346 protein-coding genes, 7 tRNA genes, 2 rRNA genes and 12 pseudogenes (2 of these 367 only partly in view) are annotated in these 415,535 nt (G+C 41.5%); 203 read left to right on the top strand and 164 right to left on the bottom strand.

Features of this window, described 5'->3' with window-relative positions; all coding sequences use genetic code 11:
* The 4 genes from NLP_RS29830 to NLP_RS29815 form a co-directional block, all read right to left on the bottom strand.
* Window positions 1-848: ribosomal RNA gene (locus NLP_RS29830) — 23S ribosomal RNA — on the bottom strand (it extends 2,047 nt beyond the left edge of the window).
* A 249-nt stretch (window positions 849-1,097) separates the two neighbouring features.
* A tRNA-Ala gene (locus NLP_RS29825) sits at window positions 1,098-1,170 on the bottom strand.
* Window positions 1,171-1,253: 83 nt separating this feature from the next.
* Window positions 1,254-1,327, bottom strand: a tRNA-Ile gene (locus NLP_RS29820).
* Between the two features lie 135 nt (window positions 1,328-1,462).
* A 16S ribosomal RNA gene (locus NLP_RS29815) occupies window positions 1,463-2,951 on the bottom strand.
* The 16S and 23S rRNA genes sit together here with 2 tRNA genes alongside, the layout of an rRNA operon.
* Window positions 2,952-3,265: 314 nt before the next feature.
* Here NLP_RS29815 and glyQ point away from each other — a divergent pair.
* The 4 genes and pseudogenes from glyQ to NLP_RS29795 form a co-directional block, all read left to right on the top strand.
* A pseudogene (glyQ, locus tag NLP_RS29810) lies at window positions 3,266-4,135 on the top strand (glycine--tRNA ligase subunit alpha); the annotation flags it as partial.
* Window positions 4,136-4,831: 696 nt separating this feature from the next.
* Window positions 4,832-7,186: a ComEC/Rec2 family competence protein gene (locus tag NLP_RS29805; protein ID WP_104909472.1), complete on the top strand. Its 2,355-nt coding sequence runs from the start codon at window positions 4,832-4,834 to the stop codon at window positions 7,184-7,186.
* A 45-nt stretch (window positions 7,187-7,231) separates the two neighbouring features.
* Window positions 7,232-7,702 (top strand): NADAR family protein, encoded by a 471-nt coding sequence (locus tag NLP_RS29800; RefSeq protein ID WP_104909471.1) that lies wholly within the window; start codon window positions 7,232-7,234, stop codon window positions 7,700-7,702.
* Between the two features lie 313 nt (window positions 7,703-8,015).
* A complete protein-coding gene (locus NLP_RS29795) occupies window positions 8,016-9,065 on the top strand; it encodes a tetratricopeptide repeat protein (protein WP_234017117.1) in 1,050 nt (349 codons plus the stop codon).
* 45 nt (window positions 9,066-9,110) lie between these two features.
* On the opposite strand, the gene NLP_RS29790 is transcribed toward NLP_RS29795, so the two are convergent.
* A complete protein-coding gene (locus NLP_RS29790) occupies window positions 9,111-9,791 on the bottom strand; it encodes a phosphoribosyltransferase (protein ID WP_104910095.1) in 681 nt (226 codons plus the stop codon).
* 191 nt (window positions 9,792-9,982) lie between these two features.
* On the opposite strand from NLP_RS29790, the gene NLP_RS29785 reads away from it, so the two are divergent.
* A complete protein-coding gene (locus NLP_RS29785) occupies window positions 9,983-10,663 on the top strand; it encodes a uracil-DNA glycosylase (RefSeq protein WP_104910094.1) in 681 nt (226 codons plus the stop codon).
* Between the two features lie 356 nt (window positions 10,664-11,019).
* Here NLP_RS29785 and NLP_RS29780 read toward each other — a convergent pair whose 3' ends face one another.
* The 5 genes from NLP_RS29780 to rpsT form a co-directional block, all read right to left on the bottom strand.
* Window positions 11,020-15,066, bottom strand: coding sequence for a DNA-directed RNA polymerase subunit beta'' (locus NLP_RS29780; RefSeq protein WP_104909470.1), 4,047 nt, complete (start codon window positions 15,064-15,066; stop codon window positions 11,020-11,022).
* A 134-nt stretch (window positions 15,067-15,200) separates the two neighbouring features.
* A complete protein-coding gene (locus tag NLP_RS29775; protein WP_104909469.1) occupies window positions 15,201-17,078 on the bottom strand; it encodes a DNA-directed RNA polymerase subunit gamma in 1,878 nt (625 codons plus the stop codon).
* A 144-nt stretch (window positions 17,079-17,222) separates the two neighbouring features.
* Entirely contained in the window at window positions 17,223-20,522 is a 3,300-nt protein-coding gene (rpoB, locus tag NLP_RS29770; protein WP_104909468.1) for a DNA-directed RNA polymerase subunit beta, read from the bottom strand.
* 897 nt (window positions 20,523-21,419) lie between these two features.
* A complete protein-coding gene (locus tag NLP_RS29765) occupies window positions 21,420-22,217 on the bottom strand; it encodes a TatD family hydrolase (RefSeq protein WP_104909467.1) in 798 nt (265 codons plus the stop codon).
* 84 nt (window positions 22,218-22,301) lie between these two features.
* Window positions 22,302-22,598, bottom strand: coding sequence for a 30S ribosomal protein S20 (rpsT, locus tag NLP_RS29760; protein WP_104909466.1), 297 nt, complete (start codon window positions 22,596-22,598; stop codon window positions 22,302-22,304).
* A 719-nt stretch (window positions 22,599-23,317) separates the two neighbouring features.
* Here rpsT and hisD point away from each other — a divergent pair.
* Together hisD and NLP_RS29750 are read left to right on the top strand one after the other, a co-directional pair.
* A complete protein-coding gene (hisD, locus tag NLP_RS29755; protein ID WP_104909465.1) occupies window positions 23,318-24,616 on the top strand; it encodes a histidinol dehydrogenase in 1,299 nt (432 codons plus the stop codon).
* Between the two features lie 365 nt (window positions 24,617-24,981).
* On the top strand, window positions 24,982-25,407 hold the full coding sequence (locus tag NLP_RS29750) for a universal stress protein (RefSeq protein WP_104909464.1): 426 nt from the start codon (window positions 24,982-24,984) through the stop codon (window positions 25,405-25,407).
* 371 nt (window positions 25,408-25,778) lie between these two features.
* Here the strand turns inward: NLP_RS29750 and NLP_RS29740 are convergent, their stop codons facing one another.
* Window positions 25,779-26,165, bottom strand: coding sequence for a hypothetical protein (locus NLP_RS29740; RefSeq protein WP_104909462.1), 387 nt, complete (start codon window positions 26,163-26,165; stop codon window positions 25,779-25,781).
* 141 nt (window positions 26,166-26,306) lie between these two features.
* Between NLP_RS29740 and hslO the strand changes: the two genes are divergently transcribed.
* Window positions 26,307-27,206 carry an Hsp33 family molecular chaperone HslO gene (gene hslO, locus NLP_RS29735; protein ID WP_104909461.1) on the top strand — a complete coding sequence of 300 codons (900 nt, stop codon included), beginning with the start codon at window positions 26,307-26,309 and terminating at the stop codon, window positions 27,204-27,206.
* 160 nt (window positions 27,207-27,366) lie between these two features.
* Window positions 27,367-29,454, top strand: a complete 2,088-nt coding sequence (locus tag NLP_RS29730; RefSeq protein WP_104909460.1) for a chromosome segregation ATPase — start codon at window positions 27,367-27,369, stop codon at window positions 29,452-29,454.
* 193 nt (window positions 29,455-29,647) lie between these two features.
* Here NLP_RS29730 and NLP_RS29725 read toward each other — a convergent pair whose 3' ends face one another.
* The 6 genes and pseudogenes from NLP_RS29725 to NLP_RS29695 all read right to left on the bottom strand — a co-directional run bounded on the left by NLP_RS29725 (window position 29,648) and on the right by NLP_RS29695 (window position 39,767).
* Window positions 29,648-30,526, bottom strand: a complete 879-nt coding sequence (locus tag NLP_RS29725; RefSeq protein ID WP_104909459.1) for an NAD(P)-dependent oxidoreductase — start codon at window positions 30,524-30,526, stop codon at window positions 29,648-29,650.
* Window positions 30,527-30,994: 468 nt separating this feature from the next.
* Complete coding sequence (locus tag NLP_RS29720; protein WP_104909458.1) at window positions 30,995-32,239, bottom strand: class I SAM-dependent methyltransferase; 1,245 nt, start codon at window positions 32,237-32,239, stop codon at window positions 30,995-30,997.
* A 218-nt stretch (window positions 32,240-32,457) separates the two neighbouring features.
* Window positions 32,458-34,194, bottom strand: a complete 1,737-nt coding sequence (locus NLP_RS29715) for a Dyp-type peroxidase (RefSeq protein WP_104909457.1) — start codon at window positions 34,192-34,194, stop codon at window positions 32,458-32,460.
* A gap of 1,057 nt (window positions 34,195-35,251) precedes the next feature.
* A complete protein-coding gene (locus NLP_RS29705; RefSeq protein ID WP_104909455.1) occupies window positions 35,252-35,641 on the bottom strand; it encodes a VOC family protein in 390 nt (129 codons plus the stop codon).
* Between the two features lie 83 nt (window positions 35,642-35,724).
* Window positions 35,725-35,976 (bottom strand): annotated as a pseudogene (locus NLP_RS29700) (GAF domain-containing protein); the annotation flags it as partial.
* Between the two features lie 311 nt (window positions 35,977-36,287).
* Window positions 36,288-39,767, bottom strand: coding sequence for an Eco57I restriction-modification methylase domain-containing protein (locus tag NLP_RS29695; RefSeq protein WP_104909454.1), 3,480 nt, complete (start codon window positions 39,765-39,767; stop codon window positions 36,288-36,290).
* Window positions 39,768-40,533: 766 nt separating this feature from the next.
* On the opposite strand from NLP_RS29695, the pseudogene NLP_RS29685 reads away from it, so the two are divergent.
* A pseudogene (locus tag NLP_RS29685) lies at window positions 40,534-41,094 on the top strand (DUF4351 domain-containing protein); the annotation flags it as partial.
* A gap of 139 nt (window positions 41,095-41,233) precedes the next feature.
* Here the strand turns inward: NLP_RS29685 and NLP_RS29680 are convergent.
* Window positions 41,234-44,731, bottom strand: coding sequence for a helicase-related protein (locus NLP_RS29680; RefSeq protein WP_104909452.1), 3,498 nt, complete (start codon window positions 44,729-44,731; stop codon window positions 41,234-41,236).
* 503 nt (window positions 44,732-45,234) lie between these two features.
* Window positions 45,235-46,128, bottom strand: coding sequence for an alpha/beta fold hydrolase (locus tag NLP_RS29675; RefSeq protein ID WP_104909451.1), 894 nt, complete (start codon window positions 46,126-46,128; stop codon window positions 45,235-45,237).
* Between the two features lie 187 nt (window positions 46,129-46,315).
* Between NLP_RS29675 and NLP_RS29670 the strand changes: the two genes are divergently transcribed.
* The 8 genes from NLP_RS29670 to NLP_RS33785 all read left to right on the top strand — a co-directional run bounded on the left by NLP_RS29670 (window position 46,316) and on the right by NLP_RS33785 (window position 53,543).
* Window positions 46,316-47,059: a Uma2 family endonuclease gene (locus NLP_RS29670; protein WP_104909450.1), complete on the top strand. Its 744-nt coding sequence runs from the start codon at window positions 46,316-46,318 to the stop codon at window positions 47,057-47,059.
* Window positions 47,060-47,199: 140 nt separating this feature from the next.
* Window positions 47,200-47,979, top strand: coding sequence for an MBL fold metallo-hydrolase (locus NLP_RS29665; RefSeq protein WP_104909449.1), 780 nt, complete (start codon window positions 47,200-47,202; stop codon window positions 47,977-47,979).
* A gap of 488 nt (window positions 47,980-48,467) precedes the next feature.
* Window positions 48,468-48,866, top strand: coding sequence for a CVNH domain-containing protein (locus tag NLP_RS29660; RefSeq protein ID WP_104909448.1), 399 nt, complete (start codon window positions 48,468-48,470; stop codon window positions 48,864-48,866).
* 264 nt (window positions 48,867-49,130) lie between these two features.
* Window positions 49,131-50,183 carry a metal ABC transporter substrate-binding protein gene (locus NLP_RS29655; protein ID WP_104909447.1) on the top strand — a complete coding sequence of 351 codons (1,053 nt, stop codon included), beginning with the start codon at window positions 49,131-49,133 and terminating at the stop codon, window positions 50,181-50,183.
* A 165-nt stretch (window positions 50,184-50,348) separates the two neighbouring features.
* Window positions 50,349-51,167: a metal ABC transporter ATP-binding protein gene (locus tag NLP_RS29650; RefSeq protein ID WP_104909446.1), complete on the top strand. Its 819-nt coding sequence runs from the start codon at window positions 50,349-50,351 to the stop codon at window positions 51,165-51,167.
* A 260-nt stretch (window positions 51,168-51,427) separates the two neighbouring features.
* Window positions 51,428-52,177: an SDR family NAD(P)-dependent oxidoreductase gene (locus tag NLP_RS29645; RefSeq protein ID WP_234017116.1), complete on the top strand. Its 750-nt coding sequence runs from the start codon at window positions 51,428-51,430 to the stop codon at window positions 52,175-52,177.
* A 171-nt stretch (window positions 52,178-52,348) separates the two neighbouring features.
* Window positions 52,349-53,203 (top strand): metal ABC transporter permease, encoded by an 855-nt coding sequence (locus tag NLP_RS29640; RefSeq protein ID WP_104909444.1) that lies wholly within the window; start codon window positions 52,349-52,351, stop codon window positions 53,201-53,203.
* Window positions 53,204-53,234: 31 nt separating this feature from the next.
* Window positions 53,235-53,543: a hypothetical protein gene (locus NLP_RS33785; protein WP_158680584.1), complete on the top strand. Its 309-nt coding sequence runs from the start codon at window positions 53,235-53,237 to the stop codon at window positions 53,541-53,543.
* On the opposite strand, the gene NLP_RS29635 is transcribed toward NLP_RS33785, so the two are convergent.
* Complete coding sequence (locus tag NLP_RS29635; protein WP_104909443.1) at window positions 53,485-54,522, bottom strand: mechanosensitive ion channel family protein; 1,038 nt, start codon at window positions 54,520-54,522, stop codon at window positions 53,485-53,487. The genes NLP_RS33785 and NLP_RS29635 overlap by 59 nt on opposite strands.
* A 111-nt stretch (window positions 54,523-54,633) precedes the next feature.
* Between NLP_RS29635 and NLP_RS29630 the strand changes: the two genes are divergently transcribed.
* Together NLP_RS29630 and NLP_RS29625 are read left to right on the top strand one after the other, a co-directional pair.
* The gene (locus NLP_RS29630; RefSeq protein ID WP_104909442.1) at window positions 54,634-55,551 is read left to right on the top strand and encodes a histone deacetylase family protein; all 918 of its coding nucleotides are present in this window, start codon (window positions 54,634-54,636) and stop codon (window positions 55,549-55,551) included.
* A 202-nt stretch (window positions 55,552-55,753) separates the two neighbouring features.
* Window positions 55,754-60,232, top strand: a complete 4,479-nt coding sequence (locus NLP_RS29625) for a translation initiation factor IF-2 N-terminal domain-containing protein (protein ID WP_104909441.1) — start codon at window positions 55,754-55,756, stop codon at window positions 60,230-60,232.
* A 220-nt stretch (window positions 60,233-60,452) separates the two neighbouring features.
* Here NLP_RS29625 and NLP_RS29620 read toward each other — a convergent pair whose 3' ends face one another.
* From NLP_RS29620 to NLP_RS29605, 3 genes are all read right to left on the bottom strand, one after another.
* Window positions 60,453-60,659 (bottom strand): glycogen debranching protein, encoded by a 207-nt coding sequence (locus NLP_RS29620; protein ID WP_104909440.1) that lies wholly within the window; start codon window positions 60,657-60,659, stop codon window positions 60,453-60,455.
* 373 nt (window positions 60,660-61,032) lie between these two features.
* On the bottom strand, window positions 61,033-61,917 hold the full coding sequence (gene rsmH / locus NLP_RS29610; protein WP_104909439.1) for a 16S rRNA (cytosine(1402)-N(4))-methyltransferase RsmH: 885 nt from the start codon (window positions 61,915-61,917) through the stop codon (window positions 61,033-61,035).
* 171 nt (window positions 61,918-62,088) lie between these two features.
* On the bottom strand, window positions 62,089-63,999 hold the full coding sequence (locus NLP_RS29605) for a M48 family metallopeptidase (RefSeq protein WP_104909438.1): 1,911 nt from the start codon (window positions 63,997-63,999) through the stop codon (window positions 62,089-62,091).
* Between the two features lie 334 nt (window positions 64,000-64,333).
* Here NLP_RS29605 and NLP_RS29600 point away from each other — a divergent pair, with 334 nt between their 5' ends.
* Window positions 64,334-65,518: an NAD(P)H-quinone oxidoreductase subunit H gene (locus NLP_RS29600; RefSeq protein ID WP_104909437.1), complete on the top strand. Its 1,185-nt coding sequence runs from the start codon at window positions 64,334-64,336 to the stop codon at window positions 65,516-65,518.
* Between the two features lie 254 nt (window positions 65,519-65,772).
* Here NLP_RS29600 and NLP_RS36275 read toward each other — a convergent pair whose 3' ends face one another.
* The 3 genes from NLP_RS36275 to NLP_RS29585 all read right to left on the bottom strand — a co-directional run bounded on the left by NLP_RS36275 (window position 65,773) and on the right by NLP_RS29585 (window position 69,116).
* Window positions 65,773-65,838: a YqiA/YcfP family alpha/beta fold hydrolase gene (locus NLP_RS36275; RefSeq protein ID WP_104910093.1), complete on the bottom strand. Its 66-nt coding sequence runs from the start codon at window positions 65,836-65,838 to the stop codon at window positions 65,773-65,775.
* Window positions 65,839-65,950: 112 nt separating this feature from the next.
* Window positions 65,951-67,327: a glutathione-disulfide reductase gene (gor, locus tag NLP_RS29590; protein ID WP_104909436.1), complete on the bottom strand. Its 1,377-nt coding sequence runs from the start codon at window positions 67,325-67,327 to the stop codon at window positions 65,951-65,953.
* Between the two features lie 343 nt (window positions 67,328-67,670).
* Window positions 67,671-69,116 carry a FecR domain-containing protein gene (locus NLP_RS29585; RefSeq protein ID WP_104909435.1) on the bottom strand — a complete coding sequence of 482 codons (1,446 nt, stop codon included), beginning with the start codon at window positions 69,114-69,116 and terminating at the stop codon, window positions 67,671-67,673.
* Between the two features lie 672 nt (window positions 69,117-69,788).
* Between NLP_RS29585 and NLP_RS29580 the strand changes: the two genes are divergently transcribed.
* Window positions 69,789-71,096 carry a hypothetical protein gene (locus NLP_RS29580; RefSeq protein ID WP_104910092.1) on the top strand — a complete coding sequence of 436 codons (1,308 nt, stop codon included), beginning with the start codon at window positions 69,789-69,791 and terminating at the stop codon, window positions 71,094-71,096.
* A 289-nt stretch (window positions 71,097-71,385) separates the two neighbouring features.
* On the opposite strand, the gene NLP_RS29575 is transcribed toward NLP_RS29580, so the two are convergent.
* The 4 genes and pseudogenes from NLP_RS29575 to NLP_RS29565 all read right to left on the bottom strand — a co-directional run bounded on the left by NLP_RS29575 (window position 71,386) and on the right by NLP_RS29565 (window position 75,554).
* Window positions 71,386-71,580 (bottom strand): hypothetical protein, encoded by a 195-nt coding sequence (locus NLP_RS29575; protein ID WP_158680582.1) that lies wholly within the window; start codon window positions 71,578-71,580, stop codon window positions 71,386-71,388.
* Window positions 71,577-73,589: pseudogene (locus tag NLP_RS35875) on the bottom strand (TonB-dependent siderophore receptor). Before NLP_RS35875 ends, NLP_RS29575 begins: the two are co-directional and overlap by 4 nt.
* A gap of 312 nt (window positions 73,590-73,901) precedes the next feature.
* Complete coding sequence (locus NLP_RS35305) at window positions 73,902-74,279, bottom strand: AMIN domain-containing protein (protein WP_234017114.1); 378 nt, start codon at window positions 74,277-74,279, stop codon at window positions 73,902-73,904.
* A gap of 453 nt (window positions 74,280-74,732) precedes the next feature.
* Window positions 74,733-75,554, bottom strand: coding sequence for a sulfurtransferase (locus NLP_RS29565; RefSeq protein ID WP_104909433.1), 822 nt, complete (start codon window positions 75,552-75,554; stop codon window positions 74,733-74,735).
* Between the two features lie 109 nt (window positions 75,555-75,663).
* Between NLP_RS29565 and NLP_RS29560 the strand changes: the two genes are divergently transcribed.
* The 4 genes and pseudogenes from NLP_RS29560 (at window position 75,664) to NLP_RS29540 (ending at window position 80,548) form a co-directional block, all read left to right on the top strand.
* Complete coding sequence (locus NLP_RS29560; protein ID WP_104909432.1) at window positions 75,664-76,587, top strand: tRNA (5-methylaminomethyl-2-thiouridine)(34)-methyltransferase MnmD; 924 nt, start codon at window positions 75,664-75,666, stop codon at window positions 76,585-76,587.
* A 497-nt stretch (window positions 76,588-77,084) separates the two neighbouring features.
* Window positions 77,085-78,329, top strand: a complete 1,245-nt coding sequence (locus NLP_RS29555; protein WP_104909431.1) for a response regulator — start codon at window positions 77,085-77,087, stop codon at window positions 78,327-78,329.
* Window positions 78,330-78,531: 202 nt separating this feature from the next.
* The gene (gene glmU, locus NLP_RS29550; RefSeq protein ID WP_104909430.1) at window positions 78,532-79,881 is read left to right on the top strand and encodes a bifunctional UDP-N-acetylglucosamine diphosphorylase/glucosamine-1-phosphate N-acetyltransferase GlmU; all 1,350 of its coding nucleotides are present in this window, start codon (window positions 78,532-78,534) and stop codon (window positions 79,879-79,881) included.
* A gap of 243 nt (window positions 79,882-80,124) precedes the next feature.
* Window positions 80,125-80,548, top strand: a pseudogene (locus NLP_RS29540) (DUF29 family protein).
* Here the strand turns inward: NLP_RS29540 and NLP_RS29535 are convergent.
* Window positions 80,539-81,492 carry an isoaspartyl peptidase/L-asparaginase gene (locus NLP_RS29535; protein WP_104909429.1) on the bottom strand — a complete coding sequence of 318 codons (954 nt, stop codon included), beginning with the start codon at window positions 81,490-81,492 and terminating at the stop codon, window positions 80,539-80,541. The pseudogene NLP_RS29540 and the gene NLP_RS29535 overlap by 10 nt on opposite strands.
* Window positions 81,492-81,686: a DUF2256 domain-containing protein gene (locus tag NLP_RS29530; protein WP_094350216.1), complete on the bottom strand. Its 195-nt coding sequence runs from the start codon at window positions 81,684-81,686 to the stop codon at window positions 81,492-81,494. The genes NLP_RS29535 and NLP_RS29530 overlap by 1 nt, the downstream gene beginning before the upstream one ends.
* A 956-nt stretch (window positions 81,687-82,642) precedes the next feature.
* On the opposite strand from NLP_RS29530, the gene NLP_RS29525 reads away from it, so the two are divergent.
* Both NLP_RS29525 and NLP_RS29520 read left to right on the top strand, forming a co-directional pair.
* Complete coding sequence (locus NLP_RS29525; RefSeq protein WP_104909428.1) at window positions 82,643-82,849, top strand: hypothetical protein; 207 nt, start codon at window positions 82,643-82,645, stop codon at window positions 82,847-82,849.
* A gap of 107 nt (window positions 82,850-82,956) precedes the next feature.
* On the top strand, window positions 82,957-83,205 hold the full coding sequence (locus NLP_RS29520) for a hypothetical protein (protein ID WP_104909427.1): 249 nt from the start codon (window positions 82,957-82,959) through the stop codon (window positions 83,203-83,205).
* 1,266 nt (window positions 83,206-84,471) lie between these two features.
* Here NLP_RS29520 and NLP_RS29510 read toward each other — a convergent pair.
* The 5 genes from NLP_RS29510 to NLP_RS29485 form a co-directional block, all read right to left on the bottom strand.
* Window positions 84,472-85,329: a PEP-CTERM sorting domain-containing protein gene (locus NLP_RS29510; RefSeq protein WP_104909426.1), complete on the bottom strand. Its 858-nt coding sequence runs from the start codon at window positions 85,327-85,329 to the stop codon at window positions 84,472-84,474.
* Window positions 85,330-86,317: 988 nt separating this feature from the next.
* Entirely contained in the window at window positions 86,318-89,374 is a 3,057-nt protein-coding gene (locus tag NLP_RS29505; RefSeq protein ID WP_104909425.1) for a hypothetical protein, read from the bottom strand.
* A gap of 30 nt (window positions 89,375-89,404) precedes the next feature.
* Window positions 89,405-92,152, bottom strand: a complete 2,748-nt coding sequence (locus NLP_RS29500; protein ID WP_104909424.1) for a tubulin-like doman-containing protein — start codon at window positions 92,150-92,152, stop codon at window positions 89,405-89,407.
* Between the two features lie 20 nt (window positions 92,153-92,172).
* Window positions 92,173-94,005, bottom strand: a complete 1,833-nt coding sequence (locus NLP_RS29495; RefSeq protein WP_104909423.1) for a vWA domain-containing protein — start codon at window positions 94,003-94,005, stop codon at window positions 92,173-92,175.
* Window positions 94,006-94,818: 813 nt separating this feature from the next.
* Window positions 94,819-97,740, bottom strand: coding sequence for a GAF domain-containing protein (locus tag NLP_RS29485; protein ID WP_104909421.1), 2,922 nt, complete (start codon window positions 97,738-97,740; stop codon window positions 94,819-94,821).
* Window positions 97,741-97,873: 133 nt separating this feature from the next.
* Between NLP_RS29485 and NLP_RS29480 the strand changes: the two genes are divergently transcribed.
* Together NLP_RS29480 and NLP_RS29475 are read left to right on the top strand one after the other, a co-directional pair.
* Window positions 97,874-98,128, top strand: coding sequence for a hypothetical protein (locus tag NLP_RS29480; RefSeq protein ID WP_104909420.1), 255 nt, complete (start codon window positions 97,874-97,876; stop codon window positions 98,126-98,128).
* Between the two features lie 113 nt (window positions 98,129-98,241).
* Window positions 98,242-99,402, top strand: coding sequence for a quinone-dependent dihydroorotate dehydrogenase (locus tag NLP_RS29475; RefSeq protein WP_104909419.1), 1,161 nt, complete (start codon window positions 98,242-98,244; stop codon window positions 99,400-99,402).
* Between the two features lie 144 nt (window positions 99,403-99,546).
* Here the strand turns inward: NLP_RS29475 and NLP_RS29470 are convergent, their stop codons facing one another.
* Complete coding sequence (locus NLP_RS29470; RefSeq protein WP_104909418.1) at window positions 99,547-100,272, bottom strand: hypothetical protein; 726 nt, start codon at window positions 100,270-100,272, stop codon at window positions 99,547-99,549.
* Between the two features lie 110 nt (window positions 100,273-100,382).
* On the bottom strand, window positions 100,383-100,586 hold the full coding sequence (locus NLP_RS29465; RefSeq protein WP_104909417.1) for a hypothetical protein: 204 nt from the start codon (window positions 100,584-100,586) through the stop codon (window positions 100,383-100,385).
* Window positions 100,587-100,672: 86 nt separating this feature from the next.
* Between NLP_RS29465 and NLP_RS33780 the strand changes: the two genes are divergently transcribed.
* The 6 genes from NLP_RS33780 (at window position 100,673) to NLP_RS29460 (ending at window position 103,318) form a co-directional block, all read left to right on the top strand.
* Window positions 100,673-100,806 (top strand) — tRNA-OTHER (locus tag NLP_RS33780).
* Window positions 100,807-100,834: 28 nt separating this feature from the next.
* Window positions 100,835-100,951, top strand: a tRNA-OTHER gene (locus NLP_RS33775).
* Window positions 100,952-101,000: 49 nt separating this feature from the next.
* Window positions 101,001-101,130, top strand: a tRNA-OTHER gene (locus NLP_RS33770).
* Window positions 101,131-101,220: 90 nt separating this feature from the next.
* A tRNA-OTHER gene (locus NLP_RS33765) sits at window positions 101,221-101,345 on the top strand.
* A 208-nt stretch (window positions 101,346-101,553) separates the two neighbouring features.
* Window positions 101,554-101,679: transfer RNA gene (locus NLP_RS33760), tRNA-OTHER, on the top strand.
* Between the two features lie 37 nt (window positions 101,680-101,716).
* On the top strand, window positions 101,717-103,318 hold the full coding sequence (locus tag NLP_RS29460; RefSeq protein WP_104909416.1) for a TROVE domain-containing protein: 1,602 nt from the start codon (window positions 101,717-101,719) through the stop codon (window positions 103,316-103,318).
* A gap of 321 nt (window positions 103,319-103,639) precedes the next feature.
* Here NLP_RS29460 and NLP_RS29455 read toward each other — a convergent pair whose 3' ends face one another.
* A complete protein-coding gene (locus tag NLP_RS29455; protein ID WP_104909415.1) occupies window positions 103,640-105,712 on the bottom strand; it encodes a hypothetical protein in 2,073 nt (690 codons plus the stop codon).
* 130 nt (window positions 105,713-105,842) lie between these two features.
* On the opposite strand from NLP_RS29455, the gene NLP_RS35295 reads away from it, so the two are divergent.
* The 3 genes from NLP_RS35295 (at window position 105,843) to gorA (ending at window position 108,514) form a co-directional block, all read left to right on the top strand.
* On the top strand, window positions 105,843-106,505 hold the full coding sequence (locus NLP_RS35295) for an exonuclease (protein WP_234017113.1): 663 nt from the start codon (window positions 105,843-105,845) through the stop codon (window positions 106,503-106,505).
* A gap of 23 nt (window positions 106,506-106,528) precedes the next feature.
* The gene (locus NLP_RS29450) at window positions 106,529-106,840 is read left to right on the top strand and encodes a tetratricopeptide repeat protein (RefSeq protein WP_234017112.1); all 312 of its coding nucleotides are present in this window, start codon (window positions 106,529-106,531) and stop codon (window positions 106,838-106,840) included.
* Between the two features lie 330 nt (window positions 106,841-107,170).
* Entirely contained in the window at window positions 107,171-108,514 is a 1,344-nt protein-coding gene (gorA, locus tag NLP_RS29445; RefSeq protein ID WP_104909414.1) for a glutathione-disulfide reductase, read from the top strand.
* A gap of 310 nt (window positions 108,515-108,824) precedes the next feature.
* Here gorA and NLP_RS29440 read toward each other — a convergent pair whose 3' ends face one another.
* Complete coding sequence (locus NLP_RS29440; protein ID WP_104909413.1) at window positions 108,825-111,206, bottom strand: CHASE2 domain-containing serine/threonine-protein kinase; 2,382 nt, start codon at window positions 111,204-111,206, stop codon at window positions 108,825-108,827.
* Between the two features lie 736 nt (window positions 111,207-111,942).
* Here NLP_RS29440 and NLP_RS29435 point away from each other — a divergent pair.
* The 3 genes from NLP_RS29435 to NLP_RS33755 all read left to right on the top strand — a co-directional run bounded on the left by NLP_RS29435 (window position 111,943) and on the right by NLP_RS33755 (window position 114,584).
* Window positions 111,943-112,464 carry a LabA-like NYN domain-containing protein gene (locus tag NLP_RS29435; protein ID WP_041565194.1) on the top strand — a complete coding sequence of 174 codons (522 nt, stop codon included), beginning with the start codon at window positions 111,943-111,945 and terminating at the stop codon, window positions 112,462-112,464.
* A gap of 102 nt (window positions 112,465-112,566) precedes the next feature.
* On the top strand, window positions 112,567-114,171 hold the full coding sequence (locus NLP_RS29430; RefSeq protein ID WP_104909412.1) for a 2-isopropylmalate synthase: 1,605 nt from the start codon (window positions 112,567-112,569) through the stop codon (window positions 114,169-114,171).
* A gap of 74 nt (window positions 114,172-114,245) precedes the next feature.
* Entirely contained in the window at window positions 114,246-114,584 is a 339-nt protein-coding gene (locus NLP_RS33755; RefSeq protein ID WP_158680580.1) for a hypothetical protein, read from the top strand.
* Here the strand turns inward: NLP_RS33755 and NLP_RS29425 are convergent.
* Window positions 114,558-114,995: a GNAT family N-acetyltransferase gene (locus NLP_RS29425; RefSeq protein WP_104909411.1), complete on the bottom strand. Its 438-nt coding sequence runs from the start codon at window positions 114,993-114,995 to the stop codon at window positions 114,558-114,560. The two genes, NLP_RS33755 and NLP_RS29425, sit on opposite strands and share 27 nt — an antisense overlap.
* Before the next feature lie 153 nt (window positions 114,996-115,148).
* On the opposite strand from NLP_RS29425, the gene NLP_RS29420 reads away from it, so the two are divergent.
* From NLP_RS29420 to NLP_RS29410, 3 genes are all read left to right on the top strand, one after another.
* The gene (locus NLP_RS29420) at window positions 115,149-116,594 is read left to right on the top strand and encodes a RecQ family ATP-dependent DNA helicase (RefSeq protein ID WP_104909410.1); all 1,446 of its coding nucleotides are present in this window, start codon (window positions 115,149-115,151) and stop codon (window positions 116,592-116,594) included.
* Window positions 116,566-116,919, top strand: coding sequence for a hypothetical protein (locus tag NLP_RS29415; protein ID WP_234017111.1), 354 nt, complete (start codon window positions 116,566-116,568; stop codon window positions 116,917-116,919). Before NLP_RS29420 ends, NLP_RS29415 begins: the two co-directional genes overlap by 29 nt.
* Window positions 116,920-117,200: 281 nt before the next feature.
* A complete protein-coding gene (locus NLP_RS29410; RefSeq protein ID WP_104909409.1) occupies window positions 117,201-119,087 on the top strand; it encodes a S9 family peptidase in 1,887 nt (628 codons plus the stop codon).
* A 63-nt stretch (window positions 119,088-119,150) separates the two neighbouring features.
* On the opposite strand, the gene NLP_RS29405 is transcribed toward NLP_RS29410, so the two are convergent.
* The 5 genes from NLP_RS29405 to pheS form a co-directional block, all read right to left on the bottom strand.
* Entirely contained in the window at window positions 119,151-119,495 is a 345-nt protein-coding gene (locus tag NLP_RS29405) for a DUF5615 family PIN-like protein (protein WP_104909408.1), read from the bottom strand.
* Window positions 119,492-119,785: a DUF433 domain-containing protein gene (locus NLP_RS29400; RefSeq protein ID WP_104909407.1), complete on the bottom strand. Its 294-nt coding sequence runs from the start codon at window positions 119,783-119,785 to the stop codon at window positions 119,492-119,494. The genes NLP_RS29405 and NLP_RS29400 overlap by 4 nt, the downstream gene beginning before the upstream one ends.
* 165 nt (window positions 119,786-119,950) lie before the next feature.
* Window positions 119,951-121,504, bottom strand: coding sequence for an RNA-directed DNA polymerase (locus NLP_RS29395; protein WP_104909406.1), 1,554 nt, complete (start codon window positions 121,502-121,504; stop codon window positions 119,951-119,953).
* A 214-nt stretch (window positions 121,505-121,718) separates the two neighbouring features.
* Entirely contained in the window at window positions 121,719-122,294 is a 576-nt protein-coding gene (locus NLP_RS29390) for a Uma2 family endonuclease (RefSeq protein WP_104909405.1), read from the bottom strand.
* A gap of 169 nt (window positions 122,295-122,463) precedes the next feature.
* Window positions 122,464-123,456: a phenylalanine--tRNA ligase subunit alpha gene (gene pheS, locus NLP_RS29385; RefSeq protein WP_104909404.1), complete on the bottom strand. Its 993-nt coding sequence runs from the start codon at window positions 123,454-123,456 to the stop codon at window positions 122,464-122,466.
* A gap of 343 nt (window positions 123,457-123,799) precedes the next feature.
* Between pheS and surE the strand changes: the two genes are divergently transcribed.
* The 9 genes from surE to NLP_RS29330 all read left to right on the top strand — a co-directional run bounded on the left by surE (window position 123,800) and on the right by NLP_RS29330 (window position 136,430).
* Entirely contained in the window at window positions 123,800-124,606 is an 807-nt protein-coding gene (gene surE / locus NLP_RS29380; protein WP_104909403.1) for a 5'/3'-nucleotidase SurE, read from the top strand.
* A 276-nt stretch (window positions 124,607-124,882) separates the two neighbouring features.
* Window positions 124,883-125,779, top strand: a complete 897-nt coding sequence (locus tag NLP_RS29375) for an MBL fold metallo-hydrolase (RefSeq protein ID WP_104909402.1) — start codon at window positions 124,883-124,885, stop codon at window positions 125,777-125,779.
* 513 nt (window positions 125,780-126,292) lie between these two features.
* Window positions 126,293-127,357 carry a bifunctional riboflavin kinase/FAD synthetase gene (locus NLP_RS29370; protein WP_104909401.1) on the top strand — a complete coding sequence of 355 codons (1,065 nt, stop codon included), beginning with the start codon at window positions 126,293-126,295 and terminating at the stop codon, window positions 127,355-127,357.
* Window positions 127,358-127,480: 123 nt separating this feature from the next.
* The gene (locus NLP_RS29365; protein WP_104909400.1) at window positions 127,481-128,389 is read left to right on the top strand and encodes an AAA family ATPase; all 909 of its coding nucleotides are present in this window, start codon (window positions 127,481-127,483) and stop codon (window positions 128,387-128,389) included.
* Between the two features lie 528 nt (window positions 128,390-128,917).
* Window positions 128,918-129,520, top strand: a complete 603-nt coding sequence (locus tag NLP_RS29355) for a cytochrome C (protein WP_104909399.1) — start codon at window positions 128,918-128,920, stop codon at window positions 129,518-129,520.
* A gap of 283 nt (window positions 129,521-129,803) precedes the next feature.
* A complete protein-coding gene (secA, locus tag NLP_RS29350) occupies window positions 129,804-132,596 on the top strand; it encodes a preprotein translocase subunit SecA (RefSeq protein WP_104909398.1) in 2,793 nt (930 codons plus the stop codon).
* Window positions 132,597-132,700: 104 nt separating this feature from the next.
* Window positions 132,701-133,159 (top strand): aspartyl protease family protein, encoded by a 459-nt coding sequence (locus NLP_RS29345; protein ID WP_104910091.1) that lies wholly within the window; start codon window positions 132,701-132,703, stop codon window positions 133,157-133,159.
* Between the two features lie 382 nt (window positions 133,160-133,541).
* Window positions 133,542-134,225, top strand: a complete 684-nt coding sequence (locus NLP_RS29335; RefSeq protein ID WP_104909397.1) for a class I SAM-dependent methyltransferase — start codon at window positions 133,542-133,544, stop codon at window positions 134,223-134,225.
* A 525-nt stretch (window positions 134,226-134,750) separates the two neighbouring features.
* Entirely contained in the window at window positions 134,751-136,430 is a 1,680-nt protein-coding gene (locus NLP_RS29330; RefSeq protein WP_104909396.1) for a flavin monoamine oxidase family protein, read from the top strand.
* Between the two features lie 128 nt (window positions 136,431-136,558).
* On the opposite strand, the gene NLP_RS29325 is transcribed toward NLP_RS29330, so the two are convergent.
* From NLP_RS29325 to NLP_RS29315, 3 genes and pseudogenes are all read right to left on the bottom strand, one after another.
* Window positions 136,559-136,852 carry a hypothetical protein gene (locus NLP_RS29325; protein WP_442946677.1) on the bottom strand — a complete coding sequence of 98 codons (294 nt, stop codon included), beginning with the start codon at window positions 136,850-136,852 and terminating at the stop codon, window positions 136,559-136,561.
* 28 nt (window positions 136,853-136,880) lie between these two features.
* A pseudogene (locus tag NLP_RS29320) lies at window positions 136,881-137,117 on the bottom strand (penicillin acylase family protein); the annotation flags it as partial.
* Window positions 137,060-137,968, bottom strand: coding sequence for an ABC transporter ATP-binding protein (locus tag NLP_RS29315; RefSeq protein ID WP_104909395.1), 909 nt, complete (start codon window positions 137,966-137,968; stop codon window positions 137,060-137,062). The pseudogene NLP_RS29320 and the gene NLP_RS29315, both read right to left, overlap by 58 nt.
* Before the next feature lie 137 nt (window positions 137,969-138,105).
* On the opposite strand from NLP_RS29315, the gene NLP_RS29310 reads away from it, so the two are divergent.
* From NLP_RS29310 to NLP_RS29300, 3 genes are all read left to right on the top strand, one after another.
* Window positions 138,106-138,993, top strand: a complete 888-nt coding sequence (locus tag NLP_RS29310) for a VOC family protein (RefSeq protein WP_104909394.1) — start codon at window positions 138,106-138,108, stop codon at window positions 138,991-138,993.
* Between the two features lie 419 nt (window positions 138,994-139,412).
* Window positions 139,413-140,153 carry an RNA methyltransferase gene (locus NLP_RS29305; RefSeq protein WP_104909393.1) on the top strand — a complete coding sequence of 247 codons (741 nt, stop codon included), beginning with the start codon at window positions 139,413-139,415 and terminating at the stop codon, window positions 140,151-140,153.
* A 174-nt stretch (window positions 140,154-140,327) separates the two neighbouring features.
* Window positions 140,328-141,893 (top strand): serine hydrolase, encoded by a 1,566-nt coding sequence (locus tag NLP_RS29300; protein WP_199784719.1) that lies wholly within the window; start codon window positions 140,328-140,330, stop codon window positions 141,891-141,893.
* Window positions 141,894-141,919: 26 nt separating this feature from the next.
* Here NLP_RS29300 and dprA read toward each other — a convergent pair whose 3' ends face one another.
* Window positions 141,920-143,035 (bottom strand): DNA-processing protein DprA, encoded by a 1,116-nt coding sequence (dprA, locus tag NLP_RS29295; RefSeq protein ID WP_104909391.1) that lies wholly within the window; start codon window positions 143,033-143,035, stop codon window positions 141,920-141,922.
* A gap of 243 nt (window positions 143,036-143,278) precedes the next feature.
* Between dprA and NLP_RS29290 the strand changes: the two genes are divergently transcribed.
* Window positions 143,279-144,415 (top strand): alpha/beta hydrolase, encoded by a 1,137-nt coding sequence (locus tag NLP_RS29290; protein WP_104909390.1) that lies wholly within the window; start codon window positions 143,279-143,281, stop codon window positions 144,413-144,415.
* Between the two features lie 99 nt (window positions 144,416-144,514).
* On the opposite strand, the gene NLP_RS29285 is transcribed toward NLP_RS29290, so the two are convergent.
* The 3 genes from NLP_RS29285 to NLP_RS29275 form a co-directional block, all read right to left on the bottom strand.
* Window positions 144,515-145,204, bottom strand: coding sequence for an ElyC/SanA/YdcF family protein (locus tag NLP_RS29285; protein ID WP_104909389.1), 690 nt, complete (start codon window positions 145,202-145,204; stop codon window positions 144,515-144,517).
* Window positions 145,204-145,860 (bottom strand): DUF2301 domain-containing membrane protein, encoded by a 657-nt coding sequence (locus NLP_RS29280; RefSeq protein ID WP_104909388.1) that lies wholly within the window; start codon window positions 145,858-145,860, stop codon window positions 145,204-145,206. Before NLP_RS29280 ends, NLP_RS29285 begins: the two co-directional genes overlap by 1 nt.
* Before the next feature lie 331 nt (window positions 145,861-146,191).
* Window positions 146,192-146,995 (bottom strand): SAM hydrolase/SAM-dependent halogenase family protein, encoded by an 804-nt coding sequence (locus NLP_RS29275; RefSeq protein ID WP_104909387.1) that lies wholly within the window; start codon window positions 146,993-146,995, stop codon window positions 146,192-146,194.
* Between the two features lie 109 nt (window positions 146,996-147,104).
* Here NLP_RS29275 and pirA point away from each other — a divergent pair, with 109 nt between their 5' ends.
* The 5 genes from pirA (at window position 147,105) to NLP_RS29250 (ending at window position 153,865) form a co-directional block, all read left to right on the top strand.
* Window positions 147,105-147,260 (top strand): arginine synthesis PII-interacting regulator PirA, encoded by a 156-nt coding sequence (gene pirA / locus NLP_RS34430; protein ID WP_199784718.1) that lies wholly within the window; start codon window positions 147,105-147,107, stop codon window positions 147,258-147,260.
* A gap of 941 nt (window positions 147,261-148,201) precedes the next feature.
* Window positions 148,202-150,316: a pentapeptide repeat-containing protein gene (locus NLP_RS29265; protein ID WP_104909385.1), complete on the top strand. Its 2,115-nt coding sequence runs from the start codon at window positions 148,202-148,204 to the stop codon at window positions 150,314-150,316.
* A 190-nt stretch (window positions 150,317-150,506) separates the two neighbouring features.
* Window positions 150,507-152,021 carry a C-3',4' desaturase CrtD gene (gene crtD, locus NLP_RS29260; protein WP_104909384.1) on the top strand — a complete coding sequence of 505 codons (1,515 nt, stop codon included), beginning with the start codon at window positions 150,507-150,509 and terminating at the stop codon, window positions 152,019-152,021.
* 115 nt (window positions 152,022-152,136) lie between these two features.
* Window positions 152,137-153,243 carry a saccharopine dehydrogenase family protein gene (locus NLP_RS29255; protein ID WP_104909383.1) on the top strand — a complete coding sequence of 369 codons (1,107 nt, stop codon included), beginning with the start codon at window positions 152,137-152,139 and terminating at the stop codon, window positions 153,241-153,243.
* Window positions 153,244-153,400: 157 nt separating this feature from the next.
* On the top strand, window positions 153,401-153,865 hold the full coding sequence (locus NLP_RS29250) for a hypothetical protein (protein ID WP_158680578.1): 465 nt from the start codon (window positions 153,401-153,403) through the stop codon (window positions 153,863-153,865).
* Between the two features lie 186 nt (window positions 153,866-154,051).
* Here the strand turns inward: NLP_RS29250 and NLP_RS29245 are convergent, their stop codons facing one another.
* On the bottom strand, window positions 154,052-155,350 hold the full coding sequence (locus NLP_RS29245) for a cation:proton antiporter (RefSeq protein ID WP_104909381.1): 1,299 nt from the start codon (window positions 155,348-155,350) through the stop codon (window positions 154,052-154,054).
* A gap of 605 nt (window positions 155,351-155,955) precedes the next feature.
* On the opposite strand from NLP_RS29245, the gene NLP_RS29240 reads away from it, so the two are divergent.
* Together NLP_RS29240 and NLP_RS29235 are read left to right on the top strand one after the other, a co-directional pair.
* Window positions 155,956-156,225 (top strand): hypothetical protein, encoded by a 270-nt coding sequence (locus NLP_RS29240; protein ID WP_100900343.1) that lies wholly within the window; start codon window positions 155,956-155,958, stop codon window positions 156,223-156,225.
* A 190-nt stretch (window positions 156,226-156,415) separates the two neighbouring features.
* The gene (locus tag NLP_RS29235; protein WP_104909380.1) at window positions 156,416-156,787 is read left to right on the top strand and encodes a hypothetical protein; all 372 of its coding nucleotides are present in this window, start codon (window positions 156,416-156,418) and stop codon (window positions 156,785-156,787) included.
* Window positions 156,788-156,860: 73 nt separating this feature from the next.
* On the opposite strand, the gene NLP_RS29230 is transcribed toward NLP_RS29235, so the two are convergent.
* Window positions 156,861-158,000 carry a glycosyltransferase family 4 protein gene (locus NLP_RS29230; protein WP_104909379.1) on the bottom strand — a complete coding sequence of 380 codons (1,140 nt, stop codon included), beginning with the start codon at window positions 157,998-158,000 and terminating at the stop codon, window positions 156,861-156,863.
* 62 nt (window positions 158,001-158,062) lie between these two features.
* Complete coding sequence (locus NLP_RS29225; protein WP_104909378.1) at window positions 158,063-159,235, bottom strand: glycosyltransferase family 4 protein; 1,173 nt, start codon at window positions 159,233-159,235, stop codon at window positions 158,063-158,065.
* Between the two features lie 536 nt (window positions 159,236-159,771).
* On the opposite strand from NLP_RS29225, the gene NLP_RS29220 reads away from it, so the two are divergent.
* Window positions 159,772-162,150: a hypothetical protein gene (locus NLP_RS29220; RefSeq protein WP_104909377.1), complete on the top strand. Its 2,379-nt coding sequence runs from the start codon at window positions 159,772-159,774 to the stop codon at window positions 162,148-162,150.
* Between the two features lie 460 nt (window positions 162,151-162,610).
* Here the strand turns inward: NLP_RS29220 and NLP_RS29215 are convergent, their stop codons facing one another.
* Window positions 162,611-162,895 (bottom strand): DUF2470 domain-containing protein, encoded by a 285-nt coding sequence (locus tag NLP_RS29215; protein ID WP_104909376.1) that lies wholly within the window; start codon window positions 162,893-162,895, stop codon window positions 162,611-162,613.
* 270 nt (window positions 162,896-163,165) lie between these two features.
* Between NLP_RS29215 and NLP_RS29210 the strand changes: the two genes are divergently transcribed.
* Window positions 163,166-163,921 carry a metallophosphoesterase family protein gene (locus tag NLP_RS29210; protein ID WP_104909375.1) on the top strand — a complete coding sequence of 252 codons (756 nt, stop codon included), beginning with the start codon at window positions 163,166-163,168 and terminating at the stop codon, window positions 163,919-163,921.
* A gap of 92 nt (window positions 163,922-164,013) precedes the next feature.
* On the opposite strand, the gene NLP_RS29205 is transcribed toward NLP_RS29210, so the two are convergent.
* Window positions 164,014-164,877 carry a M48 family metallopeptidase gene (locus tag NLP_RS29205; RefSeq protein WP_104909374.1) on the bottom strand — a complete coding sequence of 288 codons (864 nt, stop codon included), beginning with the start codon at window positions 164,875-164,877 and terminating at the stop codon, window positions 164,014-164,016.
* 392 nt (window positions 164,878-165,269) lie between these two features.
* Here NLP_RS29205 and NLP_RS29200 point away from each other — a divergent pair, with 392 nt between their 5' ends.
* Window positions 165,270-165,803, top strand: a complete 534-nt coding sequence (locus NLP_RS29200) for a DUF4330 domain-containing protein (protein WP_104909373.1) — start codon at window positions 165,270-165,272, stop codon at window positions 165,801-165,803.
* Between the two features lie 126 nt (window positions 165,804-165,929).
* Here NLP_RS29200 and NLP_RS29195 read toward each other — a convergent pair whose 3' ends face one another.
* On the bottom strand, window positions 165,930-166,826 hold the full coding sequence (locus NLP_RS29195) for an alpha/beta fold hydrolase (RefSeq protein ID WP_104909372.1): 897 nt from the start codon (window positions 166,824-166,826) through the stop codon (window positions 165,930-165,932).
* Window positions 166,827-167,523: 697 nt separating this feature from the next.
* Here NLP_RS29195 and NLP_RS29190 point away from each other — a divergent pair.
* Window positions 167,524-168,108: a hypothetical protein gene (locus NLP_RS29190; RefSeq protein ID WP_104909371.1), complete on the top strand. Its 585-nt coding sequence runs from the start codon at window positions 167,524-167,526 to the stop codon at window positions 168,106-168,108.
* Window positions 168,109-168,514: 406 nt separating this feature from the next.
* Complete coding sequence (locus NLP_RS29185; RefSeq protein WP_104909370.1) at window positions 168,515-169,288, top strand: armadillo-type fold-containing protein; 774 nt, start codon at window positions 168,515-168,517, stop codon at window positions 169,286-169,288.
* 57 nt (window positions 169,289-169,345) lie between these two features.
* Here NLP_RS29185 and ftsE read toward each other — a convergent pair whose 3' ends face one another.
* Window positions 169,346-170,092 carry a cell division ATP-binding protein FtsE gene (gene ftsE / locus NLP_RS29180; protein ID WP_104910090.1) on the bottom strand — a complete coding sequence of 249 codons (747 nt, stop codon included), beginning with the start codon at window positions 170,090-170,092 and terminating at the stop codon, window positions 169,346-169,348.
* A 202-nt stretch (window positions 170,093-170,294) separates the two neighbouring features.
* A complete protein-coding gene (locus NLP_RS29175) occupies window positions 170,295-171,050 on the bottom strand; it encodes a WecB/TagA/CpsF family glycosyltransferase (RefSeq protein ID WP_104909369.1) in 756 nt (251 codons plus the stop codon).
* 423 nt (window positions 171,051-171,473) lie between these two features.
* Between NLP_RS29175 and NLP_RS29170 the strand changes: the two genes are divergently transcribed.
* From NLP_RS29170 to NLP_RS29160, 3 genes are all read left to right on the top strand, one after another.
* Window positions 171,474-172,193, top strand: coding sequence for a response regulator transcription factor (locus NLP_RS29170; protein ID WP_104909368.1), 720 nt, complete (start codon window positions 171,474-171,476; stop codon window positions 172,191-172,193).
* A 163-nt stretch (window positions 172,194-172,356) separates the two neighbouring features.
* A complete protein-coding gene (locus tag NLP_RS29165) occupies window positions 172,357-174,030 on the top strand; it encodes a SpoIIE family protein phosphatase (RefSeq protein ID WP_104909367.1) in 1,674 nt (557 codons plus the stop codon).
* A 3-nt stretch (window positions 174,031-174,033) separates the two neighbouring features.
* Window positions 174,034-174,459, top strand: coding sequence for an ATP-binding protein (locus NLP_RS29160; protein WP_094351551.1), 426 nt, complete (start codon window positions 174,034-174,036; stop codon window positions 174,457-174,459).
* Between the two features lie 145 nt (window positions 174,460-174,604).
* Here NLP_RS29160 and NLP_RS29155 read toward each other — a convergent pair whose 3' ends face one another.
* On the bottom strand, window positions 174,605-175,033 hold the full coding sequence (locus tag NLP_RS29155; RefSeq protein WP_104909366.1) for a ketosteroid isomerase family protein: 429 nt from the start codon (window positions 175,031-175,033) through the stop codon (window positions 174,605-174,607).
* A 238-nt stretch (window positions 175,034-175,271) separates the two neighbouring features.
* On the opposite strand from NLP_RS29155, the gene queG reads away from it, so the two are divergent.
* Window positions 175,272-176,246, top strand: coding sequence for a tRNA epoxyqueuosine(34) reductase QueG (gene queG, locus NLP_RS29150; protein ID WP_104909365.1), 975 nt, complete (start codon window positions 175,272-175,274; stop codon window positions 176,244-176,246).
* Entirely contained in the window at window positions 176,221-176,856 is a 636-nt protein-coding gene (locus NLP_RS29145) for an HAD-IA family hydrolase (RefSeq protein ID WP_104909364.1), read from the top strand. Before queG ends, NLP_RS29145 begins: the two co-directional genes overlap by 26 nt.
* 148 nt (window positions 176,857-177,004) lie before the next feature.
* On the opposite strand, the gene NLP_RS29140 is transcribed toward NLP_RS29145, so the two are convergent.
* The gene (locus tag NLP_RS29140) at window positions 177,005-177,382 is read right to left on the bottom strand and encodes a hypothetical protein (RefSeq protein WP_104909363.1); all 378 of its coding nucleotides are present in this window, start codon (window positions 177,380-177,382) and stop codon (window positions 177,005-177,007) included.
* 218 nt (window positions 177,383-177,600) lie between these two features.
* Here NLP_RS29140 and NLP_RS29135 point away from each other — a divergent pair, with 218 nt between their 5' ends.
* Complete coding sequence (locus NLP_RS29135) at window positions 177,601-178,131, top strand: orange carotenoid protein N-terminal domain-containing protein (protein ID WP_104909362.1); 531 nt, start codon at window positions 177,601-177,603, stop codon at window positions 178,129-178,131.
* A gap of 65 nt (window positions 178,132-178,196) precedes the next feature.
* Here the strand turns inward: NLP_RS29135 and NLP_RS29130 are convergent, their stop codons facing one another.
* The 4 genes from NLP_RS29130 to NLP_RS29110 all read right to left on the bottom strand — a co-directional run bounded on the left by NLP_RS29130 (window position 178,197) and on the right by NLP_RS29110 (window position 181,760).
* Window positions 178,197-178,961 (bottom strand): ABC transporter ATP-binding protein, encoded by a 765-nt coding sequence (locus NLP_RS29130; RefSeq protein WP_104909361.1) that lies wholly within the window; start codon window positions 178,959-178,961, stop codon window positions 178,197-178,199.
* 361 nt (window positions 178,962-179,322) lie between these two features.
* Window positions 179,323-180,345 carry a zinc-dependent alcohol dehydrogenase gene (locus NLP_RS29120; RefSeq protein WP_104909359.1) on the bottom strand — a complete coding sequence of 341 codons (1,023 nt, stop codon included), beginning with the start codon at window positions 180,343-180,345 and terminating at the stop codon, window positions 179,323-179,325.
* A gap of 103 nt (window positions 180,346-180,448) precedes the next feature.
* Window positions 180,449-180,634, bottom strand: a complete 186-nt coding sequence (locus tag NLP_RS29115) for a hypothetical protein (protein WP_104909358.1) — start codon at window positions 180,632-180,634, stop codon at window positions 180,449-180,451.
* A 55-nt stretch (window positions 180,635-180,689) separates the two neighbouring features.
* Complete coding sequence (locus NLP_RS29110; protein WP_104909357.1) at window positions 180,690-181,760, bottom strand: glycosyltransferase family 4 protein; 1,071 nt, start codon at window positions 181,758-181,760, stop codon at window positions 180,690-180,692.
* A gap of 459 nt (window positions 181,761-182,219) precedes the next feature.
* Here NLP_RS29110 and xth point away from each other — a divergent pair, with 459 nt between their 5' ends.
* Window positions 182,220-183,002: an exodeoxyribonuclease III gene (xth, locus tag NLP_RS29105; protein WP_104909356.1), complete on the top strand. Its 783-nt coding sequence runs from the start codon at window positions 182,220-182,222 to the stop codon at window positions 183,000-183,002.
* A gap of 103 nt (window positions 183,003-183,105) precedes the next feature.
* Here the strand turns inward: xth and NLP_RS29100 are convergent, their stop codons facing one another.
* From NLP_RS29100 to NLP_RS29090, 3 genes are all read right to left on the bottom strand, one after another.
* On the bottom strand, window positions 183,106-184,194 hold the full coding sequence (locus NLP_RS29100; protein WP_104909355.1) for a T3SS effector HopA1 family protein: 1,089 nt from the start codon (window positions 184,192-184,194) through the stop codon (window positions 183,106-183,108).
* Window positions 184,195-184,298: 104 nt separating this feature from the next.
* Complete coding sequence (locus NLP_RS29095) at window positions 184,299-185,558, bottom strand: phosphotransferase family protein (protein WP_104909354.1); 1,260 nt, start codon at window positions 185,556-185,558, stop codon at window positions 184,299-184,301.
* A gap of 1,116 nt (window positions 185,559-186,674) precedes the next feature.
* Complete coding sequence (locus tag NLP_RS29090; protein WP_104909353.1) at window positions 186,675-186,995, bottom strand: TMEM14 family protein; 321 nt, start codon at window positions 186,993-186,995, stop codon at window positions 186,675-186,677.
* A gap of 87 nt (window positions 186,996-187,082) precedes the next feature.
* Between NLP_RS29090 and NLP_RS29085 the strand changes: the two genes are divergently transcribed.
* The 3 genes from NLP_RS29085 (at window position 187,083) to NLP_RS29075 (ending at window position 191,391) form a co-directional block, all read left to right on the top strand.
* Window positions 187,083-188,432 carry an ATP-binding protein gene (locus NLP_RS29085; RefSeq protein WP_104909352.1) on the top strand — a complete coding sequence of 450 codons (1,350 nt, stop codon included), beginning with the start codon at window positions 187,083-187,085 and terminating at the stop codon, window positions 188,430-188,432.
* 246 nt (window positions 188,433-188,678) lie between these two features.
* On the top strand, window positions 188,679-189,968 hold the full coding sequence (locus tag NLP_RS29080; RefSeq protein WP_104910089.1) for a tellurite resistance TerB C-terminal domain-containing protein: 1,290 nt from the start codon (window positions 188,679-188,681) through the stop codon (window positions 189,966-189,968).
* 94 nt (window positions 189,969-190,062) lie between these two features.
* A complete protein-coding gene (locus NLP_RS29075; RefSeq protein WP_104909351.1) occupies window positions 190,063-191,391 on the top strand; it encodes an ATP-binding protein in 1,329 nt (442 codons plus the stop codon).
* A 266-nt stretch (window positions 191,392-191,657) separates the two neighbouring features.
* Here NLP_RS29075 and NLP_RS29070 read toward each other — a convergent pair whose 3' ends face one another.
* From NLP_RS29070 to NLP_RS29060, 4 genes are all read right to left on the bottom strand, one after another.
* Window positions 191,658-192,140 carry a cupin domain-containing protein gene (locus NLP_RS29070; protein ID WP_104909350.1) on the bottom strand — a complete coding sequence of 161 codons (483 nt, stop codon included), beginning with the start codon at window positions 192,138-192,140 and terminating at the stop codon, window positions 191,658-191,660.
* Between the two features lie 116 nt (window positions 192,141-192,256).
* On the bottom strand, window positions 192,257-192,844 hold the full coding sequence (locus tag NLP_RS29065) for a Uma2 family endonuclease (protein ID WP_104910088.1): 588 nt from the start codon (window positions 192,842-192,844) through the stop codon (window positions 192,257-192,259).
* 96 nt (window positions 192,845-192,940) lie between these two features.
* Window positions 192,941-193,168, bottom strand: a complete 228-nt coding sequence (locus NLP_RS33745; RefSeq protein WP_158680573.1) for a hypothetical protein — start codon at window positions 193,166-193,168, stop codon at window positions 192,941-192,943.
* Between the two features lie 41 nt (window positions 193,169-193,209).
* Complete coding sequence (locus NLP_RS29060; protein WP_104909349.1) at window positions 193,210-194,412, bottom strand: AGE family epimerase/isomerase; 1,203 nt, start codon at window positions 194,410-194,412, stop codon at window positions 193,210-193,212.
* 200 nt (window positions 194,413-194,612) lie between these two features.
* Between NLP_RS29060 and NLP_RS29055 the strand changes: the two genes are divergently transcribed.
* The gene (locus NLP_RS29055) at window positions 194,613-195,512 is read left to right on the top strand and encodes an aspartoacylase (protein WP_104909348.1); all 900 of its coding nucleotides are present in this window, start codon (window positions 194,613-194,615) and stop codon (window positions 195,510-195,512) included.
* A 336-nt stretch (window positions 195,513-195,848) separates the two neighbouring features.
* On the opposite strand, the gene NLP_RS29045 is transcribed toward NLP_RS29055, so the two are convergent.
* The 6 genes from NLP_RS29045 to NLP_RS29020 form a co-directional block, all read right to left on the bottom strand.
* Window positions 195,849-196,643: a Tab2/Atab2 family RNA-binding protein gene (locus tag NLP_RS29045; RefSeq protein WP_199784717.1), complete on the bottom strand. Its 795-nt coding sequence runs from the start codon at window positions 196,641-196,643 to the stop codon at window positions 195,849-195,851.
* Window positions 196,624-196,995 (bottom strand): hypothetical protein, encoded by a 372-nt coding sequence (locus tag NLP_RS29040; protein ID WP_158680571.1) that lies wholly within the window; start codon window positions 196,993-196,995, stop codon window positions 196,624-196,626. The genes NLP_RS29045 and NLP_RS29040 overlap by 20 nt, the downstream gene beginning before the upstream one ends.
* A 42-nt stretch (window positions 196,996-197,037) precedes the next feature.
* Complete coding sequence (locus tag NLP_RS29035; RefSeq protein WP_104909347.1) at window positions 197,038-197,307, bottom strand: YciI family protein; 270 nt, start codon at window positions 197,305-197,307, stop codon at window positions 197,038-197,040.
* Between the two features lie 15 nt (window positions 197,308-197,322).
* Window positions 197,323-197,718 carry a hypothetical protein gene (locus NLP_RS29030; RefSeq protein WP_104909346.1) on the bottom strand — a complete coding sequence of 132 codons (396 nt, stop codon included), beginning with the start codon at window positions 197,716-197,718 and terminating at the stop codon, window positions 197,323-197,325.
* A 121-nt stretch (window positions 197,719-197,839) separates the two neighbouring features.
* Window positions 197,840-200,290: a phenylalanine--tRNA ligase subunit beta gene (pheT, locus tag NLP_RS29025; protein WP_104909345.1), complete on the bottom strand. Its 2,451-nt coding sequence runs from the start codon at window positions 200,288-200,290 to the stop codon at window positions 197,840-197,842.
* Window positions 200,291-200,613: 323 nt separating this feature from the next.
* Window positions 200,614-201,111 (bottom strand): hypothetical protein, encoded by a 498-nt coding sequence (locus NLP_RS29020; RefSeq protein WP_104909344.1) that lies wholly within the window; start codon window positions 201,109-201,111, stop codon window positions 200,614-200,616.
* Between the two features lie 1,024 nt (window positions 201,112-202,135).
* On the opposite strand from NLP_RS29020, the gene NLP_RS29015 reads away from it, so the two are divergent.
* Window positions 202,136-203,083: a hypothetical protein gene (locus NLP_RS29015; RefSeq protein WP_104909343.1), complete on the top strand. Its 948-nt coding sequence runs from the start codon at window positions 202,136-202,138 to the stop codon at window positions 203,081-203,083.
* 60 nt (window positions 203,084-203,143) lie between these two features.
* Here the strand turns inward: NLP_RS29015 and NLP_RS29010 are convergent, their stop codons facing one another.
* Both NLP_RS29010 and NLP_RS29005 read right to left on the bottom strand, forming a co-directional pair.
* Entirely contained in the window at window positions 203,144-203,314 is a 171-nt protein-coding gene (locus NLP_RS29010) for a response regulator (protein WP_234017109.1), read from the bottom strand.
* A gap of 43 nt (window positions 203,315-203,357) precedes the next feature.
* Window positions 203,358-204,743: a response regulator gene (locus NLP_RS29005; RefSeq protein ID WP_104909342.1), complete on the bottom strand. Its 1,386-nt coding sequence runs from the start codon at window positions 204,741-204,743 to the stop codon at window positions 203,358-203,360.
* 756 nt (window positions 204,744-205,499) lie between these two features.
* Between NLP_RS29005 and NLP_RS29000 the strand changes: the two genes are divergently transcribed.
* The 23 genes from NLP_RS29000 (at window position 205,500) to NLP_RS28890 (ending at window position 235,599) form a co-directional block, all read left to right on the top strand.
* The gene (locus NLP_RS29000; protein WP_104909341.1) at window positions 205,500-206,174 is read left to right on the top strand and encodes a vWA domain-containing protein; all 675 of its coding nucleotides are present in this window, start codon (window positions 205,500-205,502) and stop codon (window positions 206,172-206,174) included.
* A 50-nt stretch (window positions 206,175-206,224) separates the two neighbouring features.
* Complete coding sequence (locus NLP_RS28995; RefSeq protein WP_104909340.1) at window positions 206,225-207,007, top strand: PP2C family serine/threonine-protein phosphatase; 783 nt, start codon at window positions 206,225-206,227, stop codon at window positions 207,005-207,007.
* A gap of 57 nt (window positions 207,008-207,064) precedes the next feature.
* Window positions 207,065-209,233, top strand: coding sequence for a tetratricopeptide repeat protein (locus NLP_RS28990; RefSeq protein WP_104909339.1), 2,169 nt, complete (start codon window positions 207,065-207,067; stop codon window positions 209,231-209,233).
* A 331-nt stretch (window positions 209,234-209,564) separates the two neighbouring features.
* Window positions 209,565-210,338 carry a glucose-1-phosphate cytidylyltransferase gene (gene rfbF / locus NLP_RS28985; RefSeq protein ID WP_104909338.1) on the top strand — a complete coding sequence of 258 codons (774 nt, stop codon included), beginning with the start codon at window positions 209,565-209,567 and terminating at the stop codon, window positions 210,336-210,338.
* Between the two features lie 166 nt (window positions 210,339-210,504).
* Window positions 210,505-211,719 (top strand): L-2-hydroxyglutarate oxidase, encoded by a 1,215-nt coding sequence (gene lhgO, locus NLP_RS28980; protein ID WP_104909337.1) that lies wholly within the window; start codon window positions 210,505-210,507, stop codon window positions 211,717-211,719.
* 431 nt (window positions 211,720-212,150) lie between these two features.
* On the top strand, window positions 212,151-213,179 hold the full coding sequence (locus NLP_RS28975) for an NAD-dependent epimerase/dehydratase family protein (protein ID WP_104910086.1): 1,029 nt from the start codon (window positions 212,151-212,153) through the stop codon (window positions 213,177-213,179).
* Window positions 213,180-213,280: 101 nt separating this feature from the next.
* Complete coding sequence (locus tag NLP_RS28970) at window positions 213,281-214,234, top strand: glycosyltransferase family 2 protein (protein ID WP_104909336.1); 954 nt, start codon at window positions 213,281-213,283, stop codon at window positions 214,232-214,234.
* A gap of 38 nt (window positions 214,235-214,272) precedes the next feature.
* Window positions 214,273-215,274: a glycosyltransferase family 2 protein gene (locus tag NLP_RS28965; protein ID WP_104909335.1), complete on the top strand. Its 1,002-nt coding sequence runs from the start codon at window positions 214,273-214,275 to the stop codon at window positions 215,272-215,274.
* A gap of 50 nt (window positions 215,275-215,324) precedes the next feature.
* Window positions 215,325-216,167 carry a phytanoyl-CoA dioxygenase gene (locus NLP_RS28960; protein WP_104909334.1) on the top strand — a complete coding sequence of 281 codons (843 nt, stop codon included), beginning with the start codon at window positions 215,325-215,327 and terminating at the stop codon, window positions 216,165-216,167.
* A gap of 21 nt (window positions 216,168-216,188) precedes the next feature.
* Entirely contained in the window at window positions 216,189-217,034 is an 846-nt protein-coding gene (locus NLP_RS28955) for a phytanoyl-CoA dioxygenase (RefSeq protein WP_104909333.1), read from the top strand.
* Window positions 217,035-217,166: 132 nt separating this feature from the next.
* Window positions 217,167-217,724, top strand: coding sequence for a dTDP-4-dehydrorhamnose 3,5-epimerase (gene rfbC, locus NLP_RS28950; RefSeq protein WP_104909332.1), 558 nt, complete (start codon window positions 217,167-217,169; stop codon window positions 217,722-217,724).
* Window positions 217,725-217,987: 263 nt separating this feature from the next.
* The gene (locus tag NLP_RS28945) at window positions 217,988-219,301 is read left to right on the top strand and encodes an NAD(P)H-dependent oxidoreductase (RefSeq protein WP_104909331.1); all 1,314 of its coding nucleotides are present in this window, start codon (window positions 217,988-217,990) and stop codon (window positions 219,299-219,301) included.
* A 188-nt stretch (window positions 219,302-219,489) separates the two neighbouring features.
* Window positions 219,490-220,590, top strand: a complete 1,101-nt coding sequence (locus tag NLP_RS28940; RefSeq protein ID WP_104909330.1) for a glycosyltransferase — start codon at window positions 219,490-219,492, stop codon at window positions 220,588-220,590.
* A gap of 125 nt (window positions 220,591-220,715) precedes the next feature.
* Window positions 220,716-222,947, top strand: a complete 2,232-nt coding sequence (locus NLP_RS28935; RefSeq protein WP_104909329.1) for a GumC family protein — start codon at window positions 220,716-220,718, stop codon at window positions 222,945-222,947.
* An 818-nt stretch (window positions 222,948-223,765) separates the two neighbouring features.
* Window positions 223,766-224,485 (top strand): heterocyst development glycosyltransferase HepC, encoded by a 720-nt coding sequence (hepC, locus tag NLP_RS28930; protein WP_104909328.1) that lies wholly within the window; start codon window positions 223,766-223,768, stop codon window positions 224,483-224,485.
* A 212-nt stretch (window positions 224,486-224,697) separates the two neighbouring features.
* Window positions 224,698-226,548 (top strand): heterocyst formation ABC transporter subunit HepA, encoded by a 1,851-nt coding sequence (hepA, locus tag NLP_RS28925; RefSeq protein ID WP_104909327.1) that lies wholly within the window; start codon window positions 224,698-224,700, stop codon window positions 226,546-226,548.
* A 184-nt stretch (window positions 226,549-226,732) separates the two neighbouring features.
* A complete protein-coding gene (locus NLP_RS28920; protein WP_104909326.1) occupies window positions 226,733-227,893 on the top strand; it encodes a glycosyltransferase family 4 protein in 1,161 nt (386 codons plus the stop codon).
* A gap of 64 nt (window positions 227,894-227,957) precedes the next feature.
* Window positions 227,958-228,950: a glycosyltransferase family 2 protein gene (locus tag NLP_RS28915; protein WP_104909325.1), complete on the top strand. Its 993-nt coding sequence runs from the start codon at window positions 227,958-227,960 to the stop codon at window positions 228,948-228,950.
* 138 nt (window positions 228,951-229,088) lie between these two features.
* On the top strand, window positions 229,089-230,291 hold the full coding sequence (locus tag NLP_RS28910) for a glycosyltransferase family 4 protein (RefSeq protein ID WP_104909324.1): 1,203 nt from the start codon (window positions 229,089-229,091) through the stop codon (window positions 230,289-230,291).
* A complete protein-coding gene (locus NLP_RS28905; protein ID WP_104909323.1) occupies window positions 230,209-231,135 on the top strand; it encodes a glycosyltransferase family 2 protein in 927 nt (308 codons plus the stop codon). Before NLP_RS28910 ends, NLP_RS28905 begins: the two co-directional genes overlap by 83 nt.
* 62 nt (window positions 231,136-231,197) lie before the next feature.
* Window positions 231,198-232,667 carry a glucose-6-phosphate isomerase gene (locus NLP_RS28900; RefSeq protein WP_104909322.1) on the top strand — a complete coding sequence of 490 codons (1,470 nt, stop codon included), beginning with the start codon at window positions 231,198-231,200 and terminating at the stop codon, window positions 232,665-232,667.
* Between the two features lie 32 nt (window positions 232,668-232,699).
* Window positions 232,700-233,830, top strand: coding sequence for a glycosyltransferase family 4 protein (locus NLP_RS28895; protein ID WP_104909321.1), 1,131 nt, complete (start codon window positions 232,700-232,702; stop codon window positions 233,828-233,830).
* A 119-nt stretch (window positions 233,831-233,949) separates the two neighbouring features.
* Window positions 233,950-235,599 carry a GMC oxidoreductase gene (locus NLP_RS28890; protein ID WP_104909320.1) on the top strand — a complete coding sequence of 550 codons (1,650 nt, stop codon included), beginning with the start codon at window positions 233,950-233,952 and terminating at the stop codon, window positions 235,597-235,599.
* Between the two features lie 79 nt (window positions 235,600-235,678).
* Here NLP_RS28890 and NLP_RS28885 read toward each other — a convergent pair whose 3' ends face one another.
* The 7 genes and pseudogenes from NLP_RS28885 to NLP_RS28855 all read right to left on the bottom strand — a co-directional run bounded on the left by NLP_RS28885 (window position 235,679) and on the right by NLP_RS28855 (window position 243,487).
* On the bottom strand, window positions 235,679-236,866 hold the full coding sequence (locus NLP_RS28885; RefSeq protein WP_104909319.1) for an MFS transporter: 1,188 nt from the start codon (window positions 236,864-236,866) through the stop codon (window positions 235,679-235,681).
* A 461-nt stretch (window positions 236,867-237,327) separates the two neighbouring features.
* Window positions 237,328-238,332 carry an SDR family oxidoreductase gene (locus NLP_RS28880; protein WP_104909318.1) on the bottom strand — a complete coding sequence of 335 codons (1,005 nt, stop codon included), beginning with the start codon at window positions 238,330-238,332 and terminating at the stop codon, window positions 237,328-237,330.
* Window positions 238,333-238,655: 323 nt separating this feature from the next.
* A pseudogene (locus NLP_RS28875) lies at window positions 238,656-238,934 on the bottom strand (NAD(P)-binding protein); the annotation flags it as partial.
* Between the two features lie 490 nt (window positions 238,935-239,424).
* Window positions 239,425-240,696: an ATP-grasp domain-containing protein gene (locus NLP_RS28870; protein WP_104909317.1), complete on the bottom strand. Its 1,272-nt coding sequence runs from the start codon at window positions 240,694-240,696 to the stop codon at window positions 239,425-239,427.
* Between the two features lie 166 nt (window positions 240,697-240,862).
* Window positions 240,863-241,687, bottom strand: coding sequence for an NYN domain-containing protein (locus NLP_RS28865; protein WP_104909316.1), 825 nt, complete (start codon window positions 241,685-241,687; stop codon window positions 240,863-240,865).
* Between the two features lie 127 nt (window positions 241,688-241,814).
* Window positions 241,815-242,372, bottom strand: coding sequence for a DOMON-like domain-containing protein (locus tag NLP_RS28860; RefSeq protein ID WP_104909315.1), 558 nt, complete (start codon window positions 242,370-242,372; stop codon window positions 241,815-241,817).
* Window positions 242,369-243,487 carry a phosphotransferase enzyme family protein gene (locus NLP_RS28855; protein WP_104909314.1) on the bottom strand — a complete coding sequence of 373 codons (1,119 nt, stop codon included), beginning with the start codon at window positions 243,485-243,487 and terminating at the stop codon, window positions 242,369-242,371. Before NLP_RS28855 ends, NLP_RS28860 begins: the two co-directional genes overlap by 4 nt.
* Window positions 243,488-244,331: 844 nt before the next feature.
* On the opposite strand from NLP_RS28855, the gene NLP_RS28845 reads away from it, so the two are divergent.
* Window positions 244,332-245,954, top strand: coding sequence for a tetratricopeptide repeat protein (locus NLP_RS28845; RefSeq protein ID WP_104909313.1), 1,623 nt, complete (start codon window positions 244,332-244,334; stop codon window positions 245,952-245,954).
* Between the two features lie 240 nt (window positions 245,955-246,194).
* On the opposite strand, the gene NLP_RS28840 is transcribed toward NLP_RS28845, so the two are convergent.
* Entirely contained in the window at window positions 246,195-246,995 is an 801-nt protein-coding gene (locus NLP_RS28840; protein WP_104909312.1) for an RMD1 family protein, read from the bottom strand.
* A gap of 187 nt (window positions 246,996-247,182) precedes the next feature.
* Between NLP_RS28840 and NLP_RS28835 the strand changes: the two genes are divergently transcribed.
* The 3 genes and pseudogenes from NLP_RS28835 (at window position 247,183) to NLP_RS28825 (ending at window position 249,753) form a co-directional block, all read left to right on the top strand.
* On the top strand, window positions 247,183-247,650 hold the full coding sequence (locus NLP_RS28835; protein WP_104909311.1) for a GNAT family N-acetyltransferase: 468 nt from the start codon (window positions 247,183-247,185) through the stop codon (window positions 247,648-247,650).
* 189 nt (window positions 247,651-247,839) lie between these two features.
* A complete protein-coding gene (locus tag NLP_RS28830) occupies window positions 247,840-249,327 on the top strand; it encodes a CIA30 family protein (RefSeq protein ID WP_104909310.1) in 1,488 nt (495 codons plus the stop codon).
* A gap of 79 nt (window positions 249,328-249,406) precedes the next feature.
* A pseudogene (locus NLP_RS28825) lies at window positions 249,407-249,753 on the top strand (hypothetical protein).
* Window positions 249,754-249,897: 144 nt separating this feature from the next.
* Here the strand turns inward: NLP_RS28825 and NLP_RS28820 are convergent.
* The 4 genes from NLP_RS28820 to NLP_RS28805 form a co-directional block, all read right to left on the bottom strand.
* On the bottom strand, window positions 249,898-251,412 hold the full coding sequence (locus tag NLP_RS28820) for a GH3 family domain-containing protein (RefSeq protein ID WP_104909309.1): 1,515 nt from the start codon (window positions 251,410-251,412) through the stop codon (window positions 249,898-249,900).
* Window positions 251,412-252,020 carry a DapH/DapD/GlmU-related protein gene (locus tag NLP_RS28815; protein WP_104909308.1) on the bottom strand — a complete coding sequence of 203 codons (609 nt, stop codon included), beginning with the start codon at window positions 252,018-252,020 and terminating at the stop codon, window positions 251,412-251,414. The genes NLP_RS28820 and NLP_RS28815 overlap by 1 nt, the downstream gene beginning before the upstream one ends.
* Entirely contained in the window at window positions 252,020-252,769 is a 750-nt protein-coding gene (locus tag NLP_RS28810) for a sterol desaturase family protein (protein ID WP_104909307.1), read from the bottom strand. Before NLP_RS28810 ends, NLP_RS28815 begins: the two co-directional genes overlap by 1 nt.
* Window positions 252,770-253,214: 445 nt before the next feature.
* Window positions 253,215-253,904 carry a glutathione S-transferase family protein gene (locus tag NLP_RS28805; RefSeq protein WP_234017108.1) on the bottom strand — a complete coding sequence of 230 codons (690 nt, stop codon included), beginning with the start codon at window positions 253,902-253,904 and terminating at the stop codon, window positions 253,215-253,217.
* Between the two features lie 181 nt (window positions 253,905-254,085).
* Here NLP_RS28805 and NLP_RS28800 point away from each other — a divergent pair, with 181 nt between their 5' ends.
* Window positions 254,086-255,498 (top strand): cobyrinate a,c-diamide synthase, encoded by a 1,413-nt coding sequence (locus NLP_RS28800; RefSeq protein ID WP_104909306.1) that lies wholly within the window; start codon window positions 254,086-254,088, stop codon window positions 255,496-255,498.
* A gap of 218 nt (window positions 255,499-255,716) precedes the next feature.
* On the opposite strand, the gene NLP_RS28795 is transcribed toward NLP_RS28800, so the two are convergent.
* Window positions 255,717-255,956, bottom strand: coding sequence for a hypothetical protein (locus tag NLP_RS28795; RefSeq protein ID WP_234017107.1), 240 nt, complete (start codon window positions 255,954-255,956; stop codon window positions 255,717-255,719).
* Between the two features lie 354 nt (window positions 255,957-256,310).
* On the opposite strand from NLP_RS28795, the gene NLP_RS28790 reads away from it, so the two are divergent.
* Window positions 256,311-257,009 carry an aquaporin gene (locus tag NLP_RS28790; protein ID WP_104909304.1) on the top strand — a complete coding sequence of 233 codons (699 nt, stop codon included), beginning with the start codon at window positions 256,311-256,313 and terminating at the stop codon, window positions 257,007-257,009.
* 442 nt (window positions 257,010-257,451) lie between these two features.
* On the opposite strand, the gene NLP_RS28785 is transcribed toward NLP_RS28790, so the two are convergent.
* From NLP_RS28785 to petN, 7 genes are all read right to left on the bottom strand, one after another.
* Window positions 257,452-257,874 carry a tellurite resistance TerB family protein gene (locus NLP_RS28785; protein ID WP_104909303.1) on the bottom strand — a complete coding sequence of 141 codons (423 nt, stop codon included), beginning with the start codon at window positions 257,872-257,874 and terminating at the stop codon, window positions 257,452-257,454.
* A gap of 57 nt (window positions 257,875-257,931) precedes the next feature.
* Window positions 257,932-259,374 carry a 16S rRNA (cytosine(967)-C(5))-methyltransferase gene (locus NLP_RS28780; RefSeq protein WP_104909302.1) on the bottom strand — a complete coding sequence of 481 codons (1,443 nt, stop codon included), beginning with the start codon at window positions 259,372-259,374 and terminating at the stop codon, window positions 257,932-257,934.
* A 68-nt stretch (window positions 259,375-259,442) separates the two neighbouring features.
* Window positions 259,443-260,894, bottom strand: coding sequence for a glycoside hydrolase 100 family protein (locus NLP_RS28775; RefSeq protein WP_104909301.1), 1,452 nt, complete (start codon window positions 260,892-260,894; stop codon window positions 259,443-259,445).
* Window positions 260,895-262,312: 1,418 nt separating this feature from the next.
* Window positions 262,313-263,068, bottom strand: a complete 756-nt coding sequence (locus NLP_RS28770; protein ID WP_104909300.1) for a hypothetical protein — start codon at window positions 263,066-263,068, stop codon at window positions 262,313-262,315.
* A 339-nt stretch (window positions 263,069-263,407) separates the two neighbouring features.
* Entirely contained in the window at window positions 263,408-266,548 is a 3,141-nt protein-coding gene (locus NLP_RS28765) for a GAF domain-containing sensor histidine kinase (RefSeq protein WP_104909299.1), read from the bottom strand.
* A 154-nt stretch (window positions 266,549-266,702) separates the two neighbouring features.
* Window positions 266,703-266,864: a hypothetical protein gene (locus tag NLP_RS34425; RefSeq protein WP_094350864.1), complete on the bottom strand. Its 162-nt coding sequence runs from the start codon at window positions 266,862-266,864 to the stop codon at window positions 266,703-266,705.
* Between the two features lie 7 nt (window positions 266,865-266,871).
* The gene (gene petN, locus NLP_RS28760) at window positions 266,872-266,961 is read right to left on the bottom strand and encodes a cytochrome b6-f complex subunit PetN (RefSeq protein WP_017322509.1); all 90 of its coding nucleotides are present in this window, start codon (window positions 266,959-266,961) and stop codon (window positions 266,872-266,874) included.
* Between the two features lie 351 nt (window positions 266,962-267,312).
* Here petN and NLP_RS28755 point away from each other — a divergent pair, with 351 nt between their 5' ends.
* The 5 genes from NLP_RS28755 (at window position 267,313) to NLP_RS28735 (ending at window position 272,747) form a co-directional block, all read left to right on the top strand.
* Window positions 267,313-269,199 carry an ATP-binding protein gene (locus NLP_RS28755; protein ID WP_104909298.1) on the top strand — a complete coding sequence of 629 codons (1,887 nt, stop codon included), beginning with the start codon at window positions 267,313-267,315 and terminating at the stop codon, window positions 269,197-269,199.
* Window positions 269,200-269,229: 30 nt separating this feature from the next.
* Entirely contained in the window at window positions 269,230-270,492 is a 1,263-nt protein-coding gene (locus NLP_RS28750; protein WP_104909297.1) for a sensor histidine kinase, read from the top strand.
* Window positions 270,493-270,617: 125 nt separating this feature from the next.
* Window positions 270,618-271,052, top strand: coding sequence for a hypothetical protein (locus NLP_RS28745; protein WP_104910084.1), 435 nt, complete (start codon window positions 270,618-270,620; stop codon window positions 271,050-271,052).
* Between the two features lies 1 nt (window position 271,053).
* On the top strand, window positions 271,054-271,620 hold the full coding sequence (locus NLP_RS28740) for a 3'-5' exonuclease (protein ID WP_104909296.1): 567 nt from the start codon (window positions 271,054-271,056) through the stop codon (window positions 271,618-271,620).
* A gap of 329 nt (window positions 271,621-271,949) precedes the next feature.
* Window positions 271,950-272,747: a superoxide dismutase gene (locus NLP_RS28735; RefSeq protein WP_104909295.1), complete on the top strand. Its 798-nt coding sequence runs from the start codon at window positions 271,950-271,952 to the stop codon at window positions 272,745-272,747.
* Between the two features lie 37 nt (window positions 272,748-272,784).
* On the opposite strand, the gene NLP_RS28730 is transcribed toward NLP_RS28735, so the two are convergent.
* Window positions 272,785-273,504: an ABC transporter ATP-binding protein gene (locus tag NLP_RS28730; protein ID WP_325034704.1), complete on the bottom strand. Its 720-nt coding sequence runs from the start codon at window positions 273,502-273,504 to the stop codon at window positions 272,785-272,787.
* Between the two features lie 28 nt (window positions 273,505-273,532).
* Window positions 273,533-273,691: pseudogene (locus NLP_RS35285) on the bottom strand (ABC transporter permease); the annotation flags it as partial.
* Window positions 273,692-273,751: 60 nt separating this feature from the next.
* Here NLP_RS35285 and NLP_RS28720 point away from each other — a divergent pair.
* Window positions 273,752-274,648, top strand: a complete 897-nt coding sequence (locus tag NLP_RS28720) for a hypothetical protein (RefSeq protein ID WP_158680361.1) — start codon at window positions 273,752-273,754, stop codon at window positions 274,646-274,648.
* Between the two features lie 728 nt (window positions 274,649-275,376).
* Here NLP_RS28720 and NLP_RS28715 read toward each other — a convergent pair.
* The 8 genes from NLP_RS28715 to NLP_RS28680 all read right to left on the bottom strand — a co-directional run bounded on the left by NLP_RS28715 (window position 275,377) and on the right by NLP_RS28680 (window position 283,920).
* On the bottom strand, window positions 275,377-276,585 hold the full coding sequence (locus tag NLP_RS28715) for an ABC transporter permease (RefSeq protein WP_442946676.1): 1,209 nt from the start codon (window positions 276,583-276,585) through the stop codon (window positions 275,377-275,379).
* A gap of 159 nt (window positions 276,586-276,744) precedes the next feature.
* Window positions 276,745-277,113, bottom strand: coding sequence for a hypothetical protein (locus tag NLP_RS28710; protein ID WP_104909293.1), 369 nt, complete (start codon window positions 277,111-277,113; stop codon window positions 276,745-276,747).
* Window positions 277,114-277,161: 48 nt separating this feature from the next.
* Window positions 277,162-278,691, bottom strand: coding sequence for an efflux RND transporter periplasmic adaptor subunit (locus NLP_RS28705; protein WP_104909292.1), 1,530 nt, complete (start codon window positions 278,689-278,691; stop codon window positions 277,162-277,164).
* 68 nt (window positions 278,692-278,759) lie between these two features.
* The gene (locus NLP_RS28700) at window positions 278,760-279,110 is read right to left on the bottom strand and encodes a hypothetical protein (RefSeq protein WP_104909291.1); all 351 of its coding nucleotides are present in this window, start codon (window positions 279,108-279,110) and stop codon (window positions 278,760-278,762) included.
* A 284-nt stretch (window positions 279,111-279,394) separates the two neighbouring features.
* The gene (locus NLP_RS28695; RefSeq protein WP_104909290.1) at window positions 279,395-280,708 is read right to left on the bottom strand and encodes a hypothetical protein; all 1,314 of its coding nucleotides are present in this window, start codon (window positions 280,706-280,708) and stop codon (window positions 279,395-279,397) included.
* 144 nt (window positions 280,709-280,852) lie between these two features.
* Window positions 280,853-281,566, bottom strand: a complete 714-nt coding sequence (locus NLP_RS28690) for a hypothetical protein (RefSeq protein ID WP_104909289.1) — start codon at window positions 281,564-281,566, stop codon at window positions 280,853-280,855.
* Between the two features lie 1,170 nt (window positions 281,567-282,736).
* Window positions 282,737-283,009, bottom strand: a complete 273-nt coding sequence (locus NLP_RS28685) for a GlsB/YeaQ/YmgE family stress response membrane protein (RefSeq protein ID WP_104909288.1) — start codon at window positions 283,007-283,009, stop codon at window positions 282,737-282,739.
* 431 nt (window positions 283,010-283,440) lie between these two features.
* Window positions 283,441-283,920, bottom strand: coding sequence for a DUF4174 domain-containing protein (locus NLP_RS28680; protein WP_199784716.1), 480 nt, complete (start codon window positions 283,918-283,920; stop codon window positions 283,441-283,443).
* 55 nt (window positions 283,921-283,975) lie between these two features.
* Between NLP_RS28680 and NLP_RS28675 the strand changes: the two genes are divergently transcribed.
* Complete coding sequence (locus tag NLP_RS28675; protein WP_104909286.1) at window positions 283,976-284,173, top strand: hypothetical protein; 198 nt, start codon at window positions 283,976-283,978, stop codon at window positions 284,171-284,173.
* 140 nt (window positions 284,174-284,313) lie between these two features.
* Here NLP_RS28675 and NLP_RS28670 read toward each other — a convergent pair whose 3' ends face one another.
* Window positions 284,314-285,294: an aldo/keto reductase gene (locus NLP_RS28670; protein WP_104909285.1), complete on the bottom strand. Its 981-nt coding sequence runs from the start codon at window positions 285,292-285,294 to the stop codon at window positions 284,314-284,316.
* Window positions 285,295-285,908: 614 nt separating this feature from the next.
* Between NLP_RS28670 and NLP_RS28665 the strand changes: the two genes are divergently transcribed.
* Window positions 285,909-286,091, top strand: coding sequence for a hypothetical protein (locus tag NLP_RS28665; protein WP_104909284.1), 183 nt, complete (start codon window positions 285,909-285,911; stop codon window positions 286,089-286,091).
* Window positions 286,092-286,368: 277 nt separating this feature from the next.
* Here NLP_RS28665 and NLP_RS28660 read toward each other — a convergent pair whose 3' ends face one another.
* From NLP_RS28660 to NLP_RS28625, 8 genes are all read right to left on the bottom strand, one after another.
* A complete protein-coding gene (locus NLP_RS28660) occupies window positions 286,369-286,557 on the bottom strand; it encodes a hypothetical protein (protein ID WP_104909283.1) in 189 nt (62 codons plus the stop codon).
* A 142-nt stretch (window positions 286,558-286,699) separates the two neighbouring features.
* Window positions 286,700-287,017, bottom strand: a complete 318-nt coding sequence (locus tag NLP_RS28655) for a hypothetical protein (RefSeq protein ID WP_104909282.1) — start codon at window positions 287,015-287,017, stop codon at window positions 286,700-286,702.
* A complete protein-coding gene (locus NLP_RS28650) occupies window positions 287,014-288,402 on the bottom strand; it encodes an IS110 family transposase (RefSeq protein ID WP_104910082.1) in 1,389 nt (462 codons plus the stop codon). Before NLP_RS28650 ends, NLP_RS28655 begins: the two co-directional genes overlap by 4 nt.
* Before the next feature lie 296 nt (window positions 288,403-288,698).
* Window positions 288,699-288,953, bottom strand: a complete 255-nt coding sequence (locus NLP_RS28645) for a hypothetical protein (RefSeq protein ID WP_104909281.1) — start codon at window positions 288,951-288,953, stop codon at window positions 288,699-288,701.
* A 32-nt stretch (window positions 288,954-288,985) separates the two neighbouring features.
* Window positions 288,986-289,321 (bottom strand): hypothetical protein, encoded by a 336-nt coding sequence (locus NLP_RS28640; RefSeq protein ID WP_104909280.1) that lies wholly within the window; start codon window positions 289,319-289,321, stop codon window positions 288,986-288,988.
* 107 nt (window positions 289,322-289,428) lie between these two features.
* Window positions 289,429-289,620 carry a hypothetical protein gene (locus NLP_RS28635; protein WP_104909279.1) on the bottom strand — a complete coding sequence of 64 codons (192 nt, stop codon included), beginning with the start codon at window positions 289,618-289,620 and terminating at the stop codon, window positions 289,429-289,431.
* A 100-nt stretch (window positions 289,621-289,720) separates the two neighbouring features.
* Window positions 289,721-290,035 carry a hypothetical protein gene (locus tag NLP_RS28630; protein WP_158680568.1) on the bottom strand — a complete coding sequence of 105 codons (315 nt, stop codon included), beginning with the start codon at window positions 290,033-290,035 and terminating at the stop codon, window positions 289,721-289,723.
* 82 nt (window positions 290,036-290,117) lie between these two features.
* Window positions 290,118-290,525 (bottom strand): hypothetical protein, encoded by a 408-nt coding sequence (locus tag NLP_RS28625; protein ID WP_158680567.1) that lies wholly within the window; start codon window positions 290,523-290,525, stop codon window positions 290,118-290,120.
* A 50-nt stretch (window positions 290,526-290,575) separates the two neighbouring features.
* On the opposite strand from NLP_RS28625, the gene NLP_RS35280 reads away from it, so the two are divergent.
* The 4 genes from NLP_RS35280 to NLP_RS35275 all read left to right on the top strand — a co-directional run bounded on the left by NLP_RS35280 (window position 290,576) and on the right by NLP_RS35275 (window position 292,878).
* A complete protein-coding gene (locus NLP_RS35280) occupies window positions 290,576-290,938 on the top strand; it encodes a hypothetical protein (protein WP_234017106.1) in 363 nt (120 codons plus the stop codon).
* Window positions 290,939-291,034: 96 nt separating this feature from the next.
* A complete protein-coding gene (locus NLP_RS28615; RefSeq protein WP_104909275.1) occupies window positions 291,035-291,241 on the top strand; it encodes a hypothetical protein in 207 nt (68 codons plus the stop codon).
* A gap of 197 nt (window positions 291,242-291,438) precedes the next feature.
* The gene (locus NLP_RS28610) at window positions 291,439-292,179 is read left to right on the top strand and encodes a hypothetical protein (RefSeq protein WP_104909274.1); all 741 of its coding nucleotides are present in this window, start codon (window positions 291,439-291,441) and stop codon (window positions 292,177-292,179) included.
* A 63-nt stretch (window positions 292,180-292,242) separates the two neighbouring features.
* Window positions 292,243-292,878 (top strand): DUF4102 domain-containing protein, encoded by a 636-nt coding sequence (locus NLP_RS35275; RefSeq protein ID WP_234017105.1) that lies wholly within the window; start codon window positions 292,243-292,245, stop codon window positions 292,876-292,878.
* A 319-nt stretch (window positions 292,879-293,197) separates the two neighbouring features.
* On the opposite strand, the gene NLP_RS28600 is transcribed toward NLP_RS35275, so the two are convergent.
* From NLP_RS28600 to NLP_RS28595, 3 genes are all read right to left on the bottom strand, one after another.
* Entirely contained in the window at window positions 293,198-293,383 is a 186-nt protein-coding gene (locus NLP_RS28600; protein ID WP_104909273.1) for a hypothetical protein, read from the bottom strand.
* A 112-nt stretch (window positions 293,384-293,495) separates the two neighbouring features.
* On the bottom strand, window positions 293,496-293,648 hold the full coding sequence (locus NLP_RS34420) for a hypothetical protein (protein WP_199784715.1): 153 nt from the start codon (window positions 293,646-293,648) through the stop codon (window positions 293,496-293,498).
* On the bottom strand, window positions 293,645-294,247 hold the full coding sequence (locus NLP_RS28595; protein ID WP_104909272.1) for a tyrosine-type recombinase/integrase: 603 nt from the start codon (window positions 294,245-294,247) through the stop codon (window positions 293,645-293,647). The genes NLP_RS34420 and NLP_RS28595 overlap by 4 nt, the downstream gene beginning before the upstream one ends.
* A 217-nt stretch (window positions 294,248-294,464) precedes the next feature.
* Between NLP_RS28595 and NLP_RS28590 the strand changes: the two genes are divergently transcribed.
* From NLP_RS28590 to NLP_RS28555, 8 genes are all read left to right on the top strand, one after another.
* Window positions 294,465-294,779 carry a hypothetical protein gene (locus NLP_RS28590; RefSeq protein ID WP_104909271.1) on the top strand — a complete coding sequence of 105 codons (315 nt, stop codon included), beginning with the start codon at window positions 294,465-294,467 and terminating at the stop codon, window positions 294,777-294,779.
* 30 nt (window positions 294,780-294,809) lie between these two features.
* Complete coding sequence (locus tag NLP_RS28585; protein WP_104909270.1) at window positions 294,810-295,268, top strand: hypothetical protein; 459 nt, start codon at window positions 294,810-294,812, stop codon at window positions 295,266-295,268.
* A complete protein-coding gene (locus NLP_RS28580) occupies window positions 295,268-296,272 on the top strand; it encodes a hypothetical protein (protein WP_104909269.1) in 1,005 nt (334 codons plus the stop codon). The genes NLP_RS28585 and NLP_RS28580 overlap by 1 nt, the downstream gene beginning before the upstream one ends.
* A 24-nt stretch (window positions 296,273-296,296) precedes the next feature.
* Complete coding sequence (locus NLP_RS28575; RefSeq protein WP_104909268.1) at window positions 296,297-297,460, top strand: hypothetical protein; 1,164 nt, start codon at window positions 296,297-296,299, stop codon at window positions 297,458-297,460.
* 104 nt (window positions 297,461-297,564) lie between these two features.
* Window positions 297,565-297,894: a hypothetical protein gene (locus tag NLP_RS28570; RefSeq protein WP_104909267.1), complete on the top strand. Its 330-nt coding sequence runs from the start codon at window positions 297,565-297,567 to the stop codon at window positions 297,892-297,894.
* A gap of 3 nt (window positions 297,895-297,897) precedes the next feature.
* Entirely contained in the window at window positions 297,898-298,275 is a 378-nt protein-coding gene (locus NLP_RS28565) for a hypothetical protein (RefSeq protein WP_104909266.1), read from the top strand.
* 57 nt (window positions 298,276-298,332) lie between these two features.
* The gene (locus NLP_RS28560; protein ID WP_104909265.1) at window positions 298,333-298,794 is read left to right on the top strand and encodes a hypothetical protein; all 462 of its coding nucleotides are present in this window, start codon (window positions 298,333-298,335) and stop codon (window positions 298,792-298,794) included.
* A gap of 794 nt (window positions 298,795-299,588) precedes the next feature.
* Entirely contained in the window at window positions 299,589-299,825 is a 237-nt protein-coding gene (locus tag NLP_RS28555; protein ID WP_199784714.1) for an alpha/beta fold hydrolase, read from the top strand.
* Window positions 299,826-299,953: 128 nt separating this feature from the next.
* On the opposite strand, the gene NLP_RS28550 is transcribed toward NLP_RS28555, so the two are convergent.
* Complete coding sequence (locus NLP_RS28550) at window positions 299,954-301,486, bottom strand: glycosyltransferase (protein ID WP_104909264.1); 1,533 nt, start codon at window positions 301,484-301,486, stop codon at window positions 299,954-299,956.
* Between the two features lie 540 nt (window positions 301,487-302,026).
* Between NLP_RS28550 and NLP_RS28540 the strand changes: the two genes are divergently transcribed.
* Window positions 302,027-302,293 carry a Precorrin-3B methylase gene (locus NLP_RS28540; protein ID WP_104909262.1) on the top strand — a complete coding sequence of 89 codons (267 nt, stop codon included), beginning with the start codon at window positions 302,027-302,029 and terminating at the stop codon, window positions 302,291-302,293.
* A gap of 148 nt (window positions 302,294-302,441) precedes the next feature.
* Here NLP_RS28540 and NLP_RS28535 read toward each other — a convergent pair whose 3' ends face one another.
* On the bottom strand, window positions 302,442-302,867 hold the full coding sequence (locus tag NLP_RS28535; RefSeq protein WP_104909261.1) for a DUF3592 domain-containing protein: 426 nt from the start codon (window positions 302,865-302,867) through the stop codon (window positions 302,442-302,444).
* A 206-nt stretch (window positions 302,868-303,073) separates the two neighbouring features.
* Between NLP_RS28535 and NLP_RS28530 the strand changes: the two genes are divergently transcribed.
* Entirely contained in the window at window positions 303,074-305,335 is a 2,262-nt protein-coding gene (locus NLP_RS28530; RefSeq protein ID WP_104909260.1) for a glycoside hydrolase family 10 protein, read from the top strand.
* 51 nt (window positions 305,336-305,386) lie between these two features.
* Here the strand turns inward: NLP_RS28530 and NLP_RS33725 are convergent, their stop codons facing one another.
* Entirely contained in the window at window positions 305,387-305,548 is a 162-nt protein-coding gene (locus NLP_RS33725; RefSeq protein ID WP_158680564.1) for a hypothetical protein, read from the bottom strand.
* 84 nt (window positions 305,549-305,632) lie between these two features.
* Between NLP_RS33725 and NLP_RS28525 the strand changes: the two genes are divergently transcribed.
* From NLP_RS28525 to NLP_RS28495, 8 genes are all read left to right on the top strand, one after another.
* The gene (locus NLP_RS28525; RefSeq protein WP_104909259.1) at window positions 305,633-306,826 is read left to right on the top strand and encodes an NAD(P)/FAD-dependent oxidoreductase; all 1,194 of its coding nucleotides are present in this window, start codon (window positions 305,633-305,635) and stop codon (window positions 306,824-306,826) included.
* 156 nt (window positions 306,827-306,982) lie between these two features.
* Window positions 306,983-307,627, top strand: a complete 645-nt coding sequence (locus NLP_RS28520) for an HAD-IA family hydrolase (RefSeq protein WP_104910081.1) — start codon at window positions 306,983-306,985, stop codon at window positions 307,625-307,627.
* Between the two features lie 292 nt (window positions 307,628-307,919).
* Entirely contained in the window at window positions 307,920-308,102 is a 183-nt protein-coding gene (locus NLP_RS36270; RefSeq protein WP_158680563.1) for a DUF6888 family protein, read from the top strand.
* Complete coding sequence (locus NLP_RS28515) at window positions 308,099-308,293, top strand: DUF6887 family protein (RefSeq protein WP_104909258.1); 195 nt, start codon at window positions 308,099-308,101, stop codon at window positions 308,291-308,293. Before NLP_RS36270 ends, NLP_RS28515 begins: the two co-directional genes overlap by 4 nt.
* Window positions 308,294-309,168: 875 nt before the next feature.
* Entirely contained in the window at window positions 309,169-310,029 is an 861-nt protein-coding gene (locus tag NLP_RS28510; protein WP_104909257.1) for a Tab2/Atab2 family RNA-binding protein, read from the top strand.
* Between the two features lie 326 nt (window positions 310,030-310,355).
* Window positions 310,356-311,669: a TldD/PmbA family protein gene (locus NLP_RS28505; RefSeq protein WP_104909256.1), complete on the top strand. Its 1,314-nt coding sequence runs from the start codon at window positions 310,356-310,358 to the stop codon at window positions 311,667-311,669.
* 492 nt (window positions 311,670-312,161) lie between these two features.
* Window positions 312,162-312,437 (top strand): tyrosine-type recombinase/integrase, encoded by a 276-nt coding sequence (locus NLP_RS28500; protein WP_234017104.1) that lies wholly within the window; start codon window positions 312,162-312,164, stop codon window positions 312,435-312,437.
* Between the two features lie 88 nt (window positions 312,438-312,525).
* A complete protein-coding gene (locus tag NLP_RS28495; RefSeq protein WP_199784713.1) occupies window positions 312,526-313,374 on the top strand; it encodes a GNAT family N-acetyltransferase in 849 nt (282 codons plus the stop codon).
* Window positions 313,375-313,627: 253 nt separating this feature from the next.
* Here the strand turns inward: NLP_RS28495 and NLP_RS28490 are convergent, their stop codons facing one another.
* From NLP_RS28490 to NLP_RS28475, 4 genes are all read right to left on the bottom strand, one after another.
* Complete coding sequence (locus NLP_RS28490) at window positions 313,628-313,819, bottom strand: hypothetical protein (RefSeq protein ID WP_104909255.1); 192 nt, start codon at window positions 313,817-313,819, stop codon at window positions 313,628-313,630.
* Window positions 313,820-313,846: 27 nt separating this feature from the next.
* A complete protein-coding gene (locus NLP_RS28485) occupies window positions 313,847-314,992 on the bottom strand; it encodes a glycosyltransferase family 4 protein (RefSeq protein ID WP_104909254.1) in 1,146 nt (381 codons plus the stop codon).
* 15 nt (window positions 314,993-315,007) lie between these two features.
* Window positions 315,008-316,261 (bottom strand): O-antigen ligase family protein, encoded by a 1,254-nt coding sequence (locus tag NLP_RS28480; protein WP_104909253.1) that lies wholly within the window; start codon window positions 316,259-316,261, stop codon window positions 315,008-315,010.
* A 253-nt stretch (window positions 316,262-316,514) separates the two neighbouring features.
* Window positions 316,515-318,575 (bottom strand): serine/threonine-protein kinase, encoded by a 2,061-nt coding sequence (locus NLP_RS28475; protein WP_104909252.1) that lies wholly within the window; start codon window positions 318,573-318,575, stop codon window positions 316,515-316,517.
* 546 nt (window positions 318,576-319,121) lie between these two features.
* On the opposite strand from NLP_RS28475, the gene NLP_RS28470 reads away from it, so the two are divergent.
* Window positions 319,122-320,357 (top strand): pre-peptidase C-terminal domain-containing protein, encoded by a 1,236-nt coding sequence (locus tag NLP_RS28470; protein WP_104909251.1) that lies wholly within the window; start codon window positions 319,122-319,124, stop codon window positions 320,355-320,357.
* Window positions 320,358-320,450: 93 nt separating this feature from the next.
* Here NLP_RS28470 and NLP_RS28465 read toward each other — a convergent pair whose 3' ends face one another.
* From NLP_RS28465 to NLP_RS28440, 6 genes and pseudogenes are all read right to left on the bottom strand, one after another.
* Window positions 320,451-322,475 (bottom strand): serine/threonine-protein kinase, encoded by a 2,025-nt coding sequence (locus NLP_RS28465; protein WP_104909250.1) that lies wholly within the window; start codon window positions 322,473-322,475, stop codon window positions 320,451-320,453.
* A gap of 437 nt (window positions 322,476-322,912) precedes the next feature.
* Entirely contained in the window at window positions 322,913-324,007 is a 1,095-nt protein-coding gene (locus NLP_RS28460; RefSeq protein WP_199784892.1) for a serine/threonine-protein kinase, read from the bottom strand.
* Between the two features lie 372 nt (window positions 324,008-324,379).
* Complete coding sequence (locus NLP_RS28455; RefSeq protein ID WP_104909248.1) at window positions 324,380-324,940, bottom strand: hypothetical protein; 561 nt, start codon at window positions 324,938-324,940, stop codon at window positions 324,380-324,382.
* A 145-nt stretch (window positions 324,941-325,085) separates the two neighbouring features.
* Window positions 325,086-326,309: a type II secretion system F family protein gene (locus tag NLP_RS28450; protein WP_104909247.1), complete on the bottom strand. Its 1,224-nt coding sequence runs from the start codon at window positions 326,307-326,309 to the stop codon at window positions 325,086-325,088.
* Window positions 326,310-326,388: 79 nt separating this feature from the next.
* Window positions 326,389-327,519: pseudogene (locus NLP_RS28445) on the bottom strand (type IV pilus twitching motility protein PilT); the annotation flags it as partial.
* A 104-nt stretch (window positions 327,520-327,623) separates the two neighbouring features.
* Window positions 327,624-329,630 (bottom strand): GspE/PulE family protein, encoded by a 2,007-nt coding sequence (locus NLP_RS28440; protein ID WP_104909245.1) that lies wholly within the window; start codon window positions 329,628-329,630, stop codon window positions 327,624-327,626.
* Window positions 329,631-329,999: 369 nt separating this feature from the next.
* Between NLP_RS28440 and grpE the strand changes: the two genes are divergently transcribed.
* The 8 genes and pseudogenes from grpE to NLP_RS36265 all read left to right on the top strand — a co-directional run.
* Complete coding sequence (grpE, locus tag NLP_RS28435) at window positions 330,000-330,746, top strand: nucleotide exchange factor GrpE (RefSeq protein ID WP_104909244.1); 747 nt, start codon at window positions 330,000-330,002, stop codon at window positions 330,744-330,746.
* A gap of 228 nt (window positions 330,747-330,974) precedes the next feature.
* Window positions 330,975-332,933, top strand: coding sequence for a molecular chaperone DnaK (dnaK, locus tag NLP_RS28430; RefSeq protein WP_104909243.1), 1,959 nt, complete (start codon window positions 330,975-330,977; stop codon window positions 332,931-332,933).
* A gap of 664 nt (window positions 332,934-333,597) precedes the next feature.
* Complete coding sequence (gene dnaJ / locus NLP_RS28420) at window positions 333,598-334,728, top strand: molecular chaperone DnaJ (RefSeq protein ID WP_104909241.1); 1,131 nt, start codon at window positions 333,598-333,600, stop codon at window positions 334,726-334,728.
* Window positions 334,728-334,985, top strand: coding sequence for a sulfurtransferase TusA family protein (locus NLP_RS28415; protein ID WP_104909240.1), 258 nt, complete (start codon window positions 334,728-334,730; stop codon window positions 334,983-334,985). Before dnaJ ends, NLP_RS28415 begins: the two co-directional genes overlap by 1 nt.
* Window positions 334,982-336,103, top strand: a complete 1,122-nt coding sequence (rsgA, locus tag NLP_RS28410; RefSeq protein ID WP_104909239.1) for a small ribosomal subunit biogenesis GTPase RsgA — start codon at window positions 334,982-334,984, stop codon at window positions 336,101-336,103. The genes NLP_RS28415 and rsgA overlap by 4 nt, the downstream gene beginning before the upstream one ends.
* A 92-nt stretch (window positions 336,104-336,195) precedes the next feature.
* Complete coding sequence (locus NLP_RS28405) at window positions 336,196-336,915, top strand: Uma2 family endonuclease (RefSeq protein ID WP_104909238.1); 720 nt, start codon at window positions 336,196-336,198, stop codon at window positions 336,913-336,915.
* A gap of 763 nt (window positions 336,916-337,678) precedes the next feature.
* Window positions 337,679-339,268, top strand: coding sequence for a glycoside hydrolase family 57 protein (locus NLP_RS28400; RefSeq protein ID WP_104909237.1), 1,590 nt, complete (start codon window positions 337,679-337,681; stop codon window positions 339,266-339,268).
* 87 nt (window positions 339,269-339,355) lie between these two features.
* A pseudogene (locus NLP_RS36265) lies at window positions 339,356-339,475 on the top strand (DUF6888 family protein); the annotation flags it as partial.
* 263 nt (window positions 339,476-339,738) lie between these two features.
* Here the strand turns inward: NLP_RS36265 and NLP_RS33710 are convergent.
* The 3 genes from NLP_RS33710 to petC all read right to left on the bottom strand — a co-directional run bounded on the left by NLP_RS33710 (window position 339,739) and on the right by petC (window position 341,750).
* Window positions 339,739-339,909, bottom strand: coding sequence for a hypothetical protein (locus tag NLP_RS33710; RefSeq protein WP_158680562.1), 171 nt, complete (start codon window positions 339,907-339,909; stop codon window positions 339,739-339,741).
* Between the two features lie 113 nt (window positions 339,910-340,022).
* A complete protein-coding gene (gene petA, locus NLP_RS28390; protein ID WP_104910079.1) occupies window positions 340,023-341,024 on the bottom strand; it encodes a cytochrome f in 1,002 nt (333 codons plus the stop codon).
* A gap of 186 nt (window positions 341,025-341,210) precedes the next feature.
* Complete coding sequence (gene petC, locus NLP_RS28385) at window positions 341,211-341,750, bottom strand: cytochrome b6-f complex iron-sulfur subunit (protein WP_104909236.1); 540 nt, start codon at window positions 341,748-341,750, stop codon at window positions 341,211-341,213.
* Between the two features lie 229 nt (window positions 341,751-341,979).
* Between petC and NLP_RS28380 the strand changes: the two genes are divergently transcribed.
* Both NLP_RS28380 and NLP_RS28375 read left to right on the top strand, forming a co-directional pair.
* A complete protein-coding gene (locus NLP_RS28380; protein ID WP_104909235.1) occupies window positions 341,980-342,288 on the top strand; it encodes a DUF3067 family protein in 309 nt (102 codons plus the stop codon).
* 99 nt (window positions 342,289-342,387) lie between these two features.
* Complete coding sequence (locus NLP_RS28375; protein ID WP_104909234.1) at window positions 342,388-343,002, top strand: hypothetical protein; 615 nt, start codon at window positions 342,388-342,390, stop codon at window positions 343,000-343,002.
* Between the two features lie 22 nt (window positions 343,003-343,024).
* On the opposite strand, the gene tatC is transcribed toward NLP_RS28375, so the two are convergent.
* Window positions 343,025-343,819: a twin-arginine translocase subunit TatC gene (tatC, locus tag NLP_RS28370; RefSeq protein ID WP_104909233.1), complete on the bottom strand. Its 795-nt coding sequence runs from the start codon at window positions 343,817-343,819 to the stop codon at window positions 343,025-343,027.
* A gap of 406 nt (window positions 343,820-344,225) precedes the next feature.
* Here tatC and NLP_RS28365 point away from each other — a divergent pair, with 406 nt between their 5' ends.
* Together NLP_RS28365 and NLP_RS28360 are read left to right on the top strand one after the other, a co-directional pair.
* Window positions 344,226-344,456 (top strand): hypothetical protein, encoded by a 231-nt coding sequence (locus NLP_RS28365; protein ID WP_104909232.1) that lies wholly within the window; start codon window positions 344,226-344,228, stop codon window positions 344,454-344,456.
* A gap of 242 nt (window positions 344,457-344,698) precedes the next feature.
* Window positions 344,699-345,556, top strand: coding sequence for an SDR family NAD(P)-dependent oxidoreductase (locus NLP_RS28360; protein ID WP_104909231.1), 858 nt, complete (start codon window positions 344,699-344,701; stop codon window positions 345,554-345,556).
* 166 nt (window positions 345,557-345,722) lie between these two features.
* On the opposite strand, the gene NLP_RS28355 is transcribed toward NLP_RS28360, so the two are convergent.
* Window positions 345,723-346,376: a PEP-CTERM sorting domain-containing protein gene (locus NLP_RS28355; protein ID WP_158680561.1), complete on the bottom strand. Its 654-nt coding sequence runs from the start codon at window positions 346,374-346,376 to the stop codon at window positions 345,723-345,725.
* 819 nt (window positions 346,377-347,195) lie between these two features.
* Between NLP_RS28355 and NLP_RS28350 the strand changes: the two genes are divergently transcribed.
* The 3 genes from NLP_RS28350 (at window position 347,196) to NLP_RS28340 (ending at window position 354,608) form a co-directional block, all read left to right on the top strand.
* Window positions 347,196-348,527 (top strand): P-loop NTPase fold protein, encoded by a 1,332-nt coding sequence (locus NLP_RS28350; RefSeq protein ID WP_104909230.1) that lies wholly within the window; start codon window positions 347,196-347,198, stop codon window positions 348,525-348,527.
* Entirely contained in the window at window positions 348,503-353,644 is a 5,142-nt protein-coding gene (locus NLP_RS28345; RefSeq protein WP_104909229.1) for an nSTAND1 domain-containing NTPase, read from the top strand. The genes NLP_RS28350 and NLP_RS28345 overlap by 25 nt, the downstream gene beginning before the upstream one ends.
* Before the next feature lie 175 nt (window positions 353,645-353,819).
* A complete protein-coding gene (locus NLP_RS28340; RefSeq protein WP_104909228.1) occupies window positions 353,820-354,608 on the top strand; it encodes a Uma2 family endonuclease in 789 nt (262 codons plus the stop codon).
* Window positions 354,609-354,678: 70 nt separating this feature from the next.
* On the opposite strand, the gene NLP_RS28335 is transcribed toward NLP_RS28340, so the two are convergent.
* Both NLP_RS28335 and NLP_RS28330 read right to left on the bottom strand, forming a co-directional pair.
* Complete coding sequence (locus NLP_RS28335) at window positions 354,679-355,014, bottom strand: hypothetical protein (RefSeq protein ID WP_234017103.1); 336 nt, start codon at window positions 355,012-355,014, stop codon at window positions 354,679-354,681.
* A 48-nt stretch (window positions 355,015-355,062) separates the two neighbouring features.
* On the bottom strand, window positions 355,063-355,557 hold the full coding sequence (locus tag NLP_RS28330) for a hypothetical protein (protein ID WP_104909227.1): 495 nt from the start codon (window positions 355,555-355,557) through the stop codon (window positions 355,063-355,065).
* 526 nt (window positions 355,558-356,083) lie between these two features.
* Here NLP_RS28330 and NLP_RS28325 point away from each other — a divergent pair.
* From NLP_RS28325 to psb35, 4 genes are all read left to right on the top strand, one after another.
* Complete coding sequence (locus NLP_RS28325; RefSeq protein ID WP_104909226.1) at window positions 356,084-357,244, top strand: KamA family radical SAM protein; 1,161 nt, start codon at window positions 356,084-356,086, stop codon at window positions 357,242-357,244.
* 334 nt (window positions 357,245-357,578) lie between these two features.
* Window positions 357,579-357,965 carry an SET domain-containing protein gene (locus NLP_RS28320; protein WP_104909225.1) on the top strand — a complete coding sequence of 129 codons (387 nt, stop codon included), beginning with the start codon at window positions 357,579-357,581 and terminating at the stop codon, window positions 357,963-357,965.
* Between the two features lie 182 nt (window positions 357,966-358,147).
* Window positions 358,148-359,137 (top strand): D-alanine--D-alanine ligase family protein, encoded by a 990-nt coding sequence (locus tag NLP_RS28315; RefSeq protein ID WP_104909224.1) that lies wholly within the window; start codon window positions 358,148-358,150, stop codon window positions 359,135-359,137.
* 194 nt (window positions 359,138-359,331) lie between these two features.
* Window positions 359,332-359,559, top strand: a complete 228-nt coding sequence (gene psb35, locus NLP_RS28310; protein WP_104909223.1) for a photosystem II assembly protein Psb35 — start codon at window positions 359,332-359,334, stop codon at window positions 359,557-359,559.
* A 126-nt stretch (window positions 359,560-359,685) separates the two neighbouring features.
* On the opposite strand, the gene NLP_RS28305 is transcribed toward psb35, so the two are convergent.
* Window positions 359,686-360,126 carry a Crp/Fnr family transcriptional regulator gene (locus NLP_RS28305; protein ID WP_104909222.1) on the bottom strand — a complete coding sequence of 147 codons (441 nt, stop codon included), beginning with the start codon at window positions 360,124-360,126 and terminating at the stop codon, window positions 359,686-359,688.
* Between the two features lie 607 nt (window positions 360,127-360,733).
* On the opposite strand from NLP_RS28305, the gene NLP_RS28300 reads away from it, so the two are divergent.
* Together NLP_RS28300 and NLP_RS28295 are read left to right on the top strand one after the other, a co-directional pair.
* Entirely contained in the window at window positions 360,734-361,405 is a 672-nt protein-coding gene (locus NLP_RS28300) for a cadmium resistance transporter (RefSeq protein WP_104909221.1), read from the top strand.
* Window positions 361,406-361,628: 223 nt separating this feature from the next.
* Window positions 361,629-362,255 (top strand): pentapeptide repeat-containing protein, encoded by a 627-nt coding sequence (locus NLP_RS28295; RefSeq protein ID WP_104909220.1) that lies wholly within the window; start codon window positions 361,629-361,631, stop codon window positions 362,253-362,255.
* A 242-nt stretch (window positions 362,256-362,497) separates the two neighbouring features.
* On the opposite strand, the gene NLP_RS28290 is transcribed toward NLP_RS28295, so the two are convergent.
* Complete coding sequence (locus NLP_RS28290) at window positions 362,498-364,183, bottom strand: SulP family inorganic anion transporter (protein ID WP_104909219.1); 1,686 nt, start codon at window positions 364,181-364,183, stop codon at window positions 362,498-362,500.
* Between the two features lie 589 nt (window positions 364,184-364,772).
* Between NLP_RS28290 and NLP_RS28285 the strand changes: the two genes are divergently transcribed.
* From NLP_RS28285 to NLP_RS28270, 5 genes are all read left to right on the top strand, one after another.
* On the top strand, window positions 364,773-365,009 hold the full coding sequence (locus NLP_RS28285; RefSeq protein ID WP_104909218.1) for a hypothetical protein: 237 nt from the start codon (window positions 364,773-364,775) through the stop codon (window positions 365,007-365,009).
* A gap of 23 nt (window positions 365,010-365,032) precedes the next feature.
* On the top strand, window positions 365,033-365,386 hold the full coding sequence (locus NLP_RS28280; RefSeq protein ID WP_104909217.1) for a type II toxin-antitoxin system PemK/MazF family toxin: 354 nt from the start codon (window positions 365,033-365,035) through the stop codon (window positions 365,384-365,386).
* 28 nt (window positions 365,387-365,414) lie between these two features.
* Window positions 365,415-365,552: a hypothetical protein gene (locus NLP_RS33705; protein ID WP_158680560.1), complete on the top strand. Its 138-nt coding sequence runs from the start codon at window positions 365,415-365,417 to the stop codon at window positions 365,550-365,552.
* Between the two features lie 174 nt (window positions 365,553-365,726).
* Complete coding sequence (locus tag NLP_RS28275) at window positions 365,727-365,924, top strand: hypothetical protein (RefSeq protein WP_104909216.1); 198 nt, start codon at window positions 365,727-365,729, stop codon at window positions 365,922-365,924.
* 30 nt (window positions 365,925-365,954) lie between these two features.
* On the top strand, window positions 365,955-366,770 hold the full coding sequence (locus NLP_RS28270; RefSeq protein ID WP_104909215.1) for a hypothetical protein: 816 nt from the start codon (window positions 365,955-365,957) through the stop codon (window positions 366,768-366,770).
* A gap of 144 nt (window positions 366,771-366,914) precedes the next feature.
* Here the strand turns inward: NLP_RS28270 and NLP_RS28265 are convergent, their stop codons facing one another.
* Genes NLP_RS28265 through NLP_RS28255 form a run of 3 tightly spaced genes read right to left on the bottom strand, consistent with a single transcriptional unit; the run spans window position 366,915 to window position 369,809 of the window.
* Window positions 366,915-368,321: an NAD(P)(+) transhydrogenase (Re/Si-specific) subunit beta gene (locus NLP_RS28265; RefSeq protein WP_104909214.1), complete on the bottom strand. Its 1,407-nt coding sequence runs from the start codon at window positions 368,319-368,321 to the stop codon at window positions 366,915-366,917.
* Window positions 368,318-368,611 carry an NAD(P) transhydrogenase subunit alpha gene (locus NLP_RS28260; protein ID WP_104909213.1) on the bottom strand — a complete coding sequence of 98 codons (294 nt, stop codon included), beginning with the start codon at window positions 368,609-368,611 and terminating at the stop codon, window positions 368,318-368,320. The genes NLP_RS28265 and NLP_RS28260 overlap by 4 nt, the downstream gene beginning before the upstream one ends.
* Before the next feature lie 31 nt (window positions 368,612-368,642).
* The gene (locus tag NLP_RS28255) at window positions 368,643-369,809 is read right to left on the bottom strand and encodes a Re/Si-specific NAD(P)(+) transhydrogenase subunit alpha (RefSeq protein ID WP_104909212.1); all 1,167 of its coding nucleotides are present in this window, start codon (window positions 369,807-369,809) and stop codon (window positions 368,643-368,645) included.
* Window positions 369,810-370,569: 760 nt separating this feature from the next.
* Here NLP_RS28255 and NLP_RS28250 point away from each other — a divergent pair.
* The 8 genes from NLP_RS28250 (at window position 370,570) to NLP_RS28220 (ending at window position 374,731) form a co-directional block, all read left to right on the top strand.
* Window positions 370,570-371,082 (top strand): DUF2808 domain-containing protein, encoded by a 513-nt coding sequence (locus tag NLP_RS28250; RefSeq protein WP_104910078.1) that lies wholly within the window; start codon window positions 370,570-370,572, stop codon window positions 371,080-371,082.
* Between the two features lie 112 nt (window positions 371,083-371,194).
* Window positions 371,195-371,329, top strand: a complete 135-nt coding sequence (gene rpmH, locus NLP_RS28245; RefSeq protein ID WP_099102484.1) for a 50S ribosomal protein L34 — start codon at window positions 371,195-371,197, stop codon at window positions 371,327-371,329.
* A 26-nt stretch (window positions 371,330-371,355) separates the two neighbouring features.
* A complete protein-coding gene (gene rnpA / locus NLP_RS28240; protein ID WP_104909211.1) occupies window positions 371,356-371,778 on the top strand; it encodes a ribonuclease P protein component in 423 nt (140 codons plus the stop codon).
* On the top strand, window positions 371,765-372,157 hold the full coding sequence (locus NLP_RS28235; protein ID WP_104909210.1) for a PH domain-containing protein: 393 nt from the start codon (window positions 371,765-371,767) through the stop codon (window positions 372,155-372,157). The genes rnpA and NLP_RS28235 overlap by 14 nt, the downstream gene beginning before the upstream one ends.
* A gap of 48 nt (window positions 372,158-372,205) precedes the next feature.
* Window positions 372,206-372,331, top strand: coding sequence for a hypothetical protein (locus NLP_RS35690; protein WP_267894897.1), 126 nt, complete (start codon window positions 372,206-372,208; stop codon window positions 372,329-372,331).
* A gap of 45 nt (window positions 372,332-372,376) precedes the next feature.
* On the top strand, window positions 372,377-373,528 hold the full coding sequence (yidC, locus tag NLP_RS28230; protein ID WP_104909209.1) for a membrane protein insertase YidC: 1,152 nt from the start codon (window positions 372,377-372,379) through the stop codon (window positions 373,526-373,528).
* A complete protein-coding gene (locus NLP_RS28225; protein ID WP_199784712.1) occupies window positions 373,525-374,055 on the top strand; it encodes a Jag family protein in 531 nt (176 codons plus the stop codon). Before yidC ends, NLP_RS28225 begins: the two co-directional genes overlap by 4 nt.
* Window positions 374,056-374,212: 157 nt before the next feature.
* Window positions 374,213-374,731, top strand: a complete 519-nt coding sequence (locus NLP_RS28220; protein WP_104909207.1) for a YceD family protein — start codon at window positions 374,213-374,215, stop codon at window positions 374,729-374,731.
* Window positions 374,732-375,007: 276 nt separating this feature from the next.
* Here NLP_RS28220 and NLP_RS28215 read toward each other — a convergent pair whose 3' ends face one another.
* Complete coding sequence (locus NLP_RS28215) at window positions 375,008-377,194, bottom strand: NACHT domain-containing protein (RefSeq protein WP_104909206.1); 2,187 nt, start codon at window positions 377,192-377,194, stop codon at window positions 375,008-375,010.
* Between the two features lie 9 nt (window positions 377,195-377,203).
* Entirely contained in the window at window positions 377,204-377,656 is a 453-nt protein-coding gene (locus NLP_RS28210; protein ID WP_234017102.1) for a hypothetical protein, read from the bottom strand.
* Window positions 377,657-377,966: 310 nt separating this feature from the next.
* Between NLP_RS28210 and NLP_RS28205 the strand changes: the two genes are divergently transcribed.
* Together NLP_RS28205 and NLP_RS28200 are read left to right on the top strand one after the other, a co-directional pair.
* Entirely contained in the window at window positions 377,967-379,478 is a 1,512-nt protein-coding gene (locus NLP_RS28205) for an AAA family ATPase (protein WP_104909205.1), read from the top strand.
* A gap of 367 nt (window positions 379,479-379,845) precedes the next feature.
* On the top strand, window positions 379,846-380,355 hold the full coding sequence (locus NLP_RS28200; RefSeq protein ID WP_104909204.1) for an SH3 domain-containing protein: 510 nt from the start codon (window positions 379,846-379,848) through the stop codon (window positions 380,353-380,355).
* Window positions 380,356-380,431: 76 nt separating this feature from the next.
* Here the strand turns inward: NLP_RS28200 and NLP_RS28195 are convergent, their stop codons facing one another.
* Both NLP_RS28195 and NLP_RS28190 read right to left on the bottom strand, forming a co-directional pair.
* Window positions 380,432-381,679: a sensor histidine kinase gene (locus NLP_RS28195; RefSeq protein WP_234017101.1), complete on the bottom strand. Its 1,248-nt coding sequence runs from the start codon at window positions 381,677-381,679 to the stop codon at window positions 380,432-380,434.
* A 96-nt stretch (window positions 381,680-381,775) separates the two neighbouring features.
* On the bottom strand, window positions 381,776-382,219 hold the full coding sequence (locus NLP_RS28190) for an MHYT domain-containing protein (RefSeq protein WP_104909202.1): 444 nt from the start codon (window positions 382,217-382,219) through the stop codon (window positions 381,776-381,778).
* Window positions 382,220-382,487: 268 nt separating this feature from the next.
* Here NLP_RS28190 and NLP_RS28185 point away from each other — a divergent pair, with 268 nt between their 5' ends.
* Window positions 382,488-383,909: a peptidoglycan-binding protein gene (locus NLP_RS28185; RefSeq protein ID WP_234017100.1), complete on the top strand. Its 1,422-nt coding sequence runs from the start codon at window positions 382,488-382,490 to the stop codon at window positions 383,907-383,909.
* Here the strand turns inward: NLP_RS28185 and sbcC are convergent.
* Together sbcC and NLP_RS33700 are read right to left on the bottom strand one after the other, a co-directional pair.
* Window positions 383,906-386,932 (bottom strand): exonuclease subunit SbcC, encoded by a 3,027-nt coding sequence (sbcC, locus tag NLP_RS28180; protein WP_104909201.1) that lies wholly within the window; start codon window positions 386,930-386,932, stop codon window positions 383,906-383,908. The two genes, NLP_RS28185 and sbcC, sit on opposite strands and share 4 nt — an antisense overlap.
* A gap of 268 nt (window positions 386,933-387,200) precedes the next feature.
* Complete coding sequence (locus NLP_RS33700) at window positions 387,201-387,362, bottom strand: hypothetical protein (protein ID WP_158680559.1); 162 nt, start codon at window positions 387,360-387,362, stop codon at window positions 387,201-387,203.
* Between the two features lie 512 nt (window positions 387,363-387,874).
* Between NLP_RS33700 and NLP_RS28175 the strand changes: the two genes are divergently transcribed.
* Window positions 387,875-388,219: a hypothetical protein gene (locus tag NLP_RS28175; RefSeq protein WP_104909200.1), complete on the top strand. Its 345-nt coding sequence runs from the start codon at window positions 387,875-387,877 to the stop codon at window positions 388,217-388,219.
* 55 nt (window positions 388,220-388,274) lie between these two features.
* Here NLP_RS28175 and NLP_RS28170 read toward each other — a convergent pair whose 3' ends face one another.
* Complete coding sequence (locus tag NLP_RS28170) at window positions 388,275-388,607, bottom strand: hypothetical protein (RefSeq protein WP_104909199.1); 333 nt, start codon at window positions 388,605-388,607, stop codon at window positions 388,275-388,277.
* 2 nt (window positions 388,608-388,609) lie between these two features.
* On the opposite strand from NLP_RS28170, the gene NLP_RS28165 reads away from it, so the two are divergent.
* From NLP_RS28165 to NLP_RS28135, 7 genes and pseudogenes are all read left to right on the top strand, one after another.
* The gene (locus NLP_RS28165; protein ID WP_104909198.1) at window positions 388,610-388,951 is read left to right on the top strand and encodes a DUF4288 domain-containing protein; all 342 of its coding nucleotides are present in this window, start codon (window positions 388,610-388,612) and stop codon (window positions 388,949-388,951) included.
* Between the two features lie 165 nt (window positions 388,952-389,116).
* Complete coding sequence (locus NLP_RS35265) at window positions 389,117-389,260, top strand: hypothetical protein (RefSeq protein ID WP_234017099.1); 144 nt, start codon at window positions 389,117-389,119, stop codon at window positions 389,258-389,260.
* A 338-nt stretch (window positions 389,261-389,598) separates the two neighbouring features.
* Entirely contained in the window at window positions 389,599-390,312 is a 714-nt protein-coding gene (locus tag NLP_RS28155; protein WP_104909197.1) for a conjugal transfer protein TrbI, read from the top strand.
* A gap of 1,646 nt (window positions 390,313-391,958) precedes the next feature.
* A pseudogene (locus NLP_RS34415) lies at window positions 391,959-392,588 on the top strand (S-layer homology domain-containing protein); the annotation flags it as partial.
* A gap of 415 nt (window positions 392,589-393,003) precedes the next feature.
* Complete coding sequence (locus NLP_RS28145) at window positions 393,004-394,245, top strand: S-layer homology domain-containing protein (protein ID WP_104909196.1); 1,242 nt, start codon at window positions 393,004-393,006, stop codon at window positions 394,243-394,245.
* Window positions 394,246-395,248: 1,003 nt separating this feature from the next.
* Window positions 395,249-395,983 (top strand): hypothetical protein, encoded by a 735-nt coding sequence (locus NLP_RS28140; protein ID WP_104909195.1) that lies wholly within the window; start codon window positions 395,249-395,251, stop codon window positions 395,981-395,983.
* A gap of 6 nt (window positions 395,984-395,989) precedes the next feature.
* Window positions 395,990-398,716 (top strand): protein kinase domain-containing protein, encoded by a 2,727-nt coding sequence (locus tag NLP_RS28135; RefSeq protein ID WP_104909194.1) that lies wholly within the window; start codon window positions 395,990-395,992, stop codon window positions 398,714-398,716.
* Between the two features lie 120 nt (window positions 398,717-398,836).
* Here NLP_RS28135 and NLP_RS28130 read toward each other — a convergent pair whose 3' ends face one another.
* Window positions 398,837-400,192 (bottom strand): GAF domain-containing sensor histidine kinase, encoded by a 1,356-nt coding sequence (locus NLP_RS28130; RefSeq protein ID WP_104909193.1) that lies wholly within the window; start codon window positions 400,190-400,192, stop codon window positions 398,837-398,839.
* A gap of 286 nt (window positions 400,193-400,478) precedes the next feature.
* On the opposite strand from NLP_RS28130, the gene NLP_RS28125 reads away from it, so the two are divergent.
* Window positions 400,479-400,796, top strand: a complete 318-nt coding sequence (locus tag NLP_RS28125) for a DUF3155 domain-containing protein (RefSeq protein ID WP_041566316.1) — start codon at window positions 400,479-400,481, stop codon at window positions 400,794-400,796.
* Window positions 400,797-401,246: 450 nt separating this feature from the next.
* Here the strand turns inward: NLP_RS28125 and NLP_RS28120 are convergent, their stop codons facing one another.
* Together NLP_RS28120 and NLP_RS28115 are read right to left on the bottom strand one after the other, a co-directional pair.
* On the bottom strand, window positions 401,247-401,777 hold the full coding sequence (locus NLP_RS28120; RefSeq protein ID WP_104909192.1) for a cofactor assembly of complex C subunit B: 531 nt from the start codon (window positions 401,775-401,777) through the stop codon (window positions 401,247-401,249).
* 52 nt (window positions 401,778-401,829) lie between these two features.
* On the bottom strand, window positions 401,830-402,177 hold the full coding sequence (locus NLP_RS28115) for a PadR family transcriptional regulator (RefSeq protein ID WP_104909191.1): 348 nt from the start codon (window positions 402,175-402,177) through the stop codon (window positions 401,830-401,832).
* A 656-nt stretch (window positions 402,178-402,833) separates the two neighbouring features.
* On the opposite strand from NLP_RS28115, the gene NLP_RS28110 reads away from it, so the two are divergent.
* The 6 genes from NLP_RS28110 (at window position 402,834) to rpsN (ending at window position 407,774) form a co-directional block, all read left to right on the top strand.
* Complete coding sequence (locus NLP_RS28110; protein ID WP_104909190.1) at window positions 402,834-403,412, top strand: DUF3611 family protein; 579 nt, start codon at window positions 402,834-402,836, stop codon at window positions 403,410-403,412.
* A gap of 317 nt (window positions 403,413-403,729) precedes the next feature.
* Window positions 403,730-404,050, top strand: a complete 321-nt coding sequence (locus NLP_RS28105; RefSeq protein WP_104909189.1) for a hypothetical protein — start codon at window positions 403,730-403,732, stop codon at window positions 404,048-404,050.
* 193 nt (window positions 404,051-404,243) lie between these two features.
* Window positions 404,244-405,524: a serine--tRNA ligase gene (gene serS / locus NLP_RS28100; RefSeq protein ID WP_104909188.1), complete on the top strand. Its 1,281-nt coding sequence runs from the start codon at window positions 404,244-404,246 to the stop codon at window positions 405,522-405,524.
* Window positions 405,525-405,629: 105 nt separating this feature from the next.
* Window positions 405,630-406,730: an RIP metalloprotease RseP gene (gene rseP / locus NLP_RS28095; RefSeq protein ID WP_104909187.1), complete on the top strand. Its 1,101-nt coding sequence runs from the start codon at window positions 405,630-405,632 to the stop codon at window positions 406,728-406,730.
* Window positions 406,706-407,434 (top strand): endonuclease III, encoded by a 729-nt coding sequence (nth, locus tag NLP_RS28090; RefSeq protein ID WP_104909186.1) that lies wholly within the window; start codon window positions 406,706-406,708, stop codon window positions 407,432-407,434. Before rseP ends, nth begins: the two co-directional genes overlap by 25 nt.
* Before the next feature lie 37 nt (window positions 407,435-407,471).
* Window positions 407,472-407,774: a 30S ribosomal protein S14 gene (rpsN, locus tag NLP_RS28085; protein WP_104909185.1), complete on the top strand. Its 303-nt coding sequence runs from the start codon at window positions 407,472-407,474 to the stop codon at window positions 407,772-407,774.
* A gap of 68 nt (window positions 407,775-407,842) precedes the next feature.
* Here the strand turns inward: rpsN and NLP_RS28080 are convergent, their stop codons facing one another.
* Window positions 407,843-408,172: a hypothetical protein gene (locus NLP_RS28080; RefSeq protein ID WP_012410384.1), complete on the bottom strand. Its 330-nt coding sequence runs from the start codon at window positions 408,170-408,172 to the stop codon at window positions 407,843-407,845.
* Window positions 408,173-408,275: 103 nt separating this feature from the next.
* On the opposite strand from NLP_RS28080, the gene aat reads away from it, so the two are divergent.
* Window positions 408,276-408,851 carry a leucyl/phenylalanyl-tRNA--protein transferase gene (aat, locus tag NLP_RS28075; RefSeq protein WP_104909184.1) on the top strand — a complete coding sequence of 192 codons (576 nt, stop codon included), beginning with the start codon at window positions 408,276-408,278 and terminating at the stop codon, window positions 408,849-408,851.
* 76 nt (window positions 408,852-408,927) lie between these two features.
* Here the strand turns inward: aat and NLP_RS28070 are convergent, their stop codons facing one another.
* Complete coding sequence (locus tag NLP_RS28070) at window positions 408,928-409,467, bottom strand: diguanylate cyclase (protein WP_442946635.1); 540 nt, start codon at window positions 409,465-409,467, stop codon at window positions 408,928-408,930.
* Between the two features lie 227 nt (window positions 409,468-409,694).
* Between NLP_RS28070 and NLP_RS28065 the strand changes: the two genes are divergently transcribed.
* The 5 genes from NLP_RS28065 (at window position 409,695) to NLP_RS28045 (ending at window position 411,593) form a co-directional block, all read left to right on the top strand.
* On the top strand, window positions 409,695-409,880 hold the full coding sequence (locus tag NLP_RS28065) for a hypothetical protein (protein WP_104909183.1): 186 nt from the start codon (window positions 409,695-409,697) through the stop codon (window positions 409,878-409,880).
* Between the two features lie 47 nt (window positions 409,881-409,927).
* Window positions 409,928-410,098 (top strand): hypothetical protein, encoded by a 171-nt coding sequence (locus tag NLP_RS36260; protein WP_442946681.1) that lies wholly within the window; start codon window positions 409,928-409,930, stop codon window positions 410,096-410,098.
* A gap of 67 nt (window positions 410,099-410,165) precedes the next feature.
* Complete coding sequence (locus NLP_RS28055) at window positions 410,166-410,696, top strand: hypothetical protein (protein WP_199784711.1); 531 nt, start codon at window positions 410,166-410,168, stop codon at window positions 410,694-410,696.
* A gap of 224 nt (window positions 410,697-410,920) precedes the next feature.
* Window positions 410,921-411,235 carry a hypothetical protein gene (locus tag NLP_RS28050; protein ID WP_199784890.1) on the top strand — a complete coding sequence of 105 codons (315 nt, stop codon included), beginning with the start codon at window positions 410,921-410,923 and terminating at the stop codon, window positions 411,233-411,235.
* Entirely contained in the window at window positions 411,225-411,593 is a 369-nt protein-coding gene (locus NLP_RS28045; protein WP_104909182.1) for a pentapeptide repeat-containing protein, read from the top strand. Before NLP_RS28050 ends, NLP_RS28045 begins: the two co-directional genes overlap by 11 nt.
* Window positions 411,594-411,680: 87 nt before the next feature.
* Here NLP_RS28045 and NLP_RS28040 read toward each other — a convergent pair whose 3' ends face one another.
* Window positions 411,681-412,664, bottom strand: a complete 984-nt coding sequence (locus NLP_RS28040; RefSeq protein WP_104909181.1) for a LysR substrate-binding domain-containing protein — start codon at window positions 412,662-412,664, stop codon at window positions 411,681-411,683.
* A gap of 225 nt (window positions 412,665-412,889) precedes the next feature.
* Between NLP_RS28040 and NLP_RS28035 the strand changes: the two genes are divergently transcribed.
* From NLP_RS28035 to NLP_RS28025, 3 genes are all read left to right on the top strand, one after another.
* Entirely contained in the window at window positions 412,890-413,600 is a 711-nt protein-coding gene (locus NLP_RS28035) for a cadmium resistance transporter (protein ID WP_104909180.1), read from the top strand.
* 13 nt (window positions 413,601-413,613) lie between these two features.
* Window positions 413,614-414,318: a hypothetical protein gene (locus NLP_RS28030; RefSeq protein ID WP_325034701.1), complete on the top strand. Its 705-nt coding sequence runs from the start codon at window positions 413,614-413,616 to the stop codon at window positions 414,316-414,318.
* 374 nt (window positions 414,319-414,692) lie between these two features.
* The gene (locus NLP_RS28025) at window positions 414,693-415,250 is read left to right on the top strand and encodes a YidH family protein (RefSeq protein WP_325034700.1); all 558 of its coding nucleotides are present in this window, start codon (window positions 414,693-414,695) and stop codon (window positions 415,248-415,250) included.
* 8 nt (window positions 415,251-415,258) lie between these two features.
* Here the strand turns inward: NLP_RS28025 and NLP_RS28020 are convergent, their stop codons facing one another.
* Window positions 415,259-415,535 carry the 3' end of a class I SAM-dependent methyltransferase gene (locus tag NLP_RS28020; RefSeq protein ID WP_104909178.1) on the bottom strand. The gene runs 446 nt beyond the window's last position, so the window shows 277 of its 723 coding nt (coding positions 447-723); its start codon lies beyond the right edge, outside the window — the gene reads right to left on this strand; the stop codon is at window positions 415,259-415,261.

Below are 415,535 nucleotides of genomic sequence, written 5' to 3'. Positions count from 1 at the left end.
CATTTCGGGGAGAACCAGCTAGCTCCTGGTTCGATTGGCATTTCACCCCTAACCACAACTCATCCGCTGATTTTTCAACATCAGTCGGTGCGGACCTCCACTTGGTGTTACCCAAGCTTCATCCTGGCCATGGTTAGATCACCAGGGTTCGGGTCTATAAACACTGATAAAATTCGCCCTTTTCAGACTCGGTTTCCCTTTGGCTCCAGCATTCTCGCTTTAACCTACCAGTGCCTATAAGTCGCCGGCTCATTCTTCAACAGGCACGCGGTCAGACTTTAAATAGTCCTCCCACTGCTTGTAAGCTAACGGTTTCATGTTCTATTTCACTCCCCTTCCGGGGTTCTTTTCACCTTTCCCTCGCGGTACTGGTTCACTATCGGTCACACAGTAGTATTTAGCCTTACGAGGTGGTCCTCGCTGATTCACATGGGATTCCTCGTGCCCCATGCTACTCGGGATTCAGCTACTATCCTTGAGTTTTCAACTACAGGACTTTCACCTTCTTTGGTGCAGTATTTAGCTGCTTCGTTTAACCGCTAGATTCGATCTCGCTGTCCCACTACCCCAATCGGTAAACCAATTGGTTTAGGCTCTTCCCCTTTCGCTCACCACTACTTAGGGAATCTCTGATTTGATTTCTCTTCCTCCAGCTACTAAGATGTTTCAATTCGCTGGGTTGGCTCTCTCCTGCCTATATATTCAGCAGGTAGTATATAGGGTTGCCCCATTCGGAAATCTCCGGCTCAATGTTTGCTTCCAACTCCCCGGAGCATATCGTCGGTAACCACGTCCTTCGTCGCCTCTGTGTGCCTAGGTATCCACCGTTAGCCCTTATTCGCTTGACCACTCAAATATTTGGTCTTTCAACTTTTGCATTCACAAGAGCAAATAGTTAGTTCTGCTTACCTCGCCACTTCGCACTGATTTTACTCAGCACTCAGCACTCGGCACTCAGCACTAAAAATGTCTGTGTCTGCCTGCTTTTTTCGCGTTACTATGCAGTTTTCAAGGTTCTGGCTGAGACTAAACTCAGCAGTCTGACTCTATTAACTTAAGTCATGTTGCTGATTTCTCACTTGCTTTTCGCCATCAGGTGGAGGTTAGCGGACTCGAACCGCTGACATCCTGCTTGCAAAGCAGGCGCTCTACCAACTGAGCTAAACCCCCAAATCATAATTCGTAATTCGCAATTTTTAATTCGCAGTTAATTACGACGAATCACCAATTAGCAATTACTAATTACTTTCAGGTGGGCCATCCTGGACTCGAACCAGGGACCTCACCCTTATCAGGGGTGCGCTCTAACCACCTGAGCTAATAGCCCATATCGAACCAAATCATAGTTTGAAAGCTTTTTACATTTTGCATTGCAAATGTCTGCGACCGACCTAGGTTAGACCAACTCAAAATCTATATAACTGTGTGTTTTTTGATTTCTGAGGGGTGTAGGTCTCCCTAAAAAGGAGGTGATCCAGCCACACCTTCCGGTACGGCTACCTTGTTACGACTTCACCCCAGTCACCAGTCCTGCCTTAGGCATCCTCCCCCGCGAACGGTTTGAGTAATGACTTCGGGCACTACCAGCTTCCATGGTGTGACGGGCGGTGTGTACAAGGCCCGGGAACGAATTCACTGCAGTATGCTGACCTGCAATTACTAGCGATTCCTCCTTCACGCAGGCGAGTTGCAGCCTGCGATCTGAACTGAGCTCCGGTTTGCGGGATTTGCTTGCACTCGCGTGGTAGCTGCCCTCTGTCCGGAGCATTGTAGTACGTGTGTAGCCCAAGGCGTAAGGGGCATGCTGACTTGACGTCATCCCCACCTTCCTCCGGTTTGTCACCGGCAGTCTCTCTAGAGTGCCCAACTTAATGCTGGCAACTAAAAACGAGGGTTGCGCTCGTTGCGGGACTTAACCCAACATCTCACGACACGAGCTGACGACAGCCATGCACCACCTGTGTTCGCGCTCCCGAAGGCACTCCCAGCTTTCACCAGGATTCGCGACATGTCAAGCCTTGGTAAGGTTCTTCGCGTTGCATCGAATTAAACCACATACTCCACCGCTTGTGCGGGCCCCCGTCAATTCCTTTGAGTTTCACCGTTGCCGGCGTACTCCCCAGGCGGGATACTTAACGCGTTAGCTACGGCACGGCTCGGGTCGATACAAGCCACGCCTAGTATCCATCGTTTACGGCTAGGACTACTGGGGTATCTAATCCCATTCGCTCCCCTAGCTTTCGTCCCTCAGTGTCAGTTACGGCCTAGCAGAGCGCCTTCGCCACTGGTGTTCTTCCTGATCTCTACGCATTTCACCGCTACACCAGGAATTCCCTCTGCCCCGAACGTACTCTAGCTATGTAGTTTCCACTGCTTGTATCTAGTTGAGCTAGACTCTTTAACAGCAGACTTACATTGCCACCTGCGGACGCTTTACGCCCAATCATTCCGGATAACGCTTGCATCCTCCGTATTACCGCGGCTGCTGGCACGGAGTTAGCCGATGCTTATTCCTCAGGTACCGTCATTGTGTTCTTCCCTGAGAAAAGAGGTTTACGACCCAAGAGCCTTCCTCCCTCACGCGGTATTGCTCCGTCAGGCTTTCGCCCATTGCGGAAAATTCCCCACTGCTGCCTCCCGTAGGAGTCTGGGCCGTGTCTCAGTCCCAGTGTGGCTGATCGTCCTCTCAGACCAGCTACTGATCGTCGCCTTGGTAGGCTCTTACTCTACCAACTAGCTAATCAGACGCGAGCTCATCTTCTGGCAGTTAACCTTTCACCTTACGGCACATCCGGTATTAGCCACCGTTTCCAGTGGTTGTCCCAGACCAGAAGCCAGATTCTCACGCGTTACTCACCCGTCCGCCACTAACTCCGAAGAGTTCGTTCGACTTGCATGTGTTAAGCATACCGCCAGCGTTCATCCTGAGCCAGGATCAAACTCTCCGTTTTGAATTGGAAAGCTTTTTAGCTCTATAGCTGCTCTTTTTTAACTTCAGCTTAGTTATTTTTTATTTGCTTGACGCAATCCACTTGCTGTATAATCGCTTTCAAACTATAATATTTTCAAGGTTCGGTGTCCTTTAAGCGTCGCTTTTTCGCGCTCCGCTTCCAGCACTTATTCAATATAGCGAACCTCCTTAAGCTTGTCAACTATTTTTCCAAAAATTCTTTTGGACTGTTTTTCAGTCCCTTGAAACTGCCCACAGTGCCGGGTTGTAGGCAACAATGGTTTATGCACTGTGCTGAGTAAGGAAGGGTGAAGCGTGAATTTTCAGTCGGTAATAGGTTTATTGCATGAGTTTTGGGGCAATCGCGGTTGTCTCATAGCCCAGCCCTACGATATAGAGAAGGGGGCTGGTACTAAGAATCCGCAGACATTTTTAAGAGCATTGGGGCCGGAACCGTGGGCTGTTGCTTACGTTGAACCTTGTCGTCGCCCTACAGATGGGCGGTACGGGGAAAACCCTAACCGTTTCCAACACTATTATCAGTACCAAGTTCTGATTAAGCCTTCGCCAGACAATGTTCAGGAGATTTATCTTGATTCGTTAAGGGTTTTAGGTATTCGTCCTGAAGACCACGATATTCGGTTTGTAGAGGATAACTGGGAAGATGCAACGGTGGGAGCTTGGGGGACTGGGTGGGAAGTATGGTTAGATGGAATGGAAATTACTCAATTTACCTACTTCCAACAGTGTGGGGGTATTGATTGCCGTCCGGTATCGATTGAGATTACATACGGGTTAGAGCGGCTGACAATGTATCTCCAGCAAGTAGAGGCAATTACTAAAATTCATTGGACGGACAACATTACTTATGGTGATGTTTACCTCCAGGGAGAGATTGAGCAGTGTACCTACAACTTTGAAGCGTCAAATCCTGAGTTGCTACTGACACTATTTAATTTGTATGAGCAGGAAGCAACGCAATTGGCGGAACGAGGATTGGTCTTGCCTAGCTTAGATTATGTAATGAAGTGTTCGCACACGTTCAATCTGCTGGATGCTAGAGGTGTGATTTCGGTGACGGAGAGAACTCGCTATATTGCCAGGATTCGGTATTTGGCTAGGAAAATAGCTCATTTATATGTTGAGCAAAGAGAGAAGCTGGGTTTTCCGTTGCTCAAAAATTTAAAACCAGTCATACAACCACCTGTTTTACAGCCAGCTGTGCAGCAAATTGTTTCACAGCCAGTCTTAGTACAAGCTGTTTCAGAGTCTACAGTTAAATCTCGTTATCAATATATTATTGATTGGCTGTTTTTGATTCCAATTATCTCTTATGTTCTTTGGGTAATACTTTCATTGTTTCGGTAGAAAAGTTTATGTATCAAACAATATAGACCATCCAGGTACTTATTATCTAGTAAAATGAGGTTAATCAAGTATAAATTTTTACTAGTTTGGACGATTATAAGTCGCGGCTACACAAACAAAACCTGCCTCCGCAGGTTAGGAAACCCTTGATTTTGCATTCTCTAAGCTAAGTATATCTTGATGATGTGGCTATTGTTAAAGATCAGAAATACCATTAAATCTTGAGTCTAGAACATTAAAGCTACAACGATAAGGCCCGCCTGTGCGGGCTTTGTTTGTATAAAGTTGATGGACTATATTTCACCACAAGGATAAAAATTTTTCACTGTTGCTGATTAAAGAGATGAAAAACTCACGCATAGGCGCTCCAAGCGCAGATAATAAGAGTTTGGAATATTTTATTTTTGAATTTCATAGCCAAATTCAGCAATGCCGATTTTTCTCTATTGCTGCCCTAGCTATTTTTAAGTCGGCTGCAAATTCGGGGTGTCAGGTGCTTTTATAAAAAATCTTATGATTCAAACCAGTGGTGTAATTATTTGTCTTGGCTACATTTTTGGGTTGCTGTTTACAGTAGTTCCTTGGGGTGGTGTATGGATTTTAGTTTTGGGGATAGTGGGAGCAATTGTTTTTAGAAGACGCACCAGTTCACAGCAACTTGCTCAGAAACTAGAAAATGCTGGAAGCAAAAATAAGGCAGTGCTTAATACTTGGCAAATTACTCCTCATCCTCGAATATGGATAGCTGCTGGCTTAGTAGGATTATTGGCAACTCTATATTTTCAATGGCGAGTGCCGCAACCAGGTGCAAAAGATATTAGTCAGTTCGTTCCGCCTGGAAATAGCAATAACCAAGAGCAACTTGTGATTGTTCGTGGAGAAGTGGCGAGTAATCCTCGCTTAACTCGCAGTCAGCGAGGACAATTTTGGCTGGAAGCGACTCAGATAGATGAGGTCAAAAATGAAAAAGGTTCAGCAGGTGTCCCAAAAGGGGTGACAGGCAAATTGTATGTAACAGTGCCTATACTTCAGGCTACTGGGTTATACCCTAGTCAACAAATTGCTGTGACTGGGATTTTATACAAACCAAAGGCGGCTTCCAATCCTGGTGGTTTCGACTTTCAGAAGTTTCTCAAGCAGGAAGGAACGTTTGCTGGTTTGATTGGGCGACAAATAAATGTTTTGGATCAGGAACGTAAATGGGGATGGTGGCAAATTCGGGAGCGAATTGTGCGCTCGCAAGTTCGCTGGTTGGGTATCCCTGAAGGGCCTCTTGTGAGTGCAATGGTTTTAGGTAGCAAAGCTGTAGATTTACCCTACGAGATCCGCGACTTGTTTGTACAAGCAGGATTAGCTCATGCTTTAGCAGCCTCCGGGTTTCAAACTTCTTTGATTTTGAGTGTGATATTACAGTTAACTAGGCGGGCAAAAAAAGCAACGCAATTTACCCTTGGCTTTTTGGCTCTAATTATTTTTCTGAGTTTAACAGGTTTTCAACCTGCGGTTCTCAGAGCCGTAATTATGGGTTTTGCAGCATTAGTTGGGCTGCTATTAAAAAGGAAGGTGAAACAGTTCGGATCGTTACTATTAGCAGCAACTCTGTTATTAGTGTTTAATCCTCTATGGATTTGGGATTTAGGCTTTCAATTAAGTTTTTTAGCAACGCTGGGATTAATCGTAACAGTACCTGCATTAGTCAACCGCCTAGCATGGCTACCACCTGCGATCGCAGCTTTGATTGCCGTTCCCCTAGCTGCCACTATTTGGACTTTACCTGTGCAACTTTTTGTCTTCGGAGTTGTACCATCTTATAGCCTGTTGCTGAATGTAGTTAGTACTCCATTAATTTCGATCATTAGTATAGGTGGAATCATCAGTGCGTTAGTAGGTTTAGTTTGGACTGAAGCAGGAAGCTTCCTAGCTGGGGTATTACATTACCCTACTGATTGGCTAATTAAACTAGTGGAATTTTTTAGCAAGTTGCCCGGAAATTCTGTTGCTGTGGGCAGCATATCTACTTGGCAGCTTTTGGCAATTTATATACTAATTATATTAGTCTGGCTAGTACGTTGGTGGCAAAAGCGGTGGTGGTTTGCTAATATTATTGCGATTGGTTTAGTATTTATCCCCCTTTGGCATTCTCAAAATACATTGTTTAGGATAACAGTCTTAGAATCTGGTACGGAACCAATTTTAGTTGTTCAAGATCGAGGGAATGTAACTGTAATTAATAGTGGTGATGAAGGTACAGGACGTTTTACAATTCTACCATTTTTACAACAGCAGGGTGTAAATCAAATAAATTGGGCGATCGCAACTGATTTTCAAGGTAATGAAAGTAATGCTTGGTTTGAATTAATGCAACGTTTACCAATTAATAATTTTTATGAATATTCAATCCGAACAGATAATTCTATTACAACTCAGGCAATTCAACAAGAACTACAAAAACATCAAGGAATTTATCAAACTTTGGCAGTTGGTCAAGCTGTGAAAGCTGGTTCGATAGTAGCGCAATTAATCAACGACCAATTACCTATCTTACAATTGCAAATTTTAGATCAAAATTGGTTATTAGTAGGTAATGTTAAATCTAAAGAGGTACAACAACTAGTTAAAAATGGCAGTTTGTCTCGCCCGCAAGTGTTGTGGTGTGCCCCTGAGTCATTGAAAGATTTAGTTATTGCTTTGCAACCACAAGTAGCGATCGCTTCTTCTGCCAACTTTGATCCAAAAACTTTATCTGAACTGAATCAAAGCCAAACTAAACTGTTCTTTACAGGACGAGATGGCGCTATTCAATGGACTCCTAATGGTCAGTTTGAGGCGTTTATTGAATCAACAGAAAATAAATCATCTGTTTTATAAAAAATTCACAAATTTCAGTAAATTTAAAAACTTGGATCAAATTCTATGACAATCTATTTTTATAGTACTCGTGAAGAATATGGCTGTTTCTCTAACTTTTCGTTCCACGGCTTTGAATTAGATGGATTGTATTGGTCAACTAGCGAACACTACTTTCAAGCGCAAAAGTTTGTGGGTACACCTCATGTAGAACAAATCCGCCTAGTTAAAACACCTAAAGATGCGGCAAGAATGGGGCGCGAGAGAACCCGTCCCCTACGTCAAGATTGGGAACAAGTTAAAGACGATATAATGCGGCAAGCTGTGCTATGTAAATTTCAAACTCATACAGATATTAGGGATATCTTACTTTCCACAGGCAAGGCAGAAATTGTCGAAAACTCACCTATCGATTTTTACTGGGGTTGCGGAGCCGATGGCAGTGGTAAAAATATGCTAGGAAAAATTTTAATGCAGGTGCGGAATATCCTGCACCATACATATAGGGCAAATATTAATAATAAAACTGTTAAATAATCTTGTAGAAAATAGTTTTTTAATCGAACTATTTCAGACGTAGAGAACACGAATAAATAATAAATACAGACGTTTGCAAACGCTCTAAGACTGTTATATAGTTATTACTCTTCATGAGGGTAAATCTGAAAGCCTCGATTAACGATCGCTATATAAATTCTCACCTCTTTTAAATTTACGCTGTGGTAAACCAGAGTGATGAAAGATGCATCCTGGTTTTGGGAACACTAGATTTAGCACCAGACTTCACAGGAAGGAGTTGATGTCTAAAGGCGAATGGAATAACAGATCGAAACATATAGTTCCCTTGTAATTGCCCATAACATACCTAAAACCAGTGAAGCGTAATACAATTACCCATGAATTTGACTCTGGTTCACAAGCAGAAATAATACCCCCACAAGAAAGTGATGACCGTTTGTCGGAAGCGTCTAAGCTACTAGGGCAAGGAATTCAACAGCAGCAATCTGGCGAATTAATAGCGGCTATGAAGTCTTTACAGCAGTCCTTAGTACTGTTTCAGGCAGTTGGCGATTTAGAAAAACAGGCACAGGTACTTTCTTTTTTAGGATTGGTAACTTACAGTGCTGGAGACTATAAAGGTGCTATATCTTACTCCCAACAGTGTCTGTCTTTGCTCAATAACACCTCAGATTTAGGATTGCAAATGCAAGCACTTTCCCATTTAGGCAATGCATACCGTCATCTGAATGACCATAAAAAGGCTATTGAGTTTCTAGAAAAATGTTTGAAAATAACGCAGCAACTGCAAGATAAACGCAGTCAGGTGGCAGCACTGAATAATTTGGGATTGGTATATAAAGCTTTAGGCAACTTTACACAGGCTATTGAGTATCAGCAGCAAAGTCTAGAGATTGTGCGGGAACTCAAAGATAATTGGGGCGAGGAACAGGTACTCAAGAATTTGGGTAATGCTTGGTATGCTTTGAACAATTACCCAAAAGCGATCGCTTATTATGAGCAGTGTGTAGTCCTATCACGCTCCTTAAAAAATGTTCGCAGTGCTTCTCAGGTGCTAAAGAATCTGGGCAATGCTTGTTATGCTTTAGGTGATTATACCAAAGCCATTAAGTATTATGAAGATCGGTTGCAATTAGCCAAAGAAATTCAAGACAAGCGTAGTGAGGAACAGTCTTTAAGTAGTTTAGGAGTTGCTTGTGAAGCTTTGGGTGACTATAACAAAGCAATTACATATTATGAAGAACGTTTGCTGTTAGCTAAAAATATCAAAGATCGTCGCAGTGAAGAACAAGCTCTTGCCAGTCTGAAAGTCGCTTGCTACGCCTTGGGTGATTATGCCAAAGCTATGCAATATCAGCAGGGAACATCTTCAAATAGTTAAAAAGTAAGATTGGAAAACAATTCCAAATTACTCGCACAGATCAATTCATCCCATTGTCTTTTGTTGTTGGAGATATACAAGAACTTCTAATGTATCTACTTGGGGAAATTCTGCGTAAAAATTACTCACACTCCAGAAGGGTTCGGGTGTTTCCAAGACTATTGTGCGATCGCCCCACTGTTCTAACCAAGGTAGCAATTTTTGTGGCGCTAATGGAGTACATAACCAAATTGCTGCTGGAGAAAGCGATCTCATGGCAGTTGCTGCTACCGCTATCGTCATACCTGTAGCAATGCCATCATCAACTAAAATGAGCGTAGCATTCTCTGCATTCACCTGCGGACAAGCAGGAATTAATTGAGCCTCAAGAGACTTAGCTTGGTTGATCGCTTTATTTAAAGCCACTTCTCGCCACCGCACATCATCTTTAGAGCGAAATAGCTTTTGATCGGTCCAAAGAACATTTCCAGAAGTAGTCACTGCACCAATTGCTAACTCTGGATTTTCTGGATGGCTAATCTTTTTTGCTACAACAATTGTCAACGGACAATCCAAAAGACGTGCTATTGGTGCTGCTACTGGTACACCTCCTCTTGGCAAAGCATAAACAATTGGTACAGGCTTTACCCCAGAATCAATAGTTTGCTGAGTCAAAATATCATGAATTACTTGCGCCAATAACTCACCTGCATGGGTACGATCGGCGAAAAGTGGGGTATGTGACATGGTTTCCCCCAGCATCTTAAGACAGCACTGCTTTTATCATGACTGAATTTTGTCTCAAATTAACTGATACAATAAGATTTGTATAAATAATTAAGTATTCAGCAAAAGTTTATTATTCCGATCAATATCCAGCCAGAGGGCTATTTAAATCAGATATGATAGCTGGCGCTGATGCCAAAATCCTGACTTTCATGAGCAGCGAAACCCAACTCAGCCTCTTCGACGACTCAACTTTTAATCAACAAGAACTGATTCCTACAGATGCCAAAATTCCGATCGCTCCTGGAACTTATTCTGGCATAACGGAGTTGACACAGCATTGCGATCGCTGCCACCGTTGTGCATTGGGAGACACTCGCACTCATGCTGTTGTCGGACGTGGCAATCTCAAAGCACCAATTATGGTTGTGGGAGAAGCGCCAGGTCAAAATGAAGATGAAACGGGTTTACCATTTGTAGGCAGATCGGGGCAATTGCTGGAGAAAATTTTGGCATCAGTGAATCTGACTACTGATCGTGATGTATATATTGCCAATATCAATAAATGTCGCCCACCAGATAATAGAGTTCCCACTCCTGTAGAAGTGGCAGCTTGTCTACCCTACCTACTAGAACAAATTCGCTTAGTTGACCCCAAAATAATTCTGTTAACGGGTGCGACTGCTGTCAAAGGTATTACTGGGGATAAGCGGGGAATTACGAAAATTCGCGGACAGTGGCTAGAGTGGGAAGGGCGTTTATGTATGCCAATCTTTCATCCTTCCTACTTGCTGCGTAACCCTTCTAAAGAAAGAGGTGCGCCGAAATGGTTGATGTGGCAGGATATCCAGGCAGTGCGTGCCAAGTTAGACGAAATCCAAAATAACAGCTAATGCTTAATTCCGTCTTTTTTAAGGCTTGTCACTACCAACATCTTTTCAATTACTTATTTCATTGCTATCCCGGTTGGGAATAAATTCTAAAGCTAATAGCTAAAATCTTCTCAAAAGGCCTAAGTATAAGATTTTAAGCGATTTAGATGACTAGACTCTGTGAAAGAGAAAATTTCACTTTACTAATTGCGATCGCTTATTTTAATTGAATATGATGACTTGCTCGCTAGAGGTAAAACTAAAGCTAGCGTGCCCCTTGGCAAGGGGCACGCTAGCACAGGTGAGGTACTTTGGTTATTGGTAATTGAGCAGACTCGATATGACCTTTTACCTTTTAGACGGGAAATTTCAAGTATCTATTCGTCGTCGAAATCATCCTCGTCGTCTTCCTCTTCTTCCTCTAAATCGTCGTCGTCTACTACTTCATCGGCGATTAATTCATCTTCCTCATCTAGAATTGACCTTTCTGCACGTCTGCTACCAAAACCAGATTCGCCAAGAGTCGGAGAATCTAAATTATAGGCGCGAGCTGTGCGGTCATCTAATACCATATCGAGGGGATCGTCAACTTCATCTAAGACACTACTGCTAATTTCAGCAGCATAATCTTCGATCGCACCAGGTTCTTCATAGGTATTGTACCCAGTACCAGCCGGAATCAATCGCCCGATAATCACGTTTTCCTTTAACCCACGCAGCCAGTCAGATTTACCTTCGATAGCTGCTTCAGTAAGTACCCGTGTTGTCTCTTGGAATGATGCGGCGGAAATAAAGCTGTCGGTGTTCAACGATGCTTTGGTGATCCCCAACAATACTGGGGTATACTGTGCCCTCGCACCACCTGTAATTGCCATAGCTTCGTTCACCTGCTCAACTTGGCGCAGTTCCACCAATTCGCCGGGAAGCATAGTGGTGTCCCCACCATCATCAATCCTGACTTTATTGGTCATCTGGCGAACAATCACTTCAATGTGCTTATCAGAAATATCAATCCCTTGAGATTGATACACCATTTGCACTTCATTCACTAAGAATGTCTGTACCTTCTGCAAGGCAAGGCTAGCACAAGCATAGATTCCGTCTTCAGAACCCAAGCTAAAGAAGATTTCCAGAATTTCGTGGGGATTGGATGGCCCATCAGTCAACGGTTGTCCCGCTAATACCATTGATCCATCTGGCACAATCAAGTTTTGTCCAGGCCCCAAAGGATAATCTGTCACCACGCCATTTGATTCTACGACCTTGATGGCGATCGCTTCATCACCATCACCGTAAACTACCTTAACTTCACCCGCCCGGCGACATAAAATGCACGCTTCTTTGGGTTTACGAGCTTCAAGTAGTTCTTCAATCCGAGGTAAACCTTGAATGATATCTCCAGTTTTGGCGCGTTCAAAGACCAACAACACCAAGTTATCACCCCGTTGTACCAAATCGCCGTCTTCTATCTGCAACACAGCACCAGGGCTGACTCGATAAGGGCGACCGATACGGCTAGTAATAGCGTAGTTTTTAGTACTCAAAGCTGAGTCACTACCAGGTGCAGCAGGAGCATTTTTGATATCCACTACTTGCCCTGATTCTTGGGCAAAAACTCCAGGAGCAATTTCTGTGCCTTCTACTAGCAAGTCACCCACTTTTACTTTGGGCTGAGTACTAGTATTCGTGATGATCCTGTCAACGTCGCGCAACACCAAACAGCGACGCACGTTTTCGCTTCCTTTTTGGACACCCCGCACTTCCCCCCCTTCTTTACACAAGATTTGGGTACGTGCTACCACAGCTCCAGGGGCGATGGAAAGCCCATCGTGTACCTCAAGTGTCGTCTCGGTGCTACCTTGGGTGGCATCGGCGGTAATATCTCGACGAATTACCAAGGACTCCAAAATCACCAGTTGCAAGCGCTGAACTTCTGAGTCTTCAGTATCCTGTACCAATTCAATATCTGCTGCTAGGGGCGAAGCATTATGGTCTTGTTCCCCTTCTTGCTCAATTTCCAGTACTAGCTGGGTTCGCAGCAGTTCTACACCTTCAACAGATTTGACACGTTCCGAATCTTTATAAGGGAGTCGTTGCACAGCCCGTAACTGAATCGATCGCCCGGTTTGTTGACTCACCGATGTCGTTGATGGCACATCTGGATTATCCGGTACGGCAAACTCAACTACTGGACGACTCAATAGGGCGGGACCTTCTGGTGTCTCCACATACTGGATATAGCGCAATTCCGTAGCGACATTGCCTTGGAATTCCTCACCTGGTTGGATGAAGGTGTTATCTCGCCCGATGACTGATTCTGGATCGTCCACCATCAGTAGTTCCCCTGGCTTCACCACCACTTCCCGCAGGATGTCGTTTTTCTGGGTCACTTCTACCACACCACTGTTTTGGCAGAAGATATCTTTCACTACTTCAGTGCCAGCTTCTACAAACTGACCGTCTTCCACCAACAGCAAGGAGATATCTTTATTGACTTCGTGGCTCTCTTCAGGAATCCACAACAGGGTACCGCCCTGCACAACTTCATAACCCAGCTTGGCTTTGCCTTTTTTCTGGACTTCGACACCCGCGAATTTCAGAAATCCGCCAGTGGTTGTGCGATAGCGGTCATCAATTAACTCAGCAACTACTTGACCATTTTGCACTTTTGTGCCTGGTGTAGCGCGGAGGTTAAATACCTGGTTGTTGCCCGTGGAGACTAAGTAGTTATTGCGACCTTGAGAACTTTGGACTGTCACCGTTGCTTGGTCTAAGACCACAGAAGCAGTGATAATTTCAATTTCCCTGGTACTCTTACCTGGGGTAGCTTCAGGTAAGCGCACCACACCGCCGTGCAAACTGCTTAACTTGGTTTCTGCTAAAACTCCATTAGAAGCGATCGCATCACCATTTTTCACCACCAATTCTGCACCAGGCGGCAAGTTGTAAACTTCCCCAGACAAAATCCAAATCAAGCCACCCCGTGCGGCTGTGGTTGTGGTATTACCTTGACGGTCAGTTTTTTGTTCTGGAACAACTTCGGCAAATTGCACTTCCCCTGCTAAGTCAGAAGCAACATCTTTAACTGCTTTTTCTGTATTAGTCCGAGTTGTGCGTCCACCAAGAGCAACCTCTGCCAACAACTGACCTTGTTTTACCTTATTTCCATCAAATACATATAGTGTTGAACCTTGGGTAAGATGAACCTCTTGGTTGTCTGGAGTAACATCACCTACTTTTGTTGGCTCCAAAAGCAGAATACCATTAGCCTCAACATAGAGGGCATCTTCCCCGTGGCGGGTACGATACGTTCTGGTCTTCAGTTTGCGGGGAAGCTTAACAGTCCCATCGATTTTAGAACGAACTTGTTGTGCCACTTCCCCAGTAAACACCCCACCAGTATGGAATGTCCGCATGGTTAACTGAGTACCAGGTTCACCGATACTTTGGGCGGCAATAATCCCCACAGCTTCGCCCAAGTCCACCATTTTGGCGTGGGCCAAACTCCAGCCGTAGCAGTGTTGACAGACAGAACGTGCAGCTTCACAAGTTAGGGGACTCCGCACCACAACTTCTGCCACCCCAGATTTTTCAATTTTCTTCGCCAATTCTTCAGGAATTGGCGAATTGCGTGCTGCAATTACTTCTTTTGTTACCGGATGCACCACATCTTCGCCAATTACCCGTCCCATCAAGCGGGTTCCTAAAGGAATTAAGGTTTTGGCACCTTCTGTCATTGGTCGAATCGTCAGACCTCTGGTAGTGCCACAGTCAAATTCCCGAATAATTACATCCTGGGAAACGTCCACCAACCGGCGGGTGAGATAACCAGAGTCAGCCGTCCGCAAGGCAGTATCCACCAACCCTTTTCTGGCACCGTAAGACGAAATAATGTATTCCGTCACAGTCAGTCCTTCACGGAAGTTGGTTTTAATGGGCAAATCGATAATTTCCCCTTGAGGATCTGCCATCAGTCCCCGCATCCCCACCAATTGCCGGACTTGGGAGATGTTACCCCGTGCCCCGGAGAATGCCATCATGTATACGGAGTTTAGGGGATCAGTCTTCTTGAAGTGAAGGACAACTTCATCTTTCAAGGCTTCACTGGTGCCGTTCCAGGTATCAATTACCTTTTGGAAGCGTTCTACTTCAGTAATTTCTCCCCGTTGATAACGGGTTTCAGTGGCACGAATTTCTTCTTCGGCTGCTTCTAAAAGCAATCGCTTAGTTGGTGGCACCATCAAGTCATCTACACTGATGGAAACCCCTGCTTTGGTAGCGTAGCGAAATCCCAAATCTTTGAGTTTGTCCGCCATCACTGCGGTTCGCGCCGTACCATAATGCGTAAAGGCCCAAGAAATTAAATTTCTCAGTTGACCCTTATCAACCACCCGATTGCGAAAAATCATTTTTTCGTTAGTCATTAGTCATTAATCCTGAGTCTTTAATAATTAATAATTCGTAATACTCGCTGGAGGCGAGAAGCAAGCTACATAATTCGTAATCCGTAATTGAAGAATTAATTACGAATTACAAATTAGAAATTAGAAATTACGAATTAACTAGCAAGTGCTTCCTGAATGGCGTTATTGTAAATAACTCGACCAGGCGTTGTGTATATATACTGAGAAAGTACATTACCCTTAGCGTCTTGTCTGACTCGGCGGAACTTATAGAGTAATGTCCGGCTACCATCCTCGTTTTCCGTCACTTTCACGGGTTCCGTATCTGGCTGGTCTGATTCTATTTCACCGTCAAACCGCACGTAAATATAGGCGTGCAAGTCAATTTGCTCTTGCTGGAAAGCCATAATTACATCCTCTAGCGAAGAAAAGTACTTTCCTGCGCCTTTAGTTGCACCGGGATTTTCTGCGGTTAAGTAATACGCTCCCAACACCATATCTTGGCTAGGCGTGATGATGGGTTTACCTGTGGCTGGCGACAAAATATTGTTAGAAGCCAACATCAACAATCGCGCCTCAGCCTGACTTTCTAACGACAGTGGGACGTGTACCGCCATTTGGTCGCCGTCAAAGTCAGCATTAAATGCCGGACACACCAGAGGATGCAGTTGAATCGCTCTACCTTCTACTAAAATCGGTTCAAAAGACTGAATACCTAAACGGTGCAACGTTGGTGCCCGATTTAGCATCACCGGGTGTCCTTCAATCACCTCTTCCAGCACATCCCAAACACTGGGATCATTGCGGGATATCAGCTTTTTCGCAGCTTTGATGTTATTTACCATGCCGCTACGAATCAGGCGGTTAATCACAAATGGTTGAAATAGCTCAATTGCCATTTCTCTAGGTAAACCGCACTGGTGAATTTTCAGCTTTGGCCCGACCACAATTACCGAACGTCCAGAGTAGTCAACTCGTTTACCTAACAAGTTTTGTCGGAAACGTCCTTGTTTACCCTCAATAATGTCAGACAAAGATTTCAGGGGTCGGTTATTTGCCCCTACCACAGTGCGTCCCCGACGACCATTGTCAATCAAAGCATCCACTGCTTCTTGCAGCATCCGCTTTTCGTTCCGCACAATAATCTCTGGTGCCAAAATTTCTTGCAAGCGTGCCAAACGATTGTTGCGGTTAATTACTCGCCGATACAAATCATTTAAATCGCTGGTGGCAAAGCGTCCGCCATCTAGCTGCACCATTGGGCGCAAGTCAGGAGGAATCACGGGAATGACTGCCATTACCATCCACTCTGGTTTGGAACCAGTGGCGATGAAGTTGTCAATCACTCGCAGTCGCTTAATTAACTTCGCCCGCTTTTGTCCCTTGGCGTTGCCAATTTCTTCCCGCAGGCTTTCTGCTTCTTGTTCTAAATTGATATCGGCAAGCAAGCGCAGCAATGCTTCAGCACCAATACCTACCTCTACGCCTTGCAGTACAGAATCTTCGCTATAAATTTGGTCTTCTATTTCCAACCACTGGTCTTCACTCAGTAGTTGTTTGTAAGTTAAAGTTTCGGCATTACCAGCACTCAGAACAACATAAGAGTTGAAATAGACAATCTGCTCGACATCCCGCAAGGGCATGTCTAACAGGATGGAAATATAGCTAGGAATGCCTTTGAGATACCAAACGTGAGCTACTGGTGCAGCGAGTTTAATGTAGCCCATGCGGTGACGACGCACCCGTGATTCGGTGACTTCTACCCCACATCGCTCACAGACAATACCTCTGTGACGGACTCTTTTATACTTACCACAATGGCATTCCCAATCTTTTGCGGGGCCAAAGATGCGCTCACAAAATAAGCCATCCATCTCTGGCTTGAGAGTTCGGTAGTTAATTGTTTCTGGCTTGGTAACTTCACCGACTACTTGACCATTGGGCAATGTTCTCTCGCCCCACTGCCGAATGCGTTCGGGGGAAGCCAAGCCGATTTTTACGTAGTCAAACTGATTAGTTTGGGCAGGTCTCATACTTAAATGCTGAGTTCCGAATTATGAGTTATGAGTTTTGAGTATATTTAGTTTTACAACATTGGGAACGGGATATTGGGCATTGGGCATTTTTCGCATTCCCTATGCGCTATGCCCCATGCCCTATTCCCTAATCCCTAATCTCTATTCGTCATCATCCAGCGATTCGCGGGAAAGAGATTCATAAGTAGGTCGAGGAGGTGTGCGACGGGCTGATTGGTCTGCCATCAAATCGACTTCCACATCTAGGGAACTGCCGTCTGCTTGGGTTTCTACCTTGTGTACAGCAATATCTAACCCCAATGATTGCAACTCGCGCATTAGCACCTTAAAGGATTCTGGAGTTCCAGGTCTAGGAATTGCCTTACCTTTAACGATCGCATTTAACGCTTCATTCCGTCCTTGCATATCGTCAGATTTAACTGTGAGCAATTCCTGTAAGGTGTAAGCTGCACCAAAGGCTTCCAATGCCCACACTTCCATTTCTCCAAACCGTTGACCACCTTGTTGTGCTTTACCACCCAAGGGTTGCTGAGTCACCAGTGAGTATGGACCTGTAGAACGGGCGTGGATTTTATCATCCACCAAATGTACCAGCTTCAGCATATAAGCCACACCGATGGTAATTGCTCGGTCAAAGGGTTCACCTGTACGACCGTCATACACCATGATTTTGCCAGGGTTATCTGGGTTATATACCCAGTCTTTGCCTGTTTCATCACGTGCTTCTTGCAATTTGCCATGCACGATTCGGCGGGATGACTCTTCACCGTACATTTCATCAAAGGGAGTAATCTTAAATCGTACTCCCAAGGTCTGACCAGCCCAACCCAAGAGGCATTCAAATACTTGTCCGACGTTCATCCGACTGGGTACACCCAAGGGGTTAAGTACAATGTCCACTGGTGAACCATCGGGCAAATAAGGCATATCTTCTGCTGGTAATATCCGAGAAATAATCCCTTTATTACCGTGCCGTCCTGCCATTTTGTCGCCAACTTGGATTTTGCGTTTTTGGGCAACGTAGACCCGGACTACCATATTGGCTCCCGGTGGTAGTTCATCGCCTTGTTCACGAGTAAACAAGCGCACATCAACTACGCGACCTTTTTCACCGTTGGGGACTCGCAAGGAATTGTCCCGCACATCCCGCGCTTTTTCACCGAAAATCGCCCGCAATAGTTTTTCTTCTGGCGGTTGGTCAGATTCACCTTTAGGTGTTACCTTACCCACCAAGATATCCCCAGCTTCTACCCATGCCCCAATGCGGATGATTCCCTGTTCATCCAACTGGCGCAAGGCATCTTCCCCGACGTTGGGAATTTCTCTGGTAATTTCTTCTGGTCCCAGTTTTGTTTGTCTAGCTTCAATTTCATATTTTTCAATGTGAATTGAGGTGTAGACATCATCCTGCACCAGTCTTTCAGAGATTAAAATCGCGTCTTCGTAGTTGTAGCCTTCCCAAGGCATGTAGGCAACGACGATATTTTGTCCTAGCGCCAATTCACCGCCTTCGGTTGAGGAGCCATCAGCCAGCACCTGACCAGCAACAACTCGCTCACCAATACGGACGAGAGGTTTCTGATTTAAACAAGTGTCTTGGTTAGAACGTTGGTACTTGGAAAGGGTGTATTTAATTTCTGAAGTGTTAGGTTTAGGACGCACACGAATTTCCGTGGCATCCACATAAGTGACATCGCCATCGGTACGCGATACAACCACCATCCCGGAGTCTCTGGCTCCTTGTGCTTCCAAACCAGTACCCACCAAAGGACGTTCTGGCTTGAGCAGGGGTACTGCTTGCCGTTGCATGTTCGATCCCATCAGCGCTCGGTTAGCGTCATCATGCTCCAAGAAGGGAATCATGCTGGTTGCTACCGATACAATCTGTACAGGAGATACTGCTACGTAGTCCACCTGTTCTGGTGTTGTGGTAGAAAATTCTTGGCGATAACGCACTGGCACTTGGGGCCCAATAATGTGCCCAGTTTCATCTACAGGAATATCTCCAGGAGCAACCCGTAGATCATCTTCTTCATCGGCTGTCATGTAGGCTGGAGGCAGATCAAATCTGACTCGCCCATTTTCCACAGGTCTAAATGGAGTTTCTAAGAATCCGTACAGGTTAACCCGCGCATGGGTTGCTAAGGAGCCAATCAATCCGGCGTTGGGGCCTTCTGGTGTCTCAATGGGGCAAATCCGTCCATAGTGACTAGGATGAATATCCCGTACAGCAAACCCAGCGCGTTCGCGGGTTAAACCACCAGGGCCAAGGGCACTCAGTCGGCGTTTGTGGGTCAGTTCTGCCAGGGGATTGGTTTGATCCATGAACTGACTTAACTGGCTAGAACCAAAGAATTCTTTAATTGCTGCTACCAGTGGTTTGGGGTTCACCAAGGAAGCGGGGGTTAGTACTTCAGCATCGGATACGGTCATCCGTTCCCGAATAATTCTCTCTAAACGGTTTAAGCCCACCCGCACTTGGTTTTGCAGCAATTCACCGACGCTTCTCACCCGGCGGTTGCCTAAGTGGTCGATGTCATCGATATTACCAATGTCATATTCTAGGTTGATCAGGTAATCTACGGCTGCCAAAATATCGCCAGCAGTCAAGACCCGCATGGTGTCGGGGACAGAAAGGCGCAATTTCTTGTTGAGTTTGTAGCGTCCAACCCGACCAAGGTCATAACGTTTCGGGTCAAAGAATCGGGAGTCTAGGAGTTGTTGTCCACCTAATACTGTGGGTGGTTCACCAGGCCGCAGTTTGCGATATAACTCCATCAGGGCTTCTTCTTCAGAAAATTGCCCTTCTTTTTCGATTGTTTTTTGGAAATATTCGGGGTGGCGTAAAGCGTCAAATATCTCGTTGTCTGATAACCCTAAAGCTTTTAGTAGTACTTGCGCTGAGAGTTTACGGGTTTTGTCGATGCGTACCCACACCAAATCGTTACGGTCTGTTTCAAATTTCAGCCATGCTCCCCGGTTGGGAATTAAGCTAGCTGAATAAGTACGTCGCCCGTTTTTGTCGATTTCTGATTTGTAGTAGACTCCTGGCGATCGCACTATTTGATTGACAATTACCCGCTCGGCTCCGTTAATAATAAACGTGCCGCGATCAGTCATCAAAGGCAAATCCCCAATGAATACCTCTTGCTCTTTGATTTCCCCGGTTTCTTTGTTAATTAGACGTGTGGGAACATACATTTGGACAGCATAAGTACTATCGCGCCGTTTAGCTTCTTCGACACTGTACTTTGGCTCCTTGAGTTTGTAGTTATGACCCAAAAAGTGCAGTTCTAATTTACCCGTATAATCTGTAATAGGACTAAAGGAGTTAAGTTCTTCTATCAGCCCTTCTTCTAAAAACCAGCGAAAGCTTGATCGCTGGATTTCAATCAAGTCGGGTAACAGAAAGGCGGGTTCCATATATGTTTCTTTAGTCATGCCTCTTCCTTTGTCAACCTGGTAAAATTTTCCCTTGGACACTGCTGTTTGACGCTTCCCACTGCTAGCCAGTGCCCTTGGCTGTTTGGGAACTTTTTCTTACACACTGGTGATTTGCATCTGTGGACAAACGCAGCGATTAAATCTGGCTGGAATGAGCAATTTTCACAAGGAAAATTGCCCTTAATAGGGACTAAGTAATGGGTACTGGGTACTGGGCACTAGGGGAGCATGGTAAAAGTTGCTGAAAGTCTTTCCCCTGTGCATCTCATGCCCAATGGAGCCATTTACTTTTCCTGTCAAACACGCTACGCATAGCTTGCTTAAGAGTAGGGTCAAAAGTCGCCAAAGCCGCCCAACACGCTGGCTCCCCAATGCCCATTTCAAATAGAATATCCAGTTAAAATATTCCTGAATTTGATTTCCTTTTTTCACTTCCCCTCCAAAAAGCGCGTTAAGTCGCTGACGCAGCTCCACACAGTGTGTTTTAAATTCACCCCGCTGTTGATACTCTCAGTGATATTTTAGATATCCTAAGACTGAGGGAATGATCCGCACCTTGTCGATTTTGAATCAGAATCACTTCATTTTGCTGGATTGTACTCACAAGGCAATTTTTGTTTAACGATTTTGAATAGGTTCGATACAAACTAAACCGATGTTGTGCAAAAGTCTAACTCAATTTAGGTTGGCACAGTTAGTCACGTGGGGAGAGCATCCGCTTGTAGAGATTTTGAGGATGGCTAAGCCATAACAGCATGGAAAATCAGGATGAGAAATTTTATGTTCTTTCCTTTATCATTATGGCGCAAGCAAAATGTTTTTGAGGGAATAATACTAGCATATTTTTGTCCCTCTATTAAGTTTATTCTTTTTTACACAACTTAACAAAAGATACTAGGACACACTTGATATTGACAGACCGAATAATTCACAGGCATTTTGGGTGGTTTGATGGGCGATTGCCTCAACCGTTTCATGACGCAGTTTAGCTACTTGCTCGGCTACATAAAGTACGTAGGCAGGCTCGTTGCGCCTCTCGCCCCGTTTTGGAACTGGAGACAGAAATGGGCAGTCTGTTTCAATCAGTAGGCGATCGCTACTTACCATTGCAGCGGAGGATTGGATTGCTTTGGCATTTTTGAACGTTACCGTCCCGCTAAAGCTTATATAAAAGCCTAAATCGAGAAACCATTGAGTTTCTTCAGGTGTTCCTCCCCAGCAATGCATCACACCCCGCACTGCTTCTCCCTTAAGTTTGCGCCATTTTTGCAAGACTTCTCTGGTTGCCACAGCAGCATCGCGGCAGTGGATAATTACTGGTAAGTTGAGAACAGAAGCGATCGCCAACTGGGACTCGAACACCATATACTGTTGCTCATAGTTATCAGCTTTATAAAAATCCAGCCCCATTTCCCCAATTGCTACTACATTTGAGTCAGAACTCGCTAAAGTTTTGATTTTCTCGGCTGTCTCGCTATTCCATTTATCAGCATCTAAAGGATGTAATCCTACAGCAAAACTAATTTCGGGAAACTCTTGGGCTATGGATTGAATACTGGAAAACTCCTTTGGGTGAACACACGAATGCACTAAACGCACTACGCCTGCTTCTTGCCACCGCGATCGCACTGCTGCTAAATCCGGCTGGAAACTATCAAAGTTAAGATGTACATGCGTGTCTATCAGTTGCATCTTTTGCCCTTTGTTGTTTGTCCTTCATCATTTGTCGTTTGTTTTGTTACCAATAACTAATGACTAAGGACAAATGGCCAATGACTACTCAGCTGGTTGTGTGAGGGGTTTTAATCTGTGAGCCAATCTTGACTTTTTCCTTGCCCCATTGTTTGGGTGAAGAACACCTCGTTTGATTGCCTTATCAATTTTGCCGTAAGCCTCGGATAACCGAGCCTGCGCTTCTTGTTTTAATTCTGGGGTAGGATTAGCTGTATAAGCAGCTACGACATTGAGGTATTTCTTCATCAGCGTCTTGACTGCTGATTTGTAAGATTTATTACGCAGTCGATTACGTTCTGCGATTTGGGCACGCTTGAGAGCAGACTTTGTATTCGCCACAGTCAATTCCAAAAATACGATTATTAATTATTTAAACACACTACTAGACTTACTAATATAGCATCCAAATTGCCAATGTTATAATTTACTAAAAAAATTATGGGATTAGGTATTGGGCATGAATAAAAATCAATAGTCTCTACTAGCCAATTCAATAATTTCCTCGATTTTAGGAAATGCGTTAAAATAAAATACATTAAAATAACTGTCACCCTAACTCATCACAACCTGATTAAGCAATGTGATTGCCAATAAATATAATTTGTCCGTAAACCAGATGTATTATTTAGAGGCATGAACTGTAAAGAGCTAAATCTCAGGGATTGTCAAGTATAGAACCGATATATCGTGCCTGTACACACATTAACTAATAAAAGTTAGGGGAATAAGTAAAAATCATACTCAGACCCTAACCACCGTAAATTCAGGGGATTGGATATGTAAACATACCATTTGCACCCTACAAGGATTGAGGGAAAGGGTGTAAGGGGAGTGGGAAATGGCACACCTGCTTCCTGCCGCTAGCCAGTCAAGGCATGTCGGATTGAGCAATTAAGTCGCCTTCTCAAGCAAACTATACGCTGGTAGCCTTGAGAGTATCAAAAAAATCCAGGTTAAGCTAGAGAAGAGAATTAGAGTCAGCTTGCACACCCCAGTGGGTCAAGAGCAATACTAAATCTCAGGTGGCAATATTATAATTTTGGCATTGTCCTTACTCCATGCTGCGAATTATTACTCAGCAGGCAGACGTTAGAGCAGAACTACAACGGATCTGCGAGCGCACCCATGACGAACAGGTACTTCACAAAGAAGCAACGGTGCGAGAAATTTTGCAAGCAGTGAAGCGCCAAGGCGACAAAGCTGTATTGCATTACACGGACGAATTTGACAAACAAACGCTCAAAGCAGAAGAACTCCGAGTTACAGGCTCGGAACTGGATGCAGCCTATCAGCAGGTATCAAAGGAGTTGTTGAGCGCAGTTCGGCTAGCTTGCCGTCAAATTGAAGCGTTTCATCGTCAGCGAGTACCAAAAAGCTGGGTACACTTTGGTGACGATGAAGTAGTACTGGGCAAACGCTATACCCCTGTAGACCGAGCTGGGTTGTATGTGCCTGGTGGCCGTGCCGCCTATCCCAGTACAGTGCTAATGAATGCAATTCCGGCTCATGTTGCTGCTGTACCCCACGTGGTGATGGTAACACCACCAGGACCAGGGGGTGCTATTAACCCAGCAGTCTTGGTAGCTGCCCAAGAAGCAGGGGTGCAAGAAATTTATCGGATTGGGGGCGCACAAGCGATCGGCGCTTTAGCTTATGGTACAGAAACGATTCCGAAAGTGAATGTGATTACTGGGCCTGGTAACATTTATGTCACCCTAGCGAAAAAACTTGTCTATGGCACCGTCGGTATTGATTCTTTGGCAGGCCCCAGCGAAGTGCTGGTGATTGCCGATGAAACCGCAAATCCAGTACATGTAGCTGCTGACTTGCTGGCCCAAGCCGAACACGATCCAATGGCGGCAGCGATTTTGCTGACCACAGATGCTGCTTTGGCGAAAAACGTACAATTAGCTTTGGAAAGACAGCTAGTGGATCATCCACGGCGAATAGACACAGAAAAAGCGATCGCTCACTACGGCTTGATTATCGTTGTGGAATCGCTCCAAGCCGCAGCAGAACTCTCAAATGAATTTGCCCCCGAACACCTGGAATTAGAAGTCAAAGACCCTTGGGCACTCCTACCACAGATTCGCCACGCTGGGGCAATCTTTTTGGGTTACTCAACACCAGAAGCTGTAGGAGATTATTTGGCAGGTCCTAATCATACCTTGCCAACTTCTGGTGCTGCCCGCTATGCTTCGGCATTGGGTGTTGAAACTTTCCTTAAACACTCCAGTATTATTCAATACTCCCAAACTGCACTGCAAAATGTGGCTGGTGCCATAGATGTGCTAGCAACAGCAGAAGGTTTACCTTCCCATGCTGATTCAGTCCGACGCCGAATTCAGCAAGAATAGTGATTTGGAATGCTTAATTTTTTCTGATAACTCAAAATTTGGATAGCGATACTTACGGTAAGCTATGCTAAAGTACGCCATTTGCTATCCTAACTTCAATCACCTTTTAAGCGTTCACAAGTCGGGCATTGGCGAGTGTAGTTTCTGGGAGAAGGTTTTCTTCTCCCAAAAACTTGTGAAAAGCTTCTCCAGAAAAGTTGCTACAACCCGTTTGCATGAAAGTGGCGTAAAACTAGCTGACCTATGGCCTAGCCTTAAATATATAAACTAAGTTGTCAGATAAAAAATTAGTTTAGTGTCATTGCCGACTAATTTTGCTAGATACTTATGTATGTAAGGGGTCTACTCTTTAGGAGACGAGAGCAGTGCTAAATAGTGTTTTGGTAGCTCTGGACGGTTCGGATATTTCAGAACGAGTAATTCAAGCTTTAGATTATTTGGTGTTTTCAAAAGACGCCAAGGTTATTCTCTGTCATGTGTTTCTCACACCAGAGTCAGAAATGGAACTACCTGCCGATCGCCCTCAGCCAGAGTCCCCAACGTTTTCTTATTTTCATATTGAAAAGCAACTGCAATTATATCAGGAAAAGTTATCAGCCAGAAGTGAGTTAGAGTTAGTAACTGGCGATCCCGCTGAAGAAATTATTCGTCTTGCCAATATTTATAAAATTGACTTGATCGTAATTGGCAGTCGGGGCTTGATCGGGATGAAACGAATTGTTCAGGGTTCTGTTAGCAGTCAAGTTGTAGAAGAGGCTAATTGTTCAGTGTTGGTCGTCAAACCAAGGTAAAGATTTGCAAGGGGAAGCAAGGGCTATAATCACCTCAAAACTAATCTTTGAAGAATACCTGAAATATGATGATGGCACTGATACCCGCTACGAATTGGTCAACAAAAAACTAATTCCCATGAGTCTAGAAAGTCGACAACATGGTGCAAAATGTCGGTTTAAGGATTTTAACCTATCTGTGTTCTTTAGTCTGGAGTGGTTGGAGAAATTACTTTTAAACCGCAGAGGCACAGAGGAGGACACTTGCATGAGCGGGTTTCCCTACTTCAGCAAAGTGTCCGTGGCGTAGAGAGAAAAAAGAGATTTTTCGAGTCACCTTGAAAGAGCTAGCCATAGAGACAAGAAAAATTCCCTTTCTACGTTCAGTCAATTCAACGTTCTGGAGTTGCTAAAAACTGACGCAAGCTCAACAAACTGAGTGTTTGACCCAAATTCAAGGGCAAAATTGAAATTCCTTCCAAGCGGGACTGTACCCAACCTTCTCCCCAGTACCATTCGTGGAACCCGTCAATGCCTCCGCTGAGTACTAAGCGGAGGCAATTGGATTTGACAACATTTACTTGATGATGAATCGCGACTGGCCCAGTCCAGGTTGTAAACTGAAATCCGGGAAGCAGTTCTTCTGGCATTCCGGGCGCAAAACGTTGCCCTAAAAGCCATTTTTTTAGTTGCACTGGATGCAATAGACTGTCACGAATTGCATCTGTTGATGCTTCGATTTCGATCCGCAGTTGGCTTTGTTGAAAATTACCCAGCATTTTTCTCGGATTACCTAAAGATTAAGACATCGCTATTTCTAATATTGCAAATACAATCACTGATTATGACTAGGTGACTTTTCTCGCAGCAGAGAACTTAGAATAGAAAAAGTGAACTTGTTAAGAAATGTAAGGTTATTCATGGCGGATCAGTTAATTCGTGCAACAGCAGCCGAAGGTGGAATTCGTGCCGTAGGTGCGATCGCCACACGTTTAACAGAAGAAGCACGGCAGCGTCATCAGCTTTCTTATGTGGCAACGGCAGCACTGGGTCGGACTATGACGGCAGGCTTGTTAATGGCTTCTAGTATGAAGCGGACTGGATCGAGGGTCAATGTCCGAGTAAAGGGCGATGGGCCTTTGGGTGGCATATTAGTAGATGCAGGGTTAGATGGAACGGTACGCGGATATGTCGGGAATCCATCTGTAGAATTGCCTCCCAATGCCAAAGGTAAGTTAGATGTTGGTGGTGCTGTGGGTGGCGGCTACCTTTACGTAGTGCGAGATATCGGTCACGGTTATCCCTACTCTAGTACGGTAGAACTAGTTTCTGGCGAAATTGGTGATGATGTCGCTCATTATCTGGTGAATTCCGAACAAACTCCTTCGGCTTTAGTTTTAGGTGTATTCGTGGGAGTAGCAGGAGTAACTGCTGCTGGAGGATTACTGTTACAAGTATTGCCTAAAGCCGCCAGAGACGAAGCCCTAATAGAAACGTTGGAATCACGCGTTGCTGGTCTAGCAGGATTTACGCCGTTGTTGCAAGCTGGGAAGACCTTACCTGAAATCTTTGGTGACTTATTGGGAGACATGGGATTGGAAATCTTTTCCGAACGCCAAATGTTGCGCTTCCACTGTGGTTGCTCTTTTGATCGCGTTTTGGGGGCACTGAAGATTTTGGGAGAAGCTGAACTGCAAGATATGATTATTAAGGATGATGGTGCTGAAGCAACTTGTGACTTTTGCGGCAACGTCTACCAAGCAAGTAGCGAGCAGTTAGCTCAACTAATTTCCGATTTGCAAGCCGAATCTGCTGTTTGAGGATAAAGTATAAAATAGCACTGATTTTTGAGATTGATCATGGTACTCTGTGGAGAGAAATAATCAAAAAAGTAGCTTTTTAATGACGAGAAAGTTACTATGTCAACAATGGAATTATCAACCTAAGACAGAGCGCTATTCAATTATTTTGGTGTGAGAGATGACAGAGCGGGATATTCCAGACAGTTGGTCTTCAGCCAGTGGAAGAAAGCCAGATCAAAGCCAAAGATTATCCCGAACAGAACAATTCGGTGAAACTCAGCCATTTGATGTCCCAGCTACTGGTTCTACCTCCAAGTCAGTGAAGCGGCGAAAAAAAAACCATAGGGAAGGATTAACTATAAATAGTCATTCAGAAGAAACTGCCCAACTCAGTAGTACTTCTGGGACATGGCCACGCTGGATGAAAAGCTGGACATTGTGGCTAGTACTACTAATGTTGATTCCCGGCAGTGTAGGATTTTTGGCAATGGCAATGCTGTTCAAGTTGCCTGCTGCCCCTAATTGCCCCTCGATTTTCTGGCCGCTAGCTAGTGCTTCTGTACGGCTACACTGTGCCCAGTTGGCGGCTTCTAAACAAACAGTGAACGACCTATTGCAAGCGATCGCTCTGGTGAAGCAACTACCACAAAATCACCCGTTGCATGGAGAAATCGATCGTTTCATCGAAGAATGGTCGCGGGATATTTTGAAGCTAGCCGATCAAAGTTTCCAAACAGGGAATTTAGAGGAAGCGATCGCAACTGCTCGTAAGATACCCGAAGATGTAGCAGCTTATAAATTAGTCGATCAACAAGTTGACAAATGGCAGTCAATTTGGTCAAAGGCTGAAGCCACATACAACGGTGCGATCGCCGAAGTAAAGGAACGGCGCTGGCAATCAGCGTTCATGTTATCCGCTAAAATGCTGCGTGTAGACAATCAGTACTGGGCGGGTACTAAATACGACCAATTGAATCGTCTCATTGCCACAGCACGGGAAGATGGCGATAAGTTAGGAAAAGCCGAAAGTTTAGCAAACAGCAAAGTAGTCGATAACATACTAGAAGCGGTCAAGTTAGCCGAGTCGATTGGGCAGGAAAGTTACATTTACCAAAAAGCTCAGGAAGCGATTCCGGCATTTGGACGCAAAATGCTGGAATTAGCACAGGCGAAACTAGATAAGCAGGATGCGGATGAAGCGCTGAATATTGCTAGGGAAATACCGGAAAGTGCGAAACTGCAAGGCGAAACTGATGACTTTATTGCCATAGCTGACGCGAAAAGGAGTGCTTGGATCGGTAATGTTTCTGGTTTAGAGGCAGCGATCGCTCAAGCACAACAAATCGATCCTACTAGACCAGTGTATAACGAAGCACAGCAACTAATTGCTCGTTGGCAGTTGGAAATTGAAGATGTTGCCCATCTGGAAAAAGCAAGAATATTGGCTAGCCAGGGAACAGTCCCTAATTTAACCGCAGCGATCGCCCAAGTACAGCTTATTCCTGCTAGTAACCCTAGAGGCGCAGAAGCTAGACAAGAGATCGGTCGCTGGAATGCCCAAGTGGAGACAATTGAAGACCAACCTTACTTAGACCGCGCCGAACAGATCGCAATATTCGAGGATATTAACTCCTTACAAGCAGCGATCGCCCAGGCTAGCGAAATTCGTAGAGGTCGTGCATTGTATCCAGAAGCACGGAAAAAAATTCGTACTTGGGTAGGAAAGATTGAGCGAATTCAAGACCAACCTTACTTGGATCAAGCACAAGAACTAGCCCAAAGTGGAAATCTCACCGCCGCCATTAGCACAGCTCAACAAATTGCCTCATCGGGAAGGGCGCTTTCACAAGAAGCACAAGCTGCGATAAATGACTGGGAAGGGCAAATCCGCACCAGAGAAAACTGGAAAAAAGCCCAGGAAGTGGGGGCGACTGGCACTCCAGAAGCCTTGGTTGAAGCAATACGACTGGCGGATCGAGTTTCAAACAATAGCATCTTACGTATGGATGCGAATCAGGCTATTGACCAATGGAGTCAGCAATTGTTAGAAATAGCACGAACTCAAGGTCAGTCTGATATTGCTAGAGGCATTGATATTGCCAAATCGATTCCACGCGGTAGTGCTGCTTACAGTGCAGCGCAAGAGCAAATAAAGACTTGGCAGGAATTTCTCAATCCTCAACCTGAACCTCAGCCTCCGTCTCAACCTCAGCCTCAGACTGAATCTTTGCCATTTTCCCCATCAACTACTATTAATGGCCAGTAATATCCTTTTAACGATTACGATTCAGTTAATACCTTTTGATTGAGCATTTTCAAAGACATATCAGGAATGCCGGGGTGTAAGAAAAACCGAATTTAGAAAATTTTTCAAGTGTCAACTTACAGACAGGGCGGTTATCAACCGCCCTTTTAACGTTAAGTTGACACCAATCTATATTTGTAGACCCTACAAAAATTTATTCTCCCATCGCTTCTCCCCATTCCTTAATGACTGAAAATAGTGATGAGTAATCATCATCAGCAAATGACATTTTTACGGCTGTTTGTAAGATTTGCCGTACTCCTTTAATACTGCTAAGATCCAAACTCCGAGATTTCGCTTCTGAAATAAATAATTCCGTATCTTTAAGCAAGTGTTTTGTGGGGAAATTGGGATCGGCATAATTGCCATCTAACATCCGTTGTAGCTTTTTGTCAAAGGTAGGGGCGTAGAGTGGACTGTCGCGCAAGATTTGCATAAACACATCGACATCGACACCTTGGCGCTGGACAAAAGCTAGACTCAAAGCAAAGCTAGTTGTTAGAGAAGCTATTAGTTGATTTAGTGCCAATTTAAGCGCCGCCGCAGATCCCACTGGCCCGATAAGTAAAGGTTCTGTCCCAAAATTTTGGAGTAACTTCAAGTGGCGTTCGTATTGTTCTGGCTCCGCCCCTACCATAACACTCAACTTGCCAGCTTTTGCTTCTGGAATACTCCCTAATACAGGTGCTTCTAAATACTCACCCCCACCAGCAACAACTGCATCTCTAATTTCCTGGCTTTCTGTGGGCGTAATTGTTCCCATTTGGATAATTGTGCGTCCTTCCAGAGTTTGCCAAGCAGTATCTGAAAGCAACACATTATAAATGGCCGGGGCATTAGTCAGCATGAGAATTACGCACTCAGCAGCACGAATGGCGTGGCGGGGATGTGTAGCAATTTCAGCCCCAGATGCTTGTAGTGGTGCTAATTTTTCTGGGGTGCGATTGTAGGCAACTAGCTGTATATCTGCGGCTAATAACCTTTGAGCCATTGGTAGTCCCATCAGTCCAGTTCCCAGAAATGCCACCTTCATTTTTTACGTTCCTTTAATACAGCATCACCGATAGCGTTCGCGTAGCGTCTCTAAGATTTGCGTAAAGCTTTGTGGCATAGCAACTCTTAAAGAGGCTGCGCCAACGCTTAGAGCGAGTCTTGTCTGCGACACGCTGCGCGAACGAGCGTCATAGCCCATCACGAACATCGCATTGTTTGATTCAAATTCGGTTGGAAAGTAATAATTTGAAATTTAAAATACAATCCTAAATCCCAGTTTTCTTACTCCCTAACTCTGGCAATCAACCACCGGCAGCAAAAGTCAACATTATTATCACTGAAAGTAATATACCAGGGGTAAGTAGTGTTACTAGCATTAACAGGTCATGAGTGGACATAATTATTACTTTGGTAGTGTGTTTAAATTTACAGTAATCACTGTTATGCTAGTCCAAATAAGACTGATAGTGCATTCTTAAATAGAGTTTTAACTTTTCTTTCTTTACGCTTACTCTGGCAGAGTCAATCCTTTTAATGGTTGAGAGATTTCTGTCTTGTCCAGACCTTTGCTTTGAATTAAGACTCCAAAACCGCCGAGTCCTGTGGGATCTAGAAGTTGGTGTAGTGCGTCCCGATGCTGTAGTAACTGCGAGAGAGGTTGCTTTTGATAAGAAAGGGCTGCAATCCGATCGCCTAACCCCAACGCCATCAAAAATAATCCCTGCTGGATAAAACCAACATTCTTTAAGTTATACTTCTCACCCCAGCATTCCAAAGCTGTAAAGTCAACATGGGCAGTGATATCTTGTCGCCCAATATTAATATAGGGGTTGTCATGAAAACGATGATGGTAATAACACTGTAGCGTTCCCTGCGATCGCCTGGGATTATAGTAACGACTGGCGGGGTAGCCATAATCAATTGTTAACACATAGCCGCGCTGCAAGCGGTCTGCTACTATACTCAACCAGTCTAGAGCAGCTAAATTAATTTCACTACGGTAGCCATCTGGATATGTACTTTGGGTTAAGTTTATTTCCAGTAAATCCAAATGTTCAGCTAGTTGGGGCGTTGAAGGTTCCCCTGTGACTTCCACAAATGCAAAATTTGACCTCTCCCCCAACCCCTGCCCTATGAGGGGAGGGGAGAAAGACTTACTTTCTAGGGAAGGGGGTTGGAGGGTTAGGTTAACTGAAGTTGTCACATAAATTTCTCGGAGTTCTCCTGTTTCTAGAATGAATTGATGCACGGGGAAAGCATCAACTAACTCGTTAGAAAAAAAGCAGCCTGCGATCGCATTTGGTGGTATATCCTCAAATTTGCACCAACGCACAGGCAAATCTTGCAAGCGTTGCTGCTGTTCTTGTCTTAAAGTTGGAGACTTTTCAACAATGATGTACTCCAGCGCGGTAAAAAAATCTGGGTAGTGCTGTTGATGATATTTAAGGATATGCAAAGCTAGCAATCCTTGGCCTGCTCCCATTTCTACTAGAGAAAAGGGTACAGGTTTTCCTAGAATCTCCCACATTTGCAAAAATTGTTCTGCTAGTAACTCGCCAAAGTCAGAGCAGAGGTTGGGAGAAGTGAAAAAATCACCACCTTTAAAGCCAATTTTTAGTGCATCGCTGGAATAGTAGCCGTATTCAGGGTGGTATAATGCCATCTCCATGAATTCGGCGAAAGTAATTCGTTGCTGGGGACTGGTGGTAATGTAATTGGCGATCGCAGCACACAATGCTGGATTTGAATCCATAAAATTTGAGGTTTTAGATTGGGGAATAGAGAAAATAAATGAATTATGAATGATGCAAAACAAAATTCATAATTCATAATTTCCCTAACGGTCTACAAACCCCATGATATCGACCACTGTGGCATAAGCGCTGGTATTCATTGACAGACAAAACTTGGAAAGTTTGCAGTTCGGTGCGATCGCCACCAAATGGTTCTGCCCCTAATTACCTAAAATCCTTATTTTGTCAATACTTCCTTCAAAGCAGAAATCGAGGGTGCAAAGAAGTAGCCGCCACCAGTAGGGATTACCCAGTCTTCAGGTGCAGTCAACTCCTTAGTTTGAGGTTGATTTTGGTCATCCTCAAGGTGGATAAAGAACTTGCGTGTGCGATCGCCATCTGGTTTGTTATTTTCACTTTGACCAATAATTGGATCGTGACCAAGAGTTAATTTACCTTCAAACTCGTGACCTTTAGCCGCCTCCTCACTAAAGTTTGGATTGTTAGCCCAGAACTTAGTGACAAACTCAAACTGGTCTACAATCGAAGTCTGATAAGCCAAAAAGTGGAGACCGCGATCAACAAAGTTCGGGTCTTGTAGCGGATTGTTCGGCGTGGAAGGAGACACCAGGCCATAAGGAATGCCGCGACGGAGCAAGCGGTGTGTTTGAGTGGTCACTTCACTGCGGTCAATCTCTTCTGGCCCTGGGCCTCCACCTCCTGGTGTTTTGTCATTGCGTGGATAAGTCTTGCGGGTATGGGCAATAAACGGACAGCGCAGACCCGTTGCATCTTTGGAAGGTGGAACTACGTCGTTTTTGAAGAATTTTCCATCTGGTGGATCGTCACCGTTGAATTCAAAATCATTGTTGGCATTGTCATCATCACCTAATTTTGGGGCGTCTTCTTCCGGCGTACGGACAGTGGGAGCACCACTGGGCCAGCGACCAATCAGCTTTGCGCTCACCTTTCGAGCGTCAGTGTCTAAGTCAGCAGCAGTGTCATTCAAGAACTTGTGAAACTTATACACATCTTGACGCAATCGCCGGAATACAAGGTAAGAGCCATCATTCGCCCAGTGTAGTCCTGCCGACACAACCTGACCTTTGCTATGTTCCAACTTTTTAGCATCATTGTCCTGACCCTCATAGCCAAAAACGAATTCTCCTGGCCACAGCAGATCCTGTCCTGGTTTGCCCTGGTTTTTATTATCTGGGTTTTGCCGAGGAGTCAGAAGTTCTTTAGGATTATCAGCAACCCGGCCACGAATACCAGGTTGTGATATTCCATCCAAATTGCCGAAATGCTCATGTCCAGTCAGGGGTGCGGGTAAGTTAGCTCCCTCTTCCAAGAAGGTAATTCTGGCTCCGCTGCTCTTAGCGTTGCCTTTGCCATCTGTAAATGCCACAATGCTTTCTAAAATCCGCGAGATTTCTGCTAATAAGTCCGCGCGTTCGTCGCTGGCAATGATCAAAACCACATCAACTTTGCCATTATCTGGCCCACCCACAACCCAGCCAATAGGCTTACCATCTTTGTCTACTGGGTCGTTCAGATCGGTTGCGCGTGCTGCTAGTCCAGCTTTAAAGGATTCATCCGTAAATGAGTCGGCATCATTGGTTAGTTTCTTCAGCCCCTCAAAGGAAAAAGCTATATTCACCCAGGTTGCCTTAACAGTACCTTCGCGGCCTCGCCGTTGTCTGGCTGATTTAAATAAGCGGTTGAAGGCAATCACTTCTGAGGCGGTGGCAATGAAATTGATCTGTGACTTCAGCCAATTCTTGAAAGCATTTGGATTTTCAATTTCAAGGAATAAGAGGGCTTGGTAGTCTTTATTGAACCCACCTAGAATGTTGCCTTGAATATTGTTGACATTGAGAATAGGCTCATTAGGCGCGGGTACGTAAAATGCGTTTGCCTGTTGACCTTCTAACGGTTCAGGAGCAGGCGCTTCACGAATTATTTGTTGTGTCATGATCAAAGTCCTGTTGATTGTAAAACCTATTGACTATTCCAGAATGGAAATATCAAATCAGGTATCTCTAATGGGAACCTGTGTTAACTTATCGGACTTAGGTAAGAAATTTATGCAGCAATTCTATCCATATTTCATCTTTAGGAAGATTGCGTTGTATAAACAAACTATACGTATTTTAAATAGGATCATAAATTATAGTAAGGAGCAAGATATAGCAATAGTTTTGTATTTGTGCTCCACTCTGTTACACGCAAAATTCAATAAAAATAATTTTAATTCTAATAGTAAGTTCAATATATAACGATTATTAATTGCCAGTAATCGGCTCTCGCTTGTGACTTTAGCGATTTATTATTACTAGGACTTACGCACTGTACAAATTAATCATGGTATGTGTTCACGAAAATAGGTCGTTTCAGGCCTTTATTAATTTTTCTTGGATAATCGGTAAACCCGCACTGTAGGGGCACAGCAATGCTCATTGGTGTCAACTTAAGCCGAAAACTATATCAGACAGGCGTTTTGCAAATCCCTCACGCCCTCATCCCCTAACCCCTTCTCCCAAGGGAGAAGGGGAATTGAATGTCTAGCTCCCCTCTCACGGATGGGAGAGGGGCTGGGGGTGAGGGCAAAACGTTGTCACCAAGCTGGTTTCACGTTAAATTGACACCTATGAGCAATGCTGTGCCCCTACGACAGATGTGGTTTTTCAAGCTCTGCATACTTTGTGTTTTGCGTCAATGCGTAAGTTCTAATTACGTAATTTTACTTTTGTATAAAATAAATGTGCTGTTTTTCTGGCTATTTTAACTCTCGATAATTTCAAATAAACCAGACTTCTTCAAAACACCTTTTATATTTCGTCCTATTTTTTTATGTCACGAAAAACATAATTAAAGTGCCTAACACACCGTTATAGAAAACGGTGCATTAGGCTAAAGTCATAACACACGCTACTGAAGATTTATTTTATAAATAGTATTTTAGGTGTTGATTTTAACTCTAGCGATCGCAATCTACAACTCAATAAATCGCGTCCAAGGCAATTTGCTATCTAACCACTCACCAACGACACTAGCACACCATTGGGATCGCGGACACGAGCAATAGTTTTACCCCCAGGCTGGGTTTTCGGGGCATCTAGTGTTTTTGCACCAGCGCCGATCGCTCTCATGTAAGCGCTGCCAACATCAGGTGTGATAAATGATATCTGAATCAATGTCGGTGGTTGTGTGGCGTCGTTGGCATGGAAGCCTCCAGGAAATAATTTCTCTGCTTCGCTACTAGAAGAGAAAGCCAATGTGGTGTTTCCGGTTTCGATTTCGGCCCAGATAGATTGTCCTTTATCCTGGAGAGTGCGGCGAACTAGACCAAAGGCTTTTTCGTAAAACTCAACTGTTTTAACTACATCGTCTACCCAAATGACCGTGTGACCAAATTTCACAGTTTTTTCTCCTTATCTAGAAATAATCAGTGCTGGCGAGGATTTCTGCTACTTAACTGTATGCGATTTGAATACACAGTGACTTAACTCTCCAGAATATTACGATCTGTTGCTATTTGTGCCCCTATTTGGATCATTTCTATCTCTGATGGCGACCAATAATCAGGCTCTTGACAGTGATGTGCTGCTAGCAATCCCCATAATCCTCTAGGTATCAAAATTGGTACAACCAGGTTGGCGCGAACCTGCATATTGCGGAGAAAATCTCGGTGACAAGGTTGGATTTGCTCTAATTCAATATCAGCGATCGCCTTTACCCGTCCTGCTAAGTATATAGGACTTACGCACTGTACAAATTAATCATAGTATGTTTTACGAAAATAGGTCGTTTCAGCCTTTATTAATTGTTCTTTGATGATCAGTAAACCCGCGCTGTAGGGGCACAGCATTGCTGTGCCCCTACGACAGATGTGGTTTTTCAAGCCATACATACTATGTATATTGTGTCAATGCGTAAGTCCTAGTATAAAGCAGCATACTCGCTGTTAAAACAATTATCTGCGCCAGTGGAACCAAGTATTGAGAGTTCTTTAAGTCATTTGTAAACCAACATAATTAAAAACCTTCATGGTTTAGCCATTAGTATTCAAAATGCTACTTGTGAGTCTCCAAATATTGGAGCAAAGGTACGGTAAGCTTCTAATGCTGCTTCTTTTACGGTTGCATTCACAATCGGAAATGTAGTCAGGATGTAGCTAAATTCATCTTCGGTTAAGCCGTAAAGGTGTGCTACCATCCCATCGAGTTCTGCGCGGAGTTTGGCGCGTTCTGTTTCGTCGGTAACACCTTGTTGATGAGAACCTAAACCGACTTCTTGCGCGAGTTCGTCAAATTCTGGTGTAGTGCAGATGAGTTTGGCAGCGCGTTGTACAATATCGTTGAAGTTGCGATCGTTTTTTGTTAAACGTGGGACAGGTAGTTGGTAGACATAGAACATATTGAGAGTGGTAGTTACTTTTTGACGTAAAAGCCAATCTAATATAAATGCATTACAGATTGCACAAAGAAAAATCATTTCAATATTAGAAATTCCAGATTTATTTAAATCTATAGTCGTACTATTATTATCACAAAACACTTTACGGGGAGCAATTGTAGTAATTAGAGTTCTTGAATCTGTGTTACGCGCAATACGACGATGTACCCAACGATAACGCTGATAGTCAAGAATTTGATTATTGTCTTTCTTATTACCAAGTAATATTGCTCTACCAATTGACTCTTTAATCCAGTATGGTGATGATTCTTCTGTAAGATTAAACTGATGAAACATTTTTCCTACAAAAAGTGGTAAAGTTTCTCCTGTTTTTTGTAGTTGGAAAAGGTTATTATCATTACCTCTATCAAATTCACGAGTAAGTACAAAGTTCCACTTACCATCAATTTTTTCACCCAGCAAAGGGAAGTGAAGCATTTTTTCAGAAATACGGATATCTACCTCATTCTTAAACTCCATCACAGATAGCGAATCAGGTGAGAGTTTACGAACCATATCAATATTAATCTGCAAGCTATCATCACTAGGAAACATTTGAAGTTCTTGCACATCATGACGCATAAATGCAGATGGAAATTCTGTTGTTGTACTACCTTTTGCAAAAGTAAGGACAACAAACTTAAAACGACTATCAACTTCTTCAAAAATAGTTTTGCGGTTTTCAAAACAAAAAAGTCCAGTAACTTTAGTTTGACTAAACAACATCTCCCGCAATTGCTTAGTCCCCAAATCAGTGTAAATACCACTAGGAATTACAATTCCGCACTCACCGCCTGAACGCAAAAGATTAAAACACTGTTCTGTAAACAGCTTATAGAGATTAATATCCGTACCTGCTTTTTTACCATTCACTACAGAAATCTGATTTTTATATTGTTCAGATGAACGATAATAAGCGCTGACATAAGGATATTGACTTTGATATTCTAACCAAGTACTTGCAATTATTGGATTTTGTAATAGTTTATTCTGCTCTTTCTCAAAATCCTTAATATCCATCTTGTTCTTTGTCACCAGTTCATTATGCTGTGCGAAGAACTCTTTAGCCTGTGGTTTAAATATTTCCCACGGTGGGTTAGTGATAATTGCATCAAACCCACCGCGTTCTAAAACTTTGTCAAAATGATAACCCCAGTGAAACGGCTTCAAGGCTGCAATATCCTCAACCTTCAAAACACGCTTCTGTGATTTTCCAGTTAACTGAACTTCCTCGTATTTAATACCGAGCTTTTGACTAAACTCATCCAACAATAAAAGATTTAACTTTTTTTGTGATTCTTTATTAAGGTTGTCAATAGATTTACGTAAGTTCAACAACCTTGCATCTTGATGCGTTCCCACTTCTCCACCAGGAAGTTTTTCCTCACCAGGAATAAAAGCGTGTTTTTTATAAAGTTCAATAGATTTATTCTTTTCTTCTAAAATAGCCTTGTAATTATCTGCTGTGAGACGCTGTAATAAATTACCTTGTTTAGTATTTCCTACTGTATCAAAAGCAGTATCATCTACCTTAATCAGTCCAATCAACGAATTACCCGCCATAATATTAAAATCAATATTAGGCAATGGCTCTAATTCTTCCACATCATGAGCAGAAGAAACCAACGCTAAAAAAAGACGCAGTTTAGCAATTTCCGTTGCTTCCTCCATGATGTCTATACCATAGAGGTTATCTTTAAGAATGCGCTTTCTGATAAAATATTCTATGGAAAGATGCTCAGTTTTTTCAGTTTTTAACCAGTCCTTTAATTTCTGACCTCCCTGTAATTCAATTGTCCCAATTACCGCACTATAAACTTGGATAAGCGTCTTCATCGCCGCTACAAGAAAAGCACCAGAACCGCAAGCTGGGTCAAGAATTGATAAATTAGGAAGAATATCTTCCATTAGGGAACGACAAATATTTGTATCCAGCTTGATGAGAAGTTCGTTGATATCCTCAAATGGCTTATACTTATCAGATAACGCATCATTTACGCGGTCTACAATTAATTTGTGAATAGTTCTATCACAAAGATATTCTGTAATCTGTGGTCTAGTATAATACGCCCCAAAAGCCTTTTGATTAATGTATTTTTCAAATATATAACCCAAAACATCAGGGTTAATTTCATCGTCTTTTCCTTCCGGCGTATCATCCAGATTCCAAGAATAACGCCCAAATAAATCTAGAACTTGCTCAAACGCCTCATCAACTATAGAAATTTGATATTTCTCTTCAATATGATGTTTAAGAAATAATCCACCATTCAGGTATTTAACCTTTCCTACCAATTTTTGTACAGATAAATCGCGTTCACTCTCAGGTTTTGCAAAGCTTTCAAAAAACAAAGCCTTGAGAAATTCACCATAAAAATGATTTTCACCTTTTTGCTGGCTTTGCTCAAGCTTATTTTGCAGATAATTTAAATCTTTATTATCAATAAAACCCTTGCGCTGAAGAAAATAAACAAACATCAGGCGATTGAGAATTACCGATGTATACCAACGTCTATCTATCTCATTATCAATTCCTTTCACAAATAGCAAAAACTTCTGGTGTTGCTCTTGAAATTCCTTATAAAACTTTTTGGTTACTGGCTCAACATCAAACCCATGTTGTAGTTTATAAGCAATTTCGACAACAGTCGGTTCGCCATGTTCTAATTCAGTAATATCAATGACTAAAGAACCAAGCTTGCTTAAAAACAAGTCTCCTGGTTGACCTTTCACATATAAATGGTCACGAACAGAGGTTTTAGTTCCTTCTCGTTTCACCCAATACCAAAGACTACGCGTGCGTTCTGCGGTAATAAAAATTAGGAGATTTTCAGCTATCAGTTTATTAATTTCTTTGTAAATATCATTTCTAACTTTAGCCTCTGGTATTTTCCCATCTGCTGCGGTGACTTCAAAGATTGCAACACCTGAGAGTTCAGCAATTTTCTGGTATTGATACGTCTTATTCTCAATCTTTAAGGTTTCAGGTTTTTGTCTTGAGGGTTTAGACCAACCTAATTCCTCGATAAATAAATCACTAAATTTGAACTGAGAGAGTAAATCACGTGTTCGTTGAAAATTAAGCGACATAATTTATCATGCTTGAAGAACAAAAAAAGAGCATGGTAAATTTGCCACTCAGAAAATAAATCTGTGGCTATAAAAATTAAGTCTGCGCTAGCGGACTTTAAGAAATCCTCTTTATACGAGTTAAATTTTTACCCATGCTTTTTATACTTTATAAGTCCTTTATATTTAATTAGGCTGAGAAATTATACGGAAAAGTTATCAATTTGTCTAAATGTTGGCTTAATTTGTACGTCCGTGATTTTAAATTATCAGGTAGATTTGCTGATTACTTTACCAAAATACCCAATTGCTTTATAAAAATGCCCGTTTGCTTTCTCAAAATACTGAAATACTTCCTCAAAATGAGCTTTAACTTACTCAAAAGAAGCTTTTGCTTTCTCATTTTGGTGTTTTCCGCAAGTAAAATCAGCTTTTACTTATTCAAACTCCAGTTTACTTTCTCATTTTGGTGTTTTCCGCAAGTAAAATCAACTTTTGCTTTCTCAAACCCCAGTTTGCTTTCTTATTTCAGTATTTTCCGCAAGTCAAATCAGCTTTTGCTTTCTCAAACCTCAGTTTGCTTTCTTATTTCAGTATTTTCCACAAGCAAAAGTCAACTTAGAGCCAAAGCAAATAGAATTTGCAGTTATACAAAGCAAGTCTACTTTTCCTGCGGAACGCTAGGCGAACGTAGACTAAAGAAAAATTGAGGGTTTGAAACCCACCTCCGTAGGTTTTGTCTGTGTAAACGCCGTTTTTAACCGCCCTTTAGAGGTTGTTTGAAAATAGTTATAATTATCCCAATACTAGGCTTAACTTTGAATTTGGAACTGTCAAGCTGCTAGATTATCAAAATCATTGGACGGAATTAGAAGCCAGCGACAATCCATTTGCAACTGTAGTAATGGCGCATTTGAAGACGCAGCAAACAAGTAAAAAGCCAGGAGAACGTAAAGCTTGGAAATTTAGCTTGATTCGCCGATTGTATGAATTAGGATTGCAAGAAAAAGATATTCGTAACCTTTATCGATTTATTGATTGGGTTATGATTTTACCAAAAGCCTTGGAAGCAGAATTTTGGCAAGAGTTTAAGCAATTTGAGCAGGAGCGGACTATGAGCTATATTACCACAGGCGAGCGCATTGGTTACGAGCGGGGAAAACAAGAACAAGGACAAACACTCGTGTTACGGTTACTACAAAAACGGGTAGGAGAGTTACCACAAGAGGTTCGGGGGCGCATTCAAACTCTTTCCCTAGAGCAATTAGAAGCACTTGGCGAGGCTTTATTGGATTTTTCAGCCATTGAGGATTTACTTAACTGGTTAGAAGCAAATCAAACAGTGTAGAATATTTATCTCTAACGATCGCGATCAATCGCCTGTTTACAAAAGTCAGTTTTGTAGGTTGTGTTATCGCGTAACGTAACGCACCCTACTCCTTTAATTACAAATTACGAATTACGAATTACGAATTACGAATTACGAATTACGAATTACAAAATAATCCTAAAGAACAAATAATCTGAGGTTCTCGCTTCTCCAGTTCTTCAGTTACAATACACAAACGGTCATCCATTCGTAGCGCCACAACTAACTCAGCCAACTGCTGATTATTAATACCGCTTCTCAGTTGACGGTTGAGAGTATCAATGGCTGACTGTCGCAAAGGATAACGGTAAATCTCATCAATTGCTTTTAAAAGTTCTTCACTAACAAATAGCGTTCCCTTCATTTCTTGAACATAACTTTTCAGTCGTTCATAAGTGCGGAACCTTGCACCTGATGGTCGTCCTAATTGACCTCCTGCATTTTTCTCATCTTCAGCAATCAATTCAGCACCCTTGTTTACTAACTCGTGATGCTGTTTATCTCTGGGTATCGCTGCGGTAGATTCTTCACACGCCGCCACCCGAAGAACTGCTAATTGTGATTGAGTAACGCTATTTCCATTGCGGTCAACATAAATTAAAGAATCATTTCCCTCGGTGGTTTTCATATAAAGCAATACTCCCTCCGGTTGCACAGGTTGGGGAGTATGGGCGCGAGTAGAATAAACTACATTTTCCATTTCCTCAATCGTTTTTTTCAAACCGGGATTACCATCAGTGGCTTTTTTCCAAATTTGAAATGCTTCTGATGTCAAATCAACTTCTGTATCTTCTTCACCATCTAAAATTCCAGATTTTTCATTGTAGAGGTCAAGAATTACCCGTGCATCATCATCTTCAAAAAAAGCTTCATCAGTTCCCACCACTTCAGCATTTTCTTGCAGTCGTTTGCGGAGTCGTTCTCGCAAATTAATAATCCGTTCTACTCCCTCGGCTGGTAAAAAAGAATAACAGAGAATTTTATCAGCATTTTGTCCAATACGGTCTACTCTTCCGGCGCGTTGAATTAAACGAATAATCGCCCAAGGTAAATCCCAATTGACGATAATTGCACAATCTTGTAAATTATGACCTTCACTCAACACATCGGTGGCGATTAAAATACGCAACTCATCTGATGATGAAATTTGCTCCCGTTTCCCATTACTCACAGGGCTAAATCTTCCCGTCATTAATGTCGGGTCTTTAGATTGACCTGTTACCCCAGCGACATTAGTAATATGACTGGACTGCAAATTATCTGCAAGGTAGCGGACTGTATCGGCAAATTGTGTGAAAATTAGCACTTTATCATTAGGGTGAGTTTTTGTTAGCAATTTGATTAAAGCAGCAAGTTTTTCATCTTTTTGAGGATTCCACTCGCCACATTGCAGCACATTAATCAGTGCTTTGGCATCTTCTAACAAATCTCGTTTCAGTTTTTTAATATCAAAAAGTGTAGACCGCAACCATTTAAATCTTCGTTGATATCGAGTTGTATATTCTTGGTAAATTGATTCTGCTCTTTGACGAAAAAATTTTTCCTGACTTTTCACGGAATCTGGAAAACCTCTCTCCAAACCTCTCTCCTGCAAGGAGAGAGGCTTTGAATTCTCCCCCTTCCCTTGTATAGAAGGGGGTTGAGGGGTTAGGTTTTGCGTTAGATTTTCGACATGACCGGAATTGTCAAAATCATCTTCTTCCGTTTCTGTATCAAACAAAGCTGCTACTACAGAATCGGTATCTTCATCATTATTACTTGTATCTAACAATTCAGCTTCTTGAGTTCCTATAGGGATATCAAGACCTTGCTCTAGGGCAGATAAATAAATGAAATTCCGTAATATATGGCGTTCAATTGATTTGATAAAAGCAACGCCACTACTTTCTAAACGTTTAAATAAATTAGTGCGCGAAAAACCCATTAACCTCCTACCGCCACGAAAGAAGCTATTAATCAAACGTTGTTCGGTATCTGTAGGCGGCTGTTTGGGTTTAGCAATAATGTAATTCCCAAGCCCATAACGAGGTAAGTTAAGTTGATTAATAACTTCTACTACCGATTCAGAGTAAAGACGAGCATAAAAGTCTGTGTTAGAAGCTTCTAAAGGAAACTTGATACTACGAGGTAAACGTTGGGGAAAATAAGAATGTCTTCCATCAGAAAATTCTAAATATTTCTGCCCGGTTTCATCTGTGTGGGCATAATTATCTTTAATAAAAGAGCGAGTGCGTCGCACCATGTAACGCTTCATCAATTCTCGCCAGTCATCAGGGTGTTCGCTTTTCTCAAAAGCCGCTAAAGAACGTACAGAACACTGATGCTTTCTAATAAATTCTAATTCTCCTACAGAACTGCCACCAAGTTCATTAATTAAAGCTTCTGGTCTTAAGCCCAAATCTTGGTCTTCTGGCACAAATAGCCGCAGTTGGGCGGAAAGGTCAAGATAACTTTTATTGTAAGGAGTTGCAGATAATAAAATACATTTACTTTCGTTAGCTGCAATATATTCTGTAATTGCTCGATAACGTTTACCTTCGCGGTTACGTAAATTGTGACTTTCATCAATCAAGACAACTCGATAACGCCGGAGTTTTGGTAATTTATTTTGTACTTGACTAATCGGCATAACCTCGGCAAGTAACCGATAATTATTTACATATTCTTGCCACATTTGCACCAAGTTTTTCGGGCAAATAATCAGTGTTTCTAAAAAACAATCTTCTTGTAATATTTTGGCAAGGGCGGTTCCAACTAAAGTTTTACCCAAACCGACCACATCGCCCACTAATACACCGCCACGCCTAGTTACATGACGTGCTGCTAGCTGTACGGCGGCTTTCTGGAAATCAAATAAGTTATTAAATTCGCGGGGGATGCGAAATTCTGAAAGTCCAGCGATCGCTTCATGGGATAAGTGGTAAGCTATCTTCAGGTAGATGTAGTAAGGTGAGACTAAATCTTGCCTAGCCCAACTCTGATCAATAATTTCAGCTAATTCTTGGGAAATATCTACACAACCGTAATCTTGCCAGCGATCGCTAAACCACGTTTGCAGTTTATTACAAGCATCGTGGTCTAAAATATCAACATTCAACTCCCCTTGTTTCGCCAGTCCGGGAAGGGTTAAATTACTACTACCTAAGAATCCCACTGCGGGAGTGTTGGGGTCATGGCGATGCACAAGATATAACTTGGCGTGGAGAGAATGACGGAGAAACAGTTTAATAATTAGTTTCTGAGTTTTTAGCTGATGACTTAACCGCCGCAACCCCGCTTCATCTTGATTAGTCGGCGCACCGATAGTCAACTGCTGGCGAAATTCTGCCGCCATGCGTTTTTTAAATCGCACAATGCTACTGTTGTCAATCCGTCCATCACTACTACTAAGGGAAAATGCTGCATGAACTTCATCACTAGGCAAGCTTTGCATCCCAATTAGTAAACGACAACAAGCATTTTCACTACCAACATACTGTTCAATTAAATCATCAATTCTTCGCCAACCTCTGAGGTTGAAGTAGCCAACGCAAAAATCTGCCCGATAAGAGATTTTGAGGGTTTCTCGTAAAATCGGTAGCAGTTGTAAGTCAATGTTGTCAAAAATGCGGGGCATTATTTAAAACGTTTAAAAAGAGATCATTTATGTTATATGAGTAAAAAATTTTTCCAGCCATAAAACCGTGGTTCATTAGTGAAGGATGCGATCGCCACGTACTAGACTTGATATATAGCGCTTCTGGATTTTCTAAGGAGACTGCTGCTTTTCTGTCGGTATCTGAAATAGTTCCGTTAGCAAATTACTGATACTGCATTACCGTTAACGAGTATTTGAACTGGATTCATCCACCTCTGAACTCCGTTGACGAGTATTTGATACTCATGCAAATTCCAGCAATTTTCACAAGCAGCGTGGAATATACATAATTGTAGGGGCACAATATATTGTGCCCCTACGCGTGTTGTCTATTCAATTGAAAATCGCTGTAATCCTTAGCCAGATGCAACCTAATTAATCTTAATTTCCGATTTTTTCTTGGCAATCTGAGCTTAAATCAAAACGTTGACATTCTCTAGCTTCTGACAATTGCCTAACTGTTCGGCAGAAAGGCGAAATTATTACCTTTGCGCTAGCCAATCGACAATCTGGGCATTGACAACATCTGGAACCTCATCGTGAGGACAATGACCGGCATTGGGAATGGGAACAATTTTGATATCTTTGCCATTCTCCCGCGCCTTTTCGTAAATCTTGGCCCCGGTAATTGGTGTCCAGGGATCGTCAGCACCCCAAATTACTAATAAAGGACGTTCGACTTTCGGCAAAAGTTCCTCTGGACTGGGGCCAGGAGGGGCTGTGAGAATTGAGGCGAAGACTTGTTGCGCTCCTGGATCGCAAGAGGGAGTATAAAGTAAATCAACTAATTCATCGGTGACGGCTTCACGGTTTCGGTAAACTTGGTAGAGGGTGCGGCGAATTTGAGCTTTTTGGCGGATGCGGTTAAAGACCAATTTACCTGTAATTGGCGATCGCACAAACCGATTAAAAGTTGCCATCACCATCCGTAGCGGTGGGTTCAGTTCGTGGGGACGATGGCTCAAACCACCCGCAGAGTTAATTAAAATACCGCCAGCAGCAATTTCTGGATATTCTACCAGGACAATCAAGCTCAAAAGTGCGCCAATGGAGTTGCCAATAAATACAGCAGGTTCCTGGATGTGTGCTGTGCAAAAATCTTTCAGCAGTTCCACCCAAACTTCCACAGTGTAATCAATGGGCGCTTTATCAGAACCGCCAAAACCTAAAAGGTCTATGGCAAATACTTGGTAGCCAGCATCAGCTAAAACTGGGATATTTTTGCGCCAGTGTCCAATGGAAGCGCCAAAGCCGTGAACCAATACCAAAGGGCGTCCTGTACCCATGACAGTGTACTGAATTTTGTAGCCCTGCCAAGTCCAAATGAATTTTTCAAAGGCGTCTTGGGTTGTAAGCTGTTGTGTAGTTACAGTCATTATTAAGATTAATAAAGTCTTTCTTCAAATATACTAATGTTCTCTGACCTAAAATGAAGTCTGAACAAAATGCTATTTTGAAACCAGTCCCAGTTGAGTTAAAGTCTTTGCGCTATAACCTATTTTGAATTGGAGCGTACCCCTTTGGGGAAGCAAGCTACGCGTAGCGTCTCGGAGAGAAGCGACCATGACCCTTTCTGCTAACCAACTCAAGACCGAAATTATTTACCCCAGCTCTGATGGTAAACCAATGGCAGAGAGCGACCCAGCACGGGATTATCTAATTTATGCTGTAGAAGCCTTAGACATTTATTTCCAAGACCGAAATGATGTTTACGTATCAGGGAATCTATTTGTTTACTATAAAAAGGGCATTCCTAGCGCTGTGATTGCTCCTGATGTCTTTGTGGTATTTGAGGTAGACAAGAAAAAGCGCGTCAGCTACAAGGTTTGGGAAGAAGGGGGTAAAGTCCCTAATTTTATTTTGGAAATCACTTCTGCAAGCACCCAAGAAAACGATGAAGAGGATAAACCCAAGAAATATTCACTTTTAGGTGTGCAAGAGTATTTTCAGTATGACCCAACCGGAGATTACCTCAACCCACGACTAAAGGGTTCCTATTTATTTGAGGGCAAATATCAACCCATTACATCCAACTTTTTACCCGATGGTGTCTCGTCTTTTCACAGTGAAGTATTGGGTTTAGACCTCAGATTGATTGACGGAGAATTGCGGTTTTTTAACCCCAAAATTGGGAGAAAACTGTTAAGTCATAAAGAAACAGAACAAGCGCGACAAGAAGCAGAACAAGCGCGACAGGATGCAATACCTAGATTATTGGAATTAGGCTTGAGTATAGAACAGATTGCCAGTACTCTTAGTTTATCGGTGGAAGAGGTGGAACTTATTTTATCGTTGGATCTGGGGTGACGGTCTTTAGAGGGATAGGTAAAAATTACTATAATTGAAATTACGATCGCTCTGTGGTAAGAACGCAGTAGTAACCTCAATGCCTGCAATCAAGCTGACATCATTGATAATGAAGGTAGGCGTTATCTTCACATAAGTTTATGTTTTTAACTTGGTTAGACAGCAACTCTTGGCTGCTGGAAATCGGCGGGAAACGAATATTAATAGACCCTTGGCTGGTTGGTTCGTTAATTTTCAGCAATTTGGATTGGTTTTTTAAAGGTTCGCGATCGCAAGAGCGCCCAATCCCAGATAATATTGATTTGATCCTGCTATCTCAGGGTTTAGAAGACCACGCTCACCCACCAACGCTCAAGCTACTGGATCGCAGCATCAAGGTTGTAGCTTCTCCCAATGCAGCTAAGGTAGTGCAGCAGTTAGGTTACACCCAAGTAACTACTCTCGCTCATGGTGAAACTTTCACTTTAAATAATCAAATTGAAATCAAGGCTTTCCCCGGCTCTCCAATTGGCCCAACTTTGGTAGAAAATAGTTATCTCCTCAAAGAATTGGAGAGTGGTTTAACTGTATACTACGAGCCTCATGGGTATCATTCTCCACAACTTCAGCAATCTGCACCTATCGATATAGTGATTACACCGTTTATTGATATGACGCTACCTTTGCTTGGGTCGATTATTAAAGGACAGAATAGTGCTTTAGAAGTAGTAAAATCATTACAGCCTCAAGTAATAATACCTACTGCGGCTGGTGGGGATGTGGCGTTTGAAGGATTCCTGATGAAATTCATTCAAACTAAAGGAACTGCTGAGGAATTTCGCTCGTTACTTGAGAAAAACAATCTTGCGACGAAGGTACTTGAGCCGAAACCAGGCGATCGCTTTGAACTACCATTAGAAAAACGAGCATTAGCAATCTAATGAGAGTAGATACTGGCTGCCGATATCCGACCAATATTTAAGGGATTATCTACATTAGAAAGAGCTAATCAAATAAATGCCTAGCCGTTGCCAATCGTTTTCACAGGTTGGCGTTCTCATGATTACTCGTGGAGTTCACCATCTGCAAAATATGCTTAACCTGGATTTCTCTAATTCAGGTTATGTAAGCTATTTGGTAAAAAAATCTAAAAATCAACCGAAAATATCCTGAAGCCTCACCCCGATAAAGCTGTGCTTTATCTCTCCTCTCCTTACTAAGGACGAGGGGTTAGGGGTGAGGTTTTGATATGTACCCATTCGTAAGAGATTAAGATAAAGTGCCTTTTGTCAATCAGTTAAAATACTCAAAATATTATTAATAAAAATGATAATCGCGTATGAGGAGAGACGGATGGAAAATTATGGGATTGCATCAGAAATCTGGTTATTTGAAGATGTAGTATATTTTATCCACATAATGAAGCGCCATGAAGCAAAATTTATTTAATGTAATTGCTCTTTTAGCAACATCTACTTTAGTTGGGATTAATAACCCTGCTAATGCTACACCTAGCAATTATCAGAAAAGCTGTAACAATATCTCAGTTTTTGGCAACGTTCTCTCAGCTAATTGTAGTCGAACCAATGGTTCGTTCAACAAAACTTCAATAGTCTTACGGGGGATTGAAAATATTAACGGTACTTTCAAAGTGACTGACCCTGGTAAAGTTAGCAATTATCAATTCACTTGCCAGAATATCCGCATCAGAGGAAACGATTTAAAAGCTGCTTGTAAAAGTAGAAATGGCACACTTAAGTGGACTTCAACAGTCTTGCAAGGAATTGAAAATATTAATGGTGTGCTGAAGTATAGTAGCAGTCCCTGAATTGATAATATCGGCATAAAAATAGATTAGAATGCCTAGCTGTCGCCAATCCTTTTCACAGGTTGGTGTTCTCATGATTACTCGTGGAGTTCACCATCTGTAAAACAGCCTACTTAATCTGGATTTTTCCAATTCAGGTTAAGTAGGCTGTTTGGTAAAAAAATCTAAAAATTAACCGAAAATACCCTGAGGGGGCATTGCATTTTGATATTGGTAAAAGGTCTAATTAGAGATTGACTCTTTAATTTAGAAGGCTTGAGTGTAATGAAGACCCTCCCCGGATTGCTATTTGTACTTAGCTTCATGGTAGTAGCTTGCAGTCCGTCTCCAGATAAAACGGTGTCTTCAAATCCTGAAGTTACAACCACTCCAGTTCAAGTAGGACAAAAGACACAAAATAAGCCTTTAGTTGTAACGACAGTTGCTCCTTTAACCAATATTGTGAGTAACATTGCAGGCGATCGCTTAGAAGTTAAGGGTATTATTCCAGAAGGAACCGACTCCCATACCTTTGAACCTCGTCCCAGTGATTCTGATTTGCTATCCAAAGCTAATCTGATCATCGCCAATGGGTTGCATTTGGAATCCCCGACAGAAAAACTAGCTAAAGCCTCAAAACCCAAAGAAACTAAAATCTTTGAATTAGGCAGTAACACTATTACCCAAGACCAATGGCTTTTCGACTTCAGCTTTCCTAAAGAAAAGGGTGATCCCAATCCGCATCTATGGGTAAACCCCAAGTATGCTGAGGCTTACGCCAAACTAGCCGCCCAACAGTTAACCACTTTAGATCCTGCTGGCAAAAACTATTACGCGACTAATCTCAAAAATTACTTACAACGTCTGGATGCCCTAGACAAGGCAACACGGGAAATCGTCGCCAGTATTCCCGCTAAAAACCGTAAACTTTTGACCTACCATGATTCTTGGGCGTATTGGGCCAGACAGTATGGTTTTCAAGTAATTGGTGCGATTCAACCTTCAGATTTTAAGGAACCATCCGCTCAAGATGTCGCCAAGCTAATTGACCAAATTCGCAAAACAGGCGTTCCCGCAATTTTTGGTTCTGAAGTCTACCCCAGCAAGGTAGAAGAACAAATTGCCCGCGAAGCAAAGATAAAAACAGCTAACACTGCTGATGATGAGTTACCTGGAACAGGTTCAGCTAATGCAATGGAAAACACTAATCCTGAGCATACTTATATTGGCATGATGGCTAACAATATGCGGATTATCGCCTCTAATTTGGGCGGAAATCCTAATTTGGTGAAGGACTTGAAGACTGGCAATGTTGTTGGCCCAACAGCAACTAAGTAGGATCAACAAAATAAATACAGCAGAATTCAGAGATAACTCTGAGTTACGGCTTTCGCAGCTCAGAAATTCAAAGAGTCAAAATAATTCGTAATTCGTAATTATTTGGTCTGATGCCTGACTTTTAGACTGAGCTTATGTACTTCACCAACTTGAAATCTGCTATATATGCAACCAATACTTGAAGTTAGAAATTTAACCTGTGGTTATCAAATCCAGCCAGTGTTTAGGGATGTTAATTTGACGCTTTATCCTGGTCAACTTACTGGCTTGGTAGGGCCTTCTGGGAGTGGTAAAAGCACTTTAATCAGAGCGATTTTAGGATTAGTTCAGCCTTGGGCTGGAGAGATTTGGTTTCGAGGAAAGTGCTTAAAGCCAGGAGTATCACCAAAGGCGGTGGGCTATGTGCCGCAGGTGGAAACGGTGGATTGGACTTTTCCAGTTACGGCTCTGGAAGTGGTGATGATGGGGCGTTACCAAAAGCAGAAGATTTTGCCTTGGTCTTCGCGGCGCGATCGCCAAGTTGCCAGCGAACTCCTGGAGCGCGTTGGGGTTGCCCATGTTGCCCATCAACCGATCGGTAATCTATCTGGTGGGCAACAGCAAAGGGTTTTCATTGCCCGTGCTTTAGTAGGAGAACCAGAAATAGTTCTTTTAGATGAACCCACCAGCAGTTCAGACTTACACGTTCAACACGAACTATTGCACCTATTGGCTGATTTGAATCAACAAGGCTTGACAATTATCCTCTCCACCCATGACCTCAACTCGGTAGCGACTCATCTACCTTGGGTGGTGTGTTTCAACCACGGTTTAATTTGTCAAGGTCAACCTATCGATGTCTTCAGTCCCGCAAATCTTGAGCAGACTTTTGGTGGAGAAATGATAGTTTTCCACCAACAAGACCGAATCTTGATTGCTAGCGGTGGTACTTCCCTACGTCATCAAATGCAAGACAACTTGCCGGAAGTATTGCGTGCAAGATAGTTGTCACTGAGCCATATCAGCTTGCTTTTACAAACAAAGGCAGGAGGCAGGAGGAAAGAAGTATTTAGGACTTATGCATTGACAAAAGCAGAAATTTAATACTGAATATATCTCTTCTCCTCTGTACGCAGGTATCGAACCATCAGAAAGCTACTCAAAGAAAGCGCGCTCAGTGGTGCTGGGCTGAAGCTGGTAGTGATGGGCTACAGTTACTAGAGTGTGAGTGCAATCATCAAGTATCAGAAAATTATCAGGAGGAAATGATGGCAGGCAAATTAGACGCAAAGGTGGCAATTATTACAGGTGCATCTTCGGGAATTGGGGCGGCGATAGCGATCGCTCTTGCAGAAGAAGGCGCACAGGTGGCGATCGCGGCTCGTCGAATCGAGCGATTGAACGAAGTTGCCCAAAAAATTGAAGCGGTTGGGGGAAAGGCTTTACCGATTGTCACGGATGTCACCGATGAAACCCAAGTGAACTCACTGGTGCAAAAGGTCAACACAACTTTAGGACGAATCGATATTCTTGTGAATAATGCGGGCATTGGAGGATTGGGAACGATTGAGGATGGCGATCCAGCAGAGTGGCGGCGACAGTTCGACCTGAACGTTTTGGGATTGCTGTATGCAACTCATGCGGTTTTGCCTATCTTCAAAGCACAGGGCGTTGGGCATGTGGTCAATCTTTCATCCGTTGCTGGACGGATTACGCGGGCAGGCATGGGTGTGTACAGCGCTACCAAATGGGGCGTGAATGCGATTTCAGAAGCTCTGCGGCAGGAAGTTCATAAAGACAATATTCGCGTCACCATTATTGAACCCGGTCTGGTTGCCACCGAATTTATCGACAATATCACCGATCCGGCTGCGAAACAGGCGCTCGAAGCCCGGTTCAAAGCCGTCACTCCGCTGCAACCGGAAGATATTGCACGGGCGATCGCCTATGCCGTTACCCAACCGCCTCACGTCAACGTGAATGAAATTTTGCTCCGGCCAACGCAACAGGAATAAGACATCGCTTGCACTACCCATGAGCTTTTGCCTTGCCTCACCATAATTTTTCCTATTACCAGCGATCGCCTGCGTGGAGCATCTGGCGTCGTCCTTACTTCAATCCTACGCAGTTGCGCGTAGGTACTTCCTGCCTCCTACCTGCTGTCTTTTGTCTTTCTTGATAAAAATATGGATTTTTTACTAGCTCCCTTTCGCTACGAATTTTTTAGTCGTGCCATTTTAGTAGGCATGATGGCGGGGCTATTATGCGGCATTATGGGAGTTTATATTACAACTCGGAGAATGAGTTACATTGCCCACGGTTTATCTCATGCGATTTTGGGGGGAGCCGTGCTGAGTTATGTACTGGGGTTGAATTTCTACATTGGCTCTGGGATTTGGGGTTTTGCAGCTGCTTTGCTGATTCAATATTTGACAGGACGCAAAATATACTCAGATGCAGCTATTGGAATTGTCACAACTGCTAGCTTTGCTTTAGGAGTAGCTGTGATCAGTAGCTATCGCAAGTTTAGCCAAAACTTTGAAGCCGCTTTGTTTGGCAATGTGTTGGGTGTTTCCCCTAATGATTTGTGGGTAGTGACGGGTGTGACAATTGTTTTACTCAGTCTGGTTTTCTTGTTTTATCGCCCGTTGCTATTTTGGTGTTTTGACCGAGAAGTTGCTCAGGTTCATGGCGTACCCGTTTTTGCAATGGATACTTTATTTGCTTTGATGTTGGCAACTTTACTGGTGGCGACACTGAACGTATTGGGGGTGACTCTGATTATTTCAGCTGTGGTGATTCCGGCATCAATTGCGCGATTAGTGAGCGATCGCTTTGCTTATCTGATGATTATCTCCGGGATTTTAGGAGCTGCGATTTCGTTTGTAGGTATCTACTTCAGCTACTACCTCGACATTGCCTCTGGAGCTAGTGTAGTGCTACTATCAACCGCTATATTTGCCTGTGTGTTGCTCACCAGGAACCTGCAAGGACGATATAAACGCCGTCTCCCTCCCCTCTCTACAAAACACCTCCCTTAGTACAGTTTTGTGTAAAAGCGTAGCTTTTTTAATGCAGGCCGACGCATTAAGATTGTATCGGGATGCATTGGCATTGTATCGGGATGTATTAAGATTGTATCGGGATGCATTGGCATTGTATCGGGATGTATTAAGATTGTATCGGGATGCATTGGCATTGTATCGGGATGTATTAAGATTGTATCGGGATGCATTGGCATTGTATCGAGATGCATTAACATTGCAAGGTATTGCCAAATTTAATTCGCTACAAATTAATGAATTGCTGTACTTAGCAAGAGTTAGTCTGAATGTAATGCAGAATTTTTATTTACATTATTTGGCACATAAACCTCTCTGATGGGAAAGGGAATTTTAATTCCTGCTTGCTGATAGCGTTTGTGTAATTTTTTAACAAATAGATGTTTACCAATACGCTGGTCGAAGTATTCACTTACGCGCATATATAACGTAAAATCTATACTAAAATCATTAAAAGTATGAAATCTAATATATGGTTCACTTTCTTTTAATTCCGGTGCAATTTCTTGCATGACTTCTTTAGCAACTTCTACAGTTAATCTTTCAACTTCTTCCAAATCGCTATCATAACTTACACCCACATCCATTGTTAAAGTAATTTCCTTTGCGGGTAAATGATAGTTTGTGAAAATTGCAGTAGACAACTTCGAATTGGGAACAATAACTATATTATTTGACATTTCTTTAATTGTTGTATTCCGCCAAGAAATATCTATAACATATCCCTCATGTCCAGCATCTAATTTCACATAATCTCCAGTTCTAACTTGCTTAGAAATAATCAAATAAAAACCAGAAAATAAATTTGCAAGTGTGTCTTGAAGTGCTAAACCAACTGCTATACCACCAATACCTAAAGTTGTAATTATCGGTGTAATTTGAACACCCACTGTTTGCAATACAATTAATGTTCCCAAAACGAAAACAGTAGCCTTAGCAAGGTTAGAAATTAGTGATGTAGGAACCCCTTCTGCTCTGCGAATAAATAAATTAACAAAACCACCAGTCAGTCTGGCTAAGACTAGGGTTACTGAAAACAGCAATGCGATCGTCAGAATTTTTTGCAGTACGATCGCAATATCTGGCTTGAGGGGAGCGCTCAGAACTGCCCAAAAAAAACCGGCGATCACAAACCAAAGAAAAGTCATCCGGTGCAGAGAGCGAAATATAATTTTACTCCCGAAAATTCGTTTATTAGTAACGAATGTTTCTAGTTTTTTGAAGATAACTTTTTCACCAATTATTCCAGCCAGTAAGCCAGCTAGAATAAATACTATCGGCGTAATCCATTCGATCATATCAATTTTAAATTTGGAGTTTTAGATTTAGAATAACAGCATTTTTGCTGCGATTATGGCTAAATTTTACCTTGTGATTTGCCGGATTACCTGCTTGAGATTTTCTGGAATATGGACTTGCCAATTATTTACCACCCAGATTACGCTGCCCCATTGCCTGAAGGACATCGCTTCCCGATGTCTAAGTTTCGACAACTCTACAAATTGCTGTTAGCTGATGGTGTAGCTAATCAAGAACAATTTCATACCCCCGAACGTCCGCCGTTAGAGTTGATAGAGTTAGTCCACACTCCAAACTACGTTCAAGCTTACTGCGAAGGAACCCTAGATGCCAAAGCACAGCGTCGCATTGGTTTACCTTGGAGTCCAGCACTAGCGAATCGTACCTGTGTAGCTGTAGGTGGTACAATACTCACTGCTAAACTGGCACTAAGTCAGGGTTTAGCTTGTAATACGGCTGGTGGTACTCATCATGCCTTTCCCAGTTATGGATCTGGTTTTTGTATTTTCAACGATATAGCGATCGCCTGTCGCGTTTTACAAAAATTCGGACTTGTCCAAAAAATCCTGATTGTCGATTTGGATGTCCATCAAGGAGACGGCACCGCTTTTATTTTCCAAGACGATGGCAGCGTTTTTACTTTCTCCATGCACTGCGAAGTGAATTTCCCCGGTACTAAACAAAACAGCGATTTGGATGTTCCTTTGCCGGTGGGAATGGAAGATGACGCTTATTTGCAAACCTTGGCGAATTATCTATCAGATTTATTGTCTAAAGTCAAGCCAGACTTAGTATTTTATGATGCTGGTGTTGACCCTCATATAGGCGATCGCTTAGGCAAATTAGCCCTTACAGATGCTGGCATTTTCCGCCGGGAAATGCAGGTTTTGAGTACTTGTATGAGTAGCGGTTATCCCGTCGCCTGCGTCATTGGCGGCGGTTATGCTGATGATATAAAATCTTTAGTATGGCGACACTCCCTGCTACATCGCGCCGCCAGTGAAGTTTACCAGCAGTACAAACTATAGTCAGTTAATAGGAAATACTACCCAAAATCGTAAAGTTTTTAAACGCACAGGAAGGCAAAGTAAACGCAAAGGTACGCAGAGTATTGCCAAATTTAATTTGTAGCGAATGGGATTAAAATAAACTTTGCGCTCCTCTGCGCTTACCTCTACGCCCCTCTGCGTTTAAATTTAAACCCTATTTTGTCGGCAAAGGTAGTACTGGATGAACAACGGCAAACTCAGAATTTACGAACTAGCAAAAGAATTGAATTTGGATAGCAAGAAGCTATTAGCAATTTGCGAAAAACTGAAAATAGCAGTCAAAAGCCATACTAGCGCCATCTCAGAATCCGATGCAGAACGCATTCGTTCAGTGGCAAATAAACTAACAGCAAAATCCTCGAAAACTAAAACAAACTCTGAAGATTGGGGCTATATGTTTATAGCTTCAGCAATTGATAGCTTTATCCGCCATCTTGAAGGTGAAACCGCTCTTAAATCATATCCCGAATTTAGGGAGCGGCGCGATCGCGCCAATCAGTTGATGTTGGAATGTGTCGGTCAAAAGCCTTCTCTCTTTTATGTGCGTCGCAAAGGTGCGGGGAAAGAAGCAAGAGAAGAAATTTGGGATTTAACAATAGCAACAGACTCCGATCATTTTCCATTACCCGCAAGACTTGAGAAGCTGAGAAAAACATTAGGATTTAGAGCGGCTGTACCAAAAGATGGACGCGACGGTATAAAAATACTTTCGGCTCAGTTGTTACAACCCTCACGGGGACAGGCTGATAGCTATGCTGTACCTTGTCGCTTACGTTTGCTAGCTAATCATCAGCATCATCTCGACATTCCACCTGTAACATTGAAACGCATCGCCGCTGCGCCAGTTTGTGGCGAAAATGTGCCTACAGAAGATCAGCTTAAAGCTTGGAAAGCATTTTTACAAATTGAAGAAAAAATCGCTAAAGCACGTCAGTTTTGTGTGCGTTACGTAGGTCATAACTATAACTTCAAAAGGCGGATTAGTTTTGAAATTGATATAGCCTCAGCCACCCTTGACGGCTTTTATCAAAATTCCCTTGATGTCGAAAACTTCTGGGAACGAGCAAGACGTACAAAAAACGAAGATTTAAAGCTTTTTGAAACTGCTCCCGTCGGCAAAAATTGGATTAGCGGCCGTCAATTAGGGACTGTTGAGGAAGTTGACCCCAACCGTTGCATCATCAGTCTCAGGCTAGAACGTGACTTAGCTGAATTCATGGCAACAGAGCGTTATAAGTTGCCAGATACAGGATTTTTGTGTTTTGAAGCAGTTGGTGATATTCAACAGATTCAACGCAAGAAAAAGGCTTTAGATGATTTGAATAACGGTTACACCCAAAATCCCTATTTGGGTAACTTTTTATTCGATGCTTCTCAGGCTAGACAAATTAAAACAACTGCTGAACTTAAACCACAAGATTTATTATTATCTTCTGCTAATCCTGGTCAGAAAGCAGCAGTAGAAAAGGTACTTGCCGCGAAGGATCTTGTTCTCATCCAAGGGCCACCAGGTACTGGTAAAACTACCGTAATTGCTGAGATTTGCTATCAAATTGCCCTTCGCGGTGGACGCACTCTAATTGCATCTCAAGCCAATTTAGCAGTAGATAACGCCCTAAGTCGATTAGTTCATAACCCAGTGATTCGGGCTGTACGAAAAGGTAGAGCCGAGAAAGTTGGGGAGGAAGGACAGCCATTTTTAGAAGACCAAGTGATTGGCAGATGGCTAGAAAATACAGCAAATGACTGCGAAAATAATCTGAATCAGCGGCTGGAAAATATTAAAATTTTCACTCAATTACTGGCATCGTCACAAAGATTTACAGCCTACTTACAAGCAGAGGAAGAATTTAATCAGCAACAAAATAAATTTAATGAAAATAAGTTAAAGCTGGAGATAAACTTTCAAAATCAAGAAAAACATTACAACGAAACTGTAGAAAAATATAACGAGGTTGAATCATTAATTAAAAAATTAGAAAGTATATTAAATACTGCACCAAATATCAATTGGGAAGCTTCAGAAGTTACAGATTTTTTGCCACTTCTTAAGCCATACACAGAAGGTAACAGTTTAGTAGAAAAATTTTTAGCAAATGTTAGTCAAACCATCAAATATACTGATGAACTTGGTTTTGTGCGTCCAGCGCTTGGTGCTTTTGGTTTAGCGGCTTGGTTGCGTGAAACTGTAGCAATAGAAATTTCTGGATTTAAAACTGCTTTGGCTTATGCTCAAGAGGCAAGTAAAGCCATCTTAGAAGTTGCAGCATCAGTAGAGGATGTCAAACAAAATTTCGCCTCGTTGAATCAGTTACAACCAGATTATCAGCAATATCTTACTAAACTCCAAAATATACAGCAAACAATTCAGATATGGCAAAACCGCAAACGGGAAATAGATTACATTATCTCAGCAGTTAAGGAATGGAAATCTACAGCACCTTCTCATCTCTATCAAACTTTAAAAGAATGTCATCAATCAGGTTTACCACTTACAGAAAATTTAGTTGACTTGCCACTAGGTTTGTTGATGTTTGCTAATACATTAAAATTACCAATAGTACCAAAGATATACAAAATAAACCTGCCTGAATGGGAGCTATTAGCAAAGGCGATCGCTTATGAAATAGACGGAGGTTTTACTGACAGGCGAGGTAAACAGCATAATTTTAGCTATTTTTTACAAGAAAATTTTAGTCAGATTCCAATGGTGCTATCAAAGAGCGATCGCACTCAATGGCAAGAAACCTATCAACAGTTTAGCAATTATCAGCTACTCAACCCCAAACAGCGAAAATTATTGGTTGAGAATACCCAGGTTTTCTTAATTAGAATGCAACGGAGTTATAGTACATCATGGGAATGGAATAACATTGACTCTACTCTCACCCACATTACACAAGAATTGTTAGATACAATCCTTGCAAATGCGCGTCAATGCGTTTTAAAAGTAAAAACAGAAACCGATCAACAACTTCAGTCTCTGCAACGACAATTAAATGAACTTCAGAAAAAGGAAGTTAGCCAACAGCAAATATCCATTACTCAAGCTGAGGTAGAAAAAGTACAGCAGGATGCTAATTTCCAACTTGGACGGGTGATTGATGTCTTGCAAGAACTTAATCAAAAAAATCTTCCTGATCAATTACGTATTTTAGTTGAAAAATATCTTGCAACACAATCAAATATTTGGGAGCAACCCCAAGAATTTACGAATCAAGTAAATTACTGGGAAACTTCCATCAGTCAGCTTGAAACCTTAATCTCATCATTAGAACCTTTTGCTGTGCTAGATATAATTAAACATTCTCTCAATGAGCATTTATTAAAGCTAAAAGAAGAAACCGAAACTTCTTTACAACAAGTTCAAAAACTACAAATTAATCTAAGCGAACTAGAACAAAAATCACAACCACAGCCATCAAAAAACTTAATAGAAGAACGAAACTGGTGGTTGAGAGAATGGCAAACTATACCTGATAAATTTAAACCAGAAAATTCTCAAGCTGACTTATTTAGTATAGAGCTTTTACGCAAAATCAATACTCAGTTTGAATCTGGGCAGCAACAACTTCAAAAAGACGAAAGTTATCTGAATAAATATCAAAATTTTGTACAAGATTGGATAAGAAAATTGAGAGAGCCAAATGAGCGCGATCGCGACGATTTAAGGCGCATTTATTTAGATAATGCTAATGTCGTCGGTATTACCTGTGTTCAGGCTGCCAATAGAGGTTTTTCTGAAGAATTCAAATCTTTTGATGTCGTTATTATTGATGAAGTTAGTAAGTGTACTCCACCAGAGTTACTAATCCCAGCTTTAAAAGGCAAAAAGTTAGTCATGGTAGGCGATCACCGGCAATTACCACCCATGCTTGATACTAGCACTTTAGAAGAAGTTGCTCAAACAATAGGCAATACAAGAGACGAACTACAATTTTTAGAAGATTCACTATTTAAAAGTCAGTTTGAATCTGCTGATGAAAGCATCAAACAAATGCTAACTACACAGTATCGAATGCACCCATTTATTATGGGAGCAATCAATCAATTTTATGACGGTAAACTAGAATCTGGTATCTTGGAACCGGATAAAAAACGCGCACATCATTTAGCAGACGAAATTATCCAAGAATCTCAGCATCTTATCTGGGTAAAAACGCCTATAGAAAATCAGTTTTTAGAGCAACGAAATGGAACTTCTTACTTTAATACTCCAGAAATTGATGCCATTGAACGTCTGTGTCATCAGTTTGAGAAGACTTGGGCTTCTAAAGTTGCTAATGGTGAACCAAAAAAAGAAATTGCCGTAATTACATTTTATGGCGCTCAATTAAGAAAAATTGATGAACGTCTGCAATCTGAACTTTTTCCTTCGCTAGAAATTCGTACTGGTACAGTAGATAGATTTCAAGGTATGGAAAGACCTGTTGTGATTGTCAGTATGGTTCGCAATAATAGCAAAGGAGATGTGGGATTTGCGAAGAAGCCAGAACGGGTAAATGTTGCATTTTCTCGCGCTCAAGAACTCTTGATAATTGTGGGTTGTCATAATTTATTTACCCATCAATCAGGTAAAGTCGGAAGTATGTATTCTGAAGTTTCAAATATTGTAAGTCTTCATGAAGGTTTCGTTGATGTTTCTCACCTCTTCAGCTAAACCTGTTGATGACAATCTCAAAAATTTGGTAAATGCGTAGCGGGACTTAAACATTTTTGAGGCATAAACAATCCTCAAACCCATACAGGGCAAGAAAAATACACCAAATGCTCAAAAATGCTTGAAACCCAGATATATCAAGAAACTAGACAAAACGATGTCAAAGTCTTTCGGCATATAGATTTGAGGCTTTTTTTAGCTACTTTTTGTCTAAGTCCCATTAATTGAGTTTTAAAGAATTCACCGGCACTTCATCCCAAGAATCGACTGTCCGTAATCGCGCTACCCAACCTGCTGCCTTTTGCCTCTCGGTCAAATTATTCTCAAAAGAATCATGACAATCTTTAGCTTGAGATTCATTACATGTGGCAATACAGGCATGAATCATCCCAGACGGATCAATTTGCTCATTTACCCAAATAGTCATGGAATATTTCCTCAATAACTGTAGCGAACAAAGCTATTCGTCATTTTAGAATACAATTAGAGTCGAAAATTGTAGAGCAAAATTGGTAATAAGTAGTGAACTAATCCCAATTACCGATTACTAATTTACATTACTCAGTTCCGCTTCATCTGCTAGGCACAGCACTAATTACATTATCAAGGCGATAAAGCTGTAGCACCTCTAGCACCACCTTGTTTTGCTGATTATTTATCCTTACCCAAAAAGCTAACACGTTCGACAATCAGCGCCACCACTAACTCAGAACAGGATTTAGAAAATTATCCTAACTTCATTGAGCGTATTCGCAGCAGTTCTGAGCCACGAGATGGAGCAGTTTAACCGTGCATTGCAGTTACAACAGCTTTTCGGCTATCCTCAGTTTGGCCGATCGCGATCGCGGATTATTACTAATTTCCTCTTCTTGAGCAATAATCGGTTTTTTTGTCAAGACCTTTAATAAAGGTGAATCTCTTAAACCATGCTTCACTGGGCGGTCTTCCAAACTGTGGAAACTGATAATCGCAATTCTACCGCCAGGGACAAGGGCATTTGGTGCTTTATCTAAAAAAGTTTCTAGAGATTTTAACTCATCGTTGACGACAATTCGCAGAGCTTGAAAAACACGGGTAGCAGGGTGGATTCTCCCATAACGGTATTTAGGGGGAACTGAAGAAGCGATCGCATCAGCTAATTCTGTAGTCGTGTGCAACGGTCGCCGTTCAACAATGCGTCTCGCAATGCGCCGCGATAATCTCTCCTCACCGTACTTAAAGAAAATATCTGCTAAATCCGCTTCATCCCAATTATTGATCACATCCGCAGCAGTTAGCGATCGCCCCCGATCCATTCGCATATCCAAATTTGCAGCTTGGCGAAAGCTAAAACCCCGTTCTGCACGATCTAAATGGTAAGAACTTACCCCCAAATCGGCTAAAATACCATCGAAAGTGTTAGGGGGAAATTCGTAGTCAGCAAAATTGCGATGAATAAATTGTACGCGATCGCCAAACTCAGCTAATTCTTTCCTCGCTGCTGCTAAAGCATCCTCATCTTGGTCAATCGCCGTTACTTGTACATCTGGTGCAGCTGCTAAAATCAAACGGCTGTGACCACCACCGCCTACCGTCGTATCAAGATAATGACCTCCTGGAGATACCGCTAAACCTGCAATTACTTCCTGCGGTAACACTGGTAGATGAGAAAATATCGGTTCTTCGATAGCTAGCTGACGATTCATGAGACTTAGGGCAAAAAACCACAGATGAACTTTAATTATGTATTCTTTTGTTTGTGTCTTTGTGGTTCCTAGTTAAAAAATAGTTTTTAAACCACTAAGACACAAAAGAAAATATCATAAACTCAACACTCAGCGTCAGCTTTAAATGTTGAGCTTTAAGCATCTGTAGTGCTATTTTTTACCTTTCTTTTGGTAAATCATCGAATTTGGTATCCTTTTTAGTTTTTTTTCCATATTTAAATGGTTATTTAAAATAAAAATGAATACATTACCGAGAAATTCGTTTTCCTGCAACAAGCTGTTTATAAGTTTAGAGTGGTCGGGTTCTTGAATACCTTCTAAAAAGGTAACTTTCCGCTTCAAAGCTAGAATGTAAAATGGTTTTTCAGGGAAATATTGCAGATTTTTTTGAACTAAATAAGCACTTATTACTTGCGGGTAATGAGATAGCTGCTGACGAAGCTTATTTACCTCTATATCTGAGACAGTATGAGATTCAAATTTATCATTTCCTCTTACATGGGAACGCTCTTGTCCTGCTTTTAAAATTAATTCATAATAATTTTCGACACGTTTTTGATAAGATTTTACTTCATTAATTTTTCCTTGTTGATGAAGAAAATAGCAGATTATCTGACAACCTTCTATGACTATACTTGAGTCTTTATCCATTGCCTTCTCAATGTATTCTATTCCGGTTGTATCCTGTTTGTTTAATAATATTTGACCTAGTAAATAATTAGCTGAGGCGTGGTGAGCATCACGATGAATAATTTCTTGTAATAGTGGTATAACCGCTTCTTCACCATCAAATTTAAATATTAAAAAGGCTCGTTGAGTAGCTTCATCTAAAGTTAGCTGTTGTGTTTTTGCTTTTTGATTTAAATCTTTTAAAGTAGCTATTGATTGTTGAAAATCAGCATATTTTTGTCGCCAAGGTGTTGCTATCTCTTCTCGCCAAGCTTGACTAAAATGTGCAATAAGTTTTTCTAACCTATTTCCCAATAATTTTTGAGCAGCACTGATTTCAATTGGTGCAAATATAGCTAATTCCTGCTGAGGATTGAAGATGTATCCCAAGGCTTTTAGTCTATCTGTCAGGCAAGGATGAGTATCAGCATTATTAGTTTTTTTAGTTAAAGCTTCCATTAAATAACTACTTGTTATTTCCTGATGAAGTCTCTGACTTAAAGCCTGTTGCATAGCCATATAAGTCATTTTTGGTGGTTCGATTTCTGTTTCAACTTGTTTATAGATGCTAGACCAAAAATATCTTTCTATAAATCTAGCTTTGACTTCCACATTTATCAAAGCTTCAGCAGCATTTTGTTCTCCACTTAGCTCAACGGCACATCTATCTGCTTCATATTCATCCATCCGTGCCAACACAAAAGAATAGGCATTAAAAAACGGGCTGTACCATGTCAAAAACCGATCAAAGATTAACGATGATACTTCATTTCCACCTTGTCGTAGCCCTTTAATAATGCGATACCAAGTTTCACGTTGGCGATAAATCCAACCACTAAAACGGCTGTGATTTCCTGATAAATGTCCTAGTTCATGGGCTAATACGGCACGAAATTGTTCGGGTGGCAGTGCTAACATGAGTGGTAGACCGACAATTAAGTAATTTTGCTGCCATCCCAGCAAACCTAAGCGTGGTCTTTGAACAACCCCTGCATTAAAATCGTTAGTCAGCAAAATATGGTGAAACCGTGGAGCTTGTAGCTTCGATGAGATTTCGTTAATTAAAGAATAGAGATTGGGTACATCTTTGGGTTGCAGTGGTAACCCTGTAGGTGGGGGAAAAGAAACCCAAAGCGATCGCAGCAACACCAATGCGAACGCCAGCAAAAACAGAACACCTTTCAAAGAGAAGGCATTAACTGACTGAGCGTTAAGCATCAAAAAGATAATACCTGCCAACAGAGCCAACGTTACAGCTAGAACCAAAAATATATATGCATAGCCTAAAGTAGCCAAAAAAGCAACGTGCAATTTATAAAGATGCGGTTGTTTATTAGCAAAAGCTTCTAACTTCTGAATTAGCTTATCAAAAGGGTCTTGATTGAAAGCCATAAATATGTATCAGCCTCATAAAACTGTAATATAGCTGACACAATATCTCTATAGCTTACGTAAAAACTCAGAAGTCAATAGTGATCATTGAGAAAACGCGTCTTCTTTCACCCGTCTTCTTATCCCAGCACCATGAGATAAAAAAATTCGATGCCTTAATTAAGTGCATATCGAGCTTCCATATAATAGTTGAAGAAGTGCAACAAAATTAAACATCAAATCAAATCCCTCTTCCCAAAACCCTTACTTTGGCTTGACAAACAAGATAAATTGGGTCTAGTTGGCATCTGCGCGGTTGAATTCAATATTTTCACGAACGGAGAACACGAAATCTATGACCAGACTAGAAACCCGCACTGAACCGATGGTGCTAAATATGGGGCCACACCACCCCTCAATGCACGGGGTTCTGCGGCTAATCATGACTCTGGATGGTGAGGATGTCGTTGACTGTGAACCGGTCATCGGCTATTTACACCGGGGAATGGAAAAAATTGCTGAGAACCGCACTAATGTTATGTACGTCCCTTACGTTAGTCGCTGGGACTACGCTGCGGGAATGTTCAACGAAGCCGTCACTGTTAACGCCCCAGAAAAACTTGCAGGTGTGGCTGTCCCCAAACGTGCTAGCTACATCCGCGTCATCATGCTGGAGTTGAACCGCATCGCTAACCACTTGCTGTGGTTTGGCCCCTTCCTAGCTGACGTGGGCGCTCAAACTCCCTTCTTCTACCAGTTTCGGGAACGGGAGATGATTTATGATTTGTGGGAAGCCGCCACAGGTTATCGGATGGTGAATAACAACTACTTCCGCGTTGGTGGAGTAGCAGCCGATTTACCTTACGGTTGGGTAGATAAATGTCTGGAATTTTGCGACTACTTAATACCCAAAGTTGATGAGTACGAACGCTTAGTAACCGATAACCCCATCTTCCGGCGACGTGTTGAGGGTCTTGGGACTATCACCCGTGAAGAAGCAATTAACTGGGGACTTTCTGGCCCAATGTTACGCGCATCTGGCGTGCAATGGGATTTGCGGAAAGTTGACCATTACGAATGCTACGACGATTTCGACTGGGATGTGCAGTGGGAAACCGCCGGTGATTGCTTTGCCCGTTACGTGGTGCGGATGCGGGAAATGCGCGAATCAGTGAAGATTATTCGCCAAGCAATTAAAGGACTTCCTGGCGGTCCCTACGAAAATCTGGAAGCCAAGCGTTTAGCCGCAGGTAAAAAATCCGAGTGGGATGGATTTGATTACCAATTCATCGGTAAAAAAGTTTCCCCCACTTTTAAGATGCCCAAGGGTGAAATCTACGCCCGTGTAGAAAGTGGCAAAGGTGAATTGGGAATTTATTTGGTAGGCGAGGATAATGTCTTCCCTGCACGTTGGAAGATTCGTGCAGCAGATTTCAACAATCTCCAGATTGTCCCTCATTTACTGCGGGGCATGAAGGTTGCAGATATTGTGGTCATTCTCGGTAGTGTTGATGTAATTATGGGGTCTGTAGATAGGTAGAGTAAATATCTATCTAAGTATTTTTTAGAGCAGTTGTATTACAGTGCAACTGCTCTATTTTTTTAAATCGCTATAACTAAAAGGATTAACAATGGTTCAGGTTATTTATAGCGGTTCTCGCTTGGGTGCAGTACAGTTTTTACCTCACTTCCATTCCTCTCTCCTTTTAGGAGAGAGGCTTTGAATCTTACTCCCCAACGCTTAGAAGGGAAGGGGCTGGGGGTTAGGTCTGTATTCCATGCAATTGGTAACCGCTATATATCCCGCGCTTTAGCAGATTTAGGGCTGGAAGCAAAGCCGTGAAGATATATGTAGTCCAAAGTTGTAAATAGTTAGGAGTTAAAAATTATTGAGTGTTGATAAATTTTTATTTATCATTTTTTGTGCCTCACTTATAATTCATAACTCACAACTCCTCACTCCTAAGTTTTATTAGCGCATTGTGACAAATTCCTCTGCGGCTGAGGGATGGACACCGACAGTAGCATCAAAGTCTTTTTTGGTTGCACCCATCTTCACAGCGATCGCCACACCTTGGATGATCTCAGCTGCACTTTCACCTACCATGTGAGCGCCTAGAACTTTGTCGGTGTTGCTATCAACCACCAACTTCATCATTGTCTTCTCTTGCTTACCAGTCAAACTGTGATACATGGGGCGGAAGCGAGTACGAAAAATTTTGACGGCATCACCAAGTTTTTCTCGTGCGTCGGCTTCTGTACAGCCGACTGTTGCGGCTTCTGGGTTAGAAAATATGGCTGTGGGAACACTTTCGTGACTGAATTCGCGACGGTTATCCCCAAATTCACTATCAGCAAAGGCGCGACCTTCGCCAATAGCTACAGGAGTTAAATTGATTCGGTCTGTGACATCGCCAACAGCAAAGATATTCGGTTGAGTAGTTTGACTATATTCATTGACTGCGATCGCACTTGTGGTAGGGTATCCAAGCCCTTCGATAGAACTGGCGACAACATCAACCCCAGCGTTTTCTAAACCTAATCCATTTACATTGGGGGTTCGACCGGTCGCTACTAAAAACACATCAGCAATTAGTGGTTCTTGGTCGTCTCCTGATAAAGTCAGTTTTAACCCTTCTGGGACGCGTTCAATTGCTTTCACCACATTATTCTTAATCAAGCGAATTCCGTGGTTCGTCATACCCTCTTCAATTTCTATGCGGACATCTTCATCAAACCCATTCAAAATCTTTTCACCTCTGGTAATTTGTGTCACCTCAGAACCCAAACCGCGCATAATACAAGCAAATTCCGTGCCGATATAACCAGCGCCAATAATGACGATGTGTTTTGGTTGTTCTTTTAAATGAAAGATTTCGTCGGAGGTAATGCCATGTTCCATCCCTGGTAAATCTGGCTTGACGGGACGCCCACCAACAGCAATTAAAATTTTGTCTGCTGTAACTTTACGTCCATCAACTTCTACAGTGTGGGGGTCTACCAATGTGGCGCGACCGGAAAATAGTTCTACTCCAGCTTTTTCTAAGAAGCTGATGTGTAGTTGTGATAGTCGTCGAACTTCCTTATCTATAGATGTAATGAAATATTCCCAGTCAAACTCAGCATTACCCACTTTCCAGCCATAGCCTGAAGCGTCACTGAACAGTGCAGGAAAGTGAGACCCATAGACCATAAGTTTTTTGGGAACGCAACCGCGAATCACACAAGTGCCACCAACTAAATCATATTCAGCGATCGCCACTTTTGCGCCGTAGCTAGCCGCTCGTTTGGAAGCCGCCAAACCTCCAGAACCCGCACCAATTACAAACAGGTCGTAATCAAAAGTCATAAGTTTATGTTCTCTTTCGCAACAAGTTAGTTCCTGGGAACTTACACACAGAACGGGATTGAACTATATAAGGATATCCGGTGAACGCTGTGTAAGTCCTGTCCTTGATTTAATCTAGCGTTAGCAGATGCCATCTGGTCGTAGGGAATATCACTTTTTGCTTTAGCGGCTTTACAGGCAGTAGTAGTTAACAGTTGTTATAGTTCTACCCTTGGTCGAGCATAAGTCTGTACTACTGCTACTGCATTAGAGCAGCTAAGTTCCACAGGACTTACGCAAAATTATGACAGAAATGTACTGCCTTCGGCGATCGCAGAGCATTTTTTAACCCCATTAGCAATCTTTATGTACTTGGAGAGTCAGTTGGAGTTACAGGTGTTGGATTTGTTGGAGTTACAGGTGTTGGATTTGTTGGGGTTACGGGTGTTGGATTTGTTGGAGTTACGCGTGTTGGATCTATTGAGGTTACAGGTGTTGGATTTGTTGGAGTTACAGGTGTTGGATTTGTTGGAGTTATGGGTGTTGGATTTGTTGGAGTTACGCGTGTTGGATCTATTGAGGTTACAGGTGTTGGATCTATTGAGGTTACAGGTGTTGGATTTGTTGGAGTTACGGGTGTTGGATTTGTTGGAGTTACAGGTGTTGGATTTGTTGGGGTTACGGATGTTGGATTTGTTGGGGTTACGGGTGTTGGATTTGTTGGAGTTACAGGTGTTGGATTTGTTGGGGTTACGGGTGTTGGATTTGTTGGGGTTACGGATGTTGGATTTGTTGGGGTTACGGGTGTTGGATTTGTTGAGGTTACAGGTGTTGGATTTGTTGAGGTTACGGGTGTTGGATTTGTTGAGGTTACGGGTGTTGGATTTGTTGAGGTTACGGGTGTTGGATTTGTTGAGGTTACGGGTGTTGGATCTGTTGAGGTTACGGGTGTTGGATTTGTTGAGGTTACGGGTGTTGGATCTGTTGAGGTTACGGGTGTTGGATCTGTTGAGGTTACGGGTGTTGGATTTGTTGGGCTGATTGGTAATTTAGGAGTTAGCTGCATAAAAGGGGGGTTTTCAATTACTCCCTCGCCTTTTATAGGTGACTGTGCTTCCAAAGCCGCAGCAGTTTCGGCTTGAACACTGGTGATTGCAGGATCAGGTGTAGGCACAGGACTCTGCCTGTTCAAATCAAGTTCCCGAACCATCTGGCTCGTTTCATAAAAATTTCTTAGATCAAAATCATATAACCTCTGAAATTCGCCTTTAACTATAATCACCATTTGCCCTGCTTTCAACACCTGAGTTTCAGAAGCTTTCTTGTTAGAAACTTCAATGCCGCTATTTGTCAGCGCACCCACAATCGTGGTGTCTGTTTGTTGGTCGTAGCGTACAAATAATGCTGAACCACGAATTGCTGCTGCTGCATTTGGTGTTTGTATACGTGTTTGCCCCTTTCCTGGTGGGATGAGCAACAACACAGTCCCGTTTGTCAATTTAAAGTCACGAGTCTTCGGCAAAAATTGAAATAACGCCTGTTCTCCAACTCGTGCCAAAGAGCCATCATTAAAACGCAAATCTGCTAGGGAAGCTCGACCAGTTGACAACCCGTCCCCAGGGGTCATTGCATCTAATTTGCGTGCAGGACGTTTCTTCAATTTATCTTTGGGTATCAGTTGTACGATGTTGCGGAGGTTCTGAATCTCTGCTCGCGTTAGAGGAGTTGTAGCGCTTACCCGATTTGGTAGAGGCAGTACTATAACTCCCCATAAACCAATCACCAATAATGGAAATGATTTATAAAACATGGTTTAATAAATTTTGACCTTTAACTAGTATCATAAAAATTAAAGTTTAAGCTAAGGCTAATTGTTGTAATAGTTTTTTTAAGTAAATTAGTTTAAATTTTAATTTAGATTTAATGCGTAAAAGAGATAATAAGTAAAATAAATGTCTCATATTTTATTTTTGAAAAACCTAGTACACATCTATTATCTTTTTTCGTATCCACTTGTTCCTTATCTATGCAAGCAAGTTCATGAATCAAATTGGATTACTATATGTATTTTATTTGATTTAAGTTTTCCTTCCGAGACTGAAAGTGGATGCAATAAAGTCTATAGCAGATTTAAAAGTAGTATTTGATAGAAATAATTAAATGATAAGTACATTACATATAATCCTTTATAATCAGTTCAGCCAGAGGGTCATTAATTATAGGAGACAATAACTTGTTAAGGATTTGTTGTGAAATTACCCACTGGCTGTATTTCACTAAATTTAAGCAGCAATTTTATCGGAGCATCTCAGTTTGACAAAAAAATCTGGGAAAAATCCGAAAAGCGGCAATTGTAGTTTGTAGTTTCAGTATATACCTACAAAGCTAAAATAGATGCAATCAACTGTATCTTTTTAGTCGGAACTTCCGATACAGCTTGTGGGTCTACATTTGCCAAACGCAATCAATGCGATCTAACCAGATGCGACTCAAGAACTGGAAAAATTTGTTTTTTTGTATTTTGTTAACGTCCAGTGGTGGAACCTGGTGTTGCATTAGAGTAGATGCGACAGAATCTGCAATTACAGATGTTTGGCATCCTAATAATTTAGCAACTACACAGGTAACTCATGAGCAGTTATGTCATAAGTTGGAGCAAAAGGCAATTAACTCTTTGTGCAAGCTGTCGAGTGAGTCACATACTTTAGATTCTCGGATGCCGTTAAATCTGGTACAGCAAACACCAGGAACGACTCAAATTGCAGATCAAACCGAAGAACCTATAGATACTCAAAAGCAAAATGACCCGCCACAGCTAGAATCGCAGCCAAATAATTTGCCCATATCTCCTTCAGACTCAAAAGAGCAACTATTAAATTTACCTGAGATAGAGTATTCCCAAAGGCTAGAGAGGTTGATAGAACTGCTACGATCGCCAAAACAACCGTTTGAATCTAATAGCGATCGCGAATTGGGGTTACGGGTGCGGTTACGACCTCTAGAACAACAGCTACCACCACCGACAGAACAACCCGTACCTAAATTTCAACCTCAACCTATCGGCTATCTACAAGGACGTGTCGGCTACTTCCAAACGAGTAACATTTTTTCCTCAAATGATAGTCCCATAGAAGATGGTTTAATTATTTCTGGACTGACACTAGCCTCTACATATTTTCCTTTGGGATCTAAGACTTTTGTAAATGGCTCAATTGATGGCAATCTGATTCGTTATATAAATCAGTCAGAATATCATTACAACCAGGTAAGATTCAATCTCAGTATTTACCAGCAGCTATCCCAACGAATGTTTGGAGAAATCAGTTGGAGCAATCAACAGTTATTTTATGCCAACAGCAGCGATCGCTTCGATAGCTTCAAAGCAGGCGATCGCTTTTTAAATGAAAATTCCCTACAACTGTCTTTGGGACGCCGAGATCCCTTAACTTCAAGATTAACCCTAGATAGCTTCTACGAATTGAGTGTAAATTTTGCCGACCCCCAAAGTCGTAATCGGATAATCAATTCCTTTTGGGTGTCTCTGAACTACTACTTGCAAAAGCCTCTCCAGGTTGGTATTGACTACCAAATGAATTTATCAGACTTTACACAGCGCGATCGAGAAGACGAATTTTATCGGCTATTCGGACACTTAAATTACCAAATATCCGACAACATTAATATGAATATGCAGGCTGGAGTAAGTTTAGGTAGTTCAACCGCCGAAAACATTGATTTCGATGGCTGGTTCTTCACTATTAATTACAGTTTGCAATTAGGTCGGTTTTGATAAGAATTAGGAGTTACAAGAATTAACTCGTTTGTTAGCAAGAGAAGATTTATTATGGTGTCGTCGTACTTTAGTTGCCCAACAATCTCTCTCAGAAAGATTTTTAGTTTTCCCAGCAGACCTGTTTGAGCGGAACTTTTTTTACAAAATTTTACTGCGTAAGTCGTATAGATTTTGCCCGATAGCGGTAGCGATACATCACAAAGCTAGTGATGAACAAAATCACAGGAATAAAAGTAGACCCACTATGCCTAGAATTAGCCCTCCGATTTCTCCAGCTAGGAGTTGCTTATGTAATTTTGTGATTACAAAGTCCTGAAGGTGCGACTGCCCATAATCGCACCCGTGTAGCGATTAACATTGACCTCTGTAATTTCTCCTTTAGGGAAAGCAAAACTTGATGTAGGGCATCTAGTGTTAATGGGGTGCGAATGACAATAGCTTGAAATTCTGGCTGATCAGCAACTTGGGTTAATATCATCATAACTCCCAGGAAATCGTTCCTTGTACCGTCACTGGCTCTCCTGGATAAACGCTGAGGTCACGTTGAGCTGATGCATAATAATCAATATCAAACAGATTTCTAATGTTGAGCGCTACTCGGAAATTATTTCGCTCATAGAAAACAGCAGCATCAGTGCGTAAATAGCTGGGTAACTCGAACGTGTTTGCCAAGTCTCCCTGACGATCGCCAACGTAGTATAGTCCTAAACCAAACCCCAAACCCCGCAAGTCACCTTGAGCAATTTTATAGGTCGTCCACAAGGTAAAGGCGTGTTTCGGTACATTATTCAGGATGTTGTCAACAAGCTGAGTATTAGTGTCTTTTGTGACGCTAGCATCAGTGTAGGCATAGCCCCCAATAATGTTCCATCCGGGCAAAATTTCCCCACCAATATTTAGCTCAATTCCTCGACTTTTTTGCTCGCCTGTTTGAATAGACTCCCCAGGATTGTCTGGATCATTAGTCAGCACATTAGAACGAGTCAGATCGTAAAACGCCAGTGTTGCTGAGACTTTATCACTCAAATCTGTCTTGATGCCTACCTCGTATTGAGTGCCTTCTTCTGGCTGGAATAAACTGTTATCAAAGGTTGTACCAATGAGTTGTTGAAATGAGCGGCTATAACTGGCGTAGAGCGAAATTGGTGGGATGGGCTGGTAGACAATCCCAACGCGGGGACTGAAGGCTTCGTTTTGTTGAAAATCATTATTCGACGAGTCTATGAAGTCTTTAAATGTTTGATTAACAATATCAAAACGACCACCTAGCAATCACTTGAGGTTATCATAGAGCGCGATTTGGTCTTGAAGATAAAAGCCTAACGAGTCCGATGTCGTTTCATCATCAAATGGGTCACCAATAATTCCTCCTAGCGTCTGAGTATATACCGGATTGAACAAATCAATTGGCGCAATGGAACGATTAATTTGTGCACCCCCCATAACCTCCCTGAATAAATCAAAACCAGCTACTATTTGGTGCTGAATGCTGCCCGTCTTAAACTTGCCAACAACGTAATTATCCAAAGAATAAGTGTTATCGTAGCCTCCTGCTGGGAACGTTCTCACAGTTCTTGACAACAAGCGCCCATCTTCTGACAGAGAGGTAGGAAGGATATATATCCGGTTGTTGGGGTAGTTAGAAAGCGAAGCTTGAAAGGCATTTCGGACTTGCCAATCTTCGTTGAAGCGATGCTCAAAATTATAGCCAACTCGCAAGACGTTACGGTTATTCCCTGACACTGAGACATCAAAAGGTTCTCCAATATTGCGATTCCGGGGGATTTTACCATTCGGATTAGACAGCACAGTCCCTCTAGCTGGCAAACCAGAATCATCTGGTTGCTGAGTTGCTAAGTATTCAGATTCAAATGATATCTTTGTATTCTGATCAATTTGCCACGTTAAGACGGGTGAAACAAAGTAACGCTGCCTATCCAAAAAATCGACGAAACTTCCTGAAGTTTCCACAGCAGCGTTCAGGCGATATAGCAGTGTTTTATCGGAAGTTAAGGGGCCGGAGAAGTCTAAAGAACTCCGATAAAAATCAAAACTGCCAACTGAAGCTTCCACTGAGTAGTAAGGCGAACTTAGGGGCTGTTTCGTGACTAAATTGACAGTGCCTCCGAGCGAACCTTGACCGTACAGAACAGAAGCAGGCCCTTTGAGAACTTCAATACGCTCCAAATTGGCAGTCTCAGAAGGAATACGGCTACTTGTTCTTTCTCTCAGACCATTCCTCAAAATAGCATCACTATTAGGCGTAAAGCCTCGGATGATCGGTACATCGAATACATTACGGGTCGTACTAGCCGGTTCTTGGATACCACTGACGTTTCTTAACGCATCACTGACGCGGGTTATCCGTTGCTCTTCAATCAACTGTCGAGGGATAACTTGAATCGACTGGGGAATATCGCGCAGAGGAGTGTCAGTCTTGGTAGGAGTTGAGGAATCTTCTACGCGATATCCATCTTGCTCACCCGTCACAACCAATTCAATCGCTTCATCACTTGATGCTGATGGTTGAGTTGGTTGTGTCTCACTTGTTGGCTGATTTGGTTGAGGTGTTGGTTGTGTTTGTGATTGTGCTGATGGTTGGCTAGAAGCAGCTGCACTTGCAACGCTAAAAATCAACCCCTCATTCGGACTGTCAAACAATTCAACAGTTGGGACACCCACCTCACCCGTCACTGTCACGCGGATAGTGTTGGCATCAAAATTAGTGACTGTTATCCCAGTAATACCTGCAATTGGTTTGTCTGAGCGGAATGTAAATACCTCGCCACTGGGTAAACGTAGTTACGCGTTAGGAATATCAACAATAAAGCTATTTACTGCACTATGATTTGTGATTTGCAGCTGTTCCCCAAGGGAAGTTTGTAAAATTACCTCGACACCTTTGTCAGTGGGATTAGCTTTAACTCCCGTAACTTGCACAATTTTTTGAGCAGGTGTTGTCGGTGTTGGTGTCTGCACAAGTATTTGGGCGTTGGGAATCGGACGTTCTATCTTATTGACTTGCCGAATCTCTGCTGTCGATTTCACGGGCTGTATTTTGCTCAACAGAGATACTTGTTGAGAATAATTTGTGATAGGATTATTAGCTGGTGTTCGCTTTTGAAATTCTTTTGTTGATATTTCTTCGCTTCTAGTGGGATTTGTGCCTAATGTAACCATTGAACACGTCAGCAATATAATGGAAACAAACCACTCTAGCTTCATTATTTTTCTCTTCAGATCCATTAGACTGTAATTAATTGCGCGAACTTAGAAAATTATTGAAAACTATTTTTATTAATTTAGCAAGCTTATTGAAAATAATTAATAACAAAAATCATCTAATAATGCAAATAACATCACAGTTACGGCTATGTTTCCAAAGATTACCGAAAGTCAGATAAGATTTTATATTCTTTAAAACTCTAAAGTTCAAAATCTAAAATTGGCAGAGGTTGGAGTTTTAATTCTTAACTTCTCACTCCTATAGCGTTTCCTAATAAGAATGAGGTACAGCTTAACCTCACCCCGATAAAGCTGTGCTTTATCTCCCCTCTTTGTGAGTTCAAAGAGGGGTTGGGGATGAGGTTTTGATATGTACTTCATGCACCTGGGAACTGCTATAACTCCTAGCTATAAATAAGAAATCCAATCACTCCAGCTACCAGCATAAAGTTTACCTTTGCTAATGCCAGCTAATTCTAAAGAAAGTAAATTCACACAAGCAGTAACGCCAGAACCGCAATAAACCAAGATTTCTTCGGCTGTTTTTACCTGTTCCCACCGACGGCGTTGTTCTTCTTGAGGGAGTAGGTAGCCAGAAGAGTCTGTAACTTCTTGCCAAGGATAGTTGACTGCACCGGGAATATGTCCAGCAATCGGATCGATAGACTCTCGTTCGCCTCGGTAGCGATCGCTCTCTCTTGAATCTACCAATGCTACCTTGTGGCTATCTTTCCGGCTTTTTACCGCTGTAATATCTACTACCTTTTCTGTTTGTACTTGAGCGACAAACGTACCCATCCGAGGGGGAGGAATAATATCTGTAACAGAATACCCAGCTTTTTGCCATCCAGCCAACCCGCCATCCAGTACTGCTACTTGCTCATGTCCTAGATAGCGTAACAGCCACCAGAGACGAGCCGCAAAGGCAAAGCGCGAATCGTCATAAGCTACAACTAAACTTTTTTGGTAATTTACCCCAATCGCTGCCAATTTGTTAGCTATATCATTAGGGTTAGGTAAAGGATGTCTCCCACCATGCTTACCCACTGGACTGGAAAGATCCTGATTCAAATCTAGGTAATACGATCCTTCTATATGACTTTTTTGGTACTGTTGTTGTCCTAGTTGTGGATCGGTTAGAGAAAAGCGACAATCCACAATAACGACTTGCGGATCTTCTAGATGTTCAAACAGCCAAGCTGGTGAAACAATAAATTGGGGATTGGGCATAGGGCATTGGGTAAAACAGTTCCTCTGTTCCAAGTGCTGAGTAAATAAGTTATCTTTGCTACTCAGCACTATTGAAGGGCATTGGTCATTATTTAGTTTTTTTGTTAAGATGTCAAACTTAGAGAATTTTACACCTAAGTTAACAGCAGATGGCTCTTTCACCTTTGTCTCTCAAGAGTTTGGTGAATCGTTTCACAGCCATTATGGAGCTACGCAGGAAAGTTTTTGCAAGTTTGTGGAACCTACTCAACTGGCTACAGCAGCGCAAAAACCAGTCTTGCGACTATTGGATGTTTGTTATGGTCTAGGATATAACACAGCTGCTGCTTTGCAAACAATTTGGGCAGTAAATCCTAGTTGTTGTGTTGAAGTAATCGGTTTAGAACTGAATCCAGCAGTGCCACAAGCGGCGATCGCTCATCATTTGTTCGACAATTGGAACTATAACTATATTGAAATTTTAAAAAAGCTAGCTTTTGAGCATCAAGTACAAACACCTTGCCTGAAAGCGAAGTTACTAATTGGCGATGCTAGAACTACGATAACGCTAGTACGTCAGTTGGATTTCTGGGCAGATGCAATTTTCCTCGATTCCTTTTCACCACCACAGTGTCCTCAATTATGGACTGTTGAATTTATTAAACAGCTGTCATGGTGCTTACATCCAGATGGTTTATTAGCCACCTATTCTTGTGCTGCTGCTGTACGCACAGCACTTTTGTCTGCTGGCTTGGTGATATCTTCTACCCCACCCGTAGGAAGGCGATCGCCTGGTACCGTGGCAACACATATTAGAAGTGCCGAGTCTCAAGATCCTTCCCCACTCACTACCCTCTCAGAAGTTGAAAAAGAACACTTGCTAACTCGTGCTGCTATTCCCTATCGCGATCCTCAATTGAGCGATCCAACCGAAGTCATAGTCAGGCGGCGACAACAAGAGCAACAAACCTCTTGCCTGGAACCTGCCTCCCATTGGCGAAAAAGGTGGCTATTGGGAACACAAGGTAAGGATTTTATCGGAACTAGTTTGTAGTTTGATTGCAAAATCATACAATATGCTACACCTACGGACTGCAAGTTTAATTCAACGAGTTTTTACAAGCCAAATAGCTTATTTATATGTTAGTATTCAAGATTACATAATTTAACAGTACTGGAGTATTGCTATAACTGAGTAAAAACATTTATATCTAATGATTACTATAAAGACTTGAAACTCAAAATCCGATACCTCGATATAAAGGAGTCAATTATAACGCTTTCTGACGCCACAAGGCTAAAAAATCTCCGTAAAAAACCTGATTTAACATTTGTGAGAATTTATCATACTGGAATTAAAAGCAAAAAATTTGACAACAAGATCCACCTTGTTCGTAACATAAAAAATACATGCTGCGAAAAATTCCGAGCGGCAGCTTGACATCATGCATAATCCATATCGAAACTCTGACTCAGATACAGTCGAATCTTAAATTTGTTTTTAAAATCTGACACTGTTAACTAACTTGTGCAAAAACTTGGAGTGCCTTTGTGATTCAATGGAAATCCAACCATACAGGCTTTAGAAAAAAAATTGTTAATGGGTCAAACCCCATTAGCACAGTGAAGAGTATCGGTTCAAATCATGCCGTGGAATCGCAAAATGCGGAGGGTTCTTCTTTAGGCTTATCTCAAAGAGATATTATGTTTGAAGATAGGCAAGCAATGTCTTCTTGGATAAAATCTGATGTTAATTGTGGTGATGATTCATTGGTCTCTAAAACACTACAAGCCAAAGGTTCTAAAGTGAATGGGTTTGATTTAAATCCGCCGAAGGTTTTAGTAGTTGACGATCATGCCGCCAGTCGGATGACTGCTGTTGCCCTCTTGAGGATGGAAGGATACGAAGTGATTGAGGCGGACAGTGGTTCTATTGTTGTCGAATTGGTAACTCAAGAACAACCAGATTTGATTTTGCTGGATGTAATGATGCCAGGAATGGATGGATTTGAAGTGTGCCAATTGCTTAAACAGGATGAGCAGACTAGGTTAATCCCAGTAATTTTTATTACAGCGTTAAATGACAGGCGATCGCGCATTCGGGGAATTGAAGTTGGGGCAGATGATTTTCTCACTAAACCCTTCGATCGGGTGGAACTAGCGGCGCGTGTAAAGTCCTTGGTGCGGCAGAAGCGTATGAACGAAGATTTAGACCATGCCGAACAAGTACTGTTTTCCATTGCCATGTCTATCGAAAGTCGCGATCCCAATACAGGCAACCATTGCGAACGTCTAGTAAAACTGGGACAAGTTTTTGGTGAATACCTCAACCTAACACGCTATCAAATTCGAGATTTGATGTGGGGTGGTTATCTCCACGATATTGGTAAGGTGGGTATTCCCGATGCAGTGCTGCTGAAAAAAGGCGAACTCACCCCCGAAGATTGGCAAATTATGCAGCAGCACGTTTTGATTGGAGAAAAAATCTGCCAACCACTACGGAGTATGCGCGGTGTAATTCCGATTATTCGTCATCACCACGAACGCTGGGATGGCTCAGGTTATCCCGATCGACTCAAGGGGGATGATATTCCCTACCTAGCGCAGGTATTTCAGTTAATTGATATTTACGATGCCCTAACCAGCGAACGACCTTACAAAAGAGCTTTTACTTCAGCAGAAGCACTTTTAGTGATGCAAGAAGAAGCTGATTCCGGTTGGCGTAATCCCAAACTAATGCAGCAATTTACAGAGTTTATTTGCTCTTGTCAGCAAAAAGGGAAGAATGGGCAGTAGGGGGTAATGATTTGTAGCTGCTGTAATGAACGCTAATTGGTATTATGATAATCTTTGCTTTTGAAGAGTGAAATTATACCGACTCCTGAATTCTGACTCCTTTGATATTTTCAGTCTTCTATAATTAGCTGGTATGATTTGAGCCGAGATTTAAAGTACCAACAGCATTAATCACAATTTCACTGATAGCTGATAGCTAATTATGGTAGTTGTAGCAATTCTAGCGGCAGGACGCGGCACACGGATGAAATCACGCTTACCCAAGGTTTTACATTCTTTGGGTGGGCGATCGCTAGTAGAGAGAGTTCTCGAAAGTGTAGAACCACTTTCGCCCTCACGGCGAATCGTGATTGTGGGATATCAATCCGAAGAAGTGCAAGCCGCCATGCATTCAATTCCCAGTTTGGAGTTTGTCGAACAGACTGTGCAATTGGGGACGGGTCATGCTATCCAGCAATTACTTCCTCACTTGGAAAATTACACTGGAGATTTGCTGGTACTTAACGGCGATTTACCGTTAATACGTAGCGAAACTCTTAAGCAGATGTTACAAACTCACACCCGAAATCAAAACGCTGCCACTATTCTCACCTCCCACTTACCCGACCCCACAGGCTACGGGCGCGTTTTTTGTAACGATGAAAATATTGTGCAGCAAATGGTCGAACACAAGGATTGTACGGCTACTCAAAGACAGAATCAGCGGATTAACGCTGGAGTTTACTGCTTTTGCTGGACAGATTTGGCAAAGGTACTTCCCCACCTCCAGGCAAACAATGCCCAAAAAGAATACTATCTTACCGATGCCGTGACTCAGGTGGGACAAGTAATGGCAGTGGATGTGGAAGATTACCAAGAAATTCTCGGCATCAACGATCGCCTGCAACTAGCAACAGCATCCGAAATTTTGCAAAAACGAGTCAAGGAAAAATGGATGCTGGCGGGTGTCACCCTCATCGACCCCACAAGCATCACCATTGATGAAACAGTGGAATTGCAGGCGGATGTAATTATTGAACCGCAAACTCACCTGCGGGGAAATACAGTGATCCAAACAGGAAGTCACATTGGACCGGGGAGTTTAATTGAAAATAGTCAGTTAAGTGAAAATGTCACAGTGCAATATTCAGTAGTCATAAATAGCACCGTCCAGGCCGGAAGCCGAATTGGCCCTTATACTCATTTGCGCGGTCAGGTACAGGTCGGTGCTGGTTGCCGTGTGGGGAATTTTGTGGAATTGAAAAATACGCAATTAGGCGATCGCACCAATGCAGCACATTTGTCATATATAGGCGATACTGTTGTCGGAAATCAGGTGAATATTGGTGCTGGTACAATTACTGCCAACTATGACGGCGTGAAGAAACATCGCACCAAAATAGGCGATCGCACAAAAACTGGGGCCAATAGCGTTTTAGTAGCTCCACTCACTTTGGGAGATGATGTCTATATCGCAGCTGGTTCTACTGTGACAGAAGATGTGCCTGATGATTCTCTGGTAATTGCCCGTAGTCGTCAGGTGGTGAAACCTGCTTGGCGCAAGAAGAGCTAATAAAGCGATAATTAAATCATCAGATTAGCTGATTAAACTAAAGGTAAAAGATGAGGAAAACAAAATAACTTACCGCGATTATTGAGCATCAGGAAAAGGGCTATGTATCGCTTTGTGCAGAATTAGATATTCCTAGCCAAGGTGACACTATTGAAGAAGCACACAATAATTTAATTGAGGCATTGGAATTATTTTTTGAGACATCTGACTCCTCTGAAGTCCAAGATCGACTAATTACAGAAGATGGAAGAACTGCTAGAACTTAGGCAACTTCTAAAACAAGGCAAAATTCATGAGGCGCTGCTGTTGGTGGATGAGTTAGAAGAAATGAGCCTCGGTGACAAAATCAATAAAATTGATAGATTATGGTGTAATTCTGCTCATCCATTTAATTAAACAAAAGGCCGAAAAACGTTCTACTCGCTCTTGGGATGTTTCGATAGAAAATATAGTACGTGAAATCAACAAAATAAATAAGCGCCGCAAATCCGGTGGTTTTTACTTGAATCAGGCAGAATTAATGGATATTCTGGAACAAGGATATCAAGTGGCACTGAAACGAGCGGCGCTAGAAGCTTTTAAGGGGCGTTATGAAGCCCAAGAATTAGCTGCAATAGTTGACCAGCAAGAAACTTTAGCCGAAGCGCTGAAACTGATTCAACAATAGCCGATCAGTTCGTTACCAGTCCATTCCAAGGTGTCGCCAATTTTTTCGCCGTTGTGGTAGGCAGCGAGTAAGATTTCGCTAGTTTTTCCCCAAGCGATCGCTCCACTAGCATCTAAGGCGATCGCTCCCAAATCGCGTTTGTTCTCGTGCGCTTCCGCAAAGGATCGCTGCATGGCCTCCTTCAATGACATCCCATCAGTGACACGCACTACAATCCGTGCAGCTAAACACTCATCGATGATATCTTCGCCAATGCCAGTACAGCTAACACCAGCATTACTAGTAGCATAATTACCTGCTGGCATCGCCGAATCACTTACCCTGCCAATCCGCTCAAATCCTTTACCACCAGTCGAAGTGCCAGCCGCTAGCTTACCAGATGCATCTAAAGCTACTATACCGATAGTACCGCGTCCGGCATTGCTAGTTTCTAGCAGTTCGGGTTCTGCTACCACGCCAGCCATTGTGCTTTTAAAATTATCCTGGCGCTCTTGTATCCACTCTTGTAACCGCAAATCAGTTAAAGCGTTATAGCTGGGAATTTGCATTTCCCGCGCCAACTCAGCCGATCCGAAATCTGATAGCACTCGGTCTGGCGAGCTTTGTAAAAATTGCGCTAAATCAATAGGATTTTTCACCCGCGAGATATTAATCACACCACTAAACCGCCCTGATGCACCATCCATCAGGGAAGCACTCATACGAATTTGTCCATCAGATTGCAATACTGAACCAGTACCAGCATTAAAGCGGGGGTTGTCTTCGAGCATTTGGCAACCCTGCACCACAGCCTCTGAGGCAGTTGCTCCTGACAATAGTAGAGAATAAATTTCTTCTATTACTGTATGCAGCGATCGGCGCACCGCCTCTAATCCGCCTTTACCGTGGAGAGAACTACCAGCCCCTCCATGAATAATTAATTTAGGTTGCACCTGTAACTCCATTAATCTCTTGCGCTATTTGCGTCTGTATTGCGGTTGGTTTCATTTTGAGCTTCAGAACGGCGACGACGACAACGTTCTGAGCAATATTTCACATCGTCCCAGCAATCTTGCCACTTTTTACGCCATGTGAAAGGACGTTGACATACCGGACAGATTTTTGTAGGTAGGTCAGATTTAGAACGAACACGTCCCATATAAATACTGTGTAAACGAGAATTTCATTTCCGAAGGAGATGGAAGATAATTATAACCAGTTTGCTATGAAGGCAGGATATATTCAACGAACAAATATATTGTCAATCTATCCTTAGACCTATTTGCAACGTCTCTCCTAAAACAAGAGAGGCTTTGAATCTTACTATCCTTCTCTTTTAGGAACTTGCAAAAATAAATTATCCCAAATTATTTCTAGATTTGTAGAGGCGCAAGGACTTGCATTGGTGTCAACTTAAGGTTAAAGCTTTTAGCAGATTATCTCGCTCTCTATCGGAAACTGGGAATGCCTAATGGGAGGCAGCATTTCCAGTCTCCGATAGGCAATGAGATTTTAAAGGAATTTTAGTTAGCTTAAGTTGACTGATACCAATGAAGGCCATGAAACACCCCTGACGGATTAGGGCAAGGCTGTTTCATTGCCTAAAATGTGCTGATTTACAAGCGTTTCAAGCAAATAAATCAGGTGAATAAAAAATCTGATTGCACCAGAAAATTGGTGATGCCTCCAGCAAGGTTTCGCCAACGCACTGAAATTGACTCTTTGAGATAGTAATTTTTCGATTACTAACTTCCCCAAATTTATTGCCTATGTTGTTGACAATATCCTTAATAGATCGAATGAAACAGCCCTAGAGTTTAGGGGGATTAAAAATCCCTAAAGTCATATCAAAACACTTTTAAAACAATCTCTAAATACTAAAGTTTGGAAGTAGCTTGATAATAGATAGCAAAGTACTCTTCAAATAATTTACGAAGAATAAATACTGTAAATAACTTGATAATAGAATGTTTTTTATTTTTTAAGAGAAAATTTACGTAAAACTACTATTCATGGAATTCTAATAGTGCTATTGTTTGTATGTCACTAAAAAACAAGTTGTAGTGGCACGACAACAAACAAGTTGACCTTACTAATTCTTAGGAAAGTAAAATCATGATTATCAATGATCTTTCTCATGTAGAAACCGTTCTTGAAAATGAGAATGTTCAAGGTGGAATAGCTTTTGCAGATGCTAATTCAAAAGCATACGCTTTTGGTAAAAACATCGCTATCACCAGCATTGCCACTAGCACCGTTGCTGTCTCCAAGAAATACAGCCTATCTGCTAGTACCGGTTCATCTAGTTCTGCTGCCGGCTAAATATGCCTTAGTCCTATAATGTACTACAGTGCATTTTAGATAGAAAAATTGCTGAAAGTTCTCAAAAACTTTCAGCAATACATTCGTTTTTCAAAGAGAGCTTTTTTATGGAACAATTAAGAATTTCCGATCTCAGTTTTTGTGAAGATGAAGTTTCCGATCTTAGTCAAGTACAAGGGGGAGTTGCATCTGCTTACGCACGTAGTTATTCTACTGCTAACAAGAGCAGTTATAAAGTAGGCAAATATACTATTGAAGGTACTCTTGCTGGTGCTCTTGCTGGCGCTCTTGCTGGCGCTATTACTGATGGTGATAAGGCTATTGCATCTACCAATACATCGGCAACAGTTTCCTAAAGCTGTCATAACCAGATTGTAGGAAGCTTTTATGGACATCGCCCATAAAAGCTTGTTAGGAATATTTTTATACCTCTATCTTATACCACATATATCAGTATAAGACAGTAGGTAAAAGCGACACTTCGGCGTTGCTCACTGACCATGCTTGTTTTTAAGTTCAAAGCTTCTGAAAAGTCAGCCCAGATAACAGCAGTAGATAATGCAATCTCATTTGAAATGGCTGTATTTTGCTATGGATGAATGTTAAAAATACAGCTAAAAACGATCTGCATCAATATTGAATTGATTCTGCTGTATTTGCAGCTAACTTTTCATTTGCTAATGAATTTAACTCAATGGCAAGACTTGCCAGTGCAGAACGAGCATGGTCTTCTATCTATCGGTTTTATGACAACTGTAAAAAGGGTACTCTGGGTTTAAAACCATATCCACAGTATCTTGGTATCAGTTCCGTACTTGAGTTGAGTATTTGGGGAAAGTTTTTTTAAGTCATGGTTGCGTTAAACCCATAATATACAAGCCAGAAATGCTTATAAGTAGGTAGGCGTAATTAAACATAAGATCAAACCTCACCCTCAATCCCTCTCCTTAGCAAGGAGAGGGAAGCCGGAGGCAGGGTGGGTTTTATATTTAATTTGACCTACTTACTTAGTTGCAGTGAAATTGTCAAGATTACACTATCCACTAGAACACACGTTTGTAAGTGTGTTTGTGTAATTAATAGGGACGAAAACACATCTAGAAAGCGCGATTCATTCAGTCGAAACTAAATAATCAAGGGATGACTGGCTTCTACAGGGTAATCGATGAGGATTAAGTCCGCACTTTAATCCCTTGGAGATGACAATTTCATTGTTATAGCTATTTATTTGCATTTCTTTAATGCTTCCTGTCACGGTGCAAAATCACAAAATTATTTGCATACCTAATGACTTGGGGTTTCCATAAATGCCATTTCCCCTTAATTTTTATTTTTCAGGGAAGACGCTTTTTATAGCAGTTCTCGTTTATGTAAGTTACACCCGTAATGGTATGGCTTGCCATACCCTTACACTTGTGATATAAAGTTGGTGTAACACATCTGAATGGGAACCGCTATATTATGGTTTCTAGACTGTGCAGAGCGACATTAGCCAAAAGTACAGAGAATAGAGTAGTTTTGGTCTGGCTTATCAGTCTCTTTTCGCCAGTTCACTCTTACGATGGATTAATGTGACTTTGCTTTCGCTATCCATCACCTGAACTTTCCTCAGTGCAAACATACTAAACAGACCTTAAATCCTTATTAACTAACAACGCAGCCGAAGAAGCTCTTTTACGCTTGCGTATTGAGACAGCACCAAACATAGTGCAACTAAACAGCGAACCTAGAATTGTTGAGGGTTCTGGGACTGTATATACGCTCACCTGATTACTTTTAGATTCTATTAAAGTTAAACGAGTTGACTTATCGAAAGTACGGGAATATTTACCCTTAAAGCTAGTCAAAGCATATTCCTGTGTTCCGCCAAAAGATTTATCAATATAAGTCTGACTTGAATCAAGAGTTATGCTACTACTCGGTTCAAATACAAAAGCATCATTGTTACCTATAGTTGATAAATTTCCAGAAATCTTGAAAGAGTCCAAAAGATTACCAGTATCACTGTCGTATAACTCATATAAGAACTCTCCACGAGCATTTGCACGTTCAGTGGATGCATCATCAATGGATGTTTTAAGGTTAAATAAGCCACTGAAATCAAAAGAAAACTCTTTGTCTACTATAAAATCATAACCGATAATCGCAGCCAAGCTTTCCGCCGACCCTGTATAGCCATCACCCTGACCTTGAGCTTGGCTGAAGGACAAATTAGAGGCAGAGTTGTTTGCATCGACATTAAATTTAGCCTCAGCATTAGCATCAGCAGTTACTTGACCACCTGTGCTAATTGTGTTGGTCAAAGTATCAGTCAAAGTCCTAACATCTAAAGGGCTGCTACTAAAGTTGTTGATGTTGAATTTTGACTCAGAATATGCAATGGTAGCAGCTTGGCTCGGTAAGGTAGCCAATATCGAAGTAGCGATCACTGGAGTAGCTAGTGTCAAAAAACGCTTTACAACTTTGGTGTATTGTTTCATACAATTAATCGGTTTTAATTTTATAATGCTAAGAGTGTAAATTTTTCATGCTTACTGACCCCTTGCTAATGAGCAGGAGTAAAATATAGGCAAGCATGATGGACAAATTGGGAAATTCTCAAGCCGTTTCTGTCTTATGCAGAAGAAATCTTCTATTTAAGGACAAAATTTTATTTACCAGCCCTACACCTTTATATAAGTAATAACCGTATAAGTAATTTAGTTATTAAATCTAGGGTGCAGTAAATTAGTTACATATTCATACTAGTCGTGCATCCACTAGTTTCTTGTAAAGCTTGAGTAAAAAAGAGCGTTTTTTAATTGGAATTTACGTAAGGATTCCGTAGGGAGAAGTTCACAAATTCAGTAGGGAGGAGTTCACATAAGTGATGTTGGTGCCAGAGCATCCTTTGATTAGCAAGCAAGTCACTGTAAAATCAAGCAACGATCGCCTGTACCAATTGTCGAAATCAGAATTGGTAGCAATACGGTTCGGTTAAGGTGCATAGTCTAAAGAGCACTCTTAGTGCCTCTTAAAAAGCTACGGTGTACACACAAGTCCTAAAAACCTAGCTTGATAAGACTTTTCTCATTCCCAGTCTGAAACTGGGAATGCATTCATTGAGTCTATGACTCTATATCTGACTGGAGGCACAAGGTATTCATTGGTGTTAACTTAACGTGAAACCCGCTTGGTGAGAACGTTTTGCCCTCACCCCCAGCCCCTCTCCCATCCGTGAGAGGGGAGCCAGAGATTTAATTCCCCTTCTCCCTTGGGAGAAGGGGTTAGGGGATGAGGGCGTGAGGTGATGTGTAAAACACCTACCCAATATAGCTTTCAGCTTAAGTTGACACCAATGCAAGGTCCTGTGCCCCTACGTTCGCGGAGCGTCCCGCAGAGATGGGATATTTTTTTACTGGAAGCCCTTTAGGGGTTGAGTTAGGTCTATATTAAATTTCCAGAGAAGTAAAAAAGGTGATTGAATGCCTAATTCAGAGGGTTATAGTCTGAGAGTAGACGATCCAAAAGCTTACGTTCGTAAGGATTTAAATATGAGGCCGATGTTCCGAATTCCTGTAATTTATGGTAGATAAAATCACGTTCAAATGTTTCGATACGTTTTTCTAAGTCTCCATAGAGTTCCTGAAGGGTAAACTCAGTTGCTAAAGCTAAGGCAATTTGTTCTCGGTCTTTACCAAGTAACCGACCCTTGAATTGATAATCACCTTGAGAATGCTGGGATAGTAGCCCAAGAACGATCGCTAACAGCAGAGTTTGATAAGCTAGCTTTAATTCCCTACCAGAACCAATTTCCTCTGGAATTAAATCGGGAATGTTTTCGTCTTCATCGATTTGTTCGCTCTGAGTCCGTTCATAGCAGTCTCGATAATACTCAATTTGACTGAGAAAATAAGCCGGAAAGCCCAACGAACGGGTCAAAATACACAAACGCTGCTCATTTTCAGCTACCAAGACGGTTAAACTACGACTAAAGCGACTGTAAAACGCAAAAATTTGTTCTTTATCTTTTGCTCCCACCCAAAGGGTAATCTCCCGTTGAGAAGTTGGGTTTAAGTTAGCGTCAATATCTTGAATTCGCAGTAACAAATTAGCACTATCATAAAGTTGATTCAAACGCAGAGTAGCTGTATTGGCGGCAATTAAATCTGATTGCTTTAATACTTCGCCAATAGACAAATTACCCAATTGCTCGAACTGCTGACGAGCAAAGGGCATAAGTTGATTCTGAAATTCTTCAGCAGAAATTTTCCACGACTGAGAACGGCTAACCTGTTCCTGAGTAAACTTTTCTGTTGGTAATGTGGAAAGGAAACTTTGGTAATAAGCATCAATATCGGCATCAGTCAGAACTGTGAGCCGAATTTCGGAGAACTTCGTGGTAGCCCGATCGCGTTGAGTAACTAAATTATTGTATATCTCAGAGAAATCGGCCAAAGTTTGACGTAAGGTTTCAGTTCTTTGTTTAGCTGTTTTAATCAAATAATTTAACGCCTCGACACGGAGATTTTGGGCGTATAAATCGTACTCTAACTTTAATTGTTCATTATAACTGCGGCGTAATTCTACGGCGGTTGCTTTAATAGTGCTTTCTAGGCGTTTAATTTGTTTCTGAACCTTCTGAATGCGATCGCGAATATTAGTGCTGTACTTCAGCCAAACTATACCTAAGTAAGTCAAAATTGTTACCGCAGTCCAAAGCAGATAAGTAACTAAGTTAGCCCAAAATTTTTGTAATAACAGCCATAGTGTTGATTGACTGAAAATTCCGGTTAGAATCAGCAAGGCTAATAAAGCACCAGTAACCAAGGTAGGATAAACGATCAGATACTGTGAGCGAAAACGGTTTTCTTCTGTTAGTAGTTCATCTAAGTTATCTGTGGCTTTTTCGAGTTGATTTTCAATGGCCGTTAAGTGGTTCTGAGCTACAACGATCGCAGCTTCGGCTTGCTCACGAGCGCGAGCGATCGCCATAAAGCGAATTTGTCGAGCTTGTTCGATTTCGGCATTTAACGCTTGGCGATACTCAGCAATTGCCGTTTCTAACTGTTTCTGAGTTGTTTGTAGCTCTTGCAGTTGTTCTTCAGACTTTCTTTCAGCTAAAATATCTTGTAATTGTTGCTGCCGCAATTTTAAGGACACAACTTGGTTGAGTAGCTTTTGAGTGGCTTCTTTATCAATTGTTACCTGCAATCTTGAGTCGATAAATGCTTCAGCCGCACGCAGTTCTGTAACAAGATTCTGGGATTGATCGCCTATGGCATCCGTTTGCAGTTCCAAATATAAAAAGGTCAATATGTTTAATAGCCTAGCTCCTTCATGCAAGCCTCTAGGTGTAGCATCAGCATAGCGATTAATGGTGCGGTCTAAGAAGGTGGTTAGTGTTGCCTGTAATTGTTTGCAACAATTTTCCAGCGTCCGCTTATAGGAAAGTAGCTCTTTATTTTCAAATTGCCGATAAGCACGCTGCAATTCCATCCCATATTCCTGAGCCTGGCCAGCACGCATCTCAAGGCGCGGATTAAAATCTTGCCAAACTGGTTTGCCGTTGTCTCGTTCTAATCCGAGAAAAGCATTACTGAAATCTTCGCTGAGTATAAATCCTTTGGCATCTAACAGGCATTTGCGAATTGCCTCTGGAGTAAATTCTGCCTTCGGTAAAAACTGCTCCATCATAATATCGGCAGCTAAGGCAGCACTCAAACGGTTAATAGTTGTTTCTCCTGCGAAAAATAATTCTCCATAACCAAATGAACTATAGGCGGGTATTTTTCCCCGTACTTTTTGTGCGCCAATCAATAAGCCGTTGGTTTCCGGTTCCACGGAGAGAAAACCTGCCAAAGCATCAGCATAGCTAGGCAAATTATCCTTCAGTCCCCCAATTCGCTCGTCCATCAGCCAGCAGTTATCAAAAGGTGGTGCTTTTTGAGCACCTGTAATCACAACTCCAGTGGTCATTTTGTAATCTAACTCTTTCAGGAAGGCGTAAGCAGCACCGTAATCAGCAGTTGTGGCTTGGGTAAATAACCCTGGCAGTAGTAATAAAGCTTCTAAGCTATAAGGAATATCTATAAAGTACTTAGAAAATAGCCAACGAATTAAGCGTACTATGTCAAAAACTACTGCTCTACCAAATTGATTGCTGACTGACAGCATGAGATATATTCGATGATTGCTGCTGATTTTCACTCCTTGGCGTTTAGCAGCGATCGCTTCTTTTGATTGACTAGCCGTTTTCAATAATTCGATCAGTGCAGTTTGCAGTTCGCCGGTCGCTTCGCTGAACTGGGTACGAATTTTGGAGACATAAGCTTGTTTACTATGAGTTTGAGCCAGATCAAAACTCGTGTCAGCAAACTGATCTAACTCGCCACTAAAGCCAAAAGTTTGACTATCCCAAGTTAAGGTATAAGTTTGAATTAAACAGGTTTGATCGGCTGGTAATTCTTGCAGTTGCCGTTTAATGGCTGCACAAAAAGCGGCACTGTGAGGATCGAGTGCAAGTAAAATAGTTGGTTTTGGCATGGGGACACTCTCAGAGTGCAAACTATGGGGCTAAATAATCACATCTAAATCTTCCAGGTAAGCTTCAATTTCCTGGATTTCCATTTCTACCTGTTCTTTAATCTGGGCATCAACCCTGCCTCCCTTTAAAACCTGATTGAGGTGATTGATGTAGTTTTGCAAAGTAGATTTGGCTTTGTCTTGGTCTTCATGGGTAATACGCTCAACTTTGTGAGCAATTTCCTTGACTAAAGGTAAATTACTTTTGAAAGCTTTAAATGCTGACTTGCGATCGCCTCCCAATGGCAAAACTCCGCCTTCTAATCTTTTCGCTTGTTCTGTAGAAACGAAATATTTCTTACTCTGATTGACAATCAATTTATATAGATCGGGTGCTAAGGCTAAAGCAAACCAACGCAACGCCCCACCGTCGTCTTCTGGAGGAATTAAATTTGCTAAGTTTGTCCAATTGCGATGCAGGTGCTTAAAGACTTTATTCGGATCTAAATAAGCTAGTTCCATATCCCTCATTCCGTTGAATGCAAATAAGGGGACGCCGACTTCTACTCGAAACAGCATCACTTTATGTGGTTCGCCTGTCGGTACGAAAGAAGGATTATTATTTCCTCTAGGCAAGCGACTAGAAAGAGGCGGATTGCTAAAAACTGTGTTGTTACTCTCTACTCCGTAGTAATAAAATTCTGTGATTAAGTGCTGCTGTTGAATGGGAATTTCCGATACTTCATACTGCCAGAGAGGAACTGCAAGTTTGCCAAGTTGTTGCAAATCTTGCCCTGCATCTTCGGGATTGCTATCTGTTAAAACCTCCTCAACAGTCATACTGGTGAGAGGATAGTAAGCTTCATCGACAAATCTCAGAATTTCGATCTCGACATCTTCAGCTTTCTTCTCAGACCAATTCGTTAAAGTTTGAGACTGTTCTCGATGCCAACGGATAAAATCTTCGCCAGTAACTTTGGGGCGTTTTGATTGCAGATTGATGCGCTGAATGGTGTGAATAAAAGGATTATCGTTACTTCCTTGACGGTTGACCTCGTGATAACTCTGTTCTAAATCTCGATAAACTTTATCTAAGTTGCTATGTAAACGTTGGCATTTTTCCTGGATTTCTTCTACCTTAGTCCGCAATACACCATAGAGTTCAGCCGCTTTATCACAGCGTTTCCAATGTAAATAAGTCTTCCACTTTTGGTCAGCCCGTTCTTTGTATCTCTGGCAAGCAGCTTGAATAGTGTTTTTATTTGGGAACCAAGTTTCTGCGGCTTCTTTAATTTTTTCTTCTTGTGGTTCTAATTTCAAAGCATTGAAACTAGATTGCGCCTCTTGTGACTTGCGCTGCACGTTTTGCTGTAATTCGTCTAATTGTTGAGAAAGTTTGCTCAAAAAGTCCAAAACATAAGCTAGTCCATTGGGACGGTTAAGACCGCGTTCCCAGAAAGTTGCGATCGCAGCAGTTGTAGTCTGTTGTAAGCGATGAAAATTCAATCCCAATTCTTGAGCCGTCCGTTGTTCAAATTGATCTAACTGCCGTTTGTAAAGTTCTTTGATTGTCGCCAAAGCTGTACGATCGTGACGGATTTCGCCAATTCTAAATTCGGGTTTCATTTGTCCGCCGCGATCGCTTTCAGTCAACGCATTCAGGACAGTAGTCGCTTCTGCTAACTTGCAATCTTCTAAAAACCGGGTAATGTCGCTTTCTAAATCGATTGTTGGAGTAGATGCCATCAACTCATTCTTCAGCAAGCTTTGAGCATCCTCTAATTTCATCCGCTCATATTGCTGTACTGGCAGAGTCAGGGTAGCAAAGCCAAAACTACAGTAATTTATATTGCGTCCTCGAACTTTTTCACCAGTTGCCAGATAAGCGCGAATGTTATCAGCAACGTTAGCAGCGTCTAAACCAATTTGAGAACCAATTTGGATGTACAAGCCATCTGCAACTAAATTTTGTAAATCGTCTGGACGACCGACTACAGTTCCATTTTTATTAACCCCGTCAATTAAAAATACTGCATCAAAGGGAGGGCGATCGGCTTTGACTTTTGTGATCCCATAATCAATCTCAATGCTATTAGATGGTGACAATCCCCAAAAGTGTTCGATTTCCTTAAGAGCGCCATAGGCATTAGACTTCACCAGGTGAGTTTGGGGAATATTGGCAAACACTCTCGGTAAAACAAATACCCCCGTAATATTAGAAAAATTATTGAGATGTCCTCGTGTTAAAAAAGCCGTATCTAAGAATGTGCCACTGCCCGTCCCACCCGCCAAACTACCAACAATAAAAACTTCGACACCATCCCGACTCGAAACTTGAAAGTTATCTGAAAATGCTTGTTTACTGGTGCGAATTTCACGAACAGTATTGATTGCTTGAGCAATTAAAGCGTCAATATCGCCTACTTTCGCAAACAAGGCGAGCCGTCCCCTGGCCCGAATCTGTCCAGCGCCACTGATCAGGCTGGCTGCGGAAATATCCTTAGGCCACCATTCAGCGATGTGGTCGTTACGTGTTAGGGGTAGGGGATTTGCGACAGAAATTGCATAAAGTTCATTCGGTTCTAAGAAAACCTTGGTGCCATCAGGTGATTTTTCTCGTTCTTGGATATTTTCGGTAGTATCAATCGAAATAAAACGAATAACTTCTGGTACTGAGCCGTAAACATCTATAAATCGCTTTTTAAGTTTGAGTACGACTTCATAACCCGTTCCTCCTAGCCCGATAACAACAGTAGGACGAAAAACAACCGTGGGACGCACAACCGTGGGACTTAACATTCACTTTCCTGTGATATTATTCAAAAGTTTGTCTGCCCACTGCTTGGCTCAGAGGGTCTTTGGTGTTCAATCCAGTTAAATTGCAATTTAACGTTGCCAATCTCGATGATGTCCTCGTCGTAGAGTTCATCTGTATTTATTTTTTTAGTATTGACAAAAATTACACCTTTCAAACAGCGTATATCTATATTTTTTTTGCCTAACCGCCAAACTATAACTAACTCGGCATCAGAATTGGTCATGGCAATAGCTGGTATCAAATCACTCAGGCATACTCTACCCTTCTGTAGGTGAGTGAGACTAATTTCTTCGTCTTGCGATGATTGTGGCAGTGGTTCCAGTACTACCAACGCTCCTTCTAAGCGATCGCGGTTACGGAAATCTTCGACTAATTCCAAGGGGGTTTTGCGTTGAATTAAACAAACTACTATCAGTGAAATTAACAACACCAACAGCACTAAGAGCAACCAAATAACTATTTTCCGCCATAGGGGCATTAAAATATACAGATGAGCTTTTGCACTGACAGGGCTAGCAATTGAGTTATCTGGGGTTAGGGCTAAGGTGAAAGTGCGATCGCCTGCAAAACTGCTATCAGTAACCTGCAACTGCACAGGAATTTTTGTTTCTCCTGGTTGTAAGGATATGGCTGCTGAAGGTTCTGCTATGGAAACGTCTTTAGAATTGCCTTGCAGTTGTAAGCTAGCTGTTCCAGATATATTGGTGCGAACTATAAAAATTTGGGTTTCAGTGGTTTTGCCTGCTTCTATTGAGCCAAAATCTATCTTTGTCGGTTCTATTTGCAGTTGTGACTGAATGGTTACAGGTAGGTCAATTTTTATTGGTGCGATCGCTTGATCTGCGCTGATCAACACCAAGCGCAAGTTATTCGCGCCCCCCTTTGCCTCTGCTGGTATCTGTAAACGCACGGGAATGGCTGTTGCTTGATTAGCAACTAAGTCGATGGTGCGATCGGGTGAAATTAAGCGAATACCACTTTGCTGAGGGTCTTCCAGTTGCAAGCTTACCTTAGCATTGACATTACTGATGCTATTAATTTTGAGCGGTTCAGTAGTTGCTCCTGGCAATACTGGCGGTAAATTGGCAGTGGGTAGATTAACATCAAGCTTGGGCTTAATTAGCGCTGGTCGGATATTTTGAGCCAGTTGGTTCAGCTGAACTCCTCCAGGATCTCGCAATACTTGCCCCTTACCGCAAAGTGCTGGATTGCTAGCAAAGTCATTCAGTTGCTTTTCGTGTTCTTTTAATCCTAAAGACACAAAAAATATGTAGGGCTTGCATTGTTGCTCACTTAGAAACTGGGTATTCCCAGGAATAGAAACGGGATTAGGAATACCACGCACATCTTCTAATCCGTCCGTCAGAAATACGATGCTGACAGTACGACCAAGAGCGTCAGCACGTTTATTTAAGAGGGCAGAATGTTGCAAAGCTTTTTGCACAGCTTTACCTGTATGAGTACGCACACCATCAGCTTTAAGTGAGCTAATTATTTGCTTGAGTTTGCCTCTGTCTGGATTACTGTTGATAGTGATATCATTGGCGTTTAGGGTGACATCTTTATCAAAGCTATAAATAGTAACTGTATCACCTAATCTAGCCGTATTAACAAATTCAGTAATAGAATTTTTTACTGGCTCAAAAATATTTTTAGTTCCACCTACACCACGCATGGAAGCAGAAGTATCTACTACTAAAATCCAGTCAATTCCCCCTTTAGTAGTTGTCTGAGCAGATGCACTACACAAGTTAGGAATTGATATTAAGGCTAAAACAATAATGCTTCGGATTGAACTAAATCTCAACCAATGCTTGAAGTATCTAAAGCTCATTGATAGATTCCTCCAAGCATATAAATTTTATATTGGTCTTCCTGAAAGCGGTAGCTTAAGAGTTTAGATTTAATCCTATTAATGCTTATAAATATTTTATAGCATCCATAGACTTCTCTTTGTTGTAAACTGAGAATCCATAAAGTGACAGTTATAATTTGATGCACTAATTCCATTTCATTACCTAAAAAATCTATATGTAAACTTAATATTAGTATTACAACAGCAATCTAAAAAATAGATTCAATATGTAAATGCAATAAATAATTTAAAAAATTGATTTTAATTTAATTATTTATGCAAAGTATTGAAAATTACTTTAATACTTAGATAGTAATTAAATCCTGAACAACTAATTGCTAACAATTTGCAATTTAACAAGATTTACAACAGACTGAATTAATAGAAAACTTTGTTTGGCAAAAGTTATCCAGCTAATTATTTTTCTCTGAATCAAAATTAATAATAGTGTTTGTCGGCATTTTATCAAGTTATATGTTAACCACTATTTTCAAAAATGTCACGTTTTTTCGGAGATATTCAAGTTATCAAAAGATACCTGTTTAACTCTTTCTAGACTCAGTAAATATATACAAAATAGTTGAGATAATTGCCAATATAATTTTATATTTACGTTTAATTAGCCTTGACAGTGACAAAGATAAATTGTTAAAGCTTGTAGTTATAGCAGTTCTCGTACAGGTAAGGTAATTAACCACAGCACATCTGTACTAATCTTCTCTGTGGGAATGCGAAGCGCATCTGCGTTTAAATTTCAACCCTTAATTCGTCACGATTTCACGCAAAGCTGTACTAAGAATCATGAACAGCTAACGGCAACAACAAGCGATTGACTACCCGATTATCTGGTAACTTATAGAAATTCAACTCTCCTCCTAGTTCCTGCATGAGGTTTTGGCAGATCGCCAGATGTAAAGCTGGTGGTTGGTCGAGGTAGGAAGGAGCAAGCACATCTTTAGGTATATTTTGATATAGTTCTGTGAGTAGCTCTGGTTCGATCGCACCGTTATATGTGATTGATAATTCTAGCGATGTCTGATGTTCAGCCCCTTCACTTGTAGAAGAATGCTTTGTATCTGAGGGTTTTGACGCATCTAAACGGCGACACCAAATATCAATTCTGCTGCCGGTTTGAGAACGGTTACAGGCAGTAACCAATAATTCATGGATAACTAATTCAATTTTGACAATATCACCAGCGATCGCGATTGCAGATTGAGCGCTGGAGGCAGGAACGCTTCTAACTAATGAAGAATTCTTGGGCGATTCTTGCTCGTCAATTGATTGTCCCAAACCATGTACCCCAATCCACAGCTTTTGTTGTTTGAGTAAATTTTCGATCCGTTCGAGCGATCGCTTCAGTAAACTGGCTATGGGCATAGTTTCCCAACTGATATGTAGCTGCCAGTTCTCAAGTTTTAGCATTCCACTCATAGAGGTGGCTGTATGATCTAACTGCCGCAGCAATAGCTGGTAGCGCATCTGAGTCAGTTCATTTGCAGGAATGCCCAAATCGTGTATTTGTTTAAGGGAGTGCGCTGTTATTCTTTGAATTTCCTCTAGGCGACGATGTTTGTACCAATTAAGTTGTCGTAATTCTTGGGTTGTGGATTCTAAAAGTCGGGTAATTTGCTTTTCACGACGCCACCAGGCTAATTGAGAAATCAGAGTTACTGTTGCACTGAGGTTTTGTTCTGACCAACGACGCTGTTGATAGTCTACTAGCAACACTACACCAGTGGTTTCATAATCAGCAGTTGTACGTAATGCCATTACCAAAATTTGACTTTTGTCTGGAACATTCAACCATTTCCGGGTTTCTGGAGGTAAATTATCTACCTTCAAAGTCAGGTAAGTCTCTGTAGCAAGTGCCCACTGAATTAAGGCTTCAGCCTGGATAGAAATAGATGCATCAGAAAAAATCCCAAATTGGCTATTGTCAATCACTCCAGGGATAATTTCTGCCCAACTTTCACCAGGTGCCCAAGATAGCATTAGCGCTAAGGGACAACCCAAAATTGATGCTATTTGTTCGAGGGCTGTACGTTCTAAATGCTTTTTTTCGACCTCAATGCTGTTCTGGGATTGTGTCAGGATGCGTAAGCATTGCTCAAATGCCTGGGAAGTTTTTTGCTGCTGGGTGGTGCGGTTATGTAATTGCCACTGACGAACAATTACACCAATCTGTTGACTGACCGCCCACAGCAATTCCTTTTCTAGAGTTGTCCAAGAACGATGGCTTTCATGAGTAATCACCAAAAGTGCTGCTGGTATATGTTCGTGAGTGCATTTACAAACAAGTAGCGATCGCACATTATTCTCTAACAACGAGGGTCGCCAGTTAAAAAAGCGTAAATCTTCATCTAAGTTCTCAATTTCCACTGCTTGAGTTGAACTTTGCAAAAGCTGCCCATCTAATTCTTTGAGAGTATGCAGGGTAAATGTCAACGGTCGGCGATTATGGGGCTGACTTTGGTAAGTAAATTGATAATTCTTCTGCTCAGGGTCATACTGCAACAGTAAAAAGCGGGTAGCACCTAATCGAGCTAAAACTCTTTTAGCACAATTATGTAAAGTTGTCTGAAGGTCATGTTCGCTATAGATACCTTGGGCAACTTGGCTAGTGAGTTGGGCATCCTCTTGAATCTGTTTAATAGTGCTTTCCATGTTTTCGGTAGGTGTAACTAGGGAGATTAAACCTGCAACACCCTGGACGAAATTTTTGTCTGTGTCCGTCCAAATGCGAGGTTCATTGCTTTCCACCGCCAGAAAACCGACTAAGTTCTTTTGCCAGATAATCGGAGCTGCTAGGAGCGATCGCACGTTCAAGCGTTCCAGCAATTTTGCCGTAAAATGGCTTTTTAAAGAACTGCGGGCATCACCAATCGAGACTATTTGGTTAACTGCCAAAGCATAATAAAAATCGCTCAAGTCCTGTACAGTCATTCCCGCTGCTTGCTGACTGCTAGAATTGCGATCCATTTTGACCAGCTGATTACTCATTCGACACCAAAAGTAGCGCCCTTCTCGCTCAAACCAGTAAACATTTGTCCGGTTGGGGGAGACAAATTTATGAGTTGCTTGCACCGCTACTTCCAGTCTTTGATTCAGGTTACTGAGGGTGCGTAAATTTTCTAGCAATTCTAATAATGGCTCGTCGGTTCGCCTGGTTTGCTTTTGGTGTTTATGCATTTCATTTTGATAAAGCACTGCCCCTAGTTCACCTAAAACCATCATCAAACGTGCTTTTGCTTCTCCAGTCAGTAGGTAGCCCCAGCGTTCTGAACCCAATAACAGCAAGCCCAAGCAACGGTCTTTGTAGCGAATTGGTAAAATAATCGTTCCTTGGATGTGGAATTTTTCGGCCATTTTTCGCCATTCAGCGGCACGGATTTCAGTTTGCAAATCAGCTACGCCCAAAGGATGCTGTTCAATTACTACTTGCTCTAATAAATCCCCAGGACTTAGAACAACCCTTTGGCGTAAAAAGCTCGTGTCACGATCGGGTGTGATGCCCCCTTTGCCAAATAATATGTGATTCAGGCGATCGTAAAGAGCAATCCAAATCAGTTTGTAGTCAAACTCTTCTTTGAGATAAGAAATAGTAGTTTCAATCAGAACGTCAACATCATCTTCTTCCCTGAGGCTCTGGAGGACGCGCCCCAAAGAGAGGATCTGCTGTTCGGCGGCTATAGGTTTTTGCGGCTGCCCCATCTGATTTATTGGTTAACATAACTTGTAATATATAAGATGCCCAGAAAAGCACCCTGAGTAATATTGCGACAGGTGTTTGCTAAAAATTGTAGGTAACAGGTTCGTTGAAGTTAGATTATGGAGTGCTAGGTAAATGGGCGAAACTCCTTCTGATGCTCAAGAGGAGCAGAGACAAGTCTCAGAGGATGAGCGAGAGTCTGCTGAAGATACCAGGCTCTCACAAGAAGAGCAGCGACAGCTTGCTGAAGAAATGAGAAATTCTGCCGAAGAAACCCGGCAGCTTGCTGAAGAAATGAGAAATTCCGCCGAAGAAATGCGGCAGATTGCTGAAGAAATGAGAAATTCCGCCGAAGAAATGCGGCAGATTGCTGAACAAGTACGGCTATGAAAAGAAGAACTCCGACAAGCTAAAGAGGAAGCACGGCTATCAAAAGAAGAACTCCGACAAGCTAAAGAGGAAACGCGGCAGTTTACCGAATTCGCGTAGTTTTAAGGATTGAAATGGATATTTATCAACTTGCGATTCGTCCGCTTTTGTTTAATGTGGTAAAAACCGATTCAGAGTGGTTACACCAACAGACGATTCGCAGTTTTAATTGGCTATCGCAAACCCCTGCTAGTTGGATAAACCAACGCTTAAAGCAGTCTTTATGTCTGTACGATTCCCGCCTAGAACAAAATTTGTTTGGGCTAAACTTTCCAAATCCTGTAGGGTTAGCAGCTGGCTTCGACAAGGATGGTGTAGCTGCTGGCATTTGGTCTAACCTGGGTTTTGGCTTTGCAGAACTAGGAACTGTAACTTTTCACGCACAGCCAGGAAATCCGCCTCCCCGTTTGTTTCGTCTACCGTTGGATAAAGCTGCTCTCAATCGGATGGGCTTTAATAACAGTGGTGCAGCAGTAATGGCGGCACGTTTGGCACAAGAAAAGCATGAGTTAACCCGATCGATACCTATAGGAATAAATTTGGGTAAATCTAAGGTAACTCCCCTAGAAGCAGCCGCAAAGGATTATCTCGATAGTTTTTGTTTACTCAAGGATTTGGGAGACTATTTTGTTGTTAATGTCTCTTCTCCTAATACACCAGGGCTGCGATCACTCCAAGATGCTTCTATGCTCAGTGCCATCTTAGATTTATTACAACAAGAAAATATTACACATAAACCGATTTTTGTCAAGATAGCCCCAGATTTATCATGGGAAGCGATCGCTGACATTATTTCTTTAGCCAAAACCTACCACCTGGCGGGAATTATTGCTACTAACACCACGATCAGCCGTGATGGACTGAAAACCCAAGTGATTGACCAAACGGGCAAATCACCCCAGGAAGAAGCTGGCGGAATTAGTGGTGAACCATTACGCGATCGCTCCACTGAGGTAATTCGTTTTATTTGGCAGCAAACTCAAGGACAAATCCCGATTATTGGTGTTGGTGGCATCTTTTCTGGTGAAGATGCTTGGGAAAAAATTACTGCTGGTGCTAGCCTAATCCAAGTTTATACAGGCTGGATTTACGAAGGGCCGCTGATGGTACGCCGCATTCTAGCTGGTTTACTTTCCAAGCTAGAACAAAGTGGATTAAATTCCATCAATGATGCTGTAGGTTTAGAATTCAAAAATCAACGAAGGCAGGAGGCAGGAGGCAGGAGGCAGGAGTAAGGAGTAAGACTGTCCGTACTCTAGAACTGTTGCGACCAGAGGGAGCAAGGGTTTAAGACAACAGCACTGAACTCTCGTTCAGGGCGGCCAAATAATTCTCGGTCGAATCAAGGGATAATTTTCCCCTCTTGCCTCCTGCCTTCTTCAAACTTCTTTCTCCACTGGGAAAAACTCCTTAGTTTTTTCCGAGTATGACCAGGCAATACCATCAGGGTCTTTGTTGCGACTCCAGTCAGGAAACTCTGGATCGTTTCGCCGTTTATAAACCGTGCTGGAATAGACATTTAGCCGTTTAGCAAGTTCAGATTGAATCAGAGAGCCAAAAATTAACTGTTTTTCCAGCGATAGTTTAGTTTCCTCATGGGTTTGCTGTGGGAGTGATTCGGTTTCTGGTTCTTCATCCTGTGTGGTTGGTAGTGGTGCTAGGAGCGATCGCGCTGTTTTAGTAACTGGTTGAGCCGGCAGTTCTTTAACAGGCTCACTACTATCAAGAATATTGCCGAGAATGCTGGCAGTTATAAAGTAATAAGACTGCCCTGCCTCTTCAGAGTTGACTATACTAGCACCAAATTCCGAGGCTTTAGTATCCAAGTAGCGTTTTGCCGTTGTTCCAGGAAAATTGCCCCTGATTGCCAAGTCCATTGGCGTCAGTCTGCCCTGATTTTCACGAACCAATTGATGAAAAATTGGGTTAACTCGCACAGTCCACTGTTGCCATTGATATTCCTGCCAAAGCTTGAAGGCAATTACCAGCACAATTACCGCCAGTAAAATTCTCCAAGTGGCAACTAGGAAAATAATCAAAAACGAGATGGGCAAAAGTAGAACGAGAAAAGCCTTGCCGTCACCTTCTATGGGTTTCTCACTCATGCCGATTTTTGCCAAGTGAATTTTGAGAAATAATATTATTATATTGGCAAAAATTGAGACACTTTTTTGTATCTTTTGGCAAAGTCGCGGCAAATTTATCGGCAAAATCTTTACTCAGTAGAAGTTATAGGTTTATCAACCTTCTGCTTATCTAATATTGGTCTGCGATCGCGCAAAAGTTTTTTAACAGAGAAAATAAGAGGGTTTTGATGAGAGCGATCGCCATACATCTCGGATAATCTGCTCGCAAAATTCTGAGCAGTGGCTTGCTTGTGCCGCTCAGACTTCTCTTTCCAAAGCAATAATTCGTGCATTAGCTTGCCAGACCCTTGACAATAGATAATACATATACTACATTAATAATACAAGTCAACTTTCATTAGGGAGTTAGCTTTCACCAGTAGCGGATAGCTCAAATGGCAGAGCGCCCACCTTGCCCGGAAGGGCCGACATATCGAGGGTTATCGCATATAACTAAAACAGCCTTGATCGAACTTCTGGAGGTGCAGGTAAAAATCCTGTTCCGCTACACCAAATTCAGTGCTGAGTTCTAAATTGTCATGTAGTGGGTAGCCAAGTGGTAAGGCACTTAATATCCTTATTCACCCCTTGCCTGCAAAGGCCGACGAATTGAGGGTTATCAAGCATTCGCGGGTTCAAATCCTGCTCCACTACACCAAATTTAGTACTGAGTGCTGAAATTTCAATTTTGAATTTTGAATTTATATGTGGTGGGTAGCTCAGTGGTTAGAGCGCCTAAATATCCTTATTCACTCCTTGCCTGAAAAGGCCGACGAATTGAGGGTTATCGCCTGCCAAGCGGGAGGTGGCGGGTTCGATTCCCGCTCCACTACACCAATTAATTTTAGATTTTAGACTTCGGCTACGCTCAGTCGAACGATTTTGGATTTTAAATTGAATTTAAAATTTGAAATCCAAAATTTCATGTGGCGGGTAGCTCAGTGGTAGAGCGCTAAACATCCTTGTTCACCCCTTGCCTGCAAAGGCCGACGAATTAGGGTTATCGATTAGGGTTCGAGAGGTCGCAGGTTCAAGTCCTGCTCCGCCACCCAAAACTTAATTTTGAATTGTCATCTGGTGGGTAGCTCAATCTGGCAGAGCAATGAACGGGTTAATTCCCATAGTCCTTAGTTCAGAAACTTGCCTGCAAAGGCCGACGACTCGAGGGTTATCGTTAATTCATCGGTTGCAGGTACCCTACGGGAAGCAAGCTACAAATCCTGTTCCACCAGAGTAAATTTTGTGTTTTTAATTTTCATGTGGCAGATAGCTCAGTTGGTAGAGCGCCGAAAAACATCCTTGTTCACACCTTGCCTGCAAAGGCCGACGAATTAGGGTTATCGCCTCTTAAGCCGGATGTCGCGGGTTCGATTCCTGCTCTGCCACCTTTCATTTTTGCCTGCAAGGGCCGGGAGATGAAACGATGAATTACAATTTTTTCACTAAAAAGAAGACAACTACACCTCAAAATCAACCTATCCCCGGACGAGAAGCAGAAATGGTTCAGGGACGTTCCGGCGGTTGGATGTTTGATGCTGGTATTTGGAAAATGCTGCGCCGTTGTTTGTTGGTTGGCACAGCAAAAAGCACTTACTACGCTGGTAAACAGGAATTAACTGAGGATTTTGTGACAGTTGTCAGACAAGCTGTTGCCGAAAATCCTGGACGTGTCGCAGAAGAAATTCTCTATGCTAGCGATGGACGCGCCATCAATAACAGTGCGCCTATCTTGGCTTTGGTATTGCTCTCTATGGGTGAAGCACCAGAAGCAAAACAGGCGTTTGGTGAAATATTTCCGCAAATTGTCCGCACTGGTAGCCACTTCTACGAATGGCTGAACTACACCAAATCTCTGCGGGGATTTGGTAAAGTAGTGCGGGAAGCTGGTAAAACTTGGCTCTCAAGGGAAGATGTCAAGGGTTTAGCTTATCAACTGTTGAAATATCAACAGCGTCAAGGCTTCTCCCACCGAGATGCGTTGCGGTTGTTCCATGTCAAACCGCCTACAGAAAATCACCGTAAACTATTTGAGTGGGTAGTTAGAGGCTGGGAAGATTTGCCAGCAGATATGCCCTCAGAAGCGTTGGCGCAGATTTGGTGGTATGAGTGGCTGAAACGGAATCCTACCCAAACCCATGAAGCTATTTCCCAAGGACGCTTAACCCACGAAATGGCTGCACCAGTCGGCAAAATGGATCAGGAAGCTTGGCAGCTACTATTTCAGGAAATGCCAATAGGTGCAATGTTGCGTAACTTGGGTTCTTTAACTGAACTGGGTGTGTTGCGAACAGATGAAAGTGCCAACTTGCTGCGAGTGGAAGCAGTTCTTAACAACAAGGAACATCTGCGTAAAGGTCGCATCCATCCAATTGATGTTTTGAAAGCACTCAAAACATATCAATCTGGTGGAACATTAGGACGCAGTAAGAAAACTTGGAATCCAGTTCCTCGGATTGTAGACATTTTAGAAAAGGCGGTTGAACTGTCTTTTGATGTTGTGCAACCCACAGGTAAAGTATTCATGCACGCCGTGGACGTTTCTGGTTCTATGGGTAGCATGGTTGCAGATATGGGACTGACTTGCTGTGAAATTGCCACCACAATGGCACTGGTGACAGCAAAAGCAGAGAAAAACTACATGATTCGTGGTTTTGCTACCGAATTCCAGGAATTAAGTATCACTGCCAAAGATAGTTTTAGTTCTGCGGTTCGCAAAGCTAGCAATCAAAACTTCGGTGGAACGGATGCGTCTGTAGCTTATGACTGGATGATTAAGAATAAGTTCAAAGCAGATGTAGTCTGCTTTTGGACTGACTCGGAAAGCTGGGCTGGGTATAAGCATCCAAGTCAAGCGCTGAAGGAGTACCGCAAAAAGGTAAATCCCAACGTCAAGGCAGTGTATGTCACCTTAACACCTTACCAGATTACTTTGGTAGATCCTGAAGATTCGCTGTCTTGGGATTTGGCAGGGTTCGACCCAGGTACACCTCGGATCATCCAGATGCTAGCTACGGGTGAATTATAGATATTGCTGAAGGGTAAAGGATGAAACTACTTTATCCTTCATGCTTCATGGCGGGTTATCCTTGTTCGCAACTTGCCTTTCGGGGCCGAAGAATTTAAGGTTATCGGTTACGTCTCCACCATTGTGGGGATAAGCGGGTTCAATCCCCGCACCCGCCTTTGTTTTTGATTTTTACCTCACGCAAAGAAGAAGGCGATTTAATTTTTGAATGGTCGTTTTTCTATTTCAGCGATGGGTAAGAGGAGGGTGTCTTCGATGTGCGTAGGCGCAGCCCGTCGTAGACATCGCATTTTTCAAACTTCCCAGTTAAAATTATACTAATTAAATTAAAAATCTTGCTATAAATGTGCTGCAAGATTTTTCACTTATTTCTAGACTATAAATTGCTTGTTTTACTTCCTTTATTTGTTGTTCCAATGACAGCTTATTTAGTATTTTTAGGGACTGCTTTAAGTTTACTTTGCTCTCCTCAAGAGCTTCTTTACTTTCGTTAATTTTTATAATCTGATGTAAAAATAATCCAAGCTCATGTAAACTTATTCCCCTATAATAATGACAACAAGCTAAAGATAAAAGTACGTTAATAATTAATTTATCTTCTTTAACTCTAGTTGCAATGACTAAAGCTGTTTGAAGAAAATCTTGGCTTACTTGAAAACTTCTTTGGCAGTATTCAAATTCTTTCTTACTTTCTATAGGCTTTCCTTCTTTTTCGTCAATTATTCCTAATCTGTGTGTAGTTAATGCAAATTTATAAAGTACTATACCTAAATTACTATAACAATCAATATATTCAAAAATCATATTTCTGATAGCTTGAAAAAAAACATTGTCTAATAAGTTTTGCTCTTGTCTTAATTCCTCAAAGCAACCTACTCCATAAAACTCCATAGAATGATAAACAACTTCTAAGGCAATAGTTTCCTGTTTAGTAAGTTCTTGTTTTATTGCTATCTCTGCATTTTGTATATTTAGATACATTTGATCTTGAGTATCATTCACTTTCGTGCAAGTAATTTTTGTGATAATTGTTTTGCAATTTTCAGATATTAATGTAGATAAAAATATTCCAGCTTTAGCGTGAGATTGTTTCCAATCATCTGTTAATTTAAGTCTTTCTATCGCTTCTTGGCGGATAAGTTCATATAAATAGTATCCTTCACTGCTAAACTTCACTAAAGCTCTGTTTTTTAAATCCCTGATAAATCGGAGTTTATTTCGCTCATTTTGCTCATCCCAAAGTAAGCAAAAAATTCCTTTTTCAGAGATTACAGGAATATATTGATAACGGTAACATCCTAAGCGACATAAAAGTTTATAGGCTTGGGGATTATCTTGTTGAAGTTTGTTAAACTGGCGTTGAACAAGTTTTTCTAGAGTTGGATGCCTCAATAGTTCATCACGATTATCCTGCCAGTAAACTTTTAAATTTCCTTGCGATTCCTTTAAAATTTCAGAACTCAGGAGAGACATAGCAAAGGCATTTCCGCCATAGGCTCGATTTATTTCATAAAGAGCATTAGTATCTATAGTAATGTTGTGACTAACAAAATAATCCCCCCAAGATTTATGTTTCAACTCTTGTAGCCAATAAACTTGAAAACTTTTAAGCTTGATTAAGTCGGGTTCATGCAGTAACTCACAGCTTGTGATCAGGGTGACTGACTGCACACTTTGATGAGCTAGTACTGTTAATATTTCTATATAGTTACTATTATGTGTTTCTCTGAATTCGCCATTTCTCAAAGCAAATTCAAGATTATGAATTAACACACCGATTCTTTGTTCTTGGAGTTTGCTTTTCAATTGCTCCATCATAGTCATAAAATCTTGTTCTGGATTCTCTTTAAAATGATATCTGAGCTTGACTCTAACCCAATCTTCTAATGAGTTAAGGTTTTGGGATGTACTTCCTACACGCAGTTCAAGATATTCTAAACCTTGAAGCTCAAACCAATTTGTAGCTAAGGTGGTTTTACCTATACCGCCCTCTGCGTGAATTAAAATAACTTTTCCACCTTCATTAACTAGTTTATTGAGGTGTGCGATTGCATCCTCACGCCCCACAAAATCAGAATTTTCAGATATCGTTTTCTCTTCACTGTAATTTTCATTTTGTGTTAACTCTGAAGTATTTTGATTTAATAACTCAGGCTTGTACTTAGCAAATAGAGCAATTAACTCTGGAAGCTTTGAACGGCGTTCGTCTGAAAATTCATTATTTAAGCCAAATAACTTACAAATTTCCTCACGATGTTTTCTGACAGTTGATTTCTGAATGTGCAGGAATTTGGCGATCGCTTCATCTTTTTCGTTAGCCAGTACTTTCAGCAGCACCTCTCGCCGTCTTTCAGTTAAGCGATTAAATACTGCATTGAAATGTTGTTGATTCATAACTCTTAGCGCATCACAACCACAGTACACATCTGTGTACTCGATATAGTCACAAAGACTCACAGCATGTGTATTACTTGTGTACTAGGCTAACGCAAAAGTTGATGTAGTAATTCACTCCTCGCAACTTATGAAATCTACCTACATCAACGGCAGATGCTACTACAAAGGCAATAGTGGCGTTCTTCTTCCTGCTGTCACCACTGTTTTAAAAACGACACAGCCACCGGAGTCTCTAGCCGCCCTTTCCTATTGGCGTAATAAAGTTGGCGATGCAGAAGCAAATCGAATTGCTGCTAACAGCCGTCGCCGAGGAAATGCCTTGCACCAATTGATTAAAGAACACCTGCAAGGTTACTCGCCCAAACCTGACAACAGCCTGATTCAGCCTTACTGGGATAGTGTTCAATCTGTGCTAAACCGACTTAGTGATATTCAACTGGTTGAAGAAGCCGTACCTAACTATAAAGAACTTTACGCCGGGAAAGTTGATTTAGTTGCTCGTTATCAAGGTATTCCGTATTTAATTGAATGGACTACAGCCGAGGAACCAAAACTGAGAATTGATAAGCTTTATGACAAGCCTTTACAACTAGCTGCTTATGGTGGTGCGATTAATCGGCATTATAGCGATCGCCTCTTTAACTGCAAAATTAACCATGCTCTGATTGTCGTAGCTTTGCCAGGTGAAGAAGCAGAGATTTTTAAATTTGATCGTGCTAGGCTAATTCATGTCTGGCATCAATGGCTTAATCGGCTGAAATCTTTTATTCAGAAGGTGAATATTTTTTAACAAAGAAGCTATTTCAAGATGTGATGAAAAGTGCAGAAAAAATTAATTGGCATCGGGTGATTAATTCTGCTCAAAATTGGCTGGCTGATATTGCCATTGAACAAGGCGATCGCGATGAAGCTCAAAAGCTATTAATTAAAGGCTTAACTGTCGCCGAAAGCAGCAATAATAAACGGCGTCTGGCTCGTTATCAACGTTCTCTTGCCCGCTGGGAGAAAAAGTGGGGAAGTGTCCAGAAAGCTTGCCAATTATCAACTCAGGCTATTAATGGTTTTGAGCAATTGGGAATGACAAGGGATGCAGAAGAGATGCAAACTTTACTTGATTCTCCATAATTATCTGCAAACAACGCATTTCTATTTGTTTTCTAGTATGGCTGCTGGCCAAATTAGGCAATGGGCTACACCTCACGGACAGCGATCGCACTTCTAAGTACTACATAGACAAGATGCGTTATTTGTCAAAAAAATGTAATATAAGTTAGTAATGATTGGGCGATCGCTGTTCTTTTTCAATCTAATACTATTAATGCGGCAATATCATACATATCAGCCTGATTTCATCCCAAATTGTCCACCCAAAGACAGTAGATGAAGTTTTGTCTGAATAACTATAAGGGATGAAATAGCTCTGCTTTCCAAACAGTAAAAAAGGAACAGATTTTTATGACATTTGATTATGATTTGTTTGTCATTGGTGCTGGGCCTGGGGGATTGGCAGCAGCTAAAAAAGCAGCTAGTTATGGTGTACGTGTCGCCATTGCCGAACAAGAAGCCATTGGTGGAACCTGTGTAAATCGCGGCTGCGTTCCAAAAAAGCTGATTGTCTACGCTGCTGACTTCGCCCTAAAAAATCAAATCGCGCACAGTTATGGGTGGAGTGACTGTCAAACATACTTTGACTGGACATTATTTATTAAGTCAGTACATCAGCATATTGACAGCGTTAACCAATCCTATTTTCAGCAATTGCAAAAAGCTGGAATTGAATTAATTTCTCAACATGTCACTTTCATCGATGCCCATACTATCAATGTTGATGGACGCAAAGTTACAACCGACAAAATTTTAATTGCTGTGGGAGGGCAACCCCTTAAGCCCAAAATCCCAGGTATAGAATACGCTATCACATCCCGCGAGATGTTTCAGCTACCCTATCTGCCGAAACGTTTAGCAATTATTGGCGGCGGCTACATTGGCATAGAATTTTCTAGCATGATGCACGCTTTCGGTTGTGAGGTGACGGTGATTGAAAAAGACGGGATGATTTTATCGGGGTTTGATGATGACATTCGCTCTGCTGTACAACAGGGTTTGATTAAACGCGGAATTAAGTTATTCACCAACAGCACCGTTGCTGAAATCAAATTCTCAGAAGAAGGTTTCTTGTTGACTATTACTGGTGAGAGCCAAGAAATAATTACAGCAGATACCATCTTAGTTGCCACAGGTTACGCTCCAAATACCAAAAATCTTGGTTTGGAAAATGCCCATGTTGAACTTGGCGAAGATGGTGCAATCAAAGTAGATGAATACAGCCGCACCAGCCAAGAAAACATTTTTGCTGTGGGTGACTGCACCAGCCGCGTGCAATTGACTCCAGTGGCTAAGGCAGAAGGTATTGCCTTTGCCGATACAGTTTTTGGCAACAAGGCGCAAAAACTAAATTATGATTATGTGCCCACTGCTGTTTTTTGCCGTCCAGAAGCGGCTAGTGTGGGGATGACGGAGGCGAAAGCACGGGAAAAATTTGGTGAATCTGTACAATCCTACTGCACCGAGTTCCAACCACTGTTGTATCAGCTAATCGAACAGGATGAGCCAACCACTATAAAGTTAGTGCTAAATAGTGATTCTGGGCAAGTTTTGGGCGCTCACATGGTGGGTGAACATGCAGCAGATATCATTCAAAGTCTAGGTGTGGCAATTCGCAAGGGCATTACCAAGGAAGATTTGGATGAAACAATAGGCATTCATCCCACGACAGGAGAAGAATTTCTGTCGTTATAGCTGAGTGCTGTTAGCGGATAGCTAAGGTTTAGCCCGTGCTGAGTCAAAACCCAGTTGTTTCAAAACTTTGAGCAATCAATACTGTCCTAATCTGTGTGACTACGGCTATAAATTAAAATCATGTGCAGGGCTGAGTGAAAAAGCCACAAACAGAGAAGGGGGAAATCCTTCTTCTCATCTCCCCATTTTTCTGCCCAATTATACTTTGGCAACTCCAAAAATTAAATTATCTAAATTATTGTATCCAATACAACTATCAGATTTTGCTTCCCCTACTCAAGAACAGCTTCCACAGCGATTGGATATTTTTTTATTTGGAAGTCTCTTGTCCTTCTGAGTAAGATTTTGTAGGAATGCCTAAATCGTCTAAAGTATTCATTAATAAGTCATCTTGTGGGATATTGTGTCTGTGTTGGGAATTTACCAAATCGTCAAGAGCTTGAAGAGCTTTAAGAGCTTCAAGATCCTTAAGAGCTTCTGATGCAGACTGATATCGTTGTTTGAAGTCAGCCAGTACCATTTTACTGAGAATCTGAGCTAGGGAGTGGCTCACCTGAGTGCCTAGTTTACCGCCGTAGGCATCGCTCCATTTAATCTCCCCATTAGCATCTCTATCTAGCTCACGGGGTGCTACACCAGTCAAGGCTTTAATCCCAACCATGCCAACTGCATAGATATCACTACTGTAGTGCGGACGCCCAAAACATTGTTCGCTTGGTGCGTAACCCTGAGTACCAATACCAATGGTGAAAGGGGTTGACTCTGGACGATCGAGTTGTTTGATACCGACTTCCTTGACGGCTCCAAAATCAATCAACACCAGTTTTCCGTCTGAGTGTCGCCGGATGATATTACTGGGTTTAATATCCCGATGAATCACGTGGTTTTCATGGACAAATGTTAATGTTTGCAATAAGTCCCTGATAATTTTGATCGCCGCAATTTCTTCAATTGCTCTACCTGCTAAAAGTTCTTGATTTAAAGGATGACCAATTATCTGTTCTTGCACTAAATAAAATTCTTCGTCTTCTTCAAAATAGGCCAAAAGTTGAGGAATTTGAGCGTGCCTTCCCAATTTTTCTAGTGTTTGTGCCTCTGAGTTAAATAAACGTCTGGCAAGTTGCAATCCTTCTGGTTTGGTGTTGGCTGGTTTTAGTTGTTTGACAACACATCGCGGATTTCCAGGACGTTGGGTATCTTCGGCAATATAGGTTTCACTAAATCCACCGCAACCGAGAACTTTGACAATTTTGTATCGTCTAGCCAAAACTTTCCCTGATAAGGCTAAATCTCGTTGCTGGATTAGGTGTTGGAAGTCATCTTGTTGGCTGATAATCTCTTGGACAACGGGGGAAGTTTTATACTTCTGAAAAATGTCTACCAATTGGCGTTTTCTGATACTTTCCCTGATGACTGAGGTTGCCAAATAGCAAATTCCGGTCATGGCGATCGCGATCATTGGTACACTGGTGGGAAAAATTAACTGACCATAGACAAATAACCCATAACTAATTCCTCCCCAAGCGCCAGACAAGGCGAGGCTATAGAAAAATCTATTGATGCTACGCTTGCGTCTGCTAATCATCAAGGCTGAACTGCCCACTAGCATTAGCACAAACAAACCCTGCAATGGTGGACTCTTAATTCCTGAGGCGATCGCTTTCCCTGACATCAAAGTTGCGATCGCATTGGCGTGAATTTCCACGCCCGACATCGGTTCAGTGCTATTACTACCAGCGACTGGATAATAATCATTATGTAACTGATCTGTTGCACCAATCAGCACGATCTTGTCTTTGAACACCTTTCCTTGCTGCAAATAGGTGTTCCAGTTTTGCGGGTCGAGTACGTGCCAAAAAGGTTTTTGCTCAAATGTTCCCGCAGGCCCCCAAAAATAAATGCGATCGCCTTTTGGTTGAGGATAATTTACTTGTGCTGCCCTCAGAGCTGCTTCATCAAAAGAGAGTCGCTTTTTGGTAAATAAATTATCTTCACCTAAGAACTTGGGAAACTCACTCGCTAATCGATGAACTTTTCCATCGACTTCTAAAGGAAAATTAACTGAGCCAATGGATACTGACCCTGTACGAAACATTTGTTGGGGGTCTGTTAGTTGCGTAAAAGAGCCTTGGTGCGTCTGGGAATTTTCGTAGACGGCTGCTAAGGTAACTTTATTACCATATTTTTGCAATACTGCCTGAAATTGGCGATCGTCTGTAACTCCGTAACTGCTTGCTGTATCAAAAACTACATCTAATGCTACAGCGCGGGCACCTGCTTCGATTAATTTTGTGATTACCTGGGAGTATGCAGCCCGTTTATAAGGATAAGATTTCAGTGTTTCTAAATAGGCATATTGTTTCGGATCTGTTTTATAGTACTGTTCGGGAACCGATATTGACTGATCGTCTATTGCTAAAATTACAATGTCTTCTGGAGGCACAATCGGCCCGCGCAGTTGAAAAAAGCCAGAAAACACCTGATTTTCCATCAATTGAACCAATTCCCCACCAGAAGCACTCAACAGTGCGCCCCCAATTGCCCAAGTACCAGCCAGTAGATGACCTAAGCGAACCATCCACCGGGAGTGGCGAGCAGATGCTGTCGAAGTCACTTTTGTTGGTTTACTTGACAGTCCTTTGGCAGTAGAGACATAGTTTTTAGTTAAGGTAGATGTAGGTTCTTCTGCCATATCGTGTTACTGATTGATTTAAGTCCAACACTTTTATTTATTCAGACCGCGTTTTAGTGTAAGCACATTGAAATAAGACTTAAATGATAATCTTATACATTTGTAAAGTATCTTCTATTTATCAACAAACTTTTATTGGCAGAGCCAGCCCCAAAAAATTCTTACTCAACCACTACTTAATTTATTCTTTTTCTGTTAAATGAGTTACAAGTAGTGATTGTCTCATAGATTGGAGCCGGATATACTCTACCTGTGCATTTGGTTGTGGCAAGATTTTACCCTCACCTAACCAACATACACGTTACTAACTGGGTGCTATACCAGAAGCACTCCCAAGGCTGTCTTCTCTCTTTGGTGCAATGTTGGTAATCTCCATAAACGGTGTCCTGATACTGACAGCTTTACCGAAAGATAGGCATTAATTTATATCTTACCTTAAGCCGATGTTATACCTCTTTAGGAGTAAACTTTAGTGTTATGCAGCGATGAATGCTGTTACTGGGTCAATTTTATGGGTAGATTTTGATCGCCAGGTGGCTCTTGCTGTGCTGGGTGAATCAGGTTAACACCTTGGATCTCAACTCCAATATTGCAGGCGTTTTTATGTCTTGAAAGAGGTAGGATAAAAGCTATAGATAAAGAACTACGTTATAGATATTAGCAAACAAGGCATTTGAAAATTGCTATAATCTATTGTTCCATCTAAATTCATATATATTATTAGGTGTAAATTTGTATGGGTTCTCCAATGAATCGTCTATCTATTTTTGTAGATGGAAACAATATGTTCTATGCTCAACAAAAAAATGGTTGGTTTTTTGACCCGCGGCGAGTCTTAGAATACTTCAAACATGAGCAATCAGAAACAACATTAATTAATGCCTTCTGGTACACTGGCTTAAAAGATCCACAAGACCAGCGAGGTTTCAGAGACGCTCTAATTAGTCTAGGATATACAGTACGAACTAAAATTCTGAAAGAATATTATGATGATACGTCAGGTCGTTACTCGCAAAAAGCGAATTTAGATATTGAAATTGTTGTAGATATGTTTAATACAGTAGACCAGTATGACCGAGTAGTATTATTCAGTGGTGATGGAGATTTTGAAAGAGCAATCGAACTATTACGCTCAAAAAATACACATATTACGGTAGTATCAACAGAAGGAATGATTGCTAGAGAACTACGCAATGCTACTGATAGATATATAGATTTAAATGATATCAGAGATCAAATAGAGAAAACTGAAGGTTAGTAGCTTTAACAATTATTTACAAAAATAAGAGTAAAAGAAAAACTAGGGTTGAAGATATATTAAGCCACAAGTAAACACTAAACACTAAACAACAAACGGCAAATGAGAAACAAAACAGATCGAATCATCATTTTTGATACAACATTGCGAGATGGAGAGCAGTGTCCGGGAGCGACTTTGAATATAGACGAAAAGCTAGTTATTGCCAAGCAATTAGCGCGTCTAGGTGTAGATGTAATTGAAGCAGGCTTTGCCTTTGCCAGTCCTGGAGATTTTGAAGCAGTCAAGAAGATTGCTGAAATTGTCGGGACAGAAAATGGCCCGATAGTTTGTAGTTTGGCAAGAGCGATTAAAGCAGATATTGAAGCGGCTGCTGAAGCATTAAAACCAGCAGTTAATGCCAGAATTCACACATTCATTTCGACTTCTGATATTCATTTAGAGTATCAATTGCGAAAGTCACGGGCAGAAGTGTTAGCGATCGCCGAAGAAATGGTAGCTTATGCCAAGTCCTTCATGATAGATATAGAATTTTCGCCGATGGATGCGGCCCGAACCGATCCAGAATTTTTGTACCAAGTATTAGAACGAGCGATCGCAGCCGGTGCAACAACAGTTAACATTCCCGATACTGTGGGTTACACAACCCCTAGCGAATTTGGAGCCATAATTAAAGGCATTATCGAAAATGTCCCCAACATCGACCAAGCGATTATTTCCGTACACGGTCATAATGATTTAGGCTTGGCAGTTGCTAACTTCTTAGAAGCCGTGAAAAATGGCGCACGGCAACTAGAATGTACCATCAATGGCATTGGCGAACGCGCCGGAAATGCATCACTAGAAGAATTGGTAATGGCGTTGCACGTGCGGCGGCAATATTTTAACCCTTATCTCGGCAGACCAGAAAATTCTCAAGAATCCCTGACAAATATCGACACCCGACAAATTTACAAAACCTCACGCTTAGTTTCCAATTTGACGGGAATGTTGGTACAACCAAATAAAGCGATCGTTGGGGCGAATGCCTTTGCCCATGAGTCTGGAATTCACCAAGATGGTGTGTTAAAGAACAAACTCACTTACGAAATTATGGATGCCCAATTGATTGGCTTAACAGACAATCAAATAGTTTTAGGCAAACATTCAGGTAGAAATGCTTTCCGTACTCGGTTGAAAGAATTGGGCTTTGAACTGTCGGATACTGAATTAAATAAAGCCTTCGTTAGATTCAAAGAAGTAGCAGATAAAAAGAAAGAAATTTCTGATTGGGATTTGGAAGCGATCGTTAACGATGAAATCCAACAAGCACCCGATTTGTTCCGGGTAGAGTTGGTGCAAGTTTCCTGTGGTAGCAACGCCCGTCCTACCGCGACAGTTACCCTGCGTACCCCAGACGGTGAAGAATTAACTGATGCTGCGATCGGTACTGGGCCAGTAGATGCAGTTTACAAAGCCATCAACCGGGTGGTGAATGTACCCAACCAGTTGATTGAGTTTTCTGTGCAGTCAGTAACAGCCGGTATTGATGCCATTGGAGAAGTGACGATTCGTTTACGTTATGAATCTAAAGTATTTTCTGGTCATGCAGCGAACACAGATATCATCGTGGCATCTGCGCAAGCTTATGTAAATGCGTTGAATAGGTTGTATGCATCTTTGCAAACTCAAAAAAAGCCAGAGGAAGTAAGTGCACAGAAAGTCTGAGATTGGATCTGTAAAGCTGCCAGTTTTTAGCTGATGCTAACAAACTCTTCTCCAACTTTGGGGAGGAGTTATTTGTGAGTTGCAAAAATTTGTTGGGAATTATGCTGACAGAAAAACATATAACTATCAGAGAAGCCACCACCAAAGAAGATTCACTGATTGCAAAACACTCTTACCAAATGTGGCTAGATATTGGTGTTGATGAGAGTAATATTATTCTGGAGTGGCAGAATATTACCCTCCAATTTATAGAAGAAGCGCGTCGAGATTTGCTCATGATGAAGAAGTACAGTGGCGAGAAGGAAAACGCCCGGATTATTCATACACCAATGAATTTCTTCATCAAGAGAGTAAATTTCGGCCGCACTGGTTTACCTCCGCTTTGCTCAAGCTTGATTAGCATTGGGATTTAAACGCATCATGATTTTCTCTGGTTCTGTCAAATTTTTAAATCCATAACGGCGATAAAGTCCATGAGCATCTTTTGTGTTTAACATCCACCTTTGAACGTCTTGCAATTCGGGATATTCTAAAATGTATTCTACAAACCATTTTCCTAAACCCTGTCCTCGATAAGGCTCCAAAATAAAAACATCTTTTAACAACGCAGAAGTTGCATAATCAGTGATGACTCTTGCAAAGCCAACTTGTTGATTATCTTCATAAAGTCCAAAACATAAAGAATTGTTTATTGACTTTTCTACAGTGGCTAATGGGATGTTTTCAGCCCAATAAGAAGTTTGTAAAAAATCATGAATCATTTGAATATCTAATTTAGATTTATCGGTATTGATGTAAAATCGATGTTTTAATTCTTCATTCATCTTGCTATATATTTTATTTAATAGATTGAAAAATTATAATTCATTCTTGGGGTCAGTGGTTTGTAGTGTCAAATGATGAAATTACTGAACCATTAGCTGGATAACAGAGGCTATATTCAGCATTCAAGGATATGGGTGCATCTATCATTGATTATGAATCAGTCTACAACCAAATCTTGGCAAGAAGTCCGCACTGCTTTTCAACAAATCTGGGGTTATGAAGATTTCCGTCCACCACAAGGAGAAATTGTTAGCAGTTTATTGGCACAAAAAGATGCGCTGATTATTATGCCCACAGGTGGCGGGAAGTCGATTTGTTTTCAACTTCCCGCACTGCTACAAACAGGATTAACCTTGGTAGTTTCGCCCTTGGTGGCGCTAATGGAAAATCAAGTACAGGAACTACGAGAAAGCCACCAAAAAGCAGCACTTTTGCATAGTGAATTATCTTCATCTCAACGCCGTGCAACTCTGCAAGCTTTAGAACGTCAACAGCTAAGATTACTTTATTTATCGCCCGAAACTTTGCTCAGTGCGCCAGTGTGGGAAAGATTATGTCAGCCGCAATTGCAAATTAATGGCTTAATTTTAGATGAAGCTCATTGTTTAGTACAGTGGGGTGATACTTTTCGCCCAGCTTATCGCAGATTAGGGGCAGTGCGTCCGGCATTGCTCAAATCAAAACCACCAGGAACAAAAATTAGCATCGCCGCTTTTACCGCTACTGCTGACCCCTCAGCCCAAAAAATTATTCAAACAGTTTTACAATTACAGCAACCAGAGATTTTCCGCTTGAATCCCTACCGTCCGAATTTGCATCCCAGCGTTCGCATCGCTTGGACACCACGAGGTAGGAAACAACAATTATTAAAGTTTATTCAAAATAGACCGCAACAATCGGGATTAGTTTATGTTCGCACTCGGAGAGATAGTGAAGATTTAGCCCAATGGTTAGCAGAGATGGGTTTTGCTACAGCTAGTTATCATGCGGGATTAGGTGCAACTGAACGCCGTGAAGTAGAAGCAAGCTGGTTAAGTGGTAAGATACCATTTGTGGTTTGTACCTGTGCGTTTGGCATGGGGATTAATAAATCAGATGTTCGCTGGGTTGCCCATTTTCATGCACCACATCTGCTGTCTGAATATGTGCAAGAAATTGGTCGCGCTGGAAGGGATGGGAAACCGGCAGAGGCGTTAACATTGGTGAGTGAACCTACGGGGTGGTTAGATTCAGGGGATAAGCAAAGACAGGAGTTTTTTCAAGAACAAATGCGATCGCAACAACAAATAGCGCAGCAACTTGTGAAAAAATTACCAAAACAGGGAGAAGTAAATGCAGTAACCCGACAATTTCCCGAAGGTGCGACAGCACTAGCTTTACTCCATAGCAACGGTCAGCTAAACTGGCTTGATCCTTTTCATTACACCATTGGGCAAAAAGCGGGAAATCATTCACCGATGCAATTACACGCTGCTAAACAGATGCAGCAATACCTAACAACCAAGCACTGTCGTTGGCAGTTTTTGTTAAATGCCTTTGGTTTTGATAAAGAGGCAGCTAACTTGCGTTGTGGACATTGTGACAATTGCCGTCAATGAGTATAAAAGACTCATTCACGAGTATAAAAGACTCGTTGGCGAGTATAAAAGACTCGTCGCCGAGTATAAAAGACTCATTCACGAGTATCAAAGACTCGTCGCCGAGTATAAAAGACTCATTCACGAGTATCAAAGACTCGTCGCCGAGTATAAAAGACTCGTCGCCGAGTATAAAAGACTCGTTCACGAGTATCAAAGACTCGTCGCCGAGTATAAAAGACTCATTTCTGAAGATTACTCCCTTGCTAGCTTGTTCGCCGTCAGGTATTCCCGCTACAATAACCTAAATTTTTTTAATAACTGCGATCGCGCAGCGTCTTGTTAGAGAAAGACGCAAAAGAAAAGATAAATAATCTTATCGCAGGACAGGAAGTAAGTAAAAACTTTTTTCTTTCCCCTGCTCCCCTAGATATTCTCTAGCTAGTACAGGCGTAAATAAACATACCATTTAAAATGGCGCAAGAGCTTGGAATATAATTATTTTGACTTTTGACTTTTGACTTTTGACTTTTAACTTCCGCCTTGCGGTACTAGGTTCATCCAATAGGATGAATTGTCATTTTCACCACCAAGTGACAATAGGGTAGTCAAGTAGAGGATAAAAATATGTCATCTGCTCAAGCGCCCTCCCTACCACCGTTGATTCCGCGCGAAATCCTGTTTGGGAATCCCGAAAAAACTAGCCCACAACTCTCCCCTGATGGCAAGTACTTGGCATATATCGCCCCTGATGAGAAAAATGTCTTGCAGGTATGGTTGCGAACTATAGGACAAGAAGACGACAAGATACTAACTGCTGATAAAAAGCGTGGTATCCGCATTTTCTTCTGGACTTATAACGCCGACCAGTTGATTTATATGCAGGACTCGGATGGCGATGAGAACTTTCACCTCCACTTAGTTAATATTCACTCCAAGATTGTGCGTGACTTAACGCCATTCCAGGGTGTGAAGGCCGAACTTGTGGAACTAGAACCAAAATTTCCAGATGAAGCGCTGGTAGCGTTGAACTTGAACAATCCTCAAAAGTTTGACGTTTACCGTATCAACCTCAAAAATGGTGCGGTTGAGTTCGACACTGATAACCCCGGTAACATTATCAGTTGGACATCTAACGCCCAGTTACAAATACGTGCAGCAACAGCTAGTACACCCGATGGTGGTTACGATTTATTGTTGCAGAAACCTGATAAACAGTGGGAAATTCTTCGCCACTGGGGGGCAGAAGAGGAAGGGAATTCTGTTAGCTTCTCAGATGATGGCAAAACCCTTTATATTCAAGGGAATCATGATGCTAACGCCAAACGTCTGCTAGCTGTTGACCTAGAAACCCGTCAAGAAACTGTGATTGCTGAAGATCAGCAGTATGATGTCGTGGGGATAATTATTCACCCACTAACGCGAGTTATTCAAGCAGTTTCTTTCTACAAAGATAAACAAGAATGGCAGGTAATCGATCGCAGCATCGTCGCAGATTTTGAGGAAATCGCCAAGGTGCGTCCTGGAGAATTCTCTATAATTAGCCGCGACTTGGAAGAGAAAACCTGGTTAGTAGCTTATAGAACTGACAATGGGCCAGTTTATTACTATGCCTATAACCGAGAGTCCAAAACTAGCACTTTCCTTTTTAGCAACCAACCCAAATTGGAAGCGTTGCAGTTAGCCTCAATGCAACCGATTTCCTACGAGTCGCGGGATGGTTTAACTATCCACAGTTACTTAACAACTCCTGTAGGAATACCGACGCAGAATCTCCCAACAGTCCTGCTGGTTCATGGTGGCCCTTGGGCGCGGGATACTTGGGGTTTTTCTCCCACAACGCAATGGCTAGCTAACCGGGGTTATGCCGTGTTGCAAGTCAACTTTCGCGGTTCCACAGGCTATGGTAAAGCATTTTTGAATGCTGGAAATCGGGAATGGGGTGGCACAATGCACGATGACTTGATTGACAGCGTGAACTGGCTGGTAGAAAAAGGCATTTCTGATCCGCAAAAGATTGCGATTATGGGCGGTTCTTATGGAGGTTACGCCACCTTAGCGGGGTTGACTTTTACACCCGAAATCTTTGCTGCTGGCGTGGATATTGTCGGGCCGAGTAACTTGATTACCCTGATACAAACTATACCGCCCTATTGGGAACCGATCAAAGCAATGATTTATCATCGCATTGGCAACTTGGAGACAGAAGAGGAGTTTCTCAAATCGCGATCGCCTTTATTCTTCGTTGACCGGATTCAAAAACCTTTACTCATTGGTCAAGGTGCAAACGATCCGCGAGTGAAACAATCAGAAAGCGATCAAATTGTCAATGCCATGCAACAGGCTGGTTTACCAGTGCAATATGCACTTTATAGCGATGAAGGACATGGTTTTGCCAGACCAGAAAATCGGTTGCACTTTTTTGCGATCGCAGAAGAGTTTCTCGCCAAATACTTAGGTGGCAGATTTGAGCCTTTGGCAGATATCCCAGGTCATTCAGGAATAGTTAAATAAAGCCTCACGCATGGTGGTTAGTGTCATTCACTGACCACCTTAATATTTTTAATTTGGAAGGATTCATCCATACAACAACTGATTCCTAATTTCATCAGCCGTTAGTGTGCTTACCAGAATCCCAATCCGTTGTGCGACTTCATAAGCATTTTTCTGAGGCACAACGATAATCCCAAAATGTTCTCTATCCTGCTCCATATACTGAAGATGCAACCGCTCAAAATCGACACGGTTATGTGTCAGAATACATCTGCCTACAGAAGTTGCAAATTCCAGTTGCTCACGGTCAGTTTTGCCGAGAGATCCTTGTTCAGGAACAGTTGTGATATCCAGACCGCGCGATCGCAACAGTCTAGCAACCAACGCTGACATATCCTCATCATTGTAAAGTGCAGCAAAAACCGTCACGATGTCCCCAATATAGCTTTTACAGATGGGTGTATTAATTCATCGGGTACTCGGTTTCGCTCAATGTATTCATTAATTTCGGTTTGATGATCGAGATAAAAACTCAAGGCATCAAACACTTGTGCCAGCGTCAAATGTGGCAAATGGTTCAGGATTTCTTCTGGCATAATCCCCAACCGCCACAAACCGACAATGGCACGAACAGATGTCCGAGTACCTATAATAATTGGCTCTCCACTCAAAATTTCAGGGTTACGGGTAACGTAGCGCGAGGAGGTTTCAGCGAACATAGAATAAATCACTCAGCAGAACTGGCGTTGCCTTTAGTTTACCAATAGTTATGGTCAGCAGCAGGCTGGTTTGCCAGACTAGAAAATCGCTTGATCAAGGGATGCGATCGCAGAAGAGTTTCTCGCCAAATACTAGTGTTAAGAGGTTAAATCAAATTGTCAAAGTCAGAATCTACCAGAGGGACCACTAGTAGAGCTTGGCGGAATAACTAAAGGAGTCTTACTTCCATAAAAAGTAATGCCATTATCCTTTAGCAGAGAAAACCAAGGATCTTTAGATACATAATCGACTCCTTTAGATAAATGCCCTTGTAGATTAGCTTCATAACAAAGGAGCCATTGCTCACCATAAAGTTCATCTTCATTTAAAAATTGTTCCCATGTACTTGTATCTAAACTTTCTTTAATCTGTCCTTGCTTACGTGCATTTAAAGCTAAAATTGCTACTATAGAATCTTCCATTTTAGAAATAGACTCTGTAGCTAGCTTGTTAATTGATAAGTCAAATACCATTGCTGACCAAATAGCCCAAGCTACTTCACTGCTATGTCCAAGTATTGCATTTCTGTAGATTTGAAAGTTAATAACTTCTTCAAGCAAGGATAAGTTAATGTTATATTTGTTTACCTTCTTTTCTTGAATTATTGAAAGAGAATCACGTAAAGTACTAGGTTCAATAGTAATTGACTGTAAGAGAAGGCTTTCAAGAAGAGGCCAATTCTCTATGTCAAGATTGTTAATATTACTAATTCGTGCAACTGCATATTTAAGTACTGGTTCCCCAGGAAATTCATTTATAAGTTGAAATGCTTTATCAAAATAACGAATAATATCTTGCATTTGTGTAAGCCTACTTTCGCTAAATTTATAGTCAGATAGTTCTAAAACCCATATTGAATCCAAAGAACACGGTAACTCAATAATTTTGGTTTTCTCAGAGTTGATAGTCAATTCAAACTCGGAAAGTACCTGTTGAATTTGGCTTAAAGCTGATTCAGCATCTGAAATATTTTGAAATACAAACTCATAATCATCACTATAACGGAAGCCTTTAAATGGATAACTACAAGTGCTTTTTAATCGCTTTTCTAGTTCTATATCTGTTGTACAAAGTATCAGTTCGGCAATGACTAATGAAGTATCTGGCCCAATAGGAATACCTAGCGTTTGACCATCTTGACTATTTCTCAAAATTTTATCAAGATTATTTCCCAGAAGAGTCATGTCATTTCTCTGTTGTTTAGCCAATGATTTCCCATGTATTGCCCAAGGAATACTATGAGTGTAAATAGATTGATAAAATCGAGAAATGTCTGTATGTAATATATATCTTCCTGCTATTCTATTTTTAGCTCTTTCAACAGGAATTAAGTAGAAATCAAGTACAGGTGAAATAGAACGTTCCCGCTGTGGAAGGGGGGTATAAGTAGGCTTACTTTTGGAAAAATTGGAACGTTTTGTTATTTGATTAATTGTAGACCAATTACTATCTAACAAATCAGAAATTTCTAAGAAAAATACTGGATTTGGAATACCTAAATTTCTTCTTAATGAGTTATATCTAATATGATTATGACTATAAATTTTTGCAGTTTTCTTAGGGTAACGTGGAAACGATATTTTACTACAAGTAGCAAAGTCAGCAAGGGAAATTGTATTAAAAGGAGGAGGTAGTTCTTTTGGGAGATATCCTCTAGCTATTAAATCTCTTCTATTCATCTTTAGTATCTTAGGATTACAGGATTTACTATAAGATATGTTGCCCTGAAATCGAGACGAAAGCAATCGTAATTGCAGTTAATAGAATGGAGTAACTATACTCAAGAAAGGCTTTTGTACGTTAAAGAAGCTCTTTCAGCTGCAACTACGCAAGAAAACTGAGCGATCGCACCTCTAAAATCATTTCGTCTGTCTGCCTTTTAACCGCATTGCTTTATCCAGCATTTAGTACTTGCTCTGCTGTTAGCTGTAACTCTGGGAAAATAGTAGATGCGATCGCAGTATTTCCTGCAAATCTGGTTTCTTCATAAAACCCGTCAACTAATATCAGTACGGTGACTCTGTTCATTTGTGGATCAACAATCCAATATTCAGCAATTCCCCTAGCGGCATACTCGGAACGTTTGTAGCGATAGTCCCGATCTTCGTTAGCTTTGCCAGGAGAAACAACTTCGACAACTAATGCTGGAGGTGGCATATCCACAGTGATTGTGGATCGCGTTGCACCTTCTAAGGCTGTTGCAAGGTCATCCGTCAGCACAACTAAGTCAGGAATGCGAGTTGTCGCACGAGAACCAGCAACAACAATTTCAGCTTTGTTACTCAACCGATTGAACGGGACGAACTTGAGGAAATTTACCAGCAAAAAAAGAGATATCTGAACATTTTTTGGGCTTTCGGGTGGCATGGCAACTAACTCACCTGCCACCAGTTCATACTGGCTATCCGTGCCATCGTCATACTTCAAATATTCCTCAAGCCTTAGATGTTTGCCAGTGATTGCAGTCATATCACGTCAACAAAAGTTACGTAATGATAGTTTACCAAATTCATCAATCTTAGTCTATTATTTAAAACCACAGATAATTCATGGATATTTATCTGTGGTTATATTTTCATCCAATTGACTTTTGCAATAGATTTAGTAAACGCCTGATTCATGAATAGCGATCGCTTCCCTAAAATTGCTGCAAAAACCGCAAATCGCTAGCATACAAGCGGCGAATATCATCGATTTGGTGTAACACCATTGCAAAGCGTTCTACACCAAAACCGGCAGCAAACCCTGTATAAACTTCTGGGTCATAACCCACAGACTTAAGTACATTTGGATCGACCATACCGCAGCCCATCACCTCCAGCCAGCGACCATTCCACTGCAAATCTACCTCAGCCGAGGGTTCGGTAAAGGGGAAATAACTGGCGCGGAAGCGAATTGGTAAATCGCCAAATATTGCTTGTAAAAATACTTTAATAGTGCCCTTGAGGTCTGTAAAAGTTAGTCCCTCGTCAATGGCTAAAAGTTCTATTTGATGGAAAACTGCTGAGTGAGTCGCGTCTACATTATCTCGTCGATAAACTCGCCCTGGAGCCACAACTCGAATCGGTGGTTCTTCTCTTTCCATGTAACGAATTTGTACTGACGAAGTATGAGTCCGTAAAAGATTCCCATCTGGCAGATAGAAGGTATCCTGCATATCACGGGCGGGGTGGTCAGGCGGGGTATTGAGAGCCTCGAAATTATAGTAATCTGTTTCCATCTCTGGCCCTTCAGCCACGGTGTAGCCCATACCAACAAAGATATCCAATGCCCGGTCAATAATGCCATTGAGGGGATGAATGCGACCTTGAGGGCTGTAAATTCCCGGCATAGTTACATCCAGAGTTTCAGCCTCTAGCAAAGCTTGAATTTGCGCGGATTCTAAGGCAGCACGTTGCTGGTCTAGACTAGTTTGCAGGGATTCTTTGACTGTATTGGCGATCGCTCCAATTTTCGGTCGTTCCTCTGCACTCATCTGCCCCATACTTCGCAACAGCGCCCCCAGTTCCCCTTTTTTACCCAGATAGTTAACTCTGAGTTCCTCCAGACGTTCTAAGGTGTTGGCGGCTGCGATCGCTTTTTCTCCTGACTGCCGCAGTGCTAAAAGTTGAGCTTCTAAATTGCTAGTCATTAGTTATTAGTCATTGGTCATTAGTCATTAGTCTATAGTCAAAAGCTGTGAACTGGTTGATAAATAAACTTACAGTCATACCATTAACATCAGCTAAAGGTGAGGGTTGAAACCAAACCTCTGTTTATCAGTTAGAGATGATTGGGCTAGTAGAGCGGGCGCGTAAATCCAGCTAACATCTCACTTCACCAGACTTGGGGATTGAGCAGCTTGTCTTAAAGGTAAGCAAAATTCCGCCACACTGTCTAGTGAGTATAAATGTTTTTTTGCTGCTTGTGACCTCAGACATTGACAAATGGCTAATAACAAATAACTAATAACTAATGACCAATGACTAATGACTATGAAATTACTAATTAGCAACGATGATGGCATTTCTGCTTTGGGGATTCGTACCCTAGCCAACTATTTGGCAGAGGCTGGTCATGATGTGAGTGTAGTTTGCCCAGATCGAGAGCGATCGGCAACTGGACACGGGTTAACTTTACACCAACCGATTCGCGCCGAGATTGTCGAAGAGATTTTTCATCCTGCTGTCAAAGCTTGGGCTTGTGATGGTACGCCTTCAGATTGCGTCAAATTGGCGCTGTGGGCTTTATTGGAAACTCCCCCAGATTTAGTTCTCTCTGGTATTAATCAAGGTGCAAATTTGGGAACTGAAATTCTGTATTCTGGCACTGTTTCTGCGGCAATGGAAGGTCTAATTGAAGGCATTCCCAGCATAGCACTGAGTCTTATGAGTCACACATCTAAAGACTTTCAACCTGCTGCTAAGTTTGCCACAGTTCTCGTAGACCAGTTAGCCCAAAAACCTCTGCCAGATTTAATGTTGCTCAACGTCAACATTCCTGCGGTCAAATGGGAAGAAATTGCCGGAGTTACTCTCACTCGTCAAGGAACGCGGCATTACATTGATGTGTTTAATAAACGAGTCGATCCTCGTGGAAAAACGTACTACTGGTTAACCGGAGAGGTAATTGAGGATGTGGAACCCCCAAGCGGATTAAATCTGCCTCAAAATGTACCTACAGATGTGGAAGTTGTACGTAAAAACTACATCAGTATTACTCCGTTACAATACAATCTTACTTACGCAACTGGATTAGAAAAATTATCGGAGTGGGAATTCAATTTTCCTGGAATCATTTAGTTTATCAGGACAAAAATGGGGTTATTCAAATGCATCACGGAAAAATGTAGGCTATAACGTAGGGGCAATCTTGAAATAACCGATACACATTCACTCTAAAACCTGGGAAATTCTAACTGACTATTTCATTCACATTTACACAATCAGCCAGAAACAGGATATGCTGTTTTACCAAGAAATCTTCCCTCTAGCAAAATCGGTGAGACAGCATAAACTTCGACAAAAGAAGTAACAATTCTTTCATTTATCGCCCGCTCAGTCCAGCAAGCAACACCCATGTCTAGGATAGAGAATCAATTTACCGTACAATTTTGGGGCGTTCGTGGCAGCATCCCCAGCCCAGGGCCACACACTGTTCGTTACGGCGGTAATACCCCTTGCATATCAATGCAAGCGGGCGATAAACGCTTAGTTTTCGATGCTGGCACGGGACTACATGTTTTGGGGCAATCTTTGTTGCGCCAAATGCCATTAGAAGCTCATATATTTTTTACTCACTCTCACTGGGATCACATGCAAGGTTTTCCCTTCTTTACACCAGGGTTTGTAAAGGGGAATAACTTTCATATTTACGGCGCGATCGCACCTGATGGTTCTACCATAGAACAGCGCCTCAACGATCAAATGTTGCACCCGAACTTTCCCGTACCCTTGCAAATTATGCAAGCCAATTTAAATTTCTACGATATTCGATCGGGGCAACCAATCCACATTGATGAAGTTACTGTAGAAACAGCACCTTTAAACCATCCAGGTGAAGCTATAGGATACCGCGTCAACTGGCGTGGTGGTGCTGCTACTTACATCACTGATACCGAACATTTTCCCGATCGACTCGATGACAATGTGTTATGGCTAGCTCGTAATGCTGACATTCTGGTTTACGATTCTACCTACACAGACGAGGAATACCACTCGCCAAAATCCCCGAAAATTGGCTGGGGGCATTCTACCTGGCAAGAAGCGGTAAAAGTAGCACAAGCTGCTAACGTCAAAACTCTGGTGATTTACCACCACGATCCGGCGCACGATGACGACTTTTTGGATCGTGTAGGTAAAGAAGCCGCTGAAAAATTTCCTGGTGCTATTATGGCACGGGAAGGATTGGTACTTCAGGTTCCGACCTCAGCTGTCTTATCAGAATCTTTTCCTGTTAGCAAGTTTTCTACCTAAAGATTGCGATCGGAGGAATTGGAGATTTTAGATTAGATTGGTGATCAGAGGCTTTCAGCACCAGAGCGTCCCTGTTAGGTTGTACGGTGAGACAGCGCTGCCCAGAGTTGTCAAAGCGCCGACCACAGCATTGAGGCGACAACAAGAAGGACAAACTTTATAGATTCACCAACACAGCCCAGACACCCACTGACACCCTAAGATTGCGGCTGACGATCGCACTAAAACCTCGTTGAAGTCTCAACAAAGAACTAGAGCCTTTTTAGCTCTGGTATTTGGGGTTATCTGGACTTAGCAATTAGCTCTCAAGCTGATGGCACAAGAAACCATCTTGGGCGACTTCCCTTGGGTTAGGCTTTTGGCTGATAGCTAAAAGGGGTGGCATCAACACCCAACACCCTGGCTGATAGCACAAGACCTCATGGGCAGTTGGTGAATGTCCTGCTTAAGGCGGTTTACCATAGGGTAACTTCCTGCTGATAGCTAAAATAAACCTAAAATCTCAGAATCCACGTGCTAAATTTGTCTAAAAATGGGTGTTCTGTGCGGGTTGCTTTTTCAAGCGAAGGGCTACTAACGCCGACTGCTGTTGCCCTTGGTAAGTTTGATGGTGTTCATCTTGGGCATCAAAGGGTAATTCAACCAGTCTTGCACGCTGGTGGTCATTTGTCAGTAGCTAGTAGTCCGCAGTCAAAGGAAAATCAACTGACAAATCCAGAATATACCTACTCAACAGTTGTCACCTTTGACCCCCATCCACAGGAGTTCTTTACGGGGCAACCCCGGACTTTGTTAACGCCACTGGATGAAAAAGTCCAACAATTGCGATCGCTTGGGGTAGAGCAATTGGTACTACTACCCTTTGACAAAGAATTGTCTGCGTTGACCCCCGAAGAATTTGTCGAAAAAATTCTCGTGCAACAACTGCGATGCCAACGAATTAGCATCGGGCAGGATTTTTGTTTTGGCGAAAAGCGCAGTGGTACTGCTCAAGATTTGCAATTACTCGCCGCCAAGCACAATATTCCCGTTACCATCGTTCCCTTACAAACTTATACAGGTGATTCGTCCACCCAAACCAATTGTGTCAGTACTACTCCGACTCAAGATGCCCGCATTAGCACTTCATTGATCCGCCAAACCCTTGAGCAGGGAGACATCGAAAACGCAAATCTATTATTAGGACGCCCCTACACCCTCCTTGGTGATGTCGTTCAAGGTCAACAATTGGGCAGAACAATTGGCTTTCCCACTGCTAACCTCCAACTACCAAAAGAAAAGTTTGTGCCCCGCCAAGGAGTTTACGCTGTCCGCGTTTTCACTCTCGATGAAATATCAGATACCGCTCCTAGTGAGAACTTGGGCGTCATGAATATCGGTAATCGTCCAACTGTAAACGGCACTTATTCATCTGCGGAAGTACATTTATTCAATTGGTCAGGTGATTTGTATGGCAAAAAACTGGTTGTGCAGCTAGTTAAATTTTTGCGCTCCGAACAAAAATTTCCTTCTATCGAAGCCCTGAAAACACAAATTCAACTTGACTGCGTTGTTGCTAGAGAAGTTTTGAGTGCTTAGTGGGAACAATAGATAGGGCATTGGGCATGGGAAGAGGCAGAGGTGCAAAGGGGATAAACTTACTGCAACTTCTCCTTTGCTCCCCTGCTCCCCTGCTTCCCCACTCCCCACTCCCCACAACGCATGAGAGAAAAAATCGACGCTTTAACACAAAATCTGGCTCTTACCATCGTTGGCAAAGCTGAAGCAATACGCTTAGTGCTAGTCGCCTTGTTAGGTGGTGGTCATGCTCTTTTAGAAGATGTTCCTGGTGTTGGTAAAACTCTGCTCGCTAAATCCTTAGCTCGTTCACTGGATGGCAAGTTTCAACGGCTACAATGCACTCCCGATTTACTGCCAACTGACATTACTGGTACTAACATTTGGAATCCAAAAAGCGGCGAATTTACTTTTCTGCCTGGGCCAGTCTTTACCAATGTGCTATTGGCTGACGAAATCAACCGCGCTACACCCCGCACTCAGTCAGCTTTACTGGAAGTTATGGAGGAACATCAGGTAACAGTCGATGGTGTCTCTCGTGCAGTTCCTCAGCCCTTTTTTGTCATTGCCACTCAAAACCCTATCGAGTATCAAGGTACTTTTCCCCTACCAGAAGCGCAAATGGATCGGTTTATGTTATCGCTAAGTTTGGGCTATCCTTCTGAGGCAGAAGAACTCTTGATGCTGCAAAATCTCCAAAATGGTGTAAAAGTTGCTAATTTGCAGCCTTGTATTACCTTGGCAGAAGTACAGGAATTGCGTTACCTCTGCTCTCAAGTAAAAGTGGCAACCTCCTTGCAACAGTACATCCTGGAATTGGTGCGGGCAACACGCCAAGATGAGGAAATCGCTCTTGGTGTCAGTCCGCGTGGCACATTAGCATTACAACGGGCTGCCCAAGCGCTAGCTTTTTTATTAGGGCGTGATTATGCTATTCCCGATGATGTGAAATTTCTTGTCCCTCATGTTCTTTGCCATCGCCTTATTCCTAGAGGAGGACGCAATTCAAGGACTGTTGTTGAGCGATTATTGCGATCGGTTTCTATTCCTTAATACAAAGTGACTTCAATGATCTAAAAAACAGCTATCCGAGGTGGCGGTAACTGCATTTCTTGCTGGGGAAAATATTTTTTTGCGCTTTTCCTCCGGTTTATTCTGCGTCAGTAGAGTCAGACTTGACTCGTACGCGGTCATTGGTGAAGCGTATATTATTTACCAGCTGAAAGTAACAGTATTATCCAAAAAAGTAAGAGTGCTGGATACCGATTGATTTATCAAGTTGAGTCACTTACAAGTATTTTGCTACTAACGATTTCTTCCAAATCTGACCGAGAAGATATTGGTGTAAATGAAATCCGATATATTGTGGCTGATTTTTATAGTGAGTCAGGTTAAAACTACTAGAACATTTTTCCTTATAGAGTCAGTGGTGCGCTGAATAAATATTTATATTACTGTTGTGGATATGAAAGATGTGTTGCTTGCCAAAACTACTTACGCAAAATTATAAAACACTGCCAATACTGCGTAAGTCTTATGATTAGCACAAGCGCCACTTTGAAATATCTGGGAATGTGAGGAATGTCAATTTTTGTTAAGCGCAAAATCCGCGATGCCTATGGCGGGCTACGCCAACGCCAAGCACTACAGCCAAGCGCCGAACGTGAATTCAAACGCCAATTTTTCGGTTTACTTCTGGTAATTGTAACGTGGAGTTTAGCTATGGGCTGGCTTCTAGCCTTGGCAACTAACGCCCAAAGTGCGACTCCTCCCGCTGAAATTGGCACTGTTGACGTAGTACCCGCACAATACCAACTGGGGCAAGAACTCTATTTAGAAAACTGCTCCAGATGTCACATTGCCATACCACCAGCCGTTTTACCTACCCAAACTTGGAAAAATATCCTGCAAGACTCGCAGCACTACGGCACACAACTCCAGCCTTTAATCGATCCGCCACGCATCTTGGTGTGGAAATATCTTTCGACTTTCTCCCGTGTGCAGCTAGATGACGAAGAAACACCATATCGCGTCAATAACTCGCGTTATTTCAAAGCTTTGCATCCAGGAGTTGAGTTACCACGTCCCGTACAAGTTGGCAGCTGTGTCAGCTGTCATTCCAGTGCTAATGATTACAATTTCCGCCGCCTGACATCACCAGAGGCAGAGGGGCAGAGGAGATAGAGAGCAGAGGGGAAAGATCCTGTGAGAAAGTTCCCCTCTGCTCCCCTCCTCCTGCATCCTGGCCCCATCTGGGGGCAAAATGATACTATGAAGAAAGAGTAAATATAAGATAAGAGTTAAAACCAATCAGTTTATTAAATGATTGGCTAGTTTTTATCCTGCTTTTGAGGTAATTCTCATTTCACACCCATCCACAACCAAGACGTTTGGGCTGGGTTAAATGTTTATAATCAATGCCTACCCTTTAATTTCCATCCCCTTTGATTCAGTTCTATAACCTGCCATGCTAAAACTTTTGTTGGGCGACCCCAACGCTCGTAAGCTTAAAAAATACCAACCTTCTGTTACTGAAATTAACCTTTTAGAGGAAGAAATTAAGGTTCTTTCCGATGATGAGTTAAAAGGTAAAACCGTCGAATTTAAACAACGGATCGCTAAAGGCGAAACCCTAAATGACATATTGCCAGAAGCTTACGCCGTTATTCGGGAAGCAGGACGGCGAGTCTTAGGCTTGCGGCACTTTGATGTCCAACTCCTTGGCGGTATCATTTTACATGTAGGACAAATTGCCGAAATGAAAACCGGCGAAGGTAAAACACTAGTTGCTACCTTGCCGAGTTACTTAAATGCCCTTACTGGTAAAGGTGTACACGTCGTTACCGTCAACGATTACCTAGCTCGTCGGGATGCGGAATGGATGGGACAGGTGCATCGGTTCTTGGGGTTGAGTGTGGGGCTAATTCAGTCAAGCATGACTCCTAGCGAACGCCAGAAAAATTACGAGTGCGATATTACTTATGTCACCAACAGCGAAGTAGGGTTTGACTACTTGCGGGATAACATGGCGACATCAATGGCAGATGTGGTGCAACGCCCGTTCAATTATTGCGTGATTGACGAGGTAGACTCGATTTTAATTGATGAGGCGCGGACACCGCTAATTATTTCCGGGCAGGTGGAAAGACCGACAGAAAAATATCTGCAAGCCGCTGAAATAGCATTCACACTCAAAAAAGACGAGCATTACGATGTGGATGAAAAAGCTCGTAACGTGCTTTTGACAGATGAAGGGTTTGCGGAATCAGAAAATCTTTTGGGAGTCACAGATTTATTTGATCCAGAAGATCCTTGGGCGCACTTCATTTTCAATGCAATTAAAGCCAAAGAACTTTTCCTCAAAGATGTAAATTACATCGTCCGCAATGGGGAAGTGGTAATTGTGGATGAATTTACTGGACGGGTACTACCCGGACGGCGTTGGAGCGATGGACTTCACCAGGCGATTGAAGCCAAAGAACACGTAGATATTCAGCCAGAAACTCAAACTCTAGCGACAATTACTTATCAAAATCTATTTTTGCTGTATCCAAAACTGGGTGGAATGACCGGAACGGCAAAAACGGAAGAACCTGAATTTGAAAAAATTTACAAATTGGAAGTTGCGGTAATTCCCACCAACCGCGATCGCAGACGCGAAGATTTGTCTGATATGGTGTTCAAGACAGAACCAGGCAAGTGGGGTGCGATCGCTAAAGAATGTGCCGAAATGCACGAACTTGGCAGACCTGTATTAGTGGGAACCACTAGTGTAGAAAAATCTGAACTTCTCAGTCGGCTACTGAAGCAGTTGGAGATTCCCCACGAATTACTCAACGCCCGACCGGAAAACGTCGAACGTGAGGCGGAAATTGTCGCCCAAGCCGGACGCAAAGGTGCTGTAACGATTGCTACTAACATGGCTGGTAGAGGTACAGACATCATTCTGGGTGGTAACTCCGAATATATGGCACGTCTGAAACTGCGGGAATACTTTATGCCCCGGATCGTCATGCCAGAAGATGAAGATGCGTTTGGCGTGCAAAGACCAGCCGGATTACCTACAGGACATGGTGGTGGTCAAGGCTTTGTCCCTGGTAAGAAAGTCAAAACTTGGCGGGCTTCGCCAGAAATTTTCCCGACCCAGTTGACAAAAGAAACCGAAAAACTACTCAAAGATGCAGTAGAAATTGCAGTGCGTGAGTATGGCGATCGCAGTTTACCGGAACTGGAAGCTGAAGACAAGGTAGCTGTGGCAGCAGAAAAAGCTCCCATCGATGACCCTGTGATTCAGAAATTGCGGGAAGCATACAACCGTGTTAAGCAAGAGTATGAACAATTTACTACCCGCGAACACAATGAGGTAGTAGAAATTGGCGGTTTGCACGTCATTGGTACAGAACGCCACGAATCGCGGCGAATTGATAACCAGTTGCGCGGACGTGCAGGAAGACAAGGCGACCCTGGAACCACAAGATTCTTTCTCAGTTTAGAGGATAACCTACTGCGGATTTTTGGTGGCGATCGCGTTGCTGGGTTAATGAATGCCTTCCAAGTAGAAGAAGATATGCCCATCGAATCTGGGATGCTTACCCGCAGTTTGGAAGGCGCACAGAAAAAAGTTGAAACCTACTATTACGACATTCGGAAGCAGGTGTTTGAGTATGATGAGGTGATGAATAATCAACGTCGTGCTATTTATGCTGAACGCCGCCGAGTGCTAGAAGGTCAAGACTTGAAAGAACAGGTGATTAAGTATGCTGAAAAAACGATGGATGACATCGTTGACTTCTACATCAACGTAGATTTGCCCTCCGAAGAGTGGGAGTTAGAAAAGTTGGTTGAGAAAGTCAAAGAATTCGTCTATCTGCTAGCAGATTTGCAGCCAAATCAATTAGAAGATATGACAGTCGCTGAGATTAAAGCCTTCCTTCATGAACAGGTGCGAATTGCTTACGACCTCAAAGAAGCGCAGATTGACCAAGTTCAACCCGGACTGATGCGCCAAGCTGAACGTTTCTTTATTTTGCAACGCATTGATACCCTGTGGCGGGAACACCTGCAACAAATGGATGCCTTGCGCGAATCAGTGGGATTACGTGGTTACGGTCAAAAAGATCCACTGATTGAGTATAAGAGCGAGGGTTACGAACTCTTCTTGGATATGATGGTCAACATCCGTCGAGATGTGGTGTATTCGTTGTTCATGTTCCAGCCGCAGCCTCAGCAGATGATGCAGGCAGAATCAGAGATGGTGTAGGTAAAGAATATCCCATGCAGAGACGCAGAGGCGCAGAGGCGTTTTTGCGTCTTTGTGTTTTAAAGTACCTCTCAAAAGTATTTTGTTTTCAGGAGTTCGCTGAAATGGGTAAGCTGGTACTACCAAATCTTCAGGGTAAGCAAATGGGGCAAATAATAGTTACCCTGACTGTTACCAATCGAATTGATCAAGTTTTGGCTCAACGAGGCTTTATTTCTTCGGGGGAAGTTCGCTCTTATACTCTGGATGATCTTTTAGTTGATACGGGCGCAACTTTGCTGTGTTTACCTGCTAGCATTATTAGTCAACTAGGTTTAGTCCAAGGTGGAGCAGCCCAGGTAGAGACTGCTGCTGAAGTGAAGCAGGGGCGAATTTTTCGAGATGTTGAGCTTAGTATTGCAGAGCGTCAAGGAACCTTTGATTGTCTGGAACTCACAGAAGTACCTTATGCCCTTTTGGGTGTAACACCAATGGAATTTTTAGGGTTAGAACCAGACCTTAAAAATCGGAAGTTGCGGATTTTGCCGATGAATTCTGAGCAAACTTATCTGAGTGTATTGTAAGCGATCGCTTATAGTTCAATACGGTTCAGTTAAGACTCAAACTCTTTCTAAATGTCAATTTTTTGAACGAACTGCAAAGGACGCATTTGCATAGCGTCTTGTAGAGAATGACACAAAGAGAAGAAAGAAATGCTTAACTAAACTGTATTGGCTTATACTTGGCGTAGTTTGGGAGTTGTTTGTGAGGCGATCGCAGAATAAGCTATTTTACTTTAATAACTAGGCAACCAGAGACAAGCTAGCCTATATCGAAAAATTTTCAGACCTTGCTTAAAGATAAAAGAATTATCTGTTTAGATATACCAAATGAATATGAGTATATGGAACCAACTTTAATTAAATTCTTAAAAAAGAAAGTTCTAACTTTATTAAAAATTAAAAAATGAATATTCAGGAAGCTTTTAATTCTGCCGCAGGAGATTACGATAACTTACGTCGTATTCTAATTCCCTGTTTTGATGACTTTTACAAAACAGCCGTTGAAATCATCCCAGGCGATTGCACTGCACCGATAAAGGTTCTAGATTTGGGTGCTGGTACTGGACTTTACTCAGGTATGGTTCAGTCCGTCTTCCCTAATGCAGAGTTCACTTTGCTGGACTTAGCCCCTGAGATGTTAGAAAAAGCTAAGTTGAGATTTAGCCAAATGGGTAAATCTCCCAAAATCTTAATTGGTGACTACATTGAGACTGATTTAGGTGGTTCTTATAACCTGATAATCTCTGCCTTATCGATTCATCATCTGTCAAATGTTGACAAAGAACTTCTTTATCAACGGATTTATGATGTTCTCAATCCTGGAGGGATATTTATCAACGCCGATCAAGTTCTCGGCAAAACCCCTGATTTAGAACAACTTTACCGTCAACACTGGCTAAATTCTGTCCGCGCTAAGAATATCTCAGAAGAGGATCTCAAAGCTGCACAAAAACGCATGGAATACGATCGCATGGCAACCCTTGATATTCAACTTCACTGGCTAGAAGCGGCTGGGTTTCAAAATGTGGATTGCTGGTACAAAAATTTTAGCTTTGCTGTTTTTGGTGGTTCTCGACCGACTATTTAACTAAGTAAGTAGGCACAAATAATTAGAAGATGTTTTTGTAACGCACCGAAAACCTGAAATGATGCCCTGCGAAAGCCGTAACACACCCTACTAGCGTGGCAAGGCTAAATTTGTGCATTAGATTTATGGTTTTTTGGGGCTAAAGCGCTACTACAAGCCTTTAGGCTTGCCACGCCACTACGTTATATCAAGTCTGGCTAATCACTTGTGATTAAAATCTCCCTGATCCATACAGGCGATAGGTCAAAAATAAAGGAAAGTGTTTCACCTAATATCAGTAATTGGGCAAGAATAAATCAAACTATATTACGCAATTTTAAGTTAATTAAATTGGCTTGTAGTAATGCCTGTATCCACTTATTAAAAACTTTTAATTATTTACAACCACTTACTTTGCTAAACCAAACCTTCCAGGAGGAATTTAATTAAGTTTTATATTTTAATTTAATTAGTTCATCAAAAAAGTTATCTAAACCTGCAATTATTAATACTATTTGAAAATTAGCATAAATAAAGGTGTACTTGATGGCTAAGTCTGCACTAATGGGATCTTTGCAACGCGCTTATAAAATTGCGAGGGCATCGATCAAAACTGGCATTCCCACAGATGAAATAGTTGATATTTTAAAACAAAGAACCAGTCGTCGCCGCTTACTGTATGGGGGTTTGGGATTAGCAAGTGCATTAGCTACAGCTACTTGGCATAATGGACGTGATTCTACGGCTTTTGCCACGATTCCCAAGGTGCTGGTAGTGGGTGCAGGAATTTCTGGCTTAACTGCTGCCTACCGCTTACGTCAAGCTGGGGTTCCTGTAGACATCATTGAGGCGAGGAATCGCGTTGGTGGTCGGATGCGTAGTTTAGCCAACGCAGCAGGTACTGGCGTGACTGTGGAACTAGGTGGAGAATTTATTGATACAGATCATACGAAATTGCGATCGCTTGCTCAAGAACTTGGTTTAACAATAGTCGATGTCCTCGCTACTGATAAGGGATTAGTGCCAGAAACATGGTACTTTCAAGGACGCAAAATTCCCGAAATAGAAATTATTAATTACTTCATTCCTTTAGCAGATAAAATTGAGAAGGATTTAGTTGCTATTGGGGATGGAGATGTAACTTATCGCTCTTACAATCAGGCAGCTTTCGCTTTAGATAATACTTCCATTGCAGAATATTTAGAGCAAGCAAAAATTAATCCGATTCTGCAAGAAATGCTGAAGGTGTCTTATACTACCGAATATGGCCGAGAAGCAGCAGAACAATCCTGTTTGAATCTACTGTTTTTGATTGGTACTAACACTGATAAATTCTCACTCTACGGTGAAAGCGATGAACGTTACACCATTCGTGGTGGTAACGACCAAGTACCCCGTTTGCTAGCAAATTCTTTAGCTTATGCTATCCAAACTGAAACAGAATTGGAAGCTATCTGCATCCGTCCCGATGGTCGCTATCGAGTTAGTTTACGGTCTGGTTATAAAACTTTTGATCGCACTTATGAAAGAATCTTGCTGGCATTGCCATTTACCACTTTGCGTTTAGTGAAGCTGGATGTGAATTTACCAGCATTTAAAAAGAAAGCGATCGCACAACTAGGATATGGTACAAATGCAAAATTAATTACAGCCTATCAACAAAAATTGTGGCGTACTAAATATAACTCAACAGCAGCAACATTTACTGATACAGGATTTCAAAACACCTGGGAACCCAGTCGCTACCAAAAAGGCCCCAAAGGTCTGATTACTAACTTTACAGGTGGTAAACATGGTTTATCTTTAGACAAAGGTTCAGCAGAATCTCAAGCCCAAATACTTTTACCACAATTAAATCAGATTTTCCCCGGAATCAAAAACCTGCGTCAAGGTGAAGCCATTCGCGCCTATTGGCCTGGAGAGCAGTACACAAGAGCCTCCTATGCTTGCTATTTAGTCGGACAATGGACAGGGATAAGTGGAGCTGAACAAGAACGTGTAGGTAATCTATTTTTTGCTGGTGAACACTGCTCTCCCTCCTACCAAGGATATATGGAAGGCGGTTGTAGAACAGGTGAAGTTGCAGCTCGGAGAATCCTCAAAGATTTAGGTTGGCGAAATATCCCTGCTCAACAGAAAAAACCAATTAATACCAATCAACTAAATCGCTATCATCCCAGGATTCCAAGAGACGAACGCTTTTCTGACGACTACACCGAAAAGTAAAGTATTTAGTCCTCAGTAATCAATATAGCGCTCTCAAATGAGTCAGAAGCCAGAAATCAGTATATTCTTGTTTCTAGCTTCTAACTTTCCAAGCCAGAGGCTATTGCATACAATCAAGAACTTTTTTTTTAGAACAAGTCCAAATCCGTTACAGCGCCAAAGCTACTAGAAGATACCAACTTGGCATATTTCGCCAACACGCCTTTAGTGTAACGTGGTGCAGCAGGTTGCCAATTCGCACGACGACGAGCTAATTCTTCATCGCAGATATAGCAACTGCAATAAGCGATCTTGGGCATCAATTGTGATGCTATCACCTTCTTGTATAAGAGCGATCGCACCCCCGACTGCTGCTTCTGGTCGTGACCAACCACCATGCCATAAATACTGCCAGAAAAGCGCCTGTCGGTAATTAATCCCACAGCATCTACTCTCGCAATTTTGGAACTATCTATCAGTCTCAACCTGAGAGGAACCAAACATTTCTGAGAGTCGCCCAGAACCGATGTGTCGCCAAAAATCCATTTGCCAAAAACGGTCTTGGGCGTGGATATAACCTTGTGCCATAAATAAATCGTGGGAGTTGGCAGCATATAAATGGGGAATTCCCCATTTATCTCGCTGGATGGTTACTTCAGCTTTGAGTTGAGGTAGTTGAATTGTGCCACTTTCTTGAGCAAAGGATCGAAGGCAAGAGTTACGGTGCGACCTTCTTTAGAGATAATACTGACTCCTTCTTCCTCAAAGAAGAAATCATCGTTTGCTAGGTCAATTCTTAAGTAGCGACGCGAGGAAACTTGAGAACGTAATGCTGCTAAAGATCCATCACAAAGGATCTCACCTCCACCAATAATAATTATGCGATCGCACAATGCCTCAATATCATCCATATCATGGGTAGTCAGGATGGTAGTTACTTGATGAGTTTTATTCAGCGCTTTGATAAATTTTCTGACTGCCAGCTTTGAAACTGCATCAAGCCCGATGGTGGGTTCATCAAGAAAAAGAATTTCCGGTCTGTGAAGCATTGCGGCGGCAAAATCACATCGCATCCTTTGACCAAGGCTTAACTGCCTCACCGGAGTCGAGAGAAAGCTGGCAAGACCAAGCAAATCAATCATTTCTTCGCGTGTCTGGCGATACTCTAATTGGGGAACGCGATAAATATCCCGCAGTAAATCGAAAGACTCAATCACTGGCAAATCCCACCAAAGTTGCGTTCTTTGACCAAACACTACACCAATACGATTAGCGTGCGCGATTCTATCTTTCCAAGGAGTTCGTCCGCCAATTATGCATTTTCCACTGGAAGGTACGAGAATACCGCTTAAAATTTTAATCGTAGTCGATTTCCCAGCTCCATTTGAGCCAATGTATCCTACAAGTTCTCCCCGCTCCAAGGAAAACGAAACTCCTTTAAGGGCATAAACAACTCTTGTTTTTCGTTGCACAAGCCCTCGGATTGAACCGAAAAGCCCAGAAGAACGTTCAGATACAAAGAAAGTCTTTCTGAGATTTTCGAGAAGAATGTGAGACATATTTTGTTAGTCTGTTATCGCTTGCAGAAGTGTTTTTTACCTAGAATACATCTACTAACCAGTTTTCAATACTCTGACTGCAAATGAATAAAGCTATTTTTAGGTTGTCGGTCAGGTAAACGCAAAGGAGAAAATAAATGGTACAAGTAGCAAAGATAGGTCATGCTGGATTTAAAACGCCAGACGTAGAAGCTATGCTGGCATACTATACAGAAATTCTGGGGTTTACTCTGACCGAACGAGGCTCTGATGGAGCTGTCTATTTAAGCTGTGCAGTAGATCATCATACAATCATTCTCTATCCCTCGACAGAAAGCGGTCATAATCACTTTGCTTTTCAAATTGATAGTAGTCAGACACTGAAACAGGCAGCGAAACAACTGCGTGACGCAGGCATCCAGGTAGAGCAAAAAACAGATGCCCAACCAGGGATACCGGAACTGCTTGAGTTTTGCGATCCTGAAGGACATACTCTCCAGCTATATTCAACCATTCAACAAGTCAGTCATGGGTTTCGAGAAACAGCCATCGTCCCTGAAAAATTAGGGCACGTCGCCATGTATGTGCATGATGTCCATAAATGTGTTGATTTTTATCAAAATATGTTAGGCTTTCGCGTGTCTGACTGGCTCGAAGATAGCTTTGTCTTCATGCGATGCAATCAGGATCACCATACTATGAATTTTTTGCAGTCTAAACAGCAAAAAATGTTCCATATTGCCTTTCAATTACGAGACTGGGCACATATACAAACCGCTTGTGATTTTTTGGTAAGGCACAACATTACGCCGCTTTGGGGGCCGGTACGCCACGGGATAGGACATAACATCGCTACGTATCATAAAGATCCCGACAAAAACATAGTCGAACTATTTACCGAAATAGATATCATGCTCAACGAAGTCGGATATTTTGAACCGCGACCCTGGCACGAAGATTTTCCTCAAAGACCAAAAGTATGGAAGGATACTCCGCAAGCCGTGGCTCACTGGGGCGGATTGCCACCCAAGGAATTAATGGAGTAAGTTGATGAGCAAAATAACACCCAAAGATGTGAAGATGCAAGCCCTTCAGCGCAGAAGAAACTTATATTAGAGCGATCTATGCATATAGTTATTTATAGATAGATAACTATATGCTGACTATTCTTGCTGCTTGCTTCTGACAGATGATGTCTTTAAACCCTCTTTTCAATAGCATTTGAGATGCGCTTACCCATACCGAGCAATGTCGATGCGATCGCCAGGGGAATGAAAAATTTTGCGATATATCATTTAGATTGCTACAAATAAATAACGACGAACGACTTGCCGTTCGGCAAAGATTACGCTGAACTGTTCAGACCTGACACAGCTAGAATGATTTCAAGGAAACTCTTCAGCAGAACCATAATGTTGAGAATTAGCCTAAAAATATCATTTGGTGCGATCGCAGGAGGCAAAAAATGGGCTTGGCTGGATTAAGAATTGTGTTAGTAGAACCAGCTGGGCCGATAAATATCGGCGCGATCGCCAGGGTAATGAAAAATTTCGGGCTATATCATTTAGTATTAGTGAACCCCCAATGCGATCCGCTATCGACGGAAGCTTTGATGATGGCTGTTCATGCTCAAGAAATTATAGAATCTGCGGTATTGGTGGAAACCTTACCAGAAGCGTTGCATGGATGTGTACGGGCGATCGCTACCACTGGTCGTGTTCGCAGTTTAGAAACACCTTTAGAAAATCCTCGTACTGCACTACCCTGGTTACTAGAGGAACCAGAAAAACCCGCAGCCCTGATTTTTGGCAGGGAAGACCGGGGATTAAGCAATGAAGAATTAAATTATGCACAGAGGTTTGTTGGTATTCCCACAAGTCAAGATTATGTAGCCCTGAATTTGGCCACCGCCGTAGCAATCTGCTGTTATGAATTGTCACAATGCGCCCAGCAACCTAATACTCAGACCATAACCCAAACTGAAATCGCCCCAATAGAAGTTGTGGAAGGATACTACCAGCAATTAGAATCACTATTACTGAAAATTGGTTATGTTTATCCCCATACGGCAGCTAGTCGCATGGGAAAATTTCGCCAACTATATAATCGCGCTCACCTGAAAACTGGGGAAGTAGCCATGCTGCGAGGGATTTTGCAGCAGGTAGAATGGGCCCTGAAAAACCAGAGGGATGGTGAAAACTTGTAATTATTTGTTTAATATATACGCAATCATCCCCCCAAAATATTTAATATGGCTTAAACTAAACACAAAAATGCTACTTAGTGGCAAAGTGGAATTTGAGTATTAATATTGCTTAAAGATTAAGTTTTGGGTCAGGAGTCTGCAAGAAAACAGTCAAGTGGGTCACAAGGAGTAACTGTGTCAGAGTCAAGTGACGAACTAACAGCTTTCTCGCGGCGACAACCCTTAAATCGCCGCCAGCCGCCACAAAAAGTTCAAAAAGTGGTAAAGAAGAAAGTTAAAGCTAACAGCCAGCAGCAAGCTGCGAATGGACGAGAAGGGACGCTAACACGCCCAAAAAATCCGATTAGTCCTCCCCCAATCCCTGGTGCTACACGTAGGGTAAAGTCGGGGTTAGTCATGCCAACGGCAGTAAAACCAATACCTAGTGTGAAGGGGAAAATTCCTCCCTTTCGACCAGGTGCTGTGATGGTGAAAACAGTGCGGATGGAAAAGCCAAAAAGAGGCCAGCGTTCATCGCGCAAGACGCGGTTAAAGCCAATGGCCAAAACCATGTTGTATGTTGTGCGCTTGTTGATTGTGGGTGTTGGGATGGGTGCAATTGTGGGCACGGTGTTGTCAGTATTAGACCCGGCTAATCGCATCAGCACAACTTCTGCGCCCCAATCTAATAGTAATGTGGCGCGATCGCAACCACAACCTGCCCAAACTCCCCAAACTGCATCTTCAAGCCTATACCTATCCCAGGAAATTACCTCTTTGAAAAATGCCGTGCAAAATTTGGCGGCTACCAACCCAAGTCTCACACCAGGAGTTTTCTTAGTAGATTTGGATACTGGTAATTATGTAGATGTCAACGGCTCTACCAGTTTTCCAGCAGCTAGCACGATTAAAGTACCGATTCTGATTGCCTTTTTCCAGGATGTGGACGCAGGTAAAATTCGCCTGGATGAAATGCTAACTATGCAACAGGATATGGTAGCTGGCGGTTCGGGAAATCTGCAATACAAACCCGCCGGAACCCAGTACGCCGCTCTGGAAGTCGTGACTAAAATGATTACAATTAGCGACAACACGGCGACAAATATGCTGATTGCCAAACTGGGAGGGATGGAGGCTTTAAACCAGCGTTTCCGCACTTGGGGATTGACAACCACCACAATTCGGAATCAACTTCCAGATTTGGAAGGGACAAATACTACAAGTCCTAAAGAATTAGGGAATTTGATGGCGATTGTCAGTCAGGGAAATTTAGTCAGTATGCCATCACGCGATCTCATGCTCGATATCTTGCGTCGCACCCAGAAAGACACTCTGCTGCCATCAGGTTTGGGAACAGGTGCAAGAGCATTCCACAAAACGGGTGATATCGGCATGATGTTAGCAGACACAGGTTTAATTGTTGTTCCAACTGGTAAGCGCTACATAGCTTCTGTTATGGTACAACGCCCAGAAAACGATCCTCGTGCCGAAAAATTGATTAGTTCAATTTCTCGTGCTGCCTACCAAGAGTTTAGCCAAAATTCTGTCACACCCAACACTACTACAAACACTGTACCCGCAAATGGTTATCAGCCCCAGGTTGTGAATCCGGCTCTACCCAACAGTACAACAGGCACTGCGCCCATGAGCATTTATCAGCCTCCTATTGTCACTCCTGTACCCAACGGCATGGGAAGTACTGTACCGACAAACGGTTATCAATCGCCAGGAATGAATCCTCAGTATTATCCCCCAAGATAATTCATAATTAAAGATGGTTTTGCCTCTTAACTTTTGTGATACCGCATTCCGGGCAGTTGCGAAACTAAACCCATAAGTTCCAACTGTAACAACGCACTGGAAACTGAACCAGCAGCCATGCCAGTTTGTTGGACAATAAAATCGAAGGGTAAAGCTTCACTTGTTAGTGCATCCATCACCATTTGCAATTCTGGTGATAAAGTTGGCATTAACTGTTCTGGTGCTGTAGAAGCCTCGACTCCATCAATTTGTGGTATTGCTCCTAACATTGTTAACAGTTCGTCTAGTTCCTTGAGGATGAAAGAAGCTCCTTGACTCAGTAACTTTAAGCACCCTTGGGATGGATGATCGTCCACTCTCCCTGGCAGTGCATAGACATCTCTACCAAATTCATTTGCGTAGGTAGCAGTAATTAAAGCACCAGATTTTAAAGGCGCTTCCATTACCAGGATGGCGCGGCTTAAACCTGCAATAATCCGGTTGCGACGCGGAAAGTGCGTGCGATCGGGTGGGGTTTTTGTAGGGTACTCACTCACTACTAACCCAGCCGTCAAAATTTGCTTGTACAAATCCCGATTTTTATGCGGATAAATGACATCAACACCAGTCCCCAAAACTGCGATCGTGCGTCCACCTGCTTTCATGGCGGCGATGTGGCTTTCTGTGTCAATTCCCTCTGCCATCCCAGAAACAACTGTAAAGCCATTTTTAGCCAAAGCTGTACTAATTTGGCGAGTCCAACGGATACCATATTCTGAGGGTTGGCGTGTGCCGACAATCCCAACCATCGGTTTTTGTCCGAGATTTTCTTGGAGTTCGACTTCACCGCGATAGTACAAAATCGGCGGTGGACTGGGAGTTTCCAACAGTAAACGAGGATAATCTGCATCTGCTGGTGTCCAGAAATGGGAGTTTTCCTGTTGGTGCTTAGTGAATAGTTGTTCTGGATGCAAACGCGATCGCTGTTGTACTACTTTTTCTAGTGTTTGGAAACCCAAACCTTCCACCTCTCCCAACTGCACCTTAGTAGCGTTCCAAGCTGTTGCCAGCGTGCCAAAATGCTGTTGTAGCCGTCGCAGTAATACCGGCCCAATTCCCGAAATTTGCGCCCAAGCTAACCAATATGCGCTTTCTTCTACCACCGTTCTATCCTCACACTGTTGGATTGAGTATTCCCAAATTGAGGTTGGCTGTTGATGGAGTGGGGGCAATACTGTTCGGTTAAAGCAAGAGACGCGATGAATCGCCGTCTCTACAAAGAACTTCTGCCTTATCTACGCTACGACACGCTGGGCGATCTGCCTCCTCTTTCCCAATTCCTCTTGACTTTTGACTCTTGACTCTTGACTATTAACTATTGACTATCTATCTTCTTATCTTGTGTGATGAAATATTTCTATCGTCTTCTAATAAGCCTATCTGGGTGCTTAATATTTTTACTGGTGCATAGTGGACTTGGTTTGTTACCTAGTTTGGCCGCTGAAAAAGTTACTGTCAGGTACGGATTGTTTGAGCAATCGATCCCGGTGGCAGATATACGCAACTATGGCGAGACACAAAAGGTTTCTGCCGATCTGCAATCTTTTCTACATTACCTCAGCCCTAAGGACAAACAGAAGTTCCAAGAAGCCCTTCAGGTGAAAATGTCGCTTGATATTGTGGCTTTAGATAAGCTGATAAATACAGGAATGGGCAAGCAAATTTTATCTTTTGCTTCTGGTGCGATCGCTCGTCGCGATCGAGCTAGTATACAAGCACTACGATCGGCCATTATCATCGGAGCAAGATCGCCAGAAGGTCTAGGAATAACCAGCTTTCTACAAGCCTATCCCAGTAATCAATTAGTTGTTGATGTGTCAAAAATTCAGAAGCTAGCGGGTATGGCAAATTTCTCTTCTAGTTCTGCTGATGCGCCGCCGAAAGATGACGTAAGTTCTTCACCTTTAGGGAAAATTGCACTGCAATATCAGACACTCGCCGCCCAGGATAAACAGTTCTCAGGTTGCTTATTTGGCGATTCTATTTCGGCTGGACTTGGCAATACCCTTGGGAGTGGTACTTTTAATTTTGGATTAAATGGTCTGAGTACAATCTCGTTACTAGAACAACTCAAAAGTTTAATTCCTACCAAGGTTAAATGCGAAAAAGCCATTATTGCCATAGGTGGAAATGATGCTTTGTATAAAATTAGTGATGAGTTATTTAGCAAAAATCTCCAAGAGGCGATCGCACTTCTTCGCACAATGGGAACTAAAGAGATTTTTCTGATTCCGGCTTTTTATTCGACAGTTGCAGCAAGCTCAGATCCAACTGTAGCAGCCCCACTTGCTAGAGTTGAACAAATTAATGTTTTGATTAATCAAGTTGCTGAAACAGAAAAAGTACCAGTTGCCGCAGCCGGACTAGCACCATTATATGAAAATAATGTTCTTAAAGAAAATTTGACCAGTGATGGCGACCATCTGAATGCAGAGGGTCTGAAAATTTATCGGCAAGCATTATTACAAATCCTCGGTAAGTAATATTATTTTGAATTTTGGATTTTGGATTGACTGAAAAATCTAAAATCTAAAATTCAAAATTAAATGGCTGCCGAAACCGATATTTATGCTGTATCACTGTTAGGCTTTCCAATTCAAAAACCGTGCATAAAGATAAGCTATACCTTCATCAAGAACTGTCCGCACACCTTCGCTAGAACCCCACCATTTGTTTGGATTATAATCTTGCGTTGTGGCAGCAATCACACCAACATTAATTTGAGGGGTAAGTATTTTTTTAAAAAGAAACCAACTCCTACGGGCATGAACGTCCAAGGAAAAAAGATTAATCGATTCTATCTTTAAATTTGAATTGGATAGCCAACGCTCAAATTCAGCAGCAGATGCATAACTACGATCCTTAACCACAAAAGGTGTCGGAACAGCTACTACTTTTTCTGCTTCTAAACCGAGTTTTATGAAAGTGTCAGCCGACACGTCTGCAAAGTTCTTGTATCCGGTAAGATAACTTCCTCTTCCTAATGTACCTCCAGTAGTAATTATTTGATGATAAGAACCGTTTTTAAATTCAGTCAAAGCTTTTTCTATAGCGTAATCTGGTAGCCATCCTTCAACAACTAATACTTCTGCTGATTGTATCGGGGAAGTTACGGCGAGAAATGAGTGTACATGAGTAATAGTGAAAAATATTAAGTAAACAATCAAAGCGATCGCAATCGCCCACCCTTGAGCCGTAAGTGTCCACATTTCTTGGCGTTTGGTTAGTTTGATTTTGGGAAATTTTTGACACCGACGATTTTTTCTCCGCATTAAACCTTAGCTAAACGTTGTTCTTTCAAGTAGTTAAACACAGACTTATCTCCAATATCAGCAGGAATTGCTTGTACTGTCTTTCGGAGGGCAAATACTAAAAATAATATTGCCCAAGTTCCTAATAAAATGCCTTCTCCCTGAGTTGGTAAAATTCCCACCAAATGTCCTAACAACAGTAGCGGTACAATTGGGGTTAATACTTTGGTTTCCAGCCGATTGAAGCAAAAAGCCTCTTTAAAATAAATACCTGTCAAAGCTACGAAAATAAAACCAACCCCAAATAAGGTAATTGGCTGATTGTAAACAGCAAGAGCTAAAGGTTCACTACTAGTGATTGCCAGAATCACTGATGTGATACTACCAATCGCCCAAAAAACTTGCAATGCTCGGTGCAGTGATGCCATGTAGATATGGATGGTAAATAAACTTACACCAAGAGCGAGACTGAAACAAGCATATAGAGGTGTAAGTGCAGTTACAACAGTTGGGTTATTGTTGAGTAAAATCAAGGCGCTGCCGATCGCAAAGCTTAGTGCTGCTACCATTAAGCCAGCGCGATAGATAATTACACCAGTGCGATCGCTCTGAGTAATTGTAAATTCCCCAAACTGACCTTGATAAACTTCTGGTGCAGAGAGTGTTTGTGTAGTCATAGTTAAGAATATAATTATGAGTCTCTAGTAGAGTACAACAGGAAATTGCTCAAGGGTTACTTTTATTATTATGAGCAATAAGGTGAACTTCATGTCACCATTCCTAAACTTACGTCTTTCAGCAGTTGCTTTCTGGAAATTTTTGTCAGATTCGCACTGCCTACGATGAATGAAAATGCTTCTTTTTAAGTGGTGTGCAGTTGCCCAACCTCCGTTTTATATCTAGAATTTTCCCCTTTGTTTGCCTTTGCCACACATCAGTAACAGGCACTTTGCAGCCTGGTATTTTTTCACTGTCTTAACTTTAGCAATATTCACTTGTCTGATTTTCTTAAAAAAACAAGACTTCTAGTGCATCTTGTAAATTAATCTGTAATTGTGAGTGAGCATTTCCGCAATTAATAGCAATTTCTACCCAGCCGTGACTGCCAACTAAAGCTATTATCTCTCCCACTTTGACGTCACTGTAAGTTTCACAGCCTGGTACACTCAATCCAGCAACTTGCACATACCAATTTTTGCCTTGCACGTAACTCGCTGGAATGTTACTCACTAGGTTGCCAAAGTGGTCAATATATTGAATGCAACCCACTACACCAGTTGTTGTCTGCTTGCAGTTGCCTATATCCAGGTTTACCAAACTTACTGGATCAATTTCTTGTCCTAGCTGTTTAAGGGGCACACCACTAGCAAGATTAGCCGCCACTGGTGCAAAGATATCCCTACCGTGAAAAGTCTTGCTTGGTTGAGAAGTTCGCCAATAATTAAGATTTGTAAGTTCGACGGCTGCGATCGCCAGACTTTGACTAAGTACGCCGCTGAATATACCATTATCTGGCCCGACCAAAAACCCTTGAGTAAATTCTACTGCGATCGCTCGTCGCTTGCTTCCCACACCTGGATCTACTACTGCCAGATGTACTGTCCCCATTGGGAAATGAGCATAAGCATTCATCAGGCTAAACCTGGCTGCGGCGATGTCTTGCGGCGGAATTTGGTGCGTTAAGTCTACCAACGTCAATCTGGGGTTGATTTGGGCTATGACTCCCTTGATTATGCCTACATAAACATCGCGATCGCCGAAATCGCTCAGTAAAGTCACGAGTGGTTGTTGATCTATCTGGTTATTAGACATATTTTGGTAAAATTATATAAAAAATATATTTTCTGTAGCAACAGCTACAAAATATGTGCTATGTTAAGAATACAAGACATAAATTGAAAAATTAAACCAGGTAATCATTATGAATCAAAATAGACTACAAAGCATAAGCAAATCACGAGAAGCTCACAGAGCCAATATTCAAAGAAGCCTAGAGCATCGCTTGGAAATAGCCAGAGCAAAAGGCGACGAACAGCTAATTCGTCAACTGGAAGCTGAAATGAGGTATTCCAGCTAAATCAAGTTTTCATTGTTCATAGTTTTGTTGTGCAACCCGCTACGGCGGGTTTTTTTTGTATTTAGGGTGTTTTCTGGCAATTCTGGTAAAAGCTCATCATCCTTACTTAGAGGTTGTTTGAAAAGTATTTCACTGTGATTTTAGGCACTTTTAGATCCCCCCTAACCCCCCTTAAAAAGGTGGGAACCGGAATCAAAGTCCCCCTTTCTAAGGGGGATTTAGGGGGATCTAGAACTTTTTATACCGACAATACGACTTTTCAAACATCCTCTTAAGCAACGATATTGATTCTACTAAGCGAAAGTTCGTTCAACAATTTCTCAAAGGTATTGGTAAAGGGATGTTTACGACGGGCTGCGCCTACGCTCCTGTATTATGACCGAATAATTAGCAGAACTTGAAACACCGCAATTAGTGAGTAATGTTGCAAAGTAGACCGCTCCCATAAGTTCGGGAGCTACTCCCATAAGTTCGGGAGCTACTCCCATAAGTTCGGGAGCTGCTTCCATAAGTTCGGGAGCTGCTTCCATAAGTTCGGGAGCTGCTTCCATAAGTTCAAGAGCCACTCCCATAAGTTCAGGAACCGCTCCCATAAGTTCGGGAACTGCTCCCATAAGTTCGGGAGCCGCTCCCGTAAGTTGTGAGACTGCTACAGTTGCAATATTGATAACTACAGGCTAAGTATGGTGACACCAACTTCAATATTGCTGATGATACCTTAAGCATTCAAAGGTAAGGGTACGCAGTCATGCGCCTATACCGCGTGTTGCATCCAAAATTTTTGTATTTTCCTTATTTTGCCAAAATCCGAAATATTGCATAGCAAACTTGTATAAAATCTCAGTGATACCAATTCTCTAAAATCCGTCACCAAATTCAAACCCCCAAACCCAGATTTAATCTGACTTTCTTAATTACGAATTACAAATTAGTACGCCATTATGCCGCCAGACTACTCCGGTCAAAATCTCCGAGGTCGCTCTTTTAAAGGTCAAAACTTGACTGGAGCCAACTTTAGCAAGGCAGATATTAGAGGGGCAAACTTTACCAAGGCGATTCTTAAAGATGCTGACTTCACAGGTGGTAAGGCTGGACTACAGCGACGTTGGACTATTGGGTTGCTTATAGCCTCGTGGCTGCTATCGGGAATATCAGGGTTTTTCTCAATCTTAGTTGGTGTATTGGTCGCATATATTTTAGATATCAAAAGCACTCAAAACGTCATCATCGGGATAGTTTCCCTAATTTGGATACTGGTTTTTTGTATTATTACTATTCGTAAGGGTTTAACAGCAGGTTTAGGAGCCTTCGCCGGAGCCTTCGCCTTCGCCTTCGCCGGAGGCTTCGCCGGAGCCTTCGCCGGAGGCTTCGCCGAAGCCGTCGCCGGAGTCGCAGCCGGAGCCGCAGCCGCAGCCGGAGCCTTCGCCGGAGCCGCAGCCGCAGCCGTAGCCGGAGCCGCAGCCGGAGTCGGAGCCGTCGCCGCAGCCGCAGCCGTAGCCGTCGCCGCAGCCGTAGCCGGAGCCGCAGCCGTAGCCGTCGCCGTCGCCGGAGCCTTCGCCGGAGCCTTTGCCGGAGCCTTCGCCGGAGCCTTTGCCGGAGCCTTCGCCGGAGCCTTTACATTATTTAGCGCTTACATTGGCTGGCGTAGTTTAATGGGAGATGAAAAAGATGCTTGGATTCGCTCATTTGCTCTCGCCTTTGCTGCGACAGGTGGAACCAGCTTCCACAATGCCAATTTAACCGATGCTGATTTTACTGGTGCAACCCTGAAAAACACAGATTTTAGAAAAGCAAACCTAACACGCACCCGTTTTTATGAAGCAAAAAAACTTGACTTTGCCAGAGTTGACGACACCATATTAACTAAATTAGCTGTTATAAAATTACTCGTCACTGGTAATGGTCGAGGAAAATCTTATGCTCGTGCAAACCTGAAAGGCGCTAACCTGATAGGTGCAGATTTAAAAGAAGCGAATTTAAAAGATGTTGATATTACAGAAGCCACCTTCCAAGGCGCTTGTTTAGAGCGGGCAAACCTAACTTTAGCTCAAGCTGTAGGTACTAACTTCACCAGCGCCCAAATGACAGGTGCTTGTGTAGAAGCGTGGAATATTGAAAGTACAAGCAAATTAGATAATATAGATTGTCGCTTTATTTATCTTCTCGAACATCCCAAGCCTGAAACAGAAGACCGCGAACGCCGTCCTAGTAGTGGCGAATTTCAACCAGGAGAATTTACCAAGCTATTTGAAGAAGTTTTAAATACTGTTGATTTAATTTTCCGCGATGGTATCAACTGGAAAGCTTTTGTTAACGCCTTCCAAACAGTACAAAATCAAAATGAAGACACAGAATTAGCCCTACAGAGTATTGAAAATAAAGGTGATGGTGTAGTAGTCGTTAAGGTTGGTGTACCTGATGGTGCTGATAAAGAAAAGATTCATAGTGATTTTGCACAAAGTTATCAGCTGACATTGCAAGCTGTAGAAGAAAAATATAAAGCACAATTACAAGCTAAAGATGAGCAAATAGTCGTTTATCGCCAACAAAGTGGAGAGATGGCAGAGATTGTAAAATTATTAGCTAATAAACCGATTAATGTTCAAGTTGACAATAAAGTTGAGAATAAAAATATGACTAACAGTAATGATGCCAGCCGCAAAATTGAAATTGGCAGCGTTGGCAGAGATTTTAATGCCAGTGGACAAGCTTTAAATTTGGGTGATATTAGCGGTACGGTAACAAATACTATCAACCAGTTACCAGCGTCTCCCGAACCAGAGAAACCGGGAATTAAGGAATTGTTGACGCAATTGCAAGCAGCGATTGAGGCTGATACAAACTTACCTCAAGAAGATAAAGCTGAGGCATTAGAACAAGTGAAAGCCTTAGCAGAAGCGGGGAAAAGTCCTCAAGAGGGGGCGATGCAAAAGGCGGCGAAAACGGCTATAAAGATTTTAAAAGGGACAATTTCTAGTTTACCCAGTGCCACAAAGTTGGTTGAACAGTGCAGCAATCTATTGCCGTTGATTTCAAATTTTTTGGGTTTAGGGTGATCAGTTGGTGATTCACTTTTACCTCTCTCCAAACCTCTCTCCTAAGAGGAGAGAGGCTTTGAATCTTACTCCCCTTCCCTTATAGGGAAGGGGTTGGGGGTTAGGTTTCTTTGCAGTACGCTGGGCACAGATGGCGCAGAGAAGGTAAAATTATAAGTAAAAGTATTAAGAATTTTAAATAAACTAATCAATGTCCAGCATTTCTCTTGACAAAAGTAACTCTCATGTCGCCGTTATCGGTGCCGGAATAGGTGGACTGACTGCTGGAGCATTATTAGCTCATAGAGGTTACAGCGTCTTAATTTTGGATCAGGCCCTCGTACCCGGAGGCTGTGCTTCGACGTTTAAACGGCAGGGATTTACCTTTGATGTGGGAGCAACTCAGGTGGCGGGGTTGGAACCAGGGGGAATTCACCACCGCATTTTCTCAGAATTGTCAATAGATTTACCGCCAGCAACGCCTTGTGATCCTGCTTGTGCAGTCTATTTACCTGGGGAAAGCACACCAATTAATGTCTGGCGCGACCAAGAGAAATGGCAAGAGGAACGACAAAAACAGTTTCCTGGTAGCGAACCGTTTTGGCAGTTGATGGCAACTTTATTTAATGCCAGTTGGGAATTTCAAGGACGCGATCCGGTGCTACCACCACGTAATTTATGGGATTTGTGGCAGCTAGCGCAAGCAGTGCGTCCCAGTACATTAATTACTGTACCCTTCACTTTGTTTACGGTAGGAGATGCTTTACGGTTATGTGGACTGGGAAATAACCAACGACTGAGGACTTTTTTAGATTTGCAACTGAAGTTGTATTCCCAGGTGGATGCAGAGAAGACAGCATTACTTTATGCCGCAACAGCGTTGAGTGTATCCCAACTGCCCCAAGGATTGTTTCACCTCCAGGGAAGTATGCAAGTACTAAGCGATCGCCTGGTACAATCTTTAGAAAGAGATGGCGGCAAATTGTTGATGCGCCACACTGTAGAACAAATCAAAGTAGAAAACGGTAAAGCCAGTGCTGTAGTCATTAGAAATCAGAAAACTGGCGAAGTCTGGACAGAAGCAGCCGACCATATAGTTACTAATGTCACCGTGCAAAACTTGGTGCAGTTATTGGGAGAACAAGCGCCATCTGCATATAAAAACCGCGTGGAAAAACTACCCCAAGCATCGAGTGCGTTTGTGATTTATTTGGGTGTAGATGCCAGCGCGATTCCGCCTGGATGCCCTCCCCACCTGCAATTTTTGTATGATGTGAATGGGCCCATTGGCGAGAATAATTCCCTATTTGTTTCCGTCAGTCATCCTGGAGATGGCCGCGCACCAGAAGGGAAAGCGACAATTATCGCTTCTTCATTTGTCGATCCTGCACAGTGGTGGCAGACTGATGATTATGAAGGACTTAAAGAAAAGTTTACCCAAGAAGCGATCGCTCGTCTTGCCCAATACTTCTATCTCAAACCAGAAACGATTATTCATCAAGAAGCCGCAACACCGCGCACCTTTGCTCATTTCACAGCCCGCGATCGCGGTATAGTTGGCGGTATTGGTCAAAGAATTCCTACCTTTGGCCCCTTTGGGTTCGCCAATCGTACACCAATCCAGCATCTGTGGTTAGTTGGTGACTCCACCCATCCAGGCGAAGGTACTGCTGGAGTGAGTTATTCGGCGCTAACGGTAGTTAGGCAAATTGAAGCGCAAAACTGATCAACTAACACTAATTGAAAAGTCCTCCTTCGTTGGCAGGCAAGTCATACTTGTAACCGATGACAAAGGGGACAGAAAACTGCTGAAATAAGATTAGTATTGCTAATCTGGAGTAATGACAGACAGCGTTTTAATTATTGGTGGACGGGGGCGGATTGGTAGCACTGTTGCTCAGGATCTAGCTACCCATACGCAGGCACAAATTACGATTACTGGACGTTCTGCGGAGTTTGGGGAGGCTGTTAGCTTGTCTTCGGGAGGACAAGTGCAGTTTTTGGTGTTGGACTTGGCAGAACTTGACAAGCTGCGAGATGCGATCGCAAACTCTAACTTAGTCATCCACTGTGCTGGCCCATTTCACTATCGAGATACTAATGTTCTCGAAACCTGTATTGCTCAAGGCGTTAACTATGTAGATGTCAGCGACCATCGTTCCTACACCAGCAAAGCTCTCAAGTATAATGAACAAGCTGCTGCGGCTGGCGTGACGGCAATTATTAATACTGGCATTTTTCCTGGTATTTCTAACAGCATGGTACGTCAGGGAGTTGAACAATTTGATCAACCAGAAAAAATCCATTTAAGTTATTTAGTTTCGGGTTCTGGTGGTGCTGGCATTACAGTGATGCGGACAACTTTTCTTGGGTTGCAGTATCCTTTTGAGACTTGGATAGATGGAAAATGGCAGGTAGTCAAGCCTTATAGTGAAAGAGAACTAGTTGAGTTTCCACCTCCATATAGACGCACCGGAGTTTACTGGTTTGATATGCCAGAAACCTTTACACTGCCCAAAGCCTTCCCATCAGTAAAAACTGTAATTACTAAGTTTGGCTCTGTTCCCGATTTTTACAATCACCTAACTTGGATTGCGGCACACGTTTTTCCCAAGTGGTTAATGCAGCGTCGTTACATGATTGAATTTCTGTCTCATGTCAGCCATTCGATGACAGATGTTACAAATAATTTTAGTGGAATTGGGGTAGCAGTTCGTTCAGAAGTTACAGGGCAAAAAAATGGTGAAACAGCCCTTTATTGTTCAACTGTAGTGCATGAGAATACAGCTGTGGCTTCTGGTTGCGGCACAGGTAGTATTGCCCAATTATTGCTAGAAGGTAAACTCAAGAAACCAGGTGTTTTTGCTGTGGAAGAAGCACTACCAACAAATTTATTTGAAGAGGTAATGCAAAGCCGAGGAATTAAAATTAATCACAGTTGGTTATAGCTTAATACGCTTGGGTTAAGCACACTAAGTAAAAATTTCATCTGATTTCACGAAATATTCAGATACATAGATGGGGGCGTACAAATGTACGCCTTTACTATAGGTAAAAATTAATATACCTTGCGATAGAAGGAAGAACTGTACGTAAACACTTAGGATGCCTGTGAGCCTTAAATATAGAATATATTTATACATGACCAAGGCTCATAAAATAAAAAGAGGAGATTTTTTCGTGCAAAAAATTTTATTAACTTTAAAGCAAGCGTTACGTTCAAGTTTTTTGGTTGTTGGCTTAATAATTTTCATCAGCTTGTCAGCTTCCTTTCTTTTCATTCAGCAAGCTAGTTATGCAACTACTCTTGAAGAATTAAAGCTAGTACCGCCAGAATATAAACCAAATTCTCAAGAAAAAATTAATCGCGCTAACGAATATGACCCAGGTGTTGGTGTTGAAGAAGAAGAACGAGAAGAAGCTTATGAGGAAGCAGTAAAAGATGCAGGAAGCCTTAGTACTATGGAGGAGGCTTACGAAAGGAATTTAAAGGCTGAACAAGAAGGAAAGCCCCAAGAAAGTTTTGGTGAAAAAGCGAAAGAAGTTATTGAAAAGGTGACAGGTAAATAGTAAATGTAAACCTAACCCCTAACTCCTTCTTGACAAGGGATGCAAAGTAAGATACAAAGCCTCTCTTCGGTTTGAAGTCAGGTTTAGAAAATTAAATTGTAGGGTGTGTTATGCCAAAGGCTAACGCACCTTAAATTATTGATGGTGTCTTACTCTCGGCGATAACACACCCTAGAAAAATTGCCTTTACTCAAATTCGTCTATTGTGGTGGGAGGAGTAGTTTTTCTCTCATGAGCAAAATTGCGTTCATACCACTTCATTAATGGAGTTGTACTAATTCCATGCACAATCACCGAAACTACAATAGTAGTGTAAGTTATCCAAGCAATTTGTTCGGCTGCTTCACCTTTCAAGCCATGACCAAATGCATAGGCAAGATAATATAAAGAACCGACACCGCGAATACCAAACCATCCAAATAATAACCGAGTTCCTGGGTGTAAGGTTCGGCGGTGTGATTCTAGAGGACGTTTACCTATTGTGCTAATCCAAACTCCTACAGGTCTGATTATCAAGAATAACAAAATTATCACTATCAAAGATTGCATAGCATAATTAAGCATTGGTTTCAATAATAATATTGAACCTAATAGTAAAATTGTCCCAACTTCCAGCAGCTTTTCAATTTGCTCAACAAATTCCAATTGTGCTAGCGGTTTTTCAGGATTTCTGTAACTGCGTTGCACAACTAACCCGGCAACAAATACCGCCAGAAATCCATAGCCATTCACCATTTCTGTTAAAGAATAAGTTAAAAGAATTGTGCTGATAGCAATAAAGTCTTCCATTAACTTATCGGTAGCACGGCGTTTCTGAATTTTTTTTTCAATCCAAACTATAGATTTTGCAACAACAATTCCCATAACAATACCAGCTGCGATCGCCCATATTAAATCAACCGCAATCCACTGTTTAAACCAGTCGCTCCAGTTATCATTTTCTAAGGCATGAATGCCAAAATAAACGAAGGGGAAAGCTAAAGCATCATTTAACCCACCTTCAGAAGTTAAACCAAATCTCAACTCATCTTGATCATTTGTACTTGTGAGTTGTACTTCTGATGCTAATACTGGATCGGTAGGTGCGAGAATTGCTCCTAATAAAATTGCTTCTCCCCAATTCATCCCTAAAAACAATTTACCCACCACAGCCAGAGCAAAAATTGAAATTGGCATCAGAAATACAATCAATCGCACCGTAATATCCCAAACACCCAACTTTAGAGGACGAACAATTCTTAAGCCGCAGCTAAACACAGAAATAATTACTACAAGTTCTGTTATTTTCTCCAGCAGTTCGGTGTTAAAAACGTTATCTCGACGTAACTGAATCAGCCCTAAGGCAGAAGGGCCTAGAAAAATACCAACTACTAGGTAGATGATGGCAAAAGAAAGGGGTAAGCGAGTAATCCAACCTGACCCTAACGTTACCATCAGCAAAAGTAGACCAATCACAAATAGGTCAATAATATAGATATCTACCATATAGCGGTTTACATAAATATAAGGTATTGCTTTGTAAGCTTAGTTCCAATATCTTCGTATTAGAATTTACCTATAGGCAGATTTTCTGGGATTAGAATTCAGAGGCACCACCAAATTGGAGAAGAAAGGAATAAATAAATTTGGCGTTGGCTTTGCCCATCGTAGAAATTGTGCTTTGATTATTTGTTAGAAGTCTTTTAACTAATCGGATGTAGCACAGGAATATCGCTAAGACACACCTAATACGCTTTTACGAATGGTTTATAAGCTAAACGACATCTAGTTTGCATATCCAAAATTTATATAATTCTTGTGGCATAGTCCGAAAAGCCTACGCTAATTATGCAAATTAAATGTGGAACAGCTTAATCGTGTCCGATTAAAGACTTATGATTAATACCGCAAAGAGGAGGGATTTTGGGCTTTCTGCATAGATTCGGGAATATAGCTAATTAGCCGGACATGATATATTTCCTACTTTCTGACTCAGATATCGCCAAGTTTAGTACAAATATACTATAATGAGTATAGCGTCCACAAAGCCTAGCCAAATGCATAATGGCTCTGTGAAAACCTTCTGGAAGATGGATTCAAGGGTTAGTTCGATGATGAAGCATTATATTCTCAACCTCAATCCGACTGCCAAGCATGAATGGGATCGGTGTATTTTACGTGACCCGCTGACTGCCAAACGCCCAGACATTGCTAAACTAATTGCCGAAGCAGTTGGTGCTGATACAGGTAGTTATTTGGTGAGCGTGAATATCGAAGTTCAAGTTCTGGAGCAAGCCGCAGTACCTCAAGCCGAACAACTCTCGCTTTCATTTCCAGAAGTGAGTGTGCCCTCACAACCACAACTGCGGGAAGCAGCTTGAGCTAAAGTACAGAATTTAGCAGAAAATAATTAGCCTGCATAAGCAGGCTTACTTTGTTAGCCGCATACTTCAATATCCACCAAGCTGAGTTAAGTGTAAAAATGCTCTGTGACAGCCTTTTGGTAAATGAATTCAAGGGTTGGTCTTATACTTAAACACTACATTATTGACCTTAGAGGAAAATTATTAAATGATGCAACTGAGTCATTATCCAGCTGCGATCGCACAAGCTGCTCAACGGGCTAATGAAATAGACTCTCAGTTGATGGCAGTGCAGCACCAAGTTAACCGATTTGAAGGCAATGCAGACCGCACCGCCGCCTTTGAGATGGATTTGAAAAATGATGCTCAACGCAAGGCTCGTCGCTTTGAGGTGTTGCTTGTGAATCAGGAATATCAAAAAGCAATAGACACTCAAATTCGATTAACTGTCGATAAAGCAAATGCCATCGCTCATTTGGAATATCTGCGTAATCAGTTTAGTGTAGCTAAGTTGGAAGCAAGATTAGCGATCGCTCAACAACTCTCTGATTTTGAATCTCGTGAATTAGTTGGTTTGTAATTACACCCATAAACCCCAGACTTGAATCTGGGGTTATCCAAACAAAATCGGTGATTGTAGATTAAGCAAGTAATTATAATCTGTGGGACAGCAGTTGGGCAATTTGCTGGTTAATAATTGCAACATCAAAACGCCCACTAGCAGTAGTCCTGGCATTATTGGCTATAGTTGCAGTTATTTCCGTCTCCTGTAAACAAGTGCTAATTACTTCTGCAAGTTCCTGGGGTTCTCCTGGTGTGACTAGAAAACCATTAAGTCCATGTTCTACTAATTCCATTACACCCCCAGCTTTTGCTGCAACTACAGGTTTTTCACATAGCATCGCCTCTACAATCACTCTACCAAAGGGTTCTGGTGAAGTAGAGGTATGTGCCACCAAGTCACAAGCTGCCATTAACTGGGGAATATCAGAACGAAATCCTAAAAATTTGACACGGTTTTCTAGCCCCAGTTCACTAACTTGTTGGTGTAACTTTTGGACATAATCTTGTTCGCCAAATAGTGCATCACCCACTAAAATTGCTATCACCTCTGGCGGACACTTAGCAAGGGCATCAATTAAAATATGCTGCCCTTTCCAAGGTGCAAGACGGCTAAAGTGTCCGACAACAAATTTTCCTTGCAATCCTAACTGTTGTTGTAGTTTATTAATGTCAGATTCATCAGTTTGATAAATTTTTGGATTAAAGCCGTTATAAACAACTTCGATGATATCTGAGCGTCCTCCTGCTTGCACAAAGGCTGTCTGGCTAGCTTGAGAATTCGCAATTACTAATGATGCAAAACGATTAGCCAAGTTAATAGCAATGCGAAGATTAGTTTGGCTAAAATGTTCTTTGGAAAGAATATCATGCAAATGATAAACTAAAGGGCGACGACTGAAAAAACTTGCCAATGCTCCGACAACTAAGGCTTTTTGAGTATTGGCATAGATTAAATCGTATTCACGTGCTTTTTTAACTACCTTACTAATCAAAGGTACAAGTTGTCCGAAACTCTTGAATCCTTGTAGCAAACTGCTTTCTTTGCGAACTTGGATGGCTTGAGTTGTGAAAACTTCTACTGGGATATGATTTTGCTGTAATAAATGTTTAAATGGCCCATCTGCAAATAAACCTACTAAAGCGCGATCGCCATAAGGTTTAGCAATATCTATTAAACATAATTCTGCACCGCCCGGTTTACCGCTTTGATCTAAGAAAAGAATTCTCATTAAACTTATTTTTATCTAATTTGACCCATGTAATGCCCCTAGCATTTATTAAACTTACTTGTTTAAGCTAATAAAATATTGCGTACTTGTTGGGCAATTTGATTCCAATCGTAGTGTGTGGTGGCGTACTGGCGACAGGCCGATCGTGAAGGTATGGGGATATTTCCCAAAAGCACTTGTTCTAATTTTTCAGCAATCGCTGAGGCTTCTGTTGTAGTAGTAATTAAATCGGGTGCAAATTCTGATAAAATTTCTGGCATACCCCCAACTGGGGTACATAAAACAGGAGTACCACAGGCTAAAGACTCGATTATTACTAATCCAAATCCTTCAAAAGATTGACTAGGCATAATAGTCAATTCAGCAGCTTGGTAAGCTATGGGCAATTGCTCATCAGGGAGAAAACCTAAAAATTTAACGTTGTCTTCTAGTCCTAATTCTGTAGCCTGTTGTTGTAGTGCAGCTTGGATGTGACCACGACCTGCGATCGCTAGCCAAACATCTGGTATTCTGGACTTAATTATAGCTAGAGCTTGCAATAATTTGTCAACTCCCGTTCGATGTACTAAGCGGCGTGATGTAAATATAATCCGGCGATTACTAGGCCAGCCTAACTTTGCACAAGCCTCCTGGGGTGATAAATTTGGTTGAAACCAATTAATATCAACCCCACCGGGAATAACATTAATTTTGCTCCACGGTACTTGATATTGATCGTGCAAAATTTTTCCAAAAGCTTTGCTCAAAACAATGAAGCGATCGCAGCGATTATAAGTGTTTTGTTCTATTAGCCAATGCTTAATTAAAAGACTGAGGTTTTTATTAACTACCTCTTGCTGACTTTCAGAAGCCCAAGGACCATGAAAGTTAAAAGTAACTGGTACTCCCTTTGGCAAAATATCTAAAATAGGAAAGCTGTATAATGCAAAGTGCAAATTAATAGCATCTGGTTTGCTCGTTCTTGTTTTCTGAAAATTATTACGAATCGACCATAATCTTTGCCAAATAGCACTATCGGGACTCGCCAAGTTAGTCAGCTTAATTGGTGAATTTAGTTCAGCGTCTGGTAAACCGACTCCGCATAATTCAATCCGATCTTGATTTGCGGCTAATTTATGAGTTAGTTCATAAATATACCTTTCTAGTCCTCCGGGACTTTTGGGAAACCAACCTAATCCAAGGGTGAGAATAGATGCAGATGCTGAATTCAAACTTCTTTTTTTATTAGCTTCCATCGGTCTCCTATAAATGTATTAAAACAGTAGTGGTACACAGATGTGCGCCCCCACTGCGTGTTGTATGCAAACCCAAATCACTATAATTTCGGAATACACATTACTAATAAGAGTTTTTTTATGGAACACTAATTTATAAACTATTTTTATGCCAACGTCAATAATGAATTAAAACCTGTATTTTTATTAACTAAATAACACGGACTACGATAGATATTGTACTTAAAATTAACCAAGCTGTATGCTAGATATACCAACAACAAACTACTGACTAACAATCAATACTGTATTAAGGGTTACAACAAATAAAGCAAATACTAATATTTTTAAAGTATTACTTGAGATTTTAAATAATAATGTGGGTTTGATAAAGTTTATGTGAATAGTACATTTTTAATCCTGATAGATTTTTATTTATCTGTCATCAGATGTCTCGCTCCGAAAAAATTGTATATTAGTTAATTAAAAAGCAGTCATATATTGTGCGGATTTCATAAAAGGTAATTGTATATAAATAATTAAAAGCTGAAAAATATATGATAAATAAATTACTGGCGAAGTTAGTAAAACTTCGTCATGAACTCAATCAGCAGGTAAAAAAATTATCTAAGACTAGATATTTACAAAGAAGTAAAACTTTAAATTTTTTGCTCAGTATGACTGTTGCAGTCATTGTTACTAGCATTGGAATTACAACAGACTGGGCAACAACAGAAACACCCACGCTTAACTACAAAGCATCGCCGATAAGTAATACTATTGACAATGCAAATTTGCGGGTACAAAACAATACTGAAACACCCACGCTTAACTACAAAGCATCATCGGTAAATAATACTATTGACAGTAAAAATCTGCTAGTAGAAAACAATACTGAAACACCCACGCCTGACTATAAAACATCGTGGATAGGTAATACTATTGGCAGTGGAAATCTGCGGGTACAAAACAATATTGAGGCCATGTATGTTGCCCCTGATGGCACAGTTTATACCAACAGCCATTGGGATGAAGCAGCAATGGAGGCAGGAATATATAAAGATGGTAAGGTTATTGCTGCCCTTGGGGATACTCACGGCTGGAGTCGTGGCGGTGGTAAAGCTGTAACAGCAAATAGTAAATATGTTTATATTGCCATGACTCAAGGTTCGAGGGGCAATATAAAAGAAGATTACCCACCAGAAGGAACAACTTGGTATAGTGTTAGACGCTATGATTTGTCAGGAAAACCTGCACCATTTCCGAATGGGCGTGGCTGGGATAAAAGTATGTTGATTACCAGTACTAAAAGTGAAGTCACTGGATTAGCAACTGTAGGAAGCGAGTTGTATGTGAGTGATTTTGCTGCTAACCAGATTCGTGTTTATGATACTGATACGATGAAGGAACTCCGCAGCTTTACCTTTGCTAATCCGGGAGCAATAACTATCGATCCACAAAAAAATCTGTGGATTATTCAAAGTAAAAATGGTAGTAAGCCTGCAAAAATTTTACATTATTCCCAAAGTGGAAAACAATTGCCTCAACAGATTGCAGATATCGTCGAACCAACAGCGATCGCTATTAATCATCAAGGTAAGCTGTTAGTAGCAGAAAATGGCCCGCGTCAGCAAATATTGATTTATGACATCAAAGATAAACCGATACAGGTGGGTAGTTTTGGTTCTAAAGGCGGTATCTATGCGGGAGTTCCTGGTGAAGTTCGAGATTTGAAACTTTACGGACTTACCGGAGTTGGTACAGATGCTTCAGGTAATATCTATATAAATAGTAATGGTTTCAACAAATCAGGAACAGATTTGCGGAAATTTTCGCCATTGGGAAAACTAATGTGGCGATCGCTGGGATTGATATTTGTCGATAATGCAGATGCCGATCCAAAAACTGATGGTGTCGATTTATTCACCAAACAAGAACACTATTTGATGGATTACAGTAAGGCTGCTGGTAAGCAATGGACTTACAAAGCCTACACCTTAAATGCTTTCAAATATCCTCAAGATCCACGTCTGCATACATCCCCAGATGGAACCTTTGTTCGCCGCATCCAAGGGAAGCCGTTTTTGTTCCTCACAGATATGTATAACAGCTTTCTGCAAATATATCGTTTTAATTCCGCTACAGATGGTAAAGTCGCCATACCCGCCGGAATGTTTGTCGGTACTAATAGCGCAGATAAACCATTTATCACCGGAAATTGGCCACCGCATCAACCAGAACAAGGGGAATGGATCTGGCGCGATCGCAACGGTAATGGCAAATTTGAAAAGAACGAATACGATCGCAGCAAAGATTATCCTTATCTCGGCGGTTGGTGGGTAGACAGCAAAGGAGATGTTTGGAAAGCTTTGCGAACAGAAGATGGCATTCGACATTATCCTTTACAGGGAATAGATCCTAAAGGCAACCCCATCTACAGCTATAGTTCGATGGAAAAGCAAACTACTCCCAAAATATTTAACGACTTGCGGCGGATCGAATATTTCCCTGAAACAGATAGTATGTATTTGTCAGGTTTTACGGTAGATCGCCCTGCATTTAGTGACGATGCTGGAGTTGCTGGATCTGAGATTGCCTGTTTTGACAATTGGAGTAAAGGAAATCGTACTCCCAAATGGCGGATTGTAATTCCCTACGACAGCACTGGTAAGCGTGAAGTGTCTACAGCAGCAATCAGTGTGGCGGGAGACTATGTATTTGCAGTAACAGTCAAAACCGCAGAGGTATATGTTTACAATGCCAAGACGGGAGCGCAAGTACAAAAGTTAAAACCAGGCCCAGAAGTTGGCGGCGAAAGTGGCTGGATTGATATACCCTACGGTATTCGCGCTTTTCGGCGTTCCAATGGTGAACATCTGGTATTTGTAGAAGAAAATTGGAAAGGAAAAGTGATTATGTATCGGCTGCCGGGGTGAGTATTTACAGCAATTATATCAAGTTCGGATAATCAGTTATGATTCCTACAGTCGTTGCACCCCACCCCGCCAAAGCTGTGCTTTGTCTCCCCTCCCCTTGCTAAGGGGAGGGGATTAAGGGGTGGGGTTCTGCGGGTTTAATAAGTAATCGAGTAAACATGATATTACGACATAACACAGCTTTGACTCTAAGCTTAACCAAACCGCAGATCCCCGACAACTTATACAAAGTCGGGGATCTTGTTTTTCACAAATGATTTAGGAACGTGGATTAAATAAAATGCAAAACTTCATCCTCTATCTTGCTTCCCTCTCCAATATATCGGAGAGGGATTGAGGGTGAGGTAAGTCAGGGACATAAATTGTGTGTTATTTAATTCTTATTCCTTAGTATTGCTATATGTACAAAAATATGTGATTAAATGTATCGCAGATTTAGTGTCAATTACTTTGTCATTTCCTATTTAAACTTTACCCGCGCCTGCTTCACCATTGTAATCAAAGTTTGATGGGCATCTTCCGCATCTACTAAAACATGATCGAATTGAATGCGAACTGGTACAGCTTCCCCATTTACTTGCGCTGTTAAATCCATACCCTGTGCATCAATTGACAGCATTTCGGCTGCGATCGCATCTGTTACACCACCAAAAGCCTTAGCATAAACAACTACAGCATCAGCATGATCGTCATTCATGTGCTTGCAGATGCGCGAACTAATTTCAGCAGAGAAACCATTAGACATTGTGAAGTTGAAAATGATGAATATGGCAAGAGCCTAAATTTTCGGCTATATTAATTCAAATTAGCAGAAAAAGCTAGTCTTATGCATTGTTATTATAAGTTATATCTGAAAAACAATTGTCGTTGTATATATTTTATAAGTTAAGGTTATTACTCGTACAATAATTAAATTAAAATAAACATTATCCAGTATTTTTACCTTTCATTACGGAAAGCAGACAGCGTAAACTGTAGCAGAAGTATTAGCCAAAACTATTGTAGCTAAGAGACAATGAGCGAAACTAGCCCCAGACGAATTGTAATTGGGGATGTGCATGGACACTATGAAGGTTTAATGACATTATTGGAGGCGATCGCCCCCACGTCAGAAGATCGAGTCTATTTTCTGGGAGACTTAATCGATCGCGGCCCTCATAGTGCACAAGTAGTTAATTTTGTCAAGGAAAATAACTACTCATGTTTGTTGGGAAATCATGAGCAGATGTTACTAAGCATTCTGACCAATGAAAGGACTTCCTCCTCGACGATGCAAGCATGGCTATTTGGTGGAGGGCAAGCTACCGTGGACAGTTACCAAGAGGCTCCAATTCCTGATGACCATCTGGATTGGTTAAAAGCTTTGCCTACATACCTTGACTTGGGGGATATTTGGTTAACTCATGCTGGTGTTGACCCTTGCAAGTCGGTGACAGAACAAACTGCCGATGAACTGTGCTGGATACGAGAGGAATTTCACAGCATTGAAAAACCCTACTTTCCAGATAAACAAATTATCATCGGTCACACCATTACCTTTACCCTGCCGGGTGTTTCTCCTGGTAAACTGGCACAAGGAAAGGGATGGCTAGACATAGATACTGGCGCTTATCATCCCCGGAGTGGCTGGTTGACTGGACTAGATGTCACAAATCAGTTGGTTTATCAAGTTAATATTTTTAAAAATTATACCCGTATGCTGCCTTTAGAAGAGGTTGTAAGTACGGTTGATCCAGCCAAAATTAAAGTCGCTCGCCGCAATAAGAATTGAGCAATATTTGAAATGAGGGGGAGTAGGGAGAAATCAATTTAAAATTTAAAATTAAAGAACTTCTGCCTCCTGCCTCCTTTTTCCCAATTCTCTCAAGACCTCGCTAATGGTCGAATATTAGCTTTATAACTAGCTTTATCCAAGCCATATTTTCCATTACTAGGTTGAGAGTTAATTGCATGTCTGAGGGCATCAATGCGATCGCTGGTTCCGGGGTGTGTACTCAAAAATGTTGGAGTAGAACCACTCTTTTTCAGCAGCTTTTGCATAAAAGAGACCATTGCTGACTGGGCATAACCAGTACGTGTCAAAGTTCGTAATCCTCTTTGATCGGCCTCAAATTCGTTTTTACGACTGCGTGGTAAGTCTCGCGCTAACTGTACACCAATTTGCACTGCGGAATTTCGATCTAAGCCAGCCGCTGTTAATAGACCACTTTCGAGGGCTTTTTGCTGCATCTGCTTGACTACGTGTTTCCCGCCAATGTGACCAATTTCATGGGCGAGTACACTTGCCAGTTCCGCTTCATTGTCTGCGGTTTTCAGCAAACCTGTGTGGACATATACATAGCCGCCCAAGGTCGCAAAAGCGTTAATAGAGTCATCCTCAACTATCTGGAAATTATAGGGGAGATCGGGGCGATCGCTATTCGCTGCTAAACGCCGACCAACTTGTTCTACATAACGATTCACTTCGGGATTGCGATAAAGTCGGACTTGACTGCCGACCAATTCCTGATTAATCTGCTTACCAAGATCAACTTCTTGATTAGGGGATATATTAGAAAGCTGAAATGCTTGAACTCCTTGGAGTAGAAGAGGCAAGAAATCTAAAGTTCTTCCAGGCAAGGGTGTACTCAGGCACAGACTCAGGGCGACTACCACTGAAATTAGGGGATAAAACCAGCGACGCCGCCATACACGGTAATTTGCAGCAAAACCTTTCCAATTGAACATAATACGTTTTGAAGATTATTTCGGGAGAACATAAAATAAGGGGACAAATTATGAGACGGATTTAGAGTATTCTAAGTTGCATTCTTAACTCAAGACCAAAGGAGTTGTCATACAGATAATCTTGACGCAAATCTACCGAATTGCGGGAGGCTAGGCATTCTCTCCAAAGATAGGCTTAAACACTAGATTTTACTTTCCAGGTGCGTCAGTATTAACAGGTAAAATTTTGAGGGTTAGCTGCCGTTTTTCGGAAATTACGAACTCGTGATAAACTGTCGCATAACTGCAACCCCGAATACTTTGAGTTATTACCAAATAGGGAAAATTGCCGTTCCCATCGAAAAATCTCTTGCTACAATCCATTACTTCGCTATTACCTTGGAAAACTTTTTATGGCTATTTTAGATTCAAAAGGTCGCTTGTTTGGCAAAATCAATCTTCTAGATTTAGGTGCGGCGCTGGTAATTTTGCTAGTTATCTTTGGCATCTTTGTTTTTCCTGGCACTTCTGGTTCCGTTGCCCAAGTCGGTGCGAAAACAGTACCTATAGAAGTAGACTTAGTAGTTCGTGGTTTGAATGTACGTGACCCGGAAAAATTAATCGACAATGGTTTAAAAAAGGGTGAAAAAACTAATGTAATTATCCGCAATCAACCATACGGACAGATTGAAATTAAATCTATTCAACAGCTACCTAGAACAATCAATGTCTTCCAACCAGATGGTACTGTTAAAGAACTGCCAGATCCAAAAAGAAACAATTATAGTGCAGATTTTCTTTTGACTTTAGATGGCAAAGCCCAAGTTACTGAAAGTGGGCCAGTTTTGGGTAACAGTAAAGTGAAAATTGGGATGCCATTTGAGTTAGAAGGCTTTGACTACAACTTCAATGCAACTGTCATTGATATCAGATTGAAAGATAAATAATATTGTCACTTTTGTTGATAATATTTTTTCTAACAATCTTATTAAACATCAGGTGAAAAAGAATGTAGAGACGTGTTAGCGTAGCAGGACTAAGCCCAGTTCAATTTCGCGTCTCTACGACTCTTGTTAATTAAGCAAAGGCAAAAATTTGCGAATTAACCCGATTGTCACTGCTGGCAATTCCAACTGTGGTGTTAATCCGACATCTTCCAACTGTTGAAAAAATCGGATTGCTTGGGGATTGATTTCGGCAAGGCGGCGACCAATTGAGGGCCCTGTAAATTCTGACTTTTGTCCCCAAATAATGGCGGTGGGAGTGGTTAATTGTTGAATGTAAAAAGATAAATCAAAGCACAAATCGCCACGTACAAAGGACAGTGCTGCATACTCAGCATTAGGCTGTTGGGCAGATTGTAGATAAGCATCTACAATTTCCTGGTAGACTCGATTGGATTGAGCAAATTGCCGTTGTTGTAAGAAGCCGCGAATACCACCACTAGTAGCAACTCCAGTGCTATAAAGTAAACGATCGACAATGGGAACGCTAACTAACTGGGCAAAAAAACTACGAGAGTAGTCTTCGCCAAAGTCGGAAAGTCCGGCGGGGGTGGTAAGAATTAAAGACTTGAATAAATCAGGACGATCTGCCGCTACCCGAATTGTAAATGCTGCGGTCAAAGAAGAAGCGATCGCTGTTACTGGCCCAGTACAAGTCTGCTCGAAAAACTCCCGAATCGTGGTCAAATAATCCTCAATCTTATAACTCCGTGCTGGATGTTCAGACCTACCCCAACCGAGTAAATCTGGCGCAATGACTCGATATTCAGCCGCAAAAGCCGGATAAACTTTCGACCACTCATAAGCAGAAGACCCACCACCAAAGCCGTGCAGGAATACCAAAGTTTCCCGATCGTCTTTGGCAGTTCCATCATCCTGCCAAGGTGCTCCAGTAGCAGTGTAATATACCATTCTACCTAGTGAGGTATCTATAGAACGTTGTTCAAATCCTAGTGGTTGAAACATAAGTATTTTTTTGTTGACTGTAGTGATTTGTTGGCACAAGTAAGACACGATATCTGGAACACAAACACAGGAAGAGAAGATTTAATAATTTATCCGCCTCCCCTTTAATCACCCTAGATGTTTACCGACTCAGTGCTGAATACTGAATATTAAGTATATTTTACTACTTAAGTATTTTAGTGCTATGGTAAATGCCCCGCTCTTCAAGTGGGCGGAATCTTATAATCTGGAGAAGGTTGATACCCCACCCCTTGCGGGTAGTTTTTCAACTCAGCACTCAGCACTCTTCACTCAGCACTCTTCATGTGTCTAGTTCAAACTCCTCACTCATTGTTATTATCAGCGAACCAATCATTCTAAGACTTCTCGCTAGCGTCAGATTAAGTAGATATAAAATTACTGGATTACTTGTAAAGATTTGGTGCTTTTTTTCATAAAAATAAAGTAACTGAACGTTGAAATTACTGTTTTATAAGGGTTTTTGATGGTAGCGAGGCTCGTTCCAGGGTGAATCCAACATAAGTTTTTATGGTAGTCTATCAAAAAACCCATAAATAATTTTGAGCGTCAACACGTTAACAATAGTTAAAACGCTTATTTTAATAAGCTGTTAATTCTACTTAATATATGTAGAAATGATAGCTTCTAATGTATAACTAATCTGATTATTATCTAAGTAATGGTAAGGCGGGATGTCATGGTAGAGCAGGCTACTCTTCAATCAAATAAACTACCAACGATTGAAGACCCTAAATTTGCGCTTGACAACTTTAATATACAAAACGAAATAAAAGCTTCAGCTAGGCGGGGTCAGGTCGAGCCAGTTCTTGATGCTAGCAGATTTACTGTACCTACTTGTATTTGTTTAGACTTAGAAGACTTGAAGTGTTTTGAAGCAGTAGAGCGCCAATATGAACGTTGGGGAGTCATTTTTCACAATTCTCTAGCAATACAGCCATCAAATCCAGCATTTCCAACCTATTCAGGGCTAATAGTCTTAATGGGAGCGCCCAAAAGCGGATTTTTAGAAGCTAGTTTCTTGCGTCCAGTTAACTCAGTTAGCGCCTTTGTCACTAGTTCGCAACGGCTAGTGCTTTCCGCCTACGATCGCGATCGGCAACTACTCGCTCAAACTGCACTACCAGGCTCTAATCTTGCCAATTCCGACTCGCCAATTTCCCCCAATACCTTATTATCTATAAATGTGAATAACATTTACAGCGTTACTTTTTGTACTTTTGATGGTCAATTCACCCTTGATAACTTTCGTTTTTGTCTTTAACTAAGACTTACCGAAGAAAGGCAGAGGGCAGGAGGCAGGAGGCAGAAGGTTTTAGAAAATAATTCTTCCCTTTTCCAAAAGGGTCTGAGAGCAACTAAATTTATTTATGAAAAACAAAAAAATATGTATTTCGAGACGTATAGCGCATATTTACAGCGTCCTTACTAAATTCCCCTGAATTTATTAATGGGGATTCCTCCTGCCTCCTGCCTTCTCCCTCCTGCCTCTTTAAGTACAAGATGCCCTTGCTCTGAGCGATTGAAAATGGTATCTTATTTGCGCTGTGCTGTATTAGTCTACTATCCGTCTATAAAACCGGGCATTTTGTGATTTGAGCCTTCATCCTTTCTTCATCCATAGTAAAACTTATACAATAGGTAATTTCGTAATCAAGTAGGTAAACACTGTGGCACAGGCTTCGTCTTCTTGGCAGCAATTGATCAACCAAATCCCCAACTGGAACTGGTCGCTGACAAAATTCAAGACAAAGGGAGCCATAAAGCAGCAAACATTTAAACGTTTCTCTGGCCCTGGGGGCTTTCTTGGGTTCCTGACAATTATCATTGCCATGTTGTTGTGGAACTGGAAACTGCTACTGGCTCTCTTAATCGGCATTGGAGTAATGGTATTGGTTTACTCAATGCAGGAGTGGGACTGGCAATTGCGCTGGTCAAAAATACGTAATTTCTTAAACAGTTCAAATCGTCGGTTAGCTTTAGCAGTTATCAGTGGTGGTATTGCTACTGTCAGCACTTACATGGCAGCGGCAATATGGGTTGACTCTCACAGTCACTGGATTGCTGCTGGTGCGATTGTGCAAGGTGTGGGAACCCTGTTAACTTTAATTTTATTGGTATGGCAAATTGTCAACTTCTATGAAAATCGAGAAGAAGACCATCTCGATCAGTTATTGGTCAATTTAACAGAGAAAGATCCATTGAAACGGTTGATTGCCCTAAATCAACTAACTAAATTCATTAGTCGTAAGCGAGTTGATTCTTCAGTGCGGCAAGATGTTGTCCAATGCTTGCAACTCCTACTCAGTCGAGAGGAAGAAGTTGTAGTGCGAGAGGCAGCTTTTAAGAGTTTACAAGCCTGCGATCGCCTACAAGTGCTACCCCCCAAAACAGCAGTACCTTTCGTACCCGTATCAGCAAAAGTCAAACACCACGTTTATTAGTTATTTGTCCAAAGTCCAATTGCAAATGACCAATGACTAATGACTAATGACAAATAACTATTTTCGAGACAGCCTTCCATTACGAACTTGCACTACCGGATGATTGCACCGCCGTACCAATTGCTCATCGTGGGTGGTAACAATTACCGTAGCCCCAAAGGAATTTAACTTCTGGAGAATCTGGATTACTTGCCAGGAATTATCTGCATCGAGATTTCCAGTAGGCTCATCGGCCAACAGTAGGGGTGGTGTACCAACGATCGCACGGGCAATACTTACCCGTTGCTGCTCTCCCCCAGACAGTTGATCTGGAAAGCAGTCAGCTTTACTCAGTAAACCTACCAGCTTTAAGGTTGGTTCTAAACGTCGTTGAATTTCTTTACGGGTATACCCTTGAGCTTGCAGCACAAAAGTGACATTTTCCGCTACTGTTCGTTGGGTAATGAGTTTATAGTCTTGAAACACAATCCCAATCCGTCGCCGCAATAATGACAAGCGATCGCCCCGCAAATCCGCTACATTACATTCATCAACAATCACTTCTCCCTGTGTAGGTAATTCCTGGCCATACAGCAGTTTCAAGAGCGTTGATTTACCAGAACCACTTGGCCCCGTGATAAACAGAAATTCTCCCTTTTTTACCTCAAGATTTGCATTCAATAAGGCGTGAGTGCCGTTAGTATAAGTCTTGGTTACAGATTGCAATTGTACCTTTGTAGTAGTATTGCTACTGTGCTGTTGAGTTTCACTGTCCTCTCCATGAAAGGATTTGTCTTTCTTAACTTGAGTTGTTAATACTGGCATTGTTAAATTTTCCTCATAACCACAACTAAACATTTTGCCTGCTTAGATGTGACATTCTCCCCAAAATAAGGATTCCCAGGTTTTGCCTGGGAATTTAAAATTCAACAAAGAAAATTTAAAATTTTTTCAATACTTTAATACTAACTAAGTAAGAACACTTGGAACTCAGAACTCAGAATTCAGAACTCAGCACTCAGCACTCTTAACTAATTGCACCCCTTGCTGTCAATCGATAAACAAACGCTTTCACCGCAAATGCTGGCAAAGCCAACATCCTTCGCCAGCGCCAAGGTTCTTGATAAAGGCGATACAACCATTCCAAATTATTATTTCCTAACCAGGCGGGAGCGCGAGTTTTAGTTCCCGACCAAATATCAAAACTGCCACCAACGCCAATCCAAATTGCTTGAGGACACAAATGGCGGTTTTCGGCAATCCATAACTCTTGACGCGGCACCCCCAAACCGACAAAAATCACTTGTGGCTGCAATTGAGCCAGAGTTTGCCGCAATTGTGCTTCTTCTTCTGGGGAATGGTAGCCTGAGTGAGTGCCTACTATACTCAAATCTGGAATTTGCTGCTGCCAAAAATCTGCCGTTTTTGCAGCCACTCCAGGCGCTCCTCCATAGAAAAATATCTTAGCCCCTGTCTTTTGTTGCCCAAGGGCTTGCAAAAGTTTTTCTGCTAATTCAATCCCTGGAAAACGCTGCACTTTTTGCCATAACAGCCATCGTAAATACAGAACAACCCCGGCTCCATCTGGAATCACTAGTTCAGCATTTTTAATCACCTGAGCTAATAATTGATTTCGCTCTGCTTGCATAGTCATTTCTGCATTGAGCGTTACGACATGGGTTCCTTTGCCTGTGTGCAGGCATTCTAACAACCAGCCTGGATAGTCAGCCATCACATGAACTGGTATTCCCAACACTGAAAATGCTTGATTGCCGTTAGACATAGCCTATTCTTAAGTAATACTCACACCAGATTTTGCATGAATGTTAAGTTTATCAAATTTTTTTATATTAGAACTTAGGCAAAAGAGATTCCCCTTTGCCCTGCCACGAGAGAAAGCATAATTAAACTAAATAGACATAAGAGTGAACAAGAATGTATATACGTAGCACTGCTAAGTATATACAAGGGTTTTAGGTAATACATAATTAATTTCACTCATCTGTCTATTAATCTTGGGCGCTTGTACTGGGACTGAACCAGTCCAACTTTTCTTGTTAAAGTGTAATATTCACTCAGTATAAAACGCTCAACTCGCAACTCTGGTTCCGGGAATAGAAGCCCCCACTATACTGCTTGCAGTTAGTGTGGGAATATGTCACGAAACTCGACTTTATGGTTATAGTGTAACGGGCTGAAGTTGGCTATGAGTAAAATTCGTATCGCTCTGATTGAAGATCATGACCTAACTCGTGTGGGTATTCGCACAGCACTACAGCAAAAGGATGAAATTGAAGTTGTAGGTGAAGCTGCTAATGCTGCTGAGGGTCTAAAAATGTTAAAAATGCTACAACCAGATATTGCAATTGTAGATATTGGTTTACCAGATAAGGATGGCATTGAATTAACACGGGAGGTAAAATCTACTACTAATGCACAGCAGCTACTCACAAAAGTGTTAATTTTGACGCTGCGGGATAACAAAGAAGCGGTATTGGCAGCTTTTGCTGCTGGTGCAGACTCTTACTGTATGAAAGATATCAAATTCGATAATTTGCTGGAAGCAGTGCGAGTAACTTACAATGGCAACGCCTGGATCGATCCAGCGATCGCTCGGATTGTATTACAACAAGCGCAACAAAATCCTCAAAAGTTGGAATCGGCTTTGGTCGATTCTAAGACTATTGCTCTTAACCCAGATTCTTTTGAGAATTTGGAAGAAATTCCACCTTACACCCTGACAGAAAGGGAATTGGAAGTGTTACAGTTGATTGTCGAAGGTTGTAGTAATGCAGTAATTGCGGAAAGACTTTACATCACAGTTGGCACTGTTAAAACTCACGTTCGTAATATTTTGAATAAGCTATGTGCCGATGACCGTACCCAAGCAGCAGTCCGCGCCTTGCGTTCTGGGTTAGTTGGATAAATTTAATTTTGGTGTGGATCGATTGAGGATAATCAAGGGAAACTCACAACTTTGAAAAGTTATATTTTCAAAGTGAATGGCTTCTCTGATTTTCTCTTATTTATTAGGTGGGATAAACATCATATTATCTCGCCATTCAAATATATAAAAACACAAGTCAAATATGGCTGAGATTGGTACGGACAAACTTAAACTCATGGTGGTAGATGATGAGCCAGATAACCTAGATTTACTCTACCGCACTTTTAGGCGAGATTTTCAAGTATATAAAGCCAATCATGCCTTTGGTGCTCTGGAGATATTGGATCAATTTGGCGAAATGGCGGTAATTATTTCTGACCAAAGAATGCCAGAAATGAATGGGACTGAATTTTTTAGTCGCACCGTAGAACGCTTTCCAGACACGATTAGGATTTTGTTAACTGGTTTTACTGATGTCGAAGATTTAGTAGATGCGATTAACTCCGGTCAGGTATTCAAGTACATTACCAAACCCTGGAATCCAGAACGGCTGAGAAGCTTAGTTGAGCAAGCTACTGATACATATCGCCTAGTTAAGAAGCGCACCCAAGAGTTACGTCGGGCCCTACGGCGAGAATCTTTGTTTAATGCGGTAACAACAGCAATTCGGGAATCTTTAGACTACGATAGTATGCTGCAAAAAATTGTCGCAACTATTGGAGGAACATTTGAAGCTACGAGTTGCTTGCTCAAACCAGTAGAGGGCGATCGCCTTACACAAGACGAGTTTTTCTACCGCGATCCGAAATCTGATCTATTAGATTGCTTCTTCGACTCAAGTGTTTTAATAGAAAAGGTGCTGGAAACCCGTCATTATCAACTTGCTCAAGATATATATAACGGTAATCCTGGTCATCACCTAGTTGTGCCACTTAGCTACCATCAGCATCTGTTGGCTGTGCTAACCCTGCACCAATGGGGACGCGATCGCCCTTGGGAAGACGAAGACATCCAACTAATTGCAGGTGTTGCTGAACAAGCAGCCTTAGCCCTCTCCCAAGCAAAACTCTACCAACGCCTCCAAGAAAAGCAACAGCAGATTCACACTGAGTTAGAGGTGGCTCGCCAAATTCAATACAACCTGCTACGCCAAAGTTTACCTGACATCAAAGGTGTGAAGGTACAAGCTTGCTGCTATCCGGCGCGAGAAGTCGGAGGCGATTTTTTTGAAGTTTTTGTCCATCCCAAAGGTGACTTGTGGTTGGCAGTGGGTGATGTTTCTGGCAAGGGCGTCCCAGCAGCTTTATTTATGGCTAGTATTATTTCAGTTTTGCGCCGAGAATTATCTCAAGAAACACCAGCAGAGCCGAATGTGGTCATGCAGAACCTCAACCACGCTCTCAGTGAAGATTTAATTAGCAACAATTATTTTGTCACTCTTGTGTTAGCTTGTTATACCCCTAGCACTAAGGAACTGGTCTACACTAATGCCGGTCATATTTATCCAATATTATGGTCGCGTTGCTCGACTTTAGCTGAAAATCCCAATTACCTGAAAGTTCGCAGCGTTCCTTTGGGGATTTTGCCTAAGTGGCAGGCACAGTCTGGTCGCTTGGTTCTCGCTGCTGGAGACACATTGTTACTAGCCAGCGATGGAATTACGGAAGCAATGGTATCAAATAATCATAATTCAACAGGAACAACTGAGGCTGGGGTTGAGCCAGTGAACCGTTCGATGCTAAATCAAGATGGTCTTTGGCAACTCTTACAACAAGAGCAACAACCACTTTCTCTGAACCATTTACTAGCTCGCATCCAGGCAGATAATCACGTTCAAGAAGACGATCAAACTATACTTTCACTGGAGATTTTGTAAGTCATGAAAAGTGAGCTTCATGTACCAAGCGACTTGAATTTTCTGAATATTGTTGAAAACTGGTTGTTGGGATGTTTGAAAATTCAGCTAGGGGAATCTGTAGATTGGTCGCGGCAATCAAGTCGTTTGAGACTGGCTTTAGTGGAAGCCTACTCTAATGCAGTCCGTCATGCCCATAAGGATCAACCAAATTTACCGATTTTACTGCGCTTGGAAGTGAAAGACCGGGATTTTGCCCTAGAAATTTGGGATTACGGCGAAGGCTTTGATATGTCTAACTACTACGCTCCAAACCCGATGGAAAAGCAAGAAGGTGGTTATGGTTGGCTGATTATGAATCGTCTCATGGATAAAGTAGATTACAAGTTGCAGGTTAATGGTGCCAACTGTCTGAAGTTAGAAGCTACTTTACCCGAATTAGTCCAATAGACAAAAGTTACTATTTTTCAAATCATGCTATTTATGAGGAAGAATTCCGAATTCAGAACTCAGGAGCCAGAATAAAGCCATGAATCCTGTGTGACTGGGTGAGAAGTATTGGTTTAAAACTTTGCCCTTTGTAGTTATTTGCTACTTACTTTTCACGACGTAAAGAAAGTAACTCTTTGGGGGAAGCTAAAAGCTTGATTCTAGTATAAGAAATTTGCTGTTGTTGGTTGAGTATAAATAGCCACAATACATTGACACTACACCACGAAGTTTGTGCTTTACCTGTTACCTGGACTTGGATATCTCCATTTTCTACAGTCTCGGCTATTCCTGTGTTGGGGTAAGCTTTAATGTTTTGACCTTCTTGTTTTAAGTAGGCTGCGATCGCATCTGTCCCCACAATATCAGATTCAAATGGCGGACGCATCACACCATCTACCGAAAACAAGGCAGCAGTTGCCTCAAATTCTCCTGCATTTAAGGTTTCAAAATAACGCAGTACGCTTGGTTCTGTAATTCCCTCAATCTGGAATTCTTCAAACTGCGCTGGCGATATAAATTCAGCAGAGGTCATAAAATCACCTGTATGATGCTATCTGAATATTAATTTCAATACAAAAATAGGTAAAAAGAAAGCTGCTGTTGAGATATATTGCTACGTCTTAATAAATCTTCCTGACGATGGAAGTCTTGATTTTCTACGCAGCTTAGGACAGGCTATATGTCGATAAAGTAACAAATATTAATTAAAAATGTTATTTAAATAATGTATACTCATTAGACCTTTATTTGGGCAAAATCCAGATAAAAAAATGAATCAGTATTCTGTAACGAGCAGCAGTCTGGTGAAAGAAAAAGCCAGCGAGTTGGGCTTTCACAAAGTTGGAATTACTGCTGTAGATCGGGTAAATGCCACAGAAGCGCAGAGGTTGCAAGCATGGATTGAACTAGGTTATCACGCTGATATGAAATGGATGGCTAATCCAAAGCGTCAGGATATCCGCTTAGTGATGCCAGAGGTGCGATCGCTAGTGTGTGTAGCGCTGAATTACTACACACCACATCAACGTCCTGAAAGTGAGGAATACGCCAAAATTTCCCGTTATGGTTGGGGAAGAGATTATCACAAGGTAATGCATAGAAAACTCAAACAGCTATCTATATGGCTAAAATCACTTGATGCAGGCGTATTAGCTCTTTATTATGCAGATACTGGCCCGGTGCAAGATAAAGTGTTGGCTCAACAAGCTGGAATTGGTTGGATTGCCAAGAATGGTAATGTAATTACACGGGAATATGGCTCTTGGGTATTTTTGGGAGAAGTGTTGACCAATTTAGAATTAGAGAGCGATCGCCCACACACAGAACACTGTGGTAGCTGTACTCGTTGTCTTCAGGCTTGTCCCACAGGTGCAATTACTCAGCCTTTTGTTGTCGATGCTAATCGTTGCATTGCTTATCATACAATAGAAAATCGTGACAAGGAATTGCCAGAGACGATCGCACCTAATTTGCAAGGCTGGGTTGCTGGTTGCGATATTTGCCAAGATGTTTGTCCTTGGAATCAGCGTTTTGCCCAAACAACTGATATTGCAGAGTTTCAGCCTTATCCTGGGAATATTGCTCCCCACCTGCTAGAATTAGCCCAAATCTCAGATCGGGAGTGGGATAAACGTTTTCCAGCATCTGCCTTGCGGCGGATTAAGCCAGAAATGTTACGACGCAACGCCCTAGCTAATCTTGACGCATCCAGGCACAAGAATGACCCAGAAAGTAATTATTTTTGATTTTGATGGCACTATTGCTGATACAGTAGATGCCCTTGTAAGTATTGCTAATCGTTTAGCTGGAGACTTTGGTTATAGACAAATAAGCCCAGAACAATTAGCCTTCCTCAAGAACTTAACATCTAGGGAAATCATTAAGTACTCAGGAGTTTCTTTATTTAAGATACCTTTTCTAGTTAAAAAAGTTAAAGGGGAATTAAAAAACAAAATCCCAGAATTAAAGCCAATTCCGGGAATTAAGGAAGCATTAACAGAACTCCAAAATCAAGGATATAAACTGGGTATTATCACCTCTAATTCTAAAGAAAATGTTACACAATTCCTTACAATCAATGATTTAAATCACCTATTTGATTTTATCTACTCAGGAATTACAATTTTTGGCAAGACAACTATTATAAATAATGTCTTGAAGCAAAAGCAACTCAAACCTCAAGAAGTTATTTATGTTGGAGATGAAACCAGAGATATAGAAGCATCAAAAAAAGCAAATATCCAAGTTATTGCAGTCACTTGGGGCTTTAACTCACCGGAAGTACTAGCCAAACAAAATCCAGATTATTTAATTCAGCAACCTAGCGAACTACTAGAAGTGATGAATAGTCGTTAACTAACAGTCAAAAGTCGATAGTTATAATTTCAAAAATTGACAATCTATGAAAATAGTAGAGTGGGCGATGTCTACCAATGCCGATAATTTAAATTATCTTATTTTGTGACATTGCCCATCTTCCAAAATAGTAAAATATCAGGGAAAATTAATTTTTACGTTCGCCCTTTTCCAAAGCTTCTTTTACTAAATCATCACTGACATTAGTTGCACCGCCAGTCTGAGAATTTCCAAGTTCTTTTGCTGACTCTAGAAAATCATCAGGATTGCCTGTTGACTGAGTTTGAGTTTTTGTCTCTTGTGGCTGAGAGGTTTTCTGCTTAGGTGCAGTAGCTGCTTCAGCTGCTGTTGCACCTTTACCTGTGCGATCAACTTCACTAACGCTGAATTTTTGTGCAGCGGCATAATCAGCATCAAAATCCACCGTTGGCGCTTTTTCCTCACCACTAGCTATCCTTTCAGCAGCTAATTGTGCTTCCTGGGTTGAATCTTCATTTAAATTGGGCTTTACTTCTTCATCAGGCATAATTAAAACCTTAGGTAAATTTTTTATTGCTAGGGCGATTATAGCGAAGTAATGTGCTGCTTTCTTGCTTCCTGGGGGAGACTTTTACCTCTATTAAAAGGTAGATTAAAGCTATAATTTCCAATTATTTTAACTATTTCTATGGGTAGTAGAATCTGATTATCAAACTCTGGTACCACTTAGTTTGGCCTATTAAATTATTTTGGAGACAAATTATAATGACTGCAAGTTACGATAAAAGTATTTCTCAAGCTCAGAGCAATGAAACTCAAAAATTAGTGGATGCGTTTAACGCCTTAGATACCGATGCCAAATTAGCCTGGTTCTATTTTGTTTATAAAAAAATGGGTGATTCGATCACACCAGCTGCTCCCGCTGCGGCCGAACCAGAGTTGGCACCACTTCTGCTAGGAGATTATTTTAAATTATCCGATGAGCAGCAACTAGATATTATGCGGGATATTGTTAACCGCAAAGACACAGAATATTCTCGTGCTTATGGAGCGATAAAAGAAAATAACCAGCTGTTAGTTTGGTATGCTTGGGCGGTAGCTATGGGAGACACGGTGGTTGGAATACCAGCTAGCTACCAGCCAAGTAAGACAGTTAACGATCTGCTTTCTGAAATTGAAGGACTAGATTTTGAAGAGCAAATGTCAGTGTTTCGGACAATAGCTGGTGAAGTGGGTTACACCGATGTCAAGCCGATTGCAACGCAAGCAGAAACTGGGAAAACCTCAAGTTTGTAATCAGCTTTGGCGACTAGAAGTCGCTCCTACACAAACTAAAGTCCGCACAGGCGGACTTTTATAACCTACGAGACAGCTAACTGACTCAAGTCGGCTGGGGTGAGGTTGGAGTGTATTACTTGACCATCACGGAACCAAACGATGCGCTGGGTTTGACGAGCGACTTCTGGTTCATGTGTCACCATAACAACTGTGATTCCACTGCTATTGAGTTCGCCAAAAATATCTAAGACTTCTTGGGTTGTACGCGAATCAAGTGCGCCTGTGGGTTCATCGGCGAGAAGTACTACGGGACGATTGACGATCGCACGTGCGATCGCTACTCTTTGTTGTTGTCCACCAGATAGTTGAGTTGGTTTGTTGTTAAGGCGATTTGCTAAACCTACACGTGTCAAGGCTTCTGTTGCGCGATCGCTTCTTTCTTTCGGATTCACACTAGCATAAACCATTGGTAGCATCACATTTTCTAATGCTGTGAGTTGGGGTAATAAATGGAATTGTTGGAAGACAAAACCCAGCTTTTTATTACGGATATGTGCCAGAGATTTATCATCCATCTGCGCCACATCAATATTATCTAAGTAATAATGTCCGCCTGTGGGTCGGTCTAAACAGCCGATAATATTCATAGCTGTGGATTTACCTGAACCAGATGGCCCCATAATTGAACAATATTCGCCCTCGTGGATAGTCAAATTCACATCGTTAAGTGCTTTAACTTCAGTTTCGCCACTGCCATATACTTTAAAGATATTCTCCAAACGAATAATTGTTGATTTAGGGACGGGATTAATAACTAGAGAATCGGTAATTGAAATAGCGTTTGCCATAAGGATTTAGTTATTAGGTAGTAGAGACGCAATTATAGCGATCGCTCAATTAAACTATAAGAAGCAGAAAAATTCTTCCTAGCTCTTGCTGTGATAACTCTATAAGGTGATGTAGTAGAGCAAATAAAAGCTAACTATTATCTAGCATACTGAAGGGGATGGTTGTAGTGTTGTCATGTTTTAACGTAGCAAATTACTTTATCTGGTTAGCAGGTTTGCCGAATGAAGAACAATTAGTTGACATCCCATATCAGTTTTCTATCTCCTCAAATGAACATGGTAGGGTTCATGGGTTCTTTATTGACGAGATTTTTTACATTGTTTGGCTAGACCTAAATCATCTGCTGTACCCTGCAAAAAATTAAGGAATCATCGCTACCTTTATTACTTTACGTGCTTTCATATCAGAAAACACCTGTTCTAAATCTTTTAATGGTCGCTGTTCGCTAATAAGTAACTCAAAGGGAATTTTGCGACTAGCTATGAGTGCAAGCGCCGATCGCACATACTCTGGTGTATTATGAAAAACACCTTTGATGGTAAGTTCGTTATAGTGTAACTGTTCTGTATTCACAGTAATGCTGGTATCCCGCGGACATCCACCAAATAAGTTGACTGTTGCACCAGGACGGGCGCAAGCGATCGCAGTTTCCCAAACACTTGGGACACCAGTGGCTTCAATTACTACATCTGCACCCCATCCTTGGGTAAGTTCTTTCACTACACTGGGAATCTCTGGAATTTGATGATAATTAAAGGTCTGGGTTGCACCCAATTTCTGACCAATTTCTAGTCTATGGTTATTACCTCCCCACAGTAAAACCTCAGCTTTCTCGCTCAAGGCTGCCACAAACATCAGCCCGATCGCCCCATCTCCTAAAACGACTACTTTATCTTGAGACTTAATATTTGAACGCGCTACGCCATGCAACACACAAGCTAAAGGTTCTGTCATCGCTGCCAATTCCCACGGCAACTCATCGGGAATCTGCAACAAATTATGCTCGACGATCGGTGCGGGAATTTTCAAGTATTCGGCAAAAGTCCCATTATTCCATGTCAAATTTGGACATAGGGAATATTCTTTAAGTTGACAAAAAAAACATTTTATGCAGGGTGCAGAATTATTAGCGACGACGCGATCGCCAACTTGCCAATTTGTCACCCCTGCACCCAAGGCAACAATTCGCCCAGCCGCTTCGTGACCAAACAGCGTTGGTGGTATCAGCATCCTGGCATGACCACCACGCCGCCAGACTTTCAAATCTGTACCACAAGTTGTTGCTGCCCCTACTTCGAGCACGACTTCCCCAGCCGCCAGAGTGGGGTCAGGAACTTGCTCTAGGCGTAAATCTTCTTGACCATAAAGTAACGCTGCTAACAAAACTTTAAACCTATCAATTAGCTCGATCCAATTTTACCAGTTGGGGCTAATTGATAGGTCTAAACTAAATCAGTATTGATTTTTAGTAGATTTTATTGAAAAACTAGGTATTCACCGCTGGCTGGGGAACCACTCCGGTGTTCCGGGTTTCCACATTAGGCAGGCGAGTAGCAGTTAATAGCGGTACTTCTTGTCGGCACGACAGGCAAAACCAATATAGTTCACCATGACGGGCATGACGCAGGAGGGAACCACCGCAGCATGGGCAAGTGTTGGCTCTCGTACTCATACCAATATTCTCCTTAAAAAAATTGTTGTTTTAAACTAAGTAAAAAAGCAGTTGATTAAAATTGGATGTTAGCTGCATGAATGCGGCCATTCGATTCTATGCGGTCTTTAATAATTTGTCTGTAAACAGCTTCATATCCGTTAACCATTTGGCTAACACTAAAGTTGTTTTCTACGTGTTTTCGACAGGTTTGACGATTGAGTTCCAAAGCTGGTGGAATCATTGCCGCCATTTCTGCATAGCTATTGCAGATAAAACCTGTTTTACCGTGGGCAATAACTTCAGGTACAGAACCTAAATTTATGGCAATCACTGGCGTACCAGTTGCCATGGATTCAATCATTACTAACCCAAAAGGTTCTTGCCAGTTAATGGGGAAAAGAGTTATCGCAGCATTGCCCAGAAGTTCAGTTTTTTCGGTGTGGTTAATTTCACCGAGATATTCGATTTGCTGACCATCTATGTGCGGGGCAATCTCTTGTTCAAAAAACTCAGAGTTGACTGCATCAACCTTTCCTGCCATCTTCAAGCGCCAACCACTCTGTTTAGCAATAGCGATCGCATGTTGCGGGCCTTTATCTGGCGAAAAACGACCTAAAAATGCTAAATATGGATGTTCTAACGGTTGGGCTACGAATGGGTAATCTCCTAGCTCAATTCCGTTATAAACCGTACTAACATAATTAAGATCGATTTGACGCTGCGAGTTACTAATGCTGATGTATGGTTGCTTTTGGTAGTAGCTAAATGCGTGACGGTTGTCAGTTGTAAAATTATTGTGCAGGGTGTGGACTGTAGAAGTTGCTGTTATTAAACTCGCTAAAGGTAATGCCGAAATCCCTATATGAGAATGGATAATATCGAATTGGGTAGCACGTTGGTAAACTTGGCTTAGTTCTAGCATTTCGTACACTGCATACTCTTTCACATTTGGGTCTAAGCGTAATGCACGTGGATAAACTGCTTCTAAATGAGCCAAAGTTTGAGAATCGCCAGAGGCAAATAAAGTTACCTCATGACCGCGACGAACAAGTTCATCAGTCAAGCGACTCACTACCAGTTCTATTCCTCCATAATTAGGAGGTGGAACCCTTTCCCATAAGGGGGCAACTTGAGCGATTTTCATAAGTTTTTCTGGTTCAGTCTATGAAATTGTCCTCAATATAATGAGCGACATCATTATTTTATGAGTAAAGAGCATTTGTACTTACTCTTTTGACATTTAAATTAACCTAACAGGCTAACAAAAGCACAATAACGGTTAACCGCACCGCAAATTTTCTACCAAGAAATTTAACTGACTATCGGCGAAAGTCAACTCTGAGCTACACTTCTAACCGTATAGCTAATCTATTATTTGTTGCATCTGTCTTGGGGATCATAAAGAGGTAGAATATTTTGTAGCAGAACTTACAAAATTGAATATTTGGTAGCTGACAATACTAAAATATTCAATGGGATCAAGTCATTAAAGCTTCATTTAAAGGTAATTGGCAAAAAGAACAGAAAATATAAATATTAAGTAATTGTACAATAATTACATAATTTGTAATTAGTAATTTACAAAAATTCTGATAATTAACTAATGAAAATCGCTACTTGGAACGTCAACTCAATTCGCACTCGCCTTGAACAGGTTATCGATTGGTTAACCCTGAATCCGGTTGATGTTCTCTGCTTGCAAGAAACCAAAGTTGTGGATGCTGAATTTCCGCGATCGCCTTTTGAGCGGTTAGGCTATAACCTTTATATGTCAGGACAAAAATCTTATAACGGCGTAGCCCTGATTAGCCGCCAGCCACTCCTAGATGTTAGTAGCGGGTTTAGGGCGATTTTGCCAGATTTACATCACGAATGGGACGAGCAAAAGCGCGTGATTACAGGTGTAATTGATAGTGTTCGGATTATAAACTTATATGTTCCTAATGGCGCAGCGGTAGGAACTGAGAAATACGAATACAAACTGCGCTGGTTGACAGCGCTACACGAGTATTTGCGATTGCTTGTGCTGTCACAAGCCGCAATTTGTGTGTGCGGCGACTTCAATATCGCCTTGGAAGATAAGGATATTCACGAGCAAGTGAGTACAGAAAATCACATTATGGCTACAGAAACAGAGCGCCAAGCCTTACGGGATATTCTGACACTGGGATTTGCCGATGCTTTTCGCAAATTCACCACAGAAGGCGGAAATTATAGCTGGTGGGATTATCGTTCCGCCGCCTTCCGTCGTAACTTAGGTTGGCGAATTGACCATCACTATCTGACACCCATCCTGTATGAGCGTGCGACAAGTTGCATCATTGATGTTGCACCCAGAAAGTTAACTCAACCTAGCGACCATGTACCAGTTATTGTGGAATTTTGAGTGGGGATTGGGGATTGGGCATTGGGGAAAAACTTGCTGCAACTTCTCCTATAGTCCCTTATCTCTTATCTCCATGCCCCATGCCCCATGCCCAATTAATCAATCAATTTAACGGCTTATATATATCTTCAGAACTAGGATTGAGATAAGGACGCTGTAAATCTATTAGGTGTTGCGCAAAGTGTTGGTCAATAACCCTCATCCGTTCCTCCATTGCGTTTTTACCTTTTTGCCAAGCTTCTAACAAAGCATTAGCGACGATTTGGCAACGGTTCATCCCAAAACTTTCTTGTGCCGCAAATTTTTGGGTTGGTTCTTCGGCTAAACCTAACCCTGGGGCTAAAAATTTGGTAAACAAAGGAATTTCGGGCTGGAAATGGGATTGATTTTCGATATAAACAGTCTGAAGGATTGTGCGGATTGCTGGATAGTCGGGGAGTTCAAAGTAGAGTAGCCCCGAATCATAGCGTCCGTATGCAGAGGGGTTGTGGAGAACCTGAAAGCTAAAGGGAATCGAGGCTGCATTTAGTTGCAGTGTCAAGCTTTCCATGAGAGCGATCGCACCAAATGCCGTAAAGTTAAAGTAGATTCGCCCTCCTCCTAAATCAGCATCTGGGTTACTCTGCCGTTCTTGTCCAACATTGCTAACTGCTAAGTAACAGCCATTTTGCAGTCGATTTTTGGGCATCCAGATTGCTACCATATTACCCACTTTGGTAGATTTCTTACTGGATTCTAGATGGCAGTCTGGCTCAACATAAAGTGTTAAACCGCCTTTAGTCACAGCCATAGTCCCATCAGGTTCTTTCCGTAACACCTGCCATTGAGGGTCAAAGTAACCTATGCCGTGATTACTGGCGTGCAGTTGCTCGTAAAAGTCCCAGTCAATCTCCAAAATAGAATTATCTGCTAAATTATGCTTTGGCAGTCGATTAGTATTATCAGTATTGATTGCCAAAGTAGTTTGCAGGGAGCCATTGTAATAGATTCCATAGAGAAAATTTCGTAGTAGGAGAGTAAGATACTTCTGTTGTAAATCTACTGAATTCTGCTGAAATCTATCGGCTATTTTAGTTGGCAGAGCGAAGGGTTGATAATTGGGATGGTAAATACAAAAATTGGACTCAATCTGGATATTATGAGCAATATCAAACAAAGAATTTAGCGATTGATTGATAGAGGAATTTAGCATTAATCCATTCCGAAATCAAACTTTAATAAAATAGAATTCATGAGTCAGAATTTAGAATTTAATTCTGTGTGACTGTTGCGGTAGCGCGGTTTTAGTTTTTGGTATTAACAACCACGTAGCCGAGTTTTTTCATAATAAATCCGAAGTAACTGCTGCTCTTTTACAGGCTGAGGAAATTTCTGAATCTTTGCCACAGGATTCAGAATTTCTGACTCTGATATCCCAAAGATGGTCAGTAGACCTTGTTCTGGCATTACAAGTAAACTTTTAGCTACTTGCAGCATACAGAGTTCAGCATTATTAAAGTGTTTCCGACACGTAATCATCTTCTGAATTTGATGAATTAGTGCCAGCCCTGCAAACTGGATAACCCGCGAAATAAAGTCACTGCGGTATTCCAAAATCATCGGGAAAGCATTTATATAAGCCCTAATTAAGGCAATAATTGAAGGTTGTAAAATCTCTAACGGTGTTAACGCCAAATGTAGAGATTCTTCTAACTCAATAGTGGGGTCTACAACCAGACTCCTAAGCCAAATTTCTAAATAGCTTGCCAGTAAAGTTCCTAAATCAAAGGCTGGGTCTCCCCAAGAACAAGCTTCCCAGTCAATTAGTCGTACAAGACAATTGTCTAGCTGCTCCCACCTGGAATGAACCAAAATGTTGTTCAATTTCAGGTCGTTGTGAGTTAAGCAGCAAGGATTCCAGCTATATGCCAAATCTGCGATCGCAGATGACAAACTCTCGTATTGTTGATAGAGAACATAGAATTTCAGTGCATCGGTGGGAACAGTCCCAAAAATCTCCGGCCCAATTGACCCTACCCCTTGAGCCGGATTGTAAAACCCATAGCGAAATTCTCCTTGGGGAGCAGTGGCCATAAAATCCCGATATTCTCGGCGGTTGTAGGTGGCGCGATGCAGTCCCGCCAAAGTAGTGCCGATGGCAGAGGCAATTTCTTGTGGAAAAATCTCATTGTTGTGGTAGAATTTCGCAAGTTCTAGATATTCACTCAGGTAGTTACGGACGAAAATAGAATTTTCTTCGTCAAAATGCACTACCAAAGGTGCGTGGTTTACCGCCGTAGGCATCGCTGAAGTATTACCTAGAACTGGAAAATGTTGTAGCAACTGGTGAAACAGCCACTCCTGAAACAATTCATGAGGCACGCCGTCATTGTTGTTAACGTTACGTTCTTGTTTCAGGAGCAGTTGGCGATTATCTGCTAAAGTCACTAGTAAATTGAAATTGTTCTGACTACTTCCTGGCAACTCAGATTTATCTGATGAGCCATCTTCTGAGCTACACAGACCCGCGTCTTGCAGATACTGGATAACGTTATGAGAAGACAGTGATAATACCATGTATTATTTCCTACTTCATTAAATTACTTAAACTTATCGTGTCAAATTTGCTTGGTCTTAAGAGTTTTCAGTAGATAGGAACTAATGCAAGAAGAGAGATGTGAATAACAATAAAGATTTCTACAATCTACTAATATCTATCCCATATTTGGCAGAAAAACCTGCCAAAATGGCACTAAGTCCTTTGCAATTCCTTTAAAATTTGCTCCAAAATACCTTGACATCTTTACACTTTATCAGCATAGTTACTTAGATACATCTACAGTAAGTTTTGTGCTATAGCCTTTTTTTGTGGCAAAGAAGCATCCCAGCAAAAAACTGATTGGCGGCAGATGTTGTTTGATGTTCAGTAGTCATCCTCAAAGCAGCGAAGAATTTCAGTAATCCTTCGAGGTACGAAGCACAAGATTCAACACTATTACTTTTATTTATCATCACAAAGCCAAAAAAACCGGAGTTTTTCGGCAATTAGTAATTATTATTTGATTTAATTTTCAAAATTGATGTCTGTAAACCTTGCTATCACGTTATTTTCGTCACCTACAAATTGTAGATGACTATGGGCGATCGCAAACAAAGCCTACATGAGTGCATCTTATGGAATTGTACTTTTGTCAAGTTTTAAACAGGGCATTTTTCAAGTATGATTTGTGATCATCTGCTGGCAATGTCTGGTGACAAGCCCTAACAAAAGATGACAAGAGTTTGTCAGCTATCATTAATCTTGGCTACATCAAGTACGAAATGGGAGATGTGGAAAGGCAATTCAACAGTAGTCTAGCAGAATCGCAACGGCGAGAAAATTTTTACTTTTCTCTCTCTACTCTCTGTACATCTGTGGTTAATAAGTAATTTATTTAATGTCAAACGTGCAGATAACACATACTCAAGAGGAATTCGTTGCCAACAATTTTACTTACCTTGACAGAGGTACTTTGCGCCCCTACCCGTTTATCTTATTTAAACAAAAATCGCCATCACTCATTGAGAAAGCAGGAAGTTATTAGGCAAGGATAACAAGTTAAAGTAATATAAATGTACTAATGATAATTCAAAGCAGGGAAAGTCATGCCATACCAAAAAAACAGGAGGGTGGTTATTGCTTAGAGACTAATGCTACCTTAAAGCCACAATTTGATTCACCATTACCGCCAATGCCAGCAGACCCAAAATCGTCATTAATCCCGCAGGCATAAACTTACGTGTTTTTACCAATCGAAATGCAAAGACGACAACTAAAACAGCAGTAACTAACACTGCTAAAATCGCACCCCAAGTTTGTCCTTGGAGTTGAAAGTAAGCGGCAAGTATCAGTAATAAACCGCTAATGCTACCGCTTAGAAGTGAAACACTACTTGTAGCTTGAATATAGCCCATAATCCCACCAACAATTGCTAATATACCGTAGGCAAAAGCAGCAACTATACCTAAATTCATTGTTAAAACCTATGTAGACTTTGACTTTACTGCCAGGGTCAGCAGACAATTTACCATAGCTATTTAGCTATACCATACAGTTGATTGATGGATAATCTAGCGATACCAATGGCAAGTACTTCCTTATATACAAAGATTCAATATCTCCAGCGCCAAGCAGCCTCACTCTTACTGTACCAGTCCGTTCTCCAAGGCGAAGTCGGGATAGCATTTCTGGAACTGTTGCAAGCTATACGTTACACTAACACCGATGCACGGGGTTGTCTCCAAGCCTACGGCAGTTACTTCCACGCTTTAGCTGCTAAAAATCAAAATTGGGAAGACTATTTAATTACTCAGCTTCTTTTCTGTGAGAATCCCTTCACAAAGCTGGCGGGAGTGCAAGAATTTGAAGATTTGCCGCCAGCTTTAGTAGCAGCAGTTCAGCATGATTTACAAATATTGCAAAGTCTCTATGAATGTAGCAGCGCTTCTTTGAGCGAGTGGGTACAAGACGTAGCTTATATGCCGATTTCACCAGTAGTGTGGTATAAAGAGCAAGAATTGGTAGCGGTAGAGACAAAGTTCGCTACATATCTACAAGAATTAGATAATTGGGGTGATGCTGTAGAAGAGTTAGCTGCTTATTATCGACAATGTGGCTCTGGTTTATTTGCAGAATATCGCGCTTTACGCTGGCAATCTGGGCAGTTTATCGGTATCCGCTATTCTGACCCCGTTAAACTGAGTGCACTTGTCGGTTACGAATCTCAAAAAGATGCTTTGCTGAAAAATACAGAGTTTTTATTATCAGGAGAGATGGCACTGCATGTATTACTTTACGGTAGTCGCGGTTCTGGCAAATCTTCTTTAGTGAAATCTTTGTTGAATGAATATAGCAATCGCAGTCTCCGTTTGTTAGAAGTGGCAAAATCTGATTTAAAAGACTTACCAAAAATTGCGGAACATTTACGGGGTGTATCACAAAAATTTATTATCTTTGTCGATGACCTTTCATTTGAAGAAGATGATGATGCCTTTAAAGCTCTTAAGGTAGTTTTAGAAGGTAATTTAACGGCGCGCCCTCAAAATGTAGTGGTGTACGCTACCTCTAATCGCCGCCACCTGATTCGGGAGTTTTTTGTGGATAGACCTGCGCCTAAGGATAACGAGGAAATCCATGCCTGGGATACCATGCAGGAGAAGCTTTCGTTTAGCGATCGCTTTGGTTTAACCTTGACTTTTGAACCAGCCAATCAGAAAACTTATTTAAAAATTGTACAGCATCTAGTGACACAAGCTGAAATTAATATTACCCAAGAAGATTTGGAATTTCAGGCATTACAATGGGCAACTCGTCATAATGGTCGTTCTGGACGTACAGCACGGCAGTTTGTTGATTTTTTAAAAGCAGATTTAACACTTTTTAATAAAGGTAACGATACATCCAACACGTAGTATTAAATTTTATTGGTGATTGTACTTTTCTGTGATTTACATAACAATGTTATGTATCAGTAAGTAAAGTTAAATATTTGAGAACAACTATGATATTAGAGTTGACAAAAATGCTTTGTTTCACTCAATAAAATAAGGGATTAAAAACAAATTATATTAAGTATTTTATATGTATATAATATTTAATGAATAATTCCTATGAGAGCTACTTATTCAGATAATTTAACTACGCTAAAAACCAGCAATATGCAATCAGTAACGATCAGCAATCGATTTATACTAGTGATAGTTGCCTTTAGTGTGAGTTTTGGTCTTAGCCTTGTTCCAAGCTGGGATTTTAATAAAGCCTTTCTCACAGGCGTAATTACTGCCATTACTATCCATACAACAGCATTATTCATAGACAAGCGACGCAGAAATTATGAAATGTTTGTTTTAGGTTCTCTCCGCAAGCGAATTAAAGATATGGAGGGATTAAAGGCTCGTGTTGTCAGAGAAATCAATCAAATTGAAGAACATCATAATTTATTATATGCTGAATCACAACATCTGCAAAATCAAGTTATAGAAAGCCGTAGCCAAAGAGATAGTCTACATCGAGAATTAAGAACATTTGCGGCACAAAAGAAGCAATTAGAAACAGAAGTTAGTAGCTTGCAAACTGAAATTAATAATTTGCAAAAAAATCAAACTGAATTGAACAATGCTTTTTCTATTCTCACAGCAGAGAAGCGCCGTTTAGAGTCAAATTGTAATGTATCTCGCGCTGAAATCACCCAATTGCAAAGTCAAATTTCCGAGCTACAACATGAGAAACAAGAAGTTGAAAGTAATTTAACTCTTTTAGGCAGACTCAAACCACAATTAGAAGAAAAATTATACGAACTGCGAATTGCAATTCAAGAGCTAGAAGTTGAGACAACCCAAAATAATCAATTGCTTGTAGCAACGAAAACCGAAAGAGAAAATATCCAAGCTATCCTGAGTTCTTCAAAAACCCAACTAGCAGAATACAAAGCCGAATTACAGCAATTACAAGCACAAGTCTCATTATTGCAAGAAGAACGAGACTCATTACAAAATCAAGTATGGGAATTACTACAACAAGTAGAAACATTTAATTCAGAGCCTTTGTCTGATAATTCCCAAGAAGATGATATTGAGTTGTTTCCATTTTCTGAAATAATTGAATCTTCAGATATCATTGATAATTCGGAAGTTGAAACATCGAAAAATATCTCCGAAGAATGGACTAATTTTCTAGTAAATCTCCCAGGACATGAGTTACAAGTATTAAAAGCTATAGTTGAACAAGATAATCCTAATAGTACTATTAAAAAAATTGCCGAAGCAAATATCACTATGCCAAATTTATTAATCGATTCTATAAATGAACGCGCAAATGATACTATTGGTGAATTAATAATCAATTCTGATTCTGAAAGTCCAAAAGTTTACCCTGAGCATATAACAGATGTCAAAAAAATGATTGCAATGTATGAAGGTTTCATGGCTAGACATACTTCGTCAAATTAAATTGTTATTGCCGTCGTAAGATTTAGTAGTAAGATGATATTCCTTACCTACTTACTGGGTGCTTCTGCGTTTAGAATACAGTGAAGTGTAATACATGGCAAAGCTCAAAATCTCGAAGAAAATCTCCACTGCTTTAATCAATTCTCTTGGTGCGGGGGTAGTACCAAGAGTGGGAGTTGAATATATCGCAGTAGGTCGAGAAAAAGAACTAAAAAGCCTATTACAAAATCTCGATGATATTGCAGAAGGTGTAGCAGCATTTCGTTTTATAATTGGTAACTACGGTTCAGGGAAAAGTTTTATACTGCAACTAATTCGTAATCGAGCGATGGAGCAAGGTTTTGTAGTAGCTGATGCTGATTTCTCTCCTGAACGCCGATTAGCTGGAAGTAACAATGAAGGTGTCGCTACCTATCGAGAATTAATGAGCCACCTAGCAACAAAAACCCGTCCTGATGGTGGTGCTTTAGTCTCAATTTTAGAAGGATGGATTAATAAAATTCAACAAGAAGTGGTTAAAGAAACTGAAATGCGTCCGAATGACGATGGTTTTGATGACCAAGTTGAATCGAAAATTAGGGAAGTAGTTCAGTATATTGAAGATTTAGTTCACGGTTTTGATTTTGGTAGCGTGATTATCGCTTATTGGCGTGGCTACCGATTGGATGATGATAATTTAAAAAATGCAGCGATGCGCTGGTTACGGGGAGAATTTACTACTAAAGTTGAGGCGAAAGCAGCTTTAGGAGTGCGGGTAATTATTGATGATGATAGTTGGTATGACTACATCAAACTGTTTGCGAAATTTGTCGCTGAGATTGGCTATAAAGGACTATTAATCTTAGTTGATGAAGCCGTACATTTATATCAAATATCTACCACCGTTACACGAGAAAAGAATTATAATCGACTCCTCGCAATGTTTAACGACACTATGCAGTGTAAAGCAGAACATCTTGGCATTGTTGTTGGTGGAACAACTAAATTTCTAGAAGATCCCAAACGGGGACTTTTTGCAGACCAAGCTTGGCAAAGACGCACAAAAGAAAGCCGTTTTATTGCCCAAGCTAATGTTCAGGAACATCTAGGGCCAGTGATTCGGCTAAATCCGTTGAGTGAAGCAGAAATTTTGACGCTTTTGCAACGTTTAACTGAGATTCATGCACTCAATTTTGGGTATGAACAGACTTTGACAAATCGTGAGTTGAAGGAGTTTGTGCAAGAAATTATTAATCGTTTGGGTGCAGAAGCATTACTGACACCAGGGGAAATTGTACGAGATTTTATGAGTGTGCTGAATATTCTTCATCAAAATCCAGGAATTACATTTGATGAATTAATTCATGGCTCTAAATTTAAACCTACTGCTATGGGTAAGGATGCAGATGTGGATGAGGATAGCGCAGCAGAATTTAGTTTGTAATTAATAATGAAGACACTGAGCCAGGAGAAAGAATAAGCAGATTGAAAAACCTTTTTTAGAATATTATTTAAATCTTCAGTTTTTTGTTAACTGTTCAAAGTTGGTAAGCTCTTCCATATTTAATTCCAGAGGGTTAAAACGATTAAACTTTGGCAACTTGATGGTACTTTGCTGAGAACTATGGCGACTCATATCGTCATCTGGATGAAGCCATTTCAAATACTAATGAGTAAACCTCTAACAAAAGTCGAAATCTCTCATCAAATTCATCTGTTTTCAGGATTGATTAAAATAGCTTTTGGTTGATTAGCATTAAATAGAGAAGCAGACAATAGAATAATCGGTTTGTTTGTTTGGTTTTCTCCATAATGAACCATTCCGGCAGATTCAACTAAAGAATCTCCCACTGCAAGCTGTATAGTTTTCCCTTTTTGAAGAATCAATTCTGTGCCGTTAGCTTTCGTTACTTTAGCTTCTCCTTCCACAACAGTATAAATTAAAGTTCCCGCCTGTACTCGTTCAATCTGCATTCCCGGATGAGTATGAGTAGGGAGTTTTGCTCTTGGTGCGATGGTATAGCGTACAAGCTCAAGAATCTGCTTTTGATCTTGAGTTGGATAACCACTCGCTAGAACTTCACGGGTAACAGATTGAGTGTAAGTATTAGGTGAGGAGATTTCTTGGCTCTTAACAACTACACTGCCAAAAGCTAGGATAGCTAAGGGGAGAATCAGAGACAGTTTTCTCATATTAAAAGTTTTTTGTTTGGGCAATACCTTTAATTAAATCATTTTGTGTTTAGTTTGTCTAATAAGCATAAGTAGCTTAACTCGCTTTATAAGACGAGCGATCGCACAAACAAAAATCATTCACTAGCACTTTCTGGAAACAACCGATTCAAGTCTAATAATATATCTTCAAATCCCGGAATCGCCACTGACTGATTTGATAGAAAAATCTCCTTGCTGAGATAGCTAAACTTATTTTGAGCATTTTGATATGGCTGGCTATGACGCTCAAGTTTACGAGCCGGTAAATTCACAATCCAATAATAATAAATTCTGGCTTCTCCATACAATGACAACTTGATTGTTTGGTCGTAATCTATGGTTTTATCCGAAATTTCAATTACTAACAAAATATCTTCGGGATAGGGATGATGAGCGAGATAATCTTCATCTCTTCCTCTTGCAATGACAACATCCGGCTCAGGCTCACTCTGATTAGGAAGGGTGATCGGATCTTGTCCACGGATGACTGCTTGATCACCTAAAAGCCGATTCAATTGACGGCATAGGATAGAACTACAAACTATATGAGGTGTTCCCTTTGCTGTCATTTGAATCAGTTCTCCTCGAATTAACTCAATATGATTGGCCTCTGTGAGAAATCCGAGTTCAATCAATTGATGGTATTCAGCGATCGTAAATCGCTTAGGTGTCACAGCATTCATGAGACATCCTTCCAATGGCACTGATTCTACTTTTACTTGTACACTAACAGAGATTAAACTGACTGCGTTGTTTACCGCCGCAGGCATCGCAATAACTTAAGCCGTTGTTACTATAACTGAAGCATTCATAAGTAACCTTAAAGCCGTTGTTACTATAACTGAAGCATTCATAAGTAACCTTAAAGCTGTCGTTACTACAACTGAAGCTGTTGTTATCAATGCTGAAGCCGTTGTTACTACAACTGAAGCATTCATAAGTAACCTTAAAGCCGTTGTTACTACAACTGAAGCTGTTGTTATCAATGCTGAAGCTGTCGTTACCACAGCTTAAGTTGTGGTTATGAACATGAATTTTTGTAAGAAGTCTATTGCAAAGGAGTAGCGATCGCCTCAAATTGCTGCCAACAAAGGTACAATGCACGCGGTACGTGAAAACATCCTTTCCATTTGCCACCTTTAAGGTTTAACAATACTTCTCCACGCCGATTAAGATAGCCAAACCATTCACCGTATTCTGAATCAGCAAAGTGTGACCAGGCGTAATCGTGCATCTTTTGATACCATTCCCAACATAGCTCACGCCCTGTTAGGCGATAGCCCATCGCTAATGCAACCAAAGATTCTAGGTGAACCCACCACAGCTTTTGATCCCATTCCAATTGTTGTGGGGGATGACCATCTGCATCCATAAAGTAATACAATCCGCCATATTCGCTATCCCAAGCAAAATTCAGGATGTTTAACACCACATCAACGGCTTGGTTAATAGTTTTGGTATCGTTTTGGCGACGGGCGATGTCCATGATAAACCACATCGCTTCGATACCGTGGCCTGGATTAATCAGCCGTCCCTCAAAACAATCTATGTGGGAACCGTCAGGGGCAACGTTTTCGTACATTAGTCCCCGTTCTTGGTCGAGAAAATCGGTCATTACTTCGCGGACTGTCTCAGCTAGGACATTCTCTAGTATTTCCTTTGGCAGCAACCATTCCATTTCTAGAGTCAGGTTGGCTAAAATCATCGGTACAGCCAATGATTTCATCGGGCGTGTGCCGGGATAGGTTTTATTATATTTGCCCTTCGGGTTATCTTTGCGGCGTAATACGTTGTTGTAAGCTTGCATCGCTACATCCTTTGCCCATTCTTCGCTGCCAGCGAGTGCATACTGACTAAATGCCATCGCCGCAAAGCAATCAGAAAAGATATTGTAAGGGTGAACCAATGGTTTCCCTTCACGGGTGAGGGCAAAGTACCAGTTACCATCACTATCTCTGCCATGTTGGGCGAGAAAATTAGCGCCGTTGCTGGCAATTTTTAACCAATCTTCGCGCTTTTCTAGCTGGTTGTAAAGCATAGAAAAAGTCCACACCTGGCGGTTTTGCAGCCAGATGAATTTGTCTGTATCATAAATTTTGCCTTCGCGATCGAGGCAGGTGAAATAGCCGCCTTGCTGCCAATCGAGAGAATATTTTTCCCAAAATGGGAGTACGTCGTTGAGGAGGGCGTTTTTGTAAAGTTCAGCGTAGGCGTAGCCCGCCGGAGGCATCGCTTGAAAATTATACTCCATAAATTTCCTCCCCTTTTGTACCAAAACCAACAGCTTAACAGTTATCATATTTTGACTCGAACATGGAGCGACGCCGAATAGCCCGTCGTAGACATCGCGTCAGTCTTTTACAAGATTTAGTCAGCAGTAGGTATACTTCTATCTTGTATCTTGCCGCATTTTCAATAACCGTAGTGTAGTTTTTTAGATATGAGGTTGTTATGAGTCAGATTGAACGAGTTGCGATCGTTGGAGGAAACCACGGTAATGAGTTAACTGGAGTACATCTAGTCAAAAAGTTTCAGCAATATCCTAATTTAATTAACAGAGCAAGTTTTGAAACTCTGGCATTACTTGGCAATCTCAAAGCTATTGAAGAAGGCAAACGATACATTGAGAAAGATTTAAATCGTTGCTTCATGAATCAAGACTTAAAAAATCCCCAACTTTCAAGTTATGAAGAGACGCGGGCAAAAGCAATTCAACAGATATTGCAACCGCCAAATCAGCCCTTTGTGGATGTAATTGTTGATTTGCACAGCACAACTGCCAACATGGGGTTAAGTCTTATTTTTTCTGATATGCATCCTTTTTTACTTCGGTTAGGTGCTTATTTAAGTTCTATCAATCCTTTAGTGAAAGTCTGTATTAATCAGCAATCAAAAGAAGATGGTTATCTGCGTTGTTTGTGCGAATTGGGTTTTGTTATAGAAGTTGGGGCTGTGGCTCAGAATATATTAAACGCCGAATTATTTCAAAAAACAGAACAGCTTATTTATGCAGTTTTAGATTATTTTGAAGGGTGCAACCAGGGGAATGTTCCGCAGACAAGCAACCACCTTACACTTTATAAATACATTAAGACTATCGATTATCCGAGAAGCGATGCCTGCGGCGGGCTGCGCCTACGCGGAGAAATTCAAGCCATGATTCACCCCCAGCTTCAGTTTAGGGATTATGAACCTTTGCATCCAGGCGATCCAATGTTTCTGACTTTTGAAGGAAAAGATATTTTCTATGAGGGAGAGTCTACTGTTTATCCTATTTTTATTAATGAGGCAGCTTACTACGAGAAAGGAATTGCGATGTATTTAAGTCAAAAGCAGGAAGAAATAGTTTAATTTGTTTGCCCTTCTAACCAAGACTGCAAATCAGCCAAAGTAGTAGAATTGTTCTTCAGTTACTTTTATGGAGAATTAATAATAAAATGCTATATTTTTATTCCATAACACCCTTAAACCACAAATCCCAGAACTACATTTAAAGCTGTATGAATAAGTTCCCAGTACTCTGACTCTAGTACACCATCATACTAAAATTTGCTAAACTTATACACTTGGTCTATATAGGCAAATTACAGTAAAGCGTAGACACATATTCCCTTGTAGTCAGACATCGCTTTAGTCGATTTCTTTAGCTATAAAAATTAAGCAAACAAATATTTTTGGTAATTAATATCAATTTTCTGCCCGCAATAACCAAAAGCCGCTATAAGTCATACCAGAATCATCGGGTTGAACTAACAAAAAATGTAATCCTCGGCAATGCTTTTTGCGTTGTTCAAATGCTTGGGCTGCTGTTGTAACTTCTGGATCTTCAAATGTGGCAACAATCCACCTATCCACCAAGCTAGCTTCTAATATTAAGCCATCCGGTGCGCCAGAAATGTAGTTCAAGCTTACAGGACGGGCTTGCTGCAACCATCGTGCTAGGCGCATTGATTGCCGTCCACCATAAATTACTACACCAGGAACAGGGACTGTTGATGCTAAACCCAAATTGATTGGTTTGAAATGTTCTGGGATGTGCAAAATGGGAATGGGGCGATCGCTAAATCTCGTTTCTACATCACTAGCAGCTAGAGTCGCAAAACGCCATTGTTCTCCCCAGAGGTTTTCTGGTAATGGTGCTGGGGGTGGTTTATCCAGCGTTAAGGGATATTGCTTTTCTTGTAACCACTGCTTTAACGCCAAGGTGTGGCGGGTAGGTTCGACATTTATACTCAAATTGCGTCCCGCCGCCTCAATTAAGCTTAGAGACTGAGGACGAAATACCTGAATTACATCTGGCAATTTTTCACCAGCAGCTAGCTCAAGTTGAGTCGCAACCCAATTAGAATTTGCTGTTGACTGGAGACAGGTGGCTTCATATTGAAAGCTGCGAGTTGCGTCACAAATCAACAACTCCCATAAAATTTGTCCAGACGCATCTTGTGAGGGACGACGATAAAAATCAATCTGCCAAATTTTCATAATTATGTGGGCATGGGGCATGGGGCATGGAGGGATGGGAGAGATCGGTGAGAGTTAAAACTGAAAGTTTTAAGTTCAGAGGTTCAACTTCCAAGTTCAGAGGCTCAACTTCCGAGTTCAGAGGTTCAACTTCCAAGTTCAAAGGTTTAACTTCCGAGTTCAGAGGCTCAACTTCCGAGTTCAAAGGTTCAACTTCCGAGTTCAGAGGCTCAACTTCCGAGTTCAGAGGCTCAACTTCCGAGTTCAGAGGCTCAACTTCCGAGTTCAGAGGCTCAACTTCCGAGTTCAGAGGTTCAACTTCCGAGTTCAGAGGCTCAACTTCCGAGTTCAAAGGTTCAACATTCAAGCTCATCTTCCCATGCCCAATGCCCAATGCCCAATGCCCAACACCAATTTATAAAGCCTGAATCCATTCTTTGACTGAATATTCAGTCCATATCCCATTTTTCCAGTAAGGATCGTTTTCAATTAACTGGCGCACAGTGGCTTCGTCTTCGGCTTCGTAAATCCCAAAAACTTTTGTCACATCCTTGGTGGGGCCGATGGTAATCAGCACACCGGATTCTTTCTGTTTTGCTAATCCATCTAAATGAGCTTGACGATAGGGGGCGCGTTTTTCGATAACGTCTTCGCAGTAAGTTCCCCAGATTATATATTTAGGCATAATTGCTTGTTACTCCTACTGGTTAATAAGATATTGCTCTGCCAAGAGCTTGAGCCGATCTCCTTCTAAAATGAGATTGTCAATTGCTTGTTTGATTTCAATGTATGGCTGACGAGATAATTTTTTTTCTCGTTCAATTGCACGTCGAGTTTCTGCCCTCAACCTTCCAGCCCACTTGTGTTTACCAAAAATGTCTAAGCCAACCGACACAACACTATCTGTACCAGATTGACTTGCTTCTTGATTAATATTACGTATATTTGCATTAACCTCCTTTTTGATCGCTCTAAGTTGCTTTTGTAATAGAGAAATTTGCTTAACCTGTAGTTTGACTGATTTAGGACTATCAAACGTGAGAGACATGTGTGATTGCGTCTGCTGAATTTGTTGAATTATTTCCAGCGTGTTCATAATACGCCCCGATCTTGAGTTGAAAATTTTTGGCTAGTCTTTACAGAAGAATATGAGGCAGAGCCTCAAGTAGAGTATTCCCAGGTTGAACCTGGGAACTAGACCAAAAAACTTCTAACTCCTAACTTCTCAAGTTGACGCCGAATTTTTCCACCAAGCCTTCGCGGACTTTATTGTGTACTGGTTCCACTTCTGCCTCAGTAAGGGTACGATCGCTAGCCCGATAAATTAAGCGGAATGCTAAACTCCGCTGTCCTTCGGGGACGTTTTCACCACGATATTCATCAAATAATTCCACCGATTCGAGCAAATCTTTACCCGCTTTGGTAATTACTTTTTCAATTTCGACAACTGAGATTTTCACTGGTGCGAAAAAGGCAATGTCGCGATCGCTAGCTGGATATGTAGAATAAGGCTGGAATGTGGGAACGAGAATTTCATCTTCTCCCAGAGAATCTAAAAGCACATCTAGATCCAATTGAAAAACATAAACGGAATCTGGTAAGCCTTTTTCTCGTCGCAATTGGGGATGGAGTTGCCCAAAAATCCCCAGTCTGTTACCCCGAATCCACAGCGAAGCGGTACGTCCTGGATGTAAGCGCTCGTCGCGGCGATCGGGTTGAAATTCGATTTGCAAGCTAAGTTGCCGAAATACACTTTCTAAAATGCCTTTGGCTTCAAACCAGGTGATCGGTTCTTCGCGTCCACTTTTTGACCATTTGCCAACGGAAATATCCCCTCCCATAATTCCTGCCAGGGCTTCTGTTTCTTGCAAACCGTCTTCTTCTTGCCAAAAAATTTGCCCGATTTCAAAACCGTTAAGGGCACCATTACCCTGCTCTAAATTGTATTGAAAGGCATCAATTAACCCAGAGATCAAATCGGTTCGCAGCGCTGAATATTCGACAAATAAGGGGTTTGACAGTACTATATTTCTGTCTTCTCCTGGTTTGACTAAAGAATAGTGGATTAATTCTGTCAATCCTTCAGCCCGGAGGAAAGCTCGTAATTTGCGAATCAATTCCTCATCTAAAGGCAGATAACCAGCTTCCGCTTTTTCTGGTAAAGTATCGCAGAATTTGTTGTAACCATAGAGACGGGCGATTTCTTCAATTAAATCAATTTCCCGCTCTAAGTCGCGGTAACGATAGGGTGGGACAGAAACTGACCACGTAGGTTGATGGGTGCTATCTTCTCCTGAAGAAGTTAATTGACACCCCAATGCAGTCAGGATGCGCTCAACATCTTGTTTTTGCAGTTCGCCTGTGTCTTCTTCTAATTCGATGGGCCCCAATATCTGATTAACTCGCTCTAAACGCAGGGCGATAGAACGACTCCAAGTAGATGCATCGGGGCGGGTGTCGGCAATTTCTTGCTGGACAATAATTCCACTAGCTAATTCGCTAATTAAGGATAAAGCGCGGCGATTGGCTATTTCCAACTCAGCCCGGTTAACTCCCCGTTCATATCTGCCAGAAGCCTCACTTCTTAACCCTACACTCCGGGAAGAACGGCGAATTGCCACGGAATCAAATAAAGCTGCTTCTAAAACTAGGCTTTGAGTACCTTGATGGACTTCTGTTTCTTCCCCACCCATGACTCCCGCCAGGGCAACGGGTTTGTCATTAGCGGTAATTAACAAATTTTGGGATGCTAGGGTGCGAGTTTGTCCATCTAGGGTTTTGAGGGATTCTCCATTATTGACGAAGCGAACGCCGATAGTTAAATTTTCGCTACCTGCAACAGATTTTAAGCGATCGCCATCAAAAGCGTGCAGTGGTTGTCCCCATTCCAACAAAACATAGTTAGTAATGTCCACCACATTACTAATAGGACGTACCCCAGCCGCCCGCAAACGCTGTTGCAGCCATTCGGGAGATGGAGCAATTTTGATCTGTTCAATTACCGTACCAATGTATGCAGGACAAGCTTGGGTATCGGCAATTTTTAAAGCTAAATTTCCGGCTTTTTTGGGAATAGAGACTTCAGCAGGTTCAAGAATGCTCAACTTTCCCCCAGTTAAAGCTGCTACTTCTCTGGCTACGCCTACCATACTTAGAGCATCAGCGCGATTGGCAGTTGCAGTCAGGTCTAAAATTACATCATCTAAACGTAACAATGGCCGGACATCACTACCCAATGGTAAATTTTCCTGGGTAAAAATATGAATTCCATCTACATCGGTGGGCAAACCGAGTTCCTTTAAAGAACAAATCATGCCCTGAGATGGGACACCACGCAGTTTTGCAGGTTTGATTTTTAAATCAATTTTGGGTAAGTAAGTACCTGTGGTTGCCACTGGGACATAGATATCTGCCTTCACATTGGCAGCGCCACAGACAATATTTAAAGTTTCACCAGTACCGATATCCACTTGGCAAACACTCAATTTATCGGCGTTGGGATGGGGTTGACGCTCAAGCACTTTGCCGATCACCACGCCATTTGCCCAAGTGCGGCGGTCTTCAATCTCTTCAACCTCAAACCCTGCCATTGTCAGGGTTTCGGCTAATTCTTCTGGACTAAGTTTTATCTCTACTAGTTCGCGCAGCCAATTTAGAGAAATACGCATGGAGTGTGCTTGTTTTAGGAATCGTCTTTTGCTCTTATTTTAGGGTGCAAGAAGCGATCGATGGCTACTCGCCCTGCAAGGCTTACCCTTTCACTTGAACAATCCTACTACGTTAGACTGGCAATGTAAAAATAAGTAAATACTGAGAATGTATCTACGCAGGGAAGTAAGACATTATTTTTATTTGGTTTATTTTGAGGTTAAACTACATCCGCCCGGATTTCTCGCTTGTGAAAAATCCGGGTGTTTTGTTTCCGAAAAAAAGCGTGTCAACCCTTTCAGGGAAGTCAAAAGTCAAAAGCCAAAAGTCAAAGGTTGGTTATTTAGTTTCTACTAACAACAATTTTAACAATGTAGTCTTGAAGTGCGATCGTCTGCCCGCTGATTGGGTACGGGGAAACCCTGATCAATTTCACCGAATATTTATCTGAAAGTTGAATTGGTAAAGGATCGCGACCTGGGATTAGGGTTAGCATTAATGTTGAAAGTTGCTGACCATTTTTTATGATGTCTAATCCAATAATAACTTGCCCTTGCGAAATACAAGTGACTTTAGTTGGACACCGAGAATCCTGGATAACTTTTGAAAATTTGATTTCAATATTTTCAGTGGGAAGGTAAGCTGTCTTTCCATATTTCAGATAAAATGGAGTATCTAAAGTAGTTCCAACTTTAGCCATCAATTGTTGATGATTACCTTGAGCAATTGATTGAACTTCTATGTTTGAAGGCTTGATATTTGATAAGAGTCCATAGCTAGGAAGGCAATTTACTCCACCAAGAAATGTTAAGATAACTGCTGCGCTCACTACACTTTTCATTTTTTATACTCCATAGTCACGAATTTTATTATTAGTTGAGCCAGAAAGCAGGCTTATAAATTGTTCTGTTTTCTGCTAGAATGAAGCTTCAAAACACAAAACGCAATTAGCTAACTTTTGTGCGTAAGCGCAGCCCGTCGTAGACATCGCTTCTTGCATAACCATTACAATTGAGAGCCATTTTATTTCTCACGCTTGAGCTAAAATACCATAAAACCAGCAATCTAAATACACAAGATTTTTTCTGATTTGAAAAACTTCAAGAGCGCTTTTCAAAGAATTTGTTGCTTAATTTATCTTGAAGATTGACTCTAGTTTTACTTTCTAGCATTATGACTCCATAGTTGAGCAATTATTACATTATGTAAAAGGGACATTATTTTTTCTCTGTTCTCAACAAGCCCAGTTTTTTGCGATGAGCAATGACCACGATTTCACAAGGCGTAGCCCGTCGTAGACATGGCTTTGAGACTTGGAAAATAAATCAAATGAGAAATGCTGATTTTTTCGTTGGTTCTTAACATTGGTTGCGATCGAGAGTAATTTAGATGTGTTTGCTTTAGCGATCGCAGAACTTAAATCTTTAAAACTCGATAAAATCTCACAAGTAATATTTTCTCACTAAATAGACTACAAAAATTACACTTTACTGTTTTTTGTAGTGTAATTACATTGCATTGTATTGTAGAACTCCAAAGAGGTAAATTTGCCCTGTTTGTGCCGAAAAATCACTGTAGAAACTGCCTCTAAAGCTTTCACAATAAGGATTATCGGACATTTTTCTGAAATCTAGCTCAACAAGATCGAAAGAATAGACAATCCAATCTAAAAAATCGGCAATACAATCGAAATTTTGTTCATTTTAAATGTAAATCTGATTTTGTATACTTTTAATAAATGTAGTGCTTGCTGTTTTTATTAGTATTTTTTATTGAAAATGAAAGTAAAAAAATGCTTTCATTCATGTCGTTGATCTTCCTTTTGATGGAGGAATTTCAGTTTGAGTAATAGGAGTTTAATTCTAATGGCAACTTCTGACAATGGCAATCAAACTGCTGAACCACAAGGTACTAGCAACAACTCAACTGGTAATGGCAATTTTTCTTTCAGTGATGGCAAATGGCAGTCCACCGATGGCAGTAGTTTAGATGGTGGCGGTGGCTTCAGTGGGGCTGCTAGTGGTAGTAATAGCTTCGCTTCCTTCAGTGGTGGTAGCAACCCCTTTGCTGGCGGTAGCAACCCCTTTGCTGGCGGTAGCGCATCTAGTGCTAACAATGCCACTGCTAGCGGGAACCTCCCCGGTAACTTACCATTTGGCAGCACTCCCCCCTCCAAGGAGAGTGGTAGCAACCTACCTAAAACTGGCAACGGTCTACCTGTACCTTATAACAGTGATAACTGGATATCTGATCTTAAAAACTTAGATGGTGCAAATGCCACTAGCAACAGTGGTAAAGGTAACGGTAACTGGTTATATGGTAGTAACAATACAACTGACGGTAATGGTAACTGGTTATATGGTAGTAGCAACACAACCAACGGTAACGGTAACTGGAACTACAGTGATGGCGGCAAAACCGAAGGTAACGGCAACTGGAGCTTTGGTAAAGATAACACAACCTCCGGTAACGGTAACTGGAACTTAGGCAATAACAACGACATATTTGGTAATGCCAATTCACTCCCTGGTAGTAACAACGACATACTAGGTAGTGGCAACACAGCCAGTGTAAGTAACAGCAATCTCCTTGGAAATCGGATTGAAGCCAGTGGTGATGGCAAAACACTCGTTGGTAATGAAGGCTGGAATTTTTCTGTTAGTGGCGAACTAATATCGCTAGGTAGTACTACGCCCAGCAAAGCTATCGGCACTGATATCATCAGTTTAATCAGCAGTCCTGACCTTGTAACATCTGCCACATTAAATCCAGCCTACAACAACCCGAATTATGATTTCTCTGCCATATACTAAAACTTTGTAGCAGACAGAAGCTAGTTTTTGCATTTGGCGGCAGAATTCAAAACCGTTAATTTATGGCATTACCACATCAGTAATAATTGTATCCAGGCGATAATTTATTGCCTTGCTCATTCCATCTTTGGCATCATAAGCTTTAATTACTGTATGTCCACTGCCTCTTAAAAAGCTATTGATTAACTCCAACTGAGAAGGAGCATCTTCAACAACTAAAATTGTTGCCATATTTATCTTCATTAGCTCAAAGTCGTTAGATTTTATGGTTAATTTAAGTCAAATGCATGAAGACTATTTTTAGCAATTCGGCACGAGTAAATGGTTTGGTTAGGTAACCAGAAGCCCCGACTAATTTTGCTTTTACTTTGTCTACAATTCCTTTACTACCAGTGACAAAGATGATGGGAGTATTCTGAAATATAGAATTATTTCGTATAATTCGGCACAATTCATAGCCATCAATTCCTAGCATATTTAAATCCAACAAAATTAAGTCTGGTTTGTGCCTTATAATTGACAAAACGGCTTTCACTGGATCGTTAATAGTCACTACAGAAAAATTCTCATTTTCTAAGAAATAACTAATTTCTTTAAGGATTGTGGGGCTATCATCTACAGAAACAATTTTGTGAACTTTTTGTACTGTTACAGTAGCAGCTGTTACTCTTTGGGAAGCAGGATTTATGTTATTTGATATTGTTGGTTCCTGAAAGTTTTCTGTTGAAGGAGTAGAAATCTGTGGTAATCGCTCAACAGAAACTATTTTCTCTTCAGGAATATTTGGGTAAGAATTTACAGTGGTACTTAATTCTTGTTTGGTGTCAACTAATCCTGAAATCAATTTTGATAAAAGCGGTCGCTCCTCAAAAAGCTTTGGTAATTTATCAAATGGTGGATCGGGTTCATGGAGGATAATCGCACCCTTAAGGATGTAAGGGTATAAATTGCGAGCTAGTTGAATTTCATCTTGATTCAGAATTGCAGCCAGATGACAGAGGCTAAAACCCTTCATGCAGTTAGTTAAATCTGGCTGTAGGTCTGGTAAATCTTGGTTATCAAACTTGTTATTAATCAACAGATATGGACGTTGATATGGAGAAGAAATTTTGGGTACAAAAGCCTGCCAATTCTGTAATTTTACTTGGCAACGGTCGAGAACTTTTTCTACATCTAGCCTGCAAATTTTTGGCATTCTATCAACTGGTTCTGTTAATTCATAAGTACCTTCTTGGATGAGCAAAAATGATTCAATTACCTCTTTAACTAATTCTTGAACCAGCATTGCTGCTTGTGTAGAATGTAGATGTTGTTGACTAACAAGCCAGGATATAGCCTGATACTCAGGAGGGTGGCTACTCGAATTAGTGTCATCTTTGATTAACTGACTGTGTGAGTCAAGTTCAAACATCAGCCGTACTTGCACGCGAACCTCATTAGTAAGGAGTGGAATTTGCTGGCTGAGGCGTCGCAAATGGCGTTCTAGTCGATCAAAAGGTTCCACGGAATGGGTAGCGTAAGTTATTTTGCCCTGTTCTAAGTAAATCGACCAAGAAACTGAGTTACTAAATACTTGTAAACAAGTACTGTCAAAACAATTGGATAATTGTCTTAACAAACTTAGAGGACGTAGTTTGGTGAATGTACCTGAGTAATTCATATTTTTCAAGTTTTTTGCGGAATCAACAACTGAACATTTGTAAATTGAAAATATCAGCTATAAAGTATTCTCTTTTTTGTAATATTTTTCTATCCACAAATTATTTATTTGAAAGTATGTACATATATTAAAAATTGTAAGTTTCCTAAATCATTTGTTACATTTAGCACACTTAACTTAATCTATCTCAAAAAACAAGTAGGTATGAATAAAGGTAAACATCTATCATAGCTAGATTATCAGTCGATGTTGGTTAATTCTGGATTTTACCTACTACTGACAACTCTTGAGTGAAGACCTTAATAATGACGTTTATTTATACCCACTCGCTTCCAGAGGCAAATTTGATTCCAAGTTCGCGCAGTTACACTGGTATAATTCTAGAGTTAACTAGCTTAATTATGGTTAATTACTCTTCCTTAAAGAAACGATTCTTCTACATAAAATCTTTAAAAACTTATCTAGGAAAGTTTACGTATTTATTGTACTGTAGGTTTAATGGATATAACTTTTTGGTAGATACATTACAACAGGTAATGCTGGGTTTTGATAAACTCTTTTTTGCTAAACTAAGCTGTGCTCAAGTTCATCTTAAATATATAGAGTATATAGAGAACTTCATGAAAATAATTTGTTTAATAAAGATTAGAGCATCTACCACTAGATACTATATTCTGTAGTCGCCTCGGCGATTGGATCTATATACTCTGAGCAAAGGAAAATAAAGCTTTGGACTTTAACATAACACAAAAAGTTATGCATGATACATTAAGACTTGATGAAGTAGTAGAATTTGCTGAGAACCCAGAACCACGTTGTCCTTGTGTACTTTTATTAGACACATCTGGGTCGATGCAAGGAGAGCCGATTGAGGCTTTAAATCAAGGTTTACTAAGCTTAAAGGATGAATTAGTCAAAAATTCTTTAGCCGCTAGACGGGTGGAAGTGGCGATCGTCACTTTTGATAGTAATATCAATGTATTACAAGACTTTGTAACTGCCGATCAATTCAATCCGCCTATCTTGACAGCACAGGGCTTGACTACAATGGGTGCGGGAATTCATAAAGCTTTGGACATAATTCAAGAGCGGAAATCTCAGTATCGTGCCAATGGGATTGCTTACTATCGTCCTTGGGTATTTATGATTACCGATGGAGAACCCCAAGGCGAGTTAGAGCATATAGTAGAACAAGCATCCCAGCGCCTACAGGGAGACGAGGCGAACAAGCGGGTAGCATTCTTTACAGTTGGAGTAGAAAATGCGAATATGACGCGTTTAAATCAAATAACTGTACGTACTCCCTTAAAGCTTAAAGGATTAAATTTTATCGAGATGTTTGTCTGGCTGTCAACTAGTATGTCAGCTGTTTCTCATTCCCAAGTAGACGAACAGGTAGCACTACCGCCGATTGGTTGGGGGACTGTTTAATTAAAAATTGCAGCTTGATGTTTACACAGTTAGCTGCTTGAAAAAAATTTATGAACATATCAAAACAGATTGCTCAATGGCGGATTGTGGCTGCGTCTGTATGTGGTACAAGTCACTTAAAAAACAATCAATTATGTCAGGATGCTCATCACTGGCAGATATTGTCAGATAATGTTTTAGTGGCGGCCGCAGCAGATGGCGCGGGTTCTGCTAGCCTTGGTAAAGTGGGAGCGATGGTTGCTGTGGAGACAGCAATAGAAAACATTTCAACCATTGGGCTGACCCGAAAAAGTTTGACTGATGATACATTGGTGCGATCGCTCTTAAATGATGCCATATTCGCCGCCAAAAAAGCTGTGGAAGATGAGGCAGCTACTTGTGAAAAACAACCTCAAGATTTAGCAACTACCTTAATTATGCTGGTTGCCACACCAGAAGTTGTAGCTGTGGTACAGATAGGTGATGGTTTGGCAGTGGCAAAAGATCGTATGGGCAACCTGTTGGCACTGACTATGCCTGACAGTGGTGAATACATCAACGAAACCACTTTTTTAACTTCGCCTAATGCCTTAGATACAGCACAGATGAGATTATGGCGCACAGACATAGTAAACGTTGGTATCATCACCGACGGATTACAAATGTTGGCTTTGAATATGGTTGTTGGCGAACCTCACAAACCATTCTTTTTTCCGCTGTTTGAATTTGTCGCCAATACCGAGGATAAGACAGAAGCGAAGGAGCAGTTAGTAAAATTTTTACGCTCAGAGCGGATTACGCAACGCACTGATGATGATTTGACACTCATTATAGCCGCATTCAACGACTTGTGAGCAATCAATCTACAGGTTTCACATCTTACAATAACTCCCGTTAGCGGTAATTTCATTATGCAGGTACTACGTTGTTCCCCTAAAAAAGAAATCCTCAGCCTCAATGTCAGTTTGGGGCGTGGGGGTGAAGCTTGCGTTTATGCAGTACCATCCGATAGCAATTTGGTGGCGAAGATTTACCACAAGCCAACCACTGCTCATGCTGATAAACTCCAAGCAATGCTTGCCAACCCGCCAGAAAACCCTACAGCTAGTTTAGGGCATATCTCTATCGCTTGGCCAGAGGATTTATTACGGGCGGCAGATGGTAAAAATAGCATCATGGGCTTTTTGATGCCACGTATTCAGGGGATGCGTCCAATCATCGACTTTTATAACCCCAGAACCCGTCGGCAACACTGCCCCCTATTCAACTATCAGTACCTGCTCCGCACGGCTCGTAACCTGGCGGCGGCTTTTGCAGCTTTGCACGCTAGTGGATATTGCATTGGTGATGTGAACGAATCCAATATTCTCGTCAGCGATACGGCATTGGTGACTTTGATAGACACAGACTCTTTCCAAGTAACCGACTCAAACAACAAAGTTGTTTATCGCTGTCCAGTGGGTAAACCAGAGTTTACTCCACCAGAACTACAAAATAAAACTTTTGCCCAGCACGATCGCGAAATCTCTCACGATTTATTTGGGTTGGCGGTGCTAGTATTTCAACTCTTAATGGAAGGCACCCACCCATTTTCGGGGATTTTTCAAGGTGCGATTGAGCCACCACCTTACGAAGCACGCATTGCATCGGGTCATTTCACTTACAGCGAAAAGCGTTACGTACCCTACCTGCCGACACCCATTGCACCCCCTTGGGAAATTCTCCATCCCAGCTTACAAGAACTATTTGTCCGTTGTTTTGAAGAGGGTCACAACAATCCACAACTGCGCCCCAGTGCCCAGACTTGGCTCTCGGCAATCGCTGAAGCCGAAGATTCCCTGATTACCTGCACGACAAATCCCCAGCATCGCTACAACAACCACATGCGTAGCTGTCCCTGGTGCGAACGTACCGTGCGATTAGGCGGACGCGACCCCTTTCCATCACATCGGGCTATAGAAGCTAGAGAACATCTCCAACCGCGAATCAAAGCTAAAAAACGCTACACTCAGACACCGCATTTTCCCCAGCGAGCCATGTCACCGCAGCAGCTAGTTAATTACTGGCAGCCAATAATGACTCCCAGCGGTTCATATAAACCTGCCAAAAAGTCAAAGTTGTACCCGATTATTTTTTGTTTGCTGGGTTTTGGTTTATTGGGATATGCAGACGTAATGATTAAATTTACTCAGCCGTTGGTTTCCCAAAATGCTTACACCCAACAAACAATCAAGTCTCCTAAGCCAAATAATAAACTCAGCTTCGCTGATTCTTATCAGCAAGGTTATATTGCTTATAAAGAGCGAGACTATGACAAAGCAATTGTCAACTTTAGCGAAGCAATTGAACAAGAACCGACACATGCTAGAGCAATTGTAAATCGTGGTAATGCTCGCTATAACCTGAAAGACTACGAAGGAGCAGTTACAGATTATAGCCAAGCTCTGAAAATCAATCCCAATCAAATCAAAGCTCTGGTAAATCGGGGCAATGCCCGCTATATGCTCGCCGAATATAGCAACGATCCCGATAAAGAATATAATCTAGCGATCGCTGACTATAATCGAGCCATCGGTCTGGATAATAATGAAATTGAAGCTTATGTCAGACGGGGGATTGTCCGCGCTCAAATGGCTAAATATAGTGGTGAATCTCAACAAGCTTACAAAAAAGCGATCGCAGATTTTACTCAAGCAATAAAACTTAATGTCTCCAAAGCCGAAGCTTACTTCCAGCGGGGCGTTGTCTATTATCAAATTGCTCAATATAGCAGCAATTATCAGCAAGAATATAATCAAGCGATCGCTGACTTTAACCAAGCATTAATTCTAAGCCCCAAATTAGCAAAAGCATATCTCAAACGAGGTATGGTTCGCTATGAACTGGCACAATATGGTGGTAGTGAAGCTAACAAAAACCAGACAAAAGCTGTCGAAGATATACAGGCATCTGCCAAAATATTTCTTGAGCAAGATGACATGGATAATTATCAGCAAGCACTTAGCAATATGTGCGTAGTTGTAGAAAACAAATGTGACCCTTTATTCCAAGGTTCAATTAATGGGGAGAAAACTAACTAGAAACAAGTAACTTTTCTGACTAGCATATTATTGGTTTTGATTTCAAAAATCAAGCCTGACTAGGGTTAGCTGGCGCTAACCCTAGTTATTTTATAGGTGATATTTTTATTTATTTCATTGAGTAATTTCTTTTTGTATTTATAGATATTCATAGAGCTTTTATATAGAAAAGATTTTAATTTATCTTACCTTTATAATTTCATCGGAAATTACAGTTAGATTATTGACGGAGAAACAGAAATCAGAAATACATTTTTCTCCCTTTAAGTGCATCCTCTTCATCTCGAAAAAGTCAAATAATCATATCCCTACGAATCTCCGAGGTAATTGCATGAAAGCGGTGATTTTGGCTGGAGGTCTTGGTACACGCCTCAGTGAAGAAACCAGTATTAGACCTAAGCCGATGGTTGAGATTGGTGGTAAGCCAATTCTCTGGCACATAATGAAAACATACTCTGCCCACGGCATTAATGACTTCATCATTTGTTGCGGTTACAAAGGTTACATAATTAAAGAGTATTTTGCTAATTACTTCTTACACATGTCAGATGTTACCTTTGACATGCGCTTTAACCAGATGAACGTGCATTCTGGTTATGCAGAACCCTGGCGTGTCACTTTAGTAAATACGGGTGATAATACAATGACAGGCGGACGTTTAAAGCGAATCAGCGAACATCTTGGTAACGAGACTTTTTGCTTTACTTATGGCGATGGTGTCAGTAATATTAATATCACCGAGCTAATTAAGTTTCACAAAGAACAAAATAGCTTAGGAACACTTACTGCTGTTCAACCAGCCGGACGTTTTGGTGCTATTTCTTTAGGATATGAGCAAACCAAAATCACTAGCTTTCGAGAAAAACCGGAAGGTGATGGAGCTTGGATTAATGGTGGTTATTTTGTGTTAGAACCAGAAGTAATCAACTTAATTGCTGATGACTTTACGGTATGGGAGCAAGAGCCATTAGAAAAGCTAGCTGATATGGAACAGCTATCTGCTTTTAAACATGATGGGTTTTGGCAACCGATGGACACTTTACGTGATAAAAACTATCTCGAAGGGCTGTGGAAAAACAATCAGGCTCCTTGGAAGGCATGGTAGCCGCTAGGCGGAAGTCAAAAGTCACGCATTCAAAAGTCAAAAGAACTTTATTTCGGGCTTTTGTTTTGATATTTTATGATATGGCATGTTGGCTTCCGTCTTAATGTACTAGATTGTAACTCCAAAAAACACTTATTTACTCTGGCTCTTAGCTACAATAATACTAATGTATGATTTTGCGATTATAGGTGGGGGAATAGTTGGACTCTCGACAGCGTTGGCTTTAGGAAAACGCTATCCCAATGCGCGTATTTTAGTACTAGAAAAAGAGAGCCAATGGGCATTTCACCAAACTGGCAATAATAGCGGAGTGATTCATTCTGGTATTTACTACAAGCCAGGGAGTTTCAAAGCTAAATTTTGTCGTAATGGTTCTCGTTCAATGGTAGAATTCTGCCAAGAGCATGAAATTGACCATGAAGTTTGTGGTAAGGTAATTGTTGCAACTGAAGAACAAGAGCTACCACGCTTAGAAAATCTCTACCAACGCGGCTTAGACAATGGCATAAATGTCCAGAGAATTAGCCCCGAAGAAGTCAAGGAAATTGAACCTCATGTAAGATGTGTAGGTGGAATTCGGGTATCCTCTACTGGTATTGTTAATTACAAGCAAGTTTGTTTGAAATATGCCCAGCTTATTCAACAGCAGGGTGGAGATTTACACCTGAATACAAAAGTCCTGAAAATCTCTCCAAGTGGTAAAAATCAGGTACTGCAAACAAACAATGGTAACTTTGAAACCCGCTTTGTAATTAATTGTACTGGATTGCATAGCGATCGCACCGCCAAACTAGGTCAAGTTGAACCCCAAGCTAAAATTGTCCCATTCCGGGGAGAATACTACGAACTCACCCCAGAAAAACGCTATCTGGTCAAGACACTAATTTACCCAGTTCCCAATCCAGATTTCCCCTTCCTGGGTGTCCACTTTACTCGGATGATTGATGGTAGCGTCCATGCAGGGCCAAATGCGGTTCTATCCCTCAAACGCGAAGGTTACAAAAAAACCGACTTTGACTTACAGGATTTTCTGGAAGTCATCACCTATCCCGGTTTCTGGAAATTAGCAGCTAAACACGCTGATGAAGGCATCCAAGAAATCATTCGTTCTTTTAGCAAAGCAGCCTTCACCAGAAGTTTACAAAAACTAATTCCCGAAGTGCAAGCAGAAGACTTAGTTCCCACCCATGCAGGAGTCCGCGCTCAAGCCTTAATGAACGATGGCAAGCTTGTAGACGACTTTTTGATTGTTTCTGGTCAAAACTCTATTCATGTTTGCAATGCTCCTTCTCCTGCTGCTACATCTTCTCTAGAAATTGGCAAAGCGCTTGTGGCAAAAATTCCCCAACTTTCGCATCTAGAGAGTGTAGTAACTGCATAGATAGCATAGTTGTTATTTCCGGGACTGCTGAATTAAGGGATGAATCTTGTATAGTGGGCATCTTTGCCTGCCTGAAAATACAAGGGACAGGTAAGACACCCATCCCACAAGAATAAAAGTGTCATGCATCAATTAAGAACCGCTATAGAGGGCTGCTACCCAATGGGTAAGCCTGCAAAGGTTTTAGTAACTACATAATCACTGTTAGCCAAGTCATATATAGTGCTTCTGGGTTGAGTCCAATGACTAAAGAAAAGGGAGTAAGATTCAAAGCCTTTCTCCTAAGAGGAGAGAAGTCAAGTTATTGCATACAAACGAAAAATATAGCGGTTCCCTTCTAGATAGATGCAACACACTCTAGGGCGTACATCTGTGCATCCAGCTAAATGAAGAATTTAACTCATCAACACAATACAAAGGAATTAACCACAATGAAAATATTAGTAACTGGAACAGAAGGCTATCTAGGTTCGTTATTACCGCCTCTGTTAATCGAACGAGGACATGAAGTTATTGGTCTAGATACTGGTTTCTATAAAGTTGGTTGGCTGTACAACCCTAGTGGAGTCACACCCAAAACCCTAAATAAAGATATCCGCAACATTACTCCTGATGATTTGGAAGGTATTGAAGCCATAGTTCACATGGCGGAACTCTCCAACGACCCAGCCGGACAATTAGCGCCCAATATTACTTACGAAATTAATCATGTAGGTTCAGTTCGTCTGGCTAGTTTGGCTAAGGCTATGGGTGTGCGTCGCTTCGTATATATGTCTTCGTGCAGTGTCTACGGTGTTGCTACCGCAGGTGATGTCACAGAAGAATCCGCAGTTAATCCCCAAACAGCCTACGCAGAATGTAAAACTCTCGTAGAAAGAGATGTCAGACCACTCGCTGACGATGACTTCTCTCCCACCTTTATGCGGAATGCGACAGCCTTTGGTGCTTCTCCCAGAATGCGCTTCGATATTGTTTTAAACAACTTAGCAGGGTTGGCATGGACTAGCAAAGAAATCAAAATGATTAGTGATGGTACACCCTGGCGGCCATTAGTCCACGCATTGGATATTTGCAAAGCAATAATTTGCACCTTAGAAGCACCACGAGACATTGTACATAACCAAATCTTCAACGTGGGAGATACAGCAAATAACTATCGCGTTAAAGAAATCGCGGAAATTATTGCTGATGTTTTCCCAGATTGTAAATTATCCTTTGGTGACAACGGCGCAGATAACCGCAGCTATCGCGTATCTTTCGAGAAAATCAACACAATCCTACCCGGATTTAAATGTGATTGGAATGCCCGACTTGGTGCCCAGCAGCTATTTGATTTATTCAGTCAAATACACATGGCTGAAGATACTTTCTTGTTTAGAGGATTTACTCGCTTAAAACAGCTAGAGTATCTAATTCGGACAGAGCAGATTGACAAAGATTTCTTCTGGAATAAAAAGTAGCTAAACTCGTCTAGCAGTAACGGAAAAATAATCTAAGCTTCCGAATCAAATAGTGTTGATTCGGGCTTATTCCATACATAAAATTATTTGCAAATCACTATATGAATAAATTACTGACTATCGCAATTCCTACATTCAATCGTGCCCATATTTTAGAGAAACAGCTTACTTGGTTAGCCAAATCTATTAAAGGCTTTGAGTCTGAATGTGAAATATTTATTTCTGATAATTGTTCTACAGATAATACTCAAGAAGTTATTAAAAAGTGGCAACTAATTCTTAGTAATGTCACATTTACATCAAACATCAATAGTGAAAACATCGGGGTCATGGGTAATATTGCTTGTTGCTTAAAAGCCCCAAATAGTAAATATGTTTGGACAATTGGTGATGACGATCCAATTCAAGAGAGAACCCTAGATTATGTATTAACAACACTAAAAACATATTCAGATTTAGCACTAATGTTTTTAAATTTCTCTGGTCGTCAAAAACGAACAGGTCAACTTGTTGTAGAACGCTGGTTGAATAGTGATAACAACGAACTAAAAGTTGATGGCAAAGCTGTATTTCAAAGTTACCTGAATGAAAATTTTGGTGGTGTACTTTTTATATCAGCAGCAATTTATCGTACAAATTTAGTACAACACGCTTTACAAAAATGGCCGTCTGCTACTAATAATTGGGCGTCTCAAGCATATTGGACTGCATTTTGCGCTGCTCATGGAAGTGTCATCGTCACTAAAGACACTTATTTAGAATGTACTATGGGTGCTAGTCTTTTGGATCTTGACCCAACATGGAACTTTAGAATGCGATATGCATACATACCTGAAGTTTATATAAAACTACTAAAGGTAGGATATCCTCAGAAATTTTGTCAGGAAATGATTTGGCAAAATTTCCATCAAAAAACTGACTTAAAAATCCTATTAGGTGCTTTAAAACGTTGGCCTTTCTTGACAATCAAAATATTTATTCCTTACCTACGTTTGTTAAGTATATCAGCTTGGGCAATTCTTTTTCCACCCAAACAGCTAGAGACTAGCCTGTAACCATTAATATATCAATTTATTGACTACTATTTCTTACCATGCATAAATTACTGACCATTGCTATACCAACTTATAATCGTGCTGAATTGCTGGATAAACAGTTAGCATGGCTAGCTCAAGCTATCAAAGGTTTTGAAGATGATTGTGAAATTTTAGTTTCTGATAATTGTTCAACAGACAATACTCAGGATGTGATTAAACAATGGCAAATAATACTTAGCAGTATCCCATTTAAATCAAATAAAAATCCTCAGAATTTAGGTGTTGTCAAAAATATTATGTATTGTCTGAATTCGACGACAACAAAATATGTTTGGACAATTGGTGACGATGACCCAATTCAAGATAGAGCCATTGCTTATGTGATTAGCAAACTTAAACAATATGAAGATATATCATTATTGTTTCTCAACTTTTCCGGTCGAAACAAAATTACTGGTGAACCAGTTCATCCACCAACAATTGTTGGTAATCGCTGGTTTGATATAGATAGTGAAGATGGTGATGGTAAAGCTATATTTGAGCATTGTTTCTCAAAAAGTGTCGGTGCAGTCATTTTTCTGACTGCTACAATCTACCGCACTGACTTAGTGAAATGCGCTCTACAAAATTGGCAAGATGCTGAGAATAATTGGATATCTTTAGCATATTTAGCCGGGTATTGTGCTTCTAATGGTCGTGTAATTGTCACGAAAGAGACTTATTTGGAATGTGTTGTGGGTGTGAGTTATTGGCAGAAAGAACCAAAATCTGCACTGTTAATGCAATACAAACACATACCCGAAGTAATTTTAAAATTGGAGCAGAGTGGATATTCTAAGCAGTTTTGTCGGCGGATGCTTTTGCAAAACGGTAAAGAAGTCAACTGGAAAGTTTTCTTAGGTGCTTTAAGAAGATGGCCTATGTCTGCCATTAAGACAGTAGTCCCATTTTTAGCTTTAGTCAGTTTATGTGCTTTTGATGTAATGGTTTCTAAAAATTTTAGTTTAGCAGAATCAAGTGAAATACCTACTCAAGAAATACAGAGCTATAAGCCATAAACTATTAAATTCCCGAATAATTGACATTGAAACTAGAAAAAAATTACTACATGTTTAGTATAATTAAACGCAAAATATCTACGCTGTTTTCTGACTTTGAATATTATGTAGCTCGTTGGAAGCATAGCAAAAATCTACTAGCATTGGAAGGGTGCGATCGCAACATCCTGAAGGCTCTCAAAAAAGATGGTGTTTGTGTCACAACACTGGCAGATTTAGGCTTTAACTCTAGCTCCGAACTGCTCAAAGCTGCTTACCATCAATTGTCTCAGATGGAAAATCCTAAAAACGACCATCTAGATGAAAAGTTACCACAAATTTCTACAGTTACAGGTTTACCAGAATTTTATGCCTGGGGAATGGAGAAAAGACTTCTTAATATCATCGAAAACTATATTGGTCTTCCTATTGCTTTTCATGGTGTACATTTACGTAAAGATTTCCCTAGCAAACATCAGTTTGGTACACTACTATGGCATAGCGATTCCGAAGACCGCCGCATTATCAAAATCTTTATTTACTTGAATGATGTCGATGAAAAAACTGGGCCTTTTGAATATATTCCCCGCTCTTTAACTTCCTTATTTAGTTGGAATTATATTCGACTTTACTATAAACTTTGGAAGTCAGGTTATAGGGGCATTGATGATGAAGAAGTGAAAACAGTCATCCCCAAATCAGCTTGGAAATCCTGTCCAGGCCCAGCAGGTACTGTTTTGATTGTAGATACAAAAAATACTTTGCATCACGGCATAGTCCGCACAGAAGAACGCTCAACACTATTCTTTTGTTACACCGCCAACCCTCCTGAAAGACCAGAACTCTGCACCCAATACTGGGATGATACTTATCCCAGAGCAGAGTTAAGGCAACAAATAGAAAATAGCCGATAGTGTATTAAAGGTAGTCATGCCATGCTGCTCAAGATTAAACGCAAAATATCTTCGCTGGGATCTGAGTTAGTTTACAGATTAGCACTTTTAAAACATGCTGCTAATTTGCCTGCACTAGAAAAAAGCGATCGCAAAATTCTTGACGGTCTTAAATTTGATGGTATTCATATTACCACACTTGCTGAATTGGGATTCGATTCAACATCAGAATTGCTCAAGGCAGCTTCTAGTTATTCGTCCCAAATGGAATCTGTCAATAATGACGATTCAAATGAAAAATTTCCCCAAGTTTACACAGTTACATATTTACCTGAATTTGCTGCTTGGGGAAGCGAAAAAAGGCTCCTAAACATCATTGAAAACTACATTGGTCTACCGCTCGTTTTTCATGGTGTACATCTCCGCAAGGATTTTCCTAATAAAAATCAGTTTGGTACACAACTATGGCATAAAGATGCAGAAGACCGCCGTATGATCAAAATCATTATTTACTTAAATGATGTTGAAGAAAAGCACGGACCCTTTGAATATATTCCAGCGTCTTTAACCTCTTTGTTTAGATTAAACTATTACCGTACTTACTACAAGCTTTGGCAATCTGGTCATTTAGGCATCACAGATGAAGAACTAAATGAAATTATCCCGAAACAGGCTTGGAAATCTTGTACAGGATTGGTAGGAACAGTGATTATTGTAGATACCAAAAAAGCCATACATCACGGGACATTACGCACAGAAGATAGGTTAACTTTATTCTCGTGCTACACTTCCAATTCTCCCGATCGCCCAGAAGTTTGTACTCAATATCGAGACAATACTTTTCCCCAGCCCAAGTTAATTGAACCAGTCATTAAGAGTGCAATATAGTTCAGTAAAAGCAAGCTAATTGTTCATCTAAAAATCCACTCAATACTATTGTTGATGAGGTTTGTAGCAAGTGAGTTTTTCAAACTTGCCAAGTTTTGTTGTCGTCAATATTCCTATCGAGGTTATTCATTTATGATCTTCACTCAAACTGCACTCAAAGACGCATTCATCATTGATTTAGAAGAAAAGCCAGATCATCGTGGTTTTTTCGCACGGTCTTTCTGCGCTCAAGAATTTGAAGCACACGGATTAAAGCCAACAGTTGCCCAATGTAACCTATCTTTTAATTACAAAAAAGGCACTATCCGGGGAATGCACTATCAAATTCTGCCAGCAGCAGAAACAAAATTAATTCGTTGTACTAAAGGCGCAATCTACGACGTAATTATTGATATGCGTCCTGAATCTCCTAGTTTTTTATCACACATTGGTGTAGAGCTAACCCCAGAAAATCGCCGCGCTTTGTATGTTCCAGAAATGTTTGCTCATGGCTATCAAGCACTCACCGATGAGACTGAAGTTGTATATCAAGTGGGTGAATTTTACACTCCAGGATATGAAAGAGGTTTACGCTATGACGACCCGTTCTTTAACATTGATTGGCCTCTAGATGTGACTGAAATCTCCGAGAAAGATTTAAATTGGCCTTTGTTGAGAATGATGACTGTTGGCGGTGCAGCTTCCAGATAACTATAGACTACTACCGCAAGGCGGAAGTCAAAAGTCAAAAGTCAAAAGTATTACGAAATGGGCTTTTTAGAGATTTTAAATGGTTGCTCTATTTACGCCGTGATGTACTACTTATACAGTATCTAGCAAAAAACCAGTTAGTAGCTGTCATTAATGATAATTCCCATGAAAATGTACTTAATATTTAGCTGTAACAAATTATTAAGTGCAAAATTATCGAGAATTTGTAACACAACAAACAGTTCTAAAAAGGAGTTTAGTTCATGATTATTATCGATCGCGCCTTACAAGCCAGAGCAGCAGCAGGAAATCCTATCAAGGTGGGAATGATTGGTGCTGGTTTTATGGGTCGAGGAATTGCCAACCAAATTGTCAATTCAGTGCCAGGAATGGAGTTAGTTGCTATATCTAATCGTCAGATTGGTGCAGCTAAACAAGCTTATTCGGAAGCAGGAATTGAAGATATTCAAGTTGTTGCAACTGTCAGCGAATTAGAAGATGCGATCGCTAACGGTAAGTATGCAGTCACAGAAGACGCTAAGTTACTGTGTCGGGCTGAAGGCATCGATGCATTAATCGAAGTCACGGGTGCAGTGGAATTTGGCACTGGGATCGTTATGGAAGCGATCGCTCATTGCAAGCATGTGATCATGATGAATGCCGAACTCGACGGCACCATTGGCCCCATCCTGAAAGTGTATGCCGACAAAGCAGGCGTGATTCTCACCGCTTGTGATGGCGATCAGCCAGGGGTGCAAATGAACCTTTATCGCTTTGTAAAAAGCATTGGTTTAACTCCCTTATTGTGCGGTAACATTAAAGGACTCCAAGACCCCTATCGCAATCCCACCACCCAGGAAGGATTTGCTAAACGTTGGGGTCAAAAGCCCCACATGGTGGCTAGCTTCGCCGACGGAAGCAAAATTTCCTTCGAGCAAGCGATCGTTGCCAATGCCACAGGCATGAAAGTCGCCAAACGGGGAATGTTGGGATATGACTTCAGCGGTCATGTCGATGAAATGACCCAGTTATATGATGTTGAACAACTCAAAGAACTGGGCGGCATTGTCGATTATGTAGTTGGAGCAAAACCAGGCCCAGGCGTATATGTATTTGCCACTCACGACGACCCCAAGCAACGCCACTATCTCAACTTATATAAATTAGGCGAAGGCCCACTTTATAGCTTCTATACTCCTTATCACCTCTGTCATTTTGAAGTTCCCTTGTCCGTAGCACGTGCTGTTTTATTTGGTGATCCTGTGATGTCTCCATTAGCAGGCCCGCTAGTAGATGTTATCACCACCGCCAAAATCGACCTGAAAGCAGGAGAAACCTTAGATGGCATCGGCTACTACATGACCTACGGACAATGTGAAAATTCCGATATCGTCCAACAGCAAAATCTTCTACCAATGGGTTTAGCTGAAGGGTGCCGCCTCAAACGAGATATTTCTAAAGATCGAGTCCTCACTTATGAGGATGTAGAATTACCTGAAGGCAGACTTTGCGACCAACTAAGAACTGAGCAAAACACCTATTTCGCTCCAGAAAAAATCTTAGTAGCAGTTGGATAATATCGGTTCTAAAAATATTTGCCACAAATGAATTAGCTGTAGGGGCGTACAGCTGTACGCCCCTATATATTTGTCGCCAGAATTTCATCAAGAGGATAGAAAGCTATACTGCGGGACACTAAAGTTGTTGATAGTAACTTGCTGGGGAGTGTTTCAACAAATCCGATCGAAACTTTAGGTCAAATTTCATGAAAATTGCTCTCGTCCATGATTATTTAACCCAGCGAGGTGGGGCAGAGCGTGTGTTTGAACTGCTTTGTAAGCGCTATCCCGAAGCAGATATTTTCACATCTTTGTACGATCCCCAAAAAACTATCGATCTAGGCGATCGCATAGTTAATACAACCTTCTTACAAAAGATTCCTGGTGCAGCAAAATATTTTAGGTCGATGGCTCCTCTATATTTCCCTGCCTTTCGTGCCTTGGATTTGCAAGAATATGATTTAATTATTAGTAGTAGCACTAGCTTCGCCAAAGCAGTACGAAAAAATCCCAATGCCCACCACATTTGTTTTTGCCATAACGTTACCCGTTTCTTATGGGATACAGCAACTTATTTAAGAGAATACGGAGACTATAGATATTTTGCTCCTTTAATCGAACAAGTATTTCAAGTAATGAGAAAGGTAGACTTGAAATATGCACAGGAACCTGACCTTTACATTGCTAATTCCAGTGTTGTTGCCCGCCGGATTGAAAAGATTTATGGCAAAAAGGCAATGATGGTGAACTATCCAATTGATACTAGTAAATTTGTTTTTTCCGATATAAAAGATGAATATTATCTGGCCTCCGCCCGGATGATCAGTTATAAGCGACTTGATATAATAGTCGAAGCTTTTAATTGGTTAGGGTGGCGGCTATTAATATCTGGTGACGGGCCAGAACAAGCACGGTTAAAATCTAAAGCATTACAAAATATTGTGTTCTTGGGACACGTAAGTGATAGAACCCGCAAAGACTTGTTTTCCAAAGCCAAGTCGATTATTGTCGCAGCTCTAGAAGACTACGGATTAGTGCCAGTGGAGGCTAACGCTAGCGGTACACCAGTGATCGCTTATGGAGCGGGTGGAGTATTAGATACTCAAATTCCAGGCGAAACAGGAGTCTTTTTCAAAAGACAAACACCCGAATCTCTCCAAGTTGCATTACTAGAAGCCAACGGCATTTCTTGGGATTACGATCGCATCCGCAATCATGCTGTAGCAAATTTTTCAGAGAATGTATTCTTTAGCAAGGTTGAGCAAATTATCAATCAAGCTTGTGGCGTGCATCAATTATTCATTTGATTTCTGAATTTATTTCCACTATCAGATTACCTATTTATTTGATATTTCCTGATTGGCGGTTTGTAAAAAAATAGGTATTCTTCGGAGAATCTCTTAGCGTAAGTCTTGAAGACAAGGATATAAAAGTGGTTCAAACTAGTCTAAATCCTCATCTAGCTCCAGCTTCTGAAAATGAGCCAAGTTACGGGCAAATGTTTGCCGTATTTGTGCGGAGATTTCCTTGGTTCTTAGCAGTATTAATTAGTTCTATTGCTATTGCCAGCATAGTAACTGTAAAAACAAAGCCTACTTATAAAAGTTCTATGCAACTGCTAGTAGAACCTAACTATCAAGGTAAAACAGAAGGTGCTGCGGGGGTAGACAATCAGTTTACTGACTCTAACGTGGTCATAGATACTGCCACTCAGCTTAACTTGATGCAAAGTTCGGGACTCATCCAAAAAGCAGTTGATAAACTTCAGTCTAATTATCCAGATATAACTTCAGCTGAAATTAAAGCTTCTTTGGTCTTAACTCAAATCAGGAGCAAAGAAGATAATGTTGCTACTAAAATATTTCAAGTTGAATACACTGCTGGAGATCCTGAAAAGACCCAAAAAGTTCTAGATGCAATTCGACAAGTTTATCTGGAATATAACAAACAACAACAGAGTTCGCGTTTACAAAAAGGTCTGCAAATCATCAGGGAACAGTTAAGTAAAGCCAGTGAAGAAGTAAACGCCGCTGAGACAAATTTACAAAGATTTCGCAGAAATCAGAACTTAATCGATCCAGAGTCACAGGCCAAAGCGATTGAAACAGCTTTGAACAATCTTTCTCAAGAAAGACAGACAACTCGTGCTCAATATGGAGAAGCTTTAGCACGCCAAAAATCTTTAGAAGAACAACTTAACCGTTCTCCCCAAAATGCTCTAGTTGCTTCTCGTTTGAGTCAGTCTACGCGCTATCAAGGTTTACTAAACGAAATTCAAAAAAGCGAATTGGCACTAGCACAAGAACGCTTACGCTTTACAGATCAAACTCCAAGTGTGCAAAAGCTTAAAGAACAGCTTCAGGGACAGAAGGAATTATTGCAACAAGAGGTAGGAAGAACTTTAGGCGAAAAGTCTGCTGGTGCATTCACTTCTGGAGACTCTCTTCTCGAAAAAGGACAGCTAGGCCAAATTGATCTCAGCCTTGCTGGTCAGTTAGTAGAAACGCAGACAACTATAGTTGCTTTAACTGCTCGCGATCAAAGTTTGGCCCAGAAAGAAAACGAGTTGCGTTTTGAAATTAAACGCTTCCCGCCTCTGTTGGCTTATTACAATCGGATGCTACCGCAGTTGCAATTTAGTCGTGAAAGATTAGAGCAGCTTTTAAGAGCAGAACAACAATTACGGCAAGAACTTTCCAAGGGTGGATTTAATTGGGAAGTGGTAGAAGATCCTCAAAAAGGCGCACAATTAGGCCCCAATCTCCAGCAGAATTTGCTCTTAGGTGCTGTGGTTGGCTTAATGTTAGGAGGTATTGCTGCCTTTATTCGGGAATCGGCTGATGATGCAGTTCACACCACTGCTGAGTTAGAGAAGCAAATGGCTATGCCGTTGTTGGGAACAACTCCCAAGTTACCGCCAGCCAAACCCAGAGAATCGATGATCAAGTTGCCTTTTGGTAAGCCAGAAGTTCTCGCACCCTGGACGATTCAGGTATTGCAATCTCCACCGCGTTGGGAATCGCTGGATCTGATTTACAAAAACATCGAACTTTTAAATACTGTTACTAATTTAAAATCTTTGATGATTACCTCGGCTTTAGCCGATGAGGGGAAATCAGCTTTGGCGTTGGGTTTGGCAATGAGTGCTGCCCGTTTACACAAAAAGGTACTGCTGATTGATGCCAACTTACGCGACCCCAGTTTGCACCATCAACTGAATCTTCCTAATGAGCAGGGGCTTTCAACTTTATTGGCGAGTGATACAACTCTACCCAACCAAATTAGTCTTCAATACTCAGGCTCTTCCTACATCGATATTTTGACAGCTGGCCCCAAACCTACCGACCCAGCTAATCTGTTGAGTTCCCCTCGGATGATGCAATTAATGGCAGCATTTGAGGAAAATTATGATTTGGTACTGATAGATGCTCCCCCAGTTCTCGGCTTGGTGGATGCTATGCTTACCGCATCATCTTGTCGTAGCGTGGTTATGGTGGCAAGCATTGGTCTTGTGACACGAAGTCAGCTTAATCAAGCGACAGCTATGTTGAGTAAGTTAAATCTAATTGGGGTTGTAGCTAATGGGGTATCCAACTCTAGTAGTAATTACGTACCTAATATCAAACAACAGCAATTAGCTCTACGTCAAGCTGTAGAAAAATAGCTAGTACGGCTAGATGATAAATCCCCGACTTCCTAGAGAAGTTGGGGATTTTGCGTTTTGCATTTTTTCTCGTTTCTAGCCTCTGGCTAGAAATGCTGTTAATTGGGCTGCTTGCTGCCGCGAGTAAAAGAGGCAAAGCCTCAAGGACGGGCATTCCCAGTCTGAAACTGGGAACGAGACAATCTGCTAAAAGCTGGTTCTAGACTGGTTTTTAGTTTAAATTGACAGCAATGATTCGTGAATTGTCTCTACGTTTTGATGAACCAAATTGAATTTTGTTGCTATCGGGAAGAATTCAGTATATTTATGCTATCTTTATGAGTTTTCAGAGAAATCACTGACTCTTTAAAGAATAAATAAAGAAGTTATTTGAGCGATCGCTATTTCTACATCGTCTTATATTCTAGAGATTAAAGCACCTTCAGAAAGGCTAGAAGATAAGAGCAGACTGGTTTTTTTTAATCTATTGAGACAATGAACACCTCAGCGTAATTAGACGTAGATATAGATTCATGGGTAATTTCTCTCTACACTTCTCTACTGTCAGTAGTTTCCGGAAAATCATGATTTGCCCATGAATGTTAATAGTAGCGGTGATTGCTACCTATGTAATTAGTATCTGTCTAATTTTTAAATTTCTACACCAGCAGAATTCTACGCAATACGTGCCTGGCTGAGTGGCAAATACTATAGCATATTTTTGCCCTCAATTATCTCCAACTTTTTGGACTTACAACAAGATTCGGATTTGGGTCTTTGGCATTAATAGCCTTTGATAACGCCTCAGTAATTCATTCCTGTATAAACCCAAAGACATTATGACAACTTCAATAATTCCAACTCTAGAGAATTTATATGATCTAACCCAGTCACACCAAGATAATCGTGGGTACTGCACACTTCAGTGGCGACGGGGTAAGCTTTTGGTGAAAGTGCCTGGACGAGTTAAACAACCATATCTAGCTTCATTAGATAATAAGCGATCGCTAGTAGAATGCTTACAACATTCTCCAGTAAGTTTGGTCAGTATAGATCCAAAATTGGGTGAGGCTTTGCTCAGGTTTTGGGCAGATGCATGTGAAGCAGCTCAAAAACCAATATTCCTAAGCATACCTGCTGGCAAAAAACTTCCTAACCAACCCTTGAGACAATTGCAGCGAGTAATTGATTGGATTGCTGCTTTCATATTGCTGCTATTAGTAAGTCCAGTCATGTTGGGATTGATTGTATTGATGCAGGTTTACTCGCCAGGGTCACTTTTTTGTCATGAATGGCGTGTTGGGGAACGGGGTAAACTCTTTCAAGCGATGAGCTTTTGCACCCACAATACCACACAGCTAGCGCGTTGGATGGGTAAATACAATCTCGACAATCTGCCACAGTTATTTAACGTGCTACGGGGTGACATGAGTTTAACCGGATCTCGTTGTTGGACTTTGGAAGATGCAGTACAGCTAAATAAATTACCAGAAATTACAGCTTCATGGGAAGTAGAGGCACAGTCTCATCTATTACATTTGGATAGCCAAATCCTGTAATTTATCTGTGTGGTAATTGATGATTTCATCTATCGCACTGAGGCTCAAACAAAAATTGTTTACGTAGCATCTATAGAGTAATCCGGTTCTAGATAATTGGTTTTTCAAGACGCGATAAATCGCATTGATACATCAAGGTTTTGTTACTCATTCTGAATCGGTATCAATCTATAGATGTCTATCTACCTTGCCAAAATATTATGATAAAATCCATGAATTTCCAGCTTCCTCAGCCACTCAGTAATCTGCTTAAAGCTAGTAGCTTTTGGCAAGACAACTATTTAATATTGCGAGAATTTAAACACTTTCGCAAAATTGCAATTTTAGCTCTGATTTTCTCAATTTTGGCGGCAACCTTTGAAGGTGTAAGTATTGGTTTCTTACTTTCCTTTTTGCAAAGCTTAACTAGCCCAAATGCTCAACCTGTCCAAACAGGAATAGAATGGTTTGATCTTTGGATTTTGGGAGCCAAGACATCAGCAATTAATCGTTTATATCGCGTATCTTTACTGATTCTATTGAGTACTTGGTTACGTGCCACCTTCAATTATTTTTCTCAAGTCTATACTGAATTATCTCAACTACATCTTGCCGATCGCTTACGCAAGCAAATTTTTGAACAGTTACAATCCTTATCGCTAAGTTACTTTAGTAAAACTCGCTCCGGTGAACTAATTAACACAATTACTACAGAGATTGAAAGAATCAGACAAGGTTTTAGTGGCGGAGCTTTTTTAGTAACTAGAGGACTAACAACCTTTGTCTACTTAATATCAATGTTTTTGATATCATGGCAATTGACGATAATATCAGCATTGCTATTTACACTTTTAGGTGTGGGGTTGTCAAATCTCAATGCTAGAGTCAGAGAATCAAGTTTTGGTATGACAACTGCTAATGCTAATTTTACATCAACAGCCATAGAATTTATTAATGGCATTCGCACTGTTCATTCTTGTGGTACTCAAGAATTTGAGCGTCAACGTTACTATCAAGCTAGCGATAAGGTAATAAGTAGTACAACAAAGGTTGTATTTACCTGGACACTTGTGAAGCCAATTGCCGAAGGGGTAGCAACTACGGTATTAATCGGAATGATTATTTTGGCATTCACTAGTCTTGTCACTAATGGAACGCTACAAGTTGCTTCTTTGCTAACCTTTTTCTTTGTACTATTTCGCTTTATCCCATTTGTTCAAGATATTAATGGCACGAGAGCATATCTCAGTACTTTACATGGTTCAGCAGACAATATTAAAAATCTGTTGACAAGTGATGAAAAATATTACTTTCAAAATGGCAGAGTTGAGTTTAAGGGATTAAAAAGGTCAATAGATTTAGTATCTGTGGATTTTGGCTATGATGATAAAAATTTAGTACTGCATAATATTACCCTGACGATTGAAAAGGGAAAGATGACAGCGTTAGTCGGAGCATCTGGCGCTGGTAAAACAACTCTTGCTGATTTGATTCCCCGATTTTATAATGCTACAGATGGATATATTTACATTGATGAAATCGATATCCGGCAGTTTGAAATTAACTCTCTACGTCACAAAATAGCTGTTGTCAGTCAGGATACTTTTATCTTCAATACTAATGTTTGGCAGAATATTTCTTACGGAACTCCAGAGGCGACGAATGAGGAAATTCAAGAGGCCGCTAAACTAGCGAATGCACTAGAATTTATTTTGGAAATGCCCGAAGGTTTTGATACCCAATTAGGAGATCGGGGTGTTAGATTATCTGGAGGACAAAGGCAGCGAATTGCTATTGCACGAGCTTTACTGCGGAACCCAGAAATTTTGATTTTGGATGAAGCAACTAGCGCCTTAGATTCGCTATCTGAGCGCTTAATTCAAGATTCATTAGAAAAGCTATCTGTTGGTAAAACAGTAATTGCGATCGCTCACCGTCTTTCTACTATTTCTAAAGCAGATAAAGTTGTAGTTTTAGAACAGGGACGAATAGTAGAGCAAGGTAAGTATCAAGAACTATTGGAACTAAAAGGCAAGCTTTGGAAATATCATCAAATGCAGTATGAAGTAAGGCAGCCAGATTAGAAACAACATTCAATTACCAAAGTACTTACAACGCATTAATCGGCTGTACATCTCTACAGCCGTAAACTACTAAATATGTATCAATAATTTTGCCAAATAGTAAAACAATAAGATTTTAAACACTTATTATTCCGATAAATAAGTTATTAAAATTAGTCCTATATACTTGAAAGTCATAGAAAAAATGTCCCAGGAAATCTTTGACAAAGACCTAATCTATCAATGCTCAAATTTTGGTGTCGGTGGGAGCGGAGGTGTTGAAACTTACTTAGCTTCTCTGTTTGAACATCGACCACCTGATGTTAGCGATCGCGTGATAAAATCACTTAAAAATATCGATCAAAGCCAGTTCAAACTGCTGCACATCCACAGTCCAGATTTGCTATTACAGCTTACAGGCGAATGTCCTGCTATCTTCAGCGTTCATAATCACTCATTCTACTGCCCTAGTGGCACAAAGTATTTAGCAGAGCAACGGACAATCTGCGATCGCAACTTCTCTTACTTAGGATGTACCTGGGGTAAATTAGTAGATAAATGTGGTAGCCGTAGACCTTTAAGAACTCTTAGAGAACTTCAAACCACTCATCAGTTTTTAGATGTCTTGAAAAGGCTAAAAATTACTTTTATTGCTAATAGCGAATATGTGCGACAAGAGTTAATTGAAAACGGTGTATCTCCAGAACAAACTCTAACGCTACACTGTGGAATATCTATACCAGAAACAGCAACTTTTCCCCTCAGCTTAGAAGTACATCAAAATCATAGAATTTTGTTTGCTGGACGAATTGTTTCTGATAAAGGTCTGGAATGGTTACTCAAAACCTTAATACATACAGATCCAAAAATTCAACTTGATATTGCAGGTGAAGGTTGGGAACGGCCACGGTTAGAAAAGTTAGCAACTACACTCGGATTGAATAAGCGAATCACTTGGCATGGTTGGTGCGACTCGGATAAATTAGATAAACTTTATCAACAATGTTTTGCAGTCATTTTTCCCAGTGTTTGGCCTGAACCTGCCGGTCTTGTAACTCTGGAAGCATACTCTCGTTGTCGACCTGTAATTGGTAGTGCAGTTGGAGGGATTCCAGAACATTTACGAGATGGAGAAACCGGTATTCTTGTTCCAAGCAATAATATCCAAAAGCTGGCTGATGCTATTAATGAATTATATAGAGATTATCAAAAAAGTCGATACATGGGTGAGCAAGGTCATACTTTATTGATGAAGGAATTTACAATGGCTGCTCATGTAAATAATCTCCGAACAATTTATGCAAAAACAATAGCTGAATTTCCTTCCCCAGCCAACAAACTATATAGTATTTCTCAAGCTAGATAAGCTGAATTTGCTAAAAATATCAAATAGTGCATCTTTTACTTAGAAAATATAAAGGGAGAAAAATATGTTATTACATCAAGAATGTCAACAACCTTTAGTCAGCGTTGTTATCCCCACTTATAATCGACCAGACTATCTCAAGCAAGCGATCGCAAGTGCTATAAAACAAACTTATCAAAATATTGAAATTATTATTTCTGATAATTGTAGTTCAGAAAATCCCCAAGCAATTGTTGCATCTTTTGGTGATTCACGCATCCAATTTTGGCAGCATCAGCAAAATATGGGTATGTTAGCTAATCAGCAGTATGGCTTTAAAATGGCGCAAGGTAAATATGTTGCTAGTCTCCATGACGATGATATTTGGAATGAAGACTTTTTAGCAAAGCTTGTACCACCATTAGAAGCAAATTCTGATTTAATTCTCGCTTTTTGTGACCAATATATTATAGATGCTAATAGCATAATTAATCATGCTGGTACCGAAGAAAACACACGCGGTTACAAGCGAGACAAACTAGCAAAAGGAATTTATCAACCTTTTTCCAAAATTGGGTTGATAGATAAAAGTATACCTACTGCTGCATCTTGCGTGATTCGGAATAATTTGGTGGATTGGTATAGTATTCCCTCAGAAGTTGGTGGGATGTGGGATTTATATTTAACCTATCTATTCTGTATATCTGGTTATGGCGCTTACTATTGTCCAGAAAGATTGACGCGATATCGTGCCCATGAGCAAACTGATACTATGCTCAGTGGGAGTCGAGATGTGCAAGCAAAAATTCGCAAAGCTAAAAGCGAAATGTTTTGTTATCAAGTATTTATGGAAGACCCTCGTTTACAGGAATTTAGAACTCATTTTCAACAGAAATGGTTAGAAGCTAATACTACTTTAGGAATTGGTTTGCTACGAAGCGAACAGATAGCCGCAGCACGTCCTTATTTTTTGCAGGCGCTGAATCAACAAAAATTTAATGTGCGAACTATGGCAGCACTTAGTCTTAGTTTTACTCCGCGATTTTTAGCAAGTAAGTTAATCGGAGTATCGAAATAATCAGGCAATCATATCTGAGTTGTGGTTCTAGTTTTTTTTACGAACCGCAAAGTACGCAAAGAGCGCAAAGAGAATAGAAGAAGATTATTTAAAGTTTTTATTAGCGTCTCTGTGTGAGCTTGTTAAGGAAGATAGTGGATGAAACTTTGTATTGTTACTCATAAAATCAAAAAAGGTGATGGTCAAGGGCGGGTAAACTATGAAGTTGCAAATGAAGCAATTCGTCGCGGTCATCACTTGACATTATTAGCTAGTGAAGTCGCACCAGAACTAGAAAATAATAGCCAAGTTAATTGGATTAAAATTCTAGTCAAAGGCTATCCTACAGAATTTGTACGTAATTTAATATTTGCCCAAAAAAGTGCAGATTGGTTACGTAAATATCGCTCTGACATTGATTTAGTTAAAGTCAATGGAGCAATTAATCTGGCTGCGGCTGATGTGAATGCTGTACATTTTGTCCACAGTTCATGGTTGCGATCGCCTGTTCATATTTCTCGCAACCGCCGCGATTTATATGGTTTTTATCAATGGCTGTTTACGGCGTTTAATGCCCGTTGGGAAAAACAGGCTTTCCAAAAGGCGCAGGTTGTGGTGGCTGTATCTGAAAAAGTAGCTCAAGAATTAGTCAACATTGGTGTACCGCGTTCTCGAATTCGGGTAATTGTCAATGGCGTTGACTTAGAAGAGTTTACCCCTGGCCAAAGCGACCGCCAAAAATTAGGTTTACCGCAGAATGTCACCCTAGCCTTGTTTGCTGGAGATATCCGCACACCCAGAAAGAATTTAGATACAGTACTACACGCCTTGGTGAAAGTACCCGATTTACATTTGGCGGTGGTAGGTCATATCGAAGGTAGTCCCTTCCCTCAATTAGCGGCATCCTTGGGGTTAAGCGAACGCGTGCATTTTGTCGGATTTCGCCGTGATATCCCCGAAATTATGCGGTCAGTAGATTTATTTATTTTTCCTTCCCGATATGAAGCTTGTAGCCTCGTATTGTTAGAAGCACTTTCTTCAGGACTACCAGTAATTACTGCCACAGCTACGGGGGGTGCAGAGTTAGTGACACCAGAATGTGGCATTGTCTTACCCGACTCAAATGATATTGATGCTTTGGCTGTGGCGATGATGTCCTTGGTAAGTGTAGATATGCTAATGCAGCAAATGAGTCAAGCTGCTCGTTCTGTGGCAGAACAACACAGCTGGACTGCTATGGCACAAACTTATGTGGATCTATTCGAGGAGTTAAGCAAGAATGCGGAACACCGTTCTGATACCGACTTATCGCCGTCCACAAGACCTCTCACGCTGCCTTTTGGCGCTACAGGAGCAAACTAAACCAGTCGATCAGGTGATAGTGGTTGTCCGCGATACGGATGCAGAAACGTGGCAATTTCTGGCGCAATACACAGCGCACAACTTGCCACTGCATACCGTGAAAGTGACACAACCAGGGGTAGTAGCAGCCCTCAACGCCGGACTAGCAGTAGTGGAGGGCGATATTGTTTCTATTACTGATGATGATGCCGCACCCCACCCGGATTGGTTAGAGCGGATTGCAGCTTGCTTTACCTGCGATAGTCGCCTCGGCGGACTAGGAGGGCGTGATTGGATATACCACGGCAGCAAATTAGAAGACGAATCCCGCCCAGTAGTGGGACAGTTGCAGTGGTTTGGGCGAGTGATTGGCAACCATCACCTGGGAGTGGGAGAACCCCGCGAAGTCGATATTCTCAAGGGCGTGAACATGAGTTTTCGTACCCAAGCAATCGGACAACTGCGCTTTGACGAGCGGATGCGCGGTACTGGAGCGCAGGTACACTTTGAAATGGCATTCACTCTGGCATTAAAGCGGGCTGGTTGGAAGATAATTTACGATCCTTACGTTGCTGTAGATCATTATCCAGCACAACGTTTTGACGAAGATCAGCGAAATAACTTTAATGAAATTGCCTTTATTAATTTAGTCCATAATGAAACCTTAGTTTTACTAGAGCATTTACCATTTATCCGCCGAATTATATTTTTGTTCTGGGCAGTATTTGTGGGTACATGCGATAGTTTGGGCTTACTACAATGGCTGAGATTTTTACCTAGCCAAGGGCAGTTGGCGGGGAAAAAGTTATTAGCATCTTGGCGTGGGCGTTGGCAAGGATATAAAGAATTCCTAATTCGTAATTGAAGAACTAAATTGTGAATTACTTTGAATTTGCAAAATTGATTTATGTGTACATCTAAAATTGAATGAATTCTAAGCAGATACTTTTCAATAGTTTTTTACAAGAAAACTATTCTCCCGAAGAGCGATCGCTACAGGGTTGGATGGCGATCGCAGGCTTTATATTACTAACTGTAGTTTGCTATTTTGCTGGTGCTACTGCCGCATTACGCCTAATTTTTCCGGTGACAGCTTTAGTAGTAGCCGTATTTTTATACTTGCGGCATCCCATTCTCTACATTGGCTTTACCTGGTGGATTTGGTTTCTCACACCCTTAGCTACTCGCTTAGTTGACTATCGGGTGGGCTGGGATGCTAGCCGTCAAATGCTTATAGCACCCTACTTGGTGGTGTTTATTACTATAGCAACATTTTTGCGACACTTTCCCCGCGCCTCTCGTCAAGGGGGTTTACCGTTTGTTTTGGCTTTTATCGGAGTGTTCTATGGCTTTCTCATCGGTCTAATTTACAATCCACCTATTCCTGTAGCGCGCGGATTGATGGATTGGCTCAGTCCTGTTATTTTCGCTTTTCACTTATTTATAAACTGGCGAGATTATCCCAGCTATCGCCAGAATATTCAGCGAACATTTCTCTGGTGTGTGTTGATTTTAGGAACTTATGGCGTATATCAATTTGTCGTAGCTCCTGAATGGGATAGGTACTGGCTCATACAATCAAAATTATTCATGAGTTCTGGAAACCCTGTACCTTTCGGGATGCGCGTCTGGAGTACATTACACTCAGTCGGCCCTTTTGGTTCTGTTATGCAGGCTGGGTTACTATTGCTATTTACAGGTTCAGGAAACTTAATTTTTCCGGCTTCAGCTGTTGGTTACTTATCTTTTCTATTAACACAAGCACGTACTAATTGGGGAGGCTGGTTATTTGGAATAATTATGATTATGGGTTCAGTCAGAGCCAAAATTCAAATGCGCTTAATTACCATAATTGTGGTCATGGCTATTTGTGTTGTGCCATTGACAACTATCGAACCAATTGCTGGGGTGGTAGCAGCACGTTTTGAAACTTTTTCTAATATTCAAGAAGATGGCAGCTTTAAAGATAGATCAGGAACTTACGACAGAAATCTTGGTTTAGCCCTTTCTAATGGTCTAGGTAACGGCTTAGGAAATATTTGGAAGGTCAACGAAAAAACTGGTCAAATTGAAGTCGTGGTAATTGATAGTGGCATTCTAGATATGTTTTTCACCCTTGGTTGGTTTGGAGGCATATTTTATATGGGTGGATTAATCTTTTTAATTATTACTGTTAGCAGCTATGGTGAAGGTCGTTTCGATAGTTTTGTCAGTGCTGCCCGCGCCATTGGGATCAGTTCTGCTTCACAGTTAGTTATCGGTAGCGGGATGTTGAGCGTGTCAGGGATGATTCTTTGGGGATTTTTAGCTATGGCTATGGCAGGACACAAATACTATAGCAATCCTCAGATGCTCTCCAACATTCCTAACTTTTCTAATAAATCAAGGATCTCATAAATATTACAACTTAAATAGGACTTTTATAGATTATGAAAGCAATTATTGTCATGCCACTGGCCGAACAACGAGGCGGTGGTGAAATGATGCTTTGGGATTTGGTGCACCAGGGACGTAATGCTGGTGTTGAGTGGCTGGTGATATTTTTAGAATCCGGCCCGATGGTTGAACAAGTAAAGTCTCTAGGTATTGATGCGCGAGTTGTGGAAAGTGGACGTTTACGCCAAATCCACCGTTTTATTGGCGCTGTTTTGCGGATAGCTGCGATCGCTCGCCGCGAACGTGCAGATATAATTGTCAATTGGATGTGGATTACGCATATATCTGGAGGTTTAGCGGCAATGTTGGCGGGGTTGCCTGCTGTGTGGTATCAACTAGAAGTGCCTAGTGATAAAACTTGGTTGGTACGAATTGCAACTTTCATCCCAGCGCGGGCAATTATTACCCTCTCGCAAGATGGTAAGCAAGCACAGGCAGAGATTTGGCCCCACAGACCAACACCTTTGGTTTATCCTGGTGTCGCATTAGACCGATTTGAGCCTAATGCTTTACCAACTCCAGAAGAAGCACGGCGAAAACTAGGCATACCTTTACACGGGCCGTTGATTGGAATTGTGGGACGATTGCAACGATGGAAGGGAATGCACGTATTGGTGCAAGCGATGCCCAAAATTTTACAGAAGTATCCCGATGCCCATTGTGTGGTAGTTGGCGGTAAGCACGATTTAGAACCGGATTATGAGGACTTCTTAAAAGCCGAAATCACCGCTTTGGGCTTGAAAGAGCAGATAATTATGGCTGGACTACAGCGTAATATCCCGGAATGGGTGCAGGCAATGGATGTATTTGTTCATGCATCAGATAAAGAACCTTTTGGGATTGTGATTATTGAGGCAATGGCGCTGGGTAAACCTGTAATTGCTGGCAGTGCAGGCGGCCCGACAGAGATTATTACCGATGGCATGAATGGATTATTAACACCTTACGGCGATGCGGATAAATTAGCGATCGCAATTCTCCGTTATCTTGACGAGCAAGAATTTGCCCAGAGTGCGGGAGTCGCTGCTAGACAACGCGCCCTCGATTTCTCAACGCAGAATTATGCCCAAAATTTTATTAATGCAATTCGTTCTGCAATACCGAGTGTTTCATCGGCTGAATGAAACAGTAAACTTCTTACAAAAGCCAATGTTATGAAAATAAAACTACGAATTTACATAGATAATTAATCGATGTAAATCTGTGGTTAAAAATAATAAATTAGATTTAAAGGAATTAATTAATGTTGATTGATAGCCGGAAATTGCCGATAGATGAAGTTATTAATACCGAAGTTTGTCTAGTTGGTGGTGGCCCAGCAGGAATTACACTTGCACGAGAATTAATTGGGCAAAATTTTCGAGTCTGCTTACTAGAAAGTGGTGATTTGGAATTTAATCAAGAAACTGCATCTCTTGGTGAGGGTGAAACGGTTGGAGATCCTTTTCCACCACTGCAAGATATGCGTCATCGTCAATTTGGTGGATTGGCTAATGTCTGGAATATTGAAATTAATAAAAATCAAGTTGGTCTGAGGCACGTACCGTTAGACGCAATAGATTTTGAAAAACGAGATTGGGTGCCCTACAGTGGCTGGCCTTTTAGTAAATCTCACCTGAATCCATTTTATGAGCGTGCTCAAGTAGTCTGTAAACTCGGTTCTTTTGCTTATGAAGCTGAGGCTTGGGAAAATACTCAATCTCCTCGGACACATTTCACAAGTGACCGAGTTACTACCAATATGTTTCAGTTTGGCCCCCGTGATATTTTCATCAATGAATATCGCCACCAAATCAATCAATCTCCTAATATCAGCACATTCCTAAACGCCAACGTGGTAGAAATTGAGGCAGATGAAACAGCCCAGACGGTGAAACGCGTGCAAGTAGCTTGTTTATCTGGTCATAAATTTTGGGTAGCTGCAAAAGTATTTATTTTAGCCGCAGGTGGTATTGAAAACGCACGTTTATTATTATTGTCAAATCGAATTCAAAAGAATGGATTAGGCAATCAACATGATTTAGTGGGTAGGTTCTTTATGGATCATCCTTTTATTCGTTGTGGTATGCTTATCCCCCCAAATCGCAAAATCTTTAATTCGATGGCTTTGTATGACTTACGCCGCGTGAATAATGTCACAGTCATGGGAAAATTTGCCCTAACAGAACAAGTTATGCGCCGCGATAAATTACTAAATATGACCGCGTTGTTATATCCCAGAGATGAAAGGTTTAGATCGGCAGCAAAGGCTTCTGCAAAAATTTTGTTGTCTTCAGTTCGACAAAGACAGTTACCTAAAAATATTTTTCAGCATTTGCAAAATGTGATTACGAATATTGATGATTTAGTAGCTGATTGGTATAAGTATAATATTAAAAAAGAATATTTGTTCCCTGATTTGAGTCATGGAGGATGGTCTTACCATGAAGGTAATGAACAGAAATATACAAAGTTTGAAGTTCTCAGCCAAACTGAACAAACCCCAAATCCAAATAATCGGGTGACACTCAGTAATCAACTAGATAAGCTTGGCTGTCCCCAAGCAAAATTAATTAATCATTGGAGCGAAATAGATATTTGCAGTGTGAAGCGATCGCAGGTAGTATTTGCAGAAGAGTTTGCTAGTGCAAATCTAGGTGAGTTGCAGATTGAATTAGATGGAGATCGTCCGGTTGCTTCGCTGAGTACCCATCACAATATGGGAACAACGCGTATGCATCATGACCCAAAACAGGGAGTAGTAGATGCAAATTGTCAAGTTCACGGCATCTCTAATTTATTCATGGCAGGTAGCTCTGTTTTCCCTACAGGAGGCTATGCAAATCCTACGCTCACTATTGTTGCCTTGGCAATTCGACTGGCAGACCATGTGAAAGCACAATTGTGTCACTAAATATAAATTTGCATAAAATCGTCACGTTTTAAAAGTAGCGATCGCCTGAGCTTTTCTTAGTGCCATTCAGTGCGAAAACTTACTTGTCTTTTACCGAATGTTGCACCAGCCAGCAATGTAAGCCCACCATTAAGAGCGCCAATGGCAGCATCAACATTGGGATGATTTCTAAATTTGCCCAACTTGCAATCCAGCCTGCTCCAGTGGGTATAATCGCTGCCCCCAAACTGGCGGCACTAGTGGCAATGCTAACAGCCGCAGGAACATGGGGGTCTGGCAATCGTTGAGGGATTAACCAAATGGTCGCAGGAAAGATAGCTGCCAACCCAAAGCCAATCAACGGTAAGCTAATCCATTGATCTGGTAGTTGCCACCAAGCAAGCAATCCAATGATCACAAGACTGAGCGACATACTGATCGTGCGGACTGCCCCAAGCCATTGCAAGAAATAACCTAAGATGAAACGTCCCAATGTTAATCCCAGCCAGTAGGCACTAACGCTGTAACCAGCAATCAGCGTGGGAGTGTGACGAGCGACGGATTGCACAGTGTATGCCCAGTTGCCGATGCAGGCTTCAGTGCCAACATAAACTAGCAAAAGTAGCCCAGTTAGCAGTACTATCGGAGTTTGGAGCGCTCTGCCCAGATTTTCTAAGGCAGTTGTATTTGATGCCAATACCCGTTGTGTCATTGGTGTGTAGTTGAAGATGATTACGCCCAGCACGCTGACAATTAATAGGCTGACAATCCCAGCTAATACCCCATAAACCTGTCGCCAGTTCATGCCAACTGCTAACAAAGTAGTAGCGATCGCGGGGCCTGAGAGGGCGCCAATACCATAGAAAGCATGGAGCAAACCAATCAGACTGGCACTGCGAGAATTTTGCACAATGTAGGTGTTAATGCCTGCATCAATCAACCCAATGCCCAATCCCAACCCCGATCCAGCCGCAACCATCACAAACCAGGAGGGTGAGATGGCATAGATCGTCAGTGCCATCGTCAGCGCACCCGCAGCAATCAATAGCATTCGGGCTAATCCCAGCCGACTACTCACAAGACTGCTGGTGAATGCTGCCAGAATGTAGCCGCTAATTTGACTGACAAACAGCAGAGTGACGGTTGCTGGAGTCAGATTATAGGTAGACAGAATGGAGGGCAGAAGAACTCCTATTCCTGCTTCAGCGATGCCAATGGCAATAAAGGCATAAAAGGCGATCGCCGAACCTATCCACAGAGGCGGTAGAGTGCGTTGATAGTCTCTCATTGGCTGGAATGCTCCTGGATCAGACAATTTGACTGCTGAAATTTACTCAATTAATCATCCTCAAAAATAACTTTATACTCATCTTTCTGTAGTGATGCACCAATACAAGCTAAATTATTTTATTGGTGTCCACTACGAATTTAGCTATAAAATTCGTTATTAATTGATGTAAGAATCAACCTATCAAACTGACAGGGCAAACGCATCTAAATATTGACGAACCTGAATAAGAGTGAAATACGCCAATACCGCAACTACTAAATCTTCCCTCTTAGAGTATTGCTTGATTCAATTTGAGAAAAAATAGCGATCGCCTGAATCTATAGTTATGTATTTTTCTGCCCTAAACTATTAGTAACCATCTCCAAATATCATTACTATCTTGCCAAAAAGTCTACAAGGATTTGAGAAAAACCCTTGTAAAAACTGGATTGCAAATTTTCGGACAGGCCTATTTATCCTTAATCTTTGAATACTTGAGCTGCTAAGAACGCTAATGCTACTGTACCAGCGATCGCACCCCACTGGAGAAGCGGATTTTTATCTAGCCAGTCGGAAACACTCGGTATAACTAAGTTACCATAATCTCCGTTAACTCTGTCGTCTTCAGGAACAGATTGGTAAAAATTATTTGGTGCATCTTCAGACTTCGGCTCAGAAGAATGGAGTAAATCGAAGCCGACGAGCAGTAACAGTGAATCTACTAATGATGGTGAGACGCGCTGTACCACATCTAATATTTTAGCTACATCCCCAACTAAGAAGTCACGAGTTGGATGTTCGGCTACATAAAGGATAGCATCAGCTACAAGTTTCGGGTCATAGTAAGGTGGTATCCCGGAAGGCTTTACGCCTAATTTCGTCAGACCATTGTTCCAGAAGGGGGTGTTGATCACTGCTGGTTTCACACTCGTGACGCTGATCGGCCATTTTTCATGTTGCAACTCAAGGCGCATGGCTTCGATAAAGCCCTCTACCCCGTGCTTGGCTGCCGAGTAAGCACTTTGGTAGGGGAGCGATCGCCTACCTTCCATTGAAGAGACGTGGATCAGTGCCCCCCGTCCCTCACGCTTCAGATGGGGTAGGGCAGCCATTGCACCATACACTTGTCCCAGGAGATCGACATCAATCACATGCTTAAACTCTTCTGGTGTTGTGTTGTCGAAAGTAGCAAAGATGCCGATAGCAGAGACATGTACCCATGTATCGAGTCGTCCGTAGACTTCTACAGTTTTATCTGCGATCGCTTTAACTTGCTCAAATACTTCCACATCAGCTACGCAAAAAGTTGCCTCGCCGCCAAAGCTGCGAATCTCCTCCACTAAAGACTTTAGCTTTAACTCACTCCGAGCCGAGACTACGACTTTTGCGCCGCGTCTAGCAAACTCAAGAGCTGTGACACGTCCGATACCGCTGGAGGCTCCAACGACAGAAACGACTTGCTGATTGATTGGCTTTAATTGCATAAGTGTTACTTTTTAAAATAAATTAGGAATTGGGAATTGGCTTCGACAGCGTTATAGACTTTAGCTTCAGTAGGTAATTCAGTCACTTTTTTAGTATCAGTTGCTATTAAAAATATTTCTTAATAACTCTACTACTATATATATGTTAATTATTATTACGGTTGCAGTTCTCTGTCTATTGGGGAATCTGAAAGCGCCACAGGAAGTATATGTAAGCATTTTCTAGACTTTTAAGAATTTCGACAAATAAACATCGGGAACTCGATCAACAAATCTTACAAAATCTCATCTGTAGCCGTTTACCAACTTCAAACTCAACTTGCAAAGGCAACTGGATCGCAGCTTAGGTATTCCAATCCGTACTTATGCAGTTCCAATTCCTGGATTACTGGCCCCAATAAAATAAACAGGTGGTTCATCGCGCAAGGGTTAAATTTAAAACCAGGCGCTTCGTTAGGCATAAGTTCTTCTGTCGTGCAACCGCCACCAGGAAGCGATCGCCCTTCCGATATCAGAACGCTGTAACCAGCTTTCAATAGTCAGTCTGCACAAACTAAGCCATTATGACCAGCACCAATAATTACAACGTCATACGATTCCATGACTGCAATGTGGAGATTAAAGTATATTTACTGATATTATAAATTGCTAAAGATATCTAAATCTTTTGTGGATTGGGGGATATTTACGTATCTAAACCTCATCTATGTTGAGAACCGTAGTTTTTGCCCTCACCCTAAATCCCTCTCCCAAGTAGGGAGAGGGACTTCTTTCCGGCTCCCCTTCTCCCAATATTGGGAGAAGGGGCTGGGGGATGAGGGTTTTTCTATTCATACAGAACTACGGTTTTCAACGTGGACGCAGTTTAGCAAGAGTATTTTTATCGCTAATAAGCAGATTTATTTTTTAATTTATTTTTGCTTCTATCTTGTACCCAACCACTAGTACCGATTTGCAGGTTACTCATTCAGTTATATTATTCTCCTGGAAAACACCAAGTCCAAGCGAGTAACAGAGCTTGAAAAGTGAGTTGCAACAAAATCAATGGCTCAGTGTGTGGCAATGCTGCAACTTCTATTTTATTAAATTTGTTTAAGGGAGCCATTGTAATCCCTTATCCTGTAATTTTTGCTCGATATGCTGCATTTCCTGGATAGTTTCTCCAGTAACGATCGCATAAATTTCCGTGTAGATTTTTCCGTATTTGACCTTCTCTAAAGCCGACAGAACGATTAAGTCCTTGCGATCTAGTTCTGGTTTTAAGATCACTAAAATTGAATCCAATGTTCCTTCCATGCGGTAGTCACTGGAATATTTAGCAACTTCCTTTCCCAGTCCTAGTAGGGTATGACGCTGCAAGCACAATGGAGTCGATCCATTAACTCGGAAATTGGCATCGATCGCATAAAGTTGTCCGTCTTGGTCTTCTAGCACATCAAACCCAATTACGCCGAAATAACCATGTTTGTGAGCATACTGACCAATGGCGGCAATCATCTCAAAGAACTTGCTCATGTCAGTGTTGCGGTAGTCAATTAGTCCCCCTAAATAATTACCTTCTGGAGTGACGAGTTGGCTGGTAGTGCCGATGAGGGTTATCTCTCCCGCCTTGTTGACATAGAACTGTACGCAGTAATTCTGCACCTGATTCTTGATGAACTCCGAGACAATAATTCTATCGAGCAACTTAATATCCAGATATTTATTGATTTCTTCAAGACAGTAGGTCAGATCGCTGAGGCTTCTGATGATATAAGTGCCTTCTCCTGAGAGTCCGTGGGACGTTTTAATTAAGTAGGGAAATTGTGGTAACTGAATGTCTTCGAGATTGACTTCGTGCAAATTGTAACTCTCGTATTTTGGACATTGCACCCCCAGTTCGGCTAGGGTTACTTTGCTGAGTAAGTGGTAATGGGTGTCTGAATCAATAGCGTGTTTTTCAGGTTTTAGACGATCAAAGGGAAATAAAGTGATGAGTTTGTCAAAGCGTTCGCTGTGACTGAGGTCATCCAGATAAGTCAAGCGATCCATCATCAACCTATTAGAGTAGCTGAAGTCGAAATGCTCTTGCCAATATGCAAGCAGCGACTTTGGCGGCGGATTAATCGCAATTCCTGGAATGCGATCGCCTAATACAGCTAAGATTTTCCAAGGTTCCTTTTGGCAAATCTTATCAAAGGAGGTTTTGGTGGCTTCACTACTGCCATCTTGGATAAAATATTTTTCCAGGTTGGGATAAACAGCCCAACTGGCAGTTGCAGGGTAATTTAGGATAAACCCATAAGATGCATCTGTGATGTCTTGAGCAAATAGATCGGAAAGAGAACTTCCTTGAAAGTATTGAAAGTTATATTGTGAGTTCATTTAACTTAGTCCTAAATTCTTGTTCATCTGATGAAGCAATAACCATGAAGATGTAGATGTGAAAATATCGCTGTGGTTGAGATATTTAACCGCGAGCTACTCCCAAAATGTCCAATTACAGACGAGCAAATGTTGCATCTTCTTAATAAATATTGGGCGATCGTATTCATATTATGTCTTTTCGGATTACATCTGGGCTATAAATATGAGCTATATAAAAGTTTAACTGTTCTAAATTGTTGTGTTCGTATAAGTTGTAATCACCATTTATCGTTTGTAAGACAGCAGCATATTTTTTTTCTTTTTCATAAAAAAATACTTCGTAATCTGCTTGTTTTATCTTATTAACTTGTCTCCAAGAATTATCAATAGGTGGAAAACTCGATTGACTCAAAACAGGTAAGTTAACCTGCTTTTGGAAATTCTCAGTGAACCATCCCCAAACAGTATGAATTGTCAATACCTGCCTAGAATCAGCAGCATCAACTAGCTCATAATTGGTTTTAGCTTTTGGATACCACAATGATACATACATTCCATCTTGTACCAGAGCATCAATCAGAGGCTTAAAATCTAAATCACTTGTGAGTAAAGTTGCTTCATCCATATTTTTCCGAAAAGAATGCCTGAGCATGTCTACAGCAATCATAATGTCAACCTCCTTTTGCTCTTGCCCTCTTCGCTTATCTCGGAATCGAGCAGTACCCTCATATACATGAAATCTATCCAGTGATTTTAAGTGGTTGAATAACTTAATTTTAGGCTTAATACGATTTTGGTAGTCTACTTCATTTTCTCCTTGTTTTTGAGCAGGTAGACAATCGTAATAGAACACTTTATGATAGCCACTTGCTAACCGATAGTAATCTATTTCAAGCTGTTTTTTATCAAAAAGATTCTCTGAAAAGAATTCTAGTAGTGAATCCAAACAACCGCCATCAATAAATAAATATTTTACATTCTGGGATACAGCACTATTGTATAGAGGCATATTAGGGTTGGATATTTGCGGAATTAATTGAGATTTTTTGTCAAAATTAAAGGTAGAGTATTTGCGCTTTTGCGTGAGATAAAATTCATCCCATCAATCAGCAACACCAACATATTTAGGATAAATTTTATTTCCAGGTCAAGTCTAACAATTTAATTATAAAACTGTCTCGCAGATGAAAGTCAGCCTCTGCACCTCGATGAGTTAACGCCCAGTAAGTCACCTCACTATCTCTATGTTTAATAACTGTAGTAATGGCAAGTTCAATTTCTTGCTCTGCCGAGACGATTTTATCCAAATCGATATCTAACGCAAGTGCTAAACTGTCGGCTTGATTCTGAACGCTGAACGGTAGCTTTTCAAAAGCTGTTTCTTCTTGCATCCCTTGACGATATCCATCAAAGCGATAGACATTCCAGTGTCCAGCGGGAGAAAGGTTAAATTCCCAATACCGTAGAGAATCTTTGATGCCAAGGAAGAACTCAAAGCAAGTGTCTTCCCACAATTCATGCTTGCGTGATGGTGCATTTGATGGTGGAGTAATTGCAATTTCTTTGAAATCGCCTCCAAGGTTGTAGCAGATGGTAAGTTGATTAGCATTTCGAGAGATATTGCCTGTAATTTTCAAATTAGGAAAGGACTCACTAGAAGGGAAAGGTTGCAGGAAAAATGTCTGTTTGTTCATTTCATATCTTTGATAATTTTGCGAATCTGCGTTTCTTGAGATTCAATACTTTCAGTCAGCTTAAACTGGACGATCGCTCTTGCTAAGTTATGTTCTGGGTGCTTAACTTTGAAGTAGACATTTCCCGCTAAATAATCAGCAAAAAATCTCAGTCCTAGTTCAAAAGTAATTAGACGAATAGCATCATATATGTATGCGTAATCATTCTCGGTCAGAAATGCCTTAGCCACAGCAAGATAACCCTGTAAGATTTCCTGACACAAATCGGTATCGAAATAAATACTTTCCCAATTATCGGTTTCTTCACCAGCAGGATTGCAACCCGATCGCAGGCAATCACCAATATCGTAATGTACCAAACCGGGTTTCACGGTGTCTAGGTCGATGACGCTGACGGCTTGCTGGGTAACAATGTCAAACATCACGTTATTAATTTTTGGATCGCCATGCATCAGACGTAGGGGTAGCTTGCCTTCAGCTTTAGCATTTTCTAAGATATGTGCAAAGGCTTGGCGATCGCTAACAAACTGTAAGCAATAATTAACTTCAGAAGATTGAGGTGCACTAGTTTTCACCAAAACTTCCTCGTAATGCTGAAGATAAAACGGTGTAATATGGAACCCTTCAAGGGTGTCAGCAAGTTTTTCTGCTGGCAAATCGCTGATTAAATTATGGAACATTCCCAAGGCATAACCGATTTCTTTGGCGTGGGAGCGATCGCACATACTATCAAAAGACTGGGAGCCTTCAATAAAGCTGATTGCCCGCCAAAATGAGCTATCTGCATCCTTCCAGTGGTCTTGAGCGTTTTTGGTTAACAATACGCGTGGCACTTCCCAGCGACGATTAAGGGGTGTATCCTGCAACCGTTTCTGAACGTGTTCAGTTAAGGTACGCATATTCTGCATAATCAGTTGTGGCTGACGAAATACCTGTGTGTTAATGCGTTGCAAAACAAAATGTTGTTCCTTTGAGGAATCTAGAGTTGCTAAAAAGGTGTCATTTATATTACCACTGCCAAATGCTTTAACGCCTGTAACCTTCCCCAGTTGGGCGAATTGGTTAGCGATCGCCACCAGATTCCGGGCATCCTCTGTATTAAATTCTTCTATCATCTGTTTGACCTCTACTACTCCTCACGTACATTGCACGAAAGCAATAGGGGATATCGTAGCGCAAGTGTCAAGATAATTTGTAATTCGTAATTCGTAATTCGTAATTCGTAATTCGTAATTGATTACCAAACTGTCAATTATGAATTTTTAAAAGTACTACAGCAATCCTGAATCCATTCGTGAAAAACAAGATCCCCAACTCTTCAAAACTCTGGCATAATCAGACATGGCCGCACCGTCAAAACTAATGTAAATCCTACTAATGTCTAACGATAAATATGACAGCCCTTGGAAAGAAGCTATAGAAACCTACTTTCAATAGTGCATTGAATTTTTCTTGACTGTAGCTGTGGAAGGAATAAACTGGAAGCGAGGAGGAAAATAAAATGCCATATATTACCAGCGTAGAAAGAAGGGGTATTCAACAAGGTATGAAGGAAGGGTTACTTCAAGATATTGAAATGGGTTTATAATTAAAATTTGGCAGCGAAGGGTTAACAATATTACCAGAGATTGTCCAAATAGAGAACGTAGAGATATTAAGCGCTATTCTCACCAGTATCAAAACTGTGAGTACTCTAGAAGAACTCCGGCAAATCTATCAATAATTCACCACTTATACTCGACTCTAAAAAGCAGCGATGTTTGAGAGAAGGTGCTATGTCTTAATACACTCGCTTTAACCCCATCTCAACCTCTGCGAATTTTAATATATTAAGTTAAATTAAGAATTATTGCAAAATAGTAAACAATTTTTGGAAATATCACCCAAGCTAATTAAAAGGTTTACGCCGACTGGATATTTTAATAGAATAATCTCATCAAAAGATTCGCAGAAATATAAATGGACTGGATTACACTACTGCGATCGCTACAGTCTGATTTTATTAAAAGGTTAGCATCTGGTTGTCTGCTTCATTGTGAAACAGAAGGTCAATATAGTGAATTAACTATAATTTCTGGAGAGAGGTTAAAGGCACTACGGGAATTTTGCTGGCAGATGGCTGAGAAATATAAGCGTGTTTTACCAGTGCGTGATGTTTTTATTAGCTATCTCAAAGGAAAGTTGGGTGAGGAAGTTGTCAAAGAACGTTTAGCTGATTTTATTACCGAAGTCGATTATGAAAAGCGATTTGGCGGCGATGGCAATATAGATTTTACCTTGACTTCTGACCCATCTATTGGTATTGAGGTTAAATCTCGTCATGGTCGCATTGACAGAGTTAGATGGTCAATTAGTTCTGAAGAAGTTGAAAAAAATGCAGTTGTAGTTTGCATTTTAATTCAAGAAGATGTCAGTGAAGCACAATCTGAGTATCACCTTTTTTTGGCTGGCTTTCTCCCAACTCAGATGATTAAGTTGAAAACTGGTAAAATTTCTTTTGGAATAGAACAATTACTATATGGTGGTGGTTTATGGTGCTATCTAGAACAGTTACAATCTTCTGTAAATAGTTCTTCTCGGCAACAACCACCTATTTATAAATATCTTCCAAAACAGGAAATTCTATCTAAGCCAACTAACGATCGGGTACTCAAATCTTATTTTCAGCCTGAATATGATAATGAAGATTTAAATATATTTTATGTAAAGCTGGGTGATGAATGCTTTCAAAGGGGAGAATATACAAATGCAATTATTAACTATAATCAAGCCTTACAAGTTAATCAGGGCAATGTTGATTTTTTATATTATAAACGAGGTTTAGCTCACTATCAAGTAGGAGATTATGAAGCGGCGATCGCAGATTATTCTCAGGCAATCCAGATGAATCTTTATGATGCTAAATCTTATAATAAACGAGGTTTAGCTCTCTATCACCTGGGGCGATTAGAGGAAGCAATTAATGATTATACCCAAGCTATTACAATTAATCCTAATGTTGCCGTAACCTATAAAAATCGGGCTGAAGCTCGCTCTCATGTTGGAGATAACCAAGGAGCAATTGAGGATTATACCCAGGCTATTAAAATTAATCCTGATTATGCTGATGCTTATAAAAACCGTGGGATTGCTCGTTATTTATTAGGCTCTCAGCCAGGATTTCCTCAAGCAATCAAGATTAATCCTCAAGATGCTATAGCTTATAAAAAACGTGGTAATGCTCGTTCAGATTTAGGAGATTTTGAGGGTGCAATTGAAGATTATACTCAAGCAATCCAGATTAATCCTAGTTATGCTGATGCTTATAAAAAACGTGGTAATGCTCGTTCAGATTTAGGAGATTTTGAGGGCGCAATTGAAGATTATACTCAGGCAATCCAGATTAATCCTAGTTATGCTGATGCTTATTATAATCGTGGCAATATTCGTTTAGAAATTGCGGATAAACAGGGAGCAATTGGAGATTTTCAAAAAGCGGCAGACATCTATCGTAAAGAAGGTAAACTAGAAGCACTCAAAGATACACGAGAAATAATATTAGATTTAGAGATAGAAGAATCATTAGATATTTTAAACTTTTAGATAAATATAGCAATCCTAAATGAGTAGTAAAAAATATGGATAAGGAAACGAACCGCCAACTCTTGGAGAGGCTGATGCGATCGCTCCCTCGCCATCTCATATCATGTCCGGCTAATTAGTTATAATTCCCTTTCTCTATGCAGAAAGCCCAAAAACCCCTCCCCTCTGCTCCTCTGCCCCTCTGGGGTCTTAATGATAAGTGCTTTAACCGGACATAATATCACAACCCCAAATTTAGCATTAGCCTTTGAAAATGATGTCATAAAGTGACAGCAGAATCTCTACCACAATCAGAATCACCACATACCACTCTACTCGCTGACTACTGCTATGCTGCATGAACTCCAGCACCGTTTGGGCGGTTTGGGAAATTAGCTCTAGTTTACGTTCCAGAGCATGGTGACGCTCACGAATTTCGTATTCATCCTCCAAGCGCAGATATAAGTTTTCTAGCTGTGGAGATTCCCAGAGCAACTCCGGCTTATCGATAATCTCTACTTGACCCACGATCTTATGTTGAACTAATAGGGTAGTCCCAAGTTGACGTAGTAATTCCCGGCTTTGGCGTCTACTCCTGTTTTCACGCTGGAGGCTAGCTGCAAACGGTTCAATTTGATCGAATACAGCCGCTAGGCTGGTTTCATAGTGAGACAACACAACACTCTTGGCGAGAATATCAGCCACTATCTGCAAGCGTTCTATACTCAATTCATGCAGTAAAATTTTTCCTTCCCTAGCTCGTTCATTCTCACTAATACTGAGATGAACTTCAACCTCTTCTGTTTCTGGGTCGGCAAAAGGGCCGCTAATTTGAGAGGATAGTTTGGTCAAAAAGGCTACCTTTTCTACAGGCTCAAGGTTAAACAGGACAACTGCACCATAGGCCAGCAATACTGCGTAGCCTTCTTCACCGACTCTAATCATTAGTGGCATACTCGCCAAGGAAACGTAATTATCCAGTGTCTGTAAGTTAATATCTTTACCAAGGAATAGGGCCTGCGCTCTAAATCTATCTTTGTCATTAAAAAGGAGTTTTTGCATTATTGCCCGGAAGCTATATTCTGCCTGCTTTACTGCTCTAGTAACGATAGTAATTGATGCTTGTTGTCGGAGATAACTACAATCTCAGCTTACCATTTCGTCTTTCCCCTACAGCCCACACCCTGTTTTGGTCAAAAAAATTCAACCAGTCAAGGTAAATTGGGATTGTCTAATTCTGGCTGGATAGATGATACAGTGTAATTTTTCATTGCCACCTGAATATGTTCTTCGTAAAGCCAAGCCTTTTGATATGTGGTTAATAGTATTTTTTGTGTTTAGAGCAAAGCTAGACCCTAGTCAACTAAGATGGCAGCAATTTTGGGTGATTAAATCTGATGGGCATTTAGTGGCCTTCGGGCAGCTCCGAGACTTTCACTTAGCACAAGAGCTAGGTAGTTTATTTGTTGCACCAGCTTGGCGAAAACGTGGTTTAGGGACTGTTCTAGTGCAGCATTTAATTACTCAAGCTAGTCAACCGCTTTATTTAAAATGCTTAAAACATCAATTAGTGAATTTTTACATTCAAAGAGGTTTTGTATCCGTTAATTTTCAAGACTTACCACCATCCCTCAAGTCCAAGTTTGGACTATCTCAATTACGAAAAAGGTTAACAAAAGCTTTTGTACTATTTATGAAGTATGAACATTCCAACTGAGCGCTTATATATTCCCTCAATCGAGTGAAAGATTAGCCTATCCTGTAAGAGGCGCGTCCATGCTTCTTTAGATATTGCTGATGATACTCTTGCGCTCTAAAAAATGACAGCGCTTTTCAAGTAATTGAACTACACTACTCGCCACTCCCCTAAAATTGTTAGAGTTAAGAGAGTTATGAGGACGCAAATATGACTGACAAAAATCGTTCTCAATGGGACTTAGGCAGGTTTATCGAAACCCTGACTTACTTTGAGGTGATTCCTTTCCTTAACTGGGTACAGCAGTTAATCCAAGGTCGTCCTAAGGATAATCAATATAGACCCAATGGAGGAAGAAATGTGGGTGTAATATTAGTAGCAGGTGCAACAGGTGGTGTCGGGAAACGAGTCGTGCAGCGATCGCTCCAACAAGGTTATAAAGTTCGCGCCCTAGTTCGAGATATTGACAAAGCGCGGTCAAATTTTGGTAATGATATCGATTTAGTAGTTGCGGATATCACGCAGCCAGAAACTTTAACTCCTTTAGTTATGGCTGATATCCAAGCTGTAATTTGTTGCACAGCAGTGCGTGTACAACCAGTTGAGGGAGATACAGCAGATAGAGCTAAATATTATCAAGGTGTTAAATTTTACCAGCCAGAAATTGTTGGTGACACTCCAGAAAATGTCGAATATCAAGGAGTCAAAAACTTAGTCGAAGCGGCAGCAAAATATTTGCCCCAAGCAAAAGAAAAACTAATATTTGATTTCACCAAGCCATCAGCAGAATTAAAGGATAACTGGGGAGCGTTGGATGATGTCGTTATGGGTGGCGTGAGTGCCAGTAATATCCAATTAGTAGAAAATACAGCTTTATTTGCGGGTAATGTCTCCACCGCTAACTCTGGCGGATTTGCTTCTGTCAGAACGAAGAATTTTGATCCACCCTTCAACTTATCTGGTTATGAAGGAGTGAAATTGCGCGTCAAAGGTGATGGTCAGCGTTATAAAATATTTTTGCGGACAGATACAACATGGGATGGTGTTGGCTACAGCTATTCTTTCGATACCGTAGCTAATACCTGGATAGATATTCACATTCCTTTTGCAGATTTGATTCCCGTCTTTCGGGCAAAAGTTGTCAAAGATGCGCCGCCAGTTGAGCAAAGTAGAATTTGTTCATTCCAACTGATGTTGAGCAAATTTGAACATGATGGCGCTTTAAATCCCAAGTTTTCCCCAGGTGGTTTTACTTTCCAGTTGGAATCAATTAAAGCTTATGGGGGGGCAACTTTACCACAATTTATCCTTGTCAGTTCAGCAGGTGTCACTCGTCCCGGCCGCCCTGGCATTAATTTAGATGAAGAACCGCCAGCAGTGAAATTAAATGACCAATTGGGAGGAATTTTAACTTGGAAGTTGAAGGGAGAAGATAGTTTAAGAGAAAGCGGAATTCCTTATACGATTATTAGACCTTGTGCTTTAACTGAAGACGCAGGGGGTAAGGAATTAATATTTGAGCAAGGTGACAATATTAGAGGCAAAATCAGCCGTGAGGATGTGGCAGAACTTTGCGTGCAAGCGCTAAAACTAGGAAAAGCATCTAACGTCACATTTGAGGTTAAACAGGGAGAAAATACTGTCAACTATATCGATTGGCAGAGTTTATTTTCTAACTTACAACCGGATAATAGATGAAATATCTCCAGATTTTTAGTCTGTAATTATCCCAATAAAGTCTGCTTAGATAGACTGTTCTAACAAGTCAGCTATTGGTATGAAAAAAATCAAGGTGCTAGTAATCGCCGGGATTTTAGTAACAATTATCTGGGGCAGTTTTTTTCTAAAACTGCCTCATCACAGCAAGTAGAATCCCGCATCAACAATCTGGAAGCGGACTTGAATCGTGTTGAGTTGCGGTTAAATCAGCTAGAGTCTCAGCTAGGTAAAACCCGCCAGTCTCCATCCTCAAGAACAACACTTACCCCACGACAGTCAACTGGTTCCAGAAGGAACTTATCACAGCAAGATCCGATGTTTGATCGGCTTGCAACTTTGGTGATTGAATTGAAGCAACAAGTTAATAAATTAGAGGAGCGAGTTGCTAAATTAGAATCACGCTAAATATTTAATTAAATTTCAAAAGGCTAGTACCGCTTCTCGTTTGTGTAAGGTACACCTGTAGGGGCACGGCAGTGCCGTGCCCCTACACCCCACGATATAATGTTGTACCGCATCTGAATGGGAAGCGCTATAGTACTCGGTAAGCTATTTTTGGGCAATTTTCAACTTCAATTTTTGTAAAAATTCAGTGCTAATGGGTGATGTTACCAGAATTGGATGTTTAATACCGCCCCAAATACTTCCAGTGCGGATACGATGGGAAACTAATATTTCAGGAATTTGACTAGAGATTAAAACCTGTGGTGGTGCGAGTTGACCTAGCGATCGCGCTCTCTTGTAATGATATGATTCTGATAAAGCCAGATCCAGTTGTTGAGCGATAATTTCTGGGGTTTCTTTTGCCGAATCTAATAATAGAATATAGTGTGGAGGATCGGCAATCGGTATCAAGCTTTTAAAATTAGTTTCTTGCAAGTTCAAGAGAGTCAGAGCATTATTGACAAAGGTTTCTTGCAACTTTTCGCCCACTAAATCGCTAATAGCTTGATGTCGTCCGAGAAATTCTAAACAGGGAGTATGGCGATAGTAATGAGTTACCCGGATGCGATCGCCAATTCGATAACGATACAAACCCCCTTTCTGCGATAAAATTATCGTGTATTGCTTGCCAATGCTGAGTTGATGTAAACCATACAGGGAACCAGTATCGTCCTCGAACTCGAAAAACACTTCATCGAGAACTGGCACATATCCCCCAGCAACAATCAACGGAATCGTCATTGGGGCTTCGGTTGCTAGTAGTCCTTTCCCTTGAACTAATACACCTGGAAATTGCGATCTTAATCCCTGAACTCGATCTGCTGCATTGGCGCTATCCCAGCAAGAAATCAGCTTCAAATTTGGCCAGAGTTGCATCCAGGGAATATTACTTTCGCTGAGGAGTTGCAACCGATGATGTGAAATTTGATTGTGTAATTCTGCTTGCAATAAATCCTGATTTTCTTGAATATATTTTAAATGTACTTGCAGAAAACTAGGACTCCAAATAGAAATAATTTCTAATTTTTCTGCCTGCAATAATGCCAAAGCTAGTTGATGTTTAAACAAGTTTGCGTCATGCAGCCGATTAAGTTTATTTGGCATTACCAACCAAGGACGCAAAAACCAACGCAACCAGCCATCTAAGTAATCTAGATCGTTCTGTAAAGTTTGGCTATCAGCTATATTTAATTGCGGCGAGATACAAGCATAAATCTTCCCTGTGTAAAATTTCGGGCCATGTACAATCAAATCATGCGCCCAGACACAGAACATTTGATTAAACGATCGCCGCAAAGATTTAGTATAAGGAATCCATTTTACCGCCCCACTACTACCAGAGGTTTTTTCATAGAACAAAATGGGTTCTGGTGTAAGTGGAATTTGCTGATGTTTGTGATTTAACCAGGGTTCGAGTGCATCATAATCTACTATTGGCACACGCTGCCAATCATCTACAGAATGAATCCCTAAAGTTTTACCATACTCACTCTTAATTAGGCGATCGCAAATTTCCTTCTGTACAGATGTCTGCATTAACTCTGGCTTATCCAAAGCTTGATGAAATCGCCTTGCAGTTGGTGCGAGGATTTGCCCAAAAAGCTGAATAATCGGACGCATTATTGCACCTTTTGATTAGGATAAAGGTTGCTGGCTGCTGGTAAATAAGAACCATCGTCAATGACTACACCGGGAGCAAGATTAGATCCGGCTCCCACAAAAACATTGCTGCCAATCTTGACTTTTTTGACATACAACATTAAATTTTGCTTGCGGGGTTTAATGATATGAGAATAGATACCGACACGATGCCCGATAACGACGCGATCGCCAATTTCTAATAAACTGCGATCGGCAATTTCTAAACCTGGTGTCCAGTAAACATCTCGTCCTACTTTAGCACCCCACAATCGCAACCAACAGGAAAATACCCCCGGAATCAGTCTTAGCAGTGCTTCTAACGCCGGAATTGCAATATAAATTACCTGGATTTGATGACTACCCCACCAGGGATTATATTCTTTACCTTGTAGATAGCTAATACCTTCCCGCACAGGATAAACCCATTCATGCAAGCGGTAAACTAACACTGGTAGCCCATAAATAGAAAGGAACACTGCTAAAATGCTGAAAATGTTCGGTGAATAGGCGAGGTAGACTATTGCTGCTCCAGTTAGCAATAATATAAAGGTGGGAAAGAATAAAATAATTTTACTTATAACTGTCATTAAAATGGAAAAAAAAGTTTTTGGAACAAGTTTAATGAGCTAGGAATTCCGATTATAGATGGCATATTTTTGCTTTCATAATATGTTCCATGTAACTTATCCCAAATTTTCAGATTAGCCCCATAGTTATAATTGTGAATTTCACGGCAATGATGCCAAGCATGATCCTGTGGTAAGATTAACCAAGGAGATAAAAATTGATATAACCAACTATTTTCAGGAATTATCAAGTCGCTATGTCGCCATAAATCCAAGGCAGAAGTTAGACTTACTCCAAATAAATAACCTGTGGCATCGGCTAACAGATACAAAAATAAAGTGTGTATCCATAAATAAATAATTAACAAACTTGTCCAGAGTGTATTCCGGGAAGTTCCTAATACATCCATCTGAGTAACAGTATGATGGACTTGATGAACCTTCCACAGCACTTTAGTATGTAATAAACGATGATTCCAATAATATAAATAATCAACCACAACAAAACTGATAATAAAAGTTGGAATGAATGATACTTTTAAATATCCTTGTTGAGTTGGTAGTAAATATTGATAAAGCCAATAAACTAAACTAGCTTGTAGTAAGGGAATCAAAATTCCTTGAATCGTTAATCCTGTACCATCAAGCAACCAATCTTCACGACTTTTAACTTTAAGTTTAGTTTGTCCAACCTGATTGGTAATAGTCCAAGTAACTAATCCGATAAAAGAACCAAAAATTATTAGTTGTGAAAAATTTTGTATTTCCACTTCTGATTACTCACACTGATATTGAATATTGATTAATTATGAATTACATAGGACTTACGCAATAACTCTCTGAAACTCTTATTCCTTTGCGCTTTGCAGTTCGTTTTCCATTATTTTGCGTAAGTCCTGTTGATACAGTCCGCGAATCAAAGTAGTAATTCCCAGAGGTTTCACAGACTTATAACCAGACCAACCACTAAGCCCTTGCATAATCCAAGTAGCCCAAGAAAGAGTTTGAGCAAGATATAGCGGTTCCCATTCAGATGCAGTACAACATTATATCGTGGGGTGTAAGGGCACGGCACTGCCGTGCCCCTACGGGTGTATCTCACGCAAACGAGAAGCGCTATAAGGATTTTGTTGCAATTGAGTTTTACCATCTCTTGCTGGTGCGATGTCTACGACGGGCGACGCCTACGGGGTGTTAGGGATTTTTGCAAAAAGTCTATTGAAAGGATAGCTCGTATTTACCTCCACGCTCCAGGGCGCGTTTGTAAGCAGGTCTTCCATGAATGCGCTCGACAAATTCTTTGAGCTTTGGCCGATTCTTGACCTCTTCGGAGCGTGTAGCGACTACTTCTAGGGGAAAGCTCATTTGGATATCGGCGGCAGTAAATTCATTATTCGCAAACCACGTATTTTTACGGAGTTCGCCTTCTATGTAGTCAAAGTGAAGTTTGATTTGGGGCGCGACGAATCCGCTAACCACGCTGCTGTCCCCTGCTCCGAAATTGCTCAATACCAGCTGCATCACCAACGGTGGCATTGCAGAGCCTTCGGCGTAATGCAGCCAATACTTATATCGCAGATACTCTGGCGTACCGGATGCTGGGACTAGCCGACCATTACCGTAGCGATCGACTATGTATTCGATAATTGCACCCGACTCAGCGATCGTCAAATCTGCATCTGTGATTACTGGTGACTTGCCGAGGGGATGGACTTGGCGCAGCGATTCCGGTGCCATCATCGTCTTGGCATCGCGTTCATAGAATTTGATCTCGTATTCTATACCTAATTCTTCAAGCAGCCACAGCACACGCTGCGATCGCGAGTTGTTAAGATGATGCACAATTATCATAAAACGTTCCTCTTCTGGTAGCTTTTTGCTATCTGACTCTTGGCTAATTTCCAACTATACTATTAGACTTTTTCAGTCTAACTCCCCTAATTGGCTGGTTTTCTTGTTTCTAATTGGTATAAGTTTGAGTTAGTCGGTTTAAGAAACTGGTGCATCTGCTTTTGCAAAAAGTGACGATAGACACACAGCCAAGAATCGAAATAGTTGCTGCATAAAAACCTAATTTGTTTCATTTATGGCTTTAGTCATTGCTGGGGAACGTAGTGGGGTGGGTAAGACAACAGTCACGCTCACCCTTTTAGCATCTTTACGCCGTCGCGATCGCCTGGTGCAATCTTTTAAGGTAGGCCCAGACTACATCGATCCGATGTTTCATCAACACGTAACTGGTCGTGCTTGTCGCAATTTAGACCCCGTATTGACTTCCGAAGCCTACATTCAGCAATGTTTTGCCCGTCATAGTCAACTGAGTGAATATGCCCTCGTGGAAGGGGTAATGGGGTTGTTTGATGGAATTTCGTCATTAGTCATTAGTCATGTGTCATTTGCAAAGGACAAAGGACAAATTACTGATTTTGCGAGTACGGCACACATCGCGCGGCTGTTAGATTTGCCTGTGGTGTTGGTGATTGATTGCAGTCGTTTATCTGGTTCTGTAGCTGCGATCGCTCACGGCTATCGATCTTTTGATCCCCGAATTAAAATAGCTGGGGTAGTATTAAATCGCGTCGGCAGCGATCGCCATCTCTCTCTCCTCAAAGATTCCCTAGAACCCTTACAATTACCTATTCTCGGCGTACTGCGACGTCAAGATAACATCACAATTCCTGATCGCCATTTGGGTTTAGTACCCACAGCCGAACTTCCCGAACTCAACGCTTTAATCGATCGCCTCGCCGATTTAGGAGATACTTGCTTTGACTGGCAACGCTTATTACCTTTGTTAAAATCAGAACCCTTTTCTTGTTCTACTTCATCCTCCTTATCTCCGTCATTCCCAATTAGGATTGCAGTAGCCCGCGATCGCGCTTTTAATTTTTACTACCAGGACAATCTTGATTTGCTGCAACAGCTTGGTGCAGAATTGGTTTTCTGGAGTCCCTTAGAAGATGCTGGTATACCAAAAGATATCCAGGGAATGTATTTTGGCGGTGGTTTCCCAGAAGTTTTTGCCCAGCAACTAGCAGAAAATTCTAGCGTTCGTGATGCAGTGAAAACGGCAATACTTAAAGGAATGCCTACGGTTGCCGAATGCGGAGGATTGATGTATCTGTGCGAGCAAATTATCGATTTTGAAGGGAAATCTTGGTCGATGGCAGGAGTGCTACCAACATCCGCTGTGATGGGTGGGCGTTTAACTTTGGGCTATCGTCGTGCTGTAGCTTTGCAAGATAATTTGTTAGTTAAGGCAAATACAACTGTTTACGGACATGAGTTTCATCGTTCCCATTTAACCTTAACTCCCACTCAGCCCCTATTTGAAACTTCTCGCTACGATTGTGAAGAAAATATGGGATGCGAAGGATGGGGTTTTCCTGCAAATGTTCATGCCTCTTATGTTCATCTGCATTGGGGAGAAAGTAGAGAAATTCCCCAGCAGTTTCTTAAAGAATGTCTGAAAGTAGCATCTTCAGAAATGTGGATTTAAGCCAGTACTAAACTCACTAGTACCGCAAGGCGGAAGTCAAAAGTCAAAAGTCAAAAGTCAAAAGTTAAAAGAAATACAGCGTAAACGTTTCGTTAATTTGAAATGGGTTGTTTATTTCCGCCGCGCTGTACTAGGGTGAATAAAAAATATTAGACTCTATTAATCGTAACCGCGCCTAAAGATTTTCTTCGTACAGCATTTTATTAATTCGTAGCGAATTAATAAAATGCAATACCCTGCAATGCCAATGCGTTGGCTTGCATTGTTAATGCGTTGGCTTGTATTGTTAATGCGTTGGCTTGCATTGTTAATGCGTTGGCTTGTATTGTTAATGCGTTGGCTTGCATTGTTAATGCGTTGGCTTGCATTGTTAATGCGTCGGCTTGTATTGTTAATGCGTTGGCTTGTATTGTTAATGCGTCCCGATGCAATACCATTCGGTTAAGGAATTTATTCATTGAGGTAAGCTGTTCTTGAACTGGGGTAGAAGAGAAGCAGGGGGAAAAACTAATTGTCAATCAACTCTTTCCTCTCTTGCCTCAAGAGCTGATCCAAACCGTATTGGGAGCCAACCAACAGGATGTTGCTACGTTTTATACTGAATAATCTAGAACAAGTATTTATCTTAGTGTGATTCGGCTAATGTGTAAAAGTATCAATTACGTCTAGTAGTTCACCACGCTTTCCATTGACGGGTGTAGATTGAGTAAAGGGTAAAAGTTAAAGAGATAAGACATATATCCCTTTTCCCGTTCCTCTACCCCGCCAAGGTAACTTGGCGAACTACTAGCCAGTTATGGCATTTCTGATGAATGAATCGTTACTCTTTAGCAAAACGATGTTTGGCGGAAGCTCTAGGTACAGCTTGGTTAGTTCTGATGGGTGTAGGTACTGCGGTTATTTCTGGTGCAATACCTTGGGTTGGAGTTACTGGAGTGGCGATCGCTTTTGGCTTAAGTTTGTTGACTGCTGCTTATACTTTTGGTTCGATCAGCGGCTGTCACATCAATCCCGCAGTCACAATTGGTTTTTGGGTAGCCAAGCAGTTTTCTTCTAAAGAAGTTTTGCCATATATCGGGAGTCAGATTCTCGGCGGAATTTGGGGGAGTACTATCCTGTTTTTGATTTGCATGGGCAAGCCGGAGTTTACAACAGCTAACTTTGGTTCTAATGGGGTGGGAATTCACTCCCCTGGTAACTATAGCTGGTGGGCTTGTGCATTAGCCGAATTCATTGTTACCTGTGGCTTTGTGCTGCTGATCTTGAGCGTTACATCTTCTCCCGTTTTCAAACGGTCTGCACCCATCCCCATCGGTTTAGGGCTGATCTTGGCGCATCTTATCCTCATTCCTGTGACAAATGCCAGCGTCAATCCCGTGCGATCGCTAGCCACAGCTGTCTTTACTCGCGGTTGGGCATTGGCTGACCTTTGGATTTTCATCGTGTTCCCAATTTTCGGTGGAGTTTTGGCGGGTATGATCGCCCGATCACTCCAAAAACCAGACATCTAATACAAATCACAGCCGCATTCTCACTTAACAACTTCACGCATACGGTGGCGGCGCAATACCCCTTACTAGTTCTTGGTTAAAGGGGAAAGGGACTCATGTTTGAATTCACCCTTTACCCTTTACCCCAAAACCAATTACAGCAGAATTCAAGTATTTGAACCACATCTGTTGTAGGAGCGCAAGGCCTTGCGCCCCTAACGCGTGGTCTATTTACCTGAAAATAGCTGTAAGAGACTATGAGCGAGTAGTTTACGCTTAACTCAAAAGTATTGCATCCCAATGCAATGCCAATGTATTCCAAAGGAATGTTAGTGCGTTTCCCTTTTCGGTAAATAGCGATAAAAATCACCTAAAGACGTGCGGACGTTTCTGGGGAGATGAGGATGAAGAGACGCGGTGAAAGAATTCACCGCTTCCTCTTCGATCAACTTATAACTCCATGCTAGTTTTGCACTTCAACCCAACGGCGGTAAAGCTTTTGAATTTGTTTGAGAAGCGCAGTGTGAGCTGGTTGAGTTGACTCATTCGGCTTTGCCATATCCTGCAATTGAGTCAGGAGTCTGGCTTCTTCGACGGCAACTTCACCATCGCTATAAATTAAGCCACTGATGGCTTCAATCAGATTTTCACAATCTTCAAGACTGGGGCGATCGCCTAAATACTCCCGCACCCAGTCGTAGCATTCTTTTGGCTGTACAGGAACTAATTCGTACAGCCAAGGCTTAATTTCTGGGTCGTTAGCTAAACCTTTGGCTTGAGCTATTTCGCGGAGATATTGCCGTTCTTCTGGCTGGATTCTGCCATCGATCCAAGCTGCTCCAATCAGGATTTTAACTAAATTTTTCACATTGTCAGGGGGAACCATTGCTGCCTCCTCTGGTAGATTCAGGCCTCTACCAAATCGTACAATCCCAAACAGTGTTCACTCGGAATTATTGTTTTTTCTTAAGCGCACCATAAAAAAACCATCTATGTCCTGTCGATGGGGCCAAAGTTTAAACCAACCTTGAGGTGTACTATCAGTAAAATCAGGTAACTCAACGTCACTGGGAGACTCAATTTGCCACTGAGGTGAATCAGCTAAAAACGCCGAAATTACTTCTTCATTTTCTCCGGGATGCAGTGTACAGGTGGCATAAACTAGTACACCACCAGGTTTGACAAAAGTTGATGTATGTGTTAGCAATTCTCGTTGCAATACCGAAAGTTCTCGGACAGATTCTGGTGTCTGTCGCCAACGTGCATCAGCATGACGGTGCATAGTTCCCAAACCAGAACATGGAGCATCAAGTAATACCCGGTCTGCGGTGTTTTTAAATTGGTTGAAGTGGCGGCTGTCGCCAGTGCAAATTTGAATAGATTGTAAATTCAGCCGTTGAGAATTTTCTTGGAGTTTGCGAAGACGAGAAGGAGTGCGATCGCAAGCCCAAATTTTCCCTTTATCTGCCATTAACTCAGCGATATGGGTTGTTTTACCCCCTGGTGCAGCACAGGCATCAATTATCACCTCACCTGGTTGGGGGTCGAGCAAATAACCTACTAATTGAGCGCTACCATCTTGTACAGTCCACCAACCTTCTTTAAAACCCGGTAGTTTTTGAATCGATCCAGTATTACCAATAAATCGTAAAGCTTGGGGTAAATGAGGAATGCGTCTTACCAAAACACCAGCAGATTGCAAAGCCGCCTCAACTTCCTCAATGGAAGTGCGAAGTGGGTTGATGCGTAAGTCAATTGTTGGTGATTGGTTCATCCATTCACACAGTTTTTCTGTATCAGTCAAACCCAGTTGTTCTAACCAAACTTGAACAATCCAGTCAGGAAAGCTGTGTAAAATGCCCAAGCGTTCCACAGGGTTTTCTGGAAGTTCTAACGGATCAAAATGGGAAACTGGGGGTTGGGAACTGGGAATTGGGGACTGGGGAAGTAACAAAGAATCTTTCTCCTCTCCCCCCCTGCCCCCCTGCTCCCCTGCTCCCTCTGCTTTTCTGAGATATTGGCGTAATAGACCGTTAACAAAACCTGTGAGTCCAGAAAAACCGTTTTCTTTAGCAAGTTGGACTGTGGTGTTAACAGCAGCTGAGGCGGGAATACGCTCTTGATAACGCAGTTGGTAGAAGCCCAGATGTAAGATGGTGCGGAGGTCTTGTGGTTGTTGATGAGATTTCTTTTTAGCGAGTTGATCGATGAGAGTATCGAGGGTGCGTTGCCTTCTGACGCTCCCATAAACCAATTCTGTCACTAAGCGGCGATCGCAATCAGGCAAATTAACTTTTTGTAGCGCTCTATCTAGGGCAACATCAGCATAAGCCCCCTTATGAACATCTCGCAGGGCGATAAAAGCTAGTTGACGGGGGTTTGTCATGAAAACACGATTCAGGAGTCAGGAGGCTTTTGTATTCTAACTCTCAACTCCTAACTCATAACTTCCTATCAAGACATATAGGGGTCTACAGTGGCAATTTCTAACTCACACGCTTTAGAAACCTGTTCTGCTGGTAATTTTCCAAAGCTGATTAATGGTAAATATGTGTGGTTTGCCATCAGTTCTTTTGCTAATAAGAACCCAGTGATTGTCCAAGTTTGATATTTCCTAGCTTGTTTCCCAATCAGTCGCCCTTTTTTACCATCATAATACTCTGGCCATTCATCTGTACTAAGGCGTCCTTGGGCAGTTTCAATCGCCTTTTGTGCAAGATTTGTTCTATTAGTTTTTACAGCTGCTGCTGCCAACATCCACATTAAAACAGGCCAACTACCAGCATTATGATACGACCAAGGTATATTTTTGGGGTCACATCCAGTCACAATTCTGTATTCTTCATGTTCCAAAGCTGGGAAACAAATTTTCATTGGCATATCCCCCACCAAGTCATCCCATCGTTCCTCAATGAGAGTCATAATTGCTTGTGACTGTTCTTCAGTGGCTAAGTCGGAAATGATTGCCATTAAGTTTCCAAGTGAAAAGAAGCGAGTATCTAGCTGCGACGGGCCAACATTACCTGCTAGATAACCACCTTTTTTTGGTAGCCACTTATCTAATTCATAATAGGGAACAGAATCTACATATATGTTGAACAGATTAACAGCACCCTTGCCATATTCTTCACTTTTGAAGCGATAAATTGCATTCAGACGATTAATATCTATCCAATAATGCTGGCGAATATGAGCGCATAAAAGAGGCAACCGGTTATCAATAGCTTCAACAATATCGGAATTACCTTGACAAATTAGCAGTTCGCGAGATGCACGCAATGCCGTGTAAAAGAGGACTTGCAATTCTAGAGGATGCCCATAAATGCCCATACGACGGTCAATCATACAAGCACCATCTGGAACCAACAGCGTTGGGTACATATCAAAACGATTCGCCAAACAGATATCCATGATTAACCTGATACCATTTTGGAATTCAGGTTGATAGGCTAGAGAAAAATCTTCTGTAGCGATTACATAAGCACGCAATAAAATAATCCACCATAAGCAAGAATCTACAGGTGTAACTCTAGCGATCGCATGTTCGCCAAAGTCTGCTTCTAAATATTCTTGCCCATTGTCTGATACCACTTTAAAGCTAGCTGGTATTAATCCTCGTCCTGGCTTATAGGCATCTAATGCTTTTTCTTTAGGCTGTAACTTTAAAGTTTCTTCTAAGAAATTACGAACAATATCGGTTCTACCTTTGATCAGAAAAATTAGAGCAGAAGAAACAAAATCTCGGACAAAGCACTGATCGTAATTGAGGGCTTCTACAGACGCATCATAAGCGGCTACTGTCCCAACAGGGCGACCTTGATAATAGAGAATTGATTTTTCTAGTGCTAGCCATGCTTCTTCAACTTCTTCTAAATTCTCAGTAGTTTCCAATTCGTTTAGGTGCATTGCCAGAATAACTCCATAAGGATTGTGAATTTGTGCTAGAAGTGTTTTAATTTATTATTTTTGCTATTCTCAGCATAACAAAAACGATTCTTTGAATAGCAAAGATAATTGGGTAGAAACAATCAATTAGCTAACAATAAAGTTGCTGACATTTATGCAACTTTATTGTTAGTTAATTGCTTGCCATCTATTACTATTTTGGTGAATTATAGTTGTTCTCCACCGCAATTAGTAAGATAATTCCTCAAAACAGTCACATAAGATATATTTTTAGATTATTTCTTGTTCCGTTGTCTGTCCAGAATCTTTGCTTTACCAAACAAAAACATATCTTCAGTGCTGTTTAGGAGTTGTGTGAAGTTAAAACTGGTTGCAGTGTATTTACTTGAGCAGGATTAGTTTTTGACACTAATTAAGTCAGATTATTCCCCTATTATCTAATAATTTATAACGTTTTTTCAGAATATGCAAGATTGATTTTCAAAATTATTAATCTGTCAATACTCCTCAAGGGTTAATATCTTACCCTGCTGACAGATGAAACAGGGCGTTTATCGGAGTATAGCTAAAAATAATGAAGAGTGCTGGGTCGAAAGACCGCCCACAAGGGACAGGACATGTACCAAGTACATAAGTACTCAGTATTAGCATGATGTTTACGACTGTTCTCCCAAAGCAGCCTTAAACCAGGGCTATTTCATTTTTCTGCTCCATCAACTTCTAAAAAGAAGCCATGCTCTCCCTGCGTGGATAGTTTCTTATACATACTCGCCAAAAAACTGTTTTGCCAGATCCAGATGGGCCTAGCATAATTACTGTGTAAGTATTCAATACTCTCTGCAATTAAATAAGTACTTGTTATTTTGTGACAAGATTATCTAGAAGCATTATTATATCTGCTAAATCCAGATACTATTGTCAGCCATCAACAATTTTGGATCGCGCAAGTTCAAAAAACATCAGTAATTATCTTTAGCTAAAAGGAGAATAAAGCATTATTAGAGCTTATCTGAGCAGAAAAAAATTATCGCCTAAATAATTTATTTATGTATTGAATTTTACTTTATATCGTTCTCTTGTTCCTCTGTATTCTCTGTGCCTCTGTGGTTGGTTAAAAAGAGCGATCTCCTCTGTGCCCTCTGCGGTTCGTTAAAAAAAAGCGTAGGCAAAGCCCGCCGTTCGCGTAGCGTCTCGTAGAGAAGGCATCGCCTGCAAAATCTCCATTATGCGATCGCCTCTTCTTCTTTGTGTCTTAATGTCTTTATGGTTTATTAATAAACAATCTGGTAACTGAGAAAAACCAGTTGTAAGATGCAAAAACGTAGTGATGTGATTATACCAAACACCCCACTCCACATTAGCCTCAGCCAAAGTGAAATGAGGTGCTTTTATTATCGGTAATTAAACAGACTTTAAAATTAATCCAATGACTTGCCAGCTTTACTTAGAAGCTTACCCAATCTTTGAATTGGCCCCTTAAATCCCCTTGGGGCTTCAGTTGCAGCTTGTTGAGTTTGTTCACCCAGTTTTGTCAGCACCTCGGCAAAGTCAGCACCTTTGGCAGTTTTGCGCTTCAAAAGTTGCTTAAGTTCTTTAAGTCCATTAGCAACTTCTTGGAGATTCTCGTTTTCAGACTTATGCAATAAGGTGTACCACGTATCAATCGCACCTTGCGCCGCCTCAGGTTCAATTTTAGTCAAGTCTCCTTCAAGGGTTTCTATTACTGATTCTATGTGTTCAATCTGCTCACGGTCTTCCGCCTTACCTAGTGAAACACCTATATTGCGAAGTTGCTTACCCAACTTCTGTAACGGAGTTTTTAGTTCCTTATCAGTATCAGAAGCAACATTACCTGTTTGCTCACCAACTTCAGTTAGTACTTCACCAATTTCATGACCTGTGGCCTTACCACTTTTCACCAGTTGCTTGAGTTGCTTGAGGTTATCGGCAATTTCTTTGATTTCTGGCTCTTTAGCTTTGTGTAAATAAGTATACCACTCGTCGATTAAGCCAGTAGCAGTTTCGCTATCAAGAGCAGTCAAGTCTCCTTCTAGTGCAGAAACAAGTGAATCTAAATCCAAGTTATCAGCTTTATCAGCTTTTTTAGCTGCTGTGCTTTCTTTCTTGGTAGCAGTCTCCCCTTGTTTACTATTGGATTTTTGTTGAGAACTCATGGTGTAATTTCCGTAACAAAATTAAATAAGTGTACAGGTATCACTTTATAAAGACTCTACGGAATTGCCCTCATTCTTAGGTAAGACTTACGCACTATATAAATCTATAATTATGTATATTAATAGGAATCAAACTTTTCAGACCTTTAGTGAAAGCCTAACAACAAGTAGTATTCACTTTTTCTGTAAGCTTTCCTACAGAGTAGCTGTTCTCGAAGCTAGGGGCTGATTGTAGCATAGGTGTAAAAGTACTAATAAATATTTCTACTTTGAGCGAAATCTAAAAAAATTATCGTCGTCTGACAGTGCTGTGTTGGGCTTGGAGTTCTTCTAGCTAACTCACAGTTTGCTGGGAATTTGGATACAGAACTCAGAGCCGTTACCAGATTCAGAAACATACTTGAGTTGGCCGCCGTGTTTTTCCACAATAATTTGGTAGCTAATAGATAACCCTAAACCAGTGCCTTGTCCAGGTTGTTTGGTGGTAAAGAAAGGTTCAAAAATGCGCGATCGCACAATCTCTGGAATCCCACAACCATTGTCAGCAATCCAAATCAGAATAGTATTCCCTTCTATGATTTCTGTACGTATGCAAATTTTAGGATTGTCAATTATTTTTCTACTAGTTGCTGATTTTTCCAGTGCATCGATCGCATTGTTGAGAATATTCATAAACACCTGATTCATCTGGGCTGCATAGCAGAGTACTGGGGGCAATTCACCATATTCCTTAACTACCTCAATAGCAAAAGAATTAGTTTGTGGTTGAAGTCGATGTTGTAAAATTAGCAAAGTACTATCGATGCCTTCATGAAGGTCAACGGGTTTCATTCCTGTTTCATCAAGTCGAGAAAAACTTCGTAACGACAAGACTAATTGAGAGATCCGCTCTGCCCCCATCTTCATTGAAGTCAGAATTTTGGGCAAGTCATCGCTAATAAAATCTAAATCCACTGCTGCTGCTTGCTTTTGAATTTCCCCTGTTGCTTTAGGATATTGTTTCTGATAAAAGCGCAGTAATTTAAATAAATTTTCGGTATGTTCAGTAACATAAGTGATGTTGCCATAAATGAAACTAATCGGGTTATTAATTTCATGTGCTACACCAGCAACTAACTGCCCTAAGCCTGCCATTTTCTCACTTTGAATTAACTGGCTCTGAGTATGCTGTAATTCTTTAAGAGTCTGGGTCAGCTCTTCTTTTTGACATTGAGTTTGTTCGAGTAATTCCGCTTGCTGAAGTCCTACCCCTAACTGAGTACCGATCTGCATCAGCAAATCTACCTCATCTTCTTGCCAATCACGGGGTTGAATATTTTGATAAGCTGCTAGTAATCCCCAAAGTTTCTCACCCTGAAAAATCGGCACAATGATATATGCCCTAGCCTCCATTCGTTCAATTAAGGCAACATAAGGAATAGAATCATCTGTGCTGTAAATATCCTTAATGACCAGAGTTTTACCATTAGCAAAGTCTCCTACTTGGTTTTTTTGCAAGTAATCATCTGCGTAGGCATAGCCCGTCGTAGACATCGCAGGTACAATTTTTTTTACTGGTGTCCAACCTTGGGCTAAAGACTCAGCAACAAATTCGCCACTCCAATCAGCTCGGAATCGATAGATTGTCACTCGGTCAACTTCTAATAACCGTCGGACTTCTTCTGTACTAGTAGCAAAAATGGTGTCAATATCAAGAGAGTGGCGAATTTTCTCCACCGTTGCGGCTAGGGCCTTCTGTCTTTCGGCTGCTTTCCGTTCCCGTTCGGCGGCTTTAGCCAGTTTTTGGGCTTGCACCTGCATCTTTGTCAAGGATTCAGCTTGCTGTAATGCTACCCCCAATTGAACGCCAACTTGTGCCAGCAAGTTGATTTCTTCATCTTGCCAATAACGAGGCTGGGAGTTTTGATAAGCTACTAGCAATCCCCACAGTTTTTCGCCCTGAGAAATTGGTACAAAAACTTCATTACGTGCATACTTACCCGCTTGTTTCCCTTGAACAAGAACGCCTTCTGTGACTGGCTGCGGCTTAACCATTGGTGTCCAGCCATCAACAATGGAATCAGCCACAAATTCTCCACTCCAATCAGGATAGAAGCGATAAATTGCGACTCGTTCCACTTCTAATAGCCGACGAACTTCTTGAGTAGTGGTTTTAAATATGGCTTCAATCTCAAGAGACTGACGAATTTTTTCTACCGTGTGTGCCAACGCCCTTTGCCTTTCAGCAGCTTTACTGATATCTGCTGCTTGGATTTGCATTTGTTGGATAAATTCTGCTTGCTGCAAAGCCACACCTAGTTGGGTGCCCACTTGGGTAAGCAAGTAAACCTCATCTTTTTGCCAATCACGACATCCAGCATTTTGGTACGCTGCTAGCATGCCCCAGAGTTTCTGACCGTGGTAAATGGCAATAATCGCATAAGCTCTTGCTTGATAAATCTCTAAAATTTTAACGTAGCAGTCACTAAAGCCTGAATTGTAAATATCATTACAAATTCGGTACACTTCACACTGAGTGAAGCTGCCACCCTCTGTATCTTGTAAATAGGTATCAGCGACTGGGGGGTTAGCTAAATCTCTAGCGCTACATACGCTGACGTTCTCTTTCAATTCCGGCCGTTGCGACTGTCTCTCTATGAGGGAAACCCAACCCTCTGCCACTGATTCAAACACGAATTCACCACTCCAATCGGGATTGAAGCGATAAATAGCCACGCGATCGGCATTTAGCAGCTGCCTAAGTTCTGCAGTGGTTGTGTGGAAAATACTTTCCAAATCTAGGGACTGACGAATTTTTTCAATGGTAATAGCTACAGTTTTCTGCCATAAGGCTGCTTTTTCTCTGGCTTTTGCTTGTGCTAGTTCTGCTGATTGTAGTTTGACTTTTTCCAGGAAATCTGATTGCTGCAAGGCAACTGCTAGATGTTCGGCGATTAATTGTACAAACTCAATTTCTGATGCTTCCCATTGTCGAGGACTACCACACTGATGAATACACAACAATCCCCATAAATCTTTACCTTTGATCAAGGGGGCAGTTATATTGGCACGTACTTGGAATTTTTCCAGAATCTGGATGTAGCAATCACTGGCATTAACTTGATAAATATCAGCTATTGCTCTAATCCGACCTTGCTGATATAATTCTGCGAACTCCTCACTAAAGCAGTGGTCGCGCAGTTTGGCTGTTAATGCCGAATCCCATTCTGTTGCCACATCTTCATAGATAAATTCTCCTTCCCATGCCAAATCAGGATAAAAACGAAACACGCTAACCCGATCGCTTTTCAGAAGTCGGCGAACTTCAGTGACTGTAATTTTGAAGATAGTTTCTATGTCTAGAGACTCCCGAATACGGGCAATAACCCCAGATAAGGCTTTTTGTTGCTCATTCTGACGCAAGGAGAATGTCACGTCTGAATAAGATTCTTGCCGTTCTGAATTTGGTTGTATGGGTTGAGTAGTAGAGGAGTTTTCCATTCCCAGTGGGACTTTAAATATTGAAAGTCTTCTATTTCATGATTCCCGTTGCGATCGCAAAGGTAACAGTTATTTCCTGGGAATGTCATAAAAAACAGTGTAGGGACACGATAATATCGCGTCCCTACAAAAAGATTTTTCAATCACAAGAAAATTATCGCCGCTTGGGAGTGGCGCTGCGGGTGGTGCGTTTTTCTTCATCTCGACGACGGCGATCGCGCCAATCTGCCAGGGTCAAATAACCAATACCACCAGTAACTACTACGAGCAGCACTACAGCAAATAAAGCCAAAATACTCAAGAATGGACTTTCCACAATACCTCTACAGTCCGTTACGTCCCCACACTACCATTGCAATTGACCAAGTGAACACAACTAACAACGCTACCCAACCTAGTGTCAAAATCTCCATAGTCCCATTTTTCAAATCATTACAAAAGGTTTCTAATATTTATCATACAGGGATTGGGCAGGCTGAGATTTTTTTATCAATGACATTGTAAGTTTTGGGTGCGATGTCTACGACGGTTACTGAGCCAAGTCGTACCCCTGCTCTTAAGCAAGCTACGCGCAGCGTCTCGTAGAAAAGTGCGGGCTACGCCTACGCAAAAAAGACACCAAACAAATTGTTTTAATACATTTAGTATTTTAAGCAACGAGAAAGACGAATGTAATATAAAGTAGCGATCGCGCTTTCTGACTTGATACTTTGGGAATACTAGGGCTATGCGTATATACTTCCAATCCAGCAACCCCTAATATCATGCCGACATTTTTCAACTATCCTTTCCACTCCAACGGTTTTGTTCCCCACGGACATTGTTATCTCTGGCAAACTGGATTAGTTTCGCTCCACATTATTTCTGATGCCACGATCGCTCTAGCCTATTATTCTATTCCCTTCCTACTGGTTTACTTTATTTCCAAGCGTAAAGACGTTCCTTTCAATGGAGTCTTTTTGTTATTTGGTGCTTTTATCATTGCCTGCGGTACTGGACACTTGATGGATATTTGGACGCTTTGGCATCCAGACTATTGGATTGCAGGTAGTTTAAAAGCTCTAACTGCCATTATTTCGATATATACCGCATTTGCGTTATTTTATCTCATGCCTCAAGCTCTGACGCTACCCAGCCCAGCCCAGTTAGAAGCTATCAATCGAGTCCTTTCAACTGAAATTGTCGAGCGTAAGCGTATCGAAAAAGAATTACGCCTTGCAGAGGAAGCCGCTCAAAACTCCAGCCAAGCCAAAAGTGAATTTCTCGCCAATATGAGCCATGAATTACGCACACCTCTCAACGGGATTCTCGGCTATACACAAATTCTCCAACGTACAGAATCTTTGACTGAAAAAGGACGTAAAGGAGTCAGCATCATTTATCAATGTGGTTCTCATCTTTTAACCCTAATTAATGATGTGCTGGATCTCTCCAAAATAGAAGCCCGGAAACTAGAATTGTATCCTGTTGATTTCTACTTGCCTGCCTTTATAGATAGCGTGGCTGAAATTTGCCGCATCCGGGCAGAACAAAAGGTGATCGCATTTAACATTGAACTCGATCCTGATTTGCCAACGGGTATTCATGCTGATGAAAAACGCTTGCGGCAAGTATTGATTAACTTGCTTAGTAATGCAATTAAATTTACTCATCAAGGCAGTGTCATCTTCAAAGTTCAGGTGATTGGTCAAGAATCAAACGCCTATGGACAAACTTACTACAAAATTCGCTTTCAAGTAGTAGATACCGGTACGGGTATAAGCCCTGAAGAAGCAGAGAAAATCTTCCAGCCCTTTGAACAAGTAGGAAATCAAAAACGACAATCTGAAGGTACAGGCTTGGGATTAGCAATTAGCCAAAAAATTGTTTTGTTAATGGGTGGTCAAATTCAGGTGAAAAGTGAATTTGGCAAAGGTAGTACTTTTTGGTTTGAGGCAAAATTGCCAGAATCTAAAGATTGGGCCAAGGTTTCTAGAGTGGTTGAGCAGGGAACCATTATTGCTTATCAAGGACAAAGACGCACTATTTTGATTGCAGATGACAAATGGGAAAATAGATCGGTAATTGTAAATTTATTAGAGCCTGTTGGGTTTACTGTTGTAGAAGCTAGCCAGGGTGAGGAAGCATGGGAACAGGCTCTAGCCCACAAACCAGACTTGATTATCACTGACCTCGTGATGCCTATATTGAATGGATTTGAGTTGATCGAGCGTTTGCGTCAGCCTGGGCTATTTAAAGAACTTGCTATCATCGCTTCGTCAGCTAGCGTGTTTGCAATCGACCAGCACAAGAGTATTGATGTCGGTGCAGATGCATTTTTACCAAAGCCTATAGAAGCTGAGACGCTGCTGGAAATGCTACGACAATTTTTGCATCTAGAATGGATTTTTGATGTTAAGGTAGACGCAATCAAAAAAACCTATACAGGTGGTTTAGATCAACAAAATGAGATGATTTATCCTGCCCAAGAGGTTTTACAAGAGTTACTCGAACTGACAGAAGACGGTGATGTTCAAAAAATATTGGAACTGGCTGAGGAACTTTCTGTATCCGATCAGCAGTTAAGCTTTTTTACCCAGCAAATCGTCCAGCTTGCTAGTAATTTCCAACTCAAACGTTTGGAAACTTTTATTCAACAATACATCGATTAATTTGAGTTAAATTTCAGTTTTAAATTCATCATGAATAAAATTCAAAATAACGGATTTATTTTGATTGTGGATGATAATCCGACAAATTTATCTGTTGTGTGTGAAGCACTCAATAGTGAGGGTTTTCGTTTCCGGGTTGCAGTCGATGGAGAAAGTGCGATCGCTCAAGCCGAACGCAATCAACCAGAGTTGATTTTGCTGGATGTACAAATGCCAGGTATTGACGGATTTGAAACTTGTCGCCGCCTGAAAGCTAATCCTGTTACCCAAAACATTCCGATTATTTTCACCACAGCCTTAGCGGATACGGAAAGCAAAACGAAGGGATTTTCCCTTGGTGCAGTAGACTATATCCCTAAACCGTTTGCCCAAGAGGAAGTCATTGCCAGAGTGCGCGTACATTTACAACTCAAACAATTGACTGAATCTTTGGAACAACAAGTTAGCGATCGCACCAAGGCTTTGCAAAAAGCCCAAGTCCAACTAGTGCAGCAAGAAAAACTATCAACACTCGGAGAGTTAATCGCTGGTGTTGGCCATGAAATCAATAACCCGATCAACTTTATTTCCAGCAATATTCCACCCTTGCAAGAACACATTGCAGGAGTAACCAAGTTGTTCCTACTATATGAACAAGAGTATCCAAACCCAACAGCCAAAATTACCAATGCCATTGAGTACTTGGATCTGAACTTTGTTCTCGAAGATATGGGAAAAATATTGAACTCATTCCAGATAGGAAGTGAACGAATTCAAAACCTTTCTAATTCACTCCGCAACTTCTGTCGCTCAGACAGGGATGCCAAAATATCTGCTGATTTGCACCAAGGACTAGATAGTACACTAATGATTTTGCAACACCGCCTCAATGCTAATGGCAATCATCCCCGCATTGAAGTTATTAAAACTTATGGAGTATTACCACAAATCAGATGCTATCTAGGGGAAATGAATCAAGTATTTATGAACATTCTAGCAAATGCAGTTGATGCCCTTGATGAAGCTATAATAGAAGGCAAAATGAACAATCTAATTCCTCAGATTAGAATTGCCACAGAAATAGATTCTGAACAATTGGTTATAATTCGGATTGCTGATAATGGGATTGGTATTCCTGAACGGCTTAAAAAACGCTTGTTTGAGCCGTTATTTACGACAAAAACCGTTGATAAAGGTACTGGACTTGGCTTGTCGATTGCATATCAAATAGTTGTAGAGAAACACAAAGGCATTTTAGAAGTGAATTCTCAACCTGGCATGGGAACCGAGTTTATCATCAAAATTCCTACATGAGAATAATATTTAATTGATTAAAAAACTGCTTTAGCATTTATCATACTGGAAACTGGGAAGGAGTTTTCCCAATACCCAATACCTAATTTCTATATAGAGTGAACCCAACTTTAGATCCTCAATTAATGGCAGAACGCATAGAATCCCTTAAAGCTGGAATAATTGGAGGATTATCTGTGTGTTTGGCTTTTGCGATCGCTAGTCTTTTAAATACTTTAGTACTAGCAACGTATTTTCAAACACTTGTATGTCTGCACAGTGATGTTAACTGGCGCTTGTGGGTAAGTGGTGCAGTTGCCACTTTTACTGGTTTCCTATTTGGTGTCACCTACCGTTATATCATCCGCTCTGATAAAAATCCCCAACTCAAAGCTGGTGGCGTGTTAGCCTTTGGCTTGGTGCGCGGATTAACTCAGATAGAATTTGGGTGGAATTCTCACAGCACAATTTGGCCTTTTTTGGTGTTGGCGGCAGAAAGTTTGTTATGGTTTGCGCTGGCTGCGATCGCTCTTGATATCGCTATTCAATTGAGTTGGATTAAACCTTTTTCATCAATCTAATATGAATACTAAAATATCCCACTATTATCTGATAGTCGATTTGGAAGCCACCTGCTGTAACAGTAAAACTATTCCGCGTCACGAAATGGAAATTATCGAAATCGGTGCAGTGATGCTCAATCGAGCAACGTGGGAAATTGATTCAGAGTTTCAGCAATTCATCCAACCTGTGAGACATCCGCAACTGACAGGTTTTTGCACCGAATTGACTAGCATTCGCCAGCTAGATGTTGACGAAGCACCCAAATTTTTAGAAGCGATTTCTCGTTTTAAAGAATGGATTAATTTATTTCCCAACTATATTTTTTGTTCTTGGGGTAATTACGACAAAAAGCAATTTATTCAAGATTGCGCGTTTCATAATTTTTCCTATCCTTTTACTTCAGAACATATAAATATCAAAGAGGAATTTTCAGAATATCTTGGCGTATCTAAAAAATTTGGCATGGCGCAGGCTCTCAATGAGTTGGGGATAGAATTAAAAGGCACACACCATCGTGGCATTGATGATGCTCGCAACATTGCAGCTATTTACAGACAGATGAAAAACAAAAACTCAGCTAAATAATAGAAAGTTGTAATAGTATAGCCCAGCTAAAATAGTGAATAAAATCTAGCTATTATGGTGGAAAAAAGATATTCACACGGGCGGAATAAACGCTCATAGCACAATAAAAATTAATAGTTTGATTGATAATTATTATTCTTAGCCAAAGTATTGTTTTGGTTACATGGTTTGAATTATAGGTTTAGAAAATAAAATTTCAGCTATATCTATCTTTGTTTGAATTAACTGACAACTAAGGTAATATATATAATATTTGGCTTAATGTAACTGCAAAAAACAGTCTAAGAGCGGGTTATAAGCCAATAATATTGATTTTGAGGCAACAATTTATGATCGGATTTTGGCGAAAAAAAGTAGTTTTTTTCTTCACAACAATTGTGTTGACAATTCTGCTAATTTATCATGAACCAGTACTAATAGCTGAGGCACAATTTTTTACACCAACACCTACTAGGCCGTTTACCACTGTAGCTTCTCCTAATAAGTCATTAAGTGCTTCTCCCGCACAGCTACCACCATTGCCTTATGCTTTTGGGGCACTAGGAAAAGCTATTGATGCTGAAACGATGAAATTGCATCATGATGCACACCATGCTAGCTACGTCAAGAACTTAAATGATGCATTGAAGCAGTATCCAGATTTGCAAAAAAGAAGTGTTGAAGGTTTGCTAGTGGATTTGAACAGCGTACCTGAAGGTATTCGGACAAAGGTACGCAATAACGCAGGTGGTCATCTTAACCACACAATTTTTTGGCAACTGATGAGTCCTCAAGGTGGTGGACAACCATCAGGCGCGATCGCTCAAGAAATTAACCAAACTTTTGGCAGCTTTGATGCCTTTAAAAAACAGTTTAATGCAGCAGGTGCAGGTCGTTTCGGTAGTGGTTGGGTTTGGTTAGTACGCAATCCTCAAAAACAACTCCAGATTGTCACTACAGCAAATCAGGATAACCCGATTATGGAGGGTTCATATCCGATTATGGGTAACGATCTATGGGAACACGCTTATTACCTGAAATATCGCAACCGTCGGGCTGAGTATTTGGATAATTGGTGGAATGTGGTGAATTGGCCGCAGATTAACAGGCGATACCTTTCCTTCTCTCCGGGACGCTCCCCGAACTGAACGCTAGGCAAAGGGCTGGTAAACTACCCTATTTTCATCAGGTTTTGCTATGCACATTATCCAGTCTGGTTTGTAGCTTCTTTGTTACCCCTTCAGCTAAACCATCTTTAACATGAACGATCCGGTTAGTTTGCTCGGCTACATCCGTTTCATGAGTAACAATGACAATCGTGATCCCTTGACTGTTTAACTCAGTCAACAAATCCATCACCTCCTGAGAGGTTTCACTGTCTAACGCTCCAGTGGGTTCATCTGCTAGAACAAGTGCAGGGCGATTGACGAGGGCGCGGGCGATCGCTACTCGCTGTTGCTGTCCACCAGACATCTGGTTAGGACGGTTTAACATTCGCTCTGCCAAGCCAACACGAGTTAAAGCTGACTCTGCGCGTTTTCTACGTTCCGATTTAGGAACACCTGCATAGACCATTGGCAGCATCACGTTTTCTAAAGCCGTAGAACGAGCTAGCAAATTAAACTGCTGAAACACAAAACCGATCCGGCGATTGCGGATATATGCCAACTCGTCATCGGTTAGCGTCGTCAGGTTTCTGCCTTCTAAAACATAATGTCCAGATGTGGGGCGATCGAGGCAACCGATGATGTTCATCAGCGTAGATTTCCCCGAACCAGACATCCCCATAATTGAAACGTATTCGCCTTCCTCAATAGACAAGTCAATGCCTTTGAGTATCGGAACTTCGACTTCCCCAAGACGATACGTTTTCTGAATTTCTTCCATCCAAATCATCGTTGCCATATTAGTAATTCTCTACTTTAAGAATGTTTTAATCACTTCTAAGCGCCGTGATTGGGTCAAGACTGGCAGCATTGCGAGCCGGAATCACACCAGCCAGTAACCCAATTACAAACGTTAAACCAAAGCCGAACAGTATTGACCAAAGCGAAATCACGAGGGGAAACTTAAACAAATTTGAGGCGGCAAACCCTGACTGTCTAATGAGTGTTGTAAGGTAAAAAGAGCACCTACCAGCAGTAAAAACTTCGTGATCGAAAAAAAGCCTCGGCATCGCCCACAAAGATATTTCCCGGATGCCAAACGAATAATTGTAAAATGTGAGCGAGAATTGTGTATCCATTGCAACACAATATTAGTTAGCCTTCCATCTTGGCACATGCGAAAAACCATTCAAACCTTAAATGGAGCAGTGTTTGTGGCAGGCAAGGGTAAAGAATGTGCCAACTCTCAATGTGAATATTTTGGTAAACACTACTTAGCCTGTGGTGTGCTAAAATATAGTTTACCTCAAAGCACTTACGGGCTAGATGTGCTGGCATTTATAGGTTGGCAACATGAGCATGAGCATCAACAGTTGGTAGAAATTCAACGCTTATTAAAGCAGCGTGGTGTTGAAATTAACGAGAGGAACGTAGGCAAGCTCTATCGACAATTTCTAGCACTCTTAGGTGGAACGATTGCACATACCCAGGAGAAATTAGCTGCCACAGCCCATGAACATGGTGGTTTAATTTGGGCAATTGATGCCTTACAGCCCGAAGGTCATGGAACCTTGCTGTATGTATTGTACGAAGTACTAAGTGGCACACCAGTCAGTGGAATTCAGTTACAACAAGCACAAGCACAACGGCTAATTGAATGGCTGCAACCATATAAGGAATTACCTTTTACAGTGCTAGCAACGCTGTCAGATGGGGAATCAGCAATCATTGCTGCAATGAATTCAAGTTGGTCAAATGCACCACATCAGCGTTGTCAAGCCCACTTTCTAAGTAATTTGAGTGAGTCTGTACTGCCATTAGATACAAAGCTCCGACAGCAATTAAAGGCAGATTTGGATGGGCTGCCACAAGTTCCAGATCGCTCAGAAAGACTTCTTCACCCAAATCAATTAAGACAGCCAGACAGTAGCCCCCTTTTTTAGCAATTCCCTATTTGTCAAGAGATGCGGAGTTAATGGCAGTCGAATCCCAAATTCGTGCTGCGATTCGGGATTGTGTAAATCGTACCAATCGTAAACCTTTTAATTGGGGAGGTATTGAAGGCTACCAACAATTATCAGTTATTGGAGAAATACTACGTAGTTTACCATGCCGGGAAATTGACACAGATTATTTATCTCTATTGTCAGTATGGGTGGACCTTGCTTTACTGACTAATTGTTCAGTAGCATCGGATTTAGAAGAGGCGCACAAGTGGCTGCGAAGAATTGCCGAATGTTTGCACTATCCAGAACACACCAGTCGTAACACAGATGATGTGACTTATATCACAGAAGCTGCAAAATTACCTTTAACAAGCTTTCAAGTCCGGTGCAAGATGGAAGAGTTATTACAACAGTTTGTGCCTGACAGTCAACAAAATCCGGCACAATTTGCTCTCAAAAAAAAGTTACAACTGCTGTGGCACAAATACGGGGCTAATTTGTTGCACTGCTATGATATCCCTGGTTTACCGCCAGATAATCTCAAAATTGAGTCAAAATTCAGCCAGTTGCGTCGCCATCAGAGGCGAATTAGTGGGCGCAAATCAACTGTTGAATTGCGTGATTTTGGGCAATATCAAGTTCTCTTTTTTGCTGAGAATGAAAAACAGCTACTTGAACAAATTCAGCAAGTACCTATAACTGAGTATAAAACTCAACGTCGTCGATTAGCAATGGCAGAAGCTCCTCGCCAACAAAAACGTCGTCTTCATCGTAATCCAGTTAGCGCAATACAAGCTTTGGTTAATCAACATCAAGAACTTCTCACTGTGCTTGAGTTTCAAGCTCTCAATACCAATTAGACAGCTAGGGGCGGCAAAGGCGATCGCAATTCCCAGTCCGATACCAATTACCCCGCCAATTACCGCAATCACAACTGCCTCGGCTAAAAACTGGCTCAAAATCGCAGTGCTAGTCGCTCCAATCGCTTTGCGAATCCCGATTTCCCGCGTTCGTTCCACCACTGACACAAGCATGATATTGGCAATCCCAATACCGCCAACAATTAAAGAAATTACCGCAACCGCCACTATCATTACGGTAAAAAGCTTAGATGTACTAGTCAGAGTGTTGATGATATCAGCCGAATTTACAGTCCGAAAATCATCTTTATCTCCTTTCTCTGGATAAATGCCATGTCTTACCCGCAAGAGATTCGTAGTTTGATACTGAGCAGCGTCTAGCTGTTCCTGGCTTTTGACTTTGACATAAATTCCTCGAATCGCAATTCCCTTAACGGCATTATTTCCTACTAGCCGAGCAGACATATTGGTAAGCGGGATATAAATTTGTTCATCCGGGTTTTGTGGCCCTTGCGCTCCCTTCGTCTCCATAACGCCAATCACATCATAGGTTTGTCCAGAGATGCGGATTTGTGCGCCTTCTGCAATACTTCCTGACCCCAGCAGTTCATCGCGTGCAGTGGGGCCTAAAACCGCCAGAGGTTTTGCCGCCTTGACTTCTTCCTCAGTAAAAAATCTGCCTGTTTGAGGATGGGTGTTGCGTACATCTGGATAATTGACATCAGTTCCAATAATCGTCATCGAGTCGTTGTTTTCGCCATAGACGACTTGGGCAGACTGTTGCAGAATAGCCGACACTCGGTCAACCCCTAAAACCTGTTGCGCGATCGCCTCAGCATCTTCTAAAGTCAATGTCGTAGCACTCCCAGCACCCTGTTGCACCGCACCACTTCTAGATGCACCCGCTTGCACTTGCAAAATGTCGGTTCCAAGTGATTGTAATTGTTGCTCGGTTGCTTTTTGAGTGCCTTGACCAATGGCGGTGACAGCGATCACTGCCATAATGCCAATGATAATACCCAGCATTGTTAGCGCAGTGCGGAGTTTATTACTCCACAATGTCTCCAACGCCATTGTCAAAATTTCAACGGCTGATACCGAAGAACTGCGGATTAAAGTAGATGCCTGTTTAACCAGTGGTTTGCGATTGCGTAATTTGATCATTGCTAAACTTTGCTTGTGACACTAAATCTAAGTACAGCATTTTATTAATTCGTAGCTAATTAAATTTGGTCATACTCTGCAATGCCATTTATCGGCCGCTTTGTTAATAGACGAATGGCATGAATCAAAAGCCCTCACCCTAAATCCCTCTCCCAAGGTTGGGAGAGGGACTTTGAAATTGGCTCCCCTTCTCCCAATTTTGGGAGAAGGGGTTGGGGGATGAGGGCGAATTTTGCATTTGTGCAAGAGGTCTAATGTATCGACTTGCATTGTTAATGTATCGACTTGCATTGTTAATGCATCGACTTGCATTGTTAATGTATCGGCTTGCATTGTTAATGTATTGGCTTGCATTGTTAATGCGTTGGCTTGCATTGTTAATGTATCGGCTTGCATTGTTAATGCGTTGGCTTTCATTCTTAATGTATCGGCTTGCATTGTTAATGCGTTCTCCTGTATTAAACTACGCTTTTAGGCAAAACTTTACTAAGGGCCACCAGGAGGAGGGCCACCCATACCGCCAGGAGAAATACCCCTGTTAGTATTACTATTTTTGTTAGAATTCGATGGCGCACTCACCAAAACTTTTTCATTTCCTTGTAAACCGGATTGCACAACGGTTTTGTTATTTACCGTAGCTCCAGTTTTAATTGGCACAAATCGAGTGCTGCCATTTTCCGTAAGCACCTGCACTCCAGTACCATTACTCTGACGAGCGATCGCTACCGTTGGTACAACAAGCACATTGTTTAATTCGCCTGCATCGAATTTCGCATCAACATTCATGCTTGGAAGCAAGAGAGTCTCAGGGTCAGTGAAATCCACTTTGACTTTAACGCTGGTAACATTGGTTGCCACAGTTGCCTGAGCCGCAACCTGGGCAACCTTTCCCTTAAAGGTTTTGTCAGGATAGGCATCGGCTGTAATGCTTACCGACTGCCCTAGCTTAATTTTGCTAATGTCGGTTTCGGCAATATTTGCCACAACTTGATAAGTTGATGCCAGCGACAGAATCGAAGAAGAGGTTGATCCCGAAACCGAACTCCCAGATGTTGTCGGTGTAACGAAATCACCTGGATCAGAATACTTGGAAGTCACAATACCACTAAATGGGGCACGAATTACTGTGTCTTGAATTTGTGTTTGAATCGTTTTTAGGCTGCCTTGTTGCTGAGTCACTTGAGCGCGTGCAGCATCAATATCTTCTTGGCGGTTTCCGGCTTTTAGTAGTGCTAAAGCTTGCTGTTTTTCCTTAACCACAGCCTTTAGTTGCTCGATATCTTCTTTGCGCGATCCAGCTTTTTGCAATGCCAGCGCTTGCTGGGTTTCATTTACGGAAGCTTTCGCGCTATCCTTGTCGGCGCGTTTTTGGTTTAAAGTCTGAAGGGAAATAGCACCAGCATTGTATAGTTGCTGATTGCGGCTCAAATCATCTTCGGCTTTTGTTAAACTTGCTAGAGCTATTTTTAAACGTGCATCAGCCTGAGCAATATCTTGAGAGCGATTACCTGCTTCTGCTTTTTCTAAAGTCGCTTGGGCTTGTTCTAATTGTGCCTGTGAAGCAGCAATATCTTGAGGACGATTGCCAGCGATCGCTTTTTGCAAATTCGCTTGAGCAGAAGCCAGAGATCCCTGTGCTTGAATTAGTTGCCCTTGTAGATTTGAATCATCCATGTATGCCAGAATTTGCCCCGCTTTCACAGAGTCACCTTCATCTACGAGCAATTTCTTTAGCTGTCCAGAACTTTTGGGACTAACGTTAGTCGATTGTTTAGCTTCAACAGTACCGTTGGCTGAGATGGTAATCGGTAAGGTTTCTCGCTCGACTGGGACTGTTTGCATTTTGCTTCTGGCTGACTGAGTGGAGGAAATCACCGTCTGACGGTAAATGAGGTATCCACCGCCTGTGAGTGAACTGAGTATCAATAATCCCATCAGCCATTTCGTCAGTTTGCCTTTTATCAAACTTTCTTTAAAAGGCTTGAGTGTAATTTGTTGGGGAGAATTAAGTGTCATATATTATGAATGCACCTTGGTTGTAAACAACAATTGAGTCGTTGCGATCGATTCCTGCAAGCAATTGATTAATTGCTCGGAGGACGTGCGGGAATTCCCAACGCTTCTCGCAATTTCTCTTCAGTAACACCAAGTTTTGTAGCTGCCGCTTTCAGATCGGGACGGCGACGCTCTCCATCTGGTGGATTAGTTGGATTAGTGGGTACTCCCAAAGCTTCTTTTAACTTGGCTTCGGTGACACCGAGTTTTTGAGCTGCGGCGGTAAAATCTATCTGGCGGTGCGATCGCCTCCCTTGCGGTACTTGCTCACCCGCTTGAGGGGGGTTTTGGGAGGTCAGATTCGGGTTACTGCCTGCTTGACTACAGGCTGCAAGCGTGAGGGAAATGGCTGCCAAAGCTAGAAATTGACGAATAATCATAACAATCAATCTTGTTTTGCTGAGATTGGAAAGAGTTGATAGTTTTAATTACACCAGCCCAATATGACAGCTTTCCCTTTGTCTGAATTACAAAATTGTAATAATAGCGATTCTTATTTGAATCAGTTACACGGGTAGGGTAGTACAGTTAGCTGTGCTACCCTAAGTGGTTAATTATTTCTTTCTAAGCCTGATGCTCTCGGACTCGTGTAGGCGTAGCCCGTCGTAGACATCGCTGGAAACTAGCGCTCCAACTTTTCGCTAAATCCCCTTATATAACATAATTACGAATGACGGATTTTTAAAGTTCGGTGTTTGTTACCGACTATCCATAGTAGAACAATTAGCAATACAAGCGCTTTGATCGTTGATGGCTCCATTACCTTTTTCACTTCCGTAGGGCTTTGAGGAGTCACACTACATGGAATTTCAATCATTTGTGTGTGATTAGAACCATTACCACTGGGAGTCAGATCGCATTCGCCTTTGTTGTTGAGAGACAAAGGTGCATTTCCTGGAGAAACAGGTGCAGGTGGTTGAGGAGATGAAGAAACAGGTGGTTGAGATGAAGAAACAGGTGGTTGAGCTGAAGAACTATCACCACCCAGTAGTAGAAGCAGAATTAAACCAAGACCTCCAACTCCGATTATTGGCCAAAGTGGAAAGGAATTAGAACTGTCTGGTACCAAGACATCTCCCGTAGAGCCAGGGAAAGCATCAAAAGCTATTGTTTCTCCATCCAAGGCTAGTGGATTGTCACTTAGCAAAGTATCTCCGGCGATATCTTCTCCTAAGAGCTGATTAAATTCCGCTGGAATCGCATTATTGGGGCGTCCGAGTTCCCCACCATCTTCGGAGTATGGAAAGGATAGTACTTCAAAAATCTTCTGTTGGAGTTGGTTCTGATTTCCAGAACTCAACGCATCCAAGCCTGTAGAGATTTTATCTAAATAAAAATTTGTCATCTCTGGCGACAGACCTAAAGACTGAATCTGCTCTTGAATGTTAGAAATTTTTGAGGCTTCTTCAAACAGCAGTCGTCCGTATGACAATTTCAGGTCTAGTAATCCATTACGGAGGCTAACAGAGTCATTGACTCCTGAGTATGGTGCCCAGTAGAACTGCTTGGTTACAAGTCCGAGTCCTTCTACTGGATTGCGACCAAAAGGTTGTCCAAGAAGGTATTGAGATCCATCCATGATTGCGGGAGATGCGTTTCTCCAAAATGAGGCGTAAGGAACCGCAGAGAGATTAGGATTATTGCCGTAGAAGCTAGCGAAATTCTGGAAGTTTTTCTCCCCACCGGCTGCTCGGATCAGAAGGTTTTGATAACTAGTCCCATTGTTTAACTCCACTAATTGTTGGATTACCGATCCAGTCTTATTGCAGGTCAGACCAAATCCCACATCACATCCAGGAATGACTCGCATCTGGCTCAAATTCTGGTTCTTAATTTGGTACTGGAGATACTCAGACTCCAGTCCTTGTTGGATGCCATAACGTCCAACATTTAACTGTGCAAAAGCAGACTGACACGTAGTGAGTACTACTGCAACAGATGAAAATGCGATCGCTGCAAAGCGAACTACCTTCGGCATCGCAATTCTTTGAACAATTGATTTAGGCAAGATGCACCTCTACTAGACGACAACAATTTAATTGGGGATTGGTCATTGGTCATTTGTCATTGGTTAGGAATATATTATTTTCACCTGCCTCCCTTGCCTCCCCTCCTCCCCAGTTCAACTCTTAGCTAAATAAATGTTGATCGTGATTCCTGTACCTTTGAGATTTCCTGATGAGAGTGTGTGATATAAGACTATCGCCCGGTTTGGTTGGTCAAAAAGATACCCACGACGTGTAGGTTTGATCTTCCCTTCCTTGACTAAGGAAACGAAGGCTTGTAGATATCTACGTATACCTTGACGGTTCTCTTTAGTAGTATTCGTATGACGCTCAATCAGCATCATAAAGAAGTCCAAGCTCCGATTTTCCTGCCCTTGAATCAGACTGCCTTCATCTAGGAAAGAACTTGCTATGAGCCTGCTATTAACTTGTTTGACCTTAAATAAAGTAAAATAACGTCCTTCTTTTTTAGGATCGTTGGCATAACAGACCCAGGAACCCTCTTTATTTTGTGTAAAACCCTGTTCAGCAAGGTAAGAAAGCAAAGAATTATTTGCCTTTGTTTGTGGTGGAGGTAGTAAATCTTCAATAGGATCTAAAGAGCAAATCCTCTGTGTTGTTTTTTGTTGGTAAACAGCAGGAGTCTGTTGGGTATTGACGCGAAAGGGCTTGTCATCAGACATTTGTGTTGTTTTCCGTGGATAAACAGCAGGAGTCTGTTGGGTATTGATGTGAAAAGGCTTGTCATCAGACATTGCCATGCTAGACATTGCAGCCAACGCAGATACTTGGAGAACGATCGCTCCAACCAAACGAACTATGATATTCATGTTTTTCCTGTTACTCTTACTGACTTTGTGAATAATCGAATGTTTACTAGATCGAGATTGATCTAGCAGTCCTAAATTATTTGTTAAATTTAAGTGTTTGCCTAATTTGAGCGAGCGTAGCTTAAGTTTTCACTAATCAAATAGGACTTCTATATAGGTAACTAAGCACAAAGAGAATCAATATCTAAATAAAACACACAATGTTAATGTCTTATTGACAATACAAATTGGGCTTTTTGATATTTTTACATATACAAAAAACTCTTGACATTGTGTCAAAACTTTTCTATGTACTCTTGTCTAATTGTTTGCCATCATAAGAGGGTTTTATGCCTTTTTCGCTGGCTATGATGATTCCGAAAAAAGAGCCTTAGTTAGCTTTTTAGTACCTTATATAAGCAGATTCTCAAAACCTCTGTGCTATGCACATTAGGGCTTTTGGTGATTTCCTGGGTAGGTTGAATAATTTTTTGTTTTTTGGAGGTAGCACACCTAACTAGCTGTTTCAGCATGGTTACAAATTAATGTATAAAATAATATCTCCCTGACAGTAAGATAATATTACCATGAGCTTGAGACACGCAACAGTATTGTGGACAGTTGTCAAAGTTGTACACTGGGAATCGTAACTACCTCTTCATTAAATTTCATAGCAAATAGCTCAGAGGCAAGCTTAATCTATTTACACACTACTAGTATTAAGTTCTTAAATACTAGTAGTTGACACACTACTAGTAGTATGTCTTAAATATAACTTTAATTAAAATAAAACACGTATAACTAATAGATTGCAGATCGCTAACCCAAGTTTTTAATTATCCTACCAGGCGATGTCTATGATGGGCTACGCCTATGCACCAAATAAAATTAAGTTAGATTACAAGTATAAAATTTGCGATTTAACACGCTGTTGCTGTTGTTGCCACAGACTTTATAAGCCTGTAAGGCAGAGATTTACGACTTCTCTAATACCAATTCAAAAAATGTTTGCGACAGATAGGGCATCCAAAATAAAATCATAGCCTCAACATTATTCAGATTGATAATGTTGAGGCTATCAGCATGACAAGCAGCAAATTTTGTCAAGAATTGTTGATAAACAGAACTTACACATTGACAGGTAAGACAAAAATTGCGTAAGTTCTAAATTAGTTAATTCAATTTAAATTATTACAAAGCACTGCGGCTAGTTAACGCGTTCCACAAGAAGACTGCAACAATTGCACCAAGAACTGCCACTGCAATACCGGGAATACTCAAAGAGGGAGCCGCTAGAGCAAAGCTTCCTGTACTGAAGAATACACCCAAACTACCACCAATAAAAGCACCAACGATTCCTAATAAAATTGTTGCTAAAATTCCGCCGCCTTGATGACCGGGGTAGATAGCCTTTGCGATCGCACCAGCAATTAGACCTAAAACAATCCAAGCAAGAATATTCATTGTTTTTATTTAATAAACGTTTTTTAGTGACAAATACACAATAGCAATCCAAATATTGACATTCAATCTACCAACAGAAGCAATTACTAATAGCCTTAAGGATGAACGCTATTACTTCTTGTGATGAACTCCCTTAATTAGAGATGGATAATAAAAAAAAGCTCCTAGTAGGTCTAAAACTAGGAGCTAATAAATTCATTGCTTGATAATTGCAGTATATGCGTTTTTAATGAGTGTTCTCATCTACTTGAAGAATTAAGCTCAGGTTTGAAAACAGATACTTTTGTAGGTTCGCACTTAAGTTTACTCAATTTGTAGAACTCTGATGCTGTAAGAGGTTTGCGCTTAAGAATTGGCGTAGCATTTGTAGTAAAGGGCAATTACCTGTACTTGCATTAGTATTAAACAATAAAACCAACTGCTTTACCAATTTATCGTTCTTGCATTTCTTGCTGACGCATGGGCATAGCGTCAATTTGCTCAAAAATTGCTGTTGCTTGTACTGGTGTAGTTTCTTGGCGCTTAACACCACCATCTTTGCCAATTAAAATGACACGAAAATTTTCTTTATCAACCCCAAAGCGATTTCGCAAATTGGCAGCAGAAGACTCATCTATTAACTGTCCGTTGGCATAGCTTTTATCTGTTGCCAAAACTTTAACCAGAACTAAATCCCGATCTTTAAAACCATTTTGGTGCTGGTTAAATACCTGCATCTGTTGCTGATAGTTATGGTTATCAACAGATGGCGCAAAGAGTAGCAGCACCCGGTTTTGCCATTTTTGGGAACTGAGGTTAAATGAAGACATTTTGATAGTATGGGTTGAACCTTGGACAGTACCAGCAATGCTAACAGGCGATAGCGTTATAGACACGGCGATCGTCAGGGCGATTAATACTGAGTTATTCACTTTAGGGCTTGTTAGGCTCATAATACAGACAATGACATAAACGAGGTTTGATGAAATGTCAGAAGCTTTTCCAGACTCTTCTCAACTACAACAGTGGCATCAAGGTATTGAAATGGCTAACCGCAATAACATTTTCTGTCATTGTCGTAGTTGTAGCTATGAATGGGTGGACTCTGTGATTGATGCAGTCTGTTGTAAATGTGGCAGCAAAGATATTGAACATATCTCGTGCTGGCAGTTTCCAGATGATTGAATGAGTATCCAGATATGTAGCCGATAAAATAGCGATCGCTACTTTTGACATTTTCTCTCAGAATTCTGGGTTAAGCTGCGGTAATATCTGCTTGTGCATCTAAAGCAGAATTTGGAAAAATACTCCAGCACTCAGATGGATCAACGGTTAACAGTACTCATATCAGGGTAGCGTTCACCTGCTGCCACATTTTTTGGTGCAACTGTTTCAAGTCGATTCAACTCTTGTTCAGTCAGGGTAATTTCGGCAGCTGCAATATTCTCCTCCAAGTAAGTACGGCGTTTTGTACCAGGTATTGGGACAATATCTTCTCCTTGAGCGAATAGCCATGCTAAAGCAAGCTGACTAGAAGTTACTCCTTTTTCGCTGGCGATCGCTTTGACTTGCTCTACTAATTGCAGGTTTTTATAAAAATTATCACCTTGAAAGCGAGGAGAATTTCTTCGATAGTCATCAGGTGCAAGATCGTCAGGGCTAGCGATCGCACCTGATAAAAATCCTCTTCCTAATGGGCTATAAGGAACAAACCCAATTCCTAATTCCCGCACAGTCGGTAAAATTTCATCCTCTGGCTCTCGACTCCAAAGAGAGTATTCTGTTTGCAGTGCAGTAATCGGGTGAACTGCTACAGCCCGTCGAATCGTCGCCGGAGCAGCTTCCGAAAGCCCCAAATAACGCACTTTTCCCAGTTTGACTAACTCTGCCATTGCCCCGACAGTATCTTCAATGGGGACAGTTGGATCTACTCGATGTTGATAATAGAGGTCAATCACTTCCACCCCCAGACGTTTTAGCGAGGCATCGCAAGCTTGATGGACATATTCTGGTCTACCATCAACCCCTTTAAAACCACCATCTTCAGTACGGACATTGCCAAATTTAGTTGCTAAAACTACTCGATCTCGGCGATCTTTAATTGCTCTGCCTACTAGTTGCTCGTTGGTAAACGGCCCATACATATCAGCAGTATCAAGAAAATTAACTCCAAGTTCTAATGCCCGATGAATTGTCGCGATCGCCTCAGTTTCATCCCGACCGCTATAGAACTCAGACATTCCCATGCAACCAAGTCCGATAGTTGAAACTTCTAACCCTTGTTTGCCTAGCTTTCTGGTTCTCATAAAGTAATTTCCTACTCAGTAATTGGTCTTAGAATATTACGCCTTTCTGCATTATCCCTTTCCCTTTTACCAAGTCATCTATTATTAGAAGTATTTACACTGATATAAGTATGTTGATTTGCGGGTACTTCACCTTTATTTTACCAGCCGTATTAAGACAGCTTTCTAGTATAGGCACTTTTACTATGGGTTTTCTAGTAAATTACTAGCCAGTTGTAACGTTCGCGCAGCGTCTCGTAGAGAAGCGATGACCAAACGCTATGAATTGGCTGCTGAGTTATTTTACAGCGTTGGGTCAACAACTGGCGATTTGTGGTTGTTCTGTTCTGTTGATATCTTATTTAAACCGCAAAATACAGAGTTGTGATGCCAAATTGCCAGAACTTTTTAACCTGGCATTATCACTTCAACTTTTTCTTAGAGGAGAAAGTGGATAGAATTGACAGCAGTTTGGTTAAATACCTCCACCAATTCAAGAGACAACTTTTAGCAAAAGTTCGTTAAGCACCCACAATAATGGTCGGTTGTTACATACACCAGTCTGATTGTTATTCGTCAGAATGTAGTGGTGCAATCTATTGCACTCTTACAAAAGCTAAATACAGAGGTAAAATATGTTTCCTTTTTGGGGTAATCCATGTTACGGAAGCGAACCCATTTCGCACAAAACTAGCTTAGAGCGGAAATTAAAATTCTTGATTTGGATGCGAGATGATTTAGAGTCCAAACTGGCTGGTCTTAATGCTTCTATTGATACCATTCGTCAGCAAATAGGACGTTCCGACTCACCTACTTAGAACTTAACTGATACAGCAATTCATCTCATCATCTACCCAATAAGCAGGTGATGAGATGAATTGCAAGTGAGTTGACGACTATTAAGGTGATTTCTGATGAAAAAAATACCTATGTTGACGAGTTTCGACTACTTCGACTTACCTCGGCTCCGCTCGGCACGAGTCGCTCAGTACAAGTTCACTTAACTCTCGACCACTCAGTTGGTTGAGCGAACGCAAGAGCGTCTCGCACAGAAGTCGAAACCAACGCTATGATAAATTTATTACTAGAATTCATTTAACCAGTCAACTTAATGACACCTTGGCTCACTAGAGATTCAAGCTGAGAATGATGCTGTGTTTGCTCTCGTAGCAACTTGAGTTGCGCGTAACTGAGAATGTGTAATCCTGGCCGGACAACATAACCTTCAATGGTAATGCTTTGTGGCTGCTGGCTGTCGGTGCGGTTGTAGCTAATTGAAGGCATATTTACAAAAGGCAAGTTAGAACTGATTAGTAGAAGAGAATTTGATTCTTCATTCTCTTATAGCTTCACACAAGTTCAGGGTAACTGAAACTTTTTGGGGAATGGGGAATGGTAGTTACATAACCATGACATAAAGTTAGAGTTAACTTAGAGACAAGTCACTTGGCGGTGTGGTAGCGATGGACTGGATGATTAGGTCATAGTGCCCCGATATCGCTTCTTCCCAAGTCGAGTAGAAACGTTTTTCACGATCACAACTCCCTCCAGTTACCAATGACTCAAAAATTTTGGGTTGTTCGGCAGTTCCGATATTTATTCCCAGAAATACAGTTGAAACACTGATGCAATCATGAAGAACAGAAACGATAACTTGTGTGTTAGCTGTATTGCGCCAGACTGCCCATTCCTTAAAATTAACACTAACAGGTGTGTGTCCCTCTAACTTGTAGTAGCGAGTCATATTAGGGGAATTATTTTACACAATTCTTGGAACAGTAGATTTACTACTTTACTCATTAGTTTACCTTGGATGTGCTTACCACCTAACAGTTTCTCACCTTGTTCACTGACGTTAGCTTTGAGTGAGTCGCGGTAGTTAATTAGTTTCCCGGTCAGTTCGTTTTCTGGCAGTCTTCCAGTTTCTACGCCGGTTAAAACGTACTGCCACAGACTAATTCGGCACAGCGACGAGCCGCTAGCTTTTTCAACAAGTCCATCCCCGGATTGTTCCAAAATAGTGCCCATACCTAAACGCATTTTAAAAGTGTCGCGGCTGCGGTTGCGTTTAATTCGTTTGGTATCGCCGGCTAATCGCCTTACGGTGGTTTCTCCATTTTTGCGTAGCTTGCCGCCTTTGGCATCGCGCTCAGTTTTCTTTACCTCTCGCACTTCGTATTCAATAACGGGCCTGCTATTGACACCCAGGAACGACTCAAAGGGGTAAATTCGAGTCAGCAACCGCGATCGCACTCTCAACCCAAAACCGAATTTGTCAAACACGCTCATGTAAGGCTTAAATTCACTCAGAGACAGCATTTGAGCGATTCTTGCTTCCAAGTGCTGCTCAAAAAGTGAGATATCGCACATCCAACCAGCGTGTAACTCTAGGATTGGGTCAAACTCAATTTTATAGTCTTGGGCAATGGAAATTTTATAGCGATTTTCAATTCGGGTTTTGGCGGCGGGTGAAATTTCCAGCCTCTTAGCTAACCATCCCCAAAGTGGCGGTAGTAATCCTGGCTTACTAGATGCACTCTTAGTGTGCGCCATTTCTGGAAACTGCCAAGCTAGAAGTTGCCTTGCATAATTCACAATTGGCGATTGCACTCTGTTGAGATGTTCAAGTTGTTGGCACAAGTCGCGGAGTTCATCAATGGGTTCGGGGCGGTGCATGAGAAAGTATCTTATGTTTAATTCCCCAGTTTCCAGCCGATGATCTGGATCGTGACCGTAAGCAGCCATTGCTAAAGCGTCAGCCGGATCGCTTTTATTTGGGAGGTTTTTGCCCCCGCGATAACGGCGCAATTCCACATGACCAACCCAGAGAATTTTAATTTCTAACTTCTTGAGGATGGATGCCCACAGTTTTGAATAGTGGTTTCCAGTTGGCTCTAAGATTGCATAATCTGGCTTGATTTCTGCTAGATAATCAGCAAAGTCAAAAGCTGATTTCTGTTTTTTCTTAGCATCAGGATTGGAGTAAAAAGCCGGATATAAAGTAGATGCTTTATTTCTTGTTTTATTCCAATATGCTTGCAATCCACCCTTGGGGTATTGTGTTAAAATGTGAGATGTTACGCTTGACTTACTAACATCAATTCCCAAAATTATTAATTCTGTTGTCATGGTTCTGCGTAAATAATGGTGGTTTTCAAGGACTGGCATCCTTTGGATCTCCCGAAATTAATAGCGCACGAATCACCCTAACGCCCCACATAAAAGGGGCGCGATTCAGGAGTAAACGCATTCGGGGAATTAATAGAGAAGTGTTGCGCATGAACTTGTGAACGCCGCAGTTCAGTGGCGTAATTCCTCTTGAACGCCGCACTTTCTCTAATTAACTTGCGGATTGCTTTGAACACAACCCGCGACGGTGGCATTGTTTGTTGCCACCGTTTCGGCTAGTGTGTCAGCTAGCCTCATCAGGCGGGTCTGTTGGGATAGGGTTCAGGATGTAGTTCAGTAATGATTTGCTTTAGCTCATTGAAGGGTGGAATAAGTAAATTCATGACCTCGAATTCGATTTCATAATTTACAGTTTGCGCTTCACTTATTGCCATTAAACCCTTTTCAATCTGAGCTTGGATGCTCTTAATTCGATGCCAAAGCAGATAGTATTCCCAGGACGGATCTGGGGAACCGTTAAGTAATTCGTCTTCGTCTGGTTCAATATTCATGAAATGTTTCTCCGATTTTTTAAGCTTCTCAGTTAAAAATCTGCCGGGTCATCGCTTGCAGCACCCCCAGCATTTAAAATGAGATTGTCCACTAAGTTCTGCTCATTAAGGATTCCAAGCTCTTTCTGGAGCGCCTTGTACTCTGCCTTGAGAGCCGCTAATTCTTTTTTCCTGTCTCTAATTTCTTTATCAAGTTGGTTGTGTATATGCTCCTCATGAATTTGGCGCTCAACACTTTCTATAATTATCTGTGTTGCGACTTCATGATCTTCATAGTCATCAGGTATTACGGCAGTTTTTTCTAGTCGTGCCGAATTGTAGTCGCCGAGATTTAAGACTCTTTGGTAAGTAATGGTTGTTACTTGCATTTGCTTAATATGATATTTTTGACTTGTTCACGTTTTAAGTGTTTGGGTAGATGAATTCATTAGCGATCGCACTCTGGTTAAGAAGCGCGATCGCAATTTGATTCACGCTATCCTTGAACTTCTTGCGGTTGAGGTTGAGGTAGATCGTAAACTACCTCAAACTTCCCGCTACCTTGCCGAAGAATGCTCATGTAAGCATCTGCCTCAGTTCGGGTACGAAATCGAGAAAAGCAAACATTTTGACCAGTGGACAGACGTTGGAAAATCGCCCACGGTGTTAGTTGGTCGCGGTAATTCATAATTCCAAATTCTTAATTCCTAATTGGGTAAAAAAGACCAGCGCAAGCTTCCAGTCCACGCTGGTGCAAACCTATAATTTTAGAGTTGTGGTTAGTGGGTTTATTGCATAGGCAACTCCTGTTTCTCAACGACAAAGTTTTGATCCCAGCGGATTTGAACGATAATCGCTTCCATGATTCCTAGCTGGTCATCAATGGTCAGCTGTTCTTTCATCTGCTTGGTAATGGTGAATATTTCCTCTCGACAATCACCTTCTAGCTGACAGCCGATATGTGATGCAAGAGCTGTGAGGATAACCAGCTTTTCTCGCTTGCTGATTTTCTCGAATGCTGCACCATAGTTATCTTGCAAGGTTGCAAGCAACGTTTCTTCGCCTGGGGTGTAATTGGTGTAATAGCCTAGAGGCTTTGACATTGTTACAATTTCCTTATTGATAAACATTTATTTGTTGTGTCGGCGATTGCTCCAGTAGGACGGTAGGCGATCGCCTTTTCAATTAGCTTTTTTCGTCGTCCTCCTCCTCTTCGTATTCCTTCTCGCCGATGACGATGGTTAGGGCGTTACCTTCAGACTGGAAATCAGTGATGGAAAATTCCTGATCGTCAACGTCTTTGATAGTTACCACCGTGTCACTGGGATAGATTTTTAGGTTTGCAAGCAGTTCTAGAATTGTGGTTGTCATTTTTCTCCTGGGCAAGTGTGCAGACATCAAAATATCACCGCGCAGACAACGCGTGTCCGCGCTCGGTTCTTTGGTGATTAACTTCAGGGTGTTTCCGCGCAAAGGCGCGGGTGCTTGCTCCGGTGATGCCACGCAAAGGGTTAGGCGTGGGGGAGCTAAAATTTTGATTTGCATATGCAAAGCAATGCTATATTGTTTGCATATGCAAAGTACTTTTGTCAAGCTGCATATGCAAAATCGAATTGCATATGCATAAAATAAGGGAACAGAAAATGAAGAGACACAATGAAAACAAGAACTATTCGACTGACGGACGAGGAATGGGAGGACTTAATGCAATTGGCGAAAGCTATGGGCTTGAGGGGCAGAGGGGAACTAATACGGGCAATATCCAACAAGGAGATACCATTGGGGCAGATGTCCAATACGGAGACTCTTCTGCTGGGAAACTTCTAGGTCGTTTAGAGTTGTTAGAGAAAGCCTTTTATGGTTACGTGCATGGTCATCAAGATCGACTTAAGACCCGATACAAAGAAAGTACAGAATTGGAGAGTGCTTTCACAGAAGAATTGCAAGTAATCAAACAAGGACTTCGTGAATTAGCACAACAAGTCGAAGACGACGTTCAAGAATAAAACCGTCCTGCCTGCTTGGTAAGGGCGGTTTTGTTTTGCGATCGCGGTGTGGGATTGGGGGCGGGGTGCGATCGCGTTGACCAAAAGGAATGACAAATGGAAATTGACAACTTAGAACAGCATGAAGAAATTGACGGTTATCCAGAGGGAGAAGGCGCACTCAACAAATACTACAGCGACAGGCTAGACCGCGATGACGACGAATACGAAATTGGCAGTGACGTTTGCTGCGAGTGCTGGGAGGACGGATTGATAAGTATTTTAGACCCCCGTAACTTCTCATGTCCTGTTTGTGATTTTTAGCGTAGCTTGCCGAAACTATTCCAAAAAAAACCAACGCTAGTAGATCAGGTAAAAAACATAGCGGCAAACATAAAGCTTAAACGTCAGCATCCATTGAAATAAAAAACCAAAAAGCCACCGGATGATTTAGCGATGCCTGCGGCGGCAAGCTACGTGGTGGCCTTCTGAAATTAACTGATAGTAATCAGATAGTAATCATGACACAAAATCTATTTAAAAACAATCTTTCGTGGACGGAAGCACACGACGCATACTGTTACCAACACCATATTCCACCCGCCGCAAAAATTCTCTGGCAGTGGCTAATAAGGCAAGGTCAAATTGCCAGCGAAATTGAGCCAGATTTATCAGAATTTAATGCTTGGGTAGCAAAAGTTAGAGGTAAGCCCTATGCTCACAATTACCTCAAAAAGATATTTGACATACTGGTATCGTGCCGTGTTTTGCAAGTAATTAAACAATATTCTTGGAAGATAACCAAGTTACTTGTTAGACCTATCACATGGTTAAATCCACCTAAGAAGGTGCGAGAAAAAAAGTTATATAACCAGAACTCCAGTTACGATTTAGACCCCTCAAACAAGATATCTGTCGATGAGGAGGTTTGCAGCAGCAGCAATAATCTTACTCCCACAACAGCCGAATTTATAGAGTTAGAAAGACAACACGAAATCCTGAGCGTTTGTGCTGAGTACCAAATATACTTTGACCCAAACAAACGAACAACTAGACATCTCTTGGAATTTGATATTGAAGATGTTCGCAAGGCTTTAAAGCACTTTATTTTTCGTGGTGGACATCAAGAAATTCGCGACCCTCAAGGATGGTTAATTAGCTGTTTACGTGAGTGTTACTGGGCAGACAACTTGCTTGATTCATCTGGATTTATTGAACTTTTAAAATCTTGGTTCCCTAGTAACCTGCCAAGGGATTACTAGGGAATAACTGCATAAAAAAACTGCCCTCAGAAAAGAGCAGCGATCATAATAACCAGTCTGATTATGAACCAACCCACACTTTTTGATTTAGAAGCTTTTACTAAGTCTCCACTCCCCACTCCCGTCTACGATCCGGCTTGGGATCAACTTGAAAAAACTGCGCCCCAACATCTCGGGCCAGAAATCAAGTGGAATCCTGCCCACTTCGGTGAAGTTGTCCGCAAGGTTGAGGACAACGGACAAATTTCTGTTTTCTACGATGACAGCGACGAGCCACCAGACCCAGACGACTATTTAAACCTGGATGATTATGAGCAAGCCTGGCGAGAGTGGGAATTACGTGTTGGGGCGCAAGTAAATTTCGGCACAACCGGAGAATCACGTGTTGGGGCGCAGGTATCAGACGTTACCCAAAAAGTTGCGCCCCAACACGATACCCACTGGTTAGAGAAGTACTGGGTAGAGCGGTCTGCTAATAAATATTGGTACTACCGCTATTGCTGGATGGTGGGCAGGAAGAAAAATCGGCTTTACCTGGGTAGTGTTGATAGTGCGATCGCAAAAAACAAAAAAGCAGATGTCGAGATTGCAATTAGTGACGGACAGTCACCGAGTGAGATTGAAGAGTTAATTCGCTCCTGGCGCAACCAAAAGCAACTGCATCCCGGAAGCGCCTTAGTTCATCCCAGCGTCGGCTAGTGGTTGAGCCAGTACAGCTGTATTGATTGGGGTGAAACTCTGCAATTCTCGACTCTACAAAAGAGTCAATTAGCAGTAAAACTTGAGAATCTAGGGTAACTTGCCCCGAATCTAAAGCACGAGCGAATTCTATTATTTGTTGTTCCAGCGCTGCGGGGACGCGAATATGTTTAGTCTTGCCGTGGTTCCAGTGATTTTTCCAAGTTGTACCTCTGCGGCCGCCTTTGCCTACCATGTTTAACTCATAATGCTTGTCACAGGTACTTTATCAGGCTGTATTGCGCGTGACAAGGCAATCAGAAATTGCTCGCTCTCGCGCTTAATATTTCTCAGCCTCAGCCCGCGCTTCTGGGCAGTTTTGAGCCGATTCAATTGAATCATGCTCATGCTCACACAGCCCATAAGGGCCCCCGCCATCTTCGTCTGATTTAGCAGTTAATCTGTATTTTCCGGTTCCATTGCCTTGTTTATCTGCAATTTCAAGTGCCATTATCCACCAAGCCATAGCCTTACTCCAGAGTTATGAAAAGCGATCGCCTGCCTTATATTAGCGATCGCGGTTGGCGCATCAAAAAAGCGTGTATCACTTTTAGCCTATCCGCCTAGAGCGTCGTTTGTCACAAATTTGGGTAGAGTCGGTCAACTTCATCCCATGCCTGGCTAGCAAGATTCTCCAATGCCATAGCCAAGTACACGGGATGGTCATAAACGCCTTGCTGCAAGCGCTCGAAGAAGATTTCAATTTGGAGGAATAGGAGGTTGGGGTTCATAGAGTTGCGATCGCGTTTTTGAGATCGTCTTCACTGACCTCGATGTATGCCGAAAGTACTTTCAAATCAGTGTGACCAGTAATTTTTTTAATCATCGCCAAGTTAATACCCTTGTTCGCCAGATTCGTAATAAAACTCCGGCGGGTACTGTGAGTGCTGATTCCTTTAGCTGATAATCCAGCTTTGTCAACCGCAGTCCGTAAAATTGTATCTGCCCACCTCAGAGTAATGGGTTTGTCTTCTTCACGATTAGGAAACAGCCAGACAGAATCTGATTCTGGCTTGTATCCAAGCAATATTTCCCTAAGAACTGGATGTACTGGTACTTGTCGATTTTTATGTTTGGCTGGTTGTGCTTTGCGCTTACTGTTGGGTTTGGCCTTGCGCGTTCTGGCTCGAAAATTGATATACTCACGTACGTTGCGATCGTCAGTGTAAACGTCGGCTACTCGCAGCTGAACCAAAGCACCCCAGCGCTCACCTGTGTACCAAGCTAAGTCAAAAAGCAACTTGTATTTGCGGCTCCTAATCTGTGTGCGGATTTTTGAGCAATCCGCATAAGTTAAGACAGCCGCTTGACCTTCTCTATCGTTTTTCATTCAACCTATTCTGTTCTGTTAACTATTCCGGTTTAACCATTCAGGGTGGTTAAACCGGAATATTTCTCTTTTTAGCTAACAGCTAAATCTGGCTCAATACTATTCACTGCAAGGGTTTTGCGTCCTCAGCAAATGTGCTGCTTTTACATAAAAGTGGAACATTTACATTATTTGGCTGATTGAATACAACGGACTTATTCACTTCAAAAATTTTTGTATGCAGCCTGGAATCACTGATTTATTTGGCGTAAACTCTACATTCTTAGGAACACCCAAGGTCTTAGAAATTCCACTTAGTTCTTTACCTGCTTTAACAAGCGCTAATCCAACACCATTGGAATTGTACGCCGCAATTATTTCCTTTGCTCATACCTGGATAAATGCCAATACTGATGCCTCAGTCATGGCAAGTTCTGATTTAGTGATCAGTTCTCCAGTCACTCGCAACGGCATACCTAAAACGCAATTTCAGTTTTCAGAGCGATTTTATGGGACATACTCCGCGCCAATTTTTGACCCTAACGCTGTTTAACTAATCCAACCAAATAAAAACAAAAAAAATATGGGTTGGTGTATAAGTGGCAATGTTGTAATTGCTCCTCATCAAGCGCCTTTACAGGCAATTTTTTATAATAGCGAAAACGAGCCACAAATTACCTATCATTCAAATTCCAGTGATCAAAATTATTGGGGCTATTCTTATACCTCGTTTAATTATGGATCTTCATTTGTTGATGGTAGCTATACAATTTACCAATCGGATGAGGCTAGTTGTCAAATCCGTAGTGACTACGATTGTATTAATGGAAAATGTATTATAAAAACTCAATACAACACCCCTGGTGTTTATAAATCTCTTTCGGATTGTCAGGCTGTCTGTGCTAATGGTGGAGCTTGCGCTAGTGGCAAGCAATGCGTAGATCCAACAACATTTACACCTAACGGAAAAGTCTGTATTGATCAGGGCGAATTTGCATCAATTGAAGCATTAATCTCTAAAATTGGTAGCGAGGTTTGCTAATGTCCACTCAAGGACAATCATTGATTTCCTCGTTATCAAATATTAGTAATTGCTCCGGCCATCAATGTGATTGCTGCCAGCAGTTGCAAAATCAAATAGATGGCTTGAGAGATTTAATTAATAATTCAAATAATGCAAATATCCAGGGCGAAATCGACGCACTAAAGCGTCAGCTAGCTGATGTTTATCGCCAATCAGCCCAAGACCAAATTCAAATAGGCAGTTTAGAAGCTGAACTTCACGATTTACAAGCCAAGTTAATTGCTGTTGGAGCAGGAGTTGCCGCAGTGGTAGCAATCGCCGCAGCTCCTTTAATAGCCGCAGCACTTGAGGGTGTTTTTGCTGCAATTGCGGCATTGGGAGCAGAAGTAGCACTTGCGATCGCCGGTGCTGCTGCTGTCCAAGCTGAGGTTGTTGTCATGGAAGCCGAAATAGTGGGCGTAGGTGCTGCTGCTGGGTCTGCTCTTGCTCTAGCCACAACTGTACAAGCTGAAATTGTTGTTTTAGAAGCGGAAATAGTAGGCGTTGGATCGATAGCCGGCTCTGCTCTTGCTCTAGCAGGAACGGCTGAGGCGACAGGGGGAAGCGCGTTAATACTGGCTGGAACTGCTGAAGCAACAGGCGTAAGCGCACTAGCTTTAGCTGGAGTTGCCGAGGGCACTGCTGGCTCTGCTTTGCTCCTTGCGGGAACGGCTGAAGCAACGGCTGTATCTGCTCTTGCTGCTGCTGCTACAGCTGAAACAACAGCAATTGCAGCAGAGACAACGGCTTTAAGTGCTGAATTTGTAGCTACATCTGCCCAAGCAACTGCTAATACTGCTTTTGCTCTTGCTGAAGTTGTGCAAGGACAAGTGATTTATGCTGAGGCGATCGCTAATGAAGCTTTGGCAATATCTTTTGAAATGCGCGGCGAAATAGTTCTTTTTGAGGGCGTTGCCAGCACTGCTCTTACATTAGCTGGTGCAGCCCAAACTACTTCTCTTGCTGCAATTGGTGCGGTTTAAGTAGTCCAAGCTGAAATTGTTGGAATGGAAATACAAATAGGCACTATCAGCCTTGATTTAGTTGGGTTAGGGTTTAGGGTTGCCGAAATATTAGGTAGAGGCGCATTTCCTACAGTAATTCACGAGCTTGAAATTAGAAATTTAGTTGAAGAAAGAGTAGTTCATGAAGTTGAAATCAGAAATTTAATTGAAACTCAAGTAGTACACGAACTTGAAGTCAGAAATTTAATTGGAACGCGATTAATTCATGATGTTGAAGTCAGAAGTTTAACTGAAACACGAGTAATTCATGACGTTGAAGTTATTCACGAAGTCGAACTAAGGACTTTGACCGAAGAAAAAGTAATTAATCTAGAGAAGGTATTAGTTGAGGAAAGAGTATTAACCGAAGTTCAAGTTTTACAACCTACAATCATACAAACGACCACTCAACTTCAGCCAGTCTATCAAACAGATATAATCACCAATACTATTGTTCAGCCTGAAGTAAGAGTAGAATTTCATACTGAAACTCAAACAGAAATCAAGGTAGAAGAATTGCTCTGGATCAACATTGATGTTCCCGTAACTTCTTGTACTCTTGTTGGTAGCAAATGGACACCTGCAAGAAATACACAAACAATTCAGGTCATAGGGTCTTCAACTGGCAATGAAGCCTTAAAAGTATTAGGAGAATACGAAGAATTAGCAAAAGCTAATACTGAATTATGTCTCGCTAAAAATAAAAACGAGACTGATAATTTAAATGCAGTTGTTGCCTTGCCTGAAAGATATCAGCTTTCGCCAGATGGACATATACCACAGTTAATCTGCCTATTTGTTGAAAAGCGTGAAGATGGTTCTGTAGCAAATGATTACTATCCGATAACAATTCCACACCCCACTATTACAACAGCACCATCTACAGCCCCTCTAGATGGGTATCAAAAAGGGTCTTGGGAGGGCATATTGACCCTCAAAGATAACTCTAAAGTCTTTGTTAACGCCTTTTCAAAAGAAGAAGCCGAAAAAGTTATTACTCAAATAAAAACCATAATTGACCCTAAATATACTGAGGGTAGTTTTTATAAAGTTGGGCAACGTAAGGGACAACCCTTAAAAGAAATCAAAACTCAACTTGTCAGAGTTGATTATTACGCAGATGGCACAAAATCAAAAAAACCTACATGGATAAAATTCTTTAGATAACCCATGCTCCGTAAGACGTTCGAGAATGCGGAGGCTTAAGGGGAGGCGTCGTAGAACCTTTGAAAATAAAGCTAAATTAAATCAAGCATTTCAAGCTTTAATTTATGCCGAAAGTACCGCACGTTATAACAATTGACAATGATAAGTACGTTGCAATTTTACCGGATATTTACGAAGACATTAAAACTGTTGTAGGAATTGCAAAAGCGCCCAATCCAGACAATACAGTATACAAAGGTAAGCTCACGATCAACAAAGCTGTTGCCGAAGGTGATCTAGTCCGTATTCGCTGCCGGTTAGAAAACAAAAAGGTAAGAGAAGTTCTTTGTGTCTCTAGCAAACTTTCTTCAGCAATGGGTGGATTATTACCGAAGAAAGTAGCCGGTCAAGATGTTAAAACTACAAACATTCCTCGTCGCATGAGGTTAGGTTAAATCATGACACTCCCTGTTTTACATAAAGCGATCTTTGGTGCTGGTGCTAATGATTTTTACTACATTAAGACATCAGACGCTTATGAAGGCATCAAAGCGCAAACCGGACTTGAGAAAGTTGCCGATCCTAAAGGGACAGAAGAGATAATCCCTGTCAAAGAATTACTCAGAACTGGTATTGTTTGGCGTATTGGTATTCGTTACAAAGATTCAAGCGGTAAGCGCAAGAGTTCTCATTTATTGATTGTCAAGGGCAAGCTTGCGGGTCTTTTTGGAGATAATGCGGCCGATCAATTAGAAGACAAAGACTACAAGTTAGCTGGCACGGTTAAAGGAAAAATAGAAGCTATTTCAGGACGACGGAAAGCTACATTTTTCTAACTTTTTGGATAACTTAATTTTAACTATGGGTGCAATTTTGCACCTATTATCATATTTATGCAAACTACGCAAACAATATTATTTGTTAATTCTCCTCCGCCTCAACCTACGTTTGGGCTTACTTTAGAGGGTACTAATCTTATTATTACTCTTGTAGTATCTTCTGCTGGAATACTAATGAGTTTTATTAAAATAGTTTCTAAGTTCAATGAAATTGTTAACGAAATTCGAGATTTAAAAGAAGATTTACATACTCATACTAATTCTGAAGGCCACGAAAAATTATGCCGTGAAGTTGAATTAATAGAAAAAGATATAGCAAAGTTTGATAAGCGCTTTGATATACACGCTCAAGACTACATTAATTTTAAGGATGCAACACTGCTGAACTTTAATGGGACTAATGAAAAAATCAAGCACACATGGCAAAAAACAGAGAAGTTGCTTGAGGAACGCAAAACTGACATCAAAGAACTGCAATTGTTGTGGAAGCAACAAAACTTTAAAAATCGGGAATAAGTTGTTTGAAAGTTCGCAATTGCCCAGCCTGGACTTGAACCAGGATTTCTTGGAACCCGTTACCGGCTACAAGCCGTCCTACTTAGACTACTGGGCTACCTTAGTTTACTCGCTGGGGATTCCTCTTAAAGGGTAACTAAGGGTTGCGTTTGGCTTTCAGTATTGAAAGAAACTATGGAAGTTATCGCCAAAGATATATACAGCAGTTTTCTTTTGCATGAAGTACAAAGTTATGGGTTTTGAAGCAGGAGACAGGAGGCAGGTGGTCACTGAGCGTAGTCGTTGGCGCAGCCTAAGAAGAGAAGTGAGGCAAAAGGTAGAAACTCTTTTTATCTGATGTTGAGTCTTGCATTTTGTACCTCACTTACTTGCAAACTTCTGTAAAAAACTTTAGTTAATTAATCAGTCCGTTATAACTAATAATTGATTGCTGACTTGATTAGAAGGGGTTTCCTTTTTATTTTCTTTGTCGTTGCAATGCTTCTTCGTACCACTCTAATTCATCCAAAAATTGACCGACTCTTTTGGTCACAAAACCGTCTGCGGTTCGGATATGCTCTGCCAGTTCTTCCATCTTTGCAGGAGCCTGACCTTGGCCATATTCCTAGCCCTGTCAAGGTGACAAATAGCCGGATAATAATACCATGCGATCGCAAACTAAAAAGTAACGGAGGGTATGGTGAATGCTGGGTGCGATATTTGAGCGTTTTGTCACTGTCACTAACACACCCCTACTGAAGAGTTGTTAATTAATAAAAAGCAGGAGGCAGAGGGAACATTTTTTATTATCAGCATTGGGTTCGCCTGGTGTTCTGGCTCGTGGTACACTGGCAATGTTCAACTTTGACGAAACAGACACACTTGCAACTATTAACGTTCCTGTGTTGGTTGTTTGCGGCGCTTCAGATATAGCGACAAAACCTGTGGCGAGCGATCGCATAAAAGCAGAATTACCTTACTTTGAAAGAGTCACCCTAAAACCAGGTGGACAGATGGCATTGATGCAACAAAACCAGCAGATTTTCTGCTAGCTGCTTATAGCTGGGGTCATCCTTTGCTTGTTCACAAACCTTGTTATACCATTTCCAAAAATCTTTGCAACAAATGAAATCGCCTGTTGGGGCGTACAACTAGCTGTAGACCCCCATTACCAACCTTTTTAAAGGCTAGGTGTACTTAGTAACTTTTGGTTGGTTCCAAAGTAGAGTTCGCTCAATTCTTCCAAAGAAACATCGGTCTGCGATTCTGGATTATGGAAGTAGGGGTAGATAGGAAGGAGTTCAGCGCGAGGGCGAGTTTCCGGTGAAGACAGAATTTGCTCAAGCAAAGACAGGTAGTTTTCAGCAGTAGATTCCCAAGTGTACGTCTTCAACACCCGTTGCTGACCAGCTTGGGCAAAATATTCCCACTCCTGAGTATCACATAGCAACCGCTCCAAGCCCCGTGCAATATCAGCAGGATCTTCTGGATCGACGAGTACGCCATATTCCTGATTTCCCTGTCGCAAGCTCTCGCTAGGGCCACCGTTCTTGGTTGCTACCACTGGTAAACCTGCAACTGCTGCTTCTAAGGGAGCAAGCCCAAAGGGTTCGTAGAGTGCGGTCAGCGCAAATACTGAGCGGCGTTTAACCATAAACCTATAGGTTGCTGCCAGTGACTCTTGAGACTGATGTGGCAAGCCAAATGCACTGATTTTGCCCCACAAGTCGTTTTCTTTGACCGCTTCCCGAATAGGGGCTAACACTTCTTCAGTCATTTCGTCGCTAGCCTCTTCTCGTAAAGGATTGTCCAGCGCCCCTGTAATTAGCACCAAGTTAGCTCGTTCCTGAAGTGTTGGACTCATTGCGAAGGCTTGCACTAGCCCCAATATGTTTTTTTTAAGCTCTAATCGACTGGATGCTAAGATGACGGGCAAATCTCGGCGGGCTTCTGCAATGTCCCGTGCCAATTTATCCTGAACGAATTGGTAGCTAGCCTCCTCATTTTCGGAACGCACCTTTGCACCGAAAATCGAGAAATCTGCTCCCGGTGGAATCACTGCAAAGCGGTTGTCGTTGTCTACATCCACTGCACTATTATAGACTTGATGAGAATACTGTTCAAAGCGTTCTTGTCGTGTACTGGTGATATTAATGGCCGAGCGATTCATGCTCAGGCGTTCGGCTAAGATGCGGTATCTGAAATAGAATTGCTTGTCTATTTCTGTAAGATTTTCTGGGGTGACTTCGAGTTTGTCCATCTTTTGAGCGCCGAGAGAATGAGCAGTAAAGGTAAAAGGTATACCTGTCTTTTCTTCAATTAGAACGCCACACAGTCCTCCATCAGCGTAGTGAGCAGTCATAGCATCGGGTAAGCTACCTTCCTGTTGATAAAATTTCAAGATGTTGGATACCCAATCAGTAACCAGATGAGTCCATAACAACTCTTTAGAGAGAAATTCTTTTGGCCCAGCTGGTAAGCGGATAATGCGGACGTTATCGACCCCTGGATAAGTGTCAATCGCTTGGGCAAACTCTGGCCACTCCGGGTCAATAATTTGACGTGTGAGAATATCAACTTTATGACCCATTTGAGCTATGGCTATGGCGGCTTGCTTAACGTAGATCAGCTGACCCCCAAAATCTGGGTGTTTCGTTATGTGACTATTGCCTGAATCAAAATTGCCTTGAGGGTTGAGAAATCCAATGTGCATTGCCGACTTCCTAATACAGGTTGATTTCTACTAGAGATTTTGCCTGAAGATGGCAGCATAACAGCTTAGTGAGCTTGTCAAAAACTTTCAAGGCTGAAAAATGCAGGCAGTGAGACTGTAGATAAATACCATCAAAAAGTAAGTCAAAGGGCTTTTATTGATTCCCTTTACCTTAAAAGCCAATACAGTCATTTTCCTAATGCTTAAGTTAATCACTACTGCGGCTCGTGCACATATACCGGATGACATAAATGGTGAAGTGATGTTTATCCTTAAAATTCAACGTCTTCTCGCTCTTGTCCTTACGGAGAATAGTTTGACGAATAGCTCAAAGCAAAACATTGTCATAAATCTTACAAATCTGTTAGTGTATTTTCTACTTCAGTCATTGCCTGGCATTATTGCTCTACCTCTCATCTGGTTGGATAACCATGAGGAACAGCAATGAATTAACTCAGTGAAATCAGCCAGCTTGAAATTTGAAGTGTCAATATAAATCTGACTCGCTAGGATGACATTAGAAATTTCTAGCATTTGAGTATGACCAAGCAAGACATTCCACTTACAAAAGACGCGCCCATTAAAGAAGTCTGTCGGCGGATTCGAGTAGCCCGCAGCTATTGGGATGCTCACAACAATGCTGCTTGTCGGGGCGAACGCGATCGCGCCTTAGCCCTTTACAACACCCTGACTAAGGAAGAAAAAGACCAGATTCCGCAAGTGTTGCGGGTGTGGTTGCGTTACCGCAGTGAGAAATATTTTGGCGCACACCGAACGCCGCCAAAGTCAGCACGAAAATCAAAATAGTCCAATGACTACCAAAACAACTGCTCCCCTACTGCTTTTGTGTCAGTCGGGGGGTAAGGCGATCGCATTTCCATTTTGAGCAATATTAACTGACCAAATCTATAGTCACCCACCTGAAGACCAGCGTACAGGTAACAGTGTGCCCACGCTATAAAACCACAGCTAACCCACCCATACCAAACATTCCCCAAGGTACTAAGCCTTCTAGCGGATTCACCACACGCGCAGTCTTTATCGGTTGTTTAGGATTGTAACGTATCACCACCATCTGGCCGTTGCTGGAGCGGTAGGACTCATAATTGCCTGTAAAGCGAGTGCGTTTACCGTTGGCTAGAAACTCGATAACTGGCGCATAGGTTTCTTTTTGCTCATTATCATTATTGTTCGTACTGCTGCTCCCGCGACGACTGATGCTGTCTACCACCGTGCCGCGTGTTTCGTTTAGCGTTGCACTTTCGTGCGCGATTATGTTACGTACCCAAAAACCGCCCCCAATGAACAGCAATCCAATAGCCAGCCCAATACTTGCGCTTAGTTTGTCGTCAAAAGTGTTTTGGTGAGGTTTGAAATTCATAGGTTTGACGATCGCACAACAATAAATTTGATCACAGCATCTCGACTAGAGCTTACATTTGAAACATTTTTATTTGGCACCACTAACGTTATAACTGCGTCAAATATCTTGCAGCTAAATTACAGCATCAGTTTTCCTGGTGTAGCAATTTAACGTTTATATGGTATTAAATATAACCAATTAGCCTCATTTAGTAAGCAGAAGTAATGACAATTCAGTTTTGGGAAAAAAGTAGAAAAATTAATGCAGCTCTAACTAACTTACTATTTAAGCCTGTACACATACAAGTACTACTAGGTCTAAGCAAGCTACACGTAGCGAGTCAAGAGACATCGCCGTGGCTTTTGAAAAAGCGTCTGCTGCCATTATTATGTCTGATATCGTTCTTTCTGGTATTGTTACTCAACAGCTTTGCCCCTGCTGTTGCCCAACTACCTCCTCAACCTCGTCAGGAAATTCGGGGAGTGTGGCTAAGTGGTAACGATTTTAGCGTTTTTAGAAATCGTTCACAGGTGCTTGCAGCCATGAGCCAACTGCGGCAGTTAAATTTTAATACTGTTTATCCGATAGTCTGGAATGATGGTTATACACAATACCCCAGCGCCATCATGCAGAAAATGGGTATTCCCTTTTTCTTCAAGGGAATAGATGGACAAGATGTAATTGCAGACATTATTACTCAAGCCCATAGACAAGGGCTACTAGCAATACCCTGGTTTGAATTTGGTTTCATGGTTCCTCTAACTTCGGAACTCGCATCACAGCATCCAGATTGGCTAACACAAAAAGGGGATGGCACTCAAACTTCAATTAGTGCTGCGGGTGAAGTAGCGTGGTTGAATCCCTTTCACCCGGAAGTGCAAAACTTTATCCGCGAACTCGTCATGGAAGTTATGACTCAATACGATGCTGATGGCGTTCAATTTGACGACCATACGAGTTTACCTGGGGATTTTGGTTACGATAAGTACACGATTAGTCTATATACTCAAGAAACTGGCAATCCTCCTCCACCCAATCCCTTAGCCCAAGCATGGATAAAATGGCGGGCAGATAAAATTACTGCCTTCATGGTAGACCTTTACCAAACCGTGAAAGCCAGAAAACCGAATGCTATTTTTTCAGTTGCTCCTAATTACTATAATTTCGCCTATAAAATGCAACTGCAAGATTGGCTCAACTGGGTGCGGTTGGGTATTGTCGATGAGTTGGTGATGCAGGTGTACCGTAATGATGTGGAAAGTTTTATCGCTCAAATTACCCGCCCAGAAATTTTAGAAACCCAACAAATCATCCCAACTGGTATTGGTATTATGGCAGGGTTACGAAATCGCCCAGTTGCCATATCACAAATCCAATCTCAAGTAGAAGCAGTGCAACAACGGGGTTTAGGTATCGGCTTTTTCTACTACGAAAGCCTTTGGGATATTGCCCCTGAACCAGCAGCGCAACGCCAGTCTGCATTTGCGGCTCTTTTCCCAAATTCAGCGTTGCGCGATATCTCGCAAAATACACCCCGCCAGCCAACTTTTAACACCATATCCTTACCTTTATATCCAAAACCTTCCCTTGGGCAACGTGTTCGCGGCTATTTTTTAGAAGTTGCGATCGCAAATGGTCAACCAAAACGTATTTTATTAGATACAGGGTCGGCAGGGCTAAGAGTTCCCAAAGAGTTTTTAGGTAATTCTCAGATCCGAAGAACAGGTCAAAATATCAAGGAGGTATTAAGTGATGGTACTATCCTGGAAGGAGAATTAGTTTATGCTAATGTCCAGTTTAGTTTAATTCCCACCGCCGAACCTGTTCCCGTACAGGTTGTTACCAGTCGCCAATGTACTGCCCAAAAACCTAAATGTTCGGCAAATAGTGGTGTACCATTTTCTGGAATTATCGGTGTTAACTATTTTGAAAAATCACTTCCCTATAACCCGTTGCGAAAATTAGCAGGCAATCTGAGTAACGGATTTATTGTTATGGGAAATGGTGGTAGTAATAATGGCAGCCTAATTCTCGGCTTAACTGCTGAGAATCAAGCCGGTTTCAAAATGGCTTCTTGGAGTCAACAACCCGAAATTAATGGTGTACCCGGTAAAAGATGGGACTCTCGACTGAGCAAAGTTTGTTTAACTCTTGCTGGAAGTTCTGCGAAAAATTCGTGTAATAGTAGAGCGATCGCTGATACTGGAACTATTAATGGTTTGACTGAATTCAAGTCAGCTTCTACAGCAGGTAAACTCAAACCCGGAGTATTAGGGTCAGCAAATGCTGTAAAAGTTGGAATTAATGGCATTTTTGATTACAGTTTGACACCAGGAACGCGTGACGGATTTAATCGCTGGAATTTGAGTATCTCGCCACAAGCAGAACTGCCTATATTTGTAAATCCTGGAATCGCCTTGTTTGATAAATACGATGTACTCTTTGACCAAGTTAATGGTAAACAAGGTTTTCGCAGTCGGCGATGAGAAGAAATTAAATTTTGCGCCCACTGGACAGTTAAACATTACAAGGTGATTTTAATCACGCTTTTCGTTCAGTGCTTTTTCAGCAGCAGCTACTGCAATTTCAGTAGCCTGTTGTTTTTCAAACTTTAATTTGTTATGCCACCATGCGATCCAGCCGGATATTGCACACACAAAAGCCAACAGAAAGCTGGCTAAATTAACATCAAATTTCATGATTAAGAAAGTTAATCTTGAAACTTTCAGTTACCCTGAAGTTAGTTGCCTAATTAATATTGATTGTTGCATAGCATAGAATAGATGACTGAACAAACTTCTAGAATTTGTATCCTTGGCGGAGGCTTTGGTGGACTCTACACAGCCCTGCGGTTAAGCCAATTACCTTGGGAATCTACGCAAAAACCCGAAATTGTTCTGGTAGATCAAAGCGATCGCTTCCTATTCTCTCCTTTACTTTACGAATTACTCACTGGCGAACTGCAAACCTGGGAAATTGCCCCACCCTTTGAAGAAGTTTTACAAGGCACAGGAGTGCGTTTTTGTCAAGGTGTTGTGTCTGGAATTGACATCGACCAGCAACGGGTAAATATACAAGAAGGCCCGGAAATTCCTTATGACCGATTAGTGCTGGCGCTAGGAGGTGAGACACCGCTAGATTTAGTCCCTGGTGCAACAGACTACGCCTACACATTCCGCACAATCTCTGATGCCTATCGTTTAGAAGAACGGCTGCGATTTTTAGAAGAATCGGATGCTGATAAAATTCGGGTAGCGATCGTTGGGGCTGGCTACAGTGGTGTAGAGTTAGCCTGTAAGTTAGCCGACAGACTAGGCGAAAGAGGACGCTTTCGGATCGTTGAAATCGCCGACCAAATTTTGCGAACTTCCCCAGAGTTTAATCGGGAAGCAGCAAAGAAAGCTCTAGAAGCCCGTGGTGTATTTCTTGACTTAGAAACCAAAGTCGAATCAATAGAGCAAAATAGCATTTCCCTAGAGTACAAAAACCAGTTAGATACAATTCCCGTGGATTTGGTAATTTGGACTGTGGGAACTAGAGTTGCGCCCGTAGTCAAATCTCTTCCTCTCAAGCTAAATCAGCGTGGTCAAATCACCACTACATCCAATCTGCAAGTTGTTGATCATCCAGAAATCTTTGCCTTGGGAGATTTAGCAGACTGTCATGATGCTGAAGGACAACAAGTCCCCGCTACCGCACAAGCAGCTTTTCAACAAGCTGATTATACTGCTTGGAATATCTGGGCAACTCTAACTAATCGCCCCCTCCTTCCCTTCCACTACCAGCAATTAGGAGAAATGATGGCACTAGGAATAGACAACGCCACTCTCACTGGTTTGGGAATTAAACTAGATGGTCCCTTGGCATACGTCGCCCGCCGCGTTGCTTATTTATATAGGCTGCCAACTTTAGAGCATCAGCTGAAAGTTGGTTTTAATTGGCTAGCCCGTCCAATAATAGAAACACTTTCTCGATAACTTTCAAGGTTGGGCATTGGGCATTGGTAAAAACCAAGATGTTTGCGATGATTTGTTATATTTGTGCCAATCTACTTAGCAGATGCTAGACTCTACCCACAGAAGCTCTTAACAAGCCAAAATCTAAAATTCAACATTCAAAATTTTCAAACTTTAATGGAACAACCGAAAGTTATTTTTTTAGATGCTGTGGGTACACTCTTCGATGTCAAAGGTAGTGTAGGCGAAGTTTATAGTCAGATAGCCCAAGAATTTGGTGTTACAGTTTCAACTGAAACATTAAATACAAGCTTCATCCAAAGTTTTAAAGCAGCGCCGCCGCCGATATTTCCAGATGCAGAACTGCAAGATATTCCCCAGCGCGAGTTTGATTGGTGGCGGATAATTGCTCTGAACACTTTTGAAAGGGCAGGTGTTCTCAAGGAATTTTCTGACTTTTCAGCTTTTTTTAGCGAACTTTACATTCACTTTGGTACTGGCGAACCCTGGTTTGTCTATCCCGATGTTTTACCAGCTTTAATCAACTGGCGGCGGTTGGGAGTTACCTTGGGGGTGCTGTCCAATTTTGATTCTCGGATTTACTCAGTATTGCAAAGTTTGGGATTGAGAGAGTTTTTCACCTCCGTCACCATTTCTACCCAGGTACGTGCAGCTAAACCCGATCCGCAAATTTTTGCTATTGCCTTAGATAAACATAAATGTTCCCCAGAGGCGGCATGGCATATTGGCGATAGCATTGTAGAAGACTATCATGCAGCTAAAGCAGCTGGACTCAGAGGCGTTTGGATCAACCGTCATTAGATCACAAGCTTTCATAAACCTTCTGAAAAATCATGGTTTCAGCCCACATCAATCATAAGACTAACAGGGTTTGTTAAGAGCGATGACTGGGTTGGGCTACGCCTACGCCCCAAAACCCAAATTGCACTTGGTTTGGTAACGACATTTGCGATTCGTACCCACCCAAGCCAAAGGAATCTTAACAGCGTAGGCTGCCTTGTGATCATTAGCCATTGGCACAAATGCCCTACGGAATACCTTCAGGCGCCGTTTCCTCGCCTTTTTGGGTTCAAACCTAGATAACTAAATAGGGGTGAAATTGGAACCAACACCAGAGCAGTTAAAATCGCTCTACCAAAGATCAGTAAGAGTTACCGCACTACTATTACCTATTAACTTAGTTCGCCTGGACTCTCGCACCAATCGAATAGTCATGCTAATTGGAGACACAATACAAATAGAGATACTTCCAAACAAAGAGGTACTAATCGAATGACTATACCAAATTATGAATCATTGACAGAACAAGAATTACGCGATTACGTGCGACGAAATCCTCAAGATGAAGACGCATTCCAGCACTACTTGAATATTATTCGCTCTCGCCCCAGTGTACTTTGCGCCACCGATGAGGAGTTTGAAGCAGAATTGCAAAAGCGAATTAATTCTTCACCTCAACAAACTTAAGTGGCATACTTCAATTCGAGGAAGCCACTTGGTATTTAAGAATTCAGCGACCATTTTGCTGGATGCATCAACACTCCAAACAATACGGAGCTTGAAATCTTGAGGATTAGGTGTCACAAAAAGTTTATTGCTTTTCATTGCTCTTATAACCTGCAACGACTAGTCAGTTCGCTTTCATACCGTTCAACATTAGAACGGTTCAATACTTTGCTGCCTTCTTGCTTGAGTATTTCTTGTCCTGCCTGGTCATAACAGTTTTTACCACTACTTCTATTAGATTCAGAGATATTGAAGTGAATTATCAACCCAAAAAATGGAAGGACAATAAAAAGCAACAGCCAAACGTCTTTGTTAACTTTGCGAATTTTTTAAATCAAAGGTTCTTTCTGTGGATTGGTCATTTTTCATAGTTTTGGAATAGAACTATACCTAGTACAGCACGGCGTAAATAAGCAGACCATTGAAAAGCCCTAAAGAGCTTATTTCATAATACTTTTGACTTTTGGCTTTTGACTTTTGACTTCCGCCTTGCGGTACTAGCAATCCCAAAATCTACTCGTCTTTAACCACTTGTTGAAAATTTTTCATAATTTATGGAGACAATAAATCACTCCAAGAGCGATCGCCTGATAAATTCTCCAGTCATCGCCAAACCTATTACTCCAAAAAGTTCCTATGTTCTGCTCAAATGATGGGAAATAAGGGAGATAGTGAAGAGTTAAAATTTTAAACATCCATCTCAGAACTGGATTCATCCACCTTAGAACTGGATTCATCCACCTCAAAACTGGATTTATCCCAATGCCCATTGCGCCCCAACACTCGTATGATCAACATATCAGGAAAACATAACAGCCAGATTTTTACCGCAAAACATGGGCAGTATTTGGGAAATCGATTTTTACTCCCGTCCGATTTTGGACGATAATCAAAAAAAAGTTTGGGAAGTCTTAGTCTGCGAAAGCCCCTTGGATATCGGCACAAAAGCAGATTCTTTGTTTCGTTATGCTGAATATTGTCCCAGTACCCAGGTAAATTCGGGCTGGTTGCGGACAGCATTGCAGGAAGCTATTAACCAAGCTGGAAAAGCACCAATTAAAATCCGCTTTTTCCGCCGCCAAATGAACAATATGATTACTAAAGCCTGTCAAGATTTGGGCATTCCCGCCCAGCCTAGCCGCCGCACTTTAGTTCTCAACCAATGGTTAGAACAGCGGATGGAAGAAGTGTATCCTCAAGAGGCAGGGTATCAAGAGGGGACAAATCCCTCAGTCCGCTTGGAGAAACCTTTGCCGCAACGTTTACCAGATGCTTTGGAAGGACAGCAATGGGTATTTGTTACCTTAGATGCTGCGGATTTTGCTGATATGCCAGAGTGGGAAATTGGCTTTGGTGAAGCTTTCCCTTTAGAGTTGGCGAAAGTTTCACCTGAAGCCCGTATTCCTGGTATTTTGATTTTCTCATCAAGAGCGTTGCCCTTGGCTGGTTGGATGTCTGGTTTGGAGTTGGCTTTCTTAAGATTTGACGCTAGCGAAGAGGCGAGATTGCTTTTAGAAACTGGTGTGACTGAAAGCTGGATTGTGGCAAATATCAAAAAACCTCAAATTTTAGCAGAAGCTAAAGGTTTTGAAGCAGCCAAGCAAAAAGCTAATGGAGTACATTTTATCGGCATACAGTCCGATCCCAAAGCACAATCTTTTGCTGGTTTTTGGCTGTTGCAAGAGGTTAATCTCTGAAAATGGGCTGGGGACTGGGGATTGGGGAAGGTGGGGCCCCCTCTGGGGATAAGGGGTAATGGGGATTGGGGAGATAAGAAGAATAACCATGCCCAATGCCCAATGACAAATGACAAATGACAAATGACAAGATCCGTTGAGACATGACAATGATTTGGGATAATTAACTGCGTCCATCAGTGTCGATCTGCGGTTCTAAATCGTAACTGTAAGGAAACACTGATGATTTTTGGATAGTTATCTGCGTTCATCACTGGAAAGTGCGATCGCACTTCTCAAGAGACAGCGTTGATATGCGGTTCAAAATCCACAATTCACTAAGGGTCATGGGTTCTGAAAATTTATCACAAGATACACTAGCCGAACAGTTGCTGGAACTAGCTATAAAATCTGGAGCAGAAGCTGCTGAGGTGTATCAGTCGCGATCGCTTTCTCGTCCCGTGTTTTTTGAGGCAAACCGGCTCAAACAGCTAGAAACTAACCAATCTGAAGGTACAGCACTACGGCTTTGGCGAAACGGGTGTCCGGGACTGACGGTGGCTTACGGTTCTGTCTTAGCTGAAATAATGGTGGAAAAAGCTCTGGCTCTGAGTCAACTAAATCAACCGGAAACTGTAGAATTAGGCTTTAACTTTCAGCCCTCCTACCCCGATTTAGGAGAAAGTTTACCGATAGAGGTTTTGGTGGACTGGGGCAAAGAAGCGATCGCACTCATCCGTGATGCCTATCCCGATGTTGTATGCAATGGTGACTGGGAATGTGATATTGAAACCACTAGACTAGTCAACACCAAAGGTTTAGATTGTCACTATACTGATACTACTCTCAGCTGCTATGTATCAGCAGAATGGGTGCGTGGTGATGATTTTTTAAGTGTTGCTGATGGTCAAACCAACCGGGGAGAACTCGATCCAGAGAGATTAGCTAACCAAATTTTACAACGGTTAATTTGGGCTAGAGAAAATATCTCACCTCCCACTGGTCGCGTCCCGATTTTGTTCACTTCTAAAGCCGCCGATATGCTTTGGGGTACTGTGCAAGCCGCTTTGAATGGCAAGCGAGTTTTAGAAGCAGCTTCACCTTGGGCAGAACGTTTGGGTAAAAAAGTAGTTGCACCCAGTCTCACCATTTACCAAGATCCAGAAGCTGGCCCTTACAGTTGCCCTTTTGATGATGAAGGCACTCCGACTCAATCTCTGGTATTTATCCAAAACGGGACTTTACAGCATTTTTATGGCGATCGCACCACCGGCTCCCAACTGGGTACTAACACCACTGGAAATGGTTTTCGCCCTGGTTTAGGTAGCTATCCCACCCCTGGTTTATTTAATTTTCTCATCCAGCCAGGTTCGGCATCGCTACCAGATTTGATTCAACAACTAGATAATGGCTTGATTGTCGATCAAATGTTGGGTGGTGGCGGTAGTATTTCTGGAGATTTTTCGATCAACGTCGATTTAGGCTACCGCGTCCAAAATGGTCAAGTAATTGGGCGTGTTAAAGATACGATGGTTGCAGGTAATGTTTACACAGCCCTGAAGCAATTGGTTACACTAGGCAACGATGTTGATTGGAATGGTTCTTGTTATACTCCGTCTCTGATAGTAGAAGGGCTATCTACCACGGGAAGAAGCAATTAAATAATTCGTAATTCGCAATTGGAGACAGGAATTGTGTAGTAACGAATTATACAGCAAATTTCAAGGGAAGTGAAGTACACAACGATTTGTCTCAAAGCCAGTTATAAAGCCTGTTTTACTTCTGATATGACTCCTGAGTTCTGACTCCTGACTCCAGAATTCTGCTGTATTTTGCTAACGACTTTTAAAACATCCTCTGAAGATTCCACCGAACAGCTTTTTAGTAAAGATTTGTAATAAAAAATCCCAAATCTAAAATCCAAAATTGGTATGAATATGGTTTTTCACACTATTTAGAGTAATAAACACCCCTGAACAATTAAGATGTAGCAAGAGTATTAAACTTCCCAAATCTCTGCTGCGCTATCACCAATAACACCGATCCACCCTGAAAACCTTAGTGTTCTCGAAAACTCACTCTCCTTAGCGATCTGCGATCGCCGATTGGATTAAAGTAGTAAGAAAAAACGCGGGTAAGACCAGCTTTTTACGGTGTTGGCCTATCACAAGAATGGAGCAAAATTAACCGGGGAAGCAATCAGGCGACTGGTGGATGGGCTATGTAAGCAAGCTGGAATTACTAAGAAGATGTCACCCCATCGTGTTCGCCACAGTGCCATTACCACAGTATTGGATATGAACAATGGCAACTACCGTGCTACCCAGCGTTTCAGCAGACACGCCCAAGTGCAGACAGTATTGAAATACGACGATAACCGCCAGCGCTTGCAAAAGCAGATGAGCGACTCAATATCAGAACTTATTTAGAAAAAAACTAATAAAAGCTGGCAATCGAGGTAGGATCAAGTCACTTTCCCAACTCGGACAATCTCAGTATCACGAGGAGCAAAAAAAAATGACTATCACAGAAGATAATTTTCGAGTTCGTCCTATGACCAAAGATGATCTAAAAATTGCCTTAAGCTGGGCTGCTTCAGAGGGGTGGAATCCGGGAATTGATGATGTTGATAATTTTTATATTGCCGATCCTGGTGGTTTTTTAATTGGAGAATTAAACGGTCAACCTATTAGTTGCATTTCTGTAGTGCGATATAGTGCTAAATTTAATTTTATTGGCATTTATATTGTAAAACCCGAAGAAGGGGGAAAGGGATTTGGTTTAAAAACATGGCTTGAAGCATTAAAGTTAGTTTCTAATCAACCTACTGCTTTAGATGCTGTTTTACAACAAGTTAATAATTATCAAAGATTTGGTTTTAAACCTGCTCATTCTCATCTCCGTTATCAAGGGGTAATTACCGGAAAAATATCGCCAGATGTGATAGATTTAAAAAATCTTGATTTTGAGCAACTTTGTCGTTATGATGAGCGGTATTTTCCTAGTTCTCGTCCTCATTTTCTTTCGACATGGATTAATCAACCTCATGGGCAAGGTTACGCTATCATCAACGATGCTGATTTGGTAGGTTATGGAGTGATTAGAAAAGCTACGGATGGCTTTAAAATTGCCCCTTTATTGGCGGAAAATGAAGAGATAGCAGAAAAGTTATTTTTAGCCTTAGTTACTTATGCTGAAGTCAGTCCTGTTTACGTGGACGTTCCTAATATTAATACATCCGCTATTATTTTATTTGAAAAATATCAAATGAATCCTATATTTGAATGTGTACGAATGTACAAAGAAAAGTCACCTAATATTGATTGGCACAATGTTTTTGGTGTTACTACTTTGGAATTAGGTTAAATTTAACCTTTTTAGCTCTGACTCAACTAGAGCAATCATATATTCTTTAATAGTTATGCTCTTAAGGGGTGTCCACCCAATTGCAGAAATTGTTGCCCCGAACGCAGATATCATGTTAATAGTATTGATTTTACCTGACTTATTGGTTATTATTGATTAATTTCTTCTTTGGAAGTTCCCTGGTGTAGAAAGTACAGTAATTTTGGTTAGAGGTGCGATTCAAAAGTAAAAAACATAGATTTTAGTGATTTTATTAATGATAAAATACACCAATAATCAGAGTAAAAATTATTGGTATTAAGATTGGAATAGCAACTATAAGTCCCCACTTACCAAACTTAATTTCCTCACCTTCAGATTTTAGAAACGCAATCCAACCTACAACTCCCATTAAAACCCAAATAAACCCAAAGGCAAGAAATATAACAAATACTGAATCTTCCATTTTTTACCAAATTTTATTAAATTGTAACTAATTACCACTAACTAACTTTGCTAAACTTGCACGAAAATGGCTAAAATCAAAAGCTTCAATAGTTTTTTGTTGTAAGTATTTTGGTTGGTAAATTACTCGATTAGAGCAATCGCCTTGTAGGATTTGAATTAGATTATCGGCAATTTCTTCAACGTTATCAGGATCGACCAAACATCCCAACTTTCCGTTAGCCAAGGGATCTATAGAACCATCTTGATTCCCTGCCAATACTGGTTTACCACAAGCTAAAGCTTCTAGAAAAACAATCCCAAATCCTTCTCCTTTACTAGGTAGAGCAAAAACATCGCAGAGATTGTAATGATCGCACAATTCTTTATCTGGAACAAATCCGGCAATTGTCACACAATTTTGTAGATTTAAGTTGGTAACTAAAGCTTTAATTCGAGGTATATCATCTCCTTTCCCTGCCAGAATAAAGTGAACATTAGGGAGATGCAATCGTACTTTAACTAAAGCATGAAGGATTTGGTCATAACCCTTGTATTTTGACATACTTCCCAGCCGCGTTACTGTTAAAATTAAAGGCTGTTCATCTGTTAAATTATATCGCTTGAGTAAGTAGGTAGGTTTAGAATTTATTAGAAACTTACTAGCATCAAATGTATTAGGTAAAATAACTATTTTTTCTGAATCAATATTTGTATCTTGAAGCAAGCGCTGGCGAGTGTAATTACTAACACTAATGATTTTATCTGCTTTTTCTAAAGCTAATTTTGTTGCCTTGTTTTCGATATCCCAAACTTCTAAGCCATGAGCAACTACCCAGTAAGGAATTCCAGTGAAAATTTTTAGAATATAACAAACAATAGCATAGTTTACATGAGTGGAAATGACTATAACAGGATGTTGAAAAATAGCTAAAATAATTATTTTCGTGGCAAATAAAATTGGTTGCAATAATTTTGGTAAATCTCCAAAATAGTGAAATCTTGTTGAACTTAAAAACTGCAATTTATCTGGCTGTTTTAAACTATATTTATCATATTTGAGAAAAACATCATAATCAGCTTCAGGATATATATCTTGTAAAGCTTTCAGCAAAAATTTTGAGTAAACTTGAATACCTCCCTTGAAATCAAATATATTCGGAAATATTAAGTAAAGACGAGGTTTAGCAATCATACGTTTTTTGGCATTTCAAATAATTTCAGGTTTTAATTGCATGACAACATCGACAACATCTTTTCGAGAATTGATAGCTGCTGCTATAAAATAAAACTCAATAGTTGTAAAAGTATAGTCTTCAGTAAAAACATCTGCAATTTGAGACGCTAAAAACATAATAATTGGAACAGTAATTAAAGGATTAGCATATTTAACTTTAAATGCTATTTTCGCTAAAAAATTAGTAAATAGTAATAATCCCGGAATTCCTTGTTCGGCTGACACATTTAAAAATATATTATGTGCGTGATAACCTTTTTTTCCCCAAACTTTCACTCCTATCTGATCTGGAAAAACTCCTATACCTATACCAGTTAGTGGTCTTTTAATAGTTTCATTAATAGCTGCCTGCCACATTTCAAACCTTGAAAAACCTGTTCCTACAAGAGTACTAATCTTTTTTCCATGTGGATTTAATAAATTTGAATTTTCTATAAATACATTACTTAATGGAAATATTTTACTATCTGCCAAACCAATTCTCCGTGTAGAAACTGGTACTGTTACAATGCATAAAAACAATAAGCTTGTTAAATAAATCATTTTTCTAAAACTAATAATTTTATATATCAGTAAAAGAAACATACCAATTATAAAAATTACCCAACCATTTCCGCTGGCAGACAAAGCTAAGGAAATTGTAAAAATTAATTCGCTTATATTTAATTCAATTTTAGAAATTTTATTCTGTTTTTCTAAAATCAGGCTTAAACATAATCCAATCGCGACTATAACCCCAAACTGATTAGGGTTTTGCATAATTGAACCAATCTCAGGATAAAAGCTAGGGAACTTTAATAATTTAAAAATCCCGTTGTTGGGAAGGAAAACCTCTAAAAAACCCAAACCTGCAATTATCTGTAGTAAGTACAATATGCAACGATAATAAAATGTTAAAGTTGGTGTTGCTATCTTTTTAAAAGTTAATATTAAAAAAGCAAAAAACAATATATAATAAGTTGAGTATTTGAGACTATAAGTAATAGCAGTATTTGGAAACTCGCTCATTAATGAAGACAGCCACATCCACAAATACATTAGACTTATAGATATCAAAATTATTTGATGCTTCTTAACAACTTCTGGTATAGATTTTAAAGATAAACTAATGATTCCCAAGCTAAATGCAGGAAGTAATAAATAATGAATACCAATGTTTATTCCAGGAAATTTAATTCGCCCTAAAAGTGAAGAAAATAGTATAAGCAGGAAAAATATATTAATCATAACCTTTTATTTAGAGATATTTTTTTGACAAGAGAAAACCTATATAAACCCACTTTCGGAGATTTAGGGATAGGTTTTGATATTTGTTTTCAAGCTATAATCCTGAGCACGTAAAGAATATTATCATAATACAGTCTTCGCCAATATCATCTTTTGAAGCTAGGATTAATTTGAGATTTTTACACGGCTAAATATTCGGAGGTAGAACTCCAAAAAGTCGCAATCTATCCCGAAGGTACACTATCAGATATTTTTAATTAATCATCTGCCAAATTTTGAGAATGTTCTCACCACTTCCACCACCGGCAATGGTTTGTCCATCTGGGCTAATGGCAACGGCATAAATATATCCAGAACCTGTCTCCAAAGTGCGGATTTGCTTTCCTGTCACTGGGTTCCAAAGTTTGATTGTCTTGTCACTACTACCACTTACAAGGGTGATACCATTTGAACTTCCGCTTGGCAAAAAGGCGACAGAATTAACCTTATCATGATGTCCTTTTAAGATGTGGATTAACTTTCCTGTTTTTAGATTCCACAATTTAATTGTCTTGTCTTTACTGCCACTGGCAAGGATGACACCATCGGGAGCAAAAGCGACTGAAAGAATCGACTCTGCATTTCCCTCTAAGGTGCGGATTAACTTTCCTGTGCCCAGATTCCACAATTTAATTGTTTTATCCCAGCTACCGCTGGCAAGGGTTTTACCATCAGGACTGAAAACGACAGATGCAACACCACTGGTATGTCCTTCTAAGGTGCGGATTAACTTTCCTGTCTCCAGATTCCACAGTTTGATTTTCATATCCTTACTAGCACTGCCACTCGCAAGGGTTTTGCCATCAGGACTGAAAGCTACAGAAGTAACTCCGTCGCTATTTCCCTGCAAGGTGCGAATTAACTTTCCTGTTTCCAGATTCCACAGTTTGATTGTCTTATCCGCACTGCCACTAGCGAGGATTTTGCTATCAGGACTGAAAGCTATAGTCCAAATCCAATTGGAATGTCCTTCTAAGGTGCGGATTTCCTGTCCATCTGTCAGATTCCATAGCTTGATTGTCTTATCATCACTGGCACTGCCAAGGGTTGTACCATCAGGACTGAAAGCTACGGAATTCACGTCACTAAAATGTCCCTTGAAGGGTTTGGGTAGATAAGAATTTTCTGAGACGTTTTTTTGGGGCTGAATAGGCTGAGAAATAGGTTCAGGAACTTCGCTGACTGTATGGGGACGAGACTGAAAATACCAAACTCCCCCTAATCCCAACACCAAAATGCTAGAACCTAACAACAGTTGACTTTTCAGATTGTTATTTGATTTTGGTGAAACTGGCCCCTTGTTTGCTGGGGTAGCTGCAAATGTTGGTGTAAGTATAGTTGGGGGCACTGATAACAATGGTGGTAGTTGAGGTGTCAAGTCAGTGATGACTTCATCAGCCGATTGATAACGCTTTTGGATGTCTAGTTGCAACAGCTTATCCAAAACTTCACCCAACTCTACAGATATAGAAATCCCTTCCCTACCTGGACTGGTTAAATGTTGCCGCCAAGATGCAACCCAACCATAACCCTGGTATATCCACAGCTGAGATGGGCGAACTCCAGTCAGAAGATGAAAACAAGTAGCTCCCAAACTGAATAAATCACTGGCTGGGTAAGCTTTTCCATCTTGCATCTGTTCAAGTGCAGTGTAACCGTGTGAGCCAATAACAGTGCCCATTCTAGTCTGCACTGTTGCTGTCAACAGCTTAGAAGCTCCAAAATCAATTAGGATTAATCGTCCGTCACTTTGACGGCGAATAATATTCTGTGGCTTGATATCCCGGTGAATCACTCCCCGCACATGGATAAACTTCAGTACCGGCAGTAAATCTAGCAAAAGTTGGCGAATCTCCGTTTCGTTATAGTTTCCCCGCGTTTCCGATTCTTTGAGCAAGTTTTGCCCATCGATAAACTGCTGCACCAAAAAGAGATAGCTATTTTGCTCAAAATAAGCCAATAAAGTTGGAATTTGCGGATGTTCTGCCAGTTCTTGCAGTCGGCTCGCTTCTTGTTTAAATAGTTCAATGGCCTTGGTTAGCGGCCCAGTTCCCTGAAGTTTTGGCGCAAATTGTTTAACAACACAGCATTCATTCAGTTTGTGTACATCTTTTGCCAGATAAGTTCTACCAAATCCGCCTTCATCTGATAAAACCTGAGTGGGACGATAGCGACCTCCTAGCAGGGGTATCAATTCCGCTCTACAATTGTGGCAATAGTTGTTTTTATCAGGATTTAAGGGTTTTTGGCAATCGGGATTCACACAACAGAGCATACTGGGAATCCATTTCAGTTGGGGTATATATTCATCTTAAGTCATGCAGTATAATCTCTCTTGTTAGTAAGTATCACTGAGACACTATACAAATCCCCAATTTCCTTACCTCATCAGGTATTGAACAATTTAGATAATTTGCAAAAAATTGTGTTTGAGCGATGCCTTTTGACGAATTGATAGACGTCAGGTCTGCTTGTGTATTACATCTGTGTGAGCAATTTAGTCAAATTTACAAAAATACCTGGGCAAAAATCCGAAAAGCAGCAATTTAAGTTTGTAGCTCAGTATATACCTACGAAATTGAGATTTCCTCTAATAGTCTAAATTGAAAATATAATTTTTCTGATTTGATTGTGACAAACATTTTTATATGTAGTATATAGGGATTCATCTGATTACAGGCGATGCCTTTAGCAAGCCGCTAAGGTATATACGCTAAATTTCCCTTTCCGTTTAAATAACTGCTGCGGTTAAAACAGCAACTAGTATTAATTTTGTCTTTCAGTAATAGACAAAATTATCAGCAAAATTAGGAGCGTAATTATGCTATTAGAAAACAAAAACTATCGTCGCAAATTAAGTCATGTTTTAATTGGTTGCGTGACTAGTAGTTTGTTAATCACAAGTAATGTGCTGCCTATAAGTGCTTTGGTGAAATTTCAAAGTTATCAAGACTTTATAATTGCTAAATCACCAGATGAGAGGCAACCAGAAGCAGTAAAAAAAGGAATTGAGCAAATTCCTGCTTCTCAAGCATCAATATCTCCGAGACGGAAGACTTCTATTGAGTCACCAATACAGCAGATTCCTCGTGTATCGTCTCATACAGAAAATTCTCAGCGAACTTCCAGCGTTTCAGATAATAGCTCTACTTCTAGATCGTCTAGACGTAGGACTTATAACTCAAACTCTAATCGTTCCAATAGTGGTGGTGCATCTAGATCGTCTAGAGCTAGAATTGCTAACTCAAACGCCAATCGTTCTAATGGTGGCTCCGGGAGAGTTCGCAAGCCAAGTTCTAATGTCGCTATAACTAGGAACCAAACTCTCGATAATTCGCTTTCTTCGTCTGCAACACTAACTTATAAAGAGATTAACTTTGTAGATGTTGCATTAGGTATTTTGAGTAAGAGTGACTTTCAATCTGAAGGTAGATATTTTCAATTCTATGAGTTTGAGGGTAGAGAAAATCAATTAATCCAAATTAGGCTGATTGGTAGTAATGATACACGTAGATCCAATAACTTGAGTTTAAAACCCTTGTTGTTTCTGCACGATCCTGATAATAATATCATCGTTAAAAAAGGCGCTTTGGATAAAAGCAGTGGTGGCGATGATGCATTTATTTTTGCGCGACTGCCTAAGAATGGCACTTACAAGATTGCAGTTACTAGTCAAGCTCCTAGAGATACAGGTCGCTATAGCTTGGCTCTCAGGAATGACAGAGCTAGCTATACTTTAGATGAATCAGGCCAACTAACTGCTAAAAGCTCAACCCTGAAACAAAATGGAGGCGCTTACAATGTTTCTAATTTTCAAGGTAAAAAAAATCAGCTGATAAGTATTCGTGTAGATAGCGTTGATGAAGAGTTTTCTCCTTACGTAGCTTTACTAAATTCTAAAGGACAGACGATCGCTATCGATAAAGACAAAGATAAAAGTGGTGTCTACAGTGCTTTAATTGACCGAGCTAGGTTGCCTGAAGATGATACATACTATATAGTTGTTACTTCCAAAAATCCACAGGAACGCGGTAAATATAGATTGACTATTTTCTAAGCTAATTGCTGATTGGGGATTGTGAATTTGTCATTTGTCATTTGTCATTTGTCATTGGTCATTGGTTATTTCTCTCCAATCCCCAATCCCTACTCACTCAGACAACCGCCAAATCTTAATAGTGTTATCTTCACTACCGCTAACAAGGGTTTTGCCATCAGGAGTGAAGTTAACAGATGTGACGGTGTTGGTGTGCCCCGCTAATGTGAGAATTTCTTTTCCTGTAGCTGTATTCCACAATTTGATAGTGCGATCGCGGCTACCACTAGCAACAATTTTACCATCGGCGCTGAAGGCTACGGATGTGATAGTGTTGCCATGTCCCGTTAGGGTGCGAAGTTCTCTTCCCGTAGCTAAATTCCAAAGTTTGATGGTGCGATCGCGGCCAGCACTAGCTAAAGTTTTACCATTTGGGCTAATAGCCACAGTTGTCACTGTTTGAGAATTTCCTTCTAGTGTGCGGATTGGGTATCCCTTTGCTAGATTCCAGATTTTGATCGTCTTGTCAAAACTGCCACTGGCCAGAATCACACCATCGGGACTGATAGCCACTGACCGCACCCAGAATGTATGCCCTGCTAGTGTCCGAATTTGCTCTCCTGTTGCCAAATCCCAGATTTTAATGGTGTTGTCATCACTACCAGTAACTAGAGTCTCGCTATCAGCACTGATAGCTAGGGCATGAACTGAGTCAGAATGCCCCATAAGAGTGCGAATTTGTTTTCGCGTTGCCAGATTCCAGATTTTAATGGTGTTGTCATCACTGGCACTAACCAGAAGTTTGCCATCTGGACTAATTACTACAACATTCACCTGCTGAAAATGCCCGTTGAGTGAAGAGATTAGTTTTCCAGTTGCGAGATTCCAAAGTTTGATTGTGCGATCGCCACTGCTGGCTATGGTTTTGCCATCGGGGCTGATGGCGACAGATAAAACTGAGTTTTCATGTCCTTGGAGGGTGTTAGCTAAGGAAACCTTACCCAAGCTAATCTGACTCAAAATCGCGTCATTTTTACTAGGACTATTGTGTTGAATTAACCTAGAAACCAAACTGGTTTGAATACGGCGAAAATTTTTATACCAAGATTCGCTGAATCCAAACAACAGAATGAAAGCACTGACTAAGATTAAAATTCTCAGTAAGGGATAACTTTTTGGTGAAGATGGTGCTTTAGTTGGTGGTAATTTCCCAGATGACTTACCCGCAGGTGGCAGGGCAAGGAGTTGTTTTGGAGTCAAGTCTCTAAGGACTTCTTCGGCTGACTGGTAACGTTCATGGATATCTTTTTTCAAAAGCTTGTCGATGACAAAATCCAACTCAGGATTTAGCGGACTTTGCAAATATTCCCGCCAATTACTTACCCAGGCGTAACCAGATTCCATCCATAACTGAAACGGGGAATTTCCCGTTAGCAGATGAAAGCAGGTAGCCCCCACACCGAACAAGTCGCTGGCAGGGAAAGCTTTCCCATCTCTAATTTGTTCTAGGGGAGAATAACCATGTGAACCAATAGATGTGCCAGATTTCTGTTGAACTTTGGCAGTAAATTGCTTTGAGGAGCCAAAATCAATCAGGCTTAATCGTCCATCATTTTTATTGCGAATAATATTTTCTGGCTTGATGTCCCGATGAATAATTTTGCGATCGTGGATAAATTTTAGGATGGGCAGTAAATCTAGCAAAATAGATTGAATGTCTCTAGCGTTATAAGCCTTGCGCTGTTGCAACTCCTTTAACAAATTTTCCCCATTGATAAACTGCTGCACCAAATATAGGCAGCCGTCTTGCTCAAAGTAAGCTATCAAAGTCGGAATTTGGGGATGTTCCCCAAGGTCTTGTAGTCGCTGCGCTTCTTCTGCAAACAACTCCATCGCCTTTTTTTGCGACCAAGTTCCTTGGAATTTTGGAGCTAATTGCTTGATAACACAGCGATCATTGAGTTTATCTACGTCTTCTGATAGATAGGTTCTGCCAAATCCCCCCTCATCTGAAAGGACTCGGATGACACGGAAACGATTTCTTAAAAGTGACACCAGCGGGGTGCTACAACTTTGGCAAAACTTCTTTCCATTGGGATTCAGGGGATTTGAGCAATCGGGATTTAAGCAGCAGATCATGATCTGACAGGCGCGACTGCATGACAACTTAGGCTAAGTTTGCCCCGAACTTTCCCTTAAGATAATTGACTCTCGCTTACTTGTGGTAGATAAACCCTGTTCTGGGGATTGGGGAATTACTTATATAGTTAGCTTTTGTAAATAGTAGTCAGTCTTCCTCATCTGTGGAAAACTACGAGAGCCATAAGATTAATTATTCTATCGATTATATAATAATCTGAATAAAAATATTTTTTTGAACTTTTAAACCTAGTAATTTTGCTTGTATCTTGGCAAGGGATAACTGACTAAGTATTGAAGATAAATCCTGATTAATTAATGATTACTGACTATTAAATATAGTTAAAATACTTACTAAATTTGTTTTGGGTATTTTAAATTGCCCATACTTAATTATTCATTTGATACTTTAGGTAGAAAAGGCTGCAATTTATGTGTTATCTTGTTTCCTTAAATCTTGCTCTCCATTTCCGAATGGCACTAGCAGTTCTAGCTACAGGTGGCATGTATACATCATAATTTTCGTGTTGTGTAATTTCATGTTGTGTAATTTTGTGTTGTGTAATTTCATGTTGTGTAATACTTTTATTATTTAATTTTTGGGTAGTTAGACAGTTAGCCAAAGTAGGTGAATAACTTTCACTACTTAAAGCTTTTATCACTTCATCGGCAGTCTTAAACCGCTCCTCTAAAGTGATTTTCACCATTTTTCCTAAAATCTGGGCGAAACTGTTGCTGATATTTACCTGTTTTTGCCAAGACATTTCACCAGTTTTTGGGTCGTAGTCCAATTCTAAAGGACTTTTAGCAGTCAACATATAAATACAAGTTACACCCAGTGCATAAATATCACTGGCATAAACTGGACGTAGAGAAAACTGTTCTGGTGGTGCAAATCCCCTAGTTCCGATAAAGTTGGTATTTACAGCTTGATTGATTGAGTTTTCACAAGCATCAACTAATTTCTCTTTCACCGCACCAAAATCAATCAGCACTATACGCCCATCATATTCACAGCGCAATAAATTTTGGGGCTTAATATCCCGATGAATCACATGATGTTTATGAAGATACTGTAATACAGGTAATAATTCCTGTAAGAACTGCTTAACCGAGGCTTCACTTTTAGGCCCAGTTTGCCGCACTTCTCGCGCCAAAGTCAAACCCGGCACATATTCTTGAATTAAAAAAAACTCCCCATTCGCTTGAAAGTAGTCTAATAGCATGGGAATTTGCGAATGACTACCGAGTTGTCCCAAAGTTCTTGCTTCTTTTTCAAAGCGCATACATGCCTTTTGCCAACTTTGGGGAGTAGTTACTTTTGGACAAAGTTGTTTGATGACACACAGTGGATTCCCAGGTAATACGGCATTTTTGGCTAAAAATGTCACACCAAAACCACCTCTACCCAAAATTTGCAGTATTTCATAGCGATCGCGAAATAGCCGTTTGGAACCACACATCTGAATCAACTGAGTTTGTTGTAAAATGCTCTGTTGAGAATTCGTTGTTTTTTGAGAAAAACGATTCAGATTCATTAGTATAAAATATCTACTTTTAAATGAATGTCTCTAATTCTATGACAATTCTTTATTGACAACAGTAAGATTACTGAATCTTTGCCAAATCCTCATTACTCTTCAAAAAGTAAAAATAAATTTTTGTAGAACTAGCCTTTTCACGGATGTGTGACGAGCTAATTTGTAGTTTAGTAGAAGTAAAAGTCTGTTGCGTGGGTACTTGTACCCATTTTGTATGAAGACACACATAATAAAACCCCTCTGGTTTAGCAAAAGGGGGACGGCGTAGCCGGGGGGTAAAAATATGTAGTTTCACGCTTAGTACATTTATAGGGATGCAAAGACTTGCATCCTGACGATGGGATGTTTTTTAACTATAAGTACCTAAGCTGGTGGAGTTTGTGAAGAGAAAATATCTGTGAAATTCTCCTCAAGTAGTAAATCTGGTGTTTGCATTATAAATGGTAGTTCGGCTCCCACAAGACCTCTTTTGACGCGTTCTAAAGTCTCACTAAAAACGACAAACAGAGGATATATAGTATTAGCTCCCTCACTCAAAATATGACTGTGACGGAGAGGCATCAACCACTCATAATCATTGTCCAGGCAAACTTGGGTTTGTCGCCAACGTCCTAACAAATCAGAAAAGTCTTCGTGAGCGCGATGAATAAAGACTAAAATTTCTGCTCCAGTTTTGATTTTCCACTCTGGATCGCACATCAAAATTGCCACATCACAGGGTAAGCAAATCGTTTGTGAGGTTGTTGTAGCAGTATTGCGAAGCCGGACAATTGGCAAAGGTATAGTGATGACACTTTCATCTGGACGGCGCAGACTGGGAATCATCTCCAAGTATGGCCGATATTGCTTTAGTAAGGCGATCGCAGCTAGATGATTGCTGTACTCTGCCAAACTCGCTTCGTACTGAGATTTTTGCACAGTCATAGTTTATTAAATAGTGAGGAGTAGAGACGCGATTAATTGCGTCTGTACGGGAGTTAAGAATAAAATTAATCACTTAGGAGTTAAAAGTTAGGAATAAAAATTTTAATTCCTAACTCATAAGTTCTAATTCTTAACTATTAATCCTTTATCCCAGCTTTTCAAATACTGCAAACATAGGCAGATACATCGCTAGCAAAATAGTTCCCACCATTCCCCCTAGAACTACAATCATCACCGGTTCCAAAATACTAGTCATTGCTTTTACTGCTTGCTCGACTTCATCTTCATAGAAATCAGCAACTTTCATTAACATTGCATCTAATTCTCCAGTTTCTTCTCCGATACTAATCATCTGAATTGCCATAGCCGGAAAAACGGCATCTTTTTGTAAGGCAATGCTAATCATGCCTCCTTGTTGAATCTCCATACGGGCTGCGTCTATGGCATTAGCAATCACTTGGTTTCCTGATGTATCTCGGACAATTTCTAAGCAAGTTAAAATTGGTACACCTGAACGAGTCAAAGAACCAAAAGTCCGGCTAAAGCGCGCAACTGAAGATTTTTGAATTAAGTCACCAAACAATGGCATCTTCAGGGAAAAACGATCAATTGTGATGCGGCCAACAGGAGTTTTACCGTATTGTGTAAAGGCAAATTTTAGTCCGATAAGAGCAGCAAGAAGAACGAAAGCACCCGGACTTCTCAAAAACTTACTAGCATCCATCAAGAATTGCGTCAAAGGTGGTAACGAGATTCCAATTTGTGTAAAAATCGTGGCGAAAATTGGAATAAGAAAAATAGTCATGCCCAGAAAAATAGCAACTGCGATAAAACCCACAACTGTTGGATAAGACAGTGCTGATTTAATTTGGTTTTGTAACCGCGCAACATCTTCTAACAACTTAGCTAAACGATTCAATACTTCGTCTAGAACACCACCAACTTCGCCAGCTTGAATCATACTCACGTATAATCCATCAAAACAGTCAGGATGCTTCCGCATTGCCTCTGAAAGATTCATTCCGCTTTGAACATCGGTGCTAATTTCCACAAGAGCCTGTTTCAGTTTAGTATTACTGCATTGGTCGGAAAGCACCCCCAGACTTCTAACGATCGCAACTCCCGCATTCATCAAAACAGCAAATTGACGCGAAAAAACGGCTTTGTCTTTCACAGAAACCTTAACTAAGGAATTTTGAAAGTTTTTAAAGGCAACATCTGGCTGAAATCCTTGAGATTGCTTGAGTTCTTGAACTACAAAACCTTGATCTCTAAGATTAGTACGAGCTTGTACCAAGGATTCAGCAACAATTTTTTCTGTTCGGGATTTTCCTTGTGAGTCGCGAACACGGGCAACGTAGTTTGGCATAAATAAATTCAAAATTCAAAATTCAAAATACTCAATCAAGGGGATGAAATATTCTTCATCTCCCCTATCCCCAGTTTCTTTAATGTGCTTTAGCAGCCACACCGGGTTTAGCACCTGCGGCAGCTTGCGGTGTAGAACTACCAATGAGACGTTGAATTTCATCTGGCTTAGAAGTCTTAGACATTGCCGCCTCAAAAGAAATCGTTCCGGCTTTATAAAAATCGGCTAAAACCTTTTCCAGAGTTTGCATTCCCAATTTACCGCCAGTTTGAATCGCTGAGTAAATTTGAGATGTTTTGCCTTCTCGAATCAAGTTGGAAATAGCAGGAGTGACAATCAGAATTTCTTGAGCCATCACCCGACCATATTCACCGGGTTTAGGGTTTTTCTTGGACACCAAGGTTTGGCTAAATACCCCCACTAATGAGTTAGACAATTGCACCCGCACTTGGGTTTGTCTTTCATGGGGGAAAACGTCAATAATCCGGTCAACAGTTTGGGCGGCGGAACTAGTGTGTAGCGTACCAAATACCAAGTGTCCTGTTTCCGCAGCGGAAATCGCCAAAGAAATCGTTTCCAAATCGCGCATTTCCCCTACCAGAATAATATCTGGATCTTCCCGCAGGGCTGCTTTCAAAGCATTAGCAAAACTCTTAGTATCTTCTCCCAGTTGCCGCTGGTGAACCAAGCTTTTAATTGGTTCATAGACAAATTCAATTGGGTCTTCCACCGTTAAAATATGCTCTGCCTTGGTGCGGTTAATCAAGTCAATCATTGCCGCTAGAGTAGTTGTCTTCCCGGAACCTGTAGGGCCTGTGACCAGAATAAGTCCTCTGGGCTTATCGCACATTTCTCGCACGATATCTGGCAGACCTAATTTTTCAAAGTTAGGAATTTTAGAACTTAATGCTCGTAAGCAAGCAGCATAAGCACCACGCTCTTTATAGACATTGACCCGGAAACGAGCCAAACCTTTGACACCATAAGAACAATCCAACTCCCAGGTCTGCTCTAGGGTTTTACGCTGAGTATTGTTGAGCATACTAAAAATCAGCCTTTGACATTGATCGGCTGTCAATACATGCTCACCTATAGGGGTAAGTTTGCCACTGATACGGAAGTAGGGAGGCAAACCTGCGGATAAATGCAAATCCGAGCCACCCATTTCAATCAACTGCTCCATCAAGTCTTCAATCATCATTTCCATAGTTCTGCTTCCTTTTAATGTTTTTTATTTGTCATTTGTTCTTTGTCCTTTGTCATTTGTTTAAAGTTACTAAGCATCAACTAATGACCAATGACCAATGACTAGTCTTAAAACCGAGCTGTCATACAGTAAGGACAATCCAACCATTCTTGTTTCAATGTGGCATCGCAACTCCGGCAGGTAAGACCTGTCTTGCGTTTGGCTTTTAACTCTGCTTCCAAGCCAGTATCAGTAAACGTCACTCGTTCTACTTCTTCTAAAGTGGTTGAACCTTCACGCACTAAGTCCAAACTATAAGCCAGTAGGGTTTTCATCCCCTCTTCTATTGCCACTTCCTTGATGCGTTCCGTGGGTGCATCTTCGTTGATCAGAGTTTGCAGGTTTTCGGTGACTCGCATGACTTCATAAACACCACAACGCCCTTTGTAGCCGACACCATTACATTTTGGGCAAAGATGATTTTTAGTTTTGGCTTCGGCGATCGCATCTAATGTCAAGGTGTTAGCTTTGTAGAAGGTGACTCCCACATCTGAAGAAGCTGATAGACCATAACGAGCCAGTTCCTCAGTTGTGGGAGTGTAGGGAACACGACATTCAGAACATACACGCCGCACCAAACGTTGAGCTAAAACACCAATTAGGGAACTAGAAACCATGAAAGGCTCAATCCCCATTTCTCCCAAACGAGCGATCGCTCCTGGGGCATCATTGGTATGTAAGGTAGTTAATACTAAGTGACCGGTCAAGGCAGCCTCAATTGCTGTTTTTGCCGTTTCCTTATCCCGCGTTTCACCCACTAGCAGCACATCTGGATCTTGCCGTAAGAAAGCCCGCAGAGCTGTAGCAAAATCTAGCCCTTTTTCCCGAATCACCTGTACTTGAGTAATGCCTGGAAGACTATACTCAATTGGGTCTTCCACAGTACTGATATTAATTCCGGGATCGTTCTTTTCTGAGAGTGCAGAATACAGCGAAGTTGTTTTCCCAGAACCAGTTGGCCCAGTTACCAAAATTAGCCCAAAGGGACGGCTGACCATATCCTTGACAATATCCAAAGTCTCTGGATCGGTAATTAACTTATTCAATCCCAACTGGGTGGAGGAGTTATCCAAAATCCGCAGCACCACCTTTTCCCCGTAGCGACTGGGTAAGGTATTTACCCGGAAGTCCACCTTACGTCCCTCAAACAGCCGCCGGATACGTCCATCTTGGGGTAGACGCCGTTCAGCAATGTCTAGATTGGAGATGATTTTAAATCGGGCTGTCACCGCCGGGATGATTTTTTTCGGCATTGGGGGGAAAGCTTCACGCAGTACCCCATCTTTCCGAAAGCGAATGCGTAAGTTTTCTTCTTGCGGTTCGATATGAATGTCAGAAACGCCCTCATGCAAAGCTTTAGCTAGGATTCTATTAACTAGGTTGATGACTGGGGCATCCTCTGCGCCCTTCATCGCTGCCCCTAGATCAGCCTCCATTTCTTCAGGAGCATCCGCAAGATCGAGATTTCCAAGATTTTCTAAATCTTGACTAATATCTGTAGAGTTTTCTCGTTCTAGGTGTTTTTGCCGAACAGCCATTTCATCCAGGTATTGGTTGATTAGCTGCTGGTAGTCTTCCTGTGTAATCACCATGCGCTGCAACGCCAAGCCTTGGGGGCGCAAGATGCGGTTCAGGTCATCGGAAGCCTCTAGATTATCTGGAGCAACCATCGCCACTAAAACTGAGGGCGGGGTTTGGTCTTTGTGTTTCGACAGTGGTACTAAGCGATGGCGACGGCAGATATCCACTGGGATGAGGGTTTCAATCAGGTTCCCCATCATCGTGTTGCCAACGGAATTGACTTCTGGATCGAGGAATTCAACTCCGTATAGTATTTTAAGTTCAAATAGTTGCTGTTTTTTATATTGCCTGAGCAGCTCAGGTGATAGTTGTTGACCAGTGATTGACTCTAATACTTCTGTTAAGGGTCTGCCAGATTTGCGGCTTTCAATTAGTGCCTGCCTCATCTGTTCGGTATTGACATAGCCAGATTGCACTAGCTTGTTGCCGAAGGGCGAAAACTCTGTTCTGGTAGTTAGAGCGGTACTGCGCCGTTGTGCTGACGAGTAAGTCATAAATGAGCAATTGAGTAGGGGAAACCTCTGCTTAAAGTATTCCCCTAGTGTGAGATAGAATTCTCATTTCCCAAAAAAGTCCTGATTCACGTCGTTTTGGTTTGAATTCAAAATTCAAAATTAAAGATATTTTCAAATAAGATCAGGGGCGAGTCGCATTCAGCGCTACTATTGCAAATTACTCGTTCGGGTTCCCGCCTTAGTAGCGTCTGGGCTAACGTGTTCACCATTTGTCACAATAAGAGGACGGTTACATCACTTCCAGGAACTTGTCGGCAATAAAATCAGCCTCAGTTGCAAGTCGTGGATGACGACGGTTGCAAGCTGTAGAGATACACTGCCATAAATAGGATCTGGAATGAGTAGACAATGATCGATGAAAATAAACAGATAAACAATACAAGCCAGCAATTGGGTGAACCAACAGAGGTAAAGCAAGCAATGAAGAGTGACTCCCCAGCCCAAATTAATTTCAATGAATCTGGTAGTGAGGTGACAGAGCAAGTGGCAGCCCAAACAAATATATCAGGGGATACTGCTGTAAATTCCGAAAATAGCGTTGCAGCAACTGAGAAAACTGAAGTAGAAAGGGCAGCTTTGGCAGAACTGACTCAACAAATCGAGTCCGTCAAAACGCAACTGGAAGAGCGTAGTACTCAATATATGCGGATTGCCGCTGATTTTGAGAATTACCGGAAACGCACTAGCAAAGAAAAAGAAGACCTTGAGTTGCAAGTGAAGCGGAATACGATTTTGGAATTGCTACCAATAGTCGATAATTTTGAGCGGGCGCGATCGCACCTCAAACCGCAATCTGATGCCGAAATGACCATGCACAAAAGTTACCAAGGCGTTTACAAACAATTAGTAGATAGCCTGAAGCGCTTGGGTGTATCACCAATGCGTCCCGAAGGTCAAGAATTCGATCCTAACCTGCACGAAGCAGTAATGCGGGAACCTACGGATGAACATCCTGAAGGAACAGTGTTAGAAGAGTTAGTGCGCGGATATTACTTGGGCGATCGCGTGCTACGCCATGCAATGGTCAAAGTAGCTGCTCCCAAGGAAGATACACCTTTTGCACCAGAAGATCAGTCGAGTTCAGCCAGCAGTTAAGCTGTAGTAGCTCGCCTCGCTGACCTGAAGTGCCTGGGTTATAGCAAGGACGAGCATCGCGTACCTAAAACTTGGACAAGGCTTTGGATAACTCTGTTGTGTTTCAACTTCTTTCTTGCTACCAGCAACAGGGGTTCCACAGACGTTATCCGCTAGCCTTTGTTCTTAGCAAAAAAGTTAGTCCGCGACATATTACAGAAGAAATATTCAGTAAAAATACTGGCAAATATGGGAAAAGTTATTGGGATCGACTTAGGCACTACTAACAGTTGCGTCGCAGTTTTGGAGGGTGGTCAACCACTTGTGATCTCCAATTCTGAAGGGGGACGAACTACTCCAAGTATTGTGGGATTTGGGAAGAGTGGCGATCGCTTGGTTGGTCAATTGGCAAAACGCCAAGCCGTAACTAATGCCGAAAACACAATTTACAGTATTAAACGATTTATCGGGCGGCGTTGGGAAGATACTGAAGTAGAACGCGATCGCGTCCCCTACAACTGCATCAAAGGTCGAGACGAAACCGTTGATGTCCAAATTCGCTCAAAAAACTATACGCCCCAAGAATTATCTGCGATGATCCTGCAAAAGCTCAAGCAGGATGCGGAAAACTTTTTGGGTGAGGAAGTCACTCAAGCAGTAATCACCGTACCAGCATATTTCACAGATGCCCAAAGACAAGCAACTAAAGATGCTGGCACAATTGCTGGACTAGAAGTCCTGCGAATCATCAATGAACCAACATCTGCGGCTTTAGCTTTCGGATTGGAAAAGCAAGACCAAGAGCAGCTAATTTTAGTATTTGACTTGGGAGGCGGTACCTTCGACGTATCGATCCTGCAACTTGGGGATGGCGTTTTTGAAGTTAAGGCGACTTGTGGTAACAACCACTTAGGTGGAGACGACTTTGATAATGCGATCGTCCTTTGGATGATGGAACGCTTCCAAGAACAAGAGAAAATCGACCTTTCCAAAGACAAGATGGCATTGCAACGGCTGCGGGAAGCAGCGGAAAAGGCAAAAATTGAACTCTCCAGTATGGTGAATACCTCCATCAACTTGCCATTTATCACAGCTGATGATACCGGGCCAAAGCATCTGGAGATGGAACTCAGTCGCTCGAAATTTGAAGAACTTGCCGCCAAATTAATTGAAGCGACCATTGAACCAATGATTCAAGCGCTCAAAGATGCGGATCTCAAACCAGAATCCATAGATCGGATTATTTTGGTAGGTGGTTCTACGCGTATTCCCGCAGTCCAAAACGCGCTGATTAAGTTTTTCAACGGCAAAGCTCCCGATCGCTCCATCAACCCTGACGAAGCCGTAGCATTAGGAGCAGCTATTCAAGCAGGTGTGTTGGGTGGCGAAGTCGATAATCTCTTACTATTGGATGTCACCCCTCTTTCCTTGGGAATTGAAACTTTGGGTGAAGTGTTCACCAAAATTATTGAACGCAATACCACAATTCCTACGAGTCGGTCACAAGTTTTTTCCACAGCCGTTGATGGACAAATCTCGGTGGAAATTCACATCCTCCAAGGTGAACGGGCAATGTCACGAGATAACAAGAGTCTCGGCAAGTTTCTATTAGCAGGAATTCCCCCATCGCCCCGGGGTGTGCCGCAAATTGAAGTATCCTTTGAAATCGATGTCAACGGCATTCTGAAAGTTTCTGCCCAAGATAAAGGTACAGGTAGAGAACAGAGTATCAGGATTACCAATACAGGTGGTTTGAGTAGCAACGAAGTCGAACGGATGCGCCAAGAGGCCGAACTGTTTGCCGAAGAAGATAGAAGACGTAAAGAACTGGTTGAACTCAAAAACCAAGCAGATAATTTGTTGTTTAGTTATGAATCCACAATCAAGGATAATAGCAACTTTATCGGCGACCAGATGAAAACCTTGGCTAGTGAAAAAGTTGCACAACTCCAAGCTGCAATGATTGACTCCAGCATCTCCACAGTGGAATTTAAGCAGCGCTTAGACGACTTCCAACAAACCTTGTTTGCAATTGGTGCTGATGTCTACAATCGAGCTAACAGCCAAAGTGATGAGATTGAAGAGGCTTCATCTGGTCACTTTACTCCAGAAGTAGACTCACCAATGAATGGCACGCTAATACCACAATTCAACTTTGATTTTGACGAAGAAAGTACTGCTCAGGCTGATTATGAGGCGATAGATTAGGGGTTGGGCATTGGGCATGAGGCATTGGGCATGGAGCATTGGACATTGAGCATTGGGCATTGGTTATTCTCCTTGTCCCCTTGTCTCCCTCATCTTCCCCACTCCCCATTTCCCTAATTTGCAAAATTTTATTAAGACGTTTTAATATATCTAAATATTTAGCGAAGTTTCACAAGACCCCAGCGGTTTGCTAGATTGTAGAAGCAAATTACTTTGGGCTAGGCTATGTACAAGTTCAAAGCCAATCCAAAGCATAAGGGTGGTTTTCCACACCTAATGGTGCGGCTAGCCCCTCTGGTTGATGGGCGAGTTTTCCTCTCCTACGTAGCACAATTGTAAAAGAGACAGCCGACTCGGCAGTGAGAAGTCTGAGCAAAGGCTTACAACCAGCTCCTAACTTCTATAGCTTTTGTCGTCTCCTACGAGGAAAGCACCTGTTGCTCAAGATTTGTCGGTAATTTTTGTAAAAGGTAAAGGGTAAAATCAGTTATTAACAAAAATTAATTTTATCTTCTGCCTGCCCTCCGGCAAGCCGCCCTCTAAAGGATAATGTCTTGCTCTTACATCTCTGTAGGCAAAACACTTAATCCATAGGGTAGCAAGTGACCGTGAATGACGTTCTACTGACTTCTGCTTTCTTCCCTCTAACTTTTACCTTTGCTATATGGCCCGCGACTATTATGAAATCCTGGGTGTCTCTCGTGACACTGACAAAGAAGAAATCAAACAAGCCTATCGCCGTCTAGCCCGGAAATATCACCCAGATGTGAACAAAGAACCGGGGGCGGAGGATCGCTTTAAAGAAATTAACCGCGCTTATGAGGTACTCTCAGAACCCGAAACCCGCGCTCGTTACGATCGCTTTGGTCCAGAAGGTGTATCTGGTGCTGCTGGCGCGGGCTTTCAAGATGTCGGCGATATGGGTGGTTTTGCCGATATTTTTGAAAGCATTTTTAGTGGCTTTGCTGGCGGTATGGGTAATCCCACGCAACAAAGACGGCGCAGTGGGCCTGCCAGGGGTGATGACCTGCGGCTAGACCTGAAGTTAGACTTTCGGGAAGCGATATTTGGTGGCGAAAAAGAAATTCGCATTTCCCATCTAGAAAATTGTGAAGTTTGTAGCGGTTCTGGTGCTAAACCTGGAACCCGCCCTCGGACTTGTTCGACTTGTGGCGGATCGGCTCAAGTACGCCGTGTAACAAGAACACCATTTGGCAGTTTCACCCAAGTCTCGACTTGTCCCACCTGTAATGGAACAGGGATGGTAATTGAAGATAAGTGTGACGCGTGTGATGGTAAGGGCGCAAATCAAGTCACAAAGAAACTCAAAATTACCATTCCAGCTGGGGTGGATAATGGCACACGTTTGCGGATTTCTAGTGAAGGAGATGCTGGTCAACGTAGTGGCCCTCCTGGTGATTTATACGTTTACTTGTTCGTGAATGAGGACGAGGAATTCCAGCGGGATGGGATTAATATTCTCTCAGAAATCAAAGTTAGCTACCTGCAAGCGATTTTAGGTTGTCGGTTAGAGGTAGATACAGTAGATGGGCCAGTAGAACTAATCATTCCAGCTGGAACTCAGCCGAATACAGTAATGAAGTTGGAAAACCGCGGTGTACCCCGCTTGGGTAATCCCGTAAGTCGTGGGGATCACATGCTGAATGTATTAATTGATATTCCCAATAAAGTCACCCCAGAGGAGAGGGAGCTGCTGGAGAAGCTGGCTAAAATTAAGGGGGATCGGACTGGTAAAGGTGGTTTAGAAGGATTTTTGGGAAATTTATTTAAGTGATGATGCCCTCTTCTGTTTCAACTCCCGATGCTCAACTTGATTTACGCGGCACCCCTTGCCCGATTAATTTCGTGCGGACAAAACTACGTCTGGAGAAAATGCCATTGGGAGGTTTGCTAGAAGTCTGGCTAGACCCTGGTGAGCCGATTGAGCAGGTTCCTGATAGTTTGACAATGGCAGGTTATCAGGTGGAACAAATTACAGACTGCACTAATTATTTTTCTCTGTTAGTGCGCCGTCCAGTTGCTGGCCAATGACAGGGGAAAATTTTGCCGCAACTGGACAGTTATTGGGTACAGTGGTGGCTGTACAGGCTAATTTTTACCGAGTACAGCTAGATCGAGAGGATGGAGAGCAGAGGAGCAAGGGAGCAGAGGAAAAACTGAATTTAAATGCCCCTTTGCCCTTGCCTCCCCTCCTGCTTTGTACCCGAAGAACACGTCTGAAAAAAATCGGACAACAGGTGATGGTAGGCGATCGCGTTGTGGTAGAAGAGCCAGATTGGGCTGGGGGACGGGGTGCGATCGCTGAGGTTTTACCCCGTCAAAGCGAATTAGATCGTCCGGCGATCGCCAATGTCAACCAAATTTTATTAGTATTTGCCGTAGCCGATCCACCTTTGGAACCTTATCAGTTGAGTCGGTTTCTAATTAAAGCTGAGTCTACTGGCTTAGATGTGCTTTTATGTTTGAATAAAAGTGATTTAATTTCACCGCCAGAACAACAAAAAGTTAGCGATCGTCTGCTCGGTTGGGGCTATGAACCAATATTTATCAGCGTCAAAGATGGTATCAATACCGACCAAGCAGCCAGATATTTGAGCAATAAAATTACCGTAATCGCTGGGCCTTCCGGCGTTGGTAAATCCAGTCTGATTAATACGCTGATTGACTCTCTTCATCTGCGAGTCGGAGAAGTTTCTGGCAAACTGGCTCGTGGTCGTCATACTACTCGCCATATAGAATTATTTGAGTTACCTAGCGGTGGTTTACTGGCAGATACTCCCGGCTTTAATCAGCCTGATATGGATTGTATCCCAGAAGAATTAATCCATTATTTCCCAGAAGCAAGAAAGCGGTTAGCAGTTGCTAGCTGTCGGTTTAGTGATTGTCTGCATCGAGACGAGCCTGAGTGTGTGGTGCGGGGAAACTGGGAACGATATGAACATTATTTAAAATTTTTGGACGCGGCGATCGCTCATCAAACACAGCTACACCAACAAGCCGATCCAGAATCTACCATGAAGTTAAAAAGCAAAAGCAAAGGCAAAGGGCAGAGTCAATACGAACCCAAGCTAGAAAGTAAAAAATATCGCCGGATTTCCCGGAAGACTCAGTTACAAGACTTGCAGGAGTTATATCGGGATGAAGAATAAGGAGCGCAATGTTTACGATCGGCTGCGCCTACGCATTCATAATCCAAAGGTTGGTCACGATAGCATAGATACAAACAGAAAAAGTATCTTGTATGTCTCAGCCCATTACCAACACCCCTAGTTTACAAGCTGTCACTGAGAGTATAATTTTCCCACCAGGTGATATCTATAGTGATGAACCCCCCTTGGAATCTGATTTACACCGCGAACAAATTGATTTACTTATCCGCCTGATTAAATGGTGGTGGCGCGATCGTCAGGATTTTTATGCTACCGGCAACCTGACAATCTATTTCAGTCCCAACCAGAAAAAGTCAAAAGAATTTCGAGGACCTGATTTCTTTGTGGTTTTAGATACAGAGAAAAAAGACCGCAAAAGCTGGGTTGTGTGGCAAGAAGACGGCAAATACCCCAATGTAATTATTGAGCTATTATCTAATTCCACTGCCTCGGTTGATAAAGGTTTAAAAAAGCAAATCTACCAAAATACATTTCGCACTCCAGATTACTTTTGGTTTGACCCAAATAACCTAGAATTACAAGGATTTCACATAGTTGATGGGCAATATCAAGAACTTGTACCCACTGAGTCGGGTTGGTTGTGGAGTCAGCAATTAGGGCTGTATTTGGCAGTATATTTGGGCAAATTACGCTTTTTTACACCAGATAGGCAGCTGGTGATGTTGCCAGAGGAAGAAGCAAATGAACAGTTAGAGCAAGCAAATCAACAACTAGAACAAGAACGTCAACGGGCTGCAATATTGGCAGAACGCTTGCGAGCCGCAGGTATTGATCCTGAGCAAATATTCTGAAAAATAGAATTTTATCTCTAAACTAGGCATAGAAAAATAATGCTATGAACTAAAATACTCATCCACAGGAGTCCAAGAATATTGGATTGCAAATTGGCAATTACAGCAGCTAGAAGTTATATCGCAGAGAAGTTGCCCAATTAAAACTGATCGCAACCTTGTTGGCTGATGACGAAATCACATCACCACTGTTAAGCTAATCCACATCTAGTTTTCCAATTGGACGTACTCTGGGTATGAGTTTCAGCCTTTAAATTGTGCAAATTAAATGTGGGACAGTTTACCAGTTTTCGGCGTTTGAGTTCAGCGTTTTTTGTATAACTCTAGCGATCGCTTATCAAAAAATAGTAGGGGTAATCATACACATCACGAAATGAACTCGATCAACATAGAGATAAAAGGGTCAAATCTACAAATTGAAAAATTTATTAGGAATTAGTGAAGCTGGATACCAGTATCTTGCTGAATATGAAAATAGTAATTAGTAGATACATTCCAACTTCGCTGCTTTTACGCCATGCACCAAAATAGTTGTGAAATATACTTGTCACAACTTTAAGTCATGTACATCTAGTAGGTACTAGAGATTAAGATTGATAATTTGGTTAGAGATGAACAGTTAACATGAAGCAGCAGCCTAAGCGTTCTTTTTATGTGAAAAGTTGACACTCGTATCTTCACGATCCCCATAAAGTCTTAAAATATTGTTAATTTCAGCCAAACCTCTCGACCTTCAACTTACAAGTATCACCCCAAAATCACTATGGCTATCGGCTACGTTGCGCTTGTACTCCACGCACATCTACCCTTCGTTCGTCACCCGGAAAGTGACTACGTGCTGGAGGAAGAATGGCTCTATGAAGCCATCACAGAAACCTACATCCCCTTATTGAAAGTATTTGAAGGCTTAAAGCGAGACGGTATCGACTTTAAAATCACGATGAGTATGACACCCCCTTTAGTGTCGATGCTTCGCGATCCTCTGCTTCAAGAACGCTACGAAGCACACTTAGCTCAACTAGAAGAACTTATAGCACTAGAAGCAGAACATAATGTCAACAACGGGCATCTTCGTTATTTAGCCGAACATTACGTGACTGAGTTTAGCGAAGCACGTCAGCTATGGGAACGCTATGGCGGGGACTTGGTGACAGCTTTTAAGAAGTTCCAAGACAGTAACAACCTGGAAATTATCACTTGCGGCGCTACTCACGGCTATTTACCGTTGATGAAAATGTATCCACAAGCAGTGTGGGCGCAAATTCAGGTAGCCTGCGAACATTACGAACAAACCTTTGGACAAGCACCCAGAGGCATTTGGTTGCCGGAATGTGCCTACTATGAAGGTTTAGAGCGGATGCTAGCTGATGCTGGGTTACGCTACTTCCTCACTGATGGGCATGGCATCCTTTATGCCCGTCCCCGGCCGCGCTTTGGCACTTATGCCCCAATTTATACAGAAACTGGTGTTGCTGTCTTTGGTCGAGATCAGGAATCTTCCCAACAGGTATGGTCTTCTGAGGTAGGCTATCCTGGAGCGGCGGAGTATCGGGAATTTTACAAAGATTTGGGCTGGGAAGCAGAATATGAGTACATCAAGCCCTACATTATGCCCAACGGCCAACGGAAAAATACGGGCATTAAATATCACAAAATTACTGGACGTGGTTTAGGTTTATCAGATAAGGCACTTTACGATCCTTATTGGGCTAGAGAAAAGGCCGCAGAACACGCTGCTAACTTTATGTATAATCGAGAGCAGCAATCTGAGCATCTTTATAGTATAATGCAGCGACCGCCAATTATCGTTTCGCCTTATGACGCAGAGTTATTTGGACATTGGTGGTATGAAGGCCCCTGGTTCATCGATTACCTATTCCGCAAGTCGTGGTATGACCAAGGAACATATCAAATGACCCATTTAGCAGACTATTTGCGAGACCAGCCAACTCAGCAAGTTTGTCGTCCTTCGCAGTCGAGTTGGGGTTTCAAGGGTTTCCACGAGTATTGGTTGAATGAGACGAACGCGTGGGTTTATCCGCATTTGCACAAAGCTGCTGAACGGATGATTGAAATCTCGCACCTGGAACCAGAAGATGAGTTGGCGTGGAAAGCCTTGAACCAAGCAGCGCGAGAATTGTTATTAGCACAATCTTCCGACTGGGCATTTATTATGCGGACGGGAACAATGGTACCCTATGCAGTTAGACGGACGCGATCGCACCTAATGCGGTTCAATAAGCTGTACGAAGACGTTAAAATCGGCAAAGTTGACAGTGGTTGGCTAGAAAAAGTCGAGTTAATGGATAATATCTTCCCGGAAATCAACTATCGCGTCTACCGTCCGTTATAGTCTCACACAAAGTAATCAACAGCTGTAGGGTGGGCATTGCCCACCCTATATTAGTAGTGAGGAGCGTTTATTTGACCAACAACAGAGCAAGCCTTAGCCTGTATACGGGTTTGTCAAATGCTGTCAAATCTTTACAAAGATATCCGCTTATTTCGATTTGACGACAAAACCGGAGAAGTTTACATCTTATCTGCGGATGAACTGTAAATCATTGTTTATCGCAATGGCGAATGGGAGTTTGTCAATGAACTCGAATTATGAGCAAATGAGTTTTACAGAGTTGAGAGCTTATGTCCTGGTGGCATAAGTTCGTGAATCACGCTCAATGGTTGCTTAACAAGGTGCCAGCCATGACAAGTATTACCCCATAGATAATGCAATGCTCGGCAGTTTCTTTGTTAATCATTTGCTATGCGCTTCAATTTTTGGGTATCAAAAAGTCTGCCATCAATTACAAGTAAATGCAGCCATTAATCTATAACTACATCAGCTAGTAAATCATCCATTTCATCGCTCATTTTTTGGGTATAAGGAACAAGTTTAGAAGGGTTCTGCATAGCATCGTTCATCAGAAAGTCAAGAAAAAGGGTCATGATAATGCCTTCATCTTTATTCGCTTCATCAACATTCTCGGTTTCCATAAGTTAATAAAGTCTACTAACAGTTAAGTTCCAAATTTCCAGGCTTTGTGTAAATAACATATAAAAAAGACAGGCAAGATGCCTGTCCTACAAGTAATGATTTAGCAGAGAATTTAGAAATTCATTTCAGCAGCTTGAACTTTTTCAACCTGCTTCTTCTTCAGCACTAACATAACTTGAGCCAACATTACAAGAGCGATGAATGCAATCATCCATTTGACTCTGGAAGCGTCTTGCAGTACGATTTCTGCATCTATTTGACCGAATCCACCGACGTTCGGGTTGCTGGTCAAAGCATCACCACTCTTAACTGCTTGCCCTTCGGAAACAAGCAGGTCTGGCCCTAAAGGAATCGTATCAACGACAACATTACCCGATTCAGGTTGGATGTTGACTAGATATTTAACGTTACCATCTCCATCTTCCTCTTTAGCAATTTTGGTAATTGTGCCAGTAGCGGAAGCGTTGTAAACATTGTTGTTGCTCTTTTCACCTGTGGGAAAAACTTGTCCACGTCCCCGATTACCACCTACGTGAACTGAATATTTACCGAAGTGGATGTTTTTGTCGGTTGCGGGGTTGGGAGAAAGAACTGGGAAGACGATTTCCTGATACTGTTCACCGGGTAAAGGGCCGACGATGACGACGTTATCTTTGTCTTCGCTGTAGGGTTGGTAGAAAGTGTCGCCAACTTCTTCTTTAAGTTCTTCGGAAAGACGGTCTTCAGGAGCAATCTTAAAGCCTTCGGGTAGCATCAGTACTGCACCGACGTTCAAGCCAACCTTAGAACCATCGGCACCAACTTGCTGGGCGCTTAGATCGTAGGGGATTTTCACCACAGCTTTGAATACAGTGTCAGGTAGCACCGATTGGGGAACTTCCACTTCTGTAACCTTGGCGGCTAGGTGACAGTTGGCACAAACAATTCGCCCTGTTGGTTCGCGGGGGGTTTCGGGATAGGTTTGCTGTGCCCAAAAGGGATAGGCGGCAGCTGATTGGGGAAGAGCTAGATCGCTGGTGAAGTAAAATGTCACAGTGGCGATCGCTATGAGCAATGTTTTTACAATCGCTCTAGCACTGCGAGTTAACCTCGCTGTTATGAAAACATTTCTCATCTCTATAAAGGCGACAATTGAATTAGTCATTAGTCATTAGTCATTGGGCATTGGGCATCCCTTCGGCTTCGCTCAGGGCAAGTGGGCATTGGGCATTGGGTATGGGTTATTTCTCCCTCACTCCCTCATCTCCCTCACTCCCTCATCTCCCTCATCCCTTACTCAGCACTCATAACTCAGCACTGATTAACCCCACCAAGGTGCATCACCTGTGCGGAAGTCGGTTTCAGTCCAAGGAGTTAAAACGATTTTGTCGTCGTTTACGTTGGTATGGGCTAAAGGCAGAGACAGAGGCGCTGGTCCCCGAACAACCTTACCAGTTTCGTCATACTGGGAACCATGACAAGGACACTTGAATTTGTTCTCAGCAACGTTCCAGGGGACGACACAACCTAAGTGGGTACAGATGGCGTTAATGCCATAATCTTTGATCGCCTCTTTGCTGTCTACCACAATATAGGTAGGATCTCCCTTTAGTCCTTGAACTAGGTTGCGATCGCCTGCATTCCGGTTTTCTAGAAATTTAGTGACACTAACATCGTTACCTAACTCGTCTTTTGCCGTTACACCACCACCAGCGCCACCTGCTGCTGGTGGAATAAAGTACTTGACAACGGGATACAATGCACCCAGAGCTACTCCAGTGACAGTCCCAAAAGTGAGCAGATTCATGAACTGACGACGCCCCATATCGGGCACGTCTGCTGATTCAGAAAATTGAGCCATAATCTACGCGCTCTTTGTGTATTTTGTTAAGCATTTTGACAAAAGTACTTGTACTTGAGCAACTCTTGTCTAAGTCGAAATGCTAGCGCTCACAACGATGCCATACTTCTTTGTTCCAAGATATATTTAGCATCTTTTCTGTTAGCATTACATTTCTTTATATCCTTATCATACTGGAGTCACGGAACTTAACATCATAACTAAATGTAAAATCTGATTGAGAAAAGCTATGACAGGACAGGAATTACGTCAGATATTGCTTGATAAGTGGGGATATTCTTATGATGTCCAGTTCCGGCGGGCACAGGGAAAGATATTTTTGCAAGTAATGTGGAAATACTTGGAGCAAGCTTCTTTTCCCTTGAATGAGGCGGAGTACCAAGAGCATCTTGATAGCATTGCCAATTATCTTCATGCCTTGGGTGGGTCAACGCAAGTAGAAACATTTATCACACAAACACGCGATCGCCCCCGGCTTGGCAAAGCTGTCAGCATTCCTCTCGATTTGGGCGAACGTTCTTCGGAATGGATATTGTGACCGCTTATTGCATTAACGTTAATAAATTTCTGAATAATTACACTATTTTTTATTCAAAAATACCTTCGGAAAAATATTGACAAATTGGAGGAAACTCAAATGAGCCGCCAACCATTGCTAGACCCAAATCGTTCGTATACTTTTAATAATTATTTTGAGTTAGGGTTTGCGGTTGACGATTTAGTTGCGGAATTTGGCTATTCGTTCGAGCGGAAATTTATTGATTTACCTCAATATTCTGGCACATTAGACCGACTTGCTGACCTCAAGCAGCGAATTGAGGAAGTTTTACCCTATGTAGATTTGGAGAACGAAGCTACACGCCGGGAAATCCTAATTGCGCCAATTGTTGCCGATTTAATTCACTATTCCCGCGCTAAATTACGAATTGAATACACTATTAAAGTTGATAACCGACTTCAAGGTAATTTTGATTATTTCCTCAAAACACAAACTAATTTAATTGTGATTGAAGCCAAGCAAGCAGATATAAATAGGGGATTTACACAACTAGCAGCTGAAATGATAGCTCTTGATAGGTGGACTGATTCCACTCAAACAGAAATATTAGGAGCAGTAACAACAGGTAATGTTTGGCAATTTGGCAGATTGTATCGACAGACACAGCGTATTGAGCAAGCAATCAACCTTTATCGAGTTACCGAAGAGTTGGAAATGGTGGTTAGGATCTTACTAACCGCACTTATCAACTAAGTTGAGATTTTTTGGAATATCGTTATTTACCTGTAAGCTTCACCAGTCCAACACCACCGAAATAAAGCGCTAAAACTGCTCCTGCTAAAAGACTTTGAGTCAGAGGGTCAGTAGAAGGTGTGAGGACGGCTCCTAAAACCACTGCTCCCATAATCACGTAACGCCAACCAGAAATCATCCGTTCTGACGAGACAATGTTCAAATTACCGAGCAACAGTTGGATGATCGGAATTTGAAATGCTAAACCAGTGCTGAATAACAATAGCAGCACAAATTCAAAATATTTATCAATTGACCAAAGTTGTTCGACTACATCTGCTCCGTAGCTAATGAAAAATTTCAAGGCTGCGGGGATAAGCAGTAAATAGGCAAATACTAAACCCGCCCCAAATAGCACACTCGAACCCAAAACCACAGGCCTCAGTAAACGGCGTTCGCGGCGAGTCAGTCCTGGAAGCACAAACTGGATAATCTGGTAAAGAATCAAAGGACTAGTAAGTACAATGCCAGTATATGCCGCAACTTTCAGAGAGACAAAGAAATATTCTCCAGGTGCAAGTTGGAGGAATTTTACTCCTTGTGCTGGAACCTCAAGTAACTGGACAATTGGCTTAACGGCAAAGAAACAGCCAATAATGCCCACTGCTACGGCAATCAACGAATAGAAAATCCGCTGTCGCAACTCTTCTAGATGGTCGAAAAGGGACATTTCGACTTCACCAGGCAACTCATCAAGAGGATCGGTGTCTGAGTTGCCATATTCTTCTGGGTCGAGGTTAGGAACGTTTACAGTATCTACGTCTTGTGAAGGCGTCACGTCGCTTCGCTCCGAATTCAAAATTCAAAATTCAAAATTGACAATACCCTAAATTTATTTATGGGCTTGTATCATGAGTGTTTGTAGGTCATCGACCATTTCGGTGACTCAGCATTCTTCATTATTTTATCTGGGGAATGCAGTTACTAAGATATGTTTTTGGGTGCTGTGGGTTTTTTGTCCTGTTTTTTGGGTTTGCATCTGCATAAGTAAGTAGGAAGCCATCTTGTAGGCAATGCCTAACCTAAAAAAGCTGGAACCGATAATTTAGAAATCACGTCTTTGTGGTTAGTAGCGCTACATAAATTCACACAACATCAACATTTAATACTCAGTTTTAAAAATCCGGTTCATCAAGGTGGCATCTATACATAGGGTAATCGGAAATTGTTAACTGAGGTTGGGTATGAACCGGATAATTTGCATTGCCTTTATGGCATTGCCTGTTTATTTATACAATGTTGAGCTAGGCAATACTTCTAGTAGTGACGTGACAATTGTTAGAAACCAGTATCCCACAATAGCTGCTCTAATTGCTTACAGTACAAATGCTCAGTCAGGCATCTTGCCGTGGCAAATGTCGGCTAGAGATGACCAAACCGAAGATTGCCTGCGTGCTGGCACTTGCAAAGATTGATAAAAGAAGGCAGAAGGCAAGAGACAAGAAGAAAGAAGTATGAATGAAAACTTTAGTTCTGGGTGATTACCCAGTTTCAAAAGAAGAATTGTATCGAAACATGCAGTGTGTTAGCGTAGCGGCACGAAGTGCGATACAAAGCTTCCACAACCAAAGTTCCACGCTTTTAAACGTGGGTTAATTCTACCTTCTTTCTCCGGCCTCCTGCCTCCTGAAGGCAGCCCTATCATCAAAGTAAATTAATGGTTGTAGAAAATCAAAGTACAGTAGTGGTTACAGGAGCCTCAACAGGAATTGGTCAAGCGTGTGCTTTGCTTCTAGACCAATTAGGCTTCTCTGTTTTTGCTGGAGTGCGTCAAGATGCTGATGCTCAAACACTTAAACAGAAAGGGTCACAAAGGCTGATTCCGATTTTTTTAGATGTTACTGACGCTGAATCGATCGCAGCTGCGGTTGATAAGGTAACAAATGCAGTTGGTGATGTGGGAATTTTAGGTTTAGTGAATAATGCCGGGATTGCTGTTCCTGGGCCGTTAGAATTATTAGCGATCGCCGAATTTCAACTCCAGATGCAGGTTAATGTCACTGGACAATTAGCAGTGACACAAGCATTTCTGGGTCTTTTACGCCAAAGTCGGGGTCGAATTGTCAATATGGGTTCCATTGCTGGTAGGAGTCCTGCGCCGTTTTTGGGCGCTTACAATGCTTCTAAATTTGCTTTGGAAGCACTCACTGATGTGATGCGGATGGAGTTACGACCTTGGGGAATCTCGGTTTCAATTGTTGAACCTGGTTCTATTGCTACCCCAATCTGGGAAAAGTCTCTTAGTCAATCTGAAATAGCACAGCACGCTCTACCACAATCGGCACAAAATCTCTACGGTCAAGCGATGAATATTGTCCGCAAGAAAATGCAGATTCTCGCATCTAAGGGAATTTCTGCGGATATTGTCGCTCAAGTTGTTGTCCTTGCGCTGACTGCAAAGCAGCCCAAGACGCGCTATCTTGTTGGACAAGATGCCAAAATCGGAGCGTTGCTAAAGCATATTTTGCCCGATCGTTTGCATGACCGGATAATTTTATACTTAATGGGTTTATAGATTACTTACTGAGCATTTTTAAGGATTTTTCGCCCTGACTTCAGGGCTAATTCTTCTCCTATTCCCTGCTCCCACCCCGTTGGTATAACCTCTTTTCTTAACCTGGCTACTATCCACATCTGGATTCACAAAATATTATTAGTGGGATAGGTTTATTAAATAATTTTTATACTTTAGATGCGTAAGTCCTGTAGATTTTCTTTGGCTTTCTTGAGAAGAATGCAATTTTGTTGCTGCTGAGTGCTATACCCAAAATGCCAACTACAAGGGTTCCCAAAACAGTTGTCGGTTCAGGAACCGCAGATGCTTTAATCTGATTCGTACTCGAATCGAGTAATTGACTATAGTCTGCTGTAATATTTTGGTAAAGATAAGAGGTCGCTCCCGGAGAGATGAAGATACGACCCGGAGCCTCAACATTGCTGAGAAAAACATCATCTATGCCACTACCAGTGCCAACATCAAAAGCCCCAAACAAATTGCCTGTAGTCGTGTCAAAGTTAAAATCGAAAAACTGATTGCTTGATACACCATTAACAACTTCGTTGTTAGTTCCAATCAACTCCTGTGATGGATTGAAAAAAGAAACATTGAGTGACTGCAAGGCTTTTGTAGCTCCCGCACCACTTTCGGAAATTATGGCTGGGGTAGTGGTTTCATCGTAGCTGAACGAGCCAGAAGCCGAATAACCAGCATCACCTTTCCAGTTAAATGTTAAGTCAGCAGCTTGAGCCAGATTAGTAGAAGCAATGATAGAAGTCGCACAGAGTACCAAACTAGGCGCTACCTGCGCTGCGGCTAGGCTGAAAAAGCTTTTCATGTATTAAATAACCTCCTATTAACAAATATACTGCAAGTGAGTGTAATCGCGTGCCACGGCGGCAACTCGTTCTGAATCACGGGTTTTCTAAGCATCTTCTGCTGCTTGCACTTTCATGAGAGCAGCAGAAGATGTTTTGGGGTGTTTTATCCCTTCCCTTTTAACATGCACCCTAATCTTCGCAAGCGTAATTTTGGCTTGGCAGACTACTAGTTACAACTGAGTAAACCGGAACTAAATTGCTACTAACACAATATTTGCTTTTTAATTTTTATAAAATCTGCCTGAAGATAGATGATTTGATGCGGTACAAATTCAACCTTAATCCTTTCTAGATTTATTTTCTGGTAACGTAAGGTAGTTTGGATATTTTCATGCCCCATCAACGCCCGCAACTCCTCTTAAACGCCTTTACCTGCCAATAGCGACGATCGCCAGACAGTTCAGTTGAACCTTTCTAATTTTTGCGAACTGAAACATTGAGAACCGCTATATATTCAATAGCACTACAAAATTGTACTTAACAGTACCTTTTTTTGTGTTGGATATTTTTAATATTCATAAGAGTAACTTATTTAATATTAGCTATTTTGGCAATTTATACTTATAGTAGTATTTCTGCTTACTTAAAATTAAATATCAGCATTGCTATGTGTTATGTCCAACCTCAGATATGAACAATTATCCGAAATGCTGTTAATTTAGTTAGTAGTTTGATTGAAATGTACTTAAATTAAGGGAGAAATTCCCTAAAATCAATATATTTATATTTATTCAGTAGATTTTGTTATCCCTATTCCTGAGTGAACTCGATTAGTTATGCTCCTAGATTTAGAAAGATTTTATCAGGCTTGCAATCCGAGCAGACCTCTAATTATAGGAAACGCTAGCGATCGCAGGTACTATATTGATTTTGCTGCGGTGCGGGGTGGCAAAATTATCGAAGCTTTGCAGCGCACGATCGCTAGAATATCGCCAGATATCCCAACCTGTCAACTATTTACAGGACATCTCGGCTGTGGAAAATCAACAGAGTTGTTGCGCCTGAAAGCTGAGTTAGAAGCGCAGCAATTTCATGTAGTTTACTTTGAGTCTACCCATGTCTTAGAAATGGCCGATGTGGATGTGACTGATATTTTGTTAGCGATCGCTGGACAGGTGAGTGAAAGCCTAGAAGCGATGAAAATGAAGTTCAAGCCTAGCTACTTTACCAAGTTGTTTGGCGAACTTGTTGATTTCTTACAAACGCCACTTGACCTTGGGGTAGAAGCAGAATTGTCTGTGGGGATTGCCAAAATTACCGCGAAAACTAAAGAAAGTCCCCAATTACGGCGGCGGTTAAGAGATTATCTCGAACCGCGAACCGCAAATATTTTACAGTCAATTAATCAAGAATTACTAGAACGTGCCAACAAAGAACTGAAAACCAGGGGTAAAAAAGGACTGGTGGTGATTGTTGATAACTTAGATCGAGTCGCAATTCGACCTTTACCATCGGGGCGATCGCTGCCAGAATATTTATTTATTCAGCGTGGCGAACAATTACGCAAACTGAATTGTCATGTAGTCTACACTATTCCCCTAGCCTTGACTTTCTCCAACGATAGCGCCGAACTTCAGCATCGTTTGGGGGGTGGAGTCGCACCAAAAGTTTTACCGATGATACCTGTACGTTTGCGCTCTGGTGAGATTTTTCTGCAAGGGCTAGCAATGATGCGGCAAATGGTGCTAGCTAGAGCTTTTCCAGACATTTTACCTAGCGATCGGTTAGGCTTAATTACAGAGGTGTTTGATAATCTGGAAACCTTAGATCGATTGTGCTTGATTAGTGGTGGTCATGTACGCGACTTACTAGGGTTGCTATTTGACTGTCTGCGAGAACAAGATCCACCCTTTGATCGGGAGTGTGTTGAACTAGTGATTCAAAGACAGCGGGATTACCGAACTAACGCTATCGATCCTCATGAGTGGGAACTAATCTTTCAGGTAGTGCAACAGCAACGAGTTAGAGGTGATATAGAATACCACACCCTTTTGCGAAGTCTATTTGTATTTGAATACCGCGATCATCAAGGAGCTTGGTTTGCCGTCAACCCAGTTTTAGCAGAGACGGAAAAATTTAAATCATGGTTGAACGACACGCACAAGTAGATATAACAGCAGCTAATGAGCGTGCTTTACGGAGTTTGGGGAGAGCAATTGCCCTTTCTAGCGGTCAATTTTCCCTGGTTTTGGTGTGCTGCAATTATCAAGTTTTGCAAGAACTTATGCTGCAACGACTCGAAGAACTCTCTTCAGGAGTACACCACATTCAAAAGGTAGTTCTGCCGCATAATGCCAGAAGTCTTTACACAAGTATTCATTTACAACTGCTAACCGAAGCTAATCCGCCATCGGCGTTGATGATTTTGGGTTTAGAGTCAGTTGATGGACTCGACGATTTACTCAGGTCTATCAATCATATTCGGGATGAATTTCGCAAACGTCACCCATTTCCAATGATTTTATGGGTGAACCAAGAAATATTGCAAAAGGTAGTCCGTTTAGCACCAGATTTTGCTAGTTGGGCAGCGACACCGATTCGGTTTGAAATGACAACTCAATCACTGCTGCAATTTCTGCAACAGGAAACTGACTCTTTATTTGCTACAGTGTTAGCAAACGATGCTGCACAACACCAACCTCCTCAAGTTGCAAAGCATTATTCCACTGTCGAGCAAGTCTGGGAACATAGTTATGAACTCCACTTTGCGATTAAAGAGTTGCACAATCGTGGTATTACCTTAGAGCCAGAATTACACGCTAGTTTAGAATTTGTTTTTGGTCTAGATAATTATATTAGCGATCGCATCAATACAGGTTTAGTCCATTTTCAGCAAAGCTTGCAAGTTTGGCAAAAGTTGGCAGAGAGAGAAGAAGCAGGGGAGCAGGAGAGTAGGGGAGCAGGGGGAGATGAGGGGGTATTTTCTTCGTCTACGCCTCCTAATCGCCCATCTCCCCTACTGCTGCGACAGGGCATTTTGCTGTTTTATATTGGGCTGTGTTATTGCCGTTTTGCAGAGCAAAATCAAATAGAAAACCGCCGCCATTGGTACACTGCTAAATCTTATTTTCAGCAGTGCTTGAATATTTTGCAGGTGGCTGGGCGTTTGGATATAGTTGCTGGATTTATTAATCAACTCGCTGAGGTTTTGCAATATCTGCAAGAGTGGGAAGAATTGCAGACAGTTGCTCAAAAGTCTCTGGAGTTACATCAAACTTATGGTACTCAAATCCAACTAGCTTGTGACTACGGTTTTCTGGCGCAAGTAGCTGTGCAGCAGTCGCGGTGGGTACAGGCAAGTATCTTAGCACACGTATCACTGCTGAAATTAGGTGAGGCGCAAAAACAGAATGACCCTTATAACTGCTTATTTCCATTACTATTGGCGCAAATTTACTATTTAGTGTTGGCGAAAGCACAGCGAAATTTAGGTGAGCTAGAAGTCGCTCGTGAATACTTAGATAAGGCAACAAAAGAACTACCAGCAGCCTTAGAAAGCAGTGCCCATCAATACGATGCCCATCGTTATATTCGCTTATTGCGGAGACTGCGATCGCTCTACTTTGAAGAAGGGCGATATTTAGAAGCCTATTACATTCGGCAGAAACGGCGTTCTGTTGAGCAGCAGTATGGTTTTCGGGCTTTTATTGGTGCAGGGCGTTTGCAACCCCAAAGACAGGCGACAAATCCAGCACTGATGTCACCTTCTGGAAGTAGTAGCGTTGCTCTAGAAATTGCAGCTTCTGGTCGAGAGCGTGATATTAATAACTTAATTGGCAGAATTAGCCGCGCCGATCAAAAGCTGACGGTGATTCACGGTCAATCAGGGGTGGGTAAGAGTTCTACCGTCACGGCGGGTTTAGTTCCAGCACTGCAAAATCGAGCCATTGGCGATCAAATAGCCGTGCCTGTGGTACTGCAAGTTTATACTGATTGGGCACGAGAATTAGGGAAATCTTTAAGTGAGGCGATGTTTAATGATGCATCCCTGGCGATTTACGCTGATATTAAACCAGAAGCAGCCATTGAACCGGAAGCTTTGCCTTACCCTGGCACACCGTTCACCATCGGTAGAATTTTACAACAACTCCAAGAAAATGCCGATCGCCATTTGATCACAGTTTTAATTTTTGACCAGTTTGAAGAATTTTTCTTTGGTTATAGCGATCGCAATCAAAAACAAGAGTTTGATAAATTTATTAGCGATTGTCTGAATATACCCTTTGTGAAAGTTATCCTTTCCTTGCGAGAAGATTATTTACATCGGTTATTAGACTTTAAACATCTCTCGGCACTGGAAGCGATTAATAATAATATTCTCGATAAGCATATCCGCTATCAGTTAAATAATTTTTCGCCAGAATATGCTAAAGCAATTATCCGAAAATTGACGGAGCGATCGCAGTTTAATTTAGAACCCGCTTTAATTGATGCCTTAATCGAAGATTTATCAACAGAATTTGGAGAAGTCCGCCCCATTGAATTACAAGTTGTAGGAGCGCAAATTCAAGATGAACGCATTACTACACTAGAAGAATATCAGCCATATAGACCCAACAAACTTATCGAACGATATATTAAGGAACTGATTAAAGACTGTGGACCAGAAAATGAACGAGCCGCTTTACTCGTCTTATACTTATTAACAGATGAAAGCAACAACCGACCTTTTAAAACTCGTGCTGAGTTAGCGGCGCAGCTAGCAGAGTTAGAAGATGCTGACAAATTAGATTTAGTATTAGAAATTTTAGTACGTTCCGGTTTAGTAGTTCTCTTTCCTGATGTACCAGAACGCTATCAACTGATTCACGATTATTTAGTAGACTTGATTCGCTATCTACAACAACAAGAATCGAGCTTACAGGTACAACTAAATCAGTTACGCTATAAAGTAGAACAAAGTAAAGCTGAGATTGAGCGACTGAAGAGCGAACTTAGTCAAAATAACCAGCGTTCTAAATTGGTAACATCTCATCCCCAACAGGGATTAGACTTATTAACAGAATTGCGAGAATTACACAAGCGGGAAGAATTAAGTCAGTTAGAAATTGAGCAATTACGAGCTGAACTTAAAGAAAAAGAGTTAACAGCTAAACTTGCAGAAAGTCAAAAGAAACAAAGACTTAGTGAAGCTCAATTAAATCGTTCGCTGAAAATTGCCCTAACCGCTTCTGTTCTCGCCATCTTCGGATTAAGTGTTTCCATAGTCACAGCAGTAGATAGCGAAATTAAAACCCTCAGTGCATCCAGTGAAGCCCTCTTTGCCTCGCAAAAAGGTATTGATGCCTTAAAAGAAGCTTTAAAGGCAGGGAGAAAATTACAACAAACAGTCTGGGTAGATTCCAATACAAGAGAGCAAGTACAGACGGCGCTTTATCAAGCAGTTTCCGGGGTAAGAGAATATAACCGCTTGGATGGGCATATATCTGGCGTCAATAGTGCTACATTCAGCCTCGATCGCTCTTTAATTGCCTCAGCCAGTGCGGATACTACAATCAAACTCTGGCGTCCTGATGGTAGCTTGGTCAAAACCTTGTCGGGGCATGAAGATGTAGTTAATAGCGTCAGTTTCAGCCCAGATAGTCAAATCATTGCTTCCGCTAGTCAAGACAAGACGATAAAACTTTGGAGTCGAGAAGGTCAATTGCTTGCTACTTTATTAGGACATCGGGGTGTGGTGAATAGTGTTAGTTTCAGCCCAGATGGTCAGATTATTGCTTCGGCGAGTACAGACAAAACAGTGAAACTGTGGAGTCGGGATGGTAAGCTGCTCAAAACTTTGCAGGGACATGATGGTGCAGTCTTGAGTGTTGCTTGGTCAACCGATGGTCAAACCTTAGCTTCCGGGAGTGCTGACAAGACAGTGAAACTGTGGAATCGAGATGGTAAGCCGCTCAAAACCTTACAGGGACATGATGATGCAGTCAAAAGTCTAGCTTGGTCGCCCGATGGTCAAACAATTGCATCTGCTAGTTTAGACCAGACAATCAAGCTGTGGAATCTGGAGGGAAAGCTACTGCGAACCTTATCAGGTCATAGTGCTGGAGTTACCAGTGTCAGTTTTAGCCGCGATGGTAATACGATCGCTTCCGCAAGTACTGATGAGACAATCAAACTCTGGAGTTCTGAAGGTGTGTTGCTGGGAACCCTGAAGGGACATAATAATTGGGTTAACAGTGTCAGTTTCAGTCCAGACGGTCGCACCCTGGTTTCCGCCAGTCGGGACAAAACTATTAAACTTTGGCATTGGGACGATGTACTATTGCGAAAGCCGAAAGCCGATAATGATGACTGGATAACTAGCATCAGTTTTAGCCCAGGCGATCGCACCTTAGCAGCAGCAAGCCGAGACAAAACTGTAAAACTTTTCAGTCGTGATGGCAAGCTACTCCGTATATTGACGGGGCATCAGGGTCAAGTTTGGGGTGTAGCTTGGTCGCCCGATGGTCAAGTAATTGCCTCCGCTAGTAAAGATAAAACAGTAAAACTTTGGAGTAGCAACGGTCAACTGCTCAACACCTTACAGGGTCATAATGATGCCATCTTGAGTGTAGCTTGGTCGCCTGATGGTCAATTAATTGCCTCCGCTAGTAAAGATAAAACAGTGAAACTTTGGAGCCGCAACGGTAAACTACTTAACACCTTGCAGGGACATCAAGAAGCGGTGAATTGGGTAAGCTTTAGCCCTGATGGCAAGTTGTTAGCCTCAGCCAGCGATGATAAAACCGTGAAAATTTGGAGTGTAGATGGTAAATTGCTATACACATTAAATGGTCACAGCCGCCGGGTAAATGGGGTTGCTTGGTCGCCTGATGGTCAAAGCATTGCCTCAGTGAGTATTGACAGCACGGTGAAGATTTGGAATCGAGACGGTAATTTGCTAAATACTCTCACAGGCGATGGCGATAGTTTTATCAGTGTCAGTTTTAGCCCCGATGGCAAGACTTTAGCAGCTAGCAGTGATGACAAAGTGAGAATTTGGAGGCGAGAAGGGACGTTGCTGATTGCTTTGAAAGGCGATAAAGATGAGTTAACCAGCGTCAGTTTCAGCCATGACGGCAAGACTCTAGCTGCTGGTAGTGGTAATGGCACAGTAATTTTCCGAGATTTAGCAGATATCCAACTGGAAAAATTACTGGCACGAGGTTGCAATTTGCTACATGATTATTTGCAGACTAATCAGAAGGTAATGAAAAGCGATCGCGCCTTGTGTTTTGGTAGGTGATGCACAAGAATTATGAGAGGCAATATCGAGCAATAATCACAGAAAATCCTAGCTGTAATGAGTCAATATCACAGTTTTAAAATAACTAACTATTGGACAGTAAACTACCCACCATCAACCCTTTTGTCGGAGCAGTGTTAAGATAAATAAGCCGATTAACTCGCGCCAAAGTTCAATGACTATTGCCAAACTGTCCGAACTAGGCATTACTCATCTTCCCGACCATACTGAGTTACCAGAGTCGGATGGAACTTTTGTGAAAAATTTTCAAGAACACCCGCAAAGTATACTCCTAACTGACTCCGTTCAAGGTATATTGCAGCAAATTCACTCGGATAAGCAGTATTGCATTGGTCAAGATTGTGGCATTTACTGGCGTTTGACCGAACCACCTGAACGCGGTGCCGAAGCACCCGATTGGTTTTACGTCCCGAATGTTGCACCTATGTTAAATGGTCAGTTTCGACGTTCCTATGTATTGTGGCAAGAATATGTCGCTCCCCTAATTGTACTGGAATTCGCTTCTGGGGATGGTTCAGAAGAAAGAGATAATACTCCAATTACTGGTAAATTCTGGGTATATGAGCAAGCAATCCGCGTACCTTTTTATGGCATTTACGAATTTAGCAAAGCTGCGATTGAGGTTTATCATTTAGTTGATGGTAGGTATCAGCACCTCACTGCTAACGAACGTGGACACTATGAGATTTCCTTAATGGGTGTCGAATTGGGTATTTGGGAAGGACAGTATGGAAATACTACAGCGCCTTGGTTGCGTTGGTGGGATGCACAGGGAAATTTATTACTAACTGGTGAGGAAAAATCGCAGTTATTAACACCTCAATTAGAACAAGAGCAAGAAAAATCCCAGTTATTAACATCCCAATTAGAACAAGAACAGCAAAAAGCCCAGCGTTTAGCAGAACGCTTGAGACAGCTTGGGATAAATCCTGATGAAGTTTAATATCTGATTGGGGATGGATTCAAGAGCGTTATAAGCAGTACTTAACTTTATGGATACAACGCCGCACAAATTACGGTATGGGTGCAGCATTTGGATGTTTACCTGCGTAGTAGACAACGACTTTCAAGACTTCTTCATCAGGAACGTAAAATACTCTGTCCCCTTTTGTCACCTCGTATTCCCATACGCCTTTGTAGAGTTTGCCCTTCAAAGGAAAAACACGACCAGGCTTTCTGGTTGTTGGCGCAGTACATAAATCCTTGTAACAACGACGAGTGCTTTCTGGATGACGCTCTATTAAGGCTTCCCAGTCCCGATTAACTCGGCGATTTTTAGCTACCACTAACCAAGTACTTTCTGTCTCAGCTAATGTCGGAGCCGTCAGCTTAACTTCTGGCGGCTCCACATTTTCTATTATTGGAATTTCTGGAGGATTTTATGACATCACTCAAATTCACACAACACTTTGAGCAGATGGCTTAGTTAATGGTATTTCATCAATCTCGGCACTAAAAGCTGCTACTAACTCAGGACTAGCGATCGCAATAGCACTCTCATGCCATTCATGGATAATCACATCAATCATATCCCATGCCTGACTAGAGAAATCAATTAACCGAAAAGCTTCACTCAGATCCTTGATAAAGTCTTGCAGATCATCAGAGTCAAATACACTCAGCCATCCATAAGGATGTTCAAAGCCGATTTCTTGGCCAAGTAATAACGAAAAAGCAACGGTTAATACTTCAAAAACAGCTTTACTCTGTGTTGCAGCTTGAACAAGAAAAGTTACTTCCTCACGGCGCAACAAAGCAAAAGACTGATCGTTGCGAGTAATTGTAATTGGACGTTCTAAAGCTTTGTCTAGAACTCGTCCAGGCTGACGATTCAACTCAGTGGCTGTAACTAGCTCATCTGAGTAGATATTGCCAAAATTCCCGATAGACATAGAATATGCGTTTTCAGGAAACGCCGATTTAATCAAATCAATATATACGTATTATTATACGTACTATTTCTCTAAATTTTTTGGCTCATTTTTGATCGTTGCAACGATAAGCCACAATTGAGCAGATGCAGCGTGCGATCGCACCCAAAAAAATCATTACATAATTAAATATGCGACATTGGTGTATGTATTAATACGGCGCAACAACACAGAAAGAGCGACCGACTCAAGGTAACAAAGGCACTCTAAGAGCGATCGCTATTATGACAGCATAAGTATGTTCTGTATAGGAAAATACTTGCTATGAACCTTAAAATAGATTTTTTTATTTTAACTAAAAATCTAAGTAAACATACTAATACACTGTGACAGAAATTTGCTTACCTTTAACAAGGGACTTGAGTAGGGACAATTCATGAATTGCTCCTACTTGTCTGCTTGCTTAATTGAGATGGTAACTAGATTTGCGCCGCACTCTATTCGGCTGTGATTTGTTTATTTTTCTCAGCTTAATTTCGGTCTAATCATGATCAAAAACACTATTCTAGATGCTCTAGTAACTGATATTCGGTGTGAAGAAATTTGTCAGATTTTGGGAGAGACTTACAACCAAGAACGCTGGAACGATTGGCGCTGGCAAATGCGGCATCGGTTGACTAAGCTGGAACACTTTCAGAAGTTATTAAGGCTTAGTGCTACCGAAGAACAGGGACTTTTAATCGCACCAGAGAAGTTTGCTGTAGCGGTAACTCCATATTTTGCATCACTACTCGATCCAGAAGATCCGCTTTGTCCACTACGGTTACAGGTGATACCACGGCAAGAAGAATTAATAGTTAGTCCAGCAGATATGGTAGATCCATGCGGTGAAGATAACGACACTCCAGTGCCAGGACTTGTACACCGCTACCCTGACCGAGTATTGCTGCTTGCCCTAGACAGCTGCGCCGCTTATTGTCGTTATTGCACCCGCTCTCGTTTGGTGAGCCAAGGTGAGATGTACCCAGTAACGCGGCGGTTGGATGCGATCGCTGCTTACCTGGAGGAACACACCGAGATCCGTGATGTGCTAATTTCTGGTGGCGATCCTCTATTGATGGCTGATGAACCTTTAGACAATTTGCTTGGGCGGCTGCGTGCCATTAAGCATATTGAATTTATCCGAATTGGTTCCCGCGTGCCAAGTTTTTTACCGCAGCGAATTACACCGCAATTGGTTGCCTTACTTCGTAAACATCGTGTGTGGCTATCTTTGCACTTTTGTCATCTGCGAGAACTTACCCCAGAAGTTGCACAAGCTTGCGATCGCCTCGCTGATGGCGGCATTCCTCTAGGCAGTCAAACCGTGCTGTTAAAAGGTGTGAATGATTCTGAAAAAGCCCTGAAGAATCTGTTTCACGGTCTTCTTAAGCTGCGTGTGCGACCTTATTATCTTTATCAATGCGACCCAGTTGTTGGTACTGCACATCTGCGAACGAGTGTGCAAACTGGGCTTGATTTAATTTCTAAATTACGTGGTCATACTACTGGCTACGCTGTACCAACTTATGTAATTGATGCCCCTGGTGGTGGTGGCAAAGTCCCAATTCAAGCCGAGACTCTAGTTGCTTATGAGAATGGTACAGCTACATTGCAAAATTGGGCAGGTAAGACGTACACCTATGTAGATCCAGTGGAGCAGGGCTAATATCGTGTCCGGCTAAAAACTTATCATTATAGACCGCAGTTCTTGCTGGGGAAAGAGGCTTTTGGGATTTTTGCACAGATGCGGTAATCATAAGTGATTAACCGGACTTGATATAGCGGTTCTCGTTTCCGTGAGGTACACCCGTAGGGGCACGGCACTGCCGTGCCCCTACACCTCGCAATATAATGTTGTACTGCATCTGAATGGGAACCGCTATATAACACTATATATTTGTACACGAGTTGATCGCCATCATCTAAAAGAGTCGATTGGAATGTTTCTATTGAGTTCTTGGCAAACCAAAAAGCTAAGTAATAGCAGGAGATTAGTTGGAATGTTGATTGTTGGTAATACAAACCTAAAAGGTCGAGGTGTCTTCGCACAGAAGCGCTTTTTGAAAGGAGAGATCATTGAGAGAGTGCCAGTTGTTGTTATACCCGCAGAACAGGTTGAATTCCTAGATAAAACACTTTTGGGCAACTATTACTACGATTGGGAAGATAAAGCTGCGGCGATCGCTCTAGGTTTATCTTCCTTGATCAACCATTCTTACCATCCCAATAGTTATTATGTGAAAAAATTCGCCGACCGAGAGTTGGATCTGATTGCCTACCGAGATATAGAAGCGGCAGAAGAAATTACTGCCAACTACAACGGTTCTCCTGATGATAAATCTCCTATATGGTTTGAGGTAGTTGATGAGATATTTTCAATTAATTAAGGATTTAGTAATTGAAATTCCTTAATTACACCAGTTTTCAAGTATTTGAACCACACCTGTTGTAAAGGCGCAAGGCCTTGCGCCCCTACCACGTGGTCTATTTAACTGAAAAGAGCTGTAAGACACCTAATTTGTACATTAAAGCTAACAGAGAAAGCTTTCTCACTGGGAATTATCGGGCTATGGGGTTATTTATTGGTCTGTGTTTTGACCTGAAGGCGGACTATCTTAAGGCTGGTTTCAGTGCCTCGGAGGTGATGGAGTTCGACGATCAAGAAACTATCATCGAGCTGGAAACTGCACTATTGCAGTTAGGTTATCAGGTTGAACGTGTCGGTAATGGTAGAGAACTTGCTCGGCGTTTGGCAAAAGGCGATCGCTGGGATCTGGTTTTCAATATTGCTGAGGGTTTAAAGGGTCGCTCTCGTGAAGCTCAAGTCCCGGCAATCTGCGAATTATTCGCTCAACCTTACACCTTTTCCGATCCGCTTACCTGCGCCCTGACGTTAGATAAAGCGCTGGCTAAGAGAGTAGTACGCGATCGCGGTTTGCCGACAGCCCCTTTTGAGGTCGTGAATACTACCGCAGAAGCAGCAGCTGTGTCGTTGCCAATGCCACTTTTTCTTAAGCCGATGGCGGAGGGCAGTTCTAAAGGGGTAACTGGACGTTCTCTTGTCAAAGAACATCAGGAGCTAGTAAATGCTTATCAAGTGTTACACGAACTTTTTCAGCAACCAATACTTGTGGAAACCTTTCTTCCTGGTAGAGAAGTAACAGTAGCCATTATTGGCAACGGTAGCAACTCACGGGTAGTAGGTGTGATGGAAGTAATTTTTACAGGGCAAGTGGAAGCTTTCGCCTATACCACCCTCAACAAGGATGAGTATTTGGAACGAGTATCTTATCGTTTACTCATAGATCCTGAACCACTGGCAGCACAGGCAAGACAACTGGCGCTGGATGCTTACCATACTCTTGGTTGCCGTGATGCTGCCCGCGTGGATCTGCGCTGCGATCCTAACGGTGTATTGCAGTTTATGGAGGTTAACCCATTGCCAGGATTACATCATATCCGCTCAGACTTGCCAATTATCGGACGTTTGGGTGGTGTGACATACACAGAAATCATTGCTCAAATAGTCGAGTCTGCATGGCAAAGATATAAAAGCTGAACAAGAGGCAGGGGGGCAAACTGACAGGTAAAACTAGGTGCAACAAATCTACAACTGTCAGCTAATTCCCCCGCCCCTCTGCCCTTATTTTATGCAATATGAAGTTGCTCAAACTAAACTACAGAGGGATGTTAGGTGATACGCTCATCTTATAGTGTGTTAAATACTGTTACCTAACTGTGGAGAATATACTCATGAATTTATTATTTATGCAAACAGCAGCATCAGCTATAGATGCTGCCCCTCATTTTCCTGTTGCTTTTACCTTGGTGTATGTCGTTGGTTTTATTGCCGCCGTCACCATTGGGTCAATAGCTTGGTACAACTCGAAACGCCCCGCAGGTTGGGAAAGCAAAGAACGTCCTGATTTTGTGCCTAAAGTTGATAAAGAAGAAACTCCGGGTCTGGGTGAACCTAAGTAATAAGCAGTGATCAGTGCTGAGTTTAATAATCAAACTTACAGCAGTTTTCATTTATTTTGAACCAAATTTTACATTATCCAGAACCCTTGTAGAGACGTAGCACCGCTACATCTCTACATTTGTCTATTAACTCTGCAAAGAGGTTACATTCATATCGTCGTTCAATCTGCGAATCAGACGGGATAACTCACGAATAATATTCACTGCAATTTCGGGAGTTTCTTCGATCGCATCATACAGTTGCTCTTGCGTCAGTTCTAAAAATTCACAAGGTTCTAGAGTCGTGGCAGTGGCAGATCGAGGTTGAGTATCGAATACTGCCATCTCCCCAAAGTATTTTCCCTGTTCCACCTCTGCCAACTGTTTATTCCCAATGTGAACTTTAACTCGACCGGACACGACAATATAGAGCGATCGCCCTTCTTCTCCCTGTCGAAAGATAGTGTAATTAGCTGGGAATGACAATTCGTTCATCACTGAAGTGAGCCGCACAATAAAATCATCCCGCAATTCCTTAAAAATCGGGACTCGCCGGACAAATAATAAACGGTCAACACTGGTTAGCATAATTACAAGTTAAAAATTCAACATTACTGAACATCTCACAACTGAAGTCAGAGGGCGATTAGTCATATTAACCGATGTTAAATGCTAGCCGTCAAGGATATCCCAGGCTTTACTATCTGACAAGGGTTCTCTTCAATAAGAGCGATGCCTACGGCGGTAAACTACGCATAGAAGTTTCTCAAACAATAGCTCAGTATTCAATACTACTCGTTTTGGGCATTTTGAACTCAGAATTTGGTTTAGGGAAAAGGTTAAAGGTTTTTTCTTTCCTTTTCTTCTGTTCAGTGTCAATGGGTAGAAAGCTCAAAACATATAGTAAAAGCGTCAATCACTTTTATTTATCCTTTTGAAAAACAAGAGTATTTGCTCTTATTTGGCTGAAAGCCATAATATTGACTCCATGAGCTCCCAAGGTACCTTGCTGAGAAAAAAATCACCAATTTGATTAAAGGCGATCGCCTCTAAAAATTGGGGAATTGGCTGATTAATAACGAATATCGATCGGTTGTCGTTAGGAAAACAATCACAAAATCTCCTAATCTGCCTTCACATTGAGAAGCAGAGAGGACTAAGACAAACAGCATTGAATATACTGTGAGCAACAATTATGACTTGGCTAATTAGTACATTTTTTATTGGAATCTCTGTCGCTTTTGCAACTACCTTTGACGACAACTTATATTTGACGGCTTTTTTCGGGAAAGTCAATCGTAGCTTTCGTCCTAAGCATATTGTTCTCGGTGAATTTCTGGGATTTACTACCTTAGTATGTGCTAGTCTCCCTGGTTTCTTCGGCGGTCTGATTATTCCTAGCACCTGGATTGGTTTGCTGGGTTTGCTTCCCATTGCCATTGGTATCAGTAATTTCATTAGTCGAGAAGAGGAAGAGACAGTGCAAGCGGTGTCAGTTGACTTAACCTCTCCTGTAAAATCTGGACGCCAGAAGAAATCACTATTCGCAACTATCCGCGATCCTCAAACTTACCGTGTTTCCGCTGTCACCATTGCCAATGGAGGAAACAATATTGGAATTTATGTACCGTTGTTTGCCAGTAGTAATCTTCCAAGTTTGAGCGTAATTGTCTGTGTTTGCTATCTCAGTATTGGGGCGTGGTGCTTACTCTCTTACAATCTGACTCGTAATCCTCTGATGACTCCTGTTTTAACTCGCTACGGTCGAAAAATCTTCCCCTTTGTCTTAATCTACTTGGGACTCTCTATCTTAATTAAAAGTGAAACATATCGACTTTTACCTAGTCTGGCAATGCTTGGGAATTAGGTATAACGCCGCAATTCTTGATGGGTGCTATGTCCCTGATGTCAGCAAAAAAAATCAGCGATGTTTCCCATCTAAAAAATTTTTAATCACTTGAATTTATCAATGTGAATAACAATAATATTTGCTCTTATCAATCAAATTATCTAAAGTGACAATAAAGCACATTATCGATGGCTCTTATAAAAGCAAGCCCACCAATAGGAATCAAATTATGAAGAAACTAATGAATCAATCAAACTCTAAAAAATTAACTCAGTGGCTCGTAACAGCAGTCTTTCTGGTAGTTGTCGCGGGATTTACTCTGCTTATCCAGCCCAGCGCTAAAGCGCAAACACTAACACCATCCATATCTATGGAATCTGAACTAGCTCCAGTTGAATTGCCAATGGAGCCTGTGACAGCACCAGTAATATCTCCGATTGTATCGCCAATAGTGTCTGTAGCAGAAAACGTTAGACATTTATTACAGACCAATGAATGTGTTGGTTGTAACCTGGCTGGGGCAATGTTAAAAGATGTAAACCTGCAAGCAGCAAACTTGGAAGGTGCTAACTTACAAAATGCAGACTTAGAAAGGGCTAACTTGCAGCAAACAAACTTACAAGGGGCTAACTTTCAAGGAGCAGATTTAGGCAAGGTAAACCTTTGGGGAGCAAACCTGGTGGGAGCAAACCTTTTTGATGCAGACCTAGAGAAAGCCAATCTCTTGGGAGCAAATTTGCAAACCGCTAACCTACAAAACGCAGATTTGGAAGATACAAATCTAACAAATGCAAACATCCAGGGAGCTAACCTGATGGGCGTTGATTTGGACGATGCAATCAGACCAGAAGGATTCGCTATTCAGTAACATCTTTTGTAGGGGCGCAAGGCCTTGCGCCCCTACCGCGTGGTCTATTTACCTGAAGATTCCTGTAAACTAAAGTTCTTTATGCAAAAATTTAATCAAAAATATCAAAAGCCTGTATTCATTGCTGAATCAGGCTTTAGTTTTTAGTATACTTTGCGGCTTTTAAGAAATCCTTTTTGGGACTTATACCAATTCAATTAATGATTGCAACACATCCTTGGGGTTGAATTAGCAAAATATTTTCAGTCATTTAATTCCATCAATTCTTTTGTTTTCAAATTAGCCGCTACAGGTTGAGAACATGCAATCTGAGGAGAGATAGAGCAAATCGCCTCTGTGGTTGTTTCAAAACAATTTGATAACCCAATTGTTTTTAACAATCCTGTACGTTCTAGTAGTTGTTGGACTTCGGGTTGTAAACCTGTGAGAATTAATCGGCAATTGTGCCGTTCCAAGTCGTGATAAATATCCTCTAAGGCTACTAACCCAGTTGTGTCCATATTTGGCACAAACCGCAACCGCAGAATTAAATATTTCACTTCCGGTTCATCCCGGAGGAAGGTAGCAAATCGTTCAGCAGCACCAAAAAATACAGGGCCATCTACCCGATAAACGGCAATTTCCTTACCTAATTCCAGAGGAGTACCAGGGGGAAATACTTCGGTTTCAGGTATTTTAACTAAACTTAAATCGCTCATCCGTTTAATGAACAAGGCTCCGGCTGCAATCAATCCCACTTCTACAGCGAGAACTAAGTCAAACAAGATTGTCACTAGCCAGGTGAGAATCATCACAGCAAAGTCTGAGTAGGTAGCACGCATCAATAAACCAATGGCTTCCCACTCAATCATCCGCAGGCTAACCACCATCAGAATGCCAGCAAGTGCTGCTAAAGGAATCTGTTCTGCTAGGGGTGCTAAAGTTAAAACAATAATTGCTAATGCAAGTCCGTGAATTACCCCAGATAGTCGAGTTTTGCCGCCAGAACGGACATTAACCGCAGTTCGAGCGATCGCACCTGTAGCGGGGATGCCACCAAAAAATGGCACAATCATATTAGCCAAACCTTGACCAATTAATTCGCGATCGCTATTATGTTTCTCGCTGACTGTCATCCCATCAGCCACTACCGCCGATAGCAACGATTCAATACTTCCCAGCGCAGCTAAAGCCAAAGCCGGGTTAATTAGTTCTCGAATCACACTAAAATCATTCCAGTGGGGAATACCTTGAGGCATCGGTAAAGATTGAGGAATCGTGCCAATTGTAGGTACATTTAGATGGAAGGAAGAAGCGATCGCTGTTGCTAACACCAGTCCCACTAAAGAACCTGGTATTGTAGTATTTATCCTCGGCCATAAAACATTGGTTGCGATCACCACAACTGCTAAGGCAACTGCTGCCCAATTAAGAGCTTCTACATGAGTTAGACTTTGCCAAAGTCCCGGCAAAAAATGTTCGCTACGCGGTAATTTTAAACCAAAGAAATTATTTAACTGACCACAAAAAATAATGACGGCAATACCATTAGTAAAACCTGCCGTTACCGGATAAGGAATAAACTTTACTAACTGTCCAAGTTTGGCAACCCCCAAGGCAATTTGGATAATTCCAGCCATCACCCCAGCAATCCAAACTTTCTCAAGGCCGTACTTGGCGACAATTCCCACCAAAACTACAGCCATTGCACCTGTTGGCCCTGTAATCTGTACTGACGAACCACCAAAAATTGCTGCGACAATTCCCGCCACAATCGCGGTGTAAAGTCCCGCCTTTGGTTCCACACCACTGGCCACCGCAAAGGCTAAAGCCAAAGGCAATGCTACCACTGCTGCTGTTAGTCCTCCCGTCAAATCGCCACGCAGTCCACCAAACAAGCTACCCAGACGCAAAAGCTGTGGTTCTTTGAGGATATTAGATGTTGCCATATCATCATTTTCAACTCTTATACAAAATTTGTTGAAGCACACACAAATGTTATTCCATCTTTTCGGTAGATTTCATCAGGGTTGTTGATAATTTCCCGATTGCGTATGGGTTTTGGTTCAAGTTCGCCTATTTGCTAATTAATAAAAGCGCAGGCTTGCTTGACATAATAGATATATTGTGTGTATGGAGGTATGGAGGTTGGCGATCGCTACAAAGTTATTTAGCAGGGCGACTGCTGGTAGGTTTGAGGACTCTGGCTTTTTTGTGCTTGCTAGAATCAACTCAAGTCATATAAATTCTTTGTTTTATCCAGAAATTGCTTGTATTAAACAGGACTTACGCAACTGGCACAAAGCACGGGCAGGTAGACAAGGGCAAACACATCTGGACATGACTTGTGCGGTGGTAGTGTGGGGGATTTGCGTTTCAAGGCATTGTGACAGATAGGCGATCGCTCTTTTAACAAACCGCAGAAGCGCAGAGAACACAGAGCAAGGAGAGGACGATCGCACTGTGGAGATTTATTACAGGCGATCGCTGCTCATAATTTCGCTAGCATTAGTAATATAAGTTGCTCTATGAATTAATATGGAAACTAAAGAAATTCTCCAAGCACTCCCAAGCCTGAGCATAAGCGATCGCCTAAAGATAGCTGAATCAGCCCTGCAATTGGTTCTTCAAGAAAAACACTCACTTACCAAAGATGAGCAAAAACGCCAATTAACACTAGCTGCTATGACAGCTATTGCAGATTATGCACCTGGTAGTGAATTAAATATATTCTCGGACTTAGAGGGAGAAGACTTTTGCGATGATCCCAGATGAAGACTTCCACAACTCAGTAAATTATGTACAGAGGTGAAGTCTGGTTAGTTAATTTAGATCCAACAGTAGGGACAGAAATTAGCAAAAAACGTCCTTGTATCATAGTCAATGATGATGCTATTGGGATTTTGCCTTTGAAGGTTGTTGTCCCAGTTACAGATTGGAAAGAAAGATATGCTGTTAGAGCTTGGATGGTGCGCCTGGAACCAAGTACAGAGAACAGTTTAGCTAAAGTTTCTGGTGTAGATACTTTTCAAATACGTTCAGTTTCAGAAATAAGATTAATTAGAAAACTGGGTCAACTCTCCGACTCAGAAATGCAACTTGTTTCTCAAGCATTAGGTGTTGTCTTAAATATTTCTCATCCAACACTTTAGCGATCGCACGGTGGAGATTTTGCAGGCGATGCCTTCTCTACGAGACGCTATGCGAACAGCGGGCTTCGCCTACGCTCTTTTTAACGAACTACAGAGGCGCAGAGGACACAGAGGAAAAAAAGAGCGATCGCACGCTGAAGATTTTGCAGGCAATCGCTTTTTTTAACAAACCACAGAGGCACAAAGAACACAGAGGAAGCAGAGATGAGGCGATCGCTTTTTGTTTTCGGATTAGAATCAGGCGATTAGGTTTCTATTTGTCTATTATCCTACTTGACAGATTACTTTTTCGTGTGTATTAATTATATTACAAAAATACTAATAAGTAATTTCAATAAAGATGAAAGCAAATCAAAATGATATTCCTGACTGGATTTCAGAAGGACAAAGGATAAATGCAACTCACTTAATAGTGGTCTATAACGCTAGCAGTGGCCAGGATTTTCCAGTTTATGTGATGTCAGGAGAAAACTTTCAACAGAAGTTACAATCATGCAATGCGGGTAGTTGCACTTACGTAACAGACTATAGTCTGTAGTAAAATTTAAAATCGCTGTATTTGGGAAAAATGAGTAGTGTTAGCTTGTACTTTTGGATTGAAACTTACCTCCATATTTTCTCTAAAAATATAATTTATTTGTTTCATAATTTAGAATTTAGAGACTATATAAGCGGTTTAACTTTAGCATTTACTCTCTGGAACTATTGGAATACAGAGAAAAAGTTTGCTGCATTAAATTCTCCCGTATTAAAAGCAGAATTAGAATTACCAACATTTAGAGACCATTACAAACTATTTCCCATTTACCCTAATTATAAAGTCATTAATATAAGTGATAAAAAAGCTGTTGATATTAAGATTGAAGTCAAGATATACTCCTTAAAAAGGAAGTATAAAATTTGGCAATCTTGTTGGTTAGATCGAAGTGTAACTAAATTTGATAACTTAGAACCAAAAGTCGAATTAAAATTTACAGAATATTTTCAGGAATTTCTTATTTTTAAGGGTAGATTGTTCGAGCAAAGAGAGACAAAAGAATATGCGGAACAAAATTATATAGAAAATATTCCTATTAAAGCAATTATAAATGTCTATTATAGTCCTGTTCTTTATCAAGTAAAAAGGCTTAGAGTCTCTAAAACTTATAATCTTGTTCTTAAACGTGCTTATGAAGCAGATTTTACACAAGAAGATTTTCTTTATTTAATGCCAAATCTATTAAAATTAGATATTAAACTTTTTCTATGCGTAGTTAACCAATTATTTGTTTACCAAAATCTACTACCTAAACTTGAATTACAAGAAATGGTGATGTATCGTACCCATTACTGGAAACTTCAAGAGATAGAAAAATCTTGGCAATTTCCATTTAAGTTATTTTAGTTTATTTCTAAATAGCAAATCTTTCAATAAAACCTACCTATTTCCCAACAAAAAAAACTTGCTTCAGGAACATCAAGCCCCTAATGCAAGCTAACTCTCTAAATTCTTCCTTCGCGTCCTTTGCGCCTTCGCGGTTCGTTTCTCTTAAAGTTGCTTCACTTCCGAAACCAACTTCGCCACCATATCCTTCGCGCTACCAAAAAGCATCGTAGTTTTATCCTTGTAGAACAACTCATTTTCTACACCGGCAAAACCCGTACTCATCCCGCGCTTAATCACAATCGTCTGCTTCGCCCGATCTACTTCCAAAATCGGCATACCATAAATCGGGCTATTTGTATCACTCCGCGCCGCCGGATTTACCACATCATTTGCCCCAATCACTAAAGCCACATCCGCTTGCTCAAACTGGGGATTAATATCATCCATATCGTACAACTGCGTATAAGGCACATTTGCCTCTGCCAGCAACACATTCATGTGCCCCGGCATTCTCCCAGCAACAGGGTGAATGGCATACTTGACATCAACGCCCATTTTTTCTAACTGATCTGACAATTCCCGGACGCTATGTTGCGCTTGGGCAACTGCCATACCATAACCAGGCACAATTACCACAGAACGGGCATAACCCAACATCATCGCCCCTTCTTCAGGATCGATACTGCGGACGCTTTGATCAGTTGCACCACCACTAGCAGCACCACCACCAGAAGTAGATCCTGTCCCAAAAGCGCTGAACAGCACACTAAATAAGGAGCGGTTCATCGCCTTACACATAATCTCGGTGAGGATTAAGCCAGATGCTCCTACCAAAGCCCCAGCGATGATTAACATATTGTTCATCACCACAAATCCTGCTGCCGCCGCCGCCACACCTGACAACGAGTTCAACAGCGAAATTACCACAGGCATATCGCCGCCACCAATGGGGATGACGAACATTACACCCAGCACTAAGGAAACAGCTACCACTCCTAAGAATATGGGTAAGCTATCTGGTGTAATAATTAAATAGGCACTGCCTACCAAATAAGCACCTAGAAGTAAGAGGTTAAATGGTTGCTGAAAAGGAAATGTTATCGGGGAACCACTGATTAACCCTTGCAATTTTGCAAAGGCTAGAAAACTACCTGTGAAGGTAACACCACCGATTAACACGTCCAACAGCATGGAAATGTTCACATCTAGGGGTACGGGTGCGCCAGAATCCAATAACCGCCAGAATTCAGCAACGGCGACTAATGCCGAAGCTGCACCGCCTAAACCATTGAGTAAACCCACCATTTGGGGCATTTCCGTCATTTGGACTTTGTAGGCAACGATCGCCCCAATTGCCGATCCAATCGCCAAGCCCAACAATATCATCTCGTAGTTCAACACATGCTGATCCAGCATTGTCGCTACGATCGCTAGTAGCATCCCTACAGCCGCGACGAGATTACCGTTCCTAGCTGTAGCTGGTGAACCCAGCTTTTTCAAACCAAAAATGAATAACGATGCAGCGACTAAGTACGTCAGCTGAATGCCAGTTGGTAAAAAGTCGCTCACGCCTTAATCTCCTTTTTCTTGAACATTTGCAGCATTCTGTCTGTGACGAGGAAGCCACCTATAACGTTAACAGTTGCGAATACCACAGCAATTAAACCGAGAATCACTGACACACTTGTTTCTCTAGCACCTGAAGCTACTATTGCCCCAAGTACCGAAATCCCAGAAATCGCGTTTGAGCCTGACATTAAGGGCGTGTGTAGAGTCGGTGGTATTTTGTTGATGACTTCAAAGCCGATAAAAGATGCCAAAACAAATACAAACAAAGCAGCAAGTAATGCCTCTGTCATGAAATCAAAACTCCTTATAGTAATTTGGCTACTAACCTGCTCCAACGCTGCTCAAAGCTTGTAGCGCATCCCGCACGCGTTGATTGCGAATTTCACCAGCGTGGGTAACGCAAGCTGCATCAACGATGTCGTCACTAAAGTCAACCTGCAAAGCTTTGTCTTTAATTAGCAGTTGCATCAACGAAGTTACGTTCTTGGCATACAATTGGCTGGCATGAATTGGCATCGATGATGGGAGATTGATGGGGCCGATAATTGTCACGCCGTTCCATACAATATCTTTTCCGGGTTCTGTGCAGGCGCAGTTACCACCCTGATCAGCAGCCAAATCCACAATCACTGAACCTGGTTTCATTTGTGCCACCATTTCTTCTGTAACCAGCCGTGGTGCTTGTCTTCCAGGAACTTGGGCGGTGGTAATTACCACATCAGAATTTTTAACGTGTTCGGCGACAACTTCTTGGGTACGTTGTTTGCTAGCTTCAGAAATTTCCTTGGCGTAACCGCCAGCAGCGACGGTTTCTTCGTCTAATTTGACTTCAACGAATTTTGCCCCTAAGCTTTGCACTTCTTCTTTAACAGCTGGACGAATATCAAAGGCTTCTACCACTGCTCCCAAACGTCTAGCGGTGGCGATCGCTTGCAATCCGGCTACACCAGCACCCATAATAAATACTTTCGCTGGAGCGATCGTGCCTGCGGCTGTGGTTAACATCGGGAAGTATTTCGGTAATGCCGCTGCGGCAATTAATACTGCCTTATAACCTGCTAATGAAGCTTGCGAGGACAAAGCATCCATACTTTGTGCCCTGGTGGTACGGGGAATCATTTCCATACTCAAGGCTGTGACTTTCCGATTTGCTAGTTGCTGTGCTACAACAGGATTTCCCAAAGGATTGAGGAAACTGAGTAATACAGCCCCTTCCTTTAACAAATCAACTTCTGAGCGTCCATCTTCTCGCTCTTGTGGTGGGCTGACTTTCAGCAGAATATCTGTTTCGCCCCATAATTTGGCAGTATCGCTGATTATTGTGCCTCCTGCGGCTTCATAGTCAGAATCACTGAAAAAAGAGCGCTCTCCTGCACCTGCTTCCACCCAGACTTCCAAACCTTGTTTTACCAATCGAGCAACGGTGTCAGGAATTAATGCTACACGACGTTCACAAACTTCAATTTCTTTAGCAACTGCTATTCTCATGAAATCTCCTGAAGATAAATACCTAATCTTTGCCAAGTAAGCGATTGTCTAGATGAAGGATATCCCGCATTCATAGTACTTAGGCAGGAACATCAGCTATGACTTTTACTTGTAGATTGAACCTTGAAACTTTCCTCTCCCATTCTTAGCTGTCCAGGCAAAGCCGGACTTTGCCGCTCGCAGATGTCATATTTTCAGATAGTTGCAAACAGGGTTACGTATTGCACATCCTAAATTGATTCCCAAATTTTGCATCTTTATCTTTAACTTGTTTTCGGGATTGAGAAATTTTGGTATTCCTTTCTTATAGAGTAATATTGACCGAATTTTGAAAGCTTTATAATTTCCCAATCAAATTTTAATAATTACAACTACGATTCCAACTTATTTTAATCAATTTAGCCCAAGTTAACTGGCGATCGCTGATGACATGGATCAAATTTTATAACAAAATTCTCAAATTTAGATACACTTATACATATTTAGAAACACAATCCAATCCCAGCTGTGTTTCTATCTAGTTCAATTTGGACCAACTTAGTATCAAATTAGGACTAGATAAGGGTAATGAAGTCAGTCCAGCATACGTTCGTTTTGCTACCAAGTAGTTTTACTGTTGCCTAAACTTCAGGTAGGATGGCACTTTTTTTGGAAATTAAACGTCCATTGTCAGGAAGCCAGTAGTAAAGTTTAGTAAAGAATACTAACACACAGGTATTTGAGATAACAGATTTATATTTTGGTAGAGGAAGCCCAAATTATGCGACGTTTACTTTCTGCTTTAGCCGTGACTAGCTTTTTGGTTACTGGATTACCAGCCTTGACTTTGGCGCAAAGCTTACCTGGATTTACGCTGTTTAGCGGCGTCAAACAAGAAAATCAGCTACCCTTCCGGTTAGATTTTGGTGGACAAGCTAATGGTTGGGATCGATACATATTAAAGATTCCAGCCAAAAGAATGAAATTGGCAGTTGGTCAATTTGCCATTACCTACCCTGATTATTACAAAGGAACTTTTGACCAGAAAAAAATTGAAGTCCGAGTCAAAGGCAAAGCAGTTCCGCTTTCTGAGGTGAAGTGGGACAAAGAAGGTAAACTGATTAATATTTTTCCTCAAGAGCCAGTGCCAGCAGGTAGTGCAGTTGAAGTAGTGTTATCTAACGTGAAAAACCCATCGTTCGGCGGAGTTTACTATTTTAACTGTCAAGTGCTCTCCCCTGGGGATGTACCACTACTGCGCTACATGGGAACATGGATTGTGAGCATTACTTAAGAGTGGGGAAACGGACAAGGAAAAGAACCAATCCCCAATTCCCAATTCTCTAACAAAGTGATACAATTAGAGATTGTGAGTTTTTATAAAAATCACCTAAAGGGAGAACAGTATGAAAAGAACACTGGGCGGCACTAGTCGTAAGAGAAAAAGAACTTCTGGTTTTCGCGCCAGGATGCGGACACCAGACGGCAGAAACGTGATTAGCGCCAGAAGAAAAAAAGGACGTCACCGTCTGAGCGTTTAGGGCATATCAAGCGATAAAGAGCATCTGTGGCTTTGCCTAAAGCAAATCGGCTAAAATCCCGAAAGGATTTCCAGGCAGTTTTCCGAGAAGGAATTCGGCGTCATGGCTGTTATTTAACATTGAGAGCCTTAAAGCCCTTATGTTCAACAAAACCTCCTTTGGACACTGCCACCCAGACTACACAGGCAACTGACTCAGCACATCTTGGCAGTACGCAGATTGGGATTTCGATTAGCACAAAAGTCAGCAAAAGGGCAGTGGTTCGTAACCGAATCAAACGGCAAATTACTGCTGCTTTATACAACTTGCTGCCAAAATTATCACCAGGATGGCGGCTAGTATTCATTGTTAAACCTACAGCAGCAGAATCTAAGTGCGTAAGCCCACAATTTCTGCAAGAATTAGAGCAGTTGTTGGCACAAGCTGAGGTGTTCGATGGGAATTCGTGAAGATGTTTATTATGAAGGTGGTCCCCATATTGGGGATTTAATTGTCAACCTGCTGATTGGGCTAACCATTGTCGGGATACCATTAACAGTCGGGGCAATTGTCAGGGCATTGTGGCTGCGTTTCCGCATCACCGATCGCCGAATTACTGTGATCGGAGGTTGGCAGGGGCGCGATCGCACTGACGTAATTTACTCAGAAATTGTCAAAATCGTCAAAGTCCCCCGTGGCATTGGCTTTTGGGGAGATATGGCGATCACTCTAAAGAACGGCAGTCGTCTCGAATTGCGTGCAATTCCCAATTTTCGCGAAGTCTATGACTACATTAACGAAAGAATTGCTGCAAAAAATCCCGAATTTAGCGGCACTGCCAATAAGTGATGGAAGTAGGGAGCAAAGAAAGCAGGGGGAGATGAGGGCGAAGAACCAATGCCCAATACTTCGGCTCCTTTCGACTTCGCTCAAGGCAAGTCGCTCAGTACAAGTGCCCAATGCCCGATTTATAATGTGCGGCTATCCGTAGCGAAAGATAGTCGCAGACAAACCATGATTTAGATAAATTAGATTCAGTTTACAGTACCTCAGGTTGAATTCAGAATAATGGATTTTGGTATCGGCTTTCTCTCGAACAACGTGATGCTGCCAATCATAGACTTTTTCTATGGTATTGTGCCTAGCTACGGATTAGCGATCGTTGCTTTGACCTTGATAGTCCGCTTTGCGCTCTATCCCCTGAGTGCTGGCTCAATTCGCAATATGCGGAAAATGCGAATTGTACAACCTCTGATGCAAAAGCGGATGGCAGAAATCAAAGAGCGCTATAAGGATGAACCGCAAAAGCAGCAGGAGGAAATGGTTAATGTCCAAAAAGAATTTGGCAACCCTTTGGCAGGCTGTTTTCCATTACTAGTGCAAATGCCAGTTTTGTTAGCGCTGTTTGCCACTTTGCGGGGTTCGCCTTTTGCAAGTGCGAACTACAGCGTTAACCTGCAAATTCTTCCCGCAGAACAAATCGAACAAATTCAACCCCAAGCCTTTGCCACTGCTCCTCAAAACATTTATGTTGCAGATGGGGAACACGTTAAAGTAGCTGCCATTATTCCCAGCGGAAACAAATTAGCGGTGGGAGAACAAACCAAGATACAGTATCAGACTGTTGCAGGTAAGCCGTTTCAGGTGCTTTTAGCAGAACACCCAGAAAATAAGCTGATTCCTGATTGGAAAATTACCAAGGGTGAAGATAGGATAAAAATTGATGCTCAGGGCAATGTAGAAGCCTTGCAACCGGGAGATGTCACCATTCAAGGTACAATTCCTGGATTGGCAGCAGAAAAAGGGTTTTTATTCATTGATGCTTTAGGCAGGGTTGGCGCACAAGATCCAGATGGCACAATCCATTGGGATATCGTCGCCATGATCGTCTTCTTTGGAATCAGCCTTTATGTTAGCCAAATGCTTTCCGGGCAAAATTCCAGTGGAGGCAATCCGCAGCAGGATACAGTTAACAAAATCACCCCCGTTATCTTTTCTGGGATGTTCTTGTTCTTCCCCCTACCAGCTGGGGTATTGATGTATATGGTGATTGGTAATATTTTCCAGACTGCACAAACTTATCTTCTATCCCGCGAACCTCTACCGGAGGAACTGCAAAAAATTGTAGAAACCCAGGAGAAACAAGCAGCAGTCACAGAACAAAAAGCATTACCGTTTGAACCAAAAAGTCCTAAGAAAAAGGCGACAGGGGGATCATGAGCGACATTCCGATGCAGCGAGGTCAGCAGTGGTTAAAAACTCTGCTGGAAGTCACTGGAATACCTGTTGAGATTCAGGGTCATTTAGAAACTGCCCAATCTCAAGACGGTGATTCCCTAGAAGAACCAGATAACTACTGGTTGACTATTGACCAAACCAATTTGACATCAGAACAAATCCAGGTATTAATTGGTGCTGATGGTTCTGTGTTAGATGCGATTCAGTATCTAGCAAATTCGGTTCTAAACCTCAGTCAACCCCCAGAGGAACAAGCCTCTTACACCATTGAGTTAAATGGCTACAGGGTCAAAAGAGAAGCCGAAATTCGCGCATTAGCAGAAGCAGCAGCCGATGAAGTGCGCTTTTCTGGTAGAGAAGTGGAAATCAAATCTCTTAGTTCTGCTGAACGGCGTCAAGTTCATACCTTCTTGAAGGAATTTGGAGATTTAGAAACCTTCAGTCGCGGTAAAGAGCCACATCGTCATCTGGTTGTTTGTCCAGCTTCGTTGGAAGGAGTTGGGAGTTAAAAGTTGGGAGTTAGGAGTTATGAGTTTGGAGTTAATTAAAAACTCATAACCATATATCAAAATTTCTCTTGTTATTAAGGGATAAAATAAAGATTCAGTATCAGTATAGTTACTGGTAATCTAAGATAAATTTTAGTGAGGATGTCTCACGAATCCTATGGACGCAATTTATATTCCGCAGCTAACTCAAGCCCCGGAGCGGACAGAGGAAGTTCAGGTTAATGAATTTCTGCCTGGTCTGGAAACTTTGACACCAGTTCGCGGGCATGTGCGCGTACAGCATCATGGTAATTACTTGCAAGTGTCTAGTCAGGCAGAAACAATTATTACTTGTACCTGCAATCGCTGTTTGCAGCAATACAATCGACGTTTAGGGCTTGATACGAAAGAAATCATCTGGTTAGACGAAACTGCAAATCAGGCAAATGACTTGCCCTTAGAAAGGGAAGTGGTTATGGAAGATTTACTGGAAAGTTTACCGCCCGATGGTTATTTTTATCCCAACGAATGGCTGTATGAGCAGATGTGGTTGACAGTACCACAACGGCAACTGTGCGATCGCAATTGTCCAGGTATTCCTGTAAGTAGTACTGTTGATAGTTCTGATACTTCTGAAACTCCAGTTGATCACCGTTGGGCTTCTCTGGAAGCATTGAAAAAGCGACTTCCGGGATAGACAGGTTACTTTCAACTTGGTTGACGCGCTACTGATAGCGCGTTTATTCCAAGGAGTCAATTATTATATAGCAATCGTATTTGATTTGTAAAAATTGCAATAAGCAGATCCCCGACTTCGTAATAGTTGTCGGGGATCTTGTTTTTTTACGAATGGTTCAGGCTTGCTATAGCTCTAGGGTACACAGTAAAGCCAGCAACTCAAAGCAGTTAGCCGTAATAATAAACACAAACTGGCAAATAATGTTTTTTATTTATCATTATGGCTATGCTTAGTTTAGCCTCGGCTAATTGGTTGATTTAATCGTCTCCCACACTTGGTACAGAAGTTGAAAGTAACCGGATTCTTGCAACTACAACTGCTACATACCATATTATTTTCAACTGGAGTTTGAGATGGAGTGTCTCTATTAAAATTGTTGGTTGAATTAAATTCAGTGAGTGCATTATTCCTATTAGTAGACTGATGAATTGGTTGTGGAGTTGGTTGAATAAATACTGACTCCATTTGGGCAAAATGCTCCAGCAGCATTCGATGGATAAAAATGTAACTACCTCCAACTTTTTGCAAAAAGATGTGTTCAGTCGCATATTCCAAAAAGCGGACATAGTTTCGAGGTATGGAATTTTGTGTGTAAAGAAAGAGGCGTAAGGTAAAGTGTTGTAGCCAGGCTTGACCACCCCCAAACACAAGCCCAGCTACAAGTCCAAACACTAAACACAATTGCATCCATTCAGTTTTTCCGAAGATTTGTTCACCAATTAATCTCCCAAATAATCCGCCAAGTAATCCCCCGAACAATCCCATTATCAGAGCATTCTTCGCTGAGTTCCATATCCCTTGGTTAGGAATTGTTCTGATCACTATCTCTGGGCCTCTCAGTCCACCTAACAATCCTAAAATCAGTCCATTAATTAGCCCGTATAGTAAACCTAATTGCAGCCCAGTTTTGAGATCAAATGGAGTATCAACTAATTGCAGCCCAGTTTTGAGATCAAATGGAGTTTTAACTAGCTTAAAAAACAGTCCTATTATCAGCCCCAAAACTAATCCACCTGGTAGTCCATTTTTCAAAAAGTTTTTGGCTTCTTGCCAAGACCATTTCAAAGTTTCAACTGGTTTTATTTCTACCGTACTCCAAGTTAAAGGTATTCCAGCCGTAATTACACCAATTAACACCCCAGGTGATTGATGTATTAGCCAGCCGAGCAACCCACAAATTATTACTCCAACCAGCCAATTTACAAATTGATAAAGTATTTTTTGCACTCGATTTGACAACCAAGTAGGCTGTATTCTTTCAAGAAGAAAGATCGTTTGAGACTTCTGAAACATCTGCTGTGCTAGCCAAATTAACCAGCGCATTGCTTGCACTTCTGAGTATCTTGGCTCATATTTACGACGCTCAAACATCCGTTCAATATAAGTATCAAACAGGTGCTTTCGGCGTTCCTCTTTAGAACCTGTATTGGGTAAATCTTCAAGTTTATTACCTTTATAAGCCAGAGTCATGACACTTAAAGTCAGGGGAGACTTGGCTAACTCTTGCAACGTAGTGTCTTCTTGAAGTAATGTTTTTACTGCTTCCAGTTGTTCACCAGCCCTGTCTAAATATTGGTTAACTTGCTGAAATGTCAAAGATTGGAGGCAGATAGCACCTTGCAATTGTAAACGAGTAGAGAGAGCTTCATAATCTCGGATACGGCTTGTCACCACAATCTCGATCAACCCATGTTCTTGCATAAATTCGTTGATGGCTCGAATGCAGGTTTCTCGACGCTCGATTTTCACCTCATCTAAACCATCTAACAGCAGTAATATTTGTTGATCTTCAATCCAGACTTTACCAAGCGCCTTAGAAATTTGATATGTACTATTCAATTCCTCAATCAGCCAATCAGCAATTGTTTGCTGTTTATTTCCCCAAGAAGATAAGTTCAGCACTACTGGAATAGGCTGGCTAAAATCTTTTTCGGTACGAGCAATTAATTCTTGTGCCAACTTCAGGAGAGTGATCGTTTTACCCGCGCCGGGTTCTCCTAAAATCAGTAAGGTTCGTCCTTTTCCCATCTGATTGAAGACATCAGAGACACTTTTACCTTCAGGTAAGGTTTGCCCAGACTTATTAGGAATTTCTTGAACAATGCTAGACGGGCGCTTTACTGCGTCTAATCGTTCTTCCAGTCCCAAATCAATTAGACCTTTGGTATACAAAGATTTTTCTAGTACGCCTTTAATCCAATACTGTTTGACTTTATTAAGTAAAACTTCTCGGAAACGGTACTCCTCTTTCCCTGAAGGAGGTTTTACCTGCCTGTGACCTATTAGTTTAGCTAGGCTAAAGCTTTCATTCACAGTTAGGTACTGAATTTGGTGCAAGTCTCGTCCAGCCTGTCCAATTTGAGCTTCCCGAATCAAAGCACCATCGATATTCAAATTCTGAAGGGGCTGTTCTTGATTCATAACCTTTTTTTATGTAAAAAATAAAAGACTTTTAACTGCAACTCCTAACCAAGGAGCTAATTGTTTGGCAATTGGCTCTAACTTTTGCCAAATCCCTTGCCCTGCATTAAACGTTTCGTTCGTTTCTTTGAGGACTTTACTAGCTTTTTGCAAACTTGTTGCCGCAGTGTCTTTGTCTGGTTCTTTTTCATTAACTGCGTCGTTTGCATAATCCAGATGTTTCAGTGCTTGTTTCTTTTGGTCTTCTGGTAAATCTGAATTACGAAATATGGATTCAATTTGTGCCATTAATTCCGCAACCTCAGGTAAGGTCAATTCTTTCTCAGCCCCACCCTGAGTATTTTGCTGATTTTGGGTCATGTCGCCAGCAGCTTGTCCAACTTGAACACCTGAAAATTGACCGCCGTCAATATTGAGGGACATTCCTCCAGGATTTTTGGGCTGTGAGTTATCTTCTGCCATTTTATTTGCTTGATAAAAACATAATTTCAACTTTACTTCAAATAGAGCAGATAACTTTCCCGAATATTAAAAAAATTACGTATATACTGAGCTAATTACTACATTACGGATGGCAGCGTAAATTCACTCGTTCCCAGTTTCCACCTGCAAATGCAAGCTTCGCGGCTTTGCTTCAACTTTTATGTAAGCAAAACTTCTCCAAGTTTCATTCGTTGGTGGAGCTAGCTAACGAGAGATATATTCGTTTTTAGTTGTGAGACACAATACAAAGAAAGAACAATGAGAGAAGAACAAATAACCACAGCTATCTATGAACTTCCGTGAAGAGTTTAAACTGCTGCTACGCGCCCGCTATCCTTTGATTTATATTCCCACATACGAGGAGGAGCGGGTAGAAGCAGCTATCCGGGAAGAAGCAACCAATCAGGGTAATCGCCCAGTGTATACTTGGGATTTTGTCGATGGCTACCAGGGAAACCCCAATGATGTTGGGTTTGGGCGACGTAACCCGTTGCAAGCTTTAGAATTCATCGAAAAATTACCAGCTTCCGCACCTGCGGTATTGATTTTACGAGATTATCATCGCTTTTTAGATGATGTAGCGATCGCCCGCAAACTCCGCAATCTGTCGAGGCTTCTCAAGTCACAACCAAAAAATATTGTCCTACTGTCGCCACGCATCGCCATTCCTGACGATTTAACGGAAGTGCTGACAGTCGTCGAGTTTCCCTTACCCGCCGCCCCAGAAATTAAAACTGAGGTAGATCGCTTACTACAAAGTACTGGTAACTCGCTTTCTGGAAAAGTTTTAGATGATTTGGTGCGCTCTTGTCAAGGACTTTCAATGGAACGGATTCGCCGGGTTTTGGCAAAAGCGATCGCTACCCACGGCGAATTGCAACCAGAAGACGTGGATCTCGTTTTGGAAGAAAAGCGCCAAACTATCCGCCAAACCCAAATCCTGGACTTCTACCCCGCCACTGAGCAAATTTCTGATATTGGCGGACTGGATAACTTGAAAGACTGGCTGATTCGCCGGGGAGGCTCATTTACTGATAAGGCGCGACAGTACGGATTACCGCACCCCCGTGGTTTAATGTTGGTGGGTATTCAGGGAACTGGTAAATCGTTAACGGCAAAAGCGATCGCTCATCACTGGCATTTACCTTTGCTACGTTTGGATGTGGGCAGGTTATTTGGTGGTTTGGTGGGTGAATCAGAATCTCGCACTCGCCAAATGATCCAAGTAGCTGAAGCCCTCGCTCCCTGTATTTTGTGGATTGATGAAATAGATAAAGCCTTTGCCGGACTTGGTAGCAGAGGTGATGCCGGAACAGCCAGCCGTGTGTTTGGTACTTTTATTAACTGGCTAGCCGAAAAAACCTCACCCGTGTTTGTCGTCGCCACCGCCAACGACATCCAAGCTTTACCGCCGGAAATGCTCCGTAAGGGGCGATTTGATGAAATTTTCTTTGTGGGATTGCCCACCCAAGAAGAGAGAAAAGCAATTTATGATGTTCATTTATCCCGATTGCGCCCCCATAACTTAAAAAGTTATGACATTGAAAGGTTAGCTTATGAAACGCCCGATTTTTCTGGGGCAGAGATTGAGCAAACTTTAATTGAAGCGATGCATATTGGATTTAGCCAAAACCGCGACTTTGCTACCGACGATATTTTAGAAGCAGCCAGTCAAATCATCCCCTTGGCGCGAACTGCTGTAGAGCAAATTCAGCAACTCCAAGAATGGGCTGCTGCTGGGAGAGCGCGTTTAGCATCGAAACACAGTCCTTTAAGCGAACGCCTTCGGCGCACTACGTAAACCCGAAAAAAATGTAGAGACGTAGCACTGCTACTTCTCTATAAGGGTTCTCAATTACGCATATTTAATTTCACCAGATGTCTATTCAGCATAGCTACAATAATCAGTTAGTCAAAAGTCAATAGTTAATGATGAATTATTATGGACTATTGATACTGATGGGTTCTTGCTTCTCTACTCGTAACCCTTGAGAGCCAGTTCAACACCACTCCCCTGAATAGGGAGGCAGCGCTTTCTCTATGAGACGCTCCGCTTTGGCAAAAGCCTCTCGCACAGAAGCGGATTCCCCCATGAGCGACTGCCGTGGGAAAATACGCACGTGACTGGCTCACCTTCACCCTTGACTCTTGATAATTAGGTTTTAACTATGTTGTCTGGTTTTACAAAGTTTATACTGGGGTTTTTCTTAGCGATCGCTGTGTTAGTAGGTGGCGGCGTTGCAATTGCACTCTACTTCATGAATCGCACCGGCATATCCCCTGCCAAACCCGTTTTTTCCAATGATAGTCCCTCGGTGAAAGCCCAAGCTCCAAAAGCAACTAAGCCTGGAGAAGGTAAATCTACCCTTCCATCTGGGACTCAGGCTGAATCATCTCCAACCTCAACCTCTACTCCCACAGAATCACCAAAGGCTACCCCATCACCAAAACCATTGCCACCGGGAGCTTACCGAGGACGTGTTAGTTGGGCTGAAGGCTTGAGTTTGCGATCGCAACCAAATCAAGAATCTGAAAAGATTGGTGGAGTTGGTTTTAATCAAAAAATTATTATTTTGCAAGAAAGTGACGACAAATCCTGGCAAAAGATCCGTTTGGAAGGTAGCGAACAAGAAGGTTGGGTAAAAGCAGGTAATACTGAAAAAGTTGATCAACAATAGCCTAAAAAATCAGAGCAAATAGTAAAACCACAACATTTCTCACAAACAGGAGAGCAAGACCAAAAATGAGATGTGTTTACTCAATAGCTTCATCTGGAACTACTTGAGATTGCTTTCTTTGAAAACAGGAAGTATGTATCAATGTATCAATTGGAAGCTCAATTTGAAAAGTAGTTCCTTGCCCCTTGGCAGAAATACAGTTGAGCCTACCACCATGTGTTTGAACGACAATCTGATAGCTAATTGATAATCCTAATCCAGTTCCTTGTCCAACTGGTTTAGTTGTGAAGAAGGGATCATAGATTTTATTTTGTACGTCTTCACTAATGCCAGCTCCATTGTCGAAAATTTGAATATTGACCCAACCGACTTGATTAATGGTTGTTTTAATCCGAATGAAAGGTGTAAAACTGGACTTTGGTTTTAAGCTAATCAGCTTTTTTTCTAACACATCAATAGCATTTGCAAGAATATTGAAAAATACTTGGTTTAACTGTCCGGGATAGCAATTTACTAAGGGTAAATTACCATATTCTTTAATTACAAGAATTTCGGGTCGATTGTTCGGCGGATAACTAATACGGTTCTGAAGAATGAGCAGTGTCGAATTAAGCCCTTCGTGGATGTCCACAGCTTTCAATTGTGCCTCGTCTAGACGAGAGAAGTTACGCAAGGATTCCACAATATGCTTAATACGTTCGGCTCCGGCTTGCATTGAGTTGAGTAGTTTAGGTAAATCTTCTAGCAAAAATGGGAAATCAATAGACTTTAATTTCGCTTGAACTGCAAGCTCTGGTTCCGGATAATGTTGCTGATAAGTGTTGATTAATTCTAAGAGTTCCCGCAGATAAATTTCCGTATGAAAAAGGTTTCCGTAAATGAAGTTAGCAGGATTGTTAATCTCATGAGCAACTCCCGCTACTATTTGTCCCAAAGACGACATTTTTTCTGCTTGAAGAAATTGCAATTGAGCTTTCTGAAGTGCCAACATAGCTATCTCTAATTCTTCAGACCGAGACTCAGCTAGAGTAGCCAGCGCTTCTTGGTTTTGTAAGGCTTGTTTAAGACGTTCTTCGTTTTCTTTAAGATCAGCTGTTTTGACTAGTTGAACACTCAATTGTTCGTTGAAAAAAGATGTGAGCAGCGTCCATCCTAGAAGGAGTAATGTGAATAAGCCAATAATCGCAGCCATCCAATAAGTTGCAGCAGTATCAACTGCTGAAAACTCGACCGATTCGATGACTGAAAAATGGGTAGCCATCATCCCTATGTAGTGCATTGACGGAATGGCTGCACCCATGAGAATTGCACTGCCAATCCTCAAAAAGTGTCCTGTTACTGTACTATTAGCTCTGAGGTTAAATCCCAGCGAGAGGGCAACCAGTGAGATAAAAATAGCGATGTCTACGACGGGCTACGCCTACGCAATCGATAATGCAACCCCACTCAAGTTATATGACATTTTCACTGGTAAACGAATCGCAGCCATACCGATGTAGTGCATTGCACTAATCCCTATGCCCATCAGGAGGCTACCACTCAACAACCGCAGAATACCAAATTCTGGCTGGCTAACTAGGTACAGGGCTAATCCAGAGGCGAAAATTGCAGGTAGCACCGAAATCAAAACTGTTAACCAGTCATAGTCAATGGGAATCGGCAGACTGAACGCCAACATAGCAATAAAATGCATTGCCCAAATACCGATTCCCATTGCAATCGCTCCCCCTAGCAGCCACGGCCACTTTTGCTGCGATTTAGCGTCTGTTACTCTTATAGCTAGATCAAGTGTGGTATAAGCCGTAAGCATGGCAATGGCAACGGAAAATAAGACTAAGCGAATATCGTAGATACCGTGGAGCATTAGGTTGAATATTATCCGCGATTCAATGCAAGACTAGACTCATTATTTGTCTGCGTTGCTCATGCTCGAAACCCAAATGGGTATAGCAAAAATTTTGTCAGGCAAATAGAAAACGAGCCTCGAAAGCTTTACATTGCTTATTATTCCCCTTACAGAAGCTTGTGTATCACATTAGCTTGGGGAATTTCTTGTAAATAATCATACTAAAAACAAACATAATACAGAGCAAGTGGTACAATCTTGCATAGCCATAACTTGAAAAAAGCAAGTGAAAATAGGGGTAGATAGCTATTTAACCAAGCTTGCCTCAATCTACGAGGTATCCGAAAGCGTCAAGGTAGTTCCTACCGAAGCTAATTTCAAATTTTTGAATTGGAAAAATTTATCTAGCGGCGCAACGATGCGTTTTTTGTCTGTGGCTCTGATTACGGGGCTTGTGAGTGTTGCTGGGCAAGCTTTAGCACTTCAGAAAATAGGAAGTAATGGGCCTGAAGTTAGCAGTACCCAGAGATGTTTAAAAAAGTTAGGCTATTTTAACGGCCCGGTTACAGGTAAGTTTGCTGCCTTGACTAAAAATGCTACGATCAAGTTCCAGCAAGCCAATAGAATATCTGCTGATGGAGTTGTGGGTATTAGTACTCAAAGAGCCTTGCAACGAGCCTGTCAAGGTAGAAGTTCCAATAGAAATATCAGCGGCGCATCGCGCTCGCCAGTTGGTCAATATCCTACTCTTTCTCAAGGCAAAACTGGTGCAGCCGTCACAAGATTACAACAGCGTCTACGGCAGTTAGGCTACTTTAATACTAATCCGACTGGGAATTTTGGACGAATTACTAAAGATGCTGTAATTGCATTCCAGCGAAGTTATCGCATAACTGCTAACGGGATTGTGAATCGACAAACTTGGAACGCATTAATGGGTTCTTCTCCGACTTCAGGAAGATCGAGTCTTTCCACTCAACAAGTAAGAGAACTACAAGTGCGTTTGCGGCAGCTAGGTTATTTAAATACTAACGCCACTGGGAATGTTGGCTCAATGACTAGAGAAGCTGTAATTGCATTCCAGCGAAATAACGGACTACCTGTTGATGGCATTGCTAATGCCCAAGTTTTGGACTCAGTGCGTAGAGTCTCCACAGGTGGTATTCAACAACCAGGTAGAAGTTATCTAACTGTAGGCGATCGCGGAGAAAATGTCAGATCAGTTCAAGAGCGTTTGGCGCAGTTGGGTTTCTCTAATACCAATCCTGATGGACTTTTCAACGATTCCACCAGACAATCTGTGATTGCATTCCAGCAATCTTCTCAAATTAATTCTACTGGAAATGTAGATTGGCAAACTTGGGAAGCATTAGGGTTGAATGGTTCAACTAGGGGCAATTATACTCCAAATAATGATTATGTATTAGCTGACACTAATCGCTATGCATTACCTCCTGCCAATGACTATGTAGTACCTGTTACCAATGGCAATACATTAGTTGCTAATAATCCTTACAGAGTAATAATTCCCATTTCCAGTAATGATACTCTGAGTAAAGTACAACAATATATACCCAATGCTGTCGCGGAGCAATCCAATTTAGGGGATTATGTGAATGCTGGAGCATTTAGCGATCGCGCCCAAGCAGAAACGCTGACGAAAAAGCTCCGCTCATTAGGTCTTGATGCACGGGTAAAATACAATTAAATTGACAAGCTCAACTGCGAACCTTCTTGAGTTTTATTCACTTCAATCCTGGCTTGGAAAGCTTCTTTGAGGTGGGGCATGTGGGTAACAGTGAGGATACAGGCGAAATCGGAGGAGATCGCATTAATCGCGGCAATCAAGCGATCGCATCCTTCGGCATCTTGTGTACCAAAACCTTCATCCACAATCAACAATTGCAACGCCGCCCCCGCCCGTTGCGCTAATAGTTTTGCCAAAGCCAAACGGATGGCAAAGTTAATTCTAAAGGCTTCCCCACCTGAGTAAGTTTCGTAAGCTCGTGTTCCTCTAGAATCGGCGATTAAAATATCTAAGGTGTCTATCAGCTTGGCATTTTTCTTGGTTGATTTAGCACTGCGACCAGCTTTTTGTGTAATAAATTGTACATGAAACTGATTCCCACTCAACCGCGAAAGTAGTTTATTTGTCTCAGCTTCCAGTTGCGGCAATACATTCTCAATCATCAATGCTTGGATGCCATTTTTACCAAATGCTTGCGCTAATTCCTGGTAAACACGATATTCTTGCTTACAAGATTGTAATTGCTGCTGCTGTTGTTCATACTGAATTTGTAGCGTTTCTAGTTGATGCGCCAGCTGTTCTAAACGCCCCAACTTAGTTATTTGCTCATCGAGTTGCCGTCTGCGGATTGCTAACTGCTGCTCTAAAGCTTGAATTTGGGCAGATGGGTTAGCTGTTGCTTGTAGTTGCTGAATAATACTTTCAATTTGTCCGCCGAGTTTTTGGCGCTCCGTTACTCTGGCGCTTCTAGACTCCTCTAACTCTTGCAACCTCGTCTGGAGTTGCGGATACTGGTGCTGGGCTGATAGCAGTTGTTGATACCGCAAATGCCAAGATTGAGCTTTTTTTGCAGCCATGCGGAGATTGTTGTGTTGCTCAGAACTGTAGCCAATTTCAGTAATGTGACGCTCAAGAGCCGCGATTTGTTTAGCACATTCAGAATCAATCTGATCTTGCTGTATTCTGGCTTGTAATTGGGCAATTTGGGACTGGAGTTCTGGTTTTCGGGCTAATAGTTGCGCTTGTCGCTTAGTCGCATCTTTAATTTGCCCTTGTTTAATTTCTGCCCATCGCCACCGCTCAATTTCGCTCCGGGCGAGAGCGTGGTCTTGTTCATTATAATTAACTTGTTGCAAGTATTGGTCTAGCTGCCGGAGCTCGACTTGTTTATCGGCAGCGTAATCACCACCTTGGAGCGATCGCTCTAAATGCTGTTTTTCAGCAGCAATTTGTTGTAACTGTTGTTGCACATCAGTTGTTGCTTCTAACTGTGCTGCTAACTGTCCCCGTTGTTCGCGTAAACCATCGTAACCCGCCAATTGTTGGGATATATCGCGATATTCCTGCCTGAGTGTCTGAATTTCTTTATCAGACACAGCCAATTGTTCCCGCACTACCCAAAACTGCCCTTGAGTATCCTCTAACTCACTTTGGGTTTTTTCCACTACCCGACTCCAGTGATGTTCGTCTAAAGGACGCTCACATAATGGACAAAGTGCTTCAGGATTTTGCAGCATTTGCAATTTTTGCTCTAATTCTCCCAGCAATTTTTCATAATCCCGTTGGTGAGCTTGCAGACGTTCGATAAAATGCCGCCTTTCTTGCCCTTTTTCTTGGACTCGTTGCAGATAAACTCGCTTTTTCTCCAGTTCCTCAATCTGAATTGCCACATCCATCACCGCTTGTTGCAGTTGCGGTTGGCGACTGTGCTGGCGTTGCAATTGGTTCTCAGTACTTTGCAGTTGTTCGAGTCGCGCTACTAAACCAGCATGAGTCCGATCGAGTTGACTTTGTAAAGTTGCTCGTTGTTGCAACAAGGGAGTAACTTGCATTTGCAGTTGATCTAAACGAGCAACATGGTGACGAGCTGCGGCTAGTTGTGATAAGGCGGCTTCTACTTCACCCGACTTAGTGAGAGTTTGCTGAATGTCTCGCTCTTGTTGCTGCAAAGCTTCTAGCTGCGCTTGGGCTTGTTGCAGTTGCCGTTCGATTTCGTGAATTTGTTTGGTAAGCTGTTGTTGCTTTTGTTGGCGAGTTTGCCCAGCGCGGGTGTGTTCTTCAAATTTGACAGCAAAGGCTTCTTCTTGAGATTGTAGACTTTGATATTGGGCGTATCCAGCTTTAATCTCAGCTTCTTGGTGTAATATTTTTTCTAAATCTGATAGCTGAGAGCCAATAGCTGATTGTTCTTGTTGGAGGCGATCGCAATCTTGGGTAAGATTTTGGTATTGCTGCTTTATAAAATTGAGTTGTTGTTCCCAATTTTGGCGCTGGTGCTGGACAACTTGCAAACTTTGTAATTGAATATTATCAAAAGCTTGCACCTGTTGCAATTGGTTGAGTTCGGCTTCTAACTCCACTCTTTGCGCTTGGGTGATTTCGCGTTGTTGCAGCTGAATTTTTATCGACTCCAAAGAACGCTCTAACTCTACTGTCTGGGCTTTGAACTGACGAGAAGATTCCTTTGCCCGTTCTTCCAAATCATCATACTGATTGAGTTTCAACAACTCCGCTAAAATTTCTTTGCGTTCTGTGGGACGCTTGAGCATGAATTCATCTGCACGACCTTGACGTAAGTAGGCAGAATTAATAAATGTATCGTAATCGAGCTTGATGTGTTCTAAAATCAAATCCTGGGTTGCTCTTACCCCTTTGCCGGTGAGTGAGCGAAACCCAGATGGTATTTCTATTTGAAATTCGAGGACGCTAGTACCTCCCCGAATTCGGGTACGAATCACCCGATATTTTTGCTGGTTACTTTTGAAAGTAAAATCAACCCGAACTTCTTTTGCACCAGAATAGATGACATCATCTTCAACAGTGGCACGGCTTTCACCCCAAATTGCCCAAGTGATTGCTTCTAAAAGAGAAGATTTACCCGCACCATTGGAACCACAAATACAAGCCGTATGCAAACCGCCAAAATCTAAAGTTGCATAACGGTAACTAAGGAAGTTTTTGAGGAGAAGTTGTACTGGGATCATTCAGGCTATAGCGCCACATCTACTTTTAATAAATAACAGTACAGATGCACTGTTTGTTAGTTTAGCTATCTAGATATCAGGTTTCTAGTCTTGAAGACATCAATTTTACAAAATTTAACAATAAAATCAGCAAATTTTTCTTGTTGCATGAAAAAGTTTTGCTGTCTTTGGAGAAAAATAAAACTTATGTGGAGGTTTGTTGTTATTTCTGCCTCTTATCTGAGAGAAAAACATTTATAGAAGAGTGGCAATACTGCGTAGGTTTTGCCTAAAGAATCACTCTGGTGTAGGTTGGGGAGCCAGTGCGTTGGGCGGCTCTGCCGACTTGTTCGCGCAGCGTCTCCCCTTGGGAGAAGCAACTGGCATTTGAGGAACGTAGCAAGATCCCGCAGGGTAACCCAACAAACCAGACAAAATGTTGGTAACGCATTGTCTCAACCCAACATATAATATCAGGCGATGGCGTAGCCCAGAGCAGGCATCGCACTTTTGATCTCAATGTCTGTGTCTGAGCCGTCCCCCCTTCTTCATCGGGGAGACTACAGGGGGGTTAAAACGATCTCAAATTCTGCGCGTTTGATTTAGGACTGCTATATATCCTTGGACTCCATAAACCTGTCAGTTCACAGATAAGGACACTCTACTGCCGAGGCAAGGTCGTATCAAGTTATCCGGAAACTTCTCAACGTCTCCCCTCTATCAGGTTTCTGCGATGCGATCTGCTTTGCAGCAACGCTAGGCTAACGCCTCGCTTCGCTAACGTGATCGCTTTGGGCCCCGAATCATCCCTACTCAATCTTCCAATTAGGCGTATAACCAGAAGTAACTTGGCTATATATTTGCAAGACCGATGCAGAAATACGTCCTGAGAGTTTTGCGATCGCCCATAGCGCTCTTGTAAAATCATTTTCAATTGTTGAGAATTCGTCCAGGAAAAAGTTTATGGCAGATAAGTCCGGTCAAGACCCCTCGGAAATCCCAGTGGCAACGGTTGATGAAGAACGAAAAGGCGCAACTTTCAGCGGTACGGTCATCCTTGGTATAGATCCTGAGGGTGGGGCAGTCGTTTTCTTTAGAGACTTTTTAATTGAAGATTATAAAGGCGAACTTACCGCTTATCTGGCAACAGATGGCAATATAACAAAAAGCATTGATTTAGGCGAACTCGATCATAAAAGCCCCAGTTTTAAGCTGCCAATTCCGCTGGGAACGGATACATTACCCTACAATACAGTCGTGTTGAGCGACAAAAAAAGCAAGAAAAAAATCCTGACGATCAATCTATAAAATTTGTAACTTAGCTCGTAGTTCAGCCAAATTCGATTGCCCTCCTGTATAGATCTCAAATGGGTTCTATAAGCAACAGATACTTCAAAGTCGTTTTGAGGTACTTCAAAGTCGTTTTGAGGTACTTCAAAGTCGTGTTGAGGTACTTCAAAGTCGTTTTGAGGTACTTCAAAGTCGTTTTGAGGTACTTCAAAGTCGTTTTGAGGTACTTCAAAGTCGTGTTGAGGTACTCCAAAGTCGTGTTGAGGTACTTCAAAGTCGTGTTGAGGTACTCCAAAGTCGTTTTGAAGTACTCCAAAGTCGTTTTGAGGTACTCCAAAGTCGTTTTGAGGTACTCCAAAGTCGTTTTGAGGTACTTCAAACTTTGTCGCACCGCAATCAAGTACACAGGTGCGACGCCGAATAGCCCGCCTTCTCTACAAATCATCTTCAGATGCACCTAGTTATCAACTTTTGTACCAAGAAAGTTTTGTTTTAGTTAAAGCCGCTTCTTTAGAGGAAGCAAAAGCAAAGGCTTTAAATCATGGTAAAAATGAAAGTGTCAGCTATACAAATGAAAATGGAGAAACTATTACTTGGTCTTTGCAGCAAGTAGTAGACATAAATTCAGTTTTGGATGATGACTTTGATTCATCTGAGGATATTGTTGATTTATATGCTCGACATTTTCGGAACTATGAGGCTTACCAATCATTTGAGCCATTATTATCTCAAGAGCAATTTGGAGAATAGTTATAAAACCATGCGATCGCTCTTGTCGATTTTTATCACTGACCCAACAACGATCACAATACTGAAGCGATCGCATGATTTAATTTAGGTCTGTCATTAGAAAACGTCAATCGGGAATTAGACGCGCTGGGTGCTTATCGCAATGCTCGTGAACCATATCAAGCAATGGGACTTGATGCTAAAGTGCAAGATTGTAACAATGCAATTGAGTGTCTTTCTCAACTAAAAACGCCTGTAGTTTCTCGTCGTGATTTATGGCGTTGGTTGCGTCGGTTGTGGCGTTGGGTATACTCTTGGTTTCGGCGGTAATATTAATAACACTGAATCCGTTCAGGAAAAATATTCCGAGTTGTTCAAGAAAGGTTTAGATTGAATCTCTAAAAATATGAACAAGTAATTTTGGCAATTTGTAGACTAGTAAGATTCCAAATTAGAGCGCTAATATTACCAGGAGAAATAGCCGCTATGTCATCGGGTTAAAATTGATGTCTACGACGTGCTACGCCCACGCGATCGCTCCGACTTCCCATCATAATAAGTGCTTTTATCTCCGGAATACGCCTATAGACAGGTTTAAAAACAGTCAGAAACAAACTCAGTGAATCCTCGTCATTAAATACATCACATACACAAAGGACAACCCTCTTATGACTCGCCTACATCAATGGAAATCTGGTACTGCTGCACTTATGGCAATGGCGGTTACTACAACCGTTATTAGTCCCCTATTGAGCTTGGCTCCTGCTAATGCACAATATAGAATTGATCAAAACAGAACTGGACAATACGGAAACGCTACCATTCCTTCTGGAGTTGCTCTTCCTGTCACCTACGAAAAAGAGACAATTACTATTGCTCCTGGGGAAAGTAAATCTCTAACCTTGAGAATAGCCAACGACATTATTGACAGAAATAGAAATGTCTTAATTCCTGCTGGTACTAAAGTAAATGGACGGTTAGAACCTGTTGACTTAGATGGTTATTCCAGAGATAGAGATGATAACCAAGGAAAAGGCGTAAGGTTTGTGGCTCAAGAATTAGAATTTTCTAATGGTCAGCGTCAGTCGATTAATGCAACTTCTCGGACATACACCACAACTCAAAGAGTTAAACAGGGGCCCAACACCAGTCAGGTTTTAACTGATGCAGCTATTGGTGGGGGTGCTGGTCTTTTAGGTTCACTAATTACTGGCAACAACAGAATTGACGATTTAAAACCTGTTCTCGGTGCGGCTGCGGGTGCGGGTGCAAGTGTACTATTGCGGAAAAAAGAAGGAAATGCTTTTGTCATCAGACCAGCACAAGATTTGAGACTCACACTGAATTCTAACTTGAATTTAGTACCACAATCCCGCTACTAGATTTAACTTCATTCAAGTTGTGAATTTAATCATCCCTTATATGCGATCGCCACTTTAACTATAGTGTGCGATCGCCTTTATTTTTAACCCTAAAAAATTCTATTGAACAGCAACTATTCCACCTCTATATCGTCTTAATCAGTATCGATATTTATTGTAATACTTATTTAAAAGTTGGCTCTATTGTATTCTGTATCCAAAAGAGTATTCAAAATTATGGAATATCCTGATACTTTTGTTAAGTAGTAGCGATAAAGGAGCCTTTTCTTGTGGTAATTCAAGGTTTCGGTTTAAGCACATATCTTGCAATTCCCTTGGTATTAAGTTTTTTGGCTCAGGGAGAAAGTATAAAAGTATCTTTAGTTGAAAACGTCCGTCAGATATCCACAAACAAGGAAATGAGCCTATCCAGCCACGACAACCTAATCAGCAAGAATTCAACACCGAAAACATACTATGTTAGTGGTAGTGGAAACGACAATAATAGCGGACTCTCTACTTCATCCGCTTTTAGGACAATTCAAAAGGCAGCAGGCCTTACCAACCCTGGCGATACAGTGTTGATTATGAACGGAGTATACACAAATACAGGCAAAGCTGGGAGTGTAGTAAATATTAAACGTTCTGGAACTGCAAATGCATGGATTAAATATAAAGCATATCCTGGGCATTTCCCAAAAATTCAGCACAATACATGGAATGGGATCGCGATTTCAAGTGGAGCTTCATATATCGAGATCAACGGGCTAGAGGTTATAGGAAACAATGCCAATATAACCCTTGATTATGCGATGAGTGAGAAGACTAACAAACAAAACCCACTGACAAATGGAAACTGTATCAACGTTGACGGACGAACGAATGGTCATGTTCATCACATCCGTATTTTGAATAATAAAGTGCATGACTGTGGAGGAGCAGGTATTTCAGCGATTCAAGCAGACTATGTGACAATAGATAATAATGTGGTATTTAATAATGCCTGGTATGGTGTTTATGGTTCTAGTGGGATTTCAATGTTGAATAATTGGAATTCTGACAACAACCAGGGATACAAGATGTATGTTACGAACAACAAGACTTACAACAATCGCATGTATATCCCTTGGATTGCAGTCGGAGCGATCACAGATGGTAATGGCATTATTATCGATAGTACAAGAAATGATGAAAACTCAAAATTGGGTGCATATAAAGGACGTACTTTAGTTAAAAACAATCTTGCCTTTAATAATGGTGGTTCAGGAATTCATGCATTTTTAAGCGAGCATGTTGATATTGTCAATAACACAGCTTTTTTAAATAATCAGAGTCCAGAACTTAATGGTGGGCAAATATTTGCTCATACCTCATCTGATGTCAGAATTCTCAGGAACATTCTCTATGCTTTTCCTGGAAAGAATATTAATAACAACACTAAAAACCAAAACGTTGTTTATGATTATAATATCTATCTCAATAGTTCTAAGATAAGTGTTAAGGGGCCTCATGATATTGTTGCAGACTCAGAGTTTTTAAGTAAGCATCCCGCTATCGAAAAAATATCTGACGATTGGAAATCACAGCCAGAGAAACAAAATCCGCCAACGCGGACTTCTATAGCGGCTAACTCAGCAGGTTTTGTTTGCGATCCAGTGAATTATCCTTTGCAAGACAAACTCATCACAGTGGGATGCTCCCCGCTATCTTCAACTCAAACTGCTTTTTCTGATGTTTCATCTAACTATTGGGCGGCACAATTTATTCAACAATTGTCTCAGCAAGGTGTAATTGCCGGATTTCCTGATGGTAGCTTCCGGCCAGAAGAACCGGTGACACGCGCCCAATTTGCCGCGATGATCGACAAAGCTTTCCAAAAAGCCCAGCAACGGCAGGCAATCAATTTTACTGATGTACCCAGCAACTATTGGGCATCGAGTGCGATTGGGCAAGCTTATACCATTGGTTTCTTATCTGGTTATCCTGGAAATCGCTTTGAACCTAATCAAGCTATACCCCGCGAGCAGGTTTTGGTTGCCCTAGCTAACGGTCTGAAATATAGTCCCAGTGGCAATACCGAAAGCACTCTGCAATACTTCAACGATGCCTCTAACATCGCTAGCTATGCCCGTAGCCCGATCGCAGCAGCAACCCAAAAGCAAATTGTGGTGAACTATCCGAATGTAAAGTTACTGAATCCAACCGCAACTGCCACTCGCGCCCAGGTAGCAGCTTTTATCTACCAAGCATTGGTTAGTTCTAATCAAGCCTCAGCAATTAACTCGCCTTATGTTGTGTTAAAACTTAGCAATTAACTCGCCGTATAGAGTAGTTGTCGGGTCTACTACTTCAATACCTGTATTAGTCACAATTAGAATCTGTTGACTTAAATAGTTATTCAATAGGCGATCGCTACTTTAAATAGAGTGTGCGATCGCCTTCACTTTTAACCATAAAATTTTCTATTTAACAGCAACTATTATATCTCTGTATCGTCTCACTCAGTATCTATATTTTTGGAAATTTGCTAATAGGTAATAGTGTGATTACATTATTTCTATTAGCTAGTTCGTTTGGCATAGATTTTTTAATTATGACTGTATGACTAAAGTAATGGTTTTTACAAAAAGCAAAAAAATTAGGAACCTTGTACTTTAGTAAATGTCTAACTAATTAACAGTAAAAAAATAATTTCACCGGACTAAAAAAATAATGTTTAACTTAAATCGTTGGCAATCTAGAACAGCTGCACTCATGGCTTTGAGCGTTACAGTCGGGACTGTAGCGCCTTTCATTACAGCTTCACCATCTTTAGCTCAAACGACTTTTTCTGATGTTTCGTCTAACTATTGGGCAGCACAATTTATTCAACAATTGTCACAGCGAGGTGTAATTGCCGGATTTCCTGATGGTAGTTTCCGCCCTGAAGAACCGGTAACACGCGCTCAATTTGCCGCGATGGTCAACAAAGCTTTCCAAAAATCACAACAACGGCAGCCAATCAATTTTGCTGATGTACCCAGCAACTATTGGGCATCCAGTGCAATTGGGCAAGCTTATACTATTGGTTTCTTATCTGGTTATCCTGGAAATCGCTTTGAGCCTAACCAGGCTATTCCTCGCCAACAAGTTTTAGTTTCCCTTGCAAACGGTTTGGAATATAGTCCCAGTGGCAATACTGAAAGCACTCTGCAATACTTCAACGATGCCTCTAACATCGCTAGCTATGCCCGTAGCCCGATCGCCGCAGCAACCGAAAAGCGAATTGTGGTGAACTATCCGAATGTAAACTTCCTGAATCCAACTGCAACCGCCACTCGCGCCCAGGTAGCAGCTTTTATCTACCAAGCATTGGTTAGTTCTAATCAAGCCTCAACAATTAACTCACCCTATGTTGTGGCTGTCGGATCTACTACCCCAACACCTGCATCAGTGACAATTGCCCAAGGGACTACTATTCCTGTGAAGTATGACAAGGCAGAAAAAATTCTAGTTACAAAGGATGAAACATCGCCCTTGACATTGACAGTATCCCAAAACGTGGTGACACAAGACGGATCTGTAGTGATTCCTGCTGGTAGTCAAGTTGTTGGTCAACTAAAACCTGCTACAGGCGGTTCTCAATTCGTTGCCGAGAAACTAGTTTTGACCAGTGGTCAAGAGTATCAGCTTAATGCTACTTCTGACGTTATTACCAAAACTGAAACCGTCAAGAAGGGTACTAGTGTTGGTTCAATTATCAAAAATACTGTATTGGGCGCAGGTGCGGCAACTGCGGTATCTGCTGTGACTGGCGATCGCGCCATTGCCACAGAAGAAGTCTTGGGTGGTGCTGGTATCGGTGCGTTGGTTGGTCTGTTCTTCGGCAAGAAGAGTGTTGACTTAATCGCCATTGACCCAAATACCGATTTACAAATGACCATCAATCAAAACTTGTTGGTTTCACTGAGATAGTTATTAGTCCAAAGTTGTAACCCACAATCTGTTCGCATAGATTAGACATCTGGTGAAAATGAATGTAGAGACGTAGCAGTGCTACGTCTCTATAAGGGTTTCATATCATGTCGGGCTAATTAGTTATAATTCCCAAATCTATGCAAAAATCTAAAAACCCCTCCCCTCTGCTCGTCTGCGGTCTTAATGATAGTCTTTAACCGGACACGATATCAGCTAACGAATAATTAATTTCTGGAGATGTCTATTATTCTTGGGCTAAAAATTTACTGAAGCTTAGTTTTGACTTTGAACAAGAGTAACATAACTTCTAGGGGAAGATAATTTAAGATTTACACAGAAGATATTTCCTAACCCCCGCAATTCAGGGGAATTTAATATTTTCCGCATTTTTAAGCTTCCTTGGACGATGGTGTTTCAAGTTTTCACTGCCTAAGTCTTGATAATATACAGAGATTGCTTACGAGTGATCTTCCCTCAATCCTCAATATATATATTTTGTAAATTTGGGATACTCTTAAAATTTTTGGCTCTCCAGCGTAACCACATTATAACTTGTAACTCGACTTTAGCCCTCTTTTATATATTTGAGGAGAGAAAAATAAGATGCTGACCTGGAATTTTTTTTAAAGGCTTGATCGGCAAAGCCAAAAAATTTTTATTTGAAAGCAAGCACCAATAAACAAGGTTCTAAATATTCTCTAATGAGAGTAATAAAAGAGCATTAATCTAAAATCAAATTGTAAGATTAATGTAATTGCTGTATATTGTACATATATGGCACTCATGCTAGTTTTTTCACTAAACTCAGCATTTTTATAAACTTGCTGAAACTAAGTTTCAGCAAAAATTTTGCGATATTTTTTATTTATAAGAGTGATAATAGCGCTCCAGAGGTAAGACAAGACTAATTTTTATAGGATTTATTAAAAATAATTTTAATCTTGGTACTTTTGCTCAAGCGCTCAAATTAATTAGGTGGTATAGAAAGGAGATAATGCTTATGAATCAAGATTTATTAGATATTATTAACTTACTTCAAGGATTTATCCCTAAACTTACAGGTATCGAAAATCTGAATCTAAAACTGGCAGAAAATATCAATCCGTCTATTAATTTTAATTTCGTTATAATAGGTAAACAAAATAAGCCTTTAGCTATAATTTCTCCCAAAAATTCTACAAAGACAAACTTAGAAAATCCGTTAGATAATGTAAATGAATCCATTGCTTTTCTTCCAACTAATACGCTAGAAAAACGCAAAGCAGAACCAGGAAACAACATCAAATTCAATATTCAAAATGTCCCTTTCAGTAGTGGATTACATTTAATCATTAATCAAATAAATTGGTGGAATAAAAAAGGAAACCCAGAAGATAAATCAGTGCTAATTGATAACATTAAATTAATTCCTATACATGAAAATGAGTGGGCATTGATTAAAACAATCGAAAATGCAGAACAATTTGGATTATGTCTTAATAGAAACGGGGTTATAGAGTTAGAATTTCCAAGAAATAGTTCCAAACGAGTGATAGATATAAATAATTTATCATCAGAGTTATCTGAAACCTTCCAATTTACAGAGTATAAAGCTGGTGAAATTATAAAGCTTGAAGAAATTCCTGACTTATTATTTTCATTAGAGAAAAACATAGTTAAAAAAACAATCTTAATTGAATATAAACCCAAAACCTCTCGTAAAGAATATTTTCTCTTTATTTTAGCTCAGGAGTAAATTACTATGTCCTTAGAAAAAGAAGATAACCTTAAAAAAGAAAATGACAAGTATTCGTTTAAAACCTTAGGGGGCAACAGCCAAAATTTTTATTTGACACTGGATAAAAAAGGGCAGCCTATTAAACTTGGTGACGGCACTTTTGGCATAGTATTTGCAGTCCATGATAGCAATCAAGAAGACAGATTTGCTGTTAAACTTCTTTATGCTCATAAGATCGATCAATCACGTTTTGACAATGAAATTAAATCAACACAAGAAATTACACGAGCCAGGGGAGAGAGAAAGATTTTTGGTGTTATCAGGACAGTTGGTTGGACTGATTCATTTCAAGAATCCAATGTATATAAGACACTAAAGACGTTTTTTGAGCCATTAAGAATCTCAAACTATGCTTTAGTAACTGAGAAGTATGATGTAACACTGAAAGACATTTTGGAAAGAGACGGTGAACAAAATACAGAAGAGGAAAAATCTCAACACCCTACTGGTGGGAAGCTTACAGGATATGAGATTCTTAGACAGATGACCTTTGAAGATCGTATAGCTAATATACTTCCATATTTAAAAGATATTGCTCAAGGTCTTGTAACTCTTCATAAAGCTGGTTTGTTACACCTCGATATGAAACCTGCAAATATTTTCGTAAACGAAGAGGGTTCTGAGGTTAAGGCTGTAATTGGCGATCTTGGTTTTCTGTTACCAAAAAGAGATCCAATAAATACATCTTTGCCAATAGCTAGTGCAGAGCTACCTCTTGGAACACGTCACTACCGTTCACCTGAACAAAAAGACTATTTTGATATTTGTGATGCGGATATTCAAGTAGATAGCGAAAACCAGAAAGTTGAGCTTATTAGTACCGATCCTAAACTTCGTGATTCAATTATTGGAAATAACGATTTTGTAGTTTTTAGTAAAAATAAAGAACAGTATGAAATTGAGTCAATCTCTATTGATGAAAACTCATCGATACGTATTTTTCTTAATGTAAATAATGAGATTATTAAGAATATTAATAACGATCATAAAACACAGATTTTATTGTACAAACGGCAAGGCATACAAACTGATCTATTTGGTTTGGGAGCTATTTTCTTTGATCTACTTACTTGTGGAGAATCGCCAGAGCGTTTTTATGATAACATTCGAGTAATTTATGACAAAAAGGAGAAAAAAGTTGATGAAATAATGGAAGACTATGAAAAAGTTTTTAGTCTTCAATCTAGTGAGCCAAGTTTAGTTCAGGTATTTGAACCTTTTAAGCTTCATAAAAATTCAACAACATATGCTCCTCGTGAAATTGTTGAGATTATTCTAAAGTGCATACTTTACAAAGCAGGAAACACTTTTTATACCCTTAGTGATGACAGTTCTGATAAAATAGCTGTGCAGCTTGTGCTTGATAAAATATTAGAATTGGAGCAGAGTAAAAATTTCGAATTTAGAAGAACAAATAATAGTCTTTATCGCCGCAATTGGGAAAAGGAAAATAATTCACCTACTCCAAGTTTTTTAGAAACACTCAAAGAACTACAGAACTTGGATAAGGATCAATTACCTGCTCGTTTTGTAAGAGGATTTTGGTATTTGGATAAAATATCTGAATTAGTTAATCGCTCTGTGCAATCTTCCTCTTCGCAGAATTCATTCTCCTTTAGTGAGTTACATCCTACAAACTTGGTTATTAGAGAAACAAATAGTGAACCAGAAAATCTAACTATAAGGTTTCAGGCATACAAGACGGAAGAGTATTATAAGAAAGATTTAAGAAGTGACTCTGTATATACAAAAATCACTCGTGATATGGGAAATCCTTTTGTTCCAAATTATTTAGCATTTCTGCGTCGGAAAATTAAAATTAAAGAATTAGAGAATAAACAATATGAATATCAATTTTTAGATTCGTCCTCTTATAGAAATAATATTGAAAAGGGAGATTGGATTATATTAAAACCTCAAAATAATACTACAAACATATTGTTGCAAGTTGAATCTTCAGAAGGCTCTAATTTAACTTATAAACACGTCTCGTTTAAGGAAGATAATAAAGATGAAGTATCGACAATTATAAACAATATTACTAATGGTGAGATAGTAAGGGAAGTTGTATACTACCAAAATATTGAACCTTGTGTTTATTATTTAAACATGATAGGAATTTATATATACAATATATTTTTCGTAGGTATTGAAAACAATACTTACAGTAAACCAGGAATAAATGATATAATTAATAGTCTTTTGACTATGAATAATTCTCTTAAGAATAAGAAGATAAATACAAGAGAACCATATAATGATAATGAGCAAAAAAAGAATTTTTTTGATAACCTTGCTTTCAGCAAGCAGCCAAAAAATGTAAAAATGTCTAAAATTAAAGAAATTCTTGAAAGAGTTGCTTATATGTATCTAAAACTAACTATTAAGGAAAGTGAGAATTCCTATTATAAGAGCGGTACAGAAGATAAGTTGCGAATTACTTCACTTCTTAAAGACATTGAGAAACTCAAGCAGAATATTACTGATTTTATCAATACCAATGACATCCAACCTGTCCTTCTTAGATCGTATGTTAGTGATGAGTCGCTTGAAGAAATACCAACACTGTCTAAATTAATAAATAATAGCCAGATAGGTGTATCTCTAGAGTTTGATAAGCTAACTTCTTCGCTCGTTGAAGTACAGTCAGGTAATATGACAATGCGCTTGGATGACATGCTAACTCTTTAAATGCTAACTATAATGTGAATAAATAGTTAGCTATTTGATTGTTAAAAATAATAATTTTAGGTTAGGATATTGAGCAGCGTTAAAGGTTAAAGGAAAATGGGATAACCCGTTCTGAATAGACTAACTTTTAGTTTCAGGCAACCAAATAATAAACGTAGTTCCCGGTGCATCGGGTGAAGTTAGCTTAGAGTTGATTGCAGGGCTGAAAACCTCGATTTCGCCCTGCATTTGCTCTATTAATTGTTTAGCGATCGCTAACCCCAAACCTGTGCCGGGGATTTCTGTTTGCGCTTGTACACCCCGATAATGCCGTTCTCCAAGATGCTCTAAATCCTGGGGTGGAATGCCTGGCCCGTTATCACTAATGACTATTCCCTGAAAATTAGCTTTTTCTTGCCCAGCCTGAATCAAAATTTTGCCGCCAGTGGGAGTATATTTTAAAGCATTATCAATAATGTTAGTTAACACCTCTCGTAATGCTTTGACGTTGGCACGCACTAGAGATGAATTCTCTTGAATTTCAGTTATTAGTTTTAGCTTTCGTTCTTGGGCGATCGCTTTGGCTGATATTAATAATGGTTCTAATATATCTGCTAACGAGCAGTCAACTGCTTTATCTCCCGTTCCCGGCAATAATAGCGGCGGTTTAGCGTCTTTTTGGATACTTGCTTCTACAAATACTTCATTTTTCGGCAGATGTAGTGGTGCTAAATCTGCCTCTGTCAAGTCAATTACTTGTTCAAATTGTTGCAGTAATTCTTTAAGGCGATCGCTTTCCCGGACAATACTATTTGCCACATCCCGGTTAGCGTCTGCTGGTCGTAGTCGCTTCAATAGCAGTTTGCCAAAAGTCCGCAACGCTGTTAATGGGTTACGAAACTGATGCAACAGGTTATCTAGCAAATCCCGCTGTTTTTCTTGGAGAATTTGTTGTTCATGCAACTGTTGCTCAAACCATGCTCGCCGCTGATCTAAAATACAAGCGATCGCTAATGTTTGGGCTATCCGTTGAATCTGACTTTGCTCGTGTTCATTCCATGCCCGGTCTTTCCTGCGTGTCACCAGTAACCCCATCATCACACCCTCATAAATCAGAGGTAAAACAATTTGGTTGCCACTAAGTAGGTATTCCTCATTAAGATCGGGTTGAGACGCGTCTGGTATGTCAGACTCCTGTGATGAAGTTGGAGATTCTGAAGCCGGTGTCAATAACCTTCCTTGATGATTGGGTAATATAAACGCATTTCCAACTTGAAGTTGCTTGTATGCCGTCGCTTCAATAGTTTCCTCTCCTTGGGGTAATAATGCTGTTTCCGGGTAAATCACCACAGGAATCAGTTTGGCATCGCCGGAAGGAGTATCTACCAATTCTTGTGTTAGGTACACAATACTTAAAGTCGCTCCCAGCCCTTGGGTTAGTAGCGCTATTTGCTCTCGACACAGAGCAAGAAAATCGGAACTGGCAGACATTAACATTTTTTAGCTTTTGCTCAAGATTATAGATTTTGAGTCATGATGTAAGAGAGGATACTTAATTTTTACCTCGCTCATTTAATAAAGCTTAACTAAAATTTTCTTAGAGATGGTTTCTACTAGGGGATTATATTCTTAGGTAATTTTGTTTTCTCTATGTTTCAAATATATTAACTTTCTTATATTAAAAGGTTAAAAACTATTGATATTCTGAACTAGAACCTATATAATGACGACGGATTTTGTAGCTATTACTACAATCTATAGCTTGAAAGAGGAGGACAATAGATTGGCAAGGAGACGCAAAAGGAAAAGTCGTCGTCGTCAGGAAGGACGGCGCATTTTGGAGCACGTGCCTCAATATAGCATCGAAAGTGGCGAAGAAAAGCCTGTGACAGCAGCGAGAAGATTCATTCAAGCTGAAGGGATTTTGCCACCAGCGTTGCTACTTGTAAAGCGAAATGAACACACTACAGATCGTTATTTCTGGGCAGAAAAGGGACTGTTTGGTGCTCAATACGTAGAGGAAAACCATTTCTTGTTTCCTAGTTTGAGGGTGTTAGAACCTTCACCAGGTCAAGAACCTCTTGCTTTAGCTAGTCGGTGAACCATAGATGGTCATCTTGAGCATTGAATGTGGCTCCTGACTACTATTAACTGGCAAAATTGCTAAGTTTATGCAAAATTTAATTTTTTTTTAGTTTGTAGCTGATTTGCCAGTAAATCTAGTCCAGGTAGTTGGAAAGTGAACCTATTTCAAACCATGCTAGATTGCATGGGTTGATACTACTTTGATCGTGCAGAAGGGAGTGGGTATAGAGCCAAGCGCGTCTAAAAGTGCTAGTAAAGTTGCGCTCTTATGCCGTAGATAGTTAAGTAAGCTCTGTCAATGAATTTAAGTTAATGAATTTAAATTTTTTCCCCACGACCAAAGTCGTGGGGAAAACTGACAAAGCAGCAATCTTGATTTTCTCCTGACTACTTTCCATTGCCTAAAGAGTAGGTTAGGTCAGAAGTCTGCATATCACAGTTAAAAGATGATCGCAAGAATCAACAATTATTTCCCAGGCTTGAGCTGTAGAGTCCTCTGCAACTCACTGAGTTCATCTCGATGGGCAACTACAGTTACCTTACTTGAGGAGGTTTGTTCGCTCTGAGTTGTTTCTACTTTGAGCGACACCTTCTCAAGTCTTCCAGATTTTTTCCAATAAAATAGACCACTTAAAGGCGACAGCAGTACCATCGCCAGAACAAGGGTACTGAGGCTAGGAAAAAGCAGGGATGCCACCAGAGATAGACAAACAATCCCAGTAGCTGCCAGTAAAGTCAGAAATATAGCTAAGAACCAGCTGGGGCGAACATTACCTTCAAAAGTTACCTGATTTTTTTCTCGGTCTACCACTGCCACTCGGTAAGACCGCGATCGAAAATACTCTTTTAATTGAGACATTAAAACAGCTTCATCTTGCTCAGAGACTAGTTGGGACATTTCTGTACGATCTTTAGTCGAGGCACGAATAAAGAAAAACAGCCCAACCGATAACAACAAGGTTAGCAGGAACGTAGATGGCAGAATAGCAGTATCCATAACTAATTGTTAGTGTTTGACTGGAGGAGACTTATTCATTATCAATTATTCGTTACTTTTTCCTCCTGTTGATGTAGTCAAGCCATTGAAAAGCTAAATCCTGAGCTTGAACTTGCCATTCGGGAGAAACTTGGTACATCCGCCTGGGGCGCCCCCGTCCTTCGAGTTTCTTCCAATATCCAGTGATTGCACTTTGGTCTTCCAGAAATTTAATTGCACTGTAAAGTACGGTATCTGAAAGCCGATAGACGGGATACTCAGTTTCTAATTGCTCGATCAACTCGGTTCCGTAGGATTCACCTTGTAATAAAACAGACAGTATGTAACAAACTGCTAGTTCCTGACAAAGGTAAGTTGGCGGAGGATTCTCAAAAAATTGATATATATCCTCAAGTTTCATGGTTAGTGAATGGCTAAAAAAATGCCTTAAGGTAAAGTCTACAATCCTTGTAGCCAGTATACAGTGCTACTACTACGTGAGTAATACATAATAAAGCTACTTAGACTAGATATCCATTGCGTAAACATCAAACAATTACCCACGCCTGTGAAGTTGTGGGGCGAGTTGGCGAGTTTTAGGAGTACAAAATAATGTACCCCACTCAAGCTCGATACGGTGTGGTGAGGAGCGAACAGACAGTGAGGAAGTCACTATCTTGGTGTTAACTGATGCCGAGCTGGTTAGAACTGCTTAAGCAATAAAATGCCATCGAAGAAATTTTACAGGTAAAATGCTATTTTGTCTGTAAAACTTAATAAACACTTTGTTTTACAGTGATTTTCCCAATGCAAATTCTAAAATCTTAAGCTAGGGGATATATCTGGGATCGAGCTGCTACGTCGGTAGACACACTTAAAGTAACTACTTCTGATTTCCACGATCGCAGAATTTCTTGTCTTATTTGGCAAGTGTGATAGTAAATTTATCAAAGAAGGCGCTAAAAACTAGGGGAAAGAAGACAAAAGAGGGGAGAGGTAGGGAAAGAACTCTTTGTGTCCCCTTGTCCCCTCGTCTTCGCGTCCCTTAATCAAGCACCCAGCATATTGGCGATCGCTATGTCACAAACTCCCGATGCCCCATCATCTTCCTCAACTCTTAGGGCAATTGCCCAAACTTTTCGCCTTATAGGTTGGATTAGCTTCTGGATTCAGCTAGTACTAGGCGTTGTTTCTAGCATAATTGTGTTGCTGTTCGCCATCTTTAATCAAAGATCTGGCAGTCCTACTAATAATCCTGGGACTGGTTTTGGTGTATTTTTAGCAATTTGTGGACTGGTTGTTTTGGGTGGGGGCATTTATTTAGCTTACCGTTACACTAGGATTGGCAAGCAATTGGAATCCTCTAATCCCAGCAACCGTCCTCGGAAAAGCGAGACTGTGCAAGTATTACGCTTAGGGGTGTGGGTGAATTTAGGAGGAACGCTAGTGACTCTTTTGGGGGCGCAGGCGATCGTTGGTACACTGGTAGCAAGATCCATTTCTCCCCAAGCTATAACTACCCAATTTTTTGACCCTACCCGAATTATTAGCGGTCTAGATATGCTTGTGGTGCAAGCAAACACTAACACGGTCTCAGCCCACTTTGCAGGGCTTATTGCGTCACTTTGGTTGCTCAATCGGATTAACCGACCCTAATATTATGAGTGCTGAGTTTTCAAAAGTCTAAAGAAGTTAATCATAATTTTTCCGAAACGGACAAAACTGGGTGTGAAGACAACTACATAATCCTTGAAAAACATCTTATTAGTACAGCACTGCGTAATTCAAATCAATGGAACGCTTGCGGTATAGGAATTACAAATTACGTTAGCGAGTCAGGAAAGCGGCACGCTGCGCGTAACAAGATCCCTGTAAAGGTACGAGCGTAATTAGGAATTTTGCCAAGCTGTAGTAGTAGGTGATGCCAAAACTAGCACAGGGATAATATGTACCTTTTTTAGAAGTCTGACATCATGAGAAATCAACCAGCACAGAAATTTAATCAAGACGTATGGAGATTTGGCGTACAGGTTTTCTTTAGTAGCATCGTATTGGGGCTGTGTATTTTCAAGCTTGGCTCGCCAGCAGAGGACGATAAGAATATTGCGCTTTACTGGGGTGGTTTATCAGGTGTGCTTGCATACTGGTTACCTTCACCTGGACAAACTAGAGACGATAAGGAACCACCGAATATCACTCAAAGGACGTTTGCAGCCGTTGATAACAATAATGGTAACGATCAGAGTCTTGCTCAGGTTTCTGAAACGACAGTGACTCAAAATACGAATTCATGATTGGTTTAATGCATTATATGGTTTCTTAGCCCTGGCAGTGATGCTAGGGTAAAATCTTGCTCAGAGATTGAGACTGATTTTTCTAATAAACTTTATTTTTGCAGTTACAGCAAAGCAAAATTACTATATGCTAAATGCTTATGTGTTAACTGTATTGACAGGAAGATTTTAGGCTAAAAACTGAGAAAAATCTGTGCTGGATATTAAGCAAATACGGGAAAATCCGCAATTAGTTCAAGAACGATTGAATAGTCGTAGTGGTAAATACGACATCGAACCGATATTACTGTTAGATCGGCAACAACGGGAACTTGAAGGGAGGCGTAGTCAACTTCAAGCCCGGAGCAACGAAATTGGTAAAATTGTCGGCCAGAAGATTAAATCTGGGATCAATCCTCAAGATCCAGAAATTCAAGCTTTGCGGGATGAAGGTAACTCTCTCAAAGCTACGTTGAGTCAACTGGAACCCCAAGAAAAAGACCTCAAAGCTGAAATTACTCAACTTATGTTGGCGCTTCCCAACTTGCCAAGCGACTCTACACCCCTTGGTAAGAATGAGGAAGATAACGTAGAGGTGCGGCATTGGGGTGATGAGTACATTCCCCAAAACCCGAATATTCTCCCTCACTGGGAAATTGGCGAAAAGCTGGGTATTCTCAATGTTGAACGAGCTGTAAAAGTTGCCCAAAGTCGCTTTGTGACATTGATAGGCGCTGGTGCGGCATTGGAGAGGGCATTAATTCAATTTATGCTGACTCTCCATACTCAAGCTGGATATGTGGAAGTTAGTCCGCCACTGTTAGTAAATACCGAGTCTTTGACGGCGACCGGTCAATTACCCAAGTTTGCGGAAGAAAGCTTTAAATGCGCTGATGATGACTTATGGCTGATTCCGACGGCGGAAGTTCCAGTTACAAATCTCTACCGGGGTGAAATTCTCGCTGCTGAAGATTTGCCTATTTACCACTGTGCCTTTACTCCCTGTTTTCGCCGCGAAGCTGGTAGTTATGGGCGCGATATGCGGGGATTAATTCGTCTCCATCAATTTAACAAGGTGGAAATGGTGAAGTTTGTCGAACCCAGTACGTCTTTTGATGAACTGGAGAAATTGGTGGGGAATGCAGAAGCAATTTTACAGGCGTTGCAGTTGCCTTACAGAGTAGTAAATTTAAGTACTGGAGATTTGGGATTTGCCTCTACCAAAACTTATGATTTAGAGGTTTGGTTGCCCTCTTCTGGCAAATACCGTGAAATTTCTAGCTGTTCCAATACTATAGATTTCCAGGCACGACGGGCTGATATTCGTTTCAAAGAGGCGGGGAAGAAAGGAACTCAGTTCGTACACACTCTAAATGGTTCGGGTTTGGCAGTGGGAAGGACGATGGCAGCAATTTTGGAGAATTATCAACAACCTGATGGGATGGTGAAGATACCAGAAGTGTTGCAACCTTACTTGGGGCGTGAAGTTTTGTAATTTGTCATTGGTCATTGGTGAGCCAGTGCGGTGAGGCAGCCCCCATTCCCAATGCCCAATTAGAATGGAGATAACTATAGCTTAATATCTTCACTAATTTACTCTATGTCAGTTTTAGCAGCGATCGCAGTCTTGGCTGTTTTGATCTTGGTACACGAGTTGGGACATTTTGTTGCAGCACGTTCTCAAGGCATTCTCGTTAACCGTTTTTCTTTGGGTTTTGGCCCAGTTCTTTTGAAGTACCAAGGTTCACAAACCGAATATGCTGTCCGCGCTTTTCCCTTGGGCGGCTTTGTGGGCTTTCCCGATGATGACCCAGATAGCGATGTTCCACCCAATGACCCAAATCTGCTGCGTAACCGTCCAGTTTTAGACCGGGCGATAGTTATCAGTGCCGGGGTAATCGCCAATTTAATATTTGCCTACTTGGTGTTGGCTCTGCAATTGGGTATTGTCGGCATTCCCAAGGAATTAACCTATAAAGCTGGTGTCGCCGTACAGCCTGTTAATCAGGAATCTGTTGCCTATCAAGCAGGAATTCGGGAAGGAGATATTATTCTGGCTGTTAACGGTCAAGAGCTCCCGGCTTCTGATAAATCAACTCCTTTGCTGACTAAAGAAATTCAAACTCATCCCAATCAGCAAATCGAACTGAAAATTCTGCGTGAAAATCAACAACAAACCCTGAAATTAACACCAAAACTGGGAGCCGATGGCAAAGGCGTTGTTGGTGTGGCACTCAGTCCAAATGCTACAGCAATTTATCGCCGTCCTAATAGTCCTTTTGAAATTTTCGGCATTGCTGCTAACAGATTTCAACAATTATTTGTTGGGACACTCAGCGGTTTTGGGCAGTTAATTACCAACTTTCAACAAACTGCTGGACAAGTTTCTGGGCCAGTTAATATTGTCAAAATCGGTGCAAAATTAGCTGAGGACAATAGCGTAAATCTGTTGTCTTTTGCGGCAATTATCAGCATTAATTTGGCTATTATCAATATTTTGCCTTTACCAGCTTTAGATGGCGGACAACTCGCTTTTCTGTTGATTGAAGGTTTACGCGGTAAGCCTGTACCTGCCCGGATTCAAGAAGGTGTAATGCAAACCGGTTTGGTGTTACTCTTAGGCTTAGGAATTTTTCTGATCGTCAAAGAAACTACCCAATTAACTAGCCAATTGGAATGGGTACAAAAATTGTTCCAGTGAGCATTACCCGCAAATCCTTATCTAAAAAGCAACGGGCGATAGAAATTTTAGCTCGTCTGAAGCGTCTTTATCCAGATGCTACCTGCTCTTTGAACTACTCAACACCCGTACAATTGTTGGTGGCAACGATTCTCTCTGCTCAGTGTACTGATGAGCGAGTAAATAAGGTGACACCAGCTTTATTTGCTCGGTTTCCTGATGCTGAGAGTTTAGCGATCGCTGACTTAGTAGAATTAGAAAACTTGGTGCGTTCAACCGGATTTTATCGCAATAAAGCCAAGAACATTCAAGCCGCCTGTCGGATGATTGTCACTGAGTTTAACTCTGTTGTCCCCAACCAAATGGAGCAATTATTAAAGCTTCCAGGTGTGGCGCGCAAGACAGCAAATGTCGTCTTGGGTCATGGTTATGGCATTAATGTTGGCGTGACGGTAGATACTCACGTCAAACGCCTGTGCGAACGTTTGGGTTTAACTGAAGCAAAAGACCCGGTTCGGATTGAGCAAGATTTAATGGGTTTATTGCCTCAGTCTGATTGGGAAAATTGGTCAATTCGGCTGATTTATCACGGTCGTGCTATTTGTAAAGCGCGCTCTCCCGTCTGCATTACTTGTGAGCTTGCCGATTTATGTCCTGCTGCAAATAAGCCAGTGATTGTAGGGCAAGCGACACAAGTAACCCCAGAATTGATGGAGAGACTGTAGAATGGAAAACGGTGTCTTTAAATAAGTTAGAGAATATATGGCAAAAAAGAGCTTGATTGAGCGCGAGAAAAAGCGCACCAAGTTGATCGAAAAGTATGCTGACAAGCGAGAAGCTCTCTTAGAAGAGTTCAGAAGTGCAGCATCTCCTTTGGATAAGCTAGAAATCCACCGGAAGATTCAACAGCTACCCCGGAATAGTGCGCCCACCCGCCACCGCAACCGTTGCTGGTTGACTGGTCGTTCTAGAGGTGTTTACCGCGATTTTGGGTTGTCTCGGAACGTACTGCGAGAATGGGCGCATGAAGGTCTTTTACCTGGAGTCGTTAAGTCTAGTTGGTAGTCAAGAGTCATTAGTCATTAGTCATTGGTAAAGAACAAAGGACAAATGACAAAGGACAAATGACAAAATTATTGACCACAGCACTTATCAATTCCCAGACTTTCTAAGAGTAGATCGCTGACGGCGTTGGCGATCGCAAACTCTCCGTAGAAGCTATTGGAAAAATCATAGGACTGCATCTCTGTGACAATGGCAATTACCAGAGAACCAAGGTCATTTTCTCCTTCCATCCGTTGACGCACAAAAATCTGTGCGGCTCGTTGGGCAATATTTTGGTTGACTGCTTCGGGGATAAATTCTGTATCTAGCCACCGTTGTAAGCGTTCTCGTAACCATTCACCTTCGAGCAACGGATTTTCAGGCGGTGGTAGGGTGATGGGTGGAATTGGTTGAGTCATCTTTTTTAAACGCAGAGGGACGCGGAGGGAAACGCAGAGGAACGCTGAGGTTGATTTTGTAGCATCAAATTGCGTTTCTAAGAGTGTTTTTTTATATTTATTTATGCAATATGATATCGCCGCTATTGTTGAGGGCTATGCACAAGGGTATTTTCTCATGGCTGATGAGCGCGATCGCCTGAGTTGGTACGGAAGTCGCGATCGGACTTTAATTCCTTTGGATGAGAGGTTTCGCTACCCTAAGTCTTTGCAGCGCGTTCTGAATCAAGAGCAGTTTACTGTGGCGATTAATCGAGACTTTCAGGCTGTTGTGGCTGGCTGTGCTGACAGAGAGACAACCTGGATTTCACCGGAATTAAAAAAGATTTACTGGCTGCTTTACCAGAGTGGTTATGCATATAGTTTTGAAACTTGGCAAGGTGACGAACTAGCTGGGGGAATTTTAGGGATTGTGATTGGTGGGGCTTTTATTGGCGAGTCGATGTTTTACCGCATCCCGGAAGGCTCAAAGGTGGCGATGGTAAAGTTGGTAGAAAGATTGCGTCAGAGAAAATTTGTGTTTTTTGATGCCCAAATGATGAATCCCCATTTGGAAAGATTTGGTGCTTATCGGGTTGGAGATAAAGAATATCAATTTTTACTTCAGCAAGCGTTGCAACGTACTTATAACTTAGTATAATTTTGCCAGAAAAGCCGGATGTGATTGTTACTGATGTAGTAGTGCCGGGAATGAAGGTAGTGCTATAAAAAATGTTTTAATCATTACAATAGCGATCGCGCCCATTTTGTTTGGCATGGTACAGTGCTTTATCTGCTGAGGCAATGAGTATATCTGACCTGATGTTCCAAATGGGTATGCGAGAGGTAATTCCTAAACTAACAGTGATGATATTCTTGACATCAGACTGTACATGGGGAATAGCCAGAGCATGAATTGCTTGCTGAATACTTTGCCCTACTTTAATCGCTCCCGCTAAGTCAGTATTGGGCAAGAGTACCAAAAATTCTTCTCCACCATAACGCGCCACTAAATCGGCAGGACGATGAATTGTCTGTTGCACTGTTTGCGCTATCCTCATTAGACAATCATCGCCTGCAAGATGACCATAGTAATCGTTGTAAAGTTTGAATTTATCAACGTCAAACATAATCAGTGATAGAGGTTGTTGTTCTCGTGCAAGGCGTCTCCATTCTACTTGCAGTCGTGTATCAAAGCAACGACGGTTAGCCACCTGAGTCAAGCCATCTAAATTTGCCAGTTGTTCTAGTTTCTGATTTGCATCTTGGAGAGCCAATTCAATTTGTTTTCGTCCAGTGATGTCGCGTATGGTAATCGCAAAACCATCATCTAGTTTGACTGCGACAAAGTGATACCAGCAAGAATTGCCTAATGGATGGTAAAAATCCCGTTTTAAAGAAGGAGTCAGAATTCAGAATTCAAGATTTAGGATACTATATCCATGCCACACTGTCTTGTTCGTGAAGTGTCTCGTAGAGTAAGACGGTGAAGAATGGCTATGCAATGAAAAGTGCTGAGTTCCGAGTTCCGAGTGCTGAGTTAAAAGACCGCCCACAAGCGGGAGCCACTGCGGTGGACGGGTTTCCCGGCATAAAGCAGGTGGCGTCGGGGTATCAACCTTCTCCAGATTATAAGATTCCACCCACTTTCTTGCGGGGCATTTACCATAGTACCAAAGTGCTTAAATAATAAAAAATACTTACCACTCAGCACCCAGTACTGAGTTGGTAAATACGATGCCTACGGCGGGCTACGCCTACGCAGATGGAGAAAGGACGGCGCAATGGTTTGCCTTTCGCAAAGACTATGATTTACTGATTTTAGATTGGATGTTGACCAAAGTCAGTGGGTTGATTAAATCCGCCAAATTTCTCAAAGCAATTTCGTCTTTGTCTAACCATCGCTAACCTTGACCCGGAAAACATGGCAGATTACTTGAATAAGTACCAAAAGTCTGACAGGAAAACCATACTAATGAGAATTTGGACTACTACTGCTGTGCTAGCTGCTTTTTGGCTAATATCTGGGATCATCAGTTCTGAGCCAATCAACGCTACTTCTGTTTTGGTAGAAAATGCCATATCATCTCCGGCGCCAACGAATGCAAAACAGATTACTGTCAGTAACACCGAGTTTGGTCTGAAGAGAGTTGATTCCAAAGGAAACGTTACCATTTTCCAGACAACAAGAGTGCCACTTCAGGAAGGAAACACCTACGGATGGCGGATTAAACTCAAAAACTACCAAGGTGAAGTGAAATGGCGTGAAGTCTTGTATTTACCAAAACCTCCAGAAACTTGGGGTACAGATAATGGTGAAGATTTCTCAATATCAGCAGACGGCAAGACATCTGTAACACGGCGTACACAGTCGTCTCCAGAAGGTGTAATTGAAAATTTTTGGACAATCGCCCCTGGCGATCCAGTTGGTAAGCATAGAATAGAAGTCTATATTAATGACCGTTTGATCGGTACTTTCCAGTTTGAAGTTATTCCAGTTAAGTAGAGATGAAGGGTATTGGGCATTGGGCATGGAGAAGAGACAAGGTAGACGAAGAAGAGGGGGGAGACAAGGGAGAGACTTGTTCAATAATTCCCTTTTGTCCCCCTTGTCCCCCTTGTCTCCTCTGCTCCCCTGCTCTCTTATTTTCCTCAGTCCCTAATCCCATCTTCCCCTGAAACTGAGGAGTATCTTAGAGATAGAAGTTTGATTCTTGTTAGGTGGCGATCGTGAATACAGAGGAATTCCTGCGATTGATCGAAAAGCAGCCCCCATGTCCTCAGACACTACCAAAAGGGCTACAAGCAATGTGGTATGACAACAAAGGTGATTGGAGCAAGGCTCATGAAATAATTGCAAATGCCAGTGATGCTGACAGTGCCTGGGTTCATGCTTATCTGCACCGCAAAGAAGGCGATTTGAAAAATGCCCATTTCTGGTATCAACGCAGTGGTCAGCCAGAATTTTCCGGAGAACTAAGCCAGGAATGGGAACAAATAACTTCTGTATTGCTAAAGAAGGTCAACGTGACGCATGAATGCTGAAGAATTAAAAAGGCGTTTTGCCGCAGGAGAAAGATATTTTCCAGCCGTCAACTTGAGTAAGGACAAGCTGATTGGAGCCGATTTGCCTGGAATTAATTTATGGGGATCTGACTTGAGTGGAGCTAACCTAGCTAAAGCTAAACTCTGGGGAGCAGATTTGAGTAGAACTAATTTAGCTAAAGCGAATTTGACCAGAGCTAATTTGAGCGGTGTCAATCTGAATGAAGCAAATCTCCGGGGAGCAAAACTTAATTATGCCAAGTTGTATGGAGCGAATCTGACTGGCGCTTACTACGATGAAAGTACGCGGTTTTCTAAAGGTTTTGACCCTATCAGTAGAAATATGCGGAAGGTGTAGAGAGCAGGAGAGCAGGGAGCAATTGCAGTAAGTTTTTCCCCTTTGTCTCTCTGCCTCTTGTACCCAATGCCCAATGCCCAGTCTCCTTTAAATAGCTGATAAATGATGTGAACCATCCAACATAGACGATATCAACATTTGTTCAAAGACTTTGGAAAGAGCAGTTTGAAAACGCTGACGATGCTTGATTTTGAAAAAAGGTCGAACTATTTCTGCGTAGGCGTAGCCTGCCGTAGGCATCGCACCGTTACTTTCTCTATTATCAATAACTCGAATTGCCCGCAAAGTCCCCAACTGGATTTCTTTTTTTACCATCAACTCAGAAATTCCAGTTGCGCCTACGCCATTTTCAATCGCGGCTTTTGCCATCTCACCACTGGTAAACACTAAAATTACATTCAGTTCGCTGAGGTTGATCCCCCAATTTTGCAACGCTTCCTCAAACCTTTGCTGTGTTCCAGATTCTCGCACCCGCATCACCCAAGGAGTTTGAGTTAGTTGGCTTAAATCAATTTCTCCCCACTCAAACCAAGGGTGTTTTTGACCGACGACAATTTGCAAGCGATCGCTCGCCACTATTTCGTACTCCAAAGTATTCTGAAGTGCTGGCTTCACATCTCCTTCTACCAAACCTAAATCAAACTGTCCCATCGCTGTACCGACACAAATCGTTTCTGCATTGGCAAGGGTACAGTCAATCTGGATACCAGGATATTGGCTCTTAAACTCACTAATCTTACTTGGTAGCCAGTAGTTACCAATTGTCAGACTTGACCCTAATTTCAATTCACCTCGTTGCAGATTGTTCAATTCTCGCAATCCCCTTTCTGTCAAGGAAACTTGATCGAGAATTTTTTGCGCTTCCACTTGCAGTAATTTACCCGCTTCAGCAATCTCGATATGGCGACCAATTCGATGGAATAGTTTCACTCCATATTCTTGCTCTAGGTTGTGGATTGCTGCACTGACAGCAGGTTGTGTAATATAAAGCTCCTCTGCTGCGCGAGTAAAGTGTAAGTTCTGCGCCACAGCTAGAAAGATTTTTAGCTGCTCAAGCGTCATTCCTGCCATTTATCGTATCCCTAAGACTTGGTGTCAAAATTTTAATCACTTTCATTTATCATTCTGACAAATAAAAGCATTTGATTCTATCGGTTAGTTTGACTAAAGTATAAATCAAAGCTTCGGCACGGAATCAAACGGCTAAGTAGAGAGCGGAAGAAGCAGGGGAAGCAGAGGGAGAACAACCAATGCCCCATGCCCAATTCCCAAGCATGAACATAAGGACATCCATAAATGAACGATTTAGTAACTGCAATTACCACAGGGATTACCGCATTCACTGCCACCAACATTGATGATATTGTCATTCTGACGTTGCTTTTTTCACAAATAAGTACAACGTTTCGTAGTCGTCACATCTTTGCTGGTCAGTATCTCGGTTTTGCAGCATTGATCGTTGCTAGCCTTCCTGGTTTCTTAGGTGGACTAATCATACCGCAGGACTGGATTAGACTACTTGGTTTTATGCCAATAATCATTGGGATGAGCAGTTTACTAAAACGCGAAGAGAATTCATCTGAGGAAGCCAAAGAAGAAACTGAGCCGTCTTGTCCCTCTATAGTTAGCAGTTTTCTCTCTCCGCAAACTTGCAATGTCGCTGCGATCGCCTTTGCCAATGGTAGTGATAATATCAGTGTCTATGTACCCCTGTTTGCCAACTCAGAATTAGATAGTCTGCTGGTAATACTAAGTGTATTTTTTACCTTAGTCGGTGTATGGTGTTATACCGCTTACAAGTTAACCTATTTACCTGCGATCGCAAACTTTTTAACTGAAAATGGCAAGACTTTTGTACCTTGTATCTTGATTGGTTTGGGCGTGTTTATTGTCACAGAAAATGTTACTTGGACTCTTCTATCCGTAATTTCTAGTTATATATTCTCATTAATTTTGGGTTTCAATACTCAACCGTTGAGTGAAGAACAAGAAAAACTAATTGTCTAAAAAGAAGTGCATTATGAATTCCCAACAGCAAAATATCTTACCTATCAACAGGAATCAAAACATGAAAATCTGGAAATCTCTGCTAATTATCTTAATGATTGTCACTAATTTCGCCTTTGCTCAACCTTCTTTTGCTGATAAACCAAAATTTAGCAAAAACCCTGATTATATCGAAGTCACGAAAACGCTTGATAAACTGACTCAAGCAAAAGAAGCCCAAACTCAAGTAGAAGGTGTCACACCAGAGAGAATTCAGCAGAAAATCGATGAGTTAACATTCCAAAAATATGCTTTAGAGACAGGAATCAATTGGGGTCAATGCGAAAACAAAACAGGTAACACCATAGCAGTATATGGCAAAAGACCAAATGAGGAAGAGGATGACGATGCTATGTACGAGAACGGTCTATATTTTCTAGCTGATGGTCAGTCCACTAAAAATAACTGGGATTGTGATGGCTTCTATCTGCCAAATGATGCCACAATTACAGGTTTAACCACTGACGGACAAGCTCAAGAATTTCCAGAGGCAGTAGCTATTAAGATACCTGATGGCAGTAAGTTAGCGATTAAGACTAATTCAGATACTGCTGCAATTGAAATCAACATTCCTAATGCTCAAATTGTCAAAGCTAACGAGGTTAACTGGTTTATCCCAAATGTATCACAGACTATAATAGATACACGGGTTCCCAATGCGCCTACCATGAAGTCTTAAATCATTGAAAGCTAAACAGTTACTAGTACAGCTTGGCGTAAATAAACATACCATTTCAAATGGCGCAAGAGCTTGGAATACAATTATGCGTGACTTTTGACTTTTGACTTTTGACTTCCGCCTTGCGGTACTAGGCTTATAGTAAGAAATTTAGACTGATAACTGTTTATAGATTGTTCTCAATTTCAACAGGGTAACAGCCAATTTCAGAGAAAAAACAGGACAAACACTGGTGAAAATCTCTCTGAAATTGGCTGTTTTATTTATGAACCCTTATTACTTACAGTTACTCCATAACATCAATTACAAATTCCGAATTATTCGGTCAGGCTTGTTTTATTTCAATATCTGCATTAAAATAAATTTTGAAAAAAATGTACAATCACAATAGGCATATTTCAATAGCGCAACTATTGCGCTGGGTGCAAGTTCTCTGGAAAGAAATTTCCTACTACCTCCGCATTTTTTTGACAAAAGCCGCTTTGGGGATAAGGGTGTTATTGATGCAGTTAAAATTGAAACCCACAGAAGAAGATAAAGATAAAAAAAAGCCAGGACGACTGAATCCTTCCAGAATTCGAGATCACTTGGCAAATGAGCGTACCTACCTCGCTTGGATGCGGACAGGGATCGCTCTTTTAGGTTTTGGTGTCGTCATCGTGCGTTTGCGTGCCTTCCAAGTACCTTTGATACCTCGTCCTGGTAACGGCTGGAAGTTAGGTTTAGTCTTCTCACTGGTGGGTTTAATCACGGTGTGGCTCTCAACAGGACACTATTTTGCTGTCCGTCGTGATATCGAAGAAGATACTTACGAACCAACAGACCGATGGGTGTTACTGTTCAGTCTCGCTGTGATGATTCTCGGCGCTGGGGTAATTTATTTTGTTTTTACAACTTCTTTAGATCCATCAAGTCTAGTTATCCCTGAGTAATAAGATTTTTAAAATCGCACCTTATACAACTCGAATAATTCCCCTGATTTATGGGTTACGACTTTAGCACCAGCGGTCTTAATCGTTTTTTCCCACTTAGCCAAAGGCTCTAAAAACACCTCAGCCCCTAAATAGGTTTCCAGAACTGCCCAATCTTCCGCTAAAGGCTGTTCTGGATTGAGAATGTCAAACACAAAATGTCCGCCTGGTTTTAACACCCGCTTGACTTCTGCTAGTACAGCATCCCAATATTCGAGGGGAAAATAGCAGCTAAATCCTGTGGCG

Source organism: Nostoc sp. 'Lobaria pulmonaria (5183) cyanobiont' (assembly GCF_002949795.1).
Lineage (GTDB): Bacteria > Cyanobacteriota > Cyanobacteriia > Cyanobacteriales > Nostocaceae > Nostoc.
This window is presented reverse-complemented; position numbering and strand designations above follow the sequence as displayed.

Coding starts and splice junctions, on each gene's coding strand:
- NLP_RS29400 (WP_104909407.1), bottom strand. CDS start 119,785: ATGTTCGCTGAAACCTCCTCGCGCTACGTTACCCGTAACCCTGAAATT.
- NLP_RS28405 (WP_104909238.1), top strand. CDS start 336,196: ATGTCTCAGCCCATTACCAACACCCCTAGTTTACAAGCTGTCACTGAG.
- NLP_RS33785 (WP_158680584.1), top strand. CDS start 53,235: ATGCAGGCCGACGCATTAAGATTGTATCGGGATGCATTGGCATTGTAT.
- surE (WP_104909403.1), top strand. CDS start 123,800: ATGAAATTACTAATTAGCAACGATGATGGCATTTCTGCTTTGGGGATT.
- NLP_RS29530 (WP_094350216.1), bottom strand. CDS start 81,686: ATGGGACGTGTTCGTTCTAAATCTGACCTACCTACAAAAATCTGTCCG.
- NLP_RS28795 (WP_234017107.1), bottom strand. CDS start 255,956: ATGAATAAATTCCTTAACCGAATGGTATTGCATCGGGACGCATTAACA.
- NLP_RS28820 (WP_104909309.1), bottom strand. CDS start 251,412: ATGCGTCCGATTATTCAGCTTTTTGGGCAAATCCTCGCACCAACTGCA.
- NLP_RS29665 (WP_104909449.1), top strand. CDS start 47,200: ATGTTTTTAACTTGGTTAGACAGCAACTCTTGGCTGCTGGAAATCGGC.
- NLP_RS29775 (WP_104909469.1), bottom strand. CDS start 17,078: ATGAGACCTGCCCAAACTAATCAGTTTGACTACGTAAAAATCGGCTTG.
- NLP_RS29625 (WP_104909441.1), top strand. CDS start 55,754: ATGAACAACGGCAAACTCAGAATTTACGAACTAGCAAAAGAATTGAAT.
- NLP_RS29525 (WP_104909428.1), top strand. CDS start 82,643: ATGATTATCAATGATCTTTCTCATGTAGAAACCGTTCTTGAAAATGAG.
- NLP_RS28300 (WP_104909221.1), top strand. CDS start 360,734: ATGACTTGGCTAATTAGTACATTTTTTATTGGAATCTCTGTCGCTTTT.
- NLP_RS28315 (WP_104909224.1), top strand. CDS start 358,148: ATGGGGTTATTTATTGGTCTGTGTTTTGACCTGAAGGCGGACTATCTT.
- NLP_RS29575 (WP_158680582.1), bottom strand. CDS start 71,580: ATGATGATATTAACCCAAGTTGCTGATCAGCCAGAATTTCAAGCTATT.
- glmU (WP_104909430.1), top strand. CDS start 78,532: ATGGTAGTTGTAGCAATTCTAGCGGCAGGACGCGGCACACGGATGAAA.
- NLP_RS28735 (WP_104909295.1), top strand. CDS start 271,950: ATGATCGGATTTTGGCGAAAAAAAGTAGTTTTTTTCTTCACAACAATT.
- NLP_RS29110 (WP_104909357.1), bottom strand. CDS start 181,760: ATGAAAATCGCTCAAGTTGCCCCCTTATGGGAAAGGGTTCCACCTCCT.
- sbcC (WP_104909201.1), bottom strand. CDS start 386,932: ATGATCCCAGTACAACTTCTCCTCAAAAACTTCCTTAGTTACCGTTAT.
- NLP_RS28900 (WP_104909322.1), top strand. CDS start 231,198: ATGAATTCTAAGCAGATACTTTTCAATAGTTTTTTACAAGAAAACTAT.
- NLP_RS29485 (WP_104909421.1), bottom strand. CDS start 97,740: ATGGGGCAGCCGCAAAAACCTATAGCCGCCGAACAGCAGATCCTCTCT.
- NLP_RS28145 (WP_104909196.1), top strand. CDS start 393,004: ATGTTTAACTTAAATCGTTGGCAATCTAGAACAGCTGCACTCATGGCT.
- NLP_RS28340 (WP_104909228.1), top strand. CDS start 353,820: ATGACTATTGCCAAACTGTCCGAACTAGGCATTACTCATCTTCCCGAC.
- NLP_RS29155 (WP_104909366.1), bottom strand. CDS start 175,033: ATGACCTCTGCTGAATTTATATCGCCAGCGCAGTTTGAAGAATTCCAG.
- NLP_RS29245 (WP_104909381.1), bottom strand. CDS start 155,350: ATGGTAGATATCTATATTATTGACCTATTTGTGATTGGTCTACTTTTG.
- NLP_RS28575 (WP_104909268.1), top strand. CDS start 296,297: ATGGAAATACAAATAGGCACTATCAGCCTTGATTTAGTTGGGTTAGGG.
- NLP_RS29140 (WP_104909363.1), bottom strand. CDS start 177,382: ATGCCTGATGAAGAAGTAAAGCCCAATTTAAATGAAGATTCAACCCAG.
- NLP_RS29645 (WP_234017116.1), top strand. CDS start 51,428: ATGATGGCAGGCAAATTAGACGCAAAGGTGGCAATTATTACAGGTGCA.
- NLP_RS33725 (WP_158680564.1), bottom strand. CDS start 305,548: ATGAAATTTGATGTTAATTTAGCCAGCTTTCTGTTGGCTTTTGTGTGT.
- NLP_RS28940 (WP_104909330.1), top strand. CDS start 219,490: ATGAAAATTGCTCTCGTCCATGATTATTTAACCCAGCGAGGTGGGGCA.
- NLP_RS29045 (WP_199784717.1), bottom strand. CDS start 196,643: ATGAAAATTTGGCAGATTGATTTTTATCGTCGTCCCTCACAAGATGCG.
- NLP_RS28970 (WP_104909336.1), top strand. CDS start 213,281: ATGAATAAATTACTGACTATCGCAATTCCTACATTCAATCGTGCCCAT.
- NLP_RS29600 (WP_104909437.1), top strand. CDS start 64,334: ATGACCAGACTAGAAACCCGCACTGAACCGATGGTGCTAAATATGGGG.
- secA (WP_104909398.1), top strand. CDS start 129,804: ATGCTAAAACTTTTGTTGGGCGACCCCAACGCTCGTAAGCTTAAAAAA.
- NLP_RS29630 (WP_104909442.1), top strand. CDS start 54,634: ATGGACTTGCCAATTATTTACCACCCAGATTACGCTGCCCCATTGCCT.
- NLP_RS28610 (WP_104909274.1), top strand. CDS start 291,439: ATGACACAAAATCTATTTAAAAACAATCTTTCGTGGACGGAAGCACAC.
- NLP_RS29305 (WP_104909393.1), top strand. CDS start 139,413: ATGGGCTTGGCTGGATTAAGAATTGTGTTAGTAGAACCAGCTGGGCCG.
- NLP_RS28360 (WP_104909231.1), top strand. CDS start 344,699: ATGGTTGTAGAAAATCAAAGTACAGTAGTGGTTACAGGAGCCTCAACA.
- lhgO (WP_104909337.1), top strand. CDS start 210,505: ATGTATGATTTTGCGATTATAGGTGGGGGAATAGTTGGACTCTCGACA.
- NLP_RS29800 (WP_104909471.1), top strand. CDS start 7,232: ATGACAATCTATTTTTATAGTACTCGTGAAGAATATGGCTGTTTCTCT.
- NLP_RS28655 (WP_104909282.1), bottom strand. CDS start 287,017: ATGACTCGCTACTACAAGTTAGAGGGACACACACCTGTTAGTGTTAAT.
- NLP_RS28080 (WP_012410384.1), bottom strand. CDS start 408,172: ATGACTCAACCAATTCCACCCATCACCCTACCACCGCCTGAAAATCCG.
- rfbC (WP_104909332.1), top strand. CDS start 217,167: ATGATCTTCACTCAAACTGCACTCAAAGACGCATTCATCATTGATTTA.
- NLP_RS29115 (WP_104909358.1), bottom strand. CDS start 180,634: ATGAGTACGAGAGCCAACACTTGCCCATGCTGCGGTGGTTCCCTCCTG.
- NLP_RS29060 (WP_104909349.1), bottom strand. CDS start 194,412: ATGGAGTATAATTTTCAAGCGATGCCTCCGGCGGGCTACGCCTACGCT.
- NLP_RS28945 (WP_104909331.1), top strand. CDS start 217,988: ATGATTATTATCGATCGCGCCTTACAAGCCAGAGCAGCAGCAGGAAAT.
- NLP_RS28570 (WP_104909267.1), top strand. CDS start 297,565: ATGCCGAAAGTACCGCACGTTATAACAATTGACAATGATAAGTACGTT.
- NLP_RS28175 (WP_104909200.1), top strand. CDS start 387,875: ATGGCAGATAAGTCCGGTCAAGACCCCTCGGAAATCCCAGTGGCAACG.
- NLP_RS29090 (WP_104909353.1), bottom strand. CDS start 186,995: ATGAATTTAGGTATAGTTGCTGCTTTTGCCTACGGTATATTAGCAATT.
- NLP_RS29365 (WP_104909400.1), top strand. CDS start 127,481: ATGAGAGAAAAAATCGACGCTTTAACACAAAATCTGGCTCTTACCATC.
- NLP_RS28780 (WP_104909302.1), bottom strand. CDS start 259,374: ATGACAAACCCCCGTCAACTAGCTTTTATCGCCCTGCGAGATGTTCAT.
- NLP_RS29010 (WP_234017109.1), bottom strand. CDS start 203,314: ATGGCAACAATTTTAGTTGTTGAAGATGCTCCTTCTCAGTTGGAGTTA.
- NLP_RS33700 (WP_158680559.1), bottom strand. CDS start 387,362: ATGCGTTACCAACATTTTGTCTGGTTTGTTGGGTTACCCTGCGGGATC.
- petN (WP_017322509.1), bottom strand. CDS start 266,961: ATGGAGATTTTGACACTAGGTTGGGTAGCGTTGTTAGTTGTGTTCACT.
- NLP_RS29430 (WP_104909412.1), top strand. CDS start 112,567: ATGAGAAACAAAACAGATCGAATCATCATTTTTGATACAACATTGCGA.
- NLP_RS28715 (WP_442946676.1), bottom strand. CDS start 276,585: ATGGCGTTGGAGACATTGTGGAGTAATAAACTCCGCACTGCGCTAACA.
- NLP_RS28520 (WP_104910081.1), top strand. CDS start 306,983: ATGGAACAACCGAAAGTTATTTTTTTAGATGCTGTGGGTACACTCTTC.
- NLP_RS28055 (WP_199784711.1), top strand. CDS start 410,166: ATGAGAATTTGGACTACTACTGCTGTGCTAGCTGCTTTTTGGCTAATA.
- xth (WP_104909356.1), top strand. CDS start 182,220: ATGAAAATCGCTACTTGGAACGTCAACTCAATTCGCACTCGCCTTGAA.
- NLP_RS29410 (WP_104909409.1), top strand. CDS start 117,201: ATGTCATCTGCTCAAGCGCCCTCCCTACCACCGTTGATTCCGCGCGAA.
- NLP_RS29100 (WP_104909355.1), bottom strand. CDS start 184,194: ATGCTAAATTCCTCTATCAATCAATCGCTAAATTCTTTGTTTGATATT.
- NLP_RS28290 (WP_104909219.1), bottom strand. CDS start 364,183: ATGGCAACATCTAATATCCTCAAAGAACCACAGCTTTTGCGTCTGGGT.
- dnaK (WP_104909243.1), top strand. CDS start 330,975: ATGGGAAAAGTTATTGGGATCGACTTAGGCACTACTAACAGTTGCGTC.
- NLP_RS28305 (WP_104909222.1), bottom strand. CDS start 360,126: ATGCTAACCAGTGTTGACCGTTTATTATTTGTCCGGCGAGTCCCGATT.
- NLP_RS29005 (WP_104909342.1), bottom strand. CDS start 204,743: ATGAATTACTCAGGTACATTCACCAAACTACGTCCTCTAAGTTTGTTA.
- NLP_RS28205 (WP_104909205.1), top strand. CDS start 377,967: ATGAACTTCCGTGAAGAGTTTAAACTGCTGCTACGCGCCCGCTATCCT.
- NLP_RS28255 (WP_104909212.1), bottom strand. CDS start 369,809: ATGAGAATAGCAGTTGCTAAAGAAATTGAAGTTTGTGAACGTCGTGTA.
- NLP_RS29480 (WP_104909420.1), top strand. CDS start 97,874: ATGGGCGAAACTCCTTCTGATGCTCAAGAGGAGCAGAGACAAGTCTCA.
- NLP_RS28830 (WP_104909310.1), top strand. CDS start 247,840: ATGACTGACAAAAATCGTTCTCAATGGGACTTAGGCAGGTTTATCGAA.
- dnaJ (WP_104909241.1), top strand. CDS start 333,598: ATGGCCCGCGACTATTATGAAATCCTGGGTGTCTCTCGTGACACTGAC.
- NLP_RS28345 (WP_104909229.1), top strand. CDS start 348,503: ATGGTTGAACGACACGCACAAGTAGATATAACAGCAGCTAATGAGCGT.
- NLP_RS28210 (WP_234017102.1), bottom strand. CDS start 377,656: ATGGCAGAAGATAACTCACAGCCCAAAAATCCTGGAGGAATGTCCCTC.
- nth (WP_104909186.1), top strand. CDS start 406,706: ATGGGTACAAAAATTGTTCCAGTGAGCATTACCCGCAAATCCTTATCT.
- NLP_RS28045 (WP_104909182.1), top strand. CDS start 411,225: ATGAATGCTGAAGAATTAAAAAGGCGTTTTGCCGCAGGAGAAAGATAT.
- NLP_RS29460 (WP_104909416.1), top strand. CDS start 101,717: ATGAATTACAATTTTTTCACTAAAAAGAAGACAACTACACCTCAAAAT.
- NLP_RS29695 (WP_104909454.1), bottom strand. CDS start 39,767: ATGTCGCTTAATTTTCAACGAACACGTGATTTACTCTCTCAGTTCAAA.
- NLP_RS29240 (WP_100900343.1), top strand. CDS start 155,956: ATGATGAAGCATTATATTCTCAACCTCAATCCGACTGCCAAGCATGAA.
- NLP_RS28690 (WP_104909289.1), bottom strand. CDS start 281,566: ATGAATATCATAGTTCGTTTGGTTGGAGCGATCGTTCTCCAAGTATCT.
- petA (WP_104910079.1), bottom strand. CDS start 341,024: ATGAGAAATGTTTTCATAACAGCGAGGTTAACTCGCAGTGCTAGAGCG.
- NLP_RS28670 (WP_104909285.1), bottom strand. CDS start 285,294: ATGAGAACCAGAAAGCTAGGCAAACAAGGGTTAGAAGTTTCAACTATC.
- NLP_RS28525 (WP_104909259.1), top strand. CDS start 305,633: ATGACTGAACAAACTTCTAGAATTTGTATCCTTGGCGGAGGCTTTGGT.
- NLP_RS29675 (WP_104909451.1), bottom strand. CDS start 46,128: ATGACTGTAACTACACAACAGCTTACAACCCAAGACGCCTTTGAAAAA.
- NLP_RS29720 (WP_104909458.1), bottom strand. CDS start 32,239: ATGGATTCAAATCCAGCATTGTGTGCTGCGATCGCCAATTACATTACC.
- NLP_RS28755 (WP_104909298.1), top strand. CDS start 267,313: ATGCCGACATTTTTCAACTATCCTTTCCACTCCAACGGTTTTGTTCCC.
- NLP_RS29500 (WP_104909424.1), bottom strand. CDS start 92,152: ATGTTAAGTCCCACGGTTGTGCGTCCCACGGTTGTTTTTCGTCCTACT.
- NLP_RS29170 (WP_104909368.1), top strand. CDS start 171,474: ATGAGTAAAATTCGTATCGCTCTGATTGAAGATCATGACCTAACTCGT.
- NLP_RS28730 (WP_325034704.1), bottom strand. CDS start 273,504: ATGGCAACGATGATTTGGATGGAAGAAATTCAGAAAACGTATCGTCTT.
- NLP_RS28505 (WP_104909256.1), top strand. CDS start 310,356: ATGGGTTCTGAAAATTTATCACAAGATACACTAGCCGAACAGTTGCTG.
- NLP_RS28380 (WP_104909235.1), top strand. CDS start 341,980: ATGACAGGACAGGAATTACGTCAGATATTGCTTGATAAGTGGGGATAT.
- NLP_RS29450 (WP_234017112.1), top strand. CDS start 106,529: ATGAAAAGTGCAGAAAAAATTAATTGGCATCGGGTGATTAATTCTGCT.
- NLP_RS35265 (WP_234017099.1), top strand. CDS start 389,117: ATGGGACTTGATGCTAAAGTGCAAGATTGTAACAATGCAATTGAGTGT.
- NLP_RS28540 (WP_104909262.1), top strand. CDS start 302,027: ATGACCAAGCAAGACATTCCACTTACAAAAGACGCGCCCATTAAAGAA.
- NLP_RS29030 (WP_104909346.1), bottom strand. CDS start 197,718: ATGAACACGCTGGAAATAATTCAACAAATTCAGCAGACGCAATCACAC.
- NLP_RS28775 (WP_104909301.1), bottom strand. CDS start 260,894: ATGCACCTAAACGAATTGGAAACTACTGAGAATTTAGAAGAAGTTGAA.
- NLP_RS29225 (WP_104909378.1), bottom strand. CDS start 159,235: ATGGAAGCTAATAAAAAAAGAAGTTTGAATTCAGCATCTGCATCTATT.
- rfbF (WP_104909338.1), top strand. CDS start 209,565: ATGAAAGCGGTGATTTTGGCTGGAGGTCTTGGTACACGCCTCAGTGAA.
- NLP_RS29275 (WP_104909387.1), bottom strand. CDS start 146,995: ATGTCTAATAACCAGATAGATCAACAACCACTCGTGACTTTACTGAGC.
- NLP_RS29440 (WP_104909413.1), bottom strand. CDS start 111,206: ATGGCAGAAGAACCTACATCTACCTTAACTAAAAACTATGTCTCTACT.
- NLP_RS28650 (WP_104910082.1), bottom strand. CDS start 288,402: ATGACAACAGAATTAATAATTTTGGGAATTGATGTTAGTAAGTCAAGC.
- NLP_RS28215 (WP_104909206.1), bottom strand. CDS start 377,194: ATGAATCAAGAACAGCCCCTTCAGAATTTGAATATCGATGGTGCTTTG.
- NLP_RS29310 (WP_104909394.1), top strand. CDS start 138,106: ATGGTACAAGTAGCAAAGATAGGTCATGCTGGATTTAAAACGCCAGAC.
- NLP_RS28065 (WP_104909183.1), top strand. CDS start 409,695: ATGAAAAGTGCTGAGTTCCGAGTTCCGAGTGCTGAGTTAAAAGACCGC.
- NLP_RS28695 (WP_104909290.1), bottom strand. CDS start 280,708: ATGCCGAAGGTAGTTCGCTTTGCAGCGATCGCATTTTCATCTGTTGCA.
- NLP_RS29280 (WP_104909388.1), bottom strand. CDS start 145,860: ATGACTACACAAACACTCTCTGCACCAGAAGTTTATCAAGGTCAGTTT.
- queG (WP_104909365.1), top strand. CDS start 175,272: ATGAATCAGTATTCTGTAACGAGCAGCAGTCTGGTGAAAGAAAAAGCC.
- NLP_RS28485 (WP_104909254.1), bottom strand. CDS start 314,992: ATGATTGCTAAACCTCGTCTTTACTTAATATTTCCGAATATATTTGAT.
- NLP_RS29145 (WP_104909364.1), top strand. CDS start 176,221: ATGACCCAGAAAGTAATTATTTTTGATTTTGATGGCACTATTGCTGAT.
- NLP_RS29330 (WP_104909396.1), top strand. CDS start 134,751: ATGGCTAAGTCTGCACTAATGGGATCTTTGCAACGCGCTTATAAAATT.
- NLP_RS28035 (WP_104909180.1), top strand. CDS start 412,890: ATGAACGATTTAGTAACTGCAATTACCACAGGGATTACCGCATTCACT.
- NLP_RS29565 (WP_104909433.1), bottom strand. CDS start 75,554: ATGCCCAATCCCCAATTTATTGTTTCACCAGCTTGGCTGTTTGAACAT.
- NLP_RS29130 (WP_104909361.1), bottom strand. CDS start 178,961: ATGGCAAACGCTATTTCAATTACCGATTCTCTAGTTATTAATCCCGTC.
- NLP_RS29455 (WP_104909415.1), bottom strand. CDS start 105,712: ATGAATCAACAACATTTCAATGCAGTATTTAATCGCTTAACTGAAAGA.
- rpoB (WP_104909468.1), bottom strand. CDS start 20,522: ATGACTAAAGAAACATATATGGAACCCGCCTTTCTGTTACCCGACTTG.
- NLP_RS28815 (WP_104909308.1), bottom strand. CDS start 252,020: ATGACAGTTATAAGTAAAATTATTTTATTCTTTCCCACCTTTATATTA.
- NLP_RS28800 (WP_104909306.1), top strand. CDS start 254,086: ATGGCTTTAGTCATTGCTGGGGAACGTAGTGGGGTGGGTAAGACAACA.
- NLP_RS28860 (WP_104909315.1), bottom strand. CDS start 242,372: ATGAACAAACAGACATTTTTCCTGCAACCTTTCCCTTCTAGTGAGTCC.
- NLP_RS35280 (WP_234017106.1), top strand. CDS start 290,576: ATGAAGAGACACAATGAAAACAAGAACTATTCGACTGACGGACGAGGA.
- aat (WP_104909184.1), top strand. CDS start 408,276: ATGCAATATGATATCGCCGCTATTGTTGAGGGCTATGCACAAGGGTAT.
- NLP_RS33705 (WP_158680560.1), top strand. CDS start 365,415: ATGCCTTCTCTACGAGACGCTATGCGAACAGCGGGCTTCGCCTACGCT.
- NLP_RS29175 (WP_104909369.1), bottom strand. CDS start 171,050: ATGTCTAACGGCAATCAAGCATTTTCAGTGTTGGGAATACCAGTTCAT.
- NLP_RS28275 (WP_104909216.1), top strand. CDS start 365,727: ATGAAAGCAAATCAAAATGATATTCCTGACTGGATTTCAGAAGGACAA.
- NLP_RS29160 (WP_094351551.1), top strand. CDS start 174,034: ATGAAAAGTGAGCTTCATGTACCAAGCGACTTGAATTTTCTGAATATT.
- NLP_RS29040 (WP_158680571.1), bottom strand. CDS start 196,995: ATGAGCTTGAATGTTGAACCTTTGAACTCGGAAGTTGAGCCTCTGAAC.
- NLP_RS29290 (WP_104909390.1), top strand. CDS start 143,279: ATGAAATATTTCTATCGTCTTCTAATAAGCCTATCTGGGTGCTTAATA.
- NLP_RS29190 (WP_104909371.1), top strand. CDS start 167,524: ATGGTAGAGCAGGCTACTCTTCAATCAAATAAACTACCAACGATTGAA.
- NLP_RS28665 (WP_104909284.1), top strand. CDS start 285,909: ATGTTTCCTTTTTGGGGTAATCCATGTTACGGAAGCGAACCCATTTCG.
- NLP_RS29470 (WP_104909418.1), bottom strand. CDS start 100,272: ATGAGTGAGAAACCCATAGAAGGTGACGGCAAGGCTTTTCTCGTTCTA.
- NLP_RS29235 (WP_104909380.1), top strand. CDS start 156,416: ATGATGCAACTGAGTCATTATCCAGCTGCGATCGCACAAGCTGCTCAA.
- gorA (WP_104909414.1), top strand. CDS start 107,171: ATGACATTTGATTATGATTTGTTTGTCATTGGTGCTGGGCCTGGGGGA.
- NLP_RS29805 (WP_104909472.1), top strand. CDS start 4,832: ATGATTCAAACCAGTGGTGTAATTATTTGTCTTGGCTACATTTTTGGG.
- NLP_RS28990 (WP_104909339.1), top strand. CDS start 207,065: ATGCAGGTACTACGTTGTTCCCCTAAAAAAGAAATCCTCAGCCTCAAT.
- crtD (WP_104909384.1), top strand. CDS start 150,507: ATGTCCAGCATTTCTCTTGACAAAAGTAACTCTCATGTCGCCGTTATC.
- NLP_RS28840 (WP_104909312.1), bottom strand. CDS start 246,995: ATGCAAAAACTCCTTTTTAATGACAAAGATAGATTTAGAGCGCAGGCC.
- NLP_RS29000 (WP_104909341.1), top strand. CDS start 205,500: ATGCATGATACATTAAGACTTGATGAAGTAGTAGAATTTGCTGAGAAC.
- NLP_RS28025 (WP_325034700.1), top strand. CDS start 414,693: ATGTACAATCACAATAGGCATATTTCAATAGCGCAACTATTGCGCTGG.
- NLP_RS29335 (WP_104909397.1), top strand. CDS start 133,542: ATGAATATTCAGGAAGCTTTTAATTCTGCCGCAGGAGATTACGATAAC.
- NLP_RS28040 (WP_104909181.1), bottom strand. CDS start 412,664: ATGGCAGGAATGACGCTTGAGCAGCTAAAAATCTTTCTAGCTGTGGCG.
- NLP_RS29635 (WP_104909443.1), bottom strand. CDS start 54,522: ATGATCGAATGGATTACGCCGATAGTATTTATTCTAGCTGGCTTACTG.
- NLP_RS28590 (WP_104909271.1), top strand. CDS start 294,465: ATGCAGCCTGGAATCACTGATTTATTTGGCGTAAACTCTACATTCTTA.
- NLP_RS28475 (WP_104909252.1), bottom strand. CDS start 318,575: ATGCTCTGTTGTGTGAATCCCGATTGCCAAAAACCCTTAAATCCTGAT.
- NLP_RS28560 (WP_104909265.1), top strand. CDS start 298,333: ATGCAAACTACGCAAACAATATTATTTGTTAATTCTCCTCCGCCTCAA.
- NLP_RS29215 (WP_104909376.1), bottom strand. CDS start 162,895: ATGTCTAATGGTTTCTCTGCTGAAATTAGTTCGCGCATCTGCAAGCAC.
- NLP_RS28455 (WP_104909248.1), bottom strand. CDS start 324,940: ATGACTGTGCAAAAATCTCAGTACGAAGCGAGTTTGGCAGAGTACAGC.
- NLP_RS28615 (WP_104909275.1), top strand. CDS start 291,035: ATGGAAATTGACAACTTAGAACAGCATGAAGAAATTGACGGTTATCCA.
- pheT (WP_104909345.1), bottom strand. CDS start 200,290: ATGCGTATTTCTCTAAATTGGCTGCGCGAACTAGTAGAGATAAAACTT.
- NLP_RS28880 (WP_104909318.1), bottom strand. CDS start 238,332: ATGCAATTAAAGCCAATCAATCAGCAAGTCGTTTCTGTCGTTGGAGCC.
- NLP_RS29085 (WP_104909352.1), top strand. CDS start 187,083: ATGGATAATCTAGCGATACCAATGGCAAGTACTTCCTTATATACAAAG.
- NLP_RS28250 (WP_104910078.1), top strand. CDS start 370,570: ATGCGACGTTTACTTTCTGCTTTAGCCGTGACTAGCTTTTTGGTTACT.
- NLP_RS29560 (WP_104909432.1), top strand. CDS start 75,664: ATGTCAAACTTAGAGAATTTTACACCTAAGTTAACAGCAGATGGCTCT.
- pheS (WP_104909404.1), bottom strand. CDS start 123,456: ATGACTAGCAATTTAGAAGCTCAACTTTTAGCACTGCGGCAGTCAGGA.
- NLP_RS29395 (WP_104909406.1), bottom strand. CDS start 121,504: ATGAATAGAAGAGATTTAATAGCTAGAGGATATCTCCCAAAAGAACTA.
- NLP_RS28550 (WP_104909264.1), bottom strand. CDS start 301,486: ATGCACATTGGATTTCTCAACCCTCAAGGCAATTTTGATTCAGGCAAT.
- NLP_RS28190 (WP_104909202.1), bottom strand. CDS start 382,219: ATGCTCCACGGTATCTACGATATTCGCTTAGTCTTATTTTCCGTTGCC.
- rpsN (WP_104909185.1), top strand. CDS start 407,472: ATGGCAAAAAAGAGCTTGATTGAGCGCGAGAAAAAGCGCACCAAGTTG.
- NLP_RS28400 (WP_104909237.1), top strand. CDS start 337,679: ATGGCTATCGGCTACGTTGCGCTTGTACTCCACGCACATCTACCCTTC.
- NLP_RS29465 (WP_104909417.1), bottom strand. CDS start 100,586: ATGCACGAATTATTGCTTTGGAAAGAGAAGTCTGAGCGGCACAAGCAA.
- NLP_RS29220 (WP_104909377.1), top strand. CDS start 159,772: ATGATAAATAAATTACTGGCGAAGTTAGTAAAACTTCGTCATGAACTC.
- NLP_RS29715 (WP_104909457.1), bottom strand. CDS start 34,194: ATGACACAACAAATAATTCGTGAAGCGCCTGCTCCTGAACCGTTAGAA.
- NLP_RS29035 (WP_104909347.1), bottom strand. CDS start 197,307: ATGCCTAAATATATAATCTGGGGAACTTACTGCGAAGACGTTATCGAA.
- NLP_RS28415 (WP_104909240.1), top strand. CDS start 334,728: ATGATGCCCTCTTCTGTTTCAACTCCCGATGCTCAACTTGATTTACGC.
- NLP_RS28535 (WP_104909261.1), bottom strand. CDS start 302,867: ATGAATTTCAAACCTCACCAAAACACTTTTGACGACAAACTAAGCGCA.
- NLP_RS29355 (WP_104909399.1), top strand. CDS start 128,918: ATGTCAATTTTTGTTAAGCGCAAAATCCGCGATGCCTATGGCGGGCTA.
- NLP_RS29580 (WP_104910092.1), top strand. CDS start 69,789: ATGCGACTCAAGAACTGGAAAAATTTGTTTTTTTGTATTTTGTTAACG.
- rsmH (WP_104909439.1), bottom strand. CDS start 61,917: ATGAATCGTCAGCTAGCTATCGAAGAACCGATATTTTCTCATCTACCA.
- rpmH (WP_099102484.1), top strand. CDS start 371,195: ATGAAAAGAACACTGGGCGGCACTAGTCGTAAGAGAAAAAGAACTTCT.
- NLP_RS28270 (WP_104909215.1), top strand. CDS start 365,955: ATGAGTAGTGTTAGCTTGTACTTTTGGATTGAAACTTACCTCCATATT.
- NLP_RS28135 (WP_104909194.1), top strand. CDS start 395,990: ATGTCCTTAGAAAAAGAAGATAACCTTAAAAAAGAAAATGACAAGTAT.
- NLP_RS29435 (WP_041565194.1), top strand. CDS start 111,943: ATGGGTTCTCCAATGAATCGTCTATCTATTTTTGTAGATGGAAACAAT.
- NLP_RS29020 (WP_104909344.1), bottom strand. CDS start 201,111: ATGAAAAGTGTAGTGAGCGCAGCAGTTATCTTAACATTTCTTGGTGGA.
- NLP_RS29210 (WP_104909375.1), top strand. CDS start 163,166: ATGAGCGAAACTAGCCCCAGACGAATTGTAATTGGGGATGTGCATGGA.
- NLP_RS28890 (WP_104909320.1), top strand. CDS start 233,950: ATGTTGATTGATAGCCGGAAATTGCCGATAGATGAAGTTATTAATACC.
- NLP_RS29730 (WP_104909460.1), top strand. CDS start 27,367: ATGACAGAGCGGGATATTCCAGACAGTTGGTCTTCAGCCAGTGGAAGA.
- NLP_RS28515 (WP_104909258.1), top strand. CDS start 308,099: ATGACTATACCAAATTATGAATCATTGACAGAACAAGAATTACGCGAT.
- yidC (WP_104909209.1), top strand. CDS start 372,377: ATGGATTTTGGTATCGGCTTTCTCTCGAACAACGTGATGCTGCCAATC.
- NLP_RS28155 (WP_104909197.1), top strand. CDS start 389,599: ATGACTCGCCTACATCAATGGAAATCTGGTACTGCTGCACTTATGGCA.
- NLP_RS29205 (WP_104909374.1), bottom strand. CDS start 164,877: ATGTTCAATTGGAAAGGTTTTGCTGCAAATTACCGTGTATGGCGGCGT.
- NLP_RS29230 (WP_104909379.1), bottom strand. CDS start 158,000: ATGAGAATTCTTTTCTTAGATCAAAGCGGTAAACCGGGCGGTGCAGAA.
- NLP_RS29505 (WP_104909425.1), bottom strand. CDS start 89,374: ATGCCAAAACCAACTATTTTACTTGCACTCGATCCTCACAGTGCCGCT.
- NLP_RS28200 (WP_104909204.1), top strand. CDS start 379,846: ATGTTGTCTGGTTTTACAAAGTTTATACTGGGGTTTTTCTTAGCGATC.
- NLP_RS35275 (WP_234017105.1), top strand. CDS start 292,243: ATGAACCAACCCACACTTTTTGATTTAGAAGCTTTTACTAAGTCTCCA.
- NLP_RS29075 (WP_104909351.1), top strand. CDS start 190,063: ATGGCAAAGCTCAAAATCTCGAAGAAAATCTCCACTGCTTTAATCAAT.
- NLP_RS29510 (WP_104909426.1), bottom strand. CDS start 85,329: ATGAAACAATACACCAAAGTTGTAAAGCGTTTTTTGACACTAGCTACT.
- NLP_RS29250 (WP_158680578.1), top strand. CDS start 153,401: ATGCCTGTGAGCCTTAAATATAGAATATATTTATACATGACCAAGGCT.
- NLP_RS28660 (WP_104909283.1), bottom strand. CDS start 286,557: ATGCCTTCAATTAGCTACAACCGCACCGACAGCCAGCAGCCACAAAGC.
- NLP_RS28885 (WP_104909319.1), bottom strand. CDS start 236,866: ATGAGAGACTATCAACGCACTCTACCGCCTCTGTGGATAGGTTCGGCG.
- NLP_RS29765 (WP_104909467.1), bottom strand. CDS start 22,217: ATGCAACTGATAGACACGCATGTACATCTTAACTTTGATAGTTTCCAG.
- NLP_RS29080 (WP_104910089.1), top strand. CDS start 188,679: ATGCAATCAGTAACGATCAGCAATCGATTTATACTAGTGATAGTTGCC.
- hepC (WP_104909328.1), top strand. CDS start 223,766: ATGACAACTTCAATAATTCCAACTCTAGAGAATTTATATGATCTAACC.
- NLP_RS28675 (WP_104909286.1), top strand. CDS start 283,976: ATGTCAGAAGCTTTTCCAGACTCTTCTCAACTACAACAGTGGCATCAA.
- NLP_RS29780 (WP_104909470.1), bottom strand. CDS start 15,066: ATGACTAACGAAAAAATGATTTTTCGCAATCGGGTGGTTGATAAGGGT.
- NLP_RS29790 (WP_104910095.1), bottom strand. CDS start 9,791: ATGTCACATACCCCACTTTTCGCCGATCGTACCCATGCAGGTGAGTTA.
- NLP_RS35295 (WP_234017113.1), top strand. CDS start 105,843: ATGAAATCTACCTACATCAACGGCAGATGCTACTACAAAGGCAATAGT.
- NLP_RS28120 (WP_104909192.1), bottom strand. CDS start 401,777: ATGGATACTGCTATTCTGCCATCTACGTTCCTGCTAACCTTGTTGTTA.
- NLP_RS29785 (WP_104910094.1), top strand. CDS start 9,983: ATGAGCAGCGAAACCCAACTCAGCCTCTTCGACGACTCAACTTTTAAT.
- NLP_RS28845 (WP_104909313.1), top strand. CDS start 244,332: ATGGACTGGATTACACTACTGCGATCGCTACAGTCTGATTTTATTAAA.
- NLP_RS28260 (WP_104909213.1), bottom strand. CDS start 368,611: ATGACAGAGGCATTACTTGCTGCTTTGTTTGTATTTGTTTTGGCATCT.
- petC (WP_104909236.1), bottom strand. CDS start 341,750: ATGGCTCAATTTTCTGAATCAGCAGACGTGCCCGATATGGGGCGTCGT.
- NLP_RS29605 (WP_104909438.1), bottom strand. CDS start 63,999: ATGGCTTTCAATCAAGACCCTTTTGATAAGCTAATTCAGAAGTTAGAA.
- NLP_RS28790 (WP_104909304.1), top strand. CDS start 256,311: ATGAATCGTTACTCTTTAGCAAAACGATGTTTGGCGGAAGCTCTAGGT.
- NLP_RS28975 (WP_104910086.1), top strand. CDS start 212,151: ATGAAAATATTAGTAACTGGAACAGAAGGCTATCTAGGTTCGTTATTA.
- NLP_RS28130 (WP_104909193.1), bottom strand. CDS start 400,192: ATGTTAATGTCTGCCAGTTCCGATTTTCTTGCTCTGTGTCGAGAGCAA.
- NLP_RS29070 (WP_104909350.1), bottom strand. CDS start 192,140: ATGAGAAAACTGTCTCTGATTCTCCCCTTAGCTATCCTAGCTTTTGGC.
- NLP_RS28785 (WP_104909303.1), bottom strand. CDS start 257,874: ATGGTTCCCCCTGACAATGTGAAAAATTTAGTTAAAATCCTGATTGGA.
- NLP_RS29375 (WP_104909402.1), top strand. CDS start 124,883: ATGTCTAGGATAGAGAATCAATTTACCGTACAATTTTGGGGCGTTCGT.
- NLP_RS28895 (WP_104909321.1), top strand. CDS start 232,700: ATGAAAGCAATTATTGTCATGCCACTGGCCGAACAACGAGGCGGTGGT.
- NLP_RS28495 (WP_199784713.1), top strand. CDS start 312,526: ATGACTATCACAGAAGATAATTTTCGAGTTCGTCCTATGACCAAAGAT.
- NLP_RS28770 (WP_104909300.1), bottom strand. CDS start 263,068: ATGAGTTCTCAACAAAAATCCAATAGTAAACAAGGGGAGACTGCTACC.
- NLP_RS28640 (WP_104909280.1), bottom strand. CDS start 289,321: ATGCAAGTAACAACCATTACTTACCAAAGAGTCTTAAATCTCGGCGAC.
- NLP_RS28915 (WP_104909325.1), top strand. CDS start 227,958: ATGTTATTACATCAAGAATGTCAACAACCTTTAGTCAGCGTTGTTATC.
- NLP_RS29425 (WP_104909411.1), bottom strand. CDS start 114,995: ATGAATGAAGAATTAAAACATCGATTTTACATCAATACCGATAAATCT.
- pirA (WP_199784718.1), top strand. CDS start 147,105: ATGAATCAAAATAGACTACAAAGCATAAGCAAATCACGAGAAGCTCAC.
- hisD (WP_104909465.1), top strand. CDS start 23,318: ATGCTGCGAATTATTACTCAGCAGGCAGACGTTAGAGCAGAACTACAA.
- rsgA (WP_104909239.1), top strand. CDS start 334,982: ATGACAGGGGAAAATTTTGCCGCAACTGGACAGTTATTGGGTACAGTG.
- NLP_RS28465 (WP_104909250.1), bottom strand. CDS start 322,475: ATGATCTGCTGCTTAAATCCCGATTGCTCAAATCCCCTGAATCCCAAT.
- NLP_RS28710 (WP_104909293.1), bottom strand. CDS start 277,113: ATGCAAGCCGATACATTAAGAATGAAAGCCAACGCATTAACAATGCAA.
- NLP_RS35690 (WP_267894897.1), top strand. CDS start 372,206: ATGCCCAATACTTCGGCTCCTTTCGACTTCGCTCAAGGCAAGTCGCTC.
- NLP_RS28280 (WP_104909217.1), top strand. CDS start 365,033: ATGTACAGAGGTGAAGTCTGGTTAGTTAATTTAGATCCAACAGTAGGG.
- NLP_RS28865 (WP_104909316.1), bottom strand. CDS start 241,687: ATGCCTCTATACAATAGTGCTGTATCCCAGAATGTAAAATATTTATTT.
- NLP_RS29640 (WP_104909444.1), top strand. CDS start 52,349: ATGGATTTTTTACTAGCTCCCTTTCGCTACGAATTTTTTAGTCGTGCC.
- NLP_RS28645 (WP_104909281.1), bottom strand. CDS start 288,953: ATGAATATTGAACCAGACGAAGACGAATTACTTAACGGTTCCCCAGAT.
- NLP_RS29095 (WP_104909354.1), bottom strand. CDS start 185,558: ATGGTATTATCACTGTCTTCTCATAACGTTATCCAGTATCTGCAAGAC.
- NLP_RS29725 (WP_104909459.1), bottom strand. CDS start 30,526: ATGAAGGTGGCATTTCTGGGAACTGGACTGATGGGACTACCAATGGCT.
- NLP_RS29520 (WP_104909427.1), top strand. CDS start 82,957: ATGGAACAATTAAGAATTTCCGATCTCAGTTTTTGTGAAGATGAAGTT.
- hslO (WP_104909461.1), top strand. CDS start 26,307: ATGGCGGATCAGTTAATTCGTGCAACAGCAGCCGAAGGTGGAATTCGT.
- NLP_RS28285 (WP_104909218.1), top strand. CDS start 364,773: ATGGAAACTAAAGAAATTCTCCAAGCACTCCCAAGCCTGAGCATAAGC.
- NLP_RS28955 (WP_104909333.1), top strand. CDS start 216,189: ATGCTGCTCAAGATTAAACGCAAAATATCTTCGCTGGGATCTGAGTTA.
- rseP (WP_104909187.1), top strand. CDS start 405,630: ATGTCAGTTTTAGCAGCGATCGCAGTCTTGGCTGTTTTGATCTTGGTA.
- NLP_RS28600 (WP_104909273.1), bottom strand. CDS start 293,383: ATGGCTTGGTGGATAATGGCACTTGAAATTGCAGATAAACAAGGCAAT.
- NLP_RS28705 (WP_104909292.1), bottom strand. CDS start 278,691: ATGACACTTAATTCTCCCCAACAAATTACACTCAAGCCTTTTAAAGAA.
- NLP_RS28235 (WP_104909210.1), top strand. CDS start 371,765: ATGGGAATTCGTGAAGATGTTTATTATGAAGGTGGTCCCCATATTGGG.
- NLP_RS28355 (WP_158680561.1), bottom strand. CDS start 346,376: ATGAAAAGCTTTTTCAGCCTAGCCGCAGCGCAGGTAGCGCCTAGTTTG.
- NLP_RS33710 (WP_158680562.1), bottom strand. CDS start 339,909: ATGGAAACCGAGAATGTTGATGAAGCGAATAAAGATGAAGGCATTATC.
- NLP_RS28295 (WP_104909220.1), top strand. CDS start 361,629: ATGAATCAATCAAACTCTAAAAAATTAACTCAGTGGCTCGTAACAGCA.
- NLP_RS29740 (WP_104909462.1), bottom strand. CDS start 26,165: ATGCTGGGTAATTTTCAACAAAGCCAACTGCGGATCGAAATCGAAGCA.
- NLP_RS28835 (WP_104909311.1), top strand. CDS start 247,183: ATGATACAGTGTAATTTTTCATTGCCACCTGAATATGTTCTTCGTAAA.
- NLP_RS28995 (WP_104909340.1), top strand. CDS start 206,225: ATGAACATATCAAAACAGATTGCTCAATGGCGGATTGTGGCTGCGTCT.
- NLP_RS28225 (WP_199784712.1), top strand. CDS start 373,525: ATGAGCGACATTCCGATGCAGCGAGGTCAGCAGTGGTTAAAAACTCTG.
- NLP_RS28450 (WP_104909247.1), bottom strand. CDS start 326,309: ATGCCAAACTACGTTGCCCGTGTTCGCGACTCACAAGGAAAATCCCGA.
- NLP_RS28910 (WP_104909324.1), top strand. CDS start 229,089: ATGAAACTTTGTATTGTTACTCATAAAATCAAAAAAGGTGATGGTCAA.
- NLP_RS29650 (WP_104909446.1), top strand. CDS start 50,349: ATGCAACCAATACTTGAAGTTAGAAATTTAACCTGTGGTTATCAAATC.
- NLP_RS28325 (WP_104909226.1), top strand. CDS start 356,084: ATGATCAAAAACACTATTCTAGATGCTCTAGTAACTGATATTCGGTGT.
- grpE (WP_104909244.1), top strand. CDS start 330,000: ATGATCGATGAAAATAAACAGATAAACAATACAAGCCAGCAATTGGGT.
- NLP_RS28510 (WP_104909257.1), top strand. CDS start 309,169: ATGGGCAGTATTTGGGAAATCGATTTTTACTCCCGTCCGATTTTGGAC.
- NLP_RS28750 (WP_104909297.1), top strand. CDS start 269,230: ATGAATAAAATTCAAAATAACGGATTTATTTTGATTGTGGATGATAAT.
- NLP_RS28320 (WP_104909225.1), top strand. CDS start 357,579: ATGTTGATTGTTGGTAATACAAACCTAAAAGGTCGAGGTGTCTTCGCA.
- NLP_RS29585 (WP_104909435.1), bottom strand. CDS start 69,116: ATGTTTTATAAATCATTTCCATTATTGGTGATTGGTTTATGGGGAGTT.
- NLP_RS29660 (WP_104909448.1), top strand. CDS start 48,468: ATGAAGCAAAATTTATTTAATGTAATTGCTCTTTTAGCAACATCTACT.
- NLP_RS28375 (WP_104909234.1), top strand. CDS start 342,388: ATGAGCCGCCAACCATTGCTAGACCCAAATCGTTCGTATACTTTTAAT.
- ftsE (WP_104910090.1), bottom strand. CDS start 170,092: ATGCCAGTATTAACAACTCAAGTTAAGAAAGACAAATCCTTTCATGGA.
- NLP_RS29655 (WP_104909447.1), top strand. CDS start 49,131: ATGAAGACCCTCCCCGGATTGCTATTTGTACTTAGCTTCATGGTAGTA.
- NLP_RS29680 (WP_104909452.1), bottom strand. CDS start 44,731: ATGCCCCGCATTTTTGACAACATTGACTTACAACTGCTACCGATTTTA.
- NLP_RS35305 (WP_234017114.1), bottom strand. CDS start 74,279: ATGGTTACATTAGGCACAAATCCCACTAGAAGCGAAGAAATATCAACA.
- NLP_RS29495 (WP_104909423.1), bottom strand. CDS start 94,005: ATGAGCTTTAGATACTTCAAGCATTGGTTGAGATTTAGTTCAATCCGA.
- gor (WP_104909436.1), bottom strand. CDS start 67,327: ATGACTTTTGATTACGACCTGTTTGTAATTGGTGCGGGTTCTGGAGGT.
- hepA (WP_104909327.1), top strand. CDS start 224,698: ATGAATTTCCAGCTTCCTCAGCCACTCAGTAATCTGCTTAAAGCTAGT.
- NLP_RS29535 (WP_104909429.1), bottom strand. CDS start 81,492: ATGGAGTTACAGGTGCAACCTAAATTAATTATTCATGGAGGGGCTGGT.
- NLP_RS36260 (WP_442946681.1), top strand. CDS start 409,928: ATGCCTACGGCGGGCTACGCCTACGCAGATGGAGAAAGGACGGCGCAA.
- NLP_RS29200 (WP_104909373.1), top strand. CDS start 165,270: ATGGCTATTTTAGATTCAAAAGGTCGCTTGTTTGGCAAAATCAATCTT.
- NLP_RS29620 (WP_104909440.1), bottom strand. CDS start 60,659: ATGACTATTTGGGTAAATGAGCAAATTGATCCGTCTGGGATGATTCAT.
- NLP_RS28595 (WP_104909272.1), bottom strand. CDS start 294,247: ATGAAAAACGATAGAGAAGGTCAAGCGGCTGTCTTAACTTATGCGGAT.
- NLP_RS28365 (WP_104909232.1), top strand. CDS start 344,226: ATGAACCGGATAATTTGCATTGCCTTTATGGCATTGCCTGTTTATTTA.
- NLP_RS29165 (WP_104909367.1), top strand. CDS start 172,357: ATGGCTGAGATTGGTACGGACAAACTTAAACTCATGGTGGTAGATGAT.
- NLP_RS29285 (WP_104909389.1), bottom strand. CDS start 145,204: ATGCGGAGAAAAAATCGTCGGTGTCAAAAATTTCCCAAAATCAAACTA.
- NLP_RS28745 (WP_104910084.1), top strand. CDS start 270,618: ATGGCAGAACGCATAGAATCCCTTAAAGCTGGAATAATTGGAGGATTA.
- NLP_RS29055 (WP_104909348.1), top strand. CDS start 194,613: ATGAGTCAGATTGAACGAGTTGCGATCGTTGGAGGAAACCACGGTAAT.
- NLP_RS28920 (WP_104909326.1), top strand. CDS start 226,733: ATGTCCCAGGAAATCTTTGACAAAGACCTAATCTATCAATGCTCAAAT.
- NLP_RS28765 (WP_104909299.1), bottom strand. CDS start 266,548: ATGGAAAACTCCTCTACTACTCAACCCATACAACCAAATTCAGAACGG.
- NLP_RS29015 (WP_104909343.1), top strand. CDS start 202,136: ATGGCAACTTCTGACAATGGCAATCAAACTGCTGAACCACAAGGTACT.
- NLP_RS29065 (WP_104910088.1), bottom strand. CDS start 192,844: ATGAATGCTGTGACACCTAAGCGATTTACGATCGCTGAATACCATCAA.
- NLP_RS28685 (WP_104909288.1), bottom strand. CDS start 283,009: ATGAATATTCTTGCTTGGATTGTTTTAGGTCTAATTGCTGGTGCGATC.
- NLP_RS28700 (WP_104909291.1), bottom strand. CDS start 279,110: ATGATTATTCGTCAATTTCTAGCTTTGGCAGCCATTTCCCTCACGCTT.
- NLP_RS29315 (WP_104909395.1), bottom strand. CDS start 137,968: ATGTCTCACATTCTTCTCGAAAATCTCAGAAAGACTTTCTTTGTATCT.
- NLP_RS29420 (WP_104909410.1), top strand. CDS start 115,149: ATGAATCAGTCTACAACCAAATCTTGGCAAGAAGTCCGCACTGCTTTT.
- NLP_RS28585 (WP_104909270.1), top strand. CDS start 294,810: ATGGGTTGGTGTATAAGTGGCAATGTTGTAATTGCTCCTCATCAAGCG.
- NLP_RS28440 (WP_104909245.1), bottom strand. CDS start 329,630: ATGACTTACTCGTCAGCACAACGGCGCAGTACCGCTCTAACTACCAGA.
- NLP_RS28960 (WP_104909334.1), top strand. CDS start 215,325: ATGTTTAGTATAATTAAACGCAAAATATCTACGCTGTTTTCTGACTTT.
- NLP_RS28580 (WP_104909269.1), top strand. CDS start 295,268: ATGTCCACTCAAGGACAATCATTGATTTCCTCGTTATCAAATATTAGT.
- NLP_RS28140 (WP_104909195.1), top strand. CDS start 395,249: ATGAATCAAGATTTATTAGATATTATTAACTTACTTCAAGGATTTATC.
- psb35 (WP_104909223.1), top strand. CDS start 359,332: ATGAATTTATTATTTATGCAAACAGCAGCATCAGCTATAGATGCTGCC.
- NLP_RS28490 (WP_104909255.1), bottom strand. CDS start 313,819: ATGGAAGATTCAGTATTTGTTATATTTCTTGCCTTTGGGTTTATTTGG.
- NLP_RS29390 (WP_104909405.1), bottom strand. CDS start 122,294: ATGACTGCAATCACTGGCAAACATCTAAGGCTTGAGGAATATTTGAAG.
- NLP_RS28470 (WP_104909251.1), top strand. CDS start 319,122: ATGCTATTAGAAAACAAAAACTATCGTCGCAAATTAAGTCATGTTTTA.
- NLP_RS28115 (WP_104909191.1), bottom strand. CDS start 402,177: ATGAAACTTGAGGATATATATCAATTTTTTGAGAATCCTCCGCCAACT.
- NLP_RS29195 (WP_104909372.1), bottom strand. CDS start 166,826: ATGTTTCAACCACTAGGATTTGAACAACGTTCTATAGATACCTCACTA.
- NLP_RS28350 (WP_104909230.1), top strand. CDS start 347,196: ATGCTCCTAGATTTAGAAAGATTTTATCAGGCTTGCAATCCGAGCAGA.
- NLP_RS28870 (WP_104909317.1), bottom strand. CDS start 240,696: ATGAACTCACAATATAACTTTCAATACTTTCAAGGAAGTTCTCTTTCC.
- NLP_RS28530 (WP_104909260.1), top strand. CDS start 303,074: ATGACAATTCAGTTTTGGGAAAAAAGTAGAAAAATTAATGCAGCTCTA.
- NLP_RS28855 (WP_104909314.1), bottom strand. CDS start 243,487: ATGATAGAAGAATTTAATACAGAGGATGCCCGGAATCTGGTGGCGATC.
- NLP_RS34420 (WP_199784715.1), bottom strand. CDS start 293,648: ATGAACCCCAACCTCCTATTCCTCCAAATTGAAATCTTCTTCGAGCGC.
- NLP_RS28030 (WP_325034701.1), top strand. CDS start 413,614: ATGAATTCCCAACAGCAAAATATCTTACCTATCAACAGGAATCAAAAC.
- NLP_RS28565 (WP_104909266.1), top strand. CDS start 297,898: ATGACACTCCCTGTTTTACATAAAGCGATCTTTGGTGCTGGTGCTAAT.
- NLP_RS29255 (WP_104909383.1), top strand. CDS start 152,137: ATGACAGACAGCGTTTTAATTATTGGTGGACGGGGGCGGATTGGTAGC.
- NLP_RS28905 (WP_104909323.1), top strand. CDS start 230,209: ATGCGGAACACCGTTCTGATACCGACTTATCGCCGTCCACAAGACCTC.
- NLP_RS28330 (WP_104909227.1), bottom strand. CDS start 355,557: ATGTCTATCGGGAATTTTGGCAATATCTACTCAGATGAGCTAGTTACA.
- NLP_RS29475 (WP_104909419.1), top strand. CDS start 98,242: ATGGATATTTATCAACTTGCGATTCGTCCGCTTTTGTTTAATGTGGTA.
- NLP_RS28105 (WP_104909189.1), top strand. CDS start 403,730: ATGAGAAATCAACCAGCACAGAAATTTAATCAAGACGTATGGAGATTT.
- NLP_RS28110 (WP_104909190.1), top strand. CDS start 402,834: ATGTCACAAACTCCCGATGCCCCATCATCTTCCTCAACTCTTAGGGCA.
- NLP_RS28965 (WP_104909335.1), top strand. CDS start 214,273: ATGCATAAATTACTGACCATTGCTATACCAACTTATAATCGTGCTGAA.
- NLP_RS29135 (WP_104909362.1), top strand. CDS start 177,601: ATGACTGCAAGTTACGATAAAAGTATTTCTCAAGCTCAGAGCAATGAA.
- NLP_RS28635 (WP_104909279.1), bottom strand. CDS start 289,620: ATGAATTACCGCGACCAACTAACACCGTGGGCGATTTTCCAACGTCTG.
- NLP_RS28630 (WP_158680568.1), bottom strand. CDS start 290,035: ATGTCAAAGCCTCTAGGCTATTACACCAATTACACCCCAGGCGAAGAA.
- NLP_RS29345 (WP_104910091.1), top strand. CDS start 132,701: ATGGGTAAGCTGGTACTACCAAATCTTCAGGGTAAGCAAATGGGGCAA.
- NLP_RS29265 (WP_104909385.1), top strand. CDS start 148,202: ATGCCGCCAGACTACTCCGGTCAAAATCTCCGAGGTCGCTCTTTTAAA.
- NLP_RS28740 (WP_104909296.1), top strand. CDS start 271,054: ATGAATACTAAAATATCCCACTATTATCTGATAGTCGATTTGGAAGCC.
- NLP_RS29670 (WP_104909450.1), top strand. CDS start 46,316: ATGACCCTTTCTGCTAACCAACTCAAGACCGAAATTATTTACCCCAGC.
- NLP_RS28480 (WP_104909253.1), bottom strand. CDS start 316,261: ATGATTAATATATTTTTCCTGCTTATACTATTTTCTTCACTTTTAGGG.
- NLP_RS28220 (WP_104909207.1), top strand. CDS start 374,213: ATGGACGCAATTTATATTCCGCAGCTAACTCAAGCCCCGGAGCGGACA.